This window comes from Aeromonas sp. AE23HZ002T15, from assembly GCF_054165525.2.
Map to the genome: position 1 here is coordinate 3,655,334 of NZ_CM201342.1, position 448,889 is coordinate 4,104,222.

General features: G+C 61.0%; 417 protein-coding genes, 5 tRNA genes, 1 other RNA gene, 4 pseudogenes and 2 riboswitches (3 of these 429 only partly in view). Of the genes and pseudogenes, 220 read left to right on the forward strand and 207 right to left on the reverse strand.

What is annotated here, in order from left to right:
* The 3 genes in view from ACT5M9_RS17110 to rlmM are tightly spaced (at most 25 nt apart) and all read left to right on the forward strand, a layout consistent with a single transcriptional unit that may run on beyond the window.
* Positions 1–46, forward strand: partial view of an alpha/beta fold hydrolase gene (locus ACT5M9_RS17110; RefSeq protein WP_457980179.1) — the final stretch only. The gene continues 590 nt to the left of window position 1, outside the view; the window shows 46 of its 636 coding nt (coding positions 591–636); its start codon lies beyond the left edge, outside the window; the stop codon is at positions 44–46.
* A gap of 25 nt (positions 47–71) precedes the next feature.
* Positions 72–458 (forward strand): DUF423 domain-containing protein, encoded by a 387-nt coding sequence (locus ACT5M9_RS17115; protein ID WP_457980177.1) that lies wholly within the window; start codon positions 72–74, stop codon positions 456–458.
* Positions 451–1,545, forward strand: coding sequence for a 23S rRNA (cytidine(2498)-2'-O)-methyltransferase RlmM (gene rlmM / locus ACT5M9_RS17120; RefSeq protein WP_457980176.1), 1,095 nt, complete (start codon positions 451–453; stop codon positions 1,543–1,545). Before ACT5M9_RS17115 ends, rlmM begins: the two co-directional genes overlap by 8 nt.
* Positions 1,546–1,654: 109 nt before the next feature.
* On the opposite strand, the gene ACT5M9_RS17125 is transcribed toward rlmM, so the two are convergent.
* The 7 genes from ACT5M9_RS17125 to queF all read right to left on the reverse strand — a co-directional run bounded on the left by ACT5M9_RS17125 (position 1,655) and on the right by queF (position 10,759).
* Positions 1,655–2,098, reverse strand: a complete 444-nt coding sequence (locus ACT5M9_RS17125) for a hypothetical protein (RefSeq protein WP_457980174.1) — start codon at positions 2,096–2,098, stop codon at positions 1,655–1,657.
* Between the two features lie 118 nt (positions 2,099–2,216).
* A complete protein-coding gene (locus tag ACT5M9_RS17130) occupies positions 2,217–3,224 on the reverse strand; it encodes an isocitrate dehydrogenase (protein ID WP_457980173.1) in 1,008 nt (335 codons plus the stop codon).
* A 149-nt stretch (positions 3,225–3,373) separates the two neighbouring features.
* The gene (gene xni, locus ACT5M9_RS17135) at positions 3,374–4,189 is read right to left on the reverse strand and encodes a flap endonuclease Xni (protein WP_457980171.1); all 816 of its coding nucleotides are present in this window, start codon (positions 4,187–4,189) and stop codon (positions 3,374–3,376) included.
* Positions 4,190–4,324: 135 nt separating this feature from the next.
* On the reverse strand, positions 4,325–5,680 hold the full coding sequence (gene ppnN, locus ACT5M9_RS17140; protein WP_457980169.1) for a nucleotide 5'-monophosphate nucleosidase PpnN: 1,356 nt from the start codon (positions 5,678–5,680) through the stop codon (positions 4,325–4,327).
* A 157-nt stretch (positions 5,681–5,837) separates the two neighbouring features.
* Positions 5,838–7,439: a GGDEF domain-containing protein gene (locus ACT5M9_RS17145; protein WP_438550247.1), complete on the reverse strand. Its 1,602-nt coding sequence runs from the start codon at positions 7,437–7,439 to the stop codon at positions 5,838–5,840.
* Positions 7,440–7,521: 82 nt separating this feature from the next.
* Positions 7,522–9,792, reverse strand: coding sequence for a hypothetical protein (locus ACT5M9_RS17150; RefSeq protein ID WP_457980167.1), 2,271 nt, complete (start codon positions 9,790–9,792; stop codon positions 7,522–7,524).
* Positions 9,793–9,907: 115 nt separating this feature from the next.
* Positions 9,908–10,759: an NADPH-dependent 7-cyano-7-deazaguanine reductase QueF gene (gene queF, locus ACT5M9_RS17155; RefSeq protein WP_457980165.1), complete on the reverse strand. Its 852-nt coding sequence runs from the start codon at positions 10,757–10,759 to the stop codon at positions 9,908–9,910.
* A 90-nt stretch (positions 10,760–10,849) separates the two neighbouring features.
* Between queF and syd the strand changes: the two genes are divergently transcribed.
* Positions 10,850–11,398, forward strand: a complete 549-nt coding sequence (gene syd, locus ACT5M9_RS17160) for a SecY-interacting protein (protein ID WP_457980163.1) — start codon at positions 10,850–10,852, stop codon at positions 11,396–11,398.
* An 82-nt stretch (positions 11,399–11,480) separates the two neighbouring features.
* Here syd and ACT5M9_RS17165 read toward each other — a convergent pair whose 3' ends face one another.
* The 5 genes from ACT5M9_RS17165 to ACT5M9_RS17185 form a co-directional block, all read right to left on the reverse strand.
* A complete protein-coding gene (locus ACT5M9_RS17165; RefSeq protein ID WP_457980161.1) occupies positions 11,481–12,266 on the reverse strand; it encodes a Zn-ribbon-containing protein in 786 nt (261 codons plus the stop codon).
* Positions 12,267–12,271: 5 nt separating this feature from the next.
* On the reverse strand, positions 12,272–12,562 hold the full coding sequence (locus ACT5M9_RS17170) for a hypothetical protein (RefSeq protein WP_457980159.1): 291 nt from the start codon (positions 12,560–12,562) through the stop codon (positions 12,272–12,274).
* 111 nt (positions 12,563–12,673) lie between these two features.
* Positions 12,674–12,910 carry a DUF2789 domain-containing protein gene (locus ACT5M9_RS17175; protein ID WP_438550241.1) on the reverse strand — a complete coding sequence of 79 codons (237 nt, stop codon included), beginning with the start codon at positions 12,908–12,910 and terminating at the stop codon, positions 12,674–12,676.
* A 69-nt stretch (positions 12,911–12,979) separates the two neighbouring features.
* Positions 12,980–13,276, reverse strand: coding sequence for a DUF3301 domain-containing protein (locus ACT5M9_RS17180; RefSeq protein WP_438550240.1), 297 nt, complete (start codon positions 13,274–13,276; stop codon positions 12,980–12,982).
* Positions 13,277–13,388: 112 nt separating this feature from the next.
* On the reverse strand, positions 13,389–14,417 hold the full coding sequence (locus ACT5M9_RS17185; protein WP_457980621.1) for a DUF3549 family protein: 1,029 nt from the start codon (positions 14,415–14,417) through the stop codon (positions 13,389–13,391).
* Positions 14,418–14,627: 210 nt separating this feature from the next.
* Between ACT5M9_RS17185 and ACT5M9_RS17190 the strand changes: the two genes are divergently transcribed.
* The 7 genes from ACT5M9_RS17190 to ptsG all read left to right on the forward strand — a co-directional run bounded on the left by ACT5M9_RS17190 (position 14,628) and on the right by ptsG (position 21,161).
* Entirely contained in the window at positions 14,628–14,963 is a 336-nt protein-coding gene (locus ACT5M9_RS17190) for a YqcC family protein (RefSeq protein WP_438550238.1), read from the forward strand.
* A gap of 118 nt (positions 14,964–15,081) precedes the next feature.
* The gene (truC, locus tag ACT5M9_RS17195) at positions 15,082–15,828 is read left to right on the forward strand and encodes a tRNA pseudouridine(65) synthase TruC (protein WP_457980156.1); all 747 of its coding nucleotides are present in this window, start codon (positions 15,082–15,084) and stop codon (positions 15,826–15,828) included.
* Between the two features lie 184 nt (positions 15,829–16,012).
* A complete protein-coding gene (locus ACT5M9_RS17200) occupies positions 16,013–16,453 on the forward strand; it encodes a flavodoxin (RefSeq protein ID WP_457980154.1) in 441 nt (146 codons plus the stop codon).
* 220 nt (positions 16,454–16,673) lie between these two features.
* Complete coding sequence (locus tag ACT5M9_RS17205) at positions 16,674–16,850, forward strand: hypothetical protein (RefSeq protein ID WP_520395644.1); 177 nt, start codon at positions 16,674–16,676, stop codon at positions 16,848–16,850.
* Between the two features lie 126 nt (positions 16,851–16,976).
* The gene (locus tag ACT5M9_RS17210; protein ID WP_457980152.1) at positions 16,977–18,233 is read left to right on the forward strand and encodes a maltoporin; all 1,257 of its coding nucleotides are present in this window, start codon (positions 16,977–16,979) and stop codon (positions 18,231–18,233) included.
* Between the two features lie 90 nt (positions 18,234–18,323).
* Complete coding sequence (locus ACT5M9_RS17215) at positions 18,324–19,301, forward strand: MalM family protein (protein WP_457980150.1); 978 nt, start codon at positions 18,324–18,326, stop codon at positions 19,299–19,301.
* A 426-nt stretch (positions 19,302–19,727) separates the two neighbouring features.
* Entirely contained in the window at positions 19,728–21,161 is a 1,434-nt protein-coding gene (gene ptsG, locus ACT5M9_RS17220) for a PTS glucose transporter subunit IIBC (RefSeq protein ID WP_438550233.1), read from the forward strand.
* A 245-nt stretch (positions 21,162–21,406) separates the two neighbouring features.
* Here ptsG and ACT5M9_RS17225 read toward each other — a convergent pair whose 3' ends face one another.
* The 4 genes from ACT5M9_RS17225 to map form a co-directional block, all read right to left on the reverse strand.
* On the reverse strand, positions 21,407–21,790 hold the full coding sequence (locus ACT5M9_RS17225) for a DUF3461 family protein (RefSeq protein WP_438550232.1): 384 nt from the start codon (positions 21,788–21,790) through the stop codon (positions 21,407–21,409).
* Positions 21,791–21,923: 133 nt separating this feature from the next.
* Entirely contained in the window at positions 21,924–22,751 is an 828-nt protein-coding gene (gene dapD / locus ACT5M9_RS17230) for a 2,3,4,5-tetrahydropyridine-2,6-dicarboxylate N-succinyltransferase (protein WP_438550231.1), read from the reverse strand.
* A 135-nt stretch (positions 22,752–22,886) separates the two neighbouring features.
* The gene (gene glnD / locus ACT5M9_RS17235) at positions 22,887–25,562 is read right to left on the reverse strand and encodes a bifunctional uridylyltransferase/uridylyl-removing protein GlnD (RefSeq protein WP_457980147.1); all 2,676 of its coding nucleotides are present in this window, start codon (positions 25,560–25,562) and stop codon (positions 22,887–22,889) included.
* Between the two features lie 51 nt (positions 25,563–25,613).
* Entirely contained in the window at positions 25,614–26,402 is a 789-nt protein-coding gene (map, locus tag ACT5M9_RS17240; protein ID WP_438550229.1) for a type I methionyl aminopeptidase, read from the reverse strand.
* Positions 26,403–26,760: 358 nt separating this feature from the next.
* Here map and rpsB point away from each other — a divergent pair, with 358 nt between their 5' ends.
* From rpsB to pdxY, 21 genes are all read left to right on the forward strand, one after another.
* Positions 26,761–27,489, forward strand: a complete 729-nt coding sequence (gene rpsB / locus ACT5M9_RS17245) for a 30S ribosomal protein S2 (protein ID WP_005303470.1) — start codon at positions 26,761–26,763, stop codon at positions 27,487–27,489.
* A gap of 104 nt (positions 27,490–27,593) precedes the next feature.
* Positions 27,594–28,475 (forward strand): translation elongation factor Ts, encoded by an 882-nt coding sequence (tsf, locus tag ACT5M9_RS17250; protein WP_438550228.1) that lies wholly within the window; start codon positions 27,594–27,596, stop codon positions 28,473–28,475.
* 71 nt (positions 28,476–28,546) lie between these two features.
* Positions 28,547–29,281 (forward strand): UMP kinase, encoded by a 735-nt coding sequence (gene pyrH, locus ACT5M9_RS17255; RefSeq protein WP_349921360.1) that lies wholly within the window; start codon positions 28,547–28,549, stop codon positions 29,279–29,281.
* 187 nt (positions 29,282–29,468) lie between these two features.
* Positions 29,469–30,026 carry a ribosome recycling factor gene (gene frr / locus ACT5M9_RS17260; protein WP_438550227.1) on the forward strand — a complete coding sequence of 186 codons (558 nt, stop codon included), beginning with the start codon at positions 29,469–29,471 and terminating at the stop codon, positions 30,024–30,026.
* A gap of 72 nt (positions 30,027–30,098) precedes the next feature.
* Positions 30,099–30,875, forward strand: a complete 777-nt coding sequence (uppS, locus tag ACT5M9_RS17265) for a polyprenyl diphosphate synthase (protein WP_438550226.1) — start codon at positions 30,099–30,101, stop codon at positions 30,873–30,875.
* Between the two features lie 26 nt (positions 30,876–30,901).
* Complete coding sequence (locus ACT5M9_RS17270; protein ID WP_438550225.1) at positions 30,902–31,759, forward strand: phosphatidate cytidylyltransferase; 858 nt, start codon at positions 30,902–30,904, stop codon at positions 31,757–31,759.
* Positions 31,759–32,955, forward strand: coding sequence for a 1-deoxy-D-xylulose-5-phosphate reductoisomerase (gene ispC / locus ACT5M9_RS17275; protein ID WP_457980144.1), 1,197 nt, complete (start codon positions 31,759–31,761; stop codon positions 32,953–32,955). Before ACT5M9_RS17270 ends, ispC begins: the two co-directional genes overlap by 1 nt.
* Positions 32,956–33,013: 58 nt before the next feature.
* Positions 33,014–34,366, forward strand: coding sequence for a sigma E protease regulator RseP (gene rseP, locus ACT5M9_RS17280; protein ID WP_457980142.1), 1,353 nt, complete (start codon positions 33,014–33,016; stop codon positions 34,364–34,366).
* A 34-nt stretch (positions 34,367–34,400) separates the two neighbouring features.
* Positions 34,401–36,824, forward strand: a complete 2,424-nt coding sequence (bamA, locus tag ACT5M9_RS17285) for an outer membrane protein assembly factor BamA (RefSeq protein ID WP_438550222.1) — start codon at positions 34,401–34,403, stop codon at positions 36,822–36,824.
* 150 nt (positions 36,825–36,974) lie between these two features.
* Positions 36,975–37,487 carry an OmpH/Skp family outer membrane protein gene (locus ACT5M9_RS17290; protein WP_438550221.1) on the forward strand — a complete coding sequence of 171 codons (513 nt, stop codon included), beginning with the start codon at positions 36,975–36,977 and terminating at the stop codon, positions 37,485–37,487.
* A gap of 3 nt (positions 37,488–37,490) precedes the next feature.
* Positions 37,491–38,510: a UDP-3-O-(3-hydroxymyristoyl)glucosamine N-acyltransferase gene (gene lpxD, locus ACT5M9_RS17295; RefSeq protein ID WP_438550220.1), complete on the forward strand. Its 1,020-nt coding sequence runs from the start codon at positions 37,491–37,493 to the stop codon at positions 38,508–38,510.
* Between the two features lie 24 nt (positions 38,511–38,534).
* The gene (gene fabZ / locus ACT5M9_RS17300) at positions 38,535–38,996 is read left to right on the forward strand and encodes a 3-hydroxyacyl-ACP dehydratase FabZ (protein WP_010673414.1); all 462 of its coding nucleotides are present in this window, start codon (positions 38,535–38,537) and stop codon (positions 38,994–38,996) included.
* Between the two features lie 5 nt (positions 38,997–39,001).
* Positions 39,002–39,793 (forward strand): acyl-ACP--UDP-N-acetylglucosamine O-acyltransferase, encoded by a 792-nt coding sequence (gene lpxA, locus ACT5M9_RS17305; RefSeq protein ID WP_457980140.1) that lies wholly within the window; start codon positions 39,002–39,004, stop codon positions 39,791–39,793.
* Positions 39,786–40,925 carry a lipid-A-disaccharide synthase gene (gene lpxB / locus ACT5M9_RS17310; protein ID WP_457980139.1) on the forward strand — a complete coding sequence of 380 codons (1,140 nt, stop codon included), beginning with the start codon at positions 39,786–39,788 and terminating at the stop codon, positions 40,923–40,925. Before lpxA ends, lpxB begins: the two co-directional genes overlap by 8 nt.
* Positions 40,926–41,000: 75 nt before the next feature.
* Positions 41,001–41,591 (forward strand): ribonuclease HII, encoded by a 591-nt coding sequence (gene rnhB, locus ACT5M9_RS17315; protein WP_457980137.1) that lies wholly within the window; start codon positions 41,001–41,003, stop codon positions 41,589–41,591.
* On the forward strand, positions 41,592–45,071 hold the full coding sequence (dnaE, locus tag ACT5M9_RS17320; RefSeq protein ID WP_457980135.1) for a DNA polymerase III subunit alpha: 3,480 nt from the start codon (positions 41,592–41,594) through the stop codon (positions 45,069–45,071). It begins immediately after the preceding gene.
* Between the two features lie 16 nt (positions 45,072–45,087).
* On the forward strand, positions 45,088–46,038 hold the full coding sequence (gene accA, locus ACT5M9_RS17325; protein ID WP_438550215.1) for an acetyl-CoA carboxylase carboxyl transferase subunit alpha: 951 nt from the start codon (positions 45,088–45,090) through the stop codon (positions 46,036–46,038).
* 368 nt (positions 46,039–46,406) lie between these two features.
* Positions 46,407–47,930 carry a lysine decarboxylation/transport transcriptional activator CadC gene (gene cadC, locus ACT5M9_RS17330; RefSeq protein WP_457980133.1) on the forward strand — a complete coding sequence of 508 codons (1,524 nt, stop codon included), beginning with the start codon at positions 46,407–46,409 and terminating at the stop codon, positions 47,928–47,930.
* Between the two features lie 835 nt (positions 47,931–48,765).
* Positions 48,766–50,100: a cadaverine/lysine antiporter gene (gene cadB, locus ACT5M9_RS17335; protein ID WP_457980131.1), complete on the forward strand. Its 1,335-nt coding sequence runs from the start codon at positions 48,766–48,768 to the stop codon at positions 50,098–50,100.
* A gap of 77 nt (positions 50,101–50,177) precedes the next feature.
* A complete protein-coding gene (locus tag ACT5M9_RS17340) occupies positions 50,178–52,310 on the forward strand; it encodes a lysine decarboxylase CadA (protein ID WP_457980129.1) in 2,133 nt (710 codons plus the stop codon).
* Between the two features lie 75 nt (positions 52,311–52,385).
* Positions 52,386–53,246, forward strand: coding sequence for a pyridoxal kinase PdxY (pdxY, locus tag ACT5M9_RS17345; protein ID WP_438550211.1), 861 nt, complete (start codon positions 52,386–52,388; stop codon positions 53,244–53,246).
* Between the two features lie 21 nt (positions 53,247–53,267).
* On the opposite strand, the gene ACT5M9_RS17350 is transcribed toward pdxY, so the two are convergent.
* Together ACT5M9_RS17350 and ACT5M9_RS17355 are read right to left on the reverse strand one after the other, a co-directional pair.
* Positions 53,268–54,680, reverse strand: a complete 1,413-nt coding sequence (locus ACT5M9_RS17350; protein ID WP_457980127.1) for an MATE family efflux transporter — start codon at positions 54,678–54,680, stop codon at positions 53,268–53,270.
* 106 nt (positions 54,681–54,786) lie between these two features.
* Complete coding sequence (locus tag ACT5M9_RS17355; RefSeq protein WP_457980126.1) at positions 54,787–55,692, reverse strand: LysR substrate-binding domain-containing protein; 906 nt, start codon at positions 55,690–55,692, stop codon at positions 54,787–54,789.
* A 499-nt stretch (positions 55,693–56,191) separates the two neighbouring features.
* On the opposite strand from ACT5M9_RS17355, the gene ACT5M9_RS17360 reads away from it, so the two are divergent.
* A complete protein-coding gene (locus ACT5M9_RS17360) occupies positions 56,192–57,487 on the forward strand; it encodes an HAAAP family serine/threonine permease (protein ID WP_438550208.1) in 1,296 nt (431 codons plus the stop codon).
* Between the two features lie 129 nt (positions 57,488–57,616).
* On the forward strand, positions 57,617–58,894 hold the full coding sequence (yjeH, locus tag ACT5M9_RS17365; protein WP_457980124.1) for an L-methionine/branched-chain amino acid transporter: 1,278 nt from the start codon (positions 57,617–57,619) through the stop codon (positions 58,892–58,894).
* Between the two features lie 45 nt (positions 58,895–58,939).
* Here yjeH and ACT5M9_RS17370 read toward each other — a convergent pair whose 3' ends face one another.
* The 4 genes from ACT5M9_RS17370 to ACT5M9_RS17385 form a co-directional block, all read right to left on the reverse strand.
* Positions 58,940–59,482 carry a GNAT family N-acetyltransferase gene (locus ACT5M9_RS17370; RefSeq protein ID WP_457980122.1) on the reverse strand — a complete coding sequence of 181 codons (543 nt, stop codon included), beginning with the start codon at positions 59,480–59,482 and terminating at the stop codon, positions 58,940–58,942.
* Positions 59,483–59,540: 58 nt separating this feature from the next.
* A complete protein-coding gene (locus tag ACT5M9_RS17375) occupies positions 59,541–61,271 on the reverse strand; it encodes an ABC-F family ATP-binding cassette domain-containing protein (protein WP_457980121.1) in 1,731 nt (576 codons plus the stop codon).
* A gap of 373 nt (positions 61,272–61,644) precedes the next feature.
* Positions 61,645–62,082, reverse strand: a complete 438-nt coding sequence (locus ACT5M9_RS17380; RefSeq protein WP_457980119.1) for a PliI family lysozyme inhibitor of I-type lysozyme — start codon at positions 62,080–62,082, stop codon at positions 61,645–61,647.
* Positions 62,083–62,199: 117 nt separating this feature from the next.
* On the reverse strand, positions 62,200–64,230 hold the full coding sequence (locus tag ACT5M9_RS17385) for a M13 family metallopeptidase (RefSeq protein ID WP_457980117.1): 2,031 nt from the start codon (positions 64,228–64,230) through the stop codon (positions 62,200–62,202).
* 127 nt (positions 64,231–64,357) lie between these two features.
* Between ACT5M9_RS17385 and tilS the strand changes: the two genes are divergently transcribed.
* Positions 64,358–65,707, forward strand: coding sequence for a tRNA lysidine(34) synthetase TilS (tilS, locus tag ACT5M9_RS17390; RefSeq protein WP_457980115.1), 1,350 nt, complete (start codon positions 64,358–64,360; stop codon positions 65,705–65,707).
* A gap of 279 nt (positions 65,708–65,986) precedes the next feature.
* Here tilS and ACT5M9_RS17395 read toward each other — a convergent pair whose 3' ends face one another.
* Positions 65,987–66,898: a GGDEF domain-containing protein gene (locus tag ACT5M9_RS17395; protein ID WP_457980113.1), complete on the reverse strand. Its 912-nt coding sequence runs from the start codon at positions 66,896–66,898 to the stop codon at positions 65,987–65,989.
* Between the two features lie 247 nt (positions 66,899–67,145).
* Here ACT5M9_RS17395 and ACT5M9_RS17400 point away from each other — a divergent pair, with 247 nt between their 5' ends.
* On the forward strand, positions 67,146–69,098 hold the full coding sequence (locus ACT5M9_RS17400) for a monovalent cation:proton antiporter family protein (RefSeq protein WP_457980111.1): 1,953 nt from the start codon (positions 67,146–67,148) through the stop codon (positions 69,096–69,098).
* 19 nt (positions 69,099–69,117) lie between these two features.
* Here ACT5M9_RS17400 and ACT5M9_RS17405 read toward each other — a convergent pair whose 3' ends face one another.
* From ACT5M9_RS17405 to ACT5M9_RS17420, 4 genes are all read right to left on the reverse strand, one after another.
* Positions 69,118–70,263: a patatin-like phospholipase family protein gene (locus ACT5M9_RS17405; RefSeq protein ID WP_457980110.1), complete on the reverse strand. Its 1,146-nt coding sequence runs from the start codon at positions 70,261–70,263 to the stop codon at positions 69,118–69,120.
* A 120-nt stretch (positions 70,264–70,383) separates the two neighbouring features.
* Entirely contained in the window at positions 70,384–71,241 is an 858-nt protein-coding gene (locus ACT5M9_RS17410; protein WP_457980108.1) for an alpha/beta fold hydrolase, read from the reverse strand.
* Between the two features lie 57 nt (positions 71,242–71,298).
* Positions 71,299–71,880: a TetR/AcrR family transcriptional regulator gene (locus ACT5M9_RS17415; RefSeq protein ID WP_457980106.1), complete on the reverse strand. Its 582-nt coding sequence runs from the start codon at positions 71,878–71,880 to the stop codon at positions 71,299–71,301.
* Positions 71,881–72,101: 221 nt separating this feature from the next.
* Positions 72,102–72,746, reverse strand: a complete 645-nt coding sequence (locus ACT5M9_RS17420) for a response regulator (RefSeq protein ID WP_457980104.1) — start codon at positions 72,744–72,746, stop codon at positions 72,102–72,104.
* A gap of 155 nt (positions 72,747–72,901) precedes the next feature.
* On the opposite strand from ACT5M9_RS17420, the gene ACT5M9_RS17425 reads away from it, so the two are divergent.
* Positions 72,902–73,528: a glutathione S-transferase gene (locus tag ACT5M9_RS17425; RefSeq protein ID WP_457980102.1), complete on the forward strand. Its 627-nt coding sequence runs from the start codon at positions 72,902–72,904 to the stop codon at positions 73,526–73,528.
* Between the two features lie 59 nt (positions 73,529–73,587).
* On the opposite strand, the gene ACT5M9_RS17430 is transcribed toward ACT5M9_RS17425, so the two are convergent.
* The 5 genes from ACT5M9_RS17430 to ACT5M9_RS17450 form a co-directional block, all read right to left on the reverse strand.
* Positions 73,588–75,699, reverse strand: coding sequence for an alpha-amylase (locus ACT5M9_RS17430; protein WP_457980100.1), 2,112 nt, complete (start codon positions 75,697–75,699; stop codon positions 73,588–73,590).
* Positions 75,700–75,912: 213 nt separating this feature from the next.
* A complete protein-coding gene (locus ACT5M9_RS17435; RefSeq protein WP_457980098.1) occupies positions 75,913–77,073 on the reverse strand; it encodes a hypothetical protein in 1,161 nt (386 codons plus the stop codon).
* Positions 77,073–77,444, reverse strand: a complete 372-nt coding sequence (locus tag ACT5M9_RS17440; protein WP_457980096.1) for a GtrA family protein — start codon at positions 77,442–77,444, stop codon at positions 77,073–77,075. Before ACT5M9_RS17440 ends, ACT5M9_RS17435 begins: the two co-directional genes overlap by 1 nt.
* Positions 77,441–78,466 (reverse strand): glycosyltransferase family 2 protein, encoded by a 1,026-nt coding sequence (locus tag ACT5M9_RS17445; protein ID WP_457980094.1) that lies wholly within the window; start codon positions 78,464–78,466, stop codon positions 77,441–77,443. The genes ACT5M9_RS17440 and ACT5M9_RS17445 overlap by 4 nt, the downstream gene beginning before the upstream one ends.
* A gap of 55 nt (positions 78,467–78,521) precedes the next feature.
* Positions 78,522–79,067 (reverse strand): hypothetical protein, encoded by a 546-nt coding sequence (locus tag ACT5M9_RS17450; protein WP_438550190.1) that lies wholly within the window; start codon positions 79,065–79,067, stop codon positions 78,522–78,524.
* Positions 79,068–79,375: 308 nt separating this feature from the next.
* Here ACT5M9_RS17450 and ACT5M9_RS17455 point away from each other — a divergent pair, with 308 nt between their 5' ends.
* The 4 genes from ACT5M9_RS17455 to ACT5M9_RS17470 all read left to right on the forward strand — a co-directional run bounded on the left by ACT5M9_RS17455 (position 79,376) and on the right by ACT5M9_RS17470 (position 82,802).
* Positions 79,376–80,146: a substrate-binding periplasmic protein gene (locus tag ACT5M9_RS17455; RefSeq protein WP_457980092.1), complete on the forward strand. Its 771-nt coding sequence runs from the start codon at positions 79,376–79,378 to the stop codon at positions 80,144–80,146.
* A gap of 100 nt (positions 80,147–80,246) precedes the next feature.
* On the forward strand, positions 80,247–81,728 hold the full coding sequence (locus tag ACT5M9_RS17460) for a L,D-transpeptidase family protein (RefSeq protein ID WP_457980090.1): 1,482 nt from the start codon (positions 80,247–80,249) through the stop codon (positions 81,726–81,728).
* 149 nt (positions 81,729–81,877) lie between these two features.
* Complete coding sequence (gene mepK / locus ACT5M9_RS17465; RefSeq protein WP_457980088.1) at positions 81,878–82,423, forward strand: peptidoglycan L,D-endopeptidase MepK; 546 nt, start codon at positions 81,878–81,880, stop codon at positions 82,421–82,423.
* A 127-nt stretch (positions 82,424–82,550) separates the two neighbouring features.
* On the forward strand, positions 82,551–82,802 hold the full coding sequence (locus tag ACT5M9_RS17470) for a DUF3862 domain-containing protein (RefSeq protein WP_438550186.1): 252 nt from the start codon (positions 82,551–82,553) through the stop codon (positions 82,800–82,802).
* Between the two features lie 92 nt (positions 82,803–82,894).
* Here ACT5M9_RS17470 and ACT5M9_RS17475 read toward each other — a convergent pair whose 3' ends face one another.
* Positions 82,895–83,509, reverse strand: coding sequence for a trimeric intracellular cation channel family protein (locus ACT5M9_RS17475; protein ID WP_042639652.1), 615 nt, complete (start codon positions 83,507–83,509; stop codon positions 82,895–82,897).
* 134 nt (positions 83,510–83,643) lie between these two features.
* On the reverse strand, positions 83,644–84,408 hold the full coding sequence (cysZ, locus tag ACT5M9_RS17480) for a sulfate transporter CysZ (RefSeq protein WP_349921404.1): 765 nt from the start codon (positions 84,406–84,408) through the stop codon (positions 83,644–83,646).
* Between the two features lie 109 nt (positions 84,409–84,517).
* Between cysZ and ACT5M9_RS17485 the strand changes: the two genes are divergently transcribed.
* The 3 genes from ACT5M9_RS17485 to ligA all read left to right on the forward strand — a co-directional run bounded on the left by ACT5M9_RS17485 (position 84,518) and on the right by ligA (position 91,140).
* Positions 84,518–87,892 (forward strand): AAA family ATPase, encoded by a 3,375-nt coding sequence (locus ACT5M9_RS17485; protein ID WP_457980086.1) that lies wholly within the window; start codon positions 84,518–84,520, stop codon positions 87,890–87,892.
* Positions 87,893–87,907: 15 nt separating this feature from the next.
* Entirely contained in the window at positions 87,908–89,032 is a 1,125-nt protein-coding gene (gene zipA / locus ACT5M9_RS17490) for a cell division protein ZipA (RefSeq protein WP_457980084.1), read from the forward strand.
* 101 nt (positions 89,033–89,133) lie between these two features.
* On the forward strand, positions 89,134–91,140 hold the full coding sequence (gene ligA / locus ACT5M9_RS17495; protein WP_457980083.1) for an NAD-dependent DNA ligase LigA: 2,007 nt from the start codon (positions 89,134–89,136) through the stop codon (positions 91,138–91,140).
* A gap of 76 nt (positions 91,141–91,216) precedes the next feature.
* Here ligA and ACT5M9_RS17500 read toward each other — a convergent pair whose 3' ends face one another.
* On the reverse strand, positions 91,217–92,221 hold the full coding sequence (locus tag ACT5M9_RS17500; protein WP_457980082.1) for an ABC transporter substrate-binding protein: 1,005 nt from the start codon (positions 92,219–92,221) through the stop codon (positions 91,217–91,219).
* A 403-nt stretch (positions 92,222–92,624) separates the two neighbouring features.
* Here ACT5M9_RS17500 and nrdD point away from each other — a divergent pair, with 403 nt between their 5' ends.
* The 4 genes from nrdD to ACT5M9_RS17520 all read left to right on the forward strand — a co-directional run bounded on the left by nrdD (position 92,625) and on the right by ACT5M9_RS17520 (position 96,135).
* Positions 92,625–94,742: an anaerobic ribonucleoside-triphosphate reductase gene (gene nrdD, locus ACT5M9_RS17505; protein WP_457980080.1), complete on the forward strand. Its 2,118-nt coding sequence runs from the start codon at positions 92,625–92,627 to the stop codon at positions 94,740–94,742.
* 90 nt (positions 94,743–94,832) lie between these two features.
* Complete coding sequence (gene nrdG / locus ACT5M9_RS17510; protein WP_457980078.1) at positions 94,833–95,342, forward strand: anaerobic ribonucleoside-triphosphate reductase-activating protein; 510 nt, start codon at positions 94,833–94,835, stop codon at positions 95,340–95,342.
* A 56-nt stretch (positions 95,343–95,398) separates the two neighbouring features.
* Entirely contained in the window at positions 95,399–95,569 is a 171-nt protein-coding gene (locus ACT5M9_RS17515) for a YqaE/Pmp3 family membrane protein (protein WP_041993510.1), read from the forward strand.
* A gap of 155 nt (positions 95,570–95,724) precedes the next feature.
* Positions 95,725–96,135 (forward strand): energy transducer TonB, encoded by a 411-nt coding sequence (locus ACT5M9_RS17520; protein ID WP_457980077.1) that lies wholly within the window; start codon positions 95,725–95,727, stop codon positions 96,133–96,135.
* A gap of 68 nt (positions 96,136–96,203) precedes the next feature.
* On the opposite strand, the gene ACT5M9_RS17525 is transcribed toward ACT5M9_RS17520, so the two are convergent.
* The 4 genes from ACT5M9_RS17525 to slyA all read right to left on the reverse strand — a co-directional run bounded on the left by ACT5M9_RS17525 (position 96,204) and on the right by slyA (position 99,312).
* A complete protein-coding gene (locus tag ACT5M9_RS17525; RefSeq protein ID WP_438550178.1) occupies positions 96,204–96,563 on the reverse strand; it encodes an MliC family protein in 360 nt (119 codons plus the stop codon).
* 179 nt (positions 96,564–96,742) lie between these two features.
* Positions 96,743–97,780: a DUF2955 domain-containing protein gene (locus ACT5M9_RS17530; protein WP_457980075.1), complete on the reverse strand. Its 1,038-nt coding sequence runs from the start codon at positions 97,778–97,780 to the stop codon at positions 96,743–96,745.
* Position 97,781: 1 nt separating this feature from the next.
* Complete coding sequence (locus tag ACT5M9_RS17535; RefSeq protein WP_457980073.1) at positions 97,782–98,837, reverse strand: HlyD family secretion protein; 1,056 nt, start codon at positions 98,835–98,837, stop codon at positions 97,782–97,784.
* A gap of 1 nt (position 98,838) precedes the next feature.
* Positions 98,839–99,312 carry a transcriptional regulator SlyA gene (slyA, locus tag ACT5M9_RS17540; protein ID WP_438550175.1) on the reverse strand — a complete coding sequence of 158 codons (474 nt, stop codon included), beginning with the start codon at positions 99,310–99,312 and terminating at the stop codon, positions 98,839–98,841.
* 271 nt (positions 99,313–99,583) lie between these two features.
* Here slyA and ACT5M9_RS17545 point away from each other — a divergent pair, with 271 nt between their 5' ends.
* From ACT5M9_RS17545 to ACT5M9_RS17560, 4 genes are read left to right on the forward strand one after another with little or no spacing between them, the layout of a single operon-like run.
* Positions 99,584–100,894, forward strand: coding sequence for a 2-hydroxycarboxylate transporter family protein (locus ACT5M9_RS17545; protein ID WP_457980071.1), 1,311 nt, complete (start codon positions 99,584–99,586; stop codon positions 100,892–100,894).
* Between the two features lie 10 nt (positions 100,895–100,904).
* Positions 100,905–102,455, forward strand: coding sequence for an NAD-dependent malic enzyme (maeA, locus tag ACT5M9_RS17550; protein WP_457980069.1), 1,551 nt, complete (start codon positions 100,905–100,907; stop codon positions 102,453–102,455).
* A gap of 16 nt (positions 102,456–102,471) precedes the next feature.
* The gene (locus ACT5M9_RS17555; RefSeq protein WP_438550172.1) at positions 102,472–104,037 is read left to right on the forward strand and encodes an ATP-binding protein; all 1,566 of its coding nucleotides are present in this window, start codon (positions 102,472–102,474) and stop codon (positions 104,035–104,037) included.
* Between the two features lie 3 nt (positions 104,038–104,040).
* Positions 104,041–104,730: a response regulator gene (locus ACT5M9_RS17560; RefSeq protein ID WP_457980067.1), complete on the forward strand. Its 690-nt coding sequence runs from the start codon at positions 104,041–104,043 to the stop codon at positions 104,728–104,730.
* Positions 104,731–104,828: 98 nt separating this feature from the next.
* Here ACT5M9_RS17560 and ACT5M9_RS17565 read toward each other — a convergent pair whose 3' ends face one another.
* Positions 104,829–105,728, reverse strand: a complete 900-nt coding sequence (locus ACT5M9_RS17565) for a DMT family transporter (RefSeq protein ID WP_457980066.1) — start codon at positions 105,726–105,728, stop codon at positions 104,829–104,831.
* Between the two features lie 95 nt (positions 105,729–105,823).
* On the opposite strand from ACT5M9_RS17565, the gene ACT5M9_RS17570 reads away from it, so the two are divergent.
* Entirely contained in the window at positions 105,824–106,615 is a 792-nt protein-coding gene (locus tag ACT5M9_RS17570; protein WP_457980065.1) for an AraC family transcriptional regulator, read from the forward strand.
* Between the two features lie 74 nt (positions 106,616–106,689).
* Here ACT5M9_RS17570 and exaC read toward each other — a convergent pair whose 3' ends face one another.
* Entirely contained in the window at positions 106,690–108,207 is a 1,518-nt protein-coding gene (exaC, locus tag ACT5M9_RS17575) for an acetaldehyde dehydrogenase ExaC (RefSeq protein ID WP_457980063.1), read from the reverse strand.
* 233 nt (positions 108,208–108,440) lie between these two features.
* Between exaC and ACT5M9_RS17580 the strand changes: the two genes are divergently transcribed.
* The 18 genes from ACT5M9_RS17580 (at position 108,441) to ACT5M9_RS17665 (ending at position 126,737) form a co-directional block, all read left to right on the forward strand.
* A complete protein-coding gene (locus ACT5M9_RS17580) occupies positions 108,441–110,081 on the forward strand; it encodes a sigma-54-dependent Fis family transcriptional regulator (protein WP_457980061.1) in 1,641 nt (546 codons plus the stop codon).
* Between the two features lie 220 nt (positions 110,082–110,301).
* Positions 110,302–111,582: a GGDEF domain-containing protein gene (locus ACT5M9_RS17585; RefSeq protein WP_457980059.1), complete on the forward strand. Its 1,281-nt coding sequence runs from the start codon at positions 110,302–110,304 to the stop codon at positions 111,580–111,582.
* A 90-nt stretch (positions 111,583–111,672) separates the two neighbouring features.
* Positions 111,673–112,083 (forward strand): VOC family protein, encoded by a 411-nt coding sequence (locus ACT5M9_RS17590; RefSeq protein ID WP_457980057.1) that lies wholly within the window; start codon positions 111,673–111,675, stop codon positions 112,081–112,083.
* 102 nt (positions 112,084–112,185) lie between these two features.
* Positions 112,186–112,875 (forward strand): phosphate regulon transcriptional regulator PhoB, encoded by a 690-nt coding sequence (gene phoB / locus ACT5M9_RS17595; protein ID WP_041206225.1) that lies wholly within the window; start codon positions 112,186–112,188, stop codon positions 112,873–112,875.
* A gap of 111 nt (positions 112,876–112,986) precedes the next feature.
* The gene (gene phoR / locus ACT5M9_RS17600; protein ID WP_438550164.1) at positions 112,987–114,282 is read left to right on the forward strand and encodes a phosphate regulon sensor histidine kinase PhoR; all 1,296 of its coding nucleotides are present in this window, start codon (positions 112,987–112,989) and stop codon (positions 114,280–114,282) included.
* A 288-nt stretch (positions 114,283–114,570) separates the two neighbouring features.
* A complete protein-coding gene (locus tag ACT5M9_RS17605) occupies positions 114,571–115,545 on the forward strand; it encodes a PstS family phosphate ABC transporter substrate-binding protein (RefSeq protein WP_438550163.1) in 975 nt (324 codons plus the stop codon).
* A 158-nt stretch (positions 115,546–115,703) separates the two neighbouring features.
* Positions 115,704–116,516, forward strand: coding sequence for a M48 family metallopeptidase (locus tag ACT5M9_RS17610; RefSeq protein WP_457980055.1), 813 nt, complete (start codon positions 115,704–115,706; stop codon positions 116,514–116,516).
* Positions 116,504–117,007, forward strand: a complete 504-nt coding sequence (locus ACT5M9_RS17615) for a GNAT family N-acetyltransferase (protein ID WP_457980053.1) — start codon at positions 116,504–116,506, stop codon at positions 117,005–117,007. Before ACT5M9_RS17610 ends, ACT5M9_RS17615 begins: the two co-directional genes overlap by 13 nt.
* Positions 117,008–117,113: 106 nt before the next feature.
* Positions 117,114–118,016, forward strand: coding sequence for an ROK family protein (locus tag ACT5M9_RS17620; protein WP_457980051.1), 903 nt, complete (start codon positions 117,114–117,116; stop codon positions 118,014–118,016).
* A gap of 41 nt (positions 118,017–118,057) precedes the next feature.
* Positions 118,058–118,783 (forward strand): copper homeostasis protein CutC, encoded by a 726-nt coding sequence (locus ACT5M9_RS17625; RefSeq protein ID WP_457980050.1) that lies wholly within the window; start codon positions 118,058–118,060, stop codon positions 118,781–118,783.
* 220 nt (positions 118,784–119,003) lie between these two features.
* Positions 119,004–119,615: an FKBP-type peptidyl-prolyl cis-trans isomerase gene (locus ACT5M9_RS17630; protein ID WP_438550158.1), complete on the forward strand. Its 612-nt coding sequence runs from the start codon at positions 119,004–119,006 to the stop codon at positions 119,613–119,615.
* Positions 119,616–119,753: 138 nt separating this feature from the next.
* Positions 119,754–120,635: an ABC transporter ATP-binding protein gene (locus ACT5M9_RS17635; RefSeq protein WP_457980048.1), complete on the forward strand. Its 882-nt coding sequence runs from the start codon at positions 119,754–119,756 to the stop codon at positions 120,633–120,635.
* Entirely contained in the window at positions 120,632–121,645 is a 1,014-nt protein-coding gene (locus ACT5M9_RS17640; protein WP_457980047.1) for an ABC transporter permease, read from the forward strand. The genes ACT5M9_RS17635 and ACT5M9_RS17640 overlap by 4 nt, the downstream gene beginning before the upstream one ends.
* Complete coding sequence (locus ACT5M9_RS17645; protein ID WP_457980045.1) at positions 121,630–121,941, forward strand: DUF2845 domain-containing protein; 312 nt, start codon at positions 121,630–121,632, stop codon at positions 121,939–121,941. The genes ACT5M9_RS17640 and ACT5M9_RS17645 overlap by 16 nt, the downstream gene beginning before the upstream one ends.
* Positions 121,942–122,447: 506 nt before the next feature.
* Positions 122,448–123,467, forward strand: coding sequence for an amino acid ABC transporter substrate-binding protein (locus tag ACT5M9_RS17650; RefSeq protein ID WP_457980043.1), 1,020 nt, complete (start codon positions 122,448–122,450; stop codon positions 123,465–123,467).
* A gap of 68 nt (positions 123,468–123,535) precedes the next feature.
* Entirely contained in the window at positions 123,536–124,723 is a 1,188-nt protein-coding gene (locus ACT5M9_RS17655) for an amino acid ABC transporter permease (RefSeq protein WP_457980041.1), read from the forward strand.
* A gap of 82 nt (positions 124,724–124,805) precedes the next feature.
* Positions 124,806–125,900 carry an amino acid ABC transporter permease gene (locus ACT5M9_RS17660; protein ID WP_457980039.1) on the forward strand — a complete coding sequence of 365 codons (1,095 nt, stop codon included), beginning with the start codon at positions 124,806–124,808 and terminating at the stop codon, positions 125,898–125,900.
* A 93-nt stretch (positions 125,901–125,993) separates the two neighbouring features.
* Positions 125,994–126,737: an amino acid ABC transporter ATP-binding protein gene (locus ACT5M9_RS17665; protein ID WP_457980037.1), complete on the forward strand. Its 744-nt coding sequence runs from the start codon at positions 125,994–125,996 to the stop codon at positions 126,735–126,737.
* 96 nt (positions 126,738–126,833) lie between these two features.
* On the opposite strand, the gene ytfK is transcribed toward ACT5M9_RS17665, so the two are convergent.
* Complete coding sequence (gene ytfK / locus ACT5M9_RS17670; protein WP_456501197.1) at positions 126,834–127,049, reverse strand: stringent response modulator YtfK; 216 nt, start codon at positions 127,047–127,049, stop codon at positions 126,834–126,836.
* Positions 127,050–127,257: 208 nt separating this feature from the next.
* Here ytfK and yfcD point away from each other — a divergent pair, with 208 nt between their 5' ends.
* The 3 genes from yfcD (at position 127,258) to ACT5M9_RS17685 (ending at position 129,535) form a co-directional block, all read left to right on the forward strand.
* Positions 127,258–127,764 (forward strand): NUDIX hydrolase YfcD, encoded by a 507-nt coding sequence (gene yfcD / locus ACT5M9_RS17675; protein ID WP_457980035.1) that lies wholly within the window; start codon positions 127,258–127,260, stop codon positions 127,762–127,764.
* A gap of 205 nt (positions 127,765–127,969) precedes the next feature.
* Positions 127,970–128,443: a peroxiredoxin gene (locus ACT5M9_RS17680; protein WP_457980033.1), complete on the forward strand. Its 474-nt coding sequence runs from the start codon at positions 127,970–127,972 to the stop codon at positions 128,441–128,443.
* Between the two features lie 123 nt (positions 128,444–128,566).
* Positions 128,567–129,535, forward strand: a complete 969-nt coding sequence (locus tag ACT5M9_RS17685) for a calcium/sodium antiporter (protein WP_457980032.1) — start codon at positions 128,567–128,569, stop codon at positions 129,533–129,535.
* Positions 129,536–129,601: 66 nt separating this feature from the next.
* On the opposite strand, the gene ACT5M9_RS17690 is transcribed toward ACT5M9_RS17685, so the two are convergent.
* The gene (locus tag ACT5M9_RS17690) at positions 129,602–130,750 is read right to left on the reverse strand and encodes a type III PLP-dependent enzyme (protein WP_457980030.1); all 1,149 of its coding nucleotides are present in this window, start codon (positions 130,748–130,750) and stop codon (positions 129,602–129,604) included.
* A gap of 508 nt (positions 130,751–131,258) precedes the next feature.
* Positions 131,259–131,369: riboswitch (glycine riboswitch) on the forward strand.
* A gap of 107 nt (positions 131,370–131,476) precedes the next feature.
* Between ACT5M9_RS17690 and ACT5M9_RS17695 the strand changes: the two genes are divergently transcribed.
* On the forward strand, positions 131,477–132,859 hold the full coding sequence (locus ACT5M9_RS17695; RefSeq protein WP_438550145.1) for an alanine/glycine:cation symporter family protein: 1,383 nt from the start codon (positions 131,477–131,479) through the stop codon (positions 132,857–132,859).
* Positions 132,860–132,950: 91 nt separating this feature from the next.
* Here the strand turns inward: ACT5M9_RS17695 and ACT5M9_RS17700 are convergent, their stop codons facing one another.
* Entirely contained in the window at positions 132,951–133,679 is a 729-nt protein-coding gene (locus ACT5M9_RS17700; RefSeq protein ID WP_457980619.1) for a lipoyl protein ligase domain-containing protein, read from the reverse strand.
* A 91-nt stretch (positions 133,680–133,770) separates the two neighbouring features.
* Complete coding sequence (locus ACT5M9_RS17705; protein ID WP_457980029.1) at positions 133,771–135,171, reverse strand: nucleobase:cation symporter-2 family protein; 1,401 nt, start codon at positions 135,169–135,171, stop codon at positions 133,771–133,773.
* Between the two features lie 245 nt (positions 135,172–135,416).
* Between ACT5M9_RS17705 and ACT5M9_RS17710 the strand changes: the two genes are divergently transcribed.
* Both ACT5M9_RS17710 and ACT5M9_RS17715 read left to right on the forward strand, forming a co-directional pair.
* On the forward strand, positions 135,417–136,547 hold the full coding sequence (locus ACT5M9_RS17710; protein WP_438550142.1) for a GGDEF domain-containing protein: 1,131 nt from the start codon (positions 135,417–135,419) through the stop codon (positions 136,545–136,547).
* Between the two features lie 211 nt (positions 136,548–136,758).
* Positions 136,759–138,258 (forward strand): methyl-accepting chemotaxis protein, encoded by a 1,500-nt coding sequence (locus ACT5M9_RS17715; protein ID WP_457980027.1) that lies wholly within the window; start codon positions 136,759–136,761, stop codon positions 138,256–138,258.
* Between the two features lie 80 nt (positions 138,259–138,338).
* Here ACT5M9_RS17715 and ACT5M9_RS17720 read toward each other — a convergent pair whose 3' ends face one another.
* Positions 138,339–138,587, reverse strand: coding sequence for a YciN family protein (locus ACT5M9_RS17720; RefSeq protein WP_457980026.1), 249 nt, complete (start codon positions 138,585–138,587; stop codon positions 138,339–138,341).
* Positions 138,588–138,708: 121 nt separating this feature from the next.
* Positions 138,709–140,088, reverse strand: coding sequence for an MATE family efflux transporter (locus ACT5M9_RS17725; protein ID WP_457980024.1), 1,380 nt, complete (start codon positions 140,086–140,088; stop codon positions 138,709–138,711).
* A 120-nt stretch (positions 140,089–140,208) separates the two neighbouring features.
* Here ACT5M9_RS17725 and ACT5M9_RS17730 point away from each other — a divergent pair, with 120 nt between their 5' ends.
* Together ACT5M9_RS17730 and ACT5M9_RS17735 are read left to right on the forward strand one after the other, a co-directional pair.
* Complete coding sequence (locus ACT5M9_RS17730) at positions 140,209–141,066, forward strand: helix-turn-helix transcriptional regulator (protein ID WP_457980022.1); 858 nt, start codon at positions 140,209–140,211, stop codon at positions 141,064–141,066.
* 55 nt (positions 141,067–141,121) lie between these two features.
* Positions 141,122–142,816: an NAD-dependent malic enzyme gene (locus ACT5M9_RS17735; protein ID WP_438550137.1), complete on the forward strand. Its 1,695-nt coding sequence runs from the start codon at positions 141,122–141,124 to the stop codon at positions 142,814–142,816.
* Between the two features lie 83 nt (positions 142,817–142,899).
* Here ACT5M9_RS17735 and ACT5M9_RS17740 read toward each other — a convergent pair whose 3' ends face one another.
* From ACT5M9_RS17740 to ACT5M9_RS17755, 4 genes are all read right to left on the reverse strand, one after another.
* Positions 142,900–143,973 carry an OmpA family protein gene (locus tag ACT5M9_RS17740; RefSeq protein ID WP_457980020.1) on the reverse strand — a complete coding sequence of 358 codons (1,074 nt, stop codon included), beginning with the start codon at positions 143,971–143,973 and terminating at the stop codon, positions 142,900–142,902.
* 228 nt (positions 143,974–144,201) lie between these two features.
* Positions 144,202–145,203: a porin OmpA gene (ompA, locus tag ACT5M9_RS17745; protein ID WP_438550494.1), complete on the reverse strand. Its 1,002-nt coding sequence runs from the start codon at positions 145,201–145,203 to the stop codon at positions 144,202–144,204.
* A gap of 444 nt (positions 145,204–145,647) precedes the next feature.
* Positions 145,648–146,667: a porin OmpA gene (gene ompA, locus ACT5M9_RS17750; RefSeq protein ID WP_457980018.1), complete on the reverse strand. Its 1,020-nt coding sequence runs from the start codon at positions 146,665–146,667 to the stop codon at positions 145,648–145,650.
* 303 nt (positions 146,668–146,970) lie between these two features.
* Positions 146,971–147,564 carry a hypothetical protein gene (locus ACT5M9_RS17755; RefSeq protein WP_457980016.1) on the reverse strand — a complete coding sequence of 198 codons (594 nt, stop codon included), beginning with the start codon at positions 147,562–147,564 and terminating at the stop codon, positions 146,971–146,973.
* A gap of 258 nt (positions 147,565–147,822) precedes the next feature.
* On the opposite strand from ACT5M9_RS17755, the gene ACT5M9_RS17760 reads away from it, so the two are divergent.
* On the forward strand, positions 147,823–148,089 hold the full coding sequence (locus tag ACT5M9_RS17760; RefSeq protein ID WP_026456659.1) for a helix-turn-helix domain-containing protein: 267 nt from the start codon (positions 147,823–147,825) through the stop codon (positions 148,087–148,089).
* Positions 148,090–148,288: 199 nt separating this feature from the next.
* Positions 148,289–149,650 carry a sodium-dependent transporter gene (locus ACT5M9_RS17765; protein ID WP_457980014.1) on the forward strand — a complete coding sequence of 454 codons (1,362 nt, stop codon included), beginning with the start codon at positions 148,289–148,291 and terminating at the stop codon, positions 149,648–149,650.
* Between the two features lie 54 nt (positions 149,651–149,704).
* Here the strand turns inward: ACT5M9_RS17765 and rssA are convergent, their stop codons facing one another.
* The gene (rssA, locus tag ACT5M9_RS17770) at positions 149,705–150,574 is read right to left on the reverse strand and encodes a patatin-like phospholipase RssA (RefSeq protein WP_438550132.1); all 870 of its coding nucleotides are present in this window, start codon (positions 150,572–150,574) and stop codon (positions 149,705–149,707) included.
* A gap of 33 nt (positions 150,575–150,607) precedes the next feature.
* On the reverse strand, positions 150,608–152,164 hold the full coding sequence (locus ACT5M9_RS17775; protein ID WP_457980012.1) for a sensor domain-containing diguanylate cyclase: 1,557 nt from the start codon (positions 152,162–152,164) through the stop codon (positions 150,608–150,610).
* 203 nt (positions 152,165–152,367) lie between these two features.
* Here ACT5M9_RS17775 and ACT5M9_RS17780 point away from each other — a divergent pair, with 203 nt between their 5' ends.
* The 4 genes from ACT5M9_RS17780 (at position 152,368) to ACT5M9_RS17795 (ending at position 159,676) form a co-directional block, all read left to right on the forward strand.
* Positions 152,368–153,420, forward strand: a complete 1,053-nt coding sequence (locus ACT5M9_RS17780) for an efflux RND transporter periplasmic adaptor subunit (protein ID WP_457980010.1) — start codon at positions 152,368–152,370, stop codon at positions 153,418–153,420.
* Positions 153,420–156,602, forward strand: a complete 3,183-nt coding sequence (locus ACT5M9_RS17785; protein WP_457980009.1) for an efflux RND transporter permease subunit — start codon at positions 153,420–153,422, stop codon at positions 156,600–156,602. The genes ACT5M9_RS17780 and ACT5M9_RS17785 overlap by 1 nt, the downstream gene beginning before the upstream one ends.
* A 97-nt stretch (positions 156,603–156,699) precedes the next feature.
* Positions 156,700–157,089, forward strand: coding sequence for a hypothetical protein (locus ACT5M9_RS17790; protein WP_457980008.1), 390 nt, complete (start codon positions 156,700–156,702; stop codon positions 157,087–157,089).
* A gap of 127 nt (positions 157,090–157,216) precedes the next feature.
* Positions 157,217–159,676 carry a YgiQ family radical SAM protein gene (locus tag ACT5M9_RS17795; RefSeq protein WP_457980006.1) on the forward strand — a complete coding sequence of 820 codons (2,460 nt, stop codon included), beginning with the start codon at positions 157,217–157,219 and terminating at the stop codon, positions 159,674–159,676.
* Between the two features lie 145 nt (positions 159,677–159,821).
* Here the strand turns inward: ACT5M9_RS17795 and ACT5M9_RS17800 are convergent, their stop codons facing one another.
* Positions 159,822–161,288 carry a DUF8370 family protein gene (locus tag ACT5M9_RS17800; RefSeq protein WP_457980005.1) on the reverse strand — a complete coding sequence of 489 codons (1,467 nt, stop codon included), beginning with the start codon at positions 161,286–161,288 and terminating at the stop codon, positions 159,822–159,824.
* A gap of 478 nt (positions 161,289–161,766) precedes the next feature.
* Here ACT5M9_RS17800 and ACT5M9_RS17805 point away from each other — a divergent pair, with 478 nt between their 5' ends.
* The gene (locus tag ACT5M9_RS17805) at positions 161,767–161,994 is read left to right on the forward strand and encodes a hypothetical protein (protein ID WP_457980003.1); all 228 of its coding nucleotides are present in this window, start codon (positions 161,767–161,769) and stop codon (positions 161,992–161,994) included.
* A 30-nt stretch (positions 161,995–162,024) separates the two neighbouring features.
* Here the strand turns inward: ACT5M9_RS17805 and ACT5M9_RS17810 are convergent, their stop codons facing one another.
* Complete coding sequence (locus ACT5M9_RS17810) at positions 162,025–162,528, reverse strand: DinB family protein (protein WP_457980001.1); 504 nt, start codon at positions 162,526–162,528, stop codon at positions 162,025–162,027.
* Between the two features lie 229 nt (positions 162,529–162,757).
* On the opposite strand from ACT5M9_RS17810, the gene ACT5M9_RS17815 reads away from it, so the two are divergent.
* From ACT5M9_RS17815 to aqpZ, 3 genes are all read left to right on the forward strand, one after another.
* Positions 162,758–163,672: a Gfo/Idh/MocA family protein gene (locus ACT5M9_RS17815; RefSeq protein ID WP_457979999.1), complete on the forward strand. Its 915-nt coding sequence runs from the start codon at positions 162,758–162,760 to the stop codon at positions 163,670–163,672.
* Positions 163,673–163,943: 271 nt separating this feature from the next.
* Entirely contained in the window at positions 163,944–164,465 is a 522-nt protein-coding gene (ruvC, locus tag ACT5M9_RS17820; protein WP_438550120.1) for a crossover junction endodeoxyribonuclease RuvC, read from the forward strand.
* Positions 164,466–164,749: 284 nt separating this feature from the next.
* Positions 164,750–165,436, forward strand: coding sequence for an aquaporin Z (gene aqpZ, locus ACT5M9_RS17825; RefSeq protein WP_457979998.1), 687 nt, complete (start codon positions 164,750–164,752; stop codon positions 165,434–165,436).
* 197 nt (positions 165,437–165,633) lie between these two features.
* Here the strand turns inward: aqpZ and ACT5M9_RS17830 are convergent, their stop codons facing one another.
* From ACT5M9_RS17830 to ACT5M9_RS17840, 3 genes are all read right to left on the reverse strand, one after another.
* Positions 165,634–166,395: a lytic transglycosylase domain-containing protein gene (locus ACT5M9_RS17830; RefSeq protein WP_457980617.1), complete on the reverse strand. Its 762-nt coding sequence runs from the start codon at positions 166,393–166,395 to the stop codon at positions 165,634–165,636.
* A 150-nt stretch (positions 166,396–166,545) separates the two neighbouring features.
* Positions 166,546–167,943, reverse strand: a complete 1,398-nt coding sequence (locus ACT5M9_RS17835; RefSeq protein WP_457979996.1) for an alpha-amylase family protein — start codon at positions 167,941–167,943, stop codon at positions 166,546–166,548.
* A 182-nt stretch (positions 167,944–168,125) separates the two neighbouring features.
* Positions 168,126–169,286 carry a M23 family metallopeptidase gene (locus tag ACT5M9_RS17840; RefSeq protein ID WP_457979994.1) on the reverse strand — a complete coding sequence of 387 codons (1,161 nt, stop codon included), beginning with the start codon at positions 169,284–169,286 and terminating at the stop codon, positions 168,126–168,128.
* Positions 169,287–169,734: 448 nt separating this feature from the next.
* On the opposite strand from ACT5M9_RS17840, the gene ACT5M9_RS17845 reads away from it, so the two are divergent.
* Entirely contained in the window at positions 169,735–170,175 is a 441-nt protein-coding gene (locus ACT5M9_RS17845; protein WP_438550492.1) for a GNAT family N-acetyltransferase, read from the forward strand.
* 3 nt (positions 170,176–170,178) lie between these two features.
* Here the strand turns inward: ACT5M9_RS17845 and ACT5M9_RS17850 are convergent, their stop codons facing one another.
* On the reverse strand, positions 170,179–170,721 hold the full coding sequence (locus tag ACT5M9_RS17850; protein WP_438550116.1) for a YceB family lipoprotein: 543 nt from the start codon (positions 170,719–170,721) through the stop codon (positions 170,179–170,181).
* Between the two features lie 96 nt (positions 170,722–170,817).
* Here ACT5M9_RS17850 and cls point away from each other — a divergent pair, with 96 nt between their 5' ends.
* The gene (gene cls, locus ACT5M9_RS17855) at positions 170,818–172,299 is read left to right on the forward strand and encodes a cardiolipin synthase (RefSeq protein ID WP_457979992.1); all 1,482 of its coding nucleotides are present in this window, start codon (positions 170,818–170,820) and stop codon (positions 172,297–172,299) included.
* Positions 172,300–172,401: 102 nt separating this feature from the next.
* Entirely contained in the window at positions 172,402–173,670 is a 1,269-nt protein-coding gene (locus tag ACT5M9_RS17860) for a DUF945 family protein (protein WP_457979990.1), read from the forward strand.
* Positions 173,671–173,727: 57 nt separating this feature from the next.
* On the opposite strand, the gene purU is transcribed toward ACT5M9_RS17860, so the two are convergent.
* The gene (gene purU, locus ACT5M9_RS17865) at positions 173,728–174,567 is read right to left on the reverse strand and encodes a formyltetrahydrofolate deformylase (RefSeq protein ID WP_457979988.1); all 840 of its coding nucleotides are present in this window, start codon (positions 174,565–174,567) and stop codon (positions 173,728–173,730) included.
* A 223-nt stretch (positions 174,568–174,790) separates the two neighbouring features.
* A riboswitch (FMN riboswitch) is annotated at positions 174,791–174,950 on the forward strand.
* A gap of 103 nt (positions 174,951–175,053) precedes the next feature.
* Here purU and ribB point away from each other — a divergent pair.
* Positions 175,054–175,707, forward strand: a complete 654-nt coding sequence (gene ribB, locus ACT5M9_RS17870) for a 3,4-dihydroxy-2-butanone-4-phosphate synthase (protein ID WP_457979986.1) — start codon at positions 175,054–175,056, stop codon at positions 175,705–175,707.
* A gap of 223 nt (positions 175,708–175,930) precedes the next feature.
* Positions 175,931–176,173: an Lpp/OprI family alanine-zipper lipoprotein gene (locus ACT5M9_RS17875; RefSeq protein ID WP_010634682.1), complete on the forward strand. Its 243-nt coding sequence runs from the start codon at positions 175,931–175,933 to the stop codon at positions 176,171–176,173.
* 159 nt (positions 176,174–176,332) lie between these two features.
* Here ACT5M9_RS17875 and ACT5M9_RS17880 read toward each other — a convergent pair whose 3' ends face one another.
* On the reverse strand, positions 176,333–177,181 hold the full coding sequence (locus tag ACT5M9_RS17880) for a tetratricopeptide repeat protein (RefSeq protein ID WP_457979984.1): 849 nt from the start codon (positions 177,179–177,181) through the stop codon (positions 176,333–176,335).
* Positions 177,178–177,900, reverse strand: coding sequence for a 4'-phosphopantetheinyl transferase family protein (locus ACT5M9_RS17885; RefSeq protein WP_457979982.1), 723 nt, complete (start codon positions 177,898–177,900; stop codon positions 177,178–177,180). Before ACT5M9_RS17885 ends, ACT5M9_RS17880 begins: the two co-directional genes overlap by 4 nt.
* A gap of 265 nt (positions 177,901–178,165) precedes the next feature.
* Between ACT5M9_RS17885 and ACT5M9_RS17890 the strand changes: the two genes are divergently transcribed.
* The 3 genes from ACT5M9_RS17890 to ACT5M9_RS17900 all read left to right on the forward strand — a co-directional run bounded on the left by ACT5M9_RS17890 (position 178,166) and on the right by ACT5M9_RS17900 (position 180,728).
* Positions 178,166–178,666: a C40 family peptidase gene (locus ACT5M9_RS17890; protein WP_527249220.1), complete on the forward strand. Its 501-nt coding sequence runs from the start codon at positions 178,166–178,168 to the stop codon at positions 178,664–178,666.
* Positions 178,667–178,815: 149 nt separating this feature from the next.
* Entirely contained in the window at positions 178,816–179,757 is a 942-nt protein-coding gene (gene rlmF / locus ACT5M9_RS17895) for a 23S rRNA (adenine(1618)-N(6))-methyltransferase RlmF (protein WP_457979980.1), read from the forward strand.
* 251 nt (positions 179,758–180,008) lie between these two features.
* Positions 180,009–180,728, forward strand: coding sequence for a MaoC family dehydratase (locus ACT5M9_RS17900; protein WP_457979978.1), 720 nt, complete (start codon positions 180,009–180,011; stop codon positions 180,726–180,728).
* Between the two features lie 81 nt (positions 180,729–180,809).
* On the opposite strand, the gene ACT5M9_RS17905 is transcribed toward ACT5M9_RS17900, so the two are convergent.
* The gene (locus ACT5M9_RS17905; protein ID WP_457979976.1) at positions 180,810–181,802 is read right to left on the reverse strand and encodes a DUF481 domain-containing protein; all 993 of its coding nucleotides are present in this window, start codon (positions 181,800–181,802) and stop codon (positions 180,810–180,812) included.
* Positions 181,799–182,734, reverse strand: coding sequence for a L,D-transpeptidase family protein (locus ACT5M9_RS17910; protein ID WP_438550106.1), 936 nt, complete (start codon positions 182,732–182,734; stop codon positions 181,799–181,801). Before ACT5M9_RS17910 ends, ACT5M9_RS17905 begins: the two co-directional genes overlap by 4 nt.
* A gap of 369 nt (positions 182,735–183,103) precedes the next feature.
* Between ACT5M9_RS17910 and ACT5M9_RS17915 the strand changes: the two genes are divergently transcribed.
* A tRNA-Ser gene (locus ACT5M9_RS17915) sits at positions 183,104–183,193 on the forward strand.
* 158 nt (positions 183,194–183,351) lie between these two features.
* On the opposite strand, the gene ACT5M9_RS17920 is transcribed toward ACT5M9_RS17915, so the two are convergent.
* The 3 genes from ACT5M9_RS17920 to ACT5M9_RS17930 form a co-directional block, all read right to left on the reverse strand.
* A complete protein-coding gene (locus ACT5M9_RS17920; RefSeq protein WP_457979974.1) occupies positions 183,352–183,603 on the reverse strand; it encodes a hypothetical protein in 252 nt (83 codons plus the stop codon).
* A gap of 254 nt (positions 183,604–183,857) precedes the next feature.
* Positions 183,858–184,787 carry an alpha/beta hydrolase gene (locus tag ACT5M9_RS17925; RefSeq protein ID WP_457979972.1) on the reverse strand — a complete coding sequence of 310 codons (930 nt, stop codon included), beginning with the start codon at positions 184,785–184,787 and terminating at the stop codon, positions 183,858–183,860.
* 46 nt (positions 184,788–184,833) lie between these two features.
* Entirely contained in the window at positions 184,834–185,751 is a 918-nt protein-coding gene (locus ACT5M9_RS17930) for an alpha/beta hydrolase (protein ID WP_457979970.1), read from the reverse strand.
* A gap of 125 nt (positions 185,752–185,876) precedes the next feature.
* Here ACT5M9_RS17930 and ACT5M9_RS17935 point away from each other — a divergent pair, with 125 nt between their 5' ends.
* On the forward strand, positions 185,877–186,800 hold the full coding sequence (locus ACT5M9_RS17935) for a LysR family transcriptional regulator (protein WP_457979968.1): 924 nt from the start codon (positions 185,877–185,879) through the stop codon (positions 186,798–186,800).
* Positions 186,801–187,086: 286 nt separating this feature from the next.
* Here the strand turns inward: ACT5M9_RS17935 and ACT5M9_RS17940 are convergent, their stop codons facing one another.
* Positions 187,087–188,031 (reverse strand): helix-turn-helix transcriptional regulator, encoded by a 945-nt coding sequence (locus tag ACT5M9_RS17940; RefSeq protein WP_457979967.1) that lies wholly within the window; start codon positions 188,029–188,031, stop codon positions 187,087–187,089.
* 179 nt (positions 188,032–188,210) lie between these two features.
* Here ACT5M9_RS17940 and ACT5M9_RS17945 point away from each other — a divergent pair, with 179 nt between their 5' ends.
* Positions 188,211–190,334 (forward strand): TonB-dependent siderophore receptor, encoded by a 2,124-nt coding sequence (locus ACT5M9_RS17945; protein WP_457979965.1) that lies wholly within the window; start codon positions 188,211–188,213, stop codon positions 190,332–190,334.
* Positions 190,335–190,435: 101 nt separating this feature from the next.
* Positions 190,436–191,488 carry an alpha/beta hydrolase gene (locus ACT5M9_RS17950; RefSeq protein ID WP_457979963.1) on the forward strand — a complete coding sequence of 351 codons (1,053 nt, stop codon included), beginning with the start codon at positions 190,436–190,438 and terminating at the stop codon, positions 191,486–191,488.
* A gap of 82 nt (positions 191,489–191,570) precedes the next feature.
* Here ACT5M9_RS17950 and ACT5M9_RS17955 read toward each other — a convergent pair whose 3' ends face one another.
* The gene (locus tag ACT5M9_RS17955; RefSeq protein ID WP_457979961.1) at positions 191,571–195,008 is read right to left on the reverse strand and encodes an ATP-binding protein; all 3,438 of its coding nucleotides are present in this window, start codon (positions 195,006–195,008) and stop codon (positions 191,571–191,573) included.
* 248 nt (positions 195,009–195,256) lie between these two features.
* On the opposite strand from ACT5M9_RS17955, the gene ACT5M9_RS17960 reads away from it, so the two are divergent.
* Positions 195,257–195,332, forward strand: a tRNA-Gly gene (locus tag ACT5M9_RS17960).
* A gap of 56 nt (positions 195,333–195,388) precedes the next feature.
* A tRNA-Cys gene (locus ACT5M9_RS17965) sits at positions 195,389–195,462 on the forward strand.
* 58 nt (positions 195,463–195,520) lie between these two features.
* Here the strand turns inward: ACT5M9_RS17965 and ACT5M9_RS17970 are convergent.
* Positions 195,521–195,808 carry a hypothetical protein gene (locus ACT5M9_RS17970; protein WP_438550097.1) on the reverse strand — a complete coding sequence of 96 codons (288 nt, stop codon included), beginning with the start codon at positions 195,806–195,808 and terminating at the stop codon, positions 195,521–195,523.
* A gap of 215 nt (positions 195,809–196,023) precedes the next feature.
* Here ACT5M9_RS17970 and ACT5M9_RS17975 point away from each other — a divergent pair, with 215 nt between their 5' ends.
* The gene (locus ACT5M9_RS17975) at positions 196,024–196,224 is read left to right on the forward strand and encodes a YbfA family protein (RefSeq protein WP_438550096.1); all 201 of its coding nucleotides are present in this window, start codon (positions 196,024–196,026) and stop codon (positions 196,222–196,224) included.
* 464 nt (positions 196,225–196,688) lie between these two features.
* On the opposite strand, the gene ACT5M9_RS17980 is transcribed toward ACT5M9_RS17975, so the two are convergent.
* From ACT5M9_RS17980 to ACT5M9_RS18100, 25 genes are all read right to left on the reverse strand, one after another.
* Positions 196,689–198,950 carry a KAP family P-loop NTPase fold protein gene (locus tag ACT5M9_RS17980; RefSeq protein WP_457979959.1) on the reverse strand — a complete coding sequence of 754 codons (2,262 nt, stop codon included), beginning with the start codon at positions 198,948–198,950 and terminating at the stop codon, positions 196,689–196,691.
* A gap of 741 nt (positions 198,951–199,691) precedes the next feature.
* Positions 199,692–200,390, reverse strand: coding sequence for a phage virion morphogenesis protein (locus ACT5M9_RS17985; protein WP_457979957.1), 699 nt, complete (start codon positions 200,388–200,390; stop codon positions 199,692–199,694).
* Positions 200,391–200,398: 8 nt separating this feature from the next.
* Complete coding sequence (locus ACT5M9_RS17990; protein ID WP_457979955.1) at positions 200,399–202,012, reverse strand: hypothetical protein; 1,614 nt, start codon at positions 202,010–202,012, stop codon at positions 200,399–200,401.
* Positions 202,009–202,560, reverse strand: a complete 552-nt coding sequence (locus ACT5M9_RS17995) for a baseplate complex protein (RefSeq protein ID WP_126880540.1) — start codon at positions 202,558–202,560, stop codon at positions 202,009–202,011. Before ACT5M9_RS17995 ends, ACT5M9_RS17990 begins: the two co-directional genes overlap by 4 nt.
* Positions 202,557–203,438, reverse strand: coding sequence for a hypothetical protein (locus ACT5M9_RS18000; protein ID WP_457979953.1), 882 nt, complete (start codon positions 203,436–203,438; stop codon positions 202,557–202,559). The genes ACT5M9_RS17995 and ACT5M9_RS18000 overlap by 4 nt, the downstream gene beginning before the upstream one ends.
* On the reverse strand, positions 203,435–203,857 hold the full coding sequence (locus ACT5M9_RS18005) for a tail fiber assembly protein (RefSeq protein WP_457979951.1): 423 nt from the start codon (positions 203,855–203,857) through the stop codon (positions 203,435–203,437). The genes ACT5M9_RS18000 and ACT5M9_RS18005 overlap by 4 nt, the downstream gene beginning before the upstream one ends.
* A gap of 11 nt (positions 203,858–203,868) precedes the next feature.
* Positions 203,869–206,028, reverse strand: coding sequence for a phage tail-collar fiber domain-containing protein (locus ACT5M9_RS18010; RefSeq protein ID WP_457979949.1), 2,160 nt, complete (start codon positions 206,026–206,028; stop codon positions 203,869–203,871).
* Positions 206,025–206,627, reverse strand: coding sequence for a phage tail protein (locus tag ACT5M9_RS18015; protein WP_457979947.1), 603 nt, complete (start codon positions 206,625–206,627; stop codon positions 206,025–206,027). Before ACT5M9_RS18015 ends, ACT5M9_RS18010 begins: the two co-directional genes overlap by 4 nt.
* On the reverse strand, positions 206,620–207,807 hold the full coding sequence (locus ACT5M9_RS18020) for a baseplate J/gp47 family protein (protein ID WP_457979945.1): 1,188 nt from the start codon (positions 207,805–207,807) through the stop codon (positions 206,620–206,622). The genes ACT5M9_RS18015 and ACT5M9_RS18020 overlap by 8 nt, the downstream gene beginning before the upstream one ends.
* Positions 207,804–208,127 carry a DUF2590 family protein gene (locus ACT5M9_RS18025; protein WP_457979943.1) on the reverse strand — a complete coding sequence of 108 codons (324 nt, stop codon included), beginning with the start codon at positions 208,125–208,127 and terminating at the stop codon, positions 207,804–207,806. The genes ACT5M9_RS18020 and ACT5M9_RS18025 overlap by 4 nt, the downstream gene beginning before the upstream one ends.
* Positions 208,124–210,178, reverse strand: a complete 2,055-nt coding sequence (locus ACT5M9_RS18030) for a phage tail tape measure protein (RefSeq protein WP_457979941.1) — start codon at positions 210,176–210,178, stop codon at positions 208,124–208,126. Before ACT5M9_RS18030 ends, ACT5M9_RS18025 begins: the two co-directional genes overlap by 4 nt.
* 3 nt (positions 210,179–210,181) lie before the next feature.
* Positions 210,182–210,325, reverse strand: a complete 144-nt coding sequence (locus ACT5M9_RS18035) for a DUF6890 family protein (RefSeq protein ID WP_434664385.1) — start codon at positions 210,323–210,325, stop codon at positions 210,182–210,184.
* A gap of 41 nt (positions 210,326–210,366) precedes the next feature.
* Positions 210,367–210,630, reverse strand: a complete 264-nt coding sequence (locus ACT5M9_RS18040; protein WP_139723961.1) for a putative phage tail assembly chaperone — start codon at positions 210,628–210,630, stop codon at positions 210,367–210,369.
* The gene (gene lysC / locus ACT5M9_RS18045) at positions 210,627–210,857 is read right to left on the reverse strand and encodes an Rz1-like lysis system protein LysC (RefSeq protein ID WP_520395645.1); all 231 of its coding nucleotides are present in this window, start codon (positions 210,855–210,857) and stop codon (positions 210,627–210,629) included. The genes ACT5M9_RS18040 and lysC overlap by 4 nt, the downstream gene beginning before the upstream one ends.
* Positions 210,754–211,188 carry a hypothetical protein gene (locus ACT5M9_RS18050; RefSeq protein ID WP_457979937.1) on the reverse strand — a complete coding sequence of 145 codons (435 nt, stop codon included), beginning with the start codon at positions 211,186–211,188 and terminating at the stop codon, positions 210,754–210,756. The genes lysC and ACT5M9_RS18050 overlap by 104 nt, the downstream gene beginning before the upstream one ends.
* Complete coding sequence (locus ACT5M9_RS18055; protein ID WP_457979935.1) at positions 211,185–211,646, reverse strand: glycoside hydrolase family 24 protein; 462 nt, start codon at positions 211,644–211,646, stop codon at positions 211,185–211,187. Before ACT5M9_RS18055 ends, ACT5M9_RS18050 begins: the two co-directional genes overlap by 4 nt.
* A complete protein-coding gene (locus tag ACT5M9_RS18060) occupies positions 211,633–211,959 on the reverse strand; it encodes a phage holin, lambda family (protein ID WP_457979933.1) in 327 nt (108 codons plus the stop codon). Before ACT5M9_RS18060 ends, ACT5M9_RS18055 begins: the two co-directional genes overlap by 14 nt.
* Positions 211,960–211,982: 23 nt before the next feature.
* Positions 211,983–212,192 carry a TraR/DksA family transcriptional regulator gene (locus tag ACT5M9_RS18065; protein ID WP_457979931.1) on the reverse strand — a complete coding sequence of 70 codons (210 nt, stop codon included), beginning with the start codon at positions 212,190–212,192 and terminating at the stop codon, positions 211,983–211,985.
* Positions 212,193–212,202: 10 nt separating this feature from the next.
* Complete coding sequence (locus tag ACT5M9_RS18070) at positions 212,203–212,658, reverse strand: phage protein (RefSeq protein WP_434664374.1); 456 nt, start codon at positions 212,656–212,658, stop codon at positions 212,203–212,205.
* A 3-nt stretch (positions 212,659–212,661) separates the two neighbouring features.
* On the reverse strand, positions 212,662–213,774 hold the full coding sequence (locus ACT5M9_RS18075; protein ID WP_457979929.1) for a DUF2586 domain-containing protein: 1,113 nt from the start codon (positions 213,772–213,774) through the stop codon (positions 212,662–212,664).
* A gap of 25 nt (positions 213,775–213,799) precedes the next feature.
* Complete coding sequence (locus tag ACT5M9_RS18080; protein WP_457979927.1) at positions 213,800–214,315, reverse strand: phage tail protein; 516 nt, start codon at positions 214,313–214,315, stop codon at positions 213,800–213,802.
* Entirely contained in the window at positions 214,312–214,773 is a 462-nt protein-coding gene (locus ACT5M9_RS18085; RefSeq protein ID WP_457979926.1) for a head completion/stabilization protein, read from the reverse strand. Before ACT5M9_RS18085 ends, ACT5M9_RS18080 begins: the two co-directional genes overlap by 4 nt.
* A gap of 105 nt (positions 214,774–214,878) precedes the next feature.
* Entirely contained in the window at positions 214,879–215,604 is a 726-nt protein-coding gene (gpM, locus tag ACT5M9_RS18090; protein WP_457979924.1) for a phage terminase small subunit, read from the reverse strand.
* Positions 215,605–215,606: 2 nt separating this feature from the next.
* Positions 215,607–216,686: a phage major capsid protein, P2 family gene (locus tag ACT5M9_RS18095; protein ID WP_457979922.1), complete on the reverse strand. Its 1,080-nt coding sequence runs from the start codon at positions 216,684–216,686 to the stop codon at positions 215,607–215,609.
* 10 nt (positions 216,687–216,696) lie between these two features.
* Positions 216,697–217,614, reverse strand: coding sequence for a GPO family capsid scaffolding protein (locus ACT5M9_RS18100; protein ID WP_457979920.1), 918 nt, complete (start codon positions 217,612–217,614; stop codon positions 216,697–216,699).
* 177 nt (positions 217,615–217,791) lie between these two features.
* On the opposite strand from ACT5M9_RS18100, the pseudogene ACT5M9_RS18105 reads away from it, so the two are divergent.
* From ACT5M9_RS18105 to ACT5M9_RS18120, 4 genes and pseudogenes are all read left to right on the forward strand, one after another.
* Positions 217,792–219,612: pseudogene (locus ACT5M9_RS18105) on the forward strand (terminase large subunit domain-containing protein); the annotation flags it as partial.
* A gap of 79 nt (positions 219,613–219,691) precedes the next feature.
* The gene (locus tag ACT5M9_RS18110) at positions 219,692–220,654 is read left to right on the forward strand and encodes a phage portal protein (RefSeq protein WP_457979918.1); all 963 of its coding nucleotides are present in this window, start codon (positions 219,692–219,694) and stop codon (positions 220,652–220,654) included.
* Positions 220,655–220,712: 58 nt separating this feature from the next.
* The gene (locus ACT5M9_RS18115; protein ID WP_457979916.1) at positions 220,713–220,964 is read left to right on the forward strand and encodes an ogr/Delta-like zinc finger family protein; all 252 of its coding nucleotides are present in this window, start codon (positions 220,713–220,715) and stop codon (positions 220,962–220,964) included.
* Between the two features lie 519 nt (positions 220,965–221,483).
* A complete protein-coding gene (locus tag ACT5M9_RS18120) occupies positions 221,484–221,993 on the forward strand; it encodes a hypothetical protein (protein ID WP_457979914.1) in 510 nt (169 codons plus the stop codon).
* Between the two features lie 49 nt (positions 221,994–222,042).
* Here ACT5M9_RS18120 and ACT5M9_RS18125 read toward each other — a convergent pair whose 3' ends face one another.
* The 8 genes from ACT5M9_RS18125 to ACT5M9_RS18160 all read right to left on the reverse strand — a co-directional run bounded on the left by ACT5M9_RS18125 (position 222,043) and on the right by ACT5M9_RS18160 (position 227,798).
* Positions 222,043–222,222, reverse strand: a complete 180-nt coding sequence (locus tag ACT5M9_RS18125) for a hypothetical protein (protein WP_457979912.1) — start codon at positions 222,220–222,222, stop codon at positions 222,043–222,045.
* A gap of 230 nt (positions 222,223–222,452) precedes the next feature.
* On the reverse strand, positions 222,453–224,996 hold the full coding sequence (locus tag ACT5M9_RS18130; protein ID WP_457979911.1) for a replication endonuclease: 2,544 nt from the start codon (positions 224,994–224,996) through the stop codon (positions 222,453–222,455).
* A gap of 339 nt (positions 224,997–225,335) precedes the next feature.
* Entirely contained in the window at positions 225,336–225,791 is a 456-nt protein-coding gene (locus ACT5M9_RS18135) for a hypothetical protein (RefSeq protein WP_457979910.1), read from the reverse strand.
* A gap of 7 nt (positions 225,792–225,798) precedes the next feature.
* Positions 225,799–226,023, reverse strand: a complete 225-nt coding sequence (locus ACT5M9_RS18140) for a ParE family toxin-like protein (protein ID WP_520395646.1) — start codon at positions 226,021–226,023, stop codon at positions 225,799–225,801.
* A 35-nt stretch (positions 226,024–226,058) separates the two neighbouring features.
* A complete protein-coding gene (locus ACT5M9_RS18145; protein ID WP_457980616.1) occupies positions 226,059–226,340 on the reverse strand; it encodes a helix-turn-helix domain-containing protein in 282 nt (93 codons plus the stop codon).
* A gap of 231 nt (positions 226,341–226,571) precedes the next feature.
* Entirely contained in the window at positions 226,572–226,982 is a 411-nt protein-coding gene (locus ACT5M9_RS18150; RefSeq protein ID WP_457979907.1) for a hypothetical protein, read from the reverse strand.
* Positions 226,983–226,993: 11 nt separating this feature from the next.
* Positions 226,994–227,476 carry a phage regulatory CII family protein gene (locus ACT5M9_RS18155; RefSeq protein ID WP_457979906.1) on the reverse strand — a complete coding sequence of 161 codons (483 nt, stop codon included), beginning with the start codon at positions 227,474–227,476 and terminating at the stop codon, positions 226,994–226,996.
* Positions 227,477–227,507: 31 nt separating this feature from the next.
* Positions 227,508–227,798 (reverse strand): DNA-binding protein, encoded by a 291-nt coding sequence (locus tag ACT5M9_RS18160; protein ID WP_457979904.1) that lies wholly within the window; start codon positions 227,796–227,798, stop codon positions 227,508–227,510.
* A gap of 114 nt (positions 227,799–227,912) precedes the next feature.
* On the opposite strand from ACT5M9_RS18160, the gene ACT5M9_RS18165 reads away from it, so the two are divergent.
* The 6 genes from ACT5M9_RS18165 (at position 227,913) to ACT5M9_RS18190 (ending at position 232,156) form a co-directional block, all read left to right on the forward strand.
* On the forward strand, positions 227,913–228,341 hold the full coding sequence (locus ACT5M9_RS18165) for a helix-turn-helix domain-containing protein (protein ID WP_457979902.1): 429 nt from the start codon (positions 227,913–227,915) through the stop codon (positions 228,339–228,341).
* On the forward strand, positions 228,338–229,315 hold the full coding sequence (locus tag ACT5M9_RS18170; RefSeq protein WP_457979901.1) for a hypothetical protein: 978 nt from the start codon (positions 228,338–228,340) through the stop codon (positions 229,313–229,315). The genes ACT5M9_RS18165 and ACT5M9_RS18170 overlap by 4 nt, the downstream gene beginning before the upstream one ends.
* Before the next feature lie 38 nt (positions 229,316–229,353).
* Positions 229,354–230,208 carry a DUF4393 domain-containing protein gene (locus ACT5M9_RS18175; RefSeq protein ID WP_457979899.1) on the forward strand — a complete coding sequence of 285 codons (855 nt, stop codon included), beginning with the start codon at positions 229,354–229,356 and terminating at the stop codon, positions 230,206–230,208.
* 78 nt (positions 230,209–230,286) lie between these two features.
* The gene (locus ACT5M9_RS18180; RefSeq protein WP_457979897.1) at positions 230,287–230,613 is read left to right on the forward strand and encodes a hypothetical protein; all 327 of its coding nucleotides are present in this window, start codon (positions 230,287–230,289) and stop codon (positions 230,611–230,613) included.
* Entirely contained in the window at positions 230,613–231,098 is a 486-nt protein-coding gene (locus ACT5M9_RS18185; protein WP_457979896.1) for a hypothetical protein, read from the forward strand. The genes ACT5M9_RS18180 and ACT5M9_RS18185 overlap by 1 nt, the downstream gene beginning before the upstream one ends.
* A gap of 71 nt (positions 231,099–231,169) precedes the next feature.
* On the forward strand, positions 231,170–232,156 hold the full coding sequence (locus ACT5M9_RS18190) for a phage integrase (RefSeq protein WP_457979895.1): 987 nt from the start codon (positions 231,170–231,172) through the stop codon (positions 232,154–232,156).
* 162 nt (positions 232,157–232,318) lie between these two features.
* Here the strand turns inward: ACT5M9_RS18190 and ACT5M9_RS18195 are convergent, their stop codons facing one another.
* From ACT5M9_RS18195 to ACT5M9_RS18210, 4 genes are all read right to left on the reverse strand, one after another.
* Complete coding sequence (locus ACT5M9_RS18195; protein WP_457979894.1) at positions 232,319–235,531, reverse strand: response regulator; 3,213 nt, start codon at positions 235,529–235,531, stop codon at positions 232,319–232,321.
* Positions 235,532–235,711: 180 nt separating this feature from the next.
* The gene (locus tag ACT5M9_RS18200; protein WP_457979892.1) at positions 235,712–236,479 is read right to left on the reverse strand and encodes a DODA-type extradiol aromatic ring-opening family dioxygenase; all 768 of its coding nucleotides are present in this window, start codon (positions 236,477–236,479) and stop codon (positions 235,712–235,714) included.
* A gap of 469 nt (positions 236,480–236,948) precedes the next feature.
* On the reverse strand, positions 236,949–237,419 hold the full coding sequence (locus ACT5M9_RS18205) for an FKBP-type peptidyl-prolyl cis-trans isomerase (protein ID WP_457979890.1): 471 nt from the start codon (positions 237,417–237,419) through the stop codon (positions 236,949–236,951).
* A gap of 121 nt (positions 237,420–237,540) precedes the next feature.
* Positions 237,541–238,689: a Na/Pi symporter gene (locus ACT5M9_RS18210; RefSeq protein WP_438550092.1), complete on the reverse strand. Its 1,149-nt coding sequence runs from the start codon at positions 238,687–238,689 to the stop codon at positions 237,541–237,543.
* Positions 238,690–238,993: 304 nt separating this feature from the next.
* On the opposite strand from ACT5M9_RS18210, the gene ACT5M9_RS18215 reads away from it, so the two are divergent.
* Positions 238,994–239,443, forward strand: a complete 450-nt coding sequence (locus tag ACT5M9_RS18215; protein WP_457979888.1) for a hypothetical protein — start codon at positions 238,994–238,996, stop codon at positions 239,441–239,443.
* 78 nt (positions 239,444–239,521) lie between these two features.
* On the opposite strand, the gene ACT5M9_RS18220 is transcribed toward ACT5M9_RS18215, so the two are convergent.
* The 6 genes from ACT5M9_RS18220 to ACT5M9_RS18245 form a co-directional block, all read right to left on the reverse strand.
* Complete coding sequence (locus ACT5M9_RS18220; protein ID WP_457979886.1) at positions 239,522–240,865, reverse strand: APC family permease; 1,344 nt, start codon at positions 240,863–240,865, stop codon at positions 239,522–239,524.
* A complete protein-coding gene (locus ACT5M9_RS18225) occupies positions 240,865–241,017 on the reverse strand; it encodes a hypothetical protein (protein WP_457979884.1) in 153 nt (50 codons plus the stop codon). The genes ACT5M9_RS18220 and ACT5M9_RS18225 overlap by 1 nt, the downstream gene beginning before the upstream one ends.
* 353 nt (positions 241,018–241,370) lie before the next feature.
* On the reverse strand, positions 241,371–242,714 hold the full coding sequence (locus ACT5M9_RS18230) for an APC family permease (RefSeq protein ID WP_457980614.1): 1,344 nt from the start codon (positions 242,712–242,714) through the stop codon (positions 241,371–241,373).
* A complete protein-coding gene (locus tag ACT5M9_RS18235) occupies positions 242,714–242,851 on the reverse strand; it encodes a hypothetical protein (RefSeq protein ID WP_457979882.1) in 138 nt (45 codons plus the stop codon). Before ACT5M9_RS18235 ends, ACT5M9_RS18230 begins: the two co-directional genes overlap by 1 nt.
* Positions 242,852–243,085: 234 nt before the next feature.
* A complete protein-coding gene (gabT, locus tag ACT5M9_RS18240) occupies positions 243,086–244,363 on the reverse strand; it encodes a 4-aminobutyrate--2-oxoglutarate transaminase (RefSeq protein ID WP_457979880.1) in 1,278 nt (425 codons plus the stop codon).
* A gap of 147 nt (positions 244,364–244,510) precedes the next feature.
* Entirely contained in the window at positions 244,511–245,974 is a 1,464-nt protein-coding gene (locus tag ACT5M9_RS18245; RefSeq protein WP_457979878.1) for an NAD-dependent succinate-semialdehyde dehydrogenase, read from the reverse strand.
* 301 nt (positions 245,975–246,275) lie between these two features.
* On the opposite strand from ACT5M9_RS18245, the gene puuR reads away from it, so the two are divergent.
* Together puuR and ACT5M9_RS18255 are read left to right on the forward strand one after the other, a co-directional pair.
* Positions 246,276–246,923: an HTH-type transcriptional regulator PuuR gene (puuR, locus tag ACT5M9_RS18250; protein ID WP_457979876.1), complete on the forward strand. Its 648-nt coding sequence runs from the start codon at positions 246,276–246,278 to the stop codon at positions 246,921–246,923.
* A 49-nt stretch (positions 246,924–246,972) separates the two neighbouring features.
* Complete coding sequence (locus ACT5M9_RS18255) at positions 246,973–248,250, forward strand: NAD(P)/FAD-dependent oxidoreductase (protein ID WP_457979874.1); 1,278 nt, start codon at positions 246,973–246,975, stop codon at positions 248,248–248,250.
* 322 nt (positions 248,251–248,572) lie between these two features.
* Here ACT5M9_RS18255 and ACT5M9_RS18260 read toward each other — a convergent pair whose 3' ends face one another.
* The 5 genes from ACT5M9_RS18260 to ACT5M9_RS18280 all read right to left on the reverse strand — a co-directional run bounded on the left by ACT5M9_RS18260 (position 248,573) and on the right by ACT5M9_RS18280 (position 253,006).
* Positions 248,573–249,787: a transporter gene (locus ACT5M9_RS18260; protein WP_457979872.1), complete on the reverse strand. Its 1,215-nt coding sequence runs from the start codon at positions 249,785–249,787 to the stop codon at positions 248,573–248,575.
* Positions 249,788–249,847: 60 nt separating this feature from the next.
* Positions 249,848–250,507, reverse strand: coding sequence for a hypothetical protein (locus ACT5M9_RS18265; protein ID WP_457979870.1), 660 nt, complete (start codon positions 250,505–250,507; stop codon positions 249,848–249,850).
* Positions 250,508–250,514: 7 nt separating this feature from the next.
* Positions 250,515–251,192, reverse strand: coding sequence for a C39 family peptidase (locus ACT5M9_RS18270; RefSeq protein ID WP_457979868.1), 678 nt, complete (start codon positions 251,190–251,192; stop codon positions 250,515–250,517).
* Positions 251,193–251,248: 56 nt separating this feature from the next.
* The gene (locus ACT5M9_RS18275; RefSeq protein WP_456501269.1) at positions 251,249–252,232 is read right to left on the reverse strand and encodes a FapB/FapC family functional amyloid domain-containing protein; all 984 of its coding nucleotides are present in this window, start codon (positions 252,230–252,232) and stop codon (positions 251,249–251,251) included.
* Positions 252,233–252,424: 192 nt separating this feature from the next.
* Complete coding sequence (locus ACT5M9_RS18280; protein ID WP_438550080.1) at positions 252,425–253,006, reverse strand: FapB/FapC family functional amyloid domain-containing protein; 582 nt, start codon at positions 253,004–253,006, stop codon at positions 252,425–252,427.
* Positions 253,007–253,375: 369 nt separating this feature from the next.
* Between ACT5M9_RS18280 and ACT5M9_RS18285 the strand changes: the two genes are divergently transcribed.
* The gene (locus tag ACT5M9_RS18285) at positions 253,376–254,677 is read left to right on the forward strand and encodes a sigma-54-dependent transcriptional regulator (protein WP_457979866.1); all 1,302 of its coding nucleotides are present in this window, start codon (positions 253,376–253,378) and stop codon (positions 254,675–254,677) included.
* 95 nt (positions 254,678–254,772) lie between these two features.
* On the opposite strand, the gene ybaL is transcribed toward ACT5M9_RS18285, so the two are convergent.
* Complete coding sequence (gene ybaL / locus ACT5M9_RS18290; protein WP_457979864.1) at positions 254,773–256,398, reverse strand: YbaL family putative K(+) efflux transporter; 1,626 nt, start codon at positions 256,396–256,398, stop codon at positions 254,773–254,775.
* Between the two features lie 360 nt (positions 256,399–256,758).
* Complete coding sequence (gene ggt, locus ACT5M9_RS18295; RefSeq protein ID WP_457979863.1) at positions 256,759–258,558, reverse strand: gamma-glutamyltransferase; 1,800 nt, start codon at positions 258,556–258,558, stop codon at positions 256,759–256,761.
* Positions 258,559–258,706: 148 nt separating this feature from the next.
* On the opposite strand from ggt, the gene ACT5M9_RS18300 reads away from it, so the two are divergent.
* Positions 258,707–259,288: a GDSL-type esterase/lipase family protein gene (locus ACT5M9_RS18300; protein ID WP_457979861.1), complete on the forward strand. Its 582-nt coding sequence runs from the start codon at positions 258,707–258,709 to the stop codon at positions 259,286–259,288.
* Positions 259,289–259,363: 75 nt separating this feature from the next.
* Here ACT5M9_RS18300 and rdgC read toward each other — a convergent pair whose 3' ends face one another.
* The gene (gene rdgC / locus ACT5M9_RS18305; protein WP_438550075.1) at positions 259,364–260,275 is read right to left on the reverse strand and encodes a recombination-associated protein RdgC; all 912 of its coding nucleotides are present in this window, start codon (positions 260,273–260,275) and stop codon (positions 259,364–259,366) included.
* Between the two features lie 180 nt (positions 260,276–260,455).
* Between rdgC and ACT5M9_RS18310 the strand changes: the two genes are divergently transcribed.
* The 3 genes from ACT5M9_RS18310 to ACT5M9_RS18320 all read left to right on the forward strand — a co-directional run bounded on the left by ACT5M9_RS18310 (position 260,456) and on the right by ACT5M9_RS18320 (position 265,978).
* Positions 260,456–260,884 carry a GNAT family N-acetyltransferase gene (locus ACT5M9_RS18310; protein WP_457979859.1) on the forward strand — a complete coding sequence of 143 codons (429 nt, stop codon included), beginning with the start codon at positions 260,456–260,458 and terminating at the stop codon, positions 260,882–260,884.
* 118 nt (positions 260,885–261,002) lie between these two features.
* Complete coding sequence (locus tag ACT5M9_RS18315; RefSeq protein ID WP_457979857.1) at positions 261,003–262,229, forward strand: exonuclease SbcCD subunit D C-terminal domain-containing protein; 1,227 nt, start codon at positions 261,003–261,005, stop codon at positions 262,227–262,229.
* Entirely contained in the window at positions 262,226–265,978 is a 3,753-nt protein-coding gene (locus tag ACT5M9_RS18320; RefSeq protein ID WP_457979855.1) for an AAA family ATPase, read from the forward strand. Before ACT5M9_RS18315 ends, ACT5M9_RS18320 begins: the two co-directional genes overlap by 4 nt.
* A 180-nt stretch (positions 265,979–266,158) precedes the next feature.
* On the opposite strand, the gene crr is transcribed toward ACT5M9_RS18320, so the two are convergent.
* From crr to cysK, 4 genes are all read right to left on the reverse strand, one after another.
* On the reverse strand, positions 266,159–266,668 hold the full coding sequence (crr, locus tag ACT5M9_RS18325; RefSeq protein WP_042061931.1) for a PTS glucose transporter subunit IIA: 510 nt from the start codon (positions 266,666–266,668) through the stop codon (positions 266,159–266,161).
* A gap of 42 nt (positions 266,669–266,710) precedes the next feature.
* Positions 266,711–268,438: a phosphoenolpyruvate-protein phosphotransferase PtsI gene (ptsI, locus tag ACT5M9_RS18330; protein WP_349921512.1), complete on the reverse strand. Its 1,728-nt coding sequence runs from the start codon at positions 268,436–268,438 to the stop codon at positions 266,711–266,713.
* Between the two features lie 44 nt (positions 268,439–268,482).
* A complete protein-coding gene (locus ACT5M9_RS18335) occupies positions 268,483–268,740 on the reverse strand; it encodes an HPr family phosphocarrier protein (RefSeq protein WP_005303128.1) in 258 nt (85 codons plus the stop codon).
* Positions 268,741–269,181: 441 nt separating this feature from the next.
* Positions 269,182–270,150 carry a cysteine synthase A gene (gene cysK / locus ACT5M9_RS18340; RefSeq protein WP_457979850.1) on the reverse strand — a complete coding sequence of 323 codons (969 nt, stop codon included), beginning with the start codon at positions 270,148–270,150 and terminating at the stop codon, positions 269,182–269,184.
* Positions 270,151–270,313: 163 nt separating this feature from the next.
* Between cysK and ACT5M9_RS18345 the strand changes: the two genes are divergently transcribed.
* Genes ACT5M9_RS18345 through ACT5M9_RS18355 form a run of 3 tightly spaced genes read left to right on the forward strand, consistent with a single transcriptional unit; the run spans position 270,314 to position 273,499 of the window.
* The gene (locus ACT5M9_RS18345) at positions 270,314–271,156 is read left to right on the forward strand and encodes an AAA family ATPase (RefSeq protein WP_457979848.1); all 843 of its coding nucleotides are present in this window, start codon (positions 270,314–270,316) and stop codon (positions 271,154–271,156) included.
* Positions 271,157–272,323 carry a vWA domain-containing protein gene (locus tag ACT5M9_RS18350; protein ID WP_457979846.1) on the forward strand — a complete coding sequence of 389 codons (1,167 nt, stop codon included), beginning with the start codon at positions 271,157–271,159 and terminating at the stop codon, positions 272,321–272,323.
* A 54-nt stretch (positions 272,324–272,377) separates the two neighbouring features.
* Positions 272,378–273,499: a beta-ketoacyl-ACP synthase III gene (locus ACT5M9_RS18355; protein WP_457979844.1), complete on the forward strand. Its 1,122-nt coding sequence runs from the start codon at positions 272,378–272,380 to the stop codon at positions 273,497–273,499.
* A 74-nt stretch (positions 273,500–273,573) separates the two neighbouring features.
* On the opposite strand, the gene tsaA is transcribed toward ACT5M9_RS18355, so the two are convergent.
* A complete protein-coding gene (gene tsaA / locus ACT5M9_RS18360) occupies positions 273,574–274,278 on the reverse strand; it encodes a tRNA (N6-threonylcarbamoyladenosine(37)-N6)-methyltransferase TrmO (protein ID WP_457979842.1) in 705 nt (234 codons plus the stop codon).
* A gap of 227 nt (positions 274,279–274,505) precedes the next feature.
* Between tsaA and ACT5M9_RS18365 the strand changes: the two genes are divergently transcribed.
* Positions 274,506–275,501 (forward strand): NAD-dependent epimerase/dehydratase family protein, encoded by a 996-nt coding sequence (locus ACT5M9_RS18365; RefSeq protein WP_457979840.1) that lies wholly within the window; start codon positions 274,506–274,508, stop codon positions 275,499–275,501.
* A 106-nt stretch (positions 275,502–275,607) separates the two neighbouring features.
* On the opposite strand, the gene ACT5M9_RS18370 is transcribed toward ACT5M9_RS18365, so the two are convergent.
* The 4 genes from ACT5M9_RS18370 to cydD all read right to left on the reverse strand — a co-directional run bounded on the left by ACT5M9_RS18370 (position 275,608) and on the right by cydD (position 280,105).
* On the reverse strand, positions 275,608–275,994 hold the full coding sequence (locus tag ACT5M9_RS18370; protein ID WP_457979838.1) for a DUF488 domain-containing protein: 387 nt from the start codon (positions 275,992–275,994) through the stop codon (positions 275,608–275,610).
* A gap of 4 nt (positions 275,995–275,998) precedes the next feature.
* The gene (gene rcsF, locus ACT5M9_RS18375) at positions 275,999–276,373 is read right to left on the reverse strand and encodes an Rcs stress response system protein RcsF (protein WP_438550063.1); all 375 of its coding nucleotides are present in this window, start codon (positions 276,371–276,373) and stop codon (positions 275,999–276,001) included.
* A 197-nt stretch (positions 276,374–276,570) separates the two neighbouring features.
* A complete protein-coding gene (gene cydC, locus ACT5M9_RS18380; RefSeq protein WP_457979836.1) occupies positions 276,571–278,331 on the reverse strand; it encodes a heme ABC transporter ATP-binding protein/permease CydC in 1,761 nt (586 codons plus the stop codon).
* On the reverse strand, positions 278,324–280,105 hold the full coding sequence (gene cydD / locus ACT5M9_RS18385; RefSeq protein ID WP_457979835.1) for a heme ABC transporter permease/ATP-binding protein CydD: 1,782 nt from the start codon (positions 280,103–280,105) through the stop codon (positions 278,324–278,326). The genes cydC and cydD overlap by 8 nt, the downstream gene beginning before the upstream one ends.
* A 201-nt stretch (positions 280,106–280,306) precedes the next feature.
* Here cydD and ACT5M9_RS18390 point away from each other — a divergent pair.
* Both ACT5M9_RS18390 and ACT5M9_RS18395 read left to right on the forward strand, forming a co-directional pair.
* Positions 280,307–280,380, forward strand: a tRNA-Gly gene (locus ACT5M9_RS18390).
* A gap of 102 nt (positions 280,381–280,482) precedes the next feature.
* Positions 280,483–280,557: transfer RNA gene (locus tag ACT5M9_RS18395), tRNA-Gly, on the forward strand.
* Between the two features lie 172 nt (positions 280,558–280,729).
* Here ACT5M9_RS18395 and arcA read toward each other — a convergent pair.
* The gene (gene arcA / locus ACT5M9_RS18400; protein ID WP_349921525.1) at positions 280,730–281,449 is read right to left on the reverse strand and encodes a two-component system response regulator ArcA; all 720 of its coding nucleotides are present in this window, start codon (positions 281,447–281,449) and stop codon (positions 280,730–280,732) included.
* Positions 281,450–281,826: 377 nt separating this feature from the next.
* Here arcA and ACT5M9_RS18405 point away from each other — a divergent pair, with 377 nt between their 5' ends.
* Positions 281,827–282,243, forward strand: coding sequence for a DUF3293 domain-containing protein (locus ACT5M9_RS18405; RefSeq protein ID WP_457979833.1), 417 nt, complete (start codon positions 281,827–281,829; stop codon positions 282,241–282,243).
* 69 nt (positions 282,244–282,312) lie between these two features.
* Entirely contained in the window at positions 282,313–282,792 is a 480-nt protein-coding gene (locus ACT5M9_RS18410) for a putative 4-hydroxy-4-methyl-2-oxoglutarate aldolase (protein ID WP_457980612.1), read from the forward strand.
* Positions 282,793–282,796: 4 nt separating this feature from the next.
* Here the strand turns inward: ACT5M9_RS18410 and ACT5M9_RS18415 are convergent, their stop codons facing one another.
* Positions 282,797–283,273 (reverse strand): hypothetical protein, encoded by a 477-nt coding sequence (locus ACT5M9_RS18415; RefSeq protein ID WP_457979831.1) that lies wholly within the window; start codon positions 283,271–283,273, stop codon positions 282,797–282,799.
* A gap of 168 nt (positions 283,274–283,441) precedes the next feature.
* Between ACT5M9_RS18415 and ACT5M9_RS18420 the strand changes: the two genes are divergently transcribed.
* Positions 283,442–283,831 (forward strand): META domain-containing protein, encoded by a 390-nt coding sequence (locus ACT5M9_RS18420; protein WP_438550058.1) that lies wholly within the window; start codon positions 283,442–283,444, stop codon positions 283,829–283,831.
* 123 nt (positions 283,832–283,954) lie between these two features.
* On the opposite strand, the gene aceK is transcribed toward ACT5M9_RS18420, so the two are convergent.
* Complete coding sequence (gene aceK / locus ACT5M9_RS18425; protein ID WP_457979829.1) at positions 283,955–285,682, reverse strand: bifunctional isocitrate dehydrogenase kinase/phosphatase; 1,728 nt, start codon at positions 285,680–285,682, stop codon at positions 283,955–283,957.
* Between the two features lie 194 nt (positions 285,683–285,876).
* Here aceK and ACT5M9_RS18430 point away from each other — a divergent pair, with 194 nt between their 5' ends.
* The 5 genes from ACT5M9_RS18430 (at position 285,877) to ACT5M9_RS18450 (ending at position 292,071) form a co-directional block, all read left to right on the forward strand.
* Positions 285,877–286,569, forward strand: a complete 693-nt coding sequence (locus ACT5M9_RS18430; RefSeq protein ID WP_457979827.1) for a tRNA/rRNA methyltransferase — start codon at positions 285,877–285,879, stop codon at positions 286,567–286,569.
* A gap of 270 nt (positions 286,570–286,839) precedes the next feature.
* Positions 286,840–289,299 (forward strand): bifunctional aspartate kinase/homoserine dehydrogenase I, encoded by a 2,460-nt coding sequence (gene thrA, locus ACT5M9_RS18435; protein ID WP_457979825.1) that lies wholly within the window; start codon positions 286,840–286,842, stop codon positions 289,297–289,299.
* A 2-nt stretch (positions 289,300–289,301) separates the two neighbouring features.
* A complete protein-coding gene (gene thrB, locus ACT5M9_RS18440; RefSeq protein WP_457979823.1) occupies positions 289,302–290,282 on the forward strand; it encodes a homoserine kinase in 981 nt (326 codons plus the stop codon).
* Positions 290,279–291,553 (forward strand): threonine synthase, encoded by a 1,275-nt coding sequence (gene thrC / locus ACT5M9_RS18445; RefSeq protein ID WP_457979821.1) that lies wholly within the window; start codon positions 290,279–290,281, stop codon positions 291,551–291,553. Before thrB ends, thrC begins: the two co-directional genes overlap by 4 nt.
* A 98-nt stretch (positions 291,554–291,651) precedes the next feature.
* Complete coding sequence (locus tag ACT5M9_RS18450) at positions 291,652–292,071, forward strand: YybH family protein (protein WP_457979819.1); 420 nt, start codon at positions 291,652–291,654, stop codon at positions 292,069–292,071.
* Between the two features lie 224 nt (positions 292,072–292,295).
* On the opposite strand, the gene ACT5M9_RS18455 is transcribed toward ACT5M9_RS18450, so the two are convergent.
* Positions 292,296–293,210, reverse strand: a complete 915-nt coding sequence (locus tag ACT5M9_RS18455; RefSeq protein WP_457979817.1) for a DKNYY domain-containing protein — start codon at positions 293,208–293,210, stop codon at positions 292,296–292,298.
* A gap of 427 nt (positions 293,211–293,637) precedes the next feature.
* Here ACT5M9_RS18455 and ACT5M9_RS18460 point away from each other — a divergent pair, with 427 nt between their 5' ends.
* Both ACT5M9_RS18460 and ACT5M9_RS18465 read left to right on the forward strand, forming a co-directional pair.
* A complete protein-coding gene (locus ACT5M9_RS18460; RefSeq protein ID WP_457979815.1) occupies positions 293,638–295,254 on the forward strand; it encodes an ATP-binding cassette domain-containing protein in 1,617 nt (538 codons plus the stop codon).
* Positions 295,255–295,265: 11 nt separating this feature from the next.
* Positions 295,266–295,427: pseudogene (locus tag ACT5M9_RS18465) on the forward strand (threonine synthase); the annotation flags it as partial.
* 95 nt (positions 295,428–295,522) lie between these two features.
* Here the strand turns inward: ACT5M9_RS18465 and ACT5M9_RS18470 are convergent.
* Genes ACT5M9_RS18470 through ACT5M9_RS18485 form a run of 4 tightly spaced genes read right to left on the reverse strand, consistent with a single transcriptional unit; the run spans position 295,523 to position 298,675 of the window.
* On the reverse strand, positions 295,523–295,732 hold the full coding sequence (locus tag ACT5M9_RS18470; RefSeq protein ID WP_021463385.1) for a KTSC domain-containing protein: 210 nt from the start codon (positions 295,730–295,732) through the stop codon (positions 295,523–295,525).
* A gap of 1 nt (position 295,733) precedes the next feature.
* Positions 295,734–296,096, reverse strand: a complete 363-nt coding sequence (locus ACT5M9_RS18475; protein ID WP_457979813.1) for an ATP-binding protein — start codon at positions 296,094–296,096, stop codon at positions 295,734–295,736.
* Entirely contained in the window at positions 296,086–297,528 is a 1,443-nt protein-coding gene (locus ACT5M9_RS18480; RefSeq protein WP_457979811.1) for an ATP-binding protein, read from the reverse strand. The genes ACT5M9_RS18475 and ACT5M9_RS18480 overlap by 11 nt, the downstream gene beginning before the upstream one ends.
* Positions 297,521–298,675 (reverse strand): SIR2 family protein, encoded by a 1,155-nt coding sequence (locus tag ACT5M9_RS18485; RefSeq protein ID WP_457979809.1) that lies wholly within the window; start codon positions 298,673–298,675, stop codon positions 297,521–297,523. Before ACT5M9_RS18485 ends, ACT5M9_RS18480 begins: the two co-directional genes overlap by 8 nt.
* A 604-nt stretch (positions 298,676–299,279) precedes the next feature.
* On the opposite strand from ACT5M9_RS18485, the gene ACT5M9_RS18490 reads away from it, so the two are divergent.
* The 3 genes from ACT5M9_RS18490 to tsgA all read left to right on the forward strand — a co-directional run bounded on the left by ACT5M9_RS18490 (position 299,280) and on the right by tsgA (position 301,873).
* Positions 299,280–299,660, forward strand: coding sequence for a hypothetical protein (locus ACT5M9_RS18490; protein WP_457979807.1), 381 nt, complete (start codon positions 299,280–299,282; stop codon positions 299,658–299,660).
* A gap of 292 nt (positions 299,661–299,952) precedes the next feature.
* Positions 299,953–300,654: a purine-nucleoside phosphorylase gene (gene deoD, locus ACT5M9_RS18495; RefSeq protein WP_266140926.1), complete on the forward strand. Its 702-nt coding sequence runs from the start codon at positions 299,953–299,955 to the stop codon at positions 300,652–300,654.
* Positions 300,655–300,709: 55 nt separating this feature from the next.
* A complete protein-coding gene (tsgA, locus tag ACT5M9_RS18500; RefSeq protein WP_457979805.1) occupies positions 300,710–301,873 on the forward strand; it encodes an MFS transporter TsgA in 1,164 nt (387 codons plus the stop codon).
* 97 nt (positions 301,874–301,970) lie between these two features.
* Here tsgA and ACT5M9_RS18505 read toward each other — a convergent pair whose 3' ends face one another.
* The gene (locus ACT5M9_RS18505; protein ID WP_457979803.1) at positions 301,971–302,648 is read right to left on the reverse strand and encodes a Crp/Fnr family transcriptional regulator; all 678 of its coding nucleotides are present in this window, start codon (positions 302,646–302,648) and stop codon (positions 301,971–301,973) included.
* Between the two features lie 616 nt (positions 302,649–303,264).
* Between ACT5M9_RS18505 and bufA1 the strand changes: the two genes are divergently transcribed.
* From bufA1 to ACT5M9_RS18540, 7 genes are all read left to right on the forward strand, one after another.
* Positions 303,265–303,528: a BufA1 family periplasmic bufferin-type metallophore gene (gene bufA1 / locus ACT5M9_RS18510; RefSeq protein WP_457979801.1), complete on the forward strand. Its 264-nt coding sequence runs from the start codon at positions 303,265–303,267 to the stop codon at positions 303,526–303,528.
* Between the two features lie 66 nt (positions 303,529–303,594).
* Positions 303,595–304,446, forward strand: a complete 852-nt coding sequence (gene bufB, locus ACT5M9_RS18515) for an MNIO family bufferin maturase (RefSeq protein ID WP_457979799.1) — start codon at positions 303,595–303,597, stop codon at positions 304,444–304,446.
* A 37-nt stretch (positions 304,447–304,483) separates the two neighbouring features.
* Positions 304,484–305,239: an HvfC/BufC family peptide modification chaperone gene (locus ACT5M9_RS18520; RefSeq protein ID WP_457980610.1), complete on the forward strand. Its 756-nt coding sequence runs from the start codon at positions 304,484–304,486 to the stop codon at positions 305,237–305,239.
* Positions 305,232–305,687: a DoxX family protein gene (locus ACT5M9_RS18525; RefSeq protein WP_457979798.1), complete on the forward strand. Its 456-nt coding sequence runs from the start codon at positions 305,232–305,234 to the stop codon at positions 305,685–305,687. The genes ACT5M9_RS18520 and ACT5M9_RS18525 overlap by 8 nt, the downstream gene beginning before the upstream one ends.
* A 93-nt stretch (positions 305,688–305,780) precedes the next feature.
* Positions 305,781–306,245: a GNAT family N-acetyltransferase gene (locus ACT5M9_RS18530; RefSeq protein WP_457979796.1), complete on the forward strand. Its 465-nt coding sequence runs from the start codon at positions 305,781–305,783 to the stop codon at positions 306,243–306,245.
* A gap of 340 nt (positions 306,246–306,585) precedes the next feature.
* Positions 306,586–307,881 (forward strand): methyl-accepting chemotaxis protein, encoded by a 1,296-nt coding sequence (locus ACT5M9_RS18535; protein ID WP_520395647.1) that lies wholly within the window; start codon positions 306,586–306,588, stop codon positions 307,879–307,881.
* A 174-nt stretch (positions 307,882–308,055) separates the two neighbouring features.
* A complete protein-coding gene (locus tag ACT5M9_RS18540) occupies positions 308,056–308,613 on the forward strand; it encodes a DUF3332 domain-containing protein (RefSeq protein WP_457979794.1) in 558 nt (185 codons plus the stop codon).
* Between the two features lie 107 nt (positions 308,614–308,720).
* Here ACT5M9_RS18540 and ACT5M9_RS18545 read toward each other — a convergent pair whose 3' ends face one another.
* From ACT5M9_RS18545 to mobA, 3 genes are read right to left on the reverse strand one after another with little or no spacing between them, the layout of a single operon-like run.
* Entirely contained in the window at positions 308,721–309,779 is a 1,059-nt protein-coding gene (locus ACT5M9_RS18545) for an FUSC family protein (RefSeq protein WP_457979792.1), read from the reverse strand.
* Between the two features lie 41 nt (positions 309,780–309,820).
* On the reverse strand, positions 309,821–310,594 hold the full coding sequence (gene mobB, locus ACT5M9_RS18550; RefSeq protein WP_457979790.1) for a molybdopterin-guanine dinucleotide biosynthesis protein B: 774 nt from the start codon (positions 310,592–310,594) through the stop codon (positions 309,821–309,823).
* Entirely contained in the window at positions 310,591–311,229 is a 639-nt protein-coding gene (mobA, locus tag ACT5M9_RS18555; RefSeq protein WP_457979789.1) for a molybdenum cofactor guanylyltransferase MobA, read from the reverse strand. Before mobA ends, mobB begins: the two co-directional genes overlap by 4 nt.
* A gap of 255 nt (positions 311,230–311,484) precedes the next feature.
* On the opposite strand from mobA, the gene ACT5M9_RS18560 reads away from it, so the two are divergent.
* The 4 genes from ACT5M9_RS18560 (at position 311,485) to ACT5M9_RS18575 (ending at position 316,464) form a co-directional block, all read left to right on the forward strand.
* Positions 311,485–313,191, forward strand: a complete 1,707-nt coding sequence (locus ACT5M9_RS18560) for an NAD-dependent malic enzyme (protein ID WP_457979788.1) — start codon at positions 311,485–311,487, stop codon at positions 313,189–313,191.
* A gap of 411 nt (positions 313,192–313,602) precedes the next feature.
* Positions 313,603–314,841: a uracil-xanthine permease family protein gene (locus ACT5M9_RS18565; protein WP_457979786.1), complete on the forward strand. Its 1,239-nt coding sequence runs from the start codon at positions 313,603–313,605 to the stop codon at positions 314,839–314,841.
* A 154-nt stretch (positions 314,842–314,995) separates the two neighbouring features.
* Positions 314,996–315,736: a dienelactone hydrolase family protein gene (locus ACT5M9_RS18570; RefSeq protein ID WP_457979784.1), complete on the forward strand. Its 741-nt coding sequence runs from the start codon at positions 314,996–314,998 to the stop codon at positions 315,734–315,736.
* Positions 315,737–315,888: 152 nt separating this feature from the next.
* Positions 315,889–316,464: a lipid-binding SYLF domain-containing protein gene (locus tag ACT5M9_RS18575; RefSeq protein ID WP_457979783.1), complete on the forward strand. Its 576-nt coding sequence runs from the start codon at positions 315,889–315,891 to the stop codon at positions 316,462–316,464.
* Positions 316,465–316,549: 85 nt separating this feature from the next.
* Here ACT5M9_RS18575 and pgl read toward each other — a convergent pair whose 3' ends face one another.
* Together pgl and ACT5M9_RS18585 are read right to left on the reverse strand one after the other, a co-directional pair.
* Positions 316,550–317,563, reverse strand: coding sequence for a 6-phosphogluconolactonase (gene pgl / locus ACT5M9_RS18580; protein WP_457979781.1), 1,014 nt, complete (start codon positions 317,561–317,563; stop codon positions 316,550–316,552).
* A gap of 267 nt (positions 317,564–317,830) precedes the next feature.
* Entirely contained in the window at positions 317,831–318,589 is a 759-nt protein-coding gene (locus ACT5M9_RS18585) for a helix-turn-helix transcriptional regulator (protein ID WP_457979780.1), read from the reverse strand.
* 249 nt (positions 318,590–318,838) lie between these two features.
* Here ACT5M9_RS18585 and ACT5M9_RS18590 point away from each other — a divergent pair, with 249 nt between their 5' ends.
* From ACT5M9_RS18590 to ACT5M9_RS18610, 5 genes are all read left to right on the forward strand, one after another.
* Positions 318,839–319,918 carry a substrate-binding domain-containing protein gene (locus tag ACT5M9_RS18590; protein ID WP_457979778.1) on the forward strand — a complete coding sequence of 360 codons (1,080 nt, stop codon included), beginning with the start codon at positions 318,839–318,841 and terminating at the stop codon, positions 319,916–319,918.
* Between the two features lie 60 nt (positions 319,919–319,978).
* Positions 319,979–321,463, forward strand: a complete 1,485-nt coding sequence (locus ACT5M9_RS18595; RefSeq protein WP_457979776.1) for a sugar ABC transporter ATP-binding protein — start codon at positions 319,979–319,981, stop codon at positions 321,461–321,463.
* Positions 321,464–321,480: 17 nt separating this feature from the next.
* Entirely contained in the window at positions 321,481–322,491 is a 1,011-nt protein-coding gene (locus ACT5M9_RS18600; protein ID WP_457979774.1) for an ABC transporter permease, read from the forward strand.
* A complete protein-coding gene (locus tag ACT5M9_RS18605) occupies positions 322,488–324,095 on the forward strand; it encodes a glycoside hydrolase family 3 N-terminal domain-containing protein (protein ID WP_457979772.1) in 1,608 nt (535 codons plus the stop codon). The genes ACT5M9_RS18600 and ACT5M9_RS18605 overlap by 4 nt, the downstream gene beginning before the upstream one ends.
* 126 nt (positions 324,096–324,221) lie before the next feature.
* Positions 324,222–326,393: a carbohydrate-binding protein gene (locus tag ACT5M9_RS18610; protein WP_457979770.1), complete on the forward strand. Its 2,172-nt coding sequence runs from the start codon at positions 324,222–324,224 to the stop codon at positions 326,391–326,393.
* A 50-nt stretch (positions 326,394–326,443) separates the two neighbouring features.
* Here ACT5M9_RS18610 and ACT5M9_RS18615 read toward each other — a convergent pair whose 3' ends face one another.
* The 4 genes from ACT5M9_RS18615 to ACT5M9_RS18630 form a co-directional block, all read right to left on the reverse strand.
* Positions 326,444–327,064: a LysE family translocator gene (locus tag ACT5M9_RS18615; RefSeq protein ID WP_457979768.1), complete on the reverse strand. Its 621-nt coding sequence runs from the start codon at positions 327,062–327,064 to the stop codon at positions 326,444–326,446.
* A 129-nt stretch (positions 327,065–327,193) separates the two neighbouring features.
* The gene (mscK, locus tag ACT5M9_RS18620; RefSeq protein ID WP_457979766.1) at positions 327,194–330,517 is read right to left on the reverse strand and encodes a mechanosensitive channel MscK; all 3,324 of its coding nucleotides are present in this window, start codon (positions 330,515–330,517) and stop codon (positions 327,194–327,196) included.
* A 147-nt stretch (positions 330,518–330,664) separates the two neighbouring features.
* The gene (pykF, locus tag ACT5M9_RS18625; protein ID WP_457979764.1) at positions 330,665–332,077 is read right to left on the reverse strand and encodes a pyruvate kinase PykF; all 1,413 of its coding nucleotides are present in this window, start codon (positions 332,075–332,077) and stop codon (positions 330,665–330,667) included.
* Positions 332,078–332,484: 407 nt separating this feature from the next.
* The gene (locus ACT5M9_RS18630; RefSeq protein ID WP_457979762.1) at positions 332,485–333,696 is read right to left on the reverse strand and encodes an RsmB/NOP family class I SAM-dependent RNA methyltransferase; all 1,212 of its coding nucleotides are present in this window, start codon (positions 333,694–333,696) and stop codon (positions 332,485–332,487) included.
* Positions 333,697–333,905: 209 nt separating this feature from the next.
* Here ACT5M9_RS18630 and ACT5M9_RS18635 point away from each other — a divergent pair, with 209 nt between their 5' ends.
* From ACT5M9_RS18635 to ACT5M9_RS18650, 4 genes are all read left to right on the forward strand, one after another.
* A complete protein-coding gene (locus tag ACT5M9_RS18635; protein WP_457979760.1) occupies positions 333,906–335,885 on the forward strand; it encodes a reprolysin-like metallopeptidase in 1,980 nt (659 codons plus the stop codon).
* Entirely contained in the window at positions 335,882–336,196 is a 315-nt protein-coding gene (locus tag ACT5M9_RS18640; RefSeq protein WP_457979758.1) for a hypothetical protein, read from the forward strand. Before ACT5M9_RS18635 ends, ACT5M9_RS18640 begins: the two co-directional genes overlap by 4 nt.
* Positions 336,197–336,358: 162 nt before the next feature.
* On the forward strand, positions 336,359–336,997 hold the full coding sequence (gene pdxH / locus ACT5M9_RS18645; protein WP_457979756.1) for a pyridoxamine 5'-phosphate oxidase: 639 nt from the start codon (positions 336,359–336,361) through the stop codon (positions 336,995–336,997).
* Positions 336,997–337,956 carry a LysR substrate-binding domain-containing protein gene (locus tag ACT5M9_RS18650; protein ID WP_457979754.1) on the forward strand — a complete coding sequence of 320 codons (960 nt, stop codon included), beginning with the start codon at positions 336,997–336,999 and terminating at the stop codon, positions 337,954–337,956. The genes pdxH and ACT5M9_RS18650 overlap by 1 nt, the downstream gene beginning before the upstream one ends.
* Before the next feature lie 136 nt (positions 337,957–338,092).
* Here the strand turns inward: ACT5M9_RS18650 and ACT5M9_RS18655 are convergent, their stop codons facing one another.
* The 3 genes from ACT5M9_RS18655 to ACT5M9_RS18665 are packed head-to-tail and all read right to left on the reverse strand — an operon-like array spanning position 338,093 to position 340,538.
* Entirely contained in the window at positions 338,093–339,274 is a 1,182-nt protein-coding gene (locus ACT5M9_RS18655) for a M20 metallopeptidase family protein (protein WP_457979752.1), read from the reverse strand.
* On the reverse strand, positions 339,274–339,723 hold the full coding sequence (locus ACT5M9_RS18660) for a hypothetical protein (RefSeq protein WP_042016367.1): 450 nt from the start codon (positions 339,721–339,723) through the stop codon (positions 339,274–339,276). The genes ACT5M9_RS18655 and ACT5M9_RS18660 overlap by 1 nt, the downstream gene beginning before the upstream one ends.
* Positions 339,720–340,538: a DUF3100 domain-containing protein gene (locus ACT5M9_RS18665; protein ID WP_457979750.1), complete on the reverse strand. Its 819-nt coding sequence runs from the start codon at positions 340,536–340,538 to the stop codon at positions 339,720–339,722. The genes ACT5M9_RS18660 and ACT5M9_RS18665 overlap by 4 nt, the downstream gene beginning before the upstream one ends.
* 294 nt (positions 340,539–340,832) lie before the next feature.
* Between ACT5M9_RS18665 and ACT5M9_RS18670 the strand changes: the two genes are divergently transcribed.
* Entirely contained in the window at positions 340,833–342,071 is a 1,239-nt protein-coding gene (locus tag ACT5M9_RS18670; RefSeq protein WP_457979748.1) for a GNAT family N-acetyltransferase, read from the forward strand.
* A gap of 157 nt (positions 342,072–342,228) precedes the next feature.
* Positions 342,229–342,735, forward strand: a complete 507-nt coding sequence (locus ACT5M9_RS18675; RefSeq protein WP_438550018.1) for a GNAT family N-acetyltransferase — start codon at positions 342,229–342,231, stop codon at positions 342,733–342,735.
* A gap of 84 nt (positions 342,736–342,819) precedes the next feature.
* Here ACT5M9_RS18675 and ACT5M9_RS18680 read toward each other — a convergent pair whose 3' ends face one another.
* Positions 342,820–343,860 (reverse strand): GGDEF domain-containing protein, encoded by a 1,041-nt coding sequence (locus ACT5M9_RS18680; protein ID WP_457979746.1) that lies wholly within the window; start codon positions 343,858–343,860, stop codon positions 342,820–342,822.
* A gap of 253 nt (positions 343,861–344,113) precedes the next feature.
* Positions 344,114–344,614: an SRPBCC family protein gene (locus tag ACT5M9_RS18685; protein WP_457979744.1), complete on the reverse strand. Its 501-nt coding sequence runs from the start codon at positions 344,612–344,614 to the stop codon at positions 344,114–344,116.
* Between the two features lie 179 nt (positions 344,615–344,793).
* Between ACT5M9_RS18685 and ACT5M9_RS18690 the strand changes: the two genes are divergently transcribed.
* Complete coding sequence (locus ACT5M9_RS18690) at positions 344,794–345,225, forward strand: GNAT family N-acetyltransferase (RefSeq protein WP_457979743.1); 432 nt, start codon at positions 344,794–344,796, stop codon at positions 345,223–345,225.
* Positions 345,226–345,372: 147 nt separating this feature from the next.
* Here ACT5M9_RS18690 and ACT5M9_RS18695 read toward each other — a convergent pair whose 3' ends face one another.
* The 10 genes from ACT5M9_RS18695 to ACT5M9_RS18740 all read right to left on the reverse strand — a co-directional run bounded on the left by ACT5M9_RS18695 (position 345,373) and on the right by ACT5M9_RS18740 (position 352,312).
* The gene (locus ACT5M9_RS18695) at positions 345,373–346,548 is read right to left on the reverse strand and encodes an Arm DNA-binding domain-containing protein (RefSeq protein WP_457979741.1); all 1,176 of its coding nucleotides are present in this window, start codon (positions 346,546–346,548) and stop codon (positions 345,373–345,375) included.
* Positions 346,549–346,704: 156 nt separating this feature from the next.
* On the reverse strand, positions 346,705–347,142 hold the full coding sequence (locus ACT5M9_RS18700) for a hypothetical protein (protein ID WP_457979739.1): 438 nt from the start codon (positions 347,140–347,142) through the stop codon (positions 346,705–346,707).
* Positions 347,143–347,470: 328 nt separating this feature from the next.
* Positions 347,471–348,049 carry a phage N-6-adenine-methyltransferase gene (locus ACT5M9_RS18705; RefSeq protein ID WP_457979737.1) on the reverse strand — a complete coding sequence of 193 codons (579 nt, stop codon included), beginning with the start codon at positions 348,047–348,049 and terminating at the stop codon, positions 347,471–347,473.
* Between the two features lie 50 nt (positions 348,050–348,099).
* Complete coding sequence (locus ACT5M9_RS18710) at positions 348,100–349,188, reverse strand: coiled-coil domain-containing protein (protein ID WP_457979736.1); 1,089 nt, start codon at positions 349,186–349,188, stop codon at positions 348,100–348,102.
* Between the two features lie 48 nt (positions 349,189–349,236).
* Entirely contained in the window at positions 349,237–350,220 is a 984-nt protein-coding gene (gene bet, locus ACT5M9_RS18715; protein WP_457979735.1) for a phage recombination protein Bet, read from the reverse strand.
* Entirely contained in the window at positions 350,217–351,062 is an 846-nt protein-coding gene (locus tag ACT5M9_RS18720) for a PD-(D/E)XK nuclease-like domain-containing protein (protein WP_457979733.1), read from the reverse strand. The genes bet and ACT5M9_RS18720 overlap by 4 nt, the downstream gene beginning before the upstream one ends.
* Complete coding sequence (locus ACT5M9_RS18725; RefSeq protein WP_457979731.1) at positions 351,059–351,466, reverse strand: hypothetical protein; 408 nt, start codon at positions 351,464–351,466, stop codon at positions 351,059–351,061. Before ACT5M9_RS18725 ends, ACT5M9_RS18720 begins: the two co-directional genes overlap by 4 nt.
* Positions 351,463–351,825: a hypothetical protein gene (locus ACT5M9_RS18730; RefSeq protein WP_457979729.1), complete on the reverse strand. Its 363-nt coding sequence runs from the start codon at positions 351,823–351,825 to the stop codon at positions 351,463–351,465. The genes ACT5M9_RS18725 and ACT5M9_RS18730 overlap by 4 nt, the downstream gene beginning before the upstream one ends.
* Before the next feature lie 2 nt (positions 351,826–351,827).
* The gene (locus tag ACT5M9_RS18735) at positions 351,828–352,019 is read right to left on the reverse strand and encodes a hypothetical protein (protein ID WP_457979728.1); all 192 of its coding nucleotides are present in this window, start codon (positions 352,017–352,019) and stop codon (positions 351,828–351,830) included.
* Positions 352,020–352,036: 17 nt separating this feature from the next.
* Positions 352,037–352,312 (reverse strand): helix-turn-helix domain-containing protein, encoded by a 276-nt coding sequence (locus ACT5M9_RS18740; RefSeq protein ID WP_457979726.1) that lies wholly within the window; start codon positions 352,310–352,312, stop codon positions 352,037–352,039.
* A 196-nt stretch (positions 352,313–352,508) separates the two neighbouring features.
* Between ACT5M9_RS18740 and ACT5M9_RS18745 the strand changes: the two genes are divergently transcribed.
* The gene (locus ACT5M9_RS18745; protein ID WP_457979725.1) at positions 352,509–352,862 is read left to right on the forward strand and encodes a hypothetical protein; all 354 of its coding nucleotides are present in this window, start codon (positions 352,509–352,511) and stop codon (positions 352,860–352,862) included.
* 123 nt (positions 352,863–352,985) lie between these two features.
* Here ACT5M9_RS18745 and ACT5M9_RS18750 read toward each other — a convergent pair whose 3' ends face one another.
* The 4 genes from ACT5M9_RS18750 to ACT5M9_RS18765 all read right to left on the reverse strand — a co-directional run bounded on the left by ACT5M9_RS18750 (position 352,986) and on the right by ACT5M9_RS18765 (position 355,677).
* Complete coding sequence (locus ACT5M9_RS18750) at positions 352,986–353,756, reverse strand: tetratricopeptide repeat protein (protein ID WP_457979724.1); 771 nt, start codon at positions 353,754–353,756, stop codon at positions 352,986–352,988.
* Positions 353,757–354,070: 314 nt separating this feature from the next.
* The gene (locus ACT5M9_RS18755; protein ID WP_457979722.1) at positions 354,071–354,316 is read right to left on the reverse strand and encodes a hypothetical protein; all 246 of its coding nucleotides are present in this window, start codon (positions 354,314–354,316) and stop codon (positions 354,071–354,073) included.
* 298 nt (positions 354,317–354,614) lie between these two features.
* Positions 354,615–354,794: a hypothetical protein gene (locus ACT5M9_RS18760; RefSeq protein ID WP_457979720.1), complete on the reverse strand. Its 180-nt coding sequence runs from the start codon at positions 354,792–354,794 to the stop codon at positions 354,615–354,617.
* 202 nt (positions 354,795–354,996) lie between these two features.
* Complete coding sequence (locus ACT5M9_RS18765; protein WP_457979719.1) at positions 354,997–355,677, reverse strand: helix-turn-helix domain-containing protein; 681 nt, start codon at positions 355,675–355,677, stop codon at positions 354,997–354,999.
* A gap of 65 nt (positions 355,678–355,742) precedes the next feature.
* Between ACT5M9_RS18765 and ACT5M9_RS18770 the strand changes: the two genes are divergently transcribed.
* From ACT5M9_RS18770 to ACT5M9_RS18790, 5 genes are all read left to right on the forward strand, one after another.
* Positions 355,743–355,961: a hypothetical protein gene (locus tag ACT5M9_RS18770; RefSeq protein ID WP_457979718.1), complete on the forward strand. Its 219-nt coding sequence runs from the start codon at positions 355,743–355,745 to the stop codon at positions 355,959–355,961.
* A 38-nt stretch (positions 355,962–355,999) separates the two neighbouring features.
* Positions 356,000–356,389: a hypothetical protein gene (locus ACT5M9_RS18775; RefSeq protein WP_042642167.1), complete on the forward strand. Its 390-nt coding sequence runs from the start codon at positions 356,000–356,002 to the stop codon at positions 356,387–356,389.
* A 4-nt stretch (positions 356,390–356,393) separates the two neighbouring features.
* Positions 356,394–356,612 carry a hypothetical protein gene (locus ACT5M9_RS18780; protein WP_457979716.1) on the forward strand — a complete coding sequence of 73 codons (219 nt, stop codon included), beginning with the start codon at positions 356,394–356,396 and terminating at the stop codon, positions 356,610–356,612.
* A gap of 124 nt (positions 356,613–356,736) precedes the next feature.
* The gene (locus ACT5M9_RS18785) at positions 356,737–357,777 is read left to right on the forward strand and encodes a phage replication protein O (protein WP_457979715.1); all 1,041 of its coding nucleotides are present in this window, start codon (positions 356,737–356,739) and stop codon (positions 357,775–357,777) included.
* Positions 357,777–358,445: a replication protein P gene (locus ACT5M9_RS18790; protein ID WP_457979713.1), complete on the forward strand. Its 669-nt coding sequence runs from the start codon at positions 357,777–357,779 to the stop codon at positions 358,443–358,445. Before ACT5M9_RS18785 ends, ACT5M9_RS18790 begins: the two co-directional genes overlap by 1 nt.
* Positions 358,446–358,507: 62 nt before the next feature.
* Here the strand turns inward: ACT5M9_RS18790 and ACT5M9_RS18795 are convergent, their stop codons facing one another.
* The 4 genes from ACT5M9_RS18795 to ACT5M9_RS18810 form a co-directional block, all read right to left on the reverse strand.
* Positions 358,508–359,518 carry an SMEK domain-containing protein gene (locus tag ACT5M9_RS18795; RefSeq protein ID WP_457979711.1) on the reverse strand — a complete coding sequence of 337 codons (1,011 nt, stop codon included), beginning with the start codon at positions 359,516–359,518 and terminating at the stop codon, positions 358,508–358,510.
* 238 nt (positions 359,519–359,756) lie between these two features.
* Positions 359,757–361,694: an AAA family ATPase gene (locus ACT5M9_RS18800; RefSeq protein WP_457979709.1), complete on the reverse strand. Its 1,938-nt coding sequence runs from the start codon at positions 361,692–361,694 to the stop codon at positions 359,757–359,759.
* Positions 361,681–362,181 carry an ABC-three component system middle component 5 gene (locus tag ACT5M9_RS18805; RefSeq protein WP_457979707.1) on the reverse strand — a complete coding sequence of 167 codons (501 nt, stop codon included), beginning with the start codon at positions 362,179–362,181 and terminating at the stop codon, positions 361,681–361,683. The genes ACT5M9_RS18800 and ACT5M9_RS18805 overlap by 14 nt, the downstream gene beginning before the upstream one ends.
* Positions 362,175–362,732 (reverse strand): ABC-three component system protein, encoded by a 558-nt coding sequence (locus tag ACT5M9_RS18810; protein WP_457979706.1) that lies wholly within the window; start codon positions 362,730–362,732, stop codon positions 362,175–362,177. The genes ACT5M9_RS18805 and ACT5M9_RS18810 overlap by 7 nt, the downstream gene beginning before the upstream one ends.
* Positions 362,733–363,435: 703 nt before the next feature.
* Between ACT5M9_RS18810 and ACT5M9_RS18815 the strand changes: the two genes are divergently transcribed.
* Positions 363,436–363,702 (forward strand): hypothetical protein, encoded by a 267-nt coding sequence (locus ACT5M9_RS18815; RefSeq protein ID WP_457979704.1) that lies wholly within the window; start codon positions 363,436–363,438, stop codon positions 363,700–363,702.
* Positions 363,703–363,762: 60 nt separating this feature from the next.
* On the opposite strand, the gene ACT5M9_RS18820 is transcribed toward ACT5M9_RS18815, so the two are convergent.
* The 3 genes from ACT5M9_RS18820 to ACT5M9_RS18830 all read right to left on the reverse strand — a co-directional run bounded on the left by ACT5M9_RS18820 (position 363,763) and on the right by ACT5M9_RS18830 (position 367,223).
* Positions 363,763–364,641 carry a hypothetical protein gene (locus ACT5M9_RS18820; RefSeq protein WP_457979702.1) on the reverse strand — a complete coding sequence of 293 codons (879 nt, stop codon included), beginning with the start codon at positions 364,639–364,641 and terminating at the stop codon, positions 363,763–363,765.
* Positions 364,642–365,092: 451 nt separating this feature from the next.
* Positions 365,093–365,827 (reverse strand): class I SAM-dependent methyltransferase, encoded by a 735-nt coding sequence (locus ACT5M9_RS18825; protein WP_457979700.1) that lies wholly within the window; start codon positions 365,825–365,827, stop codon positions 365,093–365,095.
* Position 365,828: 1 nt separating this feature from the next.
* The gene (locus tag ACT5M9_RS18830; protein ID WP_457979698.1) at positions 365,829–367,223 is read right to left on the reverse strand and encodes a hypothetical protein; all 1,395 of its coding nucleotides are present in this window, start codon (positions 367,221–367,223) and stop codon (positions 365,829–365,831) included.
* Positions 367,224–367,767: 544 nt separating this feature from the next.
* Here ACT5M9_RS18830 and ACT5M9_RS18835 point away from each other — a divergent pair.
* From ACT5M9_RS18835 to ACT5M9_RS18860, 6 genes are all read left to right on the forward strand, one after another.
* Positions 367,768–368,382 carry a Rha family transcriptional regulator gene (locus ACT5M9_RS18835; RefSeq protein ID WP_457979696.1) on the forward strand — a complete coding sequence of 205 codons (615 nt, stop codon included), beginning with the start codon at positions 367,768–367,770 and terminating at the stop codon, positions 368,380–368,382.
* Positions 368,379–368,822 (forward strand): recombination protein NinB, encoded by a 444-nt coding sequence (locus tag ACT5M9_RS18840; protein ID WP_457979694.1) that lies wholly within the window; start codon positions 368,379–368,381, stop codon positions 368,820–368,822. The genes ACT5M9_RS18835 and ACT5M9_RS18840 overlap by 4 nt, the downstream gene beginning before the upstream one ends.
* Positions 368,819–369,136, forward strand: a complete 318-nt coding sequence (locus tag ACT5M9_RS18845) for a Ref family recombination enhancement nuclease (protein ID WP_457979692.1) — start codon at positions 368,819–368,821, stop codon at positions 369,134–369,136. The genes ACT5M9_RS18840 and ACT5M9_RS18845 overlap by 4 nt, the downstream gene beginning before the upstream one ends.
* Complete coding sequence (locus ACT5M9_RS18850) at positions 369,133–369,564, forward strand: putative endonuclease domain-containing protein (protein ID WP_457979690.1); 432 nt, start codon at positions 369,133–369,135, stop codon at positions 369,562–369,564. The genes ACT5M9_RS18845 and ACT5M9_RS18850 overlap by 4 nt, the downstream gene beginning before the upstream one ends.
* Positions 369,548–370,246, forward strand: a complete 699-nt coding sequence (locus ACT5M9_RS18855) for a TIGR02642 family protein (protein ID WP_457979688.1) — start codon at positions 369,548–369,550, stop codon at positions 370,244–370,246. Before ACT5M9_RS18850 ends, ACT5M9_RS18855 begins: the two co-directional genes overlap by 17 nt.
* A gap of 83 nt (positions 370,247–370,329) precedes the next feature.
* Complete coding sequence (locus tag ACT5M9_RS18860) at positions 370,330–370,662, forward strand: hypothetical protein (RefSeq protein WP_520395678.1); 333 nt, start codon at positions 370,330–370,332, stop codon at positions 370,660–370,662.
* A 44-nt stretch (positions 370,663–370,706) separates the two neighbouring features.
* On the opposite strand, the gene ACT5M9_RS18865 is transcribed toward ACT5M9_RS18860, so the two are convergent.
* The 3 genes from ACT5M9_RS18865 to ACT5M9_RS18875 form a co-directional block, all read right to left on the reverse strand.
* Entirely contained in the window at positions 370,707–371,162 is a 456-nt protein-coding gene (locus ACT5M9_RS18865) for a GNAT family N-acetyltransferase (protein WP_457979686.1), read from the reverse strand.
* Between the two features lie 104 nt (positions 371,163–371,266).
* Complete coding sequence (locus ACT5M9_RS18870; protein WP_457979684.1) at positions 371,267–372,541, reverse strand: translesion error-prone DNA polymerase V subunit UmuC; 1,275 nt, start codon at positions 372,539–372,541, stop codon at positions 371,267–371,269.
* A 3-nt stretch (positions 372,542–372,544) separates the two neighbouring features.
* Positions 372,545–372,967, reverse strand: a complete 423-nt coding sequence (locus tag ACT5M9_RS18875) for a translesion error-prone DNA polymerase V autoproteolytic subunit (RefSeq protein ID WP_457979682.1) — start codon at positions 372,965–372,967, stop codon at positions 372,545–372,547.
* A gap of 373 nt (positions 372,968–373,340) precedes the next feature.
* Here ACT5M9_RS18875 and ACT5M9_RS18880 point away from each other — a divergent pair, with 373 nt between their 5' ends.
* The 29 genes from ACT5M9_RS18880 (at position 373,341) to ACT5M9_RS19020 (ending at position 406,313) form a co-directional block, all read left to right on the forward strand.
* Positions 373,341–373,592, forward strand: coding sequence for a hypothetical protein (locus ACT5M9_RS18880; RefSeq protein WP_457979680.1), 252 nt, complete (start codon positions 373,341–373,343; stop codon positions 373,590–373,592).
* Positions 373,593–373,778: 186 nt separating this feature from the next.
* On the forward strand, positions 373,779–374,417 hold the full coding sequence (locus ACT5M9_RS18885; RefSeq protein WP_457979678.1) for an SOS response-associated peptidase: 639 nt from the start codon (positions 373,779–373,781) through the stop codon (positions 374,415–374,417).
* A 112-nt stretch (positions 374,418–374,529) separates the two neighbouring features.
* Positions 374,530–375,840: a DUF3427 domain-containing protein gene (locus tag ACT5M9_RS18890; RefSeq protein WP_457979676.1), complete on the forward strand. Its 1,311-nt coding sequence runs from the start codon at positions 374,530–374,532 to the stop codon at positions 375,838–375,840.
* Positions 375,841–375,852: 12 nt separating this feature from the next.
* A complete protein-coding gene (locus tag ACT5M9_RS18895; RefSeq protein ID WP_457979674.1) occupies positions 375,853–376,506 on the forward strand; it encodes a hypothetical protein in 654 nt (217 codons plus the stop codon).
* A gap of 22 nt (positions 376,507–376,528) precedes the next feature.
* A complete protein-coding gene (locus tag ACT5M9_RS18900; protein WP_457979672.1) occupies positions 376,529–376,939 on the forward strand; it encodes a hypothetical protein in 411 nt (136 codons plus the stop codon).
* A gap of 116 nt (positions 376,940–377,055) precedes the next feature.
* Complete coding sequence (locus tag ACT5M9_RS18905; protein ID WP_456500531.1) at positions 377,056–377,268, forward strand: hypothetical protein; 213 nt, start codon at positions 377,056–377,058, stop codon at positions 377,266–377,268.
* Positions 377,265–377,756, forward strand: coding sequence for a lysozyme (locus tag ACT5M9_RS18910; protein ID WP_457979670.1), 492 nt, complete (start codon positions 377,265–377,267; stop codon positions 377,754–377,756). Before ACT5M9_RS18905 ends, ACT5M9_RS18910 begins: the two co-directional genes overlap by 4 nt.
* A 249-nt stretch (positions 377,757–378,005) precedes the next feature.
* Positions 378,006–378,254, forward strand: coding sequence for a hypothetical protein (locus ACT5M9_RS18915; RefSeq protein ID WP_520395648.1), 249 nt, complete (start codon positions 378,006–378,008; stop codon positions 378,252–378,254).
* 95 nt (positions 378,255–378,349) lie between these two features.
* Positions 378,350–378,529 carry a hypothetical protein gene (locus ACT5M9_RS18920; protein WP_457979666.1) on the forward strand — a complete coding sequence of 60 codons (180 nt, stop codon included), beginning with the start codon at positions 378,350–378,352 and terminating at the stop codon, positions 378,527–378,529.
* Positions 378,530–379,399 carry a terminase gene (locus tag ACT5M9_RS18925; RefSeq protein WP_457979664.1) on the forward strand — a complete coding sequence of 290 codons (870 nt, stop codon included), beginning with the start codon at positions 378,530–378,532 and terminating at the stop codon, positions 379,397–379,399.
* A 35-nt stretch (positions 379,400–379,434) separates the two neighbouring features.
* Entirely contained in the window at positions 379,435–379,800 is a 366-nt protein-coding gene (locus ACT5M9_RS18930; RefSeq protein WP_457979662.1) for a GvpU-like protein, read from the forward strand.
* Positions 379,801–379,854: 54 nt separating this feature from the next.
* Positions 379,855–381,552 carry a terminase large subunit gene (locus ACT5M9_RS18935; RefSeq protein WP_457979660.1) on the forward strand — a complete coding sequence of 566 codons (1,698 nt, stop codon included), beginning with the start codon at positions 379,855–379,857 and terminating at the stop codon, positions 381,550–381,552.
* The gene (locus ACT5M9_RS18940) at positions 381,552–383,678 is read left to right on the forward strand and encodes a portal protein (RefSeq protein WP_457979658.1); all 2,127 of its coding nucleotides are present in this window, start codon (positions 381,552–381,554) and stop codon (positions 383,676–383,678) included. The genes ACT5M9_RS18935 and ACT5M9_RS18940 overlap by 1 nt, the downstream gene beginning before the upstream one ends.
* Positions 383,679–383,917: 239 nt before the next feature.
* The gene (locus ACT5M9_RS18945) at positions 383,918–384,871 is read left to right on the forward strand and encodes a hypothetical protein (RefSeq protein ID WP_457979656.1); all 954 of its coding nucleotides are present in this window, start codon (positions 383,918–383,920) and stop codon (positions 384,869–384,871) included.
* A gap of 62 nt (positions 384,872–384,933) precedes the next feature.
* Complete coding sequence (locus ACT5M9_RS18950; RefSeq protein ID WP_269383803.1) at positions 384,934–386,151, forward strand: phage capsid family protein; 1,218 nt, start codon at positions 384,934–384,936, stop codon at positions 386,149–386,151.
* Between the two features lie 56 nt (positions 386,152–386,207).
* A complete protein-coding gene (locus tag ACT5M9_RS18955) occupies positions 386,208–386,597 on the forward strand; it encodes a hypothetical protein (protein WP_457979654.1) in 390 nt (129 codons plus the stop codon).
* A gap of 66 nt (positions 386,598–386,663) precedes the next feature.
* Positions 386,664–387,098, forward strand: coding sequence for a hypothetical protein (locus tag ACT5M9_RS18960; protein ID WP_520395649.1), 435 nt, complete (start codon positions 386,664–386,666; stop codon positions 387,096–387,098).
* A complete protein-coding gene (locus tag ACT5M9_RS18965) occupies positions 387,098–387,727 on the forward strand; it encodes a hypothetical protein (RefSeq protein ID WP_457979650.1) in 630 nt (209 codons plus the stop codon). Before ACT5M9_RS18960 ends, ACT5M9_RS18965 begins: the two co-directional genes overlap by 1 nt.
* 9 nt (positions 387,728–387,736) lie before the next feature.
* Positions 387,737–388,396, forward strand: a complete 660-nt coding sequence (locus ACT5M9_RS18970; RefSeq protein WP_457979648.1) for a phage adaptor protein — start codon at positions 387,737–387,739, stop codon at positions 388,394–388,396.
* Between the two features lie 3 nt (positions 388,397–388,399).
* Positions 388,400–390,913 carry a prophage tail fiber N-terminal domain-containing protein gene (locus ACT5M9_RS18975; RefSeq protein WP_457979646.1) on the forward strand — a complete coding sequence of 838 codons (2,514 nt, stop codon included), beginning with the start codon at positions 388,400–388,402 and terminating at the stop codon, positions 390,911–390,913.
* 40 nt (positions 390,914–390,953) lie between these two features.
* Complete coding sequence (locus tag ACT5M9_RS18980; RefSeq protein ID WP_457979645.1) at positions 390,954–391,199, forward strand: hypothetical protein; 246 nt, start codon at positions 390,954–390,956, stop codon at positions 391,197–391,199.
* Between the two features lie 94 nt (positions 391,200–391,293).
* Positions 391,294–392,904 carry a hypothetical protein gene (locus ACT5M9_RS18985; RefSeq protein ID WP_457979643.1) on the forward strand — a complete coding sequence of 537 codons (1,611 nt, stop codon included), beginning with the start codon at positions 391,294–391,296 and terminating at the stop codon, positions 392,902–392,904.
* On the forward strand, positions 392,901–394,265 hold the full coding sequence (locus ACT5M9_RS18990; protein ID WP_457979641.1) for a phage tail protein: 1,365 nt from the start codon (positions 392,901–392,903) through the stop codon (positions 394,263–394,265). The genes ACT5M9_RS18985 and ACT5M9_RS18990 overlap by 4 nt, the downstream gene beginning before the upstream one ends.
* Before the next feature lie 115 nt (positions 394,266–394,380).
* Entirely contained in the window at positions 394,381–394,641 is a 261-nt protein-coding gene (locus ACT5M9_RS18995; RefSeq protein WP_457979639.1) for a hypothetical protein, read from the forward strand.
* A gap of 9 nt (positions 394,642–394,650) precedes the next feature.
* Positions 394,651–395,280 (forward strand): hypothetical protein, encoded by a 630-nt coding sequence (locus tag ACT5M9_RS19000; protein ID WP_457979637.1) that lies wholly within the window; start codon positions 394,651–394,653, stop codon positions 395,278–395,280.
* 11 nt (positions 395,281–395,291) lie between these two features.
* Entirely contained in the window at positions 395,292–395,672 is a 381-nt protein-coding gene (locus ACT5M9_RS19005) for a hypothetical protein (protein ID WP_457979635.1), read from the forward strand.
* Positions 395,672–395,929: a bacteriocin gene (locus ACT5M9_RS19010; RefSeq protein WP_457980606.1), complete on the forward strand. Its 258-nt coding sequence runs from the start codon at positions 395,672–395,674 to the stop codon at positions 395,927–395,929. Before ACT5M9_RS19005 ends, ACT5M9_RS19010 begins: the two co-directional genes overlap by 1 nt.
* Before the next feature lie 9 nt (positions 395,930–395,938).
* Entirely contained in the window at positions 395,939–397,447 is a 1,509-nt protein-coding gene (locus tag ACT5M9_RS19015) for a hypothetical protein (RefSeq protein WP_457979633.1), read from the forward strand.
* Between the two features lie 133 nt (positions 397,448–397,580).
* Positions 397,581–406,313 carry a pyrophosphatase-like OB fold-containing protein gene (locus tag ACT5M9_RS19020; RefSeq protein WP_457979632.1) on the forward strand — a complete coding sequence of 2,911 codons (8,733 nt, stop codon included), beginning with the start codon at positions 397,581–397,583 and terminating at the stop codon, positions 406,311–406,313.
* Positions 406,314–407,071: 758 nt separating this feature from the next.
* Here the strand turns inward: ACT5M9_RS19020 and ssrA are convergent.
* Both ssrA and smpB read right to left on the reverse strand, forming a co-directional pair.
* Positions 407,072–407,431: a transfer-messenger RNA gene (gene ssrA / locus ACT5M9_RS19025) on the reverse strand.
* 107 nt (positions 407,432–407,538) lie between these two features.
* The gene (gene smpB, locus ACT5M9_RS19030) at positions 407,539–408,027 is read right to left on the reverse strand and encodes an SsrA-binding protein SmpB (RefSeq protein ID WP_025326288.1); all 489 of its coding nucleotides are present in this window, start codon (positions 408,025–408,027) and stop codon (positions 407,539–407,541) included.
* A gap of 249 nt (positions 408,028–408,276) precedes the next feature.
* Here smpB and ACT5M9_RS19035 point away from each other — a divergent pair, with 249 nt between their 5' ends.
* Both ACT5M9_RS19035 and ACT5M9_RS19040 read left to right on the forward strand, forming a co-directional pair.
* The gene (locus tag ACT5M9_RS19035) at positions 408,277–408,711 is read left to right on the forward strand and encodes an SRPBCC family protein (RefSeq protein WP_438549996.1); all 435 of its coding nucleotides are present in this window, start codon (positions 408,277–408,279) and stop codon (positions 408,709–408,711) included.
* On the forward strand, positions 408,704–409,063 hold the full coding sequence (locus tag ACT5M9_RS19040) for an RnfH family protein (protein ID WP_457979631.1): 360 nt from the start codon (positions 408,704–408,706) through the stop codon (positions 409,061–409,063). The genes ACT5M9_RS19035 and ACT5M9_RS19040 overlap by 8 nt, the downstream gene beginning before the upstream one ends.
* Positions 409,064–409,167: 104 nt before the next feature.
* Here ACT5M9_RS19040 and ACT5M9_RS19045 read toward each other — a convergent pair whose 3' ends face one another.
* The 3 genes from ACT5M9_RS19045 to yiaY all read right to left on the reverse strand — a co-directional run bounded on the left by ACT5M9_RS19045 (position 409,168) and on the right by yiaY (position 411,579).
* Positions 409,168–409,803 carry an NAD(P)H-binding protein gene (locus ACT5M9_RS19045; RefSeq protein ID WP_457979629.1) on the reverse strand — a complete coding sequence of 212 codons (636 nt, stop codon included), beginning with the start codon at positions 409,801–409,803 and terminating at the stop codon, positions 409,168–409,170.
* A 150-nt stretch (positions 409,804–409,953) separates the two neighbouring features.
* Complete coding sequence (locus ACT5M9_RS19050; RefSeq protein WP_349918784.1) at positions 409,954–410,292, reverse strand: outer membrane protein assembly factor BamE; 339 nt, start codon at positions 410,290–410,292, stop codon at positions 409,954–409,956.
* Between the two features lie 135 nt (positions 410,293–410,427).
* Positions 410,428–411,579, reverse strand: a complete 1,152-nt coding sequence (yiaY, locus tag ACT5M9_RS19055; RefSeq protein WP_457979627.1) for an L-threonine dehydrogenase — start codon at positions 411,577–411,579, stop codon at positions 410,428–410,430.
* Positions 411,580–411,969: 390 nt separating this feature from the next.
* Between yiaY and udp the strand changes: the two genes are divergently transcribed.
* A complete protein-coding gene (gene udp, locus ACT5M9_RS19060; protein ID WP_438549992.1) occupies positions 411,970–412,725 on the forward strand; it encodes a uridine phosphorylase in 756 nt (251 codons plus the stop codon).
* Between the two features lie 139 nt (positions 412,726–412,864).
* Here udp and ACT5M9_RS19065 read toward each other — a convergent pair whose 3' ends face one another.
* Positions 412,865–413,596 (reverse strand): RluA family pseudouridine synthase, encoded by a 732-nt coding sequence (locus ACT5M9_RS19065; protein ID WP_457979625.1) that lies wholly within the window; start codon positions 413,594–413,596, stop codon positions 412,865–412,867.
* A 164-nt stretch (positions 413,597–413,760) separates the two neighbouring features.
* On the opposite strand from ACT5M9_RS19065, the gene rihA reads away from it, so the two are divergent.
* The gene (gene rihA, locus ACT5M9_RS19070; RefSeq protein ID WP_457979623.1) at positions 413,761–414,699 is read left to right on the forward strand and encodes a pyrimidine-specific ribonucleoside hydrolase RihA; all 939 of its coding nucleotides are present in this window, start codon (positions 413,761–413,763) and stop codon (positions 414,697–414,699) included.
* Positions 414,700–414,723: 24 nt separating this feature from the next.
* On the forward strand, positions 414,724–415,194 hold the full coding sequence (locus ACT5M9_RS19075; protein ID WP_457979622.1) for a hypothetical protein: 471 nt from the start codon (positions 414,724–414,726) through the stop codon (positions 415,192–415,194).
* A gap of 188 nt (positions 415,195–415,382) precedes the next feature.
* On the opposite strand, the gene ACT5M9_RS19080 is transcribed toward ACT5M9_RS19075, so the two are convergent.
* Together ACT5M9_RS19080 and ACT5M9_RS19085 are read right to left on the reverse strand one after the other, a co-directional pair.
* Positions 415,383–415,679 (reverse strand): winged helix-turn-helix domain-containing protein, encoded by a 297-nt coding sequence (locus ACT5M9_RS19080; protein ID WP_457979620.1) that lies wholly within the window; start codon positions 415,677–415,679, stop codon positions 415,383–415,385.
* Between the two features lie 38 nt (positions 415,680–415,717).
* Positions 415,718–416,248 (reverse strand): DUF1523 family protein, encoded by a 531-nt coding sequence (locus ACT5M9_RS19085; RefSeq protein ID WP_438549987.1) that lies wholly within the window; start codon positions 416,246–416,248, stop codon positions 415,718–415,720.
* A 410-nt stretch (positions 416,249–416,658) separates the two neighbouring features.
* Between ACT5M9_RS19085 and ACT5M9_RS19090 the strand changes: the two genes are divergently transcribed.
* Complete coding sequence (locus ACT5M9_RS19090) at positions 416,659–417,291, forward strand: LysE family translocator (RefSeq protein ID WP_438549986.1); 633 nt, start codon at positions 416,659–416,661, stop codon at positions 417,289–417,291.
* Between the two features lie 113 nt (positions 417,292–417,404).
* Here the strand turns inward: ACT5M9_RS19090 and ACT5M9_RS19095 are convergent, their stop codons facing one another.
* From ACT5M9_RS19095 to ACT5M9_RS19125, 7 genes are all read right to left on the reverse strand, one after another.
* Complete coding sequence (locus ACT5M9_RS19095; RefSeq protein ID WP_457979618.1) at positions 417,405–418,505, reverse strand: beta-N-acetylglucosaminidase domain-containing protein; 1,101 nt, start codon at positions 418,503–418,505, stop codon at positions 417,405–417,407.
* 48 nt (positions 418,506–418,553) lie between these two features.
* Positions 418,554–420,281, reverse strand: a complete 1,728-nt coding sequence (locus ACT5M9_RS19100) for a potassium/proton antiporter (protein ID WP_438549984.1) — start codon at positions 420,279–420,281, stop codon at positions 418,554–418,556.
* Between the two features lie 302 nt (positions 420,282–420,583).
* Complete coding sequence (locus tag ACT5M9_RS19105) at positions 420,584–420,730, reverse strand: hypothetical protein (protein ID WP_005325762.1); 147 nt, start codon at positions 420,728–420,730, stop codon at positions 420,584–420,586.
* Between the two features lie 207 nt (positions 420,731–420,937).
* Positions 420,938–421,627: a M15 family metallopeptidase gene (locus ACT5M9_RS19110; protein ID WP_457979616.1), complete on the reverse strand. Its 690-nt coding sequence runs from the start codon at positions 421,625–421,627 to the stop codon at positions 420,938–420,940.
* A gap of 70 nt (positions 421,628–421,697) precedes the next feature.
* A complete protein-coding gene (gene dapE / locus ACT5M9_RS19115) occupies positions 421,698–422,825 on the reverse strand; it encodes a succinyl-diaminopimelate desuccinylase (RefSeq protein ID WP_457979614.1) in 1,128 nt (375 codons plus the stop codon).
* Between the two features lie 10 nt (positions 422,826–422,835).
* Complete coding sequence (locus tag ACT5M9_RS19120) at positions 422,836–423,186, reverse strand: ArsC family reductase (protein WP_457979612.1); 351 nt, start codon at positions 423,184–423,186, stop codon at positions 422,836–422,838.
* A gap of 208 nt (positions 423,187–423,394) precedes the next feature.
* A complete protein-coding gene (locus ACT5M9_RS19125; RefSeq protein WP_438549980.1) occupies positions 423,395–423,709 on the reverse strand; it encodes a hypothetical protein in 315 nt (104 codons plus the stop codon).
* A 285-nt stretch (positions 423,710–423,994) separates the two neighbouring features.
* Between ACT5M9_RS19125 and dcuC the strand changes: the two genes are divergently transcribed.
* Together dcuC and ACT5M9_RS19135 are read left to right on the forward strand one after the other, a co-directional pair.
* Positions 423,995–425,371, forward strand: a complete 1,377-nt coding sequence (dcuC, locus tag ACT5M9_RS19130; RefSeq protein WP_457979610.1) for a C4-dicarboxylate transporter DcuC — start codon at positions 423,995–423,997, stop codon at positions 425,369–425,371.
* 84 nt (positions 425,372–425,455) lie between these two features.
* Complete coding sequence (locus ACT5M9_RS19135; protein ID WP_457979608.1) at positions 425,456–426,595, forward strand: M20 family metallopeptidase; 1,140 nt, start codon at positions 425,456–425,458, stop codon at positions 426,593–426,595.
* 96 nt (positions 426,596–426,691) lie between these two features.
* On the opposite strand, the gene ACT5M9_RS19140 is transcribed toward ACT5M9_RS19135, so the two are convergent.
* From ACT5M9_RS19140 to bioA, 5 genes are all read right to left on the reverse strand, one after another.
* Entirely contained in the window at positions 426,692–427,348 is a 657-nt protein-coding gene (locus tag ACT5M9_RS19140) for a Dph6-related ATP pyrophosphatase (RefSeq protein WP_457979606.1), read from the reverse strand.
* 146 nt (positions 427,349–427,494) lie between these two features.
* On the reverse strand, positions 427,495–428,838 hold the full coding sequence (locus tag ACT5M9_RS19145; protein ID WP_457979604.1) for an anaerobic C4-dicarboxylate transporter: 1,344 nt from the start codon (positions 428,836–428,838) through the stop codon (positions 427,495–427,497).
* 317 nt (positions 428,839–429,155) lie between these two features.
* The gene (asnS, locus tag ACT5M9_RS19150) at positions 429,156–430,556 is read right to left on the reverse strand and encodes an asparagine--tRNA ligase (protein WP_457979602.1); all 1,401 of its coding nucleotides are present in this window, start codon (positions 430,554–430,556) and stop codon (positions 429,156–429,158) included.
* Between the two features lie 478 nt (positions 430,557–431,034).
* A complete protein-coding gene (locus ACT5M9_RS19155; RefSeq protein ID WP_457979600.1) occupies positions 431,035–431,898 on the reverse strand; it encodes a HAMP domain-containing protein in 864 nt (287 codons plus the stop codon).
* Positions 431,899–432,027: 129 nt separating this feature from the next.
* Positions 432,028–433,302, reverse strand: coding sequence for an adenosylmethionine--8-amino-7-oxononanoate transaminase (bioA, locus tag ACT5M9_RS19160; RefSeq protein ID WP_457979598.1), 1,275 nt, complete (start codon positions 433,300–433,302; stop codon positions 432,028–432,030).
* A 197-nt stretch (positions 433,303–433,499) separates the two neighbouring features.
* On the opposite strand from bioA, the gene bioB reads away from it, so the two are divergent.
* The 5 genes and pseudogenes from bioB (at position 433,500) to htpX (ending at position 438,582) form a co-directional block, all read left to right on the forward strand.
* Positions 433,500–434,621 carry a biotin synthase BioB gene (gene bioB, locus ACT5M9_RS19165; protein ID WP_457979596.1) on the forward strand — a complete coding sequence of 374 codons (1,122 nt, stop codon included), beginning with the start codon at positions 433,500–433,502 and terminating at the stop codon, positions 434,619–434,621.
* Positions 434,618–435,784, forward strand: a pseudogene (gene bioF / locus ACT5M9_RS19170) (8-amino-7-oxononanoate synthase); the annotation flags it as partial. The gene bioB and the pseudogene bioF, both read left to right, overlap by 4 nt.
* A 150-nt stretch (positions 435,785–435,934) precedes the next feature.
* Positions 435,935–436,768 (forward strand): malonyl-ACP O-methyltransferase BioC, encoded by an 834-nt coding sequence (bioC, locus tag ACT5M9_RS19175; RefSeq protein ID WP_457980605.1) that lies wholly within the window; start codon positions 435,935–435,937, stop codon positions 436,766–436,768.
* 149 nt (positions 436,769–436,917) lie between these two features.
* A complete protein-coding gene (bioD, locus tag ACT5M9_RS19180) occupies positions 436,918–437,598 on the forward strand; it encodes a dethiobiotin synthase (protein WP_457979594.1) in 681 nt (226 codons plus the stop codon).
* Between the two features lie 111 nt (positions 437,599–437,709).
* Positions 437,710–438,582 (forward strand): protease HtpX, encoded by an 873-nt coding sequence (gene htpX / locus ACT5M9_RS19185; RefSeq protein WP_438549968.1) that lies wholly within the window; start codon positions 437,710–437,712, stop codon positions 438,580–438,582.
* A gap of 115 nt (positions 438,583–438,697) precedes the next feature.
* Here htpX and ACT5M9_RS19190 read toward each other — a convergent pair whose 3' ends face one another.
* The 7 genes from ACT5M9_RS19190 to ACT5M9_RS19220 all read right to left on the reverse strand — a co-directional run bounded on the left by ACT5M9_RS19190 (position 438,698) and on the right by ACT5M9_RS19220 (position 445,994).
* On the reverse strand, positions 438,698–440,500 hold the full coding sequence (locus tag ACT5M9_RS19190; protein ID WP_457979592.1) for an MOSC N-terminal beta barrel domain-containing protein: 1,803 nt from the start codon (positions 440,498–440,500) through the stop codon (positions 438,698–438,700).
* Positions 440,501–440,675: 175 nt separating this feature from the next.
* Positions 440,676–440,891: an HP1242/YdcH family protein gene (locus ACT5M9_RS19195; protein ID WP_438549966.1), complete on the reverse strand. Its 216-nt coding sequence runs from the start codon at positions 440,889–440,891 to the stop codon at positions 440,676–440,678.
* Positions 440,892–441,177: 286 nt separating this feature from the next.
* Positions 441,178–441,768, reverse strand: coding sequence for a hypothetical protein (locus tag ACT5M9_RS19200; RefSeq protein WP_332501327.1), 591 nt, complete (start codon positions 441,766–441,768; stop codon positions 441,178–441,180).
* Between the two features lie 11 nt (positions 441,769–441,779).
* Positions 441,780–443,138: an MATE family efflux transporter gene (locus ACT5M9_RS19205; protein WP_100860417.1), complete on the reverse strand. Its 1,359-nt coding sequence runs from the start codon at positions 443,136–443,138 to the stop codon at positions 441,780–441,782.
* 132 nt (positions 443,139–443,270) lie between these two features.
* The gene (locus ACT5M9_RS19210) at positions 443,271–445,094 is read right to left on the reverse strand and encodes a SulP family inorganic anion transporter (RefSeq protein ID WP_457979590.1); all 1,824 of its coding nucleotides are present in this window, start codon (positions 445,092–445,094) and stop codon (positions 443,271–443,273) included.
* A 68-nt stretch (positions 445,095–445,162) separates the two neighbouring features.
* A complete protein-coding gene (locus ACT5M9_RS19215; RefSeq protein ID WP_457979588.1) occupies positions 445,163–445,747 on the reverse strand; it encodes a nucleotidyltransferase family protein in 585 nt (194 codons plus the stop codon).
* Positions 445,737–445,994 (reverse strand): GNAT family N-acetyltransferase, encoded by a 258-nt coding sequence (locus ACT5M9_RS19220; RefSeq protein WP_457979586.1) that lies wholly within the window; start codon positions 445,992–445,994, stop codon positions 445,737–445,739. Before ACT5M9_RS19220 ends, ACT5M9_RS19215 begins: the two co-directional genes overlap by 11 nt.
* Positions 445,995–446,194: 200 nt before the next feature.
* On the opposite strand from ACT5M9_RS19220, the gene cysM reads away from it, so the two are divergent.
* Positions 446,195–447,079 carry a cysteine synthase CysM gene (gene cysM, locus ACT5M9_RS19225; protein ID WP_457979584.1) on the forward strand — a complete coding sequence of 295 codons (885 nt, stop codon included), beginning with the start codon at positions 446,195–446,197 and terminating at the stop codon, positions 447,077–447,079.
* Positions 447,080–447,156: 77 nt separating this feature from the next.
* On the opposite strand, the pseudogene ACT5M9_RS19230 reads toward cysM, so the two are convergent.
* Positions 447,157–448,342 (reverse strand): annotated as a pseudogene (locus ACT5M9_RS19230) (iron-containing alcohol dehydrogenase).
* Between the two features lie 47 nt (positions 448,343–448,389).
* A protein-coding gene (locus tag ACT5M9_RS19235; RefSeq protein ID WP_457979582.1) for a hypothetical protein crosses the window boundary here: on the reverse strand, positions 448,390–448,889 show its 3' portion. Its footprint extends 1 nt past the window's final position; only the last 500 of its 501 coding nucleotides appear in the window; the start codon is cut by the window's right edge — 2 of its three bases fall inside, at positions 448,888–448,889; its stop codon occupies positions 448,390–448,392.
* On the reverse strand, positions 448,877–448,889 hold the end of the coding sequence (locus tag ACT5M9_RS19240; protein ID WP_438549958.1) for a TetR/AcrR family transcriptional regulator. 569 nt of this gene lie beyond the right edge of the window; the window shows 13 of its 582 coding nt (coding positions 570–582); its start codon lies off the right edge, out of view; it ends in the stop codon at positions 448,877–448,879. Before ACT5M9_RS19240 ends, ACT5M9_RS19235 begins: the two co-directional genes overlap by 14 nt.

Consider the following 448,889-nt stretch of genomic DNA (forward strand, 5'->3'; position numbering starts at 1 on the left):
AGACAGGATAATCGACTTTATCGCCGCGACCCCTAACCTGGGTTGATGGCGAGGAGAACAAGGAGAGAGGGATGCATATCCAGCGACACTGGCTGGTACTGGCCGGGTTCTTCGGCCTGACGGCGACCATGCTGGGGGCCTATGGGGCTCACGGACTGGCGGCGACCGGGATCACGCCCGAGCGCCTGGCGGCCTTTCACACCGCCGTGCAATATCAATTTTTTCACGCGCTGGCCCTGCTGATCCTGGGTTGGTGCGGCGTGCGTGGCAAGGTGATCACCTTTGCCGGCACCGCCTTCGTGCTGGGGATCCTGGGATTCTCCGGCAGTATTTACGCCATGGTGCTGCTCGGCAGCAAGGGGCTGGGGCTCATCACTCCAGCTGGTGGCCTCTGTTTTATGTTGGGATGGGCGGCTCTGATCTGGGCCGGCTGTCGTCTTGGAGGAAAGAATGAATAATCTGCTGCTGTATTGCCGCCCGGGTTTTGAGAAAGAGGCGGCGGCAGAGATCACCGAGCGTGCCGGCAACATGCAGTGCTACGGTTTCGCCCGGGTCAAGGACGACAGCGGTTATGTGATCTTCGAGTTGTATGACGAGGAGCAGGCGGATCTGCTGGCTCGCAAGCTGCCGTTTCGTGAACTCATCTTCATCCGCCAGATGCTGGTGGTGACCCATGAGCTCAAGGATCTGGATCTCTCGGATCGGGTCACTCCCATCATAGAGGCGACCCAGGAGTACGCCATCTGCGGGGATCTGCGGGTGGAAACCGCCGATACCAACGAGGCAAAAGAGCTGTCGGCCTTCTGCCGCAAGTTCACAGTGCCCTTGCGCCAGGCCCTGCGTGGCAAGGATATTCTGACCAAGAAGGAGACGCCGCACCGCCCCGTGTTCCACGCCTTCTTCCTGGCGAATGATCACCTGATGCTGGGTTACTCCTACTCGTTCAACAACTCCGAATTCCACATGGGCATACCGCGCCTGCGTTGCCCGGCGGACGCCCCGAGCCGCTCCAGCCTCAAGCTGGAAGAGGCCTTCTACGTGTTCGTGCCAAAAGAAGAGTGGGGTATGCGCCTCACCTCCGGTATGAAGGCGGTGGATCTCGGCGCCTGCCCCGGCGGCTGGACCTATCAGCTGGTGCGCCGCGGCATGATGGTGACCGCGGTGGACAACGGCATGATGGCCCAGTCCCTGATGGACACCGGCCAGGTCAAACACATCCGTGACGATGGCTTCGTCTGGCGGCCGAGCAAGAAGAACACCTACTGGCTGGTGTGCGACATGGTGGACAAGCCGGCCCGGGTAACCCACATGGTGGCGGACTGGTTCAGGGAGAACGACTGCCAGGAGGCGATGTTCAACCTCAAGCTGCCGATGAAGAAGCGCTACGCCGAGGCGGTGCACAACATCGAGGTGTTGCGCGGCCTGCTCAAGGAGATAGACAACGCCTTCGTCATCCAGGCCAAGCAGCTCTATCACGACCGCGAAGAGATCACCGTACACGTCTACAACAAGTACTGGGTCTCCAAGCTGGAAGCCAAGGCATAAGGCATTCGCCTGCGCCCTGGGCGCTAACTAGGGTTATGAGGCCGATGGCATAAGCCGAAAAACGAAACCGGACGGGGAGACCCGTCCGGTTTCGTGCTATCTGGGGTGTTCAGAAGCGATAATCGACGCGCATCATGGACTCGTCGTCCGTGATCTTGAGTTCCACCTGCAGGGGAATGGTCTTGTCGCTCGGGTTGAACTGCATCTTGACCCCGTCACCCCGCAGCTTGACCGCGGTGTTGATGCCGCTGACATTGAACTTGATCCTGGGTTTTTGCTTCTCGAAGGAGAGGGTCACGCTCTTCTCGGCGGTCAGGTTCAGTTTCTGGTAGGGGGTGATGCTGCGGGCGCCATTGCTGTCGGTCATGACGTCCACGCCAAAGGAGAGCAGTTTGGGAGCCTTGAGCAGGTCGTTGGTATCGATCTTGGATTGCCAGACTTGTTTGGCAGGCTCGGCACTCTGGGGCGGTGGCGTCAGCCAGGCATTGTCGATGGGCCTGTCCAGGGCCATGGCTGCGCTGCTGAAAAACAGCAAGATGAAGGTAGCACGCATAGTGGATCTCCTTATCCTCCCTTTGAACATAGTATCCATCTGGTGAGGGGGGTAGGGGGATCCGGGATAAAACAAAGGGAGCCGAGGCTCCCTTTTTAAATCAATAAGTTGTGTTCGATTACAGGCGGTCGATGATAGCCTGGGTGAACTCGCTGGTAGAGGCTGTGCCACCCAGATCCCGGGTGACGCGATCACCGGATTCGATAGTGGCTCGTACCGCCTCGCGGATGCGCTCGGCCTTGTCCTGCATGCCGAGATACTCCAGCATCTGGATGGCGGCGAGGATCACCGAGGTGGGGTTGGCTATGTTCTTGCCCGCGATATCCGGCGCCGAGCCGTGTACCGCTTCGAAGATGGCCGCTCCTTCACCGATGTTGGCGCCAGGGGCCATGCCGAGGCCCCCCACCAGGCCGGCGCAGAGATCCGAGAGGATATCGCCGAACAGGTTGGTGGTGACCATGACATCGAAGCGCTCCGGGTACATGACCAGATTCATGCAGGCGGCGTCGACTATCATCTCCTCGCTCTGGATGTCCGGGTAACGGGCGGCAATCTCGCGGGCCACTTCCAGGAACAGGCCGGAGGTGGACTTGAGGATGTTGGCCTTGTGGATGATGGTGACCTTCTTGCGTCCTTCCTGGCGTGCCAGCTCGAAGGCGAAGGTGACGATGCGCTCGGCCCCGTCACGGGTGATGATGCTCATCGCCTCGGCGCTCTGGTTGTCGCTGCTGCGCTTCTGGCCGGCGCCCGAGTACATGCCCTCGGTGTTTTCACGCACCGTGATGATGTCGATGTTGTCGTAACGGCTCTTGGTGCCCTTGAAGGAGATGACGGGGCGCACATTGGCGTAGAGGTTGAACTTCTTGCGCAGGGAGACGTTGATGGAGGTAAAGCCACCGCCGACCGGGGTGGTGAGCGGGCCCTTCAGGCTGACCTTGTTCTTCTCAATCAGGTCGAGGGTGGCCTGGGGCAGCAGCTCGCCGTGCTTCTCCAGAGCGACCAGGCCGGCGTCCGCATATTCATAGTCAAAATCACAACCGGCGTGGTTGAGGATCTGGATGGCGGATTCGATGATGCTGGGGCCAATGCCGTCGCCCGGAATGACGGTAATTTTTCTTTTTGACATGAGGCGTATCCACTTCTAGGGGACAGAGGGGGAGGATTCGGCGGTTTTATACCATTTTTGCACCACTTTCTCCATGTTTCTTTACATACCTCCCATTTATATCAACAGTCCCCCGGGCGTGGCTTGGGCGTTGTGCTGTCCGGCCTCACTCAGGGTTCAGCATCGATCTGCGGCGGGTAACGGATATCTTTCAGGTTGAAGCCGAGGGGGATGTCCCGTTGCAGCCGCACCAGGCGCTGGGCCAGCAGGGCCTCGCCTCTGTGCTGGCGCAGTTTGAGCAGCGCCTTGCCGGCAGCCTCCTGCTCGCAGGCGATGAGCAGGCTGGCGAGATCCCCGTGCGCTTGCAGCAATTGGGTGGCGGTCTTGGGGCCTATGCCGGGCACCCCCTTGATGTTGGAGCCAGCGATGCCGGTCAGGGCCCAGAAGTCCACCAATTGCTCGGGAGCCACCCCATATTGTTGCTGGACGAAGGCCGCATCCAGCCAGCGCTTGTTGAAATAGTCTCGCACCCGGATCTGCGGGCAGATGAGCTGGCAGAACCCCTTGTCGGTGGAGATGATGGTGGCCCTCGCCCCGTGCTGGGCGACGCCATTGGCCAGGGTGGCGACAAGATCGTCCGCCTCGTCGGTCTCGGAGAGCAGCGCATCGACGCCGCACTCCCAGAAGGCATCCTGCAGTTCGGCCAGCCCCTCCTTCAACTCGGCCGGCATGGGGGTTCGCCCCTCCTTGTAGGCCGGGTAGATCCCCTTGCGCCAGCTCTGCAGATCGCTCTCTCCATCGAAGACCGCGATGACGTGGGTCGGCTCGCTGCTGGCCAGCAGCTTCTTGCTGGTGTTGATGAGATTGGCACGGGTAGCGAGCAGTGCCTGGGCCGGGGTGAGCCCCTGCTGGGCCTGCACCGCATGCAGGCGACGGATGAGGTTGAGGGCATCGATGATGAGCAGGTGTGGCCTGGGCTGTGACATGGGGCTCTCTCGAAGGTCTGGGGTCCCATTGTAACAATTGAGGGGCATGATGCTAACCCTCTCTTGGCGCAAGGTCTTGATAATGAAAGAGGAGCCTCTGGGCTCCTCCTTGGACGGTCGCGTATTCCCGTTTGCCTATTTCACGATCTCGTAGCAGGGGATGTACTGGCTGCCTGGCAGCTTCATCCGCTGCTGCCTGACGAAGCTCTCCAGCAGCCTGTCCATCAGGTGCATCATCTCCTTGTCCCCGTGGATCTTGAAGGGGCCCTTCTTCTCGATGGCACGGATGCCCCCTTCCTTCACGTTGCCGGCGACTATGCCCGAGAAGGCGCGGCGCAGGTTCGCCGCCAGCAGCTGGGGCGGCTGGTTGCGGTGCAGATCCAGGCTCGCCATGTTGGCGTGATCCGGTTCGAACGGGAGCTGGAACTCGGGCTCGATCCGCAGGGACCAGTTGAAGGAGTAGGCATCCCCCACCGACTTGCGGTACTCGCGGATCTTGGGCATGGCCTCCTTCATCACCCGGGCGACCTCGGGGGCATCGCCGATGATGATGCGATAGAGGCTGGTGGCCGTCTCCCCCAGGGTGGCTTTGACGAAGTCGTCGATGGCGCGGAAGTAGTCGGCGCTCTCCTTGGGACCGGTCAGCACTATGGGGATGGGTTGGCGCTCGTTGGCCGGGTGCATCATGATGCCGAGCAGGTAGAGCAGCTCCTCGGCGGTGCCGACGCCCCCCGGGAAGATGATGATGCCGTGCCCCAGGCGCACGAAGGCCTCGAGCCGTTTCTCGATGTCTGGCAGGATCACCAGCTCGTTGACGATGGGGTTGGGGGGTTCGGCGGCTATGATGGAGGGTTCGGTCAGGCCTATGTAGCGGCCGTTGCGGACCCGCTGCTTGGCGTGGCCGACGGCGGCCCCCTTCATGGGACCCTCCATGGCACCAGGACCGCAGCCGGTGCAGATGTTGAGCTCCCGCAGCCCCAGTTCATTGCCCACCGCACGGGTGTACTGGTATTCCACCTCGTTGATGGAGTGGCCGCCCCAGCACACCACCATGTTGGGATCGGCGCCGGGCAGGATCGCCTTGGCGTTGCGCAGTATGGCGAACACCACGTTGGAGATATGGGTGGAGCTGGTCATGTTGACCTGGCGGTTGGATTCCAGCTGGGTGGTGACATAGAGGATGTCTCGCAGCACGGAGAAGAGGTGCTCCTGAATGCCGCGGATGATCTCGCCATCGACGAAGGCATGCTCGGGGGCATTGAACAGCTCGAGTTTGACCCCGCGCTCGCGCCGGATCACGTGGATATCGAAAGACTTGAAACGCTCCAGTATCTCCTTGGAGCTGTCGGTGTGGCTGCCCGAGTTGAGCACCGCCAGCGAACAGTTGCGAAACAGTTGATAGATATCGCTGGAGGCGGTCTGCTTGAGGCGATCCACCTCGAGTTGGGACAGCAAGTCCATGCTGCCGACTGGATTGATGTGGGTGATCATAATTTCCCCTTCACTCGCTTGTTATCGTTGTGTTTTCCCTGGGGAGAGAACGGGATGCAACAGCATCCCTCGTCTTCGATAGTAGAGGCAAGGAGTGGGGGAGGGGAATAGGGGGCGAGTGCGTTTGTGCGCTTTTTGACCGCTAGTCAGGCCGGGTTCAGTCCAGATTGACCTGATCCCGTCCCGAGTGCTTGGAGCTGTAGAGCGCCTTGTCGGCCCGCTCGAAGGCGTCCGTGGCGTGATCCCCCGGGCGGAACAGGGTGGCACCGATGGAGATGGTGATCTCGACCCGGGTGTCCCTGAACCGGAACGGGATGTTCTTGACGGTCTGGCGCAGGTTCTCGAGGGGCTTGAAGTATTTGTCCGGGTTGATGTTGGGCAGCAGCACCACGAACTCCTCCCCCCCGAAACGGGCGATGAAGTCGGTATCTCGCAGGGCCTTCTGCAGCGCCTTGGCGACCACTTTCAACGCCTTGTCACCGGCCATGTGGCCGTAGTTATCGTTGATGTTCTTGAAGTGATCGATGTCGATGATGGCCAGACACAACGGGGTGCCGTAGCGCAGCCAGCGCTTGTATTCGAGCTCGATCCGCTCATCCAGCGCCGCCCGGTTGTGCACCTGGGTCAGGCTGTCCAGGAACAGCTTGTGTTTCTGGATGGTGAGCCGCTTCTTGTACTCGGCGGTCTCCTCCTTCATCAGCCGCAGCTTGGCTTCCATGTTGGAGAGGTGGGTAAGCAGGTGGCGCTCGCGCCCGGCCATGGCCTCCCTCTCCTGCTGCAGGCGGCGGATGGTATCCAGATGCTCGCCGATGGCACCCTTGAGGGCCGCCGGCGAGTCATGGATGGTCAGGGTCTGGTCGATGGCCGTCAGCTCCCGCTCCAGGGCCTGGCCGCTCAAGTGGGTCGCGTTCTGCAGCGCCCGTCCCTCGTCCAGGGTTTCGGTGAAGCCGAAGTGGACCGAGGAGAGGCTCTCGTTCAGGGTGCTGAGGAAGGTCTGGGAGGCCTTGCGCTCCTCCCGGGTGCCTTCGATGATGAGCTCGATGATCTGCAGGCAGATCTCGGCCAGCAGCTGCGGGGTGACGCCATTTAGCAACTGGCGGCGAATGTCCGCCAGGCTCTCGCCGATGGCCCCGGCGAAGTCGAGCTCGGTGATGAGTCGCTGCAGCTCGTCGGCAATCTGGGCGTGGGCCTTCACATCGAAGGGATCGGACGCCTCGGGGGAGGAGAGCTCGGTGGCCATCTCCTGGGTAGGGGCGAGCAGTGGCTGGCGGGGCAACAGCTGGATCTTGATGGCCTGCTGGTAGAACTCCAGCAAGCGGATCACCTTCCTCTGATGATCGCCGATGCCATACCCCTTGGGACTCGCCAAAAACTCCTTGAGGGAGCGGCGGCTCTCTTCCGGAAATCCCTTGAGTTGCTTGAGCTGCTTGCTGCCGAGCTCGATGGCGGACAGGGTCAGGCCGATGGACTCTTCCAGCGCGTTGCTGTGCTGTTGCAGCAGTTTCTCGATGAGCGCCAGGTCCCCATCGAGAGAGGATAGGGGGGGGTTGCCGTCCAGTTTCTGCCTGAGCTTGGCGAGCCGGTTGTCCAGCTCACGATCGTGACCGTGGCAGGCCTGCATCAGTTTGCCGATAAACTGGATGCTGCGGGTTCGTTCGGCATCGGAGAACGAGGCCATGCCGTCGAGCTCCTGCTGTTTCTGCTGGAGGGATTCCCTGAGTCTTGCCAGTTGTCCTGTTACGGCAGCGATGTCATTCATTGTTCAGGTCGCCCTGTTGTCATTATCGTTTTTGTGTCGTCCAGCAACAGTAAGCCAATGAAAGACCCCGTTGAGTACCTTTTTACGGGTTATCCAGCACTTTCGTCCGTGCGAGTGCCTGCCAATTAACCCATTGCTTTTCATGAGAAGAATTTACTTTTACCAGTCCCTTGTCAATCGCCATCAAGCAGCATTGCCACACATCGCCATTAAAGAATGCGGCCTGCTGGCAATCGATGGCGGCCAGCTCCAGCCAGACGCTCTGCCGGTGTTTTTCGCTGAGTTGCATGGCCCCGGACAGCGCCAGATAGCAGAGGTCAAACAGGCCGTGATGATCGAGCGCGGTCGCCGCTTTGGGCAGGAAGGGGTGGCTGACGATGCCCAGGCTGATGTGCCTGTCGAGCTCATAGTCGCAGGGGAAGGCGGCGAGCTTTTCCAGCAGCTCCTGCGCCAGCTGGTGCAACTGGGCCACATGGCGCTGCGGCACCACATAGAGCAGGTGACCCTCGCGCAAATCGTAGATGCGTCCGTCCCTGGGGGTCAGCTTGTTGACGTAGTCGCCGAAGGCCTGCTCTATCTCCCGGCTGACCTGGTAGCCGTGCTGCTCCTGGCTGCTGATCAGGAAGGGGACCCGGAACAGCAGGTAATGCAGCTTGTCGTCAAATTCGCTGCTGGCACGATCGCTCAAGTACCAGCGCTCGGATTTCTGCTGGCGTTTGGCCATCTCCCGCGGCCAGCGGCTCATCAGCCGCTGCCAGTTGGCCAGACCGCTGCGCGGCTCGACCAGGAGGGCCTCCCCCAGCTGCTTGGCGTTGAGGCGGGCGACCCTCAGCTTGAGCCAGAGGGTGAAGAACAGGTAGATGAAGAGCGCCAGCAAGAGGCCTGTGCTGACACTGGACCAGAGGTAGCGCTCCTGCTGATGTTCGCTGGCATCGAGCTTGTTTTCCAGCTCCTTGACCTGCTGCGCTCGCTCCACCTGGGCGTAGTTGTCGCGCACCGCTTCCTGCTCCAGATCCAGCTGCTGCTGGCGTACCAGCTCGCTGCGCTGGTGGAACTGCTTGTAGCTGTTCAGCGCCTGCTTGAGGTAGCCCTTCTGCTCATAGGCGATGGCCAGCAGGCGGAAGATCTCCAGCTGGCGCCGGATATCGCCGGTGCGGTTGGCGAGGCTCAGGGCATTCTCCAGCTGCAGGATGGCGATGCCCGCCTCCTGCTGCTTGAGATGCAGCTCACCGAGTAGCAGCAGGGTGTCGATGAGGGAGGACTTGTCGTCCCCCATCTCGTGGGACTGGCGGGCGGCGTTGAGATAGTTGCGGGCCAGGGTCAGGTTGCCGGTCTGCAGATAGGTCTTGCCTATCTCGAACTTGAGGTGGGCGATGCGGGTGCGGTCATTGCCCTCGTCCAGCAGATCCAGCGCATTGAAGAAGTAGACCAGGGCCATGTTCATCTCACCCTGATCCCGGTTGAGGCTGGCCAGCACGATCAGGGCATCGCTCAGCAGGGAGGGGTTGCCGAGGGCATGGAAGTAGTTGGCGGCCTCATTGGCATATTGCAGCGCCTTCTGGGGCTCCTGTTCCTCCTGATAGAGCTGGACCATCTGGTTCGACAGCAGGCCGAAGAAGAGCGGATCCTGCAGTCCCCTGGCCTGCTGCTGGGCGTCTATGTATTCACCGAGGGCTAGCTGGGGCTGCTTGAGGGCATGATAGAGGTCGCCGCCGACGGCGCTGACCCAGGCCTGGGAGAGCGGATTCTTGGCCTCTCTGGCCCAGCGCCTGGCGTCGGCCAGCTGCTGCTTGGCGGTGTCGAATCGCTGCCCCTCTATGCTGGCGTTGATGTGCAACAGGCGGCTGTAGACCTGAAGTTGGCTCTCTTTGAGGCTTGGATTGGTCAGCAGCTTGTCCAGCTCATCGAGCAGGATGGCGCTGGCGTTGTGGGACCTCTGCTGCATGTTCTGGCTGCGGATCTTGAGGTAGAGGCCGTGGGCCTCCAGCTCGAACTGCTGCTCCTTCCTCGCGAGGGTGATGCCCCGATCGAGGGACTCTTGCGCCTCTCTGGACTCGCCCAGCTGATCGAGACACTCCCCTTTCAGCAGGTGGGCTCCGGTCGCCTGGGTGGCGGTGCCGTAATTCAGCATGGGCTCGCGGTAGCCATATTCCTGGCGATTGCTGATGACCTGTTTGGGGTTATTGGCGGTGCGTTCGAGGAAAGAGGAGGCCAACTGGACGCATCTGGCGGGATCGGTCAGCACCAGGGTCTGGGCCTGCTGCAGATCGATCGATAACTGCTCCTTGGTCAGATCCAGATCCGGAGCCGACAGGGAGGTCATCATCATTGCCAGAAAAAACAGTTGATTCATTGGATTAAGAACGGCACAGAGGTGCAGGCATGTTATCCAAGCCGACCCCTGTGCGTCCACAATTTACTGAGGGATGGGGGGCATCAGCCATCCCTTTCCATGTACGCAATCCGACTCACTGACGGATGAGGCGCAGGTTCGCGGGAACCGGCTCCCAGTCGCTGCGGAAGGGGTTGATGTCCAGCCCGCCGCGGCGGGTGTAGCGGGCATAGACGGTCAACTGCTCAGGGCCGCATAACTGCTTGAGATCCATGAAGATGCGCTCGATGCACTGCTCGTGGAACTCGTTGTGCTGGCGAAACGAGATGAGATAGCGCAGCAGCTTCTCCCGGTCCAGGCGCGGGCCACGATAGCGGATCACCACAGAACCCCAGTCCGGCTGGCTGGTGACCAGACAGTTGGACTTGAGCAGGTGGCTGTGTAGGGTCTCCTCGACTCGCTCACTACCCGCCGCCCCCTGCAACAGGGTCTGGTCGAACTCGTAATGGTCGACCTCGATATCCTGCTCATCGATGCACTCACCGGGCAGGGTGGCGATCTTGTGGGGAGCCTGGTCCAGCGCAAACAGGGTGACCTGCACGGGGGCACCGGCGCAGGCGCTCAGGTCCCGGGTCAGCATAGCCTGCACCGCGTCCATGGAATCGCAGCGGGTCTGGTTGAAGGAGTTGAGGTAGAGCTTGAACGACTTGGACTCGATGAGGTTGGGGCTCCGGGCCGGCACGGATACCTCGCCGAGGGCCACCACGGGCTTGCCCCTGGCATTGAGCCAAGAGAGCTCGTACAGGGTCCAGACGTCGCAGCCTTCGAAGGGCAGGTTCGCATCCCCAAGGCCGAGATCGTCGCGGTTCAGGCTGCGGGGCACGGGTTGCAGCAGGCTAGGGGTGTACTGGCTGATGTAGGCCGCCTGCTGGCCCAGGCTCAGGCCCTGCAGCGCGCTGGCGCCCGCGTATCTCTCTTGTTTGCTCATGCTTGTCTGCCCAGGTGTTTGATGGTGCAATAGCCGGATTTTTCGGTCATTCAGAGCGGCTATTTGGGGTCGTTATTGTGGGGGATTTCGATGTCGGATCAAGTCTTGTCTGCCCTTGAGCAGTTTTTTTTACGCTGGCAGCGCGATGGGGAGGCGAGGCGAGGGCTGCCTCTGTGCGAATGTGAGGCTGAGTGGCGCTCCCCTTGCGAGCTGGATGAGCCCAAGGAGGGCAAGGTGGCCTGGCGCCCGCACCAACGGCGTGAGCCGGCGGACTTCAGTGCCATGAACGGGGCCCTTGAGCTGACCCTGCATCCCGCCGCCACCGCCCTGTTCGGCCACTGGTTCAGCCGCCCCATCCCCTGCCTCTACAAGGGGCTGCGCATCGAGCTCATCCTGCCCTGGAACGAGGCGGACCTGGACTTGCTGAAAGAGAACCTCATCGGCCACCTGCTGATGCTGCGCAAACTCAAGCGCTCGCCGTCGCTCTTCATCGCCACCACCCGCAACGAGATGACCCTGGTGTCCCTTGACAACGAAACTGGCCAGGTGTGGCTGGAGTGGCTGGATTCCGGTCGCCGCCTGATCCTGGCCCCCTCGCTGCCGGCCTTCTTGGAACGGCTGGAAACCCTGCCCCAGTGAGCGGTCACTGACGACAAGGCCCTTGCCATCTGGCAAGGGCCTTCTGCTTTGGGGTTTTTTCCATGGCGTCAGGGATCGCCGACTAATCCTTGAAGTCCCAGGAGAGGTTGGACACCAGGCGGCAGGGATCGCACTTGAAGTCGAAGATCTCGTGCAGGGGGGCGCTGAGCGCCCAGTCGCCGCCGCAACCCGGACAGGGGCGGCGACGCTCCTGCTCGGCGCTGAGGCCACCGACCCGGTAGAGGTAGTAATAGGTCGGGATGCCGGTGAGGGCCTCCAGCCGCCTGACCAGATCGCTGCCACGGCGATGCAGCCGGCTGCCTACTTCCCCGATCTCGTGCAGGGCGGCGTGTTCGGCGATGGAACCGTTCATCTGCAGCTGATCGCAGGCCTCCCAATCCTCCTGCCACTTGATGATCTGCTTGTGATCGCCGTTGGCGATGGGGGGCAGGCGGTAGAGCGGGATGGGGGCGAAGTGGTCGCCACAGCGCAGGGGCGAGCAGCTATGCAGGAAGCTGGTGTAGAGCAGCATCCAGCCGGGCCGCTCGCCGTCGTGGCCGCAAGGATCCGTGCTGTCGGAGAGCAAGTCCATGCCCTGCAACTGTACCTTGGGGGCCAGCAGCCCGGCCTGGTGCAGACCCTGCTCGGCCAGGGCGACCTGCTCGCTCTGGTTGTCCGGGTGCAGGCTGTCCTGCTCCGGGCAGACCACCCGGCTGATGAAGCAGCCCTCCTGCATGCTGGTGGGAAACTCCCGCCCCAGGATCTGGCCCTGATAGCGCAGCATGTCGAGGTAGTTGACGATGGCGCCCTCGGCCTCGCCGAGGGAGGTGTCGCGGTAGCACTCGAAGTGCAGCTCGAGTATGTACATGAGCCTTATTCCGCGCGCTGCAACAGCAGGGCGGTCAGGCGATCGACCTTCTGCTCGAGGCGGTTGAGCTGATCGCTCAGATCCTGCAGGTTGATCCCGTCGGGTTGGGGCCGGTCCACCATGGGTTCGGCGGTAGGCTCGGTGGCGTGTGGTTGCTGCTTCCACTGGCTCAACACCTTGAGCAGCTCGGCCATGGGCACGGGCTGGCTGAGGCGCGCCTTGACCATGGCGGTGGAGGGGGTGATCCCCTTGGCACTCAGCTCGTTGGCAATTCGGATGATCTCTTGGGCTGACATCTGGGTTTCTCACTGCGACCGGCTGGGGTCGTCTTGCTGCTGGCGAAATAAGGAAGGGAGAGAGCTTAATCAAAGCCTGCCCGTCAGGAAAGCAGGCTCGATATCGCGGGGCTAATTGGGCTGGCGCAGCATCACATCCAGCTGGTCGATGGCTTCCGACCAGTCAGAGTCATGCCAGAGGGCATCGCGCAGGAAACCGGCCTGGGCCGGGCTCCAGAAACTGGCCTCCGGCAGCAGGGTCTGGTTGTCCAGGCTGTGCTCACGGATGAAACGGTGCAGGCTCATCTCGTCATTGGCAAGGCCGAGCTGGGCGAAGAGGGCGGCCATGTCGTGGGTCAGCAGTTCCATTTCGTCTCTCCTTGGCGGGATTTTCGAAATTATAGCCCCGTGTGCCGGCACCGCCCTGCATGGGGAGGCTCAGGACGGCATGCGATGGGGGGGCAACTCGACCCCAGCCACATGCAGCCCCTGCATGCAGAGCTGGCCCTGATAGTGGCTCTCACCGTCGCTTGAAAACTCGAACTGGTAATAGGTGAGCAGGCGCAGCGGCTTGTGTCCCAGCGCCCTGTGGGTGCGGGCCAGGGAGAGCAGTTGCAGATCGTGATGCTGGCAGTAGCGTCTCATGTATTGCCAGGCGATCTCCGCCTGGCGGCGCTGTTGCCAGAAGGCGCCACCTGCGAGCAGCAGGATCAGGATTCCGAGCATTTCTCCCATCAGCGGGTTCCTTGTGCTGAATATCATCTGTGGTGGCCTGTCGCCGGCTGGCCCGCTGGGGAGCCGCCAGGCGACAGGCCGGTAAATGCCCTGCGCACCAGGGCGAGGTGCACTAGGCCGAGGCGAACAGGCGGCCTATGGCCTGACCCAGGGCATCGCTGCGCTCGGGGTCACGCAGCCTGGCCAGCATATCACCCCGCAGGGCCGGCAGGGTCACCAGCTCGGCAAAGACCTGATTGAAGAACTGGGCAGGTTGCAGCGCGAGCTGCTCCAGGAACAGGCTGAGCAGCGCCGGGGTCGCCAGATCGGGCCAGAGCCGGCCGGCGATGGCGAGCAACAGGGCCGGGCTGGGCTGGGTCTGCAGCAGGGTCAGCAACTTGCTGGTGCGCAGGCTGTTGCCATTGCAGGAGGCGAATGCCCGGCACAGGTAGGCCAGGGTCTCGGCATTGGGTGCCGCGCACTCCTGCTCCTTGCCGATCCGCTCGAGCAGCGCCCCTTGCAGCGCGGGGGGGAGGGGGGCGTTTTCCAGGCTCTGGCACAGAGCGTAGAGCGGGGCATCGGGCAGCCTGGGCAGCGCCTTGCACACCAGCGCCAGGTTGCGCTCATCCTGCAGACGCTCCGCCAGATCGGCAAAGCCTTGCAGCCCCAGGGCCTGCCAGCCGTCCAGCCCCGGTACCGCCAGATAGTGGCACAGGGCATCCAGGTAGGCGGAGGGGGCCTGCTCCAGCTGGCGGGCCAGCTTGGCGTGCAGGCTGGCCATTTTGGCCTCGGCGGGGCGGAAGGTGTAGGGGTTGTCCGCCAGGCGTTCGGCCTTCTCCTCGTCCAGCTCGCCGGTCAGCTTGTAGCCCAGGGTCTCGACCACCTGATCCATGAAGTGCTTGGGGCCTGCGGCGATGAGCAGGCCGCGCTCATCGAGAGCAAACTTGAGGAACCAGAGGTAATGTCTGGCTTCATCCGACTGGAAGAAGTGCACGGCGAGCCAGGCGTGCTGCTGCAAGGGCCAGGGGTAGGGCTCCTGCTGCTGCTCGATGCGCGAGAAGTGATCGCTCGCCAGCGGCCGCACCTGGCGGCCCATGTCGAACAACTGGAACTGGGTATTGGCCTGGGTCAGGAATTCGGTCAGCGTGTTGATGCTGGGAATGGCAGACATGAAGGGATCCGGCAGAGAGTGATGTCGGCGATTATAAGGAGGCGGCGCCAGATAGCCAATGGGGCGGCCCCTCGAGGTGAAAGTGACGGGGCCGTGGCAGCCGGGGGAGGGGCGGTGTATAGTAGCGCCCCTTTTTGATGGGCATGTTTGATGAGTGAGGCCCCATCCCAGGCAGGGTGGGCCCGCGATGAGGAGGTCGAGATGAGTCAATATCTGCTGGTAGCCGGTCTGTTGGGGGAACTCACCGCCGAGTTGCAGCGTCTGGAGCGCTGGCAAGCCGAACATCCGGGGGAGGAGGCCCTGGCCAGCGAGCTGCCGTTTTGCGTCGATACCCTGAGCTTCGATCAGTGGCTGCAGTTCGTGCTGATCCCGCGCATGGAGCAGTTGGTGATGCTGCAGGCACCGCTGCCGACCAGCATCTCCCTCTATCCCATGGCGAGCGAAGTCTATAAGGAGGAGCTGGCCGAGGTGGAAGGGCTGCTGCGCCTCATCGGGCGCTTCGATCTGCTGCTCTCCGGCAAGATAGTGGAGCAATGAGGCCGGCTGAGGGCAGAGGGTGTAGCGGACATAGCGCGCCGAGTATGGGCGACGAGATCCGCCCCCTGCGCTCCTGACAATATAACGTACTAAGTCGTTGCCATTTGGTGGTGTTTTTATGAAGTTAACCCTGCTCTATCAGGATGACTGGCTGGTGGCGGTCAACAAGCCGTCCGGTCTGCTGGTGCATCGCAGCTGGCTCGACAAGGCCGAGACCCGGTTCGCCATGCAGATGACCCGGGATCTTATCGGCGGGCGCCATGTCTACCCGGTACACAGGCTGGACAGGCCCACCTCCGGGGTGCTCTTGTTTGCGCTGGATCCCGTGGTGGCGCGCACCCTGACCGAGTCCTTCGCCGAGCGCCGGGTGCAGAAGGAGTATCTGGCGCTGGTGCGCGGCTGGGCGCCGGAGCAGGGGCTCATCGACTACCCCCTCAAGGAGCAGCTAGACAAGATAGCCGACGCCATGAGCGATCCGGATCGTCCGGCTCAGGAGGCGGTGACGGCGTTTCGCCGCCTGCACCAGGTGGAGCTGCCCTTCGCGGTTTCCAAGAAGCATGCCACCAGTCGCTACAGCCTGGTGCGGCTCTTCCCCAAGACGGGACGCAAGCATCAGCTGCGCCGCCATCTGGATCACCTGTTCCACCCCATCGTCGGGGACACCACCCACGGTGATGGCCGTCACAATCGCTTCTTCCGCGAGCACTATGGCTGCGATCGCCTGCTGCTGGTGGCTCACCGCTTGAGCTTCGAGCACCCCGTGCTCAAGGTACCGATGCGGATCCAGGCACCGCTCGGGCCTGAAGTGCTGGGGCTGTTTGCCAAGCTGGGCTGGCCCGCCAGCGAGAGCGACTACGCCCTCTGACCCCTTTATCATCTGTTGCCTCTGGCCGGGCTGTGGCATGCTGTAAGCCACGTCAGTCAGAGGAACAGGTGATGATTCAACGAGATACCCCGCAAGTCGCCCCATGCCCCCGGCCTGTTTCTAAGGCCTGCCTCCCCAGTGCGCTCGCCCACCTGAGCCACCCTTCCCGCGGGGAGGTGTGCTGATGGCCGAGATAGATATCCTGGTCGGCACCGTTTATGGGTCGGCCATGCTGGTGGCCGAGACCCTGTGCGACCATCTGCAGGCCAATGGCCATGTCTGCCATATCCATGATGAGGCGGAGCTGACCGACATCGCTGCCTCCCGCTTCTTCCTGGTGATCAGCGCCACCACGGGGCAGGGGGACATTCCCCCCAACCTGCAACCTTTTGCCAGCGCCCTGAGCGACAGCGCTCCCTATATGAAAGGGTGGCGCTATGCCCTGATCGCCATGGGGGACAGCAGCTACGAACACTTCTGTGGGGCGGGTCGCAGGCTGGATGAGCTGCTGCAGGAGCTGGCGGCCGAGGCCCTGGTTCCCAGGTTGGAGATCGATGCCACGGTAGAAGATGAACCCGAGGTCGCGGCCCTCGCCTGGCTGAAAACCTGGGAAAATAAGCTCTAATTTTTCCATCCCGATATTCGTAAATTATCCCCCGTGGGCCCGCCTCGGGGGTGCCTTATTTTGGGACTCACTCAACCTTCTTTTTAAATATATCCCTCAGTTTGTCCGGTTATTTTTCCTCTGCAAAACATCCAGCCTTATCCTCGTTATTAAGCGAAGCGGCGACAAAGCTAAAAATTAAAAGTTCCCCATTGAAAGCGATTTCAGTCATGTTTTTGCAATGGAATTGGCATTTGCTGACTTAATTGTCATCGAGAATTATTATTTGAAATCGCTTTCAGTGGTTGCGATGTGCTCTATCTGGCTATTTTGTGGTGACTTATTGCTTCTCTTGGTGATCTTTGAGGTTGTTTTTGCTGGTCGCTGGGTGCGCGTGCGATTTGTCATCGTTTTGTGAATCAGCTCATGTTTGTGGCGAAATTGGCTACTTATAATCGACCCCGGTTATCACCAAAACGTTTTTACGGTGATAAGAACTTGAATATTCAGGATCACACTCCCAGCGGGAATAAGGAAAATGAAAATGAAAGCAAAGTGGCTCCCGATTGCAGCAGCAGTGACCGCTGCCCTGGCTTCCCAAGCCGCCTTCGCCGTTGATTTCCACGGCTACTTCCGTTCAGGTATTGGTGTCTCCGAAGATGGTGACATGCAAACTTTCGATAAACAGAAAGTTGGACGTCTGGGTAATGAAAATGAAACCTATGGCGAAGTTCAGCTGGGGCAAGAAGTCTTTAACAAGGATGGTAAGTCCTTCTATGTGGATTCAATGGTTGCGATGCAAAGCAACCAGTCGAATGACTGGGAGAGTACTGATACTGTATGTAACTTTGATACTAAACAATGTGAAAATGATGCCACCTTCGCATTGCGCCAGTTCAATGTTCAAGCTAAAGGGGTGCTAGGTTTTGCACCGGAAGCCACCCTCTGGGCCGGTAAGCGTTACTACCAACGTCACGACATCCACATCTCCGACTTCTACTACTGGGACGTGTCCGGAGCTGGTGCCGGTATCGAAAACATCCAAGCCGGTCCGGGCAAATTCTCCTTGGCTTGGACGCGGAGTGATGCTGGTGAGCTGAACAATAATATTCTGGATGCTCGTTATGCTGGTATACCGCTCTGGAGTGATGCTTCCTTGGAGTTGGGTGTTGACTATGCCATTGCCAACCCGACAGATGATCAGGAAAAGCTCAACAGCGACATAAAAGATGGTGTCATGCTGACTGCTGAACTGACTCAGAACCTGCTGGGTGGTTTCAACAAGACCACACTGCAATACATGAGTGACAGCTATGCTACCTTGCCGATTTATTACGGTTCTGGTAACTGGACCAGTCAAGATGGTGCCAGTGGTGATGGCTTCCGTATCATCAACTGGGGGGTGCTGCCGGTCGGTGACAAGGTAGAGTTCGGTCATCAGCTGGTTTATGGTCAGTCCAATGACGTGACCATCAACGGCGTGGCTGGCTCTGATGCCGATACTTTCTCCGCAGTGGTTCGTCCCATGTACAAATGGGATGAGATCCAAAAGACCATTTTGGAGCTTGGCTATTATCGAGATACCCAAGACGTCAAGGGGCAGGATAGCCAGGATCGGAGCGGTCAGAAATACACTATTGCACAGGCTTGGTCTGCCGGTCCTAGCTTCTGGGCGCGTCCGGAAATTCGTGTGTTCGCCTCCTATCTGAAGTCTGGCGGTGATAATGGCCAGACTTTCAATGGCAGTAATAACGATGACAACACTTGGAACTTTGGCGTACAAGCGGAAGCCTGGTGGTAAGCAGTATCTTCAGTTAAGTTAGTCACTGCCCCCTTATGGGGGCAGTTTTGTTTCGCCGGATTTGGCCATCGGGTTATGGAGATAAGAAGAATGAAACTGGTAAAGATGTCTATCGCGGCCGTGGTTACCGCGCTGTTGGCCGGTTGTTCCGGTAGCATGGTGGTTCCCGTTCAGGAGCACGCCTCCATCCTGAGTAATGCCGATGAGGCCAAGCAGGTGCTCGCCCAGGCGACCAACTGCTGCAAGGGATTCAACGAATTCAACTATGTCGCCCTGCCAGAGGGAGACACGCTGCTGGCCATCGATGGCAAGCAGCCCAGTTATCAGTTTGACGAGGGCATGAGCTATTTCGCCGCCTATCGTCTGCCGACCAACACCGGCAACCTGGCCATCACGCTGGCCTCCCAGGTCAGCAAGACGGTACTGGTTCCCAAGGTGATCATGCTGGATTCCCAGTTCAAGGTGACTCGCGTGCTGGGTGAGTCTGTCTTCACCTACCAGCCGGCCCACCTGCTCGACAATGACCGCATCGAAGGCAAGGTATTCATCGACCGCAGCATGCCGGGCAATCCGGCCGCCGAGACCTACATGGTGGTCTATGCCCCGGCCGATGAGCTTGCCGGCAGCACCACCATATTGCACCCGGCCAAGGCCTTTGCCCGCGCCAATCATACCGTCGAGCCGGATATCGCCGACCCCGTCATCCCGCACTCTCCCTGGGGCCTGGTGCAGATAAAAACCGTCGACATGGCCAAGGGCCAGGGCATCGAAGCCGTCTTCAAACCCGAGTATTCAGACAAGGTGGCGATGAGCCAGGCCAAGCCGGCCACCACCGCCGTGGCAGCGACGGCGGCAACTGCCACCACGGCCGCCGTGGTCGCCCCCAGCAAGCCGGCTCCGGCCATGCTGAGCGAGACCGAGGCCTTCTACAACAGCCAGATCGAGAAGGCGGTCAAGGCTGGCGATATCGACAAGGCGATGCAACTGGTGAGCGAGGCCGAACGGGCCGGTTCGACCAAGGCGAAGTCGGTCTTTATCGATGCGGTGAAGCGTTCACAGAAGAACTAAATAACCGTAATTTGTCAGACTAATATTTATTTGAGGCCTCCTTGTTGGAGGCCTTTTTAATCGGTAGACTAGATCATAGAAAATAGCAATGCGTTACATTTTGTTACCTTGAGTTTCTTTTTGTATTAATGAGATTCCCTAAAATACAATAGGAAACAGCACTCCATATTTATCCGTAATACTATAAAGATGCGGAATAATATTCTGAAAATCAGATAATCTCCCTCCTCTGAATATCTTGTGATCTCTCCTCCAAATTCATTATTCCCTTCGGCCCGATGGAAGAAATTCCGATATTGCTGGGTTATATTCAGCTGGTCAAAATAAGCAAACCCGGTCGAATTCAGTACAAGGTCAGATGACGAAGGCTGCCATCTATAAATTGACTGGATCGTGTACGGAAAAAATCCATTCAGGAGCGCACACATGTTAAAAAATGCTTTCTCTAATCTGCAAAAGGTCGGTAAGGCGCTGATGCTGCCCGTATCCGTCCTGCCTGTTGCAGGTATTCTGCTGGGGGTGGGTGCTGCCCACTTCAGCTGGTTGCCGGAAATTGTTTCCCAGTTGATGGAGCAAGCCGGTGGTTCCGTATTCGGTCAGATGGCCTTGCTGTTCGCCGTGGGTGTGGCCCTTGGCTTCACCAATAACGACGGTGTATCCGGTCTGTCCGCCATCGTGGGTTACGGCATCATGGTCGCCACCCTGAAGGTGATGGCGCCTGTCATGGGTGTCGAGAGCATCGATACCGGTGTACTGGGTGGTATCCTCGCCGGTGGCGTCGCCGCCTGGGCGTTCAACCGCTTCTACAAGATCCAGCTGCCCGAGTACCTGGGCTTCTTCGCCGGCAAGCGCGCCGTGCCCATCATCACCGGTTTCGTCTCCATCGGTCTGGGCGTGATCCTGTCCGTGATCTGGCCGCCGGTAGGGGGTGCCATCGGTGCCTTCTCCGACTGGGCCGCCAACCAGAACCCGGTACTGGCCTTCGGCATCTACGGCGTGGTTGAGCGCTCCCTGATCCCGTTCGGTTTGCACCACATCTGGAACGTGCCTTTCTTCTACCAGGCGGGTACCTGTGTCAACGCGGCCGGTGAAACCGTTCACGGTATCATGACCTGCTTCCTGACCGCTGATGACGCCTCCCGCGCTGCCGGCAACGGCTTCGGTCAGCTGGCCGGTGGCTACCTGTTCAAGATGTTCGGTCTGCCTGCTGCCGCCTTTGCCATCGCGCACTGTGCCAAGCCGGAAAACCGCGCCAAGATCGTAGGTATCATGGCCTCTGCCGCCCTGACCTCCTTCCTGACCGGCATCACCGAGCCCATCGAATTCTCCTTCCTGTTCGTGGCGCCGGTACTGTACGCCATCCACGCTCTGCTGGCGGGTCTGGCCTATGTGCTGACCAACTCCCTGGGGATCGTACACGGCCACACCTTCTCCAACGGCTTCATCGACTTCGTGGTGCAATCGCCCCGTGCCGATCACATGCTGCTGCTGGTGGGCCTGGGTCTGGTCTACGCCGTCATCTACTACGTGGTCTTCACCGTGGTCATTCGTGCCATGAACCTGAAGACCCCGGGTCGTGAAGACGAAACCGCTCAGGAAGCCACTGCTGCCCAGAGCAAGGACGAGATGTCTGCCGCCCTGGTGACTGCCTTCGGTGGTAAAGAGAACATCGCCTCCCTGGACGCCTGCATCACCCGTCTGCGTGTCGGTGTGAAGGACGTGGCCAAGGTTGACCAGGCTGGTCTGAAGAAGCTGGGCGCCGCCGGTGTGGTGGTCGCAGGTTCCGGTGTTCAGGCCATCTTCGGTACCAAGTCCGATAACCTTAAAACCGAGATGGATATCTGGATGAAGAGCAACTAATCGTTGCCTGACATCGAGAGTTCCGAAGAGGGAGGCGCAAGCCTCCCTTTTTGTTGGGCACTATCCGTGTCAGGCAAAGGGGGGTTATCCCGGCATAACTACTCGAAGGTGCTGGGCCCGACGGGACATAAAGGCTCTAAGGTGGCAGAAAAAGCAGGCTGCTGATGTTGAGTGCGGTGGACGGTTTTACTGCTTTTGACGCGAAAAAGGCGCCTAATGGCACCTTTTTTACGATGGGTGGGTGTTTACAGCTTCTCCAGATCCCGCTCTATCTCGCTGATCTTGTTCTGCACCACCTTCTCGAGGTGACGGAGGTCCCGCAATATCTTCTGCTTGATGTCCTGATCGATCTCGACATGCAACCCCTGGGTCAGGTTGTCCAGCTCATCGACCACGTACTTGAGGTTGGCGTTGATCTCGGTGACATCCTTGTACTCGTGGGTGCCCGAGTCGATCAGTATGGTCTTGCGCTGGCGCGGATACTTGAACTTGACACTCTTGGCGAAGAACTCGCCCTTCTGCTTCTTGAAGTAGATCTTGAGGATATCGTGGTTGGCCTCCTGGCGTAGGGTGTAGCTGTCCACGGAGGCGGGATCCTGGATCCCCAGGCTCTTCAGGTTCTCGTACATCGGGCTTCCTCGGTTTGAAACGTTCCTGACCCATCTATCTTAACCGAGTCGTCATGGCTTGCCTGTGACAGGGGCGCCAAAACAAAAAAAGGCGCCATTAGGCGCCCTTCTTGCTTCAGTATTCAACCGCTGATTATTCGTCGATGGAACGCAGCAGGGCGTTGATGCCGACCTTGGCGCGGGTCTTGGCATCCACCTTCTTGACGATGACGGCGGCGTACAGGCTGTACTTGCCGCACTTGGAGGGCAGGGAGCCGGAGACGACCACGGAACCCGCCGGTACGCGGCCGTAGTGGATCTCGCCGGTCTCGCGATCATAGATGCGGGTGGACTGGCCGATGAAGACGCCCATGGAGATGACGGAGCCTTCCTCGACGATCACCCCTTCCACGACTTCGGAGCGAGCACCGATAAAGCAGTTGTCCTCGATGATGGTCGGGTTGGCCTGCAGCGGCTCCAGCACGCCGCCGATGCCGACACCGCCGGAGAGGTGGACGTTCTTGCCGATCTGGGCGCAGGAGCCGACGGTGGCCCAGGTGTCGACCATGGTGCCTTCATCGACGAAGGCGCCGATGTTGACGTAGGAGGGCATCAGCACGGTATTGGGGGCGATGAAGGAGCCTTTGCGGGCAGTCGCCGGCGGCACCACGCGCACGCCGGCAGCCTTGAACTGCTCGGCGCTGTAGTCGGAGAACTTGAGGGGAACCTTGTCGTAGTACTGGGCGTCGTCACCCTTGATGATGCCGTTGTCATTGATGCGGAAGTAGAGCAGTACCGCCTTCTTCAACCACTGGTGAACCACCCACTCGCCGGCGATCTTCTCGGCGACCCGGGCACGGCCTGCGTCCAGCAGCTCGATGGCCTCCAGGATGGCGCTCTTGGTGGCGGCATCGACGGAGCCGGGAGTGATGGTGTCGCGGCGCTCGAAGGCCGCTTCTATGGTCTGTTGCAACTCGGTCATGACAGGTTTCCTTTAAAAAATTCCGTTTGTTGTATCACACTTTTCCAATTGTTTTTAAGGGCCCCGGCCGATTTCTTCGAAAGAGCGGCAGTTTATTGTCCATTGTTCGTTCAAGGGCTTGTTCCGATTGATAAATTAGAACTCAATATGGCGTCTGCCGAGACCCTCGTCCGTCCCCTCATCCCCGTTCTCGGAAGGGTTTAGCTGATTGACCAACCGCTCCTCCAGGGCCTGTTGCTCGGACTGGGTCAGGGGTTCCCCGGCCAGCGTGGTGAGACTGAAGAAGTCCTCCACCCGCTCGCCTATGGTGGTGATCTTGGCCGCATGCAGGGACAAGCCGCACTGCTGGAACACAGCGCCGATGCGGGCCAGTAAGCCGGGGGTATCGAGGGCCGTCAGCTCCAGCAAGGTGTGACGGTTTTCCCCTTTGTGGGGCAGGAACACCACCCGGGTCGGCACGCTGAACTGGCGGTGGCGCCGGGACAGGGGCTTGCTGCGCAGCACCAGCTTGCCCGGCTCCTGCAGCGCCTTCTCCAGCGCCTTCTTGATGGTGGCGGTGCGGTTCGGGCTGATGGGATCCCCGGTCGGCTCCAGCACGATGAAGGTATCCAGCACGTAGTCGTTGTGGGAGCTCATGATCTGGGCGTCGTGGATGTTGAGATTCTTCTGATCCAGCGCCGAGGCCACGGTGGCGAACAGGTTCGGGGTGTCGCGGCAATAGATGAACACCTCGCTGCCCCCGCGGGTGGGTTGCTTGCCGATGGTGACAAGGGGAGCAGGGTTGTCGCCGTGCTCGATGATCTTGCGGCTGTGCCAGGCGATCTGCTCCGGGCTGTGGCGCAGGAAGTAGTCGGCCTTGAAGTCGCTCCAGAGTGCGTTGACGCTCTCCTCCGGTACCTCCCGCTGGGCCAGGAGCTGCCTGGCCTGGCGCTGGTTCTCGCGGATCTTGAGGCGCATGTCCGGCGGATTCTCCAATCCCTGGCGCAGCGCCTTCTGGGTGGCGAAGTAGAGCTCCCGCAGCAGGGTACCCTTCCAGTCGTTCCAGAGGCTGTCGTTGGTGGCGCAGATGTCGGCCACGGTGAGGCAGTAGAGCAGGTCGAGGTGCAATTCGTCCCGCACCTTCTGGGCGAAGTCGGACACCACCTCGGGGTCGTAGATGTCCCGGCGCTGGGCGGTGACCGACATCAGCAGGTGGTGGCGCACCAGCCAGGCCACCAGGCGGCTCTCGTAGCGATCCAGCCCGTGCAGCTGGCAGAACTCCAGGGCATCCACGGCGCCGAGTTCGGAGTGATCCCCACGCCGCCCCTTGGCGATGTCGTGGAACAGGGCGGCGATGCTGAGCAGCTCCGGCTTGCGCAATTGGGTGAACACCTCGTGGCAGAGCGGGTGGGTCTGGCGGCTGGCCGGGTTCGCGAAGCGGTGGATGTTCTGGAGCAGGCGATGGGTGTGCTCGTCCACCGTGTAGGCATGGAACATGTCGAACTGCATCTGGCCGACGATGAGGTTCCACTGGGGCAGATAGGCCGCGAGGATCCCGTACTTATGCATAAGAGTGAGCGGCTGGCCGATGCCGTTGGGGTGGCGCAGCAGCGCCATGAAGAGGCGCCGGCATTCGGGCAGATCCTGCAGCCAGCAGTTGAGGGTACGCCTGGCTTCCCGCAGCTGGCGCAGGGTGGCGGAGTGGATGCCGGCGATGTCGGGGTGCTGGGCTATCTGGTAGAAGAGCCGCAGTATGGCGGCGGGATCCCGGCCAAACAGCTCGGAGTCCACGGCGTCGATGAGGCGGCCCCGCAACTGGAACTCGTCGCTGATGCGGCGCACGTCCATGGCGGTGTTGCCGAGGATGGCCTCGTCAAACAGCTGCAGCAGCATCTCGTTGAGCTCGGCTACCCGTCGCACCGTCTGGTAGAAGCGCTTCATCATCTGCTCGACCGGGCCGTTACCCTCACCCTCGAAGCCGAGCATCTGGGCCACGGTGCGCTGGCGATCGAACAGCAGGCGGTTGTCCCCCTTGTTGATGGCCATGTGCAGGGCGAAGCGCACCTTCCACAGGAAGTTCTGGCAGTCCAGCAGCTCCCTGTACTCGGCCCGGTTGAGGAAACCGTGGCTGGTCATCTCGAACAAGGTGGTGGCGCCGAAGTGGCGGCGGGCGACCCAAGCCAGGGTCTGGATGTCGCGCAATCCCCCCGGGTTGCTCTTGAGGTCCGGCTCTAGCTTGTAGGCGGTGCCGAGGAACTGGCGGTGGCGCTGGGTCTGCTCCTCGCGCTTGGCGCGAAAGAACTCCTCGCTCGGCCAGAAGTGCTGGGGCTGGGTGGCGGCCTGAAGTTGCTCGAAGCCCTCTTTGCGGCCGGTGATGTAGCGCGCCTCGATGAGGTTGGTGGCGACCGTGATGTCGGCGCGCCCCTGTTCGATGCACTCGCTCACGTTGCGCACCGACTGCCCCACCTCCAGCTTGAGATCCCACAAGAGGGTGATGAACTCGCCGATGCGCAGCCCCAGCACCTCGTCGAGATCCTCCCCCTCGTAGAGAATGAGCAGGTCGATGTCGGAGTGGGGGTGCAGTTCCCCGCGGCCATAGCCCCCCACCGCGATCAGGGTGAGAGAGGTCTTGTCGAAGCCGAACTTGTGCCACAGCCGGGTCAGCAGCGCATCCATATATTCGGAGCGGGTCGCCACCAGTTCGATGATGTTGTCACCGGCGTCGAAGCGTGCGTGCAGCCAGGCGAGGAAACGGCTCAGGTACTCCTTGCAGTTCTCGCGGCTGAGCTGATCGTCGGGCAACAGGTGGGGGGAAAGCAGGCTGGCGTCCATGGCATCTCGTCGTCTTGAAAACACAAACCCCGGCATGGCCGGGGTTTGATGTTAACTGTGTTTGATGACGCGGTCGATAGTGTCATCGGGGCGCAGGGTCATCACCTCGCAGCCATCCTCGGTCACCAGCAGGGTGTGCTCCCACTGGGCGGAGTCGCCGCCATCCTTGGTGGTCACTGTCCAGCCATCCTTAGGATTGATGCGGCAGTGATACTTCTTGCTGTTGACCATGGGCTCTATGGTGAAGCACATGCCGGCCTTCAGCTCCAGCTTGCCGCCGTTGCGGTAGTGCAGGATCTGCGGCTCCTCGTGGAACTCGGCACCGATACCGTGGCCACAGTAGTCACGCACCACGGAGAAACCGGCCTGCTCGACGATGGGCTGGATCACGGCACCGATCTCGGTGATGCACATGCCGGGACGCACCCGCTTGATGGCGGCGTAGAGGCTCTCCTGCGCCACCTTGCACAGCTGACGGCGCAATGGTGTGGTCTGGCCGACGATGAACATGGCGGAGGTGTCGCCGTGGTAGCCATCCTTGATGACGGTGATGTCGATGTTGAGGATGTCCCCTTCACGCAGTTTCTTGTGATTGGGGATGCCGTGGCAGATTACATCGTTCACCGAGGTGCAGATGGACTTGGGGAAACCGTGGTAGTTCAGCGGAGCCGGGACGGCCTGCTGCACGTCGACGATGAAGTCGTGGCACAGGGTGTTCAGCTCGTCCGTGGTCACGCCGGCCTTTACATGGGGGGCGATCATGACCAGCACATCGGCTGCCAGCTGGCAGGCAACGCGCATTTTTTCGATCTCTTCGGGAGTCTTGATGGTGATGGACATGGATTCTCTCTTGCGGCCTGGCCTCTCATCGGAGGATGACCAACCAGGTAATGAAAAATAGATGCGTTTGCAATCAGGACAAAATTTTATCCCCAACCCCCGCTCACTTCCAGTGTGATCGTCATCTCAGCGTCAGCCAGCGGTCGCACCCTGGCTCGGGAGGGGGGATTTTTAGGCAGCCGGCCGGTGGTATCCGGGACAAACTTATGGTATAAAGCGCGCCGGAATGGGGAACTTGTTCCTCGCTCCATCACCCTTACTTAAACAACACACACACATCGACACCTGTACCGGGGTGCCCCTCTGGGGTCGGTTACATGGGATGTGTGGAGGCCTAACCCCAATACAGAGGTATAAAATGGCTAAAGTTTCTATGCGCGACATGCTGCAAGCCGGCGTCCACTTCGGTCACCAGACTCGTTACTGGAACCCGAAAATGAAGTCCTACATCTTCGGCGCCCGCAGCAAGGTTCACATCATCAACTTGGAAAAAACCGTTCCGATGTTTGACGATGCCATGAACTTCATCAGCTCCGTAGCTGCCAAGAAAGGCAAGGTACTGTTCGTAGGTACCAAGCGTGCCGCGTCTGAAGCCGTTAAAGAAGCCGCTGAGCGTTGCGACCAGTTCTATGTTAACCACCGCTGGCTGGGCGGCATGCTGACCAACTGGAAAACCGTTCGTCAGTCCATCAAGCGCCTGAAAGATCTGGAAACCCAGAGCCAAGACGGTACCTTCGACAAGCTGACCAAGAAAGAGGCGCTGATGCGTACTCGCGAAATGGAAAAGCTGGAGAAGAGCCTGGGTGGTATCAAGAACATGGGCGGTCTGCCTGACGTTCTGTTCGTTGTCGATGCCGACCACGAGCACATCGCTATCAAAGAAGCCAACAACCTGGGTATCCCGGTAGTTTCCATCGTTGATACCAACTCCAACCCGGACGGCGTTGATTACGTCATCCCGGGTAACGACGATGCTATCCGTGCCGTACAGCTGTACCTGAATGCTGCCGCTGACACCGTACTGGAAGCTCGCGCTCAGGACATCGTTGTTCAAGCCGAACAAGATGGCTTCGTTGAAGCTGAGTAATTGATAAGGACTGAAAAGCCCTTATTAACCAAGCTGATGTAATTGGTTAGCAGGGGCCCTTGTGGCCCCTGTTTCTTGTCAATTCAAGACCGAGGATACTGGACATGGCAAACATTACCGCCGCCCTGGTAAAAGAACTGCGCGAGCGTACCGCCGCTGGCATGATGGACTGCAAAAAAGCGCTGGAAGAGGCCGCTGGTGATATCGAGCTGGCCATCGAGAACATGCGCAAATCCGGTCAGGCCAAGGCCGCCAAGAAAGCTGGCCGTATCGCCGCTGAAGGCGTGATCTTCGCCCGTACCGAAGGCAACGTTGCCGTCATGATCGAGCTGAACTGCGAGACCGACTTCGTTTCCAAGGATGCCGGTTTCCTGGCCATGGGTCAGAAGATCGTCGAGATCGCTGCTACCCAGAAGATTGCCGACATCGACGCCCTGAAGGCTGCCGACTTCGGTAACGGTGAGTCCGTCGAACTGACCATCACCAACCTGATCGCCAAGATCGGTGAGAACATGAACCTGCGTCGCGTGATGCTGGTTGAAGGCGACAACCTGGGTACTTATGTACACGGTTCCCGCATCGGTGTTATCACCAAGCTGGCCGGTGGTTCCGACGAGCTGGCCAAAGATCTGGCCATGCACGTTGCTGCCAACAGCCCGCAATTCGTCAAGCCGGAAGACGTGTCTGCCGAAGTCGTTGCCAAAGAGCGCGAAATCCAGATCGACATCGCCATCAACTCCGGCAAGCCGAAAGACATCGCCGAGAAGATGGTTGAAGGCCGCATGAAGAAGTTCACCGGTGAGGTTTCCCTGACTGGTCAGCCGTTCGTGAAAGATCCTTCCATGACCGTTGCCGAGCTGCTGAAGAAAGAAGGCGCCGACGTTGTTTCCTTCACCCGTTTCGAAGTGGGCGAAGGCATCGAGAAGCAAGAGACCGACTTCGCTGCTGAAGTAGCAGCCCAGATCGCGGCCGCTCAGAAGGCCTAATCGAACCGGTTTTTCCGTTTCCCCAGACCGCGACTTATGTCGCGGTCTTTATATGACCAGGAATCAGTGACATGAGTACCAATCCCAAGCCTGCATACAGACGTGTTCTTCTGAAGTTGAGTGGTGAAGCCCTGCAAGGATCCGAGGGTTTCGGCATTGATCCGGCGGTGCTGGAGCGGATGGCCCAAGAGATCAAAGAGCTGGTTGAGCTGGGTGTTCAGGTTGGTCTGGTCATCGGTGGCGGCAACCTGTTCCGTGGCGCCGGTCTTGCCAAGGCGGGCATGAACCGCGTGGTGGGTGACCACATGGGCATGCTGGCGACCGTCATGAACGGCCTGGCCATGCGTGATGCCCTGCATCGTGCTTATGTGAATGCCCGCCTGATGTCGGCCATCTCCCTGCAAGGGGTCTGCGACTCCTACAGCTGGGCCGAGGCCATCAGCCAGCTGCGTGCCGGCAAGGTGGTGATCTTCTCCGCCGGTACCGGCAATCCCTTCTTCACCACCGACTCTGCAGCCTGCCTGCGCGGCATCGAGATCGAAGCCGACGTGGTGCTCAAAGCCACCAAGGTCGATGGCGTGTTCACCGACGATCCGGTCAAGAATCCGGATGCCGTGCTGTATCACGAACTGAGTTATGATGAAGTTCTTGAAAAAGAACTCAAGGTAATGGATCTTGCAGCCTTTACCCTGGCCCGTGACCACGATCTGCCGATCCGGGTGTTCAACATGAACAAGCCGGGTGCCCTGCGCCGTGTCATCATGGGAGAGCCGGAAGGCACCCTGATCCATCAGGCAAGCAAATAAGATAGCGTCAGTCATCGGACATTCTTATCCCTGGCTGGCCAATCGGGTTAGAGTGGGCAACCATATGCACTGGCTCATGACGCCAGCTGACAAGATAACCTGGGTCATTAGGCGTGCTTATCCATTACGCCAGTCAATAAGATAGACACGAGCCGCGTGCCGGCTCGTTCGCCAAAAGGAAAACACTGTGATCAACGAGATTAAAAACGACGCCAAGGACCGTATGGCCAAGAGCGTGGAATCGCTCAAAACCCAGATGTCCAAGATCCGTACCGGCCGCGCTCATCCGAGCCTGCTCGACGGCATCCAGGTGGAGTATTACGGTGCCGCCACTCCTCTGAAACAGTTGGCCAACGTCGTGGCGGAAGATGCCCGCACGCTCTCCATCTCCATCTTCGATCGCTCCATGATCCAGGCGGTGGAAAAAGCCATCCTGACCTCCGATCTGGGCCTGAACCCCTCCAGCAACGGCCAGACCCTGCGCGTGCCCCTGCCGCCGCTGACCGAGGAGCGTCGCCGCGATCTGACCAAGATCGTCCGCGCCGAAGCGGAAGGTGCCCGGGTTGCGGTGCGCAACATCCGTCGTGATGCCAACGCCGACTTCAAGTCCCTGCTCAAGGACAAAGAGATCTCCGAAGACGACGACCGTCGTGCCCAGGAAGAGATCCAGAAGCTGACCGATTCCTTCATCAAGCTGGTAGACGAAGCGCTGGCTGCGAAGGAAAAGGAGCTAATGGAAATCTAAGCCTCCGACAGGTATATTACGAGCGCCGTGTAGTGCCCCTGCACGGCGCTTTTGTCTTTGTGGGAGAAATGAATGTCGCTTTTGGCAGCGCTGGGCGATAGCGCCAGCTCGTCCTTGCCTCGTCACGTTGCCATCATCATGGATGGTAACGGCCGTTGGGCTCAGAACCGTGGCAAGATGCGGGTATCGGGTCACAAGGCGGGTGTGAAGTCCGTCCGTGAAGCCGTGACCTTCGCCGCCCGCGCCCAGATGGAGGCGTTGACGCTGTTTGCGTTCTCCAGCGAGAACTGGCGCCGCCCGGAAGGGGAAGTGAATGCCCTGATGGAGCTGTTCATGACGGTGCTGGGCCGCGAGGTGAACAAGTTGCACAGCAACGGCATCCGGCTCAAGGTGATCGGTGATACCGCCCGTTTCAGCGAACGGCTGCAGGCCAAGATCGCCAAGGCGGAGGCGTTGACCGCGGCCAATCAGGGGCTGACCCTGAACATCGCCGCCAACTACGGTGGCCAGTGGGACATCGCCCAGGCCGCTCGCAAGCTGGCCCGTGCCGTGGCGGCCGGCGAGCTGGACGCCGAGGCGATCGACGAGTGTGCGCTGGGCGGACAGGTTTGCATGGCCGATCTGCCGCCGGTGGATCTGCTTATTCGTACCGGTGGCGACCATCGCATCAGCAACTTTGTGCTGTGGCAGCTCGCCTATGCCGAGCTCTATTTTACCCCGGTATTGTGGCCCGATTTCAACGAGGCCGAGTTCAGTGAGGCGGTTGCCTCCTTCGTGGCCCGCGAGCGTCGCTTCGGGTGCACGGGTGAACAGATACGGGCATTGATCGCCGAGCACCAGACCGGCTAAATCCCGCTCCCAAGAGAGAGGTTCTTTTGCTAAAACAACGAATTATTACCGCATTGCTGCTAGTACCCCTGGTGTTGGGGGCACTGTTTTTTCTGCCATTGAAATTCTTCGCCCTGCTGGCCGCCCTGGTCTTCGTGCTGGCCAGCCGTGAATGGAGCGCCTTCGTCTCTGCCCAGCCGCAACAGTGGTTGCCGCTGGTATTCTGCCTGCTGCTGGGCGCCAGCCTGTACTGGGTGCCGGTGGAGCAACTCTGGATCCCGCACCTGCATCCCCTGCTGATGGGGGTACTCTGGACCGCAGTCAGCTGGTGGGTCCTGGGGCTGTTGCTGGTCCTGCGCTATCCCCAGAGCGCCAAGCTGTGGCAAAAGTCCATCTGGCTCAAATCCCTGTTTGGCCTGGTCACCCTGGTGCCCTTCTTCTGGTCCCTGGTGGCCATCCGTGGTTACAACTTCTATCACGACCCCATGATGGGGGCCTGGATCCTGCTGTTCGTCATGGGGCTGGTCTGGGCGGCAGATTCTGGCGCGTATTTTTTCGGCAAGGCATTCGGCAAACACAAGCTGGCGCCGGCGGTGAGCCCGGGTAAAACCATAGAGGGCATGCTGGGCGGCCTGTTTACCGCGAGTCTCTTGGCGGTCGGCGTCACCTGGTTCATGGGCTTCGTGCCCGCCAAGATGGGGGTGGTGCTGCTCTGCTCCCTGCTGGCGGTGCTTGCCTCCGTGCTCGGCGATCTCACCGAAAGCATGTTCAAGCGCGAAGCCGGCATCAAGGATTCCGGCACCCTGCTGCCGGGCCACGGCGGCATCCTCGATCGTATCGACAGCCTGACGGCGGCGCTGCCGGTCTTCTTGCTCAGCTATCTGCTACTCAGTCAGGAGTTCTAATGTCCAACCTGGTGATCCTGGGAGCCTCCGGCTCCATCGGTCAGAGCACCCTCAAGGTACTGCGACAGAACCCGGGGCGCTGGCAGGTGCTGGCGCTGACGGCGGCTCGCAGCGTGGATGCCATGCTGCGGGACTGTCTCGAATTCTCCCCCCGTTTCGCCGTCATGGTGGATGAGGCCGCGGCGCACGAGCTGGCCGAACGGCTCAAGACCCACGGCAGTGCCACCCGGGTGCTGTCCGGTCAGGCTGCCCTGTGCGAGGTGGCTGCCCACCCCGAGGCTCACAGCGTCATGGCTGCCATCGTCGGCGCCGCCGGGCTGGCCCCCACCATGGCCGCCGTGCGGGCGGGCAAGCGTATCCTGCTGGCCAACAAGGAGGCACTGGTGATGTCCGGGGCCTTCTTCATGGAGGCGGTGCGCGACTTTGGGGCAACCCTGCTGCCCATCGACAGCGAACACAACGCCATCTTCCAGTGCCTGCCCGAGGCCATCCAGCGTCAACCCGGTTTCTGCGATCTGGCGGGTGCCGGCATCAGCAAGATACTGCTGACCGGCTCCGGCGGCCCCTTCCGCTATACCGATATCGCGGATCTGGACCGGGTCACCCCGGCCCAGGCGGTGGCCCATCCGAACTGGTCCATGGGGGCCAAGATCTCGGTAGACTCCGCCACCATGATCAACAAGGGGCTGGAGTACATAGAGGCGCGCTGGCTGTTCAACGCTGCCCCCGAGCAGATCCAGGTGGTGATCCACCCCCAGTCTGTCATCCACTCCATGGTGCAGTACAAGGATGGGTCCGTGCTGGCCCAGCTCGGCAACCCCGACATGTGCACCCCCATCGCCCATGCCCTGGCTTATCCGGCCAGGATTGAGTCCGGTGTGGAACCTTTGGACTTCTTCAGTGTCGGAGAGTTCAGCTTTATCCGTCCCGACTACGAGCGTTATCCCTGCCTGGCGTTGGCCATGGCAGCCTGTCAGCAGGGACAGGCAGCGACGACCTCCCTCAACGCCGCCAATGAGGAGAGCGTCGCGGCTTTTCTTGCAGAGCGGATCGGATTTATGGATATTGCCAGAGTCAACGAGTCCGTCATGGGGGCGCTGGGTGACAGTACCGCCGCCTCCTTGGACGATCTGATTGCGCTGGATGCCGTGGCCCGTGTCCGTGCCCGGCAACTGATTAAGGAGCTTGCTCGATGAAAGGAGTGCAACAGCCGTTCGCGTCCCGTGGCGCCCATGATGTCGGGGTGCCGCACTGATGGGCGGGGTTCTCTGGAATATCGGGGCCTTTATCGTCGCCCTCGGGCTCTTGGTCGCTGTCCATGAATTCGGCCACTTCTGGGTGGCCCGTCGCTGCGGTGTCAAGGTCGAGCGCTTCTCCATCGGCTTTGGCAAGGCTATCTGGCGCCGTATCGGCAAGGATGGCACCGAGTATGTGCTGGCCCTGATCCCGCTCGGCGGCTATGTGAAGATGCTGGACGGCCGGGTCGATGAGCTCAAGCCCGGCGAAGAGCAGCAAGCCTTCAACCACAAGAGCGTCTGGGCGCGGATGGCCATAGTCGCGGCCGGCCCCATGGCGAACTTCGTGTTCGCCCTGTTCGCCTTCTGGCTGATGTTCATGATAGGGGTGCCAAGCGTCAAGCCTGTGGTCGGCGAGGTGCGCCCGGCGTCCATCGTGGCCGAGGCGGGCGTCCTGCCCGGCATGGAAATCGTGGGTGTGGGTGATGAGGCGACCGGTGACTGGGAGTCGGTGACCTACGCCCTCATCAGCCATCTTGGCGACAAGTCCGTGCAGCTCAAGGTGAAGGCGGATGGCGCCGGCTACGCCGTCGACAAGACGCTGATGCTGGAGAGCTGGAGCTTCGATCCGGACAAGGAATCCCCCATCGGCAGCCTCGGCATAGTGCCCCTTGGCGGCAAGGTGCTGCCCGTGGTCGAGGCCATAGTCCCCAAGAGCGCCAGCGAGAAGGCGGGCCTGCAGATCGGGGATCGCATCAAACGGGTAGGGGATGAAGAGATCACCGAATGGGCCCAGTTCGTCCAGCGGGTGCAGCACTCCCCCGAACAGACCTTGCAGGTGACGGTGGAGCGGGCGGGCAGCGATCTGACCCTGGCCCTGACCCCGGATGCGAAGAAGGTGAGAGGGGAGCTGGTCGGTTTCGTCGGCCTGTCGCCGCAACTGGTTCCATTACCGGATGAGTATCGAGTTCTGTTACAGTATGGGCCTTTGCAAGCCCTGTGGCATGGCCTCCAGAAGACCTGGAGCCTGATCACGCTGACCTTTGACATGATTGGCAAGCTGATCGGTGGCATCGTCTCGCTGGATAACCTGAGCGGCCCCATCTCCATCGCCAAGGGCGCCGGCAGCAGCGCCGATTACGGACTGGTCTATTTCCTCGGTTTCCTGGCGCTCATCAGCGTCAACCTGGGGATCATCAATCTGTTCCCCCTGCCGGTGCTGGATGGGGGCCATTTGGTCTACTTCCTCATCGAGGCAGTCACCGGCAAGCCGGTACCAGAAAAAATTCAGGAAGTTGGGTTCAGGATAGGCGCCGCCATTCTGATGTTACTGATGGGCATTGCGCTGTTTAATGATTTCGCTCGCCTCTGAGGCTAGAGCATCAACAAGGACACATAAGAACAAAATGGCTGTTAAAAAAGCATTGGTGTTGAGTTGCCTGCTGGGAGCCAGCTTCCTGGCTCAGGCGGCCCCTGCCTCTTTTGTGGTGCAAGACATTCAGGTGGAGGGTCTGCAGCGGGTGACCCTGGGCGCCGCCCTGTTGAATCTGCCGGTCCGGGTCGGTGACTCCGTCGATTCCGTGGCCCTGGCCAACGCCATCAAGCGGCTCTATGCCTCGGGCAACTTCGAGGACGTCAAGGTCTACCGTGACGGTCAGGTGCTGCAAGTCGTGGTGAAGGAACGCCCGACCATCTCCAGCATCGAATTCTCCGGCAACAAGGACATCAAGGAAGAGCAGCTGACCCAGAGCCTGGAGTCCTCCGGCATCCGGGTCGGGGATCCCCTGGATCGCACCGTGTTGAGCTCCCTCGAGAAGGGGCTTGAAGACTTCTACTACGGCGTGGGCAAGTACTCCGCCAGGGTCAAGGCCATCGTCACCCCGCTGCCCCGCAACCGGGTCGATCTGAAGTTCACCTTCGTGGAAGGGGAAGCGGCCAAGATCCAGCAGATCAACATCGTCGGCAACCAGGTGTTCCCGGAAGAGAAGCTGCTGGCCCAGCTCTCCCTCAAGGATGATGTGCCCTGGTGGAACTTCACCGGCGACCAGCGTTACCAGAAACAGAAGCTGGCGGGCGACATCGAAGTGCTGCGCTCCTACTACATGGACCGCGGCTATATCCGCTTCCAGCAGGAGTCCACTCAGGTCTCCATGACCCCGGACAAGAAGGGGGTCTACGTCACCCTGAACATCAAGGAAGGGGACCAGTACAAGGTCTCCGGGGTGCAGATCAAGGGCGATCTCATCGATCGCGGCGGCGAGATGAAGGGGTTGATCCCCATTGAGGCCGGCAGCGTCTACTCCGCGAGCCAGGTGACCCACACCGAAGAGGTGCTCTCCAAGTTCCTCGGCCGTTACGGCTACGCCTATCCCAAGGTGACCACCTTCCCCCAGGTCAATGACGCCACCAAAGAGGTCGAGCTCATCGTCAACGTGGAGCCGGGTCCCCGCGTCTACGTGCGCAACATCAACTTCACCGGCAACGTCACCACCAAGGACGAAGTGCTGCGCCGCGAGATGCGCCAGATGGAAGGCACCTGGCTCTCCTCCGACAACGTCGAGCAGTCCAAGACCCGTCTCAACCGTCTCGGCTTCTTCGAGAGCGCCGAAGTGGACACCAAGCGGGTGCCGGGCAGCGATGACCAGGTCGATCTGGACTTCAAGGTCAAGGAGCAGCCGGCCGGTTCCATCAACGCCGGTATCGGCTATGGCACCGAATCTGGCCTGAGCCTGCAGGCGGGCCTGCAGCAGGACAACTTCATGGGTACCGGCAAGAAGATCGGTATCAACGCCAGCACCAACGACTACTCGAAGAACATCGATCTCAGCTATAACGATCCCTACTTCACCGTCGACGGTGTCAGCCTGGGCGGCCGCCTCTACTACAACAAGTTCAGCGCGGCCGACGCCAACATCGTCGACTACGAGAACACCACCATCGGCTTCCGCCTCTCCAGTGGTTTCCCGGTCAACGAGAACAACCGCCTCGACTTCAGCCTGGGCTACGAGAACAACAAGCTGTCCCAGCCCAACCCCTATGTGCAGGTGGATGAGTTCTGGAAGGTGTACCAGTCCAACCTGGACGGCGACAACCGCATGGTGTTCAACACCGTCGACGTCACCGCCGGCTGGACCCGCTCCACCCTCAACAAGGGCCAGTTCCCGACCGCGGGGGATCGTCAGCGGGTCAATGCCAAGGTGACGGTGCCGGGCATGGATCTGCAGTACTTCAAGCTCAACGCCGAAGACGCACATTATTTCCCGTTTGATGCGGATCACCAGTGGGTCATGCTGGCCAAAGCGCGTGCCTCCTACGGTAACGGCTATGGCAGCAACGGTGACTACGATCACGTGCTGCCGTTCTTCGAGAACTACTATGCCGGTGGCTTCGATACCCTGCGCGGCTTCAAGAGCAATACCGTCGGTCCGAAGGCGCTCTACTACTACAACCTGGGTGGTAACGACGTGATCCAGGGCACCGACAGCTCGGTGGGGGGCAATGCCCTGGCGGTCGCCTCCCTGGAGATGATAGTGCCGACGCCGTTCGCGTCCGAGAGCTATCAACCCCAGCTGCGGACCAGCTTCTTCATCGATGCCGGTACCGTTTGGGATACCACCTTCGACTACAGCGATTACCAGAACCGTTGCTTCAGTGGCTGTAACTATCTGATGGACTATTCTGACCCCAGCAATATCCGGATGTCCGCCGGTCTGTCCCTGCAGTGGCTCTCTCCCATGGGCCCGCTGGTGTTCGTGCTGGCACAACCGCTTAAGAAGTACGAGGGGGACGATACCGAAGTCTTCTCCTTCAACATCGGTCGCACCTTCTAACAAGTTGCGCGGATGCTCCCCCACCCAGGTGGGGGTATTCAATGATGGGGCGCGCAACGGGCGTGCCTCACCAGGCAACAGGCGGTCTTGGGACTGCTTGCACAATCAGGTAAATCAGGTAGCCCTCTACCGAGGGACCAAGGAGTAAGTGTGAAGAAAGCGTTGAAAGTAGCTGGTTTGAGTCTTGCACTGATGGCTGCCGGTATGGGCTCCGCCTGGGCTGATACCAAGATCGCCGTGGTCGACATGAGCGAAGTCTTCCAGAAGCTGCCCCAGCGTGACGCCGTGGCCAAGAAGCTGAAGAGCGAGTTCGAGCCGCGCATGCGCGAGCTGCAGAAACTCGAGTCTGACGGCCAGAAGCTGGTCGAGAAGTTCAAGAAGGATGAAGCCTTCATGAGCAACGATCAGAAGAAGCAGAACCAGGAGAAGCTGGCCAAGCTGCAGATGGAATTCAACCAGAAGCGTCAGGCCTTCGAGCAAGACAACGGCCGTCGTCAGGCGGAAGAGCGTAACAAGATCCTGACCAAGGTTCAGGCTGCCATCGATTCCATCGCCAAGAGCAATGGTTATGATCTGGTGCTGGAGCGCAATGCCGCCCCCTATGCCGCCAGCAAGATGGACATCTCTGCCCAGGTCATTTCTCAGGTAAGCAAGAGCAACTAATTGATGGCATTCACTCTCGCACAGCTGGCCCAGCAACTGGGGGCCCAGGTCCATGGGGATGGGACCCAGGAAATCCGCAAGGTAGCGACACTGGAAAAGGCCGGGGAGGGTGACATCACCTTCCTGTCCAACAAGAAGTACCGCCATTATCTGGAGCAGAGCAAGGCCACGGCCGTGCTCATCACAGAGGCGGACTTGCCCTTCTGTCCCACCAATGCCCTGGTGCTCAAGGACCCCTATGTGGGCTTTGCCCGGGTAGCCCAACTGCTGGACACCACCCCGCAGCCGGCCACGGATATCCATCCGAGCGCCGTCATCGCGGCGGACGTGCAACTGGGCGAGAGAGTGGCCATCGGAGCCAATGCGGTCATCGAGTCCGGCGTCGTGCTGGGGGATGATGTGCGCATCGGCCCGGGTTGTTTCGTTGGCAAGAATACCCGACTGGGAGCGCGCTCCCGGTTGTGGGCCAACGTCACCCTCTATCACAACGTGACCCTGGGCACGGACTGTCTGGTGCAAGCTGGCACCGTGATCGGGGCCGACGGTTTCGGTTATGCCAACGAGCGTGGCGAGTGGATCAAGATCCCCCAGCTCGGCGGCGTGACCATCGGCAATCGGGTCGAAATCGGGGCCTGTACCACCATTGACCGGGGTGCGCTGGAAGATACCCGCATCGCGGATAACGTCATCATCGACAACCAGTGCCAGATAGCTCACAACGTCGAGATCGGCTACGGCACCGCCGTGGCGGGCTCCACCGTGATGGCCGGTAGTCTCAAGGTCGGCAAATACTGTATCATTGGCGGCGCTTCCGTCTTTAACGGGCACATGGAGATCTGCGACCAGGCCACCGTCACCGGTATGGCCATGGTGATGCGACCCATTACCGAGCCCGGTGTCTACTCTTCCGGCATCCCCCTGCAGACCAATAAAGAGTGGCGCAAGACCGCCGCCCGGGTGATGCGTATCGAAGAGATGCACAAGCGGTTGAGCCGACTTGAGAAAAAGCTGGATCAAGAATAATCACGATTGGTATAGGGTACTGTTTTGACTACTGAAAAGAAGAGCCTGGGTATCCAGGAAATCATGGACTTGCTGCCCCACCGTTATCCCTTCCTGATGGTGGACAAGGTCGAGAACTACGAGATCAGCGATGAGCGCAAGACCCTGCGTGCCATCAAGAACGTCTCCTTCAACGAGCCGATCTTTCAAGGCCATTTCCCGGCCAAGCCGGTGTTCCCCGGCGTGCTGATCCTGGAAGCCATGGCGCAAGCCACCGGCATCCTGGCCTTTACCATGGTGGGCAAACCGTCCCCCAACGAACTCTATTACTTTGCCTCCATCGACAACGCTCGTTTCAAGCGCCCGGTCGGCCCCGGCGATCAGCTGGTGCTGGACGTGGAGTTCCTGAAAGAGCGTCGCGGCATTGCCAAGTTCACCGGTGTTGCTACCGTTGATGGTGAAGTTGTCTGCACCGCCGAGCTGATGTGCGCCAAACGCGAGGTTTAACGAACGTGATCGACCAGACTGCCATCATTCACGATACCGCCATCGTCCATGAGTCTGCAGTGATCGGCAAAGGGGTTGAAATCGGCCCCTTCTCCGTCATTGGCGCCGAGGTGGAAATTGGCGACAACACCTGGGTGGGCTCCCATGTGCTAATCAAGGGCCCGACCAGGATCGGTCGCGGCAACAAGATCTTCCAGCACAGCTCCATCGGTGAGGATTGCCAGGACAAGAAGTACGCCGGCGAGCGTACCTTCCTCGAGATCGGCGACAACAACGTCTTTCGCGAGAACTGCACCGTGCACCGCGGTACCACCCAGGATCAATCCCTGACCAAGGTGGGCAGCGGCAACCTGTTCATGGTCAATGTGCACGTGGCCCACGACTGCATCATCGGTGACAACTGCATCTTCGCCAACAACGCTACCCTGGCGGGTCATGTGGTGATCGGCGACTTCGTCATCTTCGGTGGCCTCTCCGCCATCCACCAATTCGGCCGCGTCGGTTCCCACGCCTTCGTCGGTGGCTGCGCCGCCCTCAACAAGGACGTGCCGCCCTACGTGATGGCCGCCGGCAACTATGCCAAGCCGTTCGGGGTCAACTCCGAAGGCTTGCGTCGTCGCGGTTACAGCCCGGAAGCGATTTCCGCGGTCAAACGCGCCTACAAGGAGATCTTCCGCTCCGGCAAGACCATCGAAGAGGTGCTGCCTGTACTGACGGAGATGGCGGCCAGCGAACCTGCCGTTCAGCTCTATGTGGATTTCCTCAAAGACAACGAGCGCGGGATCATCCGTGCCTGATCCCGTCCGCATCGGCATCGTCGCCGGAGAAACCTCCGGCGATATCCTGGCAGCCGGCCTGGTGCGCGAGCTCAAGGCCCGCTATCCCGATGCCAGCTTCGAGGGGATCGCCGGGCCGCGCATGCAGGCCCTCGGCGTCAAGGCCCTGTTCGAGATGGAGGAGCTCTCCGTCATGGGCATCAGCGAGGTGCTCGGGCGTCTTCCCCGCATCCTGCAGGTGCGCCGCGAACTGCTGCGCCACTGCATCGCCAATCCACCCGATATCTTCATCGGCGTGGACGCACCGGATTTCAATATCGGGGTGGAGCTGAAACTGCGCCGCGCCGGTATCAAGACGGTTCACTATGTCAGCCCCTCCGTCTGGGCCTGGCGTCAGAGCCGCATCCACAAGATCAAGGCCGCCACCGACATGGTGCTCGCCTTCCTGCCGTTCGAGAAGGCCTTCTACGACCGCTTCGATGCCCCCTGCCGCTTCGTTGGACACACCATGGCCGATGCTATTCCGCTGGAGCCGGATCAGGCCGCGGTGCGCAAGGAGCTGGGCATAGACCCCTCCCGCCGCTGGCTGGCGGTGCTGCCGGGCAGCCGCAGCGCCGAGGTGGGCTTCATGGCCCCCGTCTTCCTTGAGGCGTGCAAGCAGCTGACCGTGCATTGCCCGGATCTCGGCTTCATCGTGCCCCTCGTCAACGCAAGGCGACGCGAGCAGTTCCTCGCCATCAAGGCTGAGGTGGCGCCGGATCTCAACATGGTGTTCCTCGACGAGCAGGGCCGGGAGGCCATGATCGCCGCCGACGTGGTGATGCTGGCCTCGGGCACCGCGGCGCTGGAAGCCATGCTGGTGAAAAAACCCATGGTGGTGGGCTACAAGCTCAAGCCCTTCAGCTACTGGCTGGCCCAGTGGCTGGTGAAGACGGATTATGTCTCCCTGCCGAACCTCTTGGCGGACAAGATGCTGGTGCCCGAACTCATCCAGCACGAGTGCACCCCCTGCAATCTGGTGCAGGAGGTCAACAAGCTGCTGGACAACGACAACCGCGAGCTGATCGCCACCTTCACCCGGCTGCACAAGCAGATCCGCTGCAATGCGGATGTGCAGGCAGCCGAGGCCGTGGCCGAGCTGCTGGGCAGATAGATTGGCGGGGCGCCACCGGCGTGATGTTGTGCTGATACTGGCCCTGCGGGGCCGGTTTTGATTCAAGGCTTTGATATGCAAATCGAGATTCCACAAGACAAGCGGGTGGCCGGGGTTGATGAAGTGGGCCGTGGCCCCCTGGTAGGGGACGTGGTCACCGCCGCGGTGATCCTGGATCCGGCGAACCCGATCGAAGGCCTCGCCGACTCCAAGAAGCTCTCCGAGAAGAAGCGCCTCGCCTTGTTCAGCGAAATCCAGGAGAAGGCCCTGGCCTTCGCCATCGGCCGCGCCAGCCCGGTGGAGATCGACGAGCTCAACATACTGCACGCCACCATGCTGGCGATGCAGCGCGCGGTGGCGGGGCTCAAGGTCACGCCCGAGCTGGTATTCATCGATGGCAACCGCTGCCCGGCCCTGCCCATGGAGGCCCGCGCCGTAGTCAAGGGAGACAGCCTGGTGGCCGCCATCAGCGCCGCCTCCATCCTCGCCAAGGTAACTCGCGACGCCGAGATGACCGAGCTGGACAGTCGCCACCCCGAATACGGCTTCGCCCGCCACAAGGGCTACCCCACCGCCGAACACCTCGCCATCCTGGCCGAGCGCGGCCCCTTGCCTGAATACCGGCAGAGCTTCAAACCGGTGCGCCGCGCCCTGGGGATCGAATAAATGGCCGATCCTCGCTTCATTCACCTGAGGGTGCACTCCGACTTCTCCATGGTGGACGGCCTGCAGAAGATAGGCCCCATCGTCTCGGCGGCGGCGGCCAACGGCATGCCCGCCCTGGCCTTGACGGATCAGATGAACATGTGCGGCCTGGTGCGCTTCTATGGCTCAGCCCATGGCAAGGGGATCAAACCCATCGTCGGTGCGGACTTCTGGGTGCAGAGCGATGAGCTCGGTGAGGAGCAGTTCCGTCTCACCCTGCTGGCCATGGACAACGACGGCTATCAGAACATCACCCTGCTCATCTCCCGCGGCTACCAGCGTGGCCATGTGCAGGGTCGCCCGGTCATCGACAAGGCCTGGCTCGGCGAGCATGCCAAGGGGGTCATAGTGCTCTCGGGCGGGCGGGAAGGGGACGTGGGCAAGTTCCTGCTCAAGGGCAATCGCCAGATGGTGGAGCAGTGCCTCGCCTTCTACCAGACCCACTTCCCCGACGCCTACTACCTCGAGCTGCTGCGCACCGGCCGGCCCGATGAGGAGGTCTACCTCCACATGGCGGTCGGTCTTGCGACCGAGTTCAATGTGCCCGTGGTGGCCACCAACGAGGTGGTGTTCCTCAACGCCGACGACTTCGACGCCCACGAGATCCGGGTCGCCATACACGACGGCTACACCCTGATGGACAAGCGCCGTCCGCGTCGCTACAGCCCCCAGCAGTATCTGCGCAGCCAGGAGGAGATGCTGGAGCTGTTCGCGGACATCCCCGAGGCGCTGGAGAACACGGTGGAGATCGCCAAGCGCTGCAACGTGACGGTGCGCCTCGGCGAGTACTTCCTGCCGAACTTCCCCACCGGCGACATGACCACCGAAGACTTCCTGGTGATGAAATCCAGGGAGGGTCTGGAGGATCGCCTCGAGTTCCTGTTCCCGGATCCGGCGGTGCGGGCCGAGCGCCGCCCCGAATACGACGAGCGCCTCGAGATCGAGCTCAAGGTCATCAACCAGATGGGCTTCCCCGGCTACTTCCTCATCGTGATGGAGTTTATCCAGTGGTCCAAGGACAACGGCATTCCCGTCGGTCCAGGCCGGGGCTCGGGGGCGGGGTCGCTCGTGGCCTATGCCCTCAAGATCACCGATCTGGATCCCCTCGAATTCGACCTGCTGTTCGAACGCTTCCTGAACCCTGAGCGGGTCTCCATGCCCGACTTCGACGTCGACTTCTGCATGGACAGACGGGACGAGGTGATCGACCACGTCTCCGAGATGTACGGCCGGGAGGCGGTGTCCCAGATCATCACCTTCGGCAGCATGGCGGCCAAGGCGGTGGTGCGGGACGTGGGCCGGGTGCTGGGCCACGCCTATGGCTTCGTGGACCGCATCTCCAAGCTCATTCCGCCGGATCCCGGCATGACGCTCGCCAAGGCGTTCGAGGCCGAGCCCAAGCTGCCCGAGCTCTACGAGCAGGACGAGGAGGTGAAAGACCTCATCGACATGGCGCGCCGGCTGGAAGGGGTGGTGCGTAACGCCGGCAAGCACGCCGGTGGCGTGGTCATCGCCCCCACCAAGATCACCGACTTCGCGCCGCTTTATTGCGATGACGAAGGCCACCACCCGGTCACCCAGTTCGACAAGAACGACGTGGAGTACGCGGGCCTGGTGAAGTTCGACTTCCTGGGGCTGCGAACCCTGACCATCATCGACTGGGCGCTCGGCATGATAAACCCGCGGCTCGCCAAAGAGGGCAAGCCGCCGGTCGACATCGCCGCCATCCCCATCGATGACAAGAAGTCCTTCGCCCTCCTGCAGCGCTTCGAGACGACTGCGGTGTTCCAGCTCGAATCCCGCGGCATGAAGGACCTCATCAAGCGGCTGCAGCCCGACTGCTTCGAAGACATGATCGCCCTGGTGGCCCTGTTCCGACCGGGCCCTCTGCAGTCCGGCATGGTGGACAACTTCATCGAGCGAAAGCACGGTAAAGAAGCCATCTCCTACCCGGACGAGAAGTGGCAGCACGAGAGCCTCAAACCCATACTCGAGCCCACCTACGGCATCATCCTCTACCAGGAGCAGGTGATGCAGATCGCCCAGACCCTGGCGGGCTATACCCTGGGCGGCGCGGACATGCTGCGCCGGGCCATGGGCAAGAAGAAGCCCGAAGAGATGGCCAAGCAACGGGCCGGTTTCGAGGAAGGGGCGGTCAAGAACGGCGTCGACGGCGAGCTGGCGATGAAGATCTTCGATCTGGTGGAGAAGTTTGCGGGCTACGGCTTCAACAAATCCCACTCCGCCGCCTATGCGCTGGTTTCCTACCAGACCCTCTGGCTCAAGACCCACTTCCCGGCGGAATTCATGGCGGCGGTGATGACCGCCGACATGGACAACACCGACAAGATAGTGACCCTGGTGGACGAGTGCCAGCGCATGGGGCTCACCGTGATACCGCCGGACGTCAACACCGGCCGCTATCGCTTCTCGGTGAACGAGGACGGCCACATCGTCTACGGCATCGGGGCGGTGAAGGGGGTAGGGGAAGGCCCTATCGAGGCCATCCTCAGTGCCCGGGATCAGGACGGCCCCTTCCGGGATCTATTCGACTTCTGCAACCGGGTGGACATCAAGAAGCTCAACAAGCGGGTGATGGAGAAGCTGATCCTCTCCGGCGCCATGGACAGGCTGGGCCCCCACCGAGCCGCCCTGATGGCGACCCTGGAGGAGGCGATGCGCGCCGCCGAGCAGCACGCCAAGGCGCAAGCCGTGGGCCAGGTGGACATGTTCGGGGTGCTCACCGAGGAGATAGACGACGTCAAGAAGGCGTTCGCCAACGTCCCCCACTGGCCTGACAAGGTGTGGCTGGAGGGGGAGCGGGAGACCTTGGGTCTCTACCTCACCGGTCACCCCATCAACCAGTACAGCGGCGAACTGCGTCGCTACACCTCGGGGCGGCTGTGCGATCTGCATCCCACCTCCCGGGACACAGTGACCACGGCGGCGGGCCTGGTGATCGCGGCCCGCAGCATGGTGACCAAGCGTGGCAACAAGATGGGGATCTTCACCCTGGACGACAAATCCGGCCGTCTGGATGTGACCCTGTTCAGTGAAGCGCTGGAAAAATATGAAGAATTGATGCAAAAAGACCGTATTTTGGTGGTTTCTGGACAGGTCAGCTTTGATGACTTCTCCGGTGGCCTTAAAATGTCGGCCCGCGAATTGCTGGATATCAACGATGCGAGGGAGCGTTTCGCCAGGGCGATCCGGATTTCCCTCGATGAACAACGCATTGACGAGCGCTTTTTCCCGCGTTTGTGCGAGATTTTGGAACCCGCCCGTGCCGGAGTCTGCCCGGTTCAGGTAAACTATCGTCGGCCCGGATCTCGGGCGCGATTGACGCTCGGCACCGAGTGGCGGGTGACGCCCACCGATCAACTGATAGACGACTTGCGACTCCTGCTTGGACGAGAGCGGGTTGAATTGGTTTTTGATTAGAGGATCTATTGTCCCTATGAGTCTTTTTCTGGATTTTGAACAGCCGATCGCCGAACTGCAGGCACAGATCGATGAACTTCGCCATGTGAGCGAGCATAACAATGCCGTGGATCTCAGCGAGGACATTCGCCGGCTGGAGAAGAAAAACGAAGAGCTGACCAAGAAGATCTTCGGCGATCTGGGGGCCTGGCAGGTATCCCAGATGGCGCGTCATCCCCAGCGCCCCTACACCCTCGACTACATCGAGCAGATCTTCACCGACTTCGACGAGCTGGCCGGGGATCGCGCCTACGCCGATGACAAGGCCATCGTCGGCGGCATCGCCCGTCTCGACGGCGAGCCCGTGATGATTATCGGTCACCAGAAGGGTCGCGAGACCAAGGAGAAGATCAAGCGCAACTTCGGCATGCCGCGCCCGGAAGGGTACCGCAAGGCCCTGCGCCTGATGGAGATGGCCGAGCGCTTCAAGATGCCGATCATCACCTTCATCGACACCCCGGGCGCCTACCCTGGCGTGGGTGCCGAGGAGCGTGGCCAGTCCGAGGCCATCGCCCGCAACCTGAAAGTCATGGCCGGCCTGACCGTGCCGGTGGTCTGCACCGTGATCGGTGAAGGCGGCTCCGGCGGCGCGCTCGCCATCGGCGTGGGCGATCGGGTCAACATGCTGCAGTACTCCACCTACTCCGTCATCTCGCCGGAAGGGTGCGCCTCCATCCTGTGGAAGAGCGCCGACAAGGCGCCGGTGGCCGCCGATGCCATGGGCATCACGGCCCAGCGTCTGAAGGAGCTGAAACTCATCGACAACATCGTCCAGGAGCCCCTCGGCGGCGCCCACCGGGATGTGGAGAAGATGGCTCAGAGCCTCAAGGCCCGCATCAAGCAGGATCTGGATGCCCTGCGCCCCCTGGACAGCGAACAGCTGCTGGAGCAGCGCTACCAGCGCCTGCTGGGCTACGGCTACTGCTAAGCCCCCTTGCCAGAGACTGGAAGCCCCCGCACTGCCGGGGGCTTTTTTTATGCTGCAACAAGCTCATATTTTGGTCAATCCGATGCCGTTTGTCGCAAGTGGCAGCGCAAACCCCCTGTGGGATCAAACCTAGGCCAATTAATCGGCGAAAAAAGTGGGATCTGGCTCCCGTTTTGCTTACAGTGATCCTCTCCCGTGCCCCGGCCGGGATCCCGCAAGGATGCTCTTCGGACGCAGGCAGGCCTCACCAGACTGACCCCTAGGAATCGCCATCGCCAGACGGCCCCCATTCCTCTCGCTGTACCCGGTCAGTCGCCCCTGTCGCGTCACTCTCATCGTGCATAGCCTCCATCTGCAGTGAGTGAATCATGAGCGAATCGGTTTTTGAGATCCATGACTGGACCCTGAGGGTCGACGACAACATGCTGTGCCGCCCCGAGCGGGAGGTCTACCTCGAGCCCAGGCTGGTCAATCTGTTGCGGTTTCTGGCGAGCCACGCCGGCACTGTGTTCTGCCGCGACGCCCTGATCAACGAGGTGTGGGCCGGCGCCGAAGTGACCGATCAGGTGGTTACCCAATCCATCTTCGAGTTGCGCAAGATCCTGAAAGACGGTCGCAACGACGCCGCCGACTACATAGTCACCGTCCCCAAGCGTGGCTACAAGCTGGTGGCGCCGGTGCGCCCGCTGCAGGTGGTCTCTGTGGTGATGGCGGAACCCGAGCGGGAGGCGTGTCCCGAGATCACCTCGACGGCTGCAGATCCCAGCCCCCCTGCCGATGAACAGACCCTGACGCCTTTCCCTGCCGGTCCCCTGACCCGCGCCATCTCGACCCACGCCAGAGATGGCCGCAGTCGCCGCCGCATGTTGGGGTTCGATCTCTTCGTGGTGGCCCTGCTGGTCACCGTCGTCAGCCTGCTCAGCTACCAGCATGCGGCCCCCCAGGTGCACTCCATGCTGGATCCCGATCTGCTGGTGTTTCGCTTCCACACCGGCATGGACGGCACCAACGAGAACGTGCGCATCGCCGACGGCATCACCCGTGCCCTGATGGGGGAGGTGGCCGCCGCCACCCCGCTGCGGGTGCAATACGGTGCCACCGCCCTGATGGGGGGGATCCGCCCCGGCAAGGAGCTGAGCGTGCGGGTCTCCCGCCAGCCGGGGGGCACCTACCTGGATCTGGAGTATCGCAACCTCAACACCAACCGGGTGCTGTTCAGCCATCAGTACCAGCTCAGCCGCCACAACGTGCACGAAGTGCTGCAGGCGAGCAGCCAGGATCTCTTGCGGGTGCTGGAGCGGCCCGATGCCTCCCCCGGTGCGGGCTGGCCCACGGATGACGGGGCCCTGATGGCCTTGATGGAGGCCCACTACTACACCAACAAGCAGAATCTGGTGGCCCTCAAGCGGGGCGTCGAGCTGCTCGACGCCTCCCTGGCGTTGCAACCGGATCAGCCGCTGCTGCTGGCGGAGCGCTATCTGGCGGGGGAGGCGCTGGCCACCCTGGCCGGTCAGCCCCAGAGCGAGCGACTGCAGCAGATAGGGGCCCATCTGGCGAACGTGGCGCAGGGGGACGCCGTTCTGCCGGCGCGGGTGTGGGAGGCGCTGACCCTGCAGGCCATACTGGCCGGCCAGCAGGAGGAGGCGAACCGGCTGCTGGCCCAGGCCGCCAGCCGCGGCCGCACCGTGCTCTATCACATACTGCGGGGCAAGCTGGCGGAGCTGGACGGTCGCCCCGATGTGGCGGGGGATGCCTACAGCCAGGCCTTCCTGATGGAGGCGACGGAGCAGACCTACCTGCTCTGCCAGCGCCTCGGTTTCTACAGCAACATGGAGACGCTGGCGCCCGTGCTGTTCAACACCCTGGGTCAGAGCAAGGTGAAGCTGTTTTGAGGGGGTGACCCAGGCTCCCTCTTATCGATCCAGGCCGTCTGCGGGCGGCCTGGATCATGGGGCCCTCCGGTGTCGCCCAATCCCTGTTCTTCGCTCGTTTCCCCCTATCCACTCCTTCGCTCTCTCCCATACCCCACTCACATCCCACTCATCCCCGCGCTCTGATCCGACCCCATTCTCGCTCTCACGACTCGCTCAGTCGCGAGCTGGCTCCACACTCAGCCCCCGGGGTTCACGGCTGCTCATGACCTTGCTCCCATGACTGACTTATCGCCCCGTTCAGGGGGCGATGACCCTATGTATCTCATCCCTCTGGGCAACCGGCTCTGCCATTGCCATATCGATGGCGGAACCTGATGCCACTTCTTCATCGCTTGTATGCTGCTGAGCCCTGTTTTGCGCACCTATTGTGTCGTTTGATGCGAGCCGCCCCGGGCTTGACGAGCGGGTCGGCGGGGTATTGACGGGGGTTGTCTGGTCAAGCTGCGGTCGGGAGCCGGGAGGGAAGGGGTCAGATGGCGCGCATTTCCCCATCAAGGGGCTAGGGAGAAATATCAAGGTCGCCTCATGGGGGCTCGTCAGGGGGATCAAGGGGGCGGCGGCGTTATCAAGGTTTTATCAAGGTGACTAGTGATTGATGTATCAAATGGCTGTTTTTAAATGAGTTTTATGATTATCAGGGGAGGGGGCAAAAAAGTTCACTCATGGTTTTATCCCTTAGCGGGTCCTTATGTTTTCCGGGGCGAGGAGGCCTAGTCTGTGGCCATTCGTTGGTGGCACAGCCTCAGACCCGTGCCAGACGACCGACTTTTTTATCGACCCGGAGTGCTTCTCAATGTCCCTAGATACGAGCAAGAAGATCGGCCTTATCGCCTGTACAGGTGTAGTGGCCGGCAACATGATGGGGAGCGGTATCGCACTGCTGCCTTCCGCCCTGGCCACGATCGGTTCAATTTCTGTGTTCAGCTGGGCCATCTGCCTGGTGGGCGCCATGGGGTTGGCCTTCGTCTTCGCCCGCCTCGCCACCAAGAACCCGCAGGAGGGGGGCCCCATCGCCTATGCCGGCGAGATCTCCCCGGTGTTCGGCTTCCAGACCGGTGTGCTCTACTACCACGCGAACTGGATAGGCAACCTGGCCATCGCCATCACAGGCGTCTCCTACCTCTCCGTCTTCTTCCCCATCCTCAACGACCCCATCCCGGCGGCCGTGGCCACCATAGCGGCTGTCTGGATCTTCACCTTCGTCAACCTGCTCGGCGGCAGCTGGGTGAGTCGGCTCTGTACCCTGGGCCTAGTGCTGATCCTGCTGCCGGTCGTGGGTACCGCCGTGTTCGGTTGGGATCACTTCGACGTGAACGTCTATCGCCAGAACTGGAACACCACCAGTGGCACCGACACCCATGCGGTCATCAGCGCCGTGCTGATCTGCCTCTGGTCTTTCGTCGGGGTCGAGTCTGCCGCCGTCTCCTCCGGCATGGTGAAGAACCCCAAGCGCACCGTGCCGCTCGCCACCATGCTGGGTACAGGCCTCGCCGGCATCATCTACATCCTCTCCACCCAGGTGATCGGCGGCATGTTCCCGGCCGGTGAAGTGGCCGCCTCCGGTGCGCCCTTCGCCATGGCCTCGTCCACCATCTTCGGCAACTGGTCTGCGCCTTTTGTGTCTGCCTTCACCGCCCTGGCCTGCTTCACCTCCCTGGGCTCCTGGATGATGCTGGTGGGCGAGGCGGGCAAGCGCGCCGCTCACGACGGCAACTTCCCGAAGATCTACGGAGAAGTGGACAAGAACGGTGTCGCGAGAAAGGGGCTGATCCTGGCGTCCCTGATGATGACGGCGCTGATGGTGGTGCTGACCGCCTTCACCTCCCAGTCCGCCCACGCCGCCGACCTGTTCAACGTGCTGACTACCGACGCTGTGCTGCTGACCATGCTGCCTTACTTCTACTCCAGCATTAACCTCATCCGCTTCGAGGGCATGACCTCCCGCAACCTGGGCGCCATGATCTTCTCCGGTGTCGCCTGCGTCTTCTGCCTGGTGGCGCTGATGGGAGCCAAGGGCTCCAACCTCACGGCCACCTTCGTGGTGTCGCTCATCATCCTGATGTTCTACGCCAAAAAACAGGGTCTGCGTCAGCACGACTCCCTGCTCAAAGAGCAGACCAGCCACTAATTCCGTTTTCCCTTTTCCGAGCGCTCTCCACTCACCATCTCTGATGGAGAGCGCCCCATCACGTGTGGAGCATCAAGATGAATATCATTGCCATCCTCAACCACCTCGGCGTGTTCTTCAAAGAAGAGCCCATCCGCCAGCTGCAAGCCTCCCTCGAGCGCAAGGGCTTTGAGGTCGTCTACCCGGTCGACGTGGCCGATCTGCTGAAGCTCATCGAGAAGAACCCCCGTGTCTGCGGCGCCATCTTCGACTGGGACAAGTATTCCCTGGGTCTGTGCAAGGAGATCCACGATCGCAACGAGAAGCTGCCGATCTTCGCCTTCGCCAACGACCAGTCCACCCTGGACATTCACCTGACCGACCTGCGCCTGAACGTGCACTTCTTCGAGTACCGCCTCGGCATGGCGGACGACATCTGCCTCAAGATGGCCCAGGCCACCGACGAGTATCAGGACGCCATCCTGCCCCCCTTCACCAAGGCGCTGTTCAAGTACGTGGAAGAGGGCAAGTACACCTTCTGTACTCCGGGTCACATGGGCGGCACCGCCTTCCAGATGAGCCCGGCCGGCAGCATCTTCTATGACTTCTACGGCCCCAACGCCTTCAAGGCTGATGTCTCCATCTCCATGCCGGAGCTTGGCTCCCTGCTGGATCACTCCGGTCCCCACAAGGAGGCCGAGGAGTACATCGCCCGCACCTTCAACGCGGATCGCTCCTACATAGTCACCAACGGCACCTCCACCGCCAACAAGATAGTCGGCATGTTCTCGGCGCCGGCGGGCAGCACAGTGCTGGTGGATCGCAACTGTCACAAGTCCCTCACCCATCTGATGATGATGAACGACGTGACTCCCATCTACTTCCGTCCGACCCGCAACGCCTACGGCATCCTGGGGGGCATACCCCAGAGCGAGTTCAGCCGCGAGACCATCGCCGCTAAAGTTGCCGCCACCCCAGGTGCCAAGGCGCCGCGCTACGCCGTGGTGACCAACTCCACCTACGACGGCCTGCTCTACAACACCGGCTTCATCAAAGAGACCCTGGACACCCCCTACATCCACTTCGACAGCGCCTGGGTGCCCTACACCAACTTCAGCCCCATCTATGAAGGCAAGTGCGGCATGAGCGGCGACGCCATCCCGGGCAAGGTGGTCTACGAGACCCAGTCCACCCACAAGCTGCTGGCGGCCTTCTCCCAGGCCTCGATGATCCACATCAAGGGTGACGTGGAGGAGGAGACCTTCAACGAAGCCTTCATGATGCACACCTCCACCTCGCCGCAGTACGGCATCGTGGCGTCCACCGAGATCTCTGCCGCCATGATGCGTGGCAACACCGGCAAGCGCCTGATCAAGGACTCCATCGATCGCGCCATCTCCTTCCGCAAGGAGATCAAGCGACTGCGTACCGAGAGTGAGGGTTGGTTCTTCGACGTCTGGCAGCCGGATCACATCGACGGCGCCGAGTGCTGGAAGCTGGATCCGAAGGATGACTGGCACGGCTTCAAGGACATCGACGACGACCACATGTACCTGGATCCCATCAAGGTCACCCTGCTGACCCCGGGCATGGGCCGCGACGGTCAGTTGCTCGAGAGCGGCATCCCGGCCTCCCTGGTGGCCAAGTTCCTGGACGAGCGCGGCATAGTGGTGGAGAAGACAGGTCCCTACAACCTGCTGTTCCTGTTCTCCATCGGTATCGATCAGTCCAAGGCGATGCAGCTGCTGCGCGCCCTGACCGAGTTCAAGCGCGGCTATGATCTCAACCTCACCATCAAGAGCATGCTGCCGGAGCTCTATCGCGAGGATCCCGCCTTCTACGAGGGCATGCGGATCCAGGGCCTGGCCCAGGCCATCCACGAGCTGACCCGCAAGTACCGCCTGCCGGAGCTGATGTTCAAGGCGTTCGACGTGCTGCCGGAGATGAAGATGACCCCGCACCTGGCCTGGCAGCAGGAGCTGGCCGGCAACGTGGAGGAGGTGCCGCTGCGTGACATGGTGGATCGCATCAGCGCCAACATGATACTGCCCTACCCGCCGGGAGTGCCGCTGGTACTGCCGGGCGAGATGGTGACCGCCGCCTCCCGCCCCGTGCTGGAGTTCCTGGAGATGCTGTGCGAGATCGGGGCCCACTACCCGGGCTTCGAGACCGACATCCACGGTCTCTACCGCCAGACCGATGGCAGCTACACCGTCAAGGTGCTGCGTTAATCAAGAGTGACGACAACGGGCCGAGAGGCCCGTTTTTTTCCCGCAAAATTGACCCCTTGTTACGAGTGCGCTGACATGAAACGAGTGTTATCCATCCAGTCCCACGTGGTGTTCGGCTGTGCCGGCAACAGTGCCGCCGTCTTCCCCATGCGGCGAATGGGCATAGAGGTATGGCCCATCAACACGGTGCAATTTTCCAATCACACCCAGTACAGGGAGGGGTGGCAGGGGATGCGGATGCCGGACGGCCATATCGGCGAGCTGATGACGGGCCTCGCCGACATCGGTGTCCTGAGGCAGTGCGACGGCATATTGAGCGGCTACCTCGGCTCGGCTGAGCAGGGGGAGGAGATACTGGCGGCGGTGGCGCATCTCAAGGCGCTCAACCCCCGAGCCCTCTATTTCTGCGATCCCGTCATGGGCCATCCGGACAAGGGGTGCATCGTCGCCCCCGGGGTCTCGGCATTCTTCAGGACACGGGCCCTGGCCGCGGCCGACATGCTGGCCCCCAACCTGCTGGAACTGGAGCAGCTCACCGGCCGGACCATAGACAACCTCGCCGAGGTGCTGGCAGCCTGCGAACAGTTGCGAGCCCAGGGACCCAGGCTGGTGATGGTCAAGCATCTGGGGCGGGCGGCCTTCAGCCTGGACCGGTTCGAGATGGTGCTGGTGTGCGCGCAGGGAGCCTTTCATATCTCCCGCCCCCTCTATGCCTTCCGGCGCCAACCCATTGGGGTGGGGGACCTGCTGAGTGCCACCATGCTGGCCAATCTGCTGGCGGGTTGCGATCCCGTGACCGCGTTCGAGCTCACCAACGCCAGCGTGGATGCGGTGCTGGCCCGCACCTGGCTGGAGCGGGCATCTGAGCTGCAGCTGGTGGCCGCCCAGGAGGCGCTGGCCGAGCCCCACATTCGCACCCGCGCCACCCGCTTATAACCCGCTAGCGTTCGTGTCTCGCTAGCTAACGCGGCGGGCCAGCAGCGCCGCCGAGGGACGGGCGCGGCGGCCTTGCACTAGGGGGGCGCAGGCCTGTGCCAGGTGTTTCCACTCCCGCCACAACAGCCAGCACAGGGGGGGAGCCAGCAGCAGTACCGTGGTGGGCTGGGCCAGCAGCACGCCATCCCGGCCCCACCAGAGCGGCAGCAGGAAGATGAGCGGCAGCAGCAGCAGGGTCTTGGCGATGGAGATGAGCAGGGCCTGGCGGGTGCGGGCCATGGCCTGCAGCAGCACTATGCCGAACATGATGATCCCCTCCAGCGGAATGGCGCCGAGGTTCAGGGTCAGGCTGCCCATGGCGGCGGCCAGCAGCTCGGGATCCTGATCGCCGGTATAGAGCATGGCTACCTGGCGGGGCAGCAGCTGGATCAGCAGCCAGACCAGCATGCCGTAGACGAGTGTGATCTTGAGCCCCATCTCCATCAGGAACTTGAGGTCGCGATGGCGCTTGGCCCCCGCCGCCTGGCTGACCAGGGGCTGGATGCCGAACGCCAGCCCCTGCAGCACCACGATGAACACCGCCTCGGTGTAGCCGGCCACGGTGAAGCCCGCCAGATCCTTGACCGAGCCGTACACCATCAGCTGGCTGTTGTGCAGCATCAGCAGGAGCCCGAGGTTGAACTGGGCGATGAGGCTCGGCAGGCCGGTGAACAGCAGGTTCGGCATGGCCGGCAAGGCGGGCAGCAGCTGGCGCCAGGAGAGGCGCAGCCGGGCATAAGGGGTGAAGAAGTAGCCGAGCCCCAGCAGGCAGACCACCCCCTCGGCCATCAGGGTCGCCTGGGCCGTGCCCGTCAGCCCGAGCCCGAGCCGGCCGACCATGATGTAGTTGAGCAGGATGTTGAGCACGGCGCCGCCGCTGACCAGCACCATGGCGAGGCGAGGGCGGCCGTCGTTGCGCAGCAGGTAGGGGACGGCGAGGTTGCCGGCGAGCAGCAGGGTGCCACCCCCTATCCAGGTCAGGTAGTCGCTGGCCTGCTGCCAGGTCTCGCTGCCCTGTTCTATCCCGAGCAGCAGCAGGATATCGATGTGCCAGCGGTGCAGCAGCAACGGGGCCAGCACCCCGAGCAGCACCAGCAGCCAGAGGGCGTTGACCAGCCCCTGGCGTGCCAGCGCCAGGTTCCTGGCTCCCTGCTGGAAGGAGATGAGGGTAGCTGCCCCCATGGCGATCATGGCGGCGAGGCCGATGAGCACCATGATGACGGGGTAGACCAGGTTGATGCCGGCGAGGCCAGCGGCCCCCACGTAGTGGCCGACGAAGATGCCATCCACCAGGTAATAGGCGCCGGAGACCAGCATGGCGAGGATGGAGGGGAGGGCGTAGCCCCAGAAGCGACGGGTCATGGCCCGTTGGCGCAGGCTGAAGTAGGCGGACATATCTGTTCTCGAGATGCGTTCAATGTTCGAGCAGACAGTCTAGATTAATATTATTTCGTGGATAATCCGGCTTGTATTTGATGAATTGATGAATGTTATTCATTAATCAACGCAATCTGTGGTGTTCCTTCAGCATGTCGATCAGGGCCCGCAGGCCGCTGCCCAGCTGATGCCGGCTGGGATACACGAGGTTGAAGCCGGCAAAGCTCGGGCTCCAGTCGTCCAGCACGCTCTGCAACCTGCCCGCCGCCAGCGCCTCGCTTACTTCTTCCTCCAGACAGTAGGCCAGCCCCAGCCCCGCCTCGGCCGCCCCCAGATAGAGTGCCGGAGTGCTGGTGGTCAGCGGCCCGCTCACCTCTATCTCCAGCAGCTTGTCGTCGGCGGCGAAGGCCCAGCGATAGTGGTGGTGCGGGGTGAGCCGATAGCCAATGCAGTCGTGCTGGCTCAGCTCACTCGGATGCAGGGGAATTCCGCGGGCCGCCAGATAGGCGGGTGAACCCACCACCAGGTAGCGCTGCTGGGCGCCGAGGGGCACGGCGATCATCTCCTTGGGCAGCAGATCCCCGTAGAAGAGGGCGGCATCAAACCCATCCTCGATGAGGCGGGGCACCAGCTCCTGCTCCACCACCTCCACCTGCATGCGCGGGTAGCGCTCCAGATAGTCGATGAGCACCGGGGTCAGCAGCTCCTGGATGGCGGCCCTGGGCCCGCAGATCTTGAGGCGCCCGACGGGCTCGTCGCTGTGGCGAGTCAGCTCCTGGAGCGCCCCCTCCAGTTGGCTCAGGGTCGGCAACAGCTGGGCCAGCAGCCGTTCTCCCGCATCGGTCGGCACCACGGCCCGGGTGCTGCGATTGAGCAGCCGAGTTCCCAGGCGGTGCTCCAGTCCCTTCAGGCTGTGGCTGATCGCCGAGGCGGAAACCCCGAGTTCGAGGGCGGCCTTGCTGAAACTGCGGTGGCGGGCGACGGCGGCAAACACCGCCAATTCCGCGAGATCGGTGCGGGTGATAGTCATATGGCTCGGTGAAAAAAGGGCGAGCACCAAGGGTACGCCAAGGGCGAGGCGGGCACAATCGGGGGGCAGAACCGGGGATGTAACGAATTTGTATCTGCCACTAAGTATTGGAATCTATTGAAACAAATTTGAATTGTTAAAAAATACTAACATTTTGGGACTCAAAATGTGAGCTGACGCGTCCGAAAGGCGACCATAGTCAAACTTTGGTTGATTAATTCAAAAAAACGCTGTGATTAATAGGGGTGTTTATTTAGAGTCGGCTCATCGGATGAGGTGTGCGTTGCCAGGTTGTTACGGCAGGCGGGCGCCGCAATCAGGTTCAGGATGTCATGCCGCAAGATGTTGCAATTTGGTTGTCACAGGGAGTGGTGGCCAGGTCAGCACGGCATGAGGAGATGATGACAGGGATGAACAGCAGCAGTTCCAGGGATGTGGAACCGGCCAGGTGGCCAATAAACAACGAGATCCCACTTTCCTTGATGACAGGAATATCCCTATGTCTGACATGAACATTGCAGTAGAAGGCAGCTTAGCCAGTAACGCGTCTTCCCGTGGCATCAACAAGGCCGATGTGGTCTGGATGCTGGGCCTGTACGGTACCGCCATCGGTGCCGGTGTCCTCTTCCTGCCGATCAACGCCGGTGTCGGTGGCCTCTGGCCGCTGGTGGCCATGTTGATCCTGGCACTGCCGCTCACCTTCTTCGCACACCGCGGCCTGACCCGCTTCGTGCTGTCCGGCTCCACCCGCGACGGTGACATCACCGAAGTCGTGGAAGAGCACTTCGGCAAGACCGCAGGCAAGTTCATCACCCTGCTCTACTTCTTCGCCATCTACCCGATCCTGCTGATGTACTCGGTCGCCATCACCAACACGGTGGAGAGCCTGATGGTGCACCAGCTGGGCATGACTGCGCCCCCCCGTGCCATCCTGTCGCTGGTGCTGATCCTGGGCCTGATGGCGATCGTTCGCCTCGGCGGCCAGGTCATCGTCAAGGCGATGAGCGTGCTGGTGTTCCCCTTCGTGATCACCCTGATGGGCCTGGCGCTCTACCTGATCCCGCACTGGAACGGTGCCATCATCACCGAAGCCCCGGCGCTGTCCGACGCCTTCAACGGTGACTTCATCAAGACCCTGTGGCTGGCGATCCCGGTGATGGTGTTCTCCTTCAACCACTCCCCGATCATCTCCTCCTTCGCGGTGGACAACAAGGGTCGTTACGGTGAAGGTGCCGAGAAGAAGTGCAGCAACATCCTGCTGGGCGCTCACGTCATGATGGTCATGACCGTCATGTTCTTCGTGTTCAGCTGCGTGCTGAGCCTCTCCCCGGCGGACCTAGCGGCGGCCAAGGAGCAGAACATCTCCATCCTGTCCTACCTGGCGAACCACTTCGACAACCCGGTGATCGCCACCGTGGCTCCGCTGATCGCCATGGTCGCCATCAGCAAGTCCTTCCTGGGTCACTACCTGGGTGCGCAAGAGGGCATGAACGGCCTGATGGCCAAGTCCCTGCGTGAGAAGGGCAAGAACGTCGACGTCAAGCAGCTGAACAAGGTGACCGCGGTCTTCATGATCCTGACCACCTGGGCCATCGCCACCATCAACCCGAGCATCCTCGGCATGATCGAAGATCTGGGCGGCCCCATCATCGCCATGCTGCTGTTCCTGATGCCGATGTACGCCATCACCAAGGTGCCCGCCATGCGCAAGTACGCCGGCAACCTCAGCAACGGCTTCGTGACCATCATCGGCCTGATCGCCATGTCCGGTATCATCTACAAGCTGATTGCCTGATAACAAGGGTTCATCCCCGCGAAAGGGCCGCCTCAATAGAGGCGGCCCTTTTTTATATGCACGAATGCTTAACAAAGCCGCATCAGGGGCCTACCATGGTGAGCGGTTTTTCACTTCGGACAAAGGGACATGTCGACGTTAAAGCAAGAGTTGGGGCTCTGGCAGGGGATGGGGCTGCTCGCCACCTCCCTGCTCGGCACGGGGATCTTCGTGGTGCCGGCGACGGCGGCCTCGCTGGCGGGGGGGGCGTCACTCTGGGCCTGGGTGTTGCTCATCGTGCTGGTGCTGCCCATCGCCTTCACCTTCGCCCGCCTCGGACGCCGCTATCCCCATGCGGGAGGCGCCCCCCACCTCATCGGGCTGGCCTTTGGCAACGGCGCCGAGCGCTTCTCCGCCTTCCTGTTCCTGGCGGTGCTGCCGGTGGGTCTGCCCGCGGCCCTCACCATAGCCGCCGGCTTCTGGCACTCCCTGTTCGAATTGGGGGAGTGGACCCTCTGGGCCATCCAGCTGCTGACCCTGCTCGGGGTCTTCCTGCTCGGCCTGAGGGGGGCGCGCTCCTCCGGCAACCTGCAACTGCTCATCGCTCTTGCCATACTGGGGCTGACCCTGCTCATCGGCGTCAAGGGGGAGATCAGCTGGCGCGACGCGGCCCAGCCCTTGCCAACGGCGAGCGAGTGGCCCGCCATGGGCACGGCGCTGGCGGTGATGTTCTGGTGTTTCGTGGGGCTCGAGGCCTTCGCCCACATGGGGGAGGAGTTCAAGCGGCCGGAGCGGGACTATCCCATCGCTCTGCTCGGTGGCGTGCTGCTGGCGGGTCTCATCTACTGGATCCACTCCCTGGTGGTGCTTAAATACGGCCTGTACGGGGACGAGGCGAAGAATGCCACCGCCATCCCGGCCCTGCTCTCCCTGCTGTTCGGCCCCACCGCCAAGTGGCTGGTGGCCATACTCGGCTACCTCTCCTGCTTCGCCAGCATCAACATCTACCTGCAGGGGTTTGCACGCCTCATCTGGAGCATGGCACGGGAAGGCAAGCTGCCCGCCTCCCTTTCAAAGCTGTCCGCCCGGGGTGCGCCCCTGAACGCCCTGTGCTGGGTGCTCGCCATCTGCCTCGTCTCCATCACCCTGATCCTCTGGCTCAGGCTGCCGCTGGATGCCCTCATCCGTTACGCCAACGGCAACTTCGTGCTGGTCTATCTGCTCTGCATGGCGGCGGGCTGGCGCCTGCTCGGCGGCGCGGGCAAGGGGCTGGCGGGGCTGAGCGTGCTGCTCTGCGCCCTGGTGCTGGTGGCGCTCGCCTCCGAGGTGCTCTATGCGGTGCTGCTGAGCGCCCTCTATGGCGGTTTCTCCCTGTGGCGCCGCCATCGTCGTCGTGTCTCCGGCGACGATCCTTGCGCCATCAAATAAGCCTGCCTCTGAATGAGAAAAGCCCCGCATATGCGGGGCTTTTTGCTAGTCGGCGGACGGGGCGAGATCGCTGCGCAAGAGGGCGTAGTGGTGCAGGGAGATGAAGCCATCCCCCTTGCGCTCGCATTCGCGCGCCGTGCCCTCGTAGCGAAAGCCGGCCCGCTCGAGCAGGCGGGCGGAGCGGCTGTTCGGCTCCTCCACCACCGCCAGCAGCCGATGGAGGTCCGTGGTGCCATAGACGAGGGGGAGCCATAGCCCGAGCGCCGCGCTCATCATTCCCTTGCCCCAATGCTCGGGGTAGAGCCAGTAACCGAGCTCGGCCCGTTTGTGCGCCGGGTCGACGCCGTTGTAGCCGATGGCTCCCAGCGGTTCCCCCGTGCGCCGGCAGCGAATGAGATGCCAGGCACCGCTTCCGGTGCGGATCCGGTCGGCGTACCAGGCCATCTGGGCCTGACAGGCCGCCAGGCTGTCATAGCTGACGCCGTAATACTTGATGACCCCGGGATCCGACAGGCCGCGATAGATGTGGGGCAGATCGGCATCGGCGACGGGATCGAGCCTGACTTCAGGCCCTGTTGGTAAAGTCATGGGATGCTCCTTGCGGCCAGCCTTGGCTGGCCGCTGAAGGGGTGGATAAGAACCGGGCTCATGTCCCGGAGAGTCCCAGCAGGCCGGCCAGCCTTGCCAGCTCGTCGCGCCAGCTCTGCTGCAGGCGCGGAGTCTGGTGCCTGGGCTTGCGGGCCAGATCGGCGGCGAGCAGGGCTTCCAGCTCGTACCAACGTGCCAGTTGCGTCTCCTCGTCATCGGCGTTGGCTTGCGGCCGGGCCGGACTCGCGGTCACAGGGTTTGCCCCCGGGACAGGCGGCTCATCGCCGAGCAGTTCGGCATAGGCCCGCTCGGCGCTGTGGGCCTCCACAATCCGCCCCGCCTTGATGAGCCAGAAGCGGTTGCAGCTGCGCTCGATGAGCTCCCGATCGTGGGAGACCAGCAGCACGCCCCCCGGGAAGGCGGCAATGGCCTCTGCCAGCTCCTCCTTGCCCGCCAGATCCAGGTGGTTGGTGGGCTCGTCGAGCCAGAGCATGTGGTGGCTGCCCAGCGACAGGGCGAGAAACAGCAGCCTGGCCCGCTCGCCCCCGCTCAGGGTGGCCACCTTCTGGCCATGGCGGCCGTAGGGGAAGCCCGCCCGGATCAGCGCCTGGCGCAGCGTCACCTCCGGCAGGGGGGCCAGGGGGTAGAGGGCGTTGCTCAGGGTGGCGTCCCCGTCCAGCTGCTGCAGGGACTGATCGTAATAGGCGATGCTGGCGCCGGGATGGCAGTACCAGCCCGCCTCCGGGGTCTGGGAGGCCAGATCGCGCCAGCACTGGCGCAGCAGGGAGGACTTGCCGGTGCCGTTGGCACCGAGCAGGGCGACCCTGTCACCGGCCCGCAGCCAGAGATCCTCGGCCCGCAGCAGGGGCGGCAAGCCGGGGGCCGGGCTGATGTCCAGGGCCGTCAGCCGCAGCAGGGTGTCGGCGGGCAGGCTCAGCCCGTGCAGCTCGAGGCGCCAGGGGGACAGGGTGGCGACCCGGCTCTGCTCCTCCTGCAGGCGGGCTATCCGCTTCTCCATGGACTTGGCCTGACGCACCAGCTTCTCGTTGTCATGCTCCCGTCCCCAGATGGCGAGGCGCTTGCTGCTGGCGCTCAGGCGGTCTATCTCCTTCTGCTCGTCGGCCCGGCGCAGGCGTGCCTGCTCATCCTCGGCGGCCAGGGCCGCCCTGGCCCGGCTGCAGGGGAGGGCGAAGCGATGGATCGCACCGTCCCGCAGTATCAGGGTCTCGCTGGTGACCCTGTCCAGCAGGCGACCATCGTGGGAGACCAGCACGAAGGCACCGCGCCAACCCAGCAGGAACTGCTCCAGCCAGAGCAGGGCAGGGAGATCCAGGTGGTTGCTGGGTTCGTCGAGCAGCAGCAGATTGGGCTGGCGCAGCAGGGCGCGGCCTATCTGCAGCCGACTGTGCTGGCCACCGCTCAGGGTGCTGACCGGCAGCTCGGCCTGCTCGCCGAGCTGCAGCTCGGTCAGCATCTTGTCTACCTGCCACTCGGCGGTGAGGTCGTTCGCCAGCGCGTCGAACAAGACGGCGCGGGTACTGAGTGCGGCCAGTCTTGCGGGCAGTTGCTGGGCCACGAACTCGCAGCGGCAGGGGGCTGCCTGCTGAACCCGGCCGGACTGGGGGGAACGCGTGCCGGCCAGCAGCGCCAGCAGGGTGCTCTTGCCACAGCCGTTGGCGCCGACAAGTCCAAGCTTGTCGCCGGTGCGGATGCTGAGATCCAGGTTGTCAAATAACGGAAGGTGCCCCGCACTCATCTGCAGGGAATGGGTACTCATCAGGGTTGTCATGCTCTTGCTCTCTTAAATCGCGGGATCGGGGATCCCTGTCATCAGGAGCGCTGGCGACAACGGTCGAGAAAGGTCTCGGTGAGGAAGGAGTCGGCTTTGCTCGAACCCGCTATCGCAGCGCGATGGTATGCAGGCAAGAGCGCTCGAATGTGCCGAACAGGCGAGCCGAGAACATCGGACACGCTTGGATAACCATTTTTTACCTCCTTGTGTTTCGTTATGGCACCGTGCGGCGATTATAGGCGCAGAAAAAATAGCCGTCTATGGGAAGGAAGGGGCGGTGGCAGCCTCATCGAGGCGCGGCAGGCACAGGGTGGCGGCAGTCGCAAAAACGCCCCGCGGTGCGGGGCGTTAAAGCAAAGGGGGATGAGGGTCAGTCGCGGGGGGTCTTGAGGGCCTGGATCACGTCCTCGTTGGGGGCCAGCCCCTCCACGTGATTGAAGCTGTCGAGCCCCTGTTGCGGGTTGATGGTGAAGGCATCGGCGCTGTGATAGCTGCCGCTGCCGGCACTCTCCACGATGACGATGAGCTCGGGCTGCTTGTCACCGTTGAGATCCAGCAGTTTCAGTTCCTTGATGCTGCCATCGCGAGGCAGCACCTTGCCGTCGATGAACTGATCCAGGGGAAACTGGGGATTGGCGCCTGAGTAGAGGCGCACGTCGTAGCTGCCGGTGGAGGCGGGCTCGCCGCGCCCCTCACTGACGATGAGCATCTGACCCGTTGGCAGTGTCAGCTGCTGAAAGAATCCTTCTGCCGCCTGGCTGGTCAGGGGCAGGGCGAGCAGTCCGAGAGTAATAAATAAGGCTTTCATGGATGTGACCCTTGTTGCTGCTTGTCTGGCTGTGTCTGTGGGCAGGGGGCAAGCCCCCCGCCAGGGTGGGGAGGGAGTCCGGCTACAGGGGCAGCCGGTCCTCCTTCCCCCTGTGATTTACCATATCTTGACCCGTTTGGCTGGGTCCAGATAGAGCTTGTCACCGGGTTGGATGTTGAACGCCTCGTAGAAGGCGGGGATGTTCGGCACCACGCCGTTGACCCTATACTCGGGCGGGGAGTGGGGATCCGAGGCGAGCAGCATCTGCATCAGCTCGGGGCGATACATGCCCTTCCACACCTGAGCCCAGCCGAGGAAGAAGCGCTGCTCCCCGGTGAAGCCGTCAAGCACGGGGGCCTCCTTGCCATCCAGCGACAGCAGATAGGCCTTGTGGGCTATGGTGAGGCCGCCGAGATCGCCGATGTTCTCCCCCAGGGTGAACTGGCCGTTGACGTACTGACCCTTGATGGGTTCGAAGCGGTTGTACTGGGCCACCAGGCGGCTGGTACGGAAGCGGAACTCCTTGAGATCGGTCGGCGTCCACCAGTCGCGCATCACGCCGTCCCCGTCGGATTTCGCTCCCTGATCGTCGAAGCCGTGGCCCATCTCATGGCCGATGACCCCGCCGATGGCGCCGTAGTTCACCGCATCGTCCGCCTGCATGTCGAAGAAGGGAGGCTGCAGTATGGCGGCCGGGAAGACAATCTCGTTGTTGCTCGGGTTGTAGTAGGCGTTCACCGTCTGGGGTGACATGTGCCACTCGTTTCTGTCCACCGGCTTGCCGAGTCGCGCCAGGTTGTCGGCATACTCGAAGGCTTGGGCACGCTGCAGGTTGCCGACGAGATCGTCTGCACGGATGCTGATGGCGCTGTAATCCTTCCACTTGTCCGGGTAGCCGATCTTGGGCCTGAACTTGGCGAGCTTCTCCTTGGCCTGGGCCTTGGTGGCCGGGGACATCCAGTCCAGCTCCTCGATGCTCTGGCCGTAGGCGGTGCGCAGGTTCTCCACCAGCTGCTCCATGCGCTCCTTGGCCGCAGGCGGGAAGTAGTGCTTCACATAGAGCTCGCCGACCGCTTCGCCCAGGTGATCGTCCAGCACTCCGAGGGCGCGCTCCCAGGATGCGCGCTGCTTGGGCGTACCGCTCAAGGTGGTGCCGAAGAAGGCGAAGTTCTGGGCATCGGTCTGGCTGTCGAGGTAGGGGGAGTAATCGGTGATAAGGTGCCACTTGAGATAAGCCTGCCAGTCCGCCAGCGGGGTCTGGCGCATCAGGCCGTCGAGGGCCGCGAGATAGCTCGGCTGGCCGATGACCAGGCTCTGCTGGCCGGCGAGGCCGGCTTCACCGAGGTAAGCCTCCCAGGGGATGCTGGGGGCGAGACGCCCCAGTTCACTCACCGGCCCCTTGTTGTAGTTCTTCTCCCTGTCCCGCAGGGCCACGTTGTCCCACTGGATCCTGGCGATCCGGGTCTCGAGGGCCAGCACCCGCTTGGCCTTGGCGGCGGCATCCGGCTCGCCGAAGCGGCTCAGCATGCCGGCGATGTGCTGCTCGTACTTCTTGAGCAGCGCCTGGCTCGCGGCATCCGTCTTGAGGTAGTAGTCCCGATCCGGCAGGCTGAGGCCGGATTGGTAGAGATAGACGGCGTAGCTGTCCGGCGCCTTGGCGTCGGCGTCTATCCAGAAGCCGAAGGGAGCGCTGCCGCCGCTGCGGCCACTCTGGGCGAAGGCGCGGGCCAGGCTCTGCTGATCGCTGATCCTGTCGATGTCGGCGAGCAGGGGCAGCAGGGGGGCCGTGCCCTTGGCATCCCGGGTTTTCTGATCCAGATAGCTGTGGTAGAGATCGCGGATCTGCTGGGCCGTCGAGCCCGCAGGGGCCTTGGCATCCAGCCCTTCCACCAGCACTCGCACATCGGCGAGGGACTTGTCCCGGAGCATGTAGAAGGCGCCGTCGGCGGGCCTGTCGTCCGGGATCTTGGCGGTGCCGAGCCAGTGACCGTTCACGTAGCGGAAGAAGTCGTCGCCGGGTTTGACCGAGGTATCCATGTTGGCCAGCGCGAGGCCGGAGTGCTTGTCGCTGGTATCCGGCGCCTGACTGCAGCCTGCCAGCAGTGCCAGCCCGATGAGGCCGGCGAGTATGCTTTTCTTATTGTTCATTTTTTGATTCCAATTCGGGTTATTCAGCTTCCCTGCCCAGATCGGGAGGAATCTCACTCTAGCAGTCGGGTTAGCGCTTGATAAGCCTGACTCTGCTAAGATCGGCCCGACCATTTTGGGGAAGCCAATGATTTCTCGTATTTATTCTCGCTTTTGTCAGACCCTGCCTTCGCCCGAAGGTTCCAGCGGTTTGTTGGTGGCCTTCAGCGGCGGACTCGACTCCACCGTGCTGCTGGTGCTGGCGGCGCGCTATGCCAGGGAACAGAGGCTCGGGCTGCGAGCCCTGCACGTCCATCACGGCCTGAGCCCTCATGCGGATGAGTGGGTCGCCCACTGCGAGGGGGTGTGCCAGCAACTGGCGGTGCCCCTCATGGTCGAGCGGGTGCAGCTGGCCAGGGGCAACGGCGAGAGCCTGGAGGCCCAGGCGCGCACGGCGCGCTACGGCCGCCTCGCCGCCCACCTGAAACAGGGGGAGTGGCTGCTCAGCGCCCATCATCAGGACGATCAGCTGGAGACGCTGCTGCTGGCCCTCAAGCGTGGCGCCGGTCTGCGGGGGCTGGCGGGCATGGTGCCGAGCCAACCTTTTGCGGGTGGGCTCCTGCTGCGTCCCTTGCTGGAGGTGAGCCGAGCCGAGCTGGCGGAGTGTGCCACCACCCTGCCCTATGGCTGGGTTGAGGATGAGAGCAATCAGGACACGGAATACGATCGCAACTTCCTGCGTCAGCGGCTTATCCCCCAACTGAAGGCACGCTGGCCCGCCATGGCCCAGACCGCGGCGCGCAGCATGGCCATCTGCGCCGAGCAGGAGGCGCTCGTCGACGAGCTGGCCCAAGCTGACTGGCAACAGACGGCAGAGGGGGAGGGGCTGCGTATCGCGCCGCTGCTGGGGTTGTCCCAGGCCAGGCGCAATAACCTGCTGCGCTACTGGATCCGCCGCCTGGGGGGTGAGATGCCGGCGCGGGATCAGCTCGCCCTGCTCTGGCAGGAGGTGGCGCTGGCGCGGGAGGATGCCAACCCGCGCCTCTCCCTCAAGTCCCTGGAGTGTCGCCGCTATCAGGGGGCACTCCATCTGGTGAGGCCCGACCTGGCTCCCCGCCACGAGACGCTGCCCATCGCCGTCGGTGAGACCCTGCCCCTGCCGGACGGGCTGGGGCTCTGCAGCCTGCAACCCTGCAGCTCCACTGGCCGAGAGGGCGGAGGCTTGCGGGCGCCGCGGGCGGACGAGCCCCTGTCGGTGCGATTCCAGGTGGCGGCGGGCAGCATGCTCAAGCCGGTGGGACGAGGGGGCAGCCGGCGCCTCAAGAAGTTGTTGCAGGAGTACGGGGTGCCCTCCTGGCAGCGGGGGCGCATTCCCATCCTCTACTACGGCGAGCAGGTGGCGGCTGTGGGGGATCTCTTCGTCTGCGACGGTTTTCTGGCACAGGAGGGAGGCATGACCTGGCACTGGCAGGCCAGGACCCTGCCTGATAGCGAGTAAAGGGTTATTCAGGCTTGAAGAAGGACGGGGGCTCCCCTTCAATCAAATCAGTCTGTGATGCCAGCCTTCTTGCGGGCGTGGAGAAGGGCACCCGCCCCAATCAAATCAGTCTGTGATGCCAGCCTTCTTGTGGGCGTGGAGAAGGGCATCCGCCTCAATCAAGTCAGTCTGTGATGCCAGCCTTCTTGCGGGCATGGAGAAGGGCACCCGCCTCAATCAAATCAGTCGGTGATGCCAGCCTTCTTGCGGGCGTGGAGAAGGGCACCCGCCTCAATCAAATCAGTCGGTGATGCCAGCCTTCTTGCGAGCATAGAGGTGGGCATCCGCCGCCTCATACAGGCTCTGCACATCCAGCCCCGCATGCCAGCTGGCGGCCCCCAGGCTGCAGCCCACCGCGAAGGCGGTGAGCTCCTTGTGGCTGTGCAGCACATGCTGCAAACGCAGCCAGACCGGGCGCCAGGCCTCGGGGTCGGCGGGTTGCAGCAAGAGGGCGAACTCGTCACCCCCTAGGCGAAACGCCTGATCCGTGCTGCGAATGCAGCCCTGCAGCAGCTGGGCGAAGCGGCTCAGCACCAGATCTCCCACCGGATGACCCCAGGTGTCGTTGATCAACTTGAATCGATCGAGATCCAAGAGCACCAGCACCAGGCCGTGGGGCTCGCGGCAGTGTTGCTCCACCGCGCGGCCTATCACCTCGTCGAAGTAGGAGCGGTTGCCGAGCCCGGTCAGGTGATCGAGCCGAACCTGTTGCTCCAGGGTGTCGAGTCGCAGATAGAGCGGCAAGGGGAGGGAGAGCAGCTGGTGACACTGGCGCAGCAACCGCTGCTGCTCGCCGGTCAGGGGGCGCTCCAGCTCGTATTGCAGCAGGCAGAGGCGCTGCTCGTGCTGGCCGCGCAGCTCGAAACGATAGCTGTGCAGCGTCTGATCGGCTCGCGGAGGACGGGAGATGAGGGCGTGAGGCTGGCCCGCGTCCACGTGCAGGCTGTGGATGGGGACAAGGGTTGCCGCCCGCTCGGCAAAAACTGTCAGTAGGGCGTCAAGATCCCGTTGCGCCAGCAACAGTTCGAGCAGCTGCTGGCGATCCACTCCTGAGGGGGGCTTGAGCCGCTCCAGCTGCTGCACCCACTGCTCGACGCCCTGTCCGAACCCATTCAATGACGATGTGTTTTCCACGCTGCAACCCTTGAACATCCCACTTCCATACTCTTCTCTAGCAATCCTTGTGCCCAAAATATGTCCGATGGGAAAAAGCCCGCTGGCTAGGCTTAACGAAATAGAACGGGAGGTAAAATCTAGGGGCTGAGCCCTGGCTGGCGGCGGGATCCCTGGATATGGGGCCGATGCTCCGGATCCCGCTGGCGTCAAGGCCGCCAGCCCGCCTGGGAGATGGGATAGGGTGTTGGTGGAGGTCAATCTGGTTGCTGAGGTTGGAGGTAGGGTGTACGCCGATCTGTTGATCCTGCTGGTTGCCGCCGTCCTGCTGGTGGCGCTGTTTCGGCGTCTCGGCCAGCCGGTGATCCTCGCCTATCTGTTTGCCGGCATGCTGCTTGGTCCCCATGGCGCCGCCATCATCACGGGTCAGGCCATGATGCAGACAATAGGAGAGCTGGGCATCGTCTTTCTGATGTTCTCCCTCGGCCTCGAGTTTTCACTGCCCAAGCTGCTCGCCATGCGCAAGCTGGTGCTCGGGGTCGGCGGCCTGCAGGTGCTGCTCACCACGACGCTCTTCTTCGCGCTGGCCTGGTGGTGGGGGCTGAGCCTGCCACAGGCGCTGGTGGTGGCGGGCACTCTGGCGCTCTCCTCCACCGCCGTGGTGATCAAACAGCTCGGGGAGCTCAAGCAACTGCACACCCGGCGCGCTCAGCTCGGGGTGAGCGTGCTGCTGTTCCAGGATCTCGCCGTGGTGCCGCTGCTCGTGATGATCCCCATTCTGGCCCAGCCCGAGGTGCAGGGCAGCGCCCTGCTGGCGGAGATTGCCTGGGCCTCGCTGAAGGGGCTGCTGGCCCTCTTCACCCTGCTGGCTGTGGGCAAGTGGCTGTTGCCATTGGTGTTTCACGAGGTGGCGCGGGCCCGCTCCGACGAACTGTTCGTGCTCTGCGCCCTGCTGGTGGCGCTCCTGGCCGCATCCCTCACCCAGTGGATGGGGCTCTCCATGGCCCTCGGCGCCTTCCTCGCGGGCATGATGCTGGGGGAGTCCCACTACCGCCATCAGCTGGAGGTGGACATCAAGCCGTTTCGGGACGTGCTGATGGGGCTCTTCTTCATCACCATCGGCATGACCATGGACTGGCAGCTGGTGGCCAGTTCCTGGTGGCTGGTGGCCTTGAGCGTGCTCGGTCTCATCCTGTTCAAGTCCCTGCTGGTCTTGCTGGCGGGCCGGCTGATGGGGGAGCGCAAGCGCGACGCCATGGCGGCGGGCATCATGCTGAGCCAGGTGGGGGAGTTCGGCTTCGTGCTGCTGGCGCTGGCCAGCCACCACGGCCTGCTGGGCCATCAGCAGGTCTCTTTGCTCATCGGCATCGGGGTGTGCTCCATCGCCCTGACCCCCTGGCTGGTGCAGAAGGCCCAGGGGCTGGCCCACAGCTTCACCGATGCGGTCTTGCTCTCCCGCGCCGAGGTGGCCATGTCGGGCCTTGGCAAGCATCAACACGTCATCATCGCCGGGTTTGGTCGCACCGGCCAGACCTGCGCCCGCTTCCTGAAACTCGAGGAGTTGCCCTTCCTCGCGCTGGATCTCGACCCCGAGCGGGTGAGCGAGGCCAAGCTCGCGGGGGAGCAGGTGGCGTTTGGGGATGCCAGCCGACGGGACATACTGCTGGCCGCCGGGTTGGTGCGGGCGCGACTGGTGATCATCACCTTCGACGATCGCAAGCGGGTGGATGCCATGCTGACCCTGATCCGGGAGCTGGCGAGCGGGGTCAAGGTGCTGGTGCGTACCCGGGACGACAGCTTCCTCGAGCACTACAAGCAGGCGGGGGCCTTCGAGGTGATCCCGGAGTCCCAGGAGGGGGCCCTGATGCTGGTCTCCCACCTGCTGGTCAACTGCGACATCCCCATAGGCCGGGTGATCCGGCGTATGGAGCATGAGCGCAACAGCCAGTATCGCTTCCTGCACGGCTTCTATTGGGGGGATCAGAGCGCCGGCAACCTGGAGACGGATCAGCGGCTCGAGCGTCTGCACCCCGTGCTGCTGCACGATCAGGCCTGGGCGGTGGGACGCAGGGTGGGGGAGCTCTCCCTCGGGGAGGTGCGGGTCAAGGCCATCCATCGGGGAGAGCAGAGTCTGGAGCCCAGAGCCGAGTTGCGGCTGGCGGCCGGGGACAGGCTGGTGCTGTTTGGCAACGCGGTGGCCATGGAGCAGGCGGAGCAGCGGCTGCTGGAGGGACATTAGGCTCTAAGCCCATTGCCCTTCAGGCCTCCTCCCGTGCCAGCTCTTCGATATCCAGAAATGCCTCGATCCGCTGGCGCTCGTTCAGGGCATCCCGATAGCCAAGTTGGATCAACTGCTGGCAATAACCCGGATAGAACATCAGGAAGCTGGCCAGGCTGCTGCTCTCGTGGCCGTTCACTCCGAGCACCCGCAGCAGCCGGCGCAGCTGGGTCGGCAATTTGTGCAGATAGTTGAGGGCGATAAGGTCCAGGTCCTGGCTGGGCCGGATGACGCAGGTCTCCACCTGGCGCAGCTTGAGACGATTGCGCTCCCGCTCCGGGATGAGGGAGAGGGTCTGGTTGATGCGCCCGAGCCGCTCCAGATCCGAGTTGAGGGTGTCGGAGAAGACGGTGTTGAGCAGGTGTCCGGCGATGTTGGAACTGGTCAGGTGGCCCTGGCGGGGCGCCTGAGTGCCCTGAGCCGGGCTGTCCAGGGTCACCAGCAGGATCCGCTCCGCCCCCAGGTGAATGGCGGGGCTCAGGGGGCTCAACTGGTGGATGGAGCCATCCCCGTAGAAACGCTCGCCGATGCGGGTGGCCGGGAAGACGAAGGGCAGGGCGGCGGAGGCCATCAGGTGATCCGAGGTGAGCAGGGTGCGCAGGCCACGTCGCCGCGCCCGCTCCCAGGGAAGGTGTTCGGCCCGCCCCTGGAAGAAGGTGGTGGAGAGGCCGTCATCGTAGTCGGAGGCGGTGATGGCGATGGCCTCCAGGCTGCCGTAGAGGATATTGTCGTCGATGCGGTGATAGTCGATGAGCTGATCCAGCAAGCGGCGCAATGGGGCGTTGTCGAACAGGTGGAAGGCGCGGTTGCTGTCCGCGCTGATGAGGCCGGCCGAGCCCTGATAGAGGGTGCGCCACAGCAGCTGGCAGGGATGAAAGTCGAAGATGTGGTGGGTCTCGAAGCGGCGCCAGACCCATTCCAGCTTGCGCACCCCCAGATGAAAACAGGAGGCATAACAGGCCAGCGCCGTCACGTTGAGGGCACCGGCTGAGGTACCGCACAGTATGGGGAAGGGGATGCCGAGGTTGCGGGGGTAGAGCTCGGCCACCGCCTTGAGGACGCCCACTTGGTAGGCGGCGCGAGCACCGCCACCGGTCAACAGGAGAGCTGTGTTGGGTCTGGCCATGGGATTGCGCCTTATCGTTGCCACCGCACGATTTAACTATAAGACGCTGTATCGAATATAAAAATGGGCCGCTACATCATTTTTTATGGCGGCGATTGGCAAGGGAACATCCGGGCGGGATCAGGCTCTGGCACGGGGTTGGCTCAGCTCGTCAAAGGCCGCAAACACCGGAGGGCTGGCGAGGATGCGGCCATGACCGAGCCCCCGGGTGCTCACCAGACGGCAGTGCCCATCCTGGGCCGCGCGTAGGGAGTCCTGATGGGGGGCGAACCTGTCCTCCTCGTCGTGAACGATGAGGGAGGCTCCGCCGCGATCGGCCAGCCTGCCCATGGGATCCACGGTGCTGAGGGGGTGCTGATACTCCTGCTCTATCTCCTTGACCACGGCATCGAACAGTCGGATGGAGTAACCGGAGCGGGCCACCATGCCGTAGAGCTGGGGCACGTAGTCGAGCACCGGGGAGATGAGCAGCAGGGGCAGGGGGTCGAGGGCGGGATGGCGGCTAGCCAGGGTGACGGCGCCCCCCATGCTGTGGGTGATGATCCCCTCGACGGGGCCGAGGCGTTCCAGCAGCTCGTCGAAGGCTCGCACGAAGCGGGGCAGATGACCGGTGTGGCCCTCGCTCTGGCCGTGGGCGGGGTGATCGTAGGCCAGCGCGGTGAAGCCCTGGGCGGCGATATGGCTCATCAGGGGGTAGAACTGGCTGGCACTGCCGGACCAGCCGTGCATCAGCAGCCAGATCGGGCCCTGGCCGAGGCGGTAGCTCATCAGGGTGCCTTCGGTGGTGTGCACGGCTTGCTGCACCAGGCCATCTGGGGTCGCCACGTCCCGACTTGCCCGCTGCGGAGTGAGCAGCAGCTTGCTGGCGGTACGGCGGGCGTGGGCGGGGGCGAGCACATGGTGCAAGCGGGTACCGAGTCCCAGCAACAGCTTGCTCGGGCTGAAGCGGCGGGTGTTGAAGTAGATTTTGCTGCTCATGATCATCCTGTGGTTTTTATGTGCGAACGGTCGTGCTTTTTTATGGGTTTTTAAAAACTAGCGCCAGCTCATCAGCAGATTTTCCACCTCGGGCCAGAAGTGACTGGCGGGATCCTGACACAGATCCAGGGCATTGAACACCTGATCCCCGAGATAGAGGCCATAGAGCCGGTAGACGGCGCGCCAGGGATCGAGCTCCTTGCGCCACTCGCCGCTGGCCTGACCCAGCGCCACCTGGCGGGCCAGGTAATCGAGCCAGAAGCGCACCAGCTGGCGGGCCGCCTGCTGTACTTCCCCCTCCTGGGCCGAGGTCCAGGCGTCGAGGAACATGCAGCGTCCGGCGAAGCTCTGGTTCCAGGCGAGCCAGGCCTGCAGCAGGGCGACCAGCTTGCTCTGCTGAGTCGGGTGCTGCTGCTGGCGCACCGGCTGGATCACCCGCTCCCTGAACACCTCGGCGGAGTAGGTCAGCACGGCGATCTGCAGGTTGTCCCTGGACTGGAAGTGGGCGAACAGGCCGCTCTTGGACATCTCGCAGGCGCAGGCAAGCGACCCTATGGTCAGGCTCTCCAGTCCTTGCTGGCTGGCCTGCTCGAAGGCGGTCTGCAAGATGGTTTCACGGGTCAGTCGGCCCTTGCTCATGGTTTCTCCTCAATGCCGCCAGCAGCATAAAGTACGATCGTACTATTTGTCGAGCCGATGCTCTCCATGGTGGTCGAAACCTAAGGCATGAATCCTTAAATACGGCTCAGCCGTCCTTGATCCCCCACTGTTGCAGGGATATGACCGCCTGGGTGCGGTTCTTGACCCCGAGCTTGCGGAAGGGAGGCTGGTGTGATCTGGGCCTTGCGGGTGGCAGGGGCTCAGTCGTCCTTGATGCCCATCTGCTGCAGGGCGATGACCGCCTGGGTACGGTTCTTGACCCCGAGCTTGCGGAAGATGGCGGTGATATGGGCCTTGATGGTGGCCTCGGAGACGTTGAGCTCCCAGGCGATCTGCTTGTTGAGGCTGCCGTCTCGCAGCATGATCAGCACCTTGTACTGCTGGGGGGTGAGGCTCGCCAGCTTGCTGGCGAGATCGGAGCCCTCGACGGGCTCGGGCTGCAGGGAGATCCCCTCCGGCACCCAGTTATCGCCACCGATCACCGTATTGAGGGCGCTGACCAGCTCCTTCATGGGCACGGACTTGGGGATGAAGCCCAGGGCGCCGAGGCGCAGCACCTGGTTGATGATGGCGGGATCCTCGGAGGCGGAGACCACGACCACGGGCAGATCCGGATAATGACCGCGCAGGTAGGCGAGTCCCTCGAAGCCATTGGCTCCCGGCATCTTGAGATCGAGCAGCAGCAGGTCCACCTCGGGGTGATCCCCCAGCAGATGGGTCAGGCTGTCGATGGAGTCGGCTTCCAGCAGTTGGGCATCGTCGATGGCCAGGTGCACCGCTTGATAGAGTGCGCCCCGAAACAGGGGGTGGTCATCCGCGATGACGATGGTAAATTGGCTGTCCATTGCTCACATTATGGCTAACTGTTTGTTTTGAAAAATCAAACTAGCACCCTGCCCATATGGGGTCAAACCCGCATGCGTGCAAATGTGAGACGACCATGAGATGTCGTGCCCACGGGGCAAAACGAGCTCATCCATAACCCAAGCAGGAGGCAATAATGGGATCCCTGGTTTTGACGGTAGGCACGGGCTCCACCTGGTCGATGCGCGCGTCCCTGGTGCTCGCGCTGAGCGGACTGGCGTGGCAGGAACAGGTATTCGATCTGGAGGATGCCAAGGCGGTGGCCCGGCTGAAGCGGGTCTCGCCGACCGGGCTGGTGCCCTGGCTCGATGACGGCGAGCTGCGCATTCACGACTCCCTCGCCATCGCCGAGTACCTGCACGAGCTCTGCCCGGGGCGCCACCTCTATCCGGAGAACAGGGCTGAGCGGGCTTTGGCTCGCAGCCTGTGCGCCGAGTTGCACTCGGGCTTTGGCCAGATCCGCAGCCTGTTGCCCTTCTTTTTGGGTGCGCCGACCCAGGGCGAGCCACCGGTGGAGACCCTCACCGAGCTGGCCAGGTTGCAGACGCTCTGGTCCCAGGCGAGGGGAGACTTCTATTTCGGCGAGGCGGGGATCATCGACGCCTTCTATGGGGTGATGGCCTATCGGCTGGCGAGCTACGGCATAGCGCTGCCCGGTCAGGCCGGTGCCTATCAGCAGACCCTGCTGGCCTGGCCCCTGTGGCAGGAGGCTCTAGTCAGGGCGAGGCTGCAATGGCCTGCAAAATCCCGCCAACCGGTATGAACGCAGCATAAAAGAGGGGAATCGATGGCTCCCCTCATACTGATCGGGTCAAGGGGCGATCATTTGGCCCGGCCGGCGAACACCACCACCACCTTGTCGGCCCCTTTCTCGCGCACGAAGCTGTAGGGGGCATCGGAGAGCTTCTTGTGGCTGCCCGCCGCCACCGCCGGGTGGGCGGCCCTGAACTGGCCGAGACGCTGCCAGTGCTTGACCAGCTCCGCCTTGTCGCCACTCACCAGCTCCTGCCAGTTCATGTCGGAGCGCAGGGCCTGATCGAACACGCCCCCATCCTTGGCCAGCCCGCGGCCTGACTCGTCCCCGTAGTAGAGCTGGATGCCGCCCGGCAGCAGCATGAAGCTGCTGGCCACCCGCCGCTGCAGCGGCACGTCCTGATAGTCGCCGAAGAACAGCTTGGTGTCGTGGGAGCTGATATAGCTCAGCACGTTGAACTCCGGATCCTGATTGATGCGGCTGGCGTAACTGGCATAGGTGGGTTCGGCTCCTGCCAGACACTGGGCCTGGGGCAGGGCGAACTCGCGCTGATAGTCGAAGTTGATCAGGGAATCGAAACCGTTCTGGTACCAGAAGTCCTTGGCGACCCCGTGATCCCACACCTCGCCCACCATGTAGAAGGGCAGGCTGTCGAGGGCCTTGGTGGGGTTGGCGGCCTTCCACTCCTTGAGGGCCGCGGTGCCCTCCTGCTTGAGCCTGGCCCAGACCTCGGGCTCCAGGTGCTTGACGGTGTCGGCCCGGAAGCCGTCGATGCCAAAGCGGCGCACCCAGTCGGTGTGCCAGGCGATGAGGTAGTCGCTCACGCTGGCATCGGGTAGCGCCTTGGCCCCGGTGTCCTTCTTCGCCGCGAGCAGGGGGGGCAGCCCCACCGCTTTGCTGGACTCGGTCAGGAAGTCCGGCAGGCCAGCCACCGAGCCAGTCACATCGTCGGTGCCGGGTTGGGGGTAGCCGGGCAGACCGGCCCGCACCCAATCCGGCCCCCACCACTTGCTCCAGTCGCTCGACTGATAGTCGATGAACTGGTTGTAGCCATGCCAGTTGAGGCCGCCACTCGGGCGCCAGTCGTTCCAGCGGGCGGGGAGTTTGCCGGTGTTCTGGGTCAGGCTGTCGAGGCCGAGATCCTGCAAGTCCGCCAGGGTGGCGTAGCCGGCGTGGTTCATCACCACGTCGAGTATGATGCGCATGCCGCGCTTGTGGGCCTCGTCCACCAGCGTCTTGAGGCTCTCCTCATCGCCGTAGTTGGGATCGATCTTGGTGAAGTCCAGCGCCCAGTAGCCGTGATAGGCGTAGAAGGGGAAGTTGCCCTGCTCGCCGCCGCCGATGAAGCCGTGCACCTGCTCCACCATGGGGGTGATCCAGATGGCGTTCATGCCGAGGGACTTGATGTAGTCGAGCTTCTCGGTCAGCCCCTTGAAGTCGCCGCCGTGCCAGGTGGCGACCTCGTCCTGCCCATCCTTCTGGCGGCCGAAGCTGTGATCGTTGGTCGGGTCGCCGTTATGGAAGCGGTCGGTCAAGAGGAAATAGACGCTCGCCTGATCCCAGCCGAAGGGCTCGGCCTTGGCTGCCGCGACCGGTTCGAGCAGCAGCAGACCGCCGCTCTCTTTCGATGGGGTCAGCGTCAGCTTGCCGCCCCTGACCACAGCCTCCTGTTTTGAGTAGGCGTCCCGCAGCCGGGTGCCGTCCGGCCAGACCCCTTTCAGCGAGACGGTGACCGGGCCGCCGTCCCAGGCGATGCAGGGCTCCTCCGGGGGCTGGCGCTTGAACTCGCTTTTCTTGGTGGCCCGCAGGACCTTGAGGCTGGGGGTATCCGGGTTGAAGGTGAACTCATAGTCCCCTGCCAGCATCACTCGCAGGGAGAAGCTGTTCTCCTTGGCGCACTTGTCCATGGGCTGGGCCGTGCCGAACGGCAGCGGCTTGGTTTCGCTCGGCCCGAAGCTGGTGCCGCAGCTGTTGGCGGCATCGCCGATGCGGATCTGGTGGCTGCCCTTGCTCAAGGTATGGATCAGGCTGACGGTTCCCTTGTCCAGCGCCAGCTCACCGGCTACCGGCTTGCCATCCACATAGAGTTGCACCCGAGGAGATGCCGCCGCCTGGCCGGCAAACAGGGGGGCGGCCAGCAGGGCGAGCCAGAGGGGGGAGGGACGGGGGAGGAGACGCATAAGCCATTCCTTGAGCAAAGTGAGCGGGTCGGATTCCGTGGAGGAACTCATTCTAGGGGGCTGAGGGGAGGGGCTGGATCGGGAAAATCCCGATTTGTGAGGTGAGTTCAAATGGTTACGTTTTCAAGCTCGGGAAACTGTGATGCCTGTCCAAAGAGGGCGGCCATAAAAAATGCCGGTCCATGGACCGGCATTTTTTTGGGGCGGGGATCGTCAGACGGTGAAGAACTTGAAGTTGACGAAGGCCACCGCGATGAAGGAGGCGACCATGCCGCTGACGCACAGCACGGCCGGACGCAGGGCGGGCCAGCGATGGGTCAGCAGTATGATGGCCAGCAGGGTCGGGTAGAGGCCGAACATGTAACGCGGCATGGCGTTGAGCCCCGTCATCAGCGGTATGGTGCAGCAGATGAACATCAGGGTCGCCTCGGCCCAGCGCTTCTGGCTGAACAGATAGAGGTTCAGACACCAGCCGAAGATCACCATGATGGAGAGGTAGGCCTTGCGACCGCCGAGCTCAAACCCGCTCAGCCACCAGTCCAGCGGGCTGTCCATGTAACGGCCCCAGGCCACCTGGATGTGCTTGAAGGCGAACGCATCCCCGGTGAGGTGATACAGATAGACCATGTAGGAGAACAGGCCGAGCGGGATGAGCCAGATGCTGAACACCACCTTGAAGGCCCGCTCGGTGAAACGGAAGAATTCGCGCCAGCCATAGGCCTGCAGCGCCAGGATCAGCACAGGGAACACCATCATGACCCCGAGGTTTCGGGTGCCGGAGATGAAGATGCCGATGAACCCGACCAGCAGCCACTGCTCGCGATAGGCGAACAGGAACATGAGCAGCATGAAGAGCATGAACATGGACTCGCCGTAACCGGAGACGAAGTAGGCGGAGAAGGGAGAGAAGGCCAGCAGCCAGACTCCGAAACGTGCGCTGTCTTCACCCAGCTTGAGCTGACGCAGCACCAGCAGCATGGCCGGCAGGGAGAAGAAGAAGGCGATGTTGGTCACCAGCATCAGGCCGATCAGACTCTCCACGTTGAGCAGGTTGGAGAGGCCGCCGGAGAGCATGGGGTAGAGGGGCATGAAGGCCCAGTTCGCCGCATTGCCCTTGCTGAGCCAGCGGGGATAGAGGTCATAGCCGTTTTCGATGATGCGCTGGAACCAGACGCAGTCGAACTGGCAATAGGCCTGCAGCGGGCCTATGCCGGGGGTACCGTAGAGCTGGACGCCGAAGTAACCCATGCCGTAGAGGGCGAGGCGACTCAGAGCGAAGGCGGCGATGATGATCAGCCAGTCACGGCCGCTGATGGCCAGGGACGGGCGATAGGGCCCCGCGGCGGCGGGAGGGGAAGTTGTCATGTCATTCATCAGGCAAATACCCAGACGCGAGAGAGAAGGTAGGTGAGTATGGTCACGGCCAGGGTGGCGATGACCACGGGCAGCAGGCCGGAGAGCCCCGCCAGCAACAAGCCGGAGAGCAGCAGGTTACGCACCGCCAGGGAGAAGAGCGCCACCAGCAGGAACTTGCTGGCCGCCCCCTGCTTCTGGAAGGTGATGTAGCGATGGCCGAAGAAGGAGAACCAGAACGCCACCGCGAACGCCAGGGTGGTCACCAGGTGTTCGGAGATATCCGGCCAGTTATGAAACAGCGCGAACGAGGTGCCGAGGTCGACGAGGGTAGCCCCCCCGCCGACGAAACCGAAGCGAACCAGACGCCAGAATTCCTCGCGGGAGATCATTGGGGCGTCGGCTCCTGCTCATCCTGCTGCTTGTCGGCAGATTGCGGCTTGCCCGCATCCGCCTGCTTGTCCTTGGCGTACTGGCCGTAGACCCCTTCGATGAGGTAGACAGGGCGCTGCTTCACTTCGACGAACATGCGGCCTATGTACTCGCCGATGATGCCAAGAGACAACAACTGGATGCCACCGAGGAACAACATCACCGACATCAGGGACGCATAGCCCGGCACGTCGATGCCGAAGAAGAGCACCTGGGTGATGATCTTGAGGATATAGAGGAAGGCAACGAAGGAGACCCCGACCCCGACATAGCTCCACACCCGCAGCGGCCAGCTGGAGAAGCTCATCAGGCCGTCGAGGGCGAAGTTCCACAGCTTCCAGTAGTTGAACTTGGTCTCGCCGGCGTGACGGGCGGGACGCTCGTAGGGGACGCCCACGGCGCGGAAACCGGCCCAGGCAAACAGCCCCTTCATGAAGCGGTTGCGCTCCGGCAGCAGCTTGAGGGCCTCCACCACCTTGCGGTCGATCAGGCGGAAGTCACCGGCGTTCTCCGGCAGCTTGGTGCTGGTGGAGAGCGCGTTGAAGAAGCGGTAGAAGCCGCCTGCGGTGAGGCGCTTCATCGGGGTGTCGGCGCTGCGATCCACCCGGATGCCGTAGACGGTGTCATAGCCGCCGGTCTGCCACAGCTTGACGAACTCCAGGATGAGGGCGGGGGGATCCTGCAGATCCACGTCCATGGGCACTATGGCATCGCCCTTGGCCTCATGCAGGCCGGCGGTCATGGCCGCCTCCTTGCCGAAGTTGCGGGCCAGGTTGACCAGGGTGACACGGGGGTCGCGGGCGATGGCCTGCTCGACCACCTCGCGGGTACGATCGCGGCTGCCATCGTTGACGAACACGATTTCAAGCTGGTCTTTGAGGGGGGCCAGTTCGTCATCTATCGCGCTGATAAAGGCGTCTATGCTCTCTTCCTCGTTATAAACGGGTACGACCAGAGAGAGTCGAAAATCGGCATGCGACATGGGAACTTCCTTATTAGAAAATCACGTTTAAAGGCTGATTTTTAGATTTTTATCTTCACTGTGCAACAGTCAGGCGCACAGACTGCACGTTGAGCGGCGTCGGGGCGGACAGGGCCAGGAAGTTGGGGCGCTTGGGGTCGGCGGTCAGGGAGTCCCCCGGCAGGTTGAGCCGGATCTCGTTGATGCCCGCCTTGGCCAGCTTGACCGTGGTGGTGAAGTCATGACCCAGGGCGACCTTCAGCAAGGCACCGGCTTCCGGGCTGTTGATCCTGGCCTGGATGGTGAGCTGCTCCGGCTGTGCCTGCTGCTTGGGCAGGACGAAGTAGAGACCGCCCTGACCGCTGAGCTCGGTGCCCTCGGCGCTCGGCTTCTTGGCCCAGCCTTCGCTGGAGAGGAAGCGGCTCGGCTTGGTCAGATTGAGTTCGTTGCCCGGCTGGTAGGTCATGCTGGAGTTGTGTTCCCAGAAGCGGGTCTTGCCTTCCAGGTAATAGAGCTTGTAAGCCAGGCTCACGTTGGGGTGAGCGGCCAGATAGAGGGTGTAGAGATAAAAACCACTCAGTGCCATGATGGCGGCCAGAAAACCGAACTTTTTGTAGGTCATATTACTCACTCGACGCCTGACGGATGGGTAGGCAGATTTCGCGCATATGCTAATCCAATTGCAAAAAAAGCATAGTGGATCACAAAAATATATTTGCTCACATATTAACCCCGATATCCCTGCTCGCCAAATGGCTTTGGGTGGCATATGGAGCCCTTTTCGTCGACCCTTGTCCATGCCGGGCGGGCGCCGCGATTGCTCAGGGATGATCAGTCAAACGACTGATATTGCTCACCGCTGTGGCAGGAACTGTCGCCAATTCGCCGCCGCAGATCTAAGATGGCGGGCCCCGATGTCAAGGATGACCCATGAGACTGCCACTCCTCTGTTGTCTGCTCTGCTGCCTGCCGGTGTCCTCCCTGTGGGCGCAATCCCTCTGCCCGTCTCCCCTGCGGGTCGGTTTCGACGACTGGCCGCCTTACCACTATTACCAGCGAGAGGGGAACAGGCGGCAGTTGAGCGGGTTTGCGGTGGAGTACCTCAATGCCATCGCCGCTCGGCTGGGGTGTCGCCTGATCTATGTGGAGCGCCCCTGGAAGCGGGTGTTGCAGGATGTGGAGCAGGGCCGGCTGGACATTGCCATGGAGGCCTATTTCTATGACGACAGGGCCGGTTATGCCTGGTTCTCTCATGCTTACAACCCTGGCCGCACCCAGCTCTGGGTGCGTGGCAGCGATGCCGGTGATGCACCGGATCTGGCGAGCTGGCTCGCACAGGGGCATCAGCTCGGGGTGACCAAGGAGTACTACTACGGGGCCGAGATCACCGCCTTGCTGCGGGATCATGCGCACCAGGTGAGCGCCGTCAATGACGCACAAAACTATCGCAAGCTGCGTCTCGGGCGGATAGACGGTTTTCTCGGGGATAGTTTGGCCACCCCCTGGGGTCTGAAGAGAGAGGGGCTGGCCGAGGGCATAGTCCCCCACGGGATGCAGATCTATGAGACGCCGACCTACTTCATGCTGAGCAAGCAGACCCTGTCGGGGGACTTCGTGGGGAGATTCAATCAGGCGCTGGACGCCGTCAGCCAGAGCAAAGAGCATGCCCGTATCTGGCGCCGCTACGCCCTGGCCCGCTAGCGCCGGGTGGCCGCCCGCTGGCAAAGTCACCGTCATTCACGCATCATGGGCTCCTGACCGCGGCGCCTGACAGGCCAAATTGAACCGATTTGAGGTAAGCATGGGGAAGAAGCATTGGCTGGCATTGGCAAATCTTATCTGGCTCGGCTGCTGGCCGGCGGGGATGGCCCATGCCAACACGGAGCAGATGGTGGTGGCCAGCCCCAGCGTTCAGCACGACTGGTATCAGGATAGCGAGGCCGAGCAGGCGCGCCAGGAGCTGGAGAGCCAGCTGCAGGAGGCGGTGCTCGCCCAGCTGCACCCGGATTTCTACCGGCTCTGGCAGCAGTTGCAGAAGACCCCGGGCGACAAGCGTGGCGCCCTCTATGACGAGGTCTTCGCCAAGCTGGCTCGCTTCCAGCATGCCTGGCGCGCCATGGACCTGGTCGCCCGTGAGCAGATGCAGACCCAGAAGCTCGACTTGAACAAGTCCCTGACAGAGTCACCCCGGGGCGGCAACCTGCTGGAGCAGGTCAAGCAGCTCAGGCCCCAGGTTGCCGAGTACGAGGTGGTGCGTGAAGAGGTGCGCAAGCTGCTGGCCATGCCCATGGCCAGGCAGTGGCCGAGTCTCGACATGCCGACCCTGCGGGCCGGGGAGAGCTCGACCGAGCTTGGCCGGATCCGCGCCATCCTCAATGTGCTGGGAGACGGTGCCCCGAACGATGATGAGGTCATCTACGATGGCGAGACCGAGGCCGCCATCAAGCAGTTCCAGCGCCGCCACGGTCTGACCGCGGATGGCATCATAGGTCGCCAGACCCGCTCCTGGCTCAATACCGGGCCACAGGTTCGTGCCAGCCTGCTGCTGCGCAACCTCTGGCGTCGGGATCTGGTGGATCATCTCGCCAATCGCTACGTGCTGGTCAATATCCCGGATTACCGCCTGAGCGTGGTGGAGTCCGGCAACGAGGTGTTCACCAGCCGGGTCATCGTCGGCAAGGAGCAGCGGGCCACCCCCATACTCGCGAGCGAGATCCGCTCCATCGTCCTCAACCCCGCCTGGCACGTGCCGCGCTCCATCCTGAGCAAGGACATATTGCCAAAACTCGGGCGTGACCCCGCCTATCTGGATCGGGAGCAGTTCGAGGTGATAGACGGCGAGGGCAACCCGGTGCAGTTCAGCGAAGATGGCTGGCACCATGCGCTGGCCTCCGGTTTCCCCTACCGCTTGCGGCAAAAACCCGGGGATCACAACGCCCTCGGCCGCTACAAGTTCTATCTGCCGAACAACGAGGCCATCTACCTCCACTCGACCCCGCGCAAGTCCCTGTTCGAGCAGGGGGCGCGTGCCTTCAGCTCGGGCTGCATCCGGGTAGAGCATGCGGACGATCTGGCCGAGTTACTGCTGACGGACTCCCGCTATCAGCCGGACAAGGTCGCCAGCATCCTGAAGGACACCCAGACCAAGTGGCTGCCCCTGACCACCCCGATCCCGGTGTTTACCGTCTACTGGAGCAGCTGGATCGACGACGAGGGGCGCCAGCAACTGCGCAACGACATCTACGGATTTGATCGGGTCAGCTTCCAGAGCCGCTTGTTGTGATCCCAGCCACAGAGTGAGAAGCCCGGCCGGTGCCGGGCTTTTTCATGGCCGATTGTGGTTTGACATGGGGGAGGGGGCTGAGTAATTTCAGGCGTCAAGACCAAGATTACTCATCAAATCCACTTAAATATGCGATGGACGGACCAGGGATGCTGGAACAAGAGATAAGCCGACGCCGTCTGCTGCTGGGAGCCAGTTGCCTGATGGGCACCAGCCTGCTGTCGTTTCCGGCCATGGCGAGCCGCAGCACCTCGGGGCGTGAGCTGAGCTTCTTCAATCTCAACACCGGCGAGCGGGTGCAGGCAAGCTATTGGGAGGACGGTCACTATCTGAGGGATGGCCTGGCGGAGCTCAACCATATCTTCCGTGATTACCGCAGAAATGAAGTGTTCAACATCGACAAGAAGCTGTTTGATCAACTGTTTCTGCTGCAGCACAAACTGGGGCGCAAGGGGGAGATCCAGCTCATCTCCGGTTACCGCTCCCCCCAGACGAACAACCAGAAGCGCCGCAAGAGCCGGGGTGTGGCCAAGCACAGCTACCACACCCTGGGCCAGGCGGTGGATGTACGCATCCCCGGGGTACAGCTGGTCCACCTGCGCAAGGCGGCTCTGAACCTCAAGGTGGGCGGGGTCGGCTACTACCCTGCCGATAATTTCGTGCATCTGGATACCGGCCCGGTTCGCAGCTGGTGAGGCAGGTCGGGCAAGACGCTTCTGATCCCGAGATGGCCAGGTAGCGGGGTTCGCTCGACACTGGTCGGTGCTGGCAATCAGGGGGGGCCAGCTGCTAGGCTCTGGTCACTAGCCAGAGGAGAGACAGATGAAGCAGATCCTGATCGGGGGAATGATCGCCCTGTTGTTGACCGGTTGCAGCAAGCTGAACCGGGAGAACTACGACAAGTTGAAGATGGGCATGAGCTATGCCGAGGCCAGCACCATACTCGGCAAGGCGGAGCGCTGTGACGATGCGCTCGGCACCACCAGCTGCATCTGGGGCAAGGATGGCAAGAACATCCAGGTGCGTTTCATCGCGGACAAGGCCACCTTCTTCAGTTCGGAAGGGATCAACTGAGCCGAGCCCGTGTCCATCCCCCAATAAAAAAGCGCCAGAAGGCGCTTTTTTATTGCTCGTTATCCAGCCATTCAAGCCAGAAACTGGCGTGCTCAGTGGGTGGCGTACTGGTAGTTGAAGGTGGGCAGTCCCCACTTGAAACGTACCGCCAGCAGCCGCATCACGAAGCCGATCCCCAGGGCGCCGAAGGCAGCCCAATCATTGGGGAGGCCCTGATCCAGCGCGAGGCAATAGAGCCCGGCCGTGACCAGGGAGACGGCGGCATAGAGCTCGCGCCGAAACACCAGGGGGATGCGCTGGCACAGGAGATCCCGCAGCACGCCGCCGAAGACCCCGGTCACCACCGCCATGATGCAGGCGATGCCGGCCCCGTGCCCCATCTCCAGCGCCCTGGCCGCCCCGAAGATGGAGAAGACCACCAGCCCCAGAGCATCCAGCGCCATGAACAGCTTGCCGAGGTAGCGCATCAGGGGGGCCGAGATGACCCCGACCATGGCGGCGCCCGCCACCAGCAGCACATATTCGGGGTGCTCCACCCAGAGCAGGGGGTAGTGCCCCAGCAGCACATCCCGGATGGTGCCGCCACCTATGGCGGTCGCCGAGGCGATGATCACCACGCCAAACAGATCCATCCGCCGCCGACCCGCCGCCAGCGCGCCAGTCATCCCTTCGGCCACCAGGCCGAGCAAGAAGAGTGCATGTAACATGAGTAATACCAGGGAATGAGAAAGGACCGCATCCTAGCAATCCAGTGTTAGCTGGGCAAGCACAGTCAAACATGCATTAGATTAAGTAATGAAAAGGGGGCTTTCGCCCCCGTTTTTGGTTATGTCAGCCCGCTTTAGCGCCGCAATTGCTCGGCTCGATATTGATCCACCCACATGGCGGTGGCGCCGCAGATGGCGACCGGCATCACGAACAGGTTCACCACAGGAATGGCGGAGAAGAGGGTGACCAGGGCACCGAAGCTCAGGCACTTGCCGCGGCGCTGCTTGAGGGCATCGCGCATGGTGGTGAAGTCGATCTTGTGGTTGTCGAACGGGTAATCCACGTACTGGATCGCCATCATCCAGGCGCTGAACAGGAACCAGAGCACGGGAGCTAGGGTCTGGCCCACCACGGGGATGAGGAAGAGGATGAGGCAGCCGATGGCCTTGGGCAGGTAGTACTTCAGCTTGGTCCACTCGCGGCCGAAGGTGCGCGGCACATCCTTGACCACGTCCAGCATGCCGGTGTCGCTCATGGTCTCGCCGGTGAGAATCTGCTCCACCTTCTCCGCCAGCAGGCCGTTGAAGGGGGCGGCGATCCAGTTGGTCACCGAGCTGAAGATGAAGGAGAAGACCACCAGTATGGTGATGAGGGCGATAGGCCAGAGCAGGTAGTCGAGCCAGCTGAGCCAGGACGGGATCTGCTGATGCAGCCAGGCAAACAGACCGTCCAGTTGCAGCAGGAGCGCGTAGAAGGCACCGGCGAACAGCACCACGTTGACCAGCAGGGGGATCATCACGAAGGTGCGGATCCCGGGCTGGCGGATGAGGGAAAAGCCGCGCAGGAAGTAGTCAGCGCCGCTGACCGAGTCTTTGACCATCTTGGGGGATTGGCTCATCTGAGCTCCATCTGTTAACGGGAAACTGCCTGCATATTACAAACAAGCTTTTGATTTGGTAAAGTCGCCTGCCCGCCTCTTCGATATTTCGTTACCCAGATAGGCCCTCATGCGTCTGAAATTGATTAAACTCGCCGGTTTCAAGTCGTTTGTCGAGCCGACCCGCATCGAACTCAGCGCCGACATGACCGCCGTGGTCGGGCCCAACGGCTGCGGCAAGTCCAACGTCATCGACGCGGTGCGCTGGGTACTGGGGGAGAGCTCGGCCCGCCATCTGCGGGGCGAAAATATGACGGACGTCATCTTCAACGGCTCCATCAACCGCAGCGCCCATGGCCGCGCCTCGGTGGAGCTGGTCTTCGACAACCCCCATAACCGGGTCCCCGGTGAATTCGGCCGCTTTACCGAGATCTCGGTGCGCCGCGAGGTGCTGCGTGACGGCTCCAACCATTACCAGATCAACGGCCAGAAGTGCCGCCGCAAGGATGTGACCGACCTCTTCCTCGGCACCGGCCTCGGGCCCCGCAGTTACGCCATCATAGAACAGGGCACCGTCAGCCGGCTGGTGGAGTCCCGCCCCGCCGATCTCAAGCTGTTCATGGAGGAGGCGGCCGGGGTCTCCCGTTACAAGGAGCGGCGCCGGGAGACCGAGCAGCGCATCCGTCACACCCAGGAGAACCTGGAGCGGCTCGGCGATATCCGCGGCGAGCTGGGTTCCCGCCTCGAGCATCTCAAGGCCCAGGCCGAGACTGCCGAGCGTTACAAGCAGCTCAAGCATCGCAGCCGCGCCGCCCGGGCCGAACTCATCGGATCCGAGCTCTGGGCGCTGGAGACCAGACTCGGCGAGGCCAAGAGCGAGCTGGCCCAGGCCGAGCAGGCGCTGGCGGCTCTCGATGCCAAGCGCACCGCCGATGAAGGGCGCCACGTCAACCTGTCGGTGGCCCGCCAGGAGGCCCAGGCCGAGCAGGCGAGCCGCCAGCAGCAGATCTTCCTCGGCGGGCAGGCCATCGCCCGCCTCGAGCAGCAGCAGCTTCACCAGACCGAGCTGGGTCGTGACTGGCAACTGAGGCGGCAGGCCCTGACCACCCGTATCGATGAGCTCAAGACCCAGCTGGCGAGCCAGCAGGCGGAGCTCACCGAAGGAGTCCTGAAGGGGGAGCTGGCGTCGGCCCGTCTCGAGCAGTGTGAGCAGTTGCTCACCGACCAGCAGGGGCTGCGGCTGGCCGCCGGCGAGGGGCTGGAGCAGGCCCGCCAGCAACAGCAGCAGTGGCAGCAGCGTATCGGCGAGTCGCAGGGGCGGCTCAACCAGACCCGCGCCGAATTGGGCGGCCTGCAGGAGCTGCAGGCCAAGACCCGGCTGGCCCGGCTCAAGTTGGAAGATGAGCAGGGCGGTCCCCTCGGCGGGGAGGACGAGACGCTGCAGCCCAGGCTGGATGCGCTTGCCGCCGAGCTGGAGATGAGTCGGGCGCGCTGCGCCGAGCAGGAGGGGCAGTGGCAGGAGGCCGTCGCCCGCCACGAGGAGTGCAAGTCCCGGCAGAGTCAGCAACATGGCCAGCTACGGGAGCTGGAGGCACGTCTCACGACCCTCGGCCAGATCCTGGGGGAGCAGATGCAGGGGGATACCCTGGCGGATCGGCTGCAGGTCGCTCCCGACTGGGCCCAGGCTCTGGACAAGGTGCTCGGCCGCTGGCTCACCGCCCAGCCGGCGGATCTGTGCAACCTGGAACAGAGCGGGCTCTGGATCGGCCCGGCTCAAGCCCCGGTGCCTGGTACCCTGGCGGCCCAGATCGGAGGGGATCATATTCCCGCCTTCCTCAACGCCATCTGGCTGGTGGCCAGCAGGGAGGAGGCGCTGACCCGCCAGCCAGCGCTCGCGGCCGGTGAGTCCGTGCTCACCCGGGAGGGTGACTGGTTGGGTCCTAACTGGGCCGATCTCGGTCAGGGGGGAGCCCTCGGCACCCTGGCGCTGCTCGGGGAGCGTGAACGGTTACATACCGAATTGAATGCGGGCTGCCAGGGGCTGGCCAGTCTGAATGAGCAACTGAGCGTGGCCGATGCCGCGCGCGCCAGCTTGCAAGCCGTCCTCGAGCAGAGCCAGCGCGAGCTGCGCGAACTGGAATCCCAGTGGCAGAGGCTGCGGGAAGCCTGGAGCCTGCAGGAGGGCCAGCGTCAGGCGCGTCTGCAGCGTCTCGGCCAACTCGGCGAGGAGTTGCTGCGACTGGACAAGGAGCAAGCCGAGGAGGCGCAGCGCGCCGCCATCCTGTCCCAACGTCTCGAACTGGAGGAGGCGCAGCTGGCCGAACTGCAGGAGCAGGGCGAGCCCCTGGCGGTATCCCTGCAACTCGCCCAGGAGCGGGTCAGCAGTGCGGAACGGGGGCAGGAGGAGGCGCGCATGCGCCGGGAGCAGCAGCAGGCCGATTGCCAGCGCCTGCAACTGGAGCAGCAAAACCTGTCGCAGCTCATCGCCCTGCGTGAGCAGGAGCTGGCCCGTCTCGGGCTGGAGCTGGCGGAGCTCAAGGGGCCGGATGCGCAGGCGGTGCAGGATCTCTCCCCCTTGCTCGCCGAGCAGCAACGGCTCGAGGCGCAGCAGCTGGCCTGTCATCAGCGGCTCAACGAGCTGGAGCGGCAACTGAAAGAGCTGGATCAGGCTCGCAGCGCCGATCACAAGCAGCTCGTACAGCTACAAGAGAAGCTGGCCCAGCTTCGGCTGGAGCGGGAGCGCAACCTGACCCGCCGTCAGGGGCTGCACGAGCAGTTCGAGGAGCTCGGGGTCCGGCTGGTGGATCTCGATCAGGCGGTGCTGATCGCCGCCGATCGCGGCAAGCTGCGCCAGGAGATCCAGACCCTGGAGGCGCAGGTGGAAACGCTTGGGGCCATCAACCTGGCGGCCCTCGAGGAGTACGAGGAGGCGAAGACCCGTTCAAGCTACCTCGAAAACCAGTGCCAGGATCTCGAGCAGGCCCTTGAGACCCTGAGCCAAGCCATTAAAAGAATTGATAAAGAAACACAAATACGCTTCCGCGACACTTTCGATAAGGTCAACGAAGATTTAAAATCCCTGTTTCCAAAAGTGTTCGGGGGGGGCAGTGCTTGGCTCGAGCTGACCTCTGATGATCTTTTGGAGGCCGGAGTGAGCATCATGGCAAGACCTCCGGGCAAGAAGAATGCTACCATTGCCCTGCTTTCCGGGGGGGAGAAGGCGTTGACGGCCCTTGCGCTGGTCTTTGCCATCTTCAGACTCAATCCAGCGCCCTTCTGTCTGCTGGATGAGGTGGATGCACCGCTCGACGAAGTGAACGTGGGTCGCTTCTGTTCTCTTGTCAAAGAGATGTCGAGCACAGTACAGTTCGTTTACATCAGTCATAATAAGGTCTCCATGGAGATGGCTGAGCAACTGATAGGCGTCACTATGCAAGAGCCCGGGGTTTCTCGCATAGTGTCGGTCGACATCGGTGAAGCCGTCGCTTTGGCTGAGCAAAACTAGAAAGAGAAGCAGCTAATGCAGGAATTGCGTTACATCTTGGTTGCCCTGGGCGGAATTGCCATCGCGGCATTGCTCATTCACGGGTTGTGGAGCAACAGAAAGAACCGTCAGGCACCGATCAAGGAGAAACCCCTTGGCCGGATGGAATCCAAGTCGCGGGAACGTGACAGCGATGCGTTTGACAGCGATGGCATCGGTCAGGTGCGTGTGGTCAGTGGTGGCCGTCGTGCCGAGCCCAAGCTGCGTGGCGACGAGGCCCGCCAGCCTGAAGCCAGCCGCCGTGCTCCCGTCCCCGATTTCGACGACGAGGATGATGACGCCGATCTGCCGCCCCCCGTGGTTCGCAAGCCTGCTCCCCGTCCGGTCGCACCCGCTCCTGCCCCCGTCTATGAGGAAGAGGAGTATGACGAGCCGAGCCCAGAGCCCGTCGAGGAGGCCCCGGCCGCGCCGGTGCGCAAACCCGCCCAGGTGATTCGCCGCACTCCGGTACACAGATCCCGTCCCCAGCGTGAGCCCATGATGCAGCCGCTGGACGAAGAGCCGCTGGTGGAGCCGGCCTACGCCCAGGCGCCGACCTTCGGTGCCCGCGCTGCTGCCCCCGAACCTCAGTCCCGTCAGGCCGCCCCCGCTCCCGTCTATGAAGAGCCGGAGTACGACGACGAGCCCGCCTACGAAGAGGAGGCGCAGCCCACCCCCCTGCGGGAGCCGGTCGAGAAGATCTGGCAGGATGTCTATGTCATCAACCTGATGGCGCGCCCCGGTCAGGATCTGCAAGGAGCGACCCTGCTCTCCTCCCTGCTGGCGCTCGGCTTCAAGTTTGGCGAGATGGATATCTTCCACCGCCACGAGGATCTGGGTGGCAAGGGGGAAGTGCTCTTCTCCATGATCAACATGGTCAAGCCGGGCACCTTCAACCCCTATCGCATGGAGCAGTTCAGCACCCCGGGTGTGTCCCTCTTCATGCAACTGCCCCTGCGCAGCAACGCCGCCTTCGCGTTCGAGCACATGTTGCAGGCCGCCGACCAGTTGGCGAGCGACCTCGACGCCATGCTGACAGACGCCAGCCGTAGCCCGCTCAGCGACGACGACATCACCCGTTATCGTCAGGAGCTGGCGGCCTACGAGGCCAGCCGCGACTAAGACGTCCTCCGGGTCAATGAGATTAAAAATGCGGTACCTGGGTGCCGCATTTTTGTTTGTATGGCTACCTTCTTATTTCAACCACAGTCCGAGACTTCTCCATGAGCGACATCCTCTCCCGCCACCGTCAACTGTGTGAGCTGCTGACCGAATACGGCCATCAGTACTATGTGCTGGACAACCCCACGGTGCCGGACGCCGAATACGATCGCCTGATGCGCGAGCTGATCGCGCTGGAGGCCGAGCATCCCGAGCTGAAGACCCCGACCTCGCCGAGCGCCCGGGTCGGCGGCCAGCCGCTCTCGGCCTTCCGCCAGGTGCGCCACGAGATCCCCATGCTGAGCCTGGACAACGTGTTCAGCGACGAGGAGCTGATGGCGTTCGAGCAGCGCATGCGGGATCGCCTCAAGCGCGAGATAAGCTTCCAGTTCTGCTGCGAACCCAAGCTCGACGGTCTCGCGGTCAGCCTGCTCTATGTGGATGGCCAGCTGGTACAGGCCGCCACCCGCGGCGATGGCACCACGGGGGAGGAGATCACGGAGAACGTGCGCACCATCAAGGCCATTCCGCTCGCCCTGCGTGGCAGCGGCTGGCCCGCCCGGCTGGAGGTGAGGGGGGAGGTCTTCATGCCCAAGGCGGGCTTCGAGGCGATGAATGCCAAGGCGCTGGCCGCCGGCGAGAAGGTGTTCGTCAATCCACGCAACGCGGCGGCGGGCAGCCTGCGCCAGCTCGATTCGCGCATCACCGCGAGCCGTCCCCTGAGCTTCTACGCCTACGGGGTCGGTGTCGGGGGGGATGAGCTGGGAAATTCCCACTTCGGTCGCCTGAATCGGCTCAAGGAGTGGGGACTGCCACTGAGCCCCGAAGTGAAGCTCAAGCAAGGGGCGGCCGGTTGCCAGGCGTTCCATGACGACATCCTGGCCCGACGTGGGGATCTGCCCTACGAGATCGACGGCGTGGTCTACAAGGTGGACGACATAGGGCTGCAACTAGAGCTCGGTTTCGTGGCCCGGGCGCCGCGTTGGGCCACGGCCCACAAGTTCCCGGCAGAAGAGGAGATGACCCTGATCGAGAACGTCGAGTTCCAGGTCGGCCGCACCGGCGCCGTGACCCCGGTCGCCAAGTTGAAACCCGTCTTCGTCGGCGGCGTCACCGTCTCCAACGCCACCTTGCACAACGCGGACGAGATCGAACGCCTCGGCGTCATGATCGGCGATACCGTGATCGTGCGCCGGGCGGGGGACGTGATCCCGCAGATCGTCGCCGTGGTGGAAGCTCAGCGTCCGACTGACGCACGTGCGATCATCTTCCCGACCCAGTGTCCGGTCTGTGGCTCGGCGGTGGAGCGGCTGGAGGGGGAGGCGGTGACCCGCTGCTCCGGCGGCCTCTTCTGCGAGGCTCAGCGCAAGGAGGCGATCAAGCACTTCGCCGCCCGCCGTGCCATGGACGTGGACGGGCTTGGCGACAAGATAGTGGAGCAGCTGGTGGACAAGGGACTGGTGAAGACACCGGCGGATCTGTTCGGCCTCAATGCCATCCAGCTCGCCGATCTCGAACGGATGGGGCCCAAATCCGCCCTCAACCTGGTGGCGGCCATCGACAAGGCGCGCAGTACCACCTTGCCCCGCTTCCTGTTTGCGCTCGGCATTCGCGAGGTGGGCGAGGCGACCGCCCTGAACCTGGCGAACCACTTCCTGACCCTGGAGGCCCTGCGCGCCGCCAGCGTGGAGCAACTGCTGGCGGTGGCGGACGTGGGGGAGGTGGTGGCCAAGCACGTCTACTACTTCCTGCGTCAGCCCCACAACATCGAGGTGCTGGAGGCCCTGCTGGCCGCCGGCATTCACTGGCCCGCCATCGAGAAAAAGGAGGCAAGCGAGCAGCCGTTCGCCGGCAAGACCTTCGTGCTGACCGGTACCCTCACTCAACTCTCGCGGGGAGATGCCAAGGCGGCGCTGCAGGCCCTCGGAGCCAAGGTGGCGGGATCCGTCTCCGCCAAGACCGATGTGCTGGTGGCCGGTGAGGCGGCGGGCTCCAAGCTGGCTAAAGCGCAGGAGCTCGGCATCGCCATCTGGACGGAGGCAGAACTGCAGGCGGCGCTTCAGCCCTGAAACCTGCTCTTGCCCTGAGAAACAAACCCGGCCCCATGGCCGGGTTTGTCGTTCAAGGGGTTGTCTTTTACAAGGTTCACTCGTGCCACTGGGCCTTGGACTGCCACTTGGGGGGTAACTCGAGTTGCCAGCGGGCCAGCTCGCCCCGGCTGAACACGTACTCCCCGCGCAGGGCGGCGCGGGGTGACAGGGCGCCCGGGGAGGTGCCCGCCAGGATGGCGTTGGCCAGCTCGGCGGCTCGCTCCCCCTGGGCGTGGCCGTTGAGCACAAGGCCGCCGATGGCCCGTCCCTTGCCTACCGAAAACTCCCAGAAGGAGAAGAGAGGGACCGGGCTGTGCTGGCTGGTCCATTCGATCACCTGCTGCTCGCTCACATGCTCGCCCCGCTCATCCACCAGGGTGTGATACAGGCCGATGAAGAGGGCCCCGTAGCCCCGCTGCCGGCTGGAGAGCACCGCCTCCTGCCAGCGCCGGTAGTCATCGAGCTGCTGGTTGTCTACCCGGGTAGTCCCCACCCGGGGCTCGCGCTGATCGCTGAACTCATCCGCAATGGCGGTGCGGGAGACCTCGCTGCGATCAAAGAGCACCAGCGCCTTGTCGAGCCCCCCCATCAGCTGGCTCATCTCGCTGATGTTGCGCTTGAGCAGGGGCCGCTCCAGCACGCCGGTGATCCTGGGGTGACCCACCAGCCCCTTGTGGCGGGGGTTCTCGTTCATGCCGAGGAAGACCACTGGGGTACCTTCGGTGGCGATGCGCCGGGCGAGGGCATTGATGGCGTTGTCGTCCCCCAGCACCACCAGATCCGGTTTGTGCTGCCGATAGGACTCCATGGCTCTGTCGGCGATCCGGGAGAGCTCCTGGCGGGGCTGGCGCTTGGTATCCATGTAGAAATGGCTGATGTGGTGAGCCCCCTTCAGGTGTTCCCTGAGACTGGCGCTGTAGCTCTGATCCCACAGGTTGGCGGGATGATAGCTGCTGATCACCAGGATCTCGGCCGCCCGAAGCGGCAGCGGCAACAACAGCGCGAGCAGTAGCATCACCTTGATCACATGGATTTCCCCCTGGCAGGACACTGCACCCATTATGTGCGCTTTGCCCGGCGGATGCCTCGGTCAATTGTTGTCGGATGGTGCCATCTCTTCGTCCGTCACCGGATCCGGCGCCAGCCCGCACCCCGTCTGGAGTTGGCTTTGAAGGGGTCTTTTGACGCTGGTCGTGAACTGCGCCACTCCTTCCAAAACCTGACATGGATCAAGAAACAGGGTGTCGCTTTGGTGCCTAATAGACACCACATATAGGGCTTCATTAGTGTTTTTATCCCTACATGTTGTGTTATCAAGCTGTGCATAAGTCGTTTTCTCCCCAGTGTCAGCCCAGGCGCCAAGCCTCGGCTGCCTTTATTTGCGCCGAGGACAGAGCGTGGGGGAGGGAACCTAACAGGGTGAGCCAAGGGCGATAGCCAGGCCTTTAATGCGGGGAAGAGAGATGAAACCGGTTGTGATAAAACGTGATGGATGTCGCGCACCATTCAATGCCCAACTGATCGCCGAGGCGGTGAGCCGGGCGGCGGCCGCGGTCAGTCAGGCCAACCCGGCCCTGGGGGAGCGGGTTGCCAGCGCCGTCAGCCTGGAGCTGGAGGGGCGGGCCGAGGTGGACATCCACGAGATCCAGAACCGGGTCGAGAATCATCTGATGGCCTCAGACGACAAGGCCATTGCCCGCGCCTACATCGAATATCGCCACGACCGGGATCTGGCCCGGGAGGCCCGCGGCCGCCTGGCCCAGGAGATCCGCGGCCTGGTGGAGCAGACCAACGCGGCCCTGCTCAACGAGAACGCCAACAAGGATTCCAAGGTGATCCCGACCCAGCGCGACCTGCTGGCCGGCATCGTCGCCAAGCACTACGCCACCAGCCACATGCTGCCGCGCGAGGTGGTGCAGGCCCACGAGAGCGGCGATCTGCACTTCCACGATCTCGACTACTCCCCCTTCTTCCCCATGTTCAACTGCATGCTGATCGACCTGCAGGGCATGCTGACCCACGGCTTCAAGATGGGCAACGCGGAGATCGACACCCCGAAATCTATCAGCACCGCCACCGCAGTGACCGCCCAGATCATCGCCCAGGTGGCGAGCCACATCTATGGCGGCACCACCATCAACCGCATCGACGAGGTGCTGGCGCCCTATGTGACCATCAGCTGGCAGAAGCACAGGGAAGTGGCCGAGGAATGGGGCATTGCGGACGTGGACGCCTACGCCATGGCCCGCACCGAGAAGGAGTGTCACGACGCCTTCCAGTCTCTGGAATACGAAGTGAATACCCTGCACACCGCCAACGGCCAGACCCCCTTCGTCACCTTCGGCTTCGGCCTGGGTGACAGCTGGGAGTCCCGCCTCATCCAGCGCGCCATCCTCGGCAACCGCATCGCGGGTCTCGGCAAGAACAAGAAGACCGCCGTGTTCCCGAAACTGGTGTTCGCCATCAAGGACGGCCTCAATCACAAGGCCGGGGATCCCAACTACGACATCAAGCAGCTGGCGCTGGAGTGTGCTTCCAAGCGGATGTACCCGGACATCCTGAACTACGACCAGGTGGTCAAGGTGACCGGCTCCTTCAAGACCCCCATGGGCTGCCGCTCCTTCCTCGGCGCCTACGAGGAGAACGGCGAGCTCATCCACGAGGGGCGCAACAATATCGGGGTGGTGAGCCTGAACCTGCCGCGCATCGCCCTGAAATCCCGGGACGAGGCAGATTTCTGGGACCGGCTGGACGCCGCCCTGCGGGTCGCCAAGACGGCGCTCATGTATCGCATTAAGCGCCTCGACGGCGTCAAGGCGCGGGTCGCCCCCATCCTCTACATGGAAGGGGCCTGCGGGGTGCGCTTGAAGGCCGATGACAACGTCAGCGAGATCTTCAAGCACGGCCGCGCCTCCATCTCCCTCGGTTACATAGGGGTACACGAGACCATCAACGCCCTGTTCGGCACCCAGACTCACCTGTTCGACAGCGAGGCGCTGCGTGAGAAGGCCGTCGCCATCATAGCCCGGCTGCGGGCCGCGACCGACGAGTGGAAGGAGGAGACCGGCTACGGCTTCAGCCTCTACTCCACCCCGAGCGAGAACCTCTGCACCCGCTTCTGCCGCATCGACGCCAAGGAGTTCGGGGTGGTGGCCGGGGTGACCGACAAGGGTTACTACACCAACAGCTTCCACCTGGATGTGGAGAAGCAGGTGAACCCCTATGACAAGCTGGACTTCGAGGCGGCCTATCCGCCGATAGCGAATGGTGGCTTCATTTGCTACGGGGAGTATCCCAATATCCAGCACAACCTGGAGGCGCTGGAGAACGTCTGGGACTACAGCTACGACAAGGTGCCCTACTACGGCACCAACACCCCCATCGACGAGTGCTACGACTGCGGCTTCACCGGCGAGTTCGCCTGTACCTCCAAGGGCTTCACCTGCCCGCGCTGCGGCAACCACGATCCCGCCAAGGTGTCGGTGACTCGCCGGGTCTGCGGCTATCTCGGCAGCCCGGATGCGCGCCCCTTCAACGCGGGCAAGCAGGAAGAGGTCAAGCGCCGGGTCAAGCATATGTAAGCCAGGCGGCTAAGCGATGAGATGGCTCCTGAGGATAGGGAGCCATTTTTATTGGCGGACCGAGTGCCCGTGATGGGGTGAGGAGAGAAGATGCATTATCACCAGTACTACCCGGTCGATGTGATCAACGGCCCGGGTACCCGCGCCACCCTGTTCGTGTCGGGCTGCGAGCACCAGTGTCCCGGCTGCTACAACCAGAGCACCTGGCGCCTCGACGGTGGCAAGCCGTTCGATGAGACGATGAACGATCGCATAGTGGCGGATCTCAACGACACGCGTATCAAGCGGCGCGGGTTGTCGCTCTCTGGCGGCGATCCGCTCCACCCCGCCAACGTGCCTTTTGTGTTGGCACTGGTGAAACGGGTGCGTGCCGAGTGCCCAGGCAAGGACATCTGGTGCTGGACCGGCTATCAGCTCAGGGATCTCAGTCCGGCCCAGCGGGAGCTGGTAGCCTTGCTGGACGTGCTGGTGGACGGCAAGTTCGAGAAGGGGCTGGCGGATCCGGGTCTGCTCTGGCGTGGTAGCAGCAATCAGCAGATCCATGACCTCAACGGTTGGCGAAAAACCGGGGAGCGGATCCCCTGTCTGGTTTGCAGTTGAGGCCAAGGCTGTTTATGGTTAGGCCAAGCCCGAACCATCTTTGACGAGGAACCTCGATGAACAATCTGCTCAAGATCCTGCTGGCCATCTTCCTGCCCCCGGTCTGCGCCTTTATCCAGGTCGGTTTCAGCCTGCATTTTCTGATCAACATAGTGCTGACTCTGCTCGGCGGCCTGCCCGGCATGGTGCACGCACTCTGGCTGGTGGTGACCGACAAGCGCGCCTGATTGAGCCTCCGCCATTAACACAGGCCAACCTCAGGGTTGGCCTTTTTGTTGCCCGCCAGATGGGTGCTTCCCGAACGGGGCTCTCTGTCTCACAATCCCGACCGGGATAGACGGCCGTTCAAGGATCCGATCGGTCATGACACAAGGAGGGTGGAATGCGTTTGTATCTCTTGTTGCTGGGGGTCGTGCTCGGCCTGCTGGGGGGTTGTGCCAGCCCCGGCCCCGCCGTGAAGCTGAACCAGCCGCCGCGGGATGTCCCCATGGATGAGCTCTGCCTCTACTGGGTTCAGGAGGAGGAGGTGACGACATTCAGGGTCCCCACCAAGGGGCGGATGACCGAGCCGGTGGAGGGCTATGTGGATATTCGCTACCTCATCGACTCCAACGGCAATCTGTTCAGCCCACAGATCCTGGCGGCAGAGCCCGCCGGCGTGCTGGAGATAGCGGCCCTGACGGCCCTGTCTAAGATGCGTTATCGGGTCGCGGAGCAGAACCCGGATGCCATCCCGGTGCAGGTGGTGAGGCGCTTCAGCCTCAAGGCCGAGGCATCCTGGGAAATGCGATAAGAAGTGCAATGACAAACACCCCGGCCTGGCCGGGGTGTTCTGTTGGGGGGGACCGGGATGGGCGGGCCTCACTGCTCCTTGCAGTCGTTGTAGCGGCTCTGCCACTCGCCGGCCTGATCCCGCATCTCCACGAAGCCTTCCTTGCCCTTGTTCCACCAGACCACCTCGTGATCGTCGGTATAGCGGGCGCCGGAGGCGGAGACCGCCTGGGGCAGGGTGTAATCCTTGCCATCCGGCAGGGCCAGCTTGACGAAGTTCAGGCTCTCGTCCGAGAGAGAGAAGTAGCGAACCTGAATTTTTTGATTCTGCTCGCACAGATAGGTGACGGTGTCGCCACCGGTGACGCCCAGTTTGCCGGCACTGAATTCGCAGCCGCTGAGCAGGGTCAGTGACCCCATGGCCAGCAGGCCGAGTTTGGCGTATTTCATCCTGGATCCTTAATCGGTTTCATATGGCCTTGAGCCTAACAGGCTGGGGGGTGACTGCAACCCCTCAGTGACGGGGTGCGTCGGGATGCGTCAGCCCGAGGCGGGCCGGGAGGGAAAAAGAAACGCCCCGGTAGGCATAGCGGGGCGAAAAGGCGCACATCCTTGCGCTGCAGAAAGGGTCAATGGCCGAAACGGGTCGCCTCGAAGTGGTTCAGCAGGCGATGGATCAGATAACAGGTCAGCAGGGTGGCGACGATGGCAAACAAGATGCTGCTCACCCGGTAGAGGGCGCTGAACACCAGATCGTTGCCCGGGGTCAGGTACTGGCCAAACAGGATGCCGAGGGTGGTGAGGGCGCCGAAGCCGACGCCGGAGCCGCTGGCCTCCTTCACATGAGCGTGGCTGAACAGCATGGCGCCGAGCCAGAGCAGCGGGGTCACCAGCAGCAGTTGACCGGACCAGTCATAGAGCAGCAGCTGGCCGATGAGCCCGAAGCTCACCCCCAGCAGGGTGCCCATGGCCCGCTTGCGGGCGTAGTCGAGGGCGCCGTTCCAGTGCATGGGAAACAGCAGCAGGAGCGTGGTGGCCTGGGCGGACATGGAGTCACGCAGGTCAAACAGCTGGAACACCAGGAACGACAGGGTGGCGATGCTGGCGCCGAGCAGGGCCTCGTGGCGCATCCGGTGTGGCGCCTTGGGGGAGGCGGCCGGCTTGGGGCGCGGCTCCACGTCCGGCAGCAGGGCCGTCATCAGGTAGGCGATGAGCACGGAGAGCACGCTGGCCCAGAGGTTGCTGAAGATCAGGTCGTTCAGATCCGTCTGCGGGTAGCTGGCGAAGTGCAGCATGATGCTGAGGCTGAGCACGCCGTTGGCGCCGAACAGGAACAGGCTGCCCCTCGACATGGCGGCGAAGCGATAGAGGAACAGCAGGAAGACGATGGGCAGCATCAGGCCGGGGTGGCTGCCGAACAGGCCGCCCAGCAGCCCCACTTCCAGCCCGCACATCACGGCGGCGGCGATGAGCTGGCGGGCGGCGTGACCGTTCATCACCGGCACCATGCCGAGCAGCAGCATGGGGGTGACGGTGAAGAAGACCCCATAATTCCAGCCAAAAGTCTTGCAGAGCAAGAAGCCCAGGGTGCTGCCGAAGGCGATGCGTAGGCACTGGCGCAACTCGTTGGTGGTGAGGGGCCTGTGCCAGAGGTTGGTGGTCACCATATCAGTAGATGTAGTGCAGCAGGCTGAGCAGACGGATCTGGCTGCGGGCGAACAGGGCGCTCAGTGCGTTGTCCGGCAGCAGCTGGACGGTGGCGCGGGCGCCGGCCGGTAGGTGGGCGGGCAACTGCTCCAGGGCCAGGTGCAGGCGCAGACGCTGGGCGTCGCGCACCCAGCGATCCGACTCGACGGGGTTAGCCAACAGGCCGTTGGCGTCGAACTGACCGGCGCTGACCCCGGCATCCAGGCTGGAGACGCGGGCGGGGTAGAGGCTACCTGGCTCGCCATCGAAGGCGATGAGCGCCTGGCTGCCGGGGCCTATGTGGCGCAGGCTCTTCTCGCGAAAATCGGCGATGACATCCACCTGCTCCGAGACCAGGGCCAGCAGGGGGGCACCCGCCGTGGCCACGCTGCCCGGCTTGAGCTGCAGGTTGGTGATGATGCCATCCTGGCTCGCATGAACCTGGCTGTAGGTGAGATTCAGCTCGGCTTGGGCGAGGCGGTTGCGGGCCTGGCGCAGCAACAGGTTGTCATCGCCGGGCAGCCCCCGGTTGACGCGAGCTTGCTCCATGCGAGCCTGGCTCGCCAGCAGGTTGGCCTGGGCGGTGCGGGCGGCGCTGTCTGCGTCATCCTTTTGCTGCTCGGAGACCATGCGGCGACCATAGAGGGCATCGATGCGGGCGGCTTCCCGCTGCTTCTGGGCGGTCTGGGTCTGCAGGGAGCTGTACTCGGCGCTGGCGGCGCTCAGGGTCGCGTCCAGCTGGCGGTTCTGCTGCTGGGCCTGATCCAGGGCGAGGCGAGCCTGCTCCACGGCGAGCTGGAAGGGAACGGGATCCAGGGTGAACAGCAGGTCCCCCTGCTTGACGTGCTGGTTGTTGGTGACCGCCACCTCGACCACCTTGCCGCTGACCTGGGGCGCCATCTTGGTGACGACCCGGGTGGCCATGGCTTGCGGTGTCAGCGGCATCTTGATGTCGGCCAGCAGGAAGTAACCAAATACCAGCACGAAGCAGGCGCTGGCCCATTTGATCCAGCGCTTGAATTGTTGATCCGGGGTCATCTTATTCTCTCTCTTCGTTCTGGGTGGCTATCTTGTCGAGGGCGTTGGCACTGATGCGGTGCACTATGTCTTCAAACTGCGCCAGCTCCTGCTGGCTGATGCCGGCGAGCAGCTCCCGGCGGATCACCATGATGCGATCCTCTATCTGGTCCAGCAGCGCCTTGCCGGCCGGCGTCAGGGTGACGATGCGGGCCCGCTTGTCCTGGCTGCAGCAGTGACGCTCGACCAGCCCCTGCTCCTCCAGCTGACCCAGGGTGCGCATCAGGGAGGGCAGTTCTATCTCTAGGGCTTCCGCCAGCGCCTTCTGGCCGAGGTGACCACCGCGCTGACAGAGTTTCCACAGGGCGGTCCAGCGAGGGTGGGTCAGGCCGAGGGGGGCGAGTTCGAGATCGGCCACGGTACGCCACAGCCGGTGCAGCCGCCCCAATCGTTCGGCGAGCGACAACTCCCGCAGCATCTCCAGATCGTTTTCCATTTCTTGTCCCTCACTTACTTAGCCTGCTAAGCATTATATTTATTTCGCAGGCTAAGTAAATAGTGTGATACAGGTCACGTTAAGGTTCTCGTCGGCAAAACGTGTTAGGCGTGCCGATGGGAGGGGGGCGGGATGGCTGCGGTGAGGGGGATAACGGCGCCCAATGGTGCTTAAGGTTTCAATGTTTTTATATGGCTTTGTAAGCCTGCTAACCGACAGGGGAGGGAGGGATCATTAGAGTGGCGCCACACCACAATGCTGGAGCATAACAATGAAAAACCTCTCTACTCCTCAACTGCAAGCCAAGGCGGCCTGGAGCGATCAGCAGATTGCCGGCATGCCCATGATGATCTTCCTCGGGCTCGCCACCTGCGTCCTATTCTCGGGTTGGAACGGCTCCCTGCCGCTCGGCATGGTCGGCGCCCTGGCCCTGATGTTCGTGCTCGGCACCCTGCTGACCGAACTCGGCGAACGCATTCCCCCCATCCGCGAATACCTGGGGGGCGGCACCATACTCGCCATCTTCGGCGGTGCCGCCCTGTTCGAATACGGGGTCATGCCGGCGGCGGCGGGCCAGGTCATCACGAACTTCATGAAGGAGGGGGGCTTCCTGAACTTCTTCATCGCGAGCCTGGTGACCGGCTCTGTGTTCGGCATGAGTGGCACCTTGCTCAAGAATGCCGCCATGCGCTACCTGCCGGTGATCCTGGGTGGGGTGGTGCTGGCGCTGGTCAGCGTCGGCCTGGTGGGCACTCTGCTGGGTTACGGCTTCAAGAACGCCGTGCTGCTCATCGGCCTGCCCATCATGGGCGGCGGCATGGGGGCCGGCGCCGTGCCCCTGGTGGAGATCCTCTCCGGCCCCCTGCAGATGTCGAGCGCGGATCTGCTGTCGCGCATGGTCCCCGCCGTGGTTATCGCCAACACCCTGGCCATACTGGTGGGCTCCCTGCTGGCGCGCCTCGGTCGCCGCTATCCCTCCCTCACCGGCAACGGCAAGCTGATGATCAAAGAGGGTGTTGAGAACGTGGCGGAGGAGAAGGTGCAGGCACCGACCCTGGAGAGCCTGGGGCTCGGCCTCTTCATCAGCTCCAGCATGTTCGTGCTGGGCTCCTTGCTCGGCAACTTCATCCCCATGCACCCCTTCGCCCTGATGATACTGGCGGTGGCCATCATCAAGGTGAGCGGCCTGCTGCCGCGCCGCTACGAGCAGGCGGCCGCGGACTGGTACCAGTTCGTGGTGAGCAACCTCACCCCCTCCCTGCTGGTGGGCATCGGCGTCGCCTACACCAGCATCCCTGAGCTCATCGGCGCCTTCTCCGTCAACTACTTCATCATGGTGCTGACCACAGTAGTGGGGGGCGCCCTGGGGGCGGCCATCGTCGGGCGGATGATCGGCTTCTATCCCATCGAGGCGGCCCTCACCGGCGGCCTGTGCATGGCCAACATGGGGGGCACCGGCGACGTGGCCGTGCTGTCGGCGGCCCAGCGCATGAAGCTGATGCCCTTCGCCCAGATATCTTCCCGTCTCGGGGGCGCCTTCATGTTGATCCTGGCCACCCTCATCATCTCCCTGCTGGCATAAGGAACAAGACATGAACGACATCATGATGGGCACCAGCTTGCCCTATGCGGAGCGCAAGCGTCAGGGCCTGATGGGGCGCATGCCCCACAAGGAGGAGTCCCTCTCCCAGCAGCGTCGCCGCATCTACCGATTGGTCAGCGCCATGCAGAGCCCCTTCGATCAGCATCTGCTGCTGCGCCAGTTGCAGGAGGACAACCCTGTGTTGTTCTACGATCTCGTGCGCCACCACCTGCCGGAGCTCTTGCCCATCATCTATACCCCGGTAGTGGGGGAGGCGTGCCAGCGCCACAGCGATCTCTACCTGCGCAGCCACGGCCTCTATCTCTCCTGGCACGACAGGGACGAGCTGGACGACATCTTCGCGGCGGTGGAGCAGGAGGTGGATGTCATCGTCATCTCCGACGGGGAGCGGGTGCTGGGGCTCGGGGATCTCGGCATCGGCGGCATGGGGATCTGCATCGGCAAGCTGGCGCTCTACAGTGCCGCTGGCGGCATCAACCCGGCGCGCACCCTGCCCCTGTGCGTGGACGTGGGCACCAACAACCCTGAGCTGCTGGAGGATGACTCTTACCTCGGCTGGCAGGCCCCCCGGGTGGACGGGGAGGCCTACTACAACTTCATGGACAAGGTGGTGGCGGCCATTCGTCGGCGCTGGCCCCAGGTGGTGCTGCAGTTCGAGGACTTCGCCGGCAAGCACGCCGCGAACCTGCTGGCTCGCTACCGGGACGAGCTCTGCATGTTCAACGACGACATCCAGGGCACGGCGGCGGTCGCCTCGGCCTGCGTGCTGGCGGGGCTGCAGCAGGCGGACAGCACGCTTGCGCAGACCCCGGTGCTGATCGTCGGCGCTGGCTCGGCGGGCTGCGGCATCGCCGCCATGCTGGCCCAGCTCGCGGGTAGCCCGGAGCGGGTCTGGCTGTTCGATCAATTCGGTCTGGTGTGCCGGGATCGCGCCGGCCTGACCCTCACCCAGCAGCCCTTCGCCCGCGCGCCGGCAGAGGCTTGCGGTTCCCTGCCCGAGCTTATCCGCCAGCTCAGGCCCGGGGTGCTGATCGGGGTGAGCGGCCAGGGGGGCCTGTTCACCGATGAGGTGCTGACGGCCATGGGGGAGGTGTGCGAGCGGCCGGTGATCCTGCCGCTCTCCAACCCGACCCGCAGCGCCGAGGCGACCCCGGAGCAGGTGTGGCAGGCCACCGGTGGGCGCGCCCTGCTCGCCACCGGCAGCCCCTTCCCGCCTGTGGTGGTGCAAGGGGAGGCGAGGATCGTCTCCCAGTGCAACAACGTCTACGTGTTCCCCGGCATCGGCCTCGGCGCCTGTGCCGTCAAGGCGCGGCGGATCAGCGACGGCATGCTGCAGGCGGCGGTGCGGGCGGTGGGGGCCTATCCACTCACTCCTGGCCGTTTGCTGCCTCCCATCGAGCAGGTGGGGGAGGTGGCTCGCGCCGTGGCGAGGGCCGTGGCGCTCTGTGCCCGCGAGGAGGGGCTGGCAGATTTCGAGGGTGATCCCGCGCCTTTGATTGACCAGACCTGGTGGCGCCCGCACTATTGGTCCGCCTCCTGAGCTTCAAGGTAACTAGATGAAACTGCGCCACCAATTCGTCGCCCTCTCCCTCGGCCTGTCGTTGCTGCTGATCCTGATCCTGGGAGGGCTGCTCGCCCTCTTCATCCGCCACCTGCTGGAGAATACCCTGGAGGAGAAGGGGGGCGATCTGGCGCGGGTGCTGGCGGCGGACACCCGGGTGGTGCAGGCTCTGCAACTGGGGCGGGATCCCGGCCTGCGGGACTATGTGGAAGGGGTGCGGCTGCGCACCGATGCCGCCTACATGGTGGTGACGGACGAGCACGCCAGGCGCCTGAGCCACCCTTCCCCCGAACTCATCGGCCAGATCTTCCGCGGGGAGGATATCTGGCCGGCCATCCGGGAGCTGCAGAGCTACTGCTCCAAGGATGTGGGCACCCTGGGGCCGGCCATCCGCTGCTTCTCCCCCGTGGTCGGCTCCGATGGGCGCGCCCTCGGCGCCGTGGCGGTGGGTTACCTGATGCAGACGGTGGAGAGCATCTATCTGGAGCGCATCGCCCTGCTCATCAGCGCCATCGGTGCCGTGCTGGGTTGCGGCCTGCTGCTGGCGTTCTGGCTGCAACACCTGCTAAGGCGCACCCTGCTGGATCTGGAGCCTGAGACCATAGTCAACCGCTTTGCCCAGCAGGATCTGGTGCTGGAGGGGATCTCCGAGGGCATAGTGGCCCTGGATGGTCAGTTCAGGATCAAGATGCTCAACAGCGCCGCGTTTTATCAGCTGCGGCTGCCGGGCACCGGTCGTCACGCCCTGCTGGGGCAGTCCCTCGCCGAGCTGGCACCGACCATGCTGCCGGCCCTGAGCCAGCAGGGGAGCGTGCAGTTCACCGTGCAGGGGGAGGACTTCGTCGGCCACTGGCAGGAGCTCAATGGCCGGGAGCCAGGGCGCATGCTCATCTTCAGCAGGCCTGACGGCACCGGCAGTCTGGGGGTACAGGTGACCCATTTGCGCCAGTACGCCGAGATGCTGCGGATCCAGACCCACGAGTTCGCCAACAAGCTCAGCAGCCTGTCAGGCCTGCTGCAGCTCGGCCACGTGGAGCAGGCGGTGGAGCTCATCCAGCAGGAGAACGAGGCGTGCCAGAACATGCTGCAGGATCTGCTGCGGGCGGTGGAGAACAAGCCGGTGGCCGGTCTCATCCTCGGCAAGTTCAGCCGGGCGCGGGAGCTGGGGGTCGAACTGGTGCTGGACTCCGGCTCGGCCCTCGGGGAGTACCCGGCGGAGGTGTCGGCGGATCTCATCACCTGCATCGGCAACCTGCTGGACAACGGCATTCGCGCCGCCTGGGCCAATCGCCAGCAGCGGGAACCCAGGGTGCTCCTCTCCCTCGATGACTTCGGCCGGCGGCTGGTGATCGAGGTGGAGGACAGCGGCGAGGGGGTGGACGAGGCGCTGGCGGATCACCTGTTTGACTACGGGGTGAGCCGGCAGACCGGAGATCATGGCGTAGGTCTCTTTCTGGTCAAGAAGACCGTGGCTCGTCGTGGGGGTGTGATAGAATGGCGACGCACCGCCGAACAGACCACATTGTTTGGTATCTATTTGAATAAAAACCAATTGGTGTGAGTCATGAAGCCAATCTTCACGCTTATTATCGAGGACGACGAGCGGATCGGCGCCATCCTTGGCGAGCTGGTCGGATCGACCGCGGGTTACTCCTTGCTGGGGCGGGCCGAGAGCCTGGCCCAGGCCGATCTCATGCTGCGCGCCACCGAGCCTCAACTGCTGATCGTCGACATCTCCCTGCCCGATGGCTCCGGGCTGGAGTGGGTCAACCGGCTGCGCAACCACAACCGGGAGGTCTTCGTGGTCATGGTCACCGCCTCCTGCGACGTGGAGACCATACAGCAGGCCCTGAACCTGGGGGTACAGGACTACATCATCAAGCCGCTGCGGCTGTTCCGCATCCAGCAGAGCCTGGACGAGATCCTCACCCTGCATCGCCGTCTGTGCGAGCGCGGCCTGCTGGAGCAGAGCGATCTGGACCGGCTGATGGGCAAACGGGTCCCGCCGAGGGAGATGCGCGACACCCCCAAGGGTATAGACGCCATCACCCTGCGCCAGGTGCTGGAGCTGCTGGCGGGGGAGCCGGATACCTCCTTCTCCACCGATGCGGTGGCCCTGCGCCTGTCCCTCAGCCGCACCACGGCGCGCCGCTATCTGGAGTTTCTGGAGTCTGAAGACAAGCTGGACGTGGATCTCAACTACGGTCAGCGCGGCCGGCCGGAGCGGCGTTATCACTGGCGCCGGGTGAGCTAGCCGCTTTGGAAGTAAAGAAACAACAAGGGAGCCGAGGCTCCCTTGTTGTTTTGGCGTCTTGCACTGCCTTGAATTATCCCGGTGGCGGATATCACTGCCTAGGCTTCTTCCAGCAGGGGCGTGCGTCTGCGCGCCTTGATCTGTGAGCACATGACTCCGCCGAGGATGAGGCCGCCGCCGAGCAGGTGGTAGCCGTGAATGGGTTCCCCCAGGCTGGTGACGGCGATCATGGCGGTGAACAGGGGGATCAGGTTCATGAACACCGAGGTGCGCTCGGCCCCGAGGCAGGCCAGGCCGCGCATCCAGCAGTAGGCCGCCAGCAGGGAGGAGGCGATGCCGGCGAACAGCACCATGCTCCAGCCCTCTCGCGGCACCACCAGGGAGTCGGCGGACAGGGCGACCGGGATGAGCAGCAGCACCGCCAGCAGGATCTGCACATAGAGGTTGAGCCAGGGGCCGAACGGCAACTGCCAGCGGCGGATCAGCAGGCCATAGAGCGCATAGCTGGCGGCCCCCAGCAGCATCATGCCATCCCCCGGGTTGATGCCGTTGTGGAGCAGCGCCAAGGGCTGGCCCTGGCTCAGCAGCCAGAAGACCCCGAACAGGGAGACGCTCATGCCGGCGATCGCCTGTTTGCCGGGCTTCTGCCCGAAGAAGCAGGCGCCGATCAGCAGGGTCAGCAGCGGCAGCAATGAGCCGATGACCCCCATGTTGGTGGCCGAGGTGCTGTGGGCGGCGTAGTAGGCGAGGCACTGATAGAGCACCATGCCGAGCAGGGAGAGCACCAGCAGCTTGCCGAGCCAGGGGCGGAACTCGGCGCGGCGGCGCCAGAGCTGGGGCAGGCAGAACGGTGACAGGGCCAGGGCGGCCAGCACCCAGCGGTAGAACGAGATGGCTGCGGGATCGACCACCCCGGCGGCGGCCTTGGAGACCACGGTATTGGTGGCCCAGATCAGCACCGCCATCAGGGGGAAGAGGAGGGGGGAGAAGAGTCGCATGGAAGGCTCCTTGTTATCAGGTGCCCAGTCTACCCTTGTCTTTCTATCCTCAAGTAACGTAAAACTGACAATCTATCCCGCAGAAAGGACAACCCATGACCCTGCCTCCTTATCAGCGTCAGGATGCGGCCCTGGCCGAACCCAATCCCCTCTACCTGCGTTATCAGCAGATCCAGGCCGACAGCGCCTGCGCCCCCCACAGCCATCCCTGGGGCCAGCTCAGCATGATAAGCCTGGGCGTGATGGAGATAGTGCTGGACGACCAGCGGCTGGTGGCGCCGGCGGACTACCTCATCTGGGTGCCCGCCAATCTGGAGCACGCCTCCTACAACCAGCAGGCGCTCGCCTACACCTCCATCTATGTGAACCAACCCCTGGCCGCCCGCCTGCCCGCCGAACCCAGGCTGCTGGAGATGACGCCGCTGATCCGCGCCCTGCTGGCGGATTTTTGCGAGCGCAAACTGGGCCACATGGAGAACGACTGGGACAGGCGCCAGGCCGAGCTGCTCATCGAGAAGCTGGCCCACACCCGCTGTCAGGAGAGCTACCTGCCCATGAGTCAGGACAAGCTGCTGGCCCCCATGCTGGCGGCCCTGCGCAGCGACCCGGCCGACGCGCGCACTCTGGCCCAGTGGGCCGAGCAGTTGCACAGCACAGAGCGTACCCTGGCCCGGCGCTGCGTGCGGGAGCTCGGCATGAACTTCGGTCAGTGGCGGGGGCGGCTGCGGCTGTTGAAGGCCCTGGCCTGGCTCAAGGGGGAGCTCTCCATCCAGGAGATAGGCTGGCGCCTCGGCTATGGCTCCACCTCCGCCTTCATCGCCATGTTCAATCGGGAGCTGGGCTGCTCCCCCCAGCGCTATCGCCAGCAGCTGGGCATTGAACGCTAGGAGATAGAGCGGCCAGGAGCGGCTGGGATCAAGAAAGGGCGCCAACAGGCGCCCTTGTTCTGTCAACCCCCCTATCAGAAGAAGCCGAGGGGGTTGATGTCGTGGCTTATCAGCAGGTTTTTGGTGTTCTGGTAGTGGTCCAGCATCATCTTGTGGGTCTCGCGGCCGATCCCCGATTTCTTGTAACCGCCGAAGGCCGCGTGAGCCGGGTAGGCGTGGTAGCAGTTGATCCAGACCCGGCCGGCCTGGATGCCGCGGCCCATGCGCCAGGCCAGGTTGTTGTCCCGGGTCCACAGACCCGCTCCCAGTCCGTACTGGGTGTCGTTCGCGATGGCCAGGGCCTCCGCCTCGTCCTTGAAGGTGGTGACCCCGAGCGCCGGACCGAAGATCTCCTCCTGGAACACCCGCATCCTGTTCTGGCCGTGGAAGATGGTGGGCTGGATGTAGAAACCCCCCTCCAGCCCGCTCACCCGGGCGGCGTTGCCGCCGATCAGCATTTTCGCCCCCTCGCCGCGGCCAATCTCCATGTAGCTCAGTATCTTGTCGTACTGCTCGCGGGAGACCTGAGCCCCCACCTGGGTCGTTGTGTCGAGGGGGTTGCCCTGCACTATGGTGCGGGCACGGGCCAGCACGCGGTCCATAAAGTCGTCATAGATGCTCGCCTGAACCAGGGCGCGGGAGGGGCAGGTGCACACCTCCCCCTGGTTGAAGAAGGTCATCAGCATGCCCTCCACCGCCTTGTCGATGTACTGGCTCTCGTGCTGCATCACGTCGGCGAAGTAGATGTTGGGGGACTTGCCGCCCAGCTCTACGGTGGAGGGGATCAACTTCTCGGCGGCGCAGCGCAGTATATGGGCGCCAATTTCGGTCGAACCGGTGAAGGCGAGCTTCTGGATCCGGTCGCTGGTGGCCAGGGCCTGCCCCGCCTCGTTGCCATAACCGTTGACTACGTTGACCACGCCGGGGGGCAGCAGGTCCTGGATGAGATCCATCAGCATCATGATGGTGACCGGGGTCTGCTCGGCGGGTTTGAGCACGCTGCAACAGCCCGCCGCCAACACTGGGGCCAGCTTCCAGGCCGCCATCAGCAGGGGGAAGTTCCAGGGGATGATCTGGCCGACCACGCCGATGGGCTCCTTGAAGTGGTAGCTGACGGTATTCTGATCCAGTTCGGCGGCGGAGCCCTCCTGGGCGCGGATGCAGCCGGCGAAGTAGCGGAAGTGATCCACCACCAGGGGGAGATCCGCGGCCAGGGTCTCGCGCACCGCCTTGCCGTTCTCCCAGGTCTCGGCGACGGCGAGGCGCTCTATGTTCTGCTCGATGCGATCGGCGATGCGCAGCAGCAGGTTGCTGCGCTCGGTGACGCTGGTCTTGCTCCAGGCGGGGAAGGCCTTGTGAGCCGCATCCAGGGCGAGTTCGATGTCGGCGGCATCGGAGCGGGCCACCTCGCAGAACACCCGGCCATCCACGGGGGAGACATTCTCGAAGTAGCGTCCGGCGCGGGGGGCCACCCAGTCGCCACCGATGAAGTTGTCGTAACGGGACTTGAAGTTGACCAGGGCGCCTGCCTGGCCGGGAGCTGTGTAGATCATCGCATTATCCTTGTGTGTGGTCCTGGCCGGTCCGACGGGGAGCCGGTTGCCTGCTGGCTATCGCAAGGGTCGTGCCACTGGGTCTGACCAGAGGCGGGAAAGTTACAAAAACGTTATCAAAAGAGACGCGGCGGCGTATCTTGATTAACCGGAAAACTCGAACTTGCCGGGGGAGCTGTGCCGTTTCTGGACAGTTGACCTCGCTACCGTATCGTTTGTGAACAGGAGGCCAGATGCGCGAATCCCCCATGTCCAGCCCCATCCAACGCTCCTGGCAGCGTTGCCTGCACCAGGGGCTCAGCCGCCAGCAGAGTGCCGAGCTGGATCTCCTGCCCCAGGGGGAGCTGTCGGCCCGGCTGGAGGCGAGCCGTGAGCTCATCGCCTGTTTCCAGCGCTTCGTGCTGCCCCTGTTTGCCCAGCTGCTGGCGGGGCGTCCCTGTCGGTTGCTGCTGTGCGACGGCGAGGGGGCCATACTGGCCGCCAGCGGGGATGAGGGGTTCGCTCGCCACGCCGAGCGCATCTTCCTGCGCAGCGGCGCCCGCTGGGGGGAGGCGAGCAAGGGCACCAACGCCATCGGCACCGCCCTGGCCGAGCGGAGCGAGGTGCAGGTGCTGGGGGCCCAGCACTTCTTCGCCCAGCACAGCGGCCTCAGTTGCAGCGCCTGCCCCCTGCTCGGGCCGGACGGTTCCCTGCACGGGGTGCTCGACATCTCCACCGATGCGGCCCACCACGACGGCGACATGCTGGGGACGGTGCGACTGCTGGCCATGACCCTGGAGAATGCCCTGCTGGTGCGCAAGGGGGGCTGGCTGGTGGATCTCGAGCCCCAGAGCCTCTGGTCGGCCCGCCTGCTGCTGGGGGAGTCGGGGGAGTTGCTCGGTGCCAACCGGGCGGGGCGGCTCTGGCTCGGCCAGCACCCCTTCGATGGCCGGCAGTTGCTGCGGGAGGGGCGCGGGCTGCGGCTGGAAGTACCGACCGAGCCCCGCGATGTCGCCATCCCCCCTGCCGACGCCGTGCCCCTCAAGATGCTGGAGCGGGGCATCCCCTTGCTCGTCGAGGGGGAGACTGGCAGCGGCAAGGAGCACCTGGTGCGCGCGCTCCATCGCCAGTCGAGTCGCAGGGACAAGCCCCTGGTGTGCGTCAACTGCGGCGCCCTGCCGGCGGATCTGGTGGAGGCCGAGCTGTTCGGCTACGTGGGTGGCGCCTTCAGCGGTGCCCGCAGCCAGGGCAGTCAGGGTTACCTGAGGGCGGCCCATGGCGGCATCCTGATGCTGGACGAGATAGGCGAGCTGCCCCTGCCCGCCCAGACCCGGCTGCTGCGAGTGCTGCAGGAGCGAACCGTCACCCCCCTTGGCAGCCACAGGCCGGAAGCGGTGGATTTCTGGCTGGTGAGCGCGAGCCACCGGGGTCTGGCGGCCATGGTGCAGGCCGGGGACTTCCGGGAGGACCTCTATTACCGCATCAGCGGCTGGCGCCAATGGGTGGCGCCGCTGCGCGAGCGCCCCCATGCCGAGCGCTGCGCCCTGATGGGGCGGCTGATCGGCGAGATGGATGCCTCCCTGCGCCTGGATGATGCGGCGCTTCGGCTATTGCTGGCCCACCCGCTGCCCGGCAACGTGCGTCAGCTCAAGCAGGTGCTGGAGGTGGCCTGCGTGCTGGCGGAGGGGCAGGGCGCGATCACCCCGGTCCACCTGCATCTGCCCGAGGCGGCACCGGGTGCCGGGGTCATGGCACCGAAGACCAGTCTGCGCAGCCAGAGCCGGCGACAGGCGCAGCAGACCCTGGCGGCCTGCGGGGGCAATCTGAGCGAGGCGGCGCGCCGTCTCGGGATCAGTCGCACCACCCTCTACCGGTTGTTGAAAGAGGGGGGATGAGGGCGTTGTCAGTCAGGGTGAGGCTTGTGTAGACTGGTCGCCAAGATAGCAATTTTTCTTTATTTTTCCATGACATGGAGTGCATATGGCAAACATGCGACCAGATCGGCAGTAGCAGTGTCATCCTGCGCCTGTTTCGGGCGCGTGTAATAACCTTGGACGCCGGTGGCGGCCGGATCCCAAGGTGTAGCCTCAAGGTTCCCGTTTAGGTGTGATGCCGATGATCCCTTCCTATCCTCGTGCGACCAATCTGCTGTTCTGGTGCTTGCTGGCCATCAGCCTGGTGGCGATCCTGCTGTTTGAGTTCGGGCCTGAGCAGAGGTTGAACATCCTGACCGATGCCAAGATGTCCATCAGTACGCAGGACGATCGTGCCCACGGCGGACGCTCGGTGACGACCCTGATCGCCGATACCCCCAAACCCATCCTGGATTGCCAGCTGCGCGGGGGCTACGACTACCCCTTCTGCGAGCTGATCCTGACCCTGACCGAGCCCGGCGCCGGGATAGATCTCTCCCGCTTCGAGGGCATACGGGTCCAGCTGAACGTCGAGGGGCAGGGCATCCAGGCCTGGCGCCTCTATCTGCGCAACTACGACCCCGTCTATTCGACGCCGGGGGACGAATCCTCCCACAAATTCAACGAGGTACTCTTCAGTGCCGACGATCTGGGCATGCCGCAGGACGTGCGGATGGACGTGTTCGCCCCCAGCTCCTGGTGGGTGCAGCGGTACAGCATCCCGCTCTCCCAGCAGGGGCCGGATCTGCGGCATGTCTACGCCATCGAGCTCGCCTCCGATGACAAGATGCAGCCGGGGGCTTACCGGCTGACCCTGGAACGCATGGAGTTCTATGGCCGCTGGGGCAAGCCGGGGGACTTCTACCGTTATCTGCTGATGAGCTGGCTGGCTTACGGGGTCCTGCTGTTCCTGATAGAGCACCTGCTCATCGGGGACAAGCTGCGCAAGGCCAGGGCCGCCAAGCTGGCGGCGGAGGCGCTCAGCCAGAGCCTCAGCGAGCAGAACCGGCGTACCGAGGAGGAGGCCCGCTATGACCCCCTGACCGGTGCCCTCAACCGCCTCGGCGGCGAGAAGCTGCTCGGCGAGCTCGGCGAGATGCCCCTCTCCCTGATCTACATCGACATCGATCACTTCAAAGGGGTCAACGACACCCACGGCCACCCCATGGGGGACGAGGTGCTCAAGCACATGGTGAGCGAGGTGCTGCGCCACTGTGACAGCCTGTGCCGGCTGGTACGCTGGGGCGGGGAGGAGTTCGTGCTGGTCTGCCTGCACTACGAGCAGGGAAGGGCCGAGGCGCTGGCCGAGCAGATCCGGGGGGCGCTGGAGGCCTATCCGGCCTGGCCCCTTGGGCTCAGGATCACCGCCTCCTTCGGGGTGGCGGAGCGGCGGGGCGATCCCCTTGAGCGGACGCTGAAGCGGGCCGACGAGGCGCTCTACCAGGCCAAGAAGCGGGGCCGCAACCGGGTCGAGGTGGAGTGAGCCGAGGCCGATGGCCGCTGGTACTGCGGGGGGGAAAACCGCTATGCTGCGCGCCTCGGGTGCCTGCACCCATCTGATGAGGAGATCCACATGCCGCAACACCTCGGTGCCCTGACCCTGCTGGTGGCCGATTACGACCGGGCCATCGCCTTCTTCACCCAGGGGCTGGGTTTTGCCCTGCTGGAGGACAGCCAACTGGACGAGCCGGGCAAACCGGGCAAGCGCTGGGTGCGGGTCGCCCCCAAGGGCGCCCCCGGCTCGGCCCTGCTGCTGGCCCGCGCCGCCAACCCCGAGCAAGAGGCCGCCATCGGCCGGCAGGGCGGTGGCCGGGTCTTCCTGTTCCTCGAGACCGACGACTTCTGGGGCGAATATCACCGCATGCAGGCCCATGGCGTCCATTTCTGTGAACAGCCCCGCATCGAGCCTTATGGCACAGTGGTGGTGTTCGAGGACATCAGCGGCAATCGCTGGGACCTGCTGCAACGGACCGCTGTCACCTGAATCTGAAAACGTTTATCATCCCGCCTGTCATAAAGTCATAAAAGTGTCACAGAAAGTTCTAATAATTGGCGCACCCATCTTCACAGAGGAGAGAGAAGGGATATGGCTAAGCGAATTCTGGTGGTCGAGGACGAGGCACCAATCCGCGAAATGCTCTGCTTCGTGCTCGAGCAGAAAGGATATGAGACCGTTGAGGCGGAAGATTATGCCGATGGACTGGCGAAGGTGCGCGAACCCTACCCCGAACTCATCGTGCTGGACTGGATGATGCCAGGTGGCAGCGGTATCCAGTTCATCAAGCAGCTCAAGCAGGATGAGGTGACTCGCCAGATCCCGGTGGTGATGCTGACCGCCCGCGGTGAGGAGGAGGACAAGGTGCGTGGCCTGGAGGCGGGCGCCGACGACTACATCACCAAGCCCTTCTCCCCCAAGGAGCTGACCGCCCGCCTGCACGCTGTGATGCGCCGGGTCTCCCCCACTTCGGTGGACGAGGTGATCGAGGTGCAGGGGCTCAAACTGGATCCGGTCTCCCACCGGGTCAGCGCCGAGGAAAAGGCGCTGGACATGGGGCCGACCGAGTTCAAGCTGCTGCACTTCTTCATGACGCACCCGGAGCGGGTCTACAGCCGCGAGCAGTTGCTCAACAACGTCTGGGGGACCAATGTGTATGTGGAGGACAGGACGGTGGACGTGCACATCCGCCGCCTGCGCAAGGCCATCGAAGAGACGGGGCACGACAGACTGATCCAGACGGTGCGCGGAGCCGGATACCGCTTCTCCACCCGTCTCTAGGGACCCGATGTTGCAATCTCATTCGCCCGGCTGTCTTGGGGAGGGGAAGAGGTTGCAACACTGCGCCTGCTGGCGTGGCCCCTTGCTCTTTGCTGTCTCTAGGAGATCTTAATGTTGCAACCTTACGCCTGGCGGCGACAGTTGTGGCGAATGGCGTTCTTCTACGCCCCCTTCGTCTTGGTAGGTTGGTTAATCGATCATCTCGCACTCTGCCTGCTGGTGGCCACCGTACTGCATCTGGGGTGGCACTACCGCTTCCAGAAGCGGCTGTCGGACTGGCTGTGGCACGATCGCAGCCTGGTGCCGCCCCATGGCAGCGGCAGCTGGGAGTACATCTTCAACGGCATCTACAAGTTGCAGCAGCGTCACCGGGCCCGGCGCCGGGAGCTGGCGGGTCTCATCCGTCGCTTTCGGGAGGGGGCCGAGGCGCTGCCCGATGCGGCCGTGGTGTTTCGCACCGACGGCAGCATCCTCTGGTGCAACCGGCTGGCGGAGCAGTTGCTCGGCTTTCGCTGGCCTGAGGATGCGGGTCAGCACATCGGCAACCTCATCCGCCATCCCGCCTTCGTCGCCTACCTCGGCAAGGGGCAGTATGACGAACCCTTCGAGATGCACTCCCCCATCAACGAGGAGAAGTTTCTCGAGTTTCGTATCATGCCCTACGCCGAGGATCAGGCCATGCTGGTGGTGCGGGACGTGACCCGGCTGCGCAGCCTGGAGAAGACCCGCAAGCACTTCGTCTCCAACGTCTCCCACGAGCTGCGCACCCCGCTCACCGTGCTCAAGGGCTATCTGGAGATGACCGAGGAGCCGCCGCCCCCCGCCATGTGGGCCAAGGCCCACAGGGTGATGATGGAGCAGACGATCCGCATGGACAACCTGGTCAATCAGCTGCTCACCCTGTCGCGCATCGAGGCGGCGCCGAGCGTGGATCTCTCCCACCTGGTGGACATGCCCGCCATGCTGGGGCTGCTGGAGCAGGAGGCGAGGGCGCTCTCGGGGGAGAGTGCCCACCAGATCACCTTCAAGGTGCAGCCGGATCTGTTCCTGCGCGGCGATAGGGATCAGCTGCGCAGCGCCGTCTCCAATCTGGTCTACAACGCCATCCACTACACCCCGGCGGGGCGCAGGATCAGCGTGGAGTGGCGCAAGCAGGGGGCCATGGCGCTGTTCGTGGTCGAGGACGAGGGGGAGGGCATAGCCCCCGAGCATCTGACGCGGCTCACCGAGCGCTTCTATCGGGTCGACAAGGCGCGATCCCGTCACACCGGCGGCTCCGGGCTCGGCCTCGCCATCGTCAAGCACGCCCTGAGCCATCACGACGCCCAGCTCGAGATAGAGAGCCGGGTTGGCAAGGGCAGCCGCTTCAGCTTCCTCATCCCCGCTCGCATGGTGGTGGTGAAATAAGCTTGTCTGGCAATGGGTTAGCGCTTATAGAAGGGCCCTGTTCAGGGCCCTTTTTTCATGCAATAAAATCCTTTTCATGTCATCAAAGTGTCACATTAAATCCATAAATTTGTCATTGCCAGCCCAGATACTGGCGCCGTCTTAAGAGCGGACCTTCTGCAACCTTGAAGAGGAGGGGACGGATTTAAACTCAACAATCTGACTGATGCAGTCGGATTGACCACGGCAAGACAGTGTTAATCGGCGCCAAGTATTGGCAATAGCCTTCTGTAATTTTGGAGAGATTGGATGAAACTCAACAAACTGGCTGGTGTAATCGGATTCACCGCAGCAACCCTGTTTTCTGTCAGCGCTCTGGCTGCCGGTGTGGATAAGGATCTGCCGGATTACGCCCCGACCAGCGGCATCTCGGGCAACCTGTCCTCTGTCGGCTCGGACACCCTGGCCAACATGATGACCCTGTGGGCCGAAGAATTTAAGCGCATGTACCCCAACGTCAACGTGCAGATCCAGGCAGCCGGCTCCTCTACTGCCCCGACCGCCCTGACCGAGGGTGTCGCCCAGTTTGGCCCCATGAGCCGCGCCATGAAGGCCGGTGAAGAGGAGGCCTTCGAGAAGCGCTACGGCTACAAGCCGACCGCCATCCGCGTCGCCGTCGATGCCCTGGCCGTGTTCGTCAACAAGGACAACCCCATCAAGGGGCTGACCATGCCGCAGATCGACGCCATCTTCTCCAGCACCCTCAAGTGCGGTGAAGCCAAGGCCGCCACCAAGTGGGCCGACCTGGGTCTGGATGGCAGCTGGTCCTCCAAGGATCTGCAACTGTTCGGTCGCAACTCCGTCTCCGGTACCTACGGCTACTTCAAGGAGCACGCCCTGTGTAACGGCGACTTCAAGAGCGGCGTGAACGAGCAGCCGGGCTCCGCCTCCGTGGTGCAGTCCGTCTCCTCCTCCCTGAACGGCATCGGCTACTCCGGCATCGGCTACGTCACCTCCGGCGTGCGCGCCGTGCCGCTCTCCAAGGATGGCAAGACCTTCATCGAAGCCACCTCGGACAACGCCATCACCGGCAAGTACCCGCTGTCCCGCTTCCTGTACGTGTACGTGAACAAGCACCCGAACAAGCCCCTTGCCCCGATGGAGCAAGAGTTCGTGAAGATGATGCTCTCCAAGGCGGGACAGACCATAGTGGCGAAGGACGGTTATGTGCCGGTGCCCGCCAAGGTGGTCCAGGCTGACCTGAAGAAGCTGGGTATCATGTAATCCCCCTCTTCGACCTTGCAGATAAACGAGCCCCAGGTGGGCTCGTTTTTATTTTGGGGCCTGGGGATATTTTTGGTCGCAACGGATGGCGGCCAGACTTGCACCCTGAGGCGGCATTTCCGAGAATAGGGACAACTTCATGGTTCAAGGATCCCTTCATGCGTGCTTCCTCTCCCCTGTACCCGTTTGGCCTGGTGGCCCTGTGCGGCGCCCTGTTGGCCGGTTGTGCCCAGTCGCCGACCGGTCGCAGCCAGATGCTGCTCTTCTCCCCCCAACAGATGAATCAGCTGGGAGCCGACTCCTTCGAGCAGATGAAGAAGCAGGAGAAGGTGAGCACGGATGCCAGGATGAATGCCTATGTCTCCTGCGTGGCCAAGGCGGTCACCGCCCAGGTGCCCGCCAGCTATGGCATCACCAGCTGGGAAGTGGTGGTGTTCGACTCCAAGGAGGTGAACGCCTTCGCCCTGCCCGGCGGCAAGATCGGGGTCTACAGCGGCCTGCTCAAGGTGGCCAAGAATCAGGATCAGCTCGCCACCGTCATCGGCCACGAGCTGACCCACGTGCTGGCCCAGCACTCCAACGAGCGTCTCTCCCGGGATCAGCTGACCGGCATCGGGTTGGCGGTGGCCGACGCGGCCATCGGCAGCAGTCAGGGGGGCGGTGCCACCATGGCGGCCCTCGGGCTTGGGGTCCAGGTGGGCATCACCCTGCCTTATGGCCGCGAGCAGGAGAGCGAGGCGGACAGGCTGGGTCTGGCGCTGATGGCTCGTGCTGGCTTCGATCCGGCGCAGGCCATCCCCCTGTGGCAAAACATGAGTGCCGCCTCCGGTGGCAAGGCGCCGCCCCAGCTGCTCTCCACTCACCCGAGTGACGAGAGCCGCATCGCCGAGCTGCAGGCCCAGCAGGCCGAGGTGCAGCCCCTGTATCAGCAGGCGAAAGCCTCCGGCCTGGTTCCCCAGTGCAAGGCATAAGCCTGCGACTCGCCCGGCCCGCCGACGCCGCCGCCATGACGGTGATGCAGCGGGCCAGCTGGCTGGCGGCCTATGGCGAGATGCTGGGGGAGGATGTGCTGGCCCAGCTGGCGGTCACCGATCATCTGCAGATCTGGCAGCGCCGGCTGGCCGAACCCGGCCCACAGCCCATGTTGATCTGCCAGAACGAGGTGGTCATCGGTCTGCTCTACTGGCAGCCTGTTCAGGAGGCGATGATGACAGCCCGCATCTGCGCCCTCTACCTGCATCCCGCCCATTGGCGCCGGGGTTATGGCAAACGTCTTTGGCAGGCGGTGGCGATGCAGATGCGCCGGGCCGGTTGCGAATGCGTCAGATTGTGGCTGCTCGACGGCAACCGGATAGGCGAGGGCTTCTATCAGCGCCGCGGCTTCGTGTTCGACGGGCAGGAGCGCACCCTCACCAGCCTGGGGCAGCCCTGCCTGCAGCGACAAATGTTCCGTTTGCTTTGAGCTGGCTCCCGTTTTTGACCTCCCGTTGCTTTATTTTTCCTGCGAATTAATACAATGTTCCCCCTCTGGAATCACTGTTCCGGTTAGTCGGCAAGGGAGTGTGGGCATGTATTACGGTTTTGATATTGGTGGCACCAAGGTCGCCTTTGCGGTGTATGACGGCGACTTGAACCTCTGCCACGAGGAGCGCATGAGCACCCCGGGGGATGACTATTCGGGGCTGCAGCAACTCATTCGCAGCCGGGTGCTGGAGGCCGATGCTCGCTTCGGCGCCGTGGGAGCGGTCGGGATCGGCTTTCCCGGTATCCTCAACCGGGACGACAAGAGCATAGTGGCGGCGAACCTGCCCGCCATCCATGGCCGTCACCTGGGAGCGGATCTGACCGCATTGCTGGGGCGCACCGTCAGGGTGGACAACGATGCCAACTGTTTCCTCTGGTCCGAAGTGCACCAGGGGGCGGCGGCCGAGGCGCAGAGCGCCCTGGGGGTGACCATAGGCACCGGCATCGGGGGCGCCGTCTATCTGGCCGGGCAACTGATCCAGGGCCGCAACTGGCTGGCGGGGGAGATAGGCCACTATCCGCTGCCCGCCACCATATTGATGAAGTATCCCGACTTGCCGCGCCCCCGCTGTGGCTGTGGCCGCCTGGTCTGTTTCGAAACCTATGCCTCCGGCACCGGACTGGAGCGGCTCTATCACCACTTCCATGGGGAGCGGGCCAGCGGTCACCAGATAGTCGCTCGCTACGAGGCGCACGAAGCCAGCGCCCTGACCACCATAGACTGCTGGCTGGAGATCCTGGCCGCAGGCCTCGCCACCGCCATCTCGGTGCTCGACCCCGAGGTGGTGGTGCTGGGCGGGGGCCTCAGCGGCCTGCCGGCCCTGTATGAAGAGCTGCCCAAGCGTCTGCCCGGCCACCTGTTGTCCGGGGTCGCCCTGCCGGCCATCCGCCAGGCCCGTTTCGGCGGTGCGGGTGGGGTGCGCGGCGCGGCTTTGCTCAATTTATGAGATCAGGCACAGGGTCTGATCTCCCTGAACAAGGAGTCATCATGACCCGTCTTGAAATCTGTATCGACAATCTGGAATCCCTGTTTACCGCCCAAGAGGCCGGCGCGGATCGCATCGAGCTCTGCTCTGCGCTGGGCCTGGGGGGTCTGACGCCCTCCTACGGCTTCATGCAGCAGGTGGCGCGCCACGCGACCATCCCCGTCTACGCCATGATCCGCCCCCGTGCTGGGGATTTCTGCTTCAGTGCCGCCGAGTTCGACATCATGCTGCAGGACATCGCCGCCGCCCGCGCCGCCGGTTTGCAGGGGGTCGTGGTCGGCCTGCTGGATGGCACGGGGCGGGTGCCCGCAACCCTGCTCAAACGGCTGGTGGAGGCTGCCGGCCCCCTCGGCGTGACCTTCCATCGCGCCATCGATCTCAGCTCCGACTGGCGCGCGGATCTCGAGACCATAGTGGCGGCGGGCTGTGAGCGGATCCTGAGTTCGGGTCACGCGCCCACCGCCCTGGCGGGGCTCGAGACCCTGCAAGCCATGCAGCAGACCCTGGCCGGTCGTGCCAGCCTGATGCCGGGAGCCGGCGTCAATGAAGGCAACGTGCGCACCATCCTGGAGTTCACCGGCGTGAGCGAGGTGCACATGTCCGGCATGGGCTGGCGTGGGGGCATGGTGCCCCACGGAGTCAACATGGGTACCTCGGACGATGGCCGGGTCAATATCACGGACGGCGCCAAGGTGGCGGCGGTGCGGGCTCTGTTGGACCAAGCCTGAGCAAAGGCGTGGCGCTGTGGGCCCTGCTGGACCACGCCTGGGGAAGGGGGCGCGGCTGTGTTGCTCTCCCTTTTCCCCTCGCTGGAGAAGGGCAGGGGATGAGGGGCGACTGTGAAGTGCCTCCCATGGAGGGTAAATCCATGGCCGGTCGGCAGCACCCCGGGAAAAAGTCTGATATCATCCCGTCTCTTTTATTTCCAAGATCTGGAGCCATATCTCAATGTCCCAATACGACTCTATCGAACAGAAGGCCAGCTACGGCATCGGCCGCAACATGGGTGATCAACTGGCGCAGCAAGCCTTCGCCGGTCTGGATATCCCGGCCCTGCAGCAAGGTCTGGCCGATGCCCTGAATGGCCTGGAGTTCGCGGTCAGCCGTGACGATATCAACGATGCCTTCCAGGTCATCACCACCCGCATGCAAGCCGAGCAGGAAGCCGCCGCCAAGGCTGCCGCTGCCGATGGCGAGGCCTTCCTGGCCGACAACGCCAAGCGCGCCGAAGTGAAAGTGACCGACTCCGGTCTGCAGTACGAAGTCATGGTCGAAGGCAATGGCGCCGTGCCGGTTGCCGGCCAGTCCGTGCGTGTGCACTACCACGGTACCTTCACCCACGGTGGCGTGTTCGACAGCTCCGTTGCTCGTGGCGAGCCGGCCGAATTCCCGGTGACTGGCGTGATCGCCGGTTGGGTTGAAGCGCTGCAACTGATGCCGGTTGGCTCCAAGTGGAAGCTCTACATTCCGCAGGATCTGGCCTACGGTGCCCGTGGCGCCGGCTCCATCCCGCCGTACTCCGCCCTGGTATTCGAAGTGGAGCTGCTGGACATCCTGTGATCCGGTCACTCTGCACCGACAAACGGCGACCTCAGGGTCGCCGTTTGCTTTTGTGCACTTCTGACCCCAGCGCAGAGAGGGACATGGGCAGCGCGGGGCGTTTTGGATATAGTCAGAGCGTCTGCAGGGAGATCCCCCATGGCTGCCATCATCGAAGTCGTCGACCTCATCAAGCACTTCCCCGGCGTCAAGGCGGTGGACGGGCTCAGCTTTGCCATTCCCGCCGGCAGCTGTTTCGGACTGCTTGGGCCGAACGGGGCGGGCAAGACCACCACCATAGAGCTGCTGGAGGGGATCCTCACCCCGGACAGCGGCCAGATCCTGTTTCACGGCGCCCCCCGTGGCCCCGATTATCGCTCCCGCATCGGCATCCAGTTTCAGCACACGGCCCTGCAGGATTTTCTGACGGTGCGCGATACCCTGCGCCTGTTCGCTAACCTCTATCCCAACCCCTTGCCGCGGGATCTCCTCATCGAGCTGTGCGCCCTCGGGGAGTTCATCGACAGGGACAGCCGCAAGCTCTCCGGCGGCCAGCGTCAGCGCCTGCTGCTGGCCCTGGCCCTGCTCGGGGATCCCGAGCTGCTGTTTCTCGATGAACCCACCACAGGGCTGGATCCCCAGGCGCGCCACCACTTCTGGCAGCGCATCGAGGCCATCAAGGCCCAGGGCAAGACGGTGGTACTCACCACCCACTACATGGACGAGGCGCAGCAGCTGTGCGATCGCATCGCCATCGTGGATCACGGTCATCTGCTCAGCCTGGATACCCCGGCGGCGCTGCTGGCCCGCCACTTCGACGGCGTGCTGGTGCGTCTCGCGGATCATCCGGCCCTGGCGCACTTGGGACACCCGTTGCAGCGGCGCGGGGATCAGGTGGAGCTGACCTGCCCCGATGTGGCGCTCCTGCTGCCCCATCTGCTGAGGCTGGGGGTGCCGCTGACCGGCATGCAGGTGCGCTCCCCCAATCTGGAGGATCTCTTCTTGCTGCTGACCGGCCATAGCCTGAGGAGCGGCGCATGAGCGGATCCCTGAGGCGCGTAGGGGCGCTGCTCCATGCCCGCAACCTCGAGTTCGTGCGCGATCGGGCGGCCCTCGTCTGGAATCTGGTGTTCCCCTTGCTGCTGGTCATCGGCTTCTCCCTCATCTTCTCCGGCCCCCCCAAGCCTCTGGTACAGATAGGGGTGCTGGGAGAGCTGCCTGCCGCCTATCAGCCCCTGCAAGTCATTCCACTGCTGAAGCTGATCCCCTATGAGGACGCAGAGAAGGGGCTGCTCAAGGTGCGCCACCATCAGCTGGATCTGCTGCTCTCGCCCACCCATGGCCACTATTGGGTCAATCCGGATGCGCCTCAGGGGGCCATGGCGGAGTATTTGCTGCGCCAGGCGATCGGGCTGCCGCTGCAAAAGGAGGTGCTGCAAGGGCGGGCCATCCGCTACGGTGACTGGCTGCTGCCCGGGGTGATCGGCATGAACCTGATGTTCTCCGGCCTGTTCGGGGTCGGCTTCGTCATCGTCCGCTACCGCAAGAACGGGGTGCTCAAGCGACTGAGGGCCACCCCCTTGTCGGCGGCCGAATTTCTCGGTGCCCAGTTGCTGTCGCGAGTGCTGATCACCCTGGTGGTGAGTCTGCTGGTGTTTCTGGTGGCCTACTGGCTGCTGGAGGTGCCCCTGCTGGGGTCGGGCTGGCTGCTGCTGCTGATAGCCCTGGTCGGTGGCACCGCCATGGCCTCCCTCGGCCTGCTCATCGCGGCTCGACTCCAGAACGAGGAGCTGGCGAGCGGCTTGCTCAATCTCATCAGCCTGCCCATGATGTTTCTATCCGGTGTCTGGTTTTCCCTGGAAGGTTCTCCCCCCTGGCTACAGGCCATCGGAGCCCGCCTTCCCTTAAGCCAGATCATCGAGGCGGCCCGCGCCGTGATGCTGGAGGGGGCGGGCTGGCAAGCGGTTGCTGGCGCCCTGGCTCAGGTCGCGCTGTTTGCCCTGGTGTGCCTCGCCTTGGGGGCCTTGCTGTTTAAATGGAGCGCAAAATGAAGCTTGTCTGCGCCTTGTTGTTGATTGCCACCCTGCCGGTGAGTGCGGGCACCCTGCGCTGCAAGAGCGCGCTGCTGACCGAGGGGGATACCACGGCCGAGCTATTGATCCGCTGTGGTCAGCCCATGCTCAAGGAAGACCTGACCCGCTACGAGGAGAACGGGTTCGGCGCCCGCATGACGGTGAAATACGCCGAACGTTGGACCTACAACTTCGGCAAGAACCAGTTCATGCAGTTTGTTACCGTCGAGAACGGCGTCATCACCCAGATTGAAGACGGCCCACGGGGCGGCTGAGCCGCTGGCTCATGCCCTCAATGACCATGTCCAAAGCCTGTTCCCCTGAGGGTCATATCCTCTGCAGCGGTATCGTTTTCTGATCCTCCCTGGCGATGGGGATATTGACCATCCCTCCCTTCCGTTTTCCTCGCAATCCCTGCTACCCACCCTGTGTCCTGTCTTCCCCCCATTGGGGCGAGCCAGCAGAAAACTGAGCCTAATGAGTCAGTTGGTCGCGGATCTTGCCGCTCTATTCCGGTGCACCCCGATTTTTTTGCAAAAATAATCCTCATGGTATGAAAGGGTTCCGGCAGCAGGCTATTTTGGAAATAAGGGTCTATTTTTTATTCATAAGGTGTTTAGCCACCCACTCAGACATTTTGTGCTGCTGCACCAGAATTGGGCTCGGTTGCACCGATTGACAGGTTTTTTGAGGGCTGGATAAGCTGCGAACCGCAGGGAAAAGGATGGCATCTTGCGAGGTTTTTGATGCCAACTCGGATCAAACCACAGGGAAGAGTGACATGAAGCAGATACACAAGGCAGGTATGGTGATAGTGCTGTCGCTGGCGGCAGCCAATGTTTGGGCAGATGGCACCCTGGATGCGGTCAAGAAGAAGGGGTTCGTGCAGTGCGGGGTCGGCGATGGCCTGCCCGGCTTCTCCAACCCGGATGCCAAGGGGACCTGGACCGGCCTCGACGTCGACGTCTGCCGCGCCGTCGCCGCCGCGGTGTTTGGGGATGCCGGCAAGGTCAAATATGTCTCCCTCACCGCCAAGGAGCGCTTCACCGCCCTGCAGTCCGGGGAAGTGGATCTGCTGTCCCGCAACACCACCTGGACCCTGACCCGGGATGGGTCGCTCGGCCTGACCTTTGCCGGAGTGAACTACTACGACGGACAGGGCTTCCTGGTCAAACAGTCCCTCGGGGTCAAGAGCGCCAAGGAGCTGGATGGGGCCGCGGTCTGCATCCAGTCCGGTACCACCACCGAGCTCAATCTGGCGGATTACTTCCGCGCCAATGGCGGCATGAAATACACCCCAGTGGTGTTCGATACCTCGGATCAGACGGTGAAAGGGTTCGAAGCCGGGCGCTGCGACGTGCTGACCTCGGATCAGTCCCAGCTCTACTCCCTCAAGATCAAGCTGGCCAAACCGGAAGAGGCCCTGGTATTGCCTGAAGTCATTTCCAAGGAGCCCCTGGGCCCGGCGGTGCGTCAGGGAGACGATCAATGGTTCAAGGTGGTGCGCTGGAGTCTCTACGCCATGCTCAACGCCGAAGAGGCCGGCGTGACCAGCGCCAACGTGGACGAGATGCTCAAGTCCACCAACCCGGACATCCGCCGCCTGCTGGGGCTGGAAGAGCCCAAGGGCACAGTGCTGGGGCTGGATGACAAGTGGGCCTACAACATCGTCAAACAGGTTGGCAACTACGGCGAGTCGTTCGATCGCAACGTGGGTGCCGGTTCTCCCCTCAAGATCGACCGCGGCATCAATGCGCTCTGGAACAAGGGCGGTTTGATGTACGCGCCGCCCATCCGCTGAGTCGATGAACCATAGGGGGGCCTGGCCCCCCGTTTTCTCCATGCCTTGGCTTTGTCGGAGTCATCCTTATGGCGTCACATGCATCAAACCATAGGAAAGAACAGGGCCGCTGGTGGTACGACGCCAAGGTGCGGGCGCTGGTGTTCCAGTGTCTGGCCATCGCCGCCGTTCTCGCGTTTCTGTTCTACATCATCAACAATGCCCTGACCAATCTGGCCACCCGTGGCATCACCACCGGCTTCGATTTTCTGGGCAATTCCGCCGGATTCGGCATCCTGCAGAGCCTGATCCCCTACGACGAGACCTACACCTTTGGCCGTACCTTCGTCGTGGGCCTGCTCAATACCTTGCTGGTCTCCGTGCTCGGCATCCTGTTCGCGACCGTGCTCGGCTTCGTGCTCGGGGTGGCCCGGCTCTCCAGCAACTGGCTGGTGGCCAAGATAGCCACCGTCTATATCGAGACCTTCCGCAACATACCGCTGTTGCTGCAGATCTTCTTCTGGTACTTCTCGGTGCTGCGCACCCTGCCATCCCCGCGCCAGAGCGTGGAACTGGGAGAGCTCGCCTTTCTCAATGTGCGGGGGCTCTATCTGCCCAAGCCGCTGTTTGAAGATGGCTTCGGTTATGTGCTTTGGGCCCTGTTGCTGGCGTTGATCATCAGCTGGGGCCTGCGCCGCTGGGCCGCTCGCCGCCAGGAGCTGACCGGCAAAGCCTTCCCGGTCTGGAGCAGCACCATAGGGCTCATCATATTGCTACCCTTCGTCACCTTCCTGCTGGTGGGGAGCCCTCTCGGCTGGAGCATCCCGACCCTGCAAGGCTTCAACTTCCGGGGCGGGCTGACGGTCTTGCCGGAACTCGCGGCGCTGCTGGTGGCGCTCACCATCTACACGGCGGCCTTCATCGCCGAGATAGTGCGCTCCGGCATCCTGGCCATCAGCAAGGGCCAGACGGAGGCGGCCTCCGCGCTGGGGCTATCTCCTACCAAGACGCTCAGACTGGTGATTATCCCCCAGGCGATGCGGGTCATCATACCGCCCCTCACCAGCCAGTATCTCAACCTCACCAAGAACTCGTCCCTGGCCACCGCCATCGGTTACCCGGATCTGGTCTCGGTGTTCATGGGGACCACCCTCAACCAGACCGGGCAGGCGATCGAGGTGATCGCCATGACCATGGGGGTCTATCTCCTCATCAGCCTCAGCACCTCGGTCCTGATGAATATCTACAACCGCAAGATGGCGCTGGTCGAGCGCTAGGGGGTCTTATGTCGATGAAACAACGAGGGACCAAGGCCTGTCAGCGCGCTTCTCTTCATCCCGAAAGCCGTGGGGAGGTCGTATGCATGTGAACGAATTGCAAGAGGCGCTGCCCCCCCCGGACAACCGGCGTGGCGCGCTGGCCTGGTTGCGGCAGAATCTGTTCCCCAACTGGTGGAGCAGCCTGCTGACCCTGGTATTGGCCTATCTGCTGCTGCCGCTGCTCTGGTCGGCGCTGGACTGGGCGCTCTTCTCCGCCACCTGGCAGGGCAGCGGCCGCGCCGACTGCACCCAGGGTGGGGCCTGCTGGATCTTCATCGAGAGCCGGCTCGGGCAATACCTCTACGGCTTCTACCCGGTGGATCAGTATTGGCGCATCAATGTGGCCTTCGTGGGTCTGGCGGTGCTGCTGGCGCTGCTCATCTGGCCGCGCACACCCCGCAAGGGCTGGCTTGCGCTCTTTACCCTGCTGGTATTCCCCGTCATCGCCTTCCTGCTGATCCACGGTGGCGCCGGCCTCGCGGTGGTGGAGACCAATCGCTGGGGCGGGTTGATGCTGACCCTGGTGCTGGCGGTCGTGGGGATAGTGGCGGCGCTGCCCCTCGGGATCCTGCTGGCCTTGGGACGGCGCTCCCACATGCCGGTCATCTCCAGCCTCTCCACCGTCTACATCGAGTTCTGGCGGGCGGTGCCGCTCATCACTGTGCTGTTCATGGCGTCCGTCATGCTGCCGCTCTTCATGACCAGCGAGGTGGAGCTCGACAAGCTGCTGCGGGCCCTCATCGGTATCATCTTGTTCCAGTCTGCCTATGTGGCCGAGGTGGTCCGTGGCGGTCTGCAGGCGATCCCCAAGGGACAGTTCGAGGCGGGGGAGGCCCTGGGGCTCTCCTACTGGAAGGTGATGGGGCTCATCGTCATGCCCCAGGCTCTCAAGATCACCATCCCCTCCCTGGTGAACACCTTCATCTCGCTGTTCAAGGACACCAGCCTGGTGCTGATCATCGGCCTGTTCGATCTGCTCGCCATCTCCAAGGTGGCCCTGGCGGATCCGGCCTGGCTAGGCTTCTCTACCGAGGCCTATGTGTTCATCGCGATGATCTTCTGGATGTTCTGTTTCGGCATGTCCCGCTACTCCATCTATCTGGAGCACAAACTCAATACGGGTCACAAGCATTAGGAGTGGTTTCAACATGACGAAGGACGCGGGGATTGCCCTCAATAGCCTCAATCACACAGCGCAAGACGTGCAGGTATCAGGAGTAATTTCAAAATGACAACAGAGACCGTGGTCGCGCTCAAGGACGTCAACAAATGGTATGGCGAGTTTCATGTGCTTCGAAACATCAACCTGCAGGTGGGCAAGGGGGAGAAGATCGTCATCTGCGGGCCATCGGGTTCCGGCAAGTCCACCATGATCCGATGCATCAACCGGCTGGAGGAGCACCAGAGCGGTGACATCCTGGTGAAGGGCACGGCGCTCACCTCGGATCTCAAGAACATCGAGACGGTGCGCCGGGAGGTGGGTATGGTGTTCCAGCACTTCAACCTCTTCCCCCATCTGACGGTACTGGAGAACTGCTGTCTGGCCCCCATCTGGGTCAAACAGATGCCGCGCAAGCAGGCCGAGGAGATCGCCATGAACTTCCTGCGCCGGGTACGCATTCCCGAGCAGGCTCTCAAGTATCCGGGCCAGCTCTCCGGTGGCCAGCAGCAGCGGGTGGCCATAGCCCGCAGCCTCTGCATGAACCCCCAGGTGATGCTGTTCGATGAGCCCACCTCGGCGCTGGATCCCGAGATGGTGCGCGAGGTGCTGGATGTGATGGTGGAGCTGGCCCACGAGGGGATGACCATGCTCTGCGTCACCCACGAGATGGGCTTTGCCAAGCAGGTGGCGGATCGGGTGATCTTCATGGACAGGGGCCAGATCATCGAGGAGAACGTGCCGGATCAGTTCTTCGACCATCCCCAGTCGGATCGCACCAAGCTGTTCCTCTCCCAGATCCTGCAGCATTGAGCCCCGCCTTGCCCCGCCATGAAAACGGCCCGCACGCTCGGTGAGCGGCGGGCCAAAAATGTACATGGAAGCAGACTACAGACGGAAAGGAGTACGTCAGCCAGGCAACAGGGCCGTGGTGCGAAGATCCCGCACCGCCAGGTTGATCTGCCTGGCCAGCCGCAAGGCCTGATGGCAGCTCAACGTCTTCAAATCGATGGCTCCACCGCTAAACTCGAATCGCCCCAGTGCCTCTACCATGAAGCTACCGTGATGGAAGCTCTTGATATAGCGGGCAATCTGGCGAGGAGACAACTGCTTGAACACCTTCATGGCAAAACACCCCGTTGCTTGGACAGGGCACACTATGCCGTCGTCCCGTGACACTAATGTGACATTTGGTGAAGGTTTGTATGAATCCTTATTCGGCGGCATGACCCTCGGGTGGCATGGCCATCGACGCCGTGAAAAAAGGCTGCCGCAGCGGGGTCTGGCCCCGATATACTGCGGCTCACTGGATGATTGCAACAAGGTGCCTAGCGTGGAGTGGGTGGACGTAGTAGATGAGCATGATCGCGTAATAGGCGTCGCCGAGCGGGCACGGGTGCGGCGGGAGAACCTGCGCCACCGCGCCAGCTATATCCTGGTGCTGGACGATGAGGGCCGCATCCTGGTGCAGCGACGCACCCTCGGCAAGGATTTCTGCCCCGGCATGCTGGATGCCTGCGCCGGCGGTGTGGTGACCCAGGGGGAGGCGATGGAGCCCAGCGCCCGGCGGGAGCTGGCGGAAGAGCTCGGGATCCTTGATGTGCCCCTGCAAGATTTTGGCACCTTCTATGCCGAGGGAGAGGAGGCGACCCATGGCTGCGCTTATCGGGTCTGGGGCGGGCTGTTCAGCTGTCGCTATCAGGGCCCCTTGCAGTTGCAGGCGGAGGAGGTGAGCGCCGTCTACTGGATGAGCCTGGCAGAGATAGCTGCACGGGCCGCCGAATTTACGCCGGACTCTCTATTGGCCATTTCAACCTGGCTGGTTCGCCGGCAAGGCTGAGACTCGCGGCGCGAGTGACCCTATCCCCCGTCCTATGCGGGCTATTTCAATTGGGCAGCCTCACCGGCAGGACAAACCGTTCGGTGCGGGCTGCCCGACGCACCTTCCATGGCTCCCGGCAGGTCATTGCCAATAGGGCCTGTGTCCCCCTCTTCCGGGTTGGAGTAGACTGGGGCTCCTTCCCTCCACTTAAGGACGAGAGATCATGATCGCAGTCGGCCAATCCCTGCCCGCAGGGGAATTCACCTTCATCACTCAGGACGGCAAGCAGGTGCAGGACACCCAGGCCCTGTTCGCGGGCAAGAAGGTGGTGCTGTTCGCGGTGCCCGGCGCCTTCACCCCCACCTGTTCCAACGCCCACCTGCCCGGTTATGTGGTGCTGGCGGACAAGTTCCAGGCCAAGGGGGTCGATGCCATCTATTGCCTGTCGGTGAACGATGCCTTTGTGATGAAGGCCTGGCAGGTGGCCCTGAACGCCTCGACCATCACCATGCTGGCAGACGGGGACGGCAGCTGGACCCAGGCCCTCGGCCTTGCCAAGGAGACTGGCGCCTTCGGTGGCCTGCGCGCCCAGCGCTTCGCTTTGATAGCCGTGGATGGGGTGGTGCAGCAGTTGTTCGTGGAGGCGCCCGGCAAGTTTGAGGTGTCCGATGCAGAGAGTCTGCTGGCGGCCCTGTGAAATGTTAATCGTTGTTTGATTAACCCTTGAAATAGCGAATCGGCTCGCTACACTGGGCCCGTTTTTGGATGGAGCCAGGCTTGAGCCTGGCTCTCGTGTTTGCAGCCGATGAGATAGAAGAATATGACCCTGGCTTTTGTTGCCCTGATTGCCGGACTGGCGCTGCTGGTCTGGAGTGCGGATAAATTTGTGGACGGCGCCGCCGCGACCGCCCGTTATGCGGGCATGCCGCCCCTGCTCATCGGCATGGTGATCATCGGCTTTGGCACCTCGGCCCCCGAGATGGTGGTCTCCGCCCTGGCGGCCTCCCAGGGCAATCCGGGTCTGGCGCTCGGCAACGCCTACGGCTCCAACATCACCAACATAGCCCTGATCCTGGGTCTGACCGCGTTGATCAGCCCCATCGCCGTTTCTTCACAGGTGGTGCGCAAGGAGATCCCCATACTGCTCGGCATCACCTTGCTCTCCGGCGCCTTGCTGATGGATGGTCATCTGGGCGGCATGGATGCCCTGATCCTGGGGGTAGTCTTCTTAGGTCTGATGGGCTGGTCCATCTGGGCCGGCATGCGCGGCAAGGGGGATGCCCTGGATGCGGACACCGAGGACGACATCAGCAGCGAAGGCATGTCGCTGAAAAGCGCCATCTTCTGGCTGGTGCTCGGGCTGGTGCTGCTGATCGTCGCCTCCCGCCTGCTGGTGTGGGGGGCGGTGACTATCGCCCAGGCGCTCGGCATCAGCGATCTGGTGATTGGCCTGACGATCGTCGCCGTGGGTACCTCGCTGCCTGAGCTTGCCTCCTCCCTCATCGCCATTCGCAAGAAGGAGCATGATCTGGCCCTCGGTAACGTGCTCGGCTCCAACCTGTTCAACACCCTGGCGGTGGTCGGCATCGCCGCCGGCATTGCGCCGCTGGATGTGGACGCCATGGTGCTCTCCCGAGACTGGTCCGTGATGATGGGTCTGACCCTGCTGCTGCTGGTCATGTGTCTGGGCCGCAAGGGGCAGGGGCGGATCAACCGGGTGGAAGGGGGATTGCTGCTCGCCATCTTCGTGGCCTACACCGCCTGGCTGCTGGGTAGCCAGTTCGTCTGACGCCTTGGGGTCAAAAAAAGAGGGGGAAGCCTAGGCTTCCCCCTCTTTTTTGGTGTGTTCGTCAGATCAGGCCACGGCCACCAGTTTCTGCTTCTGGGCGCTGTCCAGGATGAGGATGCTCGCCTTGGGGAAGAAGTTGAAGGTGGAGGCGGAGGCCCAGGTGTAGGCTCCCATGACCCGACCGATGACCAGCTCGCCTATCTCCAGATCCGGCAGCATGATGCCATCCCGGATCACGTCCACGCTGTCGCAGGTGGGGCCGGAGAGCACGGCGTTGTGCTGCGGGCCGCTGGCATAGGGGGTACTCACCGGGTAGGTGACGTGGTCATAGAGTTGGCCGTTGTAGCTGCCATAGAGGCCGTCATCCAGGTAGTACCAGATCTTGTCGCCGCGGTGGGCCTTGCCCATGACGCTGGCCACCGAGGTCATGGCCGGCGCGCTGATGAAGCGGCCCGGCTCGGCAATCTTCTGCACCGTGGCGGGCAACTTGGCCAGCGCCTCGCGGATGGGGGCGCAGAAGCCGTCGATGTCAAACTCGCCGCCCTCATAATCCACCGGGAAGCCGCCGCCTATGTCCAGCACCCAGGGCTTGAGGCCAAGTTCCCAGGCCTGCTCCATGATCTCGCGGCAGGCGTCGATGGCCTGCACGTGGCGACGGGCGTGGGGCACCTGGGAGCCGACGTGGAACGACAATCCCATCACCTTGATACCCTTGGCCTGGGCCAGTTGCAGCAGCGGCAGCGCCTGCTCCGGGGTGCAGCCGAACTTCTTGGAGAGATCGACCTTGGTCTCCGGGTTCGGGAAGCTGACCCGCAGCAGCAGTTTCACCTCGTCCTTGTAGGGCAGGAACTTCTCCAGCTCCAGCGGGTTGTCATAGACGAACACGGTGCAGCCGAACTCCAGCGCATAGCGGATGTCGCTGTCTCGCTTGATGGGATGGGTGTGGATGCAGCGGCCCGGGCGAACCCCTTGGCTGCGCACCAGATCAACTTCGCCATTGGTTGCCAGATCGAAACAGGCCCCCTCTTCCTTCAAGACAGAGACCACAGCCTCGTGGGGCAGGGGCTTGAGTGCATAGTGCAAACGCACGTCGGGCAGGGCGGCGGCCAGGGCCCGGTACTGTTTGCGGACGGCTGCCTTGTCGAGCAGCAGCAGGGGGGAGCCAAATTGTTCAACCAGCGAGCGGTAATCTTGTGCGACCAGGGTCTCGTTCATTCTCTTTTGAAAATCCTTAGGGGGCGTGAAATGCCCAAGCCATATGCGATTGAACCGGCGACGGCCGGCTCAGGCGAGTGGTCCGGAGGGACCAACCAGTCACTGTGCATAACTTGAATACAAAGTGCTTAGTTATGCGCGGAATTATCGGGCAATCGAGTTTATGTGCAAGCATTTTGATTGGATATGTTGGCAAGTTTTTCTGGTCGAGACGAAAGGTGCTATCGATATAAAACCCCCTGTCGAGCGACAGTGGGAGCCGGGTCAGGTGCCGGGATATAACTTGTTGATAGTTAACAAACATGTATCATTTTTCCCAGCCAGGGGGGAGAAGGGAAAAAAGCCACTATGCCGGGGCAGGAGTGCGAGACAGCTCACAGTTTTTGGATTACCATGCCCGCTTCCTAATCCAAACTAGTTCGGATGAAGGTAGCAGGAGAGCGATGGGGGACCATCCACCGAAGAAGTGAATCTTTCAGGTACCGGGCAACCGGTGTGGACTGCTACTGGACGATACTCTGGAGAGACCCGTTAGATCGGGCGCCGAAGGAGCAAGGCACCAGGATTGCATCGCAATCTGGCGCCGGAAACTCTCAGGCAAAAGGACAGAGGGGATGGGATGGTTGTACCTGGGCTTGGCCCGCATCCGATCGCCTCTGGCCGATCGCGACACCTATGGGAAGATCATCCTTCTCCTCCTTAATCGCTGTTTTTTAAGGAGGATGCATGTCATCAATTCAATCGGCGCTCGCCGCCATCGATAGCTTTGTCTGGGGTCCGCCCCTGCTGATCCTGCTGGTCGGGACCGGTATCTACCTCACCCTTCGACTGGGTCTGCTTCAGGTCGTGCGCTTGCCCCTCGCCCTGCGACTGGTATTTGGTCGCGATCAGGGCCATGGCAAGCAGGGGGACGTCTCCAGTTTCGGCGCACTCTGCACCGCGCTCTCCGCCACCATAGGTACCGGCAACATCGTCGGGGTCGCCACCGCCATCAAGCTCGGTGGCCCGGGCGCCCTGTTCTGGATGTGGATGGCGGCCTTGTTCGGCATGGCCACCAAGTACGCCGAGTGTCTCTTGGCGGTCAAATATCGCCAGCAGGATGCCAACGGCCAGATGGCCGGCGGTCCCATGTATTACCTGGAGAAGGGGCTCGGCTCCAAGCCGCTCGCCAAGCTGTTCGCCCTGTTTGGCATCGGCGTCGCCTTCTTCGGCATCGGCACCTTCCCCCAGGTCAACGCCATCTCGGATGCCATGAGCCTCTCCTTCTCGGTGCCCCGCGAGGCAACTGCCGTGGTGCTGACCCTGATCGTCGCCCTGGTGACGCTCGGGGGCATCCAGTCCATCTCCAGCGTGTCGAGCAAGGTGGTACCCTTCATGGCCATCTTCTATATCCTGGCCTGCGCCGGGGTGTTGGTGAACAACGCGGGCGCCCTGCCGGACGCGGTGCTGCTGGTCATCAACAGCGCCTTCACCGGTCACGCCGCCACCGGCGGCTTCGTCGGCGCCGGCATCATGCTGGCGATCCAGTCCGGGGTGGCGCGGGGAGTCTTCTCCAACGAGTCGGGGCTGGGTTCGGCTCCCATAGCCGCGGCGGCGGCCAAGACCGACTCCTGCGTGGAGCAGGGTCTGGTCTCCATGACGGGCACCTTCATCGACACCCTGATCATCTGCACCATGACCGGCCTGACCCTGGTGGTGACCGGGGTCTGGAGCGGGGACTTGAGCGGCGCCGCCATGACCAGCCAGGCCTTCGCTCAGGGACTGGATGCCCAAGTCGGCCAGTACCTGGTGAGCATAGGCCTGCTGTTCTTCGCCTTCACCACCATCCTCGGCTGGAACTACTACGGTGAGCGCTGCACCGAGTACCTGTTCGGGGTCAAGGCCATCAAGCCCTACCGCCTCGTCTACCTGGTGCTGGTGGCGAGCGGCGCCTTCCTCCATCTGGACATGATTTGGCTGCTGGCGGATATCGTCAACGGCCTGATGGCGGTGCCGAACCTCATCGGTCTCATCGGTTTGCGCCACGTGGTGATCGCCGAGACCCGTGCCTACTTCAGTCGGGACCGGGACAGCGATACGGAATCCGAGCCCGAGCCGCAGACCGCCTGAGTCTGATTGCCCCGGCCGCCAAGAAAAAGCCACGACCCAGGTCGTGGCTTTTTTTATGGACGCTGTATTTGCAAGGAGGGACCTTCCCGCTCTATGCGGAAAGAGTCAGGGGGGGGAGTTGCCCTTCAGTTAGCAGGTTCTCCAATCGCGCTCGCACCTTGTTTACCAGCTCGGTCCCGCTACCCTGCCAGCGGATAGCGTGCGCGAGCGTGGTGGAGGTGCCGGGCAGGAAGCGCAGTTCACCCCCCGCCAGCTCGTAGAAGCGGCTCGCCATCCGGGTGCCTTCGTCCACGTCGCCCCCTACCAGCAGCATGGCCTGGGCCAGCACGGCCCCTTGATGATCCTGACCCGGTGCCAGCCAGCGCTGGGCGGTGCCGGTGACCTTGCGACCCTCGATCACCAGATTGTACTGACCGTCGCAGAAGGAGCCGGGCACGAAGTCGTAGCCCCCTTCAAGGTCGTGCTCCCCGAGCAGGGTCAGCAGCGGCGCCCCCAACAGCCGGTAGTAGTGGGCCAGATCCGTTGTGGTGCGGGGCAGGATAAGCGACAGGTTGAGGATGCCGGCGCCGTGGGGCACGGCGGTGCCGCCGCTGTCACGCACATACACGGGCCAACCCTCGGCGGCGAGCCGCCCGCAGGCCGCCTGATAGCGGGGCAGGCGCACGTCCTTGCGGGTGACGATGAGACACTGGGGCCCCTGCCAGAGGTGGGCGCGGGGTTGGCCGTCATGGGCGCACTCCCGCAGCCACTGCTGCTCCCTGGCCAATATCTGGTCAGGGGGGTGGCCGGCGGGCGGGGAAGGCTGCAGGGCATAGGGCATGAAGGGCATCCTTGGGCAGAGGCTGCCCAGCACAGTACCCGTGGCGGTCGGGGAGGTAAAGCCCCGCATGGCGGGGCTTCGTTGGAACCGATTAGGCGTGGGTCTGGCCGCGTTTGGGCAGCAGCAGATTCAATATGATGGCGGTGAGGCCACCGGTGGCGACGCCGTAGGAGAGCACGCTCTTGGCGAGCTCCGGCAGGTGTTGCAGCACCTCGGGCACCTGGGCTACCCCGAGGCCCATGGCAAGGGACACCGCCAGTATCATCAGGGCGCGGCGGTCCAGCTCCTCCCGGGAGATGATGCGCACCCCGGCGGCGGCGATGGTGCCGAACATGACGATGGTCGCGCCGCCGAGCACGGGCTCGGGGATCTGCTGCACCAGGCTCGCCACCGCCGGGAACAGGCCGAGCAGGGCCAGCATGGCGGCGATGAAGAGGCCGACGTGGCGGCTGGCCACCCCGGTCAGCTGGATGACGCCGTTGTTCTGGGCGAAGGTGGACATGGGGAAAGTGGAGAAGACGGCCGCCAGCATGGAGTTGGCCCCGTCGGCCAGCACGCCCCCCTTGATCCGCGCCATGTAGATGGGCCCTTCCAGGGGCTCGCCGGAGATGTCGGAGGTGGCGGTCATGTCGCCGATGGCTTCGAGCGCCGTCACCACGAAGATGATGGCCAGCGGCACGAACAGGTGCCAGTCAAAGCCGAGGCCGTAGTGCAGCGGGATGGGCACCATCACCAGGGGACCATCGAAGGTGGGTGCGCTCACCTTGCCCAGCATCAGCGCCACGGCGTAACCCACCAGCATGGCGATCATGATGGCGGAGAGGCGCAGCCAGGGGTTGCGACTGCGCTGCAGCAGCACGATGAGGCCGAGCACCAGCAGGGAGAGGAAGAGGTTGGTGTGGCTCGCGAAGCTGCCATCGGCGAGTGCCCCGTAGCCGCCCCCCATGCTGATGAGGCCGACCTTGATCAGGGTCAGGCCGATGAGCAGCACCACTATGCCGGTCACCAGCGGGGTGATGATCCGCTTGACCAAGTGCAGGAAGCGGCTCATCACCACTATGGTGAGGGCCGCCGCCAGCATGGTGCCGAACAGGGTGCCCAGCAGATCCTCGGTGGGCATGGCCGCCTGCTTGAGGGCGAGGCCGGAGGCGATGATGGGGCCGAGGAAGTTGAAGCTGGTGCCCTGCACCGACAGCAGGCCGGAGCCGAGGGGGCCGAAGCGGCGGGTCTGGATGAAGGAGGCGATGCCGGACATGACCAGGGACATGGAGACGATGTAGCGGGTGTCGGCGGCGGGGAGACCGAGGGCGTTGGCGATGATGAGGGGCGGGGTGATGATGGCGACAAACATGGCGAGCATATGCTGCAGGGCGGCGAACAGGGTCTGGGGCAGGGGTGGGACCTCCTCTATGCCGTAGACCAGCTCGCTGTGGGGGCGCCTGGGGGGATGGGGTTCGGCGACGGGGGCGCGCGAAACGGCTGCCTGTTCCATAGATACCTCAAATTTTGTGGGGGAGGGGGAGAAAAATTGGGCGCTATTGTAGTGATTGAAATGAGGCTTTCCAGCGTTAATTGAGCGGGAAAAGGTTTATTTTTTGATGGGTTGAAACGTTTGCGTGTGGTGATTATGATCTGCCGGTTTGCATGATGCTCCCCGACGGATAAATCAGGTCCCCGTGATGTATCCGTGTGAGGACGGTGTAGAATGAGCGCTCAGTTGTCATGTGGAGACTCTGGATGCTGAAGTTGTCGGAGTTTTGGAGCGCAAAGGCGCATTCTGAAGATTTTACCCTGACCCGGATGGGCTTCATGACGGTCCGTCTGCGGCTGCTGACCTGCCTGCTGATGGTCGGGCTCCCCACCTGGTCCCTGGTGGATTGGCTGACCCTGGCCCCGGCCCAGTTCGAAGCCTTGCTCCAGGCGCGTGTCTTCTGCCTGCTGGCGCTCTCGCCGCTCATCCCCTTCTCCTATCTCATCCACTTCAAGCGCACCAGGATGAAGTTGGCACTCGGCTACCTGATGGCGGTGATGATGCTGTTCTCCCTCATCTGCCTGCGTACCTTCGGATCCGAGCAGGAGTTGCAGGCGGGCTACATGGCCTTCCCCTATCTGCTCATCAGCCTGTTCGCCATCTTCCCCATACCCCTCTCCCTCAGCCTGCAACTGGCGGGGTGCATCCTGGTCACCATGCTGGCGGGCAACTGGTGGCTGGTGGATCAACCCCTGCTGGGCCTGCAGACCCTCAACCAGATCTGGTTGCTGGCGCTCTTTACCCTGGCGAGCGCCTGGGTGCAGTGCGGCCAGCTCAACATGCTGCTACAGCTCTATCGGGAGTCCACCACGGATGAGCTGACCGGCATGATGAACCGGCGACTGCTGATGAAGCAGATCGAGCAGGCCAGGGCGGCCTTGCTCAGCAAGGAGAAGCCCTTTGCCGTCTTGCTGCTGGATCTGGATCGCTTCAAGCGGATCAACGACACCTACGGCCACCTGGCGGGGGATGCGGTGCTCAAGGAGGTGGCGGCGACCCTGAGCGAGCAGCTGGAGCCCGACATGGTGCTCGGTCGCTACGGCGGCGAGGAGTTCTCCATCCTGCTGAGTGGCTGCGGCGATCTGGTGCAGGCGAAGCGGGTGGCCGAGCGGCTGCGGGTGGCGGTGGAGGCGCGCTTGGTGAAGAGCCCCACCTCAGACGAGCTGCTGGAGGTGACGGTGAGCATCGGCCTGACCCTGGCCCGGCGCGGTGAGGGCATAGAAGCCCTGCTCAACCGGGCGGACGAGTGCCTCTATCTGGCCAAGATGGCGGGGCGCAACTGCGTGATCAGCGAAAGCGCCTTGCTGAACAAGCCCTTCAACGCCAGCGTGGCCTGAGGGGCCCGGCCCCTTCTGTTCTGAGGCTCCTGCTCCTTCCAGACGCCCCTGTGGCGTCTGGCCACGGATCCCGACCGGCCATGCCATCCCTGGCCGGTCACAGGCTTCCCCTCCCGCGCCTTCAAGATTATTCACCGTTTCATCATCGGCTCTCCGGGCGGCTTCTATCCTGTTACAGGATGAAATTGCCGACATCTCAAGGAGATAGCCCATGACGGCCACCACCGATTTTAGCGACCATTATCGCAGTAGCGACAGGATCATGCTGGGTTTGCTCTGGTTTACGCTGCTTTGTTCTGGCGGATTGGCCTTCTGGCACCAGACCTGGCTGCAGACGGCCCTGATCGGGGCGCCGGTCTGCCTGCTCCTGACGGCGCTCTACCGGGGGATAGGGGGCACCCGGCTGATGCGCTGTCTCATCGGGGTCGGGCTGATGGTGATGGCGGCGTTGCACATCAATCAGGCGCGAGGGGTCATCGAGATCCATTTCGGCATCTTCGTGCTGCTGGCGGTGCTCACCTTCTATCGGGACTGGCTCCCCATCATCGTCGCGGCGGCTGTGATCGCGGTGCACCACGTGCTGTTTCATGTGCTACAACACGCCGGCTTCCCCGTCTATGTGATGGCCACCCACGGCGGCTGGGGGATGATCTTCCTGCACGCCTTCTACGTGGTGATAGAGAGCGGGATCCTCATCTACCTGGCGCGGCTCAGCCTGGCGGATGCCACCGAGAATCAGGAGGTGCTCGGCAAGGTGCTGATGGCGGCCAACCAGCTGAACAAGGGGGCCGGGGCCCAGGCCGGTGAGGAGGGGCTCAGGCTCTCCTCCGGGCAGCGCTTCGACCGCTTCCTCGACCAGGTGTCCAACCTGGTGGACGGCGTGGTGCGCGACAGCCGCAATCTGGGGGGGCTGAGCCAGGAGTTGGCCCGAACGGGTTCGACCCTGGAGGAGGGGGCCAGGCATCAGCTGGATGAGGTGGCGCGCATGAGCGGCGACATGGCGCTCATGCTCTCGGCCATGACGGAGATCGCCGCTCAGGTTGAGCACACCCTGCGGTGTGCCGATGAGGCCAGCGATCAGGTGGGCAAGGGGCGGGCCAGCGTGGTGCAGACCGGGCAGGACATCGAGGCGCTGGCGCTTTGCATGGATGAGACCGACAAGACGGTGGCCTCTCTGGCACGGCAGACCAGCCAGATAGGCAAGGTGCTGGAGGTCATTCACGACATCGCTCAGCAGACCAACCTGCTGGCGCTCAATGCCGCCATCGAGGCGGCCCGAGCGGGGGAGCAGGGGCGGGGCTTTGCGGTGGTGGCCGACGAGGTGCGCCACCTCTCCGAGAAGACCTCCGTCTCCACCCGCGAGATCCAGCAGATCATCGAGGGGCTCCAGCAGGGGAGCCGTCAGGCGGCCGGCGCCATGCAGAGCAGTCGGGAGGGGGTGAGCCGATGCGTCCTCGCCAGCCAGTCGGCGGTGGCGATGCTGCAGGTGGTGGCCGATGACATCGACAACATCAACCGTTTCAATGGCCAGATAGCGGCCACCACCCAGGCGCAGTCCAGGGTCTCGGCGGAGATAGGGGAGTGCCTTGGACGGGTCCAGCAGATTGCCGAGTGCAACGCCGGCAACATAGCGGCCCTGACCCGCAGCAGCCAGTGCCTGCCTCCCCTGGCGCAGCGGCTGGAGAACCTCGGTCGGGCCTTTCACGAATGACAGGGTCCCCCGGCGCGGATGCCGGGCCAGAAATGCAAAATGCCACCCTGGGGTGGCATTTTCACGAGCGCAGCGGGCGTTTACACCAGACGGTATTTGCCCGACAGCTGCTGGGCCAGCAGCTTGAACATGTTGAACACCGCCATGGTCTTGCCGGTCGGGGTGCCATCCTCGCCGAGGAAGAACTCCCCCTTGAACACCAGGATCTCCCCCTTCTGCTCCACGGCGTCGGCGCGCATGCCGTGGATGAAGTCTTCGTGTTCCCGGATGATCTTGTTGGCCATCTCCAGCAGGGCAGTCTCGGTGATCAGCTCTTTTTCGGGTTGCATGCTCGTCTCCTTAAACGACTACTGACGGGGCAAGGGTGCCCCGTCGCTGATTGAAGAGGGCAAAGCATACTGCAAAAGGGGATTTTCTGTCATTGATATGACCCCGCATTTTGCCCACGCATCAGCCCATCACCAGGTTCTTGAGCCAATGGCGCTGGCGAATGCGGCGCTGCACCAGCAGCACCTTGCACAGCTCCTCCAAGAGCACCACGGCCACCACCCAGGCGAGGGGCCAGCCGAGCAGGCTGACCGCCACCCAGGCCAGCGGCAGGCCGATGCACCACATGCCGACCACGTCGATGAAGATGCTGTAGTTCACGTCGCCGCCGGAGCGCAGCACCCCGACGATACCCACCATGTTGAACACCTTGAGCAGCATGCCGATGCAGAGGATACCGAGCACCTGACCCGCCTCTCCCATCAGCTCGGCGGGCAGGTTGCCCACCCACTGAAGCAGGTTGGTCTGCACCATCCAGACCGCCATCCCGACCAGCAGGGCACCTATGGGGGCCAGCAGCAGGAACAGTTGGGAGTGCTGCCAGGCCTCGTCATATTCCTCGGCCCCGAGCCGGTGGCCGAGCAGGGTGGAGCAGGCCACCGCCAGCCCGAAGAAGAGGGAGATAAGGATGCTCTCCAGCGTCCCCAGCGTGGTCATGATGGCGAGGGAGTCGGTGCCGAGATGGGCATAGAGGAAGCCGTAGAGCAGCATGCCGAAGGCCCAGAGCCCGTCGTGCAACAACAGCGGCAGGGCGATCAGGGTGAAGCGCACCACCTCCTTGCGCTGGAAGGCGGCGAGCCAGTCCGCCAGGCGCGGCACCAGCCTGGGCTCCTTGCGCAGCACATAGGCCAGCAAGAGTGCGGTTTGCAGCAGACGGGAGATGGTCGTCCCCCAGGCCGAACCCGCGACGCCCATGGCCTCGAAGCCGAAATTACCGAAGATGAGGGCGTAGTTGAGGATGACGTTGGCGATGATGGCGATGATGCCGATGCGGGTCGGCGCCGCCGCGTTGCCCACCGAGCGCAGGGCCGCCTCCAGGGGCACCACCACGGCGGTGCAGAGGATGGTGGCCCCCGTGATCATCAAAAACTCGTCCGCCAGGGGACGCAGCACGGGATCCTGGCTGGCGAAGCCCAGCACGCTGCCCGGCGCGAGCACGTAGACGAGCGCAAAGGGCAGGCTCACCAGCAGGGCGCCCACCAGCGCCAGCGCCAGGGAGCGACGCACCCCCGCCAGATCCCCGCGACCGTAGTATTGTGCCGCCAACACCGAGACCCCGCCGGAGAGCCCCGCTATCACCAGCAGGTTGAAGAAGAAAACCCGGTTACCCAAGCCGACGGCCGCCACGGCCGTGGTGCCAAGCTGGCTCACCATCATGATGTCGATGAGGCCGAGCAGGGAGAACATCATGGATTGCAGCGAGACCGGCAGGGCCAGCCGCCACAATCGGGTCATGAACTCGCGATCGGTGGTTTGTTTTAAAATCGCTTGCCAATAATTCATATCTGTTAACCGGGTTGGTAAAAGATGATATTCATCGGAGGTATGATAGGGGTAGTTGCGAGGGTTCCCACTGTGAGCGACTCTCGGCTTTCTTGTGCAAAACTATCTTGTTGAGGTGCCATGAGCTTTGCGAGCGAGTGCCTGGAAATCGCACCGGGCTGTGACGAGCGGATGCTGGGGCGCGAGGGGCTGCCCCTGCTCGGGGAGGCGGGCATCTTCCTGACCGGTCTCTCCCACATCCGGGATCACTACCTGATCCGCCGCAACCACCCCGAGTTTCACATCCTGATGGTGAGCCACGGGGAGGGGGGCATGCTGCTCACCGAGGCGGGGGAGCAGCCGATCCCGGCTGGGGCCCTGGTGTTCCTGCCCGCCGCCGTGCCGGGGGGGCTGCGCCTCGCGGGGGAGCAGTGGCAGACCAGCTGGATCCTGCTGGACGACGTGCCGCGCTGGCGCCACCTGCACCGGCTCGGCCACCGCATCTGGCTGGGGGAGGAGGGGGAGCAGCTCTATCATCTGCTCAGCCTGATGCAGGGGGAAGGGGTGAGATCCCCCCTGCAGCCCCAACTGCTGAGCCTGCTGCTGGCCCTGCTGGACAGAGCCTTGCAGGGAGAGGTGCGCGGTACCCCGGAGCTGAGGCTGCAGGCGCTGTTTCGGCGGGTGGAGGCGCGTCTGGACGAGCCCTGGAGCGTGGCCCTGCTGGCGGATCAGATGGCCTGCTCCGTGCCTCACCTGCACAGGCTCTGCCAGCAGGCGTTCGGCATGGGTCCCATGGCCTGGCTGACCCAGCTTCGGATGAACAAGGCGCGCCAGCTGCTGCTCTACACCAACTGGCCTTTGAGTGAACTCGCCAGCCGGGTCGGTTACAGCGATGGGGCCAACTTTGCGAACCGCTTTCGCCGCCTCACTGGTCAGACCCCCGGGGTCTTTCGTCGCCTGGGTCGCAAACCTTTTGCAACGGATGTGCAAACTCTTTGAAATTAGTGGCTCAAGCCCATAGGATCGGCGGGCCACACAGTCAAGGTACAGATCCATGTTTGAAGATAATAATCAGAAACGTCCTCTCTACATCCCCTACGCCGGTCCGGCCCTGCTGGAGACCCCATTGCTCAACAAGGGCAGCGCCTTCACCAGTGAGGAGCGCAGCAGCTTCAACCTGGAAGGCCTGTTGCCCCAGAACATCGAGACCATCGAAGAGCAGGCGGTGCGCGCCTATCGCCAGTTCATGGCGTTTGGCAACGACATGGACAAGCACATCTACCTGCGCAACATTCAAGACACCAACGAGACCCTGTTCTACCGCCTGCTGACCAACCACCTGCCCGAGATGCTGCCGGTCATCTACACCCCGACCGTGGGCAAGGCGTGCGAGGAGTTCTCCAACATCTATCGCCGCGCCCGTGGCCTCTTCATCTCCTATCCGGACAAGGACAGGATCGATGACATGCTGCAAAACGCCACCAAGCAGAACGTCAAGGTCATAGTGGTCACCGACGGCGAGCGGATCCTGGGCCTCGGGGATCAGGGCATCGGCGGCATGGGCATCCCCATCGGCAAGCTGTCGCTCTACACCGCCTGCGGCGGCATCTCCCCCGCCTACTGTCTACCGGTGGTGCTGGACGTGGGCACCAACAACCAGCAGCTGCTCAGCGACCCCTTCTACATGGGCTGGCGCAACCCGCGCATCTCGGGGGAGGAGTACGACGAGTTCGTCGACGCCTTCATCCAGGCGGTCAAACGCCGCTGGCCCGATATCCTGCTGCAGTTCGAGGACTTCGCCCAGGGCAACGCCACTCCTCTGCTCAACCGCTACAAGGATGAGCTCTGCTGCTTCAACGACGACATCCAGGGCACGGCCGCCGTCACCCTGGGTAGTCTCATCGCCGCCTGCAAGGCCTCGGGGGCCAAGCTCTCCGAGAAGCGGGTCGCCTTCCTCGGCGCCGGCAGCGCAGGCTGCGGCATCGCCGAGCAAATCGTGGCGCAGATGAAGGCCGAGGGGCTGACGGACGCCGAGGCCCGTGGCCGGGTCTTCATGGTGGATCGTTTCGGCCTCATCACCGACAAGATCCCGAACCAGCTCGCGTTCCAGCGCAAGCTCTCCCAGCCGGTGGAGCGCATTGCCGACTGGCCGGTGGGGGACAACATCTCATTGCTGGAGGTGATGGAGCACGGTCGCCCGGACATACTGATCGGCGTCTCCGGCCAGCCGGGTCTGTTCACCGAAGAGGTGGTCAAGACCATGCACAAGCACTGTGCCCGCCCGATCATCTTCCCCCTCTCCAACCCCACCTCCCGGGTGGAGGCGACCCCGGCGGATCTCATTCGCTGGACCGACGGCCAGGTGCTGGTGGCGACCGGCAGCCCGTTCGCACCGGTGGAGCACAAGGGCAAGCGCTATGTGATCGCCCAGTGCAACAACTCCTTCATCTTCCCGGGCATAGGCCTCGGGGTCATCGCCTCCGGCGCCAACAGGGTGACCGACGCCATGCTGATGTCGGCCAGCCGGGCACTCGCCGAGTGCTCCCCCATGGTGAAGGGGGAAGAGGGCTCACTGCTGCCGGATCTGGCGGACATCCATCAGGTCTCCCGCCACATCGCCAGGATGGTGGCCAAGACCGCCATGCTGCAGGGCAAGGCGGTGCAGACCCCGGACGAGGTGATAGACCAGGCCATAGAGGCGAACTTCTGGCGGCCGGAATACCGGCGCTATCGCCGCACCTCCTTCTGAGGAAGGGCGGGGCAACGAAAAGCAGAAGGGATGCATCAGCATCCCTTTTTTGTGCACGGTTGCGGTGAAGGAAAGGAGCGGGGTTACTGGGCCGGTTGCTCGGCTGCCGGCTCTGCGGCGGCGGGCTCGCTGGCGGCGGCAGACTGCACGCCGGTCACCCGTACCTCGACCCGGCGATCCGGGGCCAGACAGTCGATGAGGGCAGCTCTTGCCTTGACCGCATCACACTGGGTGCCGGTAACCGGGTTGCTCTCCCCGTGTCCTTCGATGCTGACCTTGTCGGCGGGCAGCCCCTTGCCGATGAGGAAGTTCGCGACCGTGCTGGCTCGGGCCTCTGACAATGCCTGGTTGTTGGCATCCGAGCCGATGCGGTCGGTGTAACCCATGACCACGGCATTGCCGTCCTTGGGTTTGACGTCGGCGATCTGCTGATACAGATCCTCCAGAGCGGCCATGCCCTCGGGTTTGAGCTCCGCCTTGCCGAAGGCGAACAGCACGTCCGAGCTCAGGTTGAAGGTCTGATCCACGGGCTCGGGGGGCGGCGGCGGGGGGACCACCAGGGGGGCGGCTACCGGTACGGCGGCCACGGTGCGGTTCGGGTGCAGCACCAGCTCTATGGTGGCCGTGCTGATGTCGCTGACCCAGCGCTGGGTGCCGCTGCCGAGCTTGTCGTTGTCCGGATCGTCGCCGACCCGCACCATATAGCGATAGCGTGCCTGGATGTCGACCCAGTCGTGCAGTCTGGCCGTCAGCCCGAGGCCCGCCAGGGGAGCCAGGTTGTCGTCACCGCCGTTGACGGACTTGACGTGATAGATGTAGCCGCCGCCCTCGGCGAACACCGAGAAGATGTCTCCAAGGGGCAGTCTGCCTATCACCGACAGGGTGGCCCCCTGGCTGCTGAAGTCGTTGCCTGCGATGTCCCAGTCACCGGTCGACAGGTAGCCGAGCTCGGCACCCAGGTTCTCGGTGAAGTTGTAGCCGCCGAAGGCGGTGATGGCGGTTGCATCCTTGCTGACGTCGTTGCTGAAGTCGTCGAGATCATGGGCGATGGCCCAGCCAGCCCCCACCCCCAGATACCAGTCGTGAACGGGTGCCGCCTGGGCCGCTCCCGTCGCCAATGCCAATGCAATCCACACGGGTTTCAGTCTTATGTTCATCGCGTTTCCTCGTCGATGTTGGGTGTTATAGGGCTCCCAGCCCTTTGTTATATAAACCACCATTATGTATAGGCGATAACCGCGCTTTGACCACTTAAGTGGCGCATCTGTATGGAAAATTTGTGAGGAGGCAGGCAAGTATGAGGGGGCGTCCGGCGATAGGGGGAGGAAACGAAGGCAAATAAAAAGGGGCCGAGTGGCCCCTTTTTTCGGATGCGATGATGTCGCTTATTGCTGGACTTCCTGCACGCCGGTGACGCGCACTTCCACGCGACGGTCCGGCGCCAGGCAGGAGATCAGCTGGTTCTTGCCCTTGACCCCGTCGCACTGGTTGCCAGTGACCGGGTTGGCTTCGCCACGACCCTCGATGGAGACCTTGCCGGCTGGCAGGCCCTTGCCGACCAGGAAGTCAGCCACGGTGCGGGCACGGGCTTCGGACAGCTTCTGGTTGTAGGCATCGGAACCGATACGGTCGGTGTAACCGACGACCACGGCGCTGCCATCCTTGGGTTGAACCTCGACGATCTGCTGATACAGGGTGTTGAGGGCGGCAGCTCCTTCCGGCTTCAGGGTGGATTTGCCGAAGGCAAACAGCACGTCGGAGCTCAGGGAGAAGCTCTTGTCGACGACCACGGGCTCGGGAGCGGGCTCCGGCGCCGGTGCGGCTACGGGGGCAACATAGGCCTTGCGGTCCGGGTGCATTACCAGTTCCAGAGTGGCGACGCTCATGTCGGTCTGCCAGGTCTTCTGATCGTCACCCAGGTCCCAGATGTAGCGGTAGCGAGCCTGCAGATCGAGCAGGTCGGTCAGCTTGGCGCTGACACCCAGGCCGGCCAGCGGGGAGGTACCGTTGTCGCTGTCACCGTTGCCGTTGACGTGATTGAAGTAGGCACCGCCTTCGGCGAAGACGGAGAAGATGTCACCCATGGGCAGGCGAGCGATGCCGGAGAGGGTCCCGCCTTGGGTCTTGAAGTCGACGCCATCCACACCGGCCTTGCCGGCATAGAGGTAGCCGAGTTCGGCCGCGAAGTTCTCGGTGAAGTTGTAGCCACCGAACAGGGACAGGGCGGTGGCGTCCTTGTCCGCATCCAGGCCGAAGTCGTCCAGCTCGTGGCCATAAGCCCAACCTGCACCCATACCAAGGTACCAGTCGTCGGCCGCCTGAGCGGTGGAAGTTCCCATGGCTGCGATAGCCAGAGCAATCAGGGTTGGTGCCATTTTCATTTTCATCATTTTATCCTCGTTGAGTTGCCGTGCTACGGGCGTACTGCGCACTCTTTTGTTATACCGATCGCAAATGACACTTCATGTGCGACTCCGTGAATGGATCACAGACGGCCTGAATAAAAAATGGATGGTAACCAGGATTCTCATGAAGCCTTCACTCCATGGACAACTAACCGGGCATTGAGCACTTTTAATAGTTCATCCAATGTCTTACAAGCCGGATAACTGTATTCTTTTGACTCGGTATGATCAAGTTTCTGAACAGATAAGCAACAATGGGGGGCGGTGCGAGGGAGCCTGGGCCAGGGGGAAGGATGGCGAGGTAACGGGGGAAAGAATGCCGGTGAGGGGCTAAGACAGAAGCTGACGCCAGGGCGGGGTCAGCGACAGGCAAGCAAAAGGGGATGCCATGGCATCCCCTTTTCGCATTATCTGAACGAAATCAGATTATTGCTGAACTTCTTGAACGCCGGAGATGCGAACTTCTACGCGACGGTCCGGAGCCAGGCAGGAGATCAGCTGAGCCTTGGCCTTGACGCCGTTGCACTGGGTGCCGGTGACAGGGTTGGCTTCGCCACGACCTTCGATGGCAACCTTGCTGGCAGCCATACCCTTGCTGACCAGGAAGTTGGCAACGGTGCGGGCACGCGCTTCAGACAGCTTCTGGTTGTAAGCGTCGGAACCGATACGGTCGGTGTAGCCAACAACAACGGCGCTGCCGTCTTTCGGCTGGAACTCGACGATCTGCTGGTACAGAGCGTTCAGGGCATCTTGACCTTCAGGCTTCAGGGTGTCTTTGCCGAAGGCAAACAGCACGTCGGAGTTCAGGGCAAAGTTCTTCTCGACAACTTGCGGAGCCGGAGCCGGAGCTTCTTCAACTACCGGAGCCGGAGCCGGCGCTACGTAGGAAGAACGGAACGGGTGGTATACGGCTTCCAGGGTAGCGATGCTCTGGTTGGACTTGTAGCGAACGTTGTCGGCGTGCAGGTCAGCCACGTCCCACATGTAGCGGTAGCGAGCTTGCAGATCCAGAGCGTCGTTAACCTTGTAGGTCACACCGGCGCCAGCCAGCGGGGATACCTTGGTATCGCTGGTGCCCATACCGTCGGTGTGACCCCAGTAGGCGCCGCCTTCAGCGAACAGGGAGAAGTCGTTGCTCAGCGGCAGACGAGCGATACCGGACAGGGTGGCACCCTGGCTCTCGTAACGGTTGCCATCGGTGTTACCACGGCCGGTGTACTGGTAGCCCAGCTCGGAACCGAAGTACTCGTTGAAGTTGTAACCGGTGAATACGTTGACGGCAGTCGCGTCTTCTTCGCCGTTGGTCACGCCTTCGATCTTGTTCAGACCGTTGAAGTGGGTAGCACCAACGCCGGCACCGAAGTAGAAATCATCAGCGGCGTGCGCTGCGGTTGCACCCATGGTAGCCATAGCGATGGCGATCAGGGAAGGAGCCATTTTCATCATAAAATTATCCTCGTTGAGATGGCACGTATGACGTGCTTCGCACTTTTTAATTTATGTAAGCTGCTGGCTCTGCCGATTAACGATGGTTGAATCGGGCAGGGATCCCGGTTCCTTCCAGGAGGCACGCATCTGGGTGCACATGTGAATGGTTCGCATTGTCACCAATGAGCGCTCCACCACAAACAGCCGTGTCATTCCGATGACGTGGCGCACTCTAAGCCCATTTCAAAACATGATCAAGCTCACAGATAACTCATTGGGCAGATTGTGTCGTGTGGATAACTGGCTGTTTATCCAAATTTATTAGTGATCCAAGTAGGCGCGGTGCAGCTTTTTTTCAAGCTTCAAATAGGCCTGAATCCAGCCATTCTGCGAGGTCGCGCTCGATCCCCTCGCCGCGAATACCGCGAGATAATCGGCCTCAGTTGCTTCGCACAGCAAGGGTGTGAAACTGAGCAAAAAATGACGGGCCAGGTAGGGGTCGAGGGGCCAGATATTGAGGATGGCCCGCGCCACGGGCTGAACGGCGGCTGAACAGATGAAATGTAGGTGCCCCGCCTCCAGCCAGGCGGTCATCTCGCCAAGGGCCTGTTCGGGGACGATTCCCCCGTCTCCCTGCTCGCATGCAAGCTTCATGCGGTGACCATTGCCAAGCAGCAGGCTGCCATCTTCCTGCAAGACTCCATCGTGACCACGCAGGGACACGGCCGCGGGCTGCTCCAGATAGAGGCTGCACCTGTCCGACAAGGCCGCCAGCACAGACGCCACCTCGTTTTGCAAAGAGGCGGGCAGCCAGAATGCCTCGGCCCGGGCTTGCTGGCTCTGGCTGAGTTGGAGGGTAATGGATGCGGGATCCGAATCCGGATGGAGACGGGAGATGATGCCGGGGAAAGCCATGCTGATTACTCTTTAAGGGATAACTGGCGGATTATACGGGGGATGACCATGGCGACCATAAAGGTTTCTCTTCGAGACTGTTTACCTGAGGCGACGCAGCGATTACCATCCCCGATGTTTGTTAGGGTTGTCGTCGAAAGACGCTGATTAAAGATAGAGGCTCGACCATAACGAGTCCGTTCAAAACTGATACACTTGACTACGAGTCGTCGCGAAAAATAAAGGTGGAGTCAATCCGCCGAACGGAGTATGGAACACATGAATTCAAATATCGTAACTGTTGGCAAGAAGATCCGTCAGATCCGCGAAGCGGTTGGCCTGAGCCGTCCCAAGTTTGCCGATCTGCTGGGTGTCCCCCCGACCACCCTGAAAAACTACGAACTGGGTTATCGTGAAGTTGGTGGCGCCTTCCTGGTCGCCCTGGCTCACCACCCGGAACTGCACAAGTTCACCCTCTGGCTGCTGGCCGACAAGAAAGTCGCCGAAATCGGTCAGATCGGTCCGGACGACCTTGCCAAGGCTTGAGTGATCGAGCCGAGATAAAAGTGCCGCCTACGGGGCGGCATTTTTTTATCCATCACTTCCTATATTGGCTTAATTAAATATTGTTTACTGTGCTCTGGGCAGTGATTTCAACCAAAACTCCTTGGCAAGCTGGCGTGATCCCCAGAGAATTCCGACCCTTTGAGCGGGGCCTTCCCGGGATGCGCACAGCGAGACAAGCATGAGTCACACCACCCACAAAGCCAGAGATGGCTTCACCAGCACCTTCGGCGTCCTGGCCGCCACCCTGGGCTCGGCCGTCGGCCTCGGCAACATCTGGAAGTTTCCCTACCTGACCGGCGAGAATGGCGGCGCCGGTTTCCTGCTGGTCTATGTGATCGCCACCCTGCTGGTGGGCTTGCCGGTGATGATCTCGGAGATCATGCTGGGCCGTCAGGCGAAATCCGATGCGGTGACGGGTCTCATCAAGCTGGCCCCCAAGGGGCAACCCTGGTGGCTGATCGCGGCCATGGGGGTGACGGCGGCCTTCCTCATCATGTCCTTTTATTCCGAGGTGGCGGCCTGGGTGTTCGCCTACATCTTCAAGGCGATCGACGGCTCCATCCTTTCCACGGATCCCGAGGTGACCGGGGCGGCCTTCGGGGCGCTGATCGCCAACCCGCTGCAGAGCCTGCTCTGGCAGTGGCTGGTGCTGGCGCTGATGGGAGGCATATTGCTGATGGGGGTCGCCAAGGGGATAGAGGCGGTGACCAAGCGGTTGATGCCCGTGCTCTTCATCCTCTTGCTGATCATCGGGTTGCGCAGCCTGACCCTGCCGGGGGCGAGTGAAGGGCTGCACTTTCTGTTCTCCCCCGATTTCTCCAAGATCACCGCCGGCGTGGTGCTGACGGCCATGGGACTGGCGTTTTTCAAGCTCTCCATCGGCATGGGCTGCATGATGACCTACGGCAGCTACTTCCGGGATGACCAGCACATCCCCCTGACCACGGTGCGGGTCATGTGCGCGGATCTCTTCGTCTCCATGCTGGCGGGGATCGCCATCTTCCCGGCGGTGTTTGCCTTCGGCTTCGAGCCCTCGGCCGGCCCCTCCCTGCTGTTCATCACCATACCGGCGGTGTTTGCCAGCATTCCGTTCGGCCACCTCTTCATGGTGCTGTTCTTCGTGCTCTCCGCCATCGCCGCCACCGGCGCCATGCTCTCCATCCTGGAGGTGCCTGTCTCCGTGCTGTCGGAGCGCTTCCACATGAGCCGCAAGAAGGCCACTCTGATCAACTTGCTGGTGCTGGGGGCGGTCGGCTCGACCTGCGCCCTCTCCAACAGCACTCTGGCGGACGTGCAGATCGCCGGTAAGACCTTCTTCGACCTGTTCGACTTCATCTCCTCCAACGTGCTCATGCCCCTTGGCGGCATACTGCTCTGCCTGTTCGTCGGCTGGGTATGGGGCTTCGATCGCATGGAAGCCGCCCTGACCAACGGCGGCCAGCTGGAGATCCGGATCCTCAAGCCGCTGTTCTTCATCATCCGCTACGTCTCGCCCCTGCTGATCCTGGTGGTGATGCTCAAGGGGCTGGGGCTGTTCTGAGTCTGACGGAGCATGAAAAAGAGCGCCTCGATGGCGCTCTTTTTTGTGGAGGGGCTAGATGACCCTGAGGCGAGAGAGCTCTTCTTTCAGTTGCTCCAGGTTGCGCTCGACGCAGGCCTCCCCCTCGTTGATGGCGTCGCTCGCCCGGTGGAAGTCCATGATGGAGAAGCTTCCAAGGCGCGGGCAGAGCTGGATCTCGGGGGGATCGCCCGCCATGCGGGCGCGGGTGATGCGCTCCTGCATGATGTTGATGGAGCCCGTCATCACGCTCCACATGCCGGGGGTGCTGGGTTCGCGCTCTCCCCGGTTCAGCCACTGGCTGAGCAATCCGCCCTGAGCGGGTTCGTCAGAGTCATCGGCCCAGGGCTGGTGCATGTCGGCGTTGAGGTTGACGGCGATCACCACCTCGGCCCCCATGGCGCGGGCGAGGGAGATGGGCACAGGGTTGACCACGGCGCCATCCACCAGCCACTGCTCGTCGACCCGGGTCGGGGTCAACACGCCGGGCATGCCGCAGGAGGCGCGCACGCACTGGCGCAGCGGCCCTTCTTGCAGCCAGATCTCGCGCCCGGTGTTGAGCTCGGTGGCGACGCAGGCGAAGGGGAGCGGCAGGCTCTCTATGGGGGGATCGCCGAGGTGGTTGGCGGCGATGCCAAACACCTTATCACCGCGAAACAGGCCGCCGGAGAGGGCGGGATCGAGCAGGCTCATCACCTGCAAGCGGCTGAAGCCGCGCACCCAGGACTCCAGCTTGTCCAGCTCGCCGGCGGCGTAGGCGGCGCCCACGAAGCTGCCGATGGAGCAGCCAGCCACCAGATCCGGTTTGACACCGAGCCGCTCCAGCGCCCGTATGATACCTATGTGCGCCCAGCCCCGGGCCGCACCGCTACCCAGAGCCAGTCCCAGACGGGGTTTTCGTGACACTGTGCGTCTCCTTGGATGAATGAAGGTTCCAGCTTACTCCGGCTGCACCTCGCCGTCATCCTGCCAGGCCTCGCTGCGATTGCGACCGTTGGCCTTGGCGCGATACAGGGCGACATCCGCCCGGCGTATGGTCTCGTGCAGGCTGATGTCTGCGCTCTGGCGATGATGACCGAGGCTGACCGTCACCCCGAGTTCTGGGGCTATCTCTTCCCAGGGATGCTCGGCGATGGCCCGCCGCAACAGTTCGGCCAGCTCGGCGAGGGAGGCCGCCTCATCGACCACCAGCAGCAGAAACTCTTCGCCGCCCCAGCGGATCAGCAGGTTTCCTCTGGTCAGGAGTGGCTGGCACAGTCGCACCAGCTGGATCAGCACTTCATCGCCGACCCCGTGGCCGAAGGTGTCGTTGACCCGCTTGAAGTGATCGCAGTCGAACATGATGGCGCCAGTGGTGTGGGCGCCGCCCTGGGCCTGCTTCTGCTCGAAGGCGACGAAGTGGTGGCGATTGAAGGCGCCGGTGAGGGCGTCGTGGCGGGAGAGATAATTCAGGCGCTGGTTGAGGCGGCGGGATCTCAGGCTGGAGAGGGTGGCGACCACCAGACAGAGCAGGGTGACGAGGGCGGTCACAGATTGCCAGAACAACGCCTCCAGCAGGGCGATGAGCGGGATGCGGTGAATCAGCGTGAGCGGAGTATCCGGGATGGCATGAACCAGCTGGAAGGCCCCCTGCTGCCAGCGGTAGCGATCCTGCTCCCGGTCGTGGCGCAGCGGCGGGGCCGTGCCGGGCTGGCTGCGGGCCAGCACCTGGCGATGCTGATTGATCAGAAACAGGGTGCCCACCTGGGGCACCGGTTGTTGCAGGGCCCGCTCCAGGTTGGCGAGCAGAATGTCGATGCTGAGCAGTCCGACGACCTTCTGCGCCTTGGTGATGGGCTGGGACAGGGTGATCATCTGCCCCCGTCCGGCGAAGTCCTGATAGGGGCGCGACAGGCTGGCCCGCCGGGCCGGGGGCTGCTGGGCCAGCATGTCCTGCCAGTAGGACTTGGTGTAGATGGCCGGGTCGAAGTGAAACTGGCTGGAGGGCACCCAGGGGTAGAGGTAGATGAAGTTGTCGGAGCCGGTGAAGTAGATCCAGGCCACGTCCTCGTCCAGCAGCTTGCTGGCGGTGGAGAGCAGGGGGGAGAGGCTCAGGGCCAGGTGAATCGTCTCTTCTCGCTCACTGCCGGGGGCGGGCAGGGGGCCCAGCCCCGTCAGATTGCCGATGAGGGCGGGGGGCAGATCGGCGGGCACTCGGTCCAGAGTGATCAGATTGCTTCTGTCCACCCGCAACGCCTGATAGAGGTGGCGGGAGAGGATGGACTCCGGGTTGCTGCGCAGGCGCTCCTCGGCCTGGCCCCGCATGGACTCCAGAAAGGCCTCCATCTCCTGAAACTGGGATCTCAGCTCCCCCGCCATGGCGATAGTGTCCCGCTTGTTCAGATCGGTGATATGGCGAAAGGCGTGTTGCAGGGAGAGAACCAATAGCAGGGAGCTCAGGCCAAACAGCAGCCACTGCAGGGGATATCTGACGAAGGCGTGGCTCAATCTGGACATAAATACACCGGAAACTACTGAGTTTTGGCTCATCAGTGTAAGGCACAAAGCCCATACCGTCTTTGCCGGATATCATTTTGATGATCTTTCGCCGCCGCTGTTACGATTTGTCACATTTCTACATAGTCGCGGCATAGTCAGGGGGTAACATGGTGCCATCATTGATGAAGTCTCCTCTTTTCTCTTAATTCATGGATCGTTTGATGAAAATGCGCATCTGGCTGTGGCTCTTTCCCCTTCTTCTGCTGCTGGCGGCAGCGGCCTGGTATCTGCGACAACCCGAGCCGGTCAGCGTGCACCAGCCAAAAGCGCTCAACATCAGGGCCGAGACGGTGAAACAAAGCCTGGCCGAACCCACCATCAAGCTGGTCAGCAAGCTCGTGGCCAACCGCTCCGTGGTGGTGAGCCCGGAAGTGACCGGTCGCATCATCAATATCGCGGTGCGCTCCGGCCAGCAGGTGGAGCAGGGGCAGACCCTGATCGCCCTGGACGCGGGCAAGCAGCAGGCCGAGCTCGCCGAACAGAGCGCCAGCGTGCGCGACGAAAGCCGCAAGCTGCGGGACATGCGCAAGCTGGTGGCGCGCGGCGCCATCACCACCTCCGAACTGGAGGGGCAGGAGGCCATAGTCGCCCAGGCCCAGGCCCGGGTCGATGCGGCCCGCTACGAACTCTCATTGCGCACCCTGACGGCCCCCTTCGATGGCACCGTCAGCCTCATCGACTTGAGCGAAGGGGCCCTGGTCAACAGCGGGGACGTCTTGCTGCACCTGGACGAGCTCGCCAAGCTGCGCCTCGACTTGGCGGTGCCCGAGCGCTACCTGGCCTTGCTCAAACCCGGCATGACGGTGACGGCCACCAGCTCCGCCTGGCCGGATCAATCCTTCTCCGGCGTGCTGGAAACCTTGGACAGCCGAATATCCAGCGAGACCCAGAACATCAAGGCCCGGGTCATACTGCCCAATCCCAGCGGCCAGCTGAGGCCCGGCATGCTGATGAACGTGGAGCTCGAACTGCCCGCCCAGAAGATGACTCTGATCCCGGCCCAGTCGGTGGAGTACGCCGGTGAGCTGCGTTACGTCTACCGCCTGGAGGCGGACGGCCGGGTCAAGCGCATCCCGGTGGAGCTCGGCGACACCCACGGCGAGGAGGTGTGGGTGCTCAAGGGGCTCAACGTCGGGGATCGCATCGCGGTGGAGGGGCTGGTCAACCTGCGTGACGGTGCCCTGGTACAGGATCTGGCTGAGGTGAAAGGCTGATGTGGCTCTCCGATATCTCAGTACGCCGCCCCCTGGTGGCCGTGGTCATCAGTGCCCTGCTCACCGTGTTCGGTCTGGTCGCCTTCAGCAAGCTGACGGTGCGGGAGATGCCGGACGTGCAGACCCCGTCCGTCTCCATCACCACCACCTATGACGGGGCCGCCCCCGAGGTGATGGAGAGCCAGGTCACCAAACCCATCGAGGATCAGCTCTCCGGCATCAGCGGCATCAAGAACATCAACTCGGTGACCCGCAAGGGGCGCTCCATGATCACGGTGGAGTTCAAGCTCGGCTGGAACATGCTGGAGGGCACCTCGGACGTGCGGGACGCCATCTCCCGCGCTCGGCCCAAGCTGCCGGACGAGGTGGATGAGCCCATGGTCACCAAGGACAACGGCAACGGGGACGTGGCCATCTGGCTGAACTTCAGCAGCACCCAGATGGACCGCACCGCCATGACCGACTATGCGAACCGCATGCTGGTGGACTCCCTGAGCCTGGTGGACGGGGTGAGCGAGGTCTCCCTCTCCGGGGATCTGAGCCAGGTGATGTATGTGCGGCTGCGCCCCGCCGACATGGCGGCCCGCGGCATCACGGTGGCGGATGTGCAGGATGCCCTCAAGCGGGAGAACATCGAGCTGCCGGGCGGCGAAATTCGCAACAACAGCATGACCATGGCGGTGCAGATCGCCCGTCTCTACCACAGCGCCGAGGATTTCCGCTCCCTGCCGGTGACGACCGCCGCCAACGGTCAGAGCATCTATCTGGCGGACATCGCCGACGTGGAGGTGGGGGCCAAGAACGAAGACAGCGCCTATCAGCGCAATGGCCGCGAGAGCTTAGGGATAGGCATCGTCGCCCAGTCCACCGCGAACCCGCTGGCGGTGGCCCAGGGGATCGAGCAGAAGATGACGGAGATGCAGCGTTTTCTGCCGGAAGGGGCCAGCCTGGAGGTGGATTATGACTCCACCATCTTTATCAAGCAGGCGATCCACGAGGTGTACGAGACCCTCGCCATCTGCGCCGTGCTGGTGGTGGCCGTGCTCTACCTGTTCCTGGGGCAGGGGCGTACCACCCTCATTCCGGCCATCACGGTGCCGGTCTCCCTCATCTCCGCCTTTATCGGCGCCTGGTATCTCGGCTTCTCCATCAACCTCATCACATTGCTGGCGCTCATTCTCGCCATCGGCCTGGTGGTGGATGACGCCATCGTCGTGGTGGAGAACATCCACCACCACCTGCAGCGCGGGGAACCACCCCTGATGGCGGCCTGGCACGGTACCCGAGAGGTCGGCTTCGCGGTCATCGCCACCACGGCGGTGCTGGTGATGGTGTTCGTCCCCATCGCCTTCATGGAGGGCATGGTGGGGCGACTCTTCACCGAGTTTGCGATCCTGCTATCGCTGGCCGTGCTCTTCTCCTCCCTGGTGGCCCTGACTCTGACTCCGGCCATGGGCTCCTGGCTGATGCGCGCCGTGGACAAGCCCAATCGCCTGACCGCCAGCCTGGACAAGAGCCTCGGCTGGGTTGAGATGCACTATCGGCGCCTGCTGGGCTGGGTGCTGCGCCGCTCCGTCTGGATGCCCCTGGTGCTGCTGCTCTGTCTCGGCGGCATCGGCGCCCTCTTTGGCAAGCTGCCGGCGAGCCTGACCCCCACCGAGGACAGGGGCGTGCTCTATGTGTTCGTGAAGGGGGCCGAGGGCACCAGTATCGAGCGGATGAAGCGCAACATGGAGCAGGTGGAGGCCGCCATCATGCCTCTGCTCGGCAAGGGGGTGGTGCAGGCCATGAGTTTCAGCACCCCGGCCTTCGGGCGCGGTGGCGATCAGACCGGTCTCGCCATCATACAGCTCACCGACTGGGCGGCCCGGGACGAGACCGCCACCGAATTCGGTCGCTCCCTGAGCGGTCGCCTCGCCGGCATTCCGGACGTGATGATCCGCACCTTCCAGCCCGGCTTCAGGGGCGGCTCCACCGCCGCCGTGCAGTTCGTGCTGCAGGGCTCGGATTACGCGGAGATCTACCAGCAGGGGCAGACCCTGCAACAGGCGGCGAGTCAGAGCGGCCTGATGCTGGCGCCGGATCTCGACTACGCCGAGAAGACCCCGGAGCTGCAGGTGACCATAGAGCGAGACAGGGCCAGCCAGCTCGGCATCCCGGTCTCCACCGTGGCGAGTTCACTGCAGGCCCTGCTCGGCGGGGTCAGCCAGACCACCTATGTGGACAGGGGGGAGGAATATGATGTTTACCTGCGGGCGAACCAGAACGACTTCAACGGCATCTCCGACATCAGCCGCATCTATCTGAAGGCGGCGAGCGGCGAGATGGTGAGCCTCTCGACCCTCGCCACCATCAAGCAGGTGGCTAGCCCCCAGCGCCTGAACCACTACCAGCGTCAGAAGGCCATCACCCTGACCGCGGATCTGGCCCCTGGCCACACCCTGGGGGAGGCCCTCGACTTCCTCGACGGCTGGGCCGCAGAACATCTGCCCGCCGGCATGTCGGTAGATTACGCCGGCGAGTCCAAGGACTATCGCGACAATCAAGGGGAGATGGCGCTGGTGTTCGGCCTGGCCCTGCTGGTGGTCTACCTGGTGCTGGTGGCCCAGTTCGAGAGCCTGATGACCCCGACCGTGGTGATGGTGACCGTGCCGCTCGGCATCTTCGGCGGTCTGCTGGGGCTCTGGCTGACGGGGCAGGAGCTCAGCATCTACAGCCAGATCGGCATGATCATGCTGATCGGCATGGTGACCAAGAACGGCATCTTGATCGTGGAGTTCATCAACCAGTTGCGCCAGCGGGGGGAATCCTTCGAGGAGGCCATCATCGCCGGCTCGGTGCGCCGCCTGCGCCCCATACTGATGACCTCCCTCACCGCCATCATAGGAGCCGTGCCCCTGATGATCTCCATGGGAGCCGGTTACGAGAGCCGGATGGCCGTGGGGACAGTGGTCTTCTTCGGCCTCTCCTTGGCGACCCTGGTGACCCTGCTGATGGTGCCTGCGATCTATCACCTGCTGGCGAAGCGGGCTGGCATGACGGGGGCTCGGGATCGGCTGGTGGACGAGGCGCTGGCTGCGGATGCCGCCATCACGGCACCAGCACCTGAAATCGCTCCGGCGCCCGACGTCCATCCGGCGTCAGAGTCCGGCCCACAGCCGCGAGACAAGCCCGCCGCCTAGTGCAGGCCCCCCATCTGGGAAAAGGGATGCAAAAGAGGATGGCTGGCAGGATTGCGCTGGTTATTATGTGGCCAGTGCAACCCTGAGAGCATCCACCATGCTGCCATCCGCTATCTATGAACCGCTGCCCTTCGTCTATCTGGGCGGCGGTTTATCCTTGTTGGGGCTAACCGACAGGCCGGCCCTGCTGCTGGCCGGGCTGGCCCTGTATCTCGCCGGCTCCCTCATCTGGTTTAGGCGCGGCCATCACAGGCGCCAGGACAAGCAGCGCCAGCCTCATCAGCGGGATTGGCCCCACTGGCTCTATGAGTGCCGTCCCTTCGCCCTGATCCTGCTCGGTGTGCTGATGCTGCGCCTCTCGACTCATCCCGTCTTTCTGATCCCCGCGCTTATCTGGTGTCTGCTGGGAGGCCGCCAGTTGCTGCAGCGCCATCAGCACCGTTTCCTGATGGCTCGCCCGCTGAGCCAGCGCTTCTCGCCGAGATGAGCCAGGAAACCTGAGCGGGGACCCCTTGTTTCCGAGCTTACCCTGCGAATAGTGGGGGCAAAAAGCCATCGCCCCCGCTCTGCTCTGCCGGTATAATACGCGACCCGAATTGTTCCAGGTGTTCAAAATGCAGCCGGTTACCCCTCTCTTCTCCTATCCCCGCTACTGGGCCGAGTGCTACGGCACGGCGCCCTTCCTGCCCATGTCCCGCAAGGAGATGGACAAGCTCGGCTGGGACAGCTGCGACATCGTGCTGGTGACCGGTGACGCCTATGTGGATCACCCGAGTTTCGGCATGGCGGTGATCGGCCGCATGCTGGAATCCCAGGGCTTTCGGGTCGGCATCATCGCCCAGCCGGATTGGTCATCCAAAGATGACTTTATGCGTCTGGGCAAGCCGAACCTCTTCTACGGGGTGACCGCGGGCAACATGGACTCCATGATCAACCGCTACACCTCGGACAAGAAGCTGCGCCACGACGACGCCTACACCCCGGGGGATGTGGGCGGTAAGCGGCCGGATCGCGCGACCCTGGTCTACACCCAGCGCTGCAAGGAGGCCTTCAAGGAGGTCCCGGTGGTCATCGGCGGCATAGAGGCGTCGCTTCGCCGCATCGCTCACTACGACTACTGGTCCGAGACCATACGCCGCTCCATCCTGATCGATGCTAAGGCCGACATCCTCATCTACGGCAACGCCGAGCGGCCGCTCATCGAGGTGGCCCACCGCATCGCCAACGGCGAGACCATGGAGACCATGCAGGACATTCGCGGCACCGCCGTGATCCGCAAGGATCCGCTGCCGGAGTGGCGTGGGGTGGATTCCAGCAAGCTGGATCAGATCGGCCGCATCGATCCCATCATGAACCCCTATATGGAAGGGGCGCCCTGCTCGGACGACGAGGGTACGGCGCCGGTGGAGCAGGAGGCCAAGCCCATCCTGGTGCAGCCACCGAAGCAGAAGCCCTGGGAGAAAACCTACGTCAAGCTGCCGGCGTTCGAGCGGGTCAAAGAGGACAAGGTGCTCTACGCCCATGCGTCCCGCATCCTGCACCACGAAACCAACCCCGGCTGTGCCCGCGCCCTGGCCCAGGCTCATGGCGATCGCATCATCTGGGTCAACCCGCCCGCCTTCCCGCTCGAGACCGACGAGATGGACGGGGTGTTCGGCCTGCCGTACCAGCGGGTGCCGCACCCGGCTTATGGCAACGAGAAGATCCCGGCCTACGAGATGATCAAGACCTCGGTCAACATCATGCGTGGCTGCTTCGGCGGCTGCTCCTTCTGCTCCATCACGGAGCACGAGGGGCGCATCATCCAGAGCCGATCGGAAGAGTCAATCATCAAAGAAATCGAAGAGATCCGCGACAAGGTGCCGGGCTTTACCGGCGTCATCTCGGATCTCGGCGGCCCCACCGCCAACATGTACCGCTTACGCTGCAAGAGCCCCAAGGCCGAGCAGACCTGCCGTCGTGCCTCCTGCGTCTGGCCCACCATCTGCCCGCACATGGACACCGACCATACCCCGACCATCGATCTCTATCGCAAGGCGCGGGATGTGAAGGGGATCAAGAAGATCTTGATCGCCTCCGGGGTGCGTTACGACATCGCCGTGGAAGATCCGCGCTACATCAAGGAGCTGGCCAAGTACCATGTCGGCGGCTACCTGAAGATTGCGCCGGAACACACCGAGGAGGGCCCGCTCTCCAAGATGATGAAGCCGGGCATGGGCAGCTACTACAGCTTCAAGGAGCTGTTCGACAAGTATTCCAAGGAGGCGGGCAAGCAACAGTACCTGATCCCCTACTTCATCTCGGCCCATCCGGGCACGACCGATGAAGACATGGTGAACATGGCGCTCTGGGTAAAAACGAACCGCTTCAAGCTCGATCAGGTGCAGAACTTCTACCCGTCGCCGCTGGCGAACGCCACCACCATGTATTACACCGAGAAAAACCCCCTCAACAAGGTGAGCCGCCAGGGTGGGGACGTGTTCGTGGTGAAAGGGGAGCGCCGTCGCCGCCTGCACAAGGCGCTGCTGCGCTATCACGATCCGGCCGGTTGGCCGATGATCCGCGAAGCCCTGCTGGAGATGGGCAAGGGCCACCTGATCGGCAACGGCCCCGACTGCCTGGTGCCGCCGGAAGGACGCGGCGAGGCCAAGGCCGAGCGCAGCCGCAACAAGGGCCTCAAGCCCGCCTTGACCCGCCACAGCAATATCGTGCATCAGCGCGGCAATGGGACTGGCAAGGCTGCTGGCGGAAAAGGTGCTCCTGCAGCTGGTAGAGGTGCCGCGCAAAGTGCATCGGCTGCCGCGCAGCAAGGCAATAAGGGGGCTCGTAGCGAAGCCCCAGCCAACAAGGGCGGCAAGGTGGGTAGCGGCAAACCGGTTGGTAGTCCGTTTGGTAAAGGAACGGGCGCCAGCGGTAAACCCTCAGTCCAAGGCGCTGGTCAGGGCAAAGCGGCCGGACAAGGCAAACCCGCCCAAAATGGCAAGGCACCCAGCCGCGCAGGCACCGCCAAGCCGGCGGCCCAAGGTGGCAAGTCCGCCGCAAAAGGCGGGGCAGCCAAGCGACCGGCTCGCTGATTTTCTCCTAATGGGAAAAGGATAGAAATAAAGAGGGCGACCAGATGGTCGCCCTCTTTATGACTAAATAGCTGATTCCTGAAACTCGAAATATCATGCCAGTGTAATAGAGGATAAAATTAAGCAATTCTAACACTCACAATTATTAATCGCATTTCACATTCGAGCCTGAAAGCTTATTTGTTGCTCTTGCATCAATCAAAACTAGCTCTTTACCTTGGTTTAATTTTAATTCTTTGAGCACCTTCAATAATTTTTCCAACTCATAGTCGGTGAAGTAGAGAATAACTTTTATAGATTTACTGGTTTGATTAGCAGCTTTGTAAACTTCTACTTGCTTTGCAAGATTTTGTTTTAGTTTGCTATTGCTTGCCAGCTTAAATTCTACAAGTGTACTATCTTTTGAACCTCTTGAGATTTTGTAGTCTACTGGGCCTCGCCCATTATTAACCTCTGCATTTACATCTTCTGCTGCTGCATACCAAGTTAGTCTAAATATTAACTGCAAATCAGATTCACGTTTTACAGGCTCTCCTTTAACATAGAACAACCGATAGCCATCATTACTTTCAATGACCTGTTTTAAAAATATGACACGGTTGTATGCTTCGTCAAAAGTATCACCCTTTTGAGAATAGAAAACCTTTTGGGCTCTGAGCATTTCAACCAAGTTGGTAACCTGACGTATAAATATCGCCTCAGTTTCTTGCACTTTTTGCTCGCTGAGAGCTACAGCTTCACTACCATGGTCCTCTTTGTATCTAATATAATGGTCAATCAGAATGGGAAATTCCAAAAGCGTTCTGGATATTGCTTTGTTGATTTCTTTTTTATTAGCTCGTGTAGGTATTTGTCTCAATAAATAATCATTTATCTGGGCTCGAAGTTCAATGTTTGGAATAGATGCTGCAATGTCATCAAAGTCACCAATAATGTCATGTTTATTGATCCAAGCCTCATCTTTCGTGAGGATGTCTTTTGGAGTAAGCAGAATAAAATCACCGTCAATATATGGCAGTTTATACTTCTGTGATACCCATCTACGTGTTTGATAGTCGAACTTAGCATGTTTTACACTGACGTCCTTACATCTTGATTCGTCCAAATGAGTTTTTGCAAAACTCTGGGTGTATTCACATAAAAACCCCTTTATCAAATTTGTCGTGAAATCACTGATAGCATCTTTACCTACACCATCTTTGATCAGACATAGCTTTTCGAGATGACTTCCTCTCGTTATCTGTTCATCACCAAAGTTTTTGAAGATAGAACTGAGGTTTTCATTTAGAGCGCTGGCAAATTTTTCACCAAGACCAGAACCACCATTTGCTACTTTACTATATCCAAGCCAATTCTGCTTTACCTCTGGGAAGAGAAACCAATGCTTTATTAAACCTTTAGCGATAGAGCCATCGTCTGACATGTTTCTTAAAAAAGTAATGTATTCTATTATTTCATTGTGGAGGTTTTTATATTCTTCCTTCTCACTGCTAAACAAAAGGAATGGATCGATAAAAACAGGGAGATCATTGATGAGAGATACATTGAAGGCCCCATAAGTATCAAGTTCTTCTTTAGTTACCCCAAAGTAGTCTGAAAAATATACGTTCATGCGAACTCTCTCTTCAATTTAACGTGTATATGACATGCATGCTTATTTATTATATTGATGCATCTCGTGTGCTTTTATAGAAACCGTAGGTTGGTGCTGAACGAGGTATAACCCAGAGCTAAATCTGGGACACTCACCTTTCTGAGAAAGGCGTAACACTGCCGAATCTCACGCTACCGCCCGTGGATTACAGCCTCCAATTTGCTCCCTTGACCCGCGCTGGCAGCAACCCGTCGCAGCTCAACAGGCTCTGAATGGCCACTGTAAGTCAAACGAAGCCAAACAGGCGAGCAACAGAAGTGATACAACCATCAGAAAGTTATCGTTTTTTGAACTCTGTCATCAAAGTCATCACCACATGCACTCAAAAGCGGTTAGTTGGTAGTAGCTTTGCTATCTTGGCGGCTGGTTAAAAGGGGGAGGGGGACACAATGACCTCTTCCCTAGACAAATTGCAGTGGGCATCAGGAGTTATCAGATGGCGGTAAAAGTCCGATCCAGAAGAGAGAAGGTGGGAAGTGGGCTCGGGTTGGTGATGGGGCTCATTGCCTTTAACCTGATCGCGCCCCTGCTCTTGGAATCAAAAGATATCTCGGATATGAACCGGATGATCGGGGCCATGGTCAGCGCCATGATCTGCTCCGAGCTGGGCGCCAGAGTGGGCAAGTGGCTCGATGCCAGAGAGCAGGCCAAATTCCCAGAGTAGAGGGCGGCATGGGCCGCCCTCGTTTGTCGTTTAGCTGCCGCGGCGCTTGGGTTCGCTGCGATGCAAAAAGGTGGTCAAGGTATCGCGCGGCGGCGTGATGCCACATTGCACCAGAATTCGCCCGACAGCCCCCCTGTGATAACCGCCGTGGGTCACCAGATGCAGCAGCATCTCCTCGCGGCTCATCTGCCCCTTGTCTCCGTCCACGAAGTTGAATGAGAGCACGGCCTCGCCATCTGCTTGGCTAAGGCTCGCAACATAATCCAGATACCAGGCATCCAGCGTGCCGATGGCACTGTGCAACTCAGACAGGGTCGGCGTCTCCGGGGTATTGGTAGCACCGAAGCCGTGGGGCTCTCCCAGCAGATTGCCCTTGAAGATGGCATCGACCACATGGATATGGTTGAAGATGCGAAGGGCATTGTGATGCGCCTCGGGAGCTTGCTGCGGGTCCAGGGTGGCGAGGGCATCCAGCAGTTCGCCATCGGCCCAGGCCTTGTAGCGAAACAGAGAGTGAAGGGTCGAGGTGCTCATGATCTTCCTTGATGGGGTATCGCGTGAAGCGCTCATCTTAGCCAGCCACCGGTGGCTTGGGAATATCAGCCCCCGAAGCCTGGCTCAGAGTTTCGCCTGTTTTCCCTTGCAGATCAGGGTGCTGTGAAGCATCTCCCATCCGGGGTCTTGCCTGGTTCGCCAAGGGTCTGGGACGTGTTACCTTGCAGCCCTGGTCCCCTACTATCAGACAACTAGGCAAGGAGTTCCCATGCGCATTGCCCTCGTAGGTCTTGGCGATATCGCCCAGAAGGCCTATCTGCCGCTGCTCGCGAGCGACGAGCGAGTCACCCCGCTGCTCTGCACCCGCAGCCCGGAGGTACTCGGCAAATTAGCCCGCCAATACCGAATCCCCGAGTGCTTTACCGAAGTGGATGCGCTGCTCGCGAGTCGCCCGGACGCCGTGATGATCCACGCCGCCACAGCTGTGCACTTCGCGCTGGCCCGCCAGTGCCTGCAAGCGGGTATCCCCACCTTCGTCGACAAGCCGCTCTGCTTTGATTACGCCGAGGTGGAGGCGCTCGCCAATCTCGCCATTGTGCAGGATTGCCCGCTGTTTGTGGGCTTCAACCGCCGCTACCTGCCCGCCATGAGCGCCGCCCGTATAGATAATCAGCCGCTTACCGAGATCCATTGGCAGAAACACAGACACGCCCTGCCTGGGCTGCCACGCCAGTTTCTGTTCGACGACTGTATCCATGTGCTCGACAGCCTCTGCTTCTATGGCGGCGCACCGGATGGGGATCTCCATGCTGTGCTGCGGCGCAGCAGTCAGCAGCACGAGCTGTTGGCCGGGGTGAGCGTCGCCTGGTTGAGCGGACAGACGGCGGTGAGCGGCAGCATGAATCGCAGCGCCGGCATCACCGAGGAGCGCATCGACGCCTATGGCGACAACCTCTCCCTGCATATCGAGAACTGCACCCGTGGCATCCTTGCGCGAGACAAAACCCTGCAGACCCTGGCACCGGATGACTGGCAGCCGGTGCTGGCCCAACGGGGTTTCGTGGCTATGCTCGCGCACTGGTATAGGCAGATTGAGGCGGGCCGCGCCGATGGGGCGTTGATCGAGAGTTATCTGCAGAGCCATCACTTGGCGGAGCGGCTGGTGACCCTGGCGGGGGAGTGAGCCCCGTCTTGGCTCTACCGTGCTGGTTACTGTGGGCCGAATGGCGAAGGAATGGTCAGAGCACTGTATAGGATGACGGATCCCTGCGCAGTCGGCAGGGGAGGGGGCCCGCCGTGCGAGCCAAGCGCCGGCTTGTTTGCTATCTTGGCGGCAGTCACAGCGTCAAGCACAGCAGCGAGTCTATGAGCATTATTTTGGGCATCCATCCGGGCTCCCGGATCACCGGCGATGGCGGCGTGAGCCGCTTCCCGCCGAGTCAGGCGGAGCAGGCATGAGCATTATTCTGGGGATAGACCCAGGTTCGCGGATCACCGGCTATGGCGTCATCCGCATCGTCTCCGGCAAGGCGGAGTATCTGGGCTCGGGCTGTATCCGCACCGACCTGGGTGAGCTGCCGTCACGCTTGAAGCAGGTGTACGACGGGGTGAGCGAGATCATCACCCAGTTCAAGCCGGACGAGTTCGCCATCGAGCGGGTATTTATGGCCCGCAACGCGGATTCGGCCCTCAAGCTCGGTCAGGCTCGCGGCAGCGCCATCGTCGCGGCGGTCAACGCCCTGCTGCCGGTCAGCGAATACTCGGCGACCCAGATCAAGCAGGCGGTGGTGGGCACGGGCGGCGCCGCCAAGGAGCAGGTGCAGCACATGGTGACCCATCTGCTCAAGCTCTCGGCGACTCCCCAGGCGGATGCGGCGGATGCCCTCGGGGTGGCACTCTGCCACTTCCATACCCAGCAGAGCCTGATCCGGATGGCGGGACGGGCGACGGGGTCGGTTCGCGGCCGCTACCGCTAAGCCCGACGTCGCGGGAGGGGCTGCCTTCCCGTGGCGTCGTCCAAGCCCCATCCCTCCATAGAGTCACTATCTGTCGCACCCCGTCCAGAATCTCTTTGCGAACAAGGGCTTGGATTGGCGGTATTCATCTCAATTAATCAATCACTTGTGACTCGCGTCACGTTTTTTGAGCGCTCAGGTTCCCTTCGACTTCCCATTCTCCGCTCCCATAATGGTGCCCCTGCTGAAAAGCAGTGTCCGTATGAGCCTGTGCTCATGTCCTGTCATCATCGGAGATTTGTGAAGTGAAACCTTTTGCAGCTGAGTTTATGGGCACCTTCTGGCTGGTGCTGGGGGGCTGCGGCAGCGCCGTGCTGGCCGCCGCCTTCCCGAACGTGGGGATTGGTCTGCTGGGCGTGGCCCTGGCCTTCGGCCTGACCGTGCTGACCATGGCCTATGCCATCGGCCATATTTCAGGTTGCCACCTGAACCCGGCCGTCACCGTCGGTCTGTGGGCCGGTGGCCGCTTCCCGGCCTCCAACGTGCTGCCCTACATCGTCTCCCAGGTGCTGGGCGGTATCGCGGCGGCGGCCGTGCTCTATGTGATCGCGAGCGGCCAGGCCGGTTTCGATTTGAGCGCCGGTTTTGCCTCCAACGGCTACGGTGAGCACTCCCCAGGTGGTTACAGCCTGCTGGCGGCCCTGGTGTGTGAAGTGGTGATGACCGGCTTCTTCCTGTTCGTCATCATGGGCGCCACCGACAGCCGTGCTCCCGCCGGTTTTGCCCCCATCGCCATCGGCCTGTGCCTGACCCTGATCCACCTCATCAGCATCCCGGTGACCAACACTTCGGCCAACCCGGCGCGCAGCACAGGGGTTGCCCTCTTTGTCGGCGACTGGGCCATCGGCCAGCTGTGGTTGTTCTGGGTGGCTCCGATTGTCGGTGGCATTCTGGGTGCTTTGGCCTATCGCGTGGTCGCCACGAAGGAATAAGCCGTTGCGCAGTCAACGTGTGCTATCGACACGCCCTCGGGCGTGTTTTGTTTTTTCTGGGGCAGTGAAAACAAGATCGCGGGCAGGCCGTGACAGACCACGGAGAGCACAGACGGTACGGGGCTGTCAGGGTGCCCGCTCATATAGACGCGGATCTTCCCAGGATGGGGGGGACGGCACCGTGCCTGATGAGGCTCTTACAGACCCCGAGCGCGCAGCATATCCCGGTAGCGCTGGTGCAGCAGCTTGACCCGCTCCACATAGGCGCGGGTCTCGGCGTAGGGGGGGATGCCACCGTGTTTTTGCACGGCGCCGGCGCCGGCGTTGTAGGCGGCGGTGGCCAGGGCGACGTTGCCGTCGTACTGCTTGAGCAGGCCCGCCAGGTATTTTACCCCGCCGAAGATGTTCTGCTCCGCCAGCAGGGCGTTGCCCACCCCGAGTTCGCGGGCGGTGGCCGGCATCAGCTGGGTCAGCCCCATGGCCCCCTTGCGGGACACGGCGAGGGGGTTGAAGGCGGATTCTGCGTGAATAAGCGCCCGGATCAGGGCCGGTTCCACGCTATACGCTTTGGCGGCGGCCTGTATGGTGCTGGCGTAGTCATAGAGGAAGAGGCCTGTGGTGCGCCAGTTGACCTTGGAAGCGGGATCGCAGGCGTAGCAGTCGTTGAACAGCAGCAGCTCGTAGTGGCCCTGATCCGGCATGATGTCGGAGTAGCGGATGACGCCGTTCTTCTGCACCGACTTGTAGACCTGGATCTGGCGTGAGGACGGTGTGGAAGCCTTGGCCACCTCGATGGAGGGCTCGGGCCTGGGGGCGGTAACGGGCGCCGCCTTGGCTTTTGTGGTGGGGGGGACTTGGATGGTGGCGGGCCGCTCCGCCGTCAGGATCACCACCTCGGCCGGCGCGGGTGCTTGGCTCCATGCGGATATTGATACGAGGGGAATGGCTCCCAGCAAGATCCATGCTTTCAACGGCTTGCTCCTTAAGCCTTGGACGCCCGTTGAGTAAAGCATCAGGGGCGGGGCAGAACAAGCCCGCCGTGTGCGCGGCGCGCGAAAAGCCAAAAGAAGAGGCCGCACTCTGGCGGCCTCGGGCAGGCACTGGCGGGCTTATTCCTGCAGCCAGAGGCGGGCGCTGCGGGCCGGTATGGCGACCCGTACCCACTGGCTCTGCACATTGATGACGGCATTTTGATCCAGCACGTCCCTGTAGTTTCGATACCAGTTCAGCTCGAACCTGGCGGTGTCGAGCCAGTACTCCTGCTCGTAGTCACACTTGTTGACCCCGACCAGCCCCTGCTTGCCACGCTTGAACAGCACGAAGCAGTCGCCGCTGCCGATGAGCTGCATGGGCTGACCCTGCACGGCGTTGTGGAAGCGGATCATCCCCTTGAGATCGCTGCGCAGGTAGTAGTCCTGCCAGCGCAGGCCGTCCTTGTCCTGGGTCTCGCCGTGATCCGAATAGACCAGGGGGGAGCCTCCATCCCGGCCGAGCAGATAGGCATAGGCCAGCTTCTCGTCGGTCTGGTTCAGGATCTGGTAGCGGAAACCGTCGTTGGTGGGGATGTCGTGGGTGATGGCAAAGGTGACCGCCCGGTTGCCCGGCAGGGCCTGACCGTAGGCGCCGGGATCCGCCAGCTGGTTCATGCTGCCGCCGTAGCCGAGCGCCCCGCGCAGGGAGGCGAACAGCGGGAAGTCATAGGCCCCCTGACCGCTGTTGTCGAGATAGGGCTTGAGGAAGCGCTCGTAATCCGTGCTGCCGGCGCCCCCCGTGGTGATGACCTCCCCAAACACGTGCATGCCTTGCTTGATCTCGGGGGTGAACACGGCGTTGATCTGGTAATCGCTCATGTGTTTGACTGCATCGACCCGAAAGCCCTTGATCCCCATCCCCTTGAGCGCCTTGAGATAGGCCTGCTGCTGGCTCACCACCCAGTTGTTGGGGTCGAGATCCGGCAGCCCCTTGTCGCCGGCACCGCCACACAGGCGCCAGTACTGGACATGGCCGGGATCGCTCCAGTCGGTGATGCAGCCCTCGGGGTGGAAGTCGGAGGCCGACAGCAAGTTCTGCCCCAGATCGCCGAACAGCTTCTGCCGCTCGAAGTAGGCGGGGTTGGCGGCATAGGTTTGCAACAGCTCGCTGCCGGGGTAGTTGAGGTCGCTGCGCTTCCAGCTCTCGTTGGCCATGTGGTTGAGCACCACATCCGCATAGACGGCGATGCCGCGGGCCTGCATGGCGGCGATGAGCTGCTCGAGATCCTGCTTGTTGCCCAGCGGGCTGTCGACGAGCCGTAGATCCTGGGGCTGGTAACGGGCCCACCACTCGTTGCCGGAGGACTTGAGAGGGGGCGAGATGAGTACCTGCTTGTAGCCCGCCCCCTTGATGAGGTCGGCCTTGGCGGTGACCTCGCTGTATTTCCAGTTGAAGGCGTGCAGTATGACGTCGGCTTGCGCCAGTGGGGCGATCAGCATGCCTGCGATCACCCAGATTCCCGCTGTGTTTTTCATTATTGTCTGTCCTTGATTGGGTGCCCGAATGGGCACCCAGAGCCTCCCATCACGACCGGGTGGCGGCAATCGCCTCATGGTCGTTTTGTGAGCAGAATCAAGGCGGACTCTCGGGAGTTGTGACGGCTTGCAAAAAACCGTCAGAGCCCCGGTACTACTGTGTTTACTGTCATTCTGGCGAGTTAATCCAGGCCATTGTTGTAGACCGGCTGCCAGGCGCAGAGTCGCTGCCCGTTGCGGCTGTTTTGCAGCCAGAAGCGGTTGCAGTTGTCGTCGTAGTTGCTGTTGCCCACGTTGATCCCGTAGCTGCTCAGGCGCTGCCCCTGCAGGGACTGGAAGACCCCGTTATAGAGCAGGGAGAAGTGCAGGTGCGGGCCGGTGGAGGAGCCCCCCTCGCACAGGGCATCGTTGCGGTTGCTGGCATAGGTGCCGATGGGGCTGTCTGCCGCCACGTAGTCGCCGCTGCGCACCGAAATGCCGCTCATGTGGTAGTAGTTGGTGGCCCAGCCATTGGGGGCGGTGATCCTGAGCTGGCAGCGGGAGAAGACGGTGACGGTGCCGCTGTTGGCGGCGGTCACCGTGTAGGTGGCGCCCCCCCAGCCCGGCCAGTCGTAGGAGACGTCGATGGAGGAGTAGGGGTAGCCGGAGCCGCTGTGGGAGTGGGCGCCGTTGACCTTCCAGCTGTAGCCCTGTCGCCAGGGCAGCTGGAACTGACCGGCTGCCAGCCGGGCGGGGGCAGCGGCAACCGATGTGCTGGCGCGGCTCAGGGCCTGGTCGCCAAACAGGGTCTGCCACTGCTCGCTGAGTTGCTGCCGCGCCTTCGAGTCGAGCAGGCTGGCGAGGGCGAGGCGATGAGCATCCCCAGGGGGGGGGGCGGGGGCGCTCAGCCTGCTCTGCTGCAGCCGGGTCCTGGCCTGATAGAAGCGATCCGAGAGCTGACGCGCCATCTGCTCCAGCTGTTCATCGAACCCCTTCCCCTCGACCAGCTTGGCGAAGGGGGCCGCCATGGCCGCTTTGGAGGGGGCCGAGACGAGCCGGCTGCTTGCCTCCATCAGGGCCAGCAGCAGTTGGGGGTTGAGGCTGGTGATGCCGCTCCAGTGCAAAATCACCTCCTCCTTGGGCAGCAAGTGAGGGGCCTGCTGCAACAGGAAGTCGTGCAGATCGAAGGCCATGGCCGCCTCGCCGTAGACGAAGTGGGCCTCGTCCAGCGGCACATCCGCCCTGTCTATCGTCCCGAGCTGTTGCTGGCTGAAGGCATGGGGGGCGAGGGGGGCGTGGATGTCGCCGGCCCAGGCGAGGGCGGGGAGCATCAACATCAGTAAGGGGGAGCGGGTCTTGAGCATGGCATTCTCCTTGTTGCTCGCGTTGAGGTGCGCCTTGGGAGCCCGAACGGCGGATGGCTGGCTCTGTTCAGGTCCATCCACTCACCCTAGGGGGAAATGCACGAAATGCTACCCAAGTGGAGCTTTATTTTGGGGCCAGGAGTGGCGGGAGATGTTAATGAATATTTACATCGATAGTTTCCCTTTTCAGATCAGCATCTTGTGATCTGGCTTATGGCATGCTGCCGTAAAGGGAGTAGGATCGGCAGGCCGTCGAGCCAACCGGATCCTGAGTCCGGCGGGCGGAGAGAAAGGGCCTGTGACCACAGGGCTATTGGCTTCTTTGTAAGTTAAAGGCGTGTTATCTTGTTGTTGCTCTGGTCTGATCTGTTGGCCGGAGCGGGACTGTGGATGGAAGGAGAGGGCCCGAGGGGCCAAGGGTGACATGGGTGTGATCAGCAAGCGAGCGATGGAGCTCAGCTTCGAAGAGTACTGTGATGCGGATCTTTCCCTCATCAGGGACTACTACGAGACGACATTTTCCCACTATGTGCCGGACCTGGCCGAGCGGATCTTCGTGGTGCGCGACGCTCACTGGCTGGTGGGGGCCGTGCGCCTGCGCGATGAGCAGGAGTACTACCACCTGTGCGGCTTCCGGCTGTTGCCCCACTACCAGTCGCTGGGGCTGGGTTCCCGTCTGCTGCAACTGGCCTGCTCGGATCTGCAGGACAAGCCGGTGATCTGCCATGCCCTGCCGTTCGAGAAGCCCTTCTACCTCAAGGCGGGCTTCGCCCACCTGCCTCTGCACGAGTTGGAGGGCCCCCTTCATACCCATTATCACCAGCAGCGCGAACAGGGTTACCAGATCGATCTGCTGGTGCGCCAGGCCATTCCCACTATCTACAACTGAGGGTCATGGGGTTTTGGTCAGCAGGTGGATCTTGCCCGGTGACAGCTCCAGCCCCAGCAGGTTGTCCTTGAGCCAGGCCTGATTGGGGTCCTTGTCGTCCAGCTTGTAGACGGGTTGGGTCTCCAGCCGTTTTTCCATACTCTGCAGCAGCATCCTCAGCATGAAGCCGAACTTCTGCTCCGCCGCCGCCGGCTCCAGCTTGTAGTCGATCAACTTCATGTTGTCGAGAAAGAGCGCGCTCTGGGCCTTGTCGTAGCGGGGCCTGGCCTCATAGGTCATGTTCAGCAGCGCATCGTATTCGGTGTTGTCCGGCAGGGCTATCTTCAGCTTGCCCTTGCCAAATACCCGGGCCGTGTCCGGCGCCTGGCGCCCTATCTGCACATCGCTCTGCTCGAGCTTGACATGCGCCTTGATGATGCCGGGCAGTTCCAGCTGTTTATCCACTTGCACCTGGGACTGCAGGTATTGATTTATTTGTTGCTCACTGATGTCATATGAGCCTTGACCCATGAGGGCCAGACTCAGCAGCATTGATTGCAGGATCATGCTAACGACCTGATAGAATGGGTTTGTTCTACAGCATACCATTCTGGCCCCGTGGGATCTGCCCACCGCCTTTGCTCATGACATCGAGGTCTCGCCTTGTTCGACGGTCTGGAATACGACATTCATCTGCTGTTCTCCCGCTTTCTCGGCTGGTTGCTGCTGTTCTTTCACACCGTGATCGTGGCCGGGGTGTCGCTGCGGGTGGTGATGAAGCGCCGCCCCATCGGCGTCTCCCTGGCCTGGCTCGCGCTCATCTACGCCATCCCCTTCGCCGGGGTCGGCTTCTATGTGTTGTTCGGGGAGATCAGGCTGGGCCGCAAGCGGGCCGAGCGGGCCCAGGCCATGTACCGCCCTTATGCCATTTGGATTCGTCAGCTAGCTCGCCTCTTCCCCCAGCACTGCTGCGAGGTGAGCAGCAAGGCGCGGCCGCTGCACGATCTCATCCAGGGACGGCTGGCCATGCCCATGCTCTCCGGCAACCGGATGACGCTGCTGCACAAGCCGGACGCCATCTTGCAGGAGATAGTGCACGACATCCTCGGCTCCTCCCAATCCTGCTACCTGGAGTTCTACATCTGGCAGCCCGGTGGGGATGCGGACGCCGTGTGCGAGGCCCTGAGCGAGGTGGCGCAGCGCGGCGTGGATTGTCGCGTCTTGCTCGACTCCGTCGGCAGCAAGGACTTCTTCCGCTCTCCTTGGCCGAAACGGCTGCGCAAGGCCGGGGTCAAGCTGGTGGAGGTGCTGCCGGTCGGCGCCTGGCGCATCCCGTTCCAGCGCCAGGACTTGCGCATGCACCGCAAGCTGGTGGTGATCGATGACAAGGTCGGCTACACCGGCTCCATGAACATGGTGGATCCCCGTTTCTTCAAACAGAATGCGGGGGTTGGCCAGTGGGTGGACATCATGATCCGGGTGCAGGGCCCAGTGGTGCCCCTGATGTGGTCCACCTTCGTCTCGGACTGGGAGATGGAAACCGGTGAGCGGCTGCTCGACAGCCTGCTGCACGAGCCAGAGGCCTGGCCCCAGACCGATTATCGCGCTCAGCTGATCCCGTCGGGCCCCTTCGTCGGTGGCGACTGTATCCAGCAGAGCCTGCTGCTGGCCATCTATCAGGCCCGGCATCATCTGGTACTGACCACCCCTTATTTCGTGCCGGACGATCCCCTGGCGGCGGCGCTCTCCTCCGCGGCGGCCCGTGGCGTGCTGGTCCAGCTGGTGTTGCCGGCGCGCAACGACTCCCTGATGGCCAACCATGCCTGCAACGCCTTCATGGAGGAGCTGCTCGAGGCGGGGGTCGAGATCTATCGCTACGACGCCGGCCTGCTGCACACCAAGAGCGTGCTGGTGGACGACGATTTCGCCCTGGTGGGAACGGTGAACCTCGACAGGCGCAGCCTCTGGCTCAACTTCGAGATCACCCTGCTCATCGACAATCCGGCCTTCGTGGCCGAGATGACTCATCTGGTGCAAGGCTATATGGAAGAGGCGACCCCCATGTCGCTCACCCAGTGGCGGGCCCGCCCCTGGTACAAGAAGCTGCTGGAGAATATCTTCTATCTGTTCAGCCCCTTGCTCTGAATCTGTGCCAGCAAATAATGGACGTTGGCCGGGAAGACCCTTGCCTCTTGCCCCGTCCGCCCCGTAGAGTGCGCCCATGCGCCTTTGGAGAATGAAATCGAGATGAAGAAGACAGTGGCCCTGGCCGTGGGTGCGGCAGTGGTGGCGGGTGGGCTGGGTGCCTGCTGGTATACCGGACAGACCTTCGATCGCATGCTGGCCGAGGAGATCGCCAAGGTGACCCAGGAGACCGGGATCGAGCTGAGCTGGATGCCAGCCAGCGAGAACCTGTTCACCCGTAACGGCGTGCTGAAAGTGGTGGTGACGCCGGAGGCACTGGCAACCCTCGACCCCCAGTTGGCGGGGAGCGAGCCCATCGAGATGCAGCTCAACTTCGATAACCGCATCTTGCCGCTCTACATCAAGAGCAACCTGCTGTTCGATACCGCCAAGGGGACCCTGGCCCCCGTCTTCACTGCCCTCGGCATGCAGCAGTGGCAACTGGGGGCGGAGTCTGCCAGCAGCCTGTGGACCATGAGCAACAGCAGCCGCTTCTGGATCGGAGACTTCAAGGTGAAGGAGGGGCTCAACGAGCTCAGCGTCCTGCCCCTCAATGGCACCTACAGCGGCGATCTGGAGGGCAATGGCCACATGACCTTCCAATGGCAGGGGATGACCTTCCACGAAGCCCAGAGCAAGATGGACATGGTGCTGGCGGATCTCAAGGGCAGCGCCGATGTGGCCGAGATCCAGGGGCTCTGGCTCTCCCCCCGCAGCGATGCGACCCTCTCCGCCTTCACGTTATCCATGCCGGAGAGCGTCAAGATCAGCCTGCAGGGGCTGACCACGGCGACTCAGATTGCCGGGGACGATGCCCAGACCCTGTCCAGCAACTATCAGATGCAGGTGGCGACCCTCAATCTGGAGAACGAGAGCGACAGTCTGGCATTGACCGAGGGCAAGCTGGATCTGGACTTGAAAGGCCTGGATCTGGAAGGGTATCAGGCGCTGCAGGCCGTGAGCGGGCAGCGGGTGGATGAGGCCGCCATCGAGCAGGCCCTCGACAAGCTGCTGCAGCGGGGGGCCACCCTGCAATTGACCGATCTCAGCGCCAAGCTGAACGGGGAACCCGTCACCGTGCAGGGGGAGGCCAAGTTGGCGTCGACCTCCTTGCAGCAACTGATGGAGAGCGAAGCGGGGATGCACGCCCTCTCCGGCCAGCTGCAGGCCAGACTCAGTGACAAGCTCGGCAAGGCCGTCCCGCAACTTGCACCCATGCTGACCCAGTTCACCGGCGTCGGCTATCTGAAGGCGGACAAGGCCAACCTGACCGCCGAACTCAGGCTCGACAAGGGGATGATGACCATCAACGGTCTACCGCTGCAGCAGTGAATCGCACCCTGACGAAAAAGGCTCCCTCGGGAGCCTTTTTGTTGCCTGGGGCAGGGCTTATGACTTGAACACCACCGTCTTGTTGCCGTAGACGAACACTCGCTCGTCCAGCACCAGTTCCAGCGCCCGGCTCAGCACGGATTTCTCCACGTCACGTCCCGCCTTGGCCATGTCGTCGGCACTGAAGGTGTGGCCGACGTGGATCACGTCCTGCTCTATGATGGGGCCTTCATCCAGATCGTCGGTGACGAAGTGGGCGGTGGCACCGATGAGCTTGACCCCCCGATCGAATGCCTGGCGATAGGGGCGGGCGCCGATGAAGGCGGGCAGGAAGGAGTGGTGGATGTTGATGATCTTGCGCGGATAGGCCTCGACGAAGCTCGGCGTCAGCACCCGCATGTATTTTGCCAGGATCACGTAGTCCGGCTGGTGGCCGTCGATGAGGGCCCGCACCTGCTCTTCGTGCTCGGTGCGGCTCAGATCGTCGTGGCTGACGGTGTGGAAGGGGATGCCAAACTTGCCCGTCAGCTCGGCCAGGGTGTCGTAGTTGCCGATGACCGCTACTATGTCCATGTCCAGGGCGCCGGCGTAGTTCTTCATCAGGATGTCGCCGAGGCAGTGGGTCTCCTTGGTCACCAGGATGACGATGCGCTTCTTGCCCGCCTTGACCAGACGGCGCTGGGCGCCTGCCGGCAGGGCATCGTCGAGATCCGCCAGCAGGGTCTCGTCGTTGAAGCGACCCTCCAGCTCGGTGCGCATGAAGAAGCGGCCGTTCTCGTGATCCACGAACTCATCGTTCTTGTTGATGTTGAGCTGATGCTTGTAGCAGATGTTGGTGATCTTGGCGATGAGCCCCTTGGCGTCGGGGCAGTCGGTCAGCAGTATTTTCTTTTCCATCTCTGTCATGATTCCGTTTGTGGTGTTGGCGCCCGAGTCTGCGCAGGCGGCACGTTTTTAGGCACAGTTTTTCTCGGCAATATGCCACAAAGGAAATTGGAAAGGACAGCGCGTCGTGCACGCCTGGCGCAACTTGTTGCAAACGAGAGGCCCTGGCATGCCTCCTTTGTCTTTGATGGGTTTTTGGCTGGCATCTCGCGCTTTTTTTCTTTACGCTGTCTGCGCTTATTCTCAGGGCGGGGTGAAATTCCCCACCGGCGGTATCCCGATCCGACTCGGGGAGCCCGCGAGCGCCCGACCCAGGTTTCACACCAGGGGCGGGGTCAGCAGATCCGGTGAGATGCCGGAGCCGACGGTTACAGTCCGGATGAAAGAGGATAAGACAGATATTGCCGGTCAGACCCGCTGGGCTGGCCGCCGCATGCCTATCTCTGTCTGCCTTTCCATGCCCTGATTCTGGTCCTTGTCTTATTTAGGAGTCTTACCATGAATCAGTCTCTACTCAGTGAATTTGGTGGTCCCATCGATCGTGTCGAAGCGGCGCTCGCCGCCCTGCGTGCCGGGCGCGGCGTGCTGGTGGCCGATGACGAAGATCGGGAGAACGAAGGGGATCTCATCTTCGCCGCCGAATCCATGACCAACGAACAGATGGCCATGATGATCCGCGAGTGTTCCGGCATCGTCTGCCTCTGCCTGACCGACGAGCGAGTGCGCCAGCTCGAGCTGCCCATGATGGTGGAGGCGAACTCCAGCCACTACCAGACCGCCTTCACCGTGACCATAGAAGCGGCGCAAGGGGTGACCACGGGAGTCTCCGCCGCCGATCGCATTACCACCATACGTGCCGCCATCGCCGATGGTGCCCGACCCTCCGATCTGCACCGTCCCGGTCACGTCTTCCCCCTGCGTGCCCGCACCGGTGGCGTGCTGACCCGTCGCGGTCACACCGAAGCGACCGTGGATCTGATGCAGCTTGCCGGACTCAAACCGTTCGGTGTGCTGTGCGAGCTGACCAAGGCCGATGGCTCCATGGCCAGGCTGCCGGATCTGGTGAAATTCGGTCGTTTGCACCAGATGCCGGTACTGACCATCGAGGATCTGGTGCAATACCGTCAGTTATTGGCCGAGCGTTCGGCTTGAGCTTCATACGAAATTGAAATAAGTACATTTTTTGGTTACGCTTTGTCCGAACCTCATCCAGGGCACTCATTTTTGACTTAAATTTGCGCAAAAAGTGTACGTTTAAAAAAAAATGAGGGTTTTAATGTATTTATCTGTGATGAGGCCTATCCAAACTCTGATTTTTTTATGCCATAATCACGCCGCTTGCTAAACGTCTGGCGAGTTAAAGGGAGCTTTAAAAATGAAAAAAATGTTGTTGGTAGGTGTTGTTGGTCTGTCCGCTCTGCTGGGCGGTTGTGCAAACACCAGCGAACTGGAAACTTCCGTTCAGAATCTGTCTAACAAAGTTGACCAACTGGCTCAAGATGTTAGCGCTGTTCGTGCTGATCAGTCCAAGATCGCTGCTGATGTTGCAGAAGCCAAGCAAGAAGCTATGCGTGCTAACCAGCGCATCGACAACATGGCTACTTCCTACAAGAAGTAATCCATGCGAAAAAATGGCGCATTTTAATGCGCCATTTTTTTTGCCTGAAATTCGTGTTTTCCCCGCTTTCTCCATGCCTTTCGGCCGCTCTGGCCAGATCTTTCCCCTGTTGAGCAGGCAATGCCGATGGCTCGGCATCACCTTTATTGCTGCCAGATCTCAATAAAGCAGGCTGTAGAGCTTGCGACGGTATTGTTGGGCCGCCGGATGGGTGCCCATGGTGGTCAGGATATCGAGATACGTCTTCTTGGCATCGCCATATGCCATGTCGCGCTTGAGAATATCGAACAGCAGCGCCAAGGCTTCTTCCTGCCGGCCGACCTGGCTGTAGAGCACCGCCAGCTCCTGGCTGAGGGCATCATCCCCCGGATTCTCACTGTGACGCAGCTCCAGGGCGCGCAGCTCCGGGCTGTCGTTGGCTTGCAGCGCCAGCGCCAGGCGGGAGGAGAGGGTCTGGAAGTGATCGTCCTGAGCCACCATGGGGACGGTGGCGAGCAGGGCTTGCACGTCTTCCAGCAGGTTCAGTTCCAGCGCAGCCTGGGCCAGCCACAGGCTGATATCGTGGCGGCTGGGGGCCAGCTGATGAGCTTTGCTCAGCTGGGTATGGGCCGTCTTTGCATCACCGGCAGCCAGCGCCTCCTTTCCCTGCTCAAGCAGCAGCTCCTCTTCTTTGGGGGCGAAGGCCGCGAAATATTGGCGCAGCGTGGCCTCATCCTGGGGGCCTTCCAGGATGGCCTGCTCGTCCGGGCGACCCTGATGGAACAACACCAGGGCGGGCAGGGCGCGCAGGGCGAGCTGGCTGGCCAGGGGTTGCAGCTGGGGATCGTTCATGTCGACCTTGGCCAGGGTGACCTGGGCATTGGCCGGGCCGACCAGGGACTCGATCAGCGGGGTCATGCCCTGGCACTCGGGCATCTGAGGGGCGTGGAAATAGATGACGACCGGCTTCTTCATGGACGCATCGATCAGCTCGGCGTGGAAGTTCTGGGGATTGATGTCGACGATCATGAGGCTGACTCTCGGAAAATGGTGTGAGTTAACATGGGGTTCAGTGGCGTGGATTTCAAGCACTCATCCACTAGGCAGGCACTGACCTTCAGGGTAGGGGCGGCGAGACTGAGCCAGCCGCCGTCGAGGGGCCAATCCTGCACCTGATAGGCGTTGTCATCGAGCCGGTTGTCGAGGCGCCAAGACTCCTCTGGCAGGAAGCATACCTTGTCGAGCCCGGCGGCGATGCCGCCGCCCTGGGCTTTCAGCACCGCTTCCTTGCGCGACCAGAGCCGATAGAAGGCCGATTCTCGCTCGCTCTGGGGCAGGGTGAGCAGCCATTCGTACTCGCTCCTGGCGTAGAAGCGCTCCGCCAGGGGCAAAATGGCACGCCGGCGCAAACCCATCTCTATATCCACCCCGAGCGGCCCCTGCTCGCAGAGGGCCAGCACCAGCCATTCACCGCTGTGGCTGAGATTGAACTGCCACGGCTGACCGAGCAGGGCGGGCTTTCCCTGGGCATGGGTGACGAATTGCAGCGTATCGGCCCGGCATCCCAGTCGCTCTGCCAGCAGGCGGCGCAGCAGTGCCCGGCCGAGCAGATACTCCCGTTGACGCCCGGGCAGCCGGATCCCCTGCCAGTGCAGCGCCTCCTCCGGGGAGAGATCGCCCTGCAGAGTATTCAATGGCTCGGGGTCGACGAGGGCAGGTTTTAACAAGTAGAGATCCACAGAGAGCATAATTTTTCACTTAGAAAAGGGGGCGAAGCAGCGATAAAAGTCAGTTTTCCATGGCACCCAGCGGCCCTTTCGGGATTGTATATTGTTTGGCCATGATCACATTAATTATGAAAAACAGTGCATTTACTTGCAAAAATGTGAGGTCGATTAGGATTTTCGCTTGCCTCGATAGGATTCTTGGATATAGTCGGGTGCTGTTGCCTTATAAATTACCGTCCACGGTCGAATTTTAACAATGTTCTTTACTTTTTGTGGGGATAAGGGATTGCGCCACCTGATGCTACTGCTGGTCGCGCTCGGAATGGTGGGATGTGCGTCGGCACCCCAGCCCGAGGTCGCGAGCAAGATTGAAGTTTCCATGATGGAACCCGTGGTTGAGCCGGAACCTTCGCAAACACCGGACGTCAACGAAATTCTCACCGTATACAAAGAGTGGCGTGGTGTACCCTACCGCATGGGGGGCAGCAGTCAGCGCGGTATCGACTGTTCCGCGTTCGCCCGCGAGGTGTTCCGCAACGCAGTGGGTATTGAACTGCCGCGAGATACCCGCTCCCAGGTCCACGAAGGCACGCGCGTCGCCAAGCGGGATCTGATGGAAGGGGACCTGGTCTTCTTCAAGATCAGCAAACGCCTGAATCATGTCGGCATCTATGTGGGCAACGGTGAATTCATCCATGCCTCCACCCGTGCCGGGGTGACCCGCTCCAAGCTGGACAGCTCCTACTGGCGCGGCAAGTTCTGGCAAGCACGCCGGATCGAGATCTGAGTCAGGCTGGACAAACGGCTCGCAGTACGGACTGTTTTTCCAACCTCACTTGAACCGGGCTCCGAGAGCCCGGTTTTTTATGGCCGTCGTTTAGACTTTCGGCGGCCGAATCTCTATAGTGTGGCCCCCTTGATCCTCGGTGGCCCAGCATGAAGACCCAGCACAAGAGCGGACTGCATCCGCGCAATCGCCATCAGGCGCCCTACGACTTCGACGCGCTCTGCCAGCGCACCCCGGCACTGCTCCCCTTCGTGTTCGTCAACGAGCATGGCAACCAGACCCTGGATTTTGCGGATCCCGCCGCCGTCAAGGAACTCAACCGGGCCCTGCTGGCCCTGCACTACGGGATCCATCACTGGGATCTGCCCCCTGGCTATCTCTGTCCCCCCATCCCCGGGCGGGTGGATTACCTGCACCGAGTGGCGGATCTGCTGGCGGAGAGCGCTGGGGAGCCGCCAACCGGGAAAAAGGTGCGAGTGCTGGATATCGGCGTCGGCGCGAACTGCATCTATCCCCTGCTGGGGGCCCGTGAATATGGCTGGCGTTTCGTAGGGTCGGACATAGACCCGGTGTCGGTCAAGGCGGCGACCCTGCTGGCGGCCAGCAATGGTCTCGGCAACCAGATAGAGTGCCGGCATCAGCCGGATGCCAGGCAGATATTTCGCGGCATCCTGGGTCCCAAGGAGCGCTACGCCCTGACCCTGTGCAATCCCCCCTTCCATGCCTCTCTCGCCGAGGCGAGCAAGGGGACGGAGCGCAAGCTGCGCAACCTCGGCAAGGCACAGGCGGGGGTACCCGTGCTCAATTTCGGTGGCCAGAAGGCCGAGCTCTGGTGTGAAGGGGGGGAGGCTGCGTTTCTGGCGACCACGATCGCCCAGAGTCAGGCCTTCGGGGCCCAGTGCCTCTGGTTCAGCTCCCTGGTCTCCAAGAAAGAGAATCTGCCGGCCGCCAGCAAGGCGCTGGCCAGGGTGGGGGCGAAGGAGGTGCGGGTGCTCGAGATGACGCAAGGGAACAAGACGAGCCGGATCCTGGCCTGGAGCTTCCTCGATGAGGCGAGCCGGGCGGCCTGGTGGTCTGCTCCCGGCCGCTAGGTAAAAACGGGGTGCTGACGAGAAAAACCGGTGAAGTGGCGCCCTTTTGTCACTCTGCCTCTCGTCTGCCATTGCCGTCATGCCAATCGTTTTCTCACCCGATCCCGGCGAGATTTTTGGCACAAGTTAGTGAACACTCTCGGCGCCGGTACAGTTGTACGCCGAGATTTTTTTGCACTTACGGGTGAAACTTTCATAAAATAGGACTGGTTAGACCTCTTCACAGGCATTGAATCGAATAGGGATCGCACATGAAAGTTGTCGATTTTCTGAAGCACAAGCGCGAAATTCTGGCGCAACACCCCTTTGAGCTCAAGGATTGGCTCTCTCCGGCGATCCGCGACTATTGGCGTGAGTTTCAGCAAAAGGCACACCTGCATCCCCTGCTGGGACGGGTGCTCGACTTTCAGGCTGACCAACAGTTGTTGCAGCAACAGGCCGCCAGCCAGGCCCAGGCCGTCAATAGCCAGCCGGTTCTCAAAGAGAACGCCGTCGAGCTGAGCGGCGAGGCGGCGGCACTCTATATGGCGCTGCAGAGCAAGATCGGGGAAGAGACCCATGTGGGTGAGTGGCTGCAAGTCAGCCAGCCGCTGATCGATCAGTTTGCGGCGGTTACCGGCGATCACCAGTGGATCCACACCGATCCCGAGCGGGCGGCGGCGGAGTCGCCGTTCAAGACCACCATAGCCCACGGCTTCCTGACCCTGGCGCTGCTGCCCCAGCTGACCGGCTCGGTGGACGAGGCGACCCCTGAGTTCCCGAGCGCCCGCATGGTGGTGAACTTCGGGTTGGAGCAGGTGCGCTTCCCCTATCCCATCAAGGTGGACAGCAACATCCGCGCCCGCACCAGGCTGGCCAGGGTGACCCCCATCAAGGGCGGCCTCGAGCTGCTCAAAGAGATCAAGATAGAGATCGAAGGGATCCGCCGCCCCGGCTGCGTCATCGAGTCCCTCACCCGCATCTATTTCTGATCCCCTTCGCTTGATGCGAATATGAACAGGCCCACCTCGGTGGGCCTGTTTCGTTTTGGGCACTCATGGACAAGAGCCGCGCTAGAAGCTGGCCCCCAGGGTGACGGTATGGCGCCACTCCTTGTCTCCCAGGCTCTCCCGCCCGCCGCCATAGTCGAGCCAGCTGTCATCCCAGCTCAGCTCGCTCGACCAGGAGAGGCGCAGGTGATCGTTGAAGTAATACCTCAGCCCCAGGTTGCCGTTGACGGTCTGGTTGCGGGTGAGATAGGGGGAGGGCTGATCGATGAACTTCTCGTAGCTGCCCTTGCTGAACAACTCGAAGCGCTGCTGCCAGAGGGAGAGGGGCTGGCGATAGTCCCATCCCAGGTTGACCACGGGGTAGTTGATGATGCGCTCGTCGAACAAGTCTGAATACTCCCACTCATCCGGGGTGAAGTAGGCCCGCTGCAGGCCGAGCTGGGCGATCAGCTCCAACCGCCGTCGCTTGTCATTCCAGAAGCGATAGCCGGGCCCGGTGGCATAGCTCAGGTTCAGATAGTTGGTATCGAGCATGTCATACTCGGCCTCGACGGAGGATCGCAGGAACCAGTTGGCATCGAAGAAGAAGTCCAGCTTGGGGCTGAGCCTGTACTCGTGGCTGTCGGTGACGCTGTTCGAGGTCTCGTAGATGTACTCCCCATCCAGGGTGTAACGCCAATCCAGGTTCGCCACCTCGGTGGAGGCCTTGAGATTGATGTTGTTGGTCTTCTTGGTGCTCTCCTTCAACTTGACGTTCAGATCCGCCGTGCCGGTCCAGAGCCAGGCGTTCACCTCGTCCGGTGAGTCCAGCAGGGTGATCCCCGTCTTGGTCAGGGGCTTGGGCTGCTCCTGCTTGTCCAGGCGCCAGCGTTTGATGGCATCACGACGCACCGTCAGGGTCTGGCTATAGGGCAGCTTGATGATTACCTCGTCGTCGCCTATCTCCTCTATGGTGCCGGTCAGGCGATCGCCGTTGTGCATCCAGAGGATGTCGGCGCGTGCCTGTGAGGTGACGAGCAGGACAAGCAGACAGAGCCCGTATTGGGTCACCCTCATATGGACGTCAGCACTTCGCCGCCGACGGGCTGGGGCAGCCCGTTCTTGTCATCGAGCAAGGTCATCACCCGCACGCTATCCACCTCGGGGGCGGCGATGAACTGCTCGGCCTCGGCGGAGAGGATAAGGGGGGCGCCATCGTTGAGCTCCTGCTCGGTGCGCGAGAGCGGGGAGTGCACCTCCATCCAGCGTCGTCCATCCGGCTCCACCGCCATCTTGACCGGCTGGTTGATCACCCGCACCGGGGTGCCGACAGGCACTAGCTCGAACAGGGTCTCGATGTCGTCGGGGCGCAGGCGAATGCAGCCCGCACTGACCCTCAGGCCCACCCCGAAGTCCTTGTTGGTGCCGTGGATGAGGTAATCCTTGTTGCCATAGCCGAGGCGCATGGCGAACTTGCCGAGGGGGTTGTCCGGGCCCGGGGGCACCACGGCGGGCAGGTCGATGCCTTTCTGCTCCAGCCAGGACTTGCGCACCATGGGGCCGGGCACCCAGGTCGGGTTCGGATTCTTGGCGATGACTGTGGTCGTCATCTCCGGTGTCTCGCGGCCGATGTCACCGATGCCGATGGGCAGCACCATCACCTCCTGCTTGCCCTTGGGGAAGTAGTAGAGGCGCAGCTCCGGCAGGTTGATGACTATGCCCTCCCGGGGCACGTCGGGCAGCAGCATCTGGGTCGGCAGGGTCAACCGGGTACCCGGGGTGGGCAGATAGGGGTCTATCCCGGGATTTGCCTCGAGCAGCGCCAAGAAGCCTATCTGGGTGTGCTTGCCGATGAGCTCCAGATGATCGCCTTCTTGTACTATGTAATCTTCCAGCTCGCCGATGAGGCGGCTGTCAGCCGGTGGGAGAGGATAGGTTTTGGACCAGACCGGCGCGGCCCAGAGGCTGGCAGCCACCAGCAACAGTGAGGCGATACGTGTGTACAACATGGTTTTTCCTATCTGTATCTCTTGAGGGACATGTCCCTCCCCAAAAATGAGCGGGAATTGTTAACCAATCATCCGGGGATTACCAGCCTTGCCGCCGAGGGGGAACAGGGGGTTGTGGCCTGCTCCCGTCATCCGATCCCTCTCATCTCCCTGTTATCAGAGGGCGGGCCCTTCCCGTCGCCCTGTTTGGGCGAGGGAGGATCAAAGAGGGTGACGAGGGAGTGAGAAGACAACACCTGGCAAAGCCAGGCGTGATGGTCACATTGGACGGGGTGAATGCGTCGCTGCCTGTTTAATCGCCAGTCGTCTGATCTGCAACGATATTTACGTTGATTTCCCGCACAGGGTTGGGCCAATATGAGGGCCCGTGGAGAGATGCCGGAGTGGCCGAACGGGATTGACTCGAAATCAATTGTGGCAGCAATGCCACCCAGGGTTCGAATCCCTGTCTCTCCGCCATTTATTCCCTTCAAGCCCGCGTCCGTCGCGGGTTTGTCATTTCCGGCCCATGCCAGCCCATACCTATGTTGTCCTTCCTCTCGACCCCTTGTTGAGAGAAGAGTGACTGCGTCGATAGGGGAGGTGGTGGGGGGGGGGGCCAAGTCGCCAAACCCTTGTCACGATGTCACGACCGCCATCAGTCCACGGTGGGACAGTAATCCGGTCGTCAGCGCCGGCGATCGAGGCTTGTCCTCGGGCCGCCACTCATCGATGGCCTCCGGCATCTGCCCGGATGTGAGTTGCCGGGTCATGCGCTCCCGCAGCACATGGTGATGGGTGAAGGACCAGGTGTCACGGGCCATCATCTTGTCCCTCAGGGCCGCAATATGCTCCTCGCCGAAGCGGCTGTTGTAGGTGTGGAACAGCACCACCTCTGTGCCATCGAAGCGGTTGTGCTCGACGAAGGCCTTCCAGCACGCTGCCTATCACGACCCTGGCGTTGGCGGGCTCTGTCCCGCTCAGCGTCCTGGGGGCGCGCCGCAGCAGGGTCTGGCGGATCTCATCGTGCCCAGCCAAGCCTCTGATGACCCACTGCGCTATCTGGCCGCTTGCGCCGAGGATCAGCATGTTTCGCATATAGGTTTACCTCGCTTGAGTGGATGGGGGATGCCCCACCGCGGGATCACAGGGTGCGTTGGAAGAAGGGCACGAGGCTTGCCATGGCGATAGCCACCGGCTCGGGTCTGTCGTAGAGATCGTAGTGGGACCAGCCTTCGGCCACGACAATGTGCTTGTCGGTGGAGGCGGCGCGGCCATAGATCTCCCAGCCATCCCGATAGGCGCCAAAGCCCCCCGCCTTGTCGCCGATGACCACCATCAGCGGCTGGGTCAGCAGCACCTCCGCATGGAGGAAGGCATCCCATCCCATGGCGGCGCCGGTGAAGGCCATCAGCTGGCGGGTCGCGCCGTGAGGCTGCTGGCCGCGTGCCGTCTTGTAGTACTCGGTGGCCTCCAGCACGTCGATGTCGGTGATGCCTGCCGCCTTGGCCGCCGCCACTGACTCTGGCAGCAGATCGGCGGGCTCAGTGGCGCCCCCTTGTGCCTGCGCCGTGCGCATCCGGGCGATGCCCTGGGCCAGCTCACGGGGTTTGAACTGGGCGAAGCCTTCGCGGATCAGGCGGCCATAGTTGACCCCTGTGATGGAGACCAGCGCCTTGAGGCGATGATCCGTGATGCCCGCATGTATGGTGTAGGCGCCGCCACCGCACACGCCGATGGCACCGATGCGATCCGCATCCACATAGGGCAGGGATTGCAGGTAGTCCACCGCGAAGCGGATATCGGAGACCCGAATGGCCGGATCCTCGATAAAGCGTGGCTCGCCGCCGCTGGCGCCCTGGAAGCTGGCGTCGTGGACAAGGACCACGAACCCCGCCTCTGCCAGCCCCTTGGCGTAGATGTTGCCGGCGGTCTGCTCCTTGCAACTGCCGATGGGGTGGGTGCTGACGATGGCCGGATAGCGCAGCTGCGCATCGAAGTCGGGCGGCAAGTAGAGATCTGCTGCCGTCTGCCAGCCCAGGTTCTGATAGGTCACGTTCAATATGGTATTCATAATGATGCTTCTCGATAGTTGAGAGGGGGACGATCCCCCTGGCTGATTAGTTCAGGGTCCGCAGGAAGAAGGGGGCCAGCTGGGCGACGGCTTCATCGACATAGCGGGGCTCGTCGTAGAGGGACATGTGGTTGGCCCCCTCCACGACATGCAGGGTCTTGTCACGGCTCGCGGCGCGCGCCAGCAGATCCTCGCTCATCCACTTGCTGCCGGCCCGGCTGCCAACTACCGCCAGGATAGGCTGGGTCAGGAAGGCCTCCGCCTTGTGATAGGCGTCGTAGGTGATGATCTGGTTCAGGTTGCGGGTCAGGGCAAAGCCCGGCGCGTTGGGGTGTTCGCAGCGTGGGGTGTGGTAATACTCCCAGGCTTCGCGCAGCTCCTCGTTGGGGGCATCCTCTTCGCGAAGGGGCGCCAACGGGATGGTGGCATAGCCGCTGCCAGCCGCATCCGTGGTGCGCGCCTGGGAGCCGAACTCCAGATACCCCATGGCATCGGCATCCTTGACGCTGTTGTCCCAGCCATTGCGGAACATCTGGCCGATGTTCACCGCGCTGACCATGCCGAGCGCCTTGATGCGGCGATCCTGGATGGCGGCATTGGCGCTGTAGCCGGCGCCGGCGCAGATGCCCATGGCCCCGATCCTGTTCTGATCGATATAAGGTAGCGTGGTCAGGTAGTCCACCACGGCGCTGACGTCCTCGGTGCTGGTATGGGGATTCTCCAGCTGACGCGGCTCGCCCGAGCTCTCCCCCTGATAGGAGCGGTCAAAGGCGATGGCGATTAGCCCCTGCTCGGCCAGCTTGCTGGCGTACAGACCCGCGGTCTGCTCCTTCACGCCGCCGCCGGGGTGGGAGACCACGACCGCCGGGTACTGCTTGCGCTCATCGAAGTGCGGCGGGAGGTGAAGGATGGCGGCCAGGGTGATGCCTTGGCCGTTGCGATTGGGGAAGGTGACATGGGACATGGTCGGGCTCTCCGTTAGATTCAGTGCTCATCAGTGGTTGACGCGAGTTCGAGCTAATAGTAGTAAGTCTATTGAGCTAGATATACGCACCTATCAAGACATGACTGATTAGCCAGGCTAAACAAATGCCCATAGAACCCTCACTCGTCGCTTCATTGACCTGGTTTGCCCACATCGCACGCCACTGCAGCTTCACCAAGGCCGCCACCGAGATGGGGGTGACGCGGGCCGCCCTCTCCCAGCATCTGAAAGGGTTGGAGCAGCACTTGAACGTGCGACTGCTCAACCGCACCACCCGGGACATGTCTCTGACGGAGGAGGGGCAGCGCCTGCTGGACGTGCTGCAGCCCTCGCTCACGGCCATCGAGCGGGTGGTGAGCGAGCTCAATGACTCCCAGCTCGAGCCCTCGGGCCTTATTCGCATCAACAGCTCGCGCATCGCCGCACGGCTGCTGATCGAGCCGCATATGGGGGCGTTTCTGGCGCGCTATCCGAAATTGCGGCTGGAGCTGGTGATGGCGGACGGTTTCTCCAACATCATCGCCGACGGGATGGATGCCGGCATTCGTCTGGGGGAGAGCCTGGATGAGCATGTGGTGGCGGTGCCCATCACCCCACCCCTGACCATGGCCATCGTCGGCGCCCCCGACTATTTCAGGCAGCATGGCATGCCGCAGACCCCGAACGATCTCACCAGGCACAACTGCCTGGCCTACCGCTTTACCTCCAGCAACACCATAGACCGCTGGGCTTTCACTTCCCCCGATGAGGATCGGCACACCCAGATTTTCGATCCCCAGGGCAACGCCGTATTCAATGACGACGACAGCATGTTGCAGGCTGCCTTGCAGGGGGTCGGTCTGGTCAAGCATCTGGATCTGCGGGTGCGCCAGCACCTGAGTGATGGGTCACTGGTACGGGTACTCGCCCCCTGGTGCCCCCCCTTTCCGGGGTTCTACCTCTATGTGCCGTCGCGGGCTCAGATGCCCGCCAAGATCCGTGCCCTGATGGACTTTCTGGTGGAAAAGCGCGAGTCGATCGCCAAGTAGACGGCACCGAGTGCTCGGCGCTAAGGGGAGACAGCGACATCGACTCAAGGTTGCCCGGGGCGATGAGACACTGCGCAGTATGGGATCTGGCAAGCAAGGGATGCGGCCGCCTGTTACAAGACCTGCCCAGACAGGGGGGCGCCGAGTGTATCAGATACACATGGGCAGGGCCCGGGCAGGTCTGAGTGACGTTTCACTCAGGCTGTCGACTCTCATCACAGCATCCAACCAAGGTGCCAACGACGTCCAGAGGTCCTCGGTAGCCACGATGTCCCTGGGGTTCCAGCTAGTGATCGGACGTTGTCGCCCCCTGGGGGCCGTCTCCCCGGGCTTGGCGGACGAGCTGCTTTGGCGAGAAGCCAAACAGCTTGCGAAATGCGGTGATGAAGTTGGCGAAATGGGTGTATCCCGCGAGCTCGGCGGCCTCTTGCAGGGAGAGGCCATGCTCCTCGAGCTTCACCTTGGCCTCCTGCAACTTGCGCTCGCGCAGGTAGCGCTGCAGGCTCATGCCCAGCTCCTTCTTGGCCGCCCGCTGCAGGGTGGAGACGCTCATGCCGAGGGCATCGGCGATGTCGGCGAGGGCCATCTCGTCCACCCTCTCATCCATCAGCAACATCTTCAGCCGGGTCGGCTGCTCGCTATGCCTGAGGCCCGAGACTTGGGCCGTCTGCCGGAGGTTGGCCATCAGGCTCTCCCAGAGGGTGAGGGCGAACGCCTCCCGCATCAGCATCTCGGGGGTATTCTGGCTGCTGGTGAGGTTCAGGGCCTCCGCGATCTGGCCAAGATGAGGGGGCAGGGACCAGTCGAAACGGCTCAGATGGTGGTTGAAGATGCGATCGAACGCGGCGCGCTGTCTGCCATCCAGATGCTGCTCCAGCCAGGGTAGGCTGAGGGAGAGCACTATGCTGCGGCTGCGCACATGGGCCTTGGCCGCCCCCTGCACCCTGTCGGGCTGGCGATAGAGGATGGCGGTGGCAAGGATGGGATCGGACTTGTGAAAGCGACAGCCCCGCAGGCGATGGGTGGCGCCATAGGTCATCAGTGCCTTGCTCTCGAGGGGGAGGGCGATGATCAGCTGGGGCGGCAGCTCCCGCTCGGTGGCGAAGTCGGCCTTGTGCACTATGTCCTTGTTGTGAAACAGGATGCCGTCCTGGATCATCAGGTTCTCCACCCTGCCGGTAAACAGCCCCCGTTTACGAACCTTGGTGTCTCTCACCACTGAGTCAGTCATGTTGACGTCGACCATCTGAAACTTTGACCATTACGAAGTATTAAATGACCAGACCGCAAAACTACTGCGGTGCCTTGGATGCTATATTAGCCCCCTAAAAATCAAATGAAAATCATTATCATCTATGTTCAGGGGTCACTCTCACTATGGTCGTCTTTAAGGATAAAGCGCCAAGCCCGTTGGCTTTGGCCGTCTCTGCCGCTCTGGCTGTCACCGCTGCTTCCCCCGCCTGGGCGGAGACTGCGAATATCAAGGCGGATGAAACCGTCGTCGTCTACGGCAACCCGCTCTACGGGATGGCGCCGTCGGAGGAGACCGGGGGCTACAGCGTCGACTCGGCCATGGTCGGGACCAAGACCCCGGCGGCCCTCAAAGACATCCCCCAGTCGATCACCGTGCTGACCAACGACTACATCGAGGAGCGCAACTTCGTCGCAGTGGACGATCTCGCCAAATACACCCCGGGCCTGCGCACCATGGTCAACGACAGCGGCCGCTCCTCCATCTTCTCCCGCGGCTATGAGTACGATGAGGTGAACCTCAACGGCCTGCCGTCCCCCATGCAGAGCAAGTTCGGCACCCTGCCGTCCCTGGCCGCCGTGGACCGGGTGGAGATCATGCGCGGCCCCTCCGGCCTGTTCAACAGCACCAGCGAGCTGGGAGGCGTCATCAACATGGTGCTCAAGCGTCCGACCGATGCCTTCAAGGGATCTGTCACAGCCCGTTACGGCAGCTGGGACAGGCACTATCTGGAGGCGGATCTGGGGGGCGCGCTGAACGAGGAGGGGTCGGTTCGTGGTCGCGCCGTGGTGGCCAACGCCGACATCAAGAACCAGGTCGACTACAACAACAACGACAACGGCACCTATTACGGCACCCTGGAGTTCGATCTCTCCGATCGCACCCTGCTCTCCGTCTACGCCCTGCATCAGACCAAGGACATACTGCCCACCAACGGCCTGCCGGCCTATAAAGACGGCACCATGCTCGACATCGGCCGCAGCACCTACCTGGGGTCGGATGAAGACTTCTTCGACGCCGACACCACGGATGTGGGGACCAACCTGCAGCATGCCTTCGTCAACGGTGGTGTGGGCCAGATCTCGGCCCGTTACATGGACCACGACATGCGCCTGGAGCAGACCTTCACCAACGGTCCCGTGGACGCGGCGGGCAATACCGGGCTGATGTTTAATGGCCAGGCGAACCAGCAGAAAAACATGGCGTTTGATGCCAACTACAGCCAGATGTTTGGTCTGCTCGGTCACAAGAGCGAGTTCGTGCTGGGCTCCGACTACAAGCGCTACGAGTCCGACATCCAGACCTACACCAACCGCAACATCGGCAAGATCAACGTCTTCAACTTCGATCCGACCACGGTCGCCAAGCCGACCTACAGCTACACCAAGAACGATCACGAGGAGCAGTCCGAGCTCGGCCTCTATGGCAAGGTCACCTGGCGCCTGCTGGAACCTCTCGCTGTGATCACCGGGGCCCGCGTCTCCTGGTACGATCTGGACACCGTCAGCACCACCCTGAGCTCCGGCGCTCAGAGCAGTGAATCCGGCGAGTTCAACGGCAAGTTCACCCCCTATGCCGGGGCCGTCTATGACCTGACCGACGAGCATGCGCTCTACGCCAGCTACTCCCAGGTGTTCAAGCCCCAGACCAGCCAGGACGAGAGCGGCAACATGCTCAAGCCGCGGGAGGGCAGCCAGTGGGAGACCGGCATCAAGTCCTCCTTGCAGGATGGCCTGCTCAACACCCGGGCGACCGTCTTCCTGATGAAGGACAGCAACATCGCCGCCCAGGCCTATGACGATCAGGGCATCGCCATCACCAACACCTATTGGGCCACCGGCAAGGTGGATACCCAGGGGGTGGAGCTGGAGGCGACCGGTTACCTCAGCCAGAACTGGATGGTGATGACGGGTTATACCTTCACCGACATCGAGGAGAAGTCCGGGGATCACAACCCGAAATTCGATGCCATCCCGCGCCACTCCCTCTCCTTTTGGACCGACTACCACCTGGCGGACTGGGTGCAAGGACTGCATCTGGGGGCGGGGATGACGGCGGTGAGCGACTACTCCTTCAACCAGAAGGGGGTAGAGACCCATCAGGGGGGCTATGCCCTGTTCGATGCGGCGGTGCGCTATGACATCAACGACAGGATGCAGGCGACCCTGAACGTCTACAACCTCTTCGATCGGGAGTACTTCTATCGGGTCGGCTCGACCAGTACCTTCAACATGTATGGCGAACCGGCCAACCTGATGGCAGGTTTCACCTACAAGCTGTAACGACAGACAACAACAGGGCCCGCCGGCCCTGTTGTTGTTTCCCGTGCCATCCATACAAGGCGCCAGCGGTACATCCTTGCCGCCAGGCAGTGACTCACCTTATGAACAGACTCATCGCGATACTATTCACCATGCTCAGTCTCTCTTCTGCCCAGGCAGACCTGCTCCACTACGCCGAGGGCTTCAGCCATCACTCGGCACTGCTCAACGAAACCCGGCAATACAGCGTCTACCTGCCGGACGGTTATGATAAGCAGCCGGACCAGGATTTCCCGGTGCTCTATCTGCTCGACGGGGAGAAGTTCCTGCTGGAGGTCGCCGGCATCACCCAGGCGCTGCGGGCCGGGCTGAATCCGGCGATCCCGCCCCTCATCATAGTGGCGGTGCACAACACGGACCGGATGCGTGACTATACCCCGAGCCACACCATGGCCTTGCCCAACGGAGCGCCGGCGGGCCCCGGCTACGCCAAGACTGGGGGAGGCCCTGCCTTCATGCAGTACCTGACCAAGGAGCTGCGCCCCCTCATCGAGGGCCGCTATCGCACCGCCTCACCGGCCCTGCTGGTGGGCCACTCACTCGGGGGCCTGCTGACCCTGGACACGGTGGCAAGAGACGAAGGCCAGTTTCAGGGTTATCTCTCGGTCGATGCCAGCCTCTGGTTTGACTACCCCCACAACTACCAGCGCATCGAGCGGGCCCTGACCCAGCCCCTCAAGCACGCCGCCTCCCTGTTTATCGCTGTGGCCAACAACCCCTATACGCCGGGCTTCGGGCGCTCCGAGTTTCATCGGGATCACCTGCGCCAGCTTGCCCAGGGCGTGACAGCCAAGCCCGGCCAGCACCTGCATGTCACCAACCGCTACTTCGAGGAGGAGGATCACCACAGCGTCTACCACCTGGCGGTCTATCAGGGGTTGCAGTGGTTGTTCCAGGGCTACCGGCTGGACTTGACCCCGGGTGTCTTCAACCGGCAAGAAGTCATAGGGCGCTACGATGCCCTGAACCACCGGCTCGGCAGTGCACTGCGCCCCGAGAAGGGGGGGCTGGAGGATATCCGGGACAAGGCCACCCGTTGGCCGCAGATGGACATCTCACCGGCAGAGGCCAGCGCCCTGCTCGAGCACTACTATGATCAGCAAGAAGGCCACTGAGAGGGCAGGGGATCAGACTGAAGGAAGCGCGCCCAGACAGGCGCGCTTTTTTATGGGATGAGCCGGGCAAGGGCCTTGGGGATCACCCTTTGCGGCCCGCGAGCTGGCGCAGCAGCTGGGTGCTCTGGTGCAGGCTCTGGCGCTGGGTCTCGTTCAGGGGGCACTGCTTGAGCACGTACTCGGCGCTCGCCACCACCGTCTTCCAGCGCGGCGCCTTGGGCAGGGTATCCAGGCTCAGGTATTTGTCGAGGGTGCGGGTCTGGGGGCTGGATCTGTCCATGTAGACGCGCCACAGCTTGCTCTTCTCCGCCAGCACTATCTTGCCCTTGCCGGTGCTCTGCTGCCAGGCGTCCAGGGTGAGGTGCATGGTGTCCACCAGGGCCCGGCGCAGGGGCTCGTCATCCTGCTGGCGGATGAGGTTGTCGGCCAGGGATCTGAATTCGCCGCCGAGCCGGCTGAGCTCACCCAGCAGTTGGCCATCCTCGATGATGGCCTGGCGGGAGAGACTCTTGAGGGCGTTCTCCAGCGCCATCACCCTGTTGTCGTCCGGGCTCGCATCCAGGCTCAGGGTGAGGGCGTAGGCGCTCTGGCCGCCGAGGCTGATGGGCAGGGCGCGGGCGTTTAGCTCATCTTTCTGCCCGGCCACCAGGAAGTTCAGAGTCTGCTCCCGCTGCCCATCCAGATCGGGCCATTGGCGGGCCAGGGGGGCGGCCAGCCACTCGTCGAGAGGCAACCCCTCCATGGCTTCCGGCTCCTGGCCGAGCAGCCGCGCCAGCACCCTTGAGGCGAACAGTACCGTGCCCTGGGGGTCGATGAAGACCATGGGATCGGCACCCTCCCCGAGCAGGGCCAGCAGCCGCTCCTGATCTTGGTGCAGCTGACCCTGCAGGCGCAGGCGATGCTCTATCTCCTGCTTGAGCAGGCGGTTCTCCACCAGGGAGGCGCGGCCGGCGCTTGCCTCCAGCAGGGCCTTGACCCGGGCAAACAGCTCCTCCTTGCAGAACGGCTTGACCAGGTAGTCGTTGGCCCCGGCGTTGAAGCCTTCCTCGATATCCTTCGGCTGGTTGAGGGCGGTGAGCAGCAGCACCGGCAGCTGATCCTTGGGATGCTGTTCCCGCAGGCGGCGGCAGACGTCGAAGCCGGACAGGGTCGGCATCATCACATCCAGCAGGATGAGGGCGACCGGCTCCTGGGCCAGCTTGGCGAGGGCGTCGTGGCCGTCGCTGCTCGGCAGGATGCGATAGCCGCAGGGCTGCAGCAGGTGGCGCAAGATGTGCAGGTTGATGGGCTCGTCGTCCACCACCAGGATAAGGGGCGCATCGGCGGGGGGGATAGGCAGATCGTCGCTCTCCCAGTCCGGCAGGATCAGCGGCTGCTGGCGCACCAGCTGATGCTCTATCTGGCGGCTGTCCAGGGTCAGGTTGCCCGCCTTGCCGCTGGCAAGGGGCAGGGTGAAGGCGAAGGTGGAGCCGACGCTCGGCTCGCTCTCCACGCTGAGCTCTCCCCCCATGAGGTGCACCAGCTGGCGGGTGATGGAGAGGCCGAGACCTGCCCCCTGCTTGCCGAGTTCCGGGTTCATCTGCACCAGAGGCTCGAAGATGTGTTCCAGATGCTCTCTGGGGATACCGATGCCGGTGTCGGTTACCTTGATGCGCAGGAAGTGGCCATCCACCTGGGCGCTCAGTACCACCTTGCCCTGGGGGGTGTACTTGATGGCGTTGCCCACCAGGTTGTAGAGCACCTGCTCGAGACGCTGCTCGTCCGCCAGCACGGGGGGCAGCTCGGCCGGGCTGATGTCCACCAGGGTGAGGGGCTTGGCCTGCACCAGGTGCTGGCAGAGATCCAGCACCAGCCGGATGACCCCCTTGGAGGAGACGGGCTGGGGGTGGATCTCCAGCTGGCCGTAGCGCATCTGGTGGTAGTCGAGCAGATCGTCCACCAGCCGGGCCAGGCCGTCGGCGCTCTTGATGATGAGGCCGAGCTGCTTCTGCTGGCCCTCTGTCAGGCTCTGCTGGCTGGCGAGCATGGACTCCGCCATCCCCTTGATGCCGTGGATGGGGGTGCGCAGCTCGTGGGAGGTGTTGGCGAGCAGCTCATCCTTGAGTTTGTCCGCCTGTTGCAGGCTCTGGTTCTGCCTGTGGGTCAGCTTGACCTGTTGTTGCAGCTCCTGGGTCTGGCGTTCGATCAGCTCTATCTTGTCCTTCACCGAGCGCTGCATGTGACGAAACGCCTGGGCCAGGCGGTCTATGTCGTCGTCGGTACGGGGGATCTGGATGGGGTGATCCAGGGCGCCATCGGCCACCTGCTCGGCGGCGGCGGTGAGGGATCGCAGGGGCGCCGTGATGGAGTGGGAGAGCCAGCGGGAGAACAGGATCAGCAGCAACAGGGAGGCGGCCCCCAGCAGGATCACCAGGGTTTCCAGCTGGCGAATGGGGGAGTAAGCCTCGCTGGTGGAGATCTCGGCGATGAAGGCCCATTCGGTGTCAAACACCTTGACCTGGGTATAGGCGGCCAGTACCTCGTCATCGTGGTAGGAGAGGAAGGGGCCCACCCCCTGCTCGCCGGAGAGCGCCTTGAGGATGAGGGGGGTCTGCAACGGCCTGAAGTTCGGGCTGAAGCTGTTCTCCACGCTGAATTCCGGGGCCAGCCAGGCATCGGCCCGCATCCGCTTGTCCGGGCCGATGAGGATGGTCTCACCGGTTTTCCCGAGCCCCTCCCGCTCCGCCATGATCTGGTTCAGCTTGTCCGGCAGCAGCTCGAAGATGACCACGCCGCGCACGTCGTCGTACTGCATGACGGGGGCGGCCAGGTAGGCGACCACCTGGCCGGTCAGCTCGTTGCGGCCAAAGTCGGTGAACTCGAAGATCTGTCGCGGTTTCTGGCCGCCGTCGAGGCGGCGCTTGACCTTGGCGAAGGTGTTGCCGAGCCCGCTCGCCTGATAGGGGCCGGAGAGCAGGTTGGTGGCGAAGTTGGGTTGCTTGGTGACGGAATAGACCACGTCCCCGTTGAGATCCACCAAGAAGATGTCGCTGTAGTTGCTCTTGCGCACCATGTCGGCATAGCCGCGGTGGAAACGCTGGTGAACCCGGCCATACATCTCGTCCGCCAGGATGAGGGCGCTGATGGAGGGCTCGATGACCAGCTTGCTGTCCGGTTGCTGGAGCTTGTCCCAGGAGCCCGGCACATAGCGGGCCTGGGCGCGGGCACGGGCACTCTGGGGTGTGGTGCCCAGCTTCTCGAAGGCGCCGGTGAAGCCGTAGAAGCGGCCGATGCTGTCGCCGGCGAAGTCTTGCTGGGAGAAGTTGGTGATCTGCTCCTGCAGGTTGCCGAAGTAGTCCTCCAGCTGGCTCTTCTTGATGTTGCGCACCGAGACCAGATGGTTGGAGGTCTGGGTGGTGAGATCCTTGCCGTGGCTATAGAGGAAGAAGAGGGTAATGACCAGAAAGGGCACCATGGCCAGCATGAAAAACGCCAGCATCAGCTGCGGTCTGAGCCCACGAGGCCTGAAGGTCCATTTCATTTTGTGATTTTCAATTGAGAATCCAGTTACTAAGCGAGTCGAGTTTCTGATTAAAGGCTAATTATTTCAATGACTTTATCCTGGATTCGCCTGCCAGATCACAAGGATTGGAAGGATTTTCGAGCAAGCCGTTTAAAGCCTGAGCAAACAGTCGGCAAAAGCGCTGAAACTCACAAAAAAGGGTTGTGCCCAGGCTCGGGGTACGTATAATGCGCCTCGTTGTCAGGCAACTGGCATCAGGCAATAAAGCGGGAATAGCTCAGTTGGTAGAGCACGACCTTGCCAAGGTCGGGGTCGCGAGTTCGAGTCTCGTTTCCCGCTCCAATTTCTCATGTTCACCAAGCATGAGCATCACACTCAAGACGCTTGTCTTGCAGCATGGCGCGTTAGCAAAGCGGTTATGCAGCGGATTGCAAATCCGTTTAGTCCGGTTCGACTCCGGAACGTGCCTCCATCTTCTCGTTACTCTCATCTTATTATCCAGATCACCTGGTCTCTGCTCATCGCAGCGCTCACTGATCCGTGATCAACTGATCGCACCCCTGTAGCCGCCACTCCTTTTGCAGATAACGCTCCAGATCGGCGAGGGCCTGACCGCGAAACTGGTACTGCATCTCGGCGGAATGCTCGCTCAACTGCCCCATCTTCTGCTTCAGCTGACCGCATTGCCACAGACTGACATTGGGGGCGCCATGATAGGCGAGTTCGATGGTGTCATTGCGATTGAGTTCCCACTCCTGCCACTGGGCCCAGATCAGCAGACCCAGCACCCCCAGGATCGCTACTTCTGCCAGTTTCATACCCCTGTCCCCTTTGCCTTTACTCTCATCCCTTAACTCTGATCCAGACACGGCCTTTTGCCACTCTTGTTGTATTTAGGTTAATGAATGTAACCGACTTTCATTTATCCCTGGAAAGGTCACTTTTTCACAAAAAAATGGGCATCATGGTGTAGTAATCCTACAATTTGTGGAGTAATCTTTGCTCAGTGGTCTTACCAGTGAGGTGCCGTATCATGTTTCATCCCTTCTCTCTGACTCAGATAATCCTTCGTCGCATCCTGGTGTTGCTGGTGGGCGTGCTGGCCTTCCCGGTGATGCTGTTTCGCAGCGATCGCGCTCGCTTCTACAGCTACCTGCACCGCATCTGGAACAAGACCAGCACCAAACCGGTGTGGCTCAAGATGAGCGAGAAGGCGGATCGGATCTTCTACTGATCTCCGCCGCGAATAAAAAAAGAGAGCCTAGGCTCTCTTTTTTGTTGTCATAAGTGCATGTAAAATAAGTAATTGTTTGCTTATGTGTCCACATCTTGGCCGCATTGAGATAATAAAGAGTGAAAGCCCAAGTTTTGTCATTAGCTTTTGCTACGGCTTGGGGCTGTCTGTTGAGGACATAAGTTCACCACATACATCGCAGCGGTAGCTGCTCTTTCCACCTGCTACCGTGGTCACCATTCCAGTGATAACTATTTTTTCCCACTCTCCAGAGTAGGGTTGGTCATTCTCTGTTGTTTTTTCAACACCATGGTGCCCATTAGAGCAAATGAAATATTCGTAGGTTCTTAAGGCCATTTTTTCTCCGATTTAGACCAGCGGCTCTGGCTTTCTTTAGCTTTTATAAAACTATCAATGGATATTGATAGTAATTTCCTTATTACCTATGTATCCATGAATAAACGTCAATCATATGGCGATTTCTCACCACTTTCGTGCTTTCCGATGGCATCCTCGACAAGTTCAATTGCTTGTTTTTCAGGTCCGATCAGCGCGGAATGGTCGAGCTGTGCAAGCCATTTTTTGCATGCTGCGATTCCAAACAAATCATCGATCATCGCTGCACGAACGTAGTAAAAGCTGGATGCAACCCCTCCACCATAGGACGTTCCTTCGTTCACGAACGAACGAGCTAGCAGAAGAAATCGCTCCATTGTCGTGACATGCCGATTGGTCCACTTTTTCCCTTCACCATCTGCGAAATGATTCAGTCGGAACGCATAAGAAGTGAAATTCCAATGTGCGAGAAACACGTCGGGATCTTGGTCAGCGTACGCCAGCAGTGATTCAGTAAATGCTTGTTTTAGCTCTTCAAAGCCAGCGTCATCTAGATCAATCGGATTCGACTTTTCCCGGGCAGAAGACTCTGTCATCAAAATATACTCGAGCACAGCAAATCCTTTGACCTGACCGAAGGCACATGACAGAAGTTCGCTACGCGCACGGGGTTCTGCGTGGCGTCGCAAAAAGGACAGTAGTATGCAAAACGTCTGGGCTGGTGCAGATACGAGTGTTTTAGGTAAGTTGTTTTGATCCACAATTTCACCAACCATCAGCAAAGTTTTGACAACGGCCTCAGACTGGTCAAGCGGAAAATCCTCTACTCTAGATTCCAATCGGTCTAAAATTGCGCTCTGTTGTGTCCCACTACAATCACTAAATAAGGCGAAAAATTGCGATGTATCGGTCAGTGTGTGGACGAGGGAATGAAGTAGTGAATTGGAAACATCTCCAGTCGGTAACCTTAATTCAAAGTAGCGGTCAAAGAAATTACTGCAGCACACTCTGGATTCGCGTACCCAACGCATCTGCGTGGCGCCGCAGTACGTGGTGTTCTTGAATACCCAATCCAAATTGGGAAACAGAGTTTTCAGCGTCTGCTCAGTTCCCGCTTGATACTCCAGTGGTGCTCGCAGAACCATCTGTTGTATCAGCCCAATAATGCGTTCCTTTTCACCTGGCGTTTGGGGCATGGCGAACCGGCTGCCGATAAGCAACTCTTTACTTTGCGCTATTGCCTCATAGCTGGACGGAGCGAAAACCCGTAAGCACTCCAGGGCAAACAAATCTACTGCATTGATCTCTGCTACGAGCCTACCCCGAAGCAATAGGCAGTGGAATTTGAGTGTGGAGGTATAGCGGTAAACATCCCGCAAGTTATGAAAAAACGGCTTTAGCCCATTACGATAGACAAGCGTCCAATAGTTTGAGTCGAAGTGTGTGGCCAATTGCGGCTCATCGGTTAGGATTGAGTTCAGACGTTGTATCAATACAGTCTCTAGGCTTGACGCGGAAAAGGCTGGGACACTGAAAGGCACCTGGATAATTTTCTCCAGGTACTCGGCTCCGTTGAAACCAGCCCGCTGGAGTCCCTCCTCAACAACATCGCGCTGGAACAGTACAAGAAACACCACGTTGGGAAATTGCATATTTCCCTTTATCAGCTGGAACAGCGATTTCAATTGATCCGATGCTAGGCGATCAATGTCATCCATCACGATCAGCAACGGGTGCTGTCTCTGGGCCAACAGTGAGGATATTTCGCTTCGTATCTCGCTCAGGGTGAGCTCGTTGTCCTTAGCTGTCTTATCTGTGTTGTCGGCCCAGTTTTGTAGAAAATCGGCAACCTTTTTGAGCACAGTTGGGAGGGCTGCTATTGCTGAGAAGACACTAGCGTAATGAAATACAATCTGCCCAATGGGGTGGGTCATCCAATTACTGATATAGCTCGCAACCAACGAGGACCCGAGCAAAATTGGCAGGTATTTAGCCATACCATCGATTATTGCCGCTCCACTGTTAATCCGCCGTCCATACCGGCGCAGTGCTTTAGCAAGCTGCTTGCCTTCCTTGCTTTTGTCCTCTCGCTGAATAGCCAAAGATACTTCATCGAAAAAAGTCGCGCTGAGTTTCTCTTGACCTGCCCACTCCCACGGGTTGAATTCGATGACGTCATGCTTGGGGAGACTCTTGAAGTCCTCAATAACTAGGTTCTTGATCGAACTCTTGCCGCTCCCCCAGACACCCATCAACGCAATTACCAGACTTTCCTGGCCTTTCCAGCTGGCTATGGCTTCAGCCAAGGTCTTGGCAAATTCTGATCGGCCAAGAAGGTCCTGCTCGTGCTTGACGATTGGCCGATCATCGGCAAACCGTAAATCTTCCATGTTGTTTTTCCTCTAGTCTTTCTTGTCCGCATCTGCGGACTTTGATAGAGCTACGTCTTGCTCCCAAACATCGCAGCATTTATGCCCATAAAGACTGCAATCTACTTGGCATCATCACACATTTCAGGGAGAGTTGCCTGAACTAGGGTGGCCAGCCAGTGGCGCAGGGCGGCAACATGACGGGCAGTGGGTTTGAGGGAGTGCTACATATTTATGTGAGCTGTAACTAGGGGATATTTTGCTTCGTAACACATGTTCTTTTAGCTGTCATTCGAGATCTTCAGATTGATCACTCGTGAAATTCCGGATCCTTGCCAGAACTGCCCGCCAAACCTTGCGCCATAAGGCTTTCCCGCTTTCCTCTTGTGGTCGCACCAGATCCACCACGCCACCCCAGATCCTCACGGAAAGTAATCGCTATCTTTTTATTTTCAATAAGTTATGTTTTTCTCGCCGCCTAAGGGGGGTGATCAAACATCCCCAAAACGATCATCGAATGACGTTTTGTGAAATTCTGGAACTCCCCCAAGAACCCAGCCATGGCACGGGTTAGATGATGGATTTGCACCATTTTATTTGTGCAAAAAACGCCACATTTTTACCGCGAAGGTGGGGGGGGAGGAGTGCGGATTCCGTGAGCGGCGTGTTTCCTCCGTCGCGCCTGGGCAGCAGGGCCGGGGGCTGGCCACAAAAAAGCGACGCTGGTGCGTCGCTGTCGTGTGCGGTGTGATGGTCGGTGCGTTACTGGTCGGCGCCCCATCCCATCTTCTTGAATGCCTTGGCGGCGATAGCCAGCAGTTCGTCGTTGTTTGCCTGGGGCAACATGGGGCGGGCGGGGGTCTCTACTGTCCAACGGTTATTCCTGGTTTCTCCGGTGGTGGTCCTGATCAGGATGGCAGCCCGGGTAACACTTACATGTTCCCGTATCCACTTGAGGGAGGGTTTGCGGTAGCGGCGGCGAGCGCCCCGATCTGACAGCACCTTGTACCCCAGCGCACGCAGGCGCTGCGCCTGGCTGCGGGTGCAAGGGCTATCCGTTGGTTTGAACGGCTCCTTCTTCTTGCCCCGCTCTGATTTCCTCGGTTGTGATGGCTTGGGTGGCGCTGCCGTGAATGACTGTGACATCCCCTGATGCTGCTGGTTGGCGATCATCCCCGCAAAGCGGGAGTCAAAGTCGATGATGGCCGCGTCTTCGGTTCCGCGAGAGCGCAGACGCTTGGAGAGGCCTGTAAGCCGCTTGTGCTTGCGTTTGCTCTTGGTTGGCGCCCACTTTGTGCCATCAGGGGCCTTACCGGCTCTGATGCGCTGGCGGTTCACCTTGGCCACCTCGCGGCCTATCTGCTGGGTGATGCGCCGGCGTTTCGCCGGCGGCAGAGAGACTGCGTCCAGGCGTTCCAGCAGGTGGCGCATCGCGCCTTGATTTAGAGTCAGTGAGATCATGAGTGTCCCTATTCGATGATGGGGGAGAGCTGGCTGGCCAACTGCTTGGCTTGTTGGCCATGTCCGGTCATGGTCTCGCTGTTACCAGGGGCTGGCCCACTGCCGTGGGTGTGGCTGGCGGTGGCAGTGGCCAGCTGCTCCACCACGTTCATCAACTGCAGCAGCAGCCGGAAGATGTTCACGCCCTCAGTCCCCATCCACGAACGGGGCGCTTCCAGGTGATGCAGCTCGCCGGCAACAGAGCGGCGCAGTTGTCCCACCACCTCGACCAGGTCCCCCGCAGTGGTCTGGCTCAGATTGCCCAGACTCGCCAGGGTGAGATCGTCGCCGGCCAGCAGCTCGATGGCGCCCAGCGCCTCGATGAGCTTGAACCCGCCCACCTCCTCGATGCTGTGCTGGGCCACCTGCAGGCGATGCTGGCCATGTTCTCCCAGGTAGTCGTCACTCTGGTGGTGCATCTGCAGGGTACGGTCGTGCAGGCGCCGGTCGGTGTGGCGGTTCATGTTGCCCACGGTGTCGGTGCGGCTGAACACCTCTGCCCGTTGCTGCTGCAGTTGTTCACCCGGGGCGATGTCCGGCAGGGGCCAGCCACTACCGAGTACGGTGCGGATAAAGGGCCGGTCAGCTCGTCCGAAGGCAAACCCGAGCTCAACCAGGGAGCCCTCAAGGGGGAACTGCAGCAGCCCCTGCTCAGGTCCGCCGAACATGACCGGCAGCGGGACTGCGCGATATAGCGGGGCGGCCTTGTCGGGTTGGCCATCCTCGCCCAGCAGTTGCACATCCACCGCATAGCGGGGGCGAAAGGGGTCATTGAGCTGGCCGGCGCTGGCCTGGTCGCTGATGGCCTCGACCCGCCCGAACTTGGGCAGGTGCATCTTGTCGGCGAGCTCTGGGAACTCCCCCTCTATCTTGCGCCGCTCCAGCGACTTGCTGACTTTGCCCGGGGTGACGGTGGTCAGGGTCATTTCATCCCCTTTGAGCCGCACCCGGGTAACCCGCTTGCCGTTGACGGTCGCCCCGGGGCGCATGGCTGGCACCGGTGACAGGGTGATGAGGTTGCCCGCCTGGCGGGCGGTCCAGGCCGAGTCAATCTCCACCTCCCGACCATGCCAACGGCAATCGGCGTGGCTGCCGACAAAGATGTCGCCATCCGGTTGCTGGTACCAGACAAAGTCGGGTATCTCGAAGGCGCGGCCGGCGTGCTCCAGCAATTGGTAACCGGTGCCGGCGCTGGTGAAGTTGGGGAGCGGCCGGTCTGCATAGTCAGCCGCGGCTGGCAGCATGAACACCAGACCGGTCTCGGTGCTGAGCCAGGCCAGCAGGTTGCGCAAGGTGGCATGCTGCATGCTGATGGGGAGGCGACCGGCCAGGATGCCCGCCAGCTCTCGGCAGAGCAGTTGCACAGAGCCCGCGGCTGCCGGCTGCACGTCGAACACGTAACCGGTGAACCAGCGGCGCAGCTCGTTGTTGTAACCCACATCAATGGTGATCGGTTGGCCTTTTTGCACCTTGGCCTGGGCGGTCAGAGCTGCCCGGCCGCCAGCGTTGAGATCCAGCATGATGTCGTGCTCGACCAGGTGAGCCGGTTGATCATTGATGGTCAGACGGGTGGTCAGCTTCATGCCAGGACATCCCCCAGTTTGTCGTCCAGTTTCTTAAAGAATGCCTCCCCTTTGGATAGCTTCTCATCGCCGCTTTGGCCCTGGCCGCCCTTGGCTGCCGTGGTGCCGGTGGAGCCTTTGCCTAGATTGGCGGGGCTACCAGGTAGACGGGCTTCGCGCTTCTCCGGTACCGAGTTGAATTCCTTCAAGGTGAACTGCACCTGCCAGGCCAGCAGCCCCTCCTGTTCGCTGGCGGTGATGCGGCCGGCAAACTTGGCTTGGCGTACTTTTACCGACTTGGCGAGCAGCGATCCGACCCGGTAGACGTGGCGCTTGCCGCCATTGCCCTTGGCATCGGCCAGCTCAAACAGCCGACTCAGCATCTGCTCATCCTTGAACGGGATAAGGCCGGAGACGTCGAGCTCCTTGGCCTTGGCGCCCTGCTCGGCGCTGCTGGTCGAGCTGGTCTGCCCGCTCTGGTCCTTGTCCTGAAACTGCATCGATGCGGAGACGCGCATCGACTTCATGATGATGGGCTCGCCATCGAGGGTCAGCATGGCTTGGCTCATGGGGTTAACTCCTGCCAGAAGGTGAGCGGGGACGGGGAGAGCAGCAGGGCCGCGACCGTCATGCTCTGGCTGTGGTCCGGTGGGGAACTCTGCCCAAGCTGAGTGGCAAGGCTGGCTGCATCCCCCTGGCCTTGCCAATGCCAGAGCGTGCCGGAGAGGGTACCCAGCGCGGCCAAGGCCTCGGCGAGTTGTGCCAGGCGAGCGGTGCGGCGTGTCGCCAGCCCTTGCAGCTTGGCAATCGGGGTCTGACTGTCCCGGGCCAGGCTCTCCAGCTGGGCCAGCTCTGCCCCCAGCGCCAGGCGAGCAGGGCGCAGCGGGGCCCAGCTCAGTGGCTCATCGGCGCGCCAGCGTGGCACCTTGGCCGCGGTGGGTTGGTTCATGGGGTCGTTGTTGGCGGTGAGGCGGCGAAGGACCGCGCACCACTCGGGCAACGGTAGCAGGGCGCAGAGGATGGCCAACTGGCGGGCCAGCGCGTCGGCGCTGTTGCCGGCGACCAGCCAGGCGATGGCATGCAGCTGCCCGCTGGGCAGGCGTGGGTCGGCCCCGTCCTGCAGCTTGGCGGCCAGGGTGGCCACTGCATTGGGGGCGGCCAGGCTGAACTGCTGGCCCTGCTGTTGGCCGACCCCGTGCTGGTAGGGGGTGACGGTCAGGCAACGGCCGGTGACCAGCAGGCGGTCGAGCTCGCTGCGCAGGCCGGCCAGTGCGGCGGCTGCATCACTGAGCGGGTGGCGCCGGTACTGGGCGCGATCGGCCAGCTCCTGCAGGCGCACCATGGCGCTGTCTTGGGTGTCCGGGATCTGACCCAGCACGCCCTGGGCGCGGGAGTGCAGACCGGCGGCACTGGCGGGCCAGGTCAGCTGGCTTTGTGTCCAACTCATTGCGGGGCCTCTGGCCAAGTGACTTCGACGGGCCAGCCGCTGCTTTGCGGCAAGCGGTAGAGGGCGACCCGGTAGCGCTGCCAGGTGGTGAGCTGTTCGCGTTCGACCTCGCTGATGATGCCAAGCTTCTCGGCATCCTCCAGTGGTGCCATGGCTGCGGCTGCCTGTTTCAGCTTGTCATTCAGGCGGTCTTGCTGCTCAACCTCGGTGGGGAGCGGCAGGGGGATCTCCTCGATTGGACCAAACTCACCAAACATGGCCCGGCTGTAGAGTTCTCGGCCATGGGGCTCGATGTCGTCTCGCCGTGCAGTGAAAGGGACGAACGCTGGCAGGTGGGCAAAGAGCACCTCCATGTTCAGTTCGCTGTCTCGCCCCTGATCTGCGGTAACAGTGCGCGCCTGGATAATTTCAATAGTCATGGGGATGCTCCTTAGCTGATGCGGATCCAGGTTGAGTTATTCCAACCGCCTTCCTTGCCGTCGCCGACGATATAGCCGAGCAGCTTCCAGGTACCGGGCAAGGTGCCCCCACGGCCGGCCCACTGGTCAGAGCCGCAAGCGAGTTTCAGATAGCCGCCAGCAATGGTGTATCCGGCAGCTCGTGCGCCGACGTTGGCGATACAACAAGCCATGGCGTAGGAGCCGACCTGTCCCCAGCCGCTTGCGACCACATCGGCATTACCCTGGGCGGCGGGGTGGGTGTGGGCTGCGGGAACCGCACCCAGCCAATTGCGGATTGCGGCAGGGTTGTTGCAATAACGGGTGTAGTTATCGGTTGTGCTGTTGACCCGAAATGCGATGGCACCAGATATGTTGCCCTCATCCTGATAGGAGGCTCGGAAAAGCCGCCCCTGCAGGTCACCCGCCCCATCCCGGACCGCATAGGTGTCACCATTAGGGCCATAGTTCCACCCCTTGTTCACTAGGCTCCCAAGCCCGACATCTGCTGCCGATGGCTTGTTGCCGGTGTTGTAATCCAGGGTCCAGGGTGTCCAGGCCCCGGTGCTGTACTGGGCGCGGCGCCAGACACGGCTGGAGTTGTAGGCGTGGTAGGTTTGCTGGGGACCCGCACCACTGCTGACAATCAGCGCCCCGGCGCAGTTCTCCGGGTAATGACGGGCGGCCGAGGTGTTGGCGTTGGCATGCTGGGCATACACCTTGGGGTCTTTCAGGGTGTCGAGGTCTTCTGTGCCCAGATTGATAGGGTTGAGCCAGGAGCCCGGGTGGGTGTGGGATGAGGGGGCCACGTTCTCCAAGGCTTGTGACAGGCCCTCAACATCTGAAATGGCCGGCTTGTGGCCGGTGTCGAACACCTCACGCCATGGGCTCCACGCATGCGTATTTGCGCTGTAGTTGCGCATGGCCACTACCCCGTCACCGTCATATGGCCAGGCAATCTGGAGCAAGGGTTCCGTTGCATAGATGCGCTTGGTCTCACAGTAGAAATAGTTTCCCGCTGTCGGTGGGCCATTGGGGCAGCTGATGGTTGCATACAGCCCAAAGTCACCGGCTTTGCAGGTGTCCATGTCTTTGCTGTAGGTGACACCGAAAGAGGCCCCGTTGTTGCTCAGCATGTCGCGGCGAGCTTGATAGCCGCTGGTATCGAGCTTGCTGGCCAGCGCCTGGGTTAGACCCTCCACGTTCTCAATCTGGTGGCCGTGGCTGTTGTCTTTGACCTCCACCGTGATGGTGACGCCTTGGGCGTCTTCCAGGATGCCTTTACCGGCAACGTCCCCGGTCAGCTCGATGGTGCGCTTGCGGCGCACGTCTGTGACGCTGCCGTCCGCATTGACGATGGCCACCTTGGCCACATGGTGCTGATAGCCGTTGCTGTCCAGGTAGTCCGCCATGTCCGGCACACTTAAGCTAAGGGTGAAGTGATTCACCCAGGCATCGAGCAAGGAGCCCGCCCGGTAGATGTCGAGCCAGAGCCCCACCGGCTTGGCGCCCGGGGTCACCTTCTTGACCTCATTTAGCTCTGCCCGCAGGCCACCCACATAGGCCACCCCGGGCTGCACCTTGTAGACTCCGGATTCGTTCACCAGCTTGAAGCCGTCGCCGTAGAAGGTGGCCGGCCCGAAGAACTGCAGCGCCTGCAGGCGCAGGTCGTCGTCCATCCCGCGCAGGCGGGCGGCATAGTCGATTTGCCAGGTGCCGGCGTCCACCTGGGTGACGGTGGCATCAGCCGCCCGGTCGTACTCCATCAACAGGGATTTGACCAGGCTGTTGCCGGTCTGGCCGGTGGCCTCATTGGTCTTGAGTTTGGTTTCCAGCCCCTTGTGCACAACCATCCCGACCATGCCGGTGGCCTTGTTGATGAGGTACATGGCATTGAAGCTGAAATCGCCGACCGTGGTGTCCATGACGATGGTGTAAGCCACCGCGTCGTTGTTGATGCGCCCGCGCTGGTCCACCCCGTGGCGGTGCACAATCTGGTTCGCCGGCGGCAGGCCGCTGTCCGGGTTGATGGCCGCATCGGGATCGAGCCCTGGCACGTTGGCCAACACGAACTCATCGAGTACCACCGGCACCTGAGTTGCTAGGCACTCCTGCCAGTAGTGGGAGAAAGCGTTGGTAATGATCTGACTCATGGGTTCCTCTTAAGTGATGCGCCGAACACCTGTTGGCTTATGTCGATGCGGCCGGTGTGAAGGATGCCGGTGACCGGGTAAACCACCTGGAAGCGATAGCGGCGGCAGGTGCGGCCATAGTGTTGGATCAGGGTTTCCATCAGTTGCTGGTTGGCCGCGATGGCGCCGTCAGTCACCTCGATGGTGATAACGTCCCAGGGGGTATTGGCCTGGCGCTCGTGGATGTCACACCAGCCGATGCCCAGGCGCTCGAAGATGCGTTTAAAGCCGGCCACCTCGCCGGCGTCTCGGGCGTTCACAAAGGCGAACTTGACCCGCTTGCGAAAGAGCGCAATCGGCTCGCCATCGAAGCGGGTGATGTCCCGTTCCCAGGCCAGCAGCGCCAGCAGGGACTCCGAGCAAGTCAGCGGGTCTTGCTGGGCCAGGGGCAGCAACAGCCAGCCTTTGATCCGCTGCCAGAAGGTGTTTATTCCCTTGGCCAGAAATCCGGGCTCGGCGTGGGCCGGGCTGATGGTGTAGCCGTCTTCCCACCAGGGGGCACTGGCATCTGGCAGCACCGGCGCCTGCAGGTCGTGTTCAAGCGGGGTCGGGTCAGTCATGCAGGGTCACCTCCAGCGAGCTCAGACGGGGGATGGCCAGCGTTGATACGATGTCACTCTCACCAAAGTGCAGGCTCTGCAGCTGCGGGAACTGACTGTGGAGCTCGCGGCCCAGCTGGGAGAGCGAGAAGCGCGAGCGCGGCCAGGTGCGGGTGACAGATGGGAAGTCGGCCGACTGGCGAAACGCCGCCTTGACCAGGTTCTCGGCACCTGCTTTAAGCGCCGCCTTCTGCTCGTCGGTGAGGTTGGGCTGGGGCCAGAGCGCGAGCGTCAGGTTGTGCTGGGTCTCCGGCATGGCCATCACGAACAGGTCATCCCCATGGCCATGGTTGCCCTGGCGGCCCACGTAGTCGTTGAGCTGGGCGATCAGGCTGGCCGGGGTGGGGCCAACTTCCAGCAGGATGTAAGCGTTGGCGGTCCCCGGGCCTCGGGGGGCCTCGTGCTCGAAGTAGATGTGATCGGCACGGATCCCCGCCACACTCGCCAGCATGGAGCGGTAAATCGCGTCGATGTGGTAGCGCCCCACCGCCGAAAACTGGTTCTGGATGCGCAGGCCGAGCGCGTCGTTGCCTTCGGCATCGGCCCCCTGGGTGGTGATCCATTCTTTGTCATCGTTGCGGGCCGACAAGATACCGGTGACCGGTTCGCTCAGCAGGTTGTAATAGCCCGGGGCCAGATTCCAGGCGCTGCCGGCGAGCTCCGCCTCGCAGACCACTTTTGCCACTGCTTCACCGGCAGGGCTCACCACCGCCTGCAGTGGCTTCACCCGGTAGATGGTGCCGTTGATGCGCTCGGTGGTGATCCAGATATCGACCGGGATGGTGACCGCCTCGTTCGGGCTTACCTTCACGAAGTTGACCAGTCCCCGGGTCTTCTGGGCGGGCTTGCGGGTGAGATCCACATCCCAGGCTTTGAGGTCGAGATAAGCGTCGGTGGCGGTGGCCGCAAAGGTGTTGGGCAGTACATGGCCCGCCAGCAGGGTGCGAATAAGCCACAGTGCCGGGGTAATGACCACCCCGCGCACCAGCCGCCAGAAGGGGCTCACATCGCTGTCGTTGGTGATGAGGGAGCCGGCAGCCACCACCTCCTTTTTGAGCTCGGCCTCCATGGCCTGTTCGGTGGTCGGGACGCCGGCCTCGGCCAGCAGGGCCATAAAGTCCACGTTCGGGCGCAGGTTCACAGGGTTACCTCCAGTTCGCCAAATTCATAGGTGCGAGCGGTGATCAGCACCCGGTCGGGGGCCTCTTCGCGGATCACGATGGTACCGGGCACCAGCCGCTCGTCGTCTTCTACCAGCAGTTCAATCTCGGTCATCACGTCGGCTCGCAGGGTCGGGCTGCGCTCGCCGATGAGCTTGCGGGCCAGCCCCGACTCCATGATGCGGTGCTTGATGTCCTGGCCGATGCTGTGGCAGTCCTGGGTGTAGCGTGGCTGGCCACCGGCATCGAGTTGCCAGGCGCCGTTCACTACCAGCAGATCGATGTACTTGGGTTCGTTCATCCGCGTTGCTCCACCCAGGCGCTTTTCTCCAGCTCGTCCGGGGTCGGCATGGTTTGTGGGGTGATGTGCATCTCGCCGATATGCAGGGCGCGGGTCGGCTTCTGATTGGCCGTGGTCGCAGCCGCGTTGGCCTGGATCAGCTGTTGGCCAAGGCCACCTGCTGGCACCTTGCTCTGGTCCTGCTGGCGGTAGCTGGCCAAGGGGCTGTTCAGCACGCTGGCGGGCGCCATCTCCACGGGGGCGGCGGCCCACGTTGGCAGCACATCCACGTTCAAAGCGCCGGTGTCGAACTGGGTGCCCAGGAACTGATTTGAAGCATCGAGCGCGGTCTTGATGAGCGCGATCAGCGCCCGCCACGGGGTGAGCAGGGTGTCGAATGCCGTGCCAAGGATATTGCCCATCCGGCGGCCGGCATCGGCCACGTTGTCAATCCCGACACTGGCCTGGTTGGTTTGCTCAAAGAAACTGCCAAGCCAGGCGATCCCCTGACCGAGCAGACCCACGATGAGGGTGAAAAAATCCACCAAGGGGGCCAATGCTTGCGAAGCGAGCGGGCCAAAGGTCTCGGCCAGGCCACCAAAGAAGGCGCTCAGTAGTTCAAAATCGGTCAGCACTGCGAAGGTGGCGCGCAGTTCGTCCCAGTAGATGATGGCCAGCGCCACGGCGGCGACCAGCGCCAGGATCGCTCCGATGATGATCACCGCCGGATTGAGACTCATCGCCATATTGACGGCCAGGATCACCGGGCGCAGGCCCGCGAGGGCTTTTCGCAATAGGTTGAGGGGAGCCGTGAGGCTGCCAAACGTCAGTGCCCAGGCAAGGGTCGCAAGTTTGGCAAGGCCAGCCAGCATCAACCAGGCGCCGGTCACGATCCCAAGGCCCGCGATGGCCAGCACGGCGTAACCCACCACCTTGGTGAAGTTGGGAAAGATCCGGGTCCAGCGCAGCACCACTGCGCCGCCATCGGCAAAGGCGCCCACCACCTTGTTGATGGTGGGGAGCACGGTACTAAAGGCGGCAGCTCGGATGGCGAACCAGGCCGACTCGACCCGTTGCCACTGGTCCGTCATGGCGGCAGCCATCTGTTCTGCCTTGCCCATGCCGTGGGTATTGGCCAGGGCGTTGATGCTGGTCGCCAGCCCCTGAGTGTTGCTCATGAGTAGCTTAATCATCGCGACCGCTTCATCTGAGCCAAATGCCTTTTTCAGCTCATCGCTGCCGGCCACGGTGAGGGTGTCCCCATAACGGGCCTTGAGCTTGTCCAGGATATCGAGCACCGGCAGCATGTTGCCCGCCGAGTCGGTGAACTTGAGACCGAGTGCTTTCTGGGCGTTGCCGACCCCAGCCAGGAAGGACTTGAACTTGGTACCCGCCTCGCCGCCGCCCATGGTGGCCTGCAGGTGACCGAGCACGGCGAACTGCTCATCCATCGAAATCTTGGCGGATGTCGCGTTGGCACCAAGGGCGCCGAAGGCATCGGCCATGCCTTTACCGGTGGTCTTGAACATCTGCACCGCGAGCGCACTCTTGCCGGCGACATCCTCCACCCAGTTGGCCTTGCCCATCTTCTTGGCCTGCTGCTCGAAGATGCCGTACATGGTGCCCATGTAGCTGGTGATGGTGGCGGTGTCGGCTTTCGTGGCTTTGGCCAACACGGCTGAGGCACGGGCAAAGGAGGGCAGTTCATTACCCTCCAGCCCTGCGATGGCAGATTGGATATCGTAGGAGGCACTGACAAACGCGCTGGCCGATTCGCCGTATTCCACGGAGAACTGCAGGGCGGTATCGGCCAGCTGCTTGAGGGTCTTCTCATGGACATCCAGCGAGGAGACCTCGGCCAGGGCCTTGTCCATTTCAAGGGCTGGCCCCAGGGCATTCTGGATCGCCATGGTGCCGGCCAGCATGGCCGCGCCACCGCCGGCGATATTGGCAAAGCCGCTTTGCGCGGTCTCTTTCACCTGGTTCAGCTGGTTGTTGATGCCCTCAAGCGGCCGGGTAACGGCATCAATCAGGGCAATCCTCATGATCAGTTGTTCGGTGACAGAAGCCATGATTTATCCATTGAAGGCGGTGGCGATGCCCTCGGCGACGGCGCGGGCGTGGCGTTGGGCGTGGTACTTGTCTAACCAGAGGGCGCGAGCCAGGGTGTCGAGCTCGTCATCCTCATGGGGCAGGTAATGGCGGCGCAGCGCCAGCACCTGCTCCAGTTGGTTGTGCTCGATGGCCTCGGCGCGCGCGGTCAGTTTTTTACTTCGATATCCAGATCAGGGGCGTACTGCTCGTTGACCTTGGCGGCGATCTGCAGGGCCGCGCCCGGGCGGGCCAGCAAGCCATCCAGCGCCTCTTTGCTGTCGGCGTCGACGATGCGTTTGAGGTACTGGTGGGACGGCGCCACCTTGTCGGTCATCGACAGGCCGTTGATGTAGCTGTTGTAGGCCACCATGGTGGGTACAAAGCGGATGTCTTGGCCTGCGATAGTCAGGGTGATGGTTTGCTTGCTCATGGGGTGGTTTCCTCTTGTTCAATCCATAGATTTAGGGTGGCTATCTGGGTTTGGCAGCGGCGCAGCGCCGTCTGCAGGGTGGGGATAAACCGCACGGCCTCGCCGTAGGTGGTCCCCGTAAAATCAGGCTCCGGGCAGTGGGGCACCAGCCCCGGCGGTGGTATGCGCTTGACCAGCTGGGTTTGCACCACCGTGGTGGGTTGGCTGGAGCAGGCGCAAAGCGCCACCAGGCAGAGGCTCGCGAGCGCAGTCCGGGCGGCCCGCCGGCGGCGTGGCCAGGGCTTCTTGCAGTTCATCGGCAGTTTTCCTGTGCTGTTTGTCGAGCTCGGTCAGCGCGTCGTTCTGGTTGGCGAGCAGCAGACGTAATCCCTTTGCCTGCATCAGCAGCTCTTGGAAGGCGGTCGCTTGCTGGTTGTTGACTGCCTGCAGGATGCTGATGGTGTCGTTGGCGCTGGCCAGCTCCTTGGTGCGCTGCGTGAGCCGTTCGCCTTGGGTAAACAACAGGGTGCCAAGGACAAAGCCGATGATGGTCGGCAAGAACCGGATGAGCGTACTCATGCCAGCACCCCGCCGAACTCAGTGAACTTGGCCAGCAGGTCGGTCAGCCGATGTTCGCGCTGGCCGTAGCCGGCACCGGGCAGGCTGGCCCAGATGTTGGCGCACTTGCCGATCGCCTGGCTGATGCGACCCTTGATCACATCGTCCAGCGCCTTGCGCTCGCGAATGAGCTGGATAGCCCAGGTGTCTTGCGATGCGGGACCGAAATCCGGCAGACCGAGCTGGTCGCGGTAGTGGTTCCAGTGCCTGGACAGATGCTGGTAGCGACCGGCGGCGGTGCTGACCAGCCCAGGGCGGACAATCACCGATACGTTGGGATGGGTGCGGTAATCACCGAAGAACCCCGCCGGATTGACCAGCTTGTTGTAGCCGTCGTCCCCGAGACCCTTGGTGCCTTCGGCATAGGCGAGCATGTCGAGAAAGGCGGCCACTTGTGGATGGCAGTTACTGCGCGGCATTGTTGTCCTCCTTTTTGCGTAGCATCAGCGCGGCCCGGTCGCGGATGATGTCGATCCCAAGCAACCCCACCATGCCCCCCAGTAGTGGGGTAGCCTCCTGGGGGATCCCGAGCAGATGGGTCCCAGTGGCGGCCGCCAGGGTAATGAGGCCACACAGTAGGGATTCGATCAGCCGACGACGACCCCGTCCGCCGGCATAGGTGATGCGCAGGAAGGCGATGGCCAGCGCCAGCAGTGCCCCATAGACGGCGGGCCAGTTGTCCATCAACCAGGCCAGCAGGGCTGCCCAGAAGGTGGGGTCTTTGTTTGGCATAGGGTTCATGTCCGTTGCTCTGATTAGCGACCCAGCCGCTCAAGGCGGGTCTGACAGGGGGTGCACAGGCGCACCCCGGGTACATGGCGGCGGCGTCCTTCCGGGATGGGGTCGTCGCACTCTTCGCACTGGTGCCGGCTCTCCCCCTGGTAACGCCCTTTGCCCACCTGATTGGCCAATTGGGCCGCCAGCATGCGGGCGGCGTGATGGTTGGCGCGGTCGATGTCGTCCAAGGCGTTCCCCTTAATCCATCAGGTGGCGGGTGTCGTCCTTGGAGAGGTACGGCACGCCATCGAGGTGGATAAAATCAGGGGACGTGACGAAGCCTTTCACCTTGTGCACGGCCTTGCTGCCGCCCTTGGGGTCGATGTCGAGCAGGTCGGCCACGTTCAGCTTGACGCCGAAGGCTTCCACCTTGATCTCCTCGCTGCCTGTGCTGGCGTAGAACAGCACGTCGTCCGGCGCCATCCCGCGCCAGCTACCAGCCCGTTTGGCGGCAGCGATCAGCTGCTTGAGGTTCTTGGTGTCGAGCTCGAACTCGCACTCGGCCGATACATCCCCATCCACAAAGCCATCGGGAATGCCTCGGGTTTGCGCCACGGCGCTGTTATCGGTGATGGAGAGGCTGGCCTTTTCGACGTGGACCATGGCCCCCATCAGGGTGGTGTCGAAGTTGATACCGGAAAAGCGTTTGGTCACGGGTTAACCCTCCCCGTTGTTGAGGCTCAGATCGAGCATGATGTTGACGGTGATCCCCTTGGGGCAGTCCACGGTGCGTACCACCACGAACACCGAGACCAGGTTCTTGGCGGTCCACTGGATGGCGATGTCGCCATCTTGTGGGGAGGCGATGTCGCCCGGGAACAGTTGGCCGTTGATGGTGGTTGCCTTGGCCATGGCGCGCAGATCTTTGCCAAAGTAGGTGATGGCCATGGCGGTGCTGCCCGGGGTGGAGTTGAACGAGCGATCCCCGATGCGGGCAATGGCCCGGATACGCATCCGGCGCGCCACCTTGTAGGCGATGCGCAGGTTCTCGATCACCTGGTAGTCGCCGCCCTCGCCGTCCAGGGTGCTGCCATCGGCCCAGTACAGCCCGTCATAGTCCGGGTACCACATCGGCACCGAGTAGCGGTTGGTTTCCAGGGTCTGTAGGGTGGCCAGCGGCAGCTCGGTGCCGTCCTTGTCCTTCGGCTTGTTGCCAAGGCCCACCAGGGCGCCGGTCTTCACCCGGCAGGGGCTGTCAGCGATGCTCACTGCCCGGTTGCACAGGCGCCCGGCGTAAGCCCCGATGAGGTTGGGCCAAAGCTGAGGCACCAGACCGACCGAATCGGCCTTGATACCATCTTGCAGGGCGGCAAGCTCGGCCTCGTAGGTGGACCAGTCTTGATCCGGGCCGATACCTGGCACCGCCAGCAGCAGGAACTGCCAGCGCCCCCATTTGGCAATCAGTTCCTGGCTAAGGGCGTGGGCGGCGTTGATGGTGGCGGTGTCCCACTCCTGCCCCAGTACCACGACCCCCTCGAACGACTGGGTTTGCTGGGCATCACGCACAGCCTCCTTCCAGTCCATGTCGGTGGGCAGCACGAAGGCGGCGGCCGTCCAGTTCTGGCCGGCGTTGACCATGGCAGCCTGCAGGTTGGCCTTGAGTTCACTGTCAGCCGTGCCGAGCAACTGGTCGAAGTCTGACTGGGTATTGAAGGAGAGAAGCTTGCCGGTGTTGCTGGCGGCACTGCCGACAAACAGCAAGTGGCGCTCGACTTCCGTCACCGGCCCCTGCATCTGGTTCAAGTTGTGGATCTGTACATTCGGCCACATGGTGCGGGCTCCTTAAGTCTCGGGGTTAGGGGCGGACAGGGTGGGCACTGCCCGCCACCGACAGCGTGATTTCATCGGCCACCCACACTTCAAAGGGGGCCACGGTCCAGGTCTTATCCAGCCAGCGGATTGCACCGTCCGGGTCTTCGACGATGCGCAGGGGCTCGGCGAACTTCACCTCCAAATCCAGATCCGCGCTGTGTTCGTCATTGGGCACCACGTCATAGGTGGGATCGGGCAGGGCGAAGCGCTCGCGAAAAGGGTCGTTTTCCTGTATCCAGCTGGCGATCACCGCCAGCAGGGTCTCAGTGCGGCATTCGCGAAACGGCAGGCTTTCCAGGGAAAACACGGCGGTGTATTTGAGCCAGGCCAGATCCATCCCAGTGATCCCCATATCCTTGGGTTCCAGGCTGATGGTGCCGCCCTCCATCCAGCTGTCGAGAACGCGGGCGCAGCGGGCCGGCAGCACGCGCTCAAGCTCGCTGTGCAGGGCTGACAGGAAATACCCCTGGGGATGTAGGGCCTCGTTGGTCTCGCTCATATCATCGAGACCCCGACCCGGTGCTTGTTCTTGATGCTGCGCACCAGTTGCTGGCTTTCGGCCAGCAACTGCTCGCGCAGATCGGGGGCACGCTCGGCCAGGTCTTTGCGGGCGTCCCGCTCGGTGACCGTAGCGAACTCGGGCAGCAGCATGGCTTTGGCCCGGGCAAAGACGGCGGCCAGGTAGGTCTCGGTCAGCGCGTTGTTGCCGCCGGCGAGCCGGGGGCCGGGCACCTGACTGGCCTCGGTGTAGCCCTGGGCTTGCAAGGTGGCCTGGTGGCGGGTCAGCTGCAGGTTGATCTCGCTGATGGCCGCCAGCAGGGCCGCACTGATGGCGTCGTTGTCCATGTCAGCGGGCAGGGCGCGCCGGCGCTCGAAGTCGCCACACACCACGTCAGGCCAAAAGCCGTCATTGGTGATGGTCTGCTCGCTGTAGCGGATGCTTTTGCCTGAAATCATGTGCTGCCCTATCAATTGGGGCGCCCCTGAGGCCACGGGATTGAGCGCGGTGCGAGCGGTCAGCTGCAGGCTCATCCCCGCCGGGGCGCGGTGGCGTGGGAGTCGTTATTCTGGGTTGAGTGCGCGCAGGCGCATGGCGATCTTGTGGCGCAAGGTGCCGACCCCGATCTTGCTGTGGGTCTTCTCGGCCAGGGCCAGCCAGTGGTCGGCCTGCTCCAGGGTGTCGTTGTCTGCCAACGCGCTGGGGCGAGGTACCCCGTCCTTGTCACGCAGTAGCAGGCAACCGGCCAGCTTGTACCATTTGGCGGTGGCCTGCTCGTTGAGGCGCCAGTGATTGCGCACCTTGTCGAACACCCGGGAGAACCAGGGTTCGACGCCATGGCCCAGCGCCGCTTGTTCTTCGGCCCAGCCGAGCACGGTGTCGGCGGTGAAATGGGCCCAGTCGCGCTTGATGTTGCCCGGGGTGCGCTGGTTCTGCTCGATGGCCAGTAGCGCCCAGCGGATGGCGGTTTCCAGATCGCCGATGTCAAACGCCCAGATGATCAGGCGTTGAAACAGCGCGTTCTGGTACACGGTGCCGAGCGCCGCCAGTTCCAGGTACTTGTCCACGTAGGGGCGATATTTGGGAAACAGTTCATCCCGTTTCATCGCCACCTTGTCGCTCATCCTGGCCAGCGCCTTGAGCCGCGCCATGTCCTGCTCCAGGGCAATCAGCTGGAGGTGCAAACTGTTGGCCACAAGTCCTGTGGCTTGCCCGGTGGTGGTGGCTTGCGCCGCCCCCAACTGGGCCAGGACCTGCTGCTTGTGACGCATGCCAGGCGAGAGAGCCATGGTTACGTCTCCGGCTCGCTGTGCGCGTCAGCGCCTGCAGGTGGGGCTGCAGGACGTGCCCCGACCACCACATCGGCCTCCTCATAGCTGCCAAAGGCTTCATAGTCGCCGATGGCATAGCCTTCCTGGCGCCAGTACTGGTTTTCAAAGCCCTTGGTGTCGTCGTTGTCGGCTGCCTTGCGCTTGCGGGTGTTGCGCTGGGTGTAGATGTGCAGGTTGGCCAGGGTGGTGACCCACATCCCGTTCGCCGGGAAATAGGGCGGGATGTAGGCCGGGCGGCCGGCAATGGACTTGGCCAACTGCTGGGCGGCGATTTGCTCGGTGGGCTTGGTGGCCTCGCTGTAGAGCTTGGCCTGGGCTGCGGCCACCAGGTCGGTACCGACCAGCACCACCAGACGCGGATCGGTGCGATAGAGCGGGTTGATGGTGGCGTTGATGAGGTCGGAGGCCATTTCATCCAGGGTCTTGAAGTCGCCGTGGCCGTCCGGGTCGAAATAGATCTTGTCGCCGGTGGGGGCTTTCACCACCTGGCTACCCTTGTTCCATTCACGCGCCAGCTGCTGCCAGCCTTTGTTCACGTCTTCACCGAGCGGGTACGTGGCCGGATCGGAGTCGTCGGCGATGTGGGTACCGTTAAAGCCCACCCGCAGCATGTCGAGGCCAAAGGTCTGGTTGGTGAAGTCGGACACCAGTTGCACGAACTGGCCCTCGTTGCCGGCGTTGGCCCAGGAACACAGGGTGCTCCAGTCCAAGCGCACGCAGGAATCGGTCTCGGTCAGGCTGTACTTGTTGCCATCGACCCCAATCTTGCGACGAAAACGTCCCTCAACCTTGCGGCCGGTGTGCAGGGCACTGGCGCCGACTTGCACCACCTGGCCGGTCAGCTGCTCCACGTCCAGACAGGTGATGAGTTTCAGGAACTCGGTGGATTCGAGGATTGCGCCGCGCAGCACGGTTTCCATGGGGGCGCTGACGGAGAACTGCTTGGCCAGCGCGTTCTCGGGCACGTTGAAGGCTTTGGCCAGCAACGCGTTGTAGTGGTTCAGGCACTGCTCGGCCTGCGGGGTTTTGGTTTGACTCACAGAGGGCTCCTCAGCAAACGGTCGGGTGGGTGTCGCTGCCGCCCAGGGCATCGGGGCGCTGGTCCGGTGCTTCTACCGAGAATTTTTCGATCTTGGCGTTCAGGCTGTTCAGCTGATCGCCCAGCCCCTTGAGGGTTTGTTCGAAGGCTGAGAACTGCTCGCCGGTGACGGCGACTGGGGCGGGATCGGTCGCGGTGGTCGGCTCGGTGACGGCCGATTGCTTGTCTGCCGTCAGCGCGTCGACCTTGGCGCCAAAGGTTTCAATCTGGGTGCCCAGCGCGGTGAACATCCCCGCCAGCTTGTTCATCTGTTCTTCGTTCATGTCGGTACTGTCCTCGGGTTGGGGGCTGGTCGGTGATTCAGTGGGGATCGCCGCGGCCGGGGCGCCGTGAGTGCCCAGGAAGTTGAACACCTTGTGCAGGAGTGAGACGCGGTCGGGATGACTGTGCTCATCGGCAGGCAGCGAGAAGCCGGACAAGTCCAGCGGCTGGCTGGTGCCCACGGTCGGCGATGGGTGCTTGGCGGAAAACTTGAGCATGGTGGTGCCGGTGCTGGCGGGGATGTCCGTCACGCCGACGGCAAACAGGTAGGTTTTGCCCTGACCGGTGAAGTTATCCAGCGGCTCGATGGAGCAGAACTTGTACTGGCCGCGCTGGTTTTGATAGATGAGGTCGCGGGTCGGGCAGAGGATGGCGAACAAGGTGTGTTTGCCGTCCACCTTGTCGGCCTTGAGGGCCTGCACGTAGCCCAGGTTCTCGCCCCATTTCTCATGGTCCGGCCAGAGCTGTGCGCAGTAGAAGGTGGGATCGTAGGTGTCGGCCATGTCGGTGATCCACTTGGCCGAGATCTCGCGACCATCCACGGATTGGCCCTCAGTGGCAATCGCCACCCAGCCGGTGCGCAATGATGAGTCTGTCGGTGTTGGCACGGCGGCCTCCTGGTGTCGAATTGTTGTCAGGTTATCGGGGCCAGAGAAGGGGAGCACTCAGATGTGTTCTGACGATTTCGGATGGAGGGGGTTATCCGAATTCATCCGAATGAAGGCGGCGGGATGGGGAGGATCGGCTCAGTATCATGAGCCCCAGCTTTATGACTGGGGAGCCTCATGGCCTATACAGAAGAGGTACGACAAACCGCCAAGCGGCTTTATCTGCGCCATTGGAGTGCACGGGAGATCAAGGAGGAACTCGGCCTTGGCAGCGTGCGGGTGGTGTACCTGTGGGCCGAGAAGTATGGCTGGACGGAGCTTTTGAGCGACGAGGCGCTAGAAGATGCTATCACCCGTCGTTACCAGGCGCTGGCCGCCAAGCCGAAGAAGAACCACGCCGACCTGGCCGAGATGGATCGGCTCATCAGCCACCACGTCGCCCTCAAGGCCGAAGCCGTCAAGCTGGCGGAGCGCGAGCAGGCCCTCAAGGTCCGCCGGCAGGCAACCCCGCCAGATGAGGCTGGCGAGGTGGGCGAGCGTGAAGGGCGCCGCCAGCGCGGGGAGAGCAAGCCGAAGAAGGGCGGCAAGAAGACCAAGAACTGGGTCAATGACTTGGGCCCCGAAGACTTCGAGGGGTGGCTGGCCTCCCTGTTCCCGCACCAGCTGTACGTGCGGGAGGTCAAGAACGACCCGGCCATCCCGCGCACCCGCAACATTCTCAAGTCCCGTCAGATCGGCATGACCTACTATTTCGCCGGCGAAGCGCTGGAGGATGCCATCTTGACCGGTGGCAATCAGGTGTTCCTGTCCGCCACCCGGGCCCAGGCTGAGATTTTCCGCTCCTACATCATCAACATTGCCCGCAAGTTCCTGGGGGTGGAGCTCAGCGGCAACCCCATTGTGCTCTCCAACGGCGCGCAGCTGGTGTTCTGCTCAACCAGCGCCAACAGTGCCCAGGGCTATACCGGCAATTTCTACGCCGACGAATACTTCTGGATCAAGAACTTCAAGGCGGTCACCGATGTGGCCACCGGCATGGGGTCGCAATCTCACTGGCGCAAGACCTTTTTCTCCACCCCGTCCAGTAAGGCCCACGGGGGTTACAAGCTGTGGACCGGGGATGACTGGAAGGGCAAGGATCCAGCGCGCCAGGCCATCGAGTTTCCGACCGAAGCAGAGCTGCGCGACGGTGGCCGGGTCTGCCCGGATCGGGTGTGGCGCTACATCCTCACCCTGGAGGAGGCGGTGGCCAAGGGGTTCACCCTCATCGACATCGAGGCGCTGCGCGAAGAGACCGCCATCGAGGTGTTCGATCACCTCTACATGTGCGCCTTTGTGGACGATGAAGCCTCGGTGTTCAAGTTCCAGCACATGGAGCGGGCCCAGACCAGTATCAGCAACTGGAGCGACTACACCCCGGGGCACCCCGAGCCGTTTGGCAAGCGCGAGGTGTGGCTGGGCTATGACCCGAGTCGGACCCGCGATAATGCCACTCTGGTGGTGGTCGCCCCGCCGTTGTTCCCGGGCGAAAAGTTCCGGGTGCTGGAGAAGCATTTTTGGCGCGGGATGAACTTTCGCTACCAGGCGGACGAGATAGAGAAGATCGCCAAGAAGTTCCGGGTCACGTATCTCGGGATCGACGTCTCCGGGGTGGGCAGCGGGGTCTATGACCTGCTGCAGCCCGTGTTCAAGTCAACCATCACCCCGATCAATTACAACGTGGAGAGCAAGGCCCGGCTGGTACTCAAGATGGTGGATGTGGTCGAGTCAGACCGCATCGAGTGGGATCAGGAAGACATCGAGATCCCGCTGGCCTTCATGAGCATCAAGCGCAGCACCACTGGCGGCGGCCAACTGACGTTCAGGGCCTCACGCAGCAGTGAGACCGGACACGCTGACGTGTTCTTTGCCATCGCCCACGCGGTGGACAACGAACCGCTCGACACATCGCGCCGCCGCAAATCCACCTGGGCCATCAGTAAACGAGGAAAACATGAGCCGCAAACAGCGCTTTCACCAGCGGGCCGAGCGGCCCACCCCCAATACAACCAGCAGTCGGCCCACGGTCAGCTTTTCCATGGCCGAGCCCATCGATCCCACAGCCTGGATGACCGACTACACGGACGTGTTCTACAGCCCCTGGGGCGAGTATTACATGCCGCCTATCGACCGGCAGGGGCTGGCCAAGGTCGCTCGCGCCAATGCGCACCATGGCGCCATCCTGATGGCACGGCGAAATATGGTATCAGGCCGTTTTATCAGCAGAGAGGGCGTACCCCGGGAGGTGATCACCGCCTTTGTGCATAACCTGCTGCAGTTCGGGGATGCGGCGTTGCTGAAATTACGCAATGGGTTTGGCCAGGTGGTGGGGCTCTACCCGTTGTCGAGCCTCTACCTGCGCCGCTGCCAGGATGGCAATTTTCTGATGCTGCAGCGCGATGGTAGTTACAAGCATTACTTGGCGGCAGACATCATCTGGCTGGCTCAGTACGACCCGGTGCAGCAGGTGTATGGCCAGCCCGATTACCTGGGGGGTCTGCAGTCGGCCCTGCTCAACCAGGATGCCACGATGTTTCGGCGCAAATACTTCCTCAACGGGGCGCACATGGGGTTCATCTTCTACGCCACCGACCCGAACATGGACGATGATCAGGAAGCGGAAATGAAGGAGATGATCGCAAGCTCCAAGGGGGTCGGGAATTTTCGCTCGATGTTCGTCAATATCCCAGGTGGCAAGCCGGATGGGATCAAGCTTATTCCGGTGGGGGACATCGCGACCAAGGATGAATTTGCGGCCATCAAGGCAATTACCGCTCAGGATGTACTAACGGCTCACCGCTTCCCGGCCGCCCTTGCCGGCATCATTCCGGCCAATGGTGGTGCGGGTCTTGGCAACCCGGAGCAGTACGACCGGACCTATGCCCGCAACGAAACGATCCCGATGTGCGAGCTTATCCAGGATGCGATCAATGGTGCCAATCTGCCTCGCCGTCTACAGGTGGATTTCAATCGGTCGCTGGAGGTCGGTACCACTGTATAGGGATCCAGCCTAGAGGTATAATCGAGCGGTTTTTTATCGACGGTATCAGGGGGGATTTATGCGGGTATTTTGCCGGGAATGTGGGGAGCTGGGGCGCATCACCAAGACGCACCGCCTGAGCCGTGATACTTCGGATCTGTATTGCCAGTGCACGGACGCAGAATGCGGGCACAGCTGGGTGTCACAGATGTCATACAGCCACCCACTGAGCCCATCGGGTCGCACGACCAGCCAACTGGCCTTAAGCCTTATTAACTCACTGAGCCCGGATGGGCGTCAACTCCTGTTGCGGGGGCTAAATCAAAGGTAATGATTAGGGGGGCGCAATAAGCGCCCCAACTTTTTTTTATCATCAGCACTAGGATTTGAATACTGGCCATAACAGGTCATGCATGATTTCGTACAGCCATTCATTGAGCTGGCAGTCCACTGGCCTATTGCCTTACCAACACACGGAGTCTGGACGAACGAAAGCCACGGCTGAAGGGGATAAGAGAAAATTCATGCAACTAAGAGTGTATTGAGATAGTTTTACTTTAAGCTGGGATAGGCAACTAACAGGCAATGAGATAAGATTAGCGATTACTTTAGGTGTTTTTTAGGGATCTTAAAATGGCGAAAAAACCAGAAAATTCAGATCAAGGCTCGAAAAATATAAAGCCTTTGGTTGGAGAGCGTAAAGGGAGTAGGGATAAATACTCGATTGTTAGACAAGACTCCGGCGGTCCTGATGCAAGAAAGCCAATGACTATATCGCAGTCTTGTGGGACACCTCCACCACCGACTCGAGGAGATGATAAATAAAAAATGACACTCTAGGGAGGCTGTGATGACAAGTCCAAATAATAGTGATTACAACCGCCATTGGGAAGGGCTTTGGAATGTGCGACTAGGTATTCGTTACCATATGCACCTGCAAAGTTACTACAGTAAATTTGGGAAGTTTGTCACGGCATTCACATTAATATTAAGTACTTCCGCTGGAGCAACACTATTAAATTATAATGTTGATATGGCAAAGGTGCTTGCTTTTTCAGCGGCAGTGTTTCAAGTGTTAGAGTTGGTTGTAGATTCTAAGTCAAAGTTATTATTACACTCTAACTTACGGCAACGTTATATTCAGTTGGAGTCTGAATTGTTAATGGGGCGTGACGAGCTGACGAAGGAAGAATATGGATTTATTAAAAACAAAATAGCCTCCATTGAAATGGAGGAACCTCCAATAATATCGGCATTAATGACATCGTGCCATAATGAACTAGCCAAAGTACATGGGCTCACCGCTAATTTTGAGAAAATGTCTTTTTGGGATAAAAGAAAAGCACAGTGGTATAGTTAAGTACCGCATGTTAATGACGGGGTGATTAATTTCACCCCGTATTGTATTTTTAGCGTTTGCTATCTGGTGTTCTCTTCACGGGCTCCCAAGTTGAGCCAGGTTTTGATGTCGGTGGTGCTTGACGATTATCTGGAATCGTTGCGTAGTTATCTTTAGCTCCACCACGAGGGCCTCGCTCCTGATAAACACCACCATCTTTCCCACTGTTTTCACCCGGTTTTAATCCCATAAACAATCCTTCGTTCAAGAGTTGAAACAGCATATGCTGCAATTATAAGATGAAGGGTTTTTATGATGATATCAATAGTGTGTGTGCATTTTGTAGGAATTTTCTTTTATCAGAATTTTAGATGGAAGTCTATGAATGTGTTAGGCTAGTCATGGTTATCTTTAAGCGATGGATTTTATTGTAAAAATATTCTTTCTTAAAACTTATGTATTCATAAAAGCCTACCGTGTTTATAAGCCCTTACCATGGTTAACCGGTGGTATTGGCCAAGTATGCAAATCGACGGTATTGCGGAGTCGATAAAGATGTATATGGGCTTGTTTAGAGTCTCCTTCCTCTAAGGCATTCAGCAGCGCCAGAGCATCCTCGGTGCCGGCGGCCGTCATGCTGGCCAGCCAAGCAGCTGGATTTCCAGACTCGGCCAGTAGGCCCCGCACGTCCTTGAGTTCCGTCTGGCGTTTCGCCTCCCGGCGTCTGGCTTCGGCTTCAATTTGATACAGTGATGGCCCGTTTGGTGATTCGAACGGGTGCCGTTCGGTCACTTTCAACTCACTATCTCGGATGCAAACTGACCGGTCCCCCGCCCTGACAATCAAGCCGCGCCGGATCATGGCCACTTCTTCGTCACGTAGCCCCAAATGGAATAGATTTATACCTTTCAATGGATCCTTCTTAGATCCTTCGAGATCGTCGCGTACAGTTGTTGCCAGAGCTCCAAGGGGGGAAAGACCCTCGCTTCGCTCGAAACCCTTTAACTCGCTGCGCTCGCCCACAGGCCAAAACCCACTGCCTCGGGCCTCAGCGGTGCACTGTGACCCACACTTGCGCAGCACCCATTCCCCTACACGGGTTTGCTGGATGAGGCCGTCAGCGGCTCGCACGCCCACAAGCTTGGTTTGCGGTTCGCCGTATTGGTTGGGTTCGGCAAAAGCGGTGCGGTGGATACTCAAGGGGCGTTCATCGCGCCGGCAGCAGGGGCCGCCCATGGCTTGGGTGAAGTTCTTCCAGTCCACCGCGTCGGCATAGCGCCGGCACTCTTCCATGATGGGGCTGGCCAGCGGGGCCACGACGATCCCCTTGGCCTCTTGCAAACGGCCTGGCAGTCGGCGCAGTTCCCGCCAGATCCCGACCGGCGGCCCTTTCAAAGGTTGGAACTGGCGCAGACCCCAGAGCGAGGCCCAAGCCCTCACCCGGCGGGCGCCTTCGGTGGCGGCGGTCTCGGCTTCCAGGTCGCCTTCGTCGCCGACCCGGTGGCCATCGATGTTCTTGGCGATATATTTGACGATGTAGCCCACGGCGCCGCCCTTCTCCTTGTCCATCACCTTCCAGTCAAAGCGGGGCGTGATGTCGCTATAGGGCTTTTTGCTGTCTGGGTGGCGTTTGCGTTCCAGGTCGCCCTTGTCATGGCTCAGGGCATAACGCTGCAGGATGCCGATCAGCCGATGCTGATGTTCGGGTTTGACCCAGATCAGCAGGTGCCAGTGAGGTGTGCCGTCATGGTGGGGCTCGACCACCCGAAAGCCGAAATAGTCGATGGGGTCTTCTACCAGGGACTCCCCTCGACGTGTCAGGTTGCGGTCGAGGGCTGAGCGGCAGCGCTTCCACAGCTCGCTGATGTAGTGCTGGGAATCGCGGGGGGAAGAGCCGTCGTGTTTGGGGTTTTCTTTCGTGTTGTCTGGCCCGCCAGCCTGGGGGGCCCTGATAGTCTTCCAGGGGTGGAAGCGACTCGGTGCCGTCCAAGTAAAGAACAGGCCGACATAACCCAGCTCGTCGGCAACGTCAGAAAAGCCCCGTGCCCGCACAACCAATTCATGACGGCGATTCTCTGGGTTGGCGATGGAGGCTTTTACCGCATCCTCCAAGCTGACGATGATGTCATCCTGGGCGTTGTAAGCTTCCATGTCCTTGAGCCAAGCTGCAGCCATTCGCTGGCGCTCGACAAAGGCTTGCAGGCCCTGACTGGACACGTAGGCGGACACCCCTTTGCGCACCTTGCCAAGCAGGATGGCGCAGTGCTCGTTGTACTGTTCCCAGATCTTGCGCAGGCGTCTGGCCCACCACTTGGGATCGAGCCAGCGGATAAGGTGGTGTGCGATGAAGTCATCACGACTCTCGGTTGTTCTGAACTTGGGCAGACGGGGCAGCATGCCCCAGGCGTCGACCGGTTGTTTGCACATGTTCCACAAACGGAGTGGCGGCACCTGCTCAGCACCGAAATTGGTAGTGGCATGGAGCAGCCGGATGACCCGCTCGGCGTAGTTGACGGCAAGGCACTCACGGCTTTCCTTGGTGCGCAGCTGCTCAAGGGGTTCGGGGATGACGTTCTGCACCTGGCGCAGGGTGGTGATGCGGCTTGATAGCCAGCGGTTGGCCTCCTTGGTGATGGCCACCCCCTGGAGCACATCAGGAGCACGGTGGCGGCAGTAGCCCACGAACAGCTCAGCGCGCAGGTCTTTGGGCAACTGTACTCCTGACCCACCGCCAGCGCGGGGGATGGGGCGATCGAGCAGGTCAAGCGCCCAGTCCAGGGCATAGGCACCCTGGACCCCGTCGAAGTAGGAGCGGATGGCCGCTATCTGGCTATCGAGATCGAGTGCTGCCGTAGGCCGGCGAGCAGGTGGGAGTCGTGAATGAGCCAGGGAGCACAACGCCACGCGGCGGGTGTTCATGATGCTCTTAGCTTTGGCTTTGACGGCAGCAGCCAGTTTCCAGGCAGCAGGCTGCCTGGGGGAAATGGGCTTGGCGTCGAACAGTTCGGCGTAATAGTCCCGCATCAGAAGGACAGGGGCTCATGACCGTGAGGAGCTGCGAGCAGGTGTTCCAGGTAGGAAAAGCCAGGATAGTGCAGTGAGGTGGTCATCATGACTTGGCACTTCCTGACAGTGCTTGCAGCTCAAGCCGACAGCTATCCAGTGCTCCGGCAGCCATGCCTCTCATCTTGCGGGCAGCAGCGCACTGGCGAAGGGTGAGGGATATGCTTATCCGTGGCCGTGGGGAAAGTGAGCGCATAGTCAGCAGATCTCGCTGATAGCCGCGTAAGCGCGCGGTATCGTCGAGCATGATGGTCCGCCAACTGTCAATGGTTTCTTCTTGGGCGATTCGCAGGCGAGAGTTCATTGGATCACCTCACCCTGACCATGCAGTGGCGCACATTCTTTCCACCAGTCACCAATCTCCCTGGCCAGTGCGGTCTCTCCTTGGCCCAGAGCCAGCCAATAGACCGAGCGCATAGCGCCAAGCGCCAGCAGTTCCTGAGTGATGTCTCGATCCCCTCTGGCTTCACCACCTGCAGCGATAAACTCGGCACGGGCTGCTAGCCAGTGAGTGACTAGCGGGCCATGAGTCGGGGCCATGGCTGGTCCCTCTTCGCCATCATCTTCATCGCTGTCGTCATCCAACAGGACGGCCGGATTACAGGTGACGACTAGTTGGATCTGGATGTACTGCGGGCCGGCGTAAACTCCGCCCAGAGCAATGCGGTTATCTTCGGCGTTAGCGGCAAACATGTCGGCCAGCAGCCCCTCAACGAACTTGGGGGCCTGACGGGCAATCTTGATAGCGTCGCTCATATCATCCTCAGCGCTTCTTTTTAGAAGTCAGTTTGTTGTAGCGTTCGTGGGTCATCAGCTGAAAACCACTGGCCCCACAGGGTCGAAACAGGCGGTATCTGTACCCCACCGCAATCACATCCCCACACCCGGCATGCAACCGGCGAGGACGCTTACAGGACAGCATCACAGCTGCTTTTGCCTGTATCTGAGCCGGTATCCGGCCAATGCTCTTGAATCCTTCCATGTGCATAGCTCCAGGGGCTGCCGAAGCAGCCCCTTGTGGGATTAGTTGGGGCGGGCCGGACGTACTTGCTCGGGGATGATCAATGAGCCTTTCATGAGCCAAACGGCGTAATCAGACAGGCCAGGGGTATTGATGATGCGCAGCAACAAGCCACCCCCAATCTCGCGATAGCCCAGCTCGTAGTTCTTGAGCGTGGTGGGCGGGATATCCAGCTGTGCAGCAAACTTGGGGCGACTCAGTCCCAAAGCTTCACGCAGTTGGCGTAGGCGCTGACGGGTGCTGTCGTTGAGGGTTGCCATGGACGGCATTTCAGTGTTTGGCATAGGCATGGTTAGGCTCCTTGGTGGGTACTGATGCGATTGATGTGACCGAACAGGGATGCCCAAACCAGTGCGTTTGCACGTTGGGTCAGAATTGTCAGGTCTTGCGCTGAATAACGTTGGCCATAGGGGCCAGTCAGACGGCGGTGCTGGAGCTTGCGGTTGCGCAGCGCGCAGGGGATTGCTAAAGTAGTCATGTCAACTTTCCGTGCTAGGTTGTTGATAAGAGCCCCGTTAGGTGTTTGCAGCACCATTGTCCGGGGCTTTCTTTTGCCCGCTTTTTGCGGTGTTCTGCCCACCGATAATTTCACTCAGTAGGGTTTTCTTCTTGTGCAGCCGATCGGCTGATCTTGTTTCCTCTCTTGGTTGCAGTTCCGGTAAACAACCGGTGTGCCACTCGTATTCCGACATGCGTCCATGAAACAGATGCTGTAACCCGAGTGCTATCACTGCCTGGCGGATCGACTCTCTGTCAGCCCTGCCGATGGGCAATACCTGACCCGCCAATGCCATTGGCAACTGAGCGATGTAACAGACGGCCTCACGTTGTTTCTGATTGGCCTCGCGCCAGTAGCGCGGCACCTGGGATTTGCTTTGAAGGAGCTGGGCCCTAAGCAGGGCTGGGTAATTCTCTGCGGCACTCATGCGTAGCCCCCTCACATCGCCAATGCAGCAAGCGGTGACATCACCTGGAATCGCTGCTCGACATCGTTGATGAGAAGAGCAACTGAGCCCATCGCTGCGGTGGCGATGCTCATAAAGGAGCGGTGCTCATTGCTGGTGATGCGACCGCGCTCCGTGAGCTCCAGAGTTCGCTGACCGATATTCGCTATCTGTGAATTCAGCTGGATCACCTGGTGAGTCAGTGACGGGGCTCGCTCGGCGTCTGGGATGGCGACAGCAGTCAAGCCACATTCCAACAACAGGGCATCCAGCAGTGTTTCGTCTTGGGTGGCGTGGTAGAGCGCGATCAGGTCTTCGCCTGAAAGCTTGTGTTTCTGTGCCTGATTGAACTTGTTACGTAATACGTGGGAAGACATGCCAATACTGGCCGCCACCCGCTCTACGTTGTGATCCTTTGCAAAGCTGGCACAGGCTCCCCGATAGTGGGGGTGTAGGTTTTTGATGCAATTCGACACTCTGATATCCCTCTTGAGTCCGGTACAACAATCAACAAGCTACGGTCATAGTGACGAAACGCTCGGCTTGATAGCGGGCCTGCATGTAGAGGGCGTAGAGATTGACGCTGCGATGACCCCGTTTACCGTCTTGCAAAACTGGCAGTTGGCCACGGTCGGCGCGCTTGCGGATGGTGTTGATTGCGACACCTTGGCGTGCGGCATAGTCCACGAGCGATTCGCTGACGATGGCCTTGCCAGTCTCTCGGCTGAAAAAGGGGTAATCAGTCGGTAACTGACTGACATCATTGGGAATAAGGATGCGTTTGGATTTAGAGGCCATTGTGATACCCTCTGGCTGTTTGTGTGTTTTGTGGCTGTGTGTGGCAGCCCGTGTTCAAAGTAACCAGTTAATCCTGTCATCCAAATGGATTACTGTCAACGGCTAGTGATTCAAATGAATGATTTTCATGATCGACTTCGTGAGGAAAGAGAACGGCTTGGTTTAACGCAAGCCGCTTTTGGAGCGATAGGTGGTGTCCAAAAACAGGCTCAGTTTAAGTACGAGAAGGGAGAGCGCTTCCCTGATGCTGGCTATCTCATGGAACTTTCGAAGGTAGGGGTAGACACTCAGTACCTTCTAAGAGGTGCGCATTCCACAGAGAAGTTGACTCCAGATGAAGATCAGTTACTGACGTTATTTCGAGCCGCACCATTGTCTGTAAAAGCTGCGGCTATGGCAGGTTTGGCAGCCGGAGGTGCGACGGTGGCTGGAAACGTTACGAACACCAATAGCGGTGATGGCGCTCAGCTGAATTTTAATGGTCCCGTTGGAACCGCGTTTTCTGGTGATGCCACGATCATGAAGGGCTCGAAGAAGTCGTGACCGAGTTGCTTGATACCCCAAGTAGTAAAGTGAACCTGAATTTCCATGCCCCGGTCGAGTATGCCGCCGGAGGGGATGTGAAGATCATCAACGAGTTGGGAGGGCGGCTACTCACCAGAAGAGAGCGAAAAGAGCTCCATAACTTGGTGCTCCAGCTGGATAGGGAGTTTGGCCAAAAGGGCTGGGATACTTGGACGTATCTGCATGAGAAGATTGGGGTCAACGAGATCGGAGAGATGCGACTCGATCACCTGAAGGCCGCCCAAGCTTTGTTGCAACTGATGATCGAAGCAAAACAGGCAGCTTCTGGCACTGTTATTGAAGAGATCTGGCGGCAAGAATACCAGTCCGTATGCTGCGATCTGGTGGAACAGAGTGAAATAGAGGTCAATCTTAGGGCCGAACTTCGTCACTATCAGCAAGCACATTCAGCACTAAAAAGTGACCACGATAGGTTACAGCAAGTGTTGACCCAGCATCGAGTTACAGCAGCCCAGTTAGAGAGAGAAAAGCGCTCTTTGGGCAGCGGTGTAACGGAGCTGCAGCAGCGTCTTTCAAGTGAGATCCAATCACACCGCCATTCAGAAGCTGAGTTGAAACGGGCTGCCAGCCGAGCAGCAGAGCTGGAACACCAGATTGATAACCTCATTGCAGGAAGGCTTGTTGATGCAGAGGTGCTTGCTCAGGCACATAAAAAGGCTGAACAAGCGCAACGAGTAGTCCAGCGACTGCGTGGCCGCTTGATATGTGGCGGAATATTGGCAGTGCTGGCCACTGGCGCAGCGGTGTATAAACCGCTCTTCCAGGCAGAACTTCGCGCTGAGCAAAGCAAGGCAGTTATGCTCAAACGCAAGGATATCTGCCTATTCAACGGCGAGCCGTTTAGCTGGGGTACTAGGCTTCCCACTTCTTTGGGGATGCAGAAATGCGTGAAGAGCCGCACCGGACAATATCTATGGCAACCGGACCGATAATTAATCGTTGCTGAGTAGGAATATCAGGGAGATAGTGTATGTCCGATGAAAACAAGATTCGTGATGCGGCAGATGCGATAAAAGGTGTGGTCGAGGCTGTTCCTGTGTATCAGGATGTTGTGCAGCCAGCGGCGAAAGAGATTGGAGCTGCCCTTAAAACAGTCGCAAAGACGATCCATATAGCTCTGGCGCCAGTCAGCGTGCTTGTTTGGGGATATGACCAACTCAAGGAGTTTCTATCAACACGGGTAGCTGAAAAGCTGAAAGACGTTCCTCCTGAGTGCATCGTTACCCCGAAGCCAAATGTGGCGGGCCCTACCTTGGAGGCTTTGAGGTATACCGGCCACGAAGAATCTCTCAGAGATATGTATGCAAACTTGCTGGCTGCATCCATGGATTCCAGGACTGCTCAGGGAGCGCATCCTGCGTTTGTTGAAATAATTAAGCAGTTGACCCCTGATGAGGCGCGTATTCTAAAACTTTTCTTTCCTGTCAGAGCGTTACCTCTCATCAGTGCGCAGAAAGCGTATAGAGCCCCAACAGCTACAAAAAACGGTAGTATAGAGCTTCTGAAAGACTTCTCATTATTGGGTTGGGAGGCTGGTTGCGAACATCCAGAGCAGACTCCCACCTATCTAAACAACCTGTGTCGGCTTGGGTTGGCAGAGATTCCGGTCATGTACGAATACACGACCCCCGGTGTTTATGATGCTCTTGAGAACCATGAGTTGATTCAAAAATTGAAGAATGATTATTCCTCTGATGAGCAGTTCACCCTTCATTTTTTTAGAGGAGGACTCAAAGTTACAGCGTTAGGCCGCCTTTTCTGTGAAACCTGTGTGGTCTCGCACGATGCCAAAGGATTACCAAAGTCTGCTGGCATCGAAGATTAATATCCTGCTGAAGCAGAGCACAATTTAAGGCGTTGCCGTTTTAGCGCAAAGCACAAATCATCAAATGAAGGTGTAACAATGTCTTCTAGTGAAGTTAATCCGGAAATGGATGCCGTCCGTGCCGAGATAACGGGTATAACGACTGATGAGATGATTCAGTTTTTGCTTGAAAAGACGAACAATCAACTTCGCTGTGTGATGTGTGGCAGTAGTAGTTTGCATATTGTAGGTACTGATGAACAGCTTTTTGCGTTTGCGATGCCATCGTTCATGACTGATAGAACTGTGGATACTCGTAGGTACGTGGCTTCTGTTGGCGAATGCATTAACTGTGGTTACATCCATCTGTTTTCACCTGTAGCCCTACTGGAAGCTAAAGAAGCTAAAGCTAGGGGTAAGGTATAATGAGCGCTGAGATTCGTAATTTTCCGTCACACGCAGTCACGCCAGGCAAATCTGACGGGCCAAGCGGCGGAGATGGAGGAGGTGATAACGTGCTAGAACCCAGAGTTGCGAAACTTGAGTCGCATGTAGAACACATCCAGCGGGATACTACAGATATCAAGCAGAAGCTTGAGCGGGTAGCTGACGACGTCAACGACCTGAAAGTGTCTATGGCTTCACTGGCTGGGCGGCAAGACGCGTTCGATATCAAGCTTGATTCAATGGACAAGAAGCTTGAATCGAAGCTCGATGCGATAGAAAAGAAATTCGAGTCTAAGTTTGATGGTCTCGATAAGAAATTTGCGACCAAAGCTGATCTACATGAAGCATTGGGCAATCAGCAGAAATGGATGTTCCGAACCATGCTAACCATCATGGGGATAGGCATTGGGCTGACGGGGACCGTTGTCGCGTTACTTATCAAATTCCTTCCCCACACGTCTTAATGCAGCCTCAGCGTCTGGCTTTCGAAATACGCCCCTGATGGGCGTATTTTTATAGGTTCAAGAGTCTCCTTATGAGCATCAAATCCACCTCTGACGGCTACTTGGTCGACATCCGTCCGCAAGGTCGTGACGGTAAGCGGATCCGCAAACGCTTCAAAACTAAATCCGAGGCTCAGCAGTATGAGCGTTGGGTTATCGCCACTGAGCACAATAAAGGATGGGTTGATCGCCCGGCAGATAACCGGCCGCTCTCTGAGCTGATCGATCTCTGGTGGCGCTACCATGGTCAGACTCTGAAGTCAGGAGAGGCTGCTCGTAAGAAGCTCCAGAATATGGATGCGGGAATGCGTTACCCATTGGCGAGGCAGGTTACCAAGGCGCTATTTTCTGAGTACCGGGCGATGCGAATACAAGCTGGCCGCCTTCCAAACACCGTCAACCGTGAACACGACATGCTAGGCGGGGTATTTTCGGTACTCATTGAGCTTGGCCATTATCATCATGCGCATCCGCTCAAGGACGTAAAAAAGGTCAAGTTGGTAGAAAGGCCAATGGGTTACCTCTCCCAGGAAGAGATCCGTGGGGTCTTGGGGGCGCTATCCGGGGAGAACCTGAAAGTAGTCAAACTCTGCCTAGCCACAGGGGCGCGCTGGAGTGAAGCGGCCAATCTGCGCCGCGAGGATGTGCTGGCCAGCCGAGTGACCTATATCAACACGAAGAATGGCAAAAATCGCACTGTGCCGATCTCGGCCGAGCTGTGTCAGGAGCTCACGAGCGGGGTGAATCGGGGCCCGCTGTTTCGTGACATCGACTACCTGTTGGTGCGAGACGTGATCAAGTCGGTGGCTCCGGACTTGCCAGTAGGGCAGGCGGTGCATGTCTTCCGGCACACGTTCGCATCACACTTCATGATGTCCGGGGGCAATATCCTCGCGCTGCAAAAAATACTGGGCCATCATAACATCCAGCAGACAATGACCTATGCCCATTTTGCCCCAGATTACCTGAATGATGCAGTACGTTTTAATCCTCTAGAAAACCCGTTATCAGCAGCCTGAAAAAGTGTCCACAAATTGCCCCAATCGTAGTCGCTTTACGTCTCATATCGTCTCAGTTCATGGCATATAACTGACTGTTTTTAAAGTAACTCACTGATTTTGTTGAGTAATGAAAGGGGGCCTCGGCTCTCTTTTTTTATGGTTTTTTTCCGCTGAGGGTACTCAGGCGGCCGGCGGCTTGAGCCCGGCCAGCGCCGTTCGCAGGCGTGCCAGCCCGATGGGCTTGAACAGACACTCGTCCATGCCGGCGGCGAGGCAGAGCTCCCGCTCCTTCGGCTGGGCATGGGCGGTGAAGCCCCAGATGGGCAGCTCATGGCCGTAGGCCCGCAGCCGGCGAGCCAGCTCGAAGCCGTCCATCACCGGCATCTGGCAGTCGGTGATGACGAGATCGAACGCCTTGCCACGGATGGCTCTGAGCGCCTCGGCGCCGTTGCCGCGCACGCTCACCTCGTGGCCAAGGTGCTTGAGCTGCTGGCGCAGCAGGGTCTGGTTGGTGTGATTGTCATCCACCACCAGAATGCGCAGGGGGCGCTGACCGGCCGGGGCGAGCTCCGCAGGCTGCGGATGCGCGGAGTGCGCGGGAGCCTGCGCCAGTTGCAGGGGAAGGATGACCTCGAGCCGGGTGCCCACGCCGATGTCGCTCTCGACCCGGATCTCCCCTCCCATCATCTGACACAGGATGCGGGAGATATTGAGACCCAGCCCACTCCCCTCCTGGGGCTGGGCGCCGCGGCCGCGATAGAAGGGGGTGAACAGCCTCGGCAGCTGGTCGGCGGCAATGCCCACCCCGCTGTCATGGATCGCGAGATGGAGCACGGGGTTCACGTCCTGCTCGTCCAGCCTCGCCTGCACCGTCACCTCCCCCTGATGGGTGAACTTGATGGCGTTGCCGAGCAGATTGAAGAGGATCTGGCGCAGGCGCAGGGGATCGATGACCACCTGGGGCAGGGGGTCGGTGGCGATATCGATGCGATAGCCGAGCCCCTTGTGCTCGGCCATGCCCTGAAATGCCCGGCAGACCGAATAGAGCAGGGGAGTGAGGGCACAGGGGACAGGATGCAGCGTCATCTGGCCCGCCTCTATGCTGGAGATATCCAGCACATCCCCGATGAGATCCAGCAGCCCGTGGGCCGACTCCGAGGCGATGTTCAATTGCTCCGCGCTGCGACGGCCCAGGGCCGGATCCTGGCTGACGAGCTCCAGCATGCCGAGAATGGCGTTCATGGGGGTGCGGATCTCGTGGCTCATGGTGGCGAGGAAGTCGCTCTTGGCCCGGCTCGCCCGGTCGGCCTGCTCCTTGGCCAGCCGCAGATCCTCCTCCAGGGTCTTGCGATCCGTGATGTCTATCCAGCCATCGATCACCCCGCTGACGGCTCCCCCGGTATCGAAGTAGGGCACCATCCAGTGATAGATGACGGAGCAGTGCTCCCCCTGATGGAACAGGCGATCCGCGAAGATGGGTTCGGCCGTCTCCAATATCTGGGCAAAGTCCTGCTCCAGCACGGCGATGTCCTCGCTGTTGACCCGGCCGGCGAGCCCGTCGGCGAAGGTCTGGCCCAGCACCCGATCCTGCCGGGTGCCCAGCTGTGTCAGGTACTTGCTGTTGCACATCAATACCCGGCCATCCGTGTTTCGCACCACCATGGGGTGGGGCAGGCTCTCCCCCAGCGCCTCGATGAAGCGGACGTGGGCTTCGAGCTGCTGGCGTGAATGCTGCTCGGATTGGGCCAGCCGCTTGAGCATGCGGTTGCGGTAGAGTAGCAGCAGGGCCGCCCCGAACAGGACGGCAAACAGCAGGTAGACGTAATGAGCATGGCGATTGATGAAGCTGGGGGCGGGCAGCGTCCGGTTGCGCCACTCGTAGCTCATCATGGCCAGCTCGCTCGGGGAGATGGAGAGTATGGTCTTGTCGAGGATCTCCATCAGCATGGTGTTGTCCGGCATGCTGGCAAAACCCATCTGGATGGGATCATCGCTGGCGGGACCGGCGATGCGCAGCTGGCCGTCGCCGCTGCCCACCATGTGCTGGGCGAAGTAGAGCGGCACTATGGCGGCGTCGAGGCGCTTCAACTTGAGGGCCCGCATCGCCTCGGCCGCGCTGTCCGTGAGGGTGAGCCGGCTGCTGTCAAGCTGGCTGGCGACGGGGTTGTGGCGGGTCATGCCCACCTGCCTGCCCGCCAGATCCGTCAGGGCATGGATGCTGCTATCTTCCTGCCGGGCCAGGATCACGTAGATGTCGTCGGTGGCATAGGGGGAGGATGGCAGCAGGCCATAGTGCCTGGCGACGGGGTGGGAGATGGCCCCGATGAGATCCACGTCTCCGTTGCGGACCGCCTCGCTCAGCTGTTGCTCCGAATGGTATGTCACGAAGCTGAAGTGCAGGCCGGTGCGTCTGCTCACCTTGGCCAGCATGGCGACCGCCATGCCGGTCAGCTGATCGTCATAGTCCTTGACCCCATAGGGGTAAAGGTTGTCCATCAGCCAGACCTTGATGGTGGGGGCCTGGCGCAGCCAGGCCAGCTCGTCGGCATCATAGAGGCTGGCCGGGCCGTCTACCGAATCCCGGATGGGGCCACTCCACTGGCTGAAGATGAAGTAACGGGTCAGATCGCTGAGATCCTGCAAGGTGGTGTTGATGAGGCTCAGCAACTGGGGGGCATGGCGGGAGACCGCGAAGCGAAACGCGCCTGGGGCCAGCTCGGGCTGGGCCTCGCCACGCTGCCTGAGCTGGTCGAAGCGCTCGCCGTTGAGGTAGCGCATGGCGTAGGCATCGCTCAGCAGGACTTCCTGATGACCGAAGAAGACCGCATCGAAGGCGGCCTTGTTGGAGGCATAGGTCACCAGATTGAGGGTGGGGTAGTAGCGCTTGAACTGGGCCGCATCCGTGTAGCCGGCGACCGTCGCCACGCTCTGGCCCGGGGTCAGCAGGGGGCCGTGGTGCTGCCTGAGCGCGGAGAAGACGGAGGTGCTGCTGAAATAGGAACGGCTCAGGCGGATGTCGGTCTTCCCTTCGTCCAGGGTCAGGTTGCCGATATTGGCGATGTCTATCTCCCCTCTGCGCAGGGCCGACAACATGGCGTCTTTATCTGCATAGGGCGTGAGTGACAGGTTCTTCTTCAGGGATTTCCCGATGATGTCGAGATAATCGGCGGATACCCCCTCGAAGCGGCTATCCGGGATGAGGATGCTGAAGGGGGGATAGTCGTGGAGCAGTATGCCGACTCGCAGGAACGGAGTCCGTTGAAGCCACTGCTCTTCCGCCAGCTGTCTGGGGGAGTAGACAGGCTGAAAATCGTGGCGGCTGTGCAGGATGAGCGCCTGCGCGGGCAGGGTGAACAGCAGGCAGAGCAGGATCAGTGATCGAAGAAGGTTCATCATGCCACCCGGAACGCGACAGCCATCCTTGCCGGTCAGGATTATCCGAAAGCGGCCATTCTACCGGAACTCGGGCACGATGAGTCCCTTTTTTAGGCATTTATCGACATAAACGACACAAATTAATGGCGGGCCAGGCCCGCCATGGAGGCAGATGGTTAGCGGCCCATTACCGAGGCGTTAACCGAAACGGTAGGCCCCCATGTAGAGGCTGCCGTAATCCCAGCTGTCGTGCAGCTTCACCGGCTTGTCCGCCCCCGCCGCCCCCAGGGCCACGAACAGGGGGCGCAGGTGATCGTCATGGGGGTGAGACTCTACCGCCCCCGGGGCCCGGGCCCGGTAATCTTCCAGCGCGGGGCGATCCGCCACCGCCATGGCCTGCTCCAGCCAGCGGGCAAAGTCGCTGGCCCAGCCGGGGACGGGGGAGCCATCCGGTCCGAGCGCCCTCAGGTTGTGGGTGATGGCGCCGGAGGCGAGGATGCCGATCCCCTGTTCGCGCAGGGCCTGCAGGGCCTCACCCAGTCGCCACAGCTCGGCCGGGCTGAAGCTGGCGGGGATGGAGAGCTGCACCAGGGGGATCTCGCTCGCCGGATCCATCAGGGAGAGGGGGGACCAGACGCCGTGGTCCAGCTCGCGCTTGACCGGGGTGGCGGGCAGACCCGCCAGCAGCAGCTGATCGCTCACCGCCTCCTGCAGCCAGGCCGGGCTCCTGGCGGGCCAGCGGATGCGGTAGAGCGGCTCCGGGAAGCCGTAGAAGTCATACATCAGCGCCGGGCTCGACTCGACGTTGAGCTGCGGCTCGGTGCGGCTGAACCAGTGGGCAGAGATCACCACCAGCCCCTTGATGCCTTCGAGGCGCAGACCCCTGAGAAACTGGGTCGCCGGTTGATCCCGCAAGACCAGATCCGGGGCGCCGTGGGAGATGAACCAGACGGGAGCGATAGCCATGATGAGACTCCTTGTTGGCGGCGTGGGCACTGCTGGCCGCCACCGCATGACATGGGATCAGGGCAAGATGCCACTGACATTGAGGTCATTATCCTCCCCGACTTAAAGGTTAACAATCAGGCTATATGTATAATCACTGTTCACTAATAATTGATAGTCAGGGGCATCTTGCGGGGAACGCTGGCGCAATGGAGGGATAAAAAAACCAGGCCAGCGGGTTGCGCTAGCCTGGTGGAGAGCCGTGGGATCTTGCCGAGACGAGTTACTGAATGCCCGGCAGCTCTACATCGAAGATAAGCACGGGTGCTCAGTGGGAGCTTGCCGAGGCGAGTTACTGAATGCCCAGCAGCTCTACATCGAAGATAAGCACGGGGGCTCAGTGGGATCTTGCCGAAGCCGGTTACTGAATACCCGGCAGCTCTACATCGAAGATAAGCACGGGTGCTCAGTGGGATCTTGCCGAAGCCGGTTACTTAATGCCCAGCAGTTCCACGTCGAAGATAAGCACGGATCCCGGCGGGATCTTGCCGGCGGCACGATCGCCGTAGGCCAGGTTGGCGGGGATATAGAAGCGGGTCTTCTCCCCTTCCACCATCAGCTGTACCCCTTCGGTCCAGCCGGGGATCACCTGGTTGAGGCCAAACTCGATGGGCTCGCCGCGGGCGACCGAGCTGTCGAAGACGGTGCCGTCCAGCAGCTTGCCCTCGTAGTGTACCTTCACCTTGCTGGTGGCGGTGGGATGAACCGTACCCGTGCCCGGGGTCAGCACCTCGTATTGCAGGCCGGAGGCCGTGGTGGTCACCAGGGGCTTGTCCTTGTTGCTGGCGAGGAATTCGGCTCCCAGGCGGACGTTCTCGGCCGCCACCTTCTTGTTATTGGCGCTGGAGTAGAAGTAGTAGGCAACCCCGGCAACCAGCAGTGCTATCAGAATGAATTTCATCGGTTTTCCTATTCCCTGAAATGCAAAGAGTGCAATGAGACTGGCATCTTATCTCAGCGAGCGGGAAGGGGCGAGTCATCTGCGCGGCGCTGTGGCCGGCCCATGGACGGCCCCGTCCCGATCACTTGGAGGCGACCATCATCAGGGCGGGCAGGGCGAAGAAGAGCCCGGCCACATAACCCAGCGCCAGCAGCTTGTTCTCGCTGCCGACCCGGGCCAGGGTCTCGGCGGCCTTGATGGGCAGTTCACGCAGGAAGGGCACGCCATAGATGAGCGCCACGGCGAAGACGTTGAACAGCACGTGCACGAAGGCGATGGTCAGTGCCAGCTGGGCACCGGCGCCGCTGATGGCGGTGGCCGCCAGCAGGGCCGTGATGGTGGTCCCTATGTTGGCCCCCAGGGTGAAGGGGTAGAGCTGGCGGGTGTTGAACACGCCGCCACCCGCCAGGGGGATCATCAGGCTGGTGGTGGTAGAGGAGGACTGCACCATGACGGTGACCAGGGTGCCGGAGGCGATGCCGGTCAGGGGGCCACGGCCCAGCGCCTTGTGCAGCAGCTCCTTGGCACGGCCCACCATGACCCGTTGCAGCACCTTGCCGAGGGCGGTGACGCAGCCGAGGATCAGCAGGATGCCGATGACTATGGTGGCGATGGCGGGGCCCTTGCCCGGCAGGAAGGCGACGGCGCTGTCGATGAGATCCAGGGAGGGGGAGATGATGGGCTTCATGAAGTCCATGCCCTTCATGGACATGTCGGCGGAGCCCATCAGCAGACCTGACAGCCACTCGGCACTCTTTTGCAGCAGGCCGAACATCAGCTCAAGCGGCAGGAAGATGAAGACTGCCAGCAGGTTGAAGAAGTCGTGTACGGTGGCGGCGGCGAAGGCGCGGCGGAACTCGCTCCTGTCCCGGATATGGCCGAGGGAGACGATGGTGTTGGTGATGGTGGTGCCGAGGTTGGCCCCCATCACCATGGGGATGGCCATGCCCATGGGCAGGCCGCCCGCCACCAGGCCGACGATGACCGAGGTGACGGTGCTGGAGGATTGCACCAGGGCGGTGGCCAGGATGCCGAGCAGCAGGGCGACGAAGGGGTTGTTCGCGAAGGCGAAGATCTGGGCCGCACCCTCGGCGCCGCCGGAGAAGCCTTTGAAACCGTGGGAGACGGCCCCGACGGCGACCAGGATCAGGTAGACAAAGGTGATCACCGCTAGCCAGTTGAACAGGGGGCCGGTAGCGCGGGTCTGCGGGGACGACGGTATGCTTTGCATGGTGCCTCTTGGGACGTCTGCGTTGAATTGGACGGGCGCATTACAGCAGCGCTCTATGACAGAAATATGACAACGTGACACTTTGATGATGTTTTGATGACAGCTATCTCATTGCCAGCCATCGGTACTATCACCGCGACATATAATGTCGACATTGCGTTGTTTGATGGTGTATTTGACCGCCACTATCGATGGATGCGTTAGAAACTGACGGAGGCGGTGCTAAACATAGGGCAAGCCGGTAACGTCTCCTCTCCCCAGGGGGTAGACTGACCCGTCTTTTATCTGCAATTGCGAGTCTGTCATGAAACATTGGTCTCTTCTGCTCCTTCCGCTGGCCCTGGCCTCCCTCCCTGCTCACGCCGGCATCGTCTCATCGGGTTGCGACGCCAAAGACGTGGCGATCGGCTCGGCCGTCAACAGCGCGACCGGGGTCAACAGCCGCTGTTCGGCCCAGAGTGCCAAGCAACGGGTAGACAATGCGGTCAACGACCCCGCTGGCTACGCCAAGCGCAAGGCGGCCCAGGCCACAGGGGGGGATGAAGCCTACAACAAGGCGAAGAACACCCAGCAACGGGTGGAGAATGCGGTGGACAATCCGGCCGATTACGCCAAGCGCAAGGCGGCCCAGGCCACCGGCGTGGACGAGGCCTACAACAAGGCGAAGAACACCCAGCAGAGAGTCGAGAACGCGGTGGACAACCCTGCCCAGGCGGCGGGCCGCGCCGTGCTGCGCAAGACGGGCGCCTACTGAGGGCTGCCAGCTGGCGGTGTGCCGTGCAAATGAGAGAGGGGAGCCCGCGGGCTCCCCTCTTTGCATCATATGGATGGCTTACTGGCCGTCGGCCGCTTCCTCGTACTGACGGAAGGGGATGCGGAATACCGCGAGGCGCAGGAACAGGTAGGTCACCCCCAGCCCTGCCCAGATGAGGCCAAGCTCCAGAGAGCTGCGTTCCAGGTTGATCCAGAGCGCCCCTATGGTGGCGGCTCCCAGCAGCGGCAGCACCAGGAACAGCAGGTGATCCTTCAACGTCTTGTTGCGCTTCTCGCGCACCCAGAACTGGCCGATGACCGACAGGTTAACGAAGGTGAAGGCCACCAGGGCGCCGAAGTTCACCAAGGCCAGGGCCATGTCCAGATCGAACGACACCGCGGAGAGGGCCAGGGCCCCCACCAGCAGCACGTTGATGGCCGGGGTGCGCCAGGTGGGGTGAATGTAGCCAAACACCCGTTCCGGGATCATGCGATCGCGACCCATCACGTAGAGGATGCGCGACACGCCCGCGTGGGCCGCCATGCCGGAGGCCAGCACCGCCACCGTGGTACACACCAGCACCACGCTCTGGAACAGGGTGCCACCCACGTAGAGGGCGATCTCCGGCAGCACGGCGTCCGGCTCCTTGAAGCGGGCCAGATCCGGGAAGAACAACTGCAGGCTGTAGGAGACGGTCACGAAGATGATGCCGCCGATGAGCGCCGTCAGCACGATGGCGCGGGGGATCACCTTGCCGGCGTTCGGGGTCTCTTCCGAGAGGGAACTCAGGCCGTCGAAGCCGAGGAAGGAGAAGCACAGTATGGTGGCGCCGGTGAACAGCGGCAGCATGCTGGCGGATTCCACATGGAAGGGACGGCTGCTCAGCAGGGTCGCGGCCCCTTCACCCTGGGTCAGGCCCCAGCCGATGAGGCCGAGGAAGGTGAGGATGATGGCGACCTGGATGAAGACGATGACGCCGTTGAAGTTCGCCACCAGCTTGATGCCGCGCAGGTTCAGGAAGGTCATCACGGTCACCAGACCGAAGATGAAGATCCAGGGCTCGACGTTCGGGAACATGGCGGTCAGGTAGATCTTGGCCAGCAGGATGTTGATCATCGGCATGAACATGTAGTCCAGCAGGGAAGACCAGCCCACCATGAAGCCGATGTAGGGGTTGAACACCTTCTGGGCATAGGTGTAGGCAGAGCCCGCCGAGGGGAAGCGACGCACTAGATGGCCGTAGCTGAAGGCGGTGAGCAGAATGCCGCCGAGGGCCAACAGGTAGGCGGTGGCCACGCGGCCATCGGTGATGTCGCCGACGATGGCGAAGGTATCGAACACCGCCATGGGAGTGAGGTAAGCCAGACCCATCACCACCACCTGGAACAGGGTCAGCGTCTTGAGCAGCTTGGCACCGGCCATCACGCTTTCTCCTCTGCGAACGCCTGGGTGGCGAAGGGGGACGGGATCAGGGACGCGGCAATGCGTACCTGGACACAGGGTGCGCCAGTCTGGGCGACAGACGGATGGCACATGCCGGTGGGGACCGGCAGGAAAGCAGTGAAAAGCCCCATGTATTTCCTCACAACGTCGGGAGATTGCTCTGCAATCTCGATATCAATTCCGGCGCAAAGTCCGGCCTCTTGGTGAATGGTGGTGTGCCCCTAAAAAGCAAAGAACCGATGCTGCAAAAACATCGGCTCTCAAGGGGCGGCGTATTGTGCCCCCAGAGGGGGGGGGTGACAAGCAAAAAAGGCCGCTATTGGGCATTTTGTTGACTGGGGTCAGGGTTGTACTTCTGCCTGTCTCGAACGCCTCGGGAGCGGGGCGTAGAAAGGGCTGAAAGGGAGTGACCGATGGCGCCGATTCGGGTGGGCGCTATCAAAAGAAGAGCCCGCACTGGGCGGGCTCTGCAGGGGCATCCTGGTCAAGAGGCGTCCGTCTCCGGCTGGCGCAACTGGACCCGGAACAGGGTCAGGCGCAGCAGCAGATAGAGGGCGCCGAGGGCGGCCCAGATTAGCCCCAGCTCGAAGGAGGCGGGTTCCAGGTTGAGCCAGAGCACCCCGATGCAGGCGGCGCCGCACAGGGGCAGCACCAGAAACAGCAGGTGATCCCGTAGGCTCTTGTTGTGGCCGAGCTTGATATAGAAGTGGGCGATCACCGCCAGATTGACGAAGGTGAAGGCCACCAGGGCGCCGAAGTTGATGAGCGCCAGCGCCATCTCCAGATCGAACGACACGGCCGAGAGGGCCAGGGCCCCCACCAGCATCACGTTCAGGGCCGGGGTCTGCCACTTGGGGTGGACGTAGGCGAAGAAGCGGCTCGGCAGGGCCCGGTCCCGCCCCATCACGTAGAGCAGGCGCGAGACCCCGGCGTGGGAGGCGAGCCCGGAGGCGAGCACCGCCACGGTCGTGCACACCAGTACCACCGCCTGGAACAGCTTGCCGCCGACGTAGAGGGCTATCTCCGGCAGCACGGCATCCGGCTGCTGGAAGCGGGAGATGTCCGGGAAGAACAGCTGCAGGAAGTAGGAGACCGAGATGAAGAGCACGCCGCCGATGAGGGCCGTCAGCAGGATGGCGCGGGGGATCACCCGATCCGCATTGGGGGTTTCCTCGCACAGGGTGCTGATGGCGTCGAAGCCCAGGAACGACAGGCAGAGGATGGAGGCGCCGGTGAACAGGGGCACCAGGTGCATGTGTTCGGAGAAGAAGGGGCGGCTGCTCTGGAGGGTGCCTAGCCCCTCGCCGTGATAGACACCCCAGGCGATGAGACCGATGAAGACGGCGATGATGCTGAACTGCATCATGACGATCAGGCTGTTGAAGTTCGCCACCAGCTTGATGCCGCGCAGGTTCAGGAAGGTCATCACCGCGGTCAGGGCCAGGATGTAGGTCCAGGGCTCTACCTCCGGGAACAGGGCCTCCATGTAGATCTTGGCCAGCAGCATGTTGATCATCGGCATGAACATGTAGTCGAGCAGGGAGACCCAGCCCACCATGAAGCCCACATAGGGGTGGAACACCTTCTGGGCATAGGTGTAGGCGGAGCCCGCCGAGGGGAACTTGCGCACCAGGTGGCCGTAGCTCATGGCGGTGAACAGCATGCCGATGAGGGCGAACAGGTAGGCGGTCGGCACATGGCCTTCGGTGATCTCGGTGACGATGCCGAAGGTGTCAAACACGGCCATGGGGGTCAGATAGGCCAGACCCATGATGACCACGTGCCACAGCTTGAGGCTCTTTTTCAGACCGGTAGGGTGAGCATTCATCATGCTTTCTCCCCTGTCTTGGCCGAAGGGAGCAGGGTGACGCTCGGGTCATCCTGGTTCTTGGGGGCGCCAATGTGTTGCACAGACGGCAGGCGCAGACCGGCGCAGGCCGGCAGGAAAGCGGTGAAATACCCCATGGTGTTCCTCACTTGAGAAGCGGGTGTCGTGAGATGGCTATCCATCTCGCTATCATTTCCGGTCGGTTCCGGCCTCGTTATGGATTTGGTTGCCGCAAAAAAAGACCGGGCTGCGATGAGCGGGCGGTCCTTGAAAGCGGAGGCGCATTGTGCATTCGTGATGCCCCCCTGACAAGCATATCAAGGGGGAAAAAACGCATTTTTTAGCACAAATGCGAGGCGCTGGTGAGCACCTTAGGGTCTGGCGGCTGCCAGCGCCTGTTCGAGCAGGGTCAACCCCTCGTCGACGATGGTCGCCGAGGCGGTCAGGGGAGCGAGGAAGCGGATCACGTTGGCCCGCACCCCGCAGGCCAGCAGCACTAGGCCGCGCTTGCCGGCCTCGGCCACCAGGCGCTTGGTGAGATCCGGGTCGGGCTGGCCGGCATCGCCTCCCTTGACCAGCTCCATGGCCACCATGGCGCCCGGGCCGCGGATGTCACCGATGCAGTCGAAGCGCTCCGCAAGCTTGTGCAGGCGCGCCTTAATCTGCTCCCCCTGGGCCAGCGCCTTCTGGTTGAGCTTCTCCTCCTCGATCACTTCCAGCACCGCCAGGGCGGCGGCGCAGGCGATGGGGGAGCCGGCATAGGTGCCGCCCAGGCCACCCGGCTTGGCGGCGTTCATGATCTCGCTTTTCCCGACCACGGCGGACAACGGGAAGCCCCCCGCCAGGCTTTTTGCCAGGGTCATGATGTCCGGTTCGACGCCGCTGTACTCGGTGGCGAAGGTCTTGCCGGTGCGACAGAATCCGGTCTGGATCTCGTCGCAGATGAGGACGATGCCGTGCTGGTCGCAGATCTTGCGAAGGGCCTGCAGGAAGTTCGGGCTGGCGACGTAGAAGCCCCCCTCACCCTGCACCGGCTCGATGATGATGGCCGCAACCCGGGCCGGCTCTATGTCAGAGCTGAAGCAGAGATCCAGCGCAGCCAGCGCATCGGCTTCGCTTACGCCAAGGTAGTCGGCTGGGAAGGGCAGGTGATAGACCTCCCCCGGGAAGGGGCCGAAGCCGGTCTTGTAGGGAACCACCTTGCCGGTGAGGGCCATGCCCATCATGGTACGGCCGTGGAAGCCACCCTTGAAGGCGATGGTGCCGCTGCGACCCGTGTGGGCGCGAGCTATCTTGATGGCGTTTTCCACCGCCTCGGCGCCGGTGGAGAGGAAGAGGGTGCGCTTGGGGGTTGGTCCCGGCACCAGGGCGTTCAATTTCTCCGCCAGCTCGATATAGCCGGGGTAGGGGGTGACCTGGAAGCAGGTGTGGCTGAATTTCTCCAGCTGCTCGCGCACGGCGGCGATCACCTTGGGGTGGTTGTGGCCCGTGTTGAGCACGGCGATGCCGGAGGCGAAATCGATGTAGCGATGACCCTCCACGTCCCACAGCTCGGCGTTTTGCGCCCTGTCGATAAAGACCGGCAGCAGGGTGCCGACGCCCTGTACCACGGCCGCTTCGCGGCGGGACTGCCAGGATTGATTACTCATCTCTATTCTCCCTCTGGGGCTTGCCCCTCAATTCACTGTGATGGGCCGGCAACTTGGCTGCAGGCCCTCTCCTTGTGGTGAGTCATGGGGTGGACGACTCGAAACACCCCGATCATTAAAGAATTAATAATTATAATAAATGTATTTTTATGCAATTGAGCCGAAGCAGAGATATTTGGTCTCGAGGTACTCCTCCAGTCCCTCGGCGGCCCCTTCCCGGCCGAGCCCCGACTCCTTGATGCCGCCAAAGGGGGCCAGCTCGGTGGAGATGAGCCCCTCGTTGATGCCCACCATGCCGTATTCCAGCCGCTCGGCTACCCGCCATACCCGGGCGATGTCCCGGCCATAGAAGTAGGCGGCGAGCCCGTAGGGGGTGTCGTTGGCCAGCGCGATGGCCTCGGCCTCGGTCTCGAAGCGCACCAGGGGGGCGACCGGTCCGAAGATCTCCTCATCCAGTATGGGGTTGCCCTTGGCCACCCCGGTCAGGATGGTGGGGCTGTAGAAGAGTGGGCCGGCGGGGTGGGGTTCACCCCCCACCAGCACCCTGGCGCCGGCGGCCTCGGCCTGCCTGACCAGGCTCGCCACCTTGTCGGCGGCAGCCGGGTTGATGAGGGGACCGATCTGGGTGCCCTCGCTCAGGCCATCCCCCACCTTGAAGGCACTCACGGCGGCGGCCAGCTTCTCGGCGAAGGCGTTATAGACGCTGGATTGCACCAGGATGCGGTTGGCGCAGACGCAGGTCTGGCCCGCGTTGCGGTACTTGGAGGCCAGCGCCCCTGTGATGGCGGCGTCGAGATCCGCGTCGTCAAACACGATGAAGGGGGCGTTGCCGCCGAGCTCGAGGGAGAGGCGCTTCATGGTGTCGGCGCACTGGCGCATCAGCAGCTTGCCGATGCGGGTGGAGCCGGTGAAGGAGAGCTTGCGCACCTTGGGGTTGGCGCACAACTCGTTGCCCACGGCGGAGGCCTGGTGGGAGGTGACGATGTTGATGACGCCGGCCGGGATCCCCGCCCGCTCGGCCAGGGCCGCCAGGGCCAGGGCGCACAGCGGCGTCTCGGCGGCGGGCTTGATGACTATGGTGCAACCGGCCGCCAGCGCCGGCCCCGCCTTGCGGGTGATCATGGCGATGGGGAAGTTCCAGGGAGTGATGGCGGCGACCACGCCCACCGGTTGCTTGATGGTGGCCAGCCGCCTGTCCCCGGAGAAGCCCGGAATGGTGCGGCCATAGGCGCGCTTGCCCTCTTCCGCGAACCACTGGATGAAGCTGGCGCCGTAGGCGACCTCGCCCTTGGCTTCGGCCAGCGGCTTGCCCTGCTCGGCGGTCATGATGCGGGCGAGCTCGTCCTGGTTGGTCATGATGAGTTCGAACCAGGCCTGGAGCCGGCTGGCACGCTCCTTGGCGGTGAGCGCCGCCCAGGCAGGCTGGGCCTGGTGGGCGGCTTCGATGGCGTCTCGAGTGTCTGCCTCGTTCATGTCAGGCACCCGGGTGATGAGCTGGCCGTTGGCCGGGTTCAGCACCTCGAACTGGCGGCCGCCCTGGGCCTCGCACCAGCGGCCACCTATATAGGCAAGAGACTTGAGCAAGGAGTGAAGGGGTTGTGATGCTGACATAAGAAGCCTCGATTGTGGGTTCAGGTGGCCGACTCGTCCCAGGTGCCACCGTATAGAATAATAAGCACAGGACGACCATAAATTGAGCCGAAATGTTTTTCAAGTGTTAAATATATTTGAGTAAACCGGACATCACATGCTAGAAATGGAGCTGTCAGGACGATTCTACCGGTTTTTATCGGAACGGGTGTGCAAAATAATGAACAGTTGAGGCTGTGAAGGATAACGAACACCGGAACGGGATTGATCCACTATTTTAACCAGGCACAGCGTCTTCGAATGGCACACAGGGAGGTGGGCGATGCAGCAATCACAGGGCGAGGTCAGGTGGCAGGCCATGACGGACAACCCCCAGGATCAGCAAGAGGCGGAGCCTGGGTCCCACAAAGGGGTCGATGAGGGGAGCGAGCGCAGCATGGGGGAGCGGCTCGCCGCCACCCGTCGCCGGCTCGGGCTCTCCCAGCGGCGGGCCGCCGAGCTGAGCGGGCTGACCCACGGCGCCATCTGCATGATAGAGCAGAACAAGGTGAGCCCATCGGTCGCCTCCCTGCAGAAGCTGCTGAGCGTCTATGAGCTGCCCCTGTCGCGCTTCTTCGCCGAAGAGGAGGGGCGGGCACCGAGCGTGGTGATCAAGCCTGATCAGCTCATCGAACTGGGTAGCCAGGGGGTCTCCATGAAGCTGGTACACAACGGCAACAACCGGCGCCAGCTCGGCTTCATGCTGGAGACCTATGCCCCGGGCACGGACACCGGGGGCCAGGTCAAGCACCTGGGGGAGGAGGTGGGCACAGTGCTGGAAGGGTCCGTGCTGCTGACTCTGGCCGGGCAGACCTATCAGCTCAGCGCCGGGGACAGCTACGTCATCGACACCGGTGAGCCCCACAGTTTCAGCAACCCGTCCGGGGAGACCTGCCGCATCGTCAGCGCCCATACCCCGGCCAGTTTTTAATGTTTTGACACCTTTGATTTGGAAAAGAACCGGTAAGGAAGCAAGGATCATGACCGAACATGTAAACAGTTACTACGCCGCCAGTGCGAATCAACACGCACCCTATCCGACCCTGACCGAGCAACTTGAGTGCGACGTCTGCGTGATAGGTGCGGGTTATACCGGCCTCTCCAGCGCCCTGCATCTGGTGGAGAAGGGCTATTCCGTGGTGGTGCTGGAAGCCGCCCGCATCGGCTTTGGCGCCAGCGGTCGCAACGGTGGCCAGATAGTGAACTCCTACAGCCGCGACATCGACACCATAGAAGCGAACTGCCCGCCGGATCAGGCCAGGCTGCTCGGCTCCATGTTGTTTGAGGGGGGTGACATCATCCGCGAGCGGATCAAGCGCTACAACATCCAGTGCGATCTGCAGCAAGGCGGGGTCTTCGTCGCCGAGACCGAGAAGCAGCTCCACGAACTCAAGGCTCAGCAGGCGCGTTGGCAGAAGTGGGGCAACGAGGAACTGACGCTGCTCGACGCCGACGGGGTGCGCGAGGTGGTAGCGAGCGATCGCTACGTCGGCGGCCTGCTGGACAAGCGGGGCGGCCACATTCATCCCCTCAACCTGGCACTGGGGGAGGCGGAAGCCATCCGCATGCAGGGGGGCAAGATCTTCGAGCAATCCGCCGTGACCTCCATCACCCCGGGCCAGCCCGCCCTGGTGAAAACCGCCAAGGGGGCGGTGAAGGCGCGCTTCGTGGTGGTGGCCGGTAACGCCTACCTCGGCAACCTGGTGCCCGAGCTCGCGGGCAAGAGCATGCCTTGCGGCACCCAGGTGATCGCCACCGAGGTGCTGGGGGAGGAGCGTGCCCGCTCGTTGTTGCCGCAAAACTACTGCCTGGAGGATTGCAACTACCTGCTCGACTACTACCGCACGACCGGGGATCACCGCCTGCTCTACGGCGGCGGCGTCGTCTACGGGGCGCGGGATCCGGCGGATATCGAGCGGCTGATCATCCCCAAGATGCTCAAGACCTTCCCGCAGCTCGCGGACGTCAAGGTGGAGTACACCTGGACCGGCAACTTCCTGCTGACCCTGTCGCGCCTGCCGCAGTTTGGCCGGATCGGCCACAACATCTACTACATGCAGGGCTACAGCGGCCACGGCGTCACCTGTACCCATCTGGCTGGCAAGTTGCTCTCCGAGGTGCTGAGCGGTCAGGCGGAGCGCTTCGATGCCTTCGCCAAGCTGCCGCACTACCCCTTCCCGGGGGGGCGTCTGCTGCGCATCCCCTTCACCGCCGCCGGTGCCGCCTGGTACACATTGCGGGATCGGTTGGGGGTCTAAGTCAGAAAGGAATATATGGTTGCCGGTCCCGAGCGCTGGGCTTTATGACCGATGGCCCTGTGACGGCTGGTGCCGATAGCAGAGTGGGCAAGACCTGTTTCAACAGGCCGCTGACCCTGAATGGGCAGGTGCGGGGCGCGCCAGCTGGCTTGCTTATGAGGTGGAGAGACCTTGCCGACAGACCGACATTTAGATAGACAGAGGGAGGCGCTATGCCTCCCTCTTTATTGGATCCAAATCCCCCGCTTGTCGAGCATCGATAGTCGATGTCGGCTCGCTCAACCGTATCGGTCGCGGAAGAGATACCGACTGCGATATCCCATCAGAAGCGATAAGGGAAGCGGAGCCCTATGCTGTAGTCCGGTGCGTCCGTGGTGAGGCCGGCAGACCAGTTCACCGCCATGGAGAGATTGTCGGTGATAGCCCAGGTCGAACCCATGCCGAAGCTGGCGGCGTTGGCATCCGTACCGGTGACCTTCTCCATGTCGAAGCCTTCCGCCCCTTGTTCGGATTCTAGGGTGATGCGCTGGTTGATGTTGAAGGAGAGGCTGAAGCGCTCGTTCAGGGCAAACGCGACCCCGAGCCCGTATTCATACCAGTCGCCGAGCTGGATGCTGCCGGGCTGATTTCCCGGTTGGTAAGAGACGTCGTCGAAATCCTGCTTGAGGCTATGGCCGTAGTTGAGGTTGGCAAACAGGATGGCGGGATCCAGGGTCTTGACCAGGGAGAAGCCGGTGGACAACTGCCAGAGCCCGTTGCCGGTGGCGAGCTCCTTGGGAACCATCAGGTTGCCGGATTCTGACGACTCTATCTCTATGCCGTAGGGATCCTTGCCGGTGGGGGCCTTGGCGCGCAGGTTCCACACCAGATCCGGCCAGCTTTCATCCTCGGCGAGGACACGGTAGTAGATGGCCATGCTGATGTCACCGATCCCGCCATCGCTGACGCTCTGCTCTTCAAAGTCCCGGCTGGAGTTCTCCTTGCCGGTGCTCTGATAGTTGGTGTTGCGATACAGATAGGGAACGGCCAACTCCGCCTGCCAGCGATCGTTGAAGGTGTAACGGGCTACCATGTCCGCCGTCCACTGATCGGATCTCACCCTGTCCAGATTGATCTCCCCGAGGAAGATGGCATCCAGCGCCAGGAAGCCGCGCAGGGCGAGATCCTTGCGATTGTAGTGCTGATAAGAGAGGCCGAAGTCCAGGGTCAAAGCCCGGTCGAAGACGTTGTGCTGCTCCAGCATCAGGTCTTCGGTACTGCGCCCTGCCTCGGGGGTACGGCGGGTGGCCGTTTCTTGTTGGGAGCTGGCTGCGGCAGCAGTGGCACCGGCGGCTGCCCCTGTGGCCGCGGCTGTGGTACTTGCCCCGGCGGCCTTGACCGCTTCCAGCCGGGCCTGTAACTGATGGAGAGCCTGATTCTGCTGGATCAGTTGCTGACGCAGTTGATCCAGCTGTTGTTGTAGGGCCTCTTCCTCTGCGGTCGCCCCCCAGCAGGTGAGCGGGGTCAGCGCAAGCAACAGCACGGTAGACTGTTTCATCGAGCCACATCCTTGTTGTTTATTGTCCCTCTACTGCGCACTCCACTGGGGAGATCCGATTCAATGAGAGAACCAGATCCTGGTCTGATTCAGGGTCTGGAAGCCATCCCCCCTGACCCGGTTGAGTTGCAGCAGACCTCGACTGAAGTCCGCCCCCCTCAGACTCTGTTCCAATTGGACGCGTCCATCGGACGAGTTTAGCTGCAGCCCTGCATAATTGCCGGAAACCCGATAACTGGCGGTTCCTAGGTCTCCCTGACTCTCATAATTGCCGGCTGTCACGGTTTGTCCCGTTATCGCAGGTGCCGTCAGTGCAATGCCCGCTTGATTGACCGAGCTGTTGCCGGTCCCTTCAAGTTGCATGACCTGCACCAGCCCGGCTCCCTGAATGGGGGCGCTCTCGGGTGTGCTGGCCGTTGTCTTGACGTTATCCTCGATGCGGATGTCGAGCTTGGGCTGGCTCTGCGCCACGCTCAGCGCCAGGTTCATGGCAGCCGTTTGCTGGGCCTGGGCCGTTGTCAGGGTTGAAATGAATTCGATGCCAAAATAGCTGATCCCGCGGGAGCTGACGTAGCGACCCCGCATGTTGGCCAGCTCGCCGTCAGCCATCTCGGGCGCAAATTGATCTGACAGCAGTGCCAGGGGATCCGAGGCGGCCAAGAGTGGACAGGCAACACCACCTAGGCTGCAGATGAGGCAGAGAGCGGGTCGGGTGTTCATGATGACCTCACATTAACTCTTTGGACTGGAAGCCGAATTCCAGCAAGGATGTTTCGTTGACGGGGGCAAAGAGTCCATCTTTGCCTCTGACGGATAGCGGTGGGGCGGGGTTGGCCAATGGGGCATCCGCCCGGTAACCGGAGCCGATGACGGCCAGCAGGATCCCGTTCCAGCTATCCTTGAACTCTTTGAACGTGATGACACGATTGCCCAAGGCAGGATCTGCCAGATAGACGCGGTCGTGTCGGTCGATGGCTCTCAGCACGGCGAAGTGCTGGTAGCCGCGAATATTGAGCAGCACTATGGTGGGCACCCTCACCTGGCGTAGTTTCTCATCGCTCAGGCGGTAACCCCGGGCGCGCATGCCGAGCATCTGTACGTACTGCTTCATGTCGAGCATGGAAAAGCCGTAGCGTTTGACCAGATCCGGGTTGGCCATGGCCATCATGCCATCCATGACCCAGCGCTCATTGGTCACCTGGCCGTAGGCATAGCGCAATATGGTGGCGACGGCGGCGGCCCCGCAGCTGAAGTCCGTATGCTGACGTTCGATATTGGCGTATTTTCGCTCCAGAAGGCTCTGCACCGGCTTGTTGAGATCCCCCAATCCCGAGAGATGTTCCCCCATGGGCAGAGTGGCACTCCAAGTCATCGGGCAAAACAGCAACAGCAGTAGCCAGCGCATCTGTGTCTCCTTGTCCCTGGAAAAAAAGGGGGCCTGAAAACAGGCCCCCGACTGGATTATTTGGCGAATCCAGCAGCCAGCGAGAGGTTGTTGGCTTGCAGGTTGTTGCTACCCGAAGCCACGTTCACCCCGATATTGCCGACGGCACCGTTGAAGGAGCCGCCATCGATGGTGGCGTGATTGAAGGTCTCACGACTGGTGTAGGTGTTGACCACAGGGATATAGCCGGTGGCATAACCACTGAGCTTGATATCCCCCTCTTCCTTGAACTCGAACTTGCCGTCGTTTTTACCTTCATTGTCGTAGTCGATATGACCCCACATGTCCCCACCATTCGGGTGGTCTCCGTCTTTCCAGATTTCCGGATAGACGTTGTTGGACTGTTTGCTGGTCCCCTCGTACTCGCCATTGGCCTTGAGCTTGAGGAAAATGGGGTTGTAGTCGACCGTCTTGGTGGCACTCAGGCTTTTGTTCTCGGTCATGTTATGGGAGACGCTCTGGCTGTTGGCCACGGTCGCGACCGCCATGTTGCCGGTGGATACGGAAGCCGCCATGTTGTTGGCCTGCACGTTACCCGAGCCGGACACCACGTTGGCCCCTATGTTGCCCGCAGCATCTTCGAAGGCCCCATCACCCACGCTGGCCTTGTTCTGATGGCCCTGATTGCTGGTCATGTTGTGGCTGGCGCTCTGATCGGAGAAGATCTCTGCATCCGAGGAACCACCCGGGGTACCTTGTTGTTGGCCCCGTCCCATGACAAATTCGGCATCGACTTCGTCATAGGCGGCCAAGGCCCCGCTGTTGCCCTGGACGTTGGAGTCCCCGGCCGCGACGTTGGCGCCGACGTTACCGGATGCACCCTGGAACGAGCCATCGATCTTGCTCGTGTTATCGGTTCTGGTATTGGAAGTGCCGATCATGGAAGTGGATTGCTGGTTGTCCACCACCGCCATGCCGAGCTTGTTGACATTGATGTAGCCGCCGACCCTCACGTCGCCTTCATACTCTACATCGACCTCTGCCTTGACCTTCTTGGTCAAGGTTGCCCCTGTCTCATCCCTGTCACCGCGATAATCGGCGGATGCGGTGCCCGACATTGCCATGACGACCGCGGCGGCTAATGAGCTATAAATAAGTCCACGCATAATGAGTCTCTCCATTGAGCTTTCTGTGGAAGCCTTGTCCATCGGCTTAACAGATGCCTCCAGACTTGGCTTCCGATCCCTGCGGCATCATGGTGATGCCGTTACTGCGCCTGCCAGAGGCAGGGATACCAGGTTGACGGCCTGGTTTCCTTGCCCCGTGACCTGGTTCACCTGGATGACCCCTTTGCTGCCCGTCAGGGCGGAGTCATCCATATAGATGCTGGTCGTCGTGGTCGCGGGTACTTTGCCCGACGGTGTCTTTGCGACGCTGGTACTGAGATTGATATCTGTCACCACCCCCATGCCGCTGCTGTCATCCAGTGACAAGGCGAAGGCATTGAGCTGCTGATTGGCTTCACCCGCCCCCTGGTTGATGCCCACCAACCCCTGATTGTTGCTAAGCGCGGACCCCAGAATGGCGACACTCTGGTTGCCTCTGAGATTGGTAGCAGATTGATTTTGTTGGCTGAACTGAATGACGGCGGGGCCGGAGACGGCGATGGCGGCAAGGTTGCCTTGCTGGTTGTTATTACCGGCAACCATATTGACACCCATGGTGCCCCGGATATTGCTGAGCGCCTGTGAGCCCAAATCCACGCGATTCTCCGCTCTGGGTTGGCTCGTTAATATCGAAAGGGAACAAATTGCCAGTGCAATATATATATTCATGCTCTTTCTCCATTTGCCACTTGGGCCAATCAGAGAGAGCAATGGATATGCCAAATCATAATGAAATGATTTCTAAGGTATTTTTTATTGTTGTTATTGTCATTAAGTCTCGATGTTGAGACAGAAATTTATTTAAATTAATAACGCACTGTTTACAAAGGGTTTTGTTCGTTCTCAGTCATAAAATGACGTTCTCAGTATTGTGGTGCCATTGGTCTATAAATGAGATGCATTATAGTTAACAGCGTCTGGCGGTTGAATATTAGCGTCATTTGAAAACTTAAATGTTCTCCAAGAATGAAAAGAGTGAGCATGGACTCGTTAGGGTTTTGTTCTCTCTTTTTTAAGGTACCTCGTGGAGGCTCTTATATGACCGAAACGGCATTATTACTCATCAATTCATGTGCCGTGCTGGAAAGCCTGCTGGTGGAAGGGGAGTGGCGAATAGAGCAGGCGAATTCCTTGGCGGTGGCAGAACGAAAACTGAAGGAACAGGACTATCCGCTGGTGCTGGTGGCGATAGAGCCTGATCAGCATGAGGCGCTGCACGGCTTGATTGCCGGGCATGCCAATAGCCTGTGGGTTGGTTTGATCCAGCGGGAGAGTCTGGCGAGCGAGACGCTGCGCAATCTGCTTGCCGCCTGTTTCCATGACTTTCACACCTTCCCCCTCGATCCGGACAGGCTATCCCACAGCCTGGGGCATGCTCTGGGGATGGCGCGGCTCATCCGGCGTCACAGGCCCAAGCTGCCGGCACAGCTGCGCTTCATTCAAGGGGAGAGCATTCCCATCCGGCAGCTTAGGGACCAGATCATGCGCTTGCAGCACTGTCGACTGCCAGTGCTGGTGACGGGCCCGAGCGGTACCGGCAAGGAGCTGGTGGCCAGAGAGCTGCATTACAGCACCTTCGGGGAGGAGAGTCCCTTCGTGGCCGTCAACTGCGGAGCCATGTCCCATCAGCTGATCCAGTCCGAGCTGTTTGGTCATGTGAAGGGGGCCTTCACCGGTGCCCAGAGCCGCAAGATAGGCAAGATAGAGGCGGCCGACGGGGGGACGCTGTTTCTGGACGAGATCGGTGAATTGCCCCTGGAGGATCAGGCCACCCTGCTGCGCTTCTTGCAGGAGCAGAGCATAGAGGCGGTGGGCAGCCATCTGTCCCGCAGCGTCGACGTCAGGGTCATCGCCGCCACCAATATCGATGTGGAGCAGGCGGTGGCCAACGGCGGCTTTCGCATGGATCTCTACTACCGGCTCAACGTGGTGAGGCTGCGCACCCCCTCCTTGCGCGAGCGAACCGAAGACATTCAACTGCTGGCGGACGATATTCTGGCGGAGGTGCGCGGCGGGCGGGTGCTCAACTTCACCCACAAGGCGCGCCAGGCCATGCAGTCCTATGGCTGGCCGGGCAACGTGAGGGAGCTGCGCAACCGGGTGCAGAGAGCGGCGGTCATGTGCTCTGGTCCCTATATCGAGGCCCACGACATGGAGCTGTCCAACATGGACTCCCTGCTGCTGGATGGCTCCCTCAAGGCGGTGCGAGAGGCGGCAGAGCGTCAGGCACTGCAGCAAACACTTGCCCGCTTCCCGGATCAGCTGGAGGAGGTCGCCCGTCAGCTCGATATCTCCCGAGCCACCCTCTACCGGCTGCTGGACAAGCACGATCTGCTGTAACCCCATGGGGATGAGCCTGTCACCATGTGAAACGCCCGGGTCATTGGCCCGGGCGTCTGTATTCATGGTTGATGGCAGGTTGGCATAGGCAGGGATCAGGCCGGCTGAGTCGCTAGCTGGCAGAGGCGGCGCGCCGCCTCCTCTTCCCGCAGCACGACCTGGTGCACCCCGCGTACCCGCAGATGATGTACCTCCTCGGCCTGCTGGCCACAGGCGGCGATGCGCAGCAGGCTGCCCTGTTCCCGCGCGGCGGCGGCGATTTCACCCGCCAGCAGGCTGTCATCCAGGGTGATCAGCAGCCAGCTGGCATCGGGCAGGGCCACCGACAGCAGATCCTGCTGGATCGGATGGCCGGTGAGGCAGGTGATCCCCAGCGCGCGCCAGGGCTCCAGCAGGCGATCCTCAGTGTCGATCACCACCATCTCCCGTCCCTGCTCGTGCAACTGCCGAATGAGATGGCTGCCGATGGCCTCGGCCCCCACCACCACGACATGCCCATGCAGGGCACACTGGGGAGGTACCTCGTGTGGCTCAGGGCTGCGCCTCAGCCAGCGCTCGGCCTGGTTGAATACCAGGGGGTTGAGCATGATGGAGAAGCAGGCCCCGACCAGCACCAGATCGCGGGCGACGCCCGGTACCAGCTCCAGCATGACCCCCAGCCCCATCAGGATGAAGGAGAACTCCCCCACCTGGGCCAGGCTGGCGGAGATGGTCAGGGCGGTGCGCTGGCTGTGGCCGAACAGCCGCACTATGGCGAAGGCAGCCACCGACTTGCCGATGACGATGACGAAGATGGTCGCCAGCACCGCCAAGGGCTCGCGCAGCAAGATGGTGGGGTCGAACAGCATGCCCACGGAGACGAAGAAGAGCACGGCGAAGGCATCCTGCAGGGGCAGGGTATCGTTGGCGGCCTTGTGGCTGAGGTGGGAGCTGTTCATCACCACCCCGGCGAAGAAGGCGCCGAGGGCGAAGGAGACCCCGAACAGCTTGACCGCACCGAAGGCGATGCCGAGCGAACAGGAGAGCACGGCCAGGGTGAACAGCTCGCGGGAGCCGGTGGCGGCGGTACGGGCCAGCAGCCAGGGGATGAGGCGGCGACCACCTATGGCCATCAGTGCGATGAAGGCGGCCACCTTGGCCAGGGTTAGGCCGATATCCCGTAGCACGTGGCCCAGAGTCAGGCTCTCATCCCCCTGCTGCAGGTTCGCGAGGATGGGGAGCAGCACCAGGGCCAGCACCATCACCAGATCCTCGACGATGAGCCAGCCGATGGCGATACGTCCCTCGTTGGTATCGACCTGGCCCCGGCTCTCCAGAGCCCGCAGCAGCACTACGGTACTGGCGGTGGAGAGGGCAAGGCCGAACACCACCCCGGCGGTGATGCTCCAGCCGAGCAGCTGGGAGAGGCCGAGGCCGAGCAGGGTCGCGAGAGTGATCTGGACGATGGCACCCGGGATGGCGATGTGTTTGACGGAGAGCAGATCTTTCACGGAAAAGTGCAGGCCGACTCCGAACATCAGCAAGATGACCCCGATCTCCGCGAGCTCGGGCGCGAGCTGCAGATCGGCGACATAACCCGGGGTGAAGGGGCCACATATGACCCCGGCGGCAAGGTAGCCCACCATGGGGGAGATGCGCAGGCGCTGGGCCAGCATGCCGAAGATATAGGCCAGCACCAGGCCGCCAACCAGGGTCGTGATAAGGGGGAGTGAGTGGTCCATGTCGTCACCTCGCTAATGGCAGTCAGGGGCTACCAGATCGCGCGGCGGCGAAGAGGGCAGCTGTCAATGAGCAGGGGGCGAAAGAGACAGTGTTGGCCGCAGCAAGCAGGGAATTGGGGGACAACAATTGCCGTTTCTATTGAAAAATAATGTATTTATCCATTCAGAACAACACTTATCCAAGTTTAAGTCATTATTTGAGATTAAAGGCGCATAAATGCAATTTTCAAGGAGAGGCCGTGTGCCTTTTCTTCCGTTATTGGCAGATTAAATCAATCTTTGATGAGTTGTCGCCAATAAGTGCGAAGGCGGCTCCGGGCCGCCTTCGCTGTACTTGTGGAACTCAGTGCCAGCAAGTCGTTACTCGCCCCTGGCGATCCCCTCACGCCTGGGATCGGCGGCGCCAAACCAGCCGCTGGTGTTGCGCTCCACCCCTTGCAGGCCCGAGGTCTGTTCATTGAGCAATACCTCGTGGCCTCTGGCCTTGAGCCCCTCGACCACAGTCGGCGGCGTGCGTCCCTGCTCCAGCTCGGTGGGGCCGTTGCGGCTGCCAAAGTTCGGCAGATCGATGGCCTGTTGCAGATTGAGCCCCCAGTCCTGAGTGCCCAGCAGCGCCTTGCCCACGTAGTTGATGATGGCGGAGCCCCCCGGCGATCCCAGGCTCATCTCGAGCTGCCCGCTCTGCTTGTCGAACACCAGCAGGGGGGACATGGAGGAACGGGGCCGCTTGCCCGGCTCCACCCGGTTCGCCACCGGCAGGCCGGCCGCATCCACCGAGGTGAAGGAGAAGTCGGTGAGCTGGTTGTTCAAGAGGTAACCGTTGACCATCAGCCTGGCACCGAAGCCGTCCTCGATGGAGCTGGTCATGGAGACCGCCATCCCCTCCCTGTCGACGATGGAGACATGGCTGGTGGAGGGGAGCTCGGGGGTGGCGTCCTTGCCCATGGCGAGCGCCTGGGGCGGTGTGCCCGCCTTGGCGATGCCCATGGAGCGGTTGCCGATAAGCCTGCCACGCTCGGCAAGGTAGCCTTTGTCCAGCATGCCCGCCACCGGCACGGAGACGAAGTCGCCGTCGGCCACATACTGGTTGCGGTCGGCAAAGGCGAGGCGCGCCGCCTCGCTGTAGAGGTGGATGGCATCGGCGGAGGCCGCGAGTTTTCCGTCCGGTCCTTTCACCGGTTTGAGGGCCGCCATGTCCCGGCTCTCCAGCATGCCGAAGATCTGGCCGAGGGCCAGGGTGCCGGAGGAGGGGGTGGGGAAGCCGCAGATCTCGCTCTGGCGGTAGTCAAAACAGAGGCCGCCCCGTAGCTTGGCGCTGTAACTGGCGAGATCCGCCGCCGCCAGCACGCCGGGATTGGTGGGGTGCTGGCGCACCTTGGTCACCATGGCGTCGGCGAGCGGCCCCCGATAGAAGGCGTCGGCCCCCTCTTGGGCCAGGGTTCTCAGCACCTTGGCCAGGGCCGGGTTGGTGAGCTTGCTGCCGGCCGCTTTGGGCGTACCGTCCGGCTGATAGAAGTAGGCGCGGGCCTCGGGGTCTCTGGCGAGGTAGGGATCCTTGGCGATCAGGGTGGCCAGCCGCGGACTTATCACAAAGCCCTGTTCCGCAAGCGCGATGGCGGGTTCGAACAGGCTGGCCCAGGGCAGCTTGCCATAGCGGTGATGGGCCAGCGCCAGAGCGCGCACCGTGCCGGGCGCCCCGACGGAGCGACCCCCCACCACCCCGTCGTAGAAGGCCAGGGGCTTGCCATCCTTCATGAACAGCTGATCCGTGGCAGCCGCCGGCGCCGTCTCCCGGCCATCCACCGCCGTGACTTTCTGGCCATCCCACACCAGCAGCAGGGAGCCGCCCCCGATGCCGGAGGATTGCGGCTCCACCAGGGTCAGCACCAGCTGAACCGCGATGGCGGCATCCACGGCGCTGCCACCGGCCTTGACGATCTGGTAGCCCGCATCCACCGCCAGCGGGTTGGCGGCGGCCACCATGAAGTCGCGGCCCTGCCAGCCTGGCTTGTCCGTCCAGCCGCTGGCGGCCTCGGGGGCGATCAGGGTCTGGGGTGGGGGCACATAGTGAAAGGCGCTCTGGGGGGCACAGCCTGCGAGCAGGCCCAGGGGACCCAGTAGGCTGAGGGTGACCAGCAGGCCGAGGGGTTTGAGGGACATGACACTCTCCTTGTCGATTTATTGTGCAACCCCAGAAATCTGTCACAATTGAGGCTCAATTGAAAGATTGTCTTTCTACTCATATGGTTACAAATCTATCAACGATTGAACCCAGGGTTACAGGGGGGAAGGGATGAGAGGTGTCGTGATGGGTTTGCTCTGTCTGCTGCTGGCCGGGTGCGGCGAGCCCGAATTCAGACCCCTGGGAACGGGGGAGACCATACTGGCCTTCGGCGACAGCCTGACGGAGGGGCGCGGGGTTGGCCCGGCCCAGAGCTACCCCAGCGTGCTGGCGGAGCTGAGCGGCCACCCCGTCATCAATGCCGGGGTCTCGGGGGAGCTCAGTGAGGCGGGCAGGGCCAGGCTGCCGGCCCTGCTGGCCGAGCACAGGCCGGCGCTGGTGATCCTGCTGGAGGGGGGCAACGACATCCTGCGGGGCAGCGGGGAGGGGGCGCTCAAGGGCAATCTCGCCGCCATGATAGAGGCGGTGCAAGGCAGCGGAGCCCAGCTGTTGCTGGTGGCCGTGCCCCGCAAGTCCCTGTTCGCCGATGGGGCTCCCCTCTACGAAGAGCTGGCGGATCAGTACCGGCTGGTGCTGGACAACGACAGCATTGGCGAGCTGCTGCGCAGCCCGGGCCTCAAGTCCGATACGGTGCACCTCAACGAGCAGGGCTATCGCACCCTGGCGGAGCGGCTATACGGGCTGTTGCAGCAGCACGGTGCCCTCTGAACCGGGGGATGGCCATGAAAAAACCGCCAGTTGGCGGTTTTTTTACGTTAAATCCTGTCGCCAGCGGGCCGGACCTTAGATGGACTGCTCTTCCCCACCCAGGGCGGCGAACAGCGCAGGGATGAACTGGGCCAGCTCGGCGGTCACCAGGGCGAAGTCGGCATCCAGACGGGCGGCGGGATCCTCGCTGGTCACGTCGTCGTTCTGCTCGCGCAGCTCTTCGCTGAACTTGAGACGCTTGATGGAGAGATCGTCTCCCAGCACGAAGCTCAGGGTCTCGCCCCAGTTCAGGGCCAGCTTGGTCACCAGCTTGTCGTTAGCCAGGTGGTTCTTGATCTCCTCGCTCATCAGATCCTGCTGCTTGCAGCGGATGATGCCGCCGTGCTCCATGGCACTGCGCAGCTCGGCCTCGTCTTCCAGGGTGAAGCTGGCGGGCAGGTTGCCCTCGTTCAGCCACTCGGTCATGGTGATCTCGGGCGGGTTCTTGAGGGCCACCGGCACCACCGGCAGGGTGCCAATGGATTTGCGCAGCAGGGCCAGCAGATCGTCCGCCTTCTTGGCGGAGCCCGCATCCACTACCATCAGGTTGTCGGCGGGGTTGATCCAGGCGAAGGTCTGGCTGGTGCGGCTGAAGGCGCGGGGCAGCAGGGTATGCATGATCTCCTCCTTCAGCGCCTCCTTCTCCTTCTTCTTGAGGGCGCGGCCCTGCTCGAATTCGATCGCCTCAACCTTCTCCGCCAGCATCTCCTTGACCACTGTACCCGGCAGCATCTTCTCTTCCTTGCGGGCACAGATGAGCAGGTGGCCTGCGGCCGCGTGAGTCAGGGTAGAACCGAATTTGCCGAGGGGCTTGACCCAACCGAAGCGAGAGATGTCCTGGCTGCCACAGGGGGTGAAGGCGCAGGCCTCGAGCTGGGTTTCCAGCTGCTCTGCGGTCAGCTCGAAGGGGCGGGTAAAGCGATAAATCTGCAGGTTTTTAAACCACATGGCGTCCTCGGTCTCATAGATTGTCCGGCCGGCATTGTACTAGAGAGGCGCTTTGTGATCAGCCAATCATTCTCGCTAAATAAAGGATGATCATGCTCACAGGGCACCATCTTGCTCCCCAAAATCAGCAGGAAACTCCCCTAGACTGCATGTGTTCAGCTTGTTAACAAGGATAAAAAAATGTTGAGAATGAGTCGGCCGGAAGACATGGAAGAGATCGTCGAGATCTGGCTGTTGGCCTCCCTGCAGGCCCATGATTTCGTCGACGCTTCCTGCTGGTGGCAGGCTCAGGAGGACTTGCGCACCCGCTACCTCGACCACGCCCGCATCTGGGTGTTCGAGGAGCGGGGCGACCTGCTCGGCTTCACTGCCCTGGTGGAGGATTTTCTGGCCGCGCTCTTCGTGCGCCCCGACCGGCAGGGGCGCGGGGTGGGTCACGCCCTGCTGCAGGAGGTGAAGGCGCAGGGCAAGGCGTTGCACACCCGGGTGTTCGTGGAAAACGAGCCGGCGGTGCGCTTCTATCGCCGCCACGGTTTCGTCATCGGGGGGGAGGTGGCCGATCCCCTGACCGGTCATCTTCAGTACAAGATGTCCTGCCCGGCTATCTGAACACCAGGCTAGTGCCCTGATTTGGCAGGCTATCTTGCTTGAAAAAAGGGAGCGCTGTCCGCATCCTGTCTGCACAGGGTAGCGCGACTACCTCCCTCTTTATCCGAGCCGCTTTCTCATGAAGATCCTGCACACAGCCGACTGGCACCTTGGCCATCAACTCCATGGCCACGAGCGCCGTTTCGAACACGACGCCTTTCTCGACTGGCTGGCCGATACCATCAAGGGGCGGCAGATAGACGCCCTGCTGGTGGCCGGCGATCTGTTCGACACCGCCAATCCCCCCGCCAGCGCCTGGCAACAGCTCTATCGCTTCCTGGCCAGGCTGCGCGCCGAGCTGCCCCACCTCAACATGGTGCTGATCGGCGGCAACCACGACTCCCCCTCCAAGCTGGACGCCCCCCACGAGCTGCTGCGGGCCTTCGATCTGCACCTGGTGGGCAGCATCAGCCGGGATGCCGAGGGGAGACTCGAGACGGATCGTCTGCTGGTACCGCTGCAAGACAAGACGGGCAAGGTGGCCGCCTGGTGCGCCGCCGTGCCGTTTCTGCGCAGCAGCGATCTCAGAGTCGAACAGTTGGAAGAAGGGCAGGACAGGTTGATCGAAGGGGTTCGCCAGATCTATGCCACCGTGCTGGATGCCGGCCGTGCGCGCTGCGAGCCCGATCAGGCCCTCATCGCCATGGGGCACGCCTACCTGGCGGCGGGACAGCTGTCGGAGCTCTCCGAGCGGCGGGTGCTCGGCGGCAATCAACACGCCCTGCCCGCCGACATCTTCGCAGAGGCGGATTATACGGCCCTCGGTCATCTCCACCTGGCCCAGAGCCCGGCGCCCGGGGTGTACTACAGCGGCTCGCCCTTGCCGCTCTCCCTGGCCGAGGCGAACTACAACCATCAGGTGCTGGAGGTGACGCTGGAACACGGCAAGCTGGTGGGGCTGGAGCGGATCCCCGTGCCCCGCGCGGTGGAGATGATCCGGCTGCCGGAGAGTGCCCTCGATGAGGCGCTCAACGCCATCGCGGCGCTCGAGGTGCCTCCATTGCCCACGGAGGCTCAACCCTTCCTAGAGGTGCGGCTGCTGTTGCCGAGGCCCGAGGCCCGTATCCGTGAGCGGGTGCTGGCGGCCATGGCGGACAAGCCGGTGCGTCTCGCCCGCATCAGCACCCGTTATCAGGGCTCGGGTCAGGGGCTCGCCGATGGGGCGAGCCGGCGCAGGCTGGACGAGATCTCCCCGACCGAGGTGTTCAGGCTCTGCTACCAGCGTCAGTTCGAGGGGGAACCCTCCCCCGAGCTGGTCGCCTCGTTTGAAGAGATCCTGGTGCAGGCGAAGGAGTCGGAAGCATGAAGATCCTCTCTCTAAGTGGCGAGAACCTCGCCAGCCTGACCGGCCGGTTTACCATCGACTTCAACCATGGGGCTCTGGGGGCCGCCGGCCTGTTCGCCATCACCGGCAATACGGGGGCGGGCAAGAGCACCCTGCTCGACGCCATCTGCCTCGCGCTCTATGACGAGATGCCGCGCTTTATCGCCAACCGCAAGAACGTGGCCGAGGTGGGCCGCCTCGACGACGAGGAGAAGCTCAAGGCCAACGACGTGCGGGGCATCCTCAGCCGCGGCCATGCCAGCGGCTCTGCCGAGGTGCAGTTTCGCGGCTGTGACGGCCGCATCTATCTGGCTCGCTGGGCGGTGCGCCGGGCCCGCAATCGCTCGGAGGGGCGTTTTCAGGCCCAGGAACGCAGCCTGACCGACGTCGAGAGCGGTCAAGTCTTCTCCGGCAGCAAGCGTGAGCTGCAGGAGCGCATCGACGAGCTGGTGGGGCTCTCCTGGGAGCAGTTCCGCCGGGCGGTGATCCTGCCTCAGGGGGAGTTCGCCGCCTTCCTCAAATCCAGCGCCGACGAGCGCTCGGCGCTGCTGGAGCGGATGACGGGTACCGAGCTCTATTCCGCCATCTCTATTCAGACCCATGAGCGGGCCAGAGCGGAGCAGCAGACCCTGGCCACCCTGACCCAGCGCCTCGGCGACATTCCCCTGATGGATGAGGCGGCCCGGGAGGAGTGTGCCGGCCGTCAGCAGAGCCTCGTCACCCAGCTCAAGCACGAACGCCAGCAGCAGCAGTTGCTGCAGGATTTTCGCGATCTCAATGAGCGTATCGCAGCACTGAGCCAGGCCTGTCAGGCCGGGCAGGTTGAACTCGCCGCCGCCGAGCAGGCCCATGGCGAGGCGGTCCCCCTTAGGGAGGAGTTCCTCCGCGCCGAGCAGGCCCAGGTGGCCCGCGCCGATCACGACGAGCTGGCTCGCCTCGAGCTTGAGCTGCAGCAACAAACGCTGATGATGAGTCATGTGGGTCCTAATTTAAGCCAGGTCGAGCTTGAGCTGCAGCAGGCAGCGCTGCATGAGCAGCACCTGATTGCACAGAAGAGCGCGGCCGAGCGGGAGTGGGGGGCCTTGCAGCCCGAGCTCAAGCGGGCCCAGGAACTCGACACCCGGATCAGGGAAAAAGCCAGCCTGTTGCAGGAGATCAAGCAGCAGGGCACCCAGGCCCGGGCCCTGCAAGTGACGCTGCAGCAGGAGTGCCGGCAGCAGCGTGAGCGGGTACAGGCGCTGGAGGCTGACCGACAGCGCTGGGCCCAGTGGCTCGACGATCGCAAGACCCAGATCCCCTTGGCGCTCCAGTGGCAACCCCTGCTGGCGGCCATGCAGGATTGGGCCGAGGGGCGGGGACAACTGCAGCGATTGCAGCAGCTTCATGCGCAGCGAATCCAGGCACTGCGGGAGCTGAATGGGAGCCTCGAACAGGGGCAGCAGGAGCTGGATGACTGGCAACAGGAGCATATCCGGCTGCAGCAACAGCACGATCGGCTGCTGGCTGAGGAGTGGGACACTAGGGTCGCCAGGGTGCAGGAGCAGCGTCAAGCCGACACCCAGCAACTAGCACGGGTGCACCAATTGCTGGAGCTGGCCCAGAGCGGACGCAGTCACAGCGAGCAGCAGGAGCGGCTCTGCCAGGAGCTGAGCCAGCTCGAGCAACAGCTGACCCGCCTCGCTGCCTCGCACGACGAGCGGGAGCCCGTGCTGGCCCGTCTCGCTATCCAGCGGGACGAGGCGCGCCTCGCCCTCGAGCAGGCCAGGGCCGTGGCCAGTTTCGAGCAGCATCGCCACGAGCTGCAAGATGAGATGCCCTGTCCGCTCTGCGGCTCGACGGCGCACCCCTATCGTCAGAGCCAGCCCCAGGTAGCGGGCATTCTGGCTCAGCAGGGGGAGCGTGCCCGCCAGTTGACGCTGGAGTGGGATAGGCTCACTCACCAGCATATCCAGGAGCAGAGCGAGCACGCGGAGCTGGCTCGTCAGCTGGCGGCCCGCGAGCAACAACTGCCAGTACTGACGGCGAGATCCGAGCAGCTTGCCCAGCGCTGGGCCGAACTCGGTGGGTTGGGGCTGTCAGGGCAGCAGTTGCCGCTGAGCCGGAGCCCTGCCGAGTGGACCGAGCTGCAGGCCCGGCTGCTGGCAGAGAGTGATGCGCTGGAGCAACGTCTGGCCGCGGGCCAGCAGCAGTTGCAGCAGGCCCGGCAGGGGCAACAGACATTGGCGGGGTTGCGAGAGCAGCTCGCCCAGCTCGGCGCCCGCCAGCAAGCCTTCGAGCAGAGATGGCACGAACAGGGGCGGCAGAAGGCCGAGTGGGAGGCCGAGCTCAAGGGGCTGGCGGAGCAGGAGGAGCACTTGCGCCAACGGCTGGCTCAGGGGGAGGCCAGGCTGGATCGCCAGATGGGAGCCGAGCCCTGGCGCCCCTGGGCCGAGGAGGGGCGCTGGCAGGAGTGGCAAGAGCGCTGTGAGGCCTGCCTGCAGGGGCAGAGGGAGTGGGAGCGACTCGGCGCCGAGTTGGCGAATCTGACCCCCATCCTGAGTGCCCAGGAGGCGCGGACGGCGAGCCAGAACGAGCTGTTGCACAAGCTGGAGCGCGATTACAAGGAAGGGGAGCAGCAGCGGCAAGGGTTGCTGGCCAATAGGGACGCCTGCCTCGCCGGACGCCCCATCGCCGAGGTGGAGGAGGAGTGGCAGCGGCGGCTGCAAGAGGTGAACCGTCAGCTAGAAGCGGCCGCCCTGGCCTTGCGCGCCCTGCGTGAGAAACAGACGGAACTCAAGACCCGCTTGACCCAGTTGGAGCAGGACAAGCAGGTGAGCAGCCGCCGTCAGCGGGAGGTGCTGGGGCGCTGGGCGGCCTATGCCAGCAGCCTCGGCATCGCCGAGCACGAGCTGCGCCGCCTGCTCTCCCTCTCTGCCGACGAGATCAAGGGGCGGCGCGCCGCCTTGCAGCAACTGGACGAGGCTTTGGCCGAGGCCCGCACCCGGCTTGGGGAGCGTCGGCGGGCGCAGGCATTGGAGGAGGCCAAGCTCGAGCGTTACCGCGAGCATCACGGGGAGCTCAGCGCCCTCTCCGGCGAGGCGCTGACCCAGGTCTTGGGCGCCAGCGAGGCCCGCTGCCGCGAGCTGGAGGAGCAGTGGTTCCAGTGCAAGAGCACCCTGGCGCAGGCCGAGGCGGCGCAGCAGCAGGCGGGCAGTCTGCAGGCCGAGCTGGTGCGCCAGCAAGGGGTGGCGGATCACTGGCAGCAGCTCTCGGATCTCATCGGATCGGCCAGCGGGGCCAAGCTGCGCACCTTCGCCCAGAGCCTCACCCTGGAGCGCCTGTTGCTGGAGGCCAATGCCCAGCTTGCCGAGTTATCCCCTCGGTATCGGCTGGAGCGGGTGCCCGGCACGGATCTGGCGCTGCAGGTGGTGGATCTCGACATGGGGGACGAGGTGCGCTCGGTGGACTCCCTCTCCGGCGGTGAGAGCTTCCTGGTCTCCCTGGCGCTGGCCCTGGCCCTCTCCAGCCTGTCGTCGCGCCAGACCCAGGTCGAGTCGCTCTTTATCGACGAGGGCTTCGGCACCCTGGATCCGGACAGCCTGGATCTGGCCCTTTCCAGCCTCGATTCCCTGCAGGCGGTGGGACGCCAGATAGGCGTCATCTCCCACGTCCAGACCCTGGTAGAGCGTATCGGTGTGCAGATAAGGGTCGAGGCCCTCGGCGGTGGCGAGAGCCGGGTATGCTTGCCCTGAGCCCCTGAATACCGATTTAAGCCAAAACCCCTGCCAGGCGTGAGTCTGGCAGGGGTTTTAGTGGGTTAGTATTTAACGGGATAGCATGCGGCGCCAAGGTCTGGCAAACGACCATAAAAAAACCGAAGCCCAAGGCTTCGGTTTTTTGTTGCGGCAGCTGGCTTGAGGCCAGGGGTCGCCTTATTTCTTGATGCGGATCACCGGAGTCTCACCGACGGTCACGGCGCCAGTCATCTTGATCAGCTCTTTGATCTCATCCATGTTGGAGATGACCACAGGCGTCAGGGTAGACTTGGCTTTGGCTTCCAGTACGGCCAGATCGAACTCGATGATGGTATCACCGCGCTTGACCTGTTGACCTTCCTGAGCGATACGGGTGAAGCCTTCGCCTTTCAGCTCAACGGTGTCGATACCGAAGTGAACGAACAGCTCGATACCAGAGTCGGATTCCAGAGAGAACGCGTGGTTGGTCTCGAAGATCTTGCCGATGGTGCCGTCGCACGGAGCCACCATCTTGTTGCCGGCCGGCTTGATGGCGATGCCGTCGCCGACGATCTTCTCGGCGAAGACCACGTCGGGCACATCTTCGATCGGTACGATTTCGCCTGACAGGGGGGCAAAGATCTCGATGCCACCGGTGTCAGAGCTGTCATCGGAAACCAGTTTCTTCAGTTTATCAAACAGACCCATAGTAAAAGCTCCTAGAGATGATTGTCGCTGTTTGCAGCGATCTTAGCAGACTGCCTTCTGCTTAATAAAGTTATCTACACAGGCTTCGATTTCGGCGGCGGTCGCATAGCTCAGAGCCTGGTCTGCCATTGCCTTCACATCTTCGAAGTTGGTGTTACGGATAAGCTTCTTGATACGCGGTACAGAGATGGCGCTCATGGAGAACTCATCCAGACCCATACCCAGCAGCAGCAGGGTGGCGCGTTCGTCACCCGCCAGTTCGCCGCACATACCTGTCCACTTGCCATTGTCATGGGAAGCGTCGATGACCATCTTGATCAGGGTCAGGACGGAGGGTGACAGCGGGTTGTACATGGCGGAAATCATCTCGTTACCACGGTCGACGGCCAGGGTGTACTGGGTCAGGTCGTTGGTACCGATACTGAAGAAATCCACTTCCTTGGCCAGATGATGCGCCATCACGGCTGCAGCCGGGGTCTCGATCATGATACCCACTTCGATGGATTCATCAAAGGCTTTGCCTTCGGCGCGCAGTTCGGCTTTCAGCGTCTCTACGGTGGCCTTCAGGCTGCGGAACTCTTCGACGGAGATGATCATCGGGAACATGATGCGCAGCTTGCCGAAGGCGGAGGCGCGCAGTATGGCCCGCAGCTGGGCGTTCATGATGTCGGCGCGATCGAAGAAGATCCGCACGGCACGCCAGCCCAGGAAGGGGTTCATCTCTTTCGGGAAATTCATGTAGGGCAGTTCTTTGTCGCCGCCGATGTCCATGGTACGGACGATGATCGGCTGGTCCGGCATGGCCTCTGCCACTTCTTTGTAGGCCTTGAACTGCTCGTCTTCGGTCGGTAGCGCATCACGGTCCATGAACAGGAACTCGGTGCGGTACAGACCCACGCCCTCGGCGCCGTTGCGGATGGCACCCTCGGTATCCTTGACGGTACCTATGTTGGCGCAAACCTCGACCTGATGGCCATCCAGGGTGATGGCGGGCAAGTCTTTCAGCTTGGCCAGCTCATCTTTCTCAGCCTGGAACTGGGCCTGCAGCTCTTTGAACTTGGCCAGTTGCTCGGCGGTCGGATTGAGAACGATCTGATTGTTGATCGCATCCAGTACCAGCACGTCACCATTCTTGACGCGCTCGGTGATATCGTTTGTCCCCACGATGGCCGGCAGCTCCAGGGAGCGGGCCATGATGGAGGTGTGAGAGGTGCGGCCACCGATGTCGGTGACAAAACCCAGCACGTATTTCAGGTTGATCTGAGCGGTTTCGGACGGGGTCAGGTCTTTGGCGACCAGGATGACCTCTTCGTCTATGGTGCTCAGGTTGACAACGGCGATGCCCAGCACGTTCTTCACCAGACGGGTACCGATGTCACGGAAGTCGGTGGCGCGCTCACGCAGATAAGGGTCATCCAGCTCGGCCATCATCTTGGCGTACTGCTCGATCACCTCATAGATGGCTTTGTCGGCGGATGCCTTGTTGTCTTTGATGAAGGATCTGATATCCCCTTCGAGCTCCTCATCTTCGAGCAGCATGATGTGGCCTTCGAAGATGGCCTCTTTTTCTTCACCGAAGGTGCGACCGGCCATCACCTTGATGGCTTCCAGCTGTGCGGCTGACTTGGTGCGGGCTTCGAGGAAGCGGTTGATTTCGGCGTCAATCTGGTCAACAGAAATCTTGCCCTGATTGATAACGATTTCATCTTCTTTCAGAAGAAGCGCCTTGCCGAATGCGATACCGGGGGACGCAAGAATGCCAGATATCATAATCCTTCCTATTAAAACGACTGTGGGGGAGGAATAAAGCTGGATTACTCCAGCTCGTCCATCAGGGCAACCAGCTTCTCAACGGCTTTCTGAGCGTCCGGGCCGTCGGCCTGGATGGTCACGTTGGTGCCTTTGGTCAGGCCCAGGGTCTGCAGCTTGAACAGGCTCTTGGCGCTGGCGGATTTGCCACCGGAGACCACAGTGATCTCGCTTTGGAATTCTTTGGCTTCTTTCACGAACTGAGCTGCGGGACGGGTGTGCAGGCCGTTTTCAGCAGTAATAACAACAGACTTCTCGTACATGGTTTCACCCCATATTATTGATATTGTGTGGAGAGGTGGTTGCTTTTGAGGCTTCCAGTCTCACCGTGTCAGTATGGATATGTTGTAAAGTAACGAAATAAGACCTGCAATGGTTTAATCCAGGTCAATTTTCTGTGCAGTATTCGGCGCCCCGGCTAACTCTTTTTCGTTATCGCTCTACAGGCCGCACCAGTGCTGGCTTGAGATTAATTTATAACGAAAAATAACACTTTGTTACCTTGTGATACTTAGCCGGTAATCACCTCGTGACGCGGCACAGGATATGAGATTTATCACAGAATGTCTGCTTTTTTTGTCATCCCGGGATTTGTTATTTTACCCCAAAAAATAAGGGTCGTCTGACACTGTTGGCTACTGAGTTTAGCTCATAAAGAAAACGGCGCCCCGAAGAGCGCCGTTGTTTTGATGTAAGGGGATCAATTATTGCTGCAGTTCCTGCTCGCTGAACACCCCGGCGAACAGGGCGCTGGAGAGGTAACGCTCGGCGGCGCTCGGCAGCACCACCACTATGGTCTTGCCTTCGAACTCCGGCAGTTTGGCCAGACGGGCGGCAGCCACCACGGCGGCGCCAGAGCTGATACCGGCCAGGATGCCTTCCTCTTCCATCAGACGACGGGCCATCTCGATGGACTCCTCGCTGCTCACCTGCTCGACGCGATCCAGCAGGGTCAAGTCCAGGTTGCCCGGGATGAAGCCGGCGCCTATGCCCTGGATCTTGTGGGGACCGGGTTTGATCTCCTGGCCAGCCAGTTTCTGGCTGATGACAGGGGATTCTGACGGCTCGACCGCCACGGAGACGATGGCCTTGCCCTTGGTCTGCTTGATGAAGCGGGAGACGCCCGTGATTGTGCCGCCGGTGCCGACGCCCGCCACGAACACATCGATGTCACCGTCGGTGGCTTCCCAGATCTCCGGGCCCGTGGTTTTTTCGTGGATCTCGGGGTTGGCGGGGTTTTCGAACTGCTGCAGCAACACGTATTTGCCGGGCTCGGATTCCAGGATCTCGTTGGCCTTGGCGATGGCGCCCTTCATGCCCAGCGGGCCTTCGGTCAGCACCAGGTTGGCGCCCAGGGCCTTGAGCAGCTTGCGACGCTCCAGGCTCATGGTGGCCGGCATGGTCAAGGTGATGGGATAGCCACGGGCGGCCGCCACGAAAGCCAGAGCAATACCCGTGTTACCGCTGGTGGGCTCGATGATCTCCTTGCCCTTGGTCAGCACGCCGCGTTTCTCGGCATCCCAGATGAGGTTGGAACCGATCCGGCATTTGACGCTGAAACTCGGGTTGCGGCTTTCGATCTTGGCCAGCACGCGGCCTTTGGTAACACGGTTGAGACGAACCAGCGGGGTGTTGCCTATGGTCTGGCTGTTGTCCTCAAAAATTTTGCTCATGGTGCTATCCCTGTGTTTGTTAAGGCGATGAAACAAGATTACCCTGTGATTTCTGAATGAGAAGTGACGAATCGTTATAACAATATGTTATTACAACATATAGAACTTATTCTTTATTACCTGGGCCCAGGGCGGGCCTTGTGCTACCAAGGGAACGAACGCCATGGGATTTGCAGGAAGCGATCGCTATCTCGCCTCAAAGGATCTGAGTATGGCCGTCAATGCGGCCGTGGTGCTGGAGAAGCCGCTGCTCATTAAGGGAGAGCCCGGCACCGGCAAGACAGTGTTGGCGGAGGCGGTAGCCGAGTCCCTCGGCGCCAAGCTCATCACCTGGCACATCAAGTCCACCACGAAGGCCCAGCAGGGGCTCTATGAATATGACGCCGTGGCGCGGCTGCGGGACTCCCAGCTCGGGGATCCCAGAGTGGGGGACATCAATCACTACATCCGCCGTGGCAAGCTGTGGCAGGCCTTCAGTGCCGAGCAGAGGCCCGTGCTGCTCATCGACGAGATAGACAAGGCGGACATCGAGTTCCCCAACGATCTGCTGCTGGAGCTGGATCGGATGGAGTTCGATGTCTACGAGACCGGCGAGCGGGTCAAGGCGCGCCAGCGCCCCGTGGTCATCATCACCTCCAACAACGAGAAGGAGCTGCCGGATGCCTTCCTGCGTCGCTGCTTCTTCCACTACATCCGCTTCCCCGACAAGGCCGAGATGCAGGCCATCGTCCATCTGCACTATCCCAAGCTGAAAGACGAACTGCTGGACGAGGCCATGAGCCTCTTCTTCGAGCTGAGGGCGGTGGAGGGGCTGCGCAAGAAGCCCTCCACCTCGGAGCTCCTTGACTGGATCCGGCTGCTGCTGGCCGATGGTATCTCCCCGGAGGCGATGCGCAATCGCGAGCCGGGCAAGCTGGTGCCGGCGCTCTACGGGGCCCTGCTCAAGACCGAGCAGGACTTGCACCTGTTCGAGAAGCTCGCCTTCCTGGCCCGACGCGGCGGCTGAATGCTGATCGATTTCTTCACTCACCTGCGTCGCCACAAGCTGCCTTGCAGCCTGCGGGAGTTGCTGGACCTGCACGGGGCGCTGGCGGCCCGGCTCGCCCGGCTCGACATGGATGAGTTTTACCTGCTCTCCCGTTGCCTGCTGGTGAAAGACGAGGCCCACTACGATCGCTTCGATCGCGCCTTCGCCGAATATTACGACGGCCTGCAGGTCAGCCCCTTGTTGCCGGAAACCTTGCCGGACGACTGGCTGCGCCAGGAGTTTGCGCGGCTGCTGAGCCCGGAGGAAAAAGCCCTGCTGCAATCCCTGGGGGGGCTCGACAAGCTGCTGGAGACCCTCAATCAGCGGTTGGCGGAGCAGAAAGATCGCCACGCCGGCGGCAACAAGTGGGTGGGCACCGGCGGTAGCAGCCCCTTCGGTCACGGCGGTTTTCACCCGGAAGGGATCCGCATGGGGGGAGAGGGGGAGCACGGCAAGGCCGCCAAGGTGTGGGAGGCGCGCCACTTTCGCAACTTCAGCGACGATGACGCCCCCCTGGGGCAGCGCGCCATCCAGCTGGCCCTGCGCAAACTCAGGCGCTGGGTGCGTAAGGGCAATCCGGATGAGCTGGATCTCGACGACACCATCCAGAGTACGGCCCGTCAGGGCTGGCTCGATGTGAAGCTCAGACCCGAGCGTCACAACGGGGTCAAGCTGCTGGTGTTCTTCGACGTGGGGGGCTCCATGGACAGCCACGTGGCCGAGGTGCAGCGGCTGTTCTCGGCCCTGCGCCACGAGTTCAAGCACCTGGAGTTCTTCTATTTTCACAACTGCCTGTACGACTTCGTCTGGCAGGACAACAACCGTCGCTTCGAGGAAAAATTCGATACCTGGCGTCTGCTGCGCACCTACGGCAGCGACTATAGGGTGATCCTGGTGGGGGATGCCAAGATGGGCCCCTATGAAATCACCTGGCCCGGCGGCAGCGTCGAGTACTGGAACGAGGAGCCGGGCCAGCTGTGGCTCGCCCGGCTGCAGCACCAATACCCCAAGCTGGTGTGGATCAACCCCCTCCCCAGACGGGAGTGGCTCTGGCATCCTTCCATCAAGCTGATGAATGACCTGATCGGTGGGCGCATGCACCCGCTGACCCTGGCCGGTCTCGCCGAGGCGATCGACCGGCTATAACCCTCTTACCCTACAAAACAGACAAGCCGGGATTGCACCCGGCCAGGAGCAAAGATGACTTCCATCGTGATCAGCGGCTCAGGCCTCTATACCCCTCCCTTTGCCGTCAGCAATGAAGAGCTGGTGGCCGCCTTCAACCAATATGTGGATCTCTACAACGAGGAGAACGCCTCCGCCATCGACGCCGGCCAGCTGGATGCCAAGCAGCACTCGAGCTGTGAGTTCATCGAGAAGGCCTCCGGTATCAAGAGCCGTTACTTGGTGAGCAAGGAGGGGGTGCTGGATCCGGACATCATGCAGCCGCTGCTGCCCGAGCGCCCGGACGACAAGCCCTCCATCATGGTGGAGATGTCTGTGGCCGCCGCCGAGCAGGCGCTGATCGCCGCCGGTCGCGAGCCGGGCGAGATCGATCTGGTGATAGTGGCGGCCTCCAACATGCCGCGCCCCTATCCGGCGCTCTCCATCGAGCTGCAGCACTATCTCGGCACCACTGGCATGGCGTTTGACATGAACGTGGCCTGCTCGTCGGCCACCTTCGGCATCAAGACGGCGGCGGATCTGCTGGCGGCGGGCACAGCCCGGCTGGCGCTGGTGGTGAACCCGGAGATCTGCTCGGGTCACCTCAACTTCCGGGACAGGGACAGTCACTTTATCTTCGGCGACGCCTGCACCGCGGTGCTGCTGGAGCGGGCCGAAGACTGCAAGGTGGCCAACCCCTGGCAACTGGTGGCCAGCAAGCTGGTGACCCAGTACTCCAACAACATCCGCAACAACTTCGGCTTCTTGAACCGCTTCAGCCCGCGCACCCGCTACGGGGATGATAAGCTGTTTCGCCAGCAGGGGCGCAAGGTGTTCAAGGAGGTATTGCCGCTGGTGTGCGATCAGATCGCCGGCCAGTTGGCCGAGCAGGGCTGGGAGGCGGGGGAGCTGAACCGGCTCTGGCTGCATCAGGCCAATCTCACCATGAACCAGTTCATCGGTCGCAAGCTGCTAGGGCACGATGCCAGCCAAGAGGAGGCGCCGGTGATCCTCGACAGCTACGGCAACACCAGTTCTGCGGGCTCCATCATCGCCTTCCACCTGTTCAATCAGGACCTGCCGAGCGGCGCCCGCGGCGTGCTCTGCTCCTTCGGTGCCGGCTACTCCATCGGCAGCCTGCTGCTGCTGCGTCGCTAACGGTACCGACCCTGCCCTTGCAATGAAAAAACCACCCGTTTGGGTGGTTTTTTATACTGCCTTTATGGTGTTTATCACGCCATTTCTATAGCCAGGATCACGCATTCTGGTTCAGTTATCTTAAATTTGACGTTCAGGTCGAACAATCTCACCCCGTACTCCTTGTCGTCCGGCTTGCCTTTCTTGTAGGCCGGGCGCGGATCCTGGGCCAGCACCTCGCTCACCAGCTGGTGCAGCTCGGGGTGGGCCTTGAAGAAGAATTGCAGCTGCTGCTTCGCTTCAGGGCTGAAACTGACCGCGAGCGGCGGGGTGGGGGCATCCGGGGCGAAGCCGCCACGGGCATCCGGCAGGCTGTCGGCGTAGGGGATGTAGGGCTTGATGTCGACTATGGGGGTGCCGTCCAGCAGATCCACCGCGCCGAGTTCGAGCCACAGCTTGCCGCGCTCGCGGCCCACTCCGTGCAGCTCTACCACGGAGAGGCCGAGGGGGTTGGGGCGGAAGGTGGAGCGGGTGGCGAAGACCCCGACCCGCTCGTTGCCACCGAGGCGCGGCGGGCGCACCGTCGGGTGCCAACCCTGGGCCATGGTCTGGTGGAACACGAAGCTGAGCCAGAGGTGGGAAAACTGCTCGATGCCGCGCAGCACGTCCGGCTGATCGTAGGGAGGCAGCAGCTCGAGACGGGCACGGGCCGATTTGACCAGACCGGGCTGGCGGGGGATGGCGAACTTCTCCTTGTAGGGGGAGCGGATGATCCCCAGGGTGTCGATTTCGAACTTCATGGCGCACTCGTGGCTAAAAAACCCCGGCAATTTAGCACAGGCGCCCCCAAAACGCAGGCTCGGCGCCTCGCCCATCCCTTCGATGCCGTCGTGATCCCCGTCCCATCCCGGCTCGCCGGGGGCTGCCTCTTGGCACCGACTTGCGTAGGGTAGGAGCAGGAAAAACGATTGCCATCACGCTCCGTGACTCTCGAGGTCGCCGAGCAGCTCGACAGGGAGTCACAGGGATGAAACTGCTTATCATAGGGGGCACCGGGTTTCTGGGCCGCCACCTCAGCGCCCTGGCGCTGGATTGGGGCCACGAGGTGACCCTGTTCAACCGCGGTCGCCGCCAACACCCGGACTGGCGGGATCTGCATCAGCTGCACGGGGACAGGGACCATGATCTCGGTGCCCTGCACGGGGCCGGGCTGCGTTGGGATCTGGTCATCGACACCTGCTGCTATAGACCCGAGCAGGCAGCTAGTCTCTCGGCGGCGCTGTTGGGGCGCTGCGAGCATCTCATCTTCATCTCCACCATCAGCGTCTATCGCGACTTCGCCCTCAAGGGGATGGACGAGTCGGCACCGCTGCACGATGTGGCCAGCGGCGACTCGCCAAATGACTACGGCCCGCTCAAGGTGCTATGCGAGGCCGAGTATCGTGCCCACTGGGGGGAGCGGCTCTGCATACTGCGCCCCGGCGTCCTGTGTGGCCCCCAGGATCCCACGGGCCGCCTCGCCTGGTGGGTGAAGCGGGTGCAGCAGGGCGGCCCCTGGCTGTTGCCGGGGAGCGGGCAAGACCAATTGCAATATCTGGACGTGCGGGACTGCGCCGAGTTCGTGCTGCGGGCCGCCGAGCAGCGCCTTGGGGGCGTGTTCAACCTGCTCAAGCCCGGCATCCCGCTGGGGGACTGGGTGGAGCGCATTGCCGCCCGGCTGGCCCCGGCTGCGCCCATCCAGCCCGAATGGGTGCCCTGGCCTGAGCTGTTGGCCGCCGGGGTGGAGCCCTGGCAGAGTTATCCGACCCTGCTGCCGAGCGAGCAGGCCGAGTTTGCGGGTTACGGCCGGATCAGCGCCGAGGCGGCCATCGTCCAGGGGCTCAACTTCCGGCCCCTGGAGGAGACGGTCGCGGATCTGGCGAACTGGCTAGGGGAGGGGGGACAGGGCGTGGCGACGGGGATGACGGCCGAGGAGGAACAGGCCCTGCGCCAACGGGTGTTGGCCGCGCACACCATACCCTAGTCGTGCCGAGTCAGCACCCTGAATACGGAACGGCGTAGGGAGTGAAAAGCATCGTAAAAAAGAGGGCGCCTCGTGGGGCGCCCTCTTTTTTTTGGGGGATATGGCGCTAGCGCAGCATGGCGCCGCAACCGGCCAGCAGCTCTTTGAGGATGCTGCGATGGCAGCGGGACTCGTGCTCGCAGTAGCAACCCACGGAGAGATCCGTGTGATGGGAGAGGGCGGCCAACAGGGCGAGATCATGCTTCGCGGCCGGGGTGGCCATCTCGGCCCTGTACTGCTTCGAGAAGGCGGCCCACTGAGCCGGCGTCTCGGCACCCTGACCGAGTTTCATGGTCTCGGGGCTGGGTGCCAGGTTGGGGAACCAGACGTCGTACCAATCCTGGCTCGCGAATTCGCTCTTGGGCACGCCACGGGGTGGCCTGCGCACGGTACCGATGCGAAGCCCCTCGTCAGGCAGGCGGGGGCTGCCGAGGCGGACGACGGCGAGGGCCATGGGCTTATTTCTCTTCGGCGACTTTCAGCGCCTGGCCATAGCAGATCACCTGCTTGAGGCAGCCCGGCACATCGCTGAACTCGGCGCACTTGTCGAAGCTCACGCCGTTGCCCCCCATGTCCGCCACCCGGCGGCGAGCCAGGGTACGGGCCTCACCGGCATTTGGCACCGCCTGATTGGCGTCGCTCTGGCAGGACTCTCCCTCGACGGTGCCGAGGTAGAGGTAGTTGAGGTCGGCGAGCTCCCCCTGTTCATAGATCCGCACGCTACCCGGCTTGAAGTACTCGTCGAAGTTTTCCTTGTCCAGATTGCTGTTGAAGGAGAAGTAGGAGCAACCGGAGGTGAAAAGGGGCAGCAGCAATAGGGTCAGGCGTTTCATGGCGATGTCTTGTTGAACAGTGAGGGGGCCATTATAGGGGCCAGTCGCGGCTGGCGACCAGCCCCATTTTTAGCCACCGGGATGAGACGTGACTGGGATCTGGCTTGGATCGGCATCAGGGCGACGGGCCGCCATCGGATTGGCGTCTTGCCAAAAGCAGAGAGGGGGCATGATGCCCCCTCTTGTTCTTAACGGATTCAGACCGGCGCGAGCCGCTGGTGCAGGCTGCGATAGTAGTCATCGCTCAGCAACTCCTCATGGGGAGCGCACAGGCGGATCCGCCCCTCTTCCATCAGGGCGATCCGGTCCATCTGTTCCAGCCCCAGCAGGCGGTGGGAGATAAACAGCAGGGTACGATCAGCTCCCAGCCTGAACAGCAGGGCCATGATCTCCCGCTCGGTCTGACTGTCGAGCCCCTCGGTCGGTTCGTCCAGCAGCCAGAGGGGAGCGTCGTGCAGCAGGGCGCGGGCGAGGCCGATACGGCGGCGCTCACCGCCGGAGAGCGGACGACCGCCATCTCCGAGCCAGGCATCCAGCCCACCCTCGATCAGCTCATCCGGGTTGTCCAGCAAGTTGGCAAGACCCACCTGCTCCAGCACTTTGATGAGTCGCTCGTCGCTGGCATCCGGCGCCGCGAGCTTGAGGTTGCCTCTCAGGGTATCGGCAAAAAGGTGGACCCGCTGGCTCACCACGGAGAAGGAGGCGCGCAGCGCCCCTTCGCCGTAATGGGTCAGAGGCTTGCCATCGAGCAGTATCTCCCCGCTCGCGGGTGTCCACTCCCGGGCCAGCAGTCCCATCAGGGTAGATTTGCCGCAGCCGGTCTGGCCGAGCAGCGCCAGCTTCTCGCCGGCATTGAGGTGCAGGGTGCAACCGCGCAGCACGGGCTCGGCGTCTGTGCCGGGCTGAGCGACCGGGTAGCTGAAATTGAGATCCTGTATCTGCAGGCTGCCCGTGGCGGCCGGCTGTTGCTCGCTACCCCACTCGGGGGCCTTGGCCTCCTGCAGGATCTCGTTGAGACGGCGGGCCGAGGTGAGGCTGGTGGAGAGGTGCTGGAAGGCCCCCGCCAGCGGCAGCAGGGCCTCGAAGCTCGCCAGGGTGGCGAACACCATGAGCGCCGTGATGGGATCCGGGGTCGCGCCGCCCACCCCGTGGCCGGCCAGCCAGAGCATCAGGGTCAGGGTCCAACCGCTCAGCAACTGGACGGAGGCATTGGCCAGAGCGCTGACCCTGGCCATGCGGGCTTGGGCGCGGATCAGCGCCTGCTCGGCCTGCTGCAGCTCATGGAGTGCCTGGGGGGCGGCGGCAAACATCTGCAGCTCGGCCTGGCCGTCCAGATAGTCCACGAGACGGGTGCGCAGGCTGGACTTCTCGGCGATGAGGGCCTGACCCGGCTTGCGACCCAGGAAGTAGAACACCAGGGGCAGGGCCAGCATGCCGGCCAGCAGGATGGCGCCCAGGGTCAGTGCCAGCTCGCTGTCGAAGAAGGAGAGGAAGAACACCAGGCCGGCGCAGCTCAGCAGGGCCGCTCCTATGGGGGTGATGAGACGAAGGTAGACGTGATCCAGCGCATCGATGTCGGTCACCAGCCGGTTGAGCAGATCCGTCTGGCGGAAGCTGGCCAGGGTGCCGGTGGAGAGCGGCGAGAGCTTTTGCCAGAACCAGACCCGCAGCCGGGTCAGCACCCGGAAGGTGGCGTCGTGGCTCACCACTCGTTCGCCCCAGCGACTGGCGGTACGAATGATGGAGAAGAAGCGCACTCCGCCGGCCGGGGTCATGTAGTTGAAGGTGTCGCGGGTGGCGACGGCCAGTCCGGCCACGGCGGCGGCGGAGAGGAACCAGCCGGAGAGGGACAGCAGTCCCATACCGGCCACCAGGGTGACAAAGGCCAGCAGCAGACCGGTGGAGAGGCTCAGCCAGTGCTGGCGATAGAGGCGCAGGAACGGCAGTAGATCACGCATCGAGAGAGTCTCCGCTAGCTTGGGACTGGTGTTGCGACAAGAGTCTGGCGAAGGGGCCGCTGGTCTCGCTGAGGTGCTGGAAGTTGCCTTGTTCCACCAGTTGGCCGCGCTCCAGCACCAGGATCTTGTCCATCTGGCTGAGCTGATCGAGGCGGTGGGTGATCATCAGCAGGGTCTGGCCTGCCGCTGCCTGTTCGAGGGTATTCATGATGGCGCGCTCCGAGTGGCGATCCAGGCTGGCGGTGGGTTCATCCAGCACCATCGTCTGGGTACGCTTGAGCAGGGTGCGGGCGAGGGCGATGCGCTGGGCCTGACCCACGGAGAGGCCGCCCGCCTGATCCCCGACCCTATAGTCGAAGCCCTTATCTCGCACGAACGCCCAGGCCTCTGCCCGTTTGAGCACGGCTTCCAGTTCGTCATCGCTGGCCTTGGGGTTGCCCAGCAGCAGGTTGTCGCGCAGGGAGGCGTGGAACAGCTGGGGGTTCTGGGAGAGCCAGCCGAGCTGCGATCGCCACTGACCCATATCGAGCTCGGCGAGCTCCTGGCCGTTGACCCTGAGGGAGCCGCGATAGGGGGCGAAGCCCAGCAGGGCGTTGACCAGAGAACTCTTGCCCGCGCCGCTGATGCCGACCAGGGCGGTGCGCGAACCGGGTTCCAGCTGGAAGTCGATGGGACCGACCAGCACCTTGCCCTCGGCGCTCAGCACCTCGAGTGCCCTGGCCTCAACCCGGATGGGACCCTGGGTATGGAAGGGGGTTGTCCCGGACGCGGGTTCGCTGACCTCGGCCTCCAGGAATTCCAGCAGCTGTTCGGCGGCGCCGATGGCCTGGGCCTTGGCATGATAGTGAGCACCGAGCTCTCGCAGCGGCGCATAGAACTCGGGGGCGAGGAAGAGCACGAACAGACCGGTGAACAGAGTGACCTTGACGCCGTAGCTGCCGAAGTTCAGGTGGTCGATGTAGGAGAAGCCGAAGTAGACCGCCACCAGGGCAACCGCGAGAGCGGCGAAGAACTCCAGCACGGCGGTGCTGAGGAAGGCCAGACGCAGCACCTCCATGGTGCGTTCCCGAAAATCTTCCGAGGCCTCGCGGATGGCTTCGCCTTCCGCCTGGGTGCGCATGAAGAGCTGCAGGGTGCGCAGGCCCTTGAGGCGGTCGAGGAAGTGGCCGGAGAGGCGGGCCAGGGATTGGAAGTTGCGACGGTTCGCATCGGCGGCGCCCACTCCCACCAGGATCATGAATAGCGGGATCAGGGGGGCCGTGCCGAGCAGTATGATGCCCGCGGCCCAGTTGACCGGGAACACGGCCACCAGGATCACCAGGGGGATGAAGACGGCGACCGCCATCTGGGGCAGGTAGCGGGAGAAGAAGTCCTGCATCTCTTCGATCTGCTCCAGCAGCAGGCTGGCCCAGCTCCCGGCAGGGCGGCGCTGGATATAGGCAGGGCCGAGGCGGGCGAGGCGAGTGAGCACCAGCTCACGGATGGCGAGGCGCACCGCGCTGCCAGCCTTGAAGCTGACCACTTCCCGGCCATAGGCCAGCAAGGCCTTGCCGAGGGTCACCAACAGCAGGCTGATGAAGAGGGGGATGGATTGCTCCGGAGTCTGGCCCTCGATGATGAAGCCATGGAGCAGGGTGGCCAGCAGCCAGGCCTGTGCCACCATCAGCATGCCCTGGCCCAGGCCAAAGCCGATGGAGAGACCGATCCAGCGTCGGCCATGGCTCGACTGCTTGCGCAACCAGCCATAGAGATGTTTCTGCGTATCTTTGTCCATTACCACCCTCCTCAAACGAGTGGCGCAAGACTATCGTCGCCCCCAGGGCTTGGCAACCTTACAGATGCGGGAGTCTTGGGTCGTTTGCCTGAAAAATAGACTGCATGCTCATTAGTTGGCCGAACAGCTTGATTTACTGCAAAAAACACCAGGGTGGTGATTGCGCTCGTCGGCAAAATGCATATAGTAGAGGCCACTGACGCGGGTGTAGTTCAATGGTAGAACGGTAGCTTCCCAAGCTGCATACGTGGGTTCGATTCCCATCACCCGCTCCAATTTCAAGTCCCGATAGAGCGCCGTCTCGTTCCCGCCTCTGCCTAGCACGCCATCCTGACGTTGATCCCATATCCGGTACTGATTGCTAGTTTTGATGCTTTGCGGGCATCGTATAATGGCTATTACCTCAGCCTTCCAAGCTGATGATGCGGGTTCGATTCCCGCTGCCCGCTCCAGCTTCCATGCAAAAAGCCCACTCCTGCGAGTGGGCTTTTTGTTTTCCGCCTCCTTGCCTGACAGGCATTCTCTGCCGCGGCTCTGTGCAAGGCAGCCATCGACGGCTCGCCGGAAACAGAAGAGGCGCCATCGGCGCCTCTTCTTACCACACAGGGATCTGACGAACAGGGATTATTCCTGCTCCAGCTCGCCGCAGAAGCGGTAGCCTTCGCCATGGATGGTGGCGATGATCTCCGGGGTGTCGCCCACGCTCTCGAAGTGCTTGCGAATGCGGCGGATGGTGACATCCACGGTGCGGTCGTGGGGCTTGAGCTCACGGCCTGTCATCTTCTTGAGCAGCTCGGCACGGGTCTGGATCTGACCCGGGTTTTCGCAGAAATGCAGCATGGCGCGGAACTCGGAACGCGGTAGCTTGAACATGTCGCCAGCCGGACTGACCAGGGCGCGGCTGTTGATGTCCAGGGCCCAGCCGTTGAACAGGTAACGCTCGACCAGCTTCTTCTCTTCGCCACCGGCGGCCACGTTCATGGTGCGGCTCAGCAGGTTGCGGGCACGGATGGTCAGCTCGCGGGGGTTGAAGGGCTTGGTGATGTAGTCATCGGCACCGATCTCCAGGCCGAGGATCTTGTCCACTTCGTTGTCACGACCGGTCAGGAACATCAGGGCGATGTTGTCATCTTCGCGCAGCTCGCGCGCCAGCAGCAGGCCGTTCTTGCCCGGCAGGTTGATGTCCATGATCACCAGATTGATGGTGTGGGCGGTCAGGGCCTGATGCATCTCGTCGCCATTGTTGGCTTCGAGCACTATGTAACCCTCTGCCTCGAAAATGCTCTTCAGGGTGTTGCGGGTGACCAGTTCGTCTTCGACGATCAGTATGTGTGGTGTTTGCATTGAGTATTCCCAGATTCTTATCAGTTAATTTTCGAAATTTTAACACTCTTTGGCGTTATCCGACCGGCCCTGAAAATTTATTACGTCATCCTGGGTATGAACATCGGGTCGAATCATCGCGAATTTGGTAGTGATGCCGGCAAACATCCATGTGCCACAGACTGGGTCTCAACAAGCCTGATTGAGCGGGGCCCTGAAAGGTCGTCCATTACAAAAGTTGCTGCATTTTATCAGTTAACAGGCGCATAACAACACTCTTTGCCGTCAGATAGCAACTTTTTAACTCTGGTTTGATATAAGTCAAACCCTGAGTTATCTGCATGATACTTGGGCTGGCTCGCTTTTTCGCCCCTATGAAATGTAATGGGATGTAACATGTGATTGACATGCGTTTGTGGGAAAACTACAGAAAAGTGTGCTTTATTGCCCCTTTCGCCCCGCCGGACTGGTCCGGCTATGCCATTGTGACGGCCTGGAACCCGGGGAGCCAGGCGGTGGGAAGCCGCCGCAATGCCCGCCGCCAGCGCGCCTTGTGGCGTCTCATCCAGTGTGCTGACGCCATGCAGGCCATGGGCCCGGTATGGGGTAGTGCCCCTGACGAGGGCTGGCAGGAGGAATCCTTGCTGCTGCTTGCCCCTCGCGCCGAGGCCGTCCGGCTGGCGGCCGCCTTCGGCCAGAATGCCATCTACCGGGTCGAGGAGGGGGAACTCTGGCTGGAGCCTGTTCTGCTCAAAGGGGAGCCCTGCCATCTGGGTAGCCTGGCCGCTCACTGGATTGTCAGGGGCCCGGCATGATGAAAGAATGAGCGACGCACTCACCTATCTACCCACCTATATTCACTCACCCATGGAAGGATGACGATGATGCTGGATCTGCTGCCCGATCTCTGTGATGAACACCCCGATAGCGTGCAGGTGGCCGAGCCGCTGTTTCGCGACTATGGCGGCAAGGCGCTGTTTCATGGGGAGGCGGTCACCCTCTCCTGTTTCGAGGATAACAGCCTGGTGCGCGAATTGGTGAATCGCCCGGGTCACGGCAAGGTAATGGTGATCGACGGCGGCGGCTCATTGCGCCGTGCCCTGCTCGGGGATCAGCTGGCCATCAAGGCGGCGGAGCAGGGGTGGGAGGGGATCCTCATCTATGGCGCCGTGCGGGATGTGGGCACCCTGGCGACCCTGGCTCTCGGGGTCAAGGCGCTGGCGGCCTGCCCGGTGAAGACGGAGAAACGCGGTCTGGGAGAGCTCGATGCCACCGTCTCCTTCGCGGGCGTGACTATAGCGCCCGGGGATTATGTCTATGCCGATCTCAACGGCGTGCTGGTGAGCGCCAGCCGGCTGATCTGACGGCTTAGAAGTGCAGACCCAGCCCCAGCACGAGGAACTGCTCGGTGCTGAAGGGGCTGACGCCGTAGTTGGCCGTGAGTGCCAGCTGGGGTGTTAGCAGCAGGCTGCTGTTGAGCTCCACCAGGGTACTGGGCTTGCTCGTCTCCAGCTGTTTGACCTGGCTGCCGATATTGAGAGACGGGGAGAGCTGGTAGCGCACCCCTGAGCTGATGTTGAAGCCAGCCTGATCACCGCGGGTGCCGAGGGCGGGGCCGGCCTCCATGTAGAGGCTGATATCCTCTTCGACCGGATACTGATAGCCGGTGTTGATGAGCCAGATATCGAAGCTGTCGCTGGGGTGGGTCTGAGAGCCGAGCAGTACGCCGGAATAGCTTTTCACGTAGAGTTGGCTGTCGGTATCGTTCTGGAGAAAACTCCAGTCGGCTGCCTGGGCCGAAAGCGCGAATACGGATGCGAGTGCGATGACGAGAGACTTGACCATTCGTTTCCCCTCCCTGGGTCCGAACAGGACTACAAGCATGGCACATAGCTTCTGGCTGTAAAGGCAACATTCGTCACAATAAAAGAGTTTAAATTGGCACTCGACTCATGCTACACAGGCCCGGTCACTCTGAGTCTTCATTAATTTTCTTCATCAAGAGGCGAACTCATGAACAAGAAACTGACCCTGCTGGCCGCATTGGCTCTGGGAGGCTGCGCCATGGCAACGGGTTCCAATCTGGCTGCACTGCAGGCATCGACCTGGCAACTGCAAGGGGCGAGCGGCGATACCTTCACTCTGCAACTGACCGGGGACAAGGTGGCGGGCAAGGGCGGCTGCAACCGTTACTTTGGTGCCATCACCCAGCAGGGCGACGGCGTCCTGGCCCTGGGCCCCATGGGGGCGACCCGCATGATGTGCATGGGGGATCTGGCCGGCAAGGAGAACAGCTACCTGCAGGCCCTGGAGAAGGTCGCCGGCTTCGAGATCAAGGGCCAGCAGCTGGTATTGCAGGATGCCAGCAAGGCGCCCCTGCTCACCTTCGATGCGATGAAATAAGCCCGGGTACCGTCAGTGGCTGTCGCAACCAGACCGCCATGTCGTGCACAACAAGAAGGGACGCCGCGGCGTCCCTTCTTGTTGTAGGAAGACTTGTGTCGTGAAGCGCCCTGCTGGGCCTCCTCATCCCCCCCGCTGGAAGCGAAAGCGCTTCTTGCGCCGGTAGGGATAGACGTCCTCGAACACCCCCTCCTTGATGTTGCTCTGCAGCCGCTTCCAGTAGTTGGCGTCGAACAGTTCCTTGTGCAGCTGCATCATGATCTCCCGCACCTGGGGCTTTTGCAGCAGGAAGGTGGCGAACTCCTCGGGGAAGATGTCGTTCGGTGCCACCGAATACCAGGGCTCGGCGCTCCACTCGTCTTCCGGGTAGCGGGGGGGCGGGATCTGGCGGAAGTTGCACTCCGTCATGTAGCAGATCTCGTCGTAGTCGTAGAACACCACCCGGCCGTGACGGGTGACGCCGAAGTTCTTGAACAGCATGTCGCCGGGGAAGATGTTCGCCGCCGCCAGCTGCTTGATGGCATTGCCGTACTCTTCCAGGGCGAGCCGGGTTTGCTGCTCGTCGGCCCTGTCCAGATAGAGGTTGAGCGGGATCATCTTGCGCTCCGTGTAGAGGTGCTTGATCACCAGCTTGTCGGCCGTGATGGTCAGCGCCGAGGGGGCCACCGTCTTGAGCTCCGCCAGCAGCTCGGGGGAGATGCGGTCCAGGGGGAACTCAAAGTTGGTGAACTCCTGGGTGTCGGCCATGCGGCCCACCCTGTCGTGTTGTTTGACCAGCCGGTATTTCGCCTTCACCTGCTCGTGACTCACGTCCTTCGGGGGCGTGAACTCGTCTTTGATCACCTTGAACACCACGTCGTAGGAGGGGAGGGTGAACACGCTCATCACCATGCCCTTGATGCCGGGGGCGATGATGAACTGCTCCCGACTCGCCGCCAGGTGCTGCTGGTAGTGGCGATAGAGCTCCGTCTTGCCGTGCTTCTGGCAACCGATGGCGTTGTAGATCTCGTAATCGGGCTTGCGGGGCATGATCTGGCGCAGGAACAGCACATAGAGGGCCGGCACCGGGGCATAGACCATGAAGTAGGCGCGGGCGAAGCCGAACACGATGGAGGCGAGCTCGGGCTCGAAGATGACGGTGTCCACATAGATATGCTGGCCTGTGCTGAGCAAGGGCAGTATGAAGGGGTGCACCTCGTCCCTTACCCGGATCAGCCCCACCAGATAGGCCCCCTTGTTGCGGTAGAAGACCTCCTTCAACAGCTCGATGGCGAAGGGCTCATCGTGCAAGATACTCGGGCCGTTCTCCGCAAGATGGCGGTGGATGTCAACAATATCCCGCTGTTTGTCCTCGTAGGGCAGGGTGAAGCTGTAATCCCCCAGCAGCTTGCTCAGGGTCTGGGGCAGACGAGTCAGATCCGTGCGATAGACCCGCAGCAGGGCACCGAGATCCGGGTGCTCCCCCCGGCTCACGAAGGGGTGGATGTAGAGGTTCTCGTCGCGGATGTTGCGATGGCGGAAGATGCGGCGATAGACGGAGTTGAAGAAGGACTCCGCCACCTCGAAGTTCTCGCATGTGGGCAGCAGATCGCTGAAGGCCCCCTTCACCTGCTTGAGCAGGGACTGGCTTGGCAACTGCTCCCCCATCATCTGCTTGATCTGGGCCGTGGTGGCGCCCACGTGGTGATCGTAGAGGCGGATGCGCTCGCGCCCGGCGAGCTGCACCCCCAGCCAGTCGCTGTTCTCGAAGCGGCTCTTGCTGCCCTGGGTGATCTCGAGAAAGCGGCTGTAAAATGACTCGAAGCGCTGCAAGATCGTCTCGGCGACCGCCTGTTCCAATGGCTGCTGCATCTCTACCTTCCTTGTGATCTGTCAGTCCGATGACGTCTGCGTTTGTCTGCAGTTTGTTCACATATCGGGCCACTATGGCAACATTCAAACATCCGTTCAAGTGGCATTTTTCGAGGATAAACGGTAGATTGCGCCCCTGTTTTGCCGATGGTCCACCGCCCTTCTCGACCGCGGCCCCTCCAGGAGAAAACCCGATGAAACTCTATTTTGTACTGGTGGCTCCGGCCCGCGCCGCGAACGTGGGGGCCGCCGCCCGCGCCATGAAGACCATGGGCTTCGATGCCATGCGCCTGGTGGCAAGCCGGGTGCACGAGGAGGAAGAGGCGAGCTGGGTTGCCCATGGTGCGCAGGAGATTTTGACCGAGGCCGAGGCCTTCGACACCCTGGAGGAGGCGCTGGCGGATATGGATCTGGTAGTCGCCACCACAGCCCGTCAGCGTGGCCGGTATCAGCACTACCTCACGCCGGCCGAGATCCGGGATCAGATCCGTGCCAAGCCCTCATTGAACAAGGTCGCCATCGTGTTCGGCTGTGAGGAGTCCGGGCTCTCCAACGAGCAGCTAGCCCAGGTCGATCTCATCAGCTATCTGCCCCTCAAGGTGAGCTACCCGTCTCTGAACCTGGGTCAGGCGATCATGCTGTATGCCTACGAGATGAGTCCGCTGCTGGACGAGCCCGAAGCCGTAGCAGAAAATTTTGATAACGCCGGGCAGGTCCGGGTGCTGAAAACCAAAACAGCAGAAATTCTCGGTGAACTCGGAGTTTCACAGGATGAAAAACTGCATCAATGGGTGATGGACCGAGTACCCATGCTGCCGCAGCGGGATCTGAATATGCTGCATCTGCTCTGTAAAGACCTGGTTCGTCGATTTGAACGCAAGGAGTAAAGCGGTTTAGGTTGACAGCCCTGCGCCCGGCGCGGTATTGCTAAAAGCCAGCTTCGTTCAAGAGTGTTCGTCATGCAGTCATTCATCAACGTCATCACCACCACCATTATTACCGGTACCACCACAGGTGGCACTGGGGCCGGTTGATGCGCTGACGAACAAGCACAGAAATCAGAAAAGGCCCGTACCCACCCAGTACGGGCCTTTTTGTTGGATGATTTTCAGAACCATAGTCGGGCAGATTTTTAAGGATCACAGGGAGAGAAAGCGATGAGAGTGTTGAAGTTTGGTGGGTCGTCACTGGCCGATGCAGAGCGTTTCTTACGGGTAGCCGATATCGCGGTGAATACCCACGGCCAATCCCAGGTTGCCCTGGTGCTGTCGGCACCGGCCAAGGTGACCAACCACCTGGTAGCCCTGGTGGAGCAAACCAGTCGCGGCATGGATGCCAGTGCCACCCTGTTTGAAGTGAATGGCATCTTCTCCCGCCTGCTGGCGGGGCTCAAGGCCGCCTATCCGGCCCTGGATGACAAGGGATTGCTGGCGCGCCTGACCAGCGAACTGGATCAGGTGGAGCGGCTGATGCAGGGCATCCGGCTGCTGGGGCTCTGCCCGGACAACGTGCAGGCCCGCATCCTGAGCCGCGGCGAGAACCTCTCCATCACCTTCATGCACGAGCTGCTGCGGGTGCGTGGCCTCGAACTGGATCTCATCGTGCCGGAGCAACTGCTGGTCACCGACGGCGGCTATCTGGAGGCTCACGTCGACATCGAGGCCTCCCGCCTGCGCTTCGCCACCAAGGGACTGCGTTCAGATTGTCTCTACCTGATGCCGGGCTTCACCGGTGGCAGCGACAAGGGCGAAACCGTGCTGCTGGGCCGCAACGGCTCCGATTATTCCGCCGCCGTGCTGGCCGCCTGTGTGGACGCCGAGTGTTGCGAGATCTGGACCGACGTGGAGGGTTGCTACAACTGCGATCCACGCCTGGTGCCGGATGCTTACCTGCTCAAGACCCTCTCCTACAAGGAGGCGATGGAACTCTCCTACTTCGGCGCCAAGGTGCTGCATCCGAAAACCATCGCCCCCGTGGCCCAGTTCCACATTCCCTGCCTCATCAAGAACAGCTTCAACCCGCAAGGGCCGGGGACGCTTATCGGTGTCGAGCAGGGGGATGATGACCTCAAAGTGAAAGCCATCTCGGATCTCTCCGGCATGTGCATGTTCAACGTCTCTGGCCCCGGCATGAAGGGCATGGTGGGCATGGCGGGCCGGATCTTCTCCGCCGTCTCCCGCGCCGGGGTCAGTATCGTCCTCATCACCCAGTCATCCTCCGAGTACAGCGTCAGCTTCTGTATCCACAGCTATGACAGCGACAAGACCCGCAAGGTGCTGGAGCGCGAGTTCGAGCTGGAATTCAAGAACCAGCTGCTGGATCCGCTCGAGATCATGACAGATCTCGCCATCATCTCCCTCATCGGCGACGGCATGCGCACGAGCAAGGGGATGGCGGCGCGCTTCTTCACCTCCTTGGCCCAGGCCTCCATCAACATCGTCGCCATCGCGCAGGGGTCGAGCGAGCGCTCCATCTCCGCCGTGGTGCGGGATCGCAAGGTCGCCGAAGCCATCAAGGCCTGCCACCAGAACTTCTTCGGCAGCCAGCAGTTCATCGACCTGTTCGTGGTCGGTGTCGGCGGCGTCGGCGCGGCCCTGGTGGATCAGATTGCCCGCCAGCAACCGGTCTTGGCCGAGCAGGGCACAGGCCTGCGGGTGGTCGGCATCGCCAACAGCCGCCAGATGGCGGTCAACAAGGATGGCCTGAACCTCGCCAACTGGCGTGAGCAACTGGTGGAGGCCCGTGACAGCTTCAGCCTGGAGGCGGTGAAAAAAGTGGTGGAAGAGAGCCACCTCATCAACCCGGTGATCGTCGATTGCACCTCCAGCGAAGCGGTCGCCGTCCAGTATGCGGACTTCCTGGCCGCCGGTTTCCACGTGGTGACCCCGAACAAGAAGGCGAACACAGGGTCCCTGGATTACTACAAGGCGCTGCGCCGCACCGCCCGTCAGACCCGCCGCAAGTTCCTGTACGAGACCAACGTCGGCGCCGGCCTGCCGGTCATCGAGAACCTGCAAAACCTCATCAAGGCCGGTGACAAGCTGCGTGCCTTCGACGGCGTCCTGTCGGGTTCCCTCTCCTTCATCTTCGGCAAGCTGGACGAGGGCATGGCCTTCTCCGAGGCCACCGGCATCGCCCGTGGCAACGGCTTCACCGAGCCGGATCCCCGCGACGATCTCAACGGCATGGACGTGGCCCGCAAGCTGCTGATCCTGGCGCGCGAGGCTGGCATGGCGCTGGAGCTGTCCGACGTGGAAGTCGAGCAGGCGCTGCCGCCGGGCTTTGATGTGAGCGGCGACGTGGAGGCCTTTATGGTCCGTCTGCCGGAGGCCGATGGCTGGTTCCGCGACCAGTTCGTGCTGGCCCAGAGCGAGGGCAAGGTGCTGCGCTACGTGGGCTCCATCGAGGGGGGCAAGTGCAAGGTCGCCATCAAGGCGGTCGGCGCCGACGAGCCGCTGTTCAAGGTCAAAGACGGGGAGAACGCGCTCGCCTTCTTCTCTACCTACTACCAGCCGATCCCGCTGGTGCTGCGCGGCTATGGCGCCGGTACCGAAGTGACCGCCGCGGGCGTCTTTGCCGACGTGCTGCGCACCCAGAACTGGAAGCAGGAGTTGTAAGCATGAGTTCAGACATGTACCAGAGCGGCAGCGTGGTGGCCTATGCCCCTGCCTCCAGCGCCAACCTGAGCGTGGGATTCGATGTACTGGGGGCGGCGCTCGCCCCCGTGGATGGCTCCCTGCTCGGGGATCGTGTCCAGGTCAAAGCGGCGGATGTACCCTTCGCGCTCTCTTCCGTGGGCCGCTATGCTCACAAGCTGCCGGATGACCCCAAGAAGAACATCCTCTATGACTGCTGGGTGGGCTACGGCGAGGCGCTCGCCAAGATTGGCAAGACAATGCGGCCGCTGGAGATGGTGCTGGAGAAGAACCTGCCGGTGGGATCGGGCCTGGGTTCCAGCGCCTGCAGCGTGGTAGCGGCGCTGGAGGGGCTCAACGCCTTCCACGGAGAGCCATTGAACGAGCACGATCTGCTGCTGCTGATGGGGGAGATGGAAGGCAAGATCTCCGGCTCCGTCCACTACGACAACGTCGCCCCCTGCTATCTGGGCGGCATGCAGCTGGTGCTGGAAGAGCACGGCGTCATCAGCCAGGGCATTCCGGTGTTTGAGCAGTGGTACTGGGTGGTCTGCTACCCGGGCACAGTGGTCTCCACCGCTGCCGCCCGCGCCATTCTGCCGGCCCAGTATCGCCGCCAGGATTGCCTCACCTATGGCCGCCGGCTGGCCGCCTTCGTGCACGCCAGCTACACCGGGCAGGAGGGGCTGGCGGCGAGCGTATTGAAAGACGTGATCGCCGAGCCCTACCGCGCGGCGCTCATTGAAGGCTTTGCCGAGGTGCGGGCCCAAGCCGCCCAGAACGGGGCGCTGGCCACCGGCATCTCGGGCTCCGGCCCCAGCGTGTTCGTGGTGATGAAGGATCTGGCCCAGGCCGAGCGCATGAAAGATTGGATGGACGCACATTTCGTGCAGAACGAAGATGGATTTGCCCGGGTTTGCAAACTCGACATGGCCGGGGCACGGGTAACAGGAAGCGAGCTATGAATCTTTACAATATCAAGGACAAGAGTGAACAGGTGAGCTTCGCCCAGGCGGTGCGTCAGGGTTTGGGCCGCGAACAGGGTCTGTTCTTCCCCGAGCAGCTCGAGCCGTTGGCCGATGTGGATGCCCTGCTGGAGCTGCCGCTGGTGGAGCGTTCCGCCCGCATCCTCAGCCACCTGCTGGGGGACGAAGTGGCCGCGCCTCAGGTGCACGAGCTGGTGAAGGCAGCCTTCACCTTCCCGGCGCCGCTAGTCAAATTGAAAGATGGCACCTATGCCCTCGAACTGTTCCACGGCCCGACCCTGGCGTTCAAGGACTTCGGCGGCCGCTTTATGGCCCAGTGCCTCGCGGCCTTTAGAACCAACGACAAGATCACTATCCTCACCGCCACCTCCGGCGACACCGGCGCCGCCGTGGCCCACGCCTTCTACGGGCTGGAGGGGATCGAGGTGGTGATCCTCTACCCCAAGGGCAAGATCAGCCCCTTGCAGGAGGCGCTGTTCTGCACCTTAGGTGGCAACATCCGCACCATCGCCATCGATGGCGACTTCGATGCCTGCCAGGCGCTGGTGAAGCAATCCTTCGATGACGAGGAGCTGAAAAAGGCGATCGGCCTGAACTCCGCCAACTCCATCAACATCAGCCGCTTGCTGGCCCAGGTTTGCTACTACTTCGAAGCCGTGGCCCAGCTGCCGAAAGCCGATCGTGCCAAGGCGGTCATCAGCGTGCCGTCCGGCAACTTTGGCAACCTCACCGCGGGCCTTATCGCCAAGGCGCTGGGGCTGCCGGTGAAGCGCTTTATCGCCGCCACCAACGCCAACGACACCGTGCCGCGCTACCTGAAAACCGGTCAGTGGGAGCCGCACCAGACAGTGGCCACTCTGTCGAATGCCATGGATGTGAGCCGCCCCAACAACTGGCCTAGGGTAGAGGAGCTGTGCCGTCGCAACGGCTGGGCGCTGGAGACCCTGGGTTCTGGCATGCGCAGCGATGCCCAGACTCGCGATGCACTCAAGCGCCTGCATGAGCTGGATTACCTGTGCGAACCCCACGGCGCCATTGCCTGGGATCTGCTGGGCGAACAGCTGGCTGAGGACGAAGTGGGGGTGTTCCTCTGCACCGCTCATCCGGCCAAGTTCAAGGAGTCGGTGGACGAGATCCTGGGGCTGGACGTACCGCTGCCAGGTCCGCTCGCCAAGCACGCAGCCCTGCCGCTGCTCTCCCACAACCTGCCGGCGGAGTTCGCACCGCTACGGGCCTTCCTGCTCGGTTAAGCACTTATCAAACATCCCCCGGCCTCGGGGGATGTTTGTTTCCAGCCTCCGGTGGGGAAATCCGCATTGGATTCACGGATTGGATTAAGGAGTTCAGCATGAGCCAGCATCCGCTACGCGCGCTTATCGAGACCTGTGACGCCGCCATCTCCCGGCGCGACTTCGACGCCCTGATGGCCTTCTACGCCGAGGATGCCGCCCTGGTGGTCAAACCCGGCATGGTGGTGCGCGGCATCCCCGCCATCCGCCGCGCCTTCACCGCCATCTCGGATTATTTTCAAGACCAGCTCGAGGTAACCCAGGGAGCCATGGAGGTGATAGAAGGCGCCGACAATGCGCTGGTGATTATGGAAACCCGGCTGAATTACCCGGATGGCAAAGGAGGCCATATCGACGAGACGCGGCGCGCTACCTATGTGTTTCGTAAAGAGTCCGATGGGCAGTGGCGCTGCACCATAGACAACTCCTACGGCACTGCGCTGCTGGATGGCGAACCGGCGTTGGTCACCGCCAGATGACTGCGTTCACGTCGCAGCTAGTCTGATTGTCTGAGCGAGAGGGTGAGCAGGAAACAAAAATCCCCCGATATCGGGGGATTATTTTTATGAACCCAAGGCGGGATCCGTCAGAAAGGAGTGACCAGCGCTTTTGCACTGATCTCCTCTCTATCGCTGGCCCGTCACGAGTGTTATCTGCCTGCCAAGAAGAGAGGCTGGCGTATGCGACTCAGGGGGCAAACGGGCTACTCTACGGCCGTTTTTTTACAGCTGGGGTTGCCCTGGTCGTCGTGAACACTGCAATCCCAGTTGTGCACCCCATCGCTGAGCTGGTCGTATTCCACCTTGGCTGCGGCCAGGTTGACCCCTTCCAGTTCAGTCGGCTGGACGTTCACATACCACACGCGTGTGCCGTCGGTGACGAAGTTCTCCTGCAGCGGTTTGATAAGGGCGCTGTCGACCCCTTTTGGCAGAGGGGCGATCCGCTGGTTGCCGCTATAGAAGCCGTCCTTGGTCACGGCCGAAGAGAAGTTCAGGCAGTGGAAGCTGGTGGCATCCACCTCTTGTTGGGGTTCACCCTCGAAATAGAGGGTGCCATCGATGTTGGCCCACCCTTGGCAGACGTCGTACAACGCCACTTTTCCTTTGTGAGGGATGACCTTGGTCTGGTCGGCCACATAGTAGTAGTGACGCTGGTCGGCAGCCTGGCCATGGGCCGTCTTCAGGTGCTTGGGGTCGGCGCCGTCGAGCACTTCACCTGTGACGAGAAAGACATGGCGATCGTCGCTGGCGAAAGGGTGATCGAGCAATTTGAAAGAGGCGATATTGACCGGCGTCTTGACTTGTTCACAGTAGGCATAGGCCTGCTGCCCGCTCAGCAGGAAACTGCCGAGCGCCTTGGCAGTGCTGATATCGAAGCTGTCGGGCAAGGGGTGTTCGTTACAGAAATAGCGCCCTTGTGAGAGGGCAATGCTGAAATCATCGTTGCGATATGTGACCTCGAAGTCTTCCGCCTGCGCACCCGCAAGTGGTGTCCCCGGCTGGTTGCCATAGGGTTTGAAGACCACCTTCCCGGCTTCCAGTTGATAGGGGGGAGCAATTTCTGCATGGGTCACAAGTGGCAGGCAACATGCCAGCAGGGCGCAGTAACGAAGGTTCATAGGGGCTCACTGTCCGTTGAGAGGTGGGTGATGATTCAAAATGGCAGCCTGGGTTTCGAGAAATAGAACGCCCCATAAGTGGTGCCGTTTGGAATCATACGTAGAGTGGTTTCCATATGGCAAGCATAAAACGCCGGTAGGGCAGCTCATCAAGCTTGCACTGTGATGGGTGTCAGCATGTTCAGTTGACCGCTTCGTGTCGTCGGGTTAGCCTTTGGGCTTCCTTGATACCCGAGTATTTCCTCCGATGCGCATTTAACCTGTCCGCACCCCTTATCGTCTTTGCCCTCGTTTTGCGAGGCCGGGTGCGTCTTTACCGTGACAGGTTGATGTTGATTCCTCATTGCTTCGTATCCGTGGACGCACGTCCCTGTCATTTGGCTTGGCTCTTGGCCTGCGGCTCCCGCACTGGCCCACAGGAGTTCAGATGACCCATATCGCATGTCATATCAACGCCTTGCAGCTGCCCTTCGGCGCCTGTACTGTGCCCCTTACCTTCACTTTGCCCGCTGCGGGCTGCACCCTGATCGGCCGCAACGGCATCGGCAAGAGCCTGCTGCTGGAATTGCTGGCGGGCCAGCGCCGCGCGGCTTCTGGCAAGATTGAGTGGCTGACCCCCATCAGCTGGTTGTCCCAGTTTGCGCCCGCTCAGACTCATGACGGCGCAGCCTGCGTGGCCGACCTTATCGGCTGGGGCGAGCCGCTGCGGGCCCTTGAGCGCATCGAGCAGGGGAGCTGCGCCCTGGACGATTTCGAGCGGCTGGCTGATCGCTGGAACCTGCGCCGCGACCTTGCCGACCTGCTGGCAGAGGCGGGCCTCAGACTCGATGCCCATGCCCCGGTCAGCACCCTGAGCGGCGGCCAGCTCACCCGTTTGCGCCTGCTGGCGCTGTTTGCCTGGCCTGCTCACTTTCTGCTGCTCGATGAGCCGGACAACCACCTGGATGCCAGTGGCATCGCGTGGCTGAGCCAGCGATTGGCCAGCCACAGTGGTGGCTATCTGCTGGTAAGCCACGACCGGCGCCTGCTCAATCAGGGGAGCCAGATACTGGAGCTGGGTGAGCAGGGGCTGCAGAGTGCCAGCCTCTCGTTTGAGGCATTTTTGGCGCAGCAGGACGAGCTCCAAGCTGCCCGCAGCGCCCGGCTGGCGCAGGCGGAGCGCCGTGAAAAGGCGGCGGCACGCAGCGTGCAAAAGGTGCGCGAACAGGCGGCCAGACGGGCCAGTCAGGGGCGACGCGAGCGCGGCTCCCAGGCCAAGATCCTGCTCGACTTCAAAGCGGAACAGGCGGGCAAATCCCTTGGCAAGGTGCTGGATCGCCACCAGCGGGGCCACAGTGCCCAGGTGGAGGCTCGCGCCGAGGCGGCGGTCGCGCTGGCGGCGGTGCAGCCGCTTGTCATGCAATGGCCGGCGGAAAGCGATCGCAAGGGGGCAGCCCAGCCGCTGGTGATCACGGCGGCGCGCCACAGGCGCTGGCATGGTCAGCAGGTAGATCTGGTGCTGCAACGGGGGGCCCGCTGTCTCTTGGCCGGTTGCAACGGCAGCGGCAAGTCGAGCCTGCTGCAGATGCTGCGCGGTGAGCTGGTGCCCGATGCGGGCAGCTTTCGCATCAATGGCCGTCTGGCCTGTCTTGATCAGGGGCTCAGCCTGATTGCGCGAGACCTCAGTCCGCTCGCCAACCTGCTGGCAGTTGCACCGACACTCTCCGAGAGCGAGGCAAGAACCCGGCTGGCGGGCATAGGATTGCGCGGCGATCGCGCCCTGGCGCCCAGCCATGGGCTGAGCGGTGGCGAGCGGTTAAAGCTGGGCCTCTTGATGGTGCTGGCGCAACTGCCTGCCCTGTTGCTGCTGGATGAGCCGGACAACCATCTGGATCACCCCTCGCGCCAGTTGCTTATTCAGGTGCTGGCCGACTACCCGGGTACCCTGCTGCTGGTCTCCCACGATCCCGAATTTGTGGCTGGGGTGGGGGTTGAAAGGGAGTATTGGTTGGAGGGGGAGGAGATTAATGGGTGGGGTGCTCGATCCTTTTTGCAACAGGACTAGATATGATCCGCAATGGCGCCATTGCCTGGGGTCTGCTGGGCAAACAGTTGGCCGAGGACGAAGTGGGGCTGTTCCTCTGCACTGCCCATACCGCCAAGCATGCCTAATTACCGCTGCTCTCTCATAACCTGCCAGTGGAGTTTGCCTGGTTAAGAGCGTTCTTGGTGGGTTAACTGCCGTGTCGAGGTAATCGATAGAAATAAAAGTCCCCCGGTGACGGGGGACTTTTTTATAAATTGATATCCAAACTATAAAGTTTGTTTTTAAATTATATCCTTTGTGTTGGATAGTGATTTCTGATGTTGTAGCTAAAAAAAGAACCTATAGAACCTGCATTCATTAATGCGGAATACATGTCTTCAGGAACATCATAATATTGGTAAATACCTCCATTATGAAATTCTATTTCCAGTGTTAGCGATGTATGATCATATCCAACGGATGCTACATTTGATGAACTAACCGGTGTTCTTTCCATTCTATTCCTTCTCCTTTAGTGGTTTGTTTAAACGCCATGCTTTTACTAAATCGCTGTAGTCTTTATTAGTGTCTCTAGTCTTCATCCAGCATTCAGTTACGTTGGGATCTTGACTATCAGGATAGAATCCATCTGGAGGTAATTTGAACTTACATCTTGATGGTAATTTAGCTGCCTCTCCAATAATGATTGCTTCTCCAGTCCTTAGAATAGGAATTGAATCAACTAATGAACTTAAACCATCAGACATCGCAGCTTTTACTTTTGAGCGGTCGCTTGCATTTGTTAGTCGCAAGGCTAACAATGTTCCACATTGGGAGAGAATTGTGTCATCTATTTCAGAAGGTCTTTGACTAATGATCATTAGGCCTAATCCAAACTTCCTTCCTTCCTTCTTTAGCGATTCTTTGAACTAGATCTTTTGTTAATCCACCTTCATTATTTGAAAGATATCTGTGAGCCTCCTCTAATACAAATAGAACAGGATTATTTTTCAGGCCTGATGATAGATTCCTGCCCCATAGTGATGTTTCAAAAATGATGCTCATGATAGAGCTTAAAAGCATATCAAGTTGGTTGGATGGCATGCCAGACAAATCTAATATAGAGATTGGTTTGTCATGGTTTAACCATTCGTTTAGAATAGAATCTAAATCTTTTTTGACTTTACCGCTAGAATCTGGAGTGTAGTCTTCTGGAGATAAGAAAAAAGAGTATTGATTATCTAGCAAGCGAGCCTTCATTAGGTTTAGTTGCTTGGTTAAAATATGGTTTCCTTTTTTGAATGGAGACGCAGATCCAGATCCTGGTGGTTTAAATTTTGGTGGGGTTAATGATTCTGCATCACCTGTTATATTATCTTGATATGCTGGGTTGAGGTATTCTTTTTCTAAGTAGGTAGCGGTGTCATCAAAAATAAATTTATACCAAACATTTTTTAGACTAAAGGGCAATGGGGTGAAAGAGGTTACTTTGTTCTCATTTATATAATCTATATCGTTTGATTTAATCGATTTCTTTTTTTCATCAGTTATGAAATCAATCATAGCATTTTTGCTTAATTCATTAATGCTACCACATAAGAATTCAATAAGCTTATCTATAGGTAGAGCCCAGTATGGGATATTTAACTTTCCTTCATTCTTTAAAGGGTCAACAGAAAATACTTTAGCTAAGTCACTTAATGCTGCAGAATATTCCCCGTGAATATCTACGAGTAATATCCTTGATGAGTTTTCACTGCTGTTATTAAAGGTGCAAACTGAACGTAATAATCCAGCTACACTTGTTGATTTACCTGACCCAGTAGAGCCAACTACGGCAGAATGTCGGGTTATCAGTTTGTCTATGTCCAAATTAACTTCAATGCTTTCTGAGCTAGAAAGTTTTCCTACAGTAATAAGGTTTTTACTTTTTGAACCATAAACCACTTTTAAGTCAGAGTCTAAAACCATGTGAGCTTCATCACCAACAGAGGGATATTGACTAATTCCTCTATCAAAAAATCCACATGAACTTTCGCCAACTAACTCTACAATGATCACTCTATGTTCTGATGATATATTTTCTTCTATGTCGACATTTGAGCTCTCATTGCTTGATGCAACTACACCATATAAATCATTATAACCTTGAGGTATTCTTACAAAACTTCCTACCTGACCTACTTTATGTGTTCTACCTTCGAACATTAATAATCCAGAGTTAACTTTTCGAAGAAGTTGAACTGTAATTGATGAGCTAGATATTGATATGATCACACCTATGGATGTTGAATTTTGCATTCCACTATTCATTACTACTGACTCCATTGTTCGGTTCGTAGGCTGTAGGGAGTGATGAAACATCCCCTCCTGCAACAGCTAAGAATCTTGCTAGTGCCTTGAAGTCGCCCAGAATAAACTGACCTTTTTCATCCAAATATTCTTTTCTAACTAAATTCCAATTTTTACTAGGTAGTTCCCCTGTTTTCCAAACTGCATTGATCGTATTTATTATTGCCCCATCTCTACAATACACACTGAGGTTTGGTGTTCTCTGGGCTAAATCAACAGCATAACTTTCTTCAGAAATATTTTTATACTGAAAAGCAATTACCGCGCTTGTTGGATTTGCGGATAGACATTCACTTATTTTTGATGAGATATGTGCATCTGAGAATGAAAATCCTGTGGTAATAAGCAATGAATCTGGTTCCATTATAAAATTCTTTAATCGCTCGAATAGAGCAGAGAATGGTGCCGCTTGAGTTTGAGAGTATTTTATATGAGACGGGTACACCATGTTTGATATTTCACATTCAGGAACTCTTGTGACCTGACCATTAGAAAGCATCGTCCAGCCAATAGACCCGTGTAACTTCCATAATCTAACCCATCTGGGGGGGAGATCATTTTTGGAAATGCTTGCAGGATCAAAGAAGGCGTATCTAGAACCAGTAAAGCCATCAAAAAATGGAGTTTGAGACCGCTCTAATGCATCCTCACATAATAAGTCATAATTTGTTGTGAAAATTTCTACACCATGAATTCGATTAATTCCATTTATCCATGATATTAGCTCGCTATAAGGATTTTGACCGTCAGGGAGAGGTTTACTGACAACTTCTTTTATTTTCTTGCAAATTGAGGTTTCCAAGTCTCTAAATCCTAAAGCATTACTCCCATGGACTTGATGTTCTCCGATTATATCAGCCAAAGTTCTTACATCAGAAAGTATCTTTTCAAGATCTTTTTTCTCTTCCCCAGATTCAATTTTTTCAAAAATGGAAAGTTGTTGCGATGAAAGGGCGCTTTTTACATGCATCGTAAGGCCCTCTATATTTGGTATTAAGGGGATATAGCTTCCATTTGTCGAGATATTAATGCTGACAGGCGCACCGGCACCAATAAGAATACCTATTTTCTTTCTTCCATTAGTTACTAACTGACGAAAGTCGAACATATATGTATCGGGATTGTGTATTGATGATATCATTATTGCCCTACTATTATTTTGATGGAAGAAAGGGGGGGCGTTTTTAAATTAAATCCCTGAATGTTTATTTTTTGAATTTCCATATTCATTTTTCCAAAAAAATATTTTACTTGAGATTAATATTGTTAAGAAATAGCAACCACTAACATCCCTAATCAACTAAAGCGGTTCCGAGATAGTTAAATAGGTACCGAATGACCATCATAGGTTGTATTGGTGCCTGCAAACCAGTCAAAAAGTGACGTAATGGTCAGTAACGATTGATTTTTTGCGCTGGTTCAAAAAATGGTAGAGGTAGGACAAGGATTCCCATGGCCCTTGATTTTATTGGGGGCGGCGGGCGTGGCGGGGACAAGAGTGGCTGACCTGCTGTTGAGGCGGAGCTGGCCGGGGAGAATCCCGCTTAGCCAATCGGCGCTATAGTGCGGCTATGGTGCCCTGTGCTCCGTGTCCCTGGCTGGCAAGGCGGGGGATCTGCGGCAACAATCAGCTGTTGTCATAACAGTTACTTGCAATCAGATCATCATGCAAACAGGTCACCATGCCAACACATCACAATAAGGAACGTCATATGAAGCGTATTGCCATCCTGTTCGGCCTGCTCTGCGGCAGCGTGCTGCTGGCCAATCCGGTCTTTGCCAACGACGCTGCCCAGTTGCAGTGCGAGGCGCAGGCCGCGGCCAAAAAACTGGCGGGCGCCGCCAAGACCAGCTTTGTCGGCAAGTGTGTGAAAGATGCCGCCGGCGCTGCGAGCGGTGAGTGCGAGAAGGCGGCGGTCGACAAGAAGCTGGCCGGCGCGGCCAAGAACAGTTTTATCCAGAAGTGCGTGAAGACGGGCGCGGCGATGGATCCGGCGGCCAAGTGCGAGAAGGCGGCGGCCGACAAGAAGCTGGCTGGCGCGGCCAAGAACAGCTTTGTCCAGAAGTGCGTGAAGGATAGCGCCGCCAAGTAAGCGGTTTTCTTATCTGGTGTGTTTGCGGGGGGCCTGATGGCCCCCCGCGCTTTTTGGGCGCAGGGGCGTTATCGCTGAACGGGTGACGGGGCGCTTGCCGCAGGGGCAGGGCTGGGTTGGGGTGTGCGGGGGCAGCTGAGCGGTGGCGAAGGGGGGCAAGCAGGGGCAGCCTCGGAGAAGTTGCCGGAACTGGGATCTCGATCGGCGCAACAGGACTTTTGTCCTGCAAGGGGCGAGGGGGTGGGGGCTAGGATGCCCTCATCCACACGAGTCAAACTGGAGCACAACAACAATGACCGCTCATATCAATGCCAACCCGGGCGATTTCGCCGAGACCGTCATCATGCCGGGGGACCCGCTGCGGGCCCGCTATATCGCCGAGACCTTTCTGACCGATGCGCGCGAGGTGACCAATGTGCGCAATATGCTGGGCTACACCGGCTACTACAATGGCCAGCGTATCTCGGTGATGGGTCACGGCATGGGGATCCCCTCCATGGTGCTCTACGCCCACGAGCTGGTGAACGACTTCGGGGTCAAGCGGATCATCCGCATCGGCAGTCTGGGGGCGACCCAGCGCCACGTGCAGATGCGCGATGTCATTCTGGCGCAGGCGGCGGGCACCGACTCCCCCACCAACGCCAAGCGCAGCGCCGGTTACCAGATGGCCACCTCGGCCGACTTCGCCCTGCTGCACAAGGCATTTACGCTGGCGCAGGAGAAGGCCATTCCGGTCAAGGTGGGCAATATCTTCACCGGCGACCTCTATTACGATCCGGACGACAACCTCATTCCGGCGCTGGAGAAGTTCGGCGTGCTCGGCATCGACATGGAGGTGGCCGGTCTCTACGGGTTGGCCCATCAGCAGGGGATCGAGGCGCTCGCCATCCTGACCGTCTCCGACCACTGCCTGACCGGTGAAGAGACCACGGCCGAGGAGCGGCAGCTCTCCTTCAACCAGATGATCGAGCTGGCATTGCACACCGCGCTGTAAGCGCCGCAGCCCCGCCCAACCCTGCACGCACCCTGACCCTTATGAGAGATCCAATATGAACAATAAGCTCTCCCTCACTGCCATCAGCTTCCTGGCCAACTTCGTGATGGCCGGTTTTGCGACCCAGTTCGGCATGCTGATCGACCCCATCGCCGCCAAGTTCGGCGCCGACGTCAATCAGGTAGCCTCCATCTTCTCCCTGCTCAACGGCGGGGCGCTGGCGGGCACCATTGCCGCCTTCTTCCTCATCGAGAAGGTGGGCCTCAAGCGGATGACGCTGCTTTGCTACGGCCTGATCGCGCTGGCGGCGGCTTCGCTCCATCTGACCGGTTCGCTCTATGTGGTGATGGCGGCCATGACGGTGATCGGCCTGTGCGGCGGGGTGGGGCTCTGCATTGCGGGGACCCTGGTGGTGAGTGTCTGGCAGGCGCGGATGCAGAGCACCATGCTGGTGGTGCAGGATGCCACTTTCAACGTGGCCGGGGTGGTCTTCCCGCTTGTCACTACCTACACCCTGACTCACGCCATGGCGTGGAGCTGGAGCTATCTGGCGGTGGGTGTGGTGGCGCTGGCGACCATGCTGGTGGCGGTGTTGACCAACTTCCGTAGCTGCGAGGCGGGCGGCGAGAGCGCCGGCAACGAGCACTCGGAGTGGAATCTCGGCATCATCAGCGGCGGGCTGGGGCTCTTTCTCGGCATGCTGGCGCTCTACACCTTCCTCACCTGGGCGCCCATGTTCGTGAAGAACAAGTTCGGCATCCCCTTCGAGGAGGCGGGCAACATCATCACCCAGTACTGGACGGCGGCCCTGCTCGGTGCGCTGGTCTCGACCGCCATCGTGACCCGCATTGCGATCCGCACCTTCCTCTTGGTGATCATCACCCTGGCGATGGGGATGACGGCGCTCATCGTCACCACTGACAGCCTGAGCCAGCTGCCTTACCTCACCTACGGTTACGGCTTTGTCTGCGCCGCGCTCTACAACGCCTTTATCGCCTACGGGGTGTCGTTTGTGCGGCAGGCATCGAGCAAGAACGTCTCCTATATCCTCATCAGCGGCAGTGCGGGGGCCATGTTCAGCCCGGCCATCAGCGCCATGTTCGAGCAGGTGATCGGCCTGCAGGCGGTGATGTACGCCATCCCGCTTATCTACGGCGTGATCCTCGCCATGCTGGTGGCCTCGCTGCGCATGGCCCGGCCGCAGCCTTGTCTCGCCTGAGCGGGAGAGTAAACAGCAAGAGGGGCGGTATAAACCGCCCCTCTTTTTTGTTGCTGTTCCGCTTGTTGCTGCTCAGTCGGCGACTGATACCCGTGGCTTATGGCTGCTCCAGAAAGGCCTTGAGCCCCGCCAGATCGCGGATCTGCAACCCCTCTTCGCCGCGCTCTACCAGTCCTTTATCCATCAGCTCTTTCACCGCCCTCCGGTAGACCCGGTCCGTGGTGCCAAAGCGTTCCGCCTCCTGATACCCCTTGCGAAAGCCGCTCACCGGATTGTCGTGGCAGTGGCTGTGATAGAGGTCGAGGGCGATGTTGTAGCTGATGGGGTAGAGCATGCGGCAGGTGAAGATATCCACCGTGTCCTGATAGTCGATGGCAATGGCGGTGGCAAAGAAGAGCGCCACCCTGGGGTGGGCGACCAGCGCCTGCTCCAGCTGCTCGCCGTCGATGCGGGCCACTTCCAGCAGCTCCTCGGCGATGATATCGAGCTGGCAGCGGTAGCCGGTGAAGAACTCCATCTCGCCAAAGAGCTGGTTGTCGCACTCCAGGGTGCCGAGCTGAAAGCGGCGACCATTCATGGCGGTGTGGCCCATGGCGATGCGGCCGCTCTTGACCAGCACCAGATCCCGCAGCGGTTCGCCCTGGCGCATCAGGGGCTCCCCCTCGGGGATGAGACGCCGCTCCGTGATGCAGGAGCTGACCACCTGTTCGATGAGATCGTGGCCGGCTTGCCAGTGGGGCTGAAAGCGCCCCTTGAGAAGGGGTTTGAGTTGCATGGGGTTCCGGGTCGTCGCCAAACACAAACGGCTATTACACACGTTCGCACCCGGATACTCCAGCCCCTGGTAGCCTGGCGCCTTGCCAGGGACACAAACGAACCTTGCCTTGTGTGTCATCGCATAGCGGCAGATGGGCAAACAGCATGATATTGCCCTCTATTTGTGGCAGGCATGGCCAAGAACAACTTAGAAATGCGTCAAGACGGCCTGAGTACCGGGCATGGCTGGTGGAAGGGGGCCTCTGGCCCCTTTCTCTTTTTATCGAGTCCCATCAGTGACTCTCACGGCCTGGAAGGTGGCGGCAGCACATGTGATAGGTTTTTGACTGCAGGCCGTGTTTGATGCGGTTTGACGGGATAGGGCATCTATTCCCGTACCGTGGTCGCCGCTGCCGGGCAGAGGGGCAGGCACCCGTCTTTTTATCTGCATTTATTTTCCATATATAAAACAGCTTGTTACCTGAATTCCCTCCATCTATTTCTCCCAATATCGCCTTTTGATGAAATCTTTTCTGCCCGGCGCCGGTTCTATAGGGGGTAGCCGGTGCGCAAGCCCGACAACACATTCACACCGCAGATATCAGCCATCCGGCTCAACAATAAGGAAGATCCCAATGAACGTGAAGAAAAGCACAGCCCTCACCTGCGCCATGACCGGTCTGCTTGCCCTGGGGGCCCAGATGGTCGCCGCCCCGGCCATGGCCGCCGAGGAGAAAGAGAAGTGCTACGGGGTGGTGAAGGCGGGCAAGAACGACTGCGCCACCAAGACGGCCTCCTGCGCCGGCACCGCCAAGATGGATGCCCAGGGGGATGCTTTCGTGGTGGTGCCCAAGGGGCTGTGCGAGAAGCTGGCTGGCGGTTCCCTGCAACCCAAGTAAGCGACACACCATGATGTGGCGACTGGGCCACATCATGGTTTTCCCTCGATGACAGCGAGCCCCGCCATGAACCCTTTGATCGGTATCGGATTACGCCCCCCTCACTATGATGACTTTCGCCAGACCCGCCCAGCCTTGGGTTGGCTGGAGGTGCACAGCGAGAACTACTTCGAGCGCCATGGCCTGGGCTTTGAGGTACTGGCCGAGCTTGCCGGCCACTACCCCATCAGCCTGCACGGGGTGGGCATGTCGCTGGGCTCCGCCGATCCCCTGGACCCGGTCCATCTGCGTCAGCTCGAAGCCCTGGTGCGGGATATCCGGCCGGTGCGGGTCTCCGAGCACCTGAGCTGGGGCAGCATCGGCGGGCGCTATTTCAACGATCTGCTGCCGGTGCCCTACACCCAGGCGGCCCTGGCCCGGATGAGCGACAAGATTGACGAGGTGCAGCAGACCCTGGGGTGTCAGCTGCTTATCGAGAATCCCTCTTCCTATCTGCAACTGCCCGGCGAGATGAGCGAATGGGCGTTTCTGGCCGAACTCGTCCGGCGCAGCGGTTGCGGCATCTTGCTCGATCTCAACAACCTTCATGTCAGCGGCTTCAACCACGGCTTCGACTGCGCCGACTATCTCTCGGCCATCGATCTTGACCGGGTGGGGGAAATTCACCTCGCCGGTTACACCGACAAATCCCTGCCCGAGGGGCACCTCTATATCGATACCCACAGCGCCCCGGTGGCGCAGCCCGTGTGGGAACTCTATCGCCGGATCTGCATTCGGCGCGCCATCCCCACCCTGATCGAATGGGATCTGGAGATACCGCCGCTGCCGGTACTCCTGGGGGAGGCGCAGCTGGCGAGCGACATCATCAGCGCCGCCCAATCCATGGCCCCCGTGGCCGGGGAGGCCTTTCATGCCTGAGCTGGCCCCCTTGTTCTGCCCATCGCACCCCGTCGATCTGGCGCCGTTGCGGCGCGTACAGCAGGGGTTTGCCGCGGGGTTGCTCGGCGACGACGATGCGGCCCTGGGGCTGATCGCCCCCTCGACCCTGCCTGCCGAAGCCCTCTTGCAGGTCTATCGCAACAACTTCGTGTTGGGCCTGAGCGAGGTGCTGGTCAGCACCTATCCCGCCGTCGAGGCCATGGTGGGGGAAGCGTTCTTCGCCGCCGCGGCCCGCGGCTTCGTGCTGGCCGAGCCGCTGAGAGAAGGCTCTGTCATGCACTATGGCGAGGGGTTTGGTGACTGGCTGGCGGCTCTGCCCACCACGGCGGCTCTGCCCTGGCTGGGGGATCTGGCCCGCTTCGAGTGGGCGCTGGATAGGGCCGCCCTGCTGCCGCTGGAGACGCGCCGCTGGCCGGCGGAGCGTCTGGCAGCCATCCCCCCGGCGCGCTGGGGGCAGCTGGTGCTGCAAGCGGCGGGCGACATATTGCCGTTCGAGAGCCCCTATCCGGTGCTGGCGCTCTGGCGGATGGCCCTGCACGGCGGCCCCGAAGTCAGCGATCTGGACGCCCCTTGCTGGCTGGCGCTCAAGAAGCGGCCGGATCACAGGGTCGAACCCGTCTCCCTCGTCTTGCCTGCCTGGCAACTGTTGCAAGGCTGTCGCCAGGGGCAGCCGCTGGCCACCTTGCTTGGTCAGGATCCCGCCCTGGCCGAACACCTGCCCACCCTGGTTACCCTCGATCTGCTGGTCGATCTGGAGCTTGCCCATGACTGAACATATCTCATCAAGGCCCCTCTGCCTGTGGGCCGAGCGCGCCCAGCCTTGGCTGGTCGGCGCCGTCTTGTTGCTGGCCCGGCTCTGGGTCGCCTTCGTCTTCCTGCGCTCCGGTTGGCTCAAGCTGAGCGCCTGGGACTCCACCCTCTACCTGTTCGAGTTCGAGTACCGGGTACCCCTGCTGCCCTGGCAGTGGGCAGCCTATGTGGGCACGGCCACCGAGCTGCTGTTGCCGCTCTTGCTGGTGGCCGGCCTCTTTACCCGTCCGGTCGCCCTCTTGCTGTTTGGCTTCAACATCATGGCGGTCGTCTCCTACCCCACCCTGTGGGCGGGGGGCTTTTACGATCACCAGCTGTGGGGATGGATGCTGCTGACCCTGGTGGTCTGGGGGGGCGGGCCCCTGGCGCTGGACCGCTGGCGCCTTGAAAGGGGGCGCCGGCAGGGTTAGCCTGCGTGAGCAGCGAAGGGGCCTTTGGCCCCTTTTTCATCCCCCGGTGACGGCGGACCAAAGAGGAGGACTTTCATGGGTTCAGGGAGAGAGATGAGAGTACGGGAGGCCGGGCTGGCCGATATCCCCGCCCTGGTGGCGCTGCGTTTGCAGCTGTTTTGCGAGTTGGGAGCGCTTGCCACCCCCGAGGCCGATCCTGCGCTCTGGCAGGCGACTCAGGCCTATTTCACGCAGTCGATGCAAGAGGGCAGTGGTCGCTCCTGGCTGGTGGAGGTGGACGGGCAGCCGGTGGCCTGCGGGACCCTGGCATTCTTTGTGCGCCCGCCCTATCCCGGCAATCTGAGCGGGCGGGAGGCCTATCTGCTCAACATGTATACCCGCCCGGACTGGCGAAATCTGGGCATGGCGAGCGCCCTGCTCGATGCCATGGCCAGCTGCGCCAGGGAGCTGCAACTCGGCAAGCTGTGGCTCCATGCCAGCGAGGAGGGGCGCCCCCTGTATGAGCGCATGGGCTTTGTGGCCAACCCCGCTTATCTGGAGTTGTGCCCCGCCGACTGATACCGCCGACATTGAGCGTATAGGCCTTCTGGGTAAGGCGGCCAATCTGGAATGGCGCCCGCCGAGCTAAACCGCTGACACCGATGATCCGAAACTGTGTGTTTGACGTACTGTCTGCCCTTGGCACCCTTGCTGCTTTTCTATACACTGCGCGCCCCCGGTAAATGAGAGGTATCTGGGGCAAGTTGATGTCTGCTCATCGGACCTCAACAGGCGTACTCCCTTCGGGTTCGGCTCTGTCGATAACAGGCTGCCTTGAGGGTGCTCAGTGGCTGTGCAGGCGTGATAGGAACAAGGGGCGACATGGCTCCATTCATACGGGTTCAGAGGTAGATCATCCATGTTCAATAACAAACTGAAGGCGCAGCTGCAGGCTTGCCAGAACGAGCTCGGTGAGCGACAGGGGGTGGTGGAGGCCATCAGACAGGGGGTCGCCACCGTCATCTTCTCTCCACAAGGGGAGATCCTGGAGGCCAATCCGGCCTTTGCCAGCCTGGTGGGGTATGGGGCCGGTGAGCTGGTGGGGCAGGACCACCGCCTGCTCTGCCCCAAGGGGTGGGCCCAGTCTCCCGCTTATCAGCAGTTCTGGGACAGGCTTCGCCAGGGGCAGGTGGAGTCCGGTCTGTTCGAGCGCGTCAACCAGCGCGGCGAGACGCTCTGGCTGGCGGCGAGCTACTTGCCGGTGAGGCAGCAGGGCAAAGTGGTGCGGGTGATGCTGATTGCCAGCGACACCACGGCCCGGGAGCAGCAGTTGCAACGCCAGGAGGCGCTGGCCCAGGCGCTGGACAAGTCTCAGGCGATGATAGAGTTCACCCCGAACGGCGACATCCTGAGCGCCAATGCGAACTTCCTCGCCTGCATGGGTTACAGCGCGAGCCAGCTCAAGGGCAAGCATCACAGGATCTTCTGTGACGAGGCCTTCCTGCGCGAGCAACCCCACTTCTGGGAGGAGTTGGCCCGCGGCCAGTTCAAATCCGGCCTCTTCATGCGCTACAACAGCCAGGGCGAGGCGATCTGGCTGGAGGCGACCTACAACCCCATCCGGGACGGGAGCGGCAGGGTGGTCAGGGTGGTCAAGTTTGCCAGCGACATCACGGCGCGGATCCACCAGAACAATGCCACCCGGGATGCGGCAAGGCTGGCCCACAGCACGGCCCAGGAGACCCTGAGCAGCGCCGAGCAGGGGGCGGGCTTGCTGCGCGCCGCGGTAGAGACCTCCTCCCTCATCGCGACCCAGGTGGAGCAGGCCATCGACCTCATCGGCCAGCTCAACGAGCAGTCGAGGCACATAGAGGCCATCGTCTCCACCATCAGTGCCATCGCCGATCAGACCAATCTGCTGGCCCTCAACGCAGCCATCGAGGCGGCGCGGGCGGGGGATCAGGGTCGCGGCTTCGCCGTGGTGGCGGACGAGGTGCGCCAGCTGGCGGCCCGCACCTCACTCTCGACCGGCGAGATCGCCAAGGTGGTGCAGAAGAACCGGGAGCTGACCGCCCAGGTGACCGGCGACATGGCCGGGGTGGCGGGTAGCGCCGAGCTCGGCAGGGAGCAGATAGCCCGGGTCGACGCCGTCATGGTGGAGATCCGCCAGGAGGCGAACCGGGTGTCGGAGACGGTGTCCAACCTCTCCATCTGATCGGACCCGCGCGGGGGGCGGCCCCCGCGACGGGTTCTGGCACGATCGCCAAAAGTGTGAGCGGTCAGTCAGCCAAACTGAATACCGCCTGTACCGTGCCCCCCTTGTGAATTGTTCAGCCCTCTCCCCTTGATTAGTCTGCCGGCTCATTATTCATTGAGCTGGAGTCAAGTGATGGCAGTTGGACAGAAAGGCAGGGCCGCGGCCCTGTTGCTGGGTATGGTGGCGAGCCTTGGGTTGAGCGGTTGCATGGGGTCCATGGGCCTCTCCGCCATGGTGACCAAGGGCAACCTGAGCGTGGTGGATAACCGCTATGGCCGCGCCGGGGTCTTCGTGCTGCTCTCCCCCGTCTATGGTCTGGCGGCGACCGCGGATCTGTTCGTGTTCAACACCATCGAGTTCTGGTCCGGCAAGAACCCCATCACCGGCAAGTCGCCGGCCCTGGTGGATCAGAAGGCGGATGCGGTGATCAAGGTGAACCAGCACCTGGATCCGGCCCTCAACAAGGTGCCGCTCGCCATGCTGCCCCAGGGAGTGCGGGAGGTGGAAGTCACCTATCCTGACGATCGCACCGCCCAGATGGAAATTCACTACCTGGACGGCCGCAGCAGCATGATGCGCGGTGAAAAGCGCGGCGATCAGGTGGATCTCTATCTCGACGGCAAACTGGTCTCGACCCTGACCGAGCAGCAGCTGGCCGAGATGAGCCAGGCGAAACGCACCCTGGCCTGATGCCGCGGCCGGTCAAGGCTGGCGTGACTATGATTGTGAAAAGCCCCGCATTCGCGGGGCTTTTTTATGGGCGCATGCTGCTTCATGGGCACCCGCTTAGGGATGTCTCAGGGGCGCTGGAGCGGCTTGCCGTAGGGTTGCAGCACCAGGCCCAGCAGGCGGCTCAGTTGCTTGAGCTGCTCGGTGAGCTGCAGGTTGAGCCAGAGGTAGCCGCTGATGCTGGCCTCCTCGGCGCAGAGACGCACCCGGGTGGTGGTCTCGTCCAGGCAGGCGATGGCGAACTCCAGCTCCCGCTGATCGCCGCTCTTGAGCATGAGGGCGAGCTGGGTGATCACCGTCTCGGTCGCCTGCTGACAGGCTCTCAGCTCCGGGGCGCTCTGCATCAGGAAGTGGCTGTGGCGATTGTTCCAGTAGGTGTTGGCCAGCATCTCCAGGGTGCAGAGGCAGTTGCGAAGGGTGGTCTGGATGGCCTCGAAATGGGGGGCGTTGAGGCGGGTCTCCTTGACCGCCGGGGCCAGCAGGGGGCGCAGGCTGACCATCTTGGCGAGCAGGCGGGCGTGGTTCCGAGCCAGCTTGGGCCGCTCCAGCACGTTGGGGGAGAGGTGAGTGTGATAGAGGCGCTGGGCCATCATCAGGGTATCGTGCATCTGCAGCCGCCAATGGAGGTAGGCCCGCTGGGGATAGATGCTGCAAAACAGCAGTGCCAGCAGGGAGCCCAGGATCACGTCGCCGCTGCGCCACAGGGCCGTCTCTATGTCGCCGGGCTTGCCCCCCATGACCACCCCCAGGGTGATGCCGATGAGCAGCCCCACATAGGGCCGCTTGCCGAGGGCCAGATAACCGCACAGGAACATGATGGCGCAGCTCCAGGCCAGCATCAGCGGCATGGAGTAGAGCTCCAGGTAGAGCGCTACTACGCCGCAGGCCGCCCCGAAGATGGTGCCCACCACCCGCTGCAGGGCGCGGGAGAAGACATTGCCCCAGAACGAGATGGGTCCCATCACCACCACCAGGGTGATGAGGGGCCAGGTGCTCTCCGGCAGCTGGAGCTCCCGGGTCAGCAGGAAGGTGAGGGTGAAGGCCAGGGCGATGCGCAGGCCGTGCACCAGGCGGTAGCGGCCATAGACCAGCAGATCGAGGCGGGAGAGGGGGGCGTTCAGGCGCAAGGGCGTCGTCTCATCTCGGGTTGAATGAAGAGGCCGGGGGCTTATGCCGTCCCGGTCGGCAACACGCGGATCCAGACCTCCTCTCCCTGTGCCACGGGCCGGGAGGAGGGACGCTCGATGAGGCAGTTGGGATCCGGCGGGGCCGCTGACATCAAACCACTTGCCGGCTGTACCTGCAAGCGGCCACTGGCATCCTGGCTCACATGACCGAGCAGAGGGCCGCTTTCCCCCGTTGGTATCGCCGTGCGGGTGCGGGCGAGCAGGCGCAGGGGGGCCGACCCTATGGGGGGCGCTGCCGCATCAGCCCGTTCGGTCCGCCGTTCGCAGATAAAGTCGCAGAGGGGGGAGAGGGCCGCGAAGCCGAAACGGGGCAGCGCCGTGGTGAGGGGGTCATCGCTCACCAGAGCGATCACATCGGGGTCCGTGGGGAACATCAACGGTCGGCCGATGGCGGCTCTGTGCAGCTCTATCTTGGGGAAGTGCTCGTGCTTGAAACCCTCGATGAGCAGCAGATCGAGGCGCGACCAGTCAAAGCTTGCCAGCAGCTCGGCGAAGGGGGGCTCGCCATCCGGGGTCTCCCGGATGAGGGCATGGCGCAGGCTGGAGGCGGCCATCACCTGGGATGCCCCGGCCTGGCGCAGGCGGTAACTGTCCTTGCCAGGCTTGTCCATGTCGAACTGGTGGTGGGTGTGCTTGAGCACCCCGAGCCGCAGGCCGCGCTCGCGGAGCCGCGGGATAAGCTGCTCCAGCAGGGTGGTCTTGCCGGTGCCGCTCCAGGCCACGAAGCCGAGCAGGGGAAGCGGGTTGTTTATCATGGCTTCTCCTCGCTTACGCCCTTGCCACTCGCCTGCAACTGCCCCTCGTACTCGGCCAGCTCGTCGGGGCTGTTGAGGTTGATAAAGGCGTCCGGTTGGTCGGCAAAGGACACCACCGCCATCTTGTGGCGGCCAAACCAGGCGGCAATCTTGCGCTCCCCTTGCGCCAGCGCCTGCTGGAGGGAGGGGGCCAGGGGGCGGCTCAGCAGGGCGACCACGGGTTGCAGATGGCTGCCGTCGTGGGCCACCACCAGCTCGGCGTCCGGCTGCTGGGCCAGCGCCACGCGAAAGCGCCGCATCAGATCCTGCGGCAAACCGGGGCCATCGCAGGGGACGAACAGCACCCAGTCGTGGCGGGCGGCCTTGAGGCCCGCCAGCATGCCGGCGAGGGGTCCCTGAAAATCGGCGAGCTCGTCACTGATGACGGGGGCGAGCGTGCGGTAACGCGCCTCGCTGCGATTGGCGTTGATCAGCACCTCGTCCACCTGGGGCCGCAGGCGCGTCAACACATGTTCGATGAGGGGCTGGCCCGCCAGGGGCACCCAGCCCTTGTCATCCCCTCCCATGCGGGTGGCGCGGCCACCGGCCAGGATCACGGCACTGACGGGAAAGGGGTGGGGGTCGCGGATTGTCATGGCGCTCCAGATGGTCGAATCAAGGTGTGGGTCGGCGGCGCACTCCTTGTGCGGGGGCGTTCGCTGGCTGACGATCTTGCGTCAAGGGCGCCGGGCCTGCAACCCAATCCGGGACTCGGGGCCGAGAATGGCGGGCTTTGGCCGCAGGGTATGGCTGAGGTCACAAAACCGGAAGGCCAAAGGGCTTATGATGCGCTGTTATGAGTCTTGCTCTCCTGCCGAATGGCAACTTCATGTAAATCAAAGAGAATGACTATGGCTACCGGACAATATCTGCTGTGGAAAGACGCACAGGGAGAGGATTTTCGCCCCGTCTCGCTGACAGGCACCAACCTGCTCAACGATCGCAACCTCAACAAGGGCACCGCCTTCACCGAACAGGAGCGGGCCGACTTTGAGCTCGACGGCCTGCTGCCCCCCCAGGTGCAGACCTTCGAGGCCCAGCTGGAGCGGGTCTATGAGGCCTTCCTGAGTGCCTGCAGCGACATGGAGAAGTACCAGAACCTGAGGGCGTTGCAGGATCGCAACGAGACCCTGTTCTACGCCCTGCTGTCCCGCCACGTGGAGGAGATGACCCCCATCATCTACACCCCGACCGTGGGCAAGGCGTGCCAGGAGTTCAGCCACCGCTACCAGAAGGCGCGCGGCCTCTATATCACCCAACACAACGTCGATGACATGGGTTCCCTGGCGCGACACATGGATGCCAAGTCGGTGCGCATCATAGTGGTCACCGACAGCCAGGGCATACTCGGCATCGGCGATCAGGGGGTGGGCGGCATGGGGATCCCCATCGGCAAGCTCTCCCTCTATACCCTGGCCGCCGGCATCCACCCCGCCTGCTGCCTGCCCATCGCCCTGGACGTGGGCACCGACAACCAGGCCCTGCTGGATGATCCCATGTACCTGGGGCAGCCCCATCGTCGCATCCGCGGCAAGGAGTATGACGACTTCATCGACAAGTTCGTGGCCGGGGTCAAGCGTCACTTCCCGAACGCCGTCTTGCAGTGGGAAGACTTCAGCAAGTCCAACGCCTTCAACAACCTCTCCCGCTACCAGCAGGCGCTGCCGTCCTTCAACGACGACATCCAGGGCACGGGGGCCGTGGTGCTGGCGGGGATCATAGGGGCGGTCAAGTCCAAGAATGAGACCCTGGGCCAGCAGAACTACCTGGTCTATGGCGCCGGTGCCGGCGGGGTCGGGGTGGCGGATCAGATCTGCGCCGGCATGATCCGCGAGGGGCTGGATCCCCAGGCCGCGCGGGATCGCATCTATATCATGGATACCCAGGGGTTGGTGTGCGACAACCGGGAAGAGCTCGACGAGTACAAGCGTCGTTACGCCAAGCCGGGCCTGCTGCTGGCCCAGTGGGGCGTGCAGCGCGCCTGCCTGAACGACATTCTGCGTCATGTGCCCATTACCGTGCTGCTCGGTACCAGCGGCTCGGGCGGCGCCTTCAAGGAGGAGCACATTCAGCTGATGCTGGAGCACAGCGATCACCCCATGGTGTTCCCGCTCTCCAACCCGACCGCGAACTGCGAGGCCCTGCCGGAAGACATCTACCGCTGGAGCCAGGGCCGTGCCATCGTCGCCACCGGCAGCCCGTTCAAGGACGTGCACTTCGAGGGGCAGGACTATCGCATCGGCCAGGGCAACAACGTCTTCATCTTCCCGGGGGTGGGGCTTGCGGCCATCGTCAGCCAGATCCGAGAGATCAGCCCGGATATCTTCACCACGGCGGCCTTTGCCCTGGCGGAGTGCGTGAACGAGGCGGATCTGGCCCGTGGCGCCGTCTACCCGCGCATCAGCGATCTGCGCAACATCTCGGTGCACGTGGCGACCGCCGTGCTCAAAGACATAGTGCGCCGGGATCCGTCCCACCCGCTCATCGGCCAGGATCTGCAGCAGCATATCCTGAGTCACATGTGGGAGCCCGTGTATCTGCCCTACAGAAGGGTGTGATGGCCGCGGGTTTCACTGCCCTATAGCCCGAAGCCGGGCTGACACGAAGAAGGGGATGGCCATGCCATCCCCTTTGTCATTGCACCCGGGTCAGGATGGGGGTCAGTGTTGGCGTAAAAGATGCGGGACTCAGGGAAATGATCGGGTCGGCGCTCACAATTCGCCCCCCTTGCCAGCCTGGTCAATAAGATCTGGATGAAAAACGTTTTGCGCCGGCCGTAAAAGTGCGTAAAATCGCTTCCTCGATGCTTGTAGCAACGAATCCCGCCTAAACAGCCAGTTTCATGCCCTCCCCAAGCAGTAAAAGGTAACGAATGAAGCCTTTTTGCTCATTCAGCACCTTGAAGACGTGTTGTGATAACTGAAAAGTGTCAATTATCCCTCTCGGTTATCAAAAAATTAAGGACACCCATGTTTTCCTTGGTCAAGCAAAGTGTCGCCGGGCTGCAAATTCTGTTTGTCGCCTTCGGTGCCATGGTTCTGGTGCCCCTGCTCACCGGACTGAACCCCTCCATGGCCCTGCTTGGCGCCGGTGTAGGTACCCTGCTGTTCCAGCTCTGCACCCGTCGCCAGGTGCCGATCTTCCTCGGCTCCAGCTTCGCCTTCATCGCCCCCATCATCTACGCCACCCAGACCTGGGGCCTGCCCTCCACCATGTTCGGCCTGTTCGCCGCCGGTTTCATGTACTTCATCCTGGCCGGCATCATCCGCGCCCGGGGCATGGGGTTCGTGCACAAGCTGCTGCCCCCCGTGGTGATTGGCCCGGTGATCATGGTGATCGGCCTCTCGGTCGCCCAGGTCGCCTGCAACATGGCCATGGGCCGCGCCGGTGGTGAGCAGGTAGTGCCCCCCGCGACCGCCCTGACCCTGGCGGGCATCTCATTGGCGGTGACCCTGATCGCCGCCGTGTTCTGCAAGGGCTGGATCAAGCTCATCCCCATCCTCTCCGGCGTCATCGTCGGTTATGTGGCCGCGGTCATGATGGGTCAGGTGAGCTTCGATGGCATGGTCAACGCCCCCTGGCTGGCGCTGCCCCACTTCGTGACCCCGGAGATCAACTGGGCCGCCGCCCTCTTCATGCTGCCGGTGGCCATAGCACCCTGTATCGAGCACATCGGCGGCGTGCTCGCCATCGGTGGCGTGACCGGCAAGGATTACACCAAGGATCCTGGCCTGCACCGTACCCTGTCCGGTGACGGCATCGGCGTCTGCTTCGCCGGTTTCATCGGTGGTCCTCCCGTCACTACCTACGCCGAAGTGACCGGCGCCGTGATGATCACCCGCAACTTCAACCCGGTCACCATGACCTGGGCCGCGGTGTTCGCCATCATTCTGGCCTTCTTCGGCAAGTTCAACGCCCTGCTCACCTCCATCCCCATGCCGGTGATGGGCGGCATCATGCTGCTGCTGTTCGGGTCCATCGCCGCCATCGGTCTCAAGACCCTGGTGGAGTCCAAGGTGGATCTCGGCCTTGCCCGCAACATCGCCATCGTGGCCGTGACCCTGACCGTCGGCGTGGGAGCCCTCGAGATGAAGATCGGCGACTTCGCCCTGGCGGGCGTGGGCCTGGCCTCGGTGGCCGCCATCCTGCTGAACCTCATCCTGCCCCAGCACTCCGAAGAGGGTGCCATGGAGAGTGCCAAGGATTAAGGCTCCATCCTTCATCTGATTCGACAAGAGGCCACCTTAGGGTGGCCTCTTGCTTTGTGTCGCTCGCCGAGTCGGTGCCGTTTGGGCTCAGATCCTTCACCCCGGTCCCTGACGGCTACAATCAGGAGCGTCATTACAGGTAGAGGGAAACGCGATGAAGAAGGCATGGATCCTGGCCCTGCTCGGGCTGATATGGGGCGGTGCGGCTCAGGCCGGCGTTGTGCGCTACGAGGTCGACGGTCAGCCATTCGAGGGGTATTACCTGGCGGCGGGCAAGGGGGCGCCACTGGTGCTCCTGGTACACGACTGGGATGGCCTGACCGATTACGAGGTCAAGCGGGCCGAGATGCTGGTGGCCCTAGGTTACAGCGTGTTTGCGGCCGATCTGTTTGGGGCAGGGGTGCGGCCGACCGTGGTGGAGGAGAAGAAGAAGCTCACCGGCGCCCTCTATCAGGACAGGCCCAGGATGCGCAAGCTGCTGGCGGGGGCCCTGGCCGAGGCGGGTCGGCAGGGGGGGCGGCTCGACAACGCCGTGGCGCTCGGCTACTGCTTCGGCGGTGCCGCCGTGCTGGAGCTGGCCCGCAGCGGCGCCGATCTCAAGGGGGTGGTGAGCGTGCACGGCGGGTTGGAGACCCCGGCCGGCCAGGATTATAAGGAGACCAAGGCCCAGCTACTGATCCAGCACGGCAGCGCGGATCAGGCGGTCTCCCTCGGTCAGTTCGCGGCCCTGATCGCCGAGCTGGAGAGCGCCGGCATCAGGCACGAGGCGACCAGCTATGGCGGTGCGCCCCACGCGTTCAGCGTGTTTGGCTCCGAGAACTACAGGGCCGATGCCGATGCCAAGTCCTGGCGGCGCTTCACCGAGTTTCTGGGGGAGGTGACCAAGGGCGAGTAGGCTGACCCTATACTCAGTCGACAGGCCCTTGCCCCCTGTGCTCGTCGCAGGAGGCAAGGGGTGGCGATGACGGGCCGGTATCCACCGGCTCGCCGTCAGATGGCGGAAAGGGGCCGGCGCCTCTTTTCGGTCAACTGGGAAGGAGTCATGACATGCGTCACTTACGGCTATGGAGCCAGATCCTGCTCCTGTTGCTGCTGGCGGGTTGCGGCGCCAAGGGGGATTCCCCGGCCGAGCAGCGCAGCAGCATCTTGCAGATGCGCGAGCAGGCGCTCTCAACCCTCTATGCCAAGGATGGGAAGATCAGACAGGAAGTGGCCAGATCCAGGGGATACGCGGTGTTCAGCAACGTGAACAACAACCTGCTGCTGCTCAGCGCCGGCAGCGGCTATGGGGTGCTCCGGGACAACCGCAACGGCCGGGATACCTATATGAAGATGGCTACCGCCGGTTTCGGGGTGGGCATGGGGATCAAGAAATTCCAGGCCCTGATCATCTTCAACGATACCACCGCCCTGGACAGATTCATCACCACAGGCTTCGATGCCAGCGCCCAGGCTGATCTGGCGGCCAAGTCGGCGGACGATGGCAAGGTGGTGGTGAGCGAGGCGGCCAACGCGGACTTCCAGAAGGTGAAGATGTATCAGCTCACCGAGCAGGGGGTGGCGGTGCAGGCCACCATGCAGGGTTACAAGTATTGGCCGGATGAGGATCTCAACGGCAGGTGATCACCTGTCTGTCCTTGAACGCAGGCGGCGCTCCATGAGCGCCGCCTGTTTCTTTATGGCTGTCAGGGCTCCGGGCCCGGATCACTCAGGCGGTGCGACCATCCAGCGCCAGGACCCTCACCCACATGGCCCCCTTGCCCACCTCATGGCCAGCGGCTGGCGTGAGCTGGCCCGTCTCCCCGTCGATGCGGTGCAGGGTCAGATCCTCGCTCGTCTGCCCGGTGGCGATGAGCCAACGACCGCCTTGGTCGATGGCAAAGCCGCGGGGGCAGGAGGCGGTGGGGAAGTGGGCGAGGACGTTGAGGCTGCCATCCGTCTCGCTCACCCCGAACAGGGTCAGCAGGCTGCTAGCCCGCTCGCTGGTATAGAGGAAGCGCCCGTCCGGGGTGAGGTGCAGGTCCGCCCCCCAGCGCTCCCCCTCATAACCCGATGGCAGCATGTCCAGGGACTCCCGCAGCAGGATGCGTCCGTCCGCCTCCCTGTGGTAGCGGTTGAGGGTGCCGTCGAGCTCGTTGAGGCAGTAGAGATCGCCGTTGCTCGGGTGCAGCGCCAGATGGCGTGGTCCGGCGCCGGGCGCCGTGTGCAGATCCCCTTGGGGGTGAGGCACCAGCCGATCCTCTTCACTCAGGGCGAAGCGGCGGATGGCGTCCTCTTTGAGGCAGGCCACCAACAGCTCCTGCCGTCCCTGCCCATCCACCAGCAGGGTGACCGAGTGGGCGGCCATGAGATCGTCGATGCGCTGGTGCATCCCGAGGACCCGGCCGGTCTCATCCATACGGGAGACGCTGAGGTGGTTGAAGGCGTAGGAGGCGGCGAAGAAGAGCTGACCCGCCGTATCGGTGCAGGTGTGGGAGGCGCTGCCCGCGAGGGGCGCCGAGGCGGGGTCACCGAGGCGGCCATCCGGGCCTATGGGGTAACTCAGCACTTTGAAGTCGGGGCGCACCCCGGCATAGAGCCAGCGCCTGTCCGGGCTGATGACCAGAGGCTGCACCTCGCCGCCGGTCTGCACCTGCTGCAGGGGCTGGAGCCCGGAAGCGGTCAGCTCGAAGACATGGATCAACCCGCTCACCGGGTTGGCGATATAAACCACTTGCTGCATTGTGCTCTCCTCGATGCGCAGGCGCCCATCATCGGATCATTTCTCCAGACCAGGCAAGCAATTGTGTTGGGTATCGCCGCGAGTAGCCGGCCCTGTCTTTGTTGCGGCACGGGTTATTTTTCCAGTCTCAGCAGCTGGCTGCGCAGGTTGACACCGCGATTGGCCAGCCCTGTCTTTGTTGTGGCAGGGGTTATTTTTCCAGGCTCAGCAGCTAGCTGCGCAGGTTGATACCGCGATTGGCCAGCCCTGTCTTTGTTGTGGCATGGGTTATTTTTCCAGGCTCAGCAGGTAGTTGCGCAGATTGACGCCACGATTGGCCAGCCCCAGCTTGATGCGCACGCTGTTGCGATGATTCTCCACCGTTTTGCGTGCCACATTGAGGGCGCTGGCGATCTCCTGGCTGGACATGCCGCTGCGAATGAACTCGGCCACCTGCATCTCCGAGGGGGTCAGCACTTCCAGCAGGCGTTGGTTGCCGTCGGCCTGCAGGCTCTTCTCCATGCTGGTGCGGATCAGTTCCAGGCACATCTTGAGGGCCGGATCTTGAATTTGGGCAAGCTTTTGCTCCACTTCGGGCAGGTGGCGGGCGATCAGCTGCTGATGCTGATCACCGGGCGCCGCCCCCTGACTGTCGCTGAGCGCGGCCAGGGAGTGAGCGAGCTCGTTGATGAGCCGGTGATCCTGCTCTATGCCGGAGGCGTCCTGGCTATCGCTCGGCTTGATCTGCAGGCACCAGATGCGGGTGCCGTCCGGCCCGACATGGGCGAAGAGCTCGAAGGCAAGGTTGAGGATCTCGAAATGCAAGGTGGGCAGGTTGCCCCGGATCCGCTGGCGTATGGCCTTCAGGTAGTCTGGACCTATCAGGAACACCAGATCGTCGAGCCGATTGAGGGTCAGGGTATCCACCGGATAGCTGGATGCCACTACCTGCTCCTGCTCATCGAAGCTGATGAAATAGATGTCATTGCGCGCCAGCAGTTGATGGCAGAGCCCCTGCTCGACGATAGGGATCAGCTTGTTACTCATGTTCCTTCCAGTTCTGCATCTCGTGATAAGTCCCCGTATTTCGCCTTCATCCATCCCCATTGCTATGTTCGGCTCACCCAACGAATACCCAGATGCTCAGATTTTTCCTGTCATTAATTAACAAAAATTGAACATCCTGTGAGCTGCATCCCAAAAACATCGCGCTCTTTAGTGAGGTGCATCTCATTACAAGCTATAAAACACCTAGATAATACCTATCGACCACTCAATGGATATAGGGAGAATACCATGTTGGCAAAACGCTCACACTTTTTACTGGCGGCATTGACCGCCGCCATGCTGCTCGGCAACGGGGTCCAGGCCGCCGAGGCGACCACGACCCTGGGGCCCAATGGCGAACAACCAACCCCTTATACCCAGGTAACACTCACGACTGCCCAACAAGACAGGGTCAAGGCCCAGCATTACACGGCCGCCATCCTGATGCACACCACCTCCGACTGGTCGAGTGCCCTCATCAAGGGGGCCAAAGACAGATTCCATGACTTGAACGTCAAAGTGGTGGCGGTGGCCGATGCCGAATTCAATGCCAACAAACAGAGGACGGACGTGGAAACCGTGATGGCCATGTCCCCCGATATCATTCTTACCCTGGTGGTCGACCCCGTCTCCGGTGCCGCGGCCTTTCGCCCCGCGGTCCAACAAGGCAGCAAGCTGGTGCTGATCAGCAACCTGCCAACGGGATTTGAATATGGCAAGGATTACGCCGGTATCGTCACCGACGATCTGTTCGAGATGGGGGGGTTGGCCGCCGACATGCTGGCCAAGACGGTCGGTGAACAGGGCAAGATAGGCTTCATCTACCACGAGGCCAATTACTACGTCACCAATCAGCGGGATCAGGCGGTGTTGACCAACCTGGCCAAGCATCACCCCGGCATCCAGATCCTCGCCAAACAGGGCATTGCCAACGCCAATGATGGTGAAGTGGTCGCCTCGGCTCTCATCACCCAGCACCCGGACATCCAGGCCATCTATGCCCCCTGGGATTCCATCGCCGAAGGGGTAGTGGCCGCGACGCGGGCTGCCGGACGCAGTGACATCAAGGTGATCACCATGGACTTGGGCGCCGCCAATGCCCTGGACATGGCTAAGGGTCGCAACGTGGCCGGCATAGTGACGGATTTACCTTATGACCTCGGCCAGACCCTGGCCACCATGGGGGCCCTGGCCAAGCTGGGGGAACAGACACCTCCCTTCGTCACTGTCTCCGCCGATGCGGTGACCCGCGACAACCTGGCCGATGCCTGGCAGCAGGCGTTGCGTCGGGATCCACCGGCCGCCGTTACCAAGGCACTCAGTCAATAAGCGTATGGGCAGCCGTCTGGCAGGCGGCTACCCGTTCCATCTCACGGAAGGAGTTATCACATGGAGCTGTACGCCATCGAGGCGAGTGGTATCAAGAAGGGATTTGACGGCATCCCCGTGCTCAAGGATGTGTCGTTTCGTCTCAAGCGTGGCGAGGTACATGCCATCGTCGGCCAGAACGGGGCGGGCAAATCTACCCTGGTCAAGCTGCTGAACGGTTTTTATGGTCGGGACGGCGGCGAGGTGCTGTTGTTTGGCAAGCCCTGTTGCTTCACCACCCCCAGAGAGGCTCAGGCCGAGGGGATCGCCATGGTGTATCAGGATCTCAGCCTGGTACCGACCCTGTCGGTGGCCGACAACATCTTTCTGGCGGGTGGTGGCGAGAGTGGTTCGCTCATCTCCAACCGGGACAGGGTCAGGCGTGCCGCCCCCTTGCTCGCCATGCTGGGTATCGATCTGGATCCGAGCTGTGAGGTGGGGCGGCTGAGCGTCGGTCAGCAGCAGTTCGTCGAGATAGCCAAGGCCCTGGCCCAGAATGCCCGCATCCTGGTGCTCGATGAGCCGACCGCCTCACTGTCCAACAATGAGATCAACGAGCTGTTCAAGGTGATCGCCACCCTCAAGGGACAGGGGATGTCCATCATCTACATCACCCACTATCTCAGCGACATCATGCGGGTCTGCGATGCCGTGACCGTGCTGCGCGATGGGCACACAGTGCTCACCACCCCGACCGCCAACACCAGTGTCGAGGCGCTGGTCGAGGCCATGCTCGGCAGCAAGGGCGACACCAGCCTGAGCTGGCCGCGCCCGGCATCCGCGGCGGATGCCGTGGCGCTGCTGGAGCTGGATGGCGTCTCGAATGCACAGCTGCACGACATCTCCCTCAGGGTGATGCCGGGCCAGGTGGTGGGGCTGGCGGGTCTGCTGGGCAGCGGTCGTACCGAGATCCTCGAGGCCATCTATGGCCTGACGCCCATCCAGGCGGGCGAGATCCGCATCGATGGCGAGCCGGTGCGGATCCGCTCACCCAGGCAAGCCATCTCGCTTGGCATCAACATGGTGCCGGAGGAGCGCCGCAGCCAGGGTTTGGTGCTCGACTTCTCGGTGGCCGACAACATGTTGATGGCCGCCTATGACCGGCTCACCCAGGGACTGAGGCTGGACAAGCCGAGGGGGGACGCCATGGTGCGGGCCCAGATCAAGAGTCTGGGGGTCAAGACCAGCGGTCCCGAGCAGTCGGTGCGTTTTCTCTCCGGCGGCAACCAGCAGAAGGTGGTGATTGGCAAGTGCCTCTCCACCAAGGCCAAGGTGTTGCTGCTCGACGATCCCACCTTCGGCATCGATATCCATGCCAAGTACGAAATCATGAAGATAGTGGACAGCTATGTCGCCGCCGGTAACGGGGCCATCTTCGTGTCGAGCGAATATGCCGAGGTCGCCAGCTTCTGCGACCTCATCTATGTGGTGAACAAGGGACGCATCGTCGCCTGCCTGGAAGGGCGACGCATGAATGAAGAGACGCTGCTGGCGGCGGTTCAATGATAAACGAGGAGTCAAGGATGAAAGATTTAACCCTGCCGGCGCCCAAGGGCAGCCGCATCAACTGGCGTGACTACATCATCTACCTGGTGTTCGTCGGCATCTTCGTGTTCTTTTCGGTGGCGCTTCATGACAAGGGCTTCCTGAGCTCCGTCAACCTGATGAACATAGCGCGTCAGACCGCCACCATCGCCATCATGGCGGTGGGCATGACCTTCGTGCTGAGCGCCGCCGAGATAGACCTCTCGTTCGGCGCCACGGTCGCGCTCAGTGCCATCGTCTCGGCCCTGACCCTGCAAGAGACGGACAGCATCTTGCTGGCGGTCTCGGCGGCCCTCTTGGTCGGTACCATGATTGGGGCCATCAACGGCCTGTTCGTGACTCAGGTCGGCATCCCCTCCTTCCTGGTGACCCTGGGGACCACCGGCATCATCACCGGCATCGCCCGCTGGTCCACCTCGCTGCAATCCATCCCCATCGACAACGACCTCTATGTGTTCATCTTCGGCTCGGGCGACATAGGGCCCATCTCTGTGCTCTTCATCTGGACCATTTTGGTGACTGTGGTAGGGGCCTTCGTGCTGCGCAACACCCGCTTCGGCAAGCAGGTGCTGGCGACCGGGGGCAACAAGATCTCCGCCATGTATTCGGGCATCAACATCAACCGTATCAAGCTCTACGTGCTGATGCTCAACGGTTTTCTCGCCGCCCTCGCGGGCATCCTCTACTCGGGGCGGCTGCAGAGCGCCCGCTACACCCTGGGGGAGAGCGACCTCATGCTGGTGATCGCCGCCGTCATCATAGGGGGGACCAACCTGTTTGGTGGCAAGGGCATGGTGGTGGGATCCGTCATCGGTGCCCTCATCATGGGCATGGTCAACAACGGCTTGATCCTGATGGGGCTGAACGTGGATCAGCAGCTGATCCTGCGCGGCATCATCGTCATCGTCGCCGTCACCTTCACCATGGGGCAGCTCAAGCAGCTGCGAAAAAATAAATTTATTATCAGATACTTAAGGAAAAGATCATGAAGATAGATCCCAAGGTGGCGAGCATCATTTCCGGCTGGAGCCTGAAAGAGAAGGTGGGTCAGTTGTTCATCCTGGCCTTCCCCGGTAAGTCCGCCGAGCAGGCGCGCACCATGATAACAGAGTACAACCTGGGGGGCTGTTATCTGAGTCAGGACAACAGCGATACCTTCGCCGAGGCCCAGCAACTGACTCGGGAGCTGGCCCGCATAGGTGCCGATCAGGGCCGCCTGCCGCTGCTGCTCGGGGTGGATCAGGAGGGGGCCTGGGGGGTGCTGGTGGGGGAGTCCACCACAGGGCCCGGCAATCTGGCCCTGGGGGTGGCCGAGAGCGGGCGGGATACCGAAGTCATGTATAAAACCATGGCCGAGGAGATGCGCCTCGCCGGTTTCAACTGCATTCTGGGGCCCTGCTGCGACGTCAACTTCAATCCCAGCTCCCCCATCATCGACAGCCGCTCCTTCGGTGACAGGCCCGCCAAGGTGGCGCTACACGCGGCGGCGGCGGTGCGCGGCCTGCATCAGGGCGGGATCTGTGGCAGCGGCAAGCACTTCCCCGGGCATGGCGACACCCAGGGTGACACCCACAGGGAGATCCCCAGGGTCGACAAGTCCCTCAGCGAGCTGCGCGAGCAGGATCTGCTGCCCTTCCAGGCCGCCATCGATGCCGGGGTGGATCTCATCATGACCAGCCACATCCTCTATCCGCAGATCGACGGCCAGCACCCGGCTACGCTCTCATCGATCATCTTGCAGGATCTGCTGCGCGCCGAGATGGGTTTCGAGGGCCTCATCATCTCCGACAGCATGAACATGGGGGCCATCGTTCACCACTACTCGCCCGCCACGGCGGCGGTGCTGGCGCTCAAGGCGGGCATCAACATGATCATGCTCTCCGAGGAGCACTACGATCACAGCGACTCCTACCTCGACAAGCAGTTTGCCATGATCCACGGCATCATGGCCGCGGTGGCGGCTGGGGATCTGGATGAGGCAGTAATCGATGCCGCCCTGGCTCGCATCCTTGCCTTCAAGCTCGCCAAACTGGTGCCCATGGCGCTCTATCAACCCACCGATCGGGTGGCGAACCAGCAGGTGGCCAACCGTTGTGCCAACCAGGCGCTCACCTGGCTGCGCCAGGTGCCCGAACTGGGCGAGGGGCCCTTTTATGTGCTCAACGCCACCCCGATGACCAGCTACCACAACCTCACCAATCCCCGTGGCATAGGCCCGAACCAGCGTGAGCCTGCCTTCGATCACTTCCTCGAGGCGCTGGGCCAGGGGGCTCGACGGGTGCTGCCCGTGACACAGGATCAGCTGGCAACCGTCGGCGACGACTGGCTGCTGGTGGTGACAGAACATCATCCTCTGCCTGGAGAAGACTTCGCACAAGAAGAGGCTCAGGCCCTGGTCCGCCGGCTCAGCCGCGAGGTCGAGAAGCTGATTGTGGTGGCGCTGCGCAGTCCTTATGACCTGCTCGGTTATCCGGATGTGCGCTACTACCTGTGCAGTCACTCGGCTCGTCCCGAGAGCGCTCGTGCCGCCGCAAAAGTGTTGAATGGCACCCTGAGCACCCAGCACAGCCGGGCGGTGAGTCTGGTCAGTTAAGTTCTGTTTTTCCCGCCATCCCGGATGGCGGGGGATTTCTCCTAGGAGTCTGTGGTTAGGAGCCTGCACGGGCAATTGCCCGGTGATTAATGGACTAATACGAGGGTTCAGGCTTTGAAAAGTACCATGAAAATAGTGTCGGCAACCGTGTTGTTCGTGTTGGCTGCCCCCGCTCTGGCGGCAAAGGGTGGCACTCAGGACTTCCTGGATGCGCTGCGCAACTTCGAGTCCGGTATCAATCCGGCGCTGGCAGATTTTTATCTGCAAAACCTCGACAACCCCGTCTACACCTATGCCCAGGTGACGGCACCGGGTCGTCTGGTACGGGACTGCTCGACCGGCAGTATGTTGTCAGAGCCGACCACCATCAGTGGCTTCTTCAACAAGTTGGGGGTGGGCAACATCTATAACTCCGCCACCCCGACCGATGCGGCCATGTTCAGGAAGATGCAGTACAACTCCTTGAACGCTTGGGGTTTTATCGGTTATCAGTTGGGTGAGGCCGTGCTGATCGATGCCGGTTACTACAGCCCGAAACAGGTGACCGTCGATGGCAAGGAGTACGACAGCTTCTACATGTTCGTGCCGGACTCCACCTGGGTGGGTTGCAAGACCGAGGCCCTGGCCGAGATTGAGGGCTCGGGCGGCAACAAGGTCTATGTGACCGATGTCAACCGTTGGCAGGGCACCTTCGTCGGCAAGAATGGCGTCAACTCCCTGGCCGACTTGCGCCTGCCGGAGAAGCAGGAACTGGTGATGCGCGACGCCATGCATTTCAACTATCAGGTGATAAGCAAGCTGCTCAAGGACGCCAACATGACCTGGGCCCAGGCCCTGGCCAAGAGCTGGCCCGATAAAGATGATAACGGTCAGCCAATTCAGGTCCATGCCACCATGTCCGGTATCCTGGCGGCTGCACACCTGCGTGGCGCCTGGGGAGTAGGCTCCCTTCTGACCAAGGATCAGATCACCTGTGATGAGCTCGGGACCTGTATCACCAAGTACGTCTACAAGTTTGGTGACTACAACAGCCTGTTCGATACCCCGGGTAACAGCATCACTCAGGGGTCGCCTTATGATGAGGTGCTGACGGCCGGTTGGGGCAACGACATTGTCATCACAGGTGGTGGCAAGGATCAGATCCTGCTCAATGAGCAGGCGAACGGCCTGACCACGGTCAATGACTTCACCGTGGGCAATGACCTCATCGTGTTGCGTGGTTGGAGCATGGCAGAGCCCCTGGCTGATCTGGTGATTGGTGATGTTGCCGATGGCGCCGAGTTGCAGTTTGCCGGTCAGCGCGTCCTGCTCAAGGGGGTCAGTGCGGCGTCGGTACAGGCCAATCCGGCCGCCGTCATCACCAAATCCGATATCTACACCCTGGCCTGGAACTCGGGCAAGCAGGTGGTACAAGGCTTCGATCCGGCGGTCGACAAGATTGCGGGCAGCGCCGGCATCGGCTTCAAACACCTGAAGGCTTATGAGACAGCCACCTCTGTGGTGTTGGGCCCGCAGGCGGAGGATGGCGGCATCTACTCCTCCTATGAGCTGGTGGGGCTGACTCTCAAGGATATCAGGCCTGAGATGTTCACCAATGTGACCGGCAGCTACGATCGCCTCGGCTACATAGTGCCGCTCAGCTCCCTGAACTGGGGCTGGAACATGACGCTGGTCGTCAGTCGCTTCGAGCCGGCCAAGACGGTCATCACCACCCCGAGCAACCAGCCGGTGCCCTTCTCTGGCATCAAGCTGAGCCAGGAGGGGAGCGATGTGGTCATCAGCCTGGTAGAACCCTATGCCAAGGGGGATGCCAAGAAGATAGTGCTGAAGAACACGGCGGTGAACACCCTCAGTGCGACCAACTTCGCCGGTTTTAGCGGTAGCTACAGCGAAGCCACCATCGACATTCCCGTCTTCTTCGACATCAGTGTGAACGTCGGGGCCGGCGGCAGCCTGTCACCGGCGCCGGTGAACGGTGTGCTGAAGGCCAAGGGAGGAGCCGACTTTACCGTCACCCTGCTGCCCAATACAGGCTACAAGGTGAAGTCCCTCATCGTTGATGGGGTAGCCAAGGCGGTGGCCGGCAGCTACACCTTCACCGCCCTGAGCGGGGCCCACAGCCTGTCGGTCAGCTTCGAGCCTGGCAGCAGTTGTCCGGCGAACTGGGCCACCGGGGCCGTCTATACCACGGGCAACCAGGTGACCTACAACGGCAACATCTACGAGGCCAAGTGGTGGAGCAGCGGCAACCTGCCGAGTGCCGGGGATCCCTGGAAACTCATCGGCCCCTGTAGCTAAGGAGAAAGTTGAGATCCGCATGACGAACAGGCCCCGTGACGGGGCCTGTTTCATTGGGGGAGCAGCTGTCCCCAGATCTCGCGGACGACGGGCAGTACCGACAGGGCCAGCAGCGCCCCCATGGCCTGATTGAAAAGGCGGCGGGCCCGCTCGCCGGCGAGCCAGCGCTTGAGCACGGAGCCGAACAGCAGCCAGATGCCGACGCTTGGGAAGGAGATGATGAAGAAGGTCAGCGCTAGGGTGAGGTTCTGCTCATAGAAACCGGCCCCGCCGGCGCTGGTGAAGGCGGCGATGGCGCCTGTGGCCACCACCCAGGCCTTGGCGTTGACCCACTGGAACAGGGCCCCCTTGAGAAAGCCGAGGGGACGGGCCTGCCCCTTGCCCGCCAGCTCGTCAGCCGAACGGGCGATGAGCCAGGCCAGATAGAGCAGGTAGAGGGTGCCCACGCACTTGATGACGAGGTGCAGGGAGGGGAAGAGGGTAAACAGCTGGCCGAATCCAAGCCCCACCAGCAACAGCATCAGGGTGAAGCCGACGCAGATGCCGGCCAGCAGCGGCAGGCTTCTTCGCACCCCGAAGTTGACCCCGGAGCTCATCACCATCAGGTTGTTCGGCCCCGGGGTGACCGAGGAGGAGATGGCAAACAGCACCACGGCATAGAGATAGTCCATTCAATCCTCGCGCTATGACATTCCTTGTCCCCTCTATATTGGGGAGCCAGCCTCCCTTTCAAGGGGAGCCAGGTCGCAAAAAAAAACGGGCCCCGTGATGGGGCCCGTTGTGTGTCGAGATGAGCAGGATCAGCTCGCTTCGCCGTTGCGCCGGGGAGGCGGCAGGCTGGTGCGGGACTCTATCTTCTGTTCATCTCCCTGCTGGTTCTTGATGTGCACGTCCATCTGGTTGAAGGCGATGTCGATGCCGTGCTCACGGAACAGCACGTCGATGCGGCGGTTCAGCTCATCGATGGCCGGGTTGCGATCCCCGAGCTCGCTCACGAAGAAGCGCAGCTCGTGATCCAGGGTGCTGGCACCGAAGGTGAGGAAGTAGACGATGGGGGCCGGATCCTTCAACACCCGGCTGTTCTCCATGGCGGCCTGCATCAACAGCTTGCGGGTCAGCTCCAGATCCGAGCCATAGGCCACCCCGACCCGGGCGATGACCCGGGTGACGGTGTCCGATAGGGACCAGTTGACCAGCCGCTCTATCATCAACTGCTGGTTCGGGATGATCACCTCTTTGCGATCGAAGTCGGTCAGGGTGGTGGAGCGGATGCGGATCTTGTTGACCGTGCCCGAGATGGTGCCGATGGTGACGGTGTCGCCGATCCGGACCGGGCGCTCGAACAGTATGATGATCCCCGAGATGAAGTTGGAGACGATCTGTTGCATGCCGAAGCCGATACCCACAGAGAGGCCGGCGGCCAGCCACTGCAGCTTCTCCCACTGTACCCCCAGCATGGCCAGGGCGGTGAGTGACCCCACCCCAATGAGCGCATAGTTGAGCATGGTGGTGAAGGCGTAGGCGGTACCCTGGGCCAGGCGCATCTTGGAGAGCACCAGCACCTCCAGCAGGCCGGGCAGGTTGCGGGCCAGGGAGAGAGCCGCCCCGAACAGGAAGAGGCCGGTCAGCACATCGCTCAGGCTGATGGGGAAGAGCACGGCGTTGGCGCCAGTCCCCTCGCTCTTGTGCCAGAGCACCACGCTGTCGAGGTAGGTGAAGACCGCCACCAGATCGGACCAGAGCCAGTAGAAGGCGACGCCGAACACCAGCAGCAGCATGATCCGGGTCAGGCGCAGGGACTGCTGGCTGACATCCTCCAGATCCATGGGCTGCTCTTCGATGGCCTCGCCCCCTTCTGCATCTTCCTGGGTCTTGTGCTCCCGCTTGGCGACGGCGCGGCGATAGGCCAGGCGGCGGGCCGCCAGCTCCAGGCCTCGCAGGGCGGTGCGATAGACCAGGCTCCAGATGATGATGAGGTAGAAGGACTCGATCAGTCGTCCGGTGAGTTTCAGGGCCGTGTAGTAGTAGCCGAGCGCCGCCAGCACCATGAGCGCCACCGGTGCCAGGGCCAGAGCGACCGCCGTCAGGATCTGCAGCATGCTCGCCTCGCCCTTGATGCGGGCGCGGGAGATGGGCAGCACCAGATAGCCGGCGAGCCCCAGCAGCACCAGGGTCAGGGCCTGGCCGATCACGTCGTTGCCAAGAGAGGAAGGCTCAACCACGGCCTTGGTGGAGAGCATGATCAGCGGCAGCAGTGGGATCCACAGATAGCGCATGCTGGCACGCTTGGCCTGCAGTTCGGCCCTCGGCATGCGGAAGTGGCTCTCGCCGATGCCGCCGGGTCGCATCACCGACAGGTAGACGCTGAACACCAGGTAACCCATGGCCAGATTCAGGGTGATCTGGAAGATGAGTTTGGGGCTCAGCAGGCCGCAATAGGTGAGCAGCAGGCCGGTGGCCAGGATGAAGAGGGTGCCTGGGAGGCGCTGCAGCACTGTGTAGAACAGGGCGCGCGGGGTGTGCCACTGGCTGTCCTGGCGGAAGCGGCCGAGATCCTTGGTGATCTTCTGCTGGCGGGCGATAATGGTCGGTCGTTTCCACAGCAGCAGGCCACCCACCAGCAGCAGCGGGAAGGCGAGCAAGGAGATGGGCAACAGCATCTCGCCCCACTTGCTCCAGTCCGGCTTGAGCACCCAGTCGGAGGCCTGTTTGTAGGCCTGGGCGGGCCAGTTGATCAGCCACTTGCCATCGATGGGCTTGTTGCTGCTGACCCAGAAGATGTGCTGCTGCAGGGTGAATTCGATGGAGGCATAGACCCGGCTCAGCTGTTGCTGGGTCAGCTGCAGGCTGATGGCGTTGGTCAGCTGGCTGTCGAGTTGACGGTTCAGCTGATCGAGCAGGCTGATGCGGGTGTCGATGAGCTTGGAGAGGCTCTCCTTGTCCTCTTCGCTGACCGGCTCGCTGCTGCCGGCGATCAGGCTGTCCAGATACTGGGTCTTCTGGAACAGCTGGTCACGCTGCTGGCTCAGCTCGAACTGGGCCAGGTGCAGATCGGCGATCTGCTCCTCCAGGTTCTTCACCAGGGTGGAGGGGGCCGCCTCCAGCTGCTGGTAGAGCTGGTAGAGGATACGCGACAGCAGCAGGTTGCCCTTGAGCATCTGCACCTGTTCATTGAGGTTGCGCTCTGTCTGGGTACCGCGCTCCAGCCAGCTCTTGGCCTGCAGATTTTTCTGTGCGAGGGAGTTCAGGTTGGCGGTGGCGCTGATGAGCTGCTGGCTGAGCTGGTGGTTGATCTCCTGCTCTTTTTGCACCAGGGGATTGTCGGCGGTGGCCACCAACTCGCCGGTCTGTTCGGCGGTCTTCTCGGTGTCGCCGAGGCGCTTGGCGCTGCTCTGCTCCTGCAGGGCCTGCAGCCGTTGCTCCTCGTAGGCGAGGCGAGCGCTCTGGTAGTCCCGCTGCTTGACCACGAGATCCTGCATGCTGGTGCGGTTATCCAGCTCCTTTTGCAGGTTGGCCAGTTGCAAGTCCAGCAGACTCAGCTCGGTATTGAGCTTCATCTTCTCGGCGCTGCTGATGCTGTCGCCGGAGTTCAACCGGGTGCGGATCTCCTGGCTGCGCTGATAGGCGCGGCTCATGTTGGCCTGGGCCCGCTCCGGCAGTGTCTGCAGGCTGGTGATCTGGCTGCCTATGGTGCCGAGCGCCTCCTGAGACTCCTGCAGATTGGCCATGATCTCGGCCTGGCGGTTCTCCAGCTCGGTCAGGCTCATGGTGGCGTATTCGCTCTTGAGCTGCTCCGGGCTCTTGCCCTGAGTCAGGTTGTCGAGCTTGGCGCCGATCTCCCTGAGCTCGCTGGGCAGTGAACGGACCCGCAGGGTCTGGGCCTTGGCCTTCTCCTGCTCCTTCTCGATGCTGTCGAGCAGGCTCAGGGTATCGGTCAGGAACTTCTGATCCGCCTGCTGGCTGACGGTGAGCGTCTCGGATTTGCCGAGGGCATCGAGGGTGCGCTGAACCGTTGCCCGTTGCGGCACGTCCTGCGCCAGGGCTTGCGGGGCGCAGAGGCTGAAGAGTAAACAGAGCAGCGGCAACCACAGGGCCGAGGCTCTTCTGAACTGTAATGAGGGCATAAAACTTCCGGGTTATTACGCGATATTGTGGAGATTTCTGACTTGACTGAAATCCGCGTGGATTCTAACACCGGGCCGGAGGGGGCAGCAGGGGGGAGGATAAAAAAAACGGCACCCGCAGGCGCCGTTTTATCGGTTCAGGACTGATTACAGAACGTGAACGGAAGCGGTGTTGGTCGTGCCGCTCGGTACCAGAGCACCGGAGACCATGACGACCACGTCACCCTTCAGACCCATGCCGCTGGCCAGAGCCGCTTCTTTGCCGATGCGATAGAAATCGTCGGTAGAGGCGATGCTGTCAACCACGTGAGCAACCACACCCTTGGTCAGAACCAGCTGGGCAGCAGTCTTCTTGTTGGTGGTGATGGCCAGGATCCAGGCTTTCGGGAAGTACTTGCGGATGGCCTTGGCAGACTTGCCGCCTTCGGTGGCAACCACGATCAGCGGGGCGTCCAGCTTCTCGGAGGTCTCGACGGCGCCCTTGCAGACGGCTTCGGTGATGCGCAGCTTGTTGCTGTCGTTGGCAGCAGATAGGTTGGACGGCATCACGGCATCGGTACGCTCGCAGATGGTGGCCATGATGGTCACGGCTTCCAGCGGGTACTTGCCCTTGGCGGATTCACCGGACAGCATGACCGCGTCGGTACCGTCCAGGATGGCGTTCGCCACGTCGCCGGCTTCGGCGCGGGTCGGACGCGGGTTCTTGATCATGGAATCCAGCATCTGGGTGGCGGTGATGACCACTTTGCGTGCCTTGTTGCACTTGGTGATGATCATCTTCTGGGCGAAGATCACTTCTTCTACCGGGATCTCAACACCCATGTCGCCACGAGCGACCATGATGCCGTCGGAGACAGCCAGGATGTCGTCGAAGTTGTCCAGGCCTTCCTGGTTTTCGATCTTGGAGATGATCTGGATGGCCTCGCCACCGTGGGCCTTCAGGTGCTCACGGATTTCCAGCACGTCTTCTTTCTTGCGAATGAAGGAGGCGGCAACGAAATCAACGCCTTGCTCGCAACCGAAGATGAGGTCGCGCTTGTCTTTCTCGGCCAGGGCCGGCAGCTTGATGGAGACGCCCGGCAGGTTGACACCCTTGTTCTCGCCCAGGTCGCCGTTGTTCAGCACCTTGCAGATGACTTCGCGTTCGGTGATCTCGATGACGTCCAGACCGATCAGGCCGTCGTCCACCAGGATGCGGTTGCCGACGCGCAGGTCGTTGGCGAAGCCGGCGTAGGTCACGGCGACCTTGTCCTTGTTGCCAACCACGGTCTGGTCGGTGGTGAAGGTGAAGGTCTGGCCAGCGACCAGAGACACATCGTTGCCACCTTCCAGTTTCATGGTACGGATTTCCGGACCCTTGGTATCCAGCAGGATGGCTGCGTGCTTGCCGGTCTCGGCCATCACTTCACGCAGGTTGCTGATACGGGTGCCGTGCTCTTCGTAATCACCGTGAGAGAAGTTCAGGCGCATGACGTTCATGCCGGCGTCGAGCATCTTGCCGAGCATTGCTTTGGATTCGGTCTTGGGACCTATGGTGCAGACGATTTTGGTCTTTTTCATGTCAGTCTTCATGGTTAAGGAGTTTCCGCCGTGCAATATACACCAGTTTTTGGATACTTTTTATGATCCAGAAACAACGTTTTGAGCTAAAACAGCCTCATTTCACAAGATAACGTTTTCGCTCACGGTTGATTTTAGGGGCTAAAATAATTGGTTTCGCTCACCACAGCCCATTTGGTGCCCATCATCCATCCACAGGGGCGCACCGATCTTATGTAGTTAAATAACAAAAGCGGTTCAAGAAGCGGGCGATGGCATCTGGATGGGCCAGGGTCTGCCGGAGCGCCTTCAAGTGTAGCGAGAAGCCGGGCCGTCGCCAGCTGGCTGGACGGGTTAACAAAAGAGGGGCGCCGCTGAGATAGCAGTGCCCCTCCTATTAAGTAGCTCTATATAGTGGTGGCAGAGAATCAGCCGATGCGCTCGATCCGCGCCATGTAGAAGCCGTCGAAGCCGGTCTCGGCCGGGCTGACGCTGTGATCATCCAGCAACCTGTAGTTCGCGTTGGCAGCCAGGAACTTGTCCACTTGCTGACGGTTTTCTTCGGGCAGGATGGAGCAGGTAGCGTAGACCAGGATGCCGCCCACCTTGGTCATCTGGCTGTAACGCTGCAGTATCTCTTCCTGCAGGGCAACCAGCACCGGCAGACGCTCGGCGGTGTCTCGCCACTTCGCATCCGGATTGCGCTTGAGCACCCCGAGGCCAGAGCAGGGTACGTCCAGCAGCACCCGATCGGCGGTGCCCTTGAGGCGCTTGACGGTCTTGCTGCTCTCGATGACCCGGGTCTCCACGTTGTGGGCCCCGGCGCGGCGGGCGCGCTGCTTGAGATTCTCCAGTTTCCACTCTTCCACGTCCATGGCGAGCAGACGGCCCTTGCCGTTCATCATGGCGGCCAGGTGCAGTGTCTTGCCACCGGCGCCGGCGCAGGCGTCGATGACCCGCATGCCGGGGGTGACGCCCAGGGCTGCAGCTACCAGCTGGGAGCCCGCATCCTGCTGCTCGAACCAGCCATCGGCGAAGGCCTTGGTGCGGAACAAGGCCGCATCCGAGGTGACCTGCAGGGCGCTCTCCACCCCCTCCACCGGAACTGTGGTGACATGCTCCTTGGCCAGGGCTGCTTGCAGCTCTTCCTTGGTGCACTTGAGGGTATTGACCCTCAGGTAACGCTTGGGCATCCAGGCCAGGGCGGCGCGCTCGGCAGGCCAGGCCTCGCCGAGTTGCTCGCTGCCGAGTTTCTCCAGCCAGGTGGGGCAGCCATCCATCAGCACAGGGTTCTTCTTGGCCTCGGTGAGACGGCGGCGGAAGGCCTCTTCACTGAAGCGATCCAGCGTCGGATTGTTCGGTTGGGCTATCTTGTGGAAGGCGTGCCAGCTGTGCAGTAGCGGCCAGACGTTCTTCGAGGCCTGGCGTACCTGGATGCCGGTCAGGAAGCAGTAGAGGCTGAGGCGACGCAGCAGATCGCCGGTGACCAGGGCAATCCTTGCCTGTTCTTGGGGTTTGAGTTCGATGCCGGAGAAGTGACGGGCATAGGCCCTGTCCAGGGTGAGACCCTGAGCCAGCACATCGTCAACGATGGCAACGACCAGATCCCCGAAACGGGGCAACAGTGGGGACTTGAGCATGAGATTAACCTTGGCCAAAAAAGGATGAACCGGCCCCATCACGGAGGGGGTTCTGAAACGGACAAATCCGCGCAATGATAGGGGCTAGACTGAGCCGGTGCAACCATCCCCATTCGGGGAATGTACAGGGGATGGGGCTGGACTAATGACGGCAGCGGGCAAATGATGCCGTGGCAGTTCGGGTGAACGCATTAAAAAGGAATAAAAAGATGCAGTTGATGAAATTCTCCCCGCTGGCATTGCTGGTGGCAGGCCTGATGGCCTCCACCGGTCTGGCCGCCAAGGAGTGGCAGACCCTGGTGGCGCGCGCCACCAATAGCGACGGCTACGAGGTGCGGGCCAATCAATACCGGATAGCCACAGTACCGGTCGGGTACTTCGATGCCCTGAAGGCGGGTACGCGCGAGCTGACCCTGCCCCTGCCGGATGGCAAGGAGGTCGTCTTCGCCCTGCAGCCCTATGATCTGCTGCCTGCCGACCTGGCAGCAAAATATCCCGATATCTTGACCTTCAAGGGGCAGGATATACGATCGCCGACCGACACGGGCCGCTTCGATCTGAGCCCTCAGGGGTTCCACGCCATGTTCAGCCACGAGGGCCGCATGGTGTTCGTCGATCCCCTGCGCAATGGTGAAGGCTACGCCGTCTATTACCAGCAGGATGCCCACAGCCGGCTGGAAGAGGAGGCGGACAAGGTCATCGGCAGCGAGGTCAGGGCGCTGGCGCGCCAGGTGTTGGTGAATGGCAACGAGCGCAAGCGCTACGTCATCGCCGTCTCGGCGGCGGGGGAGTACACCCAGTATCACGGCGGCACGGTGGCGGCCGGGCTGGCAGCCATCACCACCATGCTGAACCGGGTCAACGAGGTGTACCAGCGGGATGTGGCGGCCGAGTTCCAGCTCGCCAGCGGCAACGACACCATCATCTATACCGATGTCGCCATGGATCCCTTCATGAACGACGACAACGACATCGATATCAACGTCAATGTGCAGAAGAGTGCCCAGAACCTGGCCGGCACCAGGCTCGGCCCCTTCGATATCGGCCACGTGGTCAACACCGGCGGCGGTGGTCTGGCACAGCTCAACTCCCTGTGCGGGGGGGATGAGCGCTCGGCGGGGATGACGGGCTCCCCCAATCCGGTGGGGGATGCCTTCTTCATCGACTACGTGGCTCACGAGATCGGTCACCAGTTCGGCGCCGAGCATACCTTCAACGGCACCACGGGCAGCTGTGGCGGCGGCAACCGTTCCCCGGGCCAGGCCTGGGAGCCGGGCAGCGGCAGCTCCATCATGGCCTATGCGGGGATCTGCGGGGAGGAGAACCTGCAGGCCAACAGCCTGCCCTACTTCCACAGCAAGTCCATCGAGCAGATGCGGGCCCACATGGCCACAGTACCTAGCTGCGGCACGGCCCTGAGCCTGACCAACAACGCCCCCCAGGTCGCCGCTGGCAGTGATTATGCGATCCCGGCCAACACCCCCTTCGTGCTCAAGGGGGCGGGCGCGGATCTGGATGGGGATCCCCTCTCCTACACCTGGGAGCAGATCGATCTGGGCAACGCCTCGGTCAGCGCCGCCAGCATGATCGACGACGGCACCCGCCCGATCTTCCCCTTCGTGGCCCCCACTACGGTGCCGGAGCGCACCCTGCCGAGCCTTCCCTCCCTGCTCACCAATACCCTGGTGAAGGGGGAGGCCTGGCCGACGACCAATCGGATGCTGAACTTCCGCCTCACGGCCCGGGATGGCAAGGGTGGGGTTGGTAGCGATGAGATGCAGATCCAGGTGGTCAACACCGGCCAGGCCTTCCGCCTGACCAGCCCGCTGGTGACCCCCCTGGCTGCCGGTCACAACCAGACCATCGGTTGGGAGGTGGCGGGCACCAATGCGGCGCCCATCAACTGCAGCACGGTCGACATCGCCATGACCCGTGACGAGGGGGCGAGCTGGACCCTGGTCGCCGGCAGCCAGCCCAATTCGGGTTCGGCGAACGTGGCCATTCCGGCCGGCAGCGACGGCACCGCCCGCCTGAGGGTTGCCTGCAGTAACAACCTCTTCTTCGCCATCAGCCCGTTCAAGCTTTCCGTGACCCAGCGGGTGGAAGAGAGCGGTGGCGGCGGCGGTGGCGCCCTCGGCCTCTGGACCCTGGCCCTGGCGCTGCTGGGTTGGCAGCGGAGACGGGGATGAGGGCCGGCTACGCCCTGCTGCTGGCCCTGCTCACCGGTTGTCAGGCGGATGCCGGCACCCTGGAGCAGGCGGTGGAGCAGAGTCTGACCCTGCAGGATTACCGGCTGATCGTGCGGGCCGGGCGCGGCGAGGTGGCGCCCGGCATCCCGGCCGAGGAGCAGGCCGAAGCCAAGGCGCGCTGCGGCGTGCGCTACCTCGACGGCCTGGGGGATGTGATCCGCCCCGAGCAGAAGGAGGAGCACGCCAGGCTCAGCGCCTATGCCGCCGAGTACAACAGGCGCATGCTGGCCCACTGTCCGCTCACGAAATAGCTGCAGAGGAAGCTGTGGCGGGCCCGGCTGGGCCAAGGATCGGGGAGGCGCAGGCCTCCCCGCTTTTTTGGGAGGGAGATGCGGGCTTGAACCCCGTCCCCGCTCGTCGCACAATGCCCCCATGCAGGCCGCACTGGCGGCAAAGAGAGAAGGAAAATCAAGATGATGGATGTAGCCGATCTGCGCCGTGAGTACACCAAGGGCGGATTGCACCGGGCCGATCTGCCGGCCGAGCCGCTGGAGCTGTTCGAGAAGTGGCTGGCCCAGGCCTGTGAGGCCAAGCTGACCGATCCCACCGCCATGGTGGTGGCGACCGTGGATGCGGACGGCCAGCCCTGGCAGCGCACCGTGCTGCTCAAGCACTACGACGCCCTGGGCATGGTGTTCTACACCAACATGGGCAGCCGCAAGGCGGGTCAGCTTGAGGGCAACCCCCGCATCAGCCTGCACTTCCCCTGGCACCCTCTGGACCGCCAGGTGCACGTCACTGGTCGGGTGGAGAAGCTCGGCACCCTGGAGGTGATGAAGTACTTCCACAGCCGCCCGAAAGACAGCCAGATCGCGGCCTGGGTCTCCCAGCAATCCTCCCGCATCTCGGCGCGCGGCGTGCTGGAGGCCAAGTTCCTCGAGCTGAAACAGAAGTTCGCCAAGGGGGAGGTGCCGCTGCCGAGCTTCTGGGGCGGCTACCGGGTTGTCATCGACACCGTGGAGTTCTGGCAGGGTGGGGCCCATCGCCTGCACGATCGCTTCTACTACAGCCGGGAAGGAGAGGGCTGGCACATCGAGCGTCTGGCCCCCTGATGAACATCGCCCGTCTCAAGAACTTCACCGAGATAGTGAAGAACAACTTCAACATCTCGGCGACGGCGGAGAAGCTCTACACCTCCCAGCCGACCCTCAGCAAGCAGATGAAGATGCTGGAGGATGAGCTGGGGCTGGCGCTGTTCACCCGCAAGGGCAAGAACCTGGTCGGCCTGACCCCCATGGGGGAGCAGGTGATGGAGCTGGCCAAGGGGGTGGTGGCCCAGGTGGATCAGATTGGCCAGCTCTCCTCGCGCGAGCAGCTCGCCACCAGCGGGGTGCTGCGCATCGCCACCACCCACACCATGGCGCGCTACAAGCTGCCCGCCGCCATCACAGAATTTTCCCGCCGTTATCCCGAGGTCACCATCCACCTGCATCAGGGGGCGCCGGCCCAGCTCGCCCAGATGGTGCAGAACGGGGACGTGGAGATGGCCATTGCCACCGAGTCCATGCACCTGTTCGACGAGCTGGCCACCGTCCCCTGCTACCGCTGGGGCCGCAGCGTGGTGGTGCCCCACGGTCATCCGCTCATCGACTGCCAGCCGCTCTCCATGGGGGATCTGGCCCGCTACCCCCTCATCACCTATGTGTTCGGCTTCACCGGTCGCTCCAAGATGGACGTGGCGTTCGGCCGCCATGGTCTCAGCCCCCGCATCGTGCTGACGGCGACGGACACCGACATCATCAAGCACTATGTGCGCCTCGGCATGGGGGTGGGGGTGATCGCCTCCGCCGCCTTCGACGAGGGGGACAAGGAGAGCCTGGTTGCGCTCAACATCGATCACCTGATCGCCTCCAGCGTGGTTCACGTCTGCCTGCGCAGGCACGTGCACCTGAGGGACTACATGTATGACTTCATCCATCTGCTGGCCCCCCATGTGAGCCGGGAGACGGTGCAGCTCTCCCTCCTCAATCAGCCCCAGGCGACCAATCCGGCGACCCTGCCCTGGCTCTGACGCCGGCACATAAAAAAGAGAGGCCACTGGCCTCTCTTTACATCGGGTTGCAGATTTTTACGCCGCCCGGGTCGCCAGATTGACGAAGATCCGGGCGCCGATCAGCGGGCTGCCGCCGATCCCCCTTGTCTGTCTGTCAGTCGGTCCTGGTCGCCAGGTTGACGAAGATCTGGGCTCCTATCAGCAGGCAGTCGTCGTCCAGGTAGTAGGGGTTCGCATGCAGGTAGTTGCAGATCCCCTTGGCCTGACAGCCGCTCCCGAGGAAGAACATGGCCCCCATGCGCCCCGGCGTGGCGTTGATCATGTAGCTGAAGTCCTCGCTGCCGGTCATGGGCTGACCCTGGGCATTGATGCCCTCGGCGGGCAGCACGGGGCTCGCGGCCTGACGCAGCCGCTCGCAGGCGGCGCCGTGGTTCTCCACCGCCGGGTAGCCGGCATAGACCATGCTGGTCTTGAAGCCGCGCAGCTCGCTCTGGGCGACCATGTCCTTGAAGCTGTTTTTCAGGATCTGATCCGTCTCGGCGTCCATGGCCCGTATGGTGCCACGGGCCTGCACGTGGTCGGCCACCGCATTGGGGATGGTGCCGCCGTTGATCATGCCGCAGCCGAACACCGCCGGGCTGAAGGGGCTGGTGCGCTTGGCAACGATATAGTCCATGTCTTCGATGATGCGCACCGCCTCGCGGATGGCGTCCAGCCCCTTGTGGGGGGTCGAGCCGTGGGCCGAGATGCCGTGCACCTCCAGGGTCCAGGCCGAGCCCCAGGAGGACATGACCCCCTGGTTGAACTTGATGGTGCCCGTCTCCATGGCGCCGTCGTTGTGCAGGGCGTAGACCTCGTCCACCCCCTCCATGCAGCCGAGTTCCACCATCTTGCCGGCCCCCGGCACCCGCATGTCCTCTTCCGCCATCTGGAAGATGATGCGCACATTGTATTGCAGCCGATCCTGATGAGCGGCCAGGAACTTGGCGGTGGTGAGGGCTATCGCCATGTGGGAGTCGTGGCCGCAGTTGTGGGCCATCCCCTCGTGGGTGGACTTGAACGCCACCTCGCTCATGTCGTGCATCTCGAGGCCGTCCATGTCGGCGCGAAACGCTATGGTGGGCAGGCTGGGGTCTATGTGCAGATCCCCGTGAAAGCCGGTGAAGCCCGGGTAGTCGGTGATCTTGTAGCCGAACTGTTCCATCAGCTGACGGCAATAGGCCGAGGTCTTGAACTCGGCGCCGGAATATTCCGGGATGCTGTGCAGGTGGTGGCGCACCTCGCAGCTGAAATCACGCAGGGCGAGCAGGTCAGGTTCGATATGGTAGTCGTGCATCAGATGATCCCTTGAATGGAGAAGCCGAGTTGGGCAACCAGCGAGGCGCCGAAGAAGCAGCAGGTGGAGACGATCATGAAGATGAGGATCACCTTCCATGACATCTTCTTGAGCTCCTCGAGTTGACCGCCGACGGAGAGGCCGGCGAAGGCCAGGAGCGGCACGCAGCAGGAGAGGAAGGAGATCTTCGCCACCGCGTCGATGAAGAGGCCGCGCACCGGGGTCTCCGGCAGGCAGATGAGGATGCCGATGATGGTGGCATAGGCAAAGGCCGGCAGGGAGGAGGGCAGGTAGCGCTTGGTCACCAGGGAGGCGAACACCACCAGGGACATGGCGACGAAGCTGTCCCCCATCTGCCAGAGCGGCAGGCCGCTAGTCAGGGTCTGGGTGAACATGGCCAGCAGGATCGCCAGGAAGACGAAGCGCATATCCATCACGATGCTTTTCATGCTTGCTCTCCTTTGGAAGAGATGGCGAAGATCTTCTCGGCAAGGGGCAGTCCCAGATAGGTGAGGGAGAGGGCGCCGAGGGCGGAGGAGAGCAGGTTGGAGGCGGCGGCGATGCTCAGCACCTGCTGGGCCAGCGCCTCGTCCAGACCGTTGATGAGGGCGCCGGAAGCGGCACTCAGCATGGAGCCTGAGCCGACCCCTGAGCCGGCGGCCAGGGCCAGCGGATGCAGGCCGGTCAGCGGGGCTATGCTGCCGAGCACGCTGAACCAGAGGGTGCCGATGACGGAGCCGCACAGGTAGATGGCGAGCACGCCTATGTACTCCTGGGAGCCGGTGCCGAACTTGCCCTGAATGACCGCGACCGAGGGTTCACGGCTGATGGAGGAGCAGGCCCCGATGGCACGGCGGCCGAAGCCGAACTTCACCGCCAGCGGGATGGCGATGAGGATGGGCAGGAGGTTTCCTATCTCCTGCAGGAAGAGCGGCACCCCGACGCTCAGGATCATCTTGAGGTTGGGGATGATCATGCCGGCATACTGGGTGCCGAGGATCAGCAGGCTGAAGCCCACCATCTTGCCGCAGAAGCCCTCTTCTTTCTCGGTGAAGAGCTTCTTCCAGCCGGGAATACGATCCTTGACCGGTTTGGCGGAGACTATCATGCCGATGATGACGGCGAACAACATGGGCAAAATGGGGATGATGGCGATGCCGATCCTGATCTCCTGTTTCCCAATCAGATACTGGGCCACGAAGATCAGCAGGGCGGTCGCCAGGGTACTGACTAACACCGTCTTGAGGGGAGTGGTTTGCTGCATAATCTTTTCTCTTGTTATGCATGATTATTCATGAACCCGCGCTGGTGGTGCATGATGTGGCCATGATAGGAAGGGAGAGACCCCATTAATGTGACCTTCATCAAGGCGGACATATGGCATTTTTTCATGGGGTATGCCGTTTAACCATGATGAAAATAGGGTTTAACAGCCGGTTAGCAGGCTGTCATGCTAGCGGTTGAACCGCGGCCCGTGACGGGACGCAGGGTGAGGAAGTTGCATACGGCAGGCTCTCCAGAATGCCCTGCCATCACAGCTGCGCACCTTGGGGGAAGGATGGAGTTATTGATTGAAGGGGGCCTCTGGCGGCCCCATTGGCTGGCGGCCCTGCAGGCATGGCGGGGGCAGGGGCACAGCTGGCAACTGCTGCAGAGCAAGCGGGCCGGGCGGGATCCACAGATCCCGGCTCCCTGGGCGGCCTGCCCGCCGGACGGCACCCTCTCGGCCAGCGCGCTGCTCGCCGCCTGGCTGGACGGGGACGAGGCCCCCGTGATGGCGGCCGATCCGAGCCACCAGATCCTGATCTGCGCCTCCAGCGCCCTGCTGATCCTGGCCAAGGAGAGCGGTCTGCTCACCCTGGGGCCGGTGGGGGCGGATCTGACCCTGGGACCGGACGACGATCTGGCCGATGTGCTGGGACGGTTGCTCGCCCGGCGCCTCTCCATCCCCGAGCTGCGTGAGCCGGGCCCGGAAGCCCTGGTGCTGCGCCCCTTGCGGGCGGAGGATGAGGGCGAGATCGCGCGCTACTGCGCCGACGGCACGCTCGCTCGCTATACCCTCAACATTCCCCACCCCTATCCGCCGGAGGCGGCCCGGGACTGGCTCGCCATGAGCGGGCGCAAGGCCGCTCTCGGCCTTGGCCGAACCTGGGCGCTGAGCCTGCCAACCGGATCTGAACCTGCCCCCTTGCTCGGGGTCATCTCGTTGCACTGGAGCGGGGAGCTCGCCTGGTGGGTGGGGGTCCCCTGGCAGAACCGGGGGCTCGCTACCCGGGCGGCGACCCTGGTCAAACGCTTTGCCTTCGAGCAACTGCAATTGCCCGCCCTGACGGCCCGCCATATGCCGGACAACCTCGCCTCCGGCAGGGTGATGGCCAAGATAGGCATGCACTGCTGCGGGGTTCGGGCCGAGGCTGACGGTCAGGGGAAGCTCAGCCACTGGCGACTGGATCGCTCCCCCATCCTGTCCGCCCCCCTGCGGGCTAGCCTGATCCCCTGGCTCGAGGGCGAGAGGGTAGTGGTGGCCATACTGCACGGCCCCTGGGAGTGGGAAGGGAGTGGTAATACCCCAGAGCTGGCGCTCTTTATGGATGACGAGATGGATGGCGAGGGGTGGGGAGACACGCCTGGGCGGACGACGGCCGGGCTGGTGGTGAGATGCCATCCCGTCTCATGGCTAGAAGGGGAGGGACCCCTCTCCTGGACCCACGGGGATGGCGTGCTGCTCAAGGAGCGGGGAGCGCTTGGCCTCAACTATCTGCTGGCTCTGCGGGATCCAAGGCGGGGGGATCGCTGATACCGCATCGGGTGGGATGAGCGGGTCGCGCGGGGTCCGTCCCCGCGGTCGCATTCGTTTTCCTGAGTCCGGCCTCCCATTTTCGGATAAAGCCATTCAGGTCGGGGGGCACTTGTGTGGAATAATGGCCGCCCTGCCGTACGAGGAGTTATGCCCTATGTTGAGAACCGAGCGTCCCGGCGACATGCTGCCAGTCTATGAGCTGGTGAGCGCCGCCTTTGGCCGATCCGATGAGGCCGAGCTGGTCAATCGCCTGCGCGAATGTGGGGCCGCCGTGGTCACCATGGTCGAGGAGGAAGAGTACGAGTTCATGGGACACCTGATGCTGAGCCCGATCACCATTAACGGTCAGGAGGGTCCCTGGCTCGGTCTGGCGCCGGTGGCCGTGCACCCAGACTGGCAAGGGCAGGGCATCGGTTCGGATCTGGTGCGTGAAGGGCTGGATACGGCGCTGGAGATGGACTGGAAGGCGGTGGTGGTGCTCGGGGATCCCGCCTACTACGCCCGCTTCGGCTTTCGTCCCGCCAGCGAGTTTGGCCTGAACTGCATCTACGAGGTGCCCGCCGACTGCTTCATGGCGATGGAGCTGCAGCCCGGTGGCCTCGCTGGGCTGTCAGGGGAGGTGCTCTATCACCCCCTGTTTGACGAGATGGAAGAAGAGTAACGCGTCTACCCTCTCCTGAGTCCATGATGCAAGGATGCCGCTCCCCAAGGGGAGCGGCATCTGTTTTGGGTCGCCGGAAAGTCGTCAGGAGGATTGCTGCTTGGCCTCGTACATCGCCTTGTCGGCCCCCTCGATGAGCTCGTTGGCGGTGACGAACTGCTCATTCCCCGTCACGCAGATGCCGATGCTGATGGAGTACTCGGGGTAGGCGGTGGTGAAGGCGGCCTCGATACGATCGCCGATGTGCAGGGCGGTGGCCCGGCTCGCCTCCGGCAGGATGACGCAGAACTCGTCGCCACCGATCCGGCAGGGGAAGTCCGACGCGCGACAGCTCTCGGTGATCGCCTGTCCCAGGGTTTGCAGGACCTCATCCCCCTTCGCATGGCCGAAGGTGTCATTGATGAACTTGAACTTGTTGACGTCGATGTAGATCACCGACAGGAAGCTCTTGCGGCGGATGGCCGCATTGAGCTCACGCATGATGGTGCGATGCATGGCCCGCTTGTTGTAGAGCTCGGTGAGGGGGTCCCGCTCAGCATGGGCGCTCAGGATCTTGGACTTCTCCTCCAGCTCGCGGGCATAGGTCTCCATCCGCTTCTTGGCATTCTCGACCGCACTCAGCAGGGTGCCGATATAGGTGTCGAACACCAGTGCTGTGTCGAAGCTGATGAGCTTGTCGAGGGCCCGCAGCACCTGGGGCAGCTCGGACGGGTTGGCCATGTGCTCGATCAGCACGTCTTCCACCAGGTATTTGAGGGTACAGCTGGCGGAGAGGTAGAGCTTGGGTTCGACGCCGATGCGCTTGTGCACCAGGCCTATCCGCAGGCGGCTGTTGACATAGGCGTTGTCGTAATGGCCTGAGAACAGCTCCTGGATGTAGCGGCGCTGGGCGTTGCGCAGCCGCTGCAGGGTGTCGGCGTCGCCGATCAGCAGGGCTATCTCGTCAAATTGCGTCTGCTTGTCGTAGAACTTGGCGACCAGGCTGTCCAGATGCTGCTCTATGATGGACTGTTGCTGCGCCAGCAGATCCAGCTCCCCCTGGGTCAGCTTGAAGAGCTCCATCCGGCGTTGGATTTCGATCTCATTGATGTTGAATTGCTCAAGCAGTGTTTTCTCGATCAACATGGCTACCTCATGTTCCCCGGCTTGGGGCCGAGGTATGGCTCTTATTATGTGTTATCTCGTGATGGGGCAGAGAGCATTCTCTGCCGGAGGCAATACTTTCATGAATAGCCGGTGTTGATGAAGGTTTCAATATTATCTGTTTGTTTTTATTGATAAACACTGCTTAACGCAGGGCTTTCATCCCTGCCGGGTGAGAGGCGACAGCCCGCGCTATTGCCCCGCCATTTCGGCTTGGAAAGGCCGGGGCCGGCCATCACTGTGCCAGTGCCTTGAGCTGCTGCCGGGTGGGGGGATTGCTCCAGTCGATGGGGCCGTGGGTGAACCTGTATTGCAGCCTGGGGAGGCTTATCTCCAGCCACTCTTCCCGGAAGTAGGCATAGCCGAGGTCCCAGTCGGGATCGTTGGCCCAGCCGGTCTGCAGGAAGTGAAGGCGGGTGCCCTGGCCTTCCGGCACGAAGCGCAGGCTGATGAGGGTCTTCTGCTGGCGGATATGGGGGAACTGGGCGGGGAAATTCCAGCTGAAGCTGAGCAGGTCGTGAGGCATCACCGCCATCACCCGGCACCCCTCGCTGCCTCGCTCACCCAGGGGGGCATCCGGCCGGAAATAGATCTCGAACGGGCCGTTTGGCTCGGCCACCATCAGGCACTCCGGGGCCAGAAAACTGCGCAATCCGCTCTCCGTGGTCCAGGCTCGCCAGACATCGTCGATGTGGGCCGGAACCAGAATGCTGCCTTCGATCTGCTTGTTATCCATAAATCAGTGAACCTCGAACCAGTCATGGATGGGACCCAGGCAGTATAGCCCCTCGGGCGATAAAATAGGCAGCCCTGGGTCACGCATTATGTATTCAAGAGGGTCTGTGCTGTGTATTTGACAGCGCGGCGGGATCCACCGCAAAGTGGGCGAGGACGACTAGGAAAAAGGACATCTTCATGATCAGAGCGATGCGAGCGGCGGATGCGCCCGTGCTGGCACAGTTGTTCCTCAAGGGCAGGCGGCAAGCCTTCGAGTGGGTCGAACCCTCCCTGTTCCGGCTGGAGGATTTCGCCGAACAGACCCGGGGGGAGCGGATCTGGGTGGCGGAGAAGGGGGGTTCCCCCTGCGGCTTCGTCTCCATCTGGGGGCAGGAGAGCTTCGTGCATCATCTCTATGTGTCGGCGGACTGGCATGGGCAGGGGGTCGGTCGGGCTCTTCTGGCCGAAGGGCTGGCCGGATTCAAGCAACCGGCGTCCCTCAAGGTCGCCACCCGAAACACCAGGGCGCTGGCTTTCTATCATCGGCTGGGGTGGGAAAACACGGACGAAACGGGCCATTGCGACATCACAGGCCCCTGGCGGCGGTTGGTGCTGACCGCCGAGGAGTGATCTAGGCGATAGATGGCGTGAACACCGGCAATCGAGCATAAAAAAGGGCCACTTCCTGCGAAGTGGCCCTTTCCAAACGTTTGGTGGAGCTGGGGGGATTTGAACCCCCAGATTGAGCAGCTTTACCAATTGAACTATAAGGCTTTTTTATTTCTCGGCTGGATTTTGGATCAGGATTGGCGCTTTTGAGGTCTGGCCATCGTACTCGGAAAGGTAGGATCCGTAGTGCCGAAACAGCATCTCCGGCCCCTTATGTCCCATCTGGCTGGCGAGCCAAAACAGGTTGCAGCCGCGGCTGATGTTGGCGGTCGCGAAGGTGTGGCGGGTCTGGTAGAGGTGGCGGTAGCGAACGCCGGACCGCTTGAGGGTATATAGCCAGGCTTTCTTTCTGATGGCATCCGCCCCGGCCCATGGATGGCCGAGTTTGGGGTCATCAAATACATAGTCTCCCCGCATGAAGGTAAACCGCTTCTGGCTGGCCAGTGCTGCCAGCGCATCGCCGGTCAGCTCAATGGATCGCGTACCGGCTCTGGTCTTGGTGGTCTTGATGACGCCGACCACCTTGGCGCTCGATACCTGCACATTGCAGCCGATCCAGTCGATGGATGACCAGCTCAGTGCGCAGATCTCCGACGGCCGCATGCCGGTAGCGAAAGCGAAAGCAAACAGGTTGGCCCATTGCTCGTTGATACCGCCGGCGGTCGATATGATGGCGGACACCTCTTCCGGGGTGAACGGATCCACGTCCTTGGCTCCCCCTTCAGGAGTTGAACTCCCGTCCAAATATCGGGAGACGGTGACCAGAGATACCGGGTTGGAGGTCAGCAGGCCATCCGTGACCGCCTCGTCGACGGCACTGCGCAGGAATGACAGCCGGTTGCGGGCGGTCTTGGCAGTGGTGTCACTCCTTACCAGCCAGTTCTTCACCTGGGCGGGGGTCAGCTCTGACACCGTGATCTCGTGCAGGTCGGCCAGCGCCTTGTGGCACTTGCGGTACCCGACCATTGTGGAGGGGCTGAGCCCCCGGCGTTCACATTGCTGCAGGTATTCGTCCAGATAGTCGGAGACCTTGGCGGCGATCGAGGCACCGCCGAACATGCGCAGCTTCTTGGACTTCGGGAAATAGTCTGCATAGGCGAATTGGCTACGCTCAATCTTGCCCTGGATCTCCCCGAGAAGGCGCCCGGCATAGCGCACGTTGGCAGTGGTGTTGGGCAGGTTGGACAGGGGCTCACGACAGCGAACCCCTTTGAAGGTGAAGGTGATATTGATGGTCTCACCACGGACGGTCACGCCGCGTGGGAGCTGTTTTTCATTGCCCACTTTGTTACCTCCGCGATGTTCACCCAGCGTTCCTTTACTCCGTCCACGTTGACGATATGCACCCCAAGCTGCCAGATGCCACGCTGGATCCGCTTATTAATGGTGTCCCGATCGGTAAGCTCGATGGTGCTCAGGTAGGTGCTGAGTGGGATGGCGTCAGGCATTCTCAGTATTGTGAGTTGGCCCGGGATCTGGCTTTTTGCGGGGTCGATTACTGTTCCCATGGTAGTTGGTCCTCGTCAGTTTGGTTATTTCATCCCGGCCGGCTCGGTTGTAGAGGAAGCATTCCACCTGCTTCCTGCTGCTGACCGCCTGGTCAAGGCGGTACTCCCCGAACGCCGGGCGTTTGAGTTGGTGCTGGTTGGCCAGCCGGCCTATGGCCTGGGCACTGACCCCCAGCTCCTTGCCCAGCTCGGTGGCACTCCAGAGCTGGCCAGTAACCCGGGGCGCTTCGATAGGCAGATCGAAGTGCGCCAGGATGCGGCCGATCTCGGCGAGCTTGGCCGAACGGGAAAGGGTGGGGGAGCGCACGGTGCTGACCAGGTCGTTGAGTAGTTGGCTGTCCTGGTCGACGGTCAGTTGAAGTTGTTTCATGGCATGGCCCTCCTGTTCCAGAGGATGGGGCGCCAATTGGATTGAAGGAAGGGCCGTGATTTCTTCGTCCCATATCCGGGGACCAGTTTAGTTCGCCGGCTATGCTCGCCAGCCGCGGTACCCGATAAAACCAGGATCCCGCACCCGTCGAAATGGCAGGACGGGAAGGTGAGCTATCAGAGTCTTAAGCTGGGGGTTATCTGGCTGGCTGTCGATGGTTACCTGGGCGCCGGGGTTGATGCGGAGGTATCTGGCACGGGTTTCTTCGGCTTCGGTGCGGGTCAGCCCTTGCTGAATGATAGGTTCACGGTAGCGCATGGCTCTCCTCTTAGGCTGCAACACTGATAGGCTCTGCTCCGGCCAGCAGCAAGGTCAGTTTGCTGACATCACGGATCCGGCATTTGCTACGCCAGCCCGGGGCGAAGATGAGGAACATGGACCCCTTGGGGTTGCCCTTCATCTCCTCGCCGGTGGCTTTGTTGATGAAGCTCACCCGGCCGTTGCGCCATTTGCCATTGGTATCGTGGTAACCGGTTATGTGCCTCACCTCGCTGGCGCGCTCGCCGGGGTACCACTCCGTGCTGGTGTCCTGGGGGACCAGCATAACGGTGCCAATGCCGCGGTCCTGCTGTTCGATGGCCTTCTCCACCCAGGGGCCGATATCGGAGTAAGGAGGGTTGAGCCAGGCCCATGGGGCCCTTACCGACGGGCTGATAAAGTCACCCCAGTCCACACTCAGGGCGTTGATGTCCGGGGTGAGGTACTGTGCACACAGAGCCGTCTCTGGTAGAGCTGCGGCATCGAGGGTGAAGTTGAACTCCCGATCCAGGGCTCGGAATAGGTAGAGCGGGGTTTGAGTCATATCCCGACAGTTGGATGAAGTGGTTGAGCCGCGGTAATCGGCCATAGATAGTCTCCTTATTGTTACCGAGAACGGTCGTGTGAGCGGCGGGGTTCTCAGTAATTGATGGCTAGGTGGGCGATTTTGTGACTGGCGATGTGTTTGATGAGGTTGACCGCCTTTTCCTCTTCAATTCCTAGGCCCATTAGGTCCATCAGGATGGAGCTGTTAATCCGGCCTCGGTGCTCGCGATCGGCAAGACGGAGGGCTTCCGCCTCATCCTTGAGACGCTGTTCGTTGGCAATGCGCTGGCGCTCTTGTTCCGCAGCCCGGGCCGCGGCTTCTTCAGCCTGGCGCGCAGCGTTGGCTTCAGCCTGCTGGCGAGCGAGCTCAGCGGTTTCTGCAGCGCGCCGGGCCTGCTCTTCACGTTCACGCGCAGCCTGAGCCTGGCGCTGGGCTTCCAGCTCGCGGTGCTGTGCAGCTTCTCGTTCCATGCGCTGACGCTCTTCTTCCTGCTTACGGGCATACTCTGCAGCCTGTTCGGCTATCAGGCGCTCGCGGTCGATGCGCTCCTGTTCAACCTGCTTCTTTCGCAGCGCTTCTAGCTCGGCCTGTTCGGCTTCGTACTTCTGGCGGGCCTCCAGCACCTCACCAAGCCGTTTGGCCGCAAGCTCTTTGGAGACAGTCGCCTGGGGCAGCAGTTCTTGCCAGGTATCGTCCAGCTCGGTCTGTTCGACCTCCAGCAACATGGCTTTCAGATCTGGCGAGGGGAGCTCTATGTTCGCAGAGAACCCAAGATCATCTATGCGAGTCAGCCGGGTTTGAAGAGCCGCAACCCGGCCGGCTTCGACCTCTTCAAACTGGGTCAGCGGGGCGCGCACCTCGTCTTTAAGGGCGTCAAGAGTGTCGCGGATTTGTTTGCGATTGGCGTCGATGCGCTTCGGGATCTCCTTGAACTTGTCCGTCTGCTCCTTGCCGAGCCCATCCAGATAGGTCTTGGTGCGGGCGACGGCATGGGCGATGCTGGCGATCTCCTTGCGCCCCTTGGCGGTGGTAGTGTCGGGCACCAGGCTGGTCGCTTTTTGGCGGATGTCGGCCAGCAGTTCAGCTACGCCCTGACCCTCGGTGAACAGGGCGACGGCGGTGGTGGGTTCGATGACAACCAGCTGGGTGGTGTCGGTCTTGGTCTTGGCTTGTTCGGTCATGGCGGGTCCTTGGGTATGAAAAGGCCCGTACTAAACGGGCCTGGTTAGTTATTGATGGTTACTGCGTTCGGCGTCGAGCTGGCGTTTGCGCTCACCGGCGATCTGCTTGATGCCGGCGATGATGTTGTTGTCTCCGGTTTCGTTGGCCCAGGTCCAAGCGGCGGTGTAGGCATGTTGCCACTCGGTAGTTTCGCTGGAGCCTTCTATAGCGGCACTGTGGTCTGCGTAGGCGCTGGCGTGATCCACCAGTTCGGTTGGTTCTGCTGCTTGCTCGTGCTCAAGGGTGACCGACGTAGCGTCTTGGTTACGCATGGCATCCAAGGCTCGGCTTGCTGGCTTGGTTGATGACTGAGGCGGCTGGTTGTCGGGGATCTCGTTGATGATGATTTCCTTGCCTTCCATTTCCTCGGCGGTGGGCTCGCTACCGATTTCCGGCCAGGCTTTGCGCAGTGCTTGTGCCTCCGTGCATTTGGCCAGCTGAGCGTAAGGGCGCTTACGCCACATGGCGTTGGGGCATTCAGTCTTGCTGCTCTGGGTGGCGTAGTTTTCCTTCCAGCGCTCCAGGGCATGGAAGGCCACCCGCTGCCCATTCACCATCTTGTAGACGGTGTACTTGCACCACTGCGGGTAGGTGACCTTGATCTTGTTCTGCTGGTTGTAGGGGTCTTGGAACTCTTCTGTCACATCTGGACCAAATACCGGTTCGTCAGCTCCGGCGTAGTTGCCTGAGCGGTCAGCCTGGATCCGGTACATCCCGATCCCCGGCATGGGCACATCCCGCCAGACCTTATCTTTTGTGCGGGCGTCGGTTACCTGCATTGGTACCAGATGGACTGGCTTGAGCAAGATATCGAGCCCGCGCGCCTTGCAGTAGTCGATAGCCATTACTACTGAGTCAGGGTTGGCACCTGGGTAAATGGTATTGCACAGGGCGTTCCAGGTCGGCTCGTCGATACCACGCTGGACGAGTATCGGGAACTGGGCGGCGAAGTTCTCTACCGCCTGCTGCTTGATGCTGGTGATGTTGCTCATGCTGCTTTCCTTGTCGCCCAGGCTGGGCGCTGGAGGGGTTTGAAGTCGTGCCAGTCGTTGTTGACCCGGCATTCGTGGAAGCGCTGGAGGTCACGGCGAAAAAGGTCCTTGCCAGCCTCCTTCCAATCGTCGGGGAGGGGCCGCACCCGCACCGGGTAGCGGCCGCAGTTAACGCTGGTGCTGACGGCCAGAAAGACAAAGTCCGGCTGCTCGCCCATCACTCGGTGGAACCCTTCGGAGTACATGGCGTCCTGCACGTGGTAGCGGAAGTCTTCGACGTGGCGCTCGAAGCGCCCCATGTCGTCCACCGATTTTACGTCCAGGATGATGGGGTGCCCGCTCAGGTGGCGGTCAGGGCGAACCCGGCACAGCTCTTCGGTCTGGGGATCAATCCAGTAGAAGGAGGCTTCACTGTGCCCCTCCTGCTCCAGTAGCCAGCGTGCGTCGGGATGGGCCAGCACACTGTCGCGCATCAGCTGCAGCTTGCGGCCCTCCTCAGCGTCCATCACCGTCTTTCCCAAGGTGGCGCAGCCGGCCAGAAACTCTGCCTCGGCTTCCTTGCCGGCGTTGGTGCGGCGGTTGAACTGCGGGGCAATGATGAAGCGCTGTTCGAACTCTTCCGGCTCGAGCAGCAGGCAGTGAATGGCGCTGCCCATGTCGAAGGCCTTGAGTTTCTCCTCATCGACGGGGGCATCTTTGGCCCAGATATAGGTGGCAGGGCTTTCGGCTATCTGGTCGAGCTGGCTTTTGCTGACCCCAGGACCAGCGTGATACTCCTCGTTGGATAGACCAAACACCCGCCCGAGCGGGTGCATTTTGGAGGAATCGGCGATGGCGTTCATGCTGCACCGCCTTTGGTTTTGGCGATGGCAGCTCTGGCCTTCATGATGGTCGGTATGCCCTCTACGCCATTGGCGAAAGTGACACCTGCTCCAGCTATAAGCGGCCCGCCCATAACTTTGGCGAGATGCTCTGTTGTGGCAACAAGCGCAGCCAGCAGCTCGCCGCACTGACGATCCAGCTCCAGCAGCTCGGTACCGACGGCAGCAACAACCCCTTTCTGCTCCAGCTCATCGGTCGGCAGGCCACGGCAAGCATTCACGCAGGCCACGATGCGGCGCGCGTTGGCTGCTTGGTCAGGCCCAAAGCAGGACAAGATGTATTCACCGTTATTTAGTTGGTCACTTTCTGCGGCAACAAAATCGTCGCTACTCCGCAACCAAGGCTCCTGTGTGTGCTTGCTCATGCTGCGCTCCTGTGTTGGTACTGCTCCCACTGCTCCTCGCTCATGGCGTCGTGCAGGGCGGCAAGGTGGTTACTCCAGGCGTCGTGGGCCAGGTCGGTCAGTCCTTCGTCCAGCACCTGCTGGATCTGGAGGGTGAGCGGAACTTTGTCACCGGACACCATCAGCAGGTAGATGGCCTGATTGAGTTGTGCGGCCCGGTCGGCATCCACCTCGGCGAGTAGGGTGGCCGCATCGGTATCGAGCTGACCGGCCAGCAGTAGTGGGAGGCTGGCCTCAGTCCACGCAGCGATCCACTCTGCCTTTGCGTTGGCCTCCGCCTCCTGGCTTTCGAGTAGGGCTTGCAGTGTGTTTTCGTTCATGGCTAAAGCTCCATTTCAAGCCGGAGGGCGCGCTGTTCTTGATACACCTCGATAGCGCGGCGTGTGGCAGTGCGTTTATGGGCAGCCCGGCGCTCTTCGGTACCGGGCTCGACGTTCACGCTGTAGCGTTGCTCCGTACGGGGCGGCATTGAGCCGCGAAAGCCCATCACCTGGGCTTCGGTCAGTTGCTTCATGAAGAGTTCCTCTACATTCAGGCTGCTTTGGCCGGTAGTTCGCCCTGTCCGGTCGTCAGCCAGGTGAAGTGGGCTGAGAGCTCGGGGTGTTGTGCTATCAACAACAGGGTTCCGCCGCTGATTTCCCGGTAGTTCAGCTCGTAGTTCTTGAGCGTGGTGGGCGGGATGCCCAGCATGTCGGCGAACTTGGGCCGGCTCAGGCCGAGGTGCTCACGCAACTGGCGCAGGCGCTTGCGGCATGCGTCATTGAGAGGGGGGATGGTCAGGTTGCTTTGGTCGGTACGCTTTTTCATGGTCGGGTCCTTTGGTGGTTGTGAGCAATGCAGTCGTGCGATGGGCGTTACATGGGGCTTGTTTATCCCTTGTTTGCTTTCGCTAGTATCAAATAGGAACTTTCTCTACTGATATTTGTGTCAGATGAGGTGGTTGTTTATTCCAGCTAGGTTTCTCGTGCGGTATTCACCGCAGCAAACAAGGAGGTCTTAAAGGATGAAAACAATTATCTCTGCAGTCATCACTGCCATGCTGTTGGTGTGTTCTCAAAGTGCGCTGGCTGCTTATCTCGATTTCTCTCCGAATTGGGATGCGCCATCCACAAAGCCAATGAGTAAAAGGGCTGCTACCAACGTGGTCATGCAGTGCAAAACAGTCGCGGCCTATAGCAATATGGCTGGCGCCAGATCGGGGGCCATGGTTGTAGCTGGACCTCATGAGACAGCGACGGATAAAAAGACCCACCTGACGGTGCGGCTCTATAAAGACAACGTGCATCAGAAGTCATGTCACGTATACACGGGTAAGAATATGGACTACAGCAGCTGTGGCTGTGAGTATGTCGATTAACGTGTAGTCACGATGCGCCTGCTTTTGCAGGCGCTTTTTCATGGTCGGGTCCTTTGGTGGTGAAAACAAAAAAACCGGCACGAGGGCCGGGGTTATTTAATAGGTCTTGCGAAGTTCACCGCTTCATTTGTACTGCTTGTAATATTGAATAGATAAATCACTAGCCTCCTTTAATTGCGATGCAGTGAGTTGTTTTTCAAATTGTTCCATTGAACGGAAAGCAGGAATGAACGTATTCCGCCCAGCTGTAAAGTACCAAGCATAGGCTTGGACCAAGTCCTTTGGTACGCCGCGTCCTTCATAATACAGTGAGCCTAGTATGTATTGGGACTCGGCATGGCCTTGCTCGGCAGCTTTGCGGCTCCAAAAATACGCTTTCTCATAATCTTTAGGAGCGCCAATCCCTTGTAGATACAGTAGGCCTAGTCTGGACTGCCCTGGGGCGAAGTCCTGTGCGGCGGATTTACTGAGCCACTCAAAGGCTTGTTTTTCATTTTTGAGTATCCCATCGCCATTTATGAGCATGGTTGCAATGTTCATTTGCGATTCGGGTTCACCTTGTTCAGCTGCCTTTTGATACCAATATGCAGCTTTGCTCGCATTCTGTGGAACACCCAACCCCTCGTAGTACATTATTGCGAGGAATGCTTGTGCGTGCATGTGACCTTGCTCTGCCGCTTGCTGGTACCAAAATGCAGCTTTCTCATGGTCTTTCGGGAGGTTAGATCCAGCTTCGTAAGCCAACGCAAGCTCGAATTGTGATTTGGCGTTTCCTTGTTCAGCTGCTTGAATCATTACCTTCATTGCATCTGACGTGTCAGCTATCGTGGCAGACGAAAACATAAATGATATTCCTAGTGCTACGACAGCTAGTGCCATTCTTATCCGGTTCATAACTCCTCCATATCAAGATGGGGGCATTATGACACCGTTCCAGAAAAAACTAACAGCCTGCAACCCCCTGGTGCAAGAGGCTCTAGGCTGGCCACTATTGACAGTGGCCGGTGTTCACGATCACACACCGCTTTCCGGTTTGACGGGCTATCGGCGCATCCCTACCGGCATCGGGATTGGTGGTTGTGAGCCGGTTCCAGATTGTGAAAGAGCGGTGCAACGCTGAATTCAGGTTGCAGTTAGCCAAAGCATCCTTGAGATGCTTGAGAAAGAGGCTTTGGCTACGGCGCTATCAGGGAAGCGCCAGACCCGGGTCAGACGGCGTTGCGGTGGAACTCTGCGCGCCAGTGGAGGAGGGCGCTGTGCCTGGTGAAACCAGTGTTTCGAAGCTGGGCTGCTCGAGCTGCAACGATGTGGTGTTGCTCGGCGGCCAGCATGGCCACAAAGAGGCGCTGTTTAAGTGCGCGACGGCGTGCTGCGTTACCGTTCAGCCTGTCGGCGAAGGCCTCAAGCATCTGGTCGGCGCGTTTCGCGGCTCTGGAAAAAATGCGCTTGGTCATGGTACATTTGCTCCTGTTGACGGGTTGGTCCTCGTTAACTCCTTCCTCGCTTTGGCGTGGATGGGTCCTGTTGCTGGGGTTGGTCCCCTGGTAACAATCCGATTGGGGTGGTACCCCAGTCCTTCAAAGCCCGCCTTGTGCGGGCTTTGTCGTTCTTACGCGCTGGTCAGGCGCCTTCTACTTTTCCCTGGTTAGGGGCGGGTCCTGTTGCTGGTGGCCGATGATTTGTCTCAACCGGTTGAGCACTGAGGCAATGCTCATTCGGTTGAGTGCTCCCGCTCTCGGCGGGAGCGACTGGTTAGGCTGCTGCTTGCAGGCAGCCTGCACGGGCCCGGTGTTCCTTACCGGCCTCGGTCTTGACGGTGTAGAACAGGCCGCCACCGCGGCGTTTGCCCAGGTCAGTGATGTCGATGATCACGGCCGGCACGGTGACGCGGGTCCGGGGGTTGGTGTACTGCACAGGGTCATTCACTTTCATGGTTGGTCCTCTGGGTAGTGATTTTGGTCTTGGTTGCTTCCTGGAATCGCATCTCACAAGTAGTTGCCAATCTGGAACAAATTCATTGTTGCCAAAAGACAACTGTATGTCAACGATGATTCCAAAAGGAAACTGAAAAATTTTTCGAAGGCAACAAAAAGCCCGCTCATGGCGGGCTGCATTGAATAGCGGGGGGCGGTGGTTATCTGCGGATTTCTACGACCTTGCCGAGCGTGATCAACTCTTTAGCTGTTAGGCTCCCGACTCTAGGATCATCAACTCCATACCTCCAGCAGTCTAAGCCCTTGATGGCTCGTAGAAGGCGGAACTGGTCACTGGAAATGATCTTAACCAGCATGATGTCACCATGATCTGGGGCCGTGTCTCCGAGGTCAATAAGGCAGGTGACGCCAGTAATTATGCCTGCATCTTTCAGTTGATCATCATCAGCTTCGAGAGCAAACAGGTGGCCTTCACGTTCCGTAGCTAGTGATTTTCCTGTATTGGTGTGAGGCCATGCGTCGCTGATATGGTCTCTTTGCAAGGCAGCCATAGTCCATACAGGGACAAGACCAGGGCCAGCTTCAATGTCACTGATCAAGCTGTCTGCTGAGCGTCCCAAGAACAGCCACACCGGGTCTATCCGGAGCGCCTTGCCAATGGACATCAGGCTACTAGCCCTTATCTCGCGCCCGGGCTCATTGAGCATGCGACTTATAACCGCCTTGCTCACCCCGCTCTTTCTACTGAGATCGGCAGGTGACACCCCCATCTCTTTCATTCGAGCTTCAAGGCGCTCAGCAAAATTCTTCATCACTTCACCAATGTTGCTTTCTTGCACCAAGTCTACCGCGGTGGTGATTGTCAAAGGGGCACTGATCATCTTGACTTAAATTTCCTTTTGGCAACAAAATGGCGCTTCAAAGACCACATGATGAGGACCAACCCATGCGCATTGAGGATGTCGAACAGTATTTCGGTAATGCTGCCAAGGCCAGTGAGGCTATCGGCATTGACCGATGCAACTTCTCTAAGTGGAGGAAGCACAACAAGGGCGTAGTGCCTGCAAACCATGCTGTCAGCTTTGTTATCCATAGCGGGCATTCACTCGATATGGGATGGGAGGATTACCGACCAGAACAAACCGAAATCCAACAGGCCGCCTGACCACCGGCCTGAGTCATAACCACTAGAGGACCAACACCATGGGACGACCAGCATTACCTGATCACGCCAAGCTTGATGTGATCCCTGCGCTGAAGGTGCGCGGTACCCCAGCCCACCGCCAGGTGTGGCAAGAAGTCGGCGCTGAGCTCCAGCTGACCGAAACCGCATTCGCTCGCACCTCTCTGCTGCTCCTGCTCAGGGCTATATCACAGCATGAACCCCAGATCCTGACGAGGGCCGTCAAACGCGCCAATCGAAGCCTCATCGAACAGGGCTACCCCCTGGTAACCGTGGAGGAAATCCTGGAGGGATCCGGCTTGCCTGAGCGCGGGCTGCTCACCTTCACCCACCTCGATGAGGAAACCTACGAAGTAGAGCGCCCCAAGCGTCCTCTGCAAAAGCTCATCGATTTCGTTCTCAGGAGGTAACCCCATGACTACGCAACTCAGGCCGCCGCGCCCGGCGTCACAGCACGTCAGCGATCGGGACAACATCGTCTTGAAGGCGGTGATCCACGAACTGGCGCTCGAGCTGGATACGGCGCTCATCCCGACAGCGCACGCTGCAGGTACCGACCGGCAGGCCCTGCGCCTGGCCCGCGAGCTGCAGGCCCGCTCAGCTGAACGTGCTGAGGCTCAACCTAGCGCATAGCTACAACCTGCCCGCCTAACCACCGGGCAGAAACACCACAGGACCCATCAATGACCAAACCAACCCAGGCCCCTGGGGCCGACCTATTGCGCCTTTCCTCACTGCTCGATCAGGAGGTGGTGGCATGAGCGCAGTCATCAAGTTCCCGGGGGCAAGTGCTCCCATCCAACAGCCTGTTAGCCGAGGATGCAACGTGGACGATAACCGCCGAAGCGGGTATGTCCTGCTTTTCAAGAGCATGAAGGATAGTCCCTTCTACAAAGACCCATCCCGCAAGGCGCTGTGGATCCACCTGCTGATAGAGGCCGTTCACGAGCGTACAGAATCCACCTTCAACGGTAACCGCCTGACTCTGACACGAGGCCAAGTAGTCGGGTCAGCACGCTATCTGGGGGAGGCATGTGGCGTTTCAGAGGACAGTGCGAGACGGAGCCTGGATGCCTTCGAACGGGAGGGCATGATTACCAGGATCAGCAAGCAGGGGACTAAGGGATACACACTGATCACGATACTCAATTATGACCCTTACCAGCGCGGAGTTTCAGAACACATTGGCGCGGAGTTACCCGCGGAGTTAGAACCCGCATCAGATAAGGGGTTAGAGGGGGTATCGCAATCTGATGGCGCGGAGTTATCCGCGGAGTTTCACGCCGAAGATCTAAACAATATAAACAATAAAACAAGTAAAGATCTTAAACCCTTCTCGTCGAAGAACGCTGACGCGCTCCCCGACGCCGGGAGCGATGAGTCGGTTTCTGCGCCCGTCGAGAAGATCCGACCCGATGCTGTAGTTCAGACCCCGAGTGGAAAATTCTGGGGCACCCAAGACGACCTGACCGCAGCCGAGTTCATCCATGGCAAGGTCCTAGTGGTGAACCCGACGGCCAAGGTGCCCAACTGGCCGCAGTGGGCGAACGAGATCCGCTTGATGCGGGAGCAGGACGGGCGAAGCCATCATGAAATCTGCTCGCTGTTCAAGTGGGCCAATCTCGACCCCTTCTGGTCTGCCAACGTGCTATGCCCCAAGACCCTGCGCAAGCAATGGGACAAGCTCACCGCCAGGCGTGCTGGTGTGGTGCGCCAGCCGGCGCGCGGCGAAGAATGGGATCTGACCAAGACCATGACCGCTGAAAAGCTCAACCAGTTGATCGGGGAGGGGTTCTGATGACCATGAAACCGTTAAGCGAGGTGCTGGCCAACATGCCGAGCGAGATCCCGCCGGTGCCGGTTCACCCGGTTGCTGCGGTGGTAACCGAGCAGGATACCCAGGTGGTCGCCATGCTGTTCGAGCAGCTCAAGGTGATCTTCCCTGCCTGGCAGAGGGCCTTCCCCAATCCCGAAATGCAAGCCAGGGCATTGCGAGAGTGGACTGTGGCGCTGGTCGAGGCCAACTGCACCAGCCGTGATCAGCTGAGCCAGGGAATGCGTACAGCACGAAGCCAGGGAGGGGAGTGGTTCCCGAGTACCAGCAGGTTTATCAAGTGGTGCCAGGTCACCCCCGAATCGCTGGGATTGCCGACGTTGGATACCGCGCTGGTCGAAGTGCGGACCCGCCGGTATACCCATCCCGCAGTAGAGTTGGCTGCCAAGGCTACGAGCTGGGAGCGGCAGACGCTGAGCCTGGATGCCTACCGGCCGGTGTTCGAGCAGGCGTATACCCAGTTGCTACGGAGGGTTGTTGCTGGGGAGGATTTGGGAGTGGAGGTACTGAAGGGATTACCGAGGAGGGAGCAAATTCAGCACAGCCCGGAGTTCTACCAGGAGACGGGGCAACGAGGGGTTGCTAGTCTCAAGGCGTTGTTCAGGAGGGGTGGAAAAGAGACACCGGCCTGAGGCCGGTGTTGGGTGGTAACTTGAGCTGTGCATATATACTTAAGTGAGATAGGTATACTATATCAAACGCTATTATCAGATAATGATGTATAGTCACAGTCAACAATTATTTTATGTAGCATTCCATGGTCATTTTTCGTGAATTCTTTTAATAGAGATAAAGCATTTTCGCCATGAACTGATGGTGCGTAAATTTCAAATCTCTTTAGATTGTTATCATCTTCATAAGTAATTAAACCGGCCTCAGATAATATGTCATAATGACCTCTAAGTTGCTGATGTGGCAGCTTGAGATAGGATTTAATATCTTCAGGTATTGCATAGAAACTATGTGACATTATACCGTTGTTTATTTTTCCTCTGAATACTAAGGCAAATAGATATTCTCTTGTTTCTCTTGTTAGTGCATGTATTTTTTCTGATAGTAATCGAATTTCATTGTATTCATCGGCGTAATCACTCGCATCGAAATTATGATACTCTAGAAACTTATTTACATTATCAGGGAATGTTATCACTGATGTTTCCACTTTACTTAGAAGACTATTTTCGTCGGCAAGAAGTGATCGTAATTGAGACAGCTCACCTGTAACGAATCCATGCATATTAGAGATTTCATTAATACTAAGATTTTCAATTTTGTGTAGCAACATATCAATATCTATGATGTCACACCTTTTATCGAAAATAAATTTATCTTGAGTGTTGAATTTAGATGTGTACGTTTTAACATCTGTGAGTATAAATATAATCAATCGATTGTATTTTTTATGTAAGTCATGTTCTATGAATTTATCAATCGTTTCATGGATTTTTGATGCGGAATTTTCAGATGTTATTTGAACACTTATGCGATTGCGCTGATCACCTAAATCAATCGCGGGAAAGTTGGATTGTGAATTGTTTAGGTTCTTAAGCTCCCATTGGTACGTTCTATTCAAAATCTCACAAAAAAATGATTCTGCTTGCTTATTTATATCATAAAGCCCTCTTTTACTTCTAGACTTAAAGATATATCTTAATATAGATAGGCAAGTTAGTATTTCTTCAAATTTTTTAGCAGTAGTAAACATGTGGTCCTCATCATTTAGTTCAGAGAGTAAATCAATGTTGCCTATTAGGCTGCACTAGCGCTTCATGTAATTTAGCTAAGTCCCGCTCTAAACCTCCAATGGGCCGCAGGTGGGGCTGCGCATGAAGTATTCATAGGGGGGGGGAGTACAATGTAAAGTTGGATGAATGCACATGATATAGCCTCACCAAGTTAGGTGAGGTCTATTGACTTATTATATGTGATATCTATATTTAACGTTACACTAAAGTCTTTTCTTCTAATGCGGTGTAGTTAATATTCAGAGACCTATCTTCAGGGTTAAAATATCGACTGACGATTAAATCGGTATCATCATAATCAGGATTGATTTCAGAGGTTGCATATATCAGTTGGAAGTCATGTTCATATGAGGCAGTTTCTTCAACGATTATCCGTTGGAGATTGTGGCTTCGCTCTTTTTCCATCCCGCCATCATCGATACCATCAAGCATCAAGAAACGAGGTAGCCGCATATATTCTTTTTCTAGACTTGATGTTAATAAAGCCAGGTGGAATATATGCCTTAGAACAACCGCAGAGCTTTCTGAGAAGTTTTTAGAGCCATTTACATAGACTTCATTGTCGACAAAGCTAAAACTGATATTGTTTGGAGTTATAAATTCTGTTTGCAGAGGTAAATCCAATTTTAAAAGCCTAATCATTGCGCGTTCAATTGCACTTGATATATCTGCTTTTCGACTCTCTTCTTTACCCTGTAATGATTCAATCAAAGATGTTAATTGCTCTTTTTCAGACTGCAAGGTGTCGCGTTTATTTTGCAAATCAATTATGACATCGTTTAGCTTTTGGGTTGAATGCGCTTGCTTGATTTCTTCATCAATTCTTCCTAGCTCTCTTGTCAGTTTTTCAAATTCGATTTCATAAGCATCTTCCCATGACCTAGAAACTAACGCATATTCATTGACAAGTCTTTGCACATTCTTTTTTAAAGTGGGTGCAGATAGTTTCAACTCAGACAGCTTGTTGATGTTATGTTCCATCAAGTGCTTTGATTCTTTTAATTGTACCGATATTTCATTCTTCATTCTAAGTAACTGAGGGGCATCGCTGCCTTCAGGGACATCACTTTTACACAGTGAGCAGCCCGCATTTGGTGTGCTGTGCAGCTCACTCAAGCAACTTGGGCAAAACTGAAAATGTACATTACTAAAGTAATCCCTAGCTATTCCAGACTCACATAATTCATTATGTCTGGCCTCTAATTCGTTTATAAACATTTCAGAATCAGCGATTTCTATCTCTAGTGTGCTAATAAGATCGATGACTTTTAACTCATCTGACTTTGCTTTATTTAGCTTTTTACGTAGTTCAGTGGTTTTATCTCTATCGGCAGTTCTATTGCTTCTATCAGAGATGGATTCTTCTTTAAGAGCACTGAGTTTGTTGTGTAATGCAATCTTTTCTTTTTCGAGAATTTCAATGCGCTCTTGTATAAAATGTATATGTTCTGATTGTCCGGAGCGTCCTAACACAGAAAAGATACTTCTCAATTCTGTAATTTTTGTTGATAACTCAGATTCAACTTGCTTAAGCCTAATCAGTGAGCTATAGAGGGTATCATCAAAAATACCACATAAATAATCGCCTACCGTTTCTCTAGTAAGTGCTTTGTCAAATATATCATTTCTAAAGATGGGGCTGTGAACTGAGGGTTGATCGGCGTATAGAACTCGGAGTATCTGGTGCATTGTCAAAATTGAAGCACCTTCCCCCTGGGCTAAAGGCATATCAAGTGCATTTAGGATTACTTGCGAAAAACTCAGCGTTTTTTCAGTTCTCTTAAATGGATATGTTTCCCATTGGCTAGGTGAAGATTCAAGAGCCTCACTCATCGTTCCCCAAAAAACACTTAATGGTCGCAGCGTCTCCGTAGTTATCTCTCGTCTAAAGCAAGCTGGCTTATCATTTAGAAAGACTTCAGTCAAAGTAGATGAACAAAGCAGTGCCTGAGGCTTCCATCTGATGTTTTCTGCCCCAATAGAAAATGCCAATAAGTCCATTATGGTCGTTTTACCAGAGCTATTTCTTCCTCTGATAACATTTACACCCTTATGGAAGTCACAACTAAATGCTTCATGGCCCTGCTGAAAAACCTTCAGCCGACTTACTGAAAATGATGGCTTAAGAAAAGTCATATCTGTACTCCATTAAACTAGTTCTATCTTTGAGGCCATCCTTTCCCGTTAGGCGGAAATTCGATAATTCTTTAATTATGAAACTGTAGATGTCTTCTTTTTTATCTATGAAAGCTTGAGTGGATTTAGACAATTCATCAGGAACTTGTACATTAGTTCTTTTAAGTATGTTTTTATTGAGCATTGAACGTTCGATGAGGCCAGTTGCTGCAAGGCATCTAATCGCAGCCATCTGAATTTGATGCATGTCGCGAAATGTCGAACTAGTATTAATTGGATTGCGGTATAAGTTAGAGTATTTTTTGGCCAAAACTTTAATGCTGCTATAGTTATGCGGCATTCTTATTTCGGAGATTAGAAAGGGGAATGTTAGATAGAAATCCAATATTCTAATCTTATCAACCTCAATTTCGTTAACATTTTCAATCAGTGCCATCATTCTAAATAGACAATGGTATGCGTCAAACGCTGGATGATAAATTAACATTTATCCCACCTTATATGGCAATTCCCACCGAGGAAGAATAATAACCCCAGCAGATCTTTAGCTGTTAATCCTAACAGGTTTTCGCCTAAAGAAGAATATAGGTTGTCAATTATTCCATGAATTTCATTATCAACAATGGTGCGATGACTGTCTTCTTGGATAAGTGGAGTCACCTTCATCATGAAATCAAAATGAATCTGATCTAAAATAATAACAAATATTCTTTGTGATATCCTAGACGTTTGGTGGCGCATAATAGACTTGGCTGCTTTTTCTTTCATCTGCTTAGCAATTAAAAGTAAGTCACTTCTATTGCTTTCATTTAATTTTGCATCTAGTCCACGAACATCAATATCTGGCTGAAGAGACATGTAATGATTAATTTCATCACAAAATTGTGAGTCTATAGCTGTTGATTCACCTCGTTTAAGGCTCTCATAAAGATCTTGGATTTCTCTATTTGCTCCTTGGGGAGCATAATTATTGATGGTTTGATTTCCAGCAACGATACTTCCGTTTGAAACATTATTGCCAGACTGCTCAGTAGACACATCAAGTTCCTCTTAATGTGAATTATGTGAGTTGTTCTGGTCTCGGCCTACAATGCTTCCATTATTGACTGTATTCCCAGTCTGGATGGTTTTAATATTTTGTATGTTCTTTCTAGATGAATAGACAATTCTAATTGACCAACCAGCACCTAAGCCAACAAGAAAAGTCACAATATGTGTAATCCATTCCATAACAACACCCTCATATTTATGTTTTAGCGATGGCGACTTAGAAAATATCTATCTTGTTTATTCTGTAACTAGAGTATTCGCTTCTATTTCTATAGAAAAAGCTACCGCCCTTGGGTTACAGCCCCCAAGTGCTGCTTTTGACCAGTGTTCAGATGACAGTTCCTTGTCATGGGTAGGCCTTGCATGGAGCTTGGGCACCGTGAAGGAATCGTAACTCATATGGTTCCGATTGTTGAGTGTAATGAGCACTGAATCAGGAGGGGATCACAGATTTCAAAGGTTGCCGTAGGGGGGAGAAGAGGGCACCGTTCATCAGTAAGGGAGTGCAGGGGATCATGTCTGACGCTATGGGTGAGAGTCACTTGACTGTTGGATGAATTGTGGGCAGATTTTGACTCAGAGCTGAGTTGTTCTGTGCTCACGGAAAAGCCATTGGTGCATTAGCAGTTTCTGAAGTAATCAATGAATGTAAAGGCTTTTGGCGTACATTGAAACTGGCTGGAAAGCGCATATGAATATGAGTGAATTCGCTCGTTTGTGTGAGATGAATGCAGACGAGTTATCAGAAACTCACCCAAACCTGAAACATAAAGAACGGCTTGAACTTGCTGCACGAAATCTGGGATTCAAACACCTCACTTCGCTTGAAAATTTACTCAAACTTCTAGGACCCGAAGGGGTGCCGAGTGAAGTAGAGATTTTGAGGGCCGGCGGTGATCCCAGTGATACCCCGTTCAAATCAGTCGGTTCGACGGTCAGCTCTGGTTGGTCGGGTTAATACGTAGACATGTGAGATGAGGGGCCTGGTACCGATGGCGTCAGGCTCCTGGGCCTATACCTATAGGACCTCTTCAACATATGGGTCTTTGTACTTCTTAACGAAGATATAGTTCTTGGTACCGCACCATATGACGGGCTTTCCTTCCCCACCATTGCTATACACACATCGGCCAGCGACTAATACATAAGCACCGAGCAAGTCATCCAGCTCCTCTACCTCGAAAAACTGCATGAAGTCATCCGCGATGTCTTCAAATATCGCCACGCTTGCAGAGTTATAGCTCATGCTGGAGTTAAGCCAGATCTTTCCATCTCTTGTCTTCTTAACAGAGACAATCGGTCCCCAGTAGAAATTTATCTGCTCATGGTGCTTATCTTTAGTGATGTCCGCAAAGCTGATGACAATGTCTTTCACTTGGCCATCAAGCATCACTTCATCATTTGTCTTGTAGAAGATAATACGACTCGTAGATTGTCTGAATGCTTCGCTCTTTACCAGCCGGTGTAGGATTCGGCGAAGCGTAAACTGCTGTGATGAAAGCCTAGTGTTGCCATCGATGACAAACCTGCGCCCTCCCTCTCCTTGACCTGGAATGGGGGGATTCTGGGTTTGGACAACATCAATAGCACCTCCCTTTTCCTTGTCCAGCCTTACGACGATGGTGTCATTGTTTTCGACATCATCTGCAGTTTCGGTTGCATCATCCCTGTTCTCTGTCGATGAAACATATTCGACCTTCAGGTCACAGCCTTCGGCATGGTGAGCACAGAAATGGGGAGGGTGGCCATGGATGCTTCTCTTTCTGTACCAGGCAAACTCACCACATTCTGTGCAGACGAGACTTGTTCTCTTACTCTCTAACTCCCCCCCAGGAAGCTGCTCAAATGCTGTGGCTTCCCAATTCCTGTTATCAAGAGTGCATTTTGCATACTGCATGGCCGGCTCCGATCATGAAAATATGAGTCTTTGTTGACCAAGCTATCTCATATGAAACCAAAGATGGAGTTGATTGTGTTCTATATCAGGAGGGGATCACATATTTTGTGTGGGTACTGGTGGGAGGAGGGTAGAGCAGCCTGAGGGGGAACGCTATCAACCCAGGTAGTAGCCTGGCGAGTTAGAGGCTGAGGTGCGGGAGTTTCAGCGGGACAGCTCAGCGGTGGCAGGTGCTGTGGCTAGGAAGGGAAGGTACACTAGGGCATGAATGTGGCAGGGTGGACTGGCCTGATGAGCCCAAGAGCAGACATGCACAGCCTAACGCTCCGCGTAGAGAAGGGGGGTGACTACTGGTGTTCATAAGAGGAGGCAATACACCGGCCTGAGGCCGGTGCTTGCTCAAGATATATCACTCAAAATATGAAGTGTATTTAAAAATCATGGTCTACAGCTATGAAATACTGACTGGCTTTATCGCTGTTATGATTTTATGCATTTTTAGATCACCAGTATCTGGATGCTCAAAGCCTTTAGAATGAGCCTTAACTTCAAATCCAATTGACTTAAGCCGGGTTATTATTTTTTTTGTGTGTCCAGCGTATCGATGATGTATATAGTCATTATAAACAAAGTAACCGCCAGGAACTAGAACTCGGTAGAGTTCCTCTAGTTGATTTTCGTAGATTGGAAAATGCATTACAAAACTGGATAGTATAGAGTTAATACTGTCGGTTTTTATTTTTAATGGCTCGCTGCCACTAAACTTATAAGCGTTATATTTAATTCTTGAATTTGAAGAGTACTTTTTTATGGAGTATTCAACAGCAAACTGGCAAATATCTAAGCCAATAATTTCCTTTACCGATTTAAAAAGAGAGGGGTTCTCAGTGATAACTTCATCTAATATTCCACCGCCACATCCGAAGTCAATGATTTTTGTATGGTGCTCAGCTGGAATTAATGTTAACAGATGGGATATTAATTCTTTGGTGTAGCTATAATCTATGACGGCACCATTCCTCATTATTCTTATTTCAGAGAGAGAGGTTACATCCTCAATAGATAGCTCTGACGGAGGGCCTGGAATATAAATTCTATCCATATATCTATAGTAGGTTTTATTGTTATAGATAAATTTTTCCTCACCAGGCTTTTCAACGTACAATAGATTGTTATATATATCCATTCTAGGTTCCTGTTATTGAACGGAGGATTCTATGAAAGCGACCAACGTTATCCGTGGCGATTGGCATAGGGGGTCTAAAATTAATTATGTATAAAAATGATAATAAACAATATACACTAATTCCGATGTCAATATAGTATGCTGAGTGGAGTGCTATATCTGGAACTGGTATGGCTACTACATATATGCTAAGCCATGTAACAACAGGTGCTGGTATTATAAATCTTCTAATTTTTATATTGATCTTTGATGTCGTAACGAAGAGATACTTAACCAGAACCCCTAGGCATACAGCAAGCCAGAGGAAATCGGATGATGCATGGGATTTGAAGAGTGTCGGAAAAATTCGAATAAACTCTGGAGTTCCTTGTCTAGTGACATCTAGACCAATAGAGCAGAATAGAGAAAAAATGATGCTTAAAATTAGCAGATGGATCTCTCTCTTCCTAGGGGACTCAAGATCTTCCATCTGAGCACTAAAAGTAATAGCTGATATGCCATTAGTAAATATTTTTCTCTCTAGTTGGGTCGTTGTTTTTATTCTAAATAATGATGAGACATATATGCCGAGTTTAGCCCATTCATCGAAGTATTGCGTTTGCGTTTGAGAAAATACTTTTATGATCTCACACTTTTCATTTTGACGAGGTTGACTCTTTTCTGCGTTTTCATCTTCTTCTTTCTCATGGAATTCTATATCAGCGGTTGAAGTTTTTAATTCATAGTTCTTTCTTGTCTGAAAATAAATCTTGAAATCTGGGGATTTAAATTTAGCGTTTTCGAAAACGATATTAGATTTTACTGTAAATCCCTTCTGATTGTGTTCAATCTCGTCTTCAAATTCAGTTTTGAACCAGTATCCATTAGATACGTATTTTCTCAGATCTTTTGGAATACTATCAAAACACCCAGTCAAAATGACGTTGTCAGTAGTCTTATCATTGATTTTGGTAGGTTGTATTAATATTTTTCTGATATTGTCTTTGGATTGTTCGATGTAAAGCACCTTTGATGAGTCTTTGTCTAGACCATTTCTAATCGATTCTGTATTTTCGATGTTATAGTCAGAACCCACAAGGCATTCTTTTATTACGCTTGACAAATCAGAAGATACTTTTGACCTTTCCCCCCAAAATTGTTTTACAACTAACTCATCATTATAAAAATTGGATTTATCCTGATGGGCTATATTGGTGGGTGTTTTCTTGTTGCATTGAAAGCTGAAGTGCAGCCTCTCATTTTCATACTCACTATGAAATGAAACGGCTGTATATATTATAACTTTACATTTCCCATTGTTTATATCACTTAGAATAATGAACTGGAAGAACTTGTCAAATTCAAGCTCTTGATGTTCATTACCACTATCCCATTTTATTTTTGTTGTTATTTGCATATTTTAAGAACTTTGATGGTGTAGCTAAAACAGGTGAAGGACTATTGCTACGAATGCACTACAAACGCATTTTGGTTTTGCACATGGATACCGCAGAACGTTGTAGCTTACGATGAAGTTTGCTACCGCCCCTAGGTTTCAGCCCCTAGATCGCTGTTTTTAACCGGTGGTTTGAGGGTGTTGTTTGTCATGGGCAGCCTTGCCTAGTGCTTGGTTACCGTCTTCAAGAGAGTATCTCGAATGGTACCGCTTGTGGAAGTAAGAAAGCGTGTTATAGGGTGATGATCACAACATTTTTACATTTCAAATCTGCAAGATGATGGGACACAATGAAGTTTCATCACCGATACATAGGATGGGGGGCGAACCACCGTAGAGGAGGCCCCTGAATCTTGTTACTCAGTAACATCAATCTCGATAGTGCTAAAAAACGTTTGGTTGTGCCGCTTGTTTATGATGCGTGACAGAAAATAATAGTAGTGGGTACCATAGTCAGTGCTGGACCTAGACCACCCAGCTGTGTATGACCAAAAGGACCCAGACCATGACCAAACCACATACCCTAGATCTATCCGCAGCACGCCCACGCGGCTATGCCAGCATCTACAGCATCCAGCCTATCCCCCCTCAGTTCAGCCCCGGGCAGATCGAGCTGTTCAAGAAACTGGTGAGTGCCCAGGAAGGGGAGGTGTTTACTACCTCCCGTAAAGTGGCCAAGTTGTTTGGGAAGCGCCATGACAACGTGCTGGTTGCGATTGAAAAGCTAGAGTGCAGTAAGGAATTTGCAAAACTCAATTTTGAGGTTTGCTTTGAAAACAGTGAGTTACAGAACGGTAAGCCGCTGAAGTATTACAACATCACCAAAGATGGAATGGTCTTCCTTGTGATGGGCTTCACCGGCAAAAAAGCATCCCAACTCAAAGAGCTCTACATCCTGGCCTTCAACTGGGCCATAGGGCAGCTTTACGAGAAGCAGGAACTGCAGCAGCTCCTGCACGACTTCACCAGGCGTGAAGCAGTCTCTGTTTCCAACGGTACTTTCCATGGGCAAGGCTTAGCCCGGCGACGCATCGAGAAGCGGGCGTTGTGCCTAGAACAAGCCCAGCTCGAAGCCAGATCACAGCTTTCCCTTGAACTGACAGGGGAGGATGCTGCATGAGCACCTATCCCAAGTATTTCCTCCGCAACTTTGAAATCCGCTCCCGTGCATGCCAGTTGGTCGCTGGCCTGCCGGTTGACCAAGACAAGCCGCTGGTCATCGAAATCAAGGAGATGACCCGCTCCCTAGCCCAGAACAGCATGTTTTGGGCGTGTCTCACCGATATTGCCGAGCAGGTGAACTGGCACGGGCGCCAGCTCGCCAAGGAAGACTGGAAGCATGTCCTGTCCGCCGCCCTGTACCAGCAGGACGTGGTGCCGAATATCGACGGTACCGGCTTCGTGGTGCTGGGCAAGTCCACCTCCAAGATGACTGTGCGGGAGATGCGCGACCTCATCGAACTGGCCCAGGCCTTCGGCGCTGAGCAGGGCGTGCAGTTCGGGGATGAATCCCGCCGCGGCTTCGACTGGGTGGCCGCATACGGGAGGGACGCGGCATGAGCAAGACTAAGGCTGATAAGCAGTGGTTGAACGATGTCTCGTCTCTCGGCTGTGTCGCTTGCCGCAATGCAGGCTTGGGGCCGAGCCTCGCGGAAATTCACCATGTGCGCTCTGGCGCCGGGATGGCACAGCGCTCCGCTCACACCCAGGTGCTACCACTTTGCCCTCGTCACCATAGGGCCTGCTATCCCACCGGCTTCCATGCGGCCCCCAAGAGCTGGCAAGCCGAGCATGGTAGCGAGGAGACCCTTCTCGCCCAAGTGGCCAGGGAAGTGGCCGCACTGCGCAAGACCACCATCGGGAGGGCGGCATGATCCACCTTTCCGCCCTCGATGCTGCCCGGCTGTTGGGTAACAGCCCCAAGGTCAAGAGCGCAGCCCACCAAGTGCGCAAAGCACAGCAAGTCTCCACTCTGCACGACAAGGTGCTGGCCCAGCTTGTCGGCTTCCCTGACCCGATCACTGAGCTGCTGTTCCACCCCAAGCGCAAATGGCGCTTCGATTTCGCCTGGCCGACCAGCATGATCGCGCTCGAGATCCACGGCGGGATCCACTCCGGAGGCCGGCATACCCGGGGGAGGGGGTTTGTAGAAGACCGCGCCAAGATGAACGAGGCCGCCCTGCTCGGGTGGACCGTGCTAGAGGTCACCCCCGAACACATCAAGACTAGCCAGCTGCGCGCCTGGCTTCATCGAGCATTTCAGAGCACCACAGGAGAACCTACTCATGAACCGATCCGTTGAAATGGCCCTGCGCCTGTTCTCTCCCCGTGGCGCTCTGACCGAGGTCGCCCGGGGGACTGCCGGCCCACTGAATCGCGAAGACATCTTGGGTGCTCTGCAGATGGCTGCCAAGGATAACCCCCAGGGGTACCAGTATCTGATGGCTGATCACCTGATGGATGAGCAAGCCATCCAGGGGCTGCTGGCCTACTTCTGCAATATCCTGGGTGATGACGAGGCCGGCGGTATGGCGCTGGCCATTCTGCTGCGCCGCCCGCTACCCGAACAGCTTGAGCGGCTGGTGCCTTCCCACCCTCACTATGACAAGGAGCGCCGCCGGGCTGCTGTAGTGATGGAGAAGGCCAAACGGGCTCACCGAGCTGGCAATGACCACGAGTACCAGCGCCTGCTGGCCGAGCGAAATGGGATCCTGACTGCTGCACATAACCGTTGTGTGGATGAGCTGCTGCAGACTGGCCGCTGCCCCCACTGCCAGGGAACCGGCAAACGCCCCCGGCTTGGTGATGAGTGTCCGAAGTGCCACGGTACCGGGCGGGTGGTACCGGATGCAGAGTTGGTCTCTCGACGGTTCGGCGTACAGATGCAGCAGGCGGTAGAGCGTGCCGTTGATGAGGTGATTCACCAGGCGTCAGATCTGGCCAGGGCCATGGAACGGCAGGTGAGTGAGATGAGTGCCGCTTGAGTAAGCAGCTTTAGTGATGCTATCTATTGGGACAGTGCTAACCAGTGGATCAGTGGGGGAGAATGGAAAGCAGCCTGAAACCAATGGCTTTTCACATCGCCGGATGGGGGCTCCTCCATGGGGATTTTTTCGATCTCTATAAGGTAGTTGAGGTACTAGGTATTCCCAGCTCCATGGCTGCCGACCTGATGATCTACCTTCGCAAAATGCAGTGTGTTGAGTCGATAGCTGAAAGTCGTAAAGGAATAAAAGAGGCTGGGAAGGCCCATAAACGGATTTTCATCAAGGTGCTGTGCATTCATCCTGAGTTGCCCCCCAGGCCGGTGAGGCTTCCCCCTCCGCTAAAATCCGAACCTGTTCAAGAACAGCTGACCCGATTAGTCAGGCTCATGCCTTCACCTCGGGGGGCTCGCTGATGCTAGTGGTATAGCGGGGGCTGAGCTGCTCCTCTGGCGAGTTGTTATTCAGGCAACCGAGGTTTGAGCGAAATTTGCATGACCTTATGGTCTGGCTCACTTTCAATATCAACTTCGGACCACCCCAGTGCCTGATAAAGTGCCGGGACATTCGTGTAAGCGTAAAGATAGCCTTGTGACGATGACGTTATCTGTGACAAGCCGGCGTTGATAAGCTGGCTGGCAATGCCTTTACCCCGATGATCTGCACTGACAAACACGGCATTGATCCATATGACTTCACCGTCACGATGAGGCTCCTTGAACCGAGAGTAAGCCAGGCCGCCAATCACCATATCATTCGCTACTGCAACAACAACTGGCGGCAAACTCGCGCTTTCTGTGTAAGCATCACAAAGCTGGAAGTCTGGCCACTCAGATTGAAACAACAGTTCTAGTCGCGCCAAGTAGGGCGACTGTTCTCTGCAATAAATCAGCTTAACTGTGCTTGGTGCCGTCATGTCTCTCCAAGGTGCCTAGTATTTTTCAAATCGTGGACTGTAGCTCATTTCAGTAACTGATTAACAGGCGGCCGAGCTAGATGGGCTAAAGGTTTAGCCCGTCTCTACGCCTTCACTATGGGAAGCTCGCCGAGTGTAGTTGTATAGCGCGGACTGAGCTGTTCCCGCTTCATCATCCATTCCTGCGTATCTCGGCCCCGGGCGGCAAAGTAGACCTTTCCCAAACGCCCTTGATTAATCTTGTCGATCACCTGCATCAGTGCCTCGCTGCGAGGAGTCTGCTGCTGGTCGGTGAACAGGTCGCCTTGCTGCATGCCTGCGGGGGTGAAGTCGGCCAACATGACGCCTCCCTTCATATAGCGGACATCATCTCGCCAGATCCGGCGTAGCAGAGGTTCTACCTGGGTAAGTAAGTCACGTGTGTCTGCGGTGGGTGTCTGCAACTTGATAGATATCTGGTTGCCGTAGTAGGTCTCCCGCTCCGAAAAAGGGCTGCTGCGGATAAACAAGGTGACATGGCGACAGTGTTGTCCCTCGACCCGCAGCTTCTCGGCGGCACGCTCCATGTAGCCGGCCAGAGCCTCGCGCATGGGACCAAACTCGGTGATCCGCTCTCCGAAGCTCCGGCTGCAGATAATCTGCTGTTTGGCCTGGGCCAGGGGCTCCAAGTCGGCGCAGGGGATCCCCCGCAGTTCTTGAACGGTACGTTCGACGACGACTCCATACCGGCTGCGTAGGCTTTTGGGGTCGGCAGCAACCAGGTCGGCGATGGTGCTGATGCCCTGGGCTGTCAGCTTGGCGGTGAGTTTCCTCCCGATCCCCCAGACTTCATCGACCGGAGTGATGGCCATCAGCTTGGCGCGCCGCACCTCATCCCGTAGATCTACCACACCGCCGGTAGCAGGCCACTTCTTGGCTGCGTAGTTGGCCAACTTGGCCTGCGTCTTGGTGGGGGCGATACCCACTCCTACGGTGAGGCCGGTCCACTGCAGCACCCGCTGGCGGATCTGGCGGCCATAGGCCAACAGGTCACCGGCCCAGAACTCGCTCAGCTCGACAAAGGCCTCATCGATGCTATAGACCTCCACGGTCGGTGCCATGCCCTCCAAGGTGGTCATCACCCGCTGTGACATATCGCCATAGAGGGCATAGTTGGAGCTGAACCAAATGCCACCCTGCTCCTCGTACAGCTCGCGGATCTGGAAGTAGGGCACCGCCATCTTGATCCCCAGTGCTTTGGCCTCTGGGCTGCGAGATACAACGCAGCCATCGTTGTTGGAGAGCACCACGATGGGCACGTCTTTGAGGTCAGGGCGAAACAGGCGCTCACAGGAGGCGTAGAAGTTGTTCACATCGACCAGGGCAATGGCATTTGGCATGTTCTACCCCAGCTTGGTCTTGTGTACCACGAAGGTGACGACGCCGAAGATCTCCAGCTCCTGTCCCTCACGGAAATGGATGGGCCGGTAGGCTGGGTTATCAGGAAGCAACGCCACCGAGGGCTCAAGCTGCAGCTTCTTCACAGTGAATTCTCCATCAACCGAAGCGATAACGACGGCGCCATGAATGGCCCGTATGCTGCGATCGACAACCAGCAGATCGTCGTCGTGGATGCCGGCTCCCAGCATACTGTCCCCTTTGGCGCGCACGTAGTAGGTAGCCGCGGGATGGGAGACGCAAAGCTGGTTGAGGTCGATGGTCTGTTCCACATAGTCCCGAGCTGGAGAGGGGAACCCACACATGGCAGGGGAGAGGAACAAGGGGATTTCCAGCGCCGGGGCGTCGAGATCAGGAACTGCAAGCATGGTGACAGGCTCATTGTGCTGTATATAAACACAGTATAGCGTTACCAGGGATAGAGTTCACCGGGAGGCAGTTGAAGCCTAGCTTGGATCTTTCAGTTGAGCTCAAGTAGGAACTTAATGGGTCTCCTGGTGGTAAAGGAATGGTGTCAGGACATTAATTATGATTAAGAAATTAAAAAATAATAAACCGGGGGGATTCCAACTACAAACAGAAAGCATTTTATTAAAAATAGCACGATCGATTTTTTAATTTTTCAAAGCGGGATTTTATTTCAAAGTCAGGGGGTTGTATTGACTCTTGAAAAGGCGTTGTAGCAGTATGATATCAAGGCATTATGTTCGATGCCTCATCAGAAATTAAAAAGGTGTAAAAATGAACGAGATATTTTCAGTCAAGATAGTAGAGAAATGGGTGGAAATTAATGGCAAGGAAGAGGTTAGATACAATGTGTATGTTAATGACTGTCCGGTCGGCGGTGATTTTGTGACAGTCAATGAAGCGCGAAACTTTATAAATGGCTATGTCATGCGTGACAATTTCAGTGCGCTGATTAAGTCGCGGAGTGTTGAACCAGTTTTAGAAAGTAAAAAAAAGACGAAATATTCTTGTGATTTTGATATGTAACCACTGTTTATGAAATTTGTTATCAAGTAAAAGCTAGTTGGTAGTTGAGCTTAGATAATAAATAACGGCAATGATATAACTCATTGCCGTTTCAGTTTTGAGCAAGGCAAAGTGAGTTGTGACGAATTATGCTTGGCTGTGGCTGGCCAAATGAACATGGTCAACGCGAACCACGGAGGGCCGACCATGTGTATCAGCTACATTCCAACGACCAAAGCCGTACTGGTGGAATACTTCGGTGTCGATGACCCGGGTTACGATTGGAAGGAAGAGGTCTGGCAGGACTATCAGGCTCCGATCCTCATCCAGCGTGACGGCCACCGGCAAGCTCTGATCGCAAGCTATGGGCTGGTACCGAAGAGGAAGGTGCAACCCGGCAGCAAGCACTATACGACCATGAATGCCCGGGCTGAGACAGTAGGTGAAAAGCCAACTTACCGGCGAGCATGGCAGCAGGGTCACCTCTGCCTAGTACCGATGACTGGTTTCTTTGAACCCTGCTATGAGAGCGGCAAGGCCGAGCGCTGGCGGATCAGTATGGCCGACAACGGTCCCTTTGCTGTTGCTGGCATCTGGCGGGCATGGCCGGAGGAGCAGGGCTACACCTTCAGCTTCTCCCAGCTCACGATCAACGCCGACTCGCATCCGCTGTTGCAACGCATGCACAAGCCCGGGGATGAGAAGCGAGGCCTGGTCATTGTACCGCCGGAGGATTACGAGACATGGCTTGGTTGCCGGGATCCTGAGTTGGCTCGAACCATCTTGGTTCAGCGATGTGCAGAGCAGTTGGCGGGGGTGCCGATACCAATTCCACGAAAGAGCTGATAAATAGCCATTATTCGAATGACTAGAAGGCTATGGCGATTCAATGGTGCAGCATTTGAGGCTTATCCGATGGTATATTGGCGGATTATTGATTCTGGAAGGTTAAGCTGCTGTGGCAAAAGGACAAAAAGCTAGACACAAAGATCTTATTGGGGAGCTTAGTGGGCTGACGAGGGAGCACATACTGCGTGCAGCAGGCACTTATCAGCGTCTTGATGGGAAAGTACCTACATATAAGGACTCCACTACCTATGACCTGCTCATAAATGAGCAGCGTTATCCTCCGAAGGCCATCTTGGGCCTGGCCGCACAAGAGCTCCTTGGTTATGAATTCCCTTCATCAAAGTTCTCTGGTGGGCTGCATAGCCCTTGTTTCTCTATCCTAGAGAAACTGGACTTCACTATTGTCACCAAGGATGTACCGACCCGCTTGCTGCCGCACCACCTGTACTCTCGGGAGGATGTTGCGGGGATCCTCGCTCCAGGAGCTTCATTTACCCCTGGGTCTGGCTCATGGGGGCTTTCTGGGATCATCAGTAAGGCACCGGGCGAAAGAGACTTTGTCTTCTTCGTTACTCTCGGTATGCATGAGAGCAATGATTATGATGATGCTTTGACGGCTGACGGCTTCCTCATCTGGAAGTCGCAGAATCAGCAAACGCCTGAGTCTCCCCAAATTCAGCGGTTAGTTGAGCATGACGAGAGCCTTCATAACGTGCGGTTGTTCCTGCGGACGTCGAAGAAGGAGGACTACACCTACATGGGGCCGCTGGCCTTCAATGATTGGGACCCTCTGTCAAAGAACCCTGTCCATTTCACCTGGAAACTCCTGAACTGGCCTTTACCATCGGACGTTCGTGCCCACTTCTCAGAGCACATCCGACCTGCCTTATCACCTCTGTATCATCCCGAATCAGAGCAGACCCAGCCAGGGACCCTAACAGAAGGGTTGCCGCCGAAGGCTACTCAGAAAACAGGGAAGGTAGGGAGGGGGCCCAAAGGTGGCATTGTCGACTGGGCAGCCAGAGAACAGAGAAACAGAGACTTAGGCTTAGCAGGTGAGTTCCTGGTTATGGCGCATGAACAGGAGCGGTTGCGTGATGCTGGACGTAACGACCTGGCCTCCAAGGTCGAGCATATTGCTCTGAGCGATTCTGCTGCTGGTTATGACATTGTCTCGTTCGAACTGGATGGAGGCGAGAGATTCATCGAGGTTAAGACCACCACAGGACCAGCCTCCACCCCCTTCTACATCAGCGAGAATGAGGTGGTTGTCTCCCGGGACCTCCAAGAGCAATTCTGGCTGTACCGAGTGCATAGTTACTCTCGCGAGAATAATAGCGCCGAATTTTATGTGAAAAACGGTGATGTCTCGACAGGGTTTGAGCTGGCACCAACGACCTACAAAGCAATCCCAGTCTGACAAGGAGGAAAGATGGGGCTTTTTAATAGTGCAGGACTTATTGTTCTTACAACGGCTTTTCTGTTCGCATCCAGTACAGCATATACCAACGCATTGTTGAGAAGGCTGGGATTAGATTCTGATCTAATGGAACGTAGTTTCCATCAAGTTCTTTATCATGGCTTCATTATTAATCTGTTTTTTTTAATGATTTTGCCGTTTGTTTTGTTATCTATGGCATACATTGCATATGAAGTTAAGGATGTAATGCATAGGGCATTTAGAATTTCAAATGACAGGCGATTCTCTAATGCGCGTAGATTTCTCAAGCCATTGAGAAAAGTGGGTGTTAAATTTAGGCGAGAGAGCTACATCATGAGGCGGCTGGGAACTATCAAGGCTGCAACTTGGATGACTCTTTCTTGTAGTCTGTTGTTTATACTTGTCATCGCTCATCATGAGCAAAAAGGTGGTGATGATGCAGTGGCTAATATTGAGTCGATAAGAAAAGGTGACACGTCCCTAGTTTATCTCGATGGCGAAAAAGCAGGATATCCATTTTTGTATTGTGGTGCTAGAAATTGTGCTGTTTATGATAAAGAGAATGACCAAATAAAATATTTCGCTCAAGAAAGATTCTCAGTGAGTAGAGGCGAAACATCGAAATTCAAAGAAGAACAAAAATAATATTGAAGCGCAGAGGTATGAGATGTTAGAGCAAAAGACAATGTTGCTATTACCTAAGGCCTTCTTTCAGAGGCAGTTGGTTGTTGCATTGTGCCTGTTCGTGGGCATTCCGATTGCAATAACTTTATTGAGACCACCAACCCATGAAGTCCCACTAATAAATTGGTTGGCTGCGACGGTTAAGCTGCTTGTGATGGGCTTGCTTTACCCATACAGTAGATACGCTGTTCAGAGGATCATTGACTACTGGCATGGGGATGAGCTGGTCGTCTATGACGGTTCAGCAAAGAGCATGCTTGACCGGAAATTTGCAAAGCTCATGGTGAGTCTCATATTGATGCTGGTATTAGGCCCGCTATGTATCATAGTGCTGTCAGTCGCACGTTGGAGAAAGAGCAAAAATCAAACCGTCCAAGAATCTACAACTGGTTGAATCCCTGCCATCCCAGCGTTAGTATTGCCCCATCATGGCCAGAGTCTCACCGACCCTGGCTTTTTTCGTTTCTGGCCCGCCTCGTGCGGGCTTTGTCGTTTCTGGAGGGGCGATACATGGGGAAAGAAGAAGGATTTGCGACAGCCGCCGCTGCAGCTGGAGTAGCAAAGAGCGCGCCACCGGTCGTGGTGTCAGGCATGACGCTGGCCGGGTACTCGCTCAATGACTGGGTGCTGGCCGCCACGTTGATGTGGATAGCTGTTCAGATGGGATGGTTTATCTGGTCGAATATCATCAAGCCGCGCCGCCAGCAGGGAGGTGCAGAGTGAGCAAGGTCCGTATTGCGATCGCGGCGCTCACGCTGAGTGCCGCTGGCTTTGTGGGGATCCTGAATCGGGAGGGGTGGGGGCCAGTGGCTTACCCTGACCCGGTACACGGTACCAAGCTCCCCACCATCGGATTTGGGAGCACCGAGGGGGTCAAGATGGGGGACACCATCACACCCGTCGGCGCAGTGAACAGGAGCCTAAGGGAGGTGCGGGTGTTCGAGGACTCCCTCAAGGCCTGTATCAAGGTCCCCCTCCACCAATATGAGTTCGACGCCTATGTCGAGCTCTCCCACAACATCGGCCCCGGGGCCTTCTGCCGCTCCACCATCGTGAAGCGCCTGAACGTGGGCGATTACCCTGGGGCCTGTGAGGCGATCCTGTTGTTCAAGCGCGCAGGCAATCAGGACTGCTCGGCGCCGGGGAACCGGGTATGTCCTGGGCTCTGGAAAGACCGGCTGCGCCTCAATGCGAAGTGCAAGGGGGAGTGATGGTAACGACTCCACAAAGCAGGGTGTTGCCGTTCCTGGCCGGCGCCCTGGTGATAGCCGCTTTGGCTGGCGGCGGGGTGGCGCTCTACTGGTCCGGTCAAGCCGATGGGAAGGAAGGGGAGCGCAAGACCTGGCAGGCTAAGTGGGATGAAGAAGCTACCCGTCTGGCTACGGCCAGGGCCAAGGCAGAGCTGAAGGCCCGGGAGGAAGAGCAGCGCCGCCAGGCAGAAATCGATGAGGTGAGAGACCATGCACAAGAAGAAATTGCCCAAGCACAAGCTGATGCCACTGCTGCTAGCGTTGAGTCTGGCCGGCTGCGCGAGCAAGCCCACCGCCTGGCAGCCCGAGCAAGTCAGTGCGCCAGCAATCCCGGTACTGCCCAAGGAGGCCCGGCAGCCGGACAACCTGCCATGGTGCTCGCCGACCTGCTCAGCCGGGCTGACGAAAGAGCGGGTGAGCTGGCAGCAGCGTATGACCGAGCTCGAGCGTCAGGACTAGCCTGCGAACGGGCCTATGACTCCCTGCGCACCGCAACCATGAAGCTCCGCCGATAACGGCGGGGTTTGTCTTTCTGGGGGAAGGAGGTGAGGCAGATGAACTGGAGCAGTGATGTGGTGAACGGTATCGATGTGACTGGGGTCATCACCCGCGTAGAGCACTACGACGGGAGCGAGGCTCTGGTTGTTCTTTCCTCCGGTGTTTCCGTCGTGGTGCCGGCGGCTTACAAGCCAGCACCCGGTGACACCATCGTTGAAGGCGAGCTCTCTCTCTAAATGACAAAGACCGACTGGGCACAGCTCAATGCAGAGTTCCTGCAGGAGCATGAAGCGACCGGCATCAGTGCGAAAGACTGGTGTGACAGCCGTGGCCTGAACTACAACTCGGCGCGTCGCTATTTGAAATCTCGGGGGCAATCCCCTGCGCAACCTGGTGAATTTCGCATAGCTGCGCAAACTGCGCAGTCCGAAGTGCGCAAAACTGCGCAATCTGCGCAAAGTGCGCAACTCAAAGGGAATGAGGCCAAGGCCAAAGGGGGAGAGCGAAGAGGGGGAAGGTCATCTTCATCCACTCACATCCCGGCTGACACAGGCCATAACCCGAACAACAACGGCCGGGACCAGAAGGGGCGCTTCACCGAGGGCAACGCTGGCAACCCCAATCCGTCGGCGAACATCAAGCCCGGCATGCAGCTGACTAAGACCCATGGCGGCTATGCCAAGTTCCTAGACTCCCCAGAGCTGTTCAACGAAGCCCGCGAGCTGCAACTGCGCGACGAGCTGGACTTCACCCGGGCACGAGTCATCTCCGTCACTGGGTTGCTCAAGGGGCTGCAGCAGGACCTGGTCACTGCCAGCGAGATGGCCGACCGTATTGCGCTCTACGACAAGATCCTGAAAGCCGAGCAGGCCCTCGACCGCAACATTCAGCGCATCGAATCCATCGAGCGCACCTTGAGCACTCTGCGCATCGACGAGGTGAACGCTCCGAAGATTGAAGCTGACACACGGCGGATTGAGGCCGCCACCCGGAAGCTGACAGCAGAGGCTGATCGGTTGGAGAAGGATGGTGACAGTGACACCACTCCAGTGAGCGAGATGGTTTCCGAGTTGCACGACATGGGGACTGGCGGGCTGATGTCGTGATAGTATGCGGAAGAGTCCAATTTAAGAGGTGCGGTATGTCAGATAAACATTTAATCTCATTAGTAAACTTGGCAAATCAAGGCGTTACTTGTCCGATAACTGTTTTAATCGGTGGACATCTTATTAGTGGGGAATTGATTGGCGCGGTAACGTTTCTTGAGTCTACGGCTGAATTAATTGTTGGTGATGGGAGTAATCCAGTAAACATTGAATACTCCAGACTCTTTTCTGAGTCTGCAGCAATTATGAAGGAGCGACCTGATGAGTTGGTTGAAGATGACTCGTTTTATTTGAAAGATGTAGTAACCATTAATAATGGTGAGCGTGCTGAATTCAATAGTGCGTATATGAAGTTAAACATCAATGCAGTCGCTGGTTGGTGGATTGGCCAACCTAAATAAATGCAAGGTCAGCAAACCCGCTTCGGCGGGTTTTTTATTACCTGAGACCCACCAATGACCGAATTCGACACCTCCGCCATGACTGAGCAGGAGCGGATGGCCTACATCCGCTCGAAGCTTAGCGATAAGTGGTGGAGGATGAACAACCTCTACAAGGTGGAGAACGAGCAAGGTGAGCTGGTGCAATTCAAGCTGCGCCCGGCACAGGAGCTGCTGTTCCGGACTATGTGGTACCTGAACATCATCCTCAAGGCTCGCCAGCTTGGGTTCTCCACTGCCATAGATATCTACCTGCTGGACGAGGCGCTGTTCAACAAGAACCTCAAGTGCGGGATCATCGCCCAGGACCTGACGGCCGCCGGCGAGATATACCGCACCAAGATTGAAGTCCCGTTCGATAACTTACCCAAGTGGCTCAAGGCCTGCTTCCCGATAGCTTCTCGCCGCGGCGGCGCTAATGGTGGCTACATCCTGTTCCGCCATGGCTCCAGCATCCAGGTGGCCACATCCTTCCGCTCCGGTACTGTCCAGCGCCTGCATGTCTCCGAGCACGGGAAGATCTGCGCCAAGTACCCCGAGAAGGCCAAGGAGGTGCGCACCGGTACCCTCAACGCCATTCACCCTGGGGCAATCGCCTTTATCGAGAGCACAGCGGAAGGGGTGGGCGGCGACTTTCACGCCATGAGTATGAAGTCGCTGGAGCTAGCGCGAGCTTGTAGCGAACTGACTCAGCAAGACTGGAAGTTTCACTTCTTCGCCTGGTGGCAGGATCCCAAGTACCGTGCTGATGTGCCTGCCAGTGGCGTGACCATGAGTAAGGAGCAGGCCGAATACTTCGACGCGGTGGAGCTGGCAATGGACTGCATCATCACCGACGAGCAGCGTCAGTGGTATGTGCTCAAGGAGTTCACTCAGGGCGACGAGATGAAGCAGGAGTTCCCCAGCACACCGCTGGAAGCCTTCCTCACTTCAGGCCGCCGAGTGTTCGCCCCGGCCATGACCATGCGCGCCGAGGGTGACTGCCGGCCCCCTGAACTGGTCTACGACATGGACCCCGTCACCAGCAAGCGTGAGCGTGTGAATGGGCCCGAGACACTGGATGAGCGGGGGCAGCGCAGCCTGGCCAACCTGCTACTGGTGTGGGAACTCCCCGACCCGGAGGAGGACTATGCGATCGGCGTGGACATCTCCGAGGGGCTGGAGCATGGCGACCGCTCCAGCGTGGACGTGGTGAAGCGCAGCAACGGCGAGCAGGTGGCGCACTGGTTCGGGCATCTGGACCCAGGCCTGCTGGCACAGCTGGTTGCTCATGTGGGGCGCTGGTATGGCTCCGAGGAGTATGGCCCGGCCTTCGTCGGCCCAGAGCGCAACAACCACGGCCACGCCTTCTTGCTGCGCCTGCGCGACATCTACCCCACCCGACGTATCTACTCCCAGGAGTACATCGACCGGGAAAGCGACGACGAGACAGACCGCCTGGGCTGGCTGACCACGGCCCAGAGCAAGCCCATCGTCGTGGATGGACTCAAGACCCTGCTGCGTGCCGGGCAGTCCGGGATCCGCTGGATAGGCACCGTCCACGAAGCGTCCAGCTATGTCTATGACAAGAAGGGCCGGATGAATGCACAGGATGGCTGCTTCGATGACCAACTGATGAGCTACATGATTTCCCAAGAGATGCGGGCACGCATGCCGGCACGCATCGTCCGAGACAACACACCCCGCCAACAAAAGCACTGGATGGCCCACTGATGAACGACACCCCGACCAAGGCGCCCGCAAAGGGGCGTCTCGATACCACGCGCCTGCTCGCCCTGATGAGCGACATCCAGGGGCAGCCCGACTGGCGCACCTTCGCCAATCTCTGTTGTGCCTATTACGACGGGGACCAGCTACCGCCAAACGTGGTCAAGGTGCTCAAGGACCGCGGGCAGCCGACCACAATCCACAACCTGATCGCCCCGACCATTGACGGTGTGCTCGGGATGGAGGCCAAGACCCGCACTGACCTGATGGTCGTAGCCGATGACATCGAAGAGGAATACGAACTGCTGGCCGAGGCGGTGAACTCGGAGTTCGCCGACATGGCCCGGCTCGGCGGTTGTGACCGAGCTTGCGGCGAGGCCTATGCCAGCCAGATCAAGACGGGAATCGGTTGGGTGGAGGTGCGCCGCAATCCCGACCCGTTCGGTCCACGCTTCCGGTTTAGCTTCGTTCACAGGGATGAGGTGTTCTGGGACTGGCACCACCGGGAGCTGGATCTTTCCGACAGCCGTTGGCTGATGCGCCGGCGCTGGCTCGACCTCGATGAAGCCTGCACCATGTTTCCCAGCAAGGCTGAGGTGCTTCGCTGCAGTGTCGGCGAGACCTGGAATGGGGTGGTGAGTGTCACCGCCATTGAGGGGATGGACGCCAGCACCCAGAACGCTTTCGACGAGTGGCAGCAGTTCGATGCCCGCCAGGTGGAATGGTGCAGTACCGACCGCAAGCGCCTGTTGTTGCAGGTGGTCTACTACCGCACCTACACCATACGCCGCGTGCTGCTGCTCGATTCTGGGCGAGCCATCGAGTTCGATGAGCGCAACGAGCTTCACCTCGCCGCCGTTTCGCTGGGCCGCGGGGTCGTGGAGCGCCAGCCGGTGGCAACTATCCGTGAGGCCTGGTTTGCCGGCCCCCATGCCCTGGTCGATCGCCCCTGTAGCGCCCCGCACAACATGTATCCTCTGGTGCCTTTCTGGGGGTACCGCAAGGACCGTAGCCGTGAACCCTATGGCCTGATTGCCCGGGCCATCCCAGCCCAGGACGAGGTGAACCTGCGCCGTATCAAGCTCACCTGGCTGCTGCAGGTCAAGCGGGTGATCATGGACAAGGACGCCACCAACATGAGCCGCGACCAAGTGATGGAAGAGGTGGAGCGCGCCGACGGACTGATCGAGCTGAACCCGGACCGCAAGAGCAAGCAGACCATTGCGGATGTGTTCAAGGTGGAGCAGGACTTCCAGGTGGCGGCGCAGCAGTTCCAGGTGATGCAGGACAGCGTGAAGCTGATCCAGGACACCATGGGGGTCTATGCAGCCTATCTGGGGCAGGGGGAAACGGGGCAGTCTGGTGTGGCCATTGCCAACCTGGTGGAGCAGGGCGCCACCACGCTCTCCGAGATCAACGACAACTACCGGTTTGGCCGGCAGCTGGTCGGGCAGCTTGCCCTGGGGTACCTCCTCGAGGAGCTCTCACTGCGTCGCAATGTGAAGGTGACCATCAACCGGGAGGACAAGGGGCGCCGCAAGGCTGTCATGCTCAATGTGCCGGAAGGGGAGATGCTGACCAACGATGTGACCCGGTTGCGCGCCCATATCGCCCTGGCCCCCATTCAGCAGACTCCAGCCTACAAGCAGCAGTTGGCCGAGCGGATGATGGAGGCCATGACCCGCTTGCCGCCCCAGGCTCAAGCAGCCTGCTTTGATATGCTGGTCGAGCTCATGGATGTGCCCAACAAGCACGAATTTGCCGAGCGGGTGCGCAATGCTCTGGGGATCGCCAAACCGGCAGACCAGATGACGCCGGAGGAACAAGAGGCGGCCCAGCAGCAGGCGCAGATGCAGCAAGCTCAGCAGGAGTTGGCGATGCGGGAGGCCGAGGCCAAGGTCGCAGAGATCGAGGCGAGGGCTGCCAAATGGCAGACAGAGGCCCAGCGCCTGCAGAAGCAAATCGACTCCATGCGCTTCGATGACGCTCTCAAGCAGGCCAATACGGGCAAGGTGCTGCAGGAGATGGAGCTCTTGCAGCAGGAGGGGGAGCAAATCTCCACCGAACGTGCGGCATTGCAGGCCCAACTTGCTGAGACGCTCCAGGCACAGATCGATGCGATTGAGCTCTAAGGCTGTTGCATTCACCACCTGCCAGCGTTAGGATTTCCCCAACATGGCCCAGTCTCTCGAGATTGGGCTTTTTCGTTTCCAGACCCGGCCACCGCGCCGGGTTTTGTGTTTAGTTCCGATGATGATTGAGCCCGCTCTGTGCGGGCTTTGTCATTTCTGCCCCAGTCGGAGAGGGCTTTCCCCGAGAGCCTTGCCCCGCTTGGGCAGCGATACCACCCGCAAACACCACGAGGACAACTATGGACCCCATCGACTTTAACAACCTGACTGGTACCGAATCACTGGAGGAGCTTGAGGCCGCGCTGAATGCGCTGGAGGACGGTGGTGACACCGAGAAGCCGAAGCAGGATGAGCAGGCCACCCACACCGACGAAAAGGGCGAACAGACCGCGCCGCCGGCGGCCGAGGTGCAGGGCAAGACCACCCAGGACGACACCCAGGAAGAAGGGCAGGAGGGCGTCAAAGTCATCCTGTCCAAAGATGGCAAGCACCAGATCCCCTACGACGTGCTGGAGTCTGAGCGGGCGCAGCGGCAGGCACTCGCCGCCGAGAATGCGCAGCTCAAGGCCGAAGCCGGCGAACGGGAGCGACTGCAGGCTCTGCTGGATAAGCACGGGATCAAGCCCGATGCCGATCCGGATGCGCTCGACGTTGAGGAGATTGAGCAACTGGCCCAGGACTATCCCGAGATCGGGAAGGTGCTGACCGGTATTGCCAGCCGCCTGAACAAGCTCGCGCAGCCGGCACCCCAGCAACCCACCCAGTCGCAGGCTCCCTCTGTCCCGAACGATGTTCAGACTGCGCTGCAGGCGGTACCTGAACTCGCAACCTGGATGGAGAAGGACCAGGATCGCGCCACATTTGCCGTCAGTGTCGATGAGCGTCTCAAAGAGGATCCCGCGTGGAAGGATAAACCCCTGACGGAGCGCTTTGCGGAAGTGGCGAAGCGCACCAAGGCCGCCTTTGGTGACCCGGTAGCACAGCAGGCACCGCCTGCCGAGAAGCCGGCACCCCAGAAGAAGGTCGAGGAGCGCGACCATATTCCACAAAGCCCGTCAGACCTCGGCCAGTCCGTACAGCACGAGAGCAAACTCGAGAAGTACGGCGGCATGAGCCAAGAGCAGCTGATGGCTGAGATGTCCAACATGTCCGCTGCCCAGATCGAAGCCCTGCTTGCAGAGCACGACCTGTAAATCAGCCAAACCCATTCCGACCCCGGCCCAGTGCCGGGGTTTTTGTTTTGTAGGAGAGGATCATGACCCAAGTCACCCAGGCGCAAGCCAACAAAATTCTGCAGGTGGCCCTCTTTACTGAGGCCAACCGCACCCACTCCCTGGTTAACATGCTGACCGAGGAGGCGCCCAAGGGCGTCAAAATTAACGGCGGCAAGCAGACCAGCCATGGCGCCCCCGTTGTCCGCATCACTGACCTGAGCAAGCAGGCCGGTACCGAAGTGGACATGCAGATCTTCCATCAACTGTCTGGCCGCCCGACCATGGGTGACAAGAAGATCGCCGGCCGCCTGGAGAACCTCTCTCAGGCGGACTTCGGTCTGACCATCAACCAGACCCGTCACGGTGTGGATGCCGGCGGCAAGATGAGCCAGAAGCGCACCAAGCACGACCTGCGCCAGATCGCCCGCACCATGCTGGCTGATGGCTACTACGGTCGCCTGACCGACCAGCGTGGCATGGTCCAGCTGGCCGGCGCCCGTGGCGACTACATGGCCACCGACATCATCGTACCGCTGGGGGAAGATCCCGAGTTCGGCGAGATCATGGTCAACAAGGTGACGGCGCCGACTTACGAGCGCCACTTCTTCGGCGGGGATGCCACCTCCTTTGAGGCGATCGACGCTGCTGACCGCTTCAACCTGGGCTGCGTGGACAACATGGCGTTGTTCCTGGCCGAAATGGCCAACCCGATCCAGCCCATCCGTTTCGGCTCCGACCCGAACACCGGTGACCCCCTGTACCTGCTCTACGTCACCCCGCGCCAGTGGCATGACTTCTACACCTCGAGCTCCGGCAAGGACTGGCAGGCGATGTTGCAGGGGGCGATCACTCGCAGCAAGGGCTGGAGTCACCCGCTGTTCCAGGGTGATAGCGCCATGTGGCGCAACATCCTGGTCAAGCAGTACCCCGGGATGCCGATCCGCTTCAACCAGGGCAGCACCGTCAAGGTGTGTGCGGCCAACTCCGCAACCGGTGTGGAAGCGGACAAGACCGCGGGTACCACCATCGACCGCGCCATCCTGTTGGGTGGCCAGGCGCTGGCCAATGCCTTTGGCTCCGGCGTGGAAGGCGGCTCCTTCAACATGCACGAGGAGAAGGCGGACCACGGCAACGGTACCGAGCTCTCCATCAGCTGGATCTCCGGTCTGCAGAAGATCCGCTTCAAACAGAAGAACGGCAACGTGCAGGACCACGGTTGCATGGTGCTGGACACCGCTGTGAGCCCGATCGCTCGCTAATCCTGGGCTGCCCCGGTCAGGGGCGCCTTTACTCAGACTGACAAGAGGACCATTCCATGGCCAAACTGACTCTGGTTAAGACCCTGCGCCGTTGGTTCAACGGCGCTTTCGGCAATCTCTCCGTCTCTCCGACCCTGGTGGCAAAACTGGCCGCCGTGCCGGCCGGTGATGTGGTGGTGTTCGGCGATCCGGTGGAGCCGAACATCAAGGTGGTGGGGGTCTCGCTCACCTCCGCGGCGCTCGGTGCCAGTACCACCCTCACGGTGAAGGTGGGGGAGACCACCCTCATCAATGCCCAAAACACCGCGGCGGCAGTGAACAGCTACATCCCGGTGGATGACCTGATGACCCAGGAGGGGCAGGAGATCAGCCTGACGGTGGGCGGCGGCGCTGCTACGGGTACCGTCAAGGTCAAACTGCACTACGAGATGGTGGGTAACCTCTAAGGTTTCCACCCCCTGTGAGCCCGGCCCTGTGCCGGGCTTTTCTTTTCCCTGACTGGAGAAATGACCGTGAGCGACAAGATCGCAATCGCCTATATCGGCGACAAACCGATGAAGAAAGACACCGTGACCGGTTCCCGTATGGTGTTCCCGCGCCACACCTCGGTGGATGTGGAGAGTCACATCGCCATGCAACTGCTGGAGTTCCCGACCGTCTGGCGTAAGGCTGACGAGCTGGACGGTGTGCTGGCGCGTCAGGAGGCCATCGAGCAGGCTGCAGCCGAAGCGGCCCGCCGGGCCGAGGAAGAGGCCGCCCGCCTTGCTGCTGAGCAGAGCATGGTGGTCGAGCACCTCGGCCTGGACTTGGCCAAGATGACCTCCGCGCAGCTCGCTACCGTGGCCGAGAAGTACGAGCTTCACATCAAGCAGGAAACCGGTGAGCGGGTCGATGACTTCCGCACCCGTGTTCGCGATGCCCTGCGTGCTCAGAAGGAAGCTGAGTAATGGTGCCGGTACTGGACAGCCGCTTGGTCAGTCCTGACGCCCTGATCCCGCTGGTTCGCCAGCGGGTATCGGGCCCCCTCGACAGTATCATTCGCCAAGCCATCATCCGGGCGGCGATCGACTTCTGCAAGCAGAGCGCCCTCGTTCACCTCGAGCGGCAGTTTGAGGAGGTGCTGGAAGGGCAGACAGTGAGCTTTGCTAAGGCCAGCAGCATCAACCGGCAGGCCCGCCAGGATATTCGGGACCCCCAAGTGACGGGATCCGTGATCCACCGGATCACCGCTGGGGGCCAACTGCTGACGGCAGGGGAGCAGTATCACGTTCAGTCTGCAGAGTCGATCCGCTTCCTGGTTGCGTTGCAGGATGTCTGCATCATCGGGGCGATCGAGCCACTTCCTACGGCCAAGCTGATCCCGGCTGGATTGGTTGAGGACTACGCCGAAGCCATGGCCGATGGCACCGCCGCCATTTTGCAGCTCCAACCCGGCAAGCCCTGGGCCAACCCTGAACTGGCTCAGCTCAACCGAGCTCGCTTCAATGAGGCTGCGCGGGAAGCCTATCGGTTTCGCATCGAACAAACGGCAAATGCCAGGACAGTTAACCAGGTGCGGCGCCACTCCTTCTTCTAAGAGGTCCCCATGACCCTCATCAAAGACCTGCTTGATCGGGTCTCTCTCGAGCTGACCGATAAATCGCGTACCCATTGGTCGCTGGAGGACCTGGTTCATTACTACAACAGCGCCATCGCCTCCATTGCCAACTACCGACCAGACATCTTCGCCACGACCCAGACCATCAGCTGTGTGGCCGGCACTCGTCAGGCCTTGCCAGCGGGCGCCACCAAACTCATCGAGGTGGAGCGCAATACTGGCGGGCGCAAGATCCGCTATTTCGAGCGAGGCCAGCTCGATGATCTGGATCCCGAGTGGATGACCGGCACCGATGCCAGCGAGGTAGAGGCCTACCTCTTCGAGCCCACCAACCCGCGCATCTTCTGGCTTTACCCGGGGGTGACCGCAGACGTGAAGGTCGATTTGGTATTGAGCGTGCTGCCTACGCCGGTGAAGGTTGCCCAGGTTGAGGCCGGCGATCTCCTGCAGGTGGATGACACCTATTCCACCCCCTGCATGGACTGGATCATCTATCGCGCCTATCTGCGTGACTCCGATGAGACGGCCAACTCCGCCCGCGGCCAGCTTCACCTCCAGGCGTTCGCGCAATATCTCGGCATCAAGATCGAGACTGACAGCACGCTGGTTTCCATTCGCGACAAGAAGTTTCAGACCAACCAGGGGTAATCCATGATCCAGATCCACGGTGTGATCACCGACCCTGCTGGCAAGCCAGTCCCGAGGGCTTTCATTGAGCTGCGGGCTCTCAGCACCACCGGTGAGGTGTTGATGGGATCGGCAATGACCTTCAAATGTGACCAGGCTGGGGAGTACCGATTCCAGCTGGCAACCGGTACCTACGATGTCTATGCCCAGAATGACCAGTGTGGGGACATGGATTATATGGGGTCCGGGGTGGTGACGGCTCAAAGCTCCGATGGCCCCCTGAACAGCATTCTGGTCGATAGCGGTATCAACCTGACGCCCCCTCTGCTTGATCGGGCTGTGGAGGCCATGCAGCGGTCAGAAGCTGCAGCAGAAGTCACTGCCGAAGATCGGCTGCAGACCGGCAACGATGTGGTGACTACGGAGCAGGCAAAGCAGGTCGCGACTGAGCAGGCTGCGGCGGCATCCACATCGGCTGCTACGGCAAGCAGTCAAGCGGGTGACGCGGCGACCAGCGCGGGGGCTGCGGCAGGGTCAGCGAGCAGTGCCCAGAAGTGGGCGGAGAACCCGGTTGATGTGGCGGTGGTCCCTGGCAAGCATTCCGCTTTGCATCACGCGACCAAGGCGAGTTCCTCTGCATCGGAATCTGCAGCAAGCGCAACGGCGGCCGCGGCCAGTGCCAGTACCGCATCGGCCAAGGCGACCAACGCCAACACCAGCGCCACCACGGCGACGACCATGGCCGGTGAGGCCGCCACCAGTGCGAGCACGGCTGCCACCCATGCGAGTGCTGCTAACAGCTCCAAAGTCGCGGCGGCTACCTCCGCAACCAATGCCGGTACCTACGCCAGTAATGCCGAGCAGGCGGCCCAGGTGGCAGAGGGTGCGAAGGTGATGACGCTGGATAACGCGGCCAGGGTTGGCACGCTGGCGGAGCAAGTCACGGCTGATTGGGCCCAAGTACAGGAGAGCGCCACCCAGGTAGCGGCGAATGCGGCGATAGTCGCCGGGCAAGCTAAGGAAGTTAGCACCAACGCCGACACCGTCTCACAGGCTAAAACCGCTGTTCAGGGCATGCAGGATGTGGTGGTTGCGAAGACGGCCCTGGCCCAAGCAGCGGCGGACACAGCGAGTACTAAGGCGAGCCAGGCCGCTCAAGATCAGGCCTCGGCCAATGCCAGTTCCCAGCGCGCCAGTGTGTCAGAGGGCATGGCGGAGGCTTGGGCGCAGAATCCGGAAGGGAGCGACATCAACGGGCGCCCCGGGGAGTTTTCGGCTTTGCATTGGGCGCTGCAGGCTCAGAAGTGGGCGCAGGCCATCACTTCGCAGTTGGTATGGGCTGGTCCCTGGAATGCTGCTGCGGGGGCACCGATCGCGCCAGTCGCAAATCAAGGTGTGCCGTTCTATCGGATCTCTCACCCTGGAGTGATTGCCAGCGTTTCTTATGTGACGGGTGATTACCTGCACTGGGATCCGGCCACCCGTACCTGGTTCAAGATCGATGGCTCGGACGCGGTGATCTCGGTCAATGGTATGACTGGGGCCGTGGTGCTGAGTGCGGCCGATGTGGGGGCCAGGCCAGCCAGTTGGGTACCGGGATGGGCTGACATCACCAACAAGCCGGTGACCATGCCGCCCTCTGAGCACATCCACCCGTGGTCGCAGCTCTCCAACGTCCCAGTATACGCTTCGCGCTGGCCCACCCTTGCTGAGGTGGGGGCCGCTGAAGCAAGCCACACCCATACTTGGTCGCAGCTGACGGGGATCCCTACCTATGCGACTCGCTGGCCTTCATGGGGGGAGCTAACAGACAAGCCTGACCTGGCCGCAGCATCCCACCGGCACCCCTGGAACCAAATTGATCAGATCCCGGTCACGGCTACACGGTGGCCAACTTGGGGGGAGGTAACGGACAAACCGGCTCTGGCGGCAGCGGACCATTCACACCCCGGCAGCCTGCTCAATCCATTCCCGCTAACCAAGGAAGACCTGAATACCATCGTCAGCCCGGGCGTTTATCGCCAGGACTCGGATGCCAATGTGGCGGCAGCACTTAACTACCCAGAGCCTAAATCCGGCTCCCTCACTGTGACCGTCGGCGCAGGAGTGCAGCATCGTTACCACGTTTACAACACCAGCCGGGTCTACACCCGCGCCCAGTTCCATACGGGGGCATTCACCCAGTGGGCTCTGGAATACAACACCCTGAACAAACCCTCTGCCGCTGACGTAGGGGAAAATAGCGCGAACATTCTCTACAAAAGCAACACAGGTACAGACTCCCTTTCCATTAACTTGCCTGATGGTCTGTACGCCATCACTTTCCATGTTGGGGATGGCGGTAACTTCACCGCTACGGTCATGCTGGAAGTGGATCGGACGCTTGGGCGGACGTACTCGAAGAGTAGCGTTTACTACAGCGCGGTCACATCAGGAAATAACCCCACTTGGTTTGGATACAGCCCCTCAACCAACATCCTGGTCTATGGCGGGAGTGGTAATTGGAAAACCATTCTGAAAGTACGGCGTGTCGCGTAATGCCGCCTCTAAAGGATCCACCAACCAACAAGGACATGACATGAGCAACCGAGTTACCCGGTACCTCTTTCGCGTGCTGGTCTCCATTGACCAGCTTGGCAACACCCTCCTGGGCGGCCGGCCTGATGAAACCATCTCTGGCAACGTGGGCTACAACGCCAAGCAGGGAAAGCCTTGGGCATTGAGGGCAGAGAAAGTCATCAACTTCATCATGCGCAGCCCGACGCACTGCCGGGATAGCATCGAGTATGACGAGCGCAAGATCCCGCTTCGCAATGCTTGGTGAGCTTGCTCATCGCTCTGTGCAGCGTTAGCATAGCCCCATCATGGCCCTGCTCTAACGAGTGGGGCTTTTTCGTTTCCAGCCTTCGAGAAACCCCATGCCATTGATCGACATCGTGACTATGCGAGGCATGGTGCCGCGCGTGGCAGACCACCTATTGCCGGACGAGGCGGCCACCCTGGCCCAAGATTGTCATTTTGACCGCGGGGTGGTGGCGCCACTGATGACAGATAAGGCGGCGGGGGTCTCCCTGCCGATCGCCCCCAAGACGCTGTTCCACTACTACGGCGCGCACTGGTTTGCCTGGAACAAGCTGGTGGAGGTCATGCGATCGCCCATCGCCCAGGATCAGTACAACCGCGTCTACTTCACCGATGGGGAGTTTCCCAAGCTGACCTACGACGCGATCGCCACTGGGGGCAGTAACAAGCCCACTGCTTGGTATCGGCTGGGGGTGCCGGTGCCGGCCACGCCGCCGAACGTACAATCCGTCACGCCACCCTCTGGCAGCAAGGATGATGACCCGACGGATGATGAGACCCGTTTCTACGTGGAGACCTACGTGACCGGGCTGGGGGAGGAGGGCGCACCTGGACCGGCCAGCGGCAAGACGACGATCACGATCCCGGGCTCGACGGTGGTTGTGGGCCTGTCTGCGGTCCCGACCAACGACAGCAACATCACCCGGCGGCGGCTCTACCGATCGGTGTCGGGTGGTGGCCTAGCTGACTATCTGCTGGTTGCCGATCTGCCCATTGCGACGGCCAGCTACAGCGATGCCAAGAAAGATGGAGAGCTGGGGCCGGTACTGGAGACCTACGGCTACAGCATGCCTCCCGACAAGATGCGCGGGATCTGCCAGATGGCCAATGGTATCTGTGCCGGGTTTGTCGGCAATGCAGTCCTGTTTTCCGAGCCCTTCCTGCCCTATGCCTGGCCGGATCAATACAAGCTGACCACTGAGCACGACATTGTGGCGATCGCGGCCATCGACACGGCGCTGGTTGTAGGCACCAAGGGCTATCCCTATCTCTTCCAAGGAGCGTCCCCGTCCTCCATCACGGGTCAGAAGCTCACGCCTACTCCACAGGCTTGTGTCAGCGCTCGTTCTATGGTGGCACTGGATGGGATGGTCTTGTACGCCGCGCCGGATGGACTGGTCGGTGTCGGGGCTGACGGTGGTGCGTTGGTGACCGAGGGGATCATCACCCGGGAGCAGTGGCAGGCTCTGAAACCCGACACACTGCGAGCCTGGTACAGCGAGGGGCGTTATGTGGCCCAGACCGATAGCCATGGCTTTGTGTTTGACCCCAGATCTGGTGATCTGCGCTGGATCTCGGGGCGCTGGGATGCGGCGGTTGCAGACATGCAACTCGATGCCCTGATGATCGCCAAAGGTACCCAACTGCATCAATGGCGTGGCGGTGCTGCTGCCCTGCCAATGTGCTGGCGGTCCAAGGAGTTTGTGCTGCCCCCTGGCGTGCGCCTCAGTTGTGCGCGGGTGATGAGTGAGGTTGTCGAGCAAGTTGGCTTCGCGCTGATTGTCGATGGGGCCAGGGTATTCGAGCTGATGGCGGGTCAGGTCCCGCCGTCCGGGTTCCGGTTGCCGCCACTGCGGGGTCGGCGCTGGCAAGTGGAGGTGAAGGGCACCGCCGAGGTTGAGCGGATTACCCTGGGCGGCAGTATGGCGGAGGTCTGTCTGCAATGAGCAAGAACACCTTCCGAGCCAGCAGCACCCAGCAGGGGCTGACCGAGAACATGCAGATCCTGACCGGCCAGAAAGGTGATCGGCTGGATAGAGCGCTGACACTGAGAGAAGCAGCAGCCATAGGTATGGTCAATTTGCGCCGAAATGGTACCGGACTGATTATTCCTGAGCTCCCGCCCAACCAATCGGGTGACCCTGAATGGTCTGGTGTGCAGATGCCGGCGGTTCCAACCGGGGTGACAGCTGATGGGGCGTTTCACACCATAACCCTGACATGGGATCCCCCGGCCTACAAGGGACACTCTTATACAGAGGTGCTACGCGCCGAGGTCGATGACCCGTCCAGCTCTGTGTCGATAGGAACAACCCTAGCCAACGTTTACTCCGACTCGGTCGGCAAAGGGTTCAATGCTTATTACTGGGTCCGCTTTATTAACAAAAATGGGCAGGTTGGACCGCTGCATAGCACTGCGGGTTTACGGGGGATGACGAGTCCAGATGTAGATGAAATCATTGCTTCGGCGACCAGGTTTGCTATTTACAACCCTGCCAAACCCGACCAGAAAGAGATTGTCTTCGGGGTCACTGATGATGGCAAGGTGGCCATTCGTGAGGCCGTCATCAAGGCAGCCACCATTCAGATCATCCATTCCGAGCGGATCACTGCCGATTACATTAAGGCCGGGGTCAGCATCTCGGCCCCCTCTATCTCAGGAGGTTCCTTCGATATGGGCAACGCCTTCATGTCGGGGGGATCCGCTGGCTTTGGCCTGGGCGGGCCTTATAGCGGGTGGGGGAAAGGCTGGTTCACCATAATCTACAGCGATGGGAATATCTACACGAATCGTCTACGAGCAGAAGGGGGCTATATCAAAAATATGACGCTGGGGAATTGCGTCATTGATGATAACTGTGACATCAGGGGAACTCTAAAAGCAGGGAAAATTATAGGTGTTCTCAGCCAAACGGTTTACTCGAACATTGGTGTGGCCACCCGGAATTATATTGGCGGGGATGACCAGCAGACTTTGCTGACGGTAAATTTTGACCAAGCCGATTATGAACAGATAATCACCATGCCTGTAGTGCCGTTTGGTAATATAACAGCAGCTGAAAATGGTTCTGATTTCAACCTATATTGCCAAGCAAATACTGGGCAGGTGACCCATTTAGCATCGGCCCAATCGGCTGCCTTCCAAGTCATGTTTCGTAATTTTGGCAACCTACAGGTCATTGTTCCTGCGGGCGCAAGTAGTATCCGTTTTTATGTAATTGGAAACCGCAAATATAACTGGGCTAGAGATGATGCTCGGGTAATTATTAATATCTGTATTAATCGCAGCCAAATATATCTCTCATAGCGCCATGTCATATTCATCGTCGTTTCCAGTAAATCAAATCGCTATTGATGTCGGAGACTATCAATTACCCGCCAAGATCCATAACGCCTGCCGAGATAAGCAGGCGTTTTTGTTTGTGCGGGGGGCAGATGGGTTTGTCCTGAAACCTGTGATAGAGGCGGGGGGCTGCGGCGTGCTGGTGTGGGTCGGATGGGGAGAGCAGGGAGCCCCGCTCAGACACCTGCCAGAGGTAAAACGCCTGGCCAGGATGATTGGCGCTCGCTGGCTGCGGTTCCACTCGACCCGGCGCGGTTGGCTCAAGGTGGCGCCAAAGATGGGATGGGTACGCCAACCCGATGACGACGACGGCATGCTGGTGTTTCAGATCAACCTGTGAGGTGGAGTGATGGGTAAGGGCGGTTCTAACGAGATCAAAGAGACCTCGGCGCAGAAGGCCATGGCGGACATTGCGATGAAGCAATGGGGGATCTACCAGTCGGATCTCAAGCAGTACGAAGACATTTTCATGGACAAGGTGGACGAGCTGAACGGAGAGGAGGCCTTTGACGATGCCGCGGGTACGGCAGCCCTGGGCACGGCCCACAGCTTCGGTGAGGCGCGGGAGGGGCTATCTGATGCCATGGCTGCGTCTGGAGTAGACCCGACGAGCGGCAAATATCAGGACACCATGCACGAGTTGGAAACGGACCAGGCGCTAAGCCAGACCGATACCACCAACCGCACACAATCCAGCCAGCAGGACAAGTATGTGGCTGGGCTCAAGGATGTGGTCTCGATGGGGCAAGGTCAGAAAGCTGAGGCCCTCGAGGGATATAGCAGCCTGGCCAGCTCCAGCCTCAACAAGGCTGCGAGCGATGCCCAAACGAAGTTCAACAACAAGCAGGCTGTGCTGGGGTTGGTCGGTACCGTTGGTGGTGCTGCAACGGCCTATGGCATGAACAGCGTCGCTGGGGGGACTGCGGCGGGTAAGAAGATCAGCCCGACTGCTAGCGTCCTGCAAAACAAGGGCTACTAAGGGGGTAACCGATGGGATGGGCTTCGGACCAATTTGCCAGCATCACCCGGCAGCAATATGACGACTGGCTGACGCGCTTCTACCCGAAGCAGAAAGAGCTGATGGAGCAGGCCACGAGTGGCCAGTTGCTGCGCGACCAGCTCGGCCGCGTCGAGCAGAACAACACCAATGCGTTGGTATCCGCACAGCAGGCTACAGCCAATCGCAATGGTCGCATGGGGATCGCAGCGCCGGCCAACCCACAAGACAACAGCCAGGGGCTGCGCATGGCGTTGATGACAGCCGGTACCGAGAATGGCCTGCGCGAGCAGGAGAAAGAACGTCAGATGGGGATCCTCACCGGAGCCGATGCCGGCTTGCGAGAGGCGATTAAAGCAGGCGGGGGAATGTGATGGGATATGGACTGATTGATATTGGCGCCCAGACGCGGCGCCAGGCCATGCAGGGGATGAACGAGTCGGCAAAGTTGGACGAGGCGCGTGAGACTGCCAACAAGAACCTCAAGGCACAGCAGAAGCAGCAGACGATGGCCAACGTGGGGACCGGTGCGGCCGTTGGCGCCATGGCGGGGGCCCAGGCGGGCTCTGTCGGTGGGCCGTGGGGCGCAGTGATCGGGGCCGGTGTAGGCCTCTTGGCCAGCTTGTTCTAAGGAGGAGTGATGGGAGTTTCAGGATTGGCCGAGGGGTTCCTCGCCGGGTTTGGCACCATGAACCACTATCAGCGCGGCCAGAAGGCCGACGAGCGTGCGGAGAAAGAGCAGGGGCTGCGGGATGCGATGTGGCAGAACAATCTGGACCGTCAACGGCAGTCTGATGAACGGTATGCTGATGAGACGGCCTATGCCCGGCAGCGAGACAGCAAGCAAGACGAGCGCGAGGCGCGGCGTGATGGTCTCTATGAGGAACAGGTGCGCTCATCCATTGCCAGTGCCAAGGCGGCAAACGCTCGGGCGGAGCGCGCCTATTCTCGGGCAGAGGCCGAATACCAGTGGCTCAGAGACCGACGGGAGAAAGAGGCCTATCAGCAGGAGAACCTACCGGTGATCCAGCAGGGGTGGCTGGATATTGAGGCTGGCAAGGACCCAGGGGAGGTCTTTCGGAAGGTGGTTAGCGACCCGAAGGCTGCACAATACAACCCAGCTCGCTATATGGAGAGTGAGTTTAGAGGCGCCAGCAAGACCTTTGTGAATTACACGAAGGGCCTGATGAGTGAAGCCGAAAGCGGCAAGCTGGACTGGAACAGTGAGGAAGGCGTTAACCGCATCAATAACCCCGAGTTTCTCAAGGCTGCCGGTACCCTCTACCAGGAGGAGATCAAGACCGGTATCGGCGATGTGGATCCTGCCACCGGCAAGACCATCAAGAATAAGGAACTGGGCCGAATCATGGTGACACCGGATGGCGCAGGTGTGGTGCTGGGGTTAAAGGTCACCTATGACGACGGCTCTACCGCCGATCGCCCGGTGACGGATAACCGCACAGCCAGGGGCGATGATAAACCCAAGGTGATCCCCATTTCTGATTTTGTCGGCACCGGTTACAAGCGTGCGGCACTCTCCCATGACTTGGTGGCAAAGGCCAATAACATCCGGACCAGCCTCGGATTAACGCCCGGGGCCGATGTGAAGGGCTACCGCCAGGCCATCGTGAAGCTGCAGGCAGACACCGATAAGGCGATCGGTCAGATCCGCCGTGACACCATGATGAGCCAGGAAGAGAGAGATACAGCTATCGCAGCAGAGCGAGATGCGGCCCAGCAGCAGGCACAGGGACTGCGTGATGTGTTCGGTCTGGAAGCCCAGGCATCGGCCACGGCGGCCGGTGCAGGGTTTGCACCTGCCCCTTCGGGGTTGACGCAATGGGTTGGCAAGGATGCCCTCCGCCGTGAGTTTGTGCAGGAGGCGGGAGCGAATGGGCGCACCCTATCTGAGCATGCAGATCCGGCCATGCTAGACCAGATCTACAGTCGCTGGGTTCAGTTGCGGCGGGATGGGCAGACGGCCAATGCCATGCGAGGGGAGTCAACTCCAGCGGTGGTTGCCAAGCAGGATCCCAGAGCTGCCGAGAAGGCAGCACTCAACGCGCTCGCGGATCCCTTCAAAACGACCCCACACCTCAACAAGGCCCCCGATGGCTTGGCTGCTTATCAGGCCATGGCGGCTCGCTAAACATTGCCTGCTGACGCCTCCAGCGTTAGCATCTCCCCATCATCGATCAGTGTGCCATTTGCCCTGATAGCCATCTCCAAGCCCTGACTGGTTCGCCGGTCGGGGCTTTTCTTTTTCCATTCTCGAGGACGCCATGGATAAGACTGCAACCACGCTGCCGACGGCGCAGCAAAGTGATACCCGCATGGATGAGTTCTGGAACAGCCTGGATGCCGGTTTGGCTACCCCCGCCCCGGCGCCACGAAATCTGGATGTTGGCCTCAGTGATGTTGCGCGTGCTGTTGGTGCTGGCGGACTCGAGCTCGTGGGCGGCATCGGTGAGCTGGCGCGCCAGGCTGGCAACTATGGTCGGCAGCATGGCGGCAAGGACCAGGGGGACTACCTGGAGAATGCCCGCGCAAACTTGGCCAAGAAGCTGGCGCCGGCGCTGGATGTGGTGGCCGGTGCAGGGGAGCTGGCTCAATCTGGAGCGGATAGCCTCAAAGAGGGGATGAGTGTCGATGCGCGAGAGGCGATGACTCGCAGCCTTGTCAGTGAGTCACCCGCGGGCGCTATCACCCTGGGGGATGGTGCTGGGGATATTGATGTCTGGGCGATGAAAATGGCGCAAGGGGTGGGGTCGCTTCTCCCTACGCTGGCGAGTGGCGGGATCACCGGGCTGGCAGCCAAGGCGACGATCGGTCGGATGGTGACCACCACCATGATCAAGCGGGGGGCCGCGCAAGAGGTGGCGGAAGCTGTTGCGGCCAAGACGGTATCTCGGTTGGCCACTGGCGCAGCGACGACCACGGGGGTTACCGGTTCGGTTGGCGCCGCAGGCGTGAATGCCAGGGATTCTGTGCTGGGTATGAGCTTTGATGAGTTGCGAAACAGCACGACCTTCCGGGATTCCTTCTTACGCATCGATGCCGATCAGCAGACTGCACATCTCTCTGATAGCGAGAAGCTGCAGCTGGCACGCGAAGAAACCGCGAATGTTGCGAGCCAGGCCACCATGGGGGATGCCAAGACTTGGGGAGCGGCTGCCGTGGGCACCCTGATGGGCGACACGATGCTGTTCAAGATGTTGGCCGGTAAAGGCGCCAGCGGCGGCGTGCTCAAGGGGATGGGGAAAGGGGCTGCTGGCGAAGGTATCAGTGAAGCGCTCGAAGAGGGGGTCCAACAGTACAGCGTGAACGAAGCACTCAATGAGGTCGCAGGAGCCAACATCGACCCCATGAAAGGGGTTGTTTCCTCTGCCATTGAGGGCAGCCTTATCGGCATGGGGGTCGGCGGTGCCACTGGTGGTGTCGGTGGCCTGCGCGGTGAGCGTGGCGAAGTGGAGGCCGAAGACCACCCGGCTCGAGATGCTGAACCTACTTCTCCGGATCTCGCGTCTGATGAGCAAGCTGAGCCGCAGGTTACTCCAGAGCCTGAAGTACCTACAGCAACAGACCGATCCCCGCTTGGTCCAAGCGCCAGCCAGTATGACGAGCTGCGCGACGTGCCAGCTTATCTGCGCAAGGACGATACGGCCGATCGCTTCAAGGGGCTGGCCCAGGATAGCGAGGTTCAGCGCGCTCTGGCTGGCGAGTTTGGCTCATCGGTGCAGGAGCTGGTGTCAGCTCAAATGCAGGGGGGCAACCTGGGCAAAAGCCTCTATGAACGAGTTCAAGCTGGGGAACTGGGAGAGGATCCCTTTGCTGGTGGCAAGAGTGCCCTACAGGTGGCAATGGAGGGGCAGCGCCCGGCTCTTCCGCTCAAGAATGTTATTTTTGCTGGCGACGCGAATGCCAAGCCCAAAGGGAAGGAAGTGGCCGCACCGGGGGATCACGATGACCACCAGGCTGGCCCCGGCCCTCAGTTTCGTGGCAGTGAGCGCACCCGGTGGCAAAGCGGGCAGGAGGGGGACTTATTGCCTGCAGATCGCGGTCAGATGCAAAACGCTGATGCGCTGCCCGGCGCTACCATCGAGGGAGAGGGGCGCGAGATTGGCACCGAGCTTCCGTATAGAGATGTGATCTATGGTGGCGATCACCGTCAGCCGGATGCTGCGCCTATGAGGGGAAGTGCGTCGGTTGGTGTGGAAGCTGACCCCACCATCGGCCCGCTCAAGAGCCTGCGTGTTACCCGGAAGGGCAAGCCCTTCGCCAGCGAAAAGGAAGCCCGGCTAGCTAGTCGCAAGGGGATTGAGACTCCGGTCCCGCTCAATGGTGGCGGGTTTGGAGTTGCCGCAGTTGCCGAGGTTGAACAGGTACTAGCCATGCTCCCCATTCCTATAGATGCCCCAGCCCATCAGAGTGGCGCTGAATTGCAGCTCGACGAGAGCAATACAGCTGAGTTGGGTCAACTGTCAGATCTTACAGTTCAGGGTCTCGGCGGTGATGCTGATACGGCACGGGTTAAGGGAGATGTCAGCCAGCAGCCACTTGTGGCCGCTGTAGATACTGGCTACCGCGATGCCATTTCTTCCAATGAACAACCCGAGGTGACTTATGACCAGCCTGCCCAGATACCTGCAAGCGGCAGTGAAGGACAAGGTGATCAGCCCGGCGCAGGCAGTCAAGCTGCAGCAGGTGCTGAGCCAACCACTACCGAGCTTGCAAGCCGAGCTGGAGCAAGAGATCGGGGAGGTCTCGCTTCTCCTGTACCTGCATCAACTGGACAGCAACAAGATGACAAGACACTGACAACCCCGGCTCCTGCCGGGGTTGTTGTTTCTGAGCCGGTCGCGCAGGTGGAGGCCGCCAGGGCAGAGGTAAACACTGAGCCAACCCAGGCTCAGAAGGAGGCAGGCAACTACAAGAAGGGGCACCTCAAGTTACACGGCTTCGACATTGCCCTAGAAAACCCCAAAGGATCCACTCGCTCCGGTACTGCGCCTGATGGCAAAGCTTGGCAATCGACCATGGCCCATGACTACGGCTACATCAAACGTACCGAAGGGGCTGATGGTGATCACGTCGACGTCTTTATCGGGGACCAGCCGGAGAGTGAGCAGGTCTATGTGGTGGACCAGGTAGACCCCAAGACGGGCAAGTTTGACGAGCACAAGGTTATGTTGGGGTTTGCTGACGAGGCCGCAGCTCGGGCAGGCTATCTGGCCAATTACGAGCCGGGGTGGAAGGGACTGGGGGCCATCAAGGCTATGCCAGTGAAGGCGTTCAAGCGCTGGTTGAAAGAAGGGGATACAACCCAGTCGATCAGCCGTGCAAAGCACGTCGCACAAGAATCGATTACTGACTTCGGCGAGAAGATTGGCGGGGCTCGTAAGGATATCTGGGCCAGTTACCGGGACAGCATCCAGGGCGATACGGTCGATGAGATAAAGGAGTTGCCGCTCTCCAAGGCCTGGCCGACGCCAGATTACCAGAAGCTGCTCGACAGCGGCATCCAGCCGTGGTTCGTGGCCTACGCCCGCGCGGCCCGTGACAGCATCCCGACCAAGCCGCAGGCCGGTTGGAAGCAGAATCGTTGGGCCGAAGCCGTCAAGGCGATGCGCGACACCGCGCTGGGGTTACTGGAAGGCGGCAGCGCCAGCGAGCAGCTGCGCCAGCAGATCGCCAAGTCGGGCCTGCATCTGGCGGAAGACATCAGCAACCGCGCCGCCCTGTACGAGGCAGTGGGCCATCAACGCAGCCTGGCCGACCTCAAGCTGCGGGGTGGCGAGTACAGCCTGTATAACGGGGTGAAGTACGACCCGCCCAAGCAGATGTGGACCCTCGAACGCGGGACCAAGTCCAGCGCCTTGGGTAACTGGCCACGTATCATCGCCACTGGAGATACCAAGCAGGAGGCCATTGCCGCCTTCAAGGCTCGCTATGAGGAGTTGACGGCCGAGGCCAGTAAGCCCAAGGCGGTGACGTTTGACATCTACAGTCGGGAAGATGGCAAGGGTTGGTTTGTTGGCAAGAAGTTGGGGCGTAACTACCTCGATCTCACGCCAGCATTCAAAGATGTGAAGGAGGCCCGTGCCTACCGGGCCGAGCATCAGGACGAGCTGATCGCCAAGTTGGAGAAACACAAGGCCATCCCCCGCGAGCGCCGCGATCTGAACCAGCCCCGAGTGGGCGAGGACATGCGCGCCGGGCAGGATGTCACCCCGGAGCAGTTTGCCAGCAGCTTCGGCTTCCGTGGGGTTGAATTTGGCAACTGGGTGGAGCAGGGACGCCGCCAGCGCAACCTCAATGATGCCTTCGACGCACTTATGGACATGGCCGCTATTCTGGGGATCCCGCCCAAGGCGATCTCTCTCAACGGAGAGTTGGGGCTAGCCTTTGGGGCGCGTGGTAGTGGCGGGGTCTCGCCCGCAGCTGCTCACTACGAACCGGGAAAGATGGTGATCAATCTCACCAAGATGAACGGTGCCGGCTCGCTTGGCCACGAGTGGTGGCATGCGCTGGACAACTACTTTTCCCGACTGCGTGGAAAAGCTGGCGACAACATGACTGAGGCGCTGGATGTGGATCTGGCGGCCCGTGGCAGCAACTTCGTCCACAAAGGCGAGGTGCGCAAGGAAATGGTTGTGGCGTTTGGTGCGGTGATGCGTGCCATCAAGCAGACCGCACTCAGGGCGCGATCCAGCAAGCTCGATAGCAAGCGAACCAAGCAATACTGGACCACCAATACCGAGATGAGTGCGCGGGCGTTCGAGAGCTATCTCATCAGCAAGCTGCAGGACCAAGGCGTCAGTAACGACTATCTGGCCAATATCGTCGATGAGGCGACCTGGGAGGCATCCGCCCAGTTGGGTTGGGAGCTGGATAACAGCTATCCCTATCCGACCGCCGGTGAGGTGCCGGGTATTCGAGCCGGTTTCGACCACCTCTTCAACACCCTCGAGACGAAGCAGGAGGGTGATCGCGTCATCCTCTTCTCGAAGCAGGCTATGGCCCAGGGTGACAAGCCAGCCAAGCACCTGACCCGCAAAGAAGCCGAGCTGGTCACCAAAATGTGGTTCAAGCAGTACCGGGGGGCGAGCGGTATCAATGTGCAGATCCACGCCACCCAAGCTGAATTGGAACAAGCGTTGGGATTAGATGCCAAAGATGGGTTGATACGGCGCGCCGCGTTTGACGACGATGCGGGTACCCTGCATGTGGCCGCCGATACCATCGCCAACCCCAAGCGGATGCGCGAGATACTGCGTCATGAGGTGCTGGCCCACTATGGCTTGGCCAACGTGCTGGGCGATGGGGAATACACCAAGCTCATGAGCCGCCTCATCCAGTCCCAGAAAGACTCCAGCATGAAGGCGGTGTGGGACTGGGTGAACACCCATTACGCCGATGAGGATGTTGGTACCCAAGCAGAGGAGGTGGTGGCCCATCTGGCCGAGCTGGAGCAGGGCGCTTGGGGTCGCGGTTGGGATCGTGTGGTGGCGTGGGTTACCCGGGCGCTGCGCGCCGTTGGCTTTGTGCCGGATGGCATCACTGCGGCTGAGACTCGCTCCCTAATTGAGGGGCTGGCTAAGAAGCTGCAGAAAGCAGATATAGAGGTTGGAGTCGCAGAAGGGGATCGCTTGTGGTTCAGTGCCGAGCGCTCTCCCTGGCGTAAGGGGTTCCCAGAGGTGATCTTGCATGGCCGCCTCGCGGACGCGACCAGCCACCCTGATTACGATGCTGCCAAGGGGGGTGATGATGCCGCCGCTCGGCGGTTGGTCCATGATGTGCTTTCTCTCGATGCTATCAAGCAACTCAAAGGACTGATCGGCGATCGTTCATCCATTGCCCTCGGAGTGCATGCCGAGGAAGCTGTGAGCCGCAATGCGATTCCTCGGGCAATGGCGGACGTGCTGGCTAAAGTGCTCGGCCTTGATGTTGACTTAGACATCGTGCAAGCCGCTAAGGTAGGACGAACCTCCCAGGATGGTTTTGGTCGGTTAGCAAATCAGCCGAGTTTTGATGGCCATGTTCGCATCGATAAGCCCTACCTCATCATGGATGACACTCTGACCCAGGGGGGCACCCTTGCGAATCTCAAGGGCTACATCGAGAACCGTGGCGGAGAGGTGTTGGCCGCCACCGCATTGACCGGAAAGCAGTATTCCGCCAAAATTGCTATCGATAGCTCAACCCTTGAGCAACTACGGGATCAGTATGACGGCACAGGCCTTGAAGCGTGGTGGCAAAACCGATTCGGCTATAGCTTCGACTCCCTCACAGAGTCTGAAGGCCGATACCTCCTTCGTGCCAAGGATGCTGACAAAGTCCGAGATCGAGTCGCTGCGGCAGGACAACCATCGCCGGCACGAAGCGAACATGAAAGCACTCGAGACGATGGATCTCTCCCGCCTGATGGTCTGAAATTCAGTAAGACGAATGCAGCTACCGATGAGGCGCTGCAAAAGCTCAATCTGGGCCCTAATCCCGACATCATCGACAAGACCAAAACCAACCTGAACAAGCTACGCCAGGTAGACCGCGGCGTGGTCAGTTCATGGATTGATCGCGTCATCAAGAAGGCCAACACTGAGGTGCTAGACGCCCTGGCCCCCATCAAATATGCGGAAGAAGCCGCTGGCATTACCGAGGCGGCCGACTCCGGATATGTGGGCGCGCGTATGGCCACTGGCGCAGCCTCCACCATGCAAGCGACGATGCTCTACGGCCTGCCAGAGTGGAAGGACGGTGTGATCCAGCGAAAGGCTGGTACTGGTGAAAAAGATGCCCTGTTGGGCATTTTTTCTGACCTCGGAAAAGACCTGCATAACTGGCTGGGTTGGATGGCCGGGCACCGGGCTGAAATCCTGATGGGGCAGGGACGCGAGAATCTGCTGAGTGAGCAGGATATTGCTGCACTTAAGGAGCTTGGCAACGGGAAAGAGGCCAAGTTCATGGAGGCAAAAGAGCGCTGGAACAGGCTCAACACTGCCACCCTGGATCTGGCGCAGGAGGCCGGCTTGTTCACCGCCGAGGCGCGGGCCGAGTTCGAAAGCGAATGGTACATTCCGTTCTTCCGTGAGTCAGATGATGGCGACGTGATTGCACCTTTCAAGCCAAAGGGCATCGCCAACCAGAACGCCGGGATCAAGAAGCTCAAGGGCGGGGAGGCCAATACCAACGACCTGCTCGAGAATATCTTCACCTCAACTTCCAAGCTGATTGATGCCTCCATGAAGAACATGGCGGCACAAAAGACCGTCTGGAACCTCGCCGACACTGGCATCATCGAGGTCATTCCCAAGCCGAACAAGATGGACTATCAGGCGCTTGCCAATGGCAAAGACCGGATAATGCTCAAGCTGGAAGGAGAGGACTACATGATCCGGATTGAGGATCCCGACCTCTATCGCGCTATGACCTTCTTCGATCGCAAGCCTTTCGGCGCCATGGTCACTGTGGCCGCCAAGGCAAAGCGTTTACTGACTGCCGGGATCACTGCTTCACCTGAGTTTATGCTTCGCAATTTCTTACGCGACTCCCTCTCCAGCTGGGCGATAAGCAAGGACGGCTTCAAGCCGGTAATCGGCTCAATCAAAGGGGTGAAGAAGACCCTGGCAATGGAAGGTAGCACCATCGACGTGATGTTCAGTGGCGCCAGCTTCCTGGGTGGGTATGTCAACGGCAACGACCCGACAGCCATGGCCGACACTGTGCGCAAATCACTGCGCCGCAAGGGGATGACGCCGGAACAAATCACGAAATATGAGAAATCCATCATCCGCAATGCAGCACACGCCAAAGGCGTTGTAGCTGACGTGTGGGAGAAATACAGCCGCTTTGGCGAAGCATTTGAGAATGGTAACCGTGAGGCGGTCTATGAGGCCGCCATCAAGTCGGGTAAGAGCCATGCTCAGGCTGCTTTTGAGTCGAAGGACTTGATGGACTTCTCCATGCTGGGTGCCGCCCGTGCTATCCAAGGGGCTGCCATGGTGCTGCCATTCTTCAATGCCAGGATTCAGGGGCTTGGTAAGCTGACCCGCGAGCTGCGCGAGAATCCGCGCGAAATTGCCAAGCGGGCCGGGATGATCACCGCCATGTCACTCGGGCTGTTGGCCATCAACTGGGACGATGAACGCTATGAGGAACTGCCGGATTGGGATAAGGACAGCAACTGGCATTTCTTCGTTGGTGATCAGCATTGGCGTATCCCCAAGCCGTTCGAGATCGGGGTGATGTTCGGCACCATCCCTGAGCGTATGGTACGTGCCTTAGGCGACAAGGATACCGGTGCCCAGTTTGGCAAGGCAGTAGCCAGGGCAATCGGGGATACCTTTGCTCTGAACCCGACGCCACAGATCGTCAAGCCAGTGGTGGAGGCTGTTTTCAACTACGACAGCTTCCGTGGCGGCCCCATCGACAGCCCGCAGGATCTGGCCGTGCGTGCCGAGGCTCGCTACAACGAGCAGACTAGCCTGCTTATGCGTGAGCTGGGAGAGCTTTCAGGTTTGTCACCCAAGCAACTGGAGCACCTGCTGATCGGTTACACCGGCACCATGGGCAGCTATGTGATGGCCGCTGCCGATGGACTGATCCGGGCAGCTCGACCGGGTGAGTCTGCAAGCTGGCGCGCTGATGAGATCCCACTGGTGAAAGCGGTGTACCGCGGCACCGGGCCGGCCAAATCCACACAGCACATGGAAGAGTTTTACTGGATGCTCAACGAGGTGAATCAACTCAAGCGCACCGTCGATCAGTACCGCAGCGAAGGGCTCACAGACAAGGCAAACGAGTTGCTGGAGGAGCAGGGCGGGATCCTCAAGTCACGTCGCAACCTGGGTCGTACCCAGCAGCAGATTAGGGTGGTGCGCAACAGGATAGAGCTGATCCAGCGTGACAAGATCATGGGGGCAGAGGAGAAGCGCCGGCGCATTGATGAGCTGCTGACTCGTCGTAATGACCTCGTGTTTCAGGCAGTCAACACCAACCGACGCAACTGGGAATAGCGGCCCTGCCTTGACTATATTGACTGGATTAGTCTGGTGCCTTTATCTATGTGGGGACTCAACCATGTGGCTGCTGCTTGCGATCGGAAGCATGGTACTGGCTCTGAAAGCGTCCAGCGTTAGTTTCACCCTAGCGTTGATACCGATAGCGATAGGGGTCTGGTGTTTCAGTAAATCCAACCGAGAAAGCCTGGAGGACTTTTTGGCTTTCGCATTCATCATTGTTTTGATGGGTTTCGCTGTGAATATACTCATTAGTATCTAGTGAAATTTGGCTCACAGTTTTGAAGTAGACATCGTTCATGGAGAGGCTTAGGCCTCTTTTTTAATACCCAAATCGGTCCAAAAATGATAAATTTGCCCAATCACTGTATGCCCATACAGTATTTCACAGCCGAGAGGCTGAGAGAGAACGGGAGACATTGGATGGAATCATCACTGACCGAACTAGAAGAGCTAATCGAGACATTGGATCTGACGCCCCAGGAGGAAGATAGAATCGCGCGCATTCTACAAAAACTACGCGATGAAGCTGCTGCGTCGTAAAGATGTGGAAGGATTCGGATTGGCCCGCTACTGAGCGGGCTTTTCTATGTCTTGGAGGGGAGAAAATAAAAAAGCCCGCATTTCTGCAGGCTTTCTACATCTTGGATCACCGGTGGATCATTTTGGTTCCTGTTTCAGGCCAGCCTCTGTCGCGATGATTTCGCTAAGCTGCTGTTTTAACTCGTGTTGTCCTGTCGGTGTCCTAGTTAAATTGGTGGAGCTGGGGGGATTTGAACCCCCGTCCAAAATTACTACATCCTCGGCACTACATGCTTAGTCACTCTTTACATTCGCCAACCCGCTGCGGAGAGACACGCCACGCATTGACTAGCTCGATTGGTTTTAATGCTTCCGCCCCGAGCAGGACTTCCACACGATCCTGTGAAGGATGACCTTCCATTTCCCTAGGACACAGGCAAGCTAGGGGAGAAGGGCTCAGCGCAGGTTATTAAGCTGCGAGTGCGTAGTTTTCGTCGTTTGCGACTATTTTTTTGCGGTTTATTAACGAGGCCTACCGCACCTCGGCATGCACCTTGGGTTTCGTGAATCTTGTCGAATCCAGAATCAGCCCCAAGTTGTCTAGAGCGATTGTACGCAAAAAACCTGTCATGGCAAGGCGTTGATGGCAATCGACCGGCCCGGGCCGGTCGATTGCTGGTTTATTGGGCGACCCGAGGGATCAGCCGCGGTTCTTGTTCTTCATGATGCGGGCTTTTTCCCGATCCCATTCGCGGGCCTTGGTGTCTTCCCGCTTGTCGTGTTCCTTCTTGCCCTTCACCAGGCCGATCTCGACCTTGACCCAGCACTCCTTCCAGTAGAGGGCCAGTGGCACGATTGTGTAGCCTTGGCGGGCGGTCAGGCTCTCGAGTTTGTCGAGTTCGCGGCGGCTCAGCAGCAGCTTGCGGGTGCGGGTCGGGTCGCACACCACGTGGCTGGAGGCGGCGTTGAGGGGCAGGAAGCTGGAGCCGAACAGGAAGGCCTCTCCCTGCAGGAAGATGACATAGGCTTCGCTGATGTTGGCCTTGCCCGCCCGCAGGGATTTGACTTCCCACCCTTGCAGGGACAGGCCGGCTTCCACGCGCTCTTCGATGAAGTACTCGTGACGGGCGGTTCTGTTGAGTGCAATGGTGCTGGACCCGGCTTTGTTTTTACTGTTCTTTTTGCTCATGACGGGGGCCTTAGGCGATGTTGATGAAGGCGCATTATACGTGGGCGGCGGCGGCTGTAAAACGCGCAGCCGCTCGACTGTCTGCTTTATAGGCAGTTATGGGGTTATTTTGACTGGCGGGGCGACAGGCGACCGGTTGAGGGAGGCTGTCAGGCGCCCGATGGCGCGAGTGGTGGCGATGTGCGCAGTTGTGGGGAGGATTTTGGCCGGCAAGGTGATAAAATCCCGGCGATTGGATGAGGAAACCCCATGCCCCGTATTACTCGCAGTGCCCTGGTGATGTTCAGTGCGGAACAGATGTTCCGGCTGGTCAACGACGTTCACGCTTACCCCGAATTCCTGCCGGGCTGTGTCGGCAGCCGCGTTCACGAGGCGGGTGAAGACTACATGACCGCCTCGGTGGATGTGGCCAAGGCGGGCATCGCCAAGACCTTCACCACCCGCAACCGGCTCGACGCCAACCGCGCCATCAAGATGGAGCTGGTGGAGGGGCCTTTCAAGACCCTGGCGGGCTGGTGGACCTTCACGCCGCTGGATGTGGACGCCTGCAAGGTGGAGTTCGATCTCGACTTCGAGTTCACCTCCAAACTCATCGAGCTCGCCTTCGGCCAGATCTTCCGCGAGCTGGTGAGCTCCATGGTGCTGGCCTTCTCCAATCGCGCCAAGGTGGTGTACGGTGTCTGATCTGCTCAATATCGAAGTCGCCTACGCCCTGCCGGAGCGCCAGACGGTGCTGCGCATTCGGGTCGCCCCCGGCACCAGCGTGCTGGCCGCCATCGAGCAGTCAGGCATCGTCGGCAAGCACCCGGAGATCGATCTCGCGGTCAACAAGTTCGGCATCTACAGCCGCCCGGTCAAGGGCAGCGAGCCGGTGCAGGACGGGGATCGCATCGAGATCTACCGCCCCCTGATCGCCGATCCGAAGGAGATGCGCAAGAAGCGGGCCGAGAAGGCCAAAGAGGAGGGACGTGCCGATGTGGTCACCGGCGGGCGCCCCGACGTGCACCGCAAGCGGGACGATGGTGACCCGGCCTGACGGGCCAGGCCCATCCGCATCGAAAAGAGGCGCCATGGCGCCTCTTTTTGTTTCTTGCTGCATCTATACCCTGCGGTCGCGATATCGCCTGTCAAATGAAGTCGTCACAGGGAAAGCAGTCTCTCGTTCTCCACGATGTCGATGCCCTCTTCCTGATCGGCGAGCACCGTCAGGGCGTGGGCCACCTGGCGCGCCTCGATGGCACGCCAGCGGGTGAAGCGCCCGCGCAGCAGGGGCTTGACCAGGGGATAGACAGCTTGGATGAGTCGCTCCGAGGTGCGCGGTGGCTGGCGATCCCCGAGCAGCATGGCGGGGCGCACTATGGCGAGCCGTTGCCACTCCTGGGCCAGCAGGGCCTGCTCCATCTCCCCCTTAGTGCGGGGGTAGAGGGCGGGGGAACTGGGGTTGGCCCCCAGGCTCGAGACGACGATGAGGTGACGGCAACCGTGACGGCGGGCGAGAGCGGCGAAGGCCAGCACATAGTCGTGATCGACCCGGCGAAACGCGGCATCCGAGCCTGCGTCCTTGCGGGTGGTGCCGAGGCAACAGAAGGCAAGGTAGACGTGGGCGGGCAGCTCTATATTCTCTAGCCGATCAAAATCCACCGGCAACCAGTGGCGGTTCGGGGCCGGCTCGCCTGGCTTGCGGCAGAGCAGGGTCAGCGCGTGGTCGGCGCTGAGCTGGCGAACGAGCTCGCGGCCGATGAGGCCGGTGGCGCCGGCGATGAGGATCTGGCTCATGGGATCTCCTGGGTGTGGCACTAAGGCCCTGTGTGGATGGAGGCCCTTCAACCTTGGGCCAAGCCGGCGCGCGCTTCAACCCGGACACCTCCGGTTCGGGATGCCGGCCCCCAGAAAGACAAAACCGGCTGGGGCCGGTTTTGTGTGCAATCAGAGCGGGGTGGTGAAGGCCGCCGGGAGCGGGAAGTCACCCGTGGCGGTGGAGAGCCGGTCACCCACGAAGTTCAGGGTCAGCTCCTTGCGTTCCTTGTCACCACGGCCGGGCGTGAACTCATAGAGGTAATACCAGGTATTGGGGTCGAAACCGTCCCGCAGCATGGGGGAACCCAGCACGTACACGACCTGCTCGCGCGTCATGCCCTGACGCAGTTTGTCGACCTGCTTTTGTTCTACGTAGTTGCCCTGGGGAATATCGATGCGATAGACCAGGCTGCAACCGGACAGGGTGAGGGCGGTCAAGGCCGCGGCAATCAGGTGTTTCATCCGCATATCGGGTTCAGATCATCCATACAGTCTTTTTTAGCTCGGCAAATCATACCCACTCCCCGCACGGAAGTAAAAAGCCATTGATCTGACAGGCTGTAAAAAGGGCCGCGAGGCGACCCTTGGCAAGCGGGGCAAGGCCTACATGGCGGCCCGGAAGATATCGACTATCTCGGCGTGAGTCGCCTGCTTGGGGTTGGTGAAGCCGCAGGCATCCTTGAGGGCATTGGTGGCCAGCACGTCGAAGTCGTCGGCCTTGACCCCTAGCTGCTCCAGACCGGCGGGGATATTCACATCCCGGGCCAGCGTCTTGATGGCGGCAATGGCGGCGGCGGCCCCCTGCTCGTCGCTCATGGCGCTCACATCCACCCCCATGTGGTGGGCCACCTCCTTGAGGCGGGCGGCGCTCACCTGGGCGTTGTAGGCTTGCACGTGGGGCAGCAGCACCGCATTGCAGACCCCGTGTGGCAGGTCGTAGAAGCCGCCGAGCTGGTGCGCCATGGCGTGCACATAGCCGAGGCTCGCGTTGTTGAAGGCCATGCCGGCCAGGAACTGGGCATAGGCCATCTGCTCGCGGGCCTGCAGATCGTCCCCCTGGTGGACAGCGGTGCGCAGGTGTCTGGCAACGAGCTGGATGGCCATGATGGCGCTGGCATCGGTCACCGGGGTGGCGGCGATGGAGACATAGGCCTCGATGGCGTGGGTCAGGGCATCCATGCCGGTGGCGGCGGTGAGGCCGGCGGGCTTGGCCAGCATCAGCTCGGGGTCGTTGACCGACATCAGGGGGGTGACGTGCTTGTCGACGATGGCCATCTTCACGTGACGGGCCTCGTCGGTGATGATGCAGAAACGGGTCATCTCGGAGGCGGTGCCGGCGGTGGTGTTGATGGCGATGAGCGGCAGCTGGGGTTTGGCGGAGCGATCCACCCCCTCGTAGTCCTGAATGTTGCCTCCGTTGGCCGCCACCAGAGCGATGCCCTTGGCGCAGTCGTGGGGGGAGCCGCCGCCCAGGGAGATGACGCAGTCGCACTGGTTGGCGCTGAGCATGGCCAGCCCCTGTTCGACGTTGGCCATGGTGGGGTTGGGCTTAGTGTCGTCGAACACGACGCTCTCTATGCCCTGTTCGGCCAGCAGGGCGGCGACCTTGGCCACCACGCCGATCTGGTTGAGGATGCGGTCGGTGACGATCAGCGCCTTGCGATAGCCATAGCCCTTGATGTCGGCGGCGGCCTCCTGCAGGCAGCCGGCCCCCATCAGATTGACCGCGGGGATGTAGAACTTGAATGTTGCCATGATGGCCTCCGTCATTTAGCCATTTAGTGGTAATTGGCGGCCAAGATAACAGCCTCTCTGGCCCGAAACAGGGTTCAATGGTATCTGGTTTACAACTTTGTGGACTCGATCGCGCTCTAGCAATCCACCGGGAAGGGGCCCTTGACAAGGGGCGGGAAGGCGGTGATAACAGAAAAACGTTTTCTAATTAATTCATCACCTTAGCAAACGTTTTGCATGAAATTGGCGGTTGTCAATGCGTGAAACTGTGAGTTGCCTCAAGGATTTGGGAAGCGCTTTCGACCATAGTTGCGCCTTCCCGAACGAGGGGAAAACAGGCTTGAAAATTACATAAAGAACCATCTTATCTGCACGCTGCCATCCGTGGCGGAGCGCAACCAGGAGTCCACTATGTCTGATGTTTTTCACTTGGGTTTGAAGAAAGCTGATCTGCAAGGCGCCACCCTGGCGATCGTTCCCGGCGACCCCGAGCGCGTGAAGCGTATCGCAGAACTGTTGGACAACCCGGTACATTTGGCCAGTCATCGTGAATTCACCACCTGGCGCGGCGAGATGGGCGGCACCGCCGTCATCATCTGCTCCACCGGTATCGGCGGCCCCTCCACCTCCATCGCGGTGGAAGAGCTGGCCCAGCTGGGTATCCGCACCTTCCTGCGTATCGGCACCACGGGCGCCATCCAGCCGCACCTGAACGTGGGCGACGTCATCGTCACCACAGGCTCAGTGCGCCTCGACGGTGCCAGCCTGCACTTCGCGCCGATGGAGTACCCGGCCGTCGCCGACTTCGAGTGCACCACCGCACTGGTCGAGACCGCCAAGGAGCTGGGCTCCAAGCTGCATGTGGGCGTTACCGCCTCCTCCGACACCTTCTACCCGGGTCAGGAGCGTTACGATACTTACTCCGGTCGCGTGGTGAGCCGCTTCCAGGGCTCCATGAAGGAGTGGCAATCCATGGGCGTGCTGAACTTCGAGATGGAGTCTGCCACCCTGTTGACCATGTGTGCCAGCCAGGGCCTGCGCGCCGGCATGGTGGCGGGTATCATCGTCAACCGCACCCAGCAAGAGATCCCGAGTGCCGCGACCATGGCCAAAACCGAATCCGATGCGATCAAGATCGTGCTGGGCGCCGCCCGCAAGCTGATCTGACGCTCTCTCTCAACAGAGAGTACCGAGTGGGGGTGGGGGCCGCTGCGAAAGCACGGCCCCTATCTTTATCTGTCGTTCAGCCCTTTCCCCATCCAGCTTACTGCCTCACCCCGGTTTCATCCCCGGCTCTTCTGCCTGATTAAAACGGCGTGGCACAGGTCATCGCCATCTGCTCGCCGCTCACCGGATGCACGAATGTCAGGGCACTGGCGTGCAGCATCAGCCTGGGTGTCCGCTCCGTGCCCGGCTGGGCCAAGCCACCGTAGAGATCGCATCCCAGGATGGGGTGACCCAGCCACTGGCAGTGGATGCGCAGCTGGTGGGTGCGGCCCGTCTCTGGGCTGAGGCGCACCCGTGTCACGGGCAGGAGGTCACCGGCCTCGTTCAGGCGTTCGGTGCGCGCCAGCACCCGATAGCGGGAGCGGGCGGGCTTGCCCCGGGCGGTGCAGATCGCCATCAGGGGGAACAGGGCCGGATCCTTGGCGATGGGGGCGTCGATCACCCCCTCATCTTCGGCGAGGTGGCCCCAGAGCAGCGCCTCGTAGGCCTTGGTCACGGCACGCTGGCTGAACTGCTGGCAGAGCAGGGCGTTGATGGCCTTGTTCCTGGCCAGCACCATGATCCCCGAGGTGCCGAAGTCGAGGCGGTGGATCAGGGTGCAGCCGGGGTACGCCTGCACCAGCCTGTGGTGCACGGAGTCGAGATTGAGTGGGTTCTTGCCGGAGAGGCTCAGCAGGCCGCTCGGCTTGTTGATGAGCAGAAGGTGCTCGTCCTCGTGCAGGATCTCTATGGTGGCGGCGCAGGGGGGCGCGATAAAGGTATCTATGATGACGGACATGGGGCACAGGGACTGAAAAGGGAGGAGGATCATACCCGAACGAAGGGGGCGCGGCGAATTCGGGTTGAGACGGCGCCCGCCTCGCGGCTAACTGATTGATAATGTGGGGAAGGGGCCGTTTTGTGACCCCCTCCAGAGTTAATCCGGCCGCGGCTTGCTAAGGTATGTCTCCCTGTCTTGTTGTAAGGAGTCTCCCCATGGCGTTGCCCGTTATTCTCGATTGCGATCCCGGCCACGATGATGCCATCGCCCTCATACTGGCGCTGGCGAGCCCGGAGCTGCAGGTGCTGGCGGTGACCACCAGTGCGGGCAACCAGACCCCGGACAAGACCCTCAACAACGCCTTGCGTATCCTCACCCTGCTCGGGCGCCACGACATCCCGGTGGCGGCGGGGGCGCCCAAGCCCCTGGCCCGGGAGCTCATCATCGCCGACAACGTGCACGGCGAGTCAGGCCTCGACGGCCCCAGGCTGCCGGATCCCGGCTTCGCCCCCCAGGCCATGACGGCCCTGGAGCTGATGGCCAGGACACTGCGGGAGAGCCCGGAGCCGGTGACCCTGGTGCCGACCGGCCCGCTCACCAACATCGCCCTGCTGCTGGCCGCCCACCCGGAGCTCCATTCCAAGATTGCCCGCATCGTGCTGATGGGGGGCGCCGCCGGGCCGGGCAACTGGACGCCGGCGGCGGAGTTCAACATTTATGTGGATCCCGAAGCGGCCGATATGGTGTTCAGCTCCGGCCTGCCCATCACCATGTGCGGGCTGGATGTGACCCACGAGGCCCAGGTGATGGACGAGGACATCGAGCGGGTGCGGGCCATCCCGAACCCTGTGGCCCAGTGCGTGGCCGGACTGCTCGATTTCTTCATGATCTATCACAGAGACCCCAAGTGGGGTTTCCTCGGTGCACCCCTGCACGATCCCTGCACCATCGCCTGGCTGCTGGCGCCGGAGCTCTTCCACGGGATAGACTGCTGGGTCGGCGTGGAAACCCGGGGCACCCATACTGTGGGGATGACGGTGGTGGATCGCCATGGCTTGACGGGCAAGCCGGCCAACACCCGGGTCCTGCTGGGGCTGGAGAGGCAGGGCTTCATCGATCTGCTGGTACGGCGCCTGCAGGCATTCAACGGATAACTGGGATCAGAGAAGGGGCGGGGGATGCGAAGAGAGACGCTGGCAGCGCTGGTGTGTGTGCAACTGACGGCGTGCGCCACGCCGTTCGAGTCGATGTGGCAGGGGCTGGCGACCTGCGATCTGGATGGCCTCTATCTCGACAGCGAGACGGGGGAGGCCTCCCATCCCCTGCTCAAGACCTTCACCCCCTACAAGAACGCGGACGGCTTCGCCTGGTACAAGACCCATCAGGAGTTGCACGGCCTGCCCATCACGGGCTTCCTCATCCCGAGCTCCACCTTCGAGGTGCATGCCCTCTTCGTCGACACCCCCATCGCCAATGCCAGGCGGCTGACCCACAACGCCTATGGCAGCGAGTTTGCTGACGAGGAGAAGCACAACAAGGGGGAGGCACCCCTGCTGCTGCGCGACCCGAACAACCCCAAGCGCTCCATCATCGACTGCACCCAGGGGGAGTCCGAGGAGCCGCTGCCGGAGGAACCCTTCCCGGAATAGCCGCCGATCTCGGGCCAAGCGCCGGATATTGCAATGAGAGAGGGGAGCCATGGCTCCCCTCTCGTCGTTATCGTTTGGTCAAACCCTCAGGGGTAACCGAGGGTGTCCTTGATGGCGGGCAGCTGAGCCGCAATCCACGCCGGGTTGCATCTGCCCCCAGTCGCTGAGGGCGTGGCGCTTGTCCAATCTCAGGGATAGCTCAGCGTCTCCTTGATAACGGACAGATTGGCGGCGATCCAGTCCGGGTTGATGGGACCCCAGTCGCTGATGCGATAGTGCCCCTGCAGGTGGCGTGCCCCCTCGGTCTGCTCGAAGAGGCAGAGGATGTCGAGCTCCGCCAGCGCCGTCAGGGTATCCTGGGCGGTGCGCCTCGGCATGCCGGTGGCGGCCATGATGGCGGGCACAGTGTCCGTCCCCTGGCTGATCAGATAGGCCACATAGAGGCGCCGGTAGAAGCTGGTGCGGGTCTTGCTGGGTTCTGTCATGGTCGATTCCGTTATCCGCGCTATGAGACAGGCCGGGTTTACAGCTCATCCTCGAGCCGGTCGAAGTAGCGCCAGGTCGCGATGGCGGCCTTGCCCATCACCAGGGCCCAGATGCCGAACCAGAACCAGCGGAAGAAGCTCCAGGTGGAGGCGTCGGGCGCCGTGGTCTCGATCTTGGTGACGTTCGGGAACAGGGAGAACATGTTCACGCGCCAGCCGTAGGAGGTGATGATGGCCAGGCGCTTCTCGAACTCCATGGACTTGGCCTTGGCCTGGACGTCGGCGGCGTTGAACTTGAAGTAGAAGGGCCAGCCCCAGAGGGTATCCTCGTTGCGGAACACCCGGATCTTCTCGCCGGGACGCTCGGTGTAGATGTAATAGACATCCACGGTGGGGCCGTCGGCCGGGTTCTTCTGGCTGATGGGGCCGTCCTTGTCGGTACGCTTCACCTCGACCCCTGTGATGGTGGCGATGGTGTGCTCCGGCAGGTAGTAGTCGAGCCAGAGTGCGGAGAGCAGGGCGATGAGGCCCAGGACGATAAAGGCGGGTTTCTTGAACTTCAGGCTCATGGTGTTCTCTGTGAGGGGCAGTGACGTGCCTCTACCATACCCATATTTGCGAATAGAGCCCAGCCCCTAATGGCGCCTAATGTTCAAAAAGTCGTTTAAAACGGGGCTGGGTATAGCACCCTGCTGGCTGAGCTGACTCGCAGATGGGCGAGAGCGTACGCTCCGGGGTGACCCGCCATGGGATCCTTGCCTGCCCTGCTGATGACGCCAGCAGTTGGCCGTCATAGCATCGGCTGCGTCAGCTTCTGCGCGCCCGCTGGTAAGTGTGTCAGAGGCGATCGCCGTTTGTTTGTACAAGCAGAGTACAGACAGGGCTCCGATGGCTGAAATCGGCCGACAGCACAGGTTTTTTCTTGTGTGAAAAGAGGGGGATGGGCAAGATTGATGGCTTGTTACCATGGAGGTGTAGTGTGTCCCACTGGATTGATCCCGCTATCTTGGCGCTGTTTATTCCCACGTTCTTCTTCGTATCCGTGACTCCCGGCATGTGCATGACCCTGGCCATGACCCTCGGCATGAGTCTGGGGGTGCGCCGCACCCTGCACATGATGTGGGGGGAACTCATCGGGGTCGGTCTGGTTTCCGTACTCTCCGTGGTGGGGGTCGCGGCCGTCATGCTGCACTATCCGGCCATTTTCGCGGCTTTCAAGTACGTGGGGGGCGCCTACCTGTTCTGGCTCGGCATCCAGATGTGGCAGGCCAAGGGCAAGATGGCCATTCCGGCCGACTTGTCGAAGGAGCAGGAGACGAGCCGGCTGGGACTGGCGGTGCAGGGTTTCGTCACCGCCATCGCCAATCCCAAGGGCTGGGCCTTCATGATCTCTCTGCTGCCCCCCTTCATCAACGCGGCCAAGCCGATGGCGCCGCAGATCAGCGCCCTGGTGGCCCTGATCCTGGTCATCGAGTTCTCCTGCCTGCTGCTCTACGCGAGCGGCGGTCGCACCCTGCGCCACTTCCTCGCCAAGAGCGGCAACGTCACCCTGATGAACCGCATCGCCGGCTCCCTGATGCTATTTGTCGGCGTCTGGCTGGCCTTCGGCTGAGAAGCTGTTCACGACCTTGCTGCGAGGCCGTGATCAAGGCTCTGATAGCCCGCGTCATGCAAAAAGGCCACCTGCAAGAGGTGGCCTTTTTCGTAGGCGGTTGACGACCGGGGTCAGTCGGTCAGGCAGTCCGGATCGAACACATACTCCCCTGCCAGCCAGCGCAGTATCTCGTCGACGCAGCTCTGATCCTGGAACGGCAGGTAGCGGGCCTTGAGATGGGCCTGCTGCTCAGGGGTGAGCTGGGCCAGGCCTATGTCCTGGAAGAGCGGCAGATCGGCCTGGATCATGGCGGAGATCTGCGGGCCGCAGGTGGCGTTGAGGGAGGCGTGCAGCGCCTTGTCCGGATCGTACTGCTTGCCGAGTCGGTAGCTCAAGGGCAGGGTGGCGAGCGGTAGCACAGAGAGGGCCGCCTGCTTCATGGGGTTGACCGCGTGGCCTGCCACCAGATCGCCGAGTTCGGTGCGATTCTCGAAGGCGCGCAGGTGCAGGAAGTTGCTGGCCTTGCTGCCGTCGTTGACCGGGTAGTTGTCCCACAGGAAGGGTTTACGGTGCAGCCAGTCGGCGGCCTGCCTGAGGTGCGCCGCCGGGTATTCGCTGGAGCAGACCTTGGGGCCGGTCCAGAAGATGTCGAAGCGCTTGTCCAGCCCCTGACCCAGATCCTGCAGATAGTGGGGGGGCATGGCGCCGAATACCTTCTCCAGCACGGGATCCGTGGAGTAGTAGCTGGGGCAGAACAGCAACCGGCTGGCACGGGTATGGGCGGCGATGTCGTGGGCTATGGTGAGCTGCCAGTGGGCGAGATCCGGGGTATCCCCCTTCATGTCGTCGAACAGCACCGCTAGGATGTCGGGTTTGAGCGAGTCCTCGATGACCCTCAGCTTCTCCAGCAGGGCCGGGCGCTGGCGATCGTAGTCGTGATGGGCTCCCATGGGACTCAGGCCCACCCCGAAGGCGAGGCCGTTGTCCCGGCATTGCTGGGCGAGCCGGCGCAGGGCAGCCAGCTGATCCGCAGGCCAGGGCTTGGCCCAGTGCTTGCGCAGATAGCCGTCCTCTTTCGGGGCATAGATATAGAAGCCGTAGCCGTGGCGGGGCAGCCACTGGGCGTAGCGGGCGCGGGCCTCCCAGCTCCAGCCCTTGCCGAAGAAGCCCTCGATGAGGCCGAGTTTGGGGGAGGGAGGGGTGAGACCAGACAACAGTGTTTGGTAAGGCATGGGCAACTCCCTGCTCGCTGAGCACATTGTTATGGGCAGACTCGCGTCTTAAACCGGATCTTCTTCCAGGAAGCGTACCCCTATCTTGCGAGGCTCACCCTCTTCCATCTCGGCCACCGTCCAGAGCAATCCCTGCCAGGCAAAGTGGTCACCGACCACCAGATTATCGCCCAACTGGCCGGCGATAAAGTCGCCGAGGGTCAGATCCGCCACCTCGCTCACATCCAGCCCATAGAGCGGGGCGAGATCCACCAGCTTGGCGGCCGCCTCCAGCAGGAAGTCACCGAAGAAGCGCGGGCCCAGATCCTGCTCCGGCGCCTGGCTGAACAGCTGGCCGAGGGCGGGGAGATCGCGCTCGTGGCCGATGACGCAGAGGATGTCGTCGGACTGCAGCCGGGTACTGCCCGAGGGGTGCAGCAGCTCCTGGCCCCGGAACAGGGCGCAGATGCGGGTCCCTTCCGGCATGCGCAGCTCCCGCAAGGGGGAGCCGATGCACCACTTCTCGGCGCTCAGACGATAGACGAAGGTCTCCCACTGGCTGTCGAGATCGATCTCGAGGCCGGAGCGGTTGATGGGCGAGGGGGGCGCCGGTACCTCGACTCGCGCAAGGCGCGAGGCCAGCGGCAAGGAGCTGCCCTGCAGGATGAGGGAGACCAGCACCACGAAGAAGGCGACGTTGAAGTAGAGCTGGGCGTTCGGCAGCCCCGCCATCATGGGGAAGACCGCCAGAATGATGGGCACGGCGCCGCGCAGCCCCACCCAGGAGATGAACCAGCGCTCCCGGGGGGCGAAGTTCTTGAACGGCAGCAGGCCAATCCAGACCGAGACGGGGCGGGCGAACAGTATCATCCAGCCGGCCAGCACCAGGGCCGGCAGGGCGATGGGCAGCAGGTTGCTCGGGGTGGCGAGCAGCCCCAATACCAGGAACATGCCGATCTGGCTGAGCCAGGTCAGGCCGTCCAGCACCGACAACGTGGTGCTGCGGCTGCGCAGGGAGAGGTTGCCGAGCAGCAGGCCGGTGAGGTAGATGGCGAGAATGCCGCTGCCGCCGAGGGCCGTGGTGAGGGCGAAGATGAGCAGACCGCCGCTCACAGTGAGTAGTGGATAGAGGCCGGGGGCCAGGCGGGCTGTGTTGATGAGGCGCCACAGCAGCCAGCCGCCGGCGAGGCCGATGCCGGCGCCGAGGCCAAACTGTTTGCCGAGCTGCAGCAGCAGGAAGGTCCAGTCCAGGCTCTGCTGCTGGGTGGCCAGCACCTCGATCAGGGTGACGGTGAGAAACACCGCCATGGGATCGTTGCTGCCGGACTCTATCTCCAGGGTGGCGCTCACCCGCTCGTTCAGGCTTCGTCCGCCGAGCAGGGAGAAGACGGCCGCCGCATCGGTGGAGCCGACGATGGCGCCGATGAGCATGCCCTGCATCAGGTTGAGGTCGAACAGCCAGGCGGCGGCGAGGCCGGTCAGGCCCGTGGTGATGGCCACCCCGACGGTGGCGAGCGACAGGGCGGGCCAGAGGGCGACCCGGAACGAGGAGACCCGGGTGCGCATGCCGCCGTCCAGCAGGATGATGGCGAGGGCCAGGTTACCCACCAGGTAGGCGACCGAGTAGTCGGCGAAGTGGATGCCGCCGGGGCCATCCTCACCGGCCAGCATGCCGACGGCGAGGAAGATGACCAGGATGGGGATGCCGATACGGGAAGAGAGCGCGCTTAACAGGACACTGCATCCCACCAACAAGGCTGCGACAAAGAAGAAACTGTTGATGGTGGTGGCATCCAATGGCGAACTCCTTATGGCGGGCTGCAAAACAGGCACATTATATGCAGTTTGTGCCCCCTTGTGTGGCTTAATCGTGCATTAATTTGCAGTTTTTTACCTTTCGGTGCTGTTTTTAAGCAAAAAGAAGGCGTGAAGAAGCAAGAATGAAATGAAAATGAAACAGTAACGTTCGGCGCCGGTGATTGGCGCCGATAGGGGCTTTGAACGAGGGGGAGGGCAAGGGGCTCCGCCGGGAGCGACAGGCAGGGAGAGTGAGACAGAAAACCGGCTTGGGGCGCCGGCTTGGCGCCCCAAGCTCGGGGTCAGTCGTCCTCGTCGTCCTTGACTTCCCGGATCTTGTCCCTGTATTTGGGCAGCTGCTTCTCAAGCTGTTTCATGTCCTTGATGGCGTTGAGAAACAGGCCGAGCAGGAACAGCAGCGGCAGCCCTATCCATAACCACAGACTCATGGGTTAGTCCTCCTCTCGCTGAGACAAGGGGTGACGTCATGACTGACCAGGAGCTCTCCGAGCCGGGTCAGCATGGTCAATTTGCCTTCAATACCCCCCGTCGTCATGAGTGATCCCTCGTGTCGGGGCTGGGGGTGACGTCATGACTGACCAGGTGCTCGTCGAGCAGGGTCAGCATGGTCAATTTGCCTTCAATACTCCCCGTCTTCATGAGTGAGCCCTCGCGTCGAGACTGGGGGTGACGTAACGGGCCAGGATCTCGTCCAGATGGGCCAGTATGCACTCCTTGCCTTCAATATCCGCCTGCTGCAGGCAAAGCGCCAGCGCATCGGGATCGAGTCGCAGATCTTCCGACTCCAGCCGGAAGCTCAGGTGCCAAGGTTCGTAGGCGACCCCGCAGCCCGCGCCACTGAGCTGGGCATAGGGGAGGAAGAAACCGAAGTCGTTCATGTGGTCCCCGAGCCAGGCGCTCAGTTCCCCAAACCAGCCGTTCCCCTCGTACTCCCAGGGCTCCAGTGCCAGCTTGGTGCCCGCGGGCAGGCAGTCCGGATCATAGATGTCCAGATCCGTCCCCCAGTGGTGGCGGCTGGTGCCGGGCAGGGCGCTCCAGCGCAAGATGGCGTGCAGCCGCTCGGGCTCGGAGAGCGCGGCCGCATCCAGCGGCTGGCCGGCGGCGTCCAGCAGGGGACGCTCGCCGCGCCACTTGCCATTCCATATGGCGAGCTGGCGATCGAAGCCGCGCCAGCTGGAGGCGGGCTGCAGGTTATGCCCCTCATAGGCGGCGGCCACCTGCATGTCGTTGAAGGCCGCCGCGGTGGCGACGGTGAGGCGGTGGGGGCCACGCCCCAGCAGGGTCAGGTGGCTGTCGTCCAGCCCCAGCAGTTGATCCTGGGTCATGTCCGCTCCTGTGCGGTGAGATGGCTAGGGTGGGCGGCCCGCGGGCGGCCCGGTCGGTATGGTCGCATCATTAGGCCAGCAGACGCTCCAGCACCCCTTGGTACATGTCCGCCAAGAGATCCAGGTCCTCGGCCTTCACGCACTCGTTCACCTTGTGGATGGTGGCGTTGACGGGCCCGAGCTCGATCACTTCCGCGCCCGTGGGGGCGATGAAACGCCCATCGGAGGTGCCCCCCGTGGTGAGCAGGGCGGGGCGCTGGTCGTTGACGCCCTCGATGGCCGCCACCGCCGCATCCAGCAGGGCGCCGGTGTCGGTCAGGAAGGGCTGGCCGGAGAGGGTCCACTTCAGTTCAAAATCCAGCCCGTGGCGGGTCAGCAGGGCCTCGACCCGATCGCGGATCGCCTGGTCGGTGAGCTCGGTGCTGAAGCGGAAGTTGAACTGCACGTGCAACTCGCCGGGGATGACGTTGGAGGCACCGGTGCCCCCCTGGATGTTCGCTATCTGGAAGCTGGTGGGGGGGAAGTAGGCGTTTCCCTCGTCCCAGACGGTACTGGCCAGCTCATCCAGCGCCGGGGCCGCACGGTGGATGGGGTTGTCCGCGAGATGGGGGTAGGCCACGTGGCCCTGCACCCCGCGCACCAGCAGATCCCCGGTGATGGAGCCGCGGCGGCCGTTCTTCACCACATCACCGACTTCACTGGTGGAGGAGGGCTCGCCGACGATGCACCAGCGGATTTTTTCGCTCCGAGCCTCCAGGGTGTCGATCACCCGGGTGGTGCCGTTGATGAAGGGCCCCTCCTCATCGGAGGTGATGAGAAACGCGATGGAGCCCGCATGATCCGGATGCGCGGCCACGAAACGCTCGGTGGCCACCACCATGGCGGCGAGGGAGCCCTTCATGTCGGCGGCACCGCGCCCGTACAGCATGCCGTCCTGGATGGTCGGCTCGAACGGCGGGGTGTGCCACTTCTCCAGCGGCCCGGCCGGCACCACGTCTGTGTGGCCGGCGAAGCAGAACAGGGGGCCCTCTGTGCCACGGCGGGCCCAGAGGTTGGTGGTGTCTTCAAACACCATGGGCTCGATGACGAAGCCCAGGCGCGCCAGGCGCTCGGCCATCAGGGTCTGGCACCCCTCATCCAATGGGGTCACTGAGGGGCGGCTGATCAGATCGCAGGCCAGGTTGATGACATCCGACATCGGGTTTTCCTTAACGAGAGAAGAGGGATTGGTAGTGGTCGGCCTTGAAGCCGAGGTGCAGTTCGCCGTCCTTGTCCAGCAGGGGGCGTTTGATCATGGCGGGCTGGGTCAGCAGCAGGGCGCGGGCTTTTGCGTTGTCGAGCCCCTGCTTGTCTTCATCTGGCAGGGCACGGAAGGTGGTGCCACGGGTGTTGAGCAAGGCTTCCCAGCCGAGTCGCTCGAGCCACAGGTCCAGCTCGGCAGGCGCCAGGCCGTCGGCCCTGTGATCGTGGAAGCGGTATTCGACGCCGGCCTCGCCCAGCCACTTGCGGGCCTTCTTGATGGTGTCGCAGTTCTTGATGCCATAGAGGGTGGTGGCCATGGGGATCCTTGGTCTGCGGGCCTTGGCCCGACATGGAGAAGCGTGAATTCACGGGAAGGCCCGATTCTGGCATCCCGATCTCGCGATGGCAACGGCGGCACCTCGCCACCAGCGTTTTTCCATGGACATTCCGACCAGATGGAGAGAGCCAAAAAGCACAAAACGCGCCAGGGGGCGCGCTTTGTCGTATTGGTGTTCAGCCGGTGGCTTATGGCGAGACGGGCCACTGGTAATCGAATACCCGGGCACGCTCCCAGGGGGCGTTGGGCAGGCTGGAGGAGAGGCCGGCGTACTTGCCCACGTCGTCCACCACTATGGTGGAGAGGATCGGCAACTCGTGCTCGGTGCAATACATGCGGATGCGCTGCAGCAGGGTGCGCAGCTCGTCCTGGCTGCTCTCCAGCCCGGCCCGTTTGGCCAGCTTGGAGTAACGAATGGTGGTGCGCTCCTTTGCAGACTCGACGAGGATGTCCCACAGCTTGTAGTCGCAATTGGTGCTCTCTACGGTGGCCAGGTTTGTCATAACTCTCTCCGGTGCGAAATGGTCGCTCTGTGTCGATGGGCATCTTGGCCAGTTCAACCGTCGCGGATGTTGATCCAAAGCAAAAAAAGTTGAGGTTATTGGTCTTAACGCCACGAAGATGGATTTTAGAACCTTATTGTTGGTTTTAATGGCTATTTAATGTGATTTGTGTGGAATTTAATGCTGCAGATGCCTGTTCAAGTCATCTTTATTGATAGGGATCAAGGGGAAAGCCGGGTCTCCCCACTAGATTTCGCTCTTCGATAATCTTCTCAGGAGCGCACTTTGGAACTCTTATTCGTCTCGTTCGTGCTGATCGCCGTGGTCTACGGCATCGTCAAGGACTATAACCCCCAGGCCGTGCTGGCGCTGGCGGGGATGAGCCTCTTCACCCTGGCCTACTGGCTCGGTCTGCATCCCATCCTGCCCGCCGACAAGAGCACGGGGTTTGCCCTGTTCGACCTGTTCGAGGTGTTCAAGGGGATCTTCTCCTACCGGGCGGCGGGGCTCGGCCTCACCATCATGGCGGTGGCGGGCTTTGCCACCTACATGTCCCACATCGGCGCCTCCCAGGCCCTGGTGCGGGTGGCAGTCAAACCGGTGGCGGGGATCCAGTCCAGTTACCTGATGCTGGCGATTTGCTACCTGGTGGCTGTGTTCGTCTCCCTGTTTGTCACCTCGGCCACCGGCCTCGGCCTGTTGCTCATGGTCACCATGTACCCGGTGATGCGCAATCTCGGCATCAGCCCGGCCTCCGCCTGCGGCGTCATCGCCACCTCCCAGGCGTTCGAGATCGGCCCGACCCAGACCAACGCCATCTTCTCCGCCGGTCAGTCCGGCATGGACCCGACCAGCTACTTCGTCGATTACCAGATCTGGCTGGTGGCCCCCATGCTGCTGGTGACCATGGTGCTGCACTTCTTCTGGCAGCGGCATTGTGACCGCAAGGATGGCTGGGATCCGGCCCAGCACAGAGGCGATCACGCCGAGCTCGACGAGCAGGGGACGGACGAGGTGAAGGCGCCGACCTGGTATGCCCTGCTGCCCATCATCCCCTTCGTGCTGATGATGACCTTCTCGAAACTCCTGGTGAGCGACATCAAGATGAGCGTGGAGGTGGCCATGCTGCTGTCCGTGTTCCTCGGCATGCTGTGCGAGCTGCTGCGTAGCCACTCGGTGCGCACCGCCTTCGCGGGGCTCTCCAGCTTCCTCGACGGCATGGGCAAGGTGTTCGGCCCGGTCGTGGCGCTCATCGTCTGCGCCGAGCTGTTTGCGGAATCCCTCAAGGCCATAGGTGCCATCGATACCCTGCTGCACTCTGCCAGCAACGCCGGTATCGGCAGCGGTCTGATGACGCTGGTGATGGTGGGCCTCATCATGGTGGCTGCCGTCATCATGGGCTCCGGCAACGCCGCCTTCCTGAGCTTCTCCACCCTGGCCCCCGCGGTGGCGGCCAAGTTCGGGGTGCCGGCGGTGACCATGCTGCTGCCGATGCAGCTCGCCTCCAGCATAGGGCGCAGCATCTCCCCCATAGCCGCCGTGCTCATCGCCTGCGCCGGCATCGCCAAGGTCTCTCCCTTCGTGGTGGTCAAGCGCACTAGCGTGCCCATGGCGGGCGCCCTGCTGACCGCGCTGGCACTCAACTATCTGCTGTTTATGTAATCAGGTGGCGGACGGCCCGGTCGTCCGCTCTTTTCACTCGGCTATTGGATGGGGAGCCTGCCTTCCCACCCTATGGAGACGATGATGACAGACATGCACAACGGTTTTTCCCTCGACACCTATCTGGCGGATCTCGCGCCGCTGATCAACCTCGATTGCGGCACCCGCACCCCGGCCGGGGTGGCCAGGGTTGCCGACATCATGACCGAGAAGTATCAGGCCATCGGCTGGCAGGTGGTGCGCCATCAGTTCGCCGACGAGTGCGGCCCTTGCCTTGAGATCACCAATGCCCCCGGCGCCACTCACTACGACGTCATGCTGGTGGGCCACATGGATACCGTCTTCCCGGAGGGCACCGCCGCCAAGCGGCCGCTGAAGATCGAGGGCGATCAGGCCTTCGGCCCCGGCGTGTCGGACATGAAGAGCGGCTTGCTCTCCACCTGGTATGCCTTGCAGGGCATGGATCCTGATGCGCTTGCCAGGTTGAAGGTGCTGGTGTGCTGCAACTGCGACGAGGAGATAGGCTCCCCCTGGTCTAAAGACTGGCTGGTAGAGAAGGCGAAGCAGAGCGCCTGCGTGCTGGTGGCCGAGGCGGCCCGCCCGAGCGGGGATCTCATCAGCGCCCGCAAGGGCAATGCCAAGTACCGCATCCGCTTCCACGGCAAGGCGTCCCACGCGGGCTCTGCCCTAGCGGAGGGGGTCTCCGCCATCACCGAACTGGCGAACTGGGTGCTCGCCATCAACCAGCAGGTGAACATGGAGACAGGTACCACCATGAACGTGGGGGTGATACAGGGCGGCACCGGGGTCAACGTGGTACCGGACTTTGCCGAGGCCATCGTCGATCTGCGCTTCTGGAGCAACGAGGAGGCCGCTGCCGTGCACGACCGGCTCGGCTTCATGGCCAAGAACCCCTTCCTGGCCGGTTGCCGGGTCGAGGTGGAGCGCCAGACCTTCAAGCCGGCCATGCGCCCGAGCGCAGATACCCGGGCACTGATGGCCTTGGTGGAGGCGGCCGGCCAGGAGGAGGGGATCCCCTTCAACTGGCTGGAGGCGGGTGGCGGCTCGGATGCGAACTTCACCGCCGCGGCCGGGGTGCCGTCTCTCGATGGCTTCGGTCCCATGGGGGGCGGCTTCCATTCGGAGAGCGAGTTCTTGCTGCTCGATAGCATAGAGCCGCGCATTCGTCTGCTTAAGCGGGTGCTGACCAAGCTGGCCAAATAGCGCTGATGAAAAGCAAAACGGGAGGTCATCGCCTCCCGTTTTTTTATCTCTCGTACTTGCGAACATTCATCCCGCAGAGCCGTTCTTCTTGCGCCCTCAACCTTCATCCTCCAGCAGATAGGCAAGCTGTTCCTGACGGGCAACCTGCCAGTGACCGAGCGCCAGCGGTGCCGCAAAGCCCGGGCCGTCCGTCACCATGGTGTGATATTCCCCCTGCTCGCCGCTGGCATCGAAGCCCTGCTCCGCGGCCAGTTGCTGCAACTCGGTCAGAGTTGCGGCATCGAGCGTGCGCCCCACCCAGCTGGGCGCCAGCACCCTTGTATCGACGCAGGAGAGGTGGGCCCGGATACCGCGCGCCTGCAGGTCCGCCAGCAGCGCCTCTCGGGATTGCTGCCAGAGCGGCTGATACACGGAGAGACCGAGCGGCCGGCAGCGGGCGCAGATCCAGTTATCGGCGCCATCCACCCGGTCGATGTCGCCGGTGACCACCCCTTCTATCTCCCACTCCCGTTGCAAATCGGCCAGTGCTCGCTCATAGCTCTGCTCGAATGGCGTCTCTATGGTGACAAGTCGGTGGGGCAGGCCTAGGGCCTCGGCCTGACGCAGCACCAGGGGAAGGGGATGTGCCAGGAAACTGGGATTGGGGGGGCCGAAGGTGACCAGGGCGACGATCTCATGACCCTGCTCGCGGGCATGGCAGAGGGCCTGCATGGCATCCTTGCCGCCGCTCCAGAGTGCGATGACGCGAGACATGGGGGCTCCTTGGAAAGCTGAAGAGAAGGCATGCTAACCCGCCGGGGACATTCGGCAAAGGGGAGAGGGGGTGGCTGGAAACAGACAGGCCCCCGAAACGGGGGCCTGTGGGGTCATGGCATCAGAAGTGCCAGGAGGTGAGAGCGTTACAACAGCACGTTGGTCAGCAGATAGCCCAGGGTACAGGAGGTGGCGACCCCGATGAGACCCGGAATGATGAAGCTGTGGTTGATGATGAACTTGCCGATGCGGGTGGTGCCGGAGCGGTCGAAACCGATGCAGGCGAGATCGCTCGGGTAGGTCGGCAGCACGAAGTAGCCGTAGCTCGCCGGCAGGAAGGCGATCAGCAGCTTGGGCTCGACGCCCAGCGCCAGCCCCATGGGGGCGATGGCGGTGAGGGCGGCGGCCTGGCTGTTTACCAGCTTGGAGATGAGGAAGAGCACCAGGGCATAGGTCCAGGGCTGGGCCTGCACCACGTGGGCCAGGGTCTCCTTGAGCAGCGGCATGTGGGCCTGGAAGAAGGTCTCGCTCATCCAGGCGACTCCGAATACCGAGAAGATCGCCACCATGCCCGCCTTGAACACGGCGCCGTTGGAGATGTCACCAGGCTTGACCTTGCAGCGCATCAGGATCACGGCGCCGGCGATCAGCATCATCATCTGGATCACCAGGTTCATGGAGAGGGGCCCTGTCTTGCCTCCCATCTCGAACACCGGGCGCAGGGAGGCGTCGGCCCCCAGCACCACCACGGCGGCGATGGCGGCGAAGAAGATCCAGGTGGACCAATAGGCCTCTTTCGGGAACTTGGTGTTGAGCAGGGTCTCGCCGCCGCCGTAGATGAACTCACGCTGCTGCGGATCCTTGATCTTGTCCTGGAACTCCTCGTCCTTGTCCAGATCCTTGCCGCGGCGCAGGCTCCAGAGGGCCGCGACTATGACACCGGACAGGGAGGAGGGGATGGCGATCATCAGGATGTCGAGCAGACTGTAGGCCTGACCGATGCCGTGACCGGCCGCCAGGATGGAGACCATGGAGACCACGGCCACCGACACCGGCGAGGCGCAGATCGCCATCTGGGAGGCGACAGAAGCCACCGCCATGGGGCGTTCCGGGCGGATATTCTTCTGCAGCGCTATGTCGGCGATGATGGGGAACATGGTGTAGACCACGTGACCGGTACCGCACAGGAAGGTGAGGGTCCAGGTGGTGAGCGGCGCCAGTATGGTGATGTACTGGGGGTGACGGCGCAGCAGGCGCTCGGCCACCTGCATCATCAGGTTGAGGCCGCCTGCGGTCTGCAGGGTGGCGGCGCAGCCGATCACCGCCAGTATGGTCAGCATCACCTGTACCGGTGGCTCACCCGGGGTGAGGCCGAACACGAAGGTCAGCAGGAAGAGACCTATGCCGCTGATGAGACCCAGTCCCATGCCCCCGAAACGGGTACCCAGCAGCAGACAGCCGAGTACTACCATAAATTCCATGAAGATCATTCCATTACCTCGTGTGATTCGATCCATGCAGGCGCAGCGCCCAGGACGGGATTATCTGTTGTTATTTAGCCCTAAAGGGTTAGTGGTTATTTTGCCTACCCAAAAGGGGTAAAAATTTGAGGTGGTTCAATAACCCATGTTTTTCCGATTTAAGTGCATAAAAACTACGGTTTTGAGGGTGAAATCGGGGCTGAAAGGTGGGATGCGGTGAGCAAAAAGGGGGTTGTGCTAAAGAGGCGGGTAGGCGCTGGCGTTCGCGAGACAATAAAAAAGCCGACCCTGGGGTCGGCTTTTTGCGATTCGCGCGCTGTTCTCGATCAGAACTCGGCGGTGCGAGGGGTACGCGGGAAGGGGATGACGTCGCGCACGTTGCCCATGCCGGTCACATAGACCACCAGGCGCTCGAAGCCCAGACCGAAACCGGAGTGGGGCACGGTGCCGTAGCGGCGCAGGTCGCGATACCACCAGTAGTCTTCCTTGTTCAGGCCCATCTCGGCCAGGCGCGCGTCCAACACCTCGAGACGCTCCTCACGCTGGGAGCCACCGATGATCTCGCCGATCCCCGGGGCCAGCACGTCCATGGCGGCGACGGTCTTGCCGTCGTCGTTGAGGCGCATGTAGAAGGCCTTGATGTCTTTCGGGTAGTTCTTCACCACTACGGGGGACTTGAAGTGCTCCTCGGCCAGGTAACGCTCGTGCTCGGAGGAGAGATCGATGCCCCAGGAGACCGGGAACTCGAAGCTCTTGCCGCAGTTCTTCAGCACTTCGATGGCGTCCGTGTAGTCGATCTGGGCGAAGTCGGAGGCGACGAAGCGCTCCAGACGGCCGATGGCATCCTTGTCGATGTGCTGGGCGAAGAACTCCAGATCGTCGCGGCGCTCGGTCAACACGGCGTTGAAGACGTATTTCAGCATGGCTTCGGCCAGGGCGGCGTTGTCTTCCAGATCCGCGAAGGCGATCTCCGGCTCCACCATCCAGAACTCCGCCAGGTGACGGCTGGTGTTGGAGTTTTCGGCGCGGAAGGTCGGCCCGAAGGTGTAGACCTTGGAGAGGGCGCAGGCATAGGTCTCGACGTTCAGCTGGCCGGAGACGGTCAGGAAGGTCTCCTTGCCGAAGAAGTCCTTGTCGTAGTCCACCTTGCCGGCCGGGGTGCGCGGCAGGTTTTCCAGATCCAGGGTGGAGACGCGGAACATCTCGCCGGCGCCTTCGGTGTCGGAGGCGGTGATGAGGGGGGCGGCGATCCAGAGGTAGCCCTGCTCATGGAAGAAGCGGTGAATGGCCTGGGAGAGGCAGTTGCGCACGCGAGTCACGGCGCCGACCACGTTGGTACGGGCGCGCAGGTGACCCTGCTCGCGCAGGTATTCGATGCTGTGGCGCTTGGCGGACATGGGGTAGGTGTCTGGATCCTCGACCCAGCCCACCACCTTGACCTCGGAGGCCTGCAGCTCGAAGGATTGGCCGCTGCCCTGGGACTCGACCACCTGGCCGGTCACTTCCACGGAGCAGGCGGTGGTCAGACGCAGCACTTCATTCTCGTAATTGGCCAGGGTATTGGGGACGACGGCCTGTACCGGATGGAAACAGGAGCCATCGGATATGGCCAAAAATGAGATCCCCGCCTTGGAATCGCGGCGGGTCCGGATCCACCCTTTCACTGTCTGGGTGGTGCCGACCGAATACTTACCGGTCAGCACATCTACTACGGATGCGTGCGTCATCGAAAATTTGTCTCCAGCTTGTTCTTGCAGCGCTATTGGCAACACTAGGGGTCTGGCCCGGGCACAGGTGGCCCACCATGGCAGACTGAGCCGTTCATCTTACCCGCGCAGGAGTGATAAACAAGCAAAAATGTCTGTCCCCCTCGGGCTTTTCAGCAGGAAGCGTGTGGGCTTGGTCGAATGGCTGGGGAGGGGGCGCGAAGAGCGTGGCGCTGATGGGTTGAGTAGGCTGTGGCAGGGGACCGGTCATCCTCTGCGGCGACAACCTCATCACGGGGCTGTCTCTTTCTTATCATGGGAGGACGGCCACCCGCCTTGGCTATCTGGCCGATGGCGGGGCCGAGGCGCGCCAGTGCAGGTCCTCCTCGCGCCCGGCTACTCCATGGGCTCTGGGAGTGTCGCTGGCGGGCCTGGATCTATTGCCGATCCTGGTACCCAGCCGCTGTTTCACTATCTGGCCCTGCGACCTGGCCTTGGATCAGCCCACTCTGTCTTCGGGGGATGACCGAGAGGCCTTGGACTCGGCCTCTTCTGACTCAGTCATGGGGTGCTGGCCGAGCTGGCGCTCTGCACTGCCGAGCTGTCGCTCCACGCTGTCGAGCATCTGGTTGTAGGCGAGCGCCAGCCGGCCAATCTCGTCTCCCTCATCCCCCTCCAGCCGGTGGCCGAAGTCGTGGCGATCGGTTGCCTCCTCCATGGATCGGGTCAGCTGGTTGAGGGGGCGTACTATCCAGGTGCGGATGACCCAGAGGGTCAGCAAGAGCCCCAGGCCGAAGATGACGGTGAGGCTCAGCGCCGAGGTGAGGATGTTCTTCTCGACCCGGGTAAACAGGGTGTCGAGGGAGTAATCGAAGCGCACCGCCCCCAGCACTGTATTCTCCGCCACCTGGTGGCAACTGGTGCAGTCGGTGCCGCGAAGGTCTTTCTTGGCCAGCAGGGGGCGGGTCACCACCAGGCGGCTGTGCAAGCCGTCGTGGGCCACCTCCAGACTGCCCTTGCCCGCCAATGCCAGGGCATCGAACCTGTCCTTGGGCGCCTCGACATCACGTCCGGGGCCGTACTGCTTGTTGACCGCCGCCCCGCGCACTATGCGGGCATCCTCCACGTGGGCGTGGTCGAGGAACTTGTTGCGCAGGGTGTCACGGGCTTCCATCTTGCCGGTCAGCATCAGCATGTTGAGGCCGTCGAAATAGGCCTCGGTCTGCTCATGGCTCTGCTCCTTGATGAGGGAGAGGATGAGATCGCGCTCGCGCACCGCCTGATAGGCCGCGGAGAACACCAGCACCATGGAGAAGATGAACAGCAGGAAGAAATTGATTTTGGCAGCGATGGAGAGGCGCATGGGAAAAGGTACATCTGTTGGGTAAAACCCACACAGTTTACTCCCCTTGACCCAGGTCTTTTGATGGTTTGCTCACATTCTGATGAAAAAGAGTCAAAAGACCCCGCCTCACGACGGGGCCGGCCTGACTCAGAGCTCTCCCTCGGCGATGGCCTCTGAAATGGCATGGGTCAGTACGCGCAGCTCCGCCTCCGTGATGACGAAGGGGGGCATGAGGTAAATCAGCTTGCCGAAGGGGCGGATCCAGGCTCCCAGCTCGACGAACTTGCGTTGGATGCGTGCCACGTCCACCCGCTCCTTCATCTCCACCACGCCGATGGCGCCGAGCACCCGCACATCCGCCACCAGCGGGTTCAGGGTCAGCTGCACCAGCTCGCTTTTCAACTGATGCTCGATGGCTTGTACCCGATCGCGCCAGGGTGAGGTCAGCAGCAGATCGATGGAGGCGTTGGCGACGGCGCAGGCCAGTGGATTGCCCATAAAGGTAGGCCCATGCATGAAGACCCCCGCCTTGCCGTCACAGATGGTGTTGGCCACCCGCTCTGTGGTCAGGGTGGCCGAGAGGGTGAGGTAGCCGCCGGTGAGGGCCTTGCCGAGACACAGGATGTCCGGGCTGATCCCGGCCCAGTCACAGGCAAACAACTGGCCGGTGCGGCCGAAGCCGGTGGCGATCTCGTCGGCGATGAGCAGCACCCCGAATTCGTCGCACAGGGCGCGCACCCACTGCAGGTAGCGAGGGTGGTAGAAGCGCATGCCGCCGGCCCCCTGGACTATGGGTTCCAGCACTATGGCGGCGATCTCCTCGTGCTTGTCCGCCATCAGGGTGGCGAGCTCCACCACGCACTCCTCGTTCCACTCTGCATGGAAGCGGCAGCTCGGCGCCTCCACGAAATAGTGCTCGGGCAAAAATCCCCGATAGAGCTCGTGCATGCCGCCATCGGGATCGCAGACGCTCATGGCGCCGAAGGTGTCGCCGTGATAGCCGCCGCGCAGGGAGACAAACTTGGCCCTGGGGGTGCCCTTGGCGTGCCAGTACTGCAGGGCCATCTTGAGGGCCACCTCTACCGCCACCGAGCCGGAGTCCGCCAGGAACACCCGATCCAGCCCGGCCGGGGTGATCTCCACCAGCTTGCGGCACAGCTCGACGGCGGGGGCATGGGTGAGGCCGCCAAACATGACGTGGGACATCTTGCCGAGCTGATCCTTGGCGGCGGCATCCAGCTCGGGCACCTGGTAGCCGTGCACGCAGGCCCACCAGGAGCTCATGCCATCCACCAGCTGGCGGCCGTCGCTGAGGGTCAGGGTCACCCCCTGGGCGCTCGCCACTTCGTAGCAGGGCAGGGGCTGGGTGAGGGAGGTGTAGGGGTGCCAGACGTGGCGCAGGTCAAACTCTTGGTTGGTCATTATGTGTTCTGTTGTCAATTCAAATGATCTGGTCGGTGTTGACAGTCTACGCCTGCTGCTTACACTAGCCAACAATTTCAGCCACTTACTCGGTGGCCGATCCTGCCAGCGGCCGCAGATCCAAGGTCTGCGCCTGGCATCCCGGCGAGCCGCCCCATCGAGAAGGCGAAGCCCTTCAACACCACTGGAAGCCATTCATGCATTCACTCCCGACGGGCCAGCGGGCCCTGCGTCACGACTGGACCCACGACGAGGTCCAGGCCCTGTTCGCCTTGCCGTTCAACGATCTGCTGTTCCAGGCCCAGACGGTGCATCGTGCCCACTTCGACCCCAACGAGGTGCAGGTGAGCACCTTGCTCTCCATCAAGACCGGGGCCTGCCCGGAGGATTGCAAATATTGCCCCCAGAGCGCCCGCTACCACACCGGCCTCGAGGCCGAGCGGCTGATGGAGGTGGAGAAAGTGCTGGAGCGGGCCCGGGAGGCCAGGGCCAACGGCTCGTCACGCTTCTGCATGGGGGCCGCCTGGCGCAACCCCAAGGAGAAGGACATGCCCTACATCCTGCAGATGATCGAGGGGGTGCGCGGACTCGGCATGGAGACCTGCATGACGCTGGGCATGCTCACCGCGGATCAGGCCGCCCGCCTCGGTGCGGCTGGGCTCGACTACTACAACCACAACCTCGACACCTCGCCGGAGTTTTACGGTGACATCATCACCACCCGCACCTATCAGGACCGACTCGACACCCTGGAGCACGTGCGCGGCGCCGGCATGAAGGTCTGCTCAGGCGGCATCGTCGGCATGGGGGAGCAGGCCAAGGACAGGGCGGGCCTCTTGATCGCGCTGGCGAACCTGCCGCGCCACCCGGAGAGCGTGCCCATCAACATGCTGGTTAAGGTGAAGGGGACGCCGCTGGAGGATCAGGAGAATCTGGACCCGTTCGAATTTATCCGCACCATCGCCGTGGCGCGCATCATGATGCCGGGCTCCCACGTGCGCCTCTCCGCCGGGCGGGAGAAGATGAACGAGCAGATGCAGGCCATGTGCTTTATGGCTGGCGCTAATTCGATTTTTTATGGCTGCAAGCTGCTGACCACCCCGAACCCCGATGAGAACAGCGACATGCAGCTGTTCAGGCGCCTCGGCATCCGCCCGGCAGAGCGGGCCCAGAAGCCCGATGCGGTGCAGACCGAGGAGCTGGAGGCCGAGCTGCGCGCCCGGGCCGCCAGCCAGCCGGTGAGTGGCGAGCTCTTCTATGACGCCACCCGCCAGCGCAAGGCACCGTCATCAGCACAAACCCCTGCAAAGTCCGTATGAAGGCCGTGCACCTGACTGCCCATCGGGGCCCCTTCCCCCTGGGCGAGTCGCTGGCCGCCCGGGAGCTGCAGGGCTTGCTGCGCAGGCGCATCCCGACCGAGGGGCCGACCGGCCCCAGGCTCAGGGTGGAAGGGCAGGACTACCTCAACTTCTCCTCCAACGACTATCTGGGGCTGGCGGGGGATAAGGCCATCAAGGCCGCCTTCGCGGCGGGGATCGAGCAGTATGGCGCGGGATCCGGTGCCTCCCCCCTGGTGACCGGCTACAGCCGGGCTCACCAGCAGTTGGAGGAGCAGATCGCCGACTGGCTGGGGCTGGAGGCGGTGCTGCTGTTCAACTGCGGCTTCTCGGCCAATCAGGCAGTGCTGAAAGCCTTGCTCGGCAAGGAGCACCTGCTGTGGCAGGACAGGCTCAACCACGCCTCCCTGCAGGAGATGGGCAGCCAGCTGCCCTGCAAGATGCGGCGTTTCGCCCACAACGACATGGGAGCCCTGGCCAGCCAGCTGGAACCCGATCGGGGGCTGATCGTCTCCGAGGGGGTGTTCAGCATGGACGGGGATCAGGGCCCCTGGGGCGAGCTCAGCCGACTGGCCGCCCAGAGCCATAACTGGCTGATGATCGACGATGCCCACGGCCTCGGCGTGCTGGGGCCAGAGGGGCGCGGCACCCTGGCGGCCCAGGGAGTGGAGCCCGCAGGGGTTCACATCCAGATGGGTACCTTCGGCAAGGCGCTCGGGGTAGCAGGCGCCTTCGTGGGGGGTAGCCGCGAGCTGGTGGACTATCTCGTCAACTTCGCCCGCCACTACGTCTACAGCACCCATATGCCCGTCGCCCAGGCCTGTGCGGTGAGCGAGAGCATCAGACGGGTGCGCGTCGCCGATGAGGGGCGCGCCCACCTGAGCCGCTTGATCGCCCGCTTCAGGCAGGGGGCCGGCCAGCTCGGCTGGACCCTGGGTAATAGCGAGACCCCGATCCAGCCGTTGCTGGTGGGGGAGAGCCGCGCAGCCCTCGCCCTGAGCGAGCGTTTGAAGGCAGCCGGCCTCTGGGTCGGCGCCATCCGTCCCCCCACAGTGCCCCAGGGCACGGCGCGTCTTCGCATCACCCTGAGCGCCGCCCATCGGGAAGAGGATATCGACCGCTTGCTGGCGGGGCTGGGGCCCTGCCCTGAACCCGGAACCGGGTCGCTGGGGGGAGGGGGAGCCATGGATAAATCCCCTGCCTCGCAGGCTCACTCGCCAGATGAGGGTCTGCATGGGCCCACTTCTGGCCCGCAGCGCCTTGGCTCGCAGCCTTCTGGCTCACAACGCCAGGAGATGGCGGCAGCCGAACCCTTCCAGCGGGTGGACAAGGTGCAGCTGGCGCGGCGCTTCGGCGCCGCCGCCCGCCACTACGACGCCCACGCCCGCTTCCAGCAGGAGGTGGGACAGGCGCTGCTGGCGCGCATGCCCCAGGGGGGAGAAGGGACAGTGGCGGCCGGGCATCGGCACTTTGCCGATTTACCCGAGAGCGGCCTGGATCTCGGCTGCGGTACCGGCTTCTTCCTGCCGGATCTCGCCGGTCGCTGCCAGCGACTCTACGGGCTGGATCTAGCCCCCGGCATGCTGGCCCAGGCCGCCCGGCGCGATAGCGGGGCTCTGCTGCTGTGCGGCGATGCGGAGGCGCTGCCCTTCGCGGATCAGAGTCTTGACTGGATCTTCTCCAGCCTGGCCCTGCAGTGGTGCGAGCGGCCGGCCCAGGCCTTCGCCGAGCTGCACCGGGTGCTCAAGCCCGGCGGTCAGCTGCTGTTCTCGACCCTGCTCTCGGACTCCCTCTGGCAGCTCCGTGAGGCCTGGCGCACGGTTGACGAGTCTGCCCATGTCAATCGCTTCCTGGGGCTGTCACAATTGCGCCACGCCGTGGCCGATGGCGGTTTTGCCCTGATGGAGCTGGAGTCACTGACCTGGCAGCTGGCCTATGGGGAGCTCGGCTCCCTGCTGCGGGACCTCAAGGGGATAGGGGCGAGCCAGGTCAACGACGGGCGTTCTGCTGGCCTTGGCAATCGCCAGCGCCTGCAGCGTCTGGGGGAGGCCTATGAGCAGTATCGTCAGCCGGACGGCCTGCTGGCCGCCAGCTATCAGGTCTGCCTCGGACGCCTGATCCGCCAATAGCAGGCACTGATCTGCCAATAGAAATCCGGCTCGTTCGAGATAGCCATCAGCCGGCCCTGCGGCAAGCGCGGGGCCGGTACCTTTACCATCGCACATCATGAATGCGCGGGGCGGCCAAGAGGCCGTCGCCATCGCGCCGAGGAGTCATCATGGCCAAATCCTTCTTCGTCACCGGCACCGACACCGACGTGGGCAAGACGCTGGTCGCCCGCACCCTGCTGCAGGAGTTCGCCGCGTTGGGGATCCCCTGCGCCGGCTACAAGCCCATCTCGGCGGGCTGTGCCCGCACCGCCGAGGGGTTGCGCAATCAGGATGCCCTGCAGCTGCAGGGGGCCGCCAGCCTGAAGCTCCCCTACGATCTGGTCAATCCCTTCGCCTATGAGCCCCCCATAGCCCCTCATATCGCCGCCCGGGAGGTGGGGGAGTCCATCGAACTGGACGGTTTGAGTGCCGGGCTGAGGGCCATCGAGCAGGCGGGGGCCGAGCTGGTGATCGTCGAGGGGGCGGGGGGCTGGTTCCTGCCTCTGGACAGAACCCACCTGCTGTCGGACTGGGTCAAACAGCAGAATCTGCCGGTGATAGTGGTGGTGGGGGCCAAGCTCGGTTGTCTCAACCACGCCCTGCTCACCTTCGCCGCCATCCGCAATCTGGACCTGCCCATCGCGGGTTGGGTCATCAACCGGCTGGATGAGGGCATGAGCCACTATCCGGAGAACCTGGACACCCTGAGGGGCTTGCTGCCGGCGCCGTTTTTGGGTGAAATACCCTTTGTAAACAATCCACTCGAGGCGGATCTGCGCGGCTGTCTCGATGTCTCGCCTCTGCTCTGAGGGGGACATTCAGCAAACATTCATCGAGTCTATCTATTATCTGGGACAGAAGTGGTACTGGGTCGACGATGGATCGAACCGGACCACACATCTATCTTTCAAGGAGTCAATATGAAGCGAATTATGCTATTCCTGGTGACCAACCTGGCCGTCATGCTGGTGCTGGGGGTGGTACTCAATATCCTGTTCTCGGTTCTGGGGATCAACAAGTCCAGCATTTCCGGTCTGTTGGTGTTCTGCGCCGTGTTCGGTTTTGGGGGTTCCTTTATCTCCTTGCTGATGTCCAAGTGGATGGCCAAGCGCAGCTATGGCGTCCAGGTCATCGAGCAGCCCCGCAACGAGACCGAGCACTGGCTGGTGAGCACTGTGGCCCGTCAGGCCCGTGAAGCCGGCATCAAGATGCCTGAGGTGGGGATCTACGACTCCCCTGAGATGAACGCCTTCGCCACCGGTGCCCGTCGTGACGACTCCCTCGTCGCCGTTTCGTCCGGCCTGCTCTACAGCATGAGCCGGGACGAGGCGGAAGCCGTGCTGGCCCACGAGGTGAGCCACGTGGCCAACGGTGACATGGTGACCCTGACCCTGATCCAGGGGGTGGTGAACACCTTCGTGATGTTCTTCGCCCGCATCGTGGCCGGCGTCATCAGCAACTTCTTCAGCTCCAACAACGAGGAAGAGAGCAGCAGTACGGGTGGCTTCGCCTACATGATCACCGTCTTCGTGCTGGAGATGATCTTCGGCGTGCTGGCCTCCATGATCGTCATGTGGTTCAGCCGTCAGCGTGAGTTCCGCGCCGATGCGGGCGCCGCCAAGCTGGCCGGCCGCGACAAGATGATCGCCGCCCTGCAGCGCCTCTCCCGCGGTGCCGAGCCGCAGATGGAAGGCTCCATGATGGCCTTTGGCATCAACGGCAAGCGCTCCATGAGCGAGCTGTTCATGAGCCATCCGCCCATCGAGCAGCGCATCGCCGCCCTGCGCGGTTAAGCGCACCGCAATGAAAAATGGCTGCCCTTGGGCAGCCATTTTTGTTTCCGTACTCGCAACTGACTCGGGCCGGGCTCTCGCCCGCCAATCGCGGCGCGCTTGTCTGGCCGACCGGTTATTTGATCACCAGATCGGTCAGCGGCACGGCGCAGCAGGTGAGGATCTTGCCATCGGCCCGCTCCGCGGCCGTGATGGCCGGCGCGTCCGGGTGATCCACCTCCCCCGAGACCAGGGTCTGCTTGCAACTGCCGCAGATGCCGGCGCGGCAGCTCCAAGGCAGCTCCACCCCCTGCTTGTGGGCCTGATCCAGCACTGTGCCCTGGTTGTTGCCGGCGAAGCTCTGCTCGCCGATGCGCAGTTGCACCGCCTGGTGGGGTCGGGCCACCGAGAGGATGGCACCGCCGAAGCTCTCCTGTTGGATGCGCCCGGCGGGCACGTCCAGCGCCCGCAACAAGTCGACCGCCTCGCTCATGAAGCCGTGGGGGCCGCACAGGAAGACCTCACGGGCCGCGAGCTCAGGCACCCTGGTCAGGTGCTCCTGGCAGAGACGACCGCGCAGACCCTGCCAGTGGGCGTCCGGCTGGCTCAGTATCAGGGTGAGACCCATGCCGGCCTGGCGCAGGGCGTGCAGCTCGGCGGCGGCCGGGATGTCGGCCTCGCCGCGGCACAGGTGCATAAAGTGCACGTCCCCCAGCTCCCCGCGCAGCAACAGGGTGCGGGCGATGGCGAGCATGGGGGTGACGCCGGAGCCTGCCGAGAGCAGCAGCATCTTGCGCTCGCGCCCCAGATGGAAGTCACCGGCGGGGGCGGAAGCCAGCAGGCGGTCGCCGACCTTGAGCTGACTGTGCAGCCAGGGGGAGATACGGCCGTCGCCGAGGCGCTTGACGCTGATGCTGTAACGCTCCGGCCGATCCGGCGTGGAGCTCAGGGTGTAGCGCCGTTGCAGCCGTTCCCCCTTGATGTCCAGGCTGATTGGCAGATGCTGGCCGGGCAGGTAGTCCGGCAGGGGCTCGCCGTCGGCCCCCTCGAACCAGAAGGTCTCCAGATCCCGGGCCAGGGGCTCGCGAGCCACGCACACCAGCTCCCGTTTCTTCGGCGCCCCGTTGGGGTAGACGGGAGGACGGGCGCGTTCCAGTACCTCGATCTCGCTGCCCGCCTCGATCCAGCCCTCGTTCAGGGCCACCAGGTTCTGGCCGAAATAGACCTCCCCATCCTCACCGCGGCGATAGCGGGTCAGGGTGGCGAGCGGCTCCTTGAGGGCGTTGAACCGCTCGCTGCCGGGTTCTACCGTGGTCATGATGCAGCGGCTGCAGGGCTTGGCCACCAGGAACTCCACCTCACCGATGCGGATCCGCTTCCAGCCATCCTCCTCGAACGGCAGGGTGCCGCCCGCCACCAGGTTGGTCCTGAACTGGCTCATCTGGTGCAGGGCATCGGATCTCAGGTTGAGATCGTCCAGGGACCCCTGACCGATGAGCAGCAGGGGGTAGCCGTCGGCGAAGCTGACCCGGGTGCCCGTCTTGGCCCGGAAGCGATCTGAGCGCTCGCCGAGCCAGAGTAGACGCACCGGCTCTCGTGCCACCTGGCTCAACCAGCCATCCGCCTGGTCATGGGTGTGCAGGGCCTGGAAGCTGTCGCTCCAGACCCCGGTGGCCTGGGGGACGCGGCTGAAGTCGCTCTCCAGCAGGGAGAGGGGGGCCATGCCCGGGTAGCGCAGCTGCAGGCCGCCGTCCATGGGGGTGGCCACCACCAGTTGCAACTGGGGATGGGTGCGGGCCGTGATGAAGCTGCCGTCCGGCTTGACCACCATGTAGCGGCGATCCCCGAGCAGCCCCTCCTCGGTCACCCGGGCGCGGGAGAGTGGCATGCCTGCCGTCGATTTGATGGGATAGAGGTGGATGCTGTCGAGCCTTGGCATGTCAAAGTCCTTGTTAATCACGGGAGGGCAGATGTTAACCGTCTTGGGGGCGCCAACCAAGCCTTCAATGGGGGAGCTAAGTGGAATACTCGCCCATGGAGGATGAGCAACAAAAAGCCCGGCGCTGGGGCCGGGCTGGGGGATAAGTTGCTTATCCGTGCATTCGTCGAGGCGTCTAGTGTGGATGTTGTTTGAGGATGTCGTATATCTCCTCTTTCAGTTTAAGTTTCTGTTTTTTCAGATCCTTCACCTCGGAGCTGTAATCGCTGGCGTGATGCTTCTCCAGTTTTCTAATCTCCGCATCCAGGTCGTTGTGCAAGTCAAACTTCTGCTGGAAATGGACATCACTGCTCTTCAGTTTCGAGATGAGTTCTCTGTACTCTGGGAACATGTAATGCAGCCTCCTTTTTGCTGTTTGATTGTGCCTTGACCTTCAAACTACCCCTAAGCTCGCCGCAGAAATGTGATCCAACTCATATTCGGGGCCAATGATTTGCTCTCCCCGTAAGGGGTTTTTTAACTGATTGAATCGCAAGCTGATAAGCCGGTTCTCAGTAGGCAGAGAGTCCGAAAACTGCCAGCGGGATCACAACTTCGCAGCCTGATGACGGGTGAGAGGCCGCCGGGCGGGCAGCAAAAAGGGGCCTGCGGCCCCTTTTGAATAACGCCGGTGGCGTTTATTCCTTCTTCTTTTTCTTCTCGGGCAGTGGCTGGCCGTCACGGGCGATCACCTTGCCCACTTCGAAACCTATCTGCGCCGCCAGCTCTTCCAGATCCGGCGCCTTGGCCTCGTTGCCGATGGCGTACTGGTAGTTGGCGATGGTGATCTTCTCCGCCACCGGAGTGCCGGGGACTATGGGCTCGCGCCAGCCCTGACCCACATGAGCCACCAGGGTGCCGTTCATGATGAGTTCGCCGACTATCTCCTGGGTAGGAATGCCCTTGCCGTAGGTGAGGCCCTGGGGATGCTTCTTGCCCACCAGGGGCTCTGTGCTGGCAGGCAGCAGCTTGGTGCGGATCAGCCACTTGGGATCCTTGGTCTTGCCCACCGCCTTGCCGGTCTGATACTCGTTGATCTTGATGGTCTTGATCATCTGGGCCATGAATTCCTTGGTCAGCGCCTTTTGCGCCTCGCTGGTCTCATCGATGGCGATGGGGGCCACATACCAGATTTTGGGGGCAGATGCCTTGGGCGCGGCCGGTGCGGTTTGCGCCATGGCCAGAGGGCTGAGCAGGAGAGCAGCCAACAAGAGTCCGATTTTCTTCATCATGATTCCGCTTATGATTCCACAGATGTTTCGACAAGGATTTTGTTTTGCCAGCGGCGACTGCGCCAGCGCCAGAACATGGCCAGGCCGCGCACCCACTCATCGCAGGCAAGGGCCAGCCAGATGCCGACCAGACCATAACCTTGCACGATACCAAGGAAATAGGCGAGCGGAACGGCAATTCCCCACATGGAGACGAGCGCCATGTAGAGCGGGAAACGGGCATCCCCGGTGGCGCGCAGGGCGTTGATCACCACCAGGTTGAAGGTGCGGCCGGGTTCGAGGATGAGGCTTATCAAGAACAGCTGGGCGACCTGGGTGATGATGTCGGGATCGTCGGTGAACAGACTGATGATGGTCCGCCCGTTCAGCGCCGCGGCGATGGCGATCAGGGTCGTCACGATAAGGCCGAGCTTGAGGCTCTTGAGCAACTGCTTGTAGGCCTGCTCGAAGCGGCGGGCCCCCGCCAGATGGCCGATGATGATCTCGTTGCCAAGGCCGATGGAGAGGCCGAACAGCAGGATGAACAGGCAGATCTGGAAGAAGTAGGACTGGGTCGCCAGGGCCTTGTCGCCGAGCAGGCCGACGAAGGCCGTCACCACCATGAACTGCAGCATCCAGGAGAGGTTCTCCCCCGCCGCCGGCAGGCCTATGTGCAGTACCTTGTCCAGCATGGCCTTGCTGGGTCGCACTATCTCAGGCAGACGCAGCTTGATGCCGGTCTTGCGGGTCACCAGCCATACCAGCAATACCACGCCGACGATACGCCCCGCGACCGTGCTGATGGCGACCCCGGCCACCCCGAGCTGGGGCAGGCCGAACCAGCCGTAGAGCAGCAGCAGGTTGCCGACGAAGGTGATGAGGTTGACGATCAGGGTCACGTACATGGCCTGACGGGTGTGACCGTGGGCACGCAGGGTGGCGGCCAGGCAGAGCGCCGCCGCCTCCGGCAGCAGGCACAGACCGATGATCTGCAGGTAAAGAGTTGCATCCCCCATCAGGTTGGCGGGCAGGTTCATCAGGGCCAGCATGGTGCTAGCGCCAGCCATGACGCCGACCGCGGCCACCAGCCCCACCAGCAGGTTGAAGCCGATGGCGGTGTGGATGACTACCCGGGCTTGTTCCTTGTTCCCCGCCCCCAGATACTGGGTGATAACCACGCTGGTGCCGATGCTGACGAAGCTGAACAATGTGATGGCGAGATCGAACACCTGGTTGCCGACTGCAAGGGCCGCCACCCCCTGATAGGAGACGTGTCCCACCATGAAGGTATTGAGGGCCCCGGTCAGAAAGTGCAGGGCGAGATCGATGAACAGTGGCCAGGTCAGGGCGAAGAGGGTGCCCGGGCCTGCGTGGGATTGAGTCTGCATGGCATATCCAAATAGGGAGGATGGCACTCGTCAGTGCCATCTGGACGGGCATTTAACACCAAGAGCCATCGGGGTGCAATGTATGTTCCGGTCATCCCGATCCCGTGTGAAACGGGATGACCGGACCCGATGTTAGGCAGGGGTTGCGCCGGCCTCCTGCTCCGAGGGCAGGGTGAGGCGTGCCGAGTCCGGCAGCACCTCATCCCGGGGCCAGGAGGGACTCTGGCTGTCCGGGACCGCCTGCTCTGCCTCGTCATCCTTGAACACAGGCTCCCGGTAACAGCGGGTCAGACGCAGGGCCTGGTACATGTCGGGGCAGATGACGATGCCCTCCTCGCCGACCCGGATCCCCGCCTGCTGCAACCAGTGGGTCATCTGGCCGTGACGACCGGCCATCACCATGTGGATACCGCGCCGCTTCAAATCCTTGTGCAGTTCCCCCACCATGCTCATCACGCTGATGTCCTGATGGGTGAAGCAGGCGACGGCGTCGATCACCAGGCACTTGGGACTGCGGGGATCCTGCACCAGCAGCGCCAGCACCCGCCGCTTGAAGTAGGGGGCGTTGAAGTAGGTAAGCGGAGAGTTGAAGCGGTAGACCAGGATGCCGGGGATGGCCTTGGCCTGCTCGTTGTCCCCCAGGGTGCGCACCACCCCCTCGTCGTCCATGCCGAGCAGCTGATCCGTGGGGCGCATCACGTTGCGCAGGAACTGGAACAGGCCCAGCAAGACTGCGAGGGTGATGCCCGGGATCACCCCCATGGCCAGCACGCTGATGAAGGTGATGAGGGCCAGCCAGAAGGCGGAGCGGTCGGAGTTGCGCAGGGCCCAGAGGCCGCGAAAATCGGTCAGGGACAGGGACGCCATCACCAGCACCACCCCGAGGGCGGCGGTGGGGATGTATTGCAGCGGCGACGTCAGGTAGAAGGTCACCAGGGCGATGACGGCGGCGGCTATGATGGAGACCAGCTGACTCTTGCCGCCGTTGGCGTCGTTGACCGCGGTACGTGAATCCGCGCCGCTGATGGCAAAGCCCTGGGAGGCGGCGGCGGCGAGGTTCGCCATGCCGAGGGCCCGAAACTCCTTGTCCGCATCGATCTCGTAGCCGTTTTTGGCGGCGAAGCTGCGGGCAGTCAGCATCATGGAGACGAAGCTCACCATGGCGAGGTTGAGGGCGGGTAGCACGAGTTCACGCATCAGGCCGGGGGGAAACTCCGGCATCTGGAAGGTGGGCAGGCCGGAGCCGATGGCCCCCAGGGTGGCGATGTCGAAGCGGCCGAGGTCGAAGGCCCACACCAGGGCCGCGGTCACCACCATGGCCACCATGGAGGAGGGCCAGGCCGGCCTGTAGCGCTTGGCCAGCAGCAGGGTGAGCAGGGCCGTCAGACTCATGGCCAGGGTGGGCAGATGGGTCTGGGTGATGTAGTTGGTGCCATTCAGGATCCGCTCGATGAGGTAGCGTTCGCTGAAGGTGAAGCCGAAGATCTTGGAGAGCTGGCCCACCATGATGGTGATGGCCACCCCGTTGAGCAGCCCCATCAGGATGGGGCGGGAGAGAAAGTCCGCCAGCACCCCCAGCTTGAAGCGGCTGGCGATGAGGCACCAGAAGCCGGTCATGGCGGTCATGGTCATCACCAACTGCCAGTGGCGGGAGGCATCCCCGGCGGCGAGGGGGGTCACCACGGCGGCGATGACGGCGCAGGTGGCGGCGTCCGGGCCGACGATGAGCTGGCGTGAGGTACCGAACAGGGCGTAGACCAGCATGGGCAGGATGCAGGAGTAGAGGCCGACGATGGCACCGACCCCGGCGAGTTCGGAATAGGCGATGGCCACGGGCAGCGCCACGGCGGCCACCGACAGGCCGGCGCGAAGGTCCGGCACCAGCCAGGCCCGCTGATATTGCAGCAGGGCGGCGAGGCCCGGCAGCCAGCGTTCGAGAGAGAAGAATTCGCGCATTATTTAACCCATTGAGTTATAAACAACTTTTGGTAGTTTGCCCAAGCATGCATGGGCATTGCAACGGCCTATGGCCACAGGACCTCAAGGTCGGGCCAGAGCGACTGCCAGCCCTTCTTCTGGATGCGGTCCACGAACACCTGGCTATCCTGGCGGCATCTGGGGTTGGCGAGCACTCGCAGCGACCAGTTGTGCTCAAAGCCGTAGGGGGCCAGCCACTGGAACCCGTCATCGGCCAGCAGCCTGACGCCGATGCAGGTGGGCAACTCTACCCAGTGGCTGAGGGCCTCCTGGCTACTCCCGAATGGAGGAACCCGTTGTCGCAGATGCATGCGGGCCTGGTTGCGCACCTCCCAGCGCTGATCGGGCAACCGGGCGCTGAGCCAGGCCTCGTGATCGGCCTCCGCCAACCCATCCGGATCACTCTTGTCCAGATAGATGAGATCCACATCGTTGAGCGGGGTAGAGGCGGTTTTCTGGTGCAGGTGATCCCAGATGAGGTTTCGCACAAACCCGGCGCCGAGTGCCCAGTCCGGCAGGGCCAGATCCCGCGCCGCCCGCAGGCAATCCATCCGCAGCGGATCGGCCCGCAGCAAGGTCTCGGTCCGTGCCTGCAGGTGCATATCTTGCTGGGTCTGGGTATCACTTGGCATTGCGGCGCAGCCAGACCTCGATATAGCTGCAGCTGGGCACTATGGTCAGCCCCTTCTCCTGGCTCCAGTCGTAGAAGGCGCGGGCCAGCTGGTCGGCTATCCCTTGTCCCCGCAGCTCGCTTGGCACCTGGGTGCTGTAAGCCTCGACCGTGCCCGCATCCAGCGGTCGGTAGGCGAGGCGGGAGAGTTTGCCGTCGACAAGGCTGACGAATTGATGCTCATCGGTCTGATGAAGGATCTCGCTCATGGTGGCTCCTCGAACTGTGACAAGGGTGATGAGAACATGCCGGGGGGCTTTTGCCAACCGCGCTGTCGGCCTGTGCCCGTCTGCTGATCGCCCGCTTTGACTATCCATCCCGCTCGCTTACACTGGCCGCCGGTCCGCGGCCGCGAGCCAAGGGGCTGATAAGCCAAGGTATAGAACAGTTAACAGAGGATGGATCCCCTATGGCCTTTGCCACCCTGGAGAGTTTGATCGGCAATACCCCGCTGCTGCGGTTGCAGCGCATCAATCCCCACCCGGGGGTCACCCTGCTGGTGAAGCTGGAGGGCAACAACCCCGCCGGCTCGGTCAAGGACAGGCCGGCCCTGAACCTCATCAAGGCGGCTGAGGTGAGTGGTCACTTGCGCCCCGGCGACACCCTGATCGAGGCCACCTCGGGCAACACCGGCATAGCACTCGCCATGGTGGCGGCCGCCCGGGGCTACCGGATGCGGCTCATCATGCCCAGCAACATGAGCCAGGAGCGGCGCGACGCCATGCAGGCCTACGGCGCCGAGCTGGTGCTGGTGGACGATGGCATGGAAGGGGCGCGGGATCTCGCCCTGGCCATGCAGGCGCGCGGAGAGGGGCTGGTGCTCGATCAGTTCAACAATCCGGCCAACCCGGATGCCCACTATCTGTCGACCGGCCCCGAGATCTGGCACCAGAGCGAGGGGGCGGTCACTCACTTCGTCTCCGCCATGGGCACCACGGGCACCATCATGGGGGTTTCCAGTTATCTCAAGGAGCGGAACCCCGCCATCGAGGTCGTCGGCCTGCAACCGGCGGAAGGGAGCCAGATCCCCGGCATCCGGCGCTGGCCCGCCGCCTATCTGCCTACTATCTTCGAGCCGGCGCGAGTCGATCGGGTGCTGGACGTGACGCTGGAAGAATCCCTGGCCATGATGCGCCGCCTGGCGCGGGAAGAGGGGATCTGCTGCGGAGTCAGCTCAGGGGGCGCCGTGGCGGGGGCTCTGCGGGTGGCGGCCAGCCTGGATCGCGGGGTGGTGGTCGCCATCATCTGCGATCGGGGGGATCGCTACCTCTCCACCGGGGTGTTCAGCAGTTGAGGGGCACGAGCCCGGGCTGCATTCGATGGGGGATCAGGCCGGCCCTATCCCCCTGATCATCGCTATTTTCCCCCTTTTTATTCCCACACCTGCTCCAGCAGGGCCAGCAGCTGTTCCCTGTCGGCATCCTTGCGGTTGTAGAGCAGAGCGCCATCGTCGATGGCGAGATCCCGTATCTCCACGAGCAGGGAGCGGTCGGTGACGCCGGCCTCCGCCAGGGTGCGCGGCAGCCTCACCTCTTCCCACAGGGTGTCGCGCAGGCTGTTGATGGCATCCAGGCAGGCCTGGGGCCGCAGGGTGGCAGGTGTCGCCGCGAAGCGCTCAGCCCCCACCAGCGGCAGCAGCAGGCGGGCGAGCTCCTCATCTATTTCCGGTCTGTTGTAGTCCAGCACGGCAGGCAGGAAGAGGTTCATGCACAGACCGTGGGGCAGGTGGCAGCGGGCCCCCAGGCTGTGGCCTAGGGCATGGACCAGCCCCACCATGGAGTTGGAGAATGCCATGCCCGCCAGGGTCGAGCCTTCCGCCAGTTGCAGCCGCAGCCCCTTGTCCTGGGGGGATCCCAATACCTTCGGTAGGGCATCCGCTATCTTCTCCACCGCCCCCAGGGCGAGGGCATCGCTCACCGGGTTCTTGCCGTTGCCGATGAAGGCCTCGATGGCGTGGGTCATGGCATCCATGGCGGTGGCGGCCGTGATGGGCAGTGGTAGCCCCTGGGTGAGGCGGGGATCCAGCACAGCCAGCTGGGGCAGCAGGAAGGGGGAGGTGAAGGGCACCTTGCGTCCGCTGTGCTCGTCCCGGATCACCGCCACCAGGGTCACCTCGGAGCCTGTGCCCGAGGTGGTCGGTACCACGCGCCAGCGGATTGAGGGGGCGGGTTAGGCTGCCGGCCCCGGCGTGCGCCATCAGGTTGTTGCCCCCCAGGGTGGCGAGGATGTTGACGGCCTTGGCGGTGTCGATGACGGAGCCGCCTCCCAGCGCCACCAGGCTGTCGCAGCCTAGGGTGCGATAGCGCACGGCTATCTGCTCCACCACGGCGGTGGAGGAATCGGCGGGGATCTCGTCCCAGCAGGCCGCCACCGGCAGACCCCCCTCGGCTAGCAGACCCTGCACCAGGGTCGCCAGCCCGCTGCCGCTGACCCCCTTGTCGGTGAGCAGCAGGGGGCGCGATGCCCCGAGGGCTATCAATTCGCTGGCGACCTGTTCCAGCGCCTGTTCCCCGGCCAGCACTTTGACCGGGCAGAAGAAATCGTAGTATCGGCTCATGGGTGACTCCCTGTGTCTGAGCGAGTAGAACGTGGCGGACGGGGCATTCAGCCCGTCAGCAGCCCGAGATAGATGCGGCCGGCCCGCACGGCCTTGTCGACGGGATCCGGATAGTGGCGCATCAGGGGCCTGGCGATGAAGGCGGGCAGGATCAGGGCCTGCAACTGCTCGATGGCCCGCACCAGGTGCATGGCGGTGGTGAGATCTCCCTCCACCAGCAGGCGGTTCTCGCAGAAGGCCTGATTGATCCCGAGGCGAAAGCTCAGGGCCCGAAAAGCGATGGCCGGGTGTTTGAAAGATACCCGCAGCGGATGCACCGCCCGGGACGGGGCGCCGCAGCGCCAGCGGCCATCCTGCTTGTGGAGGTTCAGTCCCCGCCGGTAGCCGTTTATCTCCAGCCGGATGCAGGTGCCGTCGGCCAGGGGGGAGAGCTCGCGGCGCACCGATTCATCGATGCGGGCGGCCCGGCACAGGGTGCGGCCCAGCACCCAGAGCAGGCTGAGACTCCAGAGACGGTGGCCGGTTGAACGCAGCTTATCCAGCGTCA

Excerpts from the sequence above, each read along its gene's own strand:
- ACT5M9_RS17115 (WP_457980177.1), top strand. The coding sequence starts at position 72 with ATGCATATCCAGCGACACTGGCTGGTACTGGCCGGGTTCTTCGGCCTG.
- rlmM (WP_457980176.1), top strand. The coding sequence starts at position 451 with ATGAATAATCTGCTGCTGTATTGCCGCCCGGGTTTTGAGAAAGAGGCG.
- ACT5M9_RS17125 (WP_457980174.1), bottom strand. The coding sequence starts at position 2,098 with ATGCGTGCTACCTTCATCTTGCTGTTTTTCAGCAGCGCAGCCATGGCC.
- ACT5M9_RS17130 (WP_457980173.1), bottom strand. The coding sequence starts at position 3,224 with ATGTCAAAAAGAAAAATTACCGTCATTCCGGGCGACGGCATTGGCCCC.
- xni (WP_457980171.1), bottom strand. The coding sequence starts at position 4,189 with ATGTCACAGCCCAGGCCACACCTGCTCATCATCGATGCCCTCAACCTC.
- ppnN (WP_457980169.1), bottom strand. The coding sequence starts at position 5,680 with ATGATCACCCACATCAATCCAGTCGGCAGCATGGACTTGCTGTCCCAA.
- ACT5M9_RS17145 (WP_438550247.1), bottom strand. The coding sequence starts at position 7,439 with ATGAATGACATCGCTGCCGTAACAGGACAACTGGCAAGACTCAGGGAA.
- ACT5M9_RS17150 (WP_457980167.1), bottom strand. The coding sequence starts at position 9,792 with ATGAATCAACTGTTTTTTCTGGCAATGATGATGACCTCCCTGTCGGCT.
- queF (WP_457980165.1), bottom strand. The coding sequence starts at position 10,759 with ATGAGCAAACAAGAGAGATACGCGGGCGCCAGCGCGCTGCAGGGCCTG.
- syd (WP_457980163.1), top strand. The coding sequence starts at position 10,850 with ATGTCGGATCAAGTCTTGTCTGCCCTTGAGCAGTTTTTTTTACGCTGG.
- ACT5M9_RS17165 (WP_457980161.1), bottom strand. The coding sequence starts at position 12,266 with ATGTACATACTCGAGCTGCACTTCGAGTGCTACCGCGACACCTCCCTC.
- ACT5M9_RS17170 (WP_457980159.1), bottom strand. The coding sequence starts at position 12,562 with ATGTCAGCCCAAGAGATCATCCGAATTGCCAACGAGCTGAGTGCCAAG.
- ACT5M9_RS17175 (WP_438550241.1), bottom strand. The coding sequence starts at position 12,910 with ATGGAACTGCTGACCCACGACATGGCCGCCCTCTTCGCCCAGCTCGGC.
- ACT5M9_RS17180 (WP_438550240.1), bottom strand. The coding sequence starts at position 13,276 with ATGGGAGAAATGCTCGGAATCCTGATCCTGCTGCTCGCAGGTGGCGCC.
- ACT5M9_RS17190 (WP_438550238.1), top strand. The coding sequence starts at position 14,628 with ATGAGTCAATATCTGCTGGTAGCCGGTCTGTTGGGGGAACTCACCGCC.
- truC (WP_457980156.1), top strand. The coding sequence starts at position 15,082 with ATGAAGTTAACCCTGCTCTATCAGGATGACTGGCTGGTGGCGGTCAAC.
- ACT5M9_RS17200 (WP_457980154.1), top strand. The coding sequence starts at position 16,013 with ATGGCCGAGATAGATATCCTGGTCGGCACCGTTTATGGGTCGGCCATG.
- ACT5M9_RS17205 (WP_520395644.1), top strand. The coding sequence starts at position 16,674 with ATGGAATTGGCATTTGCTGACTTAATTGTCATCGAGAATTATTATTTG.
- ACT5M9_RS17210 (WP_457980152.1), top strand. The coding sequence starts at position 16,977 with ATGAAAGCAAAGTGGCTCCCGATTGCAGCAGCAGTGACCGCTGCCCTG.
- ACT5M9_RS17215 (WP_457980150.1), top strand. The coding sequence starts at position 18,324 with ATGAAACTGGTAAAGATGTCTATCGCGGCCGTGGTTACCGCGCTGTTG.
- ptsG (WP_438550233.1), top strand. The coding sequence starts at position 19,728 with ATGTTAAAAAATGCTTTCTCTAATCTGCAAAAGGTCGGTAAGGCGCTG.
- ACT5M9_RS17225 (WP_438550232.1), bottom strand. The coding sequence starts at position 21,790 with ATGTACGAGAACCTGAAGAGCCTGGGGATCCAGGATCCCGCCTCCGTG.
- dapD (WP_438550231.1), bottom strand. The coding sequence starts at position 22,751 with ATGACCGAGTTGCAACAGACCATAGAAGCGGCCTTCGAGCGCCGCGAC.
- glnD (WP_457980147.1), bottom strand. The coding sequence starts at position 25,562 with ATGGACGCCAGCCTGCTTTCCCCCCACCTGTTGCCCGACGATCAGCTC.
- map (WP_438550229.1), bottom strand. The coding sequence starts at position 26,402 with ATGTCCATCACCATCAAGACTCCCGAAGAGATCGAAAAAATGCGCGTT.
- rpsB (WP_005303470.1), top strand. The coding sequence starts at position 26,761 with ATGGCTAAAGTTTCTATGCGCGACATGCTGCAAGCCGGCGTCCACTTC.
- tsf (WP_438550228.1), top strand. The coding sequence starts at position 27,594 with ATGGCAAACATTACCGCCGCCCTGGTAAAAGAACTGCGCGAGCGTACC.
- pyrH (WP_349921360.1), top strand. The coding sequence starts at position 28,547 with ATGAGTACCAATCCCAAGCCTGCATACAGACGTGTTCTTCTGAAGTTG.
- uppS (WP_438550226.1), top strand. The coding sequence starts at position 30,099 with ATGTCGCTTTTGGCAGCGCTGGGCGATAGCGCCAGCTCGTCCTTGCCT.
- ispC (WP_457980144.1), top strand. The coding sequence starts at position 31,759 with ATGTCCAACCTGGTGATCCTGGGAGCCTCCGGCTCCATCGGTCAGAGC.
- rseP (WP_457980142.1), top strand. The coding sequence starts at position 33,014 with ATGGGCGGGGTTCTCTGGAATATCGGGGCCTTTATCGTCGCCCTCGGG.
- bamA (WP_438550222.1), top strand. The coding sequence starts at position 34,401 with ATGGCTGTTAAAAAAGCATTGGTGTTGAGTTGCCTGCTGGGAGCCAGC.
- lpxD (WP_438550220.1), top strand. The coding sequence starts at position 37,491 with ATGGCATTCACTCTCGCACAGCTGGCCCAGCAACTGGGGGCCCAGGTC.
- rnhB (WP_457980137.1), top strand. The coding sequence starts at position 41,001 with ATGCAAATCGAGATTCCACAAGACAAGCGGGTGGCCGGGGTTGATGAA.
- dnaE (WP_457980135.1), top strand. The coding sequence starts at position 41,592 with ATGGCCGATCCTCGCTTCATTCACCTGAGGGTGCACTCCGACTTCTCC.
- accA (WP_438550215.1), top strand. The coding sequence starts at position 45,088 with ATGAGTCTTTTTCTGGATTTTGAACAGCCGATCGCCGAACTGCAGGCA.
- cadC (WP_457980133.1), top strand. The coding sequence starts at position 46,407 with ATGAGCGAATCGGTTTTTGAGATCCATGACTGGACCCTGAGGGTCGAC.
- cadB (WP_457980131.1), top strand. The coding sequence starts at position 48,766 with ATGTCCCTAGATACGAGCAAGAAGATCGGCCTTATCGCCTGTACAGGT.
- ACT5M9_RS17340 (WP_457980129.1), top strand. The coding sequence starts at position 50,178 with ATGAATATCATTGCCATCCTCAACCACCTCGGCGTGTTCTTCAAAGAA.
- pdxY (WP_438550211.1), top strand. The coding sequence starts at position 52,386 with ATGAAACGAGTGTTATCCATCCAGTCCCACGTGGTGTTCGGCTGTGCC.
- ACT5M9_RS17350 (WP_457980127.1), bottom strand. The coding sequence starts at position 54,680 with ATGTCCGCCTACTTCAGCCTGCGCCAACGGGCCATGACCCGTCGCTTC.
- ACT5M9_RS17355 (WP_457980126.1), bottom strand. The coding sequence starts at position 55,692 with ATGACTATCACCCGCACCGATCTCGCGGAATTGGCGGTGTTTGCCGCC.
- ACT5M9_RS17360 (WP_438550208.1), top strand. The coding sequence starts at position 56,192 with ATGTCTGACATGAACATTGCAGTAGAAGGCAGCTTAGCCAGTAACGCG.
- yjeH (WP_457980124.1), top strand. The coding sequence starts at position 57,617 with ATGTCGACGTTAAAGCAAGAGTTGGGGCTCTGGCAGGGGATGGGGCTG.
- ACT5M9_RS17370 (WP_457980122.1), bottom strand. The coding sequence starts at position 59,482 with ATGACTTTACCAACAGGGCCTGAAGTCAGGCTCGATCCCGTCGCCGAT.
- ACT5M9_RS17375 (WP_457980121.1), bottom strand. The coding sequence starts at position 61,271 with ATGACAACCCTGATGAGTACCCATTCCCTGCAGATGAGTGCGGGGCAC.
- ACT5M9_RS17380 (WP_457980119.1), bottom strand. The coding sequence starts at position 62,082 with ATGAAAGCCTTATTTATTACTCTCGGACTGCTCGCCCTGCCCCTGACC.
- ACT5M9_RS17385 (WP_457980117.1), bottom strand. The coding sequence starts at position 64,230 with ATGAACAATAAGAAAAGCATACTCGCCGGCCTCATCGGGCTGGCACTG.
- tilS (WP_457980115.1), top strand. The coding sequence starts at position 64,358 with ATGATTTCTCGTATTTATTCTCGCTTTTGTCAGACCCTGCCTTCGCCC.
- ACT5M9_RS17395 (WP_457980113.1), bottom strand. The coding sequence starts at position 66,898 with ATGTTCAAGGGTTGCAGCGTGGAAAACACATCGTCATTGAATGGGTTC.
- ACT5M9_RS17405 (WP_457980110.1), bottom strand. The coding sequence starts at position 70,263 with ATGGCCAGACCCAACACAGCTCTCCTGTTGACCGGTGGCGGTGCTCGC.
- ACT5M9_RS17410 (WP_457980108.1), bottom strand. The coding sequence starts at position 71,241 with ATGAGCAGCAAAATCTACTTCAACACCCGCCGCTTCAGCCCGAGCAAG.
- ACT5M9_RS17415 (WP_457980106.1), bottom strand. The coding sequence starts at position 71,880 with ATGAGCAAGGGCCGACTGACCCGTGAAACCATCTTGCAGACCGCCTTC.
- ACT5M9_RS17420 (WP_457980104.1), bottom strand. The coding sequence starts at position 72,746 with ATGGACAGCCAATTTACCATCGTCATCGCGGATGACCACCCCCTGTTT.
- ACT5M9_RS17425 (WP_457980102.1), top strand. The coding sequence starts at position 72,902 with ATGGGATCCCTGGTTTTGACGGTAGGCACGGGCTCCACCTGGTCGATG.
- ACT5M9_RS17430 (WP_457980100.1), bottom strand. The coding sequence starts at position 75,699 with ATGCGTCTCCTCCCCCGTCCCTCCCCCCTCTGGCTCGCCCTGCTGGCC.
- ACT5M9_RS17435 (WP_457980098.1), bottom strand. The coding sequence starts at position 77,073 with ATGAATGACATGACAACTTCCCCTCCCGCCGCCGCGGGGCCCTATCGC.
- ACT5M9_RS17440 (WP_457980096.1), bottom strand. The coding sequence starts at position 77,444 with ATGATCTCCCGCGAGGAATTCTGGCGTCTGGTTCGCTTCGGTTTCGTC.
- ACT5M9_RS17445 (WP_457980094.1), bottom strand. The coding sequence starts at position 78,466 with ATGTCGCATGCCGATTTTCGACTCTCTCTGGTCGTACCCGTTTATAAC.
- ACT5M9_RS17450 (WP_438550190.1), bottom strand. The coding sequence starts at position 79,067 with ATGACCTACAAAAAGTTCGGTTTTCTGGCCGCCATCATGGCACTGAGT.
- ACT5M9_RS17455 (WP_457980092.1), top strand. The coding sequence starts at position 79,376 with ATGAGACTGCCACTCCTCTGTTGTCTGCTCTGCTGCCTGCCGGTGTCC.
- ACT5M9_RS17460 (WP_457980090.1), top strand. The coding sequence starts at position 80,247 with ATGGGGAAGAAGCATTGGCTGGCATTGGCAAATCTTATCTGGCTCGGC.
- mepK (WP_457980088.1), top strand. The coding sequence starts at position 81,878 with ATGCTGGAACAAGAGATAAGCCGACGCCGTCTGCTGCTGGGAGCCAGT.
- ACT5M9_RS17470 (WP_438550186.1), top strand. The coding sequence starts at position 82,551 with ATGAAGCAGATCCTGATCGGGGGAATGATCGCCCTGTTGTTGACCGGT.
- ACT5M9_RS17475 (WP_042639652.1), bottom strand. The coding sequence starts at position 83,509 with ATGTTACATGCACTCTTCTTGCTCGGCCTGGTGGCCGAAGGGATGACT.
- cysZ (WP_349921404.1), bottom strand. The coding sequence starts at position 84,408 with ATGAGCCAATCCCCCAAGATGGTCAAAGACTCGGTCAGCGGCGCTGAC.
- ACT5M9_RS17485 (WP_457980086.1), top strand. The coding sequence starts at position 84,518 with ATGCGTCTGAAATTGATTAAACTCGCCGGTTTCAAGTCGTTTGTCGAG.
- zipA (WP_457980084.1), top strand. The coding sequence starts at position 87,908 with ATGCAGGAATTGCGTTACATCTTGGTTGCCCTGGGCGGAATTGCCATC.
- ligA (WP_457980083.1), top strand. The coding sequence starts at position 89,134 with ATGAGCGACATCCTCTCCCGCCACCGTCAACTGTGTGAGCTGCTGACC.
- ACT5M9_RS17500 (WP_457980082.1), bottom strand. The coding sequence starts at position 92,221 with ATGGGTGCAGTGTCCTGCCAGGGGGAAATCCATGTGATCAAGGTGATG.
- nrdD (WP_457980080.1), top strand. The coding sequence starts at position 92,625 with ATGAAACCGGTTGTGATAAAACGTGATGGATGTCGCGCACCATTCAAT.
- nrdG (WP_457980078.1), top strand. The coding sequence starts at position 94,833 with ATGCATTATCACCAGTACTACCCGGTCGATGTGATCAACGGCCCGGGT.
- ACT5M9_RS17515 (WP_041993510.1), top strand. The coding sequence starts at position 95,399 with ATGAACAATCTGCTCAAGATCCTGCTGGCCATCTTCCTGCCCCCGGTC.
- ACT5M9_RS17520 (WP_457980077.1), top strand. The coding sequence starts at position 95,725 with ATGCGTTTGTATCTCTTGTTGCTGGGGGTCGTGCTCGGCCTGCTGGGG.
- ACT5M9_RS17525 (WP_438550178.1), bottom strand. The coding sequence starts at position 96,563 with ATGAAATACGCCAAACTCGGCCTGCTGGCCATGGGGTCACTGACCCTG.
- ACT5M9_RS17530 (WP_457980075.1), bottom strand. The coding sequence starts at position 97,780 with ATGGTGACCACCAACCTCTGGCACAGGCCCCTCACCACCAACGAGTTG.
- ACT5M9_RS17535 (WP_457980073.1), bottom strand. The coding sequence starts at position 98,837 with ATGACCCCGGATCAACAATTCAAGCGCTGGATCAAATGGGCCAGCGCC.
- slyA (WP_438550175.1), bottom strand. The coding sequence starts at position 99,312 with ATGGAAAACGATCTGGAGATGCTGCGGGAGTTGTCGCTCGCCGAACGA.
- ACT5M9_RS17545 (WP_457980071.1), top strand. The coding sequence starts at position 99,584 with ATGAAAAACCTCTCTACTCCTCAACTGCAAGCCAAGGCGGCCTGGAGC.
- maeA (WP_457980069.1), top strand. The coding sequence starts at position 100,905 with ATGAACGACATCATGATGGGCACCAGCTTGCCCTATGCGGAGCGCAAG.
- ACT5M9_RS17555 (WP_438550172.1), top strand. The coding sequence starts at position 102,472 with ATGAAACTGCGCCACCAATTCGTCGCCCTCTCCCTCGGCCTGTCGTTG.
- ACT5M9_RS17560 (WP_457980067.1), top strand. The coding sequence starts at position 104,041 with ATGAAGCCAATCTTCACGCTTATTATCGAGGACGACGAGCGGATCGGC.
- ACT5M9_RS17565 (WP_457980066.1), bottom strand. The coding sequence starts at position 105,728 with ATGCGACTCTTCTCCCCCCTCCTCTTCCCCCTGATGGCGGTGCTGATC.
- ACT5M9_RS17570 (WP_457980065.1), top strand. The coding sequence starts at position 105,824 with ATGACCCTGCCTCCTTATCAGCGTCAGGATGCGGCCCTGGCCGAACCC.
- exaC (WP_457980063.1), bottom strand. The coding sequence starts at position 108,207 with ATGATCTACACAGCTCCCGGCCAGGCAGGCGCCCTGGTCAACTTCAAG.
- ACT5M9_RS17580 (WP_457980061.1), top strand. The coding sequence starts at position 108,441 with ATGCGCGAATCCCCCATGTCCAGCCCCATCCAACGCTCCTGGCAGCGT.
- ACT5M9_RS17585 (WP_457980059.1), top strand. The coding sequence starts at position 110,302 with ATGATCCCTTCCTATCCTCGTGCGACCAATCTGCTGTTCTGGTGCTTG.
- ACT5M9_RS17590 (WP_457980057.1), top strand. The coding sequence starts at position 111,673 with ATGCCGCAACACCTCGGTGCCCTGACCCTGCTGGTGGCCGATTACGAC.
- phoB (WP_041206225.1), top strand. The coding sequence starts at position 112,186 with ATGGCTAAGCGAATTCTGGTGGTCGAGGACGAGGCACCAATCCGCGAA.
- phoR (WP_438550164.1), top strand. The coding sequence starts at position 112,987 with ATGTTGCAACCTTACGCCTGGCGGCGACAGTTGTGGCGAATGGCGTTC.
- ACT5M9_RS17605 (WP_438550163.1), top strand. The coding sequence starts at position 114,571 with ATGAAACTCAACAAACTGGCTGGTGTAATCGGATTCACCGCAGCAACC.
- ACT5M9_RS17610 (WP_457980055.1), top strand. The coding sequence starts at position 115,704 with ATGCGTGCTTCCTCTCCCCTGTACCCGTTTGGCCTGGTGGCCCTGTGC.
- ACT5M9_RS17620 (WP_457980051.1), top strand. The coding sequence starts at position 117,114 with ATGTATTACGGTTTTGATATTGGTGGCACCAAGGTCGCCTTTGCGGTG.
- ACT5M9_RS17625 (WP_457980050.1), top strand. The coding sequence starts at position 118,058 with ATGACCCGTCTTGAAATCTGTATCGACAATCTGGAATCCCTGTTTACC.
- ACT5M9_RS17630 (WP_438550158.1), top strand. The coding sequence starts at position 119,004 with ATGTCCCAATACGACTCTATCGAACAGAAGGCCAGCTACGGCATCGGC.
- ACT5M9_RS17635 (WP_457980048.1), top strand. The coding sequence starts at position 119,754 with ATGGCTGCCATCATCGAAGTCGTCGACCTCATCAAGCACTTCCCCGGC.
- ACT5M9_RS17640 (WP_457980047.1), top strand. The coding sequence starts at position 120,632 with ATGAGCGGATCCCTGAGGCGCGTAGGGGCGCTGCTCCATGCCCGCAAC.
- ACT5M9_RS17645 (WP_457980045.1), top strand. The coding sequence starts at position 121,630 with ATGGAGCGCAAAATGAAGCTTGTCTGCGCCTTGTTGTTGATTGCCACC.
- ACT5M9_RS17650 (WP_457980043.1), top strand. The coding sequence starts at position 122,448 with ATGAAGCAGATACACAAGGCAGGTATGGTGATAGTGCTGTCGCTGGCG.
- ACT5M9_RS17655 (WP_457980041.1), top strand. The coding sequence starts at position 123,536 with ATGGCGTCACATGCATCAAACCATAGGAAAGAACAGGGCCGCTGGTGG.
- ACT5M9_RS17660 (WP_457980039.1), top strand. The coding sequence starts at position 124,806 with ATGCATGTGAACGAATTGCAAGAGGCGCTGCCCCCCCCGGACAACCGG.
- ACT5M9_RS17665 (WP_457980037.1), top strand. The coding sequence starts at position 125,994 with ATGACAACAGAGACCGTGGTCGCGCTCAAGGACGTCAACAAATGGTAT.
- ytfK (WP_456501197.1), bottom strand. The coding sequence starts at position 127,049 with ATGAAGGTGTTCAAGCAGTTGTCTCCTCGCCAGATTGCCCGCTATATC.
- ACT5M9_RS17680 (WP_457980033.1), top strand. The coding sequence starts at position 127,970 with ATGATCGCAGTCGGCCAATCCCTGCCCGCAGGGGAATTCACCTTCATC.
- ACT5M9_RS17685 (WP_457980032.1), top strand. The coding sequence starts at position 128,567 with ATGACCCTGGCTTTTGTTGCCCTGATTGCCGGACTGGCGCTGCTGGTC.
- ACT5M9_RS17690 (WP_457980030.1), bottom strand. The coding sequence starts at position 130,750 with ATGAACGAGACCCTGGTCGCACAAGATTACCGCTCGCTGGTTGAACAA.
- ACT5M9_RS17695 (WP_438550145.1), top strand. The coding sequence starts at position 131,477 with ATGTCATCAATTCAATCGGCGCTCGCCGCCATCGATAGCTTTGTCTGG.
- ACT5M9_RS17700 (WP_457980619.1), bottom strand. The coding sequence starts at position 133,679 with ATGCCCTATGCCCTGCAGCCTTCCCCGCCCGCCGGCCACCCCCCTGAC.
- ACT5M9_RS17705 (WP_457980029.1), bottom strand. The coding sequence starts at position 135,171 with ATGGAACAGGCAGCCGTTTCGCGCGCCCCCGTCGCCGAACCCCATCCC.
- ACT5M9_RS17710 (WP_438550142.1), top strand. The coding sequence starts at position 135,417 with ATGCTGAAGTTGTCGGAGTTTTGGAGCGCAAAGGCGCATTCTGAAGAT.
- ACT5M9_RS17715 (WP_457980027.1), top strand. The coding sequence starts at position 136,759 with ATGACGGCCACCACCGATTTTAGCGACCATTATCGCAGTAGCGACAGG.
- ACT5M9_RS17720 (WP_457980026.1), bottom strand. The coding sequence starts at position 138,587 with ATGCAACCCGAAAAAGAGCTGATCACCGAGACTGCCCTGCTGGAGATG.
- ACT5M9_RS17725 (WP_457980024.1), bottom strand. The coding sequence starts at position 140,088 with ATGAATTATTGGCAAGCGATTTTAAAACAAACCACCGATCGCGAGTTC.
- ACT5M9_RS17730 (WP_457980022.1), top strand. The coding sequence starts at position 140,209 with ATGAGCTTTGCGAGCGAGTGCCTGGAAATCGCACCGGGCTGTGACGAG.
- ACT5M9_RS17735 (WP_438550137.1), top strand. The coding sequence starts at position 141,122 with ATGTTTGAAGATAATAATCAGAAACGTCCTCTCTACATCCCCTACGCC.
- ACT5M9_RS17740 (WP_457980020.1), bottom strand. The coding sequence starts at position 143,973 with ATGAACATAAGACTGAAACCCGTGTGGATTGCATTGGCATTGGCGACG.
- ompA (WP_438550494.1), bottom strand. The coding sequence starts at position 145,203 with ATGAAAATGAAAATGGCACCAACCCTGATTGCTCTGGCTATCGCAGCC.
- ompA (WP_457980018.1), bottom strand. The coding sequence starts at position 146,667 with ATGATGAAAATGGCTCCTTCCCTGATCGCCATCGCTATGGCTACCATG.
- ACT5M9_RS17755 (WP_457980016.1), bottom strand. The coding sequence starts at position 147,564 with ATGGCTTTCCCCGGCATCATCTCCCGTCTCCATCCGGATTCGGATCCC.
- ACT5M9_RS17760 (WP_026456659.1), top strand. The coding sequence starts at position 147,823 with ATGAATTCAAATATCGTAACTGTTGGCAAGAAGATCCGTCAGATCCGC.
- ACT5M9_RS17765 (WP_457980014.1), top strand. The coding sequence starts at position 148,289 with ATGAGTCACACCACCCACAAAGCCAGAGATGGCTTCACCAGCACCTTC.
- ACT5M9_RS17775 (WP_457980012.1), bottom strand. The coding sequence starts at position 152,164 with ATGTCCAGATTGAGCCACGCCTTCGTCAGATATCCCCTGCAGTGGCTG.
- ACT5M9_RS17780 (WP_457980010.1), top strand. The coding sequence starts at position 152,368 with ATGAAAATGCGCATCTGGCTGTGGCTCTTTCCCCTTCTTCTGCTGCTG.
- ACT5M9_RS17785 (WP_457980009.1), top strand. The coding sequence starts at position 153,420 with ATGTGGCTCTCCGATATCTCAGTACGCCGCCCCCTGGTGGCCGTGGTC.
- ACT5M9_RS17790 (WP_457980008.1), top strand. The coding sequence starts at position 156,700 with ATGCTGCCATCCGCTATCTATGAACCGCTGCCCTTCGTCTATCTGGGC.
- ACT5M9_RS17795 (WP_457980006.1), top strand. The coding sequence starts at position 157,217 with ATGCAGCCGGTTACCCCTCTCTTCTCCTATCCCCGCTACTGGGCCGAG.
- ACT5M9_RS17800 (WP_457980005.1), bottom strand. The coding sequence starts at position 161,288 with ATGAACGTATATTTTTCAGACTACTTTGGGGTAACTAAAGAAGAACTT.
- ACT5M9_RS17805 (WP_457980003.1), top strand. The coding sequence starts at position 161,767 with ATGGCGGTAAAAGTCCGATCCAGAAGAGAGAAGGTGGGAAGTGGGCTC.
- ACT5M9_RS17810 (WP_457980001.1), bottom strand. The coding sequence starts at position 162,528 with ATGAGCACCTCGACCCTTCACTCTCTGTTTCGCTACAAGGCCTGGGCC.
- ACT5M9_RS17815 (WP_457979999.1), top strand. The coding sequence starts at position 162,758 with ATGCGCATTGCCCTCGTAGGTCTTGGCGATATCGCCCAGAAGGCCTAT.
- ruvC (WP_438550120.1), top strand. The coding sequence starts at position 163,944 with ATGAGCATTATTCTGGGGATAGACCCAGGTTCGCGGATCACCGGCTAT.
- ACT5M9_RS17835 (WP_457979996.1), bottom strand. The coding sequence starts at position 167,943 with ATGAAAAACACAGCGGGAATCTGGGTGATCGCAGGCATGCTGATCGCC.
- ACT5M9_RS17840 (WP_457979994.1), bottom strand. The coding sequence starts at position 169,286 with ATGCTCAAGACCCGCTCCCCCTTACTGATGTTGATGCTCCCCGCCCTC.
- ACT5M9_RS17845 (WP_438550492.1), top strand. The coding sequence starts at position 169,735 with ATGGAGCTCAGCTTCGAAGAGTACTGTGATGCGGATCTTTCCCTCATC.
- ACT5M9_RS17850 (WP_438550116.1), bottom strand. The coding sequence starts at position 170,721 with ATGATCCTGCAATCAATGCTGCTGAGTCTGGCCCTCATGGGTCAAGGC.
- ACT5M9_RS17860 (WP_457979990.1), top strand. The coding sequence starts at position 172,402 with ATGAAGAAGACAGTGGCCCTGGCCGTGGGTGCGGCAGTGGTGGCGGGT.
- purU (WP_457979988.1), bottom strand. The coding sequence starts at position 174,567 with ATGGAAAAGAAAATACTGCTGACCGACTGCCCCGACGCCAAGGGGCTC.
- ribB (WP_457979986.1), top strand. The coding sequence starts at position 175,054 with ATGAATCAGTCTCTACTCAGTGAATTTGGTGGTCCCATCGATCGTGTC.
- ACT5M9_RS17875 (WP_010634682.1), top strand. The coding sequence starts at position 175,931 with ATGAAAAAAATGTTGTTGGTAGGTGTTGTTGGTCTGTCCGCTCTGCTG.
- ACT5M9_RS17880 (WP_457979984.1), bottom strand. The coding sequence starts at position 177,181 with ATGATCGTCGACATCAATCCCCAGAACTTCCACGCCGAGCTGATCGAT.
- ACT5M9_RS17885 (WP_457979982.1), bottom strand. The coding sequence starts at position 177,900 with ATGCTCTCTGTGGATCTCTACTTGTTAAAACCTGCCCTCGTCGACCCC.
- rlmF (WP_457979980.1), top strand. The coding sequence starts at position 178,816 with ATGAAGACCCAGCACAAGAGCGGACTGCATCCGCGCAATCGCCATCAG.
- ACT5M9_RS17900 (WP_457979978.1), top strand. The coding sequence starts at position 180,009 with ATGAAAGTTGTCGATTTTCTGAAGCACAAGCGCGAAATTCTGGCGCAA.
- ACT5M9_RS17905 (WP_457979976.1), bottom strand. The coding sequence starts at position 181,802 with ATGAGGGTGACCCAATACGGGCTCTGTCTGCTTGTCCTGCTCGTCACC.
- ACT5M9_RS17910 (WP_438550106.1), bottom strand. The coding sequence starts at position 182,734 with ATGTTGTACACACGTATCGCCTCACTGTTGCTGGTGGCTGCCAGCCTC.
- ACT5M9_RS17925 (WP_457979972.1), bottom strand. The coding sequence starts at position 184,787 with ATGAATACCATATTGAACGTGACCTATCAGAACCTGGGCTGGCAGACG.
- ACT5M9_RS17930 (WP_457979970.1), bottom strand. The coding sequence starts at position 185,751 with ATGTCCCATGTCACCTTCCCCAATCGCAACGGCCAAGGCATCACCCTG.
- ACT5M9_RS17935 (WP_457979968.1), top strand. The coding sequence starts at position 185,877 with ATGCCCATAGAACCCTCACTCGTCGCTTCATTGACCTGGTTTGCCCAC.
- ACT5M9_RS17940 (WP_457979967.1), bottom strand. The coding sequence starts at position 188,031 with ATGACTGACTCAGTGGTGAGAGACACCAAGGTTCGTAAACGGGGGCTG.
- ACT5M9_RS17950 (WP_457979963.1), top strand. The coding sequence starts at position 190,436 with ATGAACAGACTCATCGCGATACTATTCACCATGCTCAGTCTCTCTTCT.
- ACT5M9_RS17955 (WP_457979961.1), bottom strand. The coding sequence starts at position 195,008 with ATGAAATGGACCTTCAGGCCTCGTGGGCTCAGACCGCAGCTGATGCTG.
- ACT5M9_RS17970 (WP_438550097.1), bottom strand. The coding sequence starts at position 195,808 with ATGAAACTGGCAGAAGTAGCGATCCTGGGGGTGCTGGGTCTGCTGATC.
- ACT5M9_RS17975 (WP_438550096.1), top strand. The coding sequence starts at position 196,024 with ATGTTTCATCCCTTCTCTCTGACTCAGATAATCCTTCGTCGCATCCTG.
- ACT5M9_RS17980 (WP_457979959.1), bottom strand. The coding sequence starts at position 198,950 with ATGGAAGATTTACGGTTTGCCGATGATCGGCCAATCGTCAAGCACGAG.
- ACT5M9_RS17985 (WP_457979957.1), bottom strand. The coding sequence starts at position 200,390 with ATGATCTCACTGACTCTAAATCAAGGCGCGATGCGCCACCTGCTGGAA.
- ACT5M9_RS17990 (WP_457979955.1), bottom strand. The coding sequence starts at position 202,012 with ATGAAGCTGACCACCCGTCTGACCATCAATGATCAACCGGCTCACCTG.
- ACT5M9_RS17995 (WP_126880540.1), bottom strand. The coding sequence starts at position 202,560 with ATGAGCCAAGCCATGCTGACCCTCGATGGCGAGCCCATCATCATGAAG.
- ACT5M9_RS18000 (WP_457979953.1), bottom strand. The coding sequence starts at position 203,438 with ATGAGTTGGACACAAAGCCAGCTGACCTGGCCCGCCAGTGCCGCCGGT.
- ACT5M9_RS18005 (WP_457979951.1), bottom strand. The coding sequence starts at position 203,857 with ATGACTATTGAAATTATCCAGGCGCGCACTGTTACCGCAGATCAGGGG.
- ACT5M9_RS18010 (WP_457979949.1), bottom strand. The coding sequence starts at position 206,028 with ATGAGTCAGATCATTACCAACGCTTTCTCCCACTACTGGCAGGAGTGC.
- ACT5M9_RS18015 (WP_457979947.1), bottom strand. The coding sequence starts at position 206,627 with ATGACTGACCCGACCCCGCTTGAACACGACCTGCAGGCGCCGGTGCTG.
- ACT5M9_RS18025 (WP_457979943.1), bottom strand. The coding sequence starts at position 208,127 with ATGAACGAACCCAAGTACATCGATCTGCTGGTAGTGAACGGCGCCTGG.
- ACT5M9_RS18030 (WP_457979941.1), bottom strand. The coding sequence starts at position 210,178 with ATGGCTTCTGTCACCGAACAACTGATCATGAGGATTGCCCTGATTGAT.
- ACT5M9_RS18040 (WP_139723961.1), bottom strand. The coding sequence starts at position 210,630 with ATGAGCAAGCAAACCATCACCCTGACTATCGCAGGCCAAGACATCCGC.
- ACT5M9_RS18050 (WP_457979937.1), bottom strand. The coding sequence starts at position 211,188 with ATGAGTACGCTCATCCGGTTCTTGCCGACCATCATCGGCTTTGTCCTT.
- ACT5M9_RS18055 (WP_457979935.1), bottom strand. The coding sequence starts at position 211,646 with ATGCCGCGCAGTAACTGCCATCCACAAGTGGCCGCCTTTCTCGACATG.
- ACT5M9_RS18060 (WP_457979933.1), bottom strand. The coding sequence starts at position 211,959 with ATGCCAAACAAAGACCCCACCTTCTGGGCAGCCCTGCTGGCCTGGTTG.
- ACT5M9_RS18075 (WP_457979929.1), bottom strand. The coding sequence starts at position 213,774 with ATGTGGCCGAATGTACAGATCCACAACTTGAACCAGATGCAGGGGCCG.
- ACT5M9_RS18080 (WP_457979927.1), bottom strand. The coding sequence starts at position 214,315 with ATGAGCGAGACCAACGAGGCCCTACATCCCCAGGGGTATTTCCTGTCA.
- ACT5M9_RS18085 (WP_457979926.1), bottom strand. The coding sequence starts at position 214,773 with ATGATTTCAGGCAAAAGCATCCGCTACAGCGAGCAGACCATCACCAAT.
- gpM (WP_457979924.1), bottom strand. The coding sequence starts at position 215,604 with ATGGCTCTCTCGCCTGGCATGCGTCACAAGCAGCAGGTCCTGGCCCAG.
- ACT5M9_RS18110 (WP_457979918.1), top strand. The coding sequence starts at position 219,692 with ATGGCCGAGCCCATCGATCCCACAGCCTGGATGACCGACTACACGGAC.
- ACT5M9_RS18115 (WP_457979916.1), top strand. The coding sequence starts at position 220,713 with ATGCGGGTATTTTGCCGGGAATGTGGGGAGCTGGGGCGCATCACCAAG.
- ACT5M9_RS18120 (WP_457979914.1), top strand. The coding sequence starts at position 221,484 with ATGACAAGTCCAAATAATAGTGATTACAACCGCCATTGGGAAGGGCTT.
- ACT5M9_RS18125 (WP_457979912.1), bottom strand. The coding sequence starts at position 222,222 with ATGGGATTAAAACCGGGTGAAAACAGTGGGAAAGATGGTGGTGTTTAT.
- ACT5M9_RS18130 (WP_457979911.1), bottom strand. The coding sequence starts at position 224,996 with ATGCGGGACTATTACGCCGAACTGTTCGACGCCAAGCCCATTTCCCCC.
- ACT5M9_RS18135 (WP_457979910.1), bottom strand. The coding sequence starts at position 225,791 with ATGAGCGACGCTATCAAGATTGCCCGTCAGGCCCCCAAGTTCGTTGAG.
- ACT5M9_RS18140 (WP_520395646.1), bottom strand. The coding sequence starts at position 226,023 with ATGCACATGGAAGGATTCAAGAGCATTGGCCGGATACCGGCTCAGATA.
- ACT5M9_RS18145 (WP_457980616.1), bottom strand. The coding sequence starts at position 226,340 with ATGCCAAACACTGAAATGCCGTCCATGGCAACCCTCAACGACAGCACC.
- ACT5M9_RS18150 (WP_457979907.1), bottom strand. The coding sequence starts at position 226,982 with ATGAGTGCCGCAGAGAATTACCCAGCCCTGCTTAGGGCCCAGCTCCTT.
- ACT5M9_RS18160 (WP_457979904.1), bottom strand. The coding sequence starts at position 227,798 with ATGGCCTCTAAATCCAAACGCATCCTTATTCCCAATGATGTCAGTCAG.
- ACT5M9_RS18165 (WP_457979902.1), top strand. The coding sequence starts at position 227,913 with ATGAATGATTTTCATGATCGACTTCGTGAGGAAAGAGAACGGCTTGGT.
- ACT5M9_RS18175 (WP_457979899.1), top strand. The coding sequence starts at position 229,354 with ATGTCCGATGAAAACAAGATTCGTGATGCGGCAGATGCGATAAAAGGT.
- ACT5M9_RS18180 (WP_457979897.1), top strand. The coding sequence starts at position 230,287 with ATGTCTTCTAGTGAAGTTAATCCGGAAATGGATGCCGTCCGTGCCGAG.
- ACT5M9_RS18185 (WP_457979896.1), top strand. The coding sequence starts at position 230,613 with ATGAGCGCTGAGATTCGTAATTTTCCGTCACACGCAGTCACGCCAGGC.
- ACT5M9_RS18190 (WP_457979895.1), top strand. The coding sequence starts at position 231,170 with ATGAGCATCAAATCCACCTCTGACGGCTACTTGGTCGACATCCGTCCG.
- ACT5M9_RS18195 (WP_457979894.1), bottom strand. The coding sequence starts at position 235,531 with ATGAACCTTCTTCGATCACTGATCCTGCTCTGCCTGCTGTTCACCCTG.
- ACT5M9_RS18200 (WP_457979892.1), bottom strand. The coding sequence starts at position 236,479 with ATGGCTATCGCTCCCGTCTGGTTCATCTCCCACGGCGCCCCGGATCTG.
- ACT5M9_RS18205 (WP_457979890.1), bottom strand. The coding sequence starts at position 237,419 with ATGAAATTCATTCTGATAGCACTGCTGGTTGCCGGGGTTGCCTACTAC.
- ACT5M9_RS18210 (WP_438550092.1), bottom strand. The coding sequence starts at position 238,689 with ATGCAAAGCATACCGTCGTCCCCGCAGACCCGCGCTACCGGCCCCCTG.
- ACT5M9_RS18215 (WP_457979888.1), top strand. The coding sequence starts at position 238,994 with ATGAAACATTGGTCTCTTCTGCTCCTTCCGCTGGCCCTGGCCTCCCTC.
- ACT5M9_RS18220 (WP_457979886.1), bottom strand. The coding sequence starts at position 240,865 with ATGGCCGGTGCCAAGCTGCTCAAGACGCTGACCCTGTTCCAGGTGGTG.
- ACT5M9_RS18225 (WP_457979884.1), bottom strand. The coding sequence starts at position 241,017 with ATGGGGCTTTTCACTGCTTTCCTGCCGGTCCCCACCGGCATGTGCCAT.
- ACT5M9_RS18230 (WP_457980614.1), bottom strand. The coding sequence starts at position 242,714 with ATGAATGCTCACCCTACCGGTCTGAAAAAGAGCCTCAAGCTGTGGCAC.
- ACT5M9_RS18235 (WP_457979882.1), bottom strand. The coding sequence starts at position 242,851 with ATGGGGTATTTCACCGCTTTCCTGCCGGCCTGCGCCGGTCTGCGCCTG.
- gabT (WP_457979880.1), bottom strand. The coding sequence starts at position 244,363 with ATGAGTAATCAATCCTGGCAGTCCCGCCGCGAAGCGGCCGTGGTACAG.
- ACT5M9_RS18245 (WP_457979878.1), bottom strand. The coding sequence starts at position 245,974 with ATGTCAGCATCACAACCCCTTCACTCCTTGCTCAAGTCTCTTGCCTAT.
- puuR (WP_457979876.1), top strand. The coding sequence starts at position 246,276 with ATGCAGCAATCACAGGGCGAGGTCAGGTGGCAGGCCATGACGGACAAC.
- ACT5M9_RS18255 (WP_457979874.1), top strand. The coding sequence starts at position 246,973 with ATGACCGAACATGTAAACAGTTACTACGCCGCCAGTGCGAATCAACAC.
- ACT5M9_RS18260 (WP_457979872.1), bottom strand. The coding sequence starts at position 249,787 with ATGAAACAGTCTACCGTGCTGTTGCTTGCGCTGACCCCGCTCACCTGC.
- ACT5M9_RS18265 (WP_457979870.1), bottom strand. The coding sequence starts at position 250,507 with ATGAACACCCGACCCGCTCTCTGCCTCATCTGCAGCCTAGGTGGTGTT.
- ACT5M9_RS18270 (WP_457979868.1), bottom strand. The coding sequence starts at position 251,192 with ATGCGCTGGCTACTGCTGTTGCTGTTTTGCCCGATGACTTGGAGTGCC.
- ACT5M9_RS18280 (WP_438550080.1), bottom strand. The coding sequence starts at position 253,006 with ATGAATATATATATTGCACTGGCAATTTGTTCCCTTTCGATATTAACG.
- ACT5M9_RS18285 (WP_457979866.1), top strand. The coding sequence starts at position 253,376 with ATGACCGAAACGGCATTATTACTCATCAATTCATGTGCCGTGCTGGAA.
- ybaL (WP_457979864.1), bottom strand. The coding sequence starts at position 256,398 with ATGGACCACTCACTCCCCCTTATCACGACCCTGGTTGGCGGCCTGGTG.
- ggt (WP_457979863.1), bottom strand. The coding sequence starts at position 258,558 with ATGTCCCTCAAACCCCTCGGCCTGCTGGTCACCCTCAGCCTACTGGGT.
- ACT5M9_RS18300 (WP_457979861.1), top strand. The coding sequence starts at position 258,707 with ATGGGTTTGCTCTGTCTGCTGCTGGCCGGGTGCGGCGAGCCCGAATTC.
- rdgC (WP_438550075.1), bottom strand. The coding sequence starts at position 260,275 with ATGTGGTTTAAAAACCTGCAGATTTATCGCTTTACCCGCCCCTTCGAG.
- ACT5M9_RS18310 (WP_457979859.1), top strand. The coding sequence starts at position 260,456 with ATGTTGAGAATGAGTCGGCCGGAAGACATGGAAGAGATCGTCGAGATC.
- ACT5M9_RS18315 (WP_457979857.1), top strand. The coding sequence starts at position 261,003 with ATGAAGATCCTGCACACAGCCGACTGGCACCTTGGCCATCAACTCCAT.
- ACT5M9_RS18320 (WP_457979855.1), top strand. The coding sequence starts at position 262,226 with ATGAAGATCCTCTCTCTAAGTGGCGAGAACCTCGCCAGCCTGACCGGC.
- crr (WP_042061931.1), bottom strand. The coding sequence starts at position 266,668 with ATGGGTCTGTTTGATAAACTGAAGAAACTGGTTTCCGATGACAGCTCT.
- ptsI (WP_349921512.1), bottom strand. The coding sequence starts at position 268,438 with ATGATATCTGGCATTCTTGCGTCCCCCGGTATCGCATTCGGCAAGGCG.
- ACT5M9_RS18335 (WP_005303128.1), bottom strand. The coding sequence starts at position 268,740 with ATGTACGAGAAGTCTGTTGTTATTACTGCTGAAAACGGCCTGCACACC.
- cysK (WP_457979850.1), bottom strand. The coding sequence starts at position 270,150 with ATGAGCAAAATTTTTGAGGACAACAGCCAGACCATAGGCAACACCCCG.
- ACT5M9_RS18345 (WP_457979848.1), top strand. The coding sequence starts at position 270,314 with ATGGGATTTGCAGGAAGCGATCGCTATCTCGCCTCAAAGGATCTGAGT.
- ACT5M9_RS18350 (WP_457979846.1), top strand. The coding sequence starts at position 271,157 with ATGCTGATCGATTTCTTCACTCACCTGCGTCGCCACAAGCTGCCTTGC.
- ACT5M9_RS18355 (WP_457979844.1), top strand. The coding sequence starts at position 272,378 with ATGACTTCCATCGTGATCAGCGGCTCAGGCCTCTATACCCCTCCCTTT.
- tsaA (WP_457979842.1), bottom strand. The coding sequence starts at position 274,278 with ATGAAGTTCGAAATCGACACCCTGGGGATCATCCGCTCCCCCTACAAG.
- ACT5M9_RS18365 (WP_457979840.1), top strand. The coding sequence starts at position 274,506 with ATGAAACTGCTTATCATAGGGGGCACCGGGTTTCTGGGCCGCCACCTC.
- ACT5M9_RS18370 (WP_457979838.1), bottom strand. The coding sequence starts at position 275,994 with ATGGCCCTCGCCGTCGTCCGCCTCGGCAGCCCCCGCCTGCCTGACGAG.
- rcsF (WP_438550063.1), bottom strand. The coding sequence starts at position 276,373 with ATGAAACGCCTGACCCTATTGCTGCTGCCCCTTTTCACCTCCGGTTGC.
- cydC (WP_457979836.1), bottom strand. The coding sequence starts at position 278,331 with ATGCGTGATCTACTGCCGTTCCTGCGCCTCTATCGCCAGCACTGGCTG.
- cydD (WP_457979835.1), bottom strand. The coding sequence starts at position 280,105 with ATGGACAAAGATACGCAGAAACATCTCTATGGCTGGTTGCGCAAGCAG.
- arcA (WP_349921525.1), bottom strand. The coding sequence starts at position 281,449 with ATGCAAACACCACACATACTGATCGTCGAAGACGAACTGGTCACCCGC.
- ACT5M9_RS18410 (WP_457980612.1), top strand. The coding sequence starts at position 282,313 with ATGCTGGATCTGCTGCCCGATCTCTGTGATGAACACCCCGATAGCGTG.
- ACT5M9_RS18415 (WP_457979831.1), bottom strand. The coding sequence starts at position 283,273 with ATGGTCAAGTCTCTCGTCATCGCACTCGCATCCGTATTCGCGCTTTCG.
- ACT5M9_RS18420 (WP_438550058.1), top strand. The coding sequence starts at position 283,442 with ATGAACAAGAAACTGACCCTGCTGGCCGCATTGGCTCTGGGAGGCTGC.
- aceK (WP_457979829.1), bottom strand. The coding sequence starts at position 285,682 with ATGCAGCAGCCATTGGAACAGGCGGTCGCCGAGACGATCTTGCAGCGC.
- ACT5M9_RS18430 (WP_457979827.1), top strand. The coding sequence starts at position 285,877 with ATGAAACTCTATTTTGTACTGGTGGCTCCGGCCCGCGCCGCGAACGTG.
- thrA (WP_457979825.1), top strand. The coding sequence starts at position 286,840 with ATGAGAGTGTTGAAGTTTGGTGGGTCGTCACTGGCCGATGCAGAGCGT.
- thrB (WP_457979823.1), top strand. The coding sequence starts at position 289,302 with ATGAGTTCAGACATGTACCAGAGCGGCAGCGTGGTGGCCTATGCCCCT.
- thrC (WP_457979821.1), top strand. The coding sequence starts at position 290,279 with ATGAATCTTTACAATATCAAGGACAAGAGTGAACAGGTGAGCTTCGCC.
- ACT5M9_RS18450 (WP_457979819.1), top strand. The coding sequence starts at position 291,652 with ATGAGCCAGCATCCGCTACGCGCGCTTATCGAGACCTGTGACGCCGCC.
- ACT5M9_RS18455 (WP_457979817.1), bottom strand. The coding sequence starts at position 293,210 with ATGAACCTTCGTTACTGCGCCCTGCTGGCATGTTGCCTGCCACTTGTG.
- ACT5M9_RS18460 (WP_457979815.1), top strand. The coding sequence starts at position 293,638 with ATGACCCATATCGCATGTCATATCAACGCCTTGCAGCTGCCCTTCGGC.
- ACT5M9_RS18470 (WP_021463385.1), bottom strand. The coding sequence starts at position 295,732 with ATGGAAAGAACACCGGTTAGTTCATCAAATGTAGCATCCGTTGGATAT.
- ACT5M9_RS18475 (WP_457979813.1), bottom strand. The coding sequence starts at position 296,096 with ATGATCATTAGTCAAAGACCTTCTGAAATAGATGACACAATTCTCTCC.
- ACT5M9_RS18480 (WP_457979811.1), bottom strand. The coding sequence starts at position 297,528 with ATGAATAGTGGAATGCAAAATTCAACATCCATAGGTGTGATCATATCA.
- ACT5M9_RS18485 (WP_457979809.1), bottom strand. The coding sequence starts at position 298,675 with ATGTTCGACTTTCGTCAGTTAGTAACTAATGGAAGAAAGAAAATAGGT.
- ACT5M9_RS18490 (WP_457979807.1), top strand. The coding sequence starts at position 299,280 with ATGAAGCGTATTGCCATCCTGTTCGGCCTGCTCTGCGGCAGCGTGCTG.
- deoD (WP_266140926.1), top strand. The coding sequence starts at position 299,953 with ATGACCGCTCATATCAATGCCAACCCGGGCGATTTCGCCGAGACCGTC.
- tsgA (WP_457979805.1), top strand. The coding sequence starts at position 300,710 with ATGAACAATAAGCTCTCCCTCACTGCCATCAGCTTCCTGGCCAACTTC.
- ACT5M9_RS18505 (WP_457979803.1), bottom strand. The coding sequence starts at position 302,648 with ATGCAACTCAAACCCCTTCTCAAGGGGCGCTTTCAGCCCCACTGGCAA.
- bufA1 (WP_457979801.1), top strand. The coding sequence starts at position 303,265 with ATGAACGTGAAGAAAAGCACAGCCCTCACCTGCGCCATGACCGGTCTG.
- bufB (WP_457979799.1), top strand. The coding sequence starts at position 303,595 with ATGAACCCTTTGATCGGTATCGGATTACGCCCCCCTCACTATGATGAC.
- ACT5M9_RS18525 (WP_457979798.1), top strand. The coding sequence starts at position 305,232 with ATGACTGAACATATCTCATCAAGGCCCCTCTGCCTGTGGGCCGAGCGC.
- ACT5M9_RS18530 (WP_457979796.1), top strand. The coding sequence starts at position 305,781 with ATGAGAGTACGGGAGGCCGGGCTGGCCGATATCCCCGCCCTGGTGGCG.
- ACT5M9_RS18535 (WP_520395647.1), top strand. The coding sequence starts at position 306,586 with ATGTTCAATAACAAACTGAAGGCGCAGCTGCAGGCTTGCCAGAACGAG.
- ACT5M9_RS18540 (WP_457979794.1), top strand. The coding sequence starts at position 308,056 with ATGGCAGTTGGACAGAAAGGCAGGGCCGCGGCCCTGTTGCTGGGTATG.
- mobB (WP_457979790.1), bottom strand. The coding sequence starts at position 310,594 with ATGATAAACAACCCGCTTCCCCTGCTCGGCTTCGTGGCCTGGAGCGGC.
- mobA (WP_457979789.1), bottom strand. The coding sequence starts at position 311,229 with ATGACAATCCGCGACCCCCACCCCTTTCCCGTCAGTGCCGTGATCCTG.
- ACT5M9_RS18560 (WP_457979788.1), top strand. The coding sequence starts at position 311,485 with ATGGCTACCGGACAATATCTGCTGTGGAAAGACGCACAGGGAGAGGAT.
- ACT5M9_RS18565 (WP_457979786.1), top strand. The coding sequence starts at position 313,603 with ATGTTTTCCTTGGTCAAGCAAAGTGTCGCCGGGCTGCAAATTCTGTTT.
- ACT5M9_RS18570 (WP_457979784.1), top strand. The coding sequence starts at position 314,996 with ATGAAGAAGGCATGGATCCTGGCCCTGCTCGGGCTGATATGGGGCGGT.
- ACT5M9_RS18575 (WP_457979783.1), top strand. The coding sequence starts at position 315,889 with ATGCGTCACTTACGGCTATGGAGCCAGATCCTGCTCCTGTTGCTGCTG.
- pgl (WP_457979781.1), bottom strand. The coding sequence starts at position 317,563 with ATGCAGCAAGTGGTTTATATCGCCAACCCGGTGAGCGGGTTGATCCAT.
- ACT5M9_RS18585 (WP_457979780.1), bottom strand. The coding sequence starts at position 318,589 with ATGAGTAACAAGCTGATCCCTATCGTCGAGCAGGGGCTCTGCCATCAA.
- ACT5M9_RS18590 (WP_457979778.1), top strand. The coding sequence starts at position 318,839 with ATGTTGGCAAAACGCTCACACTTTTTACTGGCGGCATTGACCGCCGCC.
- ACT5M9_RS18595 (WP_457979776.1), top strand. The coding sequence starts at position 319,979 with ATGGAGCTGTACGCCATCGAGGCGAGTGGTATCAAGAAGGGATTTGAC.
- ACT5M9_RS18600 (WP_457979774.1), top strand. The coding sequence starts at position 321,481 with ATGAAAGATTTAACCCTGCCGGCGCCCAAGGGCAGCCGCATCAACTGG.
- ACT5M9_RS18605 (WP_457979772.1), top strand. The coding sequence starts at position 322,488 with ATGAAGATAGATCCCAAGGTGGCGAGCATCATTTCCGGCTGGAGCCTG.
- ACT5M9_RS18610 (WP_457979770.1), top strand. The coding sequence starts at position 324,222 with ATGAAAATAGTGTCGGCAACCGTGTTGTTCGTGTTGGCTGCCCCCGCT.
- ACT5M9_RS18615 (WP_457979768.1), bottom strand. The coding sequence starts at position 327,064 with ATGGACTATCTCTATGCCGTGGTGCTGTTTGCCATCTCCTCCTCGGTC.
- mscK (WP_457979766.1), bottom strand. The coding sequence starts at position 330,517 with ATGCCCTCATTACAGTTCAGAAGAGCCTCGGCCCTGTGGTTGCCGCTG.
- pykF (WP_457979764.1), bottom strand. The coding sequence starts at position 332,077 with ATGAAAAAGACCAAAATCGTCTGCACCATAGGTCCCAAGACCGAATCC.
- ACT5M9_RS18630 (WP_457979762.1), bottom strand. The coding sequence starts at position 333,696 with ATGCTCAAGTCCCCACTGTTGCCCCGTTTCGGGGATCTGGTCGTTGCC.
- ACT5M9_RS18635 (WP_457979760.1), top strand. The coding sequence starts at position 333,906 with ATGCAGTTGATGAAATTCTCCCCGCTGGCATTGCTGGTGGCAGGCCTG.
- ACT5M9_RS18640 (WP_457979758.1), top strand. The coding sequence starts at position 335,882 with ATGAGGGCCGGCTACGCCCTGCTGCTGGCCCTGCTCACCGGTTGTCAG.
- pdxH (WP_457979756.1), top strand. The coding sequence starts at position 336,359 with ATGATGGATGTAGCCGATCTGCGCCGTGAGTACACCAAGGGCGGATTG.
- ACT5M9_RS18650 (WP_457979754.1), top strand. The coding sequence starts at position 336,997 with ATGAACATCGCCCGTCTCAAGAACTTCACCGAGATAGTGAAGAACAAC.
- ACT5M9_RS18655 (WP_457979752.1), bottom strand. The coding sequence starts at position 339,274 with ATGCACGACTACCATATCGAACCTGACCTGCTCGCCCTGCGTGATTTC.
- ACT5M9_RS18660 (WP_042016367.1), bottom strand. The coding sequence starts at position 339,723 with ATGAAAAGCATCGTGATGGATATGCGCTTCGTCTTCCTGGCGATCCTG.
- ACT5M9_RS18665 (WP_457979750.1), bottom strand. The coding sequence starts at position 340,538 with ATGCAGCAAACCACTCCCCTCAAGACGGTGTTAGTCAGTACCCTGGCG.
- ACT5M9_RS18670 (WP_457979748.1), top strand. The coding sequence starts at position 340,833 with ATGGAGTTATTGATTGAAGGGGGCCTCTGGCGGCCCCATTGGCTGGCG.
- ACT5M9_RS18675 (WP_438550018.1), top strand. The coding sequence starts at position 342,229 with ATGTTGAGAACCGAGCGTCCCGGCGACATGCTGCCAGTCTATGAGCTG.
- ACT5M9_RS18680 (WP_457979746.1), bottom strand. The coding sequence starts at position 343,860 with ATGTTGATCGAGAAAACACTGCTTGAGCAATTCAACATCAATGAGATC.
- ACT5M9_RS18685 (WP_457979744.1), bottom strand. The coding sequence starts at position 344,614 with ATGGATAACAAGCAGATCGAAGGCAGCATTCTGGTTCCGGCCCACATC.
- ACT5M9_RS18690 (WP_457979743.1), top strand. The coding sequence starts at position 344,794 with ATGATCAGAGCGATGCGAGCGGCGGATGCGCCCGTGCTGGCACAGTTG.
- ACT5M9_RS18700 (WP_457979739.1), bottom strand. The coding sequence starts at position 347,142 with ATGAAACAACTTCAACTGACCGTCGACCAGGACAGCCAACTACTCAAC.
- ACT5M9_RS18705 (WP_457979737.1), bottom strand. The coding sequence starts at position 348,049 with ATGGCCGATTACCGCGGCTCAACCACTTCATCCAACTGTCGGGATATG.
- ACT5M9_RS18710 (WP_457979736.1), bottom strand. The coding sequence starts at position 349,188 with ATGACCGAACAAGCCAAGACCAAGACCGACACCACCCAGCTGGTTGTC.
- bet (WP_457979735.1), bottom strand. The coding sequence starts at position 350,220 with ATGAGCAACATCACCAGCATCAAGCAGCAGGCGGTAGAGAACTTCGCC.
- ACT5M9_RS18720 (WP_457979733.1), bottom strand. The coding sequence starts at position 351,062 with ATGAACGCCATCGCCGATTCCTCCAAAATGCACCCGCTCGGGCGGGTG.
- ACT5M9_RS18725 (WP_457979731.1), bottom strand. The coding sequence starts at position 351,466 with ATGAGCAAGCACACACAGGAGCCTTGGTTGCGGAGTAGCGACGATTTT.
- ACT5M9_RS18730 (WP_457979729.1), bottom strand. The coding sequence starts at position 351,825 with ATGAACGAAAACACACTGCAAGCCCTACTCGAAAGCCAGGAGGCGGAG.
- ACT5M9_RS18735 (WP_457979728.1), bottom strand. The coding sequence starts at position 352,019 with ATGAAGCAACTGACCGAAGCCCAGGTGATGGGCTTTCGCGGCTCAATG.
- ACT5M9_RS18740 (WP_457979726.1), bottom strand. The coding sequence starts at position 352,312 with ATGAAAAAGCGTACCGACCAAAGCAACCTGACCATCCCCCCTCTCAAT.
- ACT5M9_RS18745 (WP_457979725.1), top strand. The coding sequence starts at position 352,509 with ATGAAAACAATTATCTCTGCAGTCATCACTGCCATGCTGTTGGTGTGT.
- ACT5M9_RS18750 (WP_457979724.1), bottom strand. The coding sequence starts at position 353,756 with ATGAACCGGATAAGAATGGCACTAGCTGTCGTAGCACTAGGAATATCA.
- ACT5M9_RS18755 (WP_457979722.1), bottom strand. The coding sequence starts at position 354,316 with ATGACCAAGCGCATTTTTTCCAGAGCCGCGAAACGCGCCGACCAGATG.
- ACT5M9_RS18760 (WP_457979720.1), bottom strand. The coding sequence starts at position 354,794 with ATGAAAGTGAATGACCCTGTGCAGTACACCAACCCCCGGACCCGCGTC.
- ACT5M9_RS18765 (WP_457979719.1), bottom strand. The coding sequence starts at position 355,677 with ATGATCAGTGCCCCTTTGACAATCACCACCGCGGTAGACTTGGTGCAA.
- ACT5M9_RS18770 (WP_457979718.1), top strand. The coding sequence starts at position 355,743 with ATGCGCATTGAGGATGTCGAACAGTATTTCGGTAATGCTGCCAAGGCC.
- ACT5M9_RS18775 (WP_042642167.1), top strand. The coding sequence starts at position 356,000 with ATGGGACGACCAGCATTACCTGATCACGCCAAGCTTGATGTGATCCCT.
- ACT5M9_RS18780 (WP_457979716.1), top strand. The coding sequence starts at position 356,394 with ATGACTACGCAACTCAGGCCGCCGCGCCCGGCGTCACAGCACGTCAGC.
- ACT5M9_RS18785 (WP_457979715.1), top strand. The coding sequence starts at position 356,737 with ATGAGCGCAGTCATCAAGTTCCCGGGGGCAAGTGCTCCCATCCAACAG.
- ACT5M9_RS18790 (WP_457979713.1), top strand. The coding sequence starts at position 357,777 with ATGACCATGAAACCGTTAAGCGAGGTGCTGGCCAACATGCCGAGCGAG.
- ACT5M9_RS18795 (WP_457979711.1), bottom strand. The coding sequence starts at position 359,518 with ATGTTTACTACTGCTAAAAAATTTGAAGAAATACTAACTTGCCTATCT.
- ACT5M9_RS18800 (WP_457979709.1), bottom strand. The coding sequence starts at position 361,694 with ATGACTTTTCTTAAGCCATCATTTTCAGTAAGTCGGCTGAAGGTTTTT.
- ACT5M9_RS18805 (WP_457979707.1), bottom strand. The coding sequence starts at position 362,181 with ATGTTAATTTATCATCCAGCGTTTGACGCATACCATTGTCTATTTAGA.
- ACT5M9_RS18815 (WP_457979704.1), top strand. The coding sequence starts at position 363,436 with ATGAATATGAGTGAATTCGCTCGTTTGTGTGAGATGAATGCAGACGAG.
- ACT5M9_RS18820 (WP_457979702.1), bottom strand. The coding sequence starts at position 364,641 with ATGCAGTATGCAAAATGCACTCTTGATAACAGGAATTGGGAAGCCACA.
- ACT5M9_RS18825 (WP_457979700.1), bottom strand. The coding sequence starts at position 365,827 with ATGGATATATATAACAATCTATTGTACGTTGAAAAGCCTGGTGAGGAA.
- ACT5M9_RS18830 (WP_457979698.1), bottom strand. The coding sequence starts at position 367,223 with ATGCAAATAACAACAAAAATAAAATGGGATAGTGGTAATGAACATCAA.
- ACT5M9_RS18835 (WP_457979696.1), top strand. The coding sequence starts at position 367,768 with ATGACCAAACCACATACCCTAGATCTATCCGCAGCACGCCCACGCGGC.
- ACT5M9_RS18840 (WP_457979694.1), top strand. The coding sequence starts at position 368,379 with ATGAGCACCTATCCCAAGTATTTCCTCCGCAACTTTGAAATCCGCTCC.
- ACT5M9_RS18845 (WP_457979692.1), top strand. The coding sequence starts at position 368,819 with ATGAGCAAGACTAAGGCTGATAAGCAGTGGTTGAACGATGTCTCGTCT.
- ACT5M9_RS18850 (WP_457979690.1), top strand. The coding sequence starts at position 369,133 with ATGATCCACCTTTCCGCCCTCGATGCTGCCCGGCTGTTGGGTAACAGC.
- ACT5M9_RS18855 (WP_457979688.1), top strand. The coding sequence starts at position 369,548 with ATGAACCGATCCGTTGAAATGGCCCTGCGCCTGTTCTCTCCCCGTGGC.
- ACT5M9_RS18860 (WP_520395678.1), top strand. The coding sequence starts at position 370,330 with ATGGCTTTTCACATCGCCGGATGGGGGCTCCTCCATGGGGATTTTTTC.
- ACT5M9_RS18865 (WP_457979686.1), bottom strand. The coding sequence starts at position 371,162 with ATGACGGCACCAAGCACAGTTAAGCTGATTTATTGCAGAGAACAGTCG.
- ACT5M9_RS18870 (WP_457979684.1), bottom strand. The coding sequence starts at position 372,541 with ATGCCAAATGCCATTGCCCTGGTCGATGTGAACAACTTCTACGCCTCC.
- ACT5M9_RS18875 (WP_457979682.1), bottom strand. The coding sequence starts at position 372,967 with ATGCTTGCAGTTCCTGATCTCGACGCCCCGGCGCTGGAAATCCCCTTG.
- ACT5M9_RS18880 (WP_457979680.1), top strand. The coding sequence starts at position 373,341 with ATGAACGAGATATTTTCAGTCAAGATAGTAGAGAAATGGGTGGAAATT.
- ACT5M9_RS18885 (WP_457979678.1), top strand. The coding sequence starts at position 373,779 with ATGTGTATCAGCTACATTCCAACGACCAAAGCCGTACTGGTGGAATAC.
- ACT5M9_RS18895 (WP_457979674.1), top strand. The coding sequence starts at position 375,853 with ATGGGGCTTTTTAATAGTGCAGGACTTATTGTTCTTACAACGGCTTTT.
- ACT5M9_RS18900 (WP_457979672.1), top strand. The coding sequence starts at position 376,529 with ATGTTAGAGCAAAAGACAATGTTGCTATTACCTAAGGCCTTCTTTCAG.
- ACT5M9_RS18905 (WP_456500531.1), top strand. The coding sequence starts at position 377,056 with ATGGGGAAAGAAGAAGGATTTGCGACAGCCGCCGCTGCAGCTGGAGTA.
- ACT5M9_RS18915 (WP_520395648.1), top strand. The coding sequence starts at position 378,006 with ATGCACAAGAAGAAATTGCCCAAGCACAAGCTGATGCCACTGCTGCTA.
- ACT5M9_RS18920 (WP_457979666.1), top strand. The coding sequence starts at position 378,350 with ATGAACTGGAGCAGTGATGTGGTGAACGGTATCGATGTGACTGGGGTC.
- ACT5M9_RS18925 (WP_457979664.1), top strand. The coding sequence starts at position 378,530 with ATGACAAAGACCGACTGGGCACAGCTCAATGCAGAGTTCCTGCAGGAG.
- ACT5M9_RS18930 (WP_457979662.1), top strand. The coding sequence starts at position 379,435 with ATGTCAGATAAACATTTAATCTCATTAGTAAACTTGGCAAATCAAGGC.
- ACT5M9_RS18935 (WP_457979660.1), top strand. The coding sequence starts at position 379,855 with ATGACCGAATTCGACACCTCCGCCATGACTGAGCAGGAGCGGATGGCC.
- ACT5M9_RS18940 (WP_457979658.1), top strand. The coding sequence starts at position 381,552 with ATGAACGACACCCCGACCAAGGCGCCCGCAAAGGGGCGTCTCGATACC.
- ACT5M9_RS18945 (WP_457979656.1), top strand. The coding sequence starts at position 383,918 with ATGGACCCCATCGACTTTAACAACCTGACTGGTACCGAATCACTGGAG.
- ACT5M9_RS18950 (WP_269383803.1), top strand. The coding sequence starts at position 384,934 with ATGACCCAAGTCACCCAGGCGCAAGCCAACAAAATTCTGCAGGTGGCC.
- ACT5M9_RS18955 (WP_457979654.1), top strand. The coding sequence starts at position 386,208 with ATGGCCAAACTGACTCTGGTTAAGACCCTGCGCCGTTGGTTCAACGGC.
- ACT5M9_RS18965 (WP_457979650.1), top strand. The coding sequence starts at position 387,098 with ATGGTGCCGGTACTGGACAGCCGCTTGGTCAGTCCTGACGCCCTGATC.
- ACT5M9_RS18970 (WP_457979648.1), top strand. The coding sequence starts at position 387,737 with ATGACCCTCATCAAAGACCTGCTTGATCGGGTCTCTCTCGAGCTGACC.
- ACT5M9_RS18975 (WP_457979646.1), top strand. The coding sequence starts at position 388,400 with ATGATCCAGATCCACGGTGTGATCACCGACCCTGCTGGCAAGCCAGTC.
- ACT5M9_RS18980 (WP_457979645.1), top strand. The coding sequence starts at position 390,954 with ATGAGCAACCGAGTTACCCGGTACCTCTTTCGCGTGCTGGTCTCCATT.
- ACT5M9_RS18985 (WP_457979643.1), top strand. The coding sequence starts at position 391,294 with ATGCCATTGATCGACATCGTGACTATGCGAGGCATGGTGCCGCGCGTG.
- ACT5M9_RS18990 (WP_457979641.1), top strand. The coding sequence starts at position 392,901 with ATGAGCAAGAACACCTTCCGAGCCAGCAGCACCCAGCAGGGGCTGACC.
- ACT5M9_RS19000 (WP_457979637.1), top strand. The coding sequence starts at position 394,651 with ATGGGTAAGGGCGGTTCTAACGAGATCAAAGAGACCTCGGCGCAGAAG.
- ACT5M9_RS19005 (WP_457979635.1), top strand. The coding sequence starts at position 395,292 with ATGGGATGGGCTTCGGACCAATTTGCCAGCATCACCCGGCAGCAATAT.
- ACT5M9_RS19010 (WP_457980606.1), top strand. The coding sequence starts at position 395,672 with ATGGGATATGGACTGATTGATATTGGCGCCCAGACGCGGCGCCAGGCC.
- ACT5M9_RS19015 (WP_457979633.1), top strand. The coding sequence starts at position 395,939 with ATGGGAGTTTCAGGATTGGCCGAGGGGTTCCTCGCCGGGTTTGGCACC.
- ACT5M9_RS19020 (WP_457979632.1), top strand. The coding sequence starts at position 397,581 with ATGGATAAGACTGCAACCACGCTGCCGACGGCGCAGCAAAGTGATACC.
- smpB (WP_025326288.1), bottom strand. The coding sequence starts at position 408,027 with ATGAGCAAAAAGAACAGTAAAAACAAAGCCGGGTCCAGCACCATTGCA.
- ACT5M9_RS19035 (WP_438549996.1), top strand. The coding sequence starts at position 408,277 with ATGCCCCGTATTACTCGCAGTGCCCTGGTGATGTTCAGTGCGGAACAG.
- ACT5M9_RS19045 (WP_457979629.1), bottom strand. The coding sequence starts at position 409,803 with ATGAGCCAGATCCTCATCGCCGGCGCCACCGGCCTCATCGGCCGCGAG.
- ACT5M9_RS19050 (WP_349918784.1), bottom strand. The coding sequence starts at position 410,292 with ATGCGGATGAAACACCTGATTGCCGCGGCCTTGACCGCCCTCACCCTG.
- yiaY (WP_457979627.1), bottom strand. The coding sequence starts at position 411,579 with ATGGCAACATTCAAGTTCTACATCCCCGCGGTCAATCTGATGGGGGCC.
- udp (WP_438549992.1), top strand. The coding sequence starts at position 411,970 with ATGTCTGATGTTTTTCACTTGGGTTTGAAGAAAGCTGATCTGCAAGGC.
- ACT5M9_RS19065 (WP_457979625.1), bottom strand. The coding sequence starts at position 413,596 with ATGATCCTCCTCCCTTTTCAGTCCCTGTGCCCCATGTCCGTCATCATA.
- rihA (WP_457979623.1), top strand. The coding sequence starts at position 413,761 with ATGGCGTTGCCCGTTATTCTCGATTGCGATCCCGGCCACGATGATGCC.
- ACT5M9_RS19075 (WP_457979622.1), top strand. The coding sequence starts at position 414,724 with ATGCGAAGAGAGACGCTGGCAGCGCTGGTGTGTGTGCAACTGACGGCG.
- ACT5M9_RS19080 (WP_457979620.1), bottom strand. The coding sequence starts at position 415,679 with ATGACAGAACCCAGCAAGACCCGCACCAGCTTCTACCGGCGCCTCTAT.
- ACT5M9_RS19085 (WP_438549987.1), bottom strand. The coding sequence starts at position 416,248 with ATGAGCCTGAAGTTCAAGAAACCCGCCTTTATCGTCCTGGGCCTCATC.
- ACT5M9_RS19095 (WP_457979618.1), bottom strand. The coding sequence starts at position 418,505 with ATGCCTTACCAAACACTGTTGTCTGGTCTCACCCCTCCCTCCCCCAAA.
- ACT5M9_RS19105 (WP_005325762.1), bottom strand. The coding sequence starts at position 420,730 with ATGAGTCTGTGGTTATGGATAGGGCTGCCGCTGCTGTTCCTGCTCGGC.
- ACT5M9_RS19110 (WP_457979616.1), bottom strand. The coding sequence starts at position 421,627 with ATGACCCAGGATCAACTGCTGGGGCTGGACGACAGCCACCTGACCCTG.
- dapE (WP_457979614.1), bottom strand. The coding sequence starts at position 422,825 with ATGTCGGATGTCATCAACCTGGCCTGCGATCTGATCAGCCGCCCCTCA.
- ACT5M9_RS19120 (WP_457979612.1), bottom strand. The coding sequence starts at position 423,186 with ATGGCCACCACCCTCTATGGCATCAAGAACTGCGACACCATCAAGAAG.
- ACT5M9_RS19125 (WP_438549980.1), bottom strand. The coding sequence starts at position 423,709 with ATGACAAACCTGGCCACCGTAGAGAGCACCAATTGCGACTACAAGCTG.
- ACT5M9_RS19135 (WP_457979608.1), top strand. The coding sequence starts at position 425,456 with ATGACAGACATGCACAACGGTTTTTCCCTCGACACCTATCTGGCGGAT.
- ACT5M9_RS19140 (WP_457979606.1), bottom strand. The coding sequence starts at position 427,348 with ATGTCTCGCGTCATCGCACTCTGGAGCGGCGGCAAGGATGCCATGCAG.
- ACT5M9_RS19145 (WP_457979604.1), bottom strand. The coding sequence starts at position 428,838 with ATGATCTTCATGGAATTTATGGTAGTACTCGGCTGTCTGCTGCTGGGT.
- asnS (WP_457979602.1), bottom strand. The coding sequence starts at position 430,556 with ATGACGCACGCATCCGTAGTAGATGTGCTGACCGGTAAGTATTCGGTC.
- ACT5M9_RS19155 (WP_457979600.1), bottom strand. The coding sequence starts at position 431,898 with ATGCGCCTCTCCATCGCTGCCAAAATCAATTTCTTCCTGCTGTTCATC.
- bioA (WP_457979598.1), bottom strand. The coding sequence starts at position 433,302 with ATGACCAACCAAGAGTTTGACCTGCGCCACGTCTGGCACCCCTACACC.
- bioB (WP_457979596.1), top strand. The coding sequence starts at position 433,500 with ATGCATTCACTCCCGACGGGCCAGCGGGCCCTGCGTCACGACTGGACC.
- bioC (WP_457980605.1), top strand. The coding sequence starts at position 435,935 with ATGGCGGCAGCCGAACCCTTCCAGCGGGTGGACAAGGTGCAGCTGGCG.
- bioD (WP_457979594.1), top strand. The coding sequence starts at position 436,918 with ATGGCCAAATCCTTCTTCGTCACCGGCACCGACACCGACGTGGGCAAG.
- htpX (WP_438549968.1), top strand. The coding sequence starts at position 437,710 with ATGAAGCGAATTATGCTATTCCTGGTGACCAACCTGGCCGTCATGCTG.
- ACT5M9_RS19190 (WP_457979592.1), bottom strand. The coding sequence starts at position 440,500 with ATGCCAAGGCTCGACAGCATCCACCTCTATCCCATCAAATCGACGGCA.
- ACT5M9_RS19195 (WP_438549966.1), bottom strand. The coding sequence starts at position 440,891 with ATGTTCCCAGAGTACAGAGAACTCATCTCGAAACTGAAGAGCAGTGAT.
- ACT5M9_RS19200 (WP_332501327.1), bottom strand. The coding sequence starts at position 441,768 with ATGAAGAAAATCGGACTCTTGTTGGCTGCTCTCCTGCTCAGCCCTCTG.
- ACT5M9_RS19205 (WP_100860417.1), bottom strand. The coding sequence starts at position 443,138 with ATGCAGACTCAATCCCACGCAGGCCCGGGCACCCTCTTCGCCCTGACC.
- ACT5M9_RS19210 (WP_457979590.1), bottom strand. The coding sequence starts at position 445,094 with ATGCGCGAATTCTTCTCTCTCGAACGCTGGCTGCCGGGCCTCGCCGCC.
- ACT5M9_RS19215 (WP_457979588.1), bottom strand. The coding sequence starts at position 445,747 with ATGCCAAGTGATACCCAGACCCAGCAAGATATGCACCTGCAGGCACGG.
- ACT5M9_RS19220 (WP_457979586.1), bottom strand. The coding sequence starts at position 445,994 with ATGAGCGAGATCCTTCATCAGACCGATGAGCATCAATTCGTCAGCCTT.
- cysM (WP_457979584.1), top strand. The coding sequence starts at position 446,195 with ATGGCCTTTGCCACCCTGGAGAGTTTGATCGGCAATACCCCGCTGCTG.